Consider the following 461,373-nt stretch of genomic DNA (forward strand, 5'->3'; position numbering starts at 1 on the left):
AGCACGTGCCGCCCGGCTGGGACGAGTGGCGCGGCGCGATCGATCCGACCACGTACAGGATGTGGGGCTACCAGCTCAACGAGAACGGGAAGCTGCACACGTACGGGAAGCCCAGCGAGGAGGACCCGAAGCTCTACCAGACCGATGTGTACCGCGACAAAGGCGTCGACTTCATCAAACGCAAGGCCGAAGGGGACAAGCCCTTCTTCCTCAGTCTCGCCTTTCTCGCACCGCACAGCGAGATCCTCCCGAATGAGGAGAAGGTGAACTCGGGCGACACCCCGGAATCCGGGCCGCCCCCGCATCCGGGCGTCGGGGCAGCCCCCCGTCCGGCGCCTCGCCACAAGGGCACGTTCGCCAACGCGAGGCTGCCCGAGAACCCCGCGTACAACGAGAGTGACATGCGGGACAAGCCACTGTTCCTCCAGCGGCGCCCGAATCTGGACAGCGAGACCACAGAGCGCATCACCGAGAGCTACCGGGGACGGCTGGAATCGCTGCTGGCCGTCGACGAGGCCGTGGCGAAGCTGATGAGCACGCTGAAGTCCACTGGTCAACTGGACAACACCTATGTGCTGTTCGCCGCCGACAACGGATTCTTCTTCGGCGAGCACCGCGTGCCCACGGGAAAGTTCCTTCCGCACGGCGCGTCGGGACAGGTGCCGATGCTGCTGCGCGGCCCCGGCATCGCCGCGGGGCAGCACTCGAAGGAACTCACCAGCAACGTCGATCTGGCCGCCACCATCTCGGACATCGGCGGCGCGGACCCGGACCTCGCACTCGACGGACGGTCGCTCCTGCCGTACGGGCGTGATCCCCGCAAGAGCAGCGGCAGGCCGGTGCTTCAGGAGATCGCGGAAGGTGCCCGCCGCACACCGGTGACTCCCCCGGGCCCCGGCAAGCCGCCGGCCGGGGGGCCGCCGAACGACGACGTCTCCGCGGGGCGGGCCGCGGCTGCCGGGGACCTCGACATGGATGGCCCCGCCTCGCCCACCCCTCAGTCGCCGGGGAAGAAGCGGAAGGTCGGCAAAGGGGAAGAACTTTCCGCGGCGTACGAGGCCATCCGCATCGGCGACTACCTCTACGTCCGCTACAACGCCGGCGGCCGGGAACTGTACGACCTGGCTACCGATCCGCACGAATTGACCTCACGCCACAACGATCCGCGCTACAAGAAGGTCCGCGCATTCCTCGACCAGCGGCTGGACAAGCTGCAAGGGTGTGTGGGCGAGGAGTGCCGGGAGGAAATACCCCAGCCTCCCGAGCCCGGGTGAGCCGCCGTTCTCCCGCGACGCCAGATCCTGGCACGCAGCCCGGTAGTGCGCGGAGAAAGTGCCCTCGCCTGGCTCTGCGTCCGTCATGTCCGACGGATACCGGGGGCACCCGATCGGGATGATCGGCCGCCTTGCCGTACGCGTCCGTGAGGCGATCGCACGACTCGGCGGGGCAGTTGAAGTGAACGGCTCGGACGCGTACAACAACGGCAACAGGGCCTCCGGGAACCGCTCGGAAGGGGGTCGCACCCCCGAGCTACCAGGAGGCCCTGCCTTCATGGCGTACGGGCGGAAGATCACCCATCCAGCTGCACCACGACAGCCTCCGGCCCCTCCCTACCCAAACGACTCCGGGTGCAACGCAACCTGCATCCCTCCAGGAGGCATCTCGGGCCACCCCCGCAACTGCTGCTGATATTCCGAATACACCTCCAGCGCCGCGCGCGGTTTTCTCCGCACTCTCCCTCGCACAACGGCCCCACCAAGTGCCGGTTCACATGTTCTCCGGGCCTGTCCAGTCAATGGCTGATCTTGGTTGTTGAGGTGTCAGTTGCTGCTGGTGGAGGTGCCCTGTCCCTAGACCGGCGATCTGAAGGGCTTTCAGCTGCGCCTTCCAGCGCGTCGTCCAGCGGCGGCGACTTGTCGGGTCCAGGCGCGTCAGCGCCATAGAGACGCACGTCAGCGTAGTGCTCTCCGAAGGGAAGTGACCGCGGGCCCCCTGACAGCCTTGCGGATCCGTGCGTTTTGGCACCCACCTGAGCGTCTTAGAGGTCGTTCTCTTTCCGAACCTCTTGTGTCACTTTTGCTGCCCCGGCGGGCGGCGGTGGTGCAAGACGATGTTGGCGCTGGGCGGCCAAGCGGCGGCTCATGAGCATGGTCATCGACCACACGATGACGCTCTCGCTGGTGTCGGTGCGTCGTTCGTAGTCACGGACCAGACGCCGACTGCCCAACCTGTCCCCCCTCAGGTCAGCAACCCAACTTCTGCAAGATCTAATGAGACAGGACAGAATCCCTTCATCGTGAGCTTGTAGGTCAGCACCTTGTACTCCCACTGTGCGGACATATGCCGGTCTCCCTTCGGGTCGTGCATTCCGGAGCGTTCTCTTGTTCTCCTGGCCTCATCAGGGCGTGCCGGTCGGGCTAGCTGCTGCCCGGTCCGCCCAGGTGCCGGGCGAGGAAATGGTCTGCCGCGCGGTACATGTCGATGTTGTTCTCCGGGTTCACGAAGCCGTGGCCTTCGTTCTCCTTGACCATGTACTCGACTTCGAGGCCGCGGGCGCGCAGCGTGTCGACGATCTGGTCGGACTCGGCCTTGACGACACGGGGGTCGTTGGCGCCCTGGACCACCATCAGCGGCGTGCGGATGTCGTCGACCCGGCTGAGGGGTGAACGGGCCCACAGGTCCGCCTCCTGCTCGGGGTCATCGGGGTTCCCGGCGTACAGGTACCAGTTGTTGACCAGGTAGGGCTTGACGAACTCCGGTACGTTCCGCAGATAGGTGACGAGGTTGGAGGGGCCGCAGAAGTCGATCGCGGCGGCGAAGACGCCGGGGGTGAAGGAGACGCCGACCAGGGTGGCGTAGCCGCCGTACGAGCCGCCGAAGATCGCGACGCGGTCCGGGTCCGCGTATCCCTGCTCGACGGCCCAGTGGACGGCGTCGATGAGGTCGTCGTGCATCGCGCCGCTCAACTCCCCGATGCCCGCCTTGAGGAACGCCTTGCCGTAACCGGTCGAGCCGCGGAAGTTGACCTGTAGCACCGCGTACCCGCGGTTGGCGAGGAGCTGGGCGCTGGGATCGAACCCCCAGCTGTCCCGGTGCCAGGGCCCGCCGTGGACGAGCAGGATCAGAGGCAGCCGCGCGGGCCGCGCCCCCACGGGCAGCGTCAGGTAGGAGGGAAGCTCCAGTCCGTCGCGCGCGGGGATCGTGACCGGTGTCATGGGGGCGAGGACTTCGGGGTCCAGATGCGGGTAGGGCCTGAAGAGCATACGGCTCTGCCTGGTGGTGTGGTCGTAGAGGTAGGTGACACCGGGGTCGCGGTCGTGGTTGAAGCTGACGACCCACCGCTGCCCGCTCACGTCCGACGACAGGGCCAGCAGGTCGCCGTGGGACAGCTTCTCCAGGTTCTCCAGGACCGCTGCGAAGTCGGGGTCCAGGGGCCGGATCACCTGCCGCTCTCCGAGGTAGCGCACCCCCATCAGCTCCCCGGTGCGCCGGTCGCAGATGAGCGGCGAGGGCAGCGTGGGGAAGACCGCGGAACGCGGGTCGAGGTCGAAGAGCGGATGGCTGTCGACCTCGGTCTCCGCGCCGGTGGCCAGGTCGAGCCGCACCACTCGGGTCCGGTCACTGTCGCGGCTGGAGCCGATCCACGCACCGGTGCCGTCCGGGGTGAGCTGGAACGGCTGGATGTCCAGCGGGTAGTCGGAGCCGTCGAACGTGATGACCGGCCGCATCGTCCCTGCGCCGGGGTCCCACTGCGACAGCTCGATGTCGCCGTCGGCTGTCAGCCCGTGGGCGTACAGCTTGCCGTCGGGCGTGTGCAGCAGACCGCCGATATGGCCTGGGTTCTGCGCCAGCACTGTCAATTCGCCGGTGGCGATGTCGAGTTCGTAGAGGTCGAACTCGAGGGGGTTGCGGTGGTTCAGGTGCAGGGTCGCCTTGCCCGGCCGGGCGACGCTCGTCTCGAAACCGACGGCCCTGGCCCCGGGGAAGGGGGTGAGGTCGACCGCCTTGGCATCAGGATCGTCCAGGTCTACCCGGTAGATGTGGTAGTTCTCGTCGCCGCCGCCGTCCTGCTCGTACAGCAGCCAGCGCGGAACGTCGGTCCAGTGGTAGCGGAGCACGCTGCGGTTGTCGTCGGCGGTGACGCAGCGCGCTTCCTCGTCTGAATCGACGCTCTCCACCCATACGTTGAGGCGCTCCCGCCACGGAGCCAGGTAGGCGATCCTGGTTCCGTCGGGCGAGATCATTGCGCTGGCACGGACGGGAGAGCCGAAGAATTCCTCAACGGTGAGGTGCGGGACCTCGTGTGGAATAGCGGGCATGGGAAGACTCCTTCGGGTTTCGTCTGGTTCAGTCCCGCATGTTCTTGAGGCTCGGCGTCTCAGGCGACGGGGTCGCCGATGGCTCCGCCGGTGGCAGTGTGGATCGCCTGTGCGTAACGCCGGGCGAGGGCCGGCACGTCCTCGAACTCCGTCAGGTCGGAACCGGCGAGGATGGCCGCGCCGATGTGCTCGTCGAGGATCCGCACCACCGAGGCTGCCGACGCCGCGTACAGCCGCACCTCCAGATCATCGGCCGGGCGCTCAAGACGGCCACTGATGATCGCGCTTAGCTCTCGTTCCGTCTGGTCGCAGGCCATCAGCCACGCCGTGCGCAGTGCGGGCTCGGTGTCGGCGAGACGGATCATCTTCATCGCGAGCATCTCGTCGGCAAGGTCGACGGGCGGCTTCTCTTGACCGAGTCGGGTCAGCGCCGTCACCAGATGCTCCGTAAGGGAAACCTCCCGTGGCCAGGCGTGCAGCATGCTCAGGAGCGTGCCGACGCCCTGCATCACGATCGGCTCGGCGCAGCTCTCCTTACTGCGAAAGTGCCGCCAGAGGGTGCGGGTCGACAGGCCCACGGCCTCCGCGATCTGATCACCGCGGGTCGCGGCCACTCCCTGCTCCCAGAACAGCCGCGCCGCCTCCCTGGAGATCTCAAGGCGCAGCCGTGCACGTCGCTGCTCGCTCATCCCTCCCCCACTGCGCTTGTTCGTCACCGTTGGGCCGACTCTTTTCTTACACATGTCTTCAAACGACAATACATCACTAAGTGACACTCTAGGCGAGCGGCCCGACCGCAGCGGATACCGCCGAACACGTTCCGGGTGATCGGCTGCGTTTCCGAAACATCGGAACGACAACAGCCACTAAGTGACGTCTCGTGCCAGCTCGCCGGTGCGGGCGGAGGCCGGGGAGCCACCGTCTCCGCCGCTGCTCACGGCCGTGTCCTCCGCGAGTTGCTGTGTGCCGTTGGTGGTCCTGAGCGGCTTCTCGCGGACGAACAGGACGACGATCAGTGCCAGCAGCGCGAACGGCGTTGCCCAGAGGAAGAGTTCGGCGGTGGCGGAGGCGTACGCGTGCTCTACGAGCGAGCGTACGGGGGCGGGCAGGGCGGTCACGTCGGGGACGCCGTGTCCGACGGCGGCACCCTCGGACGTACCGCTCGCCCCCGTACCGCCCGTTCCCGTACCGCCGCTGTCCAGCTCGGCGGCGGCCCGGTGGGCGAGGACCGCTCCGAGTACGGCGGTCCCTACGGTGCCGCCCATGCTGCGGAAGAAGGACAGTACGGAGGTCGTGCTGCCCAGGTCGGCGGCGCGTACGTCGTTCTGTGCGGCGAGCACCAGGTTCTGCGTCAGCATGCCGACGCCGGACCCGAGGACGACCATGCAGAGGCTCAGCAGGCCGAAGGACGTATCGGCGTCGATGGTGGCCAGCAGCGCGAGGCCGGTGGTCATCAGGGCGGCGCCCGCGACGAGGTACCGCTTCCACCTGCCGGTCGCGCTGACGAGGTGCCCGGAGACGGTGGAGGCGACGAGCACGCCCAGGACCAGGGGCAGGCTCATCAGGCCCGCCGCGGTCGGGGACTCGCCCATGGCCACCTGGAAGAACTGGGACAGGAACACGGTGCCGCCGAACAGACCGACACCGACCAGCAGCGACGCCACGGTGGTCAGCGCCACGGTGCGGTTGCGGAAGAGGCCCAGCGGGACGATCGGTTCGGGCGCGCGGGCCTCGACGCGGAGCGCCGTACCCAGCAGCAGGGTGCTGCTACCGGTCAGCGCGGCCGTCTGCCAGGACAGCCAGTCGAACCGGTTGCCGGCCAGCGAGACCCAGATGAGCAGCGCGCTCACGCCCGCCACGATCAGGAAGGCGCCCAGGTAATCGACCTTCACCTCGCGGCGGCTGGCCGGCAGGTCGAGGGTGCGCTGCAACAGGGCGATCGCCAGCAGGGCGAAGGGCACGCCGATGAAGAAGCACCAGCGCCAGCCCAGCCAGGACGTGTCCACCAGCACCCCGCCGATCAGCGGTCCGGCCACGGTGGCGCTGGAGAGGACGGCGCCGAAGAGGCCGTTGTACCTGCCGCGCCCGCGCGGCGGGATCACCGCCGCCAGCACGACCTGCGTCAGGGTGGTCAACCCGCCCGCGCCGACGCCCTGTACGACGCGGCTGACGATCAGCAGCCCCACACCCTGCGAGAAACCCGCCAGCAGCGAGCCGACCGTGAACAGGACCAGGGACGACTGCACGAGCAGCTTCTTGTCGTAGAGGTCGGAGAGCTTGCCCCAGAGCGGCACGGTCGCCGTCATGGCCAGCAGTTCCCCGGTGATGACCCAGGTGTACGAGGACTGGTCGGCCCCCAGCTCGGCGGTGATCCGCGGGAGCGCGTTGGAGACGATCGTGCCGGCGAGGATCGCGACGAACAGGCCGACCAGCAGACCGGACACCGTCTGGAGCACTTGCCGGCGACTCATCGTCCCCGCGGGTGCGTTCACCGGTGTCACCGGCGGTTCGTTCGTGGGTTTCACTGCGTCTTCCCTTCTCAGGACTCGGGACTCGGGGGCGCGGCCACCGGAGGGTGCAGGAAACGGCCCCGGGCGGTGCACGGAAACGGCACCGGTTGGTGTGCGACCCGTAGGGGGATCGGATGGGCTCGGCGGGTGCGCTCGGGGGAGCACCCGCCGTGACGCGATGCGCCGTGCCGGACGGGCCGGTGGGCGGTCCGTCCGGCACGCGGAGGGTGAGCGGTGGAGGCGGGGCGCCGGTCAGGAGTGGCGGGCGGGCAGCAGGCCGACGGCCTTGAGGCGCTTGTCCGAGGCGCGGGCGGCCCAGGCGACGACGAGGAGGCCGACGGCCAGCAGCGGGTAGCCCATGGCGATCTTGGCCCAGCCCAGCGACTCGACCTGGTCGGTGTCGTACAGCCACTTCTGAACGAAGAACCGGGCGGCGAAGATTGCGGTGAGCAGGAGGGTGGCGATGTCGTAGTAGAGCCGCGAGAGCCTGTCGGCGCGCCAGACGGTGCCCTTGCCGGTGGCCGAGTTCCAGATCAGACCGGTCAGTGGCCAACGGGCCAGCACGGAGACGAGGAAGAGGAGGGCACCGCCCAGGCTCGCCCAGATGCCGATGAGGAAGAAGTCCTTGGCGGAACCCGTGTACCAGGTGACCCCGGCCGCGACCGCGACGCCGAACACGCCGCCGAGCGCCGGCTGGAGTGACTCCTTGCGCATCAGCCGCTCGATCGCGATGCCTATCGCCATGGCGATGGCGGCGATGATCGCCACCTTGAGGCCGCGGACGTTGTTGGCGACGACGAAGGTCACGACGGGCAGCACCGAGTACGCCATCCCCCTGGGCCCGCCGGCCTGGTCGAGGACCGAAGGCTTCTTGCGGTGCCCCGCCGCCTGGTCTGCCGTCTGGCCCGCCGCCTGGTTCCCTTGCGCGGGGGCCATGTGCGGGTTGGGCGATGTCTGCTGGGAGTTCCAGGTGCTGTTCATGATGATCAACTCTCCGGGTGCGTCTGGGGACGAGTCGTGACCCTCGCTGTCGTCACTAAATGACACTCTGGCATTTAGTGACGAGACTTGGCTACCTCTTGAGGTGTGATCTGGGTCATACGAGGCTGGCGGCCCCGGCGAGCGACCGTCCGACGGCCCCGACTCATCCGGCCCGTCCACATACCGCAGCCCGTCCGGCGTTTGAGGGTCAGGGGCGACCACGGCGAGTGGCCGACCCTGGCGCGCGGTCCGGCGCACGTACGTCGTGGCCGAGAGCGTCCTCGAACGCTGGACGGGCTTGGGGGGGGTGGCGCGCACGGAACCGCCGGTGACACCGGTGAACGCACCCGCGGGGACGATGAGTCGCCGGCAAGTGCTCCAGACGGTGTCCGGTCTGCTGGTCGGTCTGTTCGTCGCGATCCTCGCCGGCACGATCGTCTCCAACGCGCTCCCGCGGATCACCGCCGAGCTGGGGGCCGACCAGTCCTCGTACACCTGGGTCATCACCGGGGAACTGCTGGCCATGACGGCGACCGTGCCGCTCTGGGGCAAGCTCTCCGACCTCTACGACAAGAAGCTGCTCGTGCAGTCGTGATGACTGCTCGTATCCCTGGCCTGGCAGGAGCGCCCCGCGTGCCGGAGGACCCCATAGCTCACAGCGAACTCGCCGCTCTCACACGGCGGTTCGAAGAGGTCGCGGAGAAGACCGACCGCGAGTTCGGGATCATCAAGAGCGACCTGACGGCGGTGCGTCTCCAGGTCGGGAAGCTCGATCAGAAGGTGGACCGGCTGGAAGGCCGCCCCGAGGAGCTCGGGCAGAAGTTGGACCGGAACCAGGCGCAGATCGTGGAGCTGCTCAGAAGCTGTGTCAGAACCGGTGATCTGTGGCGCTCCGTGACTCGTGTACCGGTTGGTGGAGCCGGGTGCCGCAGGTCAACACGGGGGTGTCGTGGTGTCGGCGGCATACCGGGGGACTGTCGGTGCGATGTCGGTGGGGTCTGGCACCTTTCGAGAGGTCCTCTTCCTCAGCCGAGTTCATGGAGCGCACATGACTATCACTGTCCGACCGGGAAGCACCGTGATGTTCACCGGCGATTCGATCACCGACTGCCAACGACTGGAGAGCGAAGACGGTCTCGGGTTCGGCTACCCGCTGCGCGTCGCGGGCGAATGGGGGCTTAGGCACCCGGACCGGCCCGTGACCTGGCTGAACACCGGGATCGGGGGCCACAAGGTGATGGACCTCGAAGCCCGCTGGCAGACAGACGTACTCGACGCACGCCCGGACGTGGTGTCGATCCTCGTCGGTGTCAACGACATGGGCTGGCACACGCTGGACCCGAAGGGGTACGTGATCCCTGCGGAGGAGTTCGAAGCGGGCTATGACCGCCTGCTCGCACCCCTCACCGAGGCGGGCACGAAGCTGATCCTCATCGAGCCGTTCCTCCTGCCGATCCACGGAGTCATCAAGGCCGGCGCCGGTCACGCGCTCATCGGAGACGACGAGCGAAAGGAATGGCGCACCGACCTGGACCCGAAGATCCAGGTCGTGCGCAAGCTCGCCCGCAAGTACGGCGCGCATCTGCTCGCCGCCGACGACATGTTCGCCGAGCTCGCCGCGACGACCGGGCCGGAGTACTGGGCTGCGGACGGCGTGCACCCGACGCCGGCCGGTCACGCCGCACTCGCGGCGGCCTGGCTGCGCCTGGTCGCATGACAGCTCGGCCGCAGTGCCCCAGGCGGGGGCTGGCTAGCGGGCGGTCCCTCACATGTGGAGCTCCGCTCCTGGGCACTCGCGATTTTACTGAGGAATGAAGCGGAGCCACTCTGAGGCGGAGCCGATCACGGGGTGGCTGAATTCAAGGAACCCCGTCACTATCGGCGCACACCACGGAGCGTCACAAGTCACCGGTTCTGACACAGCTTCTCACGCGGCTGGCCGGCCAGGACCCGAACGCCAGCTGAACGCGTTCCTCGCCAGGACAGGGCCCGAACCCCGGCCGCCGGGACTCGGGCCTTCTTCCGTGCCGGCTGCCACTGCGCTGCGCGCGGGTGGTCACGGCGGGCCGTGACCAGGCCGTGCCACCGCCCGGGCTCGGTTACGACGCCGGGCGCTTCCTCGAGGTCTTCTTCGCCGCTGCTTTCTTCCCGCTGGCGCTCGTCTTCTTCGCCGCGGTCTTCTTCGCGGCCTTCTTCTTCGGCACCGCCCGTTGCTCGCTGATCTCGTGCACGTCAGCCTCGTCGCCGGTGTCCTCGCCGCGGCTCTTCTCGGCGGCGCGCACGCTGTCCTGGAGGGCGGCCATGAGGTCGACGACCTTGCCCTTGGGTTCGCGTCAAGTGCCGCGCGACGACAGCCCTCACAAACGGGCGGGAGCCCTGCTACGTACAACCACCTTCTCGACGAGCAGGTAGAGGACCACAGGGCCGACATCACCCGTCTGACGGCACGGCCTGTTCGGCTCCGGAGCGCCGCGTGACGGGAGACCCCTACATCTGGCCAGGGCACGTACTCCTTGCCCATGCGGGGCGTCCCTGAAGTAACCGGGACGCTTCGGGCTGCTAGGTTCTGTCTCTTTGGTCAGCGTCGGGTCCAGCGGACGCGGAATGCGCGCAGCGTGGTCACGGCCGGGATCGTGTTCGTCTTCGGGCTGGTCGGAGTCACGGGACGGGCGCGGGAGCGGCGGCGGGGTCCCGTTCCGTGTCCGGTGCCCGTCCGTCCAGTCGGCGGAGTCTCCCCCGGATTTCTTCGGCGTCCAGATGGTCGAACTCCTCGAAGACCGCGAGCGCCTGCCGCCAGCTGGCGCGGGCCGCCTCCGGGTCACCCGCGGCCAGGAGGGCGTCGCCGAGGTGGCCAAGGGTCTCGCCCTCGTTCCAGCGGTTGCCGCCGGCCCGGTACGCCGTGAGCGCCCGGCGGTAGTCGTCGATCGCGTCGTCGTAGCGGTGGAGCCGGTGGTGGATGGTGCCGAGGGTGTCGAGTGTGACGCCTTCGCCCCAGCGGTTGCCGCTGGCTCGCAGGACGGTCAGCGCCTGCTCCACGTGGTCGATGGCCTCGTCGAAGCGGCCGAGCCGCTCGTAGGCCTCGCCCAGCATGGCCAGGGCGAGGCCCTCCCACAAGGCGTTGTGGAGAGCCCGGGCGAGGGCCAGCGCGCGGCGGAAGTATTCGGTGGCCTTGCCGGGTCGGCCGAGCTGAAGGTAGGCATTGCCCAGGGCGCTTAGGGCAACGGACCCGCCGTACGTCTCCCCGAGCTCCCGGCAAAGGGCCGTTGCCGTTTGGAGATGGTCGATGGCCTCGTCGAAGCGGCGCACCATCGTCAGGGCGATCCCCACGTCGGTGTGGCTCGATGCCTCGCCCGCGGGATCGTAGGCGGCGCGGACGGCGTCCAGTGCGGTCCCGGCAGTGTCGAGCCAGTCGTGCAGATGGCCGCGGAGCCAGAAGAACTCCGACATGGTGACGGCCAGTCGCCAGGCGAGGTCCGGGCGGGACGCGGCGGCCTGGTGCACCGCGGCGACCAGGTTGGGGCGTTCTACGTCACACCACGTGAGGGCCATGTCGTGTGCGGTGAACGCCTGGGGGTGGCAGCCGGGGGGTGGTGTTCCGAGGGGGATCCGGCGGCAGCGATGAGGGATGAGGTGGGCGTAGGCGCCGTCGGTGGTATGCAGGTACCAGCACAGCAGCCGCTCGGTGGCCCGGTCCCGCTCCTGCGGTGTCTCTTCCGCTACGACGCGTTCCGCGGCGTGGACATGCAGGAGGTCGTGCAGGGTGTAGCGGCCCGGTGCGTGCTCGGTGAGCAGGTGGGCGCGGGTGAGTTCCCGGAGCAGGTCGCGGGTCTCGCCCAGGGGCAGTCCGGTGAGGGCGGCCGCGGCGGGTTGGGAGATGTCCGGGCCCGAGTGGAGGCCCAGCAGGCGGAACAGCCGGGCGGCTGGGGCGGACAGGGCCTCGTACGAGGAGGAGAAGACGGCTCGTACGTCCGCGGTGAGCTCGCCTCCGGCGAAGGCGTCGAGGCTGTCCCGGCCGTCGCGCAGTTCCTTGGCGATGGCTTCGAGCGGGAAACCGGGGCGGGTGGCGGCACGAGCTGCGGCGACGGCGAGGGCCAGCGGCAGCCGGGCGCAGCGCGCGATGATCTCGTCCATCGCCTCAGGTTCCGCGTTCGGCCGTGCGGTACCGACCCGGCGCACCAGGAAGTCATGAGCCTCGGCCGACGTCAGCGGGTTCAGCATCAGCGGACGCGCCCCCTCCTTGACGATGAGGCCGGTGAGCTGGTTGCGGCTGGTGACGATGACCAGGCATCCGGGGGAGCCCGGCAGCAGGGGACGGACCTGCTCGATATCGCGGGCATTGTCCAGGAGGATCAGCACCCGCCGGTCGGCGAGCAGGCTACGATACAGCGCCGCCTGGGCCTCGGGGGATGCGGGTATGCGCTGCGAGGGAACGCCCAGCGCGTTGAGGAAGACGCGGATGGCCTCCCCGTGTGCCATGGCCGGACCGGTCGGGTCGAAACCGCGCAGGTTGAGGTAGAGCTGCCCGTCGGGGTAGCGGTGGGCGATCCGGTGAGCCCAGTGCACGGCCAGGGTGGTCTTGCCAACACCCGCCATCCCGCCGATCGTGCTGATCAGCACCGTGGCCGGAGGCGTTCCGTTTTCGGACAACAGGGCCTCGGCCTGCCGCAGTTCGGCGTGACGGCCTGTGAAGGTAAGCAGATCGGCGGGTAGCTGTGCCGGGGAGGTCCCGTGCCCGGCGGCCGGTGGCGCCCACGACTCGGTACCCCTCTCCGGCGGGGAGGAATCCAGTGACGCGTCGGCCTCGAGGATGCGATTGTGCAGCTCCTGTAGCGGCGCGCCGGGTTCGATGCCCAGTTCGTCCACCAGGGTGCGCCGCGTCCTGCGGTAGGCCGCCAGTGCCTCGGCCTGCCGCCCGGACCGGTACAGCGCCAGCATGAGAAGCCGGCACAGCCGCTCCCGCAGTGGGTGCTCGCCGGTCAGCGCGGTCAGCTCGGCGATCACCTCACTGTGGCGCCCGAGCTGGACCTCGGTGTCCAGACGGGCTTCCAGCGTGGTCAGCCGCTCCTCGGACAGCCGGGAACGCTCGGCCTCGGCCAGCGGACCGGGGAGGCCCGCCAGCGGCGTCCCCTCCCACTCGTCGAGCGCGGCGCGCAGCAGCTCCGCGGCGGCCGACACCTCACCCGCGGCGCGCAGCCTCTTCGCCTCGCCGACCCGCTGCTCGAACACGCCCAGGTCCACGGAGTGTTCCGGGACACGGACCAGATACCCGTCCGCCGCCGAGACGACCACCCGCGGGGGCTCACCGGCGTCACGCGCCGGTTCCAGCACCTTGCGCAGCCGCGACGCATAAGTGCGCAGCACGGATACGGCCGCGGGCGCGGGCTCGTCGCCCCACACCGCGTCGACGAGCTCGGCGACCGTGACGGGACGCCCGCGGCGCAGGAGCAGCACTGCCAGCACCACTCTTTGCTGCGGCGAGCCCAGGTCCAGTTCACGTTCACCGAGCCAGGCCCTGACCGGCCCCAGCACCGCGAAGCGCAGGGATTTCTCGCAGGCCGCGTTCATAGACCCGCCGGCGCTTTCTCCCGCGCGGTCAGTGTGCCTCCGACCGTGACCGGGCTGCTTGTCATGAGCCCATCGCCCGCGGCCGCGGCGCGGTCCCGCGGCTCGTGGTACTGCCGCACCGGCCGCAAGCCCCTGCCGGCGAGCGCGACGGTCCATCGGACGCTCCACGCCATGATCAACGCTCCTTGTGGTCCTGATGCGCCGACGCGGACGCGCCGACGGCCAACCAGTCACATCTGTGCCCCTGCGGCACAGCCAACGCCGATACGTCGCCGCCCGGATTGTCCTTCTTCGAGTGCGGCAGTACGGAGTCGTCGTCGCCGAGCTTCACGGCCGGGTACGAGGTGACCCAGCATGGCTCGGCGCCCGCGTTCGACGCGGTGATCAGCAGGTGGTCGCCCTGCTGCCCGGCGAGCCGGTGCACCGCGGTCACCCGAATCCCGTCGCCGCGGCACTGCTGGACGTCGGCCGTCGCGTCCTTCCTCGCGACCTCGTCCGACCCGCCCGAGCCGGTCGTCGAGCGCGCGCCCTCCTTGGTCACCGCCGCTGTTGGCCTGCTCCGAGCCGCCCTTGTCGTCCCCGTCGGACGCCGACCGGCTCTGCGCGGCACCAGCGGCGACATCGCCGCCCGCCGCCTTCGAGTCGCCGTCGGCACCGCCGCAGGCGGTCAGGCCCAGCGCCGGCGCGGCGGTGACGGCGGCCAGGGTGACGGTACGAATCCGGGAAGTGCGCATGCTCGGGTTCTCGTTTGCGTTTCGTGCGGGAGGGTCCTTTGACCGCTCTCGCGGTGTGGACACCAATTTTCCCGGGGCCACTGACGTTCTGGAAACGTCTCACTCACGTCCCGCAAACACACCGCGTGCGAACGAGTGAGGCCGAGGCGTAGGTGGCCTGGAGTTCCGCACCGTGGACCTGGGTCCGCGCGCCGCACCGGACAGTCTCATCTGCCTTATGGCCACCTCCCGGTGGGTGATGTCCTGGCCGCGAACGGCCCACGCCCTCACCCACGCGGGCCATCCCCCAGAGCCGTGCCAGACGCCCGCGGTCCCGGCCCGACGACCTACTATGCGTCCGACGGAACAGCCGAGTGGCGTCGGACGGTCCGAGGACCTGGGTGGTGATCGCGACCGGTGACTGGGCGACCGAGCACGTCTCCGTCGGCGGACACTCCCGCTTCGCGGGTGGCGGCACTGCGGTCAGCCCAAGGCGGAGTGTGTCCTGGGCCCGAGCTGAGGACGAAGGGGAACACCCGTCTACGGGCCCGGTTCGCCGAGGTGGACTGCCCGATCCTGCCCGGACCGTGCCGCGCGAAGGCCCTCGTAGCGGAGCTACCTGGGCTTTCGCACGGTGCGGCGACGCGTCGCGGCGCGCCGGGCGTCGCGACGCCGCGGAGATCCGTCAGAAGAGCCCTAGGCCGCGGACGACGCCTTCATAACTCCAGCGCAGCCGATCGCTGCGGGCTCGCGCGCTTCCGCCGGAGAACCGGCGTGTCGGGCAACAAGCTGCCCTGCTGAGCCGGGACACGTTGGTTGTCACCTGGCCACGCATTCTGGAACCAAGATCAACGATCAGAGCGCGGGCGAGTAGTCGCCGCAGGTCGGCGCGATGGCCGTGGTGCCAGAACCTCTGTCCAGAACCCTGCTGGTTCCAACAAGGCTGTCCCATCGGTGCCAACAATCGTGGCCCGTCGATCGGGAACTCCTGGTCGGCCGGGCCCCGTGGTTCCAACTAGCGTGTCCCGGCACAGCGGGGCAGAGGTCGCCTTGCTCACCTGCGTGGTTTACGCAAGCCCGGGGCCGGCGGCGCTGGTGATGATCATGGACCTCCAAGACGCAGGAACCGAAGTGAAGTCCTTGATCCGGGACCGGGACGTTCGCTACCCGGCAACCAAAGCCATCTCCTCCACACACTGCGCGAGTACGAGGCGTTCAACACCGAGCACAGACCTCACCGCACTCTCGCAGACGCCGCGCCACTCCACCCCCTACCCGAACCGATCACCGCCCCCGACCAGCTCACCCATCTCCACGTCCATCGACGCGATAGCCTCGGCGGCCTCCTGCACGAGTACCGACATGCTGCGTGACCAGCACGGACGTAGTTCTTGGCACCTACACCGTCAGCAACACCGACCAGGACTCATGAACGATCGAGGCTAGGGCGTAAAGGGCAATACGCCTAGATCAAACGCCCTCGCAGATAATCCCGAAGCTCGCCTTCCTCGGACATTGTGTTCCGTTACTCCTTGTTCGGCGGCGGACAATTCAGCTACTTACCGAACCCGCGCTCGATGATCTGATAAAGATCCTCGTTCGTCGCCGAGTCCAGGTCGTCCTCGTCGGTCGCCTCTGATCCCTGCGCTCGCCAGTCCGCCATGAGGGCATACAACTGTTCGGTGATCCGCTGGCGATCGGCGTCATCGAGGGTCACAGCCGACAACACAGCGCGCAGACCGTCCAGATCTGCCAGGGCAGTCTCAACGGCGCCGGCTTCGCGCGGTACCAGCTGGTCGTGCAGGTGCCGGGCGAGTTCCAGGGGGACGGGGTGGTCGAAGACCAGGGTGGCGGGCAGGCTCAGGCCGGTCTCGGCCGAGAGCCGGTTGCGGAGCTCCAGCGCCGTCAGGGAGTCGAGGCCCAGCTCGCGGAAGGCCCGCTGGGGATCGATGTCCCCGGGTCGGGCATGGCCCAGGACCACGGCCGCAGCGGCCCGGACGGTCTGCAGGACCTCCTGCTCGCGATCGGCGGGCGGAAGCGCGGCCAACCGAGCCGCCAGGCCACCCGCATCTGCGGCCACGGCCGCCGTCGGGCGCTCGGTGACACCACCAGCGGCCAGACCCCGCAGCAGCGCGGGCACCGGCCTTCCGCCACGGGACAGCCCCGTCACTTCCAGTCGGGCCGGGACCGCCAAGGGCGAACCCAACACGGCGGCGGCCTCGAACAGCGCCAGACCCTGCTCCGTCGACAGCGGTTGAACACCACCGCGACGCAGGCGCGACAGACCCGCACCCTCCAGGTGCCCGGTCATCCCCGACGCCTGGGCCCACAGCCCCCACGCCAGCGACTGACCGGCCAGGTGCCGGTCACGGCGGTAGTCGGCGAGCGCGTCCAGGAACGCGTTCGCGGCGGCATAACCGCCTTGGCCCGCACTGCCCATGACGGCCGCGGCCGAGGAGTAGAGCACGAAGCCGGCCAGGCCCGCGTCTTCGGTCAGCTCATGCAGGTTCCACGCCGCATCCGCCTTGGCGGCCAGCACCGGCACCATGCGCTCAGGCGTCAGCGACTCCACGGTCGCGTCGTCAATCACACCGGCGGCATGGACCACCGCCGTCAGCGGACGGTCGACCGCGTTCTTGGCCAAGACAGAGGCGAGGGCGTCGCGGTCGGCGGCATCGCCCGCCTGTACCCGCACACTCGCACCCGAGGCGGCCAACTCGGCTGCCAGGTGCGCGACTCCCGGCGCGACCGGGCCGCGCCGGGACATCAGCAGCAGGTGCCGCATGCCACGGACGTCGACCAGGTGCCGGGCCAGTTCCCCGCCCAGCGTTCCGGTGCCACCCGTGATCAGGACGGTGCCCTGCGGGTCCCACTGGGCCGGGACGTTCACCACGACCTTGCCGATGTGCCGGGCGGCCTGGAGGTGGCGCAGTGCTGCCACCGCCTGCGACAGCTCGAAGCACGTCACAGGCGGCGGAGTCAGTGTCCCAGCCTCGAACATGCCGCCGAGTTCGGACAGCATCTCCGCGACCCGCGGTACACCGGCGTCCATCAGATCGAACGCCCGGTAGACGACCCCGGGGTGGGACTCGGCGACCTGCTCGGGGTTGCGGATGTCGGTCTTGCCCATCTCGACGAACCGACCGCCGCGCGGCAACAGCCGCAGCGAAGCGTCCGTGAACTCCCCGGCCAGCGCGTTGACCACCACGTCCATGCCCTCGCCACCCGTGACGGCCAGGAATTGGTCGCAGAAGGCCAGATCGCGAGTGGAGGCGATGTGGGTGTCCGCCACACCCATGGCTCGCAGCGCGTGCTGCTTGGCCGGGCTCGCGGTCGCAAAGACCTCAAGCCCCCATTCCTTGGCCAGCTGCACCGCGGCCGTGCCCACGCCACCTGTGCCAGCGTGGATGAGCACCCGCTGACCCGGGCGGACCCGGGCCAGATCCCGCAACGCGTAGAATGCGGTGAGGAACCCGACCGGGACTGCCGCAGCCTGCTGGAACGACCAACTCTGCGGGATGGCAGCCACCAACCGGCTGTCCACAACCCCCACCGGACCCCAACCCGGTAGCAGACCCATCACCGACTGACCCACCGTCAGATCGTTCACCCCGGGGCCGGTCTCCAGGACGATCCCGGCCCCTTCCCCGCCAAGGATCCGGCCGTCGGAGACCATCCCCAGACCGGCGACCACGTCGCGGAAGTTCACACCCGCCGCACGCAGCCCCACCCGCACCTGACCCGCCAGAAGCGCCGCATCCGCCTCGGGAGCATCGACGACAGCGGCGCTGCCCAGGTCACCAGGCTGGGCGACCTCGACCCGCCAACCCGAACCAGTGGGAAGCATCAACTCCCCGGACACACCGGTCCGGACCAGCCGCCGGCCGAACGCCGCGACTCCCCCGCCGTCAGCAGCGAGACGCACGCGGACCTCAGGCTCGTCGGCGTCCAGTGCCATGGCCAGGACGGTGTCCACGTCGGCGTCACGGTCCGGGTCCAGGCCGGCTGACGGGTCGACGTCGACCAGGAGCAGCCGGCCCGGGTGCTCGGACTGCGCAGAACGGACCAAGCCCGCCACCGCAGCGCCCGCCAGGTCCTGTCCGGCGGCCGCGCCCTGGATCCAGACCACCAACCGCGAATCGTCCGCCTCGGGATCGGCCAGCCACTGCTGCACCCAACCCAACACCCTCGCGGCAGCCAGCTGAGCCGCCTGCGGCGCCGACGCCCCGGGCTCGGCAGCCGGAACCGCGGCAACAACAACCGGCGCCAGCTCTGCCCCGCCGTGCCGCACCCACCGCACTTCGGCGTCAGCGACCTGAGGCGCCGGCAGCGGCACCCAATCCACGGTGAACAGCGACTGCCGAACCTGCCGGCCCGGCCCGGCGAACTGACCAGCCGGAACCTCACGCAGCGCCAACGACCGCGCCCGCAGCACCGGCTGACCGGCACCGTCGAACGCCGTCACCGAGATCCCGCCCGCCCCGGGAGCCAGGACGACCCGCAGGTGGCGGGCACCGTCGGCCAGCAGCCGCACCCCCGACCACGCGAACGGCAACCCCGTCCCGCCACTGCCATTGCTGGTGCTGTTGCCGACGGTCAGGAGACCGTGCAGCGCGGCGTCGAGCAGAGCCGGATGCAGACCGAACCCGGCCGCATCGGCCTCCGCGGCCTGGGGCAGCTCGACGTCGGCGTAGACGGTGTCCCCGGCACGCCACACCTGACGCAGGCCCTGGAACGCCGGACCGTAGCCGTAGCCGCGCTGGGCGAACTTCTCATAGGCGTCGTCGACCGGAACCGACTCCGCACCGGCAGGAGGCCAGGCACCCAGCGGCGCCGGGGCAGGCTCACCATCGGCTGCGGCCAGCACACCGACCGCGTTCCGAACCCACTCGCCCTCGCCCTCACGGGAGGAGACGGTGACGGTTCGCCGGCCACTGTCGTCGTCGCTGTCGCCGACCTGGACCTGAAGCTGCACGCCACCGGAGCCGGGAAGGATCAGCGGTTCCTGGAGCGTCAGTTCTTCCAGCGTCCCGCAACCAGCAAGGTCCCCGGCGTGGATCGCCAGGTCCACGAACGCCGTGCCGGGCAGCAAAACCGTGCCGTGGACCGCGTGGTCGGCCAGCCACGGCATCTCGGCCAGCGACAGGCGACCCGTCAGCACGAGCCCATCGCCCTCGGCCAGCCACACCGCAGCCGCCAACAACGGATGCCCGCTCTGCTGCTGCCCGGCCGACGAGGCGTCCCCGCGAGTGGTGACGGCCTTGGGCCAGTAACGCTCCCGCTGGAACGGATACGTCGGCAGAGCAACCGTCTGCGCGCCCTCGCCGGCCACCGCGGCCCAGTCCACCTCGACACCGGCGGCGTAGGCACCGGCCAGGGCGGTCAGCCAGCGGCTCCGGCCGCCATCGCCGCGCTGCAACGTGCCCGCCGCGACCAGGTCCTCACCCGCCTGCGCGATCGCCAAGCCCAGCACCGGATGCGGGCTCACCTCCACAAACACCCGGTGACCCTCCGCCGCCAGCCCGGCAATGACCTCACCGAACCGCACCGGCTCACGCAGATTGCGGAACCAGTACCCGCCGTCCAACTCGGCGGTGTCCAGCACACGCGCCTCAAGCGTGGAATGGAACGGCACCGCACTGCTGTCGGCAACCACTGCGGCCAGATCCTCGGCAAGGCGCTCCTTGACCGCTTCGACGTGCGCGGTGTGCGAGGCGTAATCCACCGCGATCCGCCGCGCCCCCCGATCCGCGTAGGCGTCCACGAACTCCGCGCACGCGCTCGCGGCACCGGCCACCACGACCTGCCGGGGGCCGTTGACGGCCGCGACCGACAGGTCCTCACCCCAGCGGGAGATCCACTCCCCCACCTCATCCAGACCAGCGGGCACCGACACCATCCCACCCGTACCCGCAAGCCCCGCCAACGCCCGGCTGCGCAACGCCACAACCCGCGCGCCATCCTCCAAAGACAACCCGCCGACGACGCACGCCGCCGCGATCTCACCCTGACTGTGACCCGCCACCGCCGCAGGCTCCACGCCATACGCCCGCCAGAGCTCAGCCAAGCTGACCGCTACCGCCCACGACGCCGGCTGAACCACATCCACCCGCGCCAACAATCCCGCATCCGCGAGCACATCACGCAGCCGCCAATCCACAAACGGCTCCAAGGCCGCCGCGCAGCGCTCCATCGCCGCCGCGAACACCGGCTCCTCATCCCACAGTTGCCGACCCATCCCGGCCCACTGCGCACCCTGACCCGCGAATACAAACACCGGCCGCGACACCGACGCCGAACCAACACTCCCGGTCACCACACCCGGCGCTTCCTGGCCCGTTGCAACGGCAGTCAGACCCGCCACCAGTTGGTCGCGCTCATCGCCGATCACCGCCAGGCGGTGCGCAAATCCTGTGGTCCGGGTTGCGGCCAACGAGAACGCCACATCCTTGGCCGCTACCTCCGGACGAGCCGCCACGAACTCCGCCAGCCGACCCGCCTGCCCGGCCAGCGCCGCAGCCGACCGCGCCGACACCACCCACGCCACCGAACCCGCAGACTCCGACCCGTCGTGAGCAGGGACATCCAATACAGGGGCGTCCTGCGCGGGCTGTTCCAGGATCAGGTGAACGTTGGTGCCGCTGATCCCGAACGCCGACACACCCGCACGCCGCGGACCGGAACCCGCCGGCCACTCACGCGACTCGGTCAGCAACTCCACCGCTCCAGCCGACCAGTCCACATGCGACGACGGAGCATCCACATGCAACGTCCGCGGCAGCACCCCGTGCCGCATCGCCTGCACCATCTTGATCACACCCGCCACACCCGCAGCCGCCTGCGTGTGACCGATGTTCGACTTCACCGAACCCAACAGCAACGGCCGACCCTCCGGCCGGTCCTGCCCGTAGGTCGCCAGCAGCGCCTGCGCCTCAATCGGATCACCCAGCGCCGTACCCGTACCGTGCGCCTCCACCACATCGACATCACCCGGCTGCAACCCCGCACTCGCCAACGCCGCCCGAATCACCCGCTGCTGCGACGGACCATTCGGCGCCGACAAACCATTACTGGCCCCGTCCTGGTTGACCGCACTACCCGCAACCACCGCCAACACCCGGTGCCCACGCTCACGGGCAACGGACAACCGCTCCAGCACCAGGACACCGACGCCTTCGCCCCACCCGGTGCCATCAGCAGCCTCCGCGAACGGCTTGCAACGGCCGTCAGCAGCAAGCCCCCGCTGCAACGCGAACTCCAGGTACGCGCCCGGGGTGGCCATGACCGTGACGCCACCGGCGAGCGCGATCCCGCACTCACCGGACCGCAACGCCTGCGCCGCAAGGTGAATGGCCGTCAGCGACGAGGAACACGCCGTGTCGATCGAGACGGCGGGACCCTGCAACCCCAGCGAGTACGCCACGCGTCCCGACGCCACACTCGCCGTCGTCCCGGTCATCCCGTAGCCGCCGGCGCCGTACTGTCCCCCGGCTCGGTAGCCGGAGGTGATGATGCCGGCGTAGACGCCCGTGTCGGTGCCGCGCAGCGAACCCGGGGTGATGCCCGCGTCCTCCAGCGCCTCCCAGCACGTCTCCAAAAGCAACCGCTGCTGCGGATCCATCCCCAACGCCTCACGCGGACTGATCCCGAAGAACTCCGCATCGAACTCACCAGCGCTGTCCAGGAAGCCACCCACCGGGGCGTAACGCGCACCCTCGTCATCGCCCGGCTCAAGGTCCGGCAGGCCTGCCAGGTCCCAGCCGCGGTTCGACGGGAAGCCTGCCATCGCGTCGGAGCCACCGGCGACCAACCGCCAGAAGCCCTCCGGTCCCTCGGCTCCACCCGGGAACCGGCAGCCGATTCCGACGATCGCCACCGGCTCGTCCGTGCCGACACGGACCGCCGGCACGGCGCTCTCGCCGAGGGGCTCGGCCGTTCCGCACGCCTCTGTCACCAGGTGCCGGGCGAGTTCCAGCGGGACGGGGTAGTCGAAGACCAGGGTGGCGGGCAGGCTCAGGCCCGTCTCCGCGACCAGTCGGTTGCGCAGCTCCAGCGCGGTCAGGGAGTCGAGGCCCAGCTCGCGGAAGGCCCGCTGGGGATCGATGTCACCGGGGCCGGCATGGCCCAGGACAGCCGCCGCAGCCGCCCGGACGATCCGCAGGACTTCCTGCTCGCGATCGGCGGGCGAGAACTCTGCCAACCGGGCCGCCAGGCCGCCCGCGTCCGGAGCCGCAGTCGCGGACCCGGCCGCGGTCGGGCGGGCGGGGGCACCGGCGACCAGGCCGCGCAGCAGCGGCGGCAGCGGCCTTCCGGGGCGGGACAGCGTCGTCAAGTCCAGCAGAACCGGAACGGCCAAGGGTGCACCCAACGCGGTAGCGGCGTCGAACAGCGCCAGGCCCATCTCGGTCGTCAGCGGCTGGACGCCACCACGGCGCAGGCGGGACAAACCAGTGCCGTTGAGGTGCCCGGTCATCTCCGAGGACTGGGCCCACAACCCCCACGCCAGCGACTGACCGGCCAGCTGCCGGCCGTGCCGGTAGTCGGCGAGCGCGTCCAGGAATCCGTTCGCGGCGGCGTAACTCCCCTGCCCTGGGCTGCCCATGACGGCCGCGGCCGAGGAGTACAGCACGAAGCCCGCCAAGCCCGCGTCTTCGGTCAGCTCATGCAGGTTCCACGCCGCATCGGCCTTGGCCGACAGCACCTTTGCCATCCGCTCGGGCGTCAACGACTCCACGGTCGCGTCGTCGATCACACCGGCGGCATGCACCACCGCCGTCAGCGGACGGCCAGCGGCGACCTTGGCCAGGACCGAGGCGAGGGCGTCGCGGTCAGCGGCATCGCCCGCCTGCACCCGAACACTCGCCCCCGAGGCCGCCAACTCGGCGACCAGGCGGGCCACTCCCGGCGCGGCCGGGCCGCGCCGGGACATCAGCGCCAGGTGCCGCATGCCACGGGCATCCACCAGGTGCCGCGCCAACTCCCCACCCAGCGCCCCTGTTCCGCCGGTGATCAGCACCGTGCCCTGCCGGTCCCACTCGGTCGGCGCGGTGTCGGGCTCCTCTGTCCCAGCCCGGGCCAGTCGGCGGCCGAACGCCACCACGCCGCCGCCGTCGGCAGCGGGACGGACCCAGACCTCCGGTTCGTCGGCATCCAGCACAGCAGCCAGAACGGTCTCCACGTCGGCGTCGTAGCTGGGGTAGAGCCCGGCTGACGGGTCGACATCGACCAGCAGGAGGCGGCCGGGGTGCTCGGACTGGGCCGAGCGGACCAAGCCTGCCACCGCCGCGCCGGCCAGGTCCTGGCCGGCGGCCGCGCCCTGGGTCCAGATCACCAAGCGCGCGTTGTCGGTCTCGGGATCGGCCAGCCACTCCTGCACCCAACCCAGCACCGTCGCAGCGGCGGACTGGGCCGCCTGCGGCGCCGACATCCCGAACGGGGCAGCCGGCACGGCCGCGACAACCACCGGCGCGGAGCCGACCGGCTGGCCGTGCCGCACCCAGTGCACCCCGAGGGCCGAAGCCTGCGCGGTCAGCGGGACCCAGTCGACGGTGAACAGCGACTGCCGAACCTGCCGGCCCGGCCCGGCGAACTGACCAGCCGGAACCTCACGCAGCGCCAACGACCGCGCCCGCAGCACCGGCTGACCGGCACCGTCGAACGCCGTCACCGAGATCCCGCCTGCCCCGGGAGCCAGGACGACCCGCAGGTGGCGGGCACCGTCGGCCAGCAGCCGCACTCCCGACCAGGCGAACGGCAACCCCGTCCCACCGCTGCCGTCACTCGCGGCCAGCAGACTGTGCAGGGCGGCGTCGAGCAGAGCCGGATGCAGACCGAACCCGGCCGCATCGGCCTCCGCGGCCTGGGGCAGCTCCACCTCGGCGTACACCGTGTCCCCGGCGCGCCAGACCTGACGCAGCCCCTGGAACGCCGGACCGTAAGCATAACCGCGCTGGGCGAGCTTCTCGTAGGCGTCGTCGACCGGAACCGACTCCGCACCGGCGGGCGGCCAAACATCCAGCGGAGTGGGGGCCGTCTCCCCATCGGCTGCGGCCAGCACGCCGACCGCGTTCCGAACCCACTCGCCCTCGCCCTCGCGGGAGGAGACGGTGACGGTTCGCCGGCCACTGTCGTCGTCGCCGACGTGGACCTGGAGCTGGACGCCGCCCGGGCCCGGCAGGATCAGCGGTTCCTGGAGCGTCAACTCCTCCAACATTCCGCAACCGACCAGGTCTCCGGCGTGGACCGCCAGGTCCACGAACGCCGTACCGGGCAGCAACACCGTGCCGTGGACGGCGTGGTCGGCCAGCCACGGCATCGCCGCCAGCGACAGACGCCCCGTCAACACCAGCCCGTCGCCCTCGGCCAGCCACACCGCAGCACCCAGCAACGGATAACCGGAGCGCTGGAGTCCGATCGACGAGGCGTCCCCGCGAGTGGTGACGGCCTTGGGCCAGTAACGCTCCCGCTGGAACGGATACGTCGGCAGAGCAACCGTCTGCGCGCCCTCGCCGGCCACCGCGGCCCAGTCCACCTCGACACCGGCAGCGTAGGCACCGGCCAGGGCGGTCAGCCAGCGGCTCCGGCCGTCATCACCGCGCTGCAACGTACCCGCCGCGACCAGGTCCTCACCCGCCTGCGCAATCGCCAAACCCAACACAGGATGCGGACTGACCTCCACAAACACCCGGTGACCCTCCGCCGCCAGCCCGGCAATGACCTCACCGAACCGCACCGGCTCACGCAGGTTCCGGAACCAGTACCCGCCATCCAACTCGGCGGTGTCCAGCACACGCGCCTCAAGCGTGGAATGGAACGGCACCGCACCAGAAACCGGGGACACCCCCACCAGGTCCTCGGCCAAACAGTCCTGGACGGCCTCGACGTGCGCGGTGTGCGAGGCGTAATCCACCGCGATCCGCCGCGCCCCCCGATCCGCGTAGGCCTCGGCGAACTCAACGCAGGCCTGCGCGGCGCCGGCCACCACCACCTGCCGGGGGCCGTTGACGGCCGCGACCGACAGGTCCTCACCCCAGCGGGAGATCCACTCCCCCACCTCATCCAGACCAGCGGGCACCGACACCATCCCACCCGTACCCGCAAGCCCCGCCAACGCCCGGCTGCGCAACGCCACAACCCGCGCGCCATCCTCCAAAGACAACCCGCCGGCGACACACGCCGCCGCGATCTCACCCTGACTGTGACCCGCCACCGCCGCAGGCTCCACACCATACGCCCGCCAGAGCTCAGCCAAGCTGACCGCTACCGCCCACGACACCGGCTGAACCACATCCACCCGCGCCAACAATCCCGCATCGCCCAACACATCACGCAACCGCCAGTCCACAAACGGCTCCAAGGCCGCCGCGCAGCGCTCCATCACCGCCGCGAACACCGGCTCCTCATCCCACAGTTGCAGACCCATCCCGGCCCACTGCGCACCCTGACCCACGAACACGAACACCGGCCGCGACACCGACGCCGAACCAACACTCCCGGTCACCACACCCGGCGCCTCCTGGCCCGTTGCAACGGCAGCCAGACCCGCCACCAATTGGTCGCGCTCATCGCCGACCACCGCCAGGCGGTGCGAGAAGCCCGTGGTCCGGGTTGCGGCCAACGAGAACGCCACATCCTTGGCCGCTACCTCCGGACGAGCCGCCACGAACTCCGCCAACCGACCCGCCTGCCCGGCCAACGCCGCACCCGACCGCGCCGACACCACCCACGCCACCGAACCCACAGACTCCGGCCCATCCAGAACAGGGGCGTCCACCGCAGACGCGTCCTGAACAGACGCATCCTGCGCGGGCTGTTCCAGGATCAGGTGAACGTTGGTGCCGCTGATCCCGAACGCCGACACACCCGCACGCCGCGGACCGGAACCCGCCGGCCACTCCCGCGGCTCGGTCAGCAGCTCCACCGCTCCGGCCGACCAGTCCACATGCGAGGACGGAGCATCCACATGCAACGTCCGCGGCAGCACCCCGTGCCGCATCGCCTGCACCATCTTGATCACACCCGCCACACCCGCAGCCGCCTGCGTGTGACCGATGTTCGACTTCACCGAACCCAACAGCAACGGCCGACCCTCCGACCGACCCTGCCCATAGGTCGCCAACAGCGCCTGCGCCTCAATCGGATCACCCAGCGCGGTACCCGTACCGTGCGCCTCCACCACATCGACATCACCCGGCTGCAACCCCGCACTCGCCAACGCCGCCCGAATCACACGCTGCTGCGACGGACCATTCGGCGCCGACAAACCATTACTCGCACCATCCTGGTTCACCGCACTACCCGCAACCACCGCCAACACCCGGTGCCCACGCTCACGCGCCTCCGACAACCGCTCCAGCACCACCATCCCGACGCCTTCACCCCAACCGGTGCCGTCAGCAGCCTCCGCGAACGGCTTGCACCGGCCGTCGCCGGCCAGTCCTCGCTGCCGCGCGAACTCCGTGAACGCACCCGGGGTGGCCATGACCGTGACGCCGCCCGCCAGCGCGATCCCGCATTCCCCGGACCGCAACGCCTGCGCCGCAAGGTGAATCGCCGTCAGCGACGAGGAACACGCCGTGTCGATCGAGACGGCAGGCCCCTGCAACCCCAGCGAGTACGCGACCCGGCCCGACGCCACACTCGCCGTCGTCCCGGTCAGGCCGAAACCACCAGCGCCGTCCTGCTCACCGACCCGGTATCCGGAGGCGATGATGCCGGCGTAGACACCCGTGTCGGAGCCACGCAGCGAACCCGGGGTGATGCCCGCGTCCTCCAGCGCCTCCCAACACGTCTCCAACAGCAACCGCTGCTGCGGATCCATCCCCAACGCCTCACGCGGACTGATCCCGAAGAACTCCGCATCGAAATCGCCAGCGCCGTCAAGGAACCCACCCATCGGGGCGAAGGCGGCGCCCGCGTCACCGGGATCCGGGTCGGACAGCCCGTCCACGTCCCAGCCACGATCCGCCGGGAAGCCCGACATCGCGTCGGAGCCTCCGACGACCATCTGCCAGAACCCCTCCGGATCCTCCGCCCCGCCCGGGAACCGGCACCCCATGCCCACGATCGCCACCGGCTCATCCGTACCGAAGCGGACTGCCGGCGCGGACGACGTTCCGGCGGCCTCGGCAGTCCCGCACACCTCTGTCACCAGGTGCCGGGCGAGTTCCAGCGGGACGGGGTAGTCGAAGACCAAGGTGGCGGGCAGGCTCAGGCCCGTCTCGGCCGCCAGCCGGTTGCGCAGCTCCAGCCCGGTCAGCGAGTCGATGCCCATCTCGCGGAACGCCCGCTGAGGAGCGATGTCCCCGGGGCGACTGTGCCCCAGGACAACGGCGGCAGCGGCCCGGACGATCCGCAGGACCTCCTGCTCACGATCGGCGGGCGAAAGCGCTGCCAACCGCGCCGCCAAGCCAACCGCGCCCCCAGCCACAGCCGCGGTCGGGCGGACGGACGTGCCGACTGCCAGCCTCCGCAGCAGCGGAAGCAGCGGTCGTCCCGGGCGTGACAGGGCGTTCAGGTCCAGTCGGGCCGGGACGGCCAACGGCGCACCCAGCGCGGTGGCGGCCTCGAACAGCGCCAGACCCTGCTCGGTCGACAGCGGCTGGACGCCGCCACGGCGCAGACGGGAGAGGTCAGCGCCGGCCAACTGCCCGGTGATCTCGCTAGCCTGGGCCCACAGGCCCCAGGCCAGCGACTGACCAGCGAGGTGCTGTTCCCGGCGGTAGGTGGCGAGTGCGTCCAGGAACGCGTTGGCGGCGGCGTAACTGCCTTGGCCCGGGCTGCCCATGACGGCCGCGGCCGAGGAGTAGAGGACGAAGCCGGCCAGGCCCGTGTCTTCGGTCAGCTCGTGCAGGTTCCACGCCGCATCCGCCTTGGCGGCCAGCACCGGCGCCATGCGCTCGGGCGTCAGCGACTCCACGGTCGCGTCGTCGATCACACCGGCGGCATGGACCACCGCCGTCAGCGGACGGTCAGCAGCGATCTTGGCCAGGATGGAGGCGAGGGCGTCGCGGTCGGCTGCGTCGCCCGCCTGCACCCGCACCTCCGCACCCGACTGCGCCAGCTCCGCCACCAGACGAGCCGCCCCCGGGGCCGCCGGGCCCCGCCGGGACATCAGCAGCAGGTGTTTCATCCCGCGGACGTTCACCAGGTGCCGGGCCAGTTCCCCGCCCAGCGTTCCGGTGCCACCCGTGATCAGGACGGTGCCCTGCGGGTCCCACTGGGCCGGGACGTTCACCACGACCTTGCCGATGTGGCGGGCGGCCTGGAGGTGGCGCAGCGCCGCCACCGCCTGCGACAGCTCGAAGCACGTCACAGGCGGCGGGACCAGGGTGCCCGCGTCGAACATCGCCCCGAGTTCGGCCAACATCTCCGCGACTCGCGGCGCACCGGCGTCCATCGTGTCGAACGCCTGGTAGACGACGCCGGGGTGGGACTCGGCGACCTGCTCGGGGTTGCGGATGTCGGTCTTGCCCATCTCGACAAACTGACCGCCGCGCGGCAGCAGCCGCAGGGAGGCGTCCGTGAACTCCCCGGCCAGGGCGTTGACGACCACGTCCATGCCCTCGCCACCGGTCACGGCCAGGAACTGGTCGCAGAAGGCCAGGTCACGGGTGGAGGCGATGTGGCTCTCCGCCACGCCCATGGCCCGCAGCGCGTACTGCTTGGCCGGACTCGCGGTCGCGAAAACCTCCAAACCCCACGCCTTGGCCAACTGCACCGCAGCCGTACCCACACCACCGGTACCGGCATGGATGAGGACCCGCTGACCGGGCTGGGCCTGGGCCAGATCCCGCAACGCGTAGAACGCGGTGAGGTACCCGACCGGCACCGCCGCGGCCTGCTGGAACGACCAACCCTGCGGGATCGGGGCAAGCAGCCGACTGTCCACGATCCCGACCGGACCCCAGCCGGGCACCAGACCCATCACCGACTGGCCCACCGTAAGACCGGTTACGCCGGGGCCGGTCTCCAGGACGATCCCAGCACCTTCGCCGCCGAGGCCGCGGTTGTCCGCGACCATTCCGAGCCCGGCGACCACGTCGCGGAAGTTCACGCCCGCCGCGCGCAGGCCCACCCGCACCTGACCCGCCGACAACGCCACGCCCGCGTCGGGGGCGTCGACGACAGCGGCGCTGCCCAGGTCACCAGGCTGGGCGACCTCGACCCGCCAACCCGAACCACGGGGCAGTGCCAGCTCACTGGCGCGGGCCAAGCGCCGACCAAAGGCAACCATGCCCCCGCCGTCAGTAGCCGGAGAGATGCGGACCTCGGGCTCGTCGGCGTCCAGTGCCACAGCCAGGACGGTGTCCACATCAGCGTCGCGACCGGGGTCCAAGTCGGCTGACGGGTCGACGTCGACCAGCAGCAGCCGGCCCGGGTGCTCGGACTGCGCCGAGCGGACCAGACCCGCCACCGCCGCGCCCGCCAGATCCTGGCCGACGGCCACACCCTGGATCCAGACCACCAACCGCGAACCATCGGTCTCGGGATCGGCCAGCCACTGCTGCACCCAACCCAACACCGTCACGGCGGCCAGCTGAGCCGCCCGCGGCGCCGAGACTGCGGGCTCGGCAGCCGGCACGGCCGCGACAACCACAAACGCGGAGCCGACCGGCTGGCCGTGCCGCACCCACCGCACTTCGGCGTCAACGGTCTCAGGCGCCGTAAGCGGGACCCAGTCCACGGTGAACAGTGACTGCCGCACCTGCCGACCAGGCCCGGCGAGCTGACCGGCCGAGGCCTCCCTCAGCGCCAACGACCGCACCTGCACAACCGGTTCGCCAGCACCGTCGAACGCCGTCACCGAGACGCCGCCCGACTCACGGGCCAGGACCACGCGCAGGTGTCGGGCACCGCCGGCCAGCAGCCGCACACCCGACCAGACGAACGGCAACCCCGTCCCACTACCACCATCACTAGCGACCAGCAGACCGTGCAGCGCGGCATCAAGGAGAGCGGGATGCAAGCCGAACCCGGCCACATCAGCTTCCGCGGCCTGGGGCAGCTCGACCTCGGCGTAGACGGTGTCCCCGACCTGCCAGACCTGACGCAGACCCTGGAACGCCGGACCATACCCATAGCCCCGCTGAGCGAACCTCTCATAGGCGTCATCGACCGGAACCGACTCCGCACCGGCGGGCGGCCAAACATCCAGCGGAGTGGGGGCCGTCTCACTGCCGACTGCACCCAGCACGCCGACCGCGTTCCGAACCCACTCGCCCTCGCCCTCACGGGAGGAGACGGTGACCGTTCGCCGACCACTGTCACTGTCGCCGACGTGGACCTGCAACTGCACTCCACCGGAGCTAGGCAGAAGCAACGGCTCCTGGAGCGTCAACTCCTCCAACGTCCCGCAACCGGCCAGATCTCCGGCGTGGATCGCCAGGTCCACGAACGCCGTGCCGGGCAGCAGGACTGTGCCGTGGACGGTGTGGTCGGCCAGCCATGGCATCGCCGCGAGCGACAGGCGACCTGTCAGCACGAGCCCGTCACCTTCGGCCAGCCACACCGCCGCCGCCAACAACGGATGCCCGCTCTGCTGCTGCCCAGCCGACGAAACATCCCCACGAGTGGTAAAGGTCTTGGGCCAGTAGTGCCGGTGCTGGAACGGATACGTCGGCAGAGCCACCTTCACCGCCCGGCCCTCGTCGGCGGTGACCGCGGCCCAGTCGACCTCGACACCAGCCGCATACAGACCGGCGAGCGCGCGAAGTGCGGTCTCGGGTTCGTCCTGGCCCTCGCGCAGCGCCGGGATCCATATCGCGGTGCCTTCGTCGTCCATCGCCGACAGCGAGCCGTCCGGGCCCAGTTCGGCGAAAACCTCAACACCCTGAGCCCGTATCGCCTGCACCACATCGTAGTGACGGACCGTCTCCCGCACCTGCGACACCCAATACGCCCGATCCCTCACATCCGCACCCGGCGTCCCCAACACCATCGCGATCCGCGGCTCACGACAGACCACCCCATCCAAAACCGCCCCGAACTCCTCCAACATCGGATCCATCAACGGCGAATGAAACGCATGACTCACCCGCAGCCGACGCGCCCTCCCACCACCCTCACGCCATACTCCAGCCAACTCGTCCACCACAGACTCAACACCCGAAATCACCGTCTGACGCGCACCGTTGACCGCCGCAACCACCACACCCGACCGCCCGGCAACCAACCCATCCGCCTGCGCCGACGACGCATCCAACACCACCATCGCCCCACCCGCCGGCAACGCCTGCATCAGACGACCCCGCGCCGCCACCACCGCACACGCATCCGCCAGATCCCACACCCCCGCCACATACGCAGCCGTCACCTCACCGATCGAATGACCCGCCACACACTGCGGCACCACACCCCACGACGACCACAACCGGAACAACCCCACCTGCACCGCAAACAACCCCGCCTGCGCAAACACCGTCCGATCCAACCCCGCACCACCCGCCGCAATCACCTCACGCAAAGACCCCGGCAACAACCCCTCAAACCGCCCACACACCTCATCAAACGCCTCAGCAAACACCGGAAACGCCTCACACAACCCAAGACCCATCCCCACACGCTGCGAACCCTGACCCGAAAACACCACCGCAACCCCACCACCACCAGCAACACCGGACACCACACCCGGCACCACCCCACCCACACCAGCAGCAACCGCACCCAAACCCTCCAGCAACCGCTCACGACCCCCACCCACCACCACCAGGCGATGCGCAAACCCCGTCGTCCGCGTCGCGGCCAACGAGAACGCCACATCCCGAACCGAAACCTCCGGACGAGCCCCAACGAACTCCGCCAACCGACCCGCCTGCCCAGCCAACGCCACAGCCGACCGCGCCGACAACACCCACGCCACCGAACCCGCAGACACCAACCCATCCAGAACAGGGGCGTCCACCGCAGACACATCCTGGGCAGTGGCCTCCAGGGCCTCTCCGCCGTCGCCAGAACCGTCCAGCGCAGGGACGTCCTGGGCAGGCTGCTCAAGAATGACGTGGACGTTGGTGCCGCTGATCCCGAAGCCCGACACACCAGCCCGCCGCGGACCAGTACCCGCCGGCCACTCACGCGACTCGGTCAGCAACTCCACCGCTCCGGCCGACCAGTCCACATGAGAGGACGGAGCATCCACATGGAGCGTCTGGGGCAGCACGCCGTGCCGCATCGCCTGCACCATCTTGATGACGCCCGCGACACCCGCCGCCGCCTGCGTGTGACCGATGTTCGACTTCACCGACCCCAACAGCAACGGCCGACCCTCCGGCCGACCCTGACCGTACGTTGCCAACAGCGCCTGCGCCTCAATCGGATCACCCAACGCCGTACCCGTACCGTGCGCCTCCACCACATCGACATCGCCCGGCCGCAACCCCGCACTCGCCAACGCCGCCCGAATCACCCGCTGCTGCGACGGACCATTCGGCGCCGACAAACCATTACTCGCACCATCCTGGTTCACCGCACTACCCGCAACCACCGCCAACACCCGGTGCCCACGCTCACGCGCCTCCGACAACCGCTCCAGCACCACCATCCCGACGCCTTCGCCCCACCCGGTGCCGTCAGCGGCGTCCGAGAACGGCTTGCACCGCCCATCGGCAGCGAGTCCTCGCTGCCGCGCAAACTCCGTGAACGTTCCTGGGGTGGGCATGACGGTGACGCCACCGGCCAGCGCCATCCCGCACTCACCGGAGCGGAGCGCCTGCGCGGCCAGGTGGATGGCCGTCAGCGACGATGAGCAGGCAGTGTCGATCGAGACGGCGGGACCCTGCAACCCCAGCGAGTACGCCACGCGTCCCGACGCCACACTCGCCGTCGTCCCGGTCATCCCGAAACCACCGGCACCGTCCCGCTCACCGACCCGGTACCCCAACGCGATGATGCCGGCGTAGACACCCGTGTCGGAGCCACGCAGCGAACCCGGGGCAATGCCCGCGTCCTCCAGCGCCTCCCAACACGTCTCCAACAGCAACCGCTGCTGCGGATCCATCCCCAACGCCTCACGCGGACTGATCCCGAAGAACTCCGCATCGAACTCACCGGCACCCTCCAGGAACCCGCCCACCGGGGTGTAGGCAGCGCCCTCGTCACCGGACTCGGACAGGTCGGGCGTCTCCCAACCCCGGTTCACCGGAAAGCCCGACATCGCATCGGTCCCCGAAGCAATCAACCGCCAGAAGCCCTCCGGGTTCTCCACCCCGCCCGGGAACCGGCACCCCATGCCCACGATCGCCACCGGCTCATCCGTACCGACACGGACCACCGGCACAACCGCCGCGCCGACAGCCTGCTCAGTCCCGCACACCTCTGCCACGAGGAACCGGGCAACCTCCAACGGTGTCGGCTGGTCGAAGACCAAGGTGGCGGGCAGGCTCAGGCCCGTCTCGGCCGCCAGCCGGTTGCGCAGCTCCAAACCGGTCAGCGAGTCGATACCCATCTCACGGAACGCCCGCTGAGGATCGATGTCCCCAGGTCGACTGTGACCCAGGACAACGGCCGCAGCCGCCCGGACGATCTCCAGAACCTCCTGCTCACGCTCGACGGGGCCGAGCGCGACCAGACGCGCCGCCAGGCCACCGGCAGCCACGGCAACGGCTGCGGTCGGGCGGGCCAGCGCGCCGACGGCCAAGCCGCGCAGCAGTGCGGGCACCGGGCGGCCGCCACGAGACAGACCCGTCAGGTCCAGCCGGGCCGGGACGGCCAAGGGCGCACCCAGCGCGGCAGCGGCCTCGAACAGCGCCAGGCCCTGCTCGGTAGTCAGCGCTTGGATGCCGCCACGGCGAAGGCGCGACAGACCCGCCCCCTCCAGGTGCCCGGTCATCCCCGACGCCTGGGCCCACAGGCCCCAGGCCAGCGACTGACCAGCGAGGTGCTGTTCCCGGCGGTAGGTGGCGAGTGCGTCCAGGAACGCGTTGGCGGCGGCGTAACTGCCTTGGCCCGGGCTGCCCATGACCGCTGCGGCCGAGGAGTACAGGACGAAGCCGGCCAGGCCCGCGTCTTCGGTCAGCTCATGCAGGTTCCACGCCGCATCCGCCTTGGCGGCCAGCACCGGCGCCATCCGCTCAGGCGTCAGCGACTCCACGGTCGCGTCGTCGATCACACCGGCGGCATGAATCACGGCGGTCAACGGCCGATCCGTCGAGATCCTGGTCAGCACCGGGGCCAAGGCGTCACGGTCGGCGGCGTCGCCCGCCTGCACCCGAACCTCCGCACCAAGCTCAGCCAACTCGGCGACCAGGCGAGCCACTCCCGGTGCCGCCGGACCCCGCCGCGACAACAGCACCAGGTGCCGCATGCCACGCACGTCCACCAGGTGCCGGGCCAGTTCCCCGCCCAGCGTCCCGGTACCACCCGTGACCAGCACCGTGCCCTGCGGGTCCCACTCAGCGGGGACGTTCAGCACGACCTTGCCCAGGTGCCGGGCGGCCTGGAGGTGGCGCAACGCCGCCACCGCCTGCGACAGCTCGAAACACGTCACCGGCGGCGGAACCAACGTCCCAGCCTCGAACATCGCCCCCAGCTCGGACAGCATCTCCGCCACCCGCGGCTCGCCCGCATCCATCAGGTCGAACGCCTGGTAGACGACCCCAGGGTGGGACTCGGCGATTTGCTCGGGGTTGCGGATGTCGGTCTTGCCCATCTCCACGAACCGGCCGCCGCGCGGCAGCAGCCGCAGGGAGGCGTCCGTGAACTCCCCGGCGAGGGCGTTGAGGACCACGTCCATGCCCTCGCCACCGGTCACAGCCAGGAAACGCTCGCAGAAGGCCAGGTCACGGGTGGAGGCGATGTGGCTCTCCTCCACACCCATCGCCCGCAACGCGGGCTGCTTGGCCGGGCTCGCGGTCGCGAAAACCTCCAAACCCCACGCCTTGGCCAACTGCACCGCGGCCGTACCCACACCACCCGTACCGGCATGGATGAGAACCCGCTGACCCGGGCGGACCCGGGCCAGATCCCGCAACCCGTAGAACGCGGTGAGGAACCCGACCGGCACCGCCGCAGCCTGCTGGAACGACCAACCCCGCGGGATGGCAGCCACCAACCGGCTGTCCACAACCCCGACCGGACCCCAACCCGGAACCAGACCCATCACCGACTGACCGACGGTCAGACCGTCCACCCCGGGACCGATCTCCAGGACAACCCCGGCGCCCTCTCCGCCGAGACCTCGGTTGTCCGCGACCATCCCCAGACCGGTCACCACGTCGCGGAAGTTCACACCCGCCGCACGCAGACCCACCCGCACCTGACCCGCCGACAACGCCACGCCCGCGTCGGGGGCGTCGACGACAGCGGCGCTGCCCAGGTCACCAGGCTGGGCGACCTCGACCCGCCAACCCGAACCACGGGGCAGTGCCAGCTCACTGGCGCGGGCCAAGCGCCGACCAAAGGCAACCATGCCCCCGCCGTCAGTAGCCGGAGAGATGCGGACCTCGGGCTCGTCGGCGTCCAGTGCCACAGCCAGGACGGTGTCCACATCAGCGTCGCGACCGGGGTCCAAGTCGGCTGACGGGTCGACGTCGACCAGCAGCAGCCGGCCCGGGTGCTCGGACTGCGCCGAGCGGACCAGACCCGCCACCGCCGCGCCCGCCAGATCCTGGCCGACGGCCACACCCTGGATCCAGACCACCAACCGCGAATCGTCCGTCTCAGGATCGGCCAGCCACTCCTGCACCCAACCCAACACCCTCGCGGCAGCCAGCTGAGCCGCCCGCGGCGCCGACACCCCGGACGGTGCAGCCGGCACCGCCGCAACAACCACCGGCGCGGAGCCGACCGACTCACCATGCCGCACCCATTGCACCGGGGCGGCCGGGACCTGCGGCAGCGGGACCCAGTCCACGGTGAACAGTGACTGCCGCACCTGCCGACCAGGCCCGGCGAGCTGACCGGCCGAGGCCTCCCTCAGCGCCAACGACCGCACCTGCAAAACCGGTTCACCAACACCGTCGAACGCGGTGACCGAGACACCACCCTGTGCGGGGGCCAGGACCACGCGCAGGTGTCGGGCACCGCCGGCCAGCAGCCGCACACCCGACCAGGCGAACGGCAACCCCGTCCCACCGCTGCCATCACTCACGGCCAGCAGACCGTGCAGAGCAGCGTCGAGCAGAGCGGGATGCAGACCGAACCCGGCCACATCGGAGTCGATGACCTCGGGCAGCTCGACCTCGGCGTAGACGGTGTCCCCGACCTGCCAGACCTGACGCAGACCCTGGAACGCCGGACCATACCCATAGCCCCGCTGAGCGAACCTCTCATAGGCGTCATCGACCGGAACCGACTCCGCACCGGCGGGCGGCCAAACATCCAGCAGCGCCGGGGCCGTCTCACCACCGACTGCACCCAGCACGCCGACCGCGTGCCGAACCCACTCGCCCTCGCCCTCACGGGAGGAGACGGTGAGCGTTCGCCGGCCACTGTCGCCATCGCTGTCGCCGACGTGGACCTGGAGCTGGACGCCACCGGAGGCAGGGAGGACCAGCGGCTCCTGGAGTGTCAACTCCTCCAACGTGCCGCACCCGGCCAGGTCCCCGGCGTGGATCGCCAGGTCCACGAACGCCGTGCCGGGCAGCAGCACCGTGCCGTGGACCGCGTGGTCGCCGAGCCACGGCATCGCGGCCAGTGACAGACGGCCCGTCAGCACCAGCCCGTCGCCCTCGGCCAGCCACACCGCAGCCGCCAACAACGGATGCCCGCTCTGCTGCTGCCCAGCCGACGAAACATCTCCCCGACCAGCCATCGTCTTGGGCCAGTAGTGCTGGTGCTGGAACGGATACGTCGGCAGCGCGACCTTGCTGGCGCCAGCAGCCGTTACTGCGGCCCAGTCGACCTCGACACCAGCCGCATACAGACCGGCGAGCGCGCGTAGCGCGGTCTCGGGTTCGTCCTGGCCCTCGCGCAGCGCCGGGACCCATATCGCGGTGCCCTCGTCGTCCATCGCCGACAGCGAGCCGTCCGGGCCCAGTTCGGCGAAAACCTCAACACCCTGAGCCCGTATCGCCTGCACCACATCGTAGTGAGGGACCGTCTCCCGCACCTGCGACACCCAATACGCCCGATCCCTCACATCCGCACCCGGCGTCCCCAACACCATCGCGATCCGCGGCTCACGACAGACCACCCCATCCAAAACCGCCCCGAACTCCTCCAACATCGGATCCATCAACGGCGAATGAAACGCATGACTCACCCGCAGCCGACGCGCCCTCCCACCACCCTCACGCCATACTCCAGCCAACTCGTCCACCACAGACTCAACACCCGAAATCACCGTCTGACGCGCACCGTTGACCGCCGCAACCACCACACCCGACCGCCCGGCAACCAACCCATCCGCCTGCGCCGACGACGCATCCAACACCACCATCGCCCCACCCGCCGGCAACGCCTGCATCAGACGACCCCGCGCCGCCACCACCGCACACGCATCCGCCAGATCCCACACCCCCGCCACATACGCAGCCGTCACCTCACCGATCGAATGACCCGCCACACACTGCGGCACCACACCCCACGACGACCACAACCGGAACAACCCCACCTGCACCGCAAACAACCCCGCCTGCGCAAACACCGTCCGATCCAACCCCGCACCACCCGCCGCAATCACCTCACGCAAAGACCCCGGCAACAACCCCTCAAACCGCCCACACACCTCATCAAACGCCTCAGCAAACACCGGAAACGCCTCACACAACCCAAGACCCATCCCCACACGCTGCGAACCCTGACCCGAAAACACCACCGCAACCCCACCACCACCACCAGCAACACCGGACACCACACCCGGCACCACCCCACCCGCCGCAACCGCACCCAAACCCTCCAGCAACCGCTCACGACCCCCACCCACCACCACCAAACGATGCGCAAACCCCGTCGTCCGCGTCGCAGCCAACGAGAACGCCACATCCCGAACCGAAACCTCCGGACGAGCCCCAACGAACTCCGCCAACCGACCCGCCTGCCCAGCCAACGCCACATCAGAACGCGCCGACAACACCCACGCCACCGAACCCGCAGACACCACCCCATCCAGAACAGGGGCGTCCACCGCAGACACATCCTGGGCAGACGCATCCTGCGCGGGTTGTTCCAGGATCAGGTGCACGTTGGTGCCGCTGATCCCGAAGCCCGACACACCAGCCCGCCGCGGACCAGAACCCGCCGGCCACTCACGCGACTCGGTCAGCAACTCCACCGCTCCGGCCGACCAGTCCACATGAGAGGACGGAGCATCCACATGGAGCGTCTGCGGCAGCACCCCGTGCCGCATGGCCTGCACCATCTTGATGACGCCCGCGACACCCGCAGCCGCCTGCGTGTGACCGATGTTCGACTTCACCGAACCCAACAGCAACGGCCGACCCTCCGGCCGACCCTGACCGTACGTCGCCAGCAGCGCCTGCGCCTCAATCGGATCACCCAGCGCGGTACCCGTACCGTGCGCCTCCACCACATCGACATCGCCCGGCTGCAACCCCGCACTCGCCAACGCCGCCCGAATCACCCGCTGCTGCGACGGACCATTCGGCGCCGACAAACCATTACTCGCACCATCCTGGTTCACCGCACTACCGGAGATCACCGCGAGCACCCGGTGCCCACGCTCACGCGCATCGGACAACCGCTCCAGCACCAGGACACCGACGCCCTCGCCCCAACCGGTGCCGTCAGCGGCCTCAGCGAACGGCTTGCACCGCCCATCGGCAGCCAACCCCCGCTGCCGCGCGAACTCCGTGAACGTCCCAGGCGAGGCCATCACCGTCACCCCACCGGCCAGCGCCATCCCGCACTCACCGGAGCGGAGCGCCTGCGCGGCCAGGTGAATCGCCGTCAAAGACGACGAGCAGGCAGTGTCGATCGAGACGGCCGGACCCTGCAACCCCAGCGAGTACGCCACGCGTCCCGACGCCACACTCGCCGTCGTCCCGGTCATCCCGAAACCACCGGCACCGTCCCGCTCACCGACCCGGTACCCCAACGCGATGATTCCCGCATAAACCCCGGTATCAGTGCCCTTCAGCGAACCCGGGGCAATGCCCGCGTCCTCCAGCGCCTCCCAACACGTCTCCAACAGCAACCGCTGCTGGGGATCCATCCCCAACGCCTCACGCGGACTGATCCCGAAGAACTCCGCATCGAAATCACCGGCACCCTCCAGGAACCCGCCCACCGGGGTGTAGGCAGCGCCCTCGTCACCGGACTCGGACAGGTCGGGCGTCTCCCAACCCCGGTTCACCGGAAAGCCCGACATCGCATCGGTCCCCGAAGCCACCAGCTGCCAGAAACCCTCCGGGTCCTCCACCCCGCCCGGGAACCGGCACCCCATACCGACGATCGCCACCGGTTCCTGTTCGCGTGCCTCGATCTTCCGCAGGCGTTCCTTGGTCTCGTAGGAGTCGGCCGTGACCTTCTTCAGGTAGCTGAGGAGCTTCTCGTGCTCTGTCATCTCAGTCATTGGATTAGGAAACTCCTAGCTCTTTAGCAATAAAGTCAAAGACTTCATCAGCCGAGGCCGACTCGAGTTTCTGTGCCGCGGTGTTCTCCGCCGCCGGCTCCTGGTTCCGCATCCATTTCAACAGCACCGTCCGCAGCCGGGCCGTGATGTCGGAGCGCATTTCGCTGTCCGCGGGTACTTCGGAGAGGATTGATTCCAGCTGGGTGAGCTGGGTGAGGACCGCCGGTTCCACCACCACGTCCGCAAGGATCTCCGGGCACAGGAACCGGGCAACCTCCAATGGTGTCGGCTGGTCGAAGACCAAGGTGGCGGGGAGGGTGAGGCCGGTCTCGTTCGCGAGCCGGTTGCGCAACTCCAGCCCGGTCAGGGAGTCGATGCCCATGTCCCGGAACGCCCAGTGGGGATCAATGTCCCCGGGGTGTGCGTGGCCCAGCACGACGGCGACGGAGGCCCGGACGATCTCCAGGACTTCCTGCTCACGCTCGGCAGGACTCAAGGCGGCCAACCGGGCCGCCAGGCCACCGGCAGCCACGGCAACGGCCGCGGTCGGGCGTGCGGCGAGGCCACCAGCGGTCAGACCCCGCAGCAGCGCGGGCACCGGCCTTCCGCCGCGAGAGAACGCTGCCAGGTCCAGTCGGGCCGGGACCGCCAACGGCGCACCCAGTGCGGCAGCGGCCTCGAACAGCGCCAGGCCCTGCTCGGTCGACAGCGGCTGGACGCCGCCACGGCGCAGACGGGAGAGGTCAGCGCCGGCCAACTGCCCGGTGATCTCGGAGGTCTGGGCCCACAGCCCCCACGCCAGCGACTGGCCGGCCAGGTGCCGGTCTCGACGGTAGGTGGCGAGTGCGTCCAGGAACGCGTTGGCGGCGGCGTAACTGCCTTGGCCCGGGCTGCCCATGACGGCCGCAGCCGAGGAGTAGAGGACGAAGCCCGCCAGGCCCGCGTCTTCGGTCAGCTCATGCAGGTTCCACGCCGCATCCGCCTTGGCGGCCAGCACCGGCGCCATGCGCTCGGGCGTCAGCGACTCCACGGTCGCGTCGTCGATCACACCGGCGGCATGCACCACCGCCGTCAGCGGACGCTCACCCGCGATCCTGGCCAGGACGGAGGCGAGGGCGTCGCGGTCGGCGGCATCGCCCTCCTGCACCCGCACCTCCGCACCAAGCTCAGCCAACTCGGCGACCAGGTGCGCGACTCCTGGGGCCGACGGACCGCGCCGGGACATCAGCAGCAGATGCCGCATGCCACGGACATCCACCAGGTGCCGGGCCAACTCCCCGCCCAGCGTTCCGGTACCACCCGTAACCAGCACCGTGCCCTGCGGGTCCCACTGAGCCGGGACGTTCACCACGACCTTGCCGATGTGCCGGGCGGCCTGGAGATGGCGCAGCGCCGCCACCGCCTGCGACAGCTCGAAGCACGTCACCGGCGGCGGAACCACCGTGCCCGCGTCGAACATGACACCGAGCTCGGACAGCATCTCCGCGACCCGCGGCTCGCCCGCATCCATCAGGTCGAACGCCTGGTAGACGACCCCGGGGTGGGACTCGGCGATTTGCTCGGGGTTGCGGATGTCGGTCTTGCCCATCTCCACGAACCGGCCGCCGCGCGGCAGCAGCCGCAGGGAGGCGTCCGTGAACTCCCCGGCGAGGGCGTTGAGGACCACGTCCATGCCCTCGCCACCCGTGACGGCCAGGAACCGCTCGCAGAAGGCCAGCTCGCGGGTGGAGGCGATGTGGCTCTCCTCCACGCCCATGGCTCGCAGCGCGTGCTGCTTGGCCGGGCTCGCGGTCGCGAAGACCTCCAAACCCCACGCCTTGGCCAACTGCACCGCGGCCGTACCCACACCACCCGTACCGGCGTGAATCAGAACCCGCTGACCGGGCTGGGCCTGGGCCAGGTCCCGCAACGCGTAGAACGCGGTGAGGTACCCGACCGGGGCTGCCGCGGCCTGCTGGAACGACCAACCCCGCGGAATCGGGGCAAGCAGCCGACTGTCCACGATCCCGACCGGGCCCCAACCGGGCACCAGACCCATCACCGACTGGCCGACGGTCAGACCGTCCACTCCGGGGCCGGTCTCCAGGACGATCCCGGCCCCTTCCCCGCCAAGGACCCGGCCGTCGGAGACCATCCCCAGACCGGTCACCACGTCGCGGAAGTTCACGCCCACCGCGCGCAGGCCCACCCGCACCTGACCCGCCGACAACGCCATGCCCGCGTCGGGGGCGTCGACGACAGCGGCGCTGCCCAGGTCACCAGGCTGGCCGACCTCGACCCGCCAACCCGAACCACGGGGGAGCTCCAGTTCCCCGGCCGCACCGGCCCGGACCAGCCGTCGACCGAACGCCGCGATCCCCCCGGCCTCGGGGCGGATCCGGACCTCGAACTCGTCGGCGTCCAGTGCCATGGCCAGGACAGCGTCCACATCGGCGTCGCGACCGGGGTCCAAGTCGGCTGACGGTTCGACGTCGACCAGCAGCAGCCGGCCCGGGTGCTCGGACTGTGCAGAACGAACCAGGCCCATCACCGCAGCGCCGGCCAGATCCTGTCCGGCGGCCGCACCCTGGATCCAGATCACCAACCGCGAATCGTCGGTCTCGGGATCGGCCAGCCACTGCTGCACCCAACCCAACACCCTCGCGGCAGCCAGCTGAGCCGCCCGCGGCGCCGACACCCCGGGCTCGGCAGCCGGAACCACCGCCACCACCACCGGCGCCACCTCGGACCCGCCGTGCCGCACCCACCGCACTTCGGCGTCAACGGCCTCAGGCGCCGGCAGCGGAACCCAGTCGACGGTAAACAGCGACTGCCGAACTTGCCGGTCCGAGCCGCTGAGCTGACCGGCCGAGGCATCCCTCAGCGCCAACGACCGAGCCCGCAAAACCGGTTCACCAACACCGTCGAACGCCGTCACCGAGACGCCGCCCGACTCACGGGCCAGGACCACGCGCAGGTGTCGGGCACCGTCGGCCAGCAGCCGCACTCCCGACCAGGCGAACGGCAACCCCGTCCCACCGCTGCCATCACTCACGGCCAGCAGACCGTGCAGGGCGGCGTCGAGCAGAGCCGGATGCAGGCCAAACCCGGCAGCATCGGCTTCGACAACCTCGGGCAGCTCGACCTCGGCGTAGACGGTGTCCCCGGCCAGCCAGACCTGACGCAGACCCTGGAACGCCGGACCATACCCATAGCCCCGCTGGGCGAACCTCTCATAGGCGCCGTCCGTCTGAACAGGCTCCGCACCCGTCGGCGGCCAAACATCCAGCGGAGTGGGGGCCGTCTCACCACCGACTGCACCCAGCACGCCGACCGCGTTCCGAACCCACTCGCCCTCGCCCTCACGGGAGGAGACGGTGAGCGTTCGCCGGCCACTGTCGCCATCGCTGTCGCCGACGTGGACCTGGAGCTGGACGCCACCGGAGGCAGGGAGGACCAGCGGCTCCTGGAGTGTCAACTCCTCCAACGTGCCGCACCCGGCCAGGTCCCCGGCGTGGATCGCCAGGTCCACGAACGCCGTGCCGGGCAGCAGCACCGTGCCGTGGACCGCGTGGTCGCCGAGCCACGGCATCGCGGCCAGTGACAGACGGCCCGTCAGCACCAGCCCGTCGCCCTCGGCCAGCCACACCGCAGCCGCCAACAACGGATGCCCGCTCTGCTGCTGCCCAGCCGACGAAACATCTCCCCGACCAGCCATCGTCTTGGGCCAGTAGTGCTGGTGCTGGAACGGATACGTCGGCAGCGCGACCTTGCTGGCGCCAGCAGCCGTTACTGCGGCCCAGTCGACCTCGACACCAGCCGCATACAGACCGGCGAGCGCGCGTAGCGCGGTCTCGGGTTCGTCCTGGCCCTCGCGCAGCGCCGGGACCCATATCGCGGTGCCCTCGTCGTCCATCGCCGACAATGAGCCGTCCGGGCCCAGTTCGGCGAAGACCTCAACACCCTGAGCCCGTATCGCCTGCACCACATCGTAGTGACGGACCGTCTCCCGCACCTGCGACACCCAATACGCCCGATCCCTCACATCCGCACCCGGCGTCCCCAACACCATCGCGATCCGCGGCTCACGACAGACCACCCCATCCAAAACCGCCCCGAACTCCTCCAACATCGGATCCATCAACGGCGAATGAAACGCATGACTCACCCGCAGCCGACGCGCCCTCCCACCACCCTCACGCCATACTCCAGCCAACTCGTCCACCACAGACTCAACACCCGAAATCACCGTCTGACGCGCACCGTTGACCGCCGCAACCACCACACCCGACCGCCCGGCAACCAACCCATCCGCCTGCGCCGACGACGCATCCAACACCACCATCGCCCCACCCGCCGGCAACGCCTGCATCAGACGACCCCGCGCCGCCACCACCGCACACGCATCCGCCAGATCCCACACCCCCGCCACATACGCAGCCGTCACCTCACCGATCGAATGACCCGCCACACACTGCGGCACCACACCCCACGACGACCACAACCGGAACAACCCCACCTGCACCGCAAACAACCCCGCCTGCGCAAACACCGTCCGATCCAACCCCGCACCACCCGCCGCAATCACCTCACGCAAAGACCCCGGCAACAACCCCTCAAACCGCCCACACACCTCATCAAACGCCTCAGCAAACACCGGAAACGCCTCACACAACCCAAGACCCATCCCCACACGCTGCGAACCCTGACCCGAAAACACCACCGCAACCCCACCACCACCAGCAACACCGGACACCACACCCGGCACCACCCCACCCACACCAGCAGCAACCGCACCCAAACCCTCCAGCAACCGCTCACGACCCCCACCCACCACCACCAAGCGATGCGCAAACCCCGTCGTCCGCGTCGCGGCCAACGAGAACGCCACATCCCGAACCGAAACCTCCGGACGAGCCCCAACGAACTCCGCCAACCGACCCGCCTGCCCAGCCAACGCCACAGCCGACCGCGCCGACAACACCCACGCCACCGAACCCGCAGACACCAACCCATCCGCGACAACGGCATCCGGAACCGAGGCGTCCAGGGAGTGTCCGCCATCGTCAGACCTGTCCAGCGCAGGGACGTTCAGGTTGGGCTCTTCAAGGATCAGGTGCACGTTGGTGCCGCTGATCCCGAAGGCCGACACACCAGCCCGCCGCGGACCGGAACCCGCTGGCCACTCACGCGCCGTGCTGAGCAGTTCCACCGCCCCGGTCGACCAGTCCACATGCGACGACGGAGCATCCACGTGCAGGGTCTGCGGCAGCATCCCGTGCCGCATGGCCTGCACCATCTTGATCACACCCGCGACACCCGCCGCCGCCTGCGTGTGACCGATGTTCGACTTCACCGAACCCAACAGCAACGGTCGACCCTCCGGCCGGTCCTGCCCGTAGGTCGCCAGCAGCGCCTGCGCCTCGATCGGATCACCCAGTGCGGTGCCGGTACCGTGCGCCTCCACCACATCGACATCGCCCGGCTGCAACCCCGCACTCGCCAACGCCGCCCGAATCACCCGCTGCTGCGACGGACCATTCGGCGCCGACAAACCGTTACTCGCACCGTCCTGGTTGATCGCACTACCCGCAACCACCGCCAACACCCGGTGCCCACGAGCACGCGCCTCCGACAACCGCTCCAGGACCACCATCCCGACGCCTTCACCCCACCCGGTACCGTCGGCGGCCTCAGCGAACGGCTTGCACCGCCCATCGGCAGCGAGTCCTCGCTGCCGCGCAAACTCCCTGTATGTCCCTGGGGTGGCCATCACGGTGACACCGCCGGCGAGCGCGATCCCGCACTCACCGGACCGCAGCGCCTGCGCCGCCAGATGGATGGCCGTCAAAGACGACGAGCAAGCTGTGTCGATCGAGACGGCCGGACCCTGCAACCCCAGCGAGTACGCCACCCGGCCCGACGCCACACTCGCCGTCGTCCCGGTCATCCCGAAGCCGCCGGCGCCGTCCTGCTCACTGATCCGGTACCCCGAGGCGACGATCCCGGCGTAGACACCCGTGTCAGTACCCTTCAGCGAACCCGGAGTGATGCCCGCGTCTTCCAGCGCCTCCCAACACGTCTCCAGCAACAACCGCTGCTGCGGATCCATCCCCAACGCCTCACGCGGACTGATCCCGAAGAACTCCGCATCGAAATCACCAGCGCCATAGAGGAATCCACCCACCGGGGCGAAGGCGGTACCTTCATCGCCGGACTCGGCCAGGTCGGGCGTCTCCCAACCGCGGTTCACCGGGAAGCCCGACATCGCGTCGGTCCCCGTAGCCACCAGCTGCCAGAAACCCTCCGGGTCCTCCACCCCGCCCGGGAACCGGCACCCCATACCGACGATCGCCACCGGCTCATCCGTGCCAACACGGACCACCGGCACGGCGCTCTCGCCGACAGGCTCCTCCGGCCCGCAGGCCTCGGCCACCAGGAACCGGGCAACCTCCAACGGTGTCGGCTGGTCGAAGACCAAGGTGGCGGGGAGGCTCAGGCCCGTCTCGCTCGCCAGCCGGTTGCGCAGCTCCAGCCCGGTCAGCGAGTCGATGCCCATGTCACGGAACGCCCGCTGAGGATCGACGTCCCCAGGGCGACTGTGACCCAGAACAACCGCCGCAGCGGCCCGAACGACCTCCACGACGTCATGCTCACGCTCAGCGGGACTGAACGCGGCCAACCGGGCCGTCAGACCACCGGCAGCCACGGCAACGGCCGCAGTCGGGCGTGCGGAGACCTCACCAGCGGTCAGACCCCGCAGCAGCGCAGGCACCGGGTGCCCGCTGCGGGACAGCCCGCTCAGGTCCAGTCGGACCGGGATCGCCAACGACGCACCCAGGGCGGCGGCGGCCTCGAACAGCGCCAAGCCCTGCTCCGTCGACAGCGGCTGAACGCCACCGCGACGCAGGCGCGACAGACCCGCACCCTCCAGGTGGCCGGTCATCTCCGAGGTCTGGGCCCACAACCCCCACGCCAGCGACTGACCGGCCAACTGCCGATCGCGACGATAGGCTGCCAGCGCGTCCAGGAACGCGTTGGCAGCTGCGTAACTTCCCTGCCCCGCACTACCCATGACCGCCGCAGCCGAGGAGTACAGCACGAAGCCAGCAAGGCCCGCGCCCTCGGTCAACTCGTGCAGGTTCCACGCCGCATCGGCCTTCGCCGACAGCACCGGCACCATCCGCTCAGGCGTCAACGACTCCACCGTCGCGTCGTCGATCACCCCAGCCGCATGAACCACGGCGGTCAACGGCCGCTCAACCTGAATCCGCGCCAACACTGACGCCAGGGCGTCCCGGTCGGCGGCGTCGCCGGCCTGCACCCGAACCTCCGCACCAAGCTCAGCCAACTCGGCTGCCAGGTGCGCGACTCCCGGCGCCGCCGGACCCCGCCGGGACATCAGGAGCAGGTGTCGCATGCCACGGACGTCCACCAGGTGCCGGGCCAGTTCCCCACCCAACGTTCCGGTGCCACCCGTGACCAGGACGGTGCCCTGCGGGTCCCACTCAGCGGGGACGTTCAGCACGACCTTGCCAATGTGGCGGGCGGCCTGGAGGTGGCGCAGCGCCGCCACCGCCTGCGACAACTCGAAACACGTCACAGGCGGCGGAGTCAGCGTCCCCGCGTCGAACATGCCACCGAGCTCGGCCAGCATCTCCGCGACCCGCGGCTCGCCCGCATCCATCAGGTCGAACGCCTGATACACCACACCGGGGCAGGTCTGGGCCACCTGCTCGGGGTTGCGGATGTCAGTCTTGCCCATCTCCACGAACCGGCCACCGCGCGGCAGCAGCCGCAGGGAGGCGTCCGTGAACTCCCCGGCCAGGGCGTTGACCACCACATCCATGCCCTCGCCACCGGTCACGGCCAGGAACCGGTCGCAGAAGACCAGATCACGAGTGGAGGCGATGTGAGTGTCCGCCACGCCCATGGCCCGCAGCGCGGGCTGCTTGGCCGGACTCGCGGTCGCGAAAACCTCAAGCCCCCATTCCTTGGCCAGCTGCACCGCGGCCGTGCCCACGCCACCGGTCCCGGCATGGATGAGCACACGCTGACCGGGCTGGGCCTGGGCCAGATCCCGCAATGCGTAGAACGCCGTCAGGAACCCTGCCGACACCGATGCGGCCTGCTGGAACGACCAACCCTGCGGGATCGGGGCAAGCAGCCGACTGTCGACAACCCCGACCGGACCCCAACCCGACACCAGACCCATCACCGACTGGCCGACGGTCAGACCGTCCACCCCCGGACCGATCTCCAGGACAACCCCGGCACCCTCCATGCCCAGGACCCGGCCATCCACGACCATCCCCAGCCCGCCGACGACGTCATGGAAATTCACGCCCACCGCACGCAGACCCACCCGCACCTGACCCGCCGACAACGCCACACCCGCCTCGGGAGCATCGATCACAGCGACACTGCCCAGGTCACCAGGCTGGGTGACCTCGACTCGCCAGCCCGAACCACGGGGGAGCTCCAGTTCCCCGGCCGCACCGGCCCGGACCAGCCGTCGACCGAACGCCGCGATCCCCCCGGCCTCGGGTCGGATGCGGACCTCGGGCTCGTCGGCGTCCAGTGCCATGGCCAGGACGGTGTCCACATCAGCGTCGCGACCGGGGTCCAAGTCGGCTGACGGGTCGACGTCAACCAGCAGCAGCCGACCCGGGTGCTCGGACTGCGCCGAACGAACCAGACCCGCCACCGCAGCGCCCGCCAGGTCCTGGCCGGCGGCCGCACCCTGGGTCCAGACCACCAACCGCGAATCGTCCGTCTCAGGATCGGCCAGCCACTCCTGCACCCAACCCAACACCGTCGCGGCAGCCAGCTGAGCCGCCCGCGGCGCCGAGACTGCGGGCTCGGCAGCCGGAACCACCGCCACCACCACCGGCGCCACCACGGACCCGACCGACTCGCCGTGCCGCACCCACTGCACCGGGGCGGCCGGGACCTGCGGAAGCGGGACCCAGTCGACGGTGAACAGCAACTGCCGCGCCTGCCGACCGGAGCTGGTGAGCTGACCAGCCGGAATCTCACGCAGCGCCAACGACCGTGCCTGCAACACCGGTTCACCAACACCGTCGAACGCGGTGACCGAGACACCACCCTGTACGGGGGCCAGAACCACGCGCAGGTGGCGGGCACCGCCCGCCAGCAGCCGCACCCCCGACCACGCGAACGGCAACCCCGTCCCACCGCTGCCATCGCTTGCGGCCAGCAGACCGTGCAGCGCGGCATCAAGGAGTGCGGGATGCAAGCCGAACCCGGCCGCATCAGCTTCCGCGGCCTGGGGCAGCTCCACCTCGGCGTAGACGGTGTCCCCGGCGCGCCAGACCTGACGCAGCCCCTGGAACGCCGGCCCGTAGCCGTAGCCACGTTGGGCGAACCTCTCGTAGGCGCCGTCCGCCTGAACCGGCTCCGCACCGGCGGGCGGCCAAACATCCAGCGGCGCCGGAACGGGCTCACCATCGGCCGCGGCCAGCACGCCGACCGCGTGTCGCACCCATTCGCCCTCGCCCTCGCCCTCGCGGGAGGAGACGGTGACGGTTCGGCGACCACTGTCGCTGTCGCCGACGTGGACTTGGAGCTGAACGCCGCCCTGGCCGGAGAGGATCAGCGGTTCCTGTAGCGTCAACTCCTCCAACATTCCGCAACCGACCAGGTCTCCGGCGTGGACCGCCAGGTCCACGAACGCCGTACCGGGCAGCAACACCGTGCCGTGGACGGCGTGGTCGGCCAGCCACGGCATCGCGGCCAGCGACAGACGCCCCGTCAACACCAGCCCGTCGCCCTCGGCCAGCCACACCGCAGCACCCAGCAACGGGTAACCCGAGCGCTGCAATCCGATCGACGAGGCGTCCCCGCGAGTGGTGACGGCCTTGGGCCAGTAACGCTCCCGCTGGAACGGATACATCGGCAGAGCAACCGTCTGCGCGCCCTCGCCGGCCACCGCGGCCCAGTCCACCTCGGCACCGGCGGCGTAGGCACCGGCCAGGGCGGTCAGCCAGCGGCTCCGGCCGCCATCGCCGCGCTGCAACGTGCCCGCCACGACCAGGTCCTCACCCGCCTGCGCAATCGCCAAACCCAACACAGGATGCGGGCTCACCTCCACAAACACCCGGTGACCCTCCGCCGCCATCCCGGCGACGACCTCACCGAACCGCACCGGCTCACGCAGATTGCGGAACCAGTACCCGCCGTCCAACTCGGCGGTGTCCAGCACACGCGCCTCAAGCGTGGAATGGAACGGCACCGCACCAGAAACCGGAGACACCCCCGCCAGATCCTCGGCCAAACGGTCCTGGACGGCCTCGACGTGCGCGGTGTGCGAGGCGTAGTCCACAGCGATCCGCCGCGCCCCCCGATCCGCGTAGGCCTCGGCGAACTCAACGCAGGCCTGCGCGGCGCCGGCCACCACCACCTGGCGGGGACCGTTGACGGCCGCAACCGACAGGTCCTCACCCCAGCGGGAGATCCACTCCCCCACCTCATCCAGACCAGCGGGCACCGACACCATCCCGCCCGTACCCGCAAGCCCCGCCAACGCCCGGCTGCGCAACGCCACAACCCGCGCGCCATCCTCCAAAGACAACCCGCCGACGACACACGCCGCCGCGATCTCACCCTGACTGTGACCCGCCACCGCCGCAGGCTCCACACCATACGCCCGCCAGAGCTCAGCCAAGCTGACCGCTACCGCCCACGACGCCGGCTGAACCACATCCACCCGCGCCAACAATCCCGCATCCGCAAGCACATCACGCAACTGCCAGTCCACAAACGGCTCCAAGGCCGCCGCGCACCGCTCCATCACCGCCGCGAACACCGGCTCCTCATCCCACAGTCGCAGACCCATCCCGACCCACTGCGCACCCTGCCCCGCAAACACAAACACCGGCCGCAACACCGAACCAGCAACCCCGGTCACCACACCCGGAGCCTCCTGCCCCGTTGCAACGGCAGCCAGACCCGCCAGCAACTGGTCACGGTCATCGCCGATCACCGCCAAGCGGTGCGAGAAGCCCGTCGTCCGGGTTGCGGCCAACGAGAACGCCACATCCTTGGCCGCTACCTCCGGACGAGGCGCCACGAACTCCGCCAACCGACCCGCCTGCCCCGCCAACGCCGCACCCGACCGCGCCGACACCACCCACGCCACCGAACCCGCAGACTCCAGCCCCGACTCCGAGGCCGGCTCCACCCCATCCAGGACAGGGACATCCAATACAGGGGCGTCCTGGGCAGGCTGCTCAAGAATGACGTGGACGTTGGTGCCGCTGATCCCGAAGGCCGACACACCAGCCCGCCGCGGACCGGAACCAGTCGGCCACTCACGCGCCGTGCTGAGCAGCTCCACCGCCCCGGCCGACCAATCCACATGCGACGACGGAGCATCCACATGCAACGTCTGCGGCAGCACCCCATGCCGCATCGCCTGCACCATCTTGATCACACCCGCCACACCCGCAGCCGCCTGGGCGTGGCCGATGTTCGACTTCACCGAACCCAGCAACAGCGGTCGACCCTCCGGCCGGCCCTGACCGTACGTTGCCAGCAGCGCCTGCGCCTCGATCGGGTCACCCAGTGCAGTACCGGTACCGTGCGCCTCCACGACATCAACGTCAGCCGGCTGCAACCCCGCACTCGCCAACGCCGCCCGAATCACACGCTGCTGCGACGGACCATTCGGCGCCGACAAACCATTACTCGCACCATCCTGATTCACCGCACTACCCGCAACCACCGCCAACACCCGGTGCCCACGCTCACGCGCCTCCGACAACCTCTCCAACACCAGGACACCGACACCCTCACCCCACCCGGTGCCATCAGCGGCCTCCGCGAACGGCTTGCACCGCCCATCGGCAGCCAACCCCCGCTGCCGCGCGAACTCCGTGTATGTCCCTGGGGTGGCCATCACGGTGACACCGCCGGCGAGCGCGATCCCGCACTCACCCGCGCGGAGCGCCTGCGCTGCAAGGTGGATGGCCGTCAACGACGACGAGCAAGCTGTGTCGATCGAGACGGCCGGACCCTGCAACCCCAGCGAGTACGCCACCCGGCCCGACGCCACACTCGCCGTCGTCCCGGTCAGGCCGAAACCGCCGGCACCGTCCTGCTCACTGATCCGGTACCCCGATGTGATGATTCCGGCGTAGACACCCGTGTCAGTACCCTTCAGCGAACCCGGAGTGATGCCCGCGTCCTCCAGCGCCTCCCAACACGTCTCCAACAGCAACCGCTGCTGGGGATCCATCCCCAACGCCTCACGCGGACTGATCCCGAAGAACTCCGCATCGAAATCGCCAGCGCCGTCAAGGAAGCCGCCCACCGGGGCGAAAGCAATACCCTCGTCACCTGACTCGGACAGGCCGTCCACGTCCCAGCCACGGTCCGCCGGGAAGCCCGACATCGCGTCGGTCCCGGCAGCGACCAACCGCCAGAAGCCCTCCGGGTCCTCGACCCCGCCGGGGTACCGGCACCCCATACCGACGATCGCCACCGGCTCATCCGTACCGACACGGACCACCGGCACAACCGCCGCACCGACGGCCCGCTCAGTCCCGCACACCTCGGCCACCAGGAACCGGGCAACCTCCAACGGTGTCGGCTGGTCGAAGACCAAGGTGGCAGGCAAACTCAGGCCTGTCTCGTTCGCGAGCCGGTTGCGCAGCTCCAGCCCGGTCAGCGAGTCGATGCCCATCTCACGGAACGCCCGTTGAGGATCGATGTCCCCAGGGCGACTGTGCCCCAGAACCACGGCAGCAGCGGCCCGGACGACCTCCAGAACCTCCTGCTCACGATCGGTAGGACCGAGCGCGACCAGACGCGCCGCCAGGCCACCCGCATGCGCAACCGTTGCCATGGCCGCGGTCGGGCGTGTGGGGACATCACCAGCGGTCAGCCCCCGCAGCAGCGCGGGCACCGTCCTTCCGCCACGGGACAGCCCCGTCACTTCCAGCCGGGCCGGGACCGCCAACGACGCACCCAGCGCGGTAGCGGCCTCGAACAGCGCCAAGCCCTGCTCCGTCGACAGCGGCTGAACGCCGCCACGGCGCAGGCGCGACAGACCAGCGCCCTCCAGGTGGCCGGTCATCTCCGAGGTCTGGGCCCACAACCCCCACGCCAGCGACTGACCGGCCAACTGCCGATCGCGACGATAGGCTGCCAGCGCGTCCAGGAACGCGTTCGCGGCGGCATAACTCCCCTGCCCCGCATTACCCATGACCGCCGCAGCCGAGGAGTACAGCACGAAGCCAGCAAGGCCCGCGCCCTCGGTCAACTCGTGCAGGTTCCACGCCGCATCGGCCTTCGCCGACAGCACCGGCACCATCCGCTCGGGCGTCAACGACTCCACCGTCGCGTCGTCGATCACCCCAGCCGCATGAACCACGGCGGTCAACGGCCGCTCAACCTGAATCCGCGCCAACACAGACGCCAGGGCGTCCCGGTCGGCGGCATCGCCGGCCTGCACCCGCACACTCGCCCCCGACTGCGCCAGCTCCGCCACCTGACGAGCCACTCCCGACGCCGCCGGACCGCGCCGTGACATCAGCAGCAGATGCCGCATGCCTCGGACGTCGACCAGGTGCCGGGCCAGTTCCCCACCCAGCGTCCCGGTACCGCCCGTGACAAGCACCGTGCCCTGCGGGTCCCACTCAGCGGGGACGTTCAGCACGACCTTGCCAATGTGGCGGGCGGCCTGGAGGTGGCGCAGCGCCGCCACCGCCTGGGACAGCTCGAAGCACGTCACCCGCGGCGGGACCAGGGTGCCCGCGTCGAACATGCCACCGAGCTCGGACAGCATCTCCGCAACCCGCGGTACACCGGCGTCCATCAGGTCGAACGCCTGATACACCACACCGGGGTGGGACTCGGCAACCTGCGCCGCATCGCGGATATCGGTCTTACCCATCTCGACGAACTGACCACCGCGTGGCAACAGCCGCAACGAGGCGTCCGTGAACTCCCCGGCCAGCGCGTTGACCACCACATCCATGCCCTCGCCACCGGTCACGGCCAGGAACCGGTCGCAGAAGGTGAGATCACGGGTGGAGGCGATGTGGCTCTCCTCCACACCCATGGCTCGCAGCGCGTGCTGCTTGGCCGGACTCGCGGTCGCGAAAACCTCAAGCCCCCATTCCTTTGCCAACTGCACCGCGGCCGTACCGACCCCACCGGTCCCTGCGTGGATGAGCACCCGCTGGCCCGGGCGGACCCGGGCCAGATCCCGCAACCCGTAGAACGCCGTCAGGAACCCTGCCGACACCGCCGCGGCCTGCTGGAACGACCAACTCTGCGGGATCGGGGCAAGCAGCCGACTGTCGACAACCCCGACCGGACCCCAACCCGACACCAGACCCATCACCGACTGGCCGACGGTCAGACCGTCCACCCCCGGACCGATCTCCAGGACAACCCCGGCACCCTCCATGCCCAGGACCCGGCCATCCACGACCATCCCCAGCCCGCCGACAACGTCATGGAAATTCACGCCCACCGCACGCAGACCCACCCGCACCTGACCCGCCGACAACGCCACACCCGCCTCGGGAGCATCGATCACAGCGACACTGCCCAGGTCACCAGGCTGGATCACCTCCACCCGCCAACCCGAACCACCCGGCAAGGCCAACTCACCGGACGCGCCCGCCCGGACCAACCGCCGACCATTGGCCACCACAGTCCCGCCGCCAGTAGCCGGAGAGATGCGGACCTCAGGCTCGCCAGCCTCCAGTGCCACGGCCAGGACGGTGTCCACATCAGCGTCACTGTCCGGGTCCAGGCCGGTCGACGGGTCGACGTCGACCAGCAGCAGCCGACCCGGGTGCTCTGACTGCGCAGAACGAACCAGACCCGTAACCGCCGCGCCGGCCAAGTCCTGGCCGGCGGCCGCACCCTGGGTCCAGACCACCAACCGCGAACCGTCCGTCTCAGGATCGGCCAGCCACTCCTGCACCCAACCCAACACCGTCGCGGCAGCCGCCCGAGCCGCCTGCGGCGCCGACGCCCCGGACGGTGAGACCGGAACCGCAGCAACAACAACCGGCGCCACCTCGGACCCGCCGTGCCGCACCCACCGCACTTCGGCATCAACGGCCTGAGGCGGCGTCAGTGGGACCCAGTCGACGGTGAACAGCGACTGCCGAACTTGCCGGTCCGAGCCGCTGAGCTGACCGGCCGAGGCCTCCCTCAGCGCCAACGACCGCACCTGCAAAACCGGTTCACCAGCACCGTCGAACGCGGTGACCGAGACACCACCCTGTACGGGGGCCAGAACCACGCGCAGGTGGCGGGCACCGCCCGCCAGCAGCCGCACCCCCGACCACGCGAACGGCAACCCCGTCCCACCGCTGCCGTCACTCACGGCCAGCAGACCGTGCAGACCAGCATCAAGGAGAGCGGGATGCAGACCGAACCCGGGAGCATCGGACTCGATGACCTCAGGCAGCTCCACCTCGGCGTAGACGGTGTCCCCGGCGCGCCAGACCTGACGCAGACCCTGGAACGCCGGACCATACCCATAGCCTCGCTGAGCGAACTTCTCATAGGTGCCGTCCGTCTGAACGGGCTCCGCACCCGCCGGAGGCCACGCACCCAGCGGGGCCGGGACGGGCTCACTACCAGCCGGGGCGAGTACGCCCACGGCATGCCGAACCCACTCGCCCTCCCCCTCACGGGAGGAGACGGTGACCGTTCGGCGACCACTGTCGCTGTCGCCGACGTGGACCTGGAGCTGCACGCCACCGGAGCCGGGAAGGATCAGCGGTTCCTGGAGCGTCAGTTCCTCCAGCGTCCCGCAACCGGCCAGATCTCCGGCGTGGATCGCCAGGTCCACGAACGCCGTGCCGGGCAGCAGCACCGTGCCGTGGACGGTGTGGTCGCCGAGCCACGGCATCGCGGCCAGCGACAGGCGACCCGTCAGCACCAGCCCGTCGCCCTCGGCCAGCCACACCGCAGCTGCCAACAACGGATGCCCGCTCTGCTGCTGCCCAGCCGACGAAACATCCCCACGACCGGCCATCGCCTTGGGCCAGTAACGCTCCCGCTGGAACGGATACGTCGGCAGAGCAACCGTCTGCGCGCCCTCGCCGGCCACCGCGGCCCAGTCCACCTCGACACCGGCGGCGTAGGCACCGGCCAGCGCGGCCAACCAGCGGCTCCGGCCGCCATCGCCGCGCTGCAACGTGCCGGTCGCGACCAGGTCCTCACCGGCCTGCGCGATCGCCAAGCCCAGCACTGGATGTGGGCTGACCTCCACAAACACCCGGTGGCCTTCCGCCGCCAGCGCGGCGATGACCTCGCCGAACCGCACCGGCTCACGCAGGTTCCGGAACCAGTACCCGCCATCCAGCGCGGCGGTGTCCACCACCGCGGCCTCAAGCGTGGAGTAGAACGGCACCGCACTGCTGTCGGCAACCACTGCGGCCAGGTCCTCGGCAAGACGCTCCTGGACGGCCTCGACATGCGCGGTGTGCGAGGCGTAATCCACCGCGATGCGGCGCGCACCGCGATCCGTGTACGCGTCCACGAACTCCGAACACGCGTTCGCGTCACCGGCCACCACGACCTGCCGGGGACCGTTGACGGCCGCCACCGACAGGTCCTCACCCCAGCGGGAGATCCACTCCCCCACCTCGTCCAACCCGGCCGGGACCGACACCATCCCGCCCGTACCCGCTAGACCCGCCAACGCCCGGCTGCGCAAAGCGACGACCCGCGCACCGTCCTCCAGAGACAGGCCGCCGGCGACGCACGCCGCCGCGATCTCCCCCTGACTGTGACCCGCCACCGCCGCAGGCTCCACGCCATACGCCCGCCAGAGCTCAGCCAGGCTGACCGCTACCGCCCACGACGCCGGCTGAACCACATCCACCCGCGGCAACAATCCCGCATCGCCCAACACATCACGCAACTGCCAGTCCACAAACGGCTCCAAGGCCGCCGCGCAGCGCTCCATCACCGCCGCGAACACCGACTCCTCATCCCACAGTCGCAGACCCATCCCGGCCCACTGCGCACCCTGACCCGCAAACACAAACACCGGCCGCGACACCGACGCCGAACCAGCAACACCGGTCACCACCCCGGTCACAACACCGGACGCCTCCTGGCCCGCCGCGACCGCGCCCAGGCTCTCCAGCAGCTGCTCACGGTCCTGACCGATCACCGCTAGGCGGTGCGCAAACCCCGTGGTCCTCGTCACCGCCAGAGAAAACGCCACGTCCTTGGCCGAAACCTCCGGCCGATCAGCCACGAACTCCGCCAACCGACCCGCCTGCCCTGCCAATGCCGCACCCGACCGCGCCGACACCACCCACGCCACCGAACCCGCAGACTCCGGCCCATCCAGGACAGGAACCTCCACAGCAGCCGCGTCCTGCGCGGGCTGTTCGAGGATGAGGTGGACGTTGGTGCCGCTGATTCCGAACGCCGACACACCCGCACGTCGCGGACCAGTGCCCGCTGGCCACTCCCGCGACTCGGTCAGCAGCTCCACCGCTCCAGCCGACCAGTCCACATGCGACGACGGAGCATCCACATGCAACGTCTGCGGCAGCACCCCGTGCCGCATCGCCTGCACCATCTTGATCACACCCGCCACACCCGCAGCCGCCTGCGTGTGGCCGATGTTCGACTTCACCGACCCCAGCAGCAGCGGCCGATCCTCCGGCCGGCCCTGACCGTAGGTGGCCAGCAGCGCCTGCGCCTCGATCGGGTCACCCAGTGCGGTACCGGTACCGTGCGCCTCCACCACATCGACATCGCCCGGCTGCAACCCCGCACTCGCCAACGCCGCCCGAATCACACGCTGCTGCGACGGGCCATTCGGCGCCGACAAACCATTACTGGCCCCGTCCTGGTTGATCGCACTACCCGCAACCACCGCCAACACCCGGTGCCCACGCTCACGCGCGTCCGACAGCCGCTCCAGGACGACCATCCCGACGCCTTCACCCCAACCGGTGCCATCAGCGGCGTCCGAGAACGGCTTGCACCGGCCGTCGCCGGCCAGTCCTCGCTGCCGCGCGAACTCCGTGAACGCACCCGGGGTGGCCATGACCGTGACGCCGCCCGCCAGCGCGATCCCGCACTCACCGGACCGCAACACCTGCGCCGCAAGGTGAATCGCCGTCAGCGACGACGAGCAAGCTGTGTCGATCGAGACGGCCGGACCCTGCAACCCCAGCGAGTACGCCACGCGTCCTGACGCCACACTCGCCGTCGTCCCGGTTATCCCGAAGCCGCCGTCGCCGTCCTGCTCACCGAGCTGGTAACCCGACGCGATGATGCCGGCGTAAACCCCGGTATCGGAGTCCCACAGCGAAGCTGGAGTGATGCCCGCGTCCTCCAGCGCCTCCCAGCACGTCTCCAACAGCAGTCGCTGCTGCGGGTCCATCCCCAACGCCTCACGCGGACTGATCCCGAAGAACTCCGCATCGAACTCACCAGCGCCGTCCAGGAACCCACCCACCCGGGCGAAGGCCGCGCCCCCGTCATCGGAGTCCGGGTCAGGCAGGGCCACCATGTCCCAGCCGCGGTCCGTCGGGAAGCCCGACATCGCGTCGGAGCCTCCGACGACCATCTGCCAGAAGCCCTCCGGATCCTCCGCCCCGCCCGGGAACCGGCACCCCATGCCCACGATCGCCACCGGCTCGTCCATGCTGACGCAGACCACAGGGGCGGCAGCCACGCCGTCGGTCCCGCACACCTCTGCCACCAGGTGCCGGGCGAGTTCCAGCGGGACGGGGTAGTCGAAGACCAAGGTGGCGGGCAGGCTCAGGCCCGTCTCGGCCGCCAGCCGGTTGCGCAGCTCCAACCCGGTCAGCGAGTCGATACCCATCTCACGGAACGCCCGCTGAGGATCGATGTCCCCAGGGCGACTGTGCCCCAGGACAACGGCGGCAGCGGCCCGGACGATCCGCAGGACCTCCTGCTCACGATCGGCGGGCGAAAGCGCTGCCAACCGCGCCGCCAAGCCAACCGCGCCCGCAGCCACAGCCGCGGTCGGGCGCACGGGGACACCGCCGGCAGCCAGCCCCCGCAGCAGCGTGGGCACCGGCCCGCCAGCACGCGGCAGCGCGGCCAAGTCGAGTCGGGCCGGGACCGCCAGAGGCGCACCCAACGCGGTAGCGGCCTCGAACAGCGCCAGACCCTCCTCCGTCGACATCGGCTGGACGCCGCCACGGCGCAGGCGCGACAGACCGGCGCCCTCCAGGTGGCCGGTCATCTCCGAGGTCTGGGCCCACAGGCCCCACGCCAGCGACTGGCCAGCCAGCTGCCGATCCCGACGGTAGGCGGCCAGCGCATCCAGGAACGCGTTGGCGGCGGCGTAACTCCCCTGCCCTGGGCTGCCCATGACAGCCGCGGCCGAGGAGTACAGCACGAAGCCCGCCAGGCCCGCGTCTTCGGTCAGCTCGTGCAGGTTCCACGCCGCATCCGCCTTGGCGGCCAGCACCGGCGCCATGCGCTCGGGCGTCAGCGACTCCACGGTCGCGTCGTCGATCACACCGGCGGCATGCACCACCGCCGTCAGCGGACGCTCAACCTGAGTCCGCGCCAACACCGACATCAGGGCGTCACGGTCGGCAGCGTCACCAGCCAGGACGCTCACCCGCGCTCCCGAGGCCGCCAACTCGGCGACTAGGTGCGCGACTCCCGGCGCCGCCGGACCTCGCCGCGACAACAGCACCAGGTGCCGCATCCCGCGTACGTCCACCAGGTGCCGGGCCAGTTCCCCGCCCAGCGTCCCGGTACCACCCGTGACCAGCACCGTGCCCTGCGGGTCCCACTCAGCGGGGACGTTCAGCACGACCTTGCCAATGTGGCGGGCGGCCTGGAGATGGCGCAGCGCCGCCACCGCCTGCGACAGCTCGAAACACGTCACCGGCGGCGGAACCAACGTCCCAGCCTCGAACATCGCCCCCAGCTCGGACAGCATCTCCGCCACCCGCGGCTCGCCCGCATCCATCAGGTCGAACGCCTGATACACCACACCGGGGCAGGTCTGGGCCACCTGCTCGGGGTTGCGGATGTCAGTCTTGCCCATCTCCACGAACCGGCCACCGCGCGGCAGCAGCCGCAGGGAGGCGTCCGTGAACTCCCCGGCCAGGGCGTTGAGGACCACGTCCATGCCCTCGCCACCGGTCACGGCCAGGAACTGGTCGCAGAAGGCCAGGTCACGGGTGGAGGCGATGTGGCTCTCCTCCACACCCATCGCCCGCAACGCGGGCTGCTTGGCCGGGCTCGCGGTCGCGAAAACCTCCAAACCCCACGCCTTGGCCAACTGCACAGCCGCCGTACCCACACCACCGGTCCCGGCATGGATGAGAACCCGCTGACCCGTGCGGACCCGGGCCAGATCCCGCAACCCGTAGAACGCGGTGAGGAACCCGACCGGCACCGCCGCAGCCTGCTGGAACGACCAACCCCCGGGAATCGGGGCAAGCAGCCGGCTGTCCACGATCCCGACCGGGCCCCAGCCCGGCAGCAGACCCATCACCGACTGACCGACGGTCAGACCGTCCACCCCGGGACCGATCTCCAGGACAACCCCGGCCCCTTCCCCGCCGAGGCCTCGGTTGTCCGCGACCATCCCCAGACCGGCCACCACGTCGCGGAAGTTCACACCCGCCGCACGCAGACCCACCCGCACCTGACCCGCCGACAACGCCACGCCCGCGTCGGGGGCGTCGACGACAGCGGCGCTGCCCAGGTCACCAGGCTGGGCGACCTCGACCCGCCAACCCGAACCGCTGGGAAGCATCAACTCCCCAGACGTACCGGCCCTCACCAACCGCCGACCGAACGCCACCACATTCCCGTCGTCAACAGCGGGACGGATGCAGACCTCAGGCTCGCCGACCTCCAGTGCCACGGCCAGGACGGTGTCCACATCGGCGTCGCGACCGGGGTCCAAGTCGGCTGACGGGTCGACGTCAACCAGCAGCAGCCGGCCCGGGTGCTCGGACTGCGCCGAGCGGACCAGGCCCACCACCGCCGCGCCGGCCAGATCCTGTCCGGCGGCCGCGCCCTGGGTCCAAACCACCAACCGCGCGTCGTCCGTCTCGGGATCGGCCAGCCACTGCTGCACCCAACCCAACACCCTCGCGGCAGCCAGCTGAGCCGCCCGCGGCGCCGACACCCCGGGCTCGGCAGCCGGAACCACCGCCACCACCACCGGCGCCACCTCGGCCCCGCCGTGCCGCACCCACCGCACTTCGGCGTCAGCGACCTGAGGCGCCGGCAGCGGAACCCAGTCGACGGTAAACAGCGACTGCCGAACTTGCCGGTCCGAGCCGCTGAGCTGACCGGCCAAGGCCTCACGCATCGCCAGCGATTGTGCCTGCAAGACGAGCTGACCAGCACCGTCGAACGCCGTCACCGAGACGCCGCCCGCGCCGCGCGCCAGGACGACCCGCAGGTGTCGGGCACCGCCGGCCAGCAGCCGCACTCCCGACCAGGCGAACGGCAACCCCGTCCCACCGCTGCCATCACTCACGGCCAGCAGACCGTGCAGAGCAGCGTCGAGCAGAGCCGGATGCAGACCGAACCCGGCCACATCGGAGTCGATGACCTCGGGCAGCTCGACCTCGGCGTAGACGGTGTCCCCGACCTGCCAGACCTGACGCAGACCCTGGAACGCCGGACCATACCCATAGCCCCGCTGGGCGAACCTCTCATAGGCGCCGTCCGTCTGAACAGGCTCCGCACCCGTCGGCGGCCAAACATCCAGCAGCGCCGGGGCAGGCTCCCCATCGGCTGCGGCCAGCACGCCGACCGCGTTCCGAACCCACTCGCCCTCGCCCTCACGGGAGGAGACGGTGACCGTTCGCCGGCCACTGTCACTGTCGCCGACGTGGACCTGGAGCTGCACGCCGCCCTGGCCCGGCAGGATCAGCGGTTCCTGGAGCGTCAACTCCTCCAGCGTCCCGCAACCGGCCAGATCTCCGGCGTGGATCGCCAGGTCCACGAACGCCGTGCCGGGCAGCAAAACGGTGCCGTGGACGGTGTGGTCGCCGAGCCACGGCATCGCCGCGAGCGACAGGCGACCTGTCAGCACCAGCCCGTCACCTTCGGCCAGCCACACCGCAGCCGCCAACAACGGATGCCCGCTCTGCTGCTGCCCAGCCGACGAAACATCCCCACGAGTGGTAAAGGTCTTGGGCCAGTAGTGCCGGTGCTGGAACGGATACGTCGGCAGAGCCACCTTCACCGCCCGGCCCTCGTCGGCGGTGACCGCGGCCCAGTCGACCTCGACACCAGCCGCATACAGACCGGCGAGCGCGCGTAGTGCGGTCTCGGGTTCGTCCTGGCCCTCGCGCAGCGCCGGGACCCATATCGCGGTGCCTTCGTCGTCCATCGCCGACAATGAGCCGTCCGGGCCCAGTTCGGCGAAGACCTCAACACCCTGAGCCCGTATCGCCTGCACCACATCGTAGTGACGGACCGTCTCCCGCACCTGCGACACCCAATACGCCCGATCCCTCACATCCGCACCCGGCGTCCCCAACACCATCGCGATCCGCGGCTCACGACAGACCACCCCGTCCAAAACCGCCCCGAACTCCTCCAACATCGGATCCATCAACGGCGAATGAAACGCATGACTCACCCGCAGCCGACGCGCCCTCCCACCACCCTCACGCCATACTCCAGCCAGCTCGTCCACCACAGACTCAACACCCGAAATCACCGTCTGACGCGCACCGTTGACCGCCGCAACCACCACACCCGACCGCCCGGCAACCAACCCATCCGCCTGCGCCGACGACGCATCCAACACCACCATCGCCCCACCCGCCGGCAACGCCTGCATCAGACGACCCCGCGCCGCCACCACCGCACACGCATCCGCCAGATCCCACACCCCCGCCACATACGCAGCCGTCACCTCACCGATCGAATGACCCGCCACACACTGCGGCACCACACCCCACGACGACCACAACCGGAACAACCCCACCTGCACCGCAAACAACCCCGCCTGCGCAAACACCGTCCGATCCAACCCCGCACCACCCGCCGCGATCACCTCACGCAAAGACCCCGGCAACAACCCCTCAAACCGCCCACACACCTCATCAAACGCCTCAGCAAACACCGGAAACGCCTCACACAACCCAAGACCCATCCCCACACGCTGCGAACCCTGACCCGAAAACACCACCGCAACCCCACCACCACCACCAGCAACACCGGACACCACACCCGGCACCACCCCACCCACACCAGCAGCAACCGCACCCAAACCCTCCAAAAGCCGATCACGACCCTCACCCACCACCACCAGGCGATGCGCAAACCCCGTCGTCCGCGTCGCGGCCAACGAGAACGCCACATCCCGAACCGAAACCTCCGGACGAGCCCCAACGAACTCCGCCAACCGACCCGCCTGCCCAGCCAACGCCACAGCCGACCGCGCCGACAACACCCACGCCACCGAACCCGCAGACACCAACCCATCCGCGACAACGGCATCCGGAATTGAGGCGTCCACCGCAGACACATCCTGGGCAGTGGCCTCCAGGGCCTCTCCGCCGTCGTCAGACCCGTCCAGCGCAGAGACGTTCAGGTTGGGCTCTTCAAGGATCAGGTGCACATTGGTGCCGCTGATCCCGAACGCCGACACACCAGCCCGCCGCGGACCGGAACCCGCTGGCCACTCCCGCGCCGTGTTGAGCAGTTCCACCGCCCCGGCCGACCAGTCCACATGCGACGACGGAGCATCCACGTGCAGGGTCTGCGGCAGCATCCCGTGCCGCATCGCCTGCACCATCTTGATCACACCCGCCACACCAGCAGCCGCCTGCGTGTGACCGATATTCGACTTCACCGAACCCAACAGCAACGGCCGACCCTCCGACCGACCCTGACCATAAGTCGCCAACAGCGCCTGCGCCTCAATCGGATCACCCAACGCCGTACCCGTACCGTGCGCCTCCACCACATCGACATCGCCCGGCTGCAACCCCGCACTCGCCAACGCCGCCCGAATCACACGCTGCTGCGACGGACCATTCGGCGCCGACAAACCATTACTCGCACCATCCTGGTTCACCGCACTACCGGAGATCACCGCGAGCACCCGGTGCCCACGCTCACGGGCAACGGACCACCGCTCCAGCACCAGGACACCGACGCCTTCGCCCCACCCGGTGCCATCAGCAGCCTCCGCGAACGGCTTACACCGCCCATCGGCAGCCAACCCCCGCTGCCGCGCGAACTCCACGAAAGTCTCCGGGGTGGCCATCACCGTGACGCCACCCGCGAGCGCGATCCCGCATTCCCCGGACCGCAACGCCTGCGCCGCAAGGTGAATCGCCATCAGCGACGACGAGCACGCGGTGTCCACCGACACCGCGGGCCCCTGCAACCCCAGCGAGTACGCCACCCGGCCCGACGCCACACTCGCGGCAGTCCCGGTCATCACATAACCGTCGGCGCCAGTTTGTTCCCCGGCCTGGTAGTCCGAGGCGATGATGCCGGCGTAGACACCCGTGTCGGAGCCACGCAGCGAACCCGGCTCGATCCCCGCGTCTTCCAGCGCCTCCCAACACGTCTCCAACAGCAACCGCTGCTGCGGATCCATCCCCAACGCCTCACGCGGACTGATCCCGAAGAACTCCGCATCGAACCCACCAGCGCCGTCAAGGAACCCACCCACCCGGGCGAAGGAGGTGCTCTCGTCACCGGGGTCGGAGCCGTCCAGGCGTTCCAGGTTCCAGTCGCGATCAACCGGGAATCCCGACATCGCGTCGGTGCCTCCGGCGATCAGCTGCCAGAAGCCCTCCGGGCCCTCGACCCCACCCGGGAACCGGCAACCCATACCCACGATCGCCACCGGCTCATGCTCGCGTGCTTCCATGTGCCTGAGGCGCTTGCGCATCTGGACGAGTTCAGCCGACGTCTTCTTCAGGTAGTCGAAGAGCTTTTCCTGATTCTCCATTAAAGGGCTTCCTCATCGACTCGTCGATCAAAGTCATCCGGTTCCGACTCATGCAATCGGAATTCTTTGTCAAGGAAATCAAATACTTCATCAGGAGTAGCTGAATCAAACTCTATGGAAGCGTCATCGGACTCGGCCGCCGATTGGACCTCGCCCTGCGCATCCATCCATTTGGACAGCATTCCGCGCAGGATCCTCGTGATTCCGTCGGGCGCCTCGCATGTTGCCGCCAGGTTCAGGAGACGGGATTCGAGCTGGCTGAGCTCGGCGATCACCGGGGCCGTCCCCGCCTCGCCGTCGGCGACCATTCCCGGCCGCAGGTACTCGGCGACCGCGGCCGGTGTCGGGTAGTCGAAGACCAGGGTGGCGGGCAGGCTCAGGCCCGTCTCGGCCGACAGCCGGTTGCGGAGCTCCAGCGCGGTCAGGGAGTCGATGCCCATCTCACGGAAGGCACGCTGCGGATCGACGTCCCCGGGGTCGGCATGGCCCATGACGACAGCGACAGCGGCCCGGACGATCCGCAGGACCTCCTGCTCACGCTCTGCGGGACTGAGCGCCGCCAACCGGGCCGCCCACCTGGCCGCCAAGCCGGCCGCAGCCGCGGCCACAGCCGCGGTCGGACGTGCGGAGACACCGGCGACCAGGCCGCGCAGCAGCGGAGGCAACGGCCCCCCGGCACGCGACAGCGCGGCCAGGTCCAGTCGGGCCGGGACCGCCAAGGGGGCGCCCAGCGCGGCGGCGGCCTCGAACAGTGCCAGGCCCTGACCGGTCGTCATCGGCTGGATGCCGCCACGACGCAGGCGGGACAGACCGGTTCCGTCGAGGTGCCCGGTCATCTCCGACGCCTGAGCCCACAGCCCCCAGGCAAGCGACTGGCCGGCCAACTGCCGGTCGCGGCGCTGGGTGGCCAGCGCGTCCAGGAACGCGTTGGCGGCGGAGTAACTTCCTTGGCCGGGGCTCCCCAGGATGGAAGCTGCCGAGGAGTACAGCACGAAGCCCGCCAGGCCCGCGCCCTCGGTCAGCTCGTGCAGGTTCCAGGCCGCGTCGGCCTTGGCGGCCAGCACCGTCGCCATCCGCTCGGGCGTCAGCGACTCCACCGTCACGTCGTCGATCACACCGGCGGCATGCACCACGGCGGTCAACGACCGATCCGTCGCGATCCTGGCCAACACCGAGGCGAGGACGTCACGGTCGGCGGCATCGCCGGCCTGCACCCGAACCTCCGCGCCCGACCGTGCCAACTCCGCGGCCAGGCGGGCCGCCCCCGGCGCGGCCGGGCCGCGCCGCGACATCAGCACCAGGTGCCGCATGCCACGGGCATCCACCAAGTGCCGGGCCAACTCCCCACCCAGCGTGCCCGTTCCACCCGTGACGAGCACCGTGCCCTGCGCATCCCACTCGGCGGGCGCGGTCCCGGGCTCCTCCGTCTCGGCCCGGACCAGCCGCCGCCCGAACGCCGCGACTCCCCCGCCGTCAGCAGCGGGACGGACGCAGACCTCAGGCTCGCCGGCTTCCAGTGCCATAGCCAGGACGGTGTCCACGTCGGCGTCACGGTCCGGGTCCAGGCCGGCTGACGGGTCGACGTCGACCAGCAGGAGGCGGCCGGGGTGCTCGGACTGGGCCGAGCGGACCAGGCCCGCCACCGCAGCGCCCGCCAGGTCCTGGCCGACGACCGCGCCCTGGGTCCAGACCACCAACCGCGAATCGTCCGTCTCGGGATCGGCCAGCCACTGCTGCACCCAACCCAACACCCTCGCGGCAGCCAGCTGAGCCGCCCGCGGCGCCGACGCCCCGGGCTCGGCAGCCGGAACCACCGCCACCACCACCGGAGGACTCTCGGAGCCGACCGACTCGCCGTGTCGCACCCACGGCACCACGGCGGCCGGGACCTGGAGAAGCGGGACCCAGTCGACGGTGAACAGCGACTGCCATACGTGTCGGCCCGACCCGGCGAACTGACCAGCCGGGATCTCACGCAGCGCCAACGATTGCGCGTGCAAGACCGGCTGACCGACAGCGTCGAACGCCGTCACCGAGACGCCGCCAGACTCACGGGCCAAGACCACTCGCAGGTGTCGGGCGCCGCTGGACAGCAGCCGCACCCCCGACCAGGCGAACGGCAGTCCCGTCCCAGTACCACCATCACTGGCGACCAGCAGACCGTGCAGGGCGGCATCGAGCAGAGCCGGATGCAGACCGAACCCGGCCACATCGGAGTCGATGACCTCGGACAGCTCGGCCTCGGCGTAGACGGTGTCTCCAGCCAGCCAGACCCGGCGCAAGCCCTGGAACGCCGGACCGTAGCCGTAACCACGCTCGGCGAGCGTCGCGTAGGCGTCGTCGACCGGAACCGGCTCCGCACCGGCCGGAGGCCAGGCCGGCAGCGGAGCGGGGGTCGGCTCACTGCCGACCGGGGCGAGCACCCCGACCGCGTGTCGCACCCACTCGCCGTCTCCGTCGCGGGAGGAGATCGTGACGGTTCGGCGACCGCTGTCGTCGTCGCTGTCACCGACGTAGACCTGGAGCTGAACGCCGCCCTGGCCGGAGAGGATCAGCGGTTCCTGGAGCGTCAACTCCTCCAACATTCCGCAACCGGCCAGGTCCCCGGCGTGGATCGCCAGGTCCACGAACGCCGTGCCGGGCAGCAGCACCGTGCCGTGGACCGCGTGGTCGGCCAGCCACGGCATCGCCGCGAGCGACAGACGGCCCGTCAGCACGAGCCCGTCGCCCTCGGCCAGCCACACCGCAGCCGCCAACAACGGATGTCCAGCCCGCTCCAAGCCGATCGACGGAGCATCCCCGCGACCGACCACAGCCTTCGGCCAGTAGTGCTGGCGCTGGAACGGATACGTCGGCAGCGCGACCTTCACCGCCCGACCCTCATCGGCGGTCACCGCGGCCCAGTCGACCTCGACACCGGCCGTGTACGCACCGGCCAGGGCGGTCAGCCAGCGGCTCCGGCCGCCATCGCCGCGCTGCAACGTGCCCGCCGCGACCAGGTCCTCACCCGCCTGCGCGATCGCCAAACCCAACACAGGATGCGGACTGACCTCCACAAACACCCGGTGGCCTTCCGCCGCGAGCGCGGCAATAACCTCACCGAACCGCACCGGCTCACGCAGGTTCCGGAACCAGTACCCGCCGTCCAACTCGGCGGTGTCCAGCACACGCGCCTCAAGCGTGGAGTAGAACGGCACCGCACTGCTGTCGGCAACCACTGCGGCCAGATCCTCGGCAAGGCGCTCCTTGACCGCTTCGACGTGCGCGGTGTGCGAGGCGTAATCCACCGCGATCCGCCGCGCCCCCCGATCCGCGTAGGCGTCCACGAACTCCGCGCACGCGCTCGCGGCACCGGCCACCACGACCTGCCGGGGGCCGTTCACCGCCGCGACCGACAGGTCCTCACCCCAGCGGGAGATCCACTCCCCCACCTCATCCAACCCGGCCGGGACCGACACCATCCCGCCCGTACCCGCCAGACCCGCCAACGCCCGGCTGCGCAAGGCCACAACCCGCGCACCGTCCTCCAAAGACAACCCGCCGGCGACACACGCCGCCGCGATCTCACCCTGACTGTGACCCGCCACCGCCGCAGGCTCCACACCATACGCCCGCCAGAGCTCAGCCAAGCTGACCGCTACCGCCCACGACGCCGGCTGCACCACATCCACCCGCGCCAACAATCCCGCATCCGCGAGCACATCACGCAACCGCCAGTCGACGAACGGCGCCAACGCCCGCTCACAGCGCTCCATCGCCGCCGCGAACACCGGCTCCTCATCCCACAGTCGCAGACCCATCCCGGCCCACTGCGCACCCTGACCCGCGAACACAAACACCGGCCGCAACACCGAACCAGCAACCCCGGTCACCACACCCGGAGCCTCCTGCCCCGTTGCAACGGCAGCCAGGCCCGCCACCAGTTGGTCGCGCTCATCGCCGATCACCGCCAAGCGGTGCGAGAAGTCCGTGGTCCGGGTTGCGGCCAACGAGAACGCCACATCCCGAACCGAAACGTCCGGGCGCGCCGCCACGAACTCCGCCAGCCGACCCGCCTGCCCGGCCAGCGCCGCACCCGACCGCGCCGACACCACCCACGCCACCGAACCCGCAGACTCCAGCCCCGACCCAGGCTCCAATTCAACTTGGACAGAGGCATCCTGAGCAGGCTCCTCAAGAATCAGGTGCACATTGGTGCCGCTGATCCCGAAGCCCGACACACCCGCACGCCGCGGACCAGTACCCGCCGGCCACTCCCGCGGCTCGGTCAGCAGCTCCACCGCCCCGGTCGACCAGTCCACATGCGACGACGGAGCATCCACGTGCAGGGTCTGCGGCAGCATCCCGTGCCGCATCGCCTGCACCATCTTGATCACACCCGCCACACCCGCAGCCGCCTGCGTGTGACCGATATTCGACTTCACCGACCCCAACAGCAACGGCCGACCCGCCGGCCGACCCTGACCGTAGGTCGCCAGCAGCGCCTGCGCCTCAATCGGGTCACCCAGTGCGGTACCCGTACCGTGCGCCTCCACCACATCGACATCACCCGGCTGCAACCCCGCACTCGCCAACGCCGCCCGAATCACCCGCTGCTGCGACGGACCATTCGGCGCCGACAAACCATTACTGGCCCCGTCCTGGTTGATCGCACTACCCGCAACCACCGCCAACACCCGGTGCCCACGCTCACGGGCAACGGACAACCGCTCCAACACCACCATCCCGACGCCTTCACCCCAACCGGTGCCATCAGCGGCGTCCGAGAACGGCTTACACCGCCCATCGGCAGCCAACCCCCGCTGCCGCGCGAACTCCGTGTATGTCCCGGGCGAGACCATCACCATGACCCCGCCGGCCAGGGCTATCCCACACTCACCGGACCGCAGCGCCTGCGCCGCGAGGTGAATGGCCGTCAGCGAGGACGAACACGCCGTGTCCACCGACACCGCCGGACCCTGCAAGCCCAGCGAGTACGCCACCCGGCCCGACGCCACACTCGCCGTCGTCCCGGTCAGGCCGAAACCACCGGCACCGTCCCGCTCACCGAGCTGGTAACCCGACGCGATGACCCCGGCGTAGACACCCGTGTCGGAGCCACGCAGCGAACCCGGGGTGATGCCCGCGTCCTCCAGCGCCTCCCAGCACGTCTCCAACAGCAACCGCTGCTGCGGATCCATCCCCAACGCCTCACGCGGACTGATCCCGAAGAACTCCGCATCGAACTCACCAGCGCCGTCCAGGAACCCACCCACCCGGGCGAAAGCGGTGCCCTCGCCACCGGACTCGGCCAGGTCGGGCGTCTCCCAGCCTCGGTTCACCGGGAAGCCCGACATCGCATCGGTCCCTGCGGCGATCAACTGCCAGAAGCCCTCCGGATCCTCCACTCCGCCCGGGAACCGGCACCCCATACCGACGATCGCCACCGGCTCATCCGCGCCAACGCGGACCACCGGGACAGCCACCGCATCGACAACCCCGTCCGGCCCGCAGGCCTCGGCCACCAGGAACCGGGCAACCTCCAACGGTGTCGGCTGGTCGAAGACCAAGGTGGCGGGCAGGCTCAGGCCCGTCTCGCTCGCCAGCCGGTTGCGCAGCTCCAGACCGGTCAGCGAGTCGATGCCCATGTCCCGGAACGCCCGCTGAGGATCGACGTCCCCAGGGCGACTGTGACCCAGAACAACCGCCGCAGCGGCCCGAACGACCTCCACGACGTCATGCTCACGCTCAGCGGGACTGAACGCGGCCAACCGCGCCGCCAGACCGCCCACGACCGCAGCCGCGGACGCGGACGGACGGGCAGGAGCGCCGACGGCCAGACCCCGCAGCAGCGCGGGCACCGGCCCGCCAGCACGCGACAGCGCGGCCAAGTCGAGTCGGGCCGGGACCACCAACGGCGCACCCAACGCGGTAGCGGCCTCGAACAGCGCCAAGCCCTGCCCGGTCGCCATCGGCTGGATACCGCCCCGGCGCAGGCGGGACAACCCAGTGCCGTTGAGGTGCCCGGTCATCTCCGAGGTCTGGGCCCACAGCCCCCACGCCAGCGACTGACCGGCCAGGTGCCGGTCGCGACGATAGGCGGCCAGCGCGTCCAGGAACGCGTTCGCGGCGGCATAGCCGGCCTGTCCCGGATTACCCACGATGGCTGCGGCCGAGGAGTAGAGAACGAAGCCGGCCAGGCCCGCGCGCTCGGTCAACTCGTGCAGGTTCCAGGCCGCGTCGGCCTTGGCGGCCAGCACCGGTGCCATCCGCTCGGGCGTCAGCGACTCCACCGTCACGTCGTCGATCACACCGGCGGCATGCACCACCGCCGTCAACGGACGCTCAACCTGAAGCCGCGCCAACACCGACATCAGGGCGCTGCGGTCGGCGGCGTCGCCCGCCTGCACCCGCACACTCGCACCCGAGGCCGCCAACTCGGCGACCAGGCGGGCCACTCCCGGCGCCGCCGGACCCCGCCGCGACAACAACACCAGGTGTTTCATCCCTCGGACGTCGACCAGGTGCCGGGCCAGTTCCCCGCCCAGCGTCCCGGTACCGCCCGTGACAAGCACCGTGCCCTGCGGGTCCCACTGAGCCGGGACGTTCAGCACGACCTTGCCGATGTGGCGTGCGGCCTGGAGATGGCGCAGCGCCGCCACGGCCTGCGACAACTCGAAGCACGTCACCGGCGGCGGGACCAGCGTCCCAGCCTCGAACATCGCCCCCAGCTCGGACAGCATCTCCGCCACCCGCGGCTCGCCCGCGTCCATCAGGTCGAACGCCTGGTAGACGACCTCGGGGTGGGACTCGGCGATTTGCTCGGGGTTGCGGATGTCGGTCTTGCCCATCTCCACGAACCGGCCGCCGCGCGGCAGCAGCCGCAGGGAGGCGTCCGTGAACTCCCCAGCGAGGGCGTTGACCACCACATCCATGCCCTCGCCACCCGTGACGGCCAGGAACCGGTCGCAGAAGGTGAGATCACGGGTCGAGGCGATGTGGCTCTCCTCCACACCCATGGCTCGCAGCGCGTGCTGCTTGGCCGGACTCGCGGTCGCGAAAACCTCAAGCCCCCATTCCTTTGCCAGCTGCACCGCGGCCGTGCCCACGCCACCGGTCCCGGCGTGGATGAGCACCCGCTGGCCCGGGCGGACCCGGGCCAGATCCCGCAACCCGTAGAACGCCGTCAGGAACCCTGCCGACACCGCCGCGGCCTGCTGGAACGACCAACCCTGCGGGATCGGGGCAAGCAGCCGACTGTCGACAACCCCGACCGGACCCCAACCCGACACCAGACCCATCACCGACTGGCCGACCGTCAGGCCGTCCACCCCGGGACCGACCTCCAGGACAACCCCGGCACCCTCCATGCCCAGGACCCGGCCATCCACGACCATCCCCAGCCCGCCGACAACGTCATGGAAATTCACGCCCACCGCACGCAGACCCACCCGCACCTGACCCGCCGACAACGCCACACCCGCCTCGGGAGCATCGATCACAGCGACACTGCCCAGGTCACCAGGCTGGCCGACCTCGACTCGCCAGCCCGAACCACGGGGGAGCTCCAGTTCCCCGGCCGCACCGGCCCGGACCAGCCGTCGACCGAACGCCGCGATCCCCCCGGCCTCGAGGCGGATGCGGACCTCGAACTCGTCGGCGTCCAGTGCCATGGCCAGGACGGTGTCCACATCAGCGTCGCGACCGGGGTCCAAGTCGGCTGACGGGTCGACGTCAACCAGCAGCAGCCGACCCGGGTGCTCGGACTGCGCCGAACGAACCAGACCCGCCACCGCAGCGCCCGCCAGGTCCCGGCCGGCGGCCGCGCCCCGGGTCCAGACCACCAACCGCGAATCGTCCGTCTCGGGATCGGCCAGCCACTGCTGCACCCAACCCAACACCGTCACGGCAGCCAGCTGAGCCGCCCGAGGCGCCGACATCCCCGCCGGGGCAGCCGGAACCGCAGCAACAACAACCGGTGCCACCTCGGACCCGACCGACTCGCCGTACCGCACCCACGGCACTCCAGCGGCCGGGACCTGCGGAAGCGGGACCCAGTCCACGGTGAACAGCGACTGCCGCGCCTGCCGACCGGAGCTGGTGAGCTGACCGGCCGAGGCCTCACGCAGCACCAACGACCGCGCCCGCAAGACGGGTGCGCCCACACCGTCGAACGCCGCTACCGAGACTCCACCCGGCTCGAAAGCGAACGCCACTCGCAACTGGCGGGCACCGCTCGCCAGCAGTTGCACCCCCGACCACGCGAACGGCAGCTCCGTCCCACCGCCACCATCACCGGCAGCCAGCAGACCGTGCAGAGCAGCATCAAGGAGAGCGGGATGCAGGCCGAACCCGGCCACATCGGAGTCGATGACCTCGGGCAGCTCGACCTCGGCACAAACGGTGTCCCCGGCGCGCCAGACCTGACGCAGACCCTTGAACGCCGGACCGTAGCCGTAACCACGCTGGGCGAACCTCTCGTAGGCGTCATCGACCGGAACCGACTCCGCACCCGCCGGGGGCCACGCACCCAACGGAGCCGGAGCCGGCTCACTGTCGACCGGGGCCGCCAGCACGCCGACCGCGTGCCGCACCCACTCGCCCTCCCCTTCACGGGAAGAAACCGTGACCGTGTGCCGACCACTACTGCCGTCGCTGACGCGGACCTGCAACTGCACGCCGCCCTGACCCGGCAGGACCAGCGGCTCCTGAAGCGTCAGCTCCTCCAGGACACCACAACCAGCAAGATCTGCGGCGTGGACCGCCAGGTCCACGAATGCGGTACCGGGCAGCAGCACCGTGCCGTGGACGGTGTGGTCGGCCAGCCACGGCATCGCGGCCAGCGACAGACGGCCCGTCAGCACGAGCCCGTCGCCCTCGGCCAGCCACACCGCAGCCGCCAACAACGGATGCCCGACCCGTTCCTGCCCAGCCGACGAAGCATCTCCACGACCAACGACGGCCTTCGGCCAGTAACGCTCCCGCTGGAAGGGATACGTCGGCAGCCCAACCTTCACCGCCCGACCACCATCGGCCGTCGCTGCGGCCCAGTCGACCTCGACACCGGCGGCGTAAGCACCGGCCAGTGCCGTCAACCACCGAGCACGGCCGCCATCGCCACGCTGCAACGTGCCGGTCGCGACCAGGTCCTCGCCCGCCTGCGCGATTGCCAGGCCCAACACAGGATGCGGACTGACTTCCACGAACACCCGGTGGCCCTCCGCCGCCAGCCCGGCGACGACCTCACCGAACCGCACCGGCTCACGCAGATTGCGGAACCAGTACCCACCGTCCAACTCGGCGGTGTCCAGCACACGCGCCTCGAGCGTGGAGTAGAACGGCACCGAACCAGAACCCGGGGACACCCCCGCCAGGTCCTCGGCCAAACGGTCCTGGACGGCTTCGACGTGCGCGGTGTGGGAGGCGTAGTCCACCGCGATCCGCCGCGCCCCCCGATCCGCGTAGGCGTCCACGAACTCCGAACACGCGCTCGCGGCACCGGCCACTACGACCTGCCGGGGGCCATTGACGGCCGCGACCGACAGGTCCTCACCCCAGCGGGAGATCCACTCCCCCACCTCATCCAGACCAGCCGGGACCGACACCATCCCACCCGTGCCCGCAAGCCCCGCCAACGCCCGGCTGCGCAACGCCACAACCCGCGCACCGTCCTCCAAAGACAACCCGCCGGCGGCACACGCCGCCGCGATCTCACCCTGACTGTGACCCGCCACCGCCGCAGGCTCCACGCCATACGCGCGCCACAACCCGGCCAGGCTGACCGCTACCGCCCACGACGCCGGCTGAACCACATCCACCCGCGCCAACAATCCCGCATCCGCGAGCACATCACGCAGTCGCCAGTCCACGAACGGCTCCAGGGCCGCCGCGCAGCGCTCCATCGCCGCCGCGAACACCGGCTCCTCATCCCACAGTTGCAGACCCATCCCGACCCACTGCGCACCCTGACCCGCGAACACAAACACCGGCCGCACCGCCGAACCAGCAACCCCAGTCACCACACCCGGCGCTTCCTGGCCCGTTGCGACCGCACCCAGGCTCTCCAGCAGCTGCTCACGGTCCCGACCAACCACCGCCAGGCGGTGCGCAAATCCTGTGGTCCGGGTTGCGGCCAATGAGAACGCCACATCCCGAACCGAAACGTCCGGGCGCTCCGCCACGAACTCCGCCAGCCGACCCGCCTGCCCGGCCAACGCCGCACCCGACCGCGCCGACACCACCCACGCCACCGAACCCGCAGACTCCGGCCCATCCAGGACAGGAACCTCCACAGCAGCCGCATCCTGCACGGGCTGCTCAAGAATGACGTGGACGTTGGTGCCGCTGATCCCGAACGCCGACACACCCGCACGCCGCGGACTAGTACCCGCCGGCCACTCCCGCGCCGTACTGAGCAGCTCCACCGCCCCGGCCGACCAATCCACATGCGACGACGGAGCATCCACATGCAACGTCTGCGGCAGCACCCCATGCCGCATCGCCTGCACCATCTTGATCACACCCGCCACACCAGCAGCCGCCTGCGTGTGGCCGATGTTCGACTTCACCGACCCCAACAGCAACGGCCGACCCTCCGGCCGACCCTGACCGTACGTTGCCAACAGCGCCTGCGCCTCAATCGGATCACCCAGCGCGGTACCCGTACCGTGCGCCTCCACCACATCGACATCACCCGGCTGCAACCCCGCACTCGCCAACGCCGCCCGAATCACACGCTGCTGCGACGGACCATTCGGCGCCGACAAACCATTACTCGCACCATCCTGGTTCACCGCACTACCCGCAACCACCGCCAACACCCGGTGCCCACGCTCACGGGCAACGGACCACCGCTCCAGCACCAGGACACCGACGCCTTCGCCCCACCCGGTGCCATCAGCAGCCTCCGCGAACGGCTTGCAACGGCCGTCAGCAGCAAGCCCCCGCTGCAACGCGAACTCCGTGTATGTCCCAGGCGAGGCCATCACCATGACGCCACCGGCCAGCGCGATTCCGCACTCACCGGACCGCAGCGCCTGCGCCGCCAGGTGAATGGCCGTCAGCGACGAGGAACACGCCGTGTCGATCGAGACGGCGGGACCCTGCAACCCCAGTGAGTACGCCACCCGGCCCGTGGCCACACTCGCATGGGTTCCCGTGATCCCATAGCCGCTCGCGCCGTCCTGCTCACCGACCCGGTACTCCGATGTGATGATTCCTGCGTAGACGCCGGTGTCGGTACCCCGCAGTGAACCCGGGGTGATGCCCGCGTCCTCCAGCGCCTCCCAACACGTCTCCAACAGCAACCGCTGCTGCGGATCCATCCCCAACGCCTCACGCGGACTGATCCCGAAGAACTCCGCATCGAAATCGCCGGCGCTGTCCAGGAAGCCGCCCACCCGGGCATACGTCGGTCCCGCATCACCGGACTCGGACAGGCCCGGCGTCTCCCAACCGCGATCCATCGGGAAGCCCGACATCGCGTCGGTCCCGGCAACGACCAACCGCCAGAAGCCCTCCGGATCCTCCGCCCCGCCCGGGAACCGGCACCCCATACCGACGATCGCCACCGGCTCGTCCCTACCGACGCGGACCGCCGATACGGCAGATACGGCGGCCACTCCGTCGGTTCCGCATGCCTCTGCGACCAGATACCGAGCGAGTTCCAGCGGGACGGGGTAGTCGAAGACGAGGGTGGCGGGCAGGCTCAGGCCCGTCTCGTTCGCGAGCCGGTTGCGCAGCTCCAGCCCGGTCAGCGAGTCGATGCCCATCTCGCGGAAGGCCCGCTGGGAGTCGATCTCCCCAGGGCTGGCGTGGCCCAGGATGACGGCGGCAGCGGCCCGGACGGTCCGCAGGACCTCCTGCTCGCGATCGGCGGGCGGAAGCGCGGCCAACCGGGCCGCCAGACCACCACCGACCGCAGCCACAGCCGCGGACCGGCGCACGGAGACACCACCCGTAACCAGACCGCGCAGCAACGGAGGCACCGGCCCCCCGGCACGCGACCACGCGGCCAAGTCCAGTCGGGCCGGGACCGCCAAGGGCGCGCCCAACGCGGTAGCGGCCTCGAACAGCGCCAGACCCTGCTCCGTCGACAGCGGTTGAACGCCACCGCGGCGCAGCCGGGACAGGTCAGCACCATCCAGATGCCCGGTCATCTCCGAGGCCTGGGCCCACAACCCCCACGCCAACGACTGGCCGGCCAGGTGCCGGTCGCGACGGTATGCGGCCAGTGCGTCCAGGAACGCGTTGGCGGCGGCGTAGCTGCCTTGGCCCGGACTGCCCAGGGCGGCCATGGCCGAGGAGTAGAGGACGAAGTCGGCCAGGCCCGCGTCTTCGGTCAGCTCGTGCAGGTTCCACGCCGCATCGGCCTTGGCGGCCAGCACCAGCGCCATGCGCTCGGGCGTCAGCGACTCCACCGTCGCGTCGTCGATCACACCGGCGGCATGCACCACCGCTGTCAGCGGACGCTCACCCGCGATCCTGGCCAGGACCGAGGCGAGGGCCTCGCGGTCGGCGGCATCGCCCGCCTGCACCCTCACCCGCGCACCCGAGGCCGCCAACTCGGCGACCAGGTGCGCGACTCCCGGCGCCGCCGGACCCCGCCGCGACATCAGAACCAGGTGCCGCATGCCACGGACATCCACCAGGTGCCGGGCCAACTCCCCACCTAGCGTCCCGGTGCCACCCGTGACCAGCACCGTGCCGTGCGGGTCCCAATCGGCCGGGACGTTCAGCACGACCTTGCCGATGTGCCGGGCGACCTGCATGTACCGAAGCGCCGCCACCGCCTGCGACAGCTCGAAACACGTCACCGGCGGCGGAGTCAGCGTCCCAGCCTCGAACATCGCCCCCAGCTCGGCCAGCATCTCCGCGACCCGCGGCACACCGGCGTCCATCAGATCGAACGCCCGGTAGACGACTCCCGGGTGGGACTCGGCGACCTGCTCGGGATTGCGGATGTCCGTCTTACCCATCTCCACGAACCGGCCGCCCCGCGGCAACAGCCGCAGCGAAGCGTCCGTGAACTCCCCGGCCAGCGCGTTGACCACCACATCCATGCCCTCGCCACCGGTCACGGCCAGGAACCGCTCGCAGAAAGCGAGATCACGGGTCGAGGAGATGTGGCTCTCCTCCACACCCATCGCCCGCAGCGCGTGCTGCTTGGCCGGACTCGCGGTCGCGAAAACCTCAAGCCCCCATTCCTTGGCCAGCTGCACCGCCGCCGTGCCCACACCACCGGTCCCGGCATGAATGAGCACACGCTGCCCGGGCTGGGCCTGGGCCAGATCCCGCAGCCCGTAGAACGCCGTCAGAAATGTCACCGGCACCGCTGCGGCCTGCTGGAACGACCAACCCTGCGGGATCGGGGCAAGCAGCCGGCTGTCGACAACCCCGACCGGACCCCAACCCGACACCAGACCCATCACCGACTGACCGACGGTCAGACCGTCCACCCCGGGACCGGTCTCCAGCACGACCCCAGCGGCCTCCAGGCCAAGGACCCGGCCGTCGGAGACCATTCCCAGACCGGCGACCACGTCGCGGAAGTTCACGCCCGCCGCACGCAGCCCCACCCGCACCTGACCCGCCAGAAGCGCCGCGTCCGCCTCGGGAGCATCGATCACAGCGGTACTGCTCAAGTCGCCAGGCTGGGTGACCTCGACTCGCCAGCCCGTACCACCGGGCAGCACCAGTTCCCCGGACGCGCCGGCCCGGACCAGCCGTCGACCGAACGCCGCGACTCCCCCGCCGTCACTAGCGGGACGCACGCGGACCTCGGGCTCATCGGCACCCAGCGCCACGACTAGGACGGTGACCACGTCAGCGTCGCGACCGGGGTCCAGGTCAGCCGCCGGGTCGACGTCGACCAGCAGCAGCCGGCCCGGGTGCTCGGACTGCGCAGAACGAACCAGGCCCACCACCGCAGCCCCCGCCAGATCCTGCCCGGCAGCCACACCCCGGGTCCAGATCACCAACCGCGAACCGTCGGTCTCGGGATCGGCCAGCCACTGCTGCACCCAACCCAACACCTTCGCGGCAGCCAGCTGAGCCGTCTGCGGCGCCGAAGCTCCGGAGAGAGCGGCCGGAACCGCGGCAACAACAACCGGCGCCACCACGGGCTCGCCATGCCGCACCCACTGCACCACGGCGTCGGAGAGCTGAGGTGCCGTCAGCGGAACCCAGTCCACCGTGAACAGCGACTGCCGAACCTGCCGACCGGAACCAGCGAACTGACCAGCTGAAGCCTCACGCATCGCCAACGACCGTGCCCGCAAGACGGGTTCGCCCACACCGTCGAACGCGGTGACCAAGACTCCACCCGGCTCGGGAGCGAACGCCACTCGCAGTTGGCGGGCACCGCTCGCCAGCAGTTGCACCCCCGACCATGCGAACGGCAGCTCCGTCCCGCCACTGCCACTGCCACTGCTGGCGCCGACGGCCAGCAGACCATGCAGAGCAGCGTCGAGCAGAGCGGGATGCAGACCGAACCCGGCCACATCGGAGTCGATGACCTCGGGCAGCTCGACCTCGGCGTAGACGGTGTCCCCGGCGCGCCAGACCTGACGCAGGCCCTGGAACGCCGGCCCGTAGCCGTAACCACGCTCGGCGAGCATCTCGTAGGCGTCATCGACCGGAACCGGCTCCGCACCGGCGGGCGGCCAAACATCCAGCGGGGCCGGGGCAGGCTCACTGCCGGCCGGGGCCAGCACGCCGACCGCGTGCCGGACCCATTCGCCCTCCCCTTCACGCGAGGAGACGGTGACGGTTCGGCGAGCGCTGCCGTCGTCGCTGTCGCCGACGTGGACCTGAAGCTGCACGCCACCGGAGCTGGGCAGAAGCAACGGCTCCTGGAGCGTCAACTCCTCTAGGACACCGCACCCGGCCAGATCTCCGGCGTGGATCGCCAGGTCCACGAACGCCGTGCCGGGCAGCAGGACGGTGCCGTGGACGGTGTGGTCGGCCAGCCACGGCATCGCGGCCAGCGACAGGCGACCCGTCAGCACCAGCCCGTCGCCCTCGGCCAGCCACACCGCAGCCGCCAACAACGGATGTCCAGCCCGCTCCAAGCCGATCGACGGAGCATCCCCGCGACCGGCCACAGCCTTCGGCCAGTAGTGCTGGCGCTGGAACGGATACGTCGGCAGCGCGACCTTCTGCGCGCCCTCGACGGTCACCGCGGCCCAGTCCACTTCAACACCGGCCGTGTACGCACCGGCCAGCGCGGTCAGCCAGCGGCTCCGACCGCCATCGCCGCGCTGCAACGTGCCCGCCGCGACCAGGTCCTCGCCCGACTGCGCAATCGCCAAACCCAACACAGGATGCGGACTGACCTCCACAAACACCCGGTGGCCCTCCGCCGCCAGCGCGGCGACGACCTCGCCGAACCGCACCGTCCGACGCAGATTGCGGAACCAGTACCCGCCGTCCAACTCGGCGGTGTCCAGCACACGCGCCTCAAGCGTGGAATGGAACGGCACCGAACCAGAAACCGGAGACACGCCCGCCAGGTCCTCGGCCAAACGGTCCTGGACGGCTTCGACGTGCGCGGTGTGGGAGGCGTAGTCCACGGCGATGCGGCGCGCCCCGCGATCGCCGTAGGCGTCCACGAACTCCGCGCACGCGCTGGCGGCACCGGCCACTACGACCTGCCGGGGGCCGTTGACCGCCGCGACCGACAGGTCCTCACCCCAGCGGGAGATCCACTCCCCCACCTCATCCAGACCGGCGGGCACCGACACCATGCCGCCCGTACCCGCCAGACCCGCCAACGCCCGGCTGCGCAAAGCGACGACCCGCGCACCGTCGTCCAAGGACAGGCCTCCGGAGACACACGCCGCAGCGATCTCACCCTGACTGTGACCCGCCACCGCGGCGGGTTCGACGCCATACGCCCGCCAGAGCCCGGCCAGGCTGACCGCTACCGCCCACGACGCCGGCTGGACCACATCCACCCGCGCCAACAACTCCGCATCGCCCAACACATCACGCAGTTGCCAGTCGACGAACGGCGCCAAGGCCGCCGCGCAGCGCTCCATCGCCGCCGCGAACACCGGCTCCTCATCCCACAGTTGCAGACCCATCCCGGCCCACTGCGCACCCTGACCCGCAAACACGAACACCGGCCGCAACACCGACGCCGAACCAACACTCCCAGTCACCACACCCGGCGCCGCCTGGCCCGCCGCGACCGCGCCCAGGCCCTCCAGCAGCTGCTCACGGTCCTGACCGATCACCGCCAGGCGATGCGCAAACCCCGTCGTCCGGGTCGCGGCCAACGAGAACGCCACATCCTTGGCCGCTACCTCCGGACGAGCCGCCACGAACTCCGCCAACCGACCCGCTTGCCCGGCCAGCGCCGCAGCCGACCGCGCCGACACCACCCACGCCACCGAACCCGCAGACACCGGCCCCAACTCCGAGACCGGCTCCAACTCCTCATGGGCAGGCTGCTCAAGGATGACGTGGACGTTGGTGCCGCTGATCCCGAAGCCCGACACACCAGCACGCCGCGGACCGGAACCCGCCGGCCACTCACGCGCCGTGCTGAGCAGCTCCACCGCTCCAGCCGACCAGTCCACATGCGACGACGGAGCATCCACATGCAACGTCTGCGGCAGCACCCCGTGCCGCATCGCCTGCACCATCTTGATCACACCCGCGACACCCGCCGCCGCCTGCGTGTGACCGATGTTCGACTTCACCGACCCCAACCACAAAGGCCGACCCTCCGGCCGGTCCTGGCCGTACGTCGCCAACAGCGCCTGTGCCTCGATCGGGTCACCCAACGCCGTACCCGTACCGTGCGCCTCCACCACATCAACGTCAGCCGGCTGCAACCCCGCACTCGCCAACGCCGCCCGAATCACACGCTGCTGCGACGGACCATTCGGCGCCGACAAACCATTGCTCGCACCATCCTGGTTCACCGCACTACCCGCAACCACCGCGAGCACCCGGTGCCCACGCTCACGCGCATCCGACAACCGCTCCAGCACCAGGACACCGACACCCTCACCCCACCCGGTGCCATCAGCAGCCTCCGCGAACGGCTTGCACCGCCCATCGGCAGCCAACCCCCGCTGCCGCGCGAACTCCGTGAACATCTCCGGATTGGGCATCACGGTGACGCCACCGGCCAGCGCGATCCCGCACTCACCGGACCGCAACGCCTGCGCCGCAAGGTGAATCGCCGTCAGCGACGAGGAACACGCCGTGTCGATCGACACCGCAGGGCCCTGCAAGCCCAGCGCGTACGCCACCCGGCCGGACGCCACACTCGCCGTGGTCCCCGTTATCCCGAAGCCGCCAGCGCCGTCCGGCTCGCCGACCCGGTATCCCAGCGCGGTGATTCCCGCGTAGACGCCCGTGTCGGTGCCCCGCAGTGAACCCGGGGTGATGCCCGCGTCCTCCAGCGCCTCCCAACACGTCTCCAAAAGCAGTCGCTGCTGCGGGTCCATCCCCAACGCCTCACGCGGACTGATCCCGAAGAACTCCGCATCGAACTCACCAGCGCCGTCCAGGAACCCACCCACCCGGGCGAAGGCAGCGTCCGCAGCACCGGGATCGGCGCCGTCCAAGCGCTCCACGTCCCAGCCCCGGTTCGTCGGGAACTCCGAGATCGCGTCGGTCCCTGCGACGATCAACTGCCAGAAACCCTCGGGGTCCTCGACCCCGCCGGGGTACCGGCAGCCCATTCCGACGATCACCACCGGTTCCTGCATCCGCGCAACAGCGGCAGGCGTTTCCCGCAGAACCTCTCGCTCGCCGGTCAGCTGCGACCGCAGGTAGGCCACCAGCGCTGTCGGTGTCGGATGGTCGAACAGGACGGTGGAGGGCAACTGGAGTGCAGTGGCGGACTTCAACCGGTTGCGGAGGTCGACCGCGCTGTAGGAGTCGAAGCCCTGCTCGCGGAAGCTCCGGTCGGCGTCGACGTCCTGCGGCCCGTCGTGACCGAGTACCTCGGCGGCAAGGGTCAGGACCAGACGGGCGAGCTGACGTTCGCCGTCCGCCCCCGACGAGCCGATGGCCAGGGCGCCTTCGTGCTGATCGGGCGTCACCTCATGACGTGATCCGCTCAGGATGGTGGAGCGCAGCTCATCCGTGAGGTCCGCGATGACGACGGATGCGTGGTCGTGTCCCACGGTCCAGGCAAGTACGTCGGCCAGATCGTCCGGATCGGTGTGACGCAGGCCGTCGACGGCTCGGGTGCCGGCACCGTGCCAGGCGATGAAGGTGGCCACGCGGCCGGCTGCCCGGCGCAGGCTCACCAGGGCATCGGCGAAGGCACCGTAGGCACGCTTGTCCGCGTCCTGCTCGATGCCGAGATGGGCGCCGGCGTGGGAGATCACGACGAACGCCGACAGCTCGCGGTCGACCGTCTGGTCGTGCAGGTGGAGCAGCGCCTCGATGGACCGTGCCCCGGCCTGGTCGTCCGGCAGGCAGACGACCGCGCCGGCGTCCGGCGGCAGGTCCGTTCCCCGGACGACCTCGGCGCCCGCGGCGGTCAGCCATCGGGTGAGTACCGCGCCGAGCGGGCCGCTGTCGTCACCGGCCAGCAGAACCTTGCCCTTCGGCTTCCACGGCGGCCGCGACGTGTCGGCGTCGACGGGTGCGACGCGCACCTTCCTGGCGAACACTCCCGCCGTGCGCAGTGCCAGCCGATCCTCGCTGTACTGGCCGCCGAGCACGGCACGCAGCAGGCCTCGGGTGGTGGCGTCCCAGGTTCGGGGCAGGTCAAGACATCCGCCGCGGCCGCCCGCCATCGACGGCCGGTCCCAGATCACGGACTGCCGCGGGTCGCCGGGCCGGTCGGCCGGCTCGGCGGGTACTGCCTCGACCGTGGCGTTCCACACCGGGACGCCGTCGGCGACCGGCTCTCCCGGGGGCAGGAAGGAGACCACGCCGACGGCCTCGGGGTAACGCTCAGCCATCAAGGCACCGACCTGCGACGGGTCGGCCTGAAGACGGTGGACCACGCCGCCACCGGCGGACAACGCCTCCAGCACCTCGGCGGCAACCCCCTCATCAGGGAACCCCGGAGGGACGAGGACCAGCCAGCTGCCACTGACCGCCGGCCGCATGTCCGCGGTCACCGGTTCCCACGCCACGCGGTACAGCTGCGAGTCGAACTTCGCACGAACGCGCTGACGTTGTCGCAGACCGGAGAGCGCCTGTAGCAGCGATTCGACCACCGATCGCTCGGCGGTCGGGCCGAGTACCCCGGCGAGCGCCTCGGCGTCGTTGCTCTCGATCGCCCGCCAGAACGCACCATCGGTCAAGTCGCCGTCGTGATCGACGGCGGCCACCGCCTCGGGCCAGTAACGCTCCCGCTGGAACGGATACGTCGGCAGCGCGACCTTGCTGGCGCCAGCAGCCGTTACTGCCGCCCAGTCGACCTCGACACCAGCCGCATACAGACCGGCGAGCGCGCGTAGCGCGGTCTCGGGTTCATCCTGGCCCTCGCGCAGCGCCGGGACCCATATCGCGGTGCCTTCGTCGTCCATCGCCGACAATGAGCCGTCCGGGCCCAGTTCGGCGAAAACCTCAACACCCTGAGCCCGTATCGCCTGCACCACATCGTAGTGACGGACCGTCTCCCGCACCTGCGACACCCAATACGCCCGATCCCTCACATCCGCACCCGGCGTCCCCAACACCATCGCGATCCGCGGCTCACGACAGACCACCCCATCCAAAACCGCCCCGAACTCCTCCAACATCGGATCCATCAACGGCGAATGAAACGCATGACTCACCCGCAGCCGACGCCCCCTCCCACCACCCTCACGCCATACTCCAGCCAACTCGTCCACCACAGACTCAACACCCGAAATCACCGTCTGACGGACACCGTTGACCGCCGCAACCACCACACCCGACCGCCCGGCAACCAACCCATCCGCCTGCGCCGACGACGCATCCAACACCACCATCGCCCCACCCGCCGGCAACGCCTGCATCAGACGACCCCGCGCCGCCACCACCGCACACGCATCCGCCAGATCCCACACCCCCGCCACATACGCAGCCGTCACCTCACCGATCGAATGACCCGCCACACACTGCGGCACCACACCCCACGACGACCACAACCGGAACAACCCCACCTGCACCGCAAACAACCCCGCCTGCGCAAACACCGTCCGATCCAACCCCGCACCACCCGCCGCAATCACCTCACGCAAAGACCCCGGCAACAACCCCTCAAACCGCCCACACACCTCATCAAACGCCTCAGCAAACACCGGAAACGCCTCACACAACCCAAGACCCATCCCCACACGCTGCGAACCCTGACCCGAAAACACCACCGCAACCCCACCACCACCAGCAACACCGGACACCACACCCGGCACCACCCCACCCGCCGCAACCGCACCCAAACCCTCCAGCAACCGCTCACGCCCCCCACCCACCACCACCAGGCGATGCGCAAACCCCGTCGTCCGCGTCGCGGCCAACGAGAACGCCACATCCTTCGCCGCGACCTCCGGACGCCCGGCCACGAACTCCGCCAACCGACCCGCCTGCGCAGCCAACGCCACAGCCGACCGCGCCGACAACACCCACGCCACCGGACCCGCAGACTCCACCCCCGACTCCGAGGCAGACTCCGGCTCCGCCCCGGGCTCAGGTGTCGCCGACCGTTCGAGGACGGGCGCCTCGCCGACCACCACGTGGCAGTTGGTGCCGCCCATCCCGAAGGAACTGACCCCGGCGACGAGCGGCCGGTCGGCCTGCGGCCAGGGCGTGGTCCGGGTCTGGACCCGCAGGTTCAGCTCGTCGAGCGGGATCTGCGGGTTCGGCTCACGGAAGTTCAGGCTGGCCGGGATCTCGCGCCCGCGGATGGCCAACGCGACCTTGAGGAAACCGGCGATTCCCGCCGCGGACTCCAGGTGGCCGATGTTCGTCTTGACCGAGCCGACGGCCAGCGGGCCGTGCTCGCGGCGGTCCCGTCCCAGCGCGGCCCCGAGCGCCGCCGCCTCGACCGGGTCGCCGACCCGGGTCCCGGTGCCGTGCAGCTCGACGTACTGCACGTCCGCCGGCTGAAGGCCCGCAAGCTGGTGGGCGCGCCTGATGACCGCTTCCTGCGCCGCGCTACTCGGGACGGTGAGACCGTCGCTGGCGCCGTCGCTGTTGACGGCGCTGCCGCGGATCACGCAGTAGACGGGATCACCGGCGGCCAACGCGCTCGACAGGGGCTTGAGGACGAGCACGCCGCCGCCCTCGCCGCGCGCGTAGCCGTTGGCGCGCGAGTCGAACGTGAAGCAGCGTCCGTCCGGCGAGAGGCCGCCGAACTTCGCTTCCTCGGCCGCCGTCTCCTGGCTGATGCTGAGCTTGACCCCGCCGACCAGCGCGCTGGTGCACTCCCCGTGGCGCAGGCTCTCGCACGCCAGGTGGACGGCGACCAGCGAGGACGACTGGGCGGTGTCCACCGTCATGCTCGGACCGCTCAGTCCGAGTGCGTAGGACACCCGGTTGGCGATCATGCCGCGCTGGAGGCCGGTGTTGCTGTGCGCCGTTGTCGCATCCGTGCCGCGCCCGCGCAGTAGTGCGGCGTAGTCGTCGCGGTTCGCTCCGATGAAGACGCCGATCCGGTCGCCGCGGACGGTGCCCGGCACGATGCCGACGTCCTCGAACGCCTCCCAGCTCAGTTCGAGCACCAGCCGCTGCTGAGGATCCATCGCGGTGGCTTCTCGGGGGGAGATGCCGAAGAACTCGGCGTCGAAGCGGTCGACGCTCTCCAGGTAGCCGCCGAAGGAGGTGCCGGGCAGGGCTTCGCCCGCCCGCGACCGGCCGATCTGCTCCCGGTCCGCCGGCACTCGCGTGATCGCGTCGCCGCCGCTGCGGAGGAGCTGCCAGAAGGCACCGAGGTCCGGTGCCTTGGGCAGACGGCATGACATGCCGATGACCGCGATCACGTCATCTCTCGCAGGAAGTCGTTCAGCACCTGGCATGTCCATCCGTCCCCCGCGAAGAAGGAAATGAGCGTTCTCAGAAGGCCGTGAGCCTGTTACGGCCGGTCCGGTCCCGGTACCGCGGTCCACTCGCACCGGTCAGCACGAGCCCTGGCGTCCGGGACGACCGCGTGCCTGGTGCCGCCCCTCCGGGTGCCCGCTGACGGCGCGGCAGATCGGCGCATCGGGGATCGCTCCGAGTCGCCCCGTCCCGCGCCGGGTGATCCAGTGGCACGGACACGAAGAGCACCGCGCACCGGTCGCCCCCCCGACCCGGCCGCGGCAATTCGCCCCCCGAGACACGCGGCAGGCTCACCGACCGATCTTCCAGTCCCTCATAGGTGAAAGCTCACCACGTGGGCGAACGGCCCGAAAATGACGCCGTTCCACCAGGCGCCCCATCGGGAGGCAACCAGGTCATCCCGGCAGGATGCCGAATCGGACAGCCGGCGCACGCCCAGGTGGGCGGACATGCGGATCGGGGCGGTCAGCGCCCGGGAAGTGCGGAGTTCCCGGTGGATGGAATCCCGCCATTCGGCGGTTCACGCGCCGCCCCGAGACGATCTCCCGGTTCGGCGCCGCCCAGGCCGCCGCGCCGCGTCGGGCTTCGTCCGCGAGCTCTGCGCACGCGCGGTCGCCGGAGGACGGGACCGGTGCGGATCTCCACCTGTTGTCGTGGCGGCTCGCCCGTCGACAACGGGACCTGGCAGGTGTGCTGGGCGCCGTGCCGGTGTCCGCCGAGGCGCAAGCCGCTGCCGCAGCCGCTTCCGGCGCACGGCTGACCGTCGTTCCCTGACGGTCCGTGGGATCGAGCCGCCTACTCGCCCGGATCCGACGCGGGTGTGTCACCAAGCGCGGGTGTGTCACCGAGATCGACGGCGCCGGGCCCGGTCGCGGATTCGTTCCCGGTCCCCGGCACCACGACATCGAGGGCTACGGCATCCAGCGTTGGCGGTTGCGCATGAGGTGCGAGCGATGGGGGCACGTGGCATATGCCCTCACCCAACATCCTGCTATTACTAGCACTTGGAGTGGCATTGTCCGTACTGTCCGTCGATGATGATCTGTGGTGCCGCCGCTACCACCCGTCCCCCACGGCCACGGCCCGCCTGGTGTGCTTTCCGCACGCGGGCGGCTCGGCGCCGTTCTACTTGCCCCTCGCATCGGCTCTCAGCCCCAGTGTGGACGTCATCGCCATCCAGCATCCGGGGCGTCAGGAGCGCCGTGCGAGGCCGGCGGCAGCCCGGTGACGCACCTGTTCGCGTCCGGCCGCCGCGCTGTTCCTGGTCGGTGTCCGGGCCTGAAACGGCGTTCACGCGCCCTCCGGCAGCGCCGCCCAGCCCTGCGCGGCGTCCGACGGCAGCAGGACGCTGACGGTGACCTCGACCACCGCGTTCTCCGGTATGCCGCCCCCGCGGCGGCTGATCCGCTCGATCAGCGGCGAAGCGTGCTGCCCGCTGATGCCGGCGAGCAGCCCGCGCAGCTTCTTGAGCTTGTCCGGGCCTCCGATGAGCATCTTCACCCGGTCCGGCCGGTGCGGCACCGGAAGGAGCTCGACCGCTTCCCACGCGCCGTCGCCGACCCGCTCGTACCGGACGCAGCGCTCGGTGGCGCGCTTGGTCTCCTCGCCGACCCAGACCTGTCCCGCCGGGGCGGCGCTGGCCAGTTGGAGGCAGCGGCCGACGACGGCGCTGTCGAGGGCGCGCAGGGTGCCGTCGCCGGGGCGGTGGCTGTGGATCGCGTCGGTGGACACGACCGCGACCTTGACCACCGCCGGCGGGACCCCGCCGTCAGCGGCGTCGCGGACGGACCGGGCCCGTCCGAGCGCGGGACGGATCGCCAACGCGGCCTCGACGGCGCGCTCGGGGGCGTGGTCGGCGTCGTCGAACAGGATCCAGCTCACGGACGCGATCCTGCTGATGACCACCCCGCCGTACAGGCTGACCTCGCGGTCCACCGTCGCTGCCACCGTGTCGAACGCGGACGCCGTCTCGGCGACGTCCGCCCCGGGCCTGACCTCGCCGACGACGGCCAGCACGGTGGCCAACCGCCCCTGGGGCAGCGGCACGTCGCACCCGTCCGTCGGGACGAGCTCCGGGCGGCGGGGCTCGGCGGGCATATTCTCGGGCGGCGCGGCGGCCGGCACCGCTCGGACGGCCGGGACGGCCGTCGGCCAGGGGGTCCCCACGATGCCGTTGTCGCCGAGCGCGGGCCTCTCACCGCCGTGCCAGTCCAGTCGCAGGTCCTGATTGAGGATCAGGTGTTGGAGCTCCTGGAGTTCCCGGCTCGGCTCCAGTCCGTGGGCCTCGATCAGCGACACGCGGGCGCGGCGGTAGACGTCGAGCGCGCCCGACTGCCGGCCGCACCGGTACATCGCGAGCATCAGCTGTGCCACCAGGCGTTCGTGGGACAGTTCCCGTGCGGCGAACAGTTCGAGTTCCGCAATCACCTCGCGGTGCCGCCCGCAGGCGAGTTCGGCATCGAACAGTTCCTCGACGGCGACGACGTACGTGTTCTGGACCGCGGCGGCCTCGGGCCACGCGGTGCACGTCTCGGCCAGGTCGGCGAGGACCGGGCCGCGCCAGACGTCGAGCGCCTCGCGGAGCACTTTGCGCGCGGATTCCCAGTCGGCGTCGGCGGCGTGCGCACGGCCTCGTTCGGTGCGCTGCGTGAACACGTCCAAGTCGATGCTGCTGGGTTCGACGCGCAGCAGATACCCGGGCGTGTGGGTGAGAAGTACCGGCGGGTCGGCGCTTCCGCCGTCACAGGCCAGCATTCCGCGCAGCGAGGAGGCCGCATTCTGTAGCATCTTCCGCGCGGTCGGCGGAATGCGACCGTCCCAGAGGGAATCGAGCAGTTTGCTCGACGGGACGATCCGGTTCGCCCTCAGGAGCAGCATGCCCAGCATCGCGCGCTGCTTGATCCCGCCGAGCGGCACGACCCTGTCCTGGGAAACCACTTCGAGTGAACCTAAGATATTGAACTGCATTCAGCCTCCCGCCATGCGCGCAGTTCACCCACCATTACACAGGTCTGCAAAGTGCTCAGGAATCAATGGGCTACAGGGATTCATGGACCATCGGGGCTCTTGCCGACGTCGCTGGCGGCACAAATGAACGTGTCTGGCACTGCGTCAGAGAACGATGGTGGCCCGGGAACAGATTGCGGAGGAGTCGCGCATTTCACCGGCCGCTCATACCGTCGGGAAGCTTGATGCAGTTCTCAGCCATCTCGGTTCCACGGCCTTTTCTCGAAGGTGCGTCTCCTTTTCGTGGAAGCGCGGCGCTCACCTGCCCGACCGGCTCCCGTCCGAGGACGTCGCGGCCGTACCGGACACTCGCATGGGTCGCGACCTGCACGGAGAGCATCATCCGCGGCTGCTCCGGCACCCATCCCGCCATCATCCCTGCCATCCCCGATCGCCACTTCTCGAGTTACACGAGTACACGTGAAGAAATTGCGGATATACGTCCACACCGATCTCCTTGCGCCCCCTACGGCATCCCTCCCCAGCTCGCCCTCCGCACCCGCTGCAAAACCTCGGCCTCCCGGATAATGATTGAAACATGATTTACGTCAGTGGATTTTCGCGATATCGCCTGGAATATCTGGTTTGCCCACGTTTTCCCCACGCTCGAATATCGCAAATATTTGGTATGGTAAATTAAAATTCGTAAAGCTTTGGTGTGGTGACTCAAAGTAAGACGCAGTGGCTTAGCTTAAACTCGCGCCGTCCGCCCCGGGGCCGAGCCCGTCAGGGGGAGCGCGTCCCCGCCCGCCCGTCCGTGGCGAGGGTGTCGGCCAGCTGGTTGAGCAGCTGGCCGGCCAGGTCGAGCAGCTGCTGCTCGACCGGGGTGAGCGCACCAAGGGCGCCGGCCAGCCATTCGGCCCGCTGCGCGAGATCGTCGGACAGCGCTTGGGCGCCGGCGTCGGCGATCGAGAGGATCGAGGCGCGCCGGTCGGTCTCCGAACGCCGCCTGCTGATCAGGCCGTCCGCCTCCAGCTCGCCGAAGGTCCGGGTCAGGGCCTGGAGTTGCTGGTGCTCGGCAAGGGCCACGGCGCTGGGGGTGCAGGGCCCGTTCCGACGCAGGTGGCCCAGCACCATGATCTTTTTCGCGGTCAGGGCACCGGGCGGGCGCTCGTGGCGCAGGCGGGAGCCCAGTCGGAGCAAGCCTTGGAGCAGGGCCTGGGCACAGTCGTCGGTATCCACCGGTTGATACTAAACCGTCATGTAGCATTAGCAGGCGAGATGCCCCGGAAATCTGCACAAAGTCGGCCATGCAGAGGGTGGGAATGCTAATCGAAAGCTATTACTCGGCGGTGGCAATGGTCGCCGTGCTGGGCTCCTTCTTCACGGCGGTGGAGGTCGCGCGCCTCGTCGCGGGGTACCCGGCGGCGGTGCTCGCGGTGCCGGCCGTGATTCTCGCATTCACGGTGTCGCGCCGCCCTGGCGGTGAGCCGGTCCCGGAGAAGGTCATGGCGGCCGCCACGCTCTCGGTCCTCGCGGGGGCGAGCGTCTGGCTCGGTTCGCAGATGGCCGGACACCCCGTGATCTGCGGGGCGGTGTTCGTGGTGCTGATGGCGGGTTCGATCTGGACCAGGCGGTTCGGAGCGGCGGTCACCCGGCTGGGGGCGCTGGTTCCGCTGGCCCTGATCGCCGCTCTGCTGCCCGCCGGCTCCGGTACGGGGCGCATGGCGTGGTGGCCGCTCTGCGGATGGATGGCGCTGGTGGGGTTCAGTGCCTTCGTATGGGTCCGCGTCGTGCGCCGGGTCGCCGAGAAGCTGACCGGCCTTCCGGGTTCGCAGCCGGGGCAGGCCCCTGCCAAGCGGTCTGCGCAGCGCGCCGGACTGTCGCCCCGCACCCGGATGGCACTGCAGATGGCGGTGGCGCTGACCGCCGCGTTCTCACTCGGGCACCTCGTATTCGGCGAACACTGGCAGTGGTGCGTGATCAGCGCGATGGTCGTCAGCCTCGGCCCGGTCGGCCGCGGGGACCTGGCTCTCAAGGGCGTCGAGCGTGGACTGGGCGCGATGGCGGGCACACTCGTCGCGGCCCTGATCGCCGCGGTGGCCGAACCCCAGGGCACGACCAGCATCGTGCTGATCTTCGTGGTGCTGGCCCTGGCCTCGACCCTGCGCGCCTACAACTACGCCTTCTACGCCGCAGGCATCACGACGGCGTTGTCCCTGTTCTACGGGTACTTCGGCCAGTCCCCCCAGCACCTGCTGCTCATCCGCCTACAGGCTCTGGTCCTGGGGGCTGTGCTGGCGGTGGTCGTGGGCTGGTTCCTCGTGCCGGTGCGGACGAGCGACACGCTACGCCTCCGGCTGGGTGCGACCCTGGGCACCCTCGGCTCGGTGCTCGATGCTCGCAGCGACGGGGCCTCCACCGCCAAGGCACTCGCCGCGTTCGACGCCGCAGCCACCAACCTGAACGCCAGCGCGCGTTCGCACCGGCTGTACCGGGCAGCCACCCGGAAGTTGGGCACGGGGCACGGGATCACGCCGGCCGACGCCGGCGAGGCGCTGCTCGCGACCCGCGGCCCGGTGCACGCCCTGGCCGCGAGCGAGCCCGGCCCGCGCGAAGCTGCCACCGCCGAGACCGTCAGGCTGCTGCGCCGCGCGGTGTCGGCCCCGGCGGATCCCCTGCCCGAGCTGCCGGAACCCGCTGCGGCGGCGCCGCTGGCCGACCTCGATGCCGCACTCCGGCGGTTCGCGGCCGCGATCCCGGCCCTCGCCAAGCGCCGGCCGCCCGAGCCGGCCGGCAGCGACGACGTCCTCCAGCCGCCCGTTTCCGCCGCCTGACCGACCCGCCGCCCGGCTGAACCGCCGTCAGCCCGACGTGGTCAGCCGGAGGTGCTCAAGACCGCGCAGGACGGTGTGGGGCTTCCACACGGGCGGCTCGGTCATCCGGGACTCGGCGAGGATGGGCAGCAGGTGGCGCAGGGCGATGGCGGCCTCGGCGCGTCCCAGCGGAGCGCCCAGGCAGAAGTGGATCCCGTGGCCGAACGACAGGTGCCGGCGGGCCGGGCGGACGAAGTCGAAGTCCTCCGGGTCATCGCCGAGTGCCTCGTCGCGGTTGGCAGCGCCGAGGAGCATGAGGGCACGCGCGCCGGCCGGGACCGTGGTGTCGCCGACCGTGGTGTCCTCCAGCGCGGACCGGACCAGGAGCTGGATGGGCGGGTCGTAGCGCACGGCCTCTTCGACGCACCTCTCGACCAGGTCCGGGTCGGCCCGCAGGGCGGCGAGCTGGGCGGGGTGGTTGAGCAGGGCGAGCACGGACCCGCCGATGAGGCTGCGGGTGGTCTCGTGGCCGGCGATGAGCAGCAGTCGGCAGGTGATGATGATCTCGTGCTCGGTCAGCGTGCCGTCCTCGTCGTGGACGTGGACGAGGGCGGAGACGAGGTCGTCGCCCGGTTCGCGGCGCCGCTTGGGAATCAGCGCCCCGAGGTAATCGTGGAAGCTGTCACGGGCCGCGCGCATCGTGACGCGGTTCTCGGGCGTGATGAGGAAGCCGGGGTCGATGCTCCGGGACAGCTGCTCGGACCAGGTCACCACCATGGGCCGGTCGGCCTCCGGGATGCCGAGCAGCTCGCTGATCACCCGGACCGGCAGCGGGAGCGCGACGTCGCGGATGACGTCGAAGCTCGGGCCGAGGTCGCCCACCAACTCGCCGGCGATCGCCTCGATGCGCGGCATCAGCGCCCGGACGCTCGCCGGGGTGAGGGCGCGGGACGCCAGGCGGCGCAGCCGCGTGTGGTCGGGCGGGTTCAGCCGGAGCATGTTGCTGGCGTTGTCCTGGGCGGTGACCACGGCCGCGTCGGCGTCGGCGGCGCTGGCCGTCTCCGGGACGGCTCTGTCCGTGTCCGGGGCGGCGGGTGCCGGCTGGCCGGTGCCCCGCCACAGGCTGCGCAGCGGGCTGGCCTCGCGCGGCGCGTGGCCGAAGGCCGAGCTGCTGAGGACCGCCGCGCAGTCCTCGTAGCGGCTGAAGACGAACAGCTTCTCGTGCGGGCGGACGACCGATTGCCGCGCACGCCACTTCGCGTATTCCGGGTACGGGTCACCGAGGCCGAAGAGAGCGGCGAGGGCCTGGAGCTCCTCCGGGCGGACCTCAAGGTCGGTCATCAGTGTGTTCCCGTCAGTTGTGCGGGCTCACGGGTGAGCCGGGTGGTCAGTTCAGTGAGTGTCGATCAACGTGGCGGGCCGGGGCCCGGCGACGTGCGGCCCGGCCCGCGGGCACGCGGTGGCCACGTCCGGGCCGACGAGTGGACGCGGCGTCAGAGCGGGCGCCGTCAGAGGACGGTGTCCTCGTACCCGGCCGGCCGGCCTTCGAGGATCACGGTCTTGGTTTCGAGGTAGGGCAGCAGTCCCTCGCGTCCGCCTTCGCGGCCGATGCCGGACTGCTTGAACCCGCCGAACGCGATGCCGAGGTCGCTGCGCAGCGCGTTGTGTCCGACGGTGCCAGAGCGCAGCTGCCTGGAAACCTCGCGGGCCCGGTTGACGTCGTTGGTGAACACCGCCGCGTTGAGGCCGTAGATGGTGTCGTTGGCGATCCGGATCGCGTCCTGCTCGTCGGCCGCGGGGATGACGGACAGCACGGGGCCGAAGATCTCCTCCTGGGCGATGACCGAGCGGTTGTCGACGTTGCCGAACACGGTGGGCTCGACGTACCAGCCGCGGGTCAGGCCCTTCGGGCGACCGCCGCCGGTGGCCAGCGTGGCCCCTTCCGCGACGCCCTTGGCGATGTACCCCTCGACCCGGTCCCGCTGCCGGCTGGCCGCCAGCGGCCCCATCTGCGAGCGCGGGTCGAACGGGTCCCCGACGCGCACCCGGGAGAACACGCCGGCGAGGGCCTCGACCAGTTCGTCGTGCCGCGAGCCGCTGACCACGATCCGGGTCAGCGACGAGCAGACCTGCCCGGTGAGGAAGCACTCGGCCTGGGCGAGGCTGCGCGCGGCCGTGGCGAGGTCCATGTCGTCCAGGACGACGGCGGCGGACTTGCCACCGAGCTCCAGCGTGCAGCGGGCCACGCGCTCGCCGCAGATCGAGGCGATGCGCCGTCCGGTGGCCGTCGACCCGGTGAACGTGATCTTGTCCACCCGCGGGTCGCGCACCAGCAGTTCGGACACCTCGCGGTCCGCGGTGACGACGTTGATCACGCCGGGCGGCAGCCCGGCCGCCGCGGCGGCCTCGGCGAGCAGGTAGCCCTCCCCCGGCGCCTCGGGGGCCGACTTCAGGATCACGGTGCACCCGGCGAGCAGCGCGGGGCCGACCTTGTTGCTGATCATGCCCATCGGGGCGTTCCACGGGATGATCGCACCGACCACGCCGGCCGGCTCACGGACGATCATGCCGAACTGTCCGCCGGCCGTCGGCTTGACCGGCTCCTCGAACGGGAAGGTGCGGGCCAGCGCGGCGTACCGCTTGAAGGCGGCCTCCGCGCCGGTGCCGGCGTTGGCGGCGAAGGTGTGCAGGACACCGGACTCGCGCGGCCAGATCTCGGCGATGTCCTCGCCGCGGAGCCTGAGTTCCGCGCCGATCGCCCGCAGGTACCCGGCCCGCTCGGCCGGTGTCAGGCGCGGCCAGGGTCCTTCGTCGAAGGCCTCCCGCGCCGCCGCGACGGCTCTGGACATGTCGGCGGCCTGCGCCTGCGCGACCCTGAAGTAGAGCTCCTCGGTCGCGGAGTCGATCACGTCGATCACGGCGCCGGACGACGGCACCACCCACTGCCCGCCGATGAAGAAACGGTCCGTCCGACCGATCGGCGCCTCCGCGCGTACCGCCAGGCTCATCCGGTTCTTCCTCCCGATCGCCGTCTCGACGGCGCTCATGTTCGCGTGCGCCGGGCGGAGCGGAAATGGCGCTCCGCCTGCGATCCGCCACTGCGGGGTAACTGGGACTTCCTTTCCGGGACACGGCCCGTCCGGGGCCTCGACCGGCCACTCGACCTCCCGGCAAACGCCTGCCGGGACGGCCGACTGAGCTCTGCTACGCTGCCACCGGCCCCCTTCCGAGGAGGTCGATTTCTCTACTTGGGCCCCGTGAACACCCGGGGCGATTCAACAGGATGGAACAGCGTGGACATCGGCGCTCGGGAAGCAGTCGGTCCGAAGCCGGGGTCCGGCAACGTCCAGCCCAAGAAGCTGCTCCTGCGCGCACTCGCGGGAGAGCGGACCGAGCGGCCGCCGGTCTGGCTGATGCGGCAGGCCGGGCGCTACCTGCCCGAGTACCACAAGGTCCGGGACGCGGCCGGGGGCATGGTGGGGCTCTGCACCACGCCCGAGCACGCCGTCGAGGTCACCCTACAGCCGCTGCGCCGCTTCCCGCTCGACGCCGCCATCGTGTTCGCGGACCTTCCGCAGGTCGCCGCCGCACTGGGCCAGACCCTGGACTACCGGGTCGGCGAGGGGCCGGTGTTGACGCCGCCCGTCCGCTCGACGGAGGACATCGCCGAGTTCCTGAGCATCTCCCGTCTGCACGAGGAACTGGCCCCGATCTACGAGACGGTCGGTCAGCTCACCCGCGCCCTGCCCGCCGAGACGGCCCTGATCGGCTATGCGGGCGCACCGTGGACCATTGCGACCTACATGGTCGAAGGCCGCGGCGGCGCCGCGTCGGAGCACTCCGTCGTCAAGCAGTGGGCGCTGGGCGACCCCGACGGATTCCAGCCCCTGATGGACCTGCTGACGACCGCCGTCACCCAGTTCCTCGGACGTCAGATCGAGGCGGGCGCGGAAGCGGTCCAGTTGTTCGACACCTGGGCCGGGGTACTTCCGGACGTCCTCTTCGACCGCTGGTGTGTCAAGCCGGCCGCCGCCATCATCAGCGCGCTGAAGGCGCAGTACCCGGACGTTCCCGTCATCGCGTTCCCCCGGGGCGCCGGGCTCTCCTACAACGGCTTCGCCGAGGCGACCGGCGCGGACTGCATCGGCCTGGACTCCACGGTTCCCCTCGACTGGGCCGCGCGCACCCTCCAGGGCGGGCTGGGCCGCTGCGTGCAGGGCAACCTCGATCCCCAGCTGCTGATCGCCGGCGGACCCGCGCTCCACGCCGGGACGGAGCGCATCCTGCGCGGCCTGAGCGGGGGGCCGTTCGTGTTCAACCTGGGACACGGCATCGTCAAGACCACGCCCATCGAGCACATCAGCGCCGTCGTCGACCAGGTGCGCGCCTGGAGCACGCCGACGGCGTAGGACCTACTGCGGTCCGCCAGGCGTCGGCTGGGACCGTCGACCGAAGCGGAGCGGAAGGCACACCGGTCCGCGCGCCAGGCGCCCGCCCCAGACCACCGCGGACGCGTCCTCGAGGCTGAAGTCCGGGATGCGCTCGAGCCAGACCTCCAGTGCGACGCGGAGTTCCATGCGGGCCAGGTGGGAGCCCAGGCAGCGGTGGATGCCCAGGCCGAACGCGGCGTGCCGGTTGGCCTCGCGGTCGATGACGACCTCGTCGGCCCGGTCGAACTGGGCGGGGTCGCGGTTGGCGGCCGAGAAGGAGAGCAGGATCCAGTCGTCGGCCTTCATGTCCACGCCACGCCAGTGCATGTCGTCCTTCACGAGCCGGGCCATGGTGACCGGCGTGAAAGCGCGGAGGAACTCCTCCAACGCGGTCGGCAGCAGCTCGGGCTCGGCCACCAGGCGCTCGCGGTCCCGCGGATTCCCCGCCAGGTGCCACAGGGACGAGCCGATCGCCTTGGTCGTCGTACCGATGCCCGCCGCGAAGAGCAGCAGCATCATGCTGATGATGTGGTTCGGGTCGAGCTTGCGGCCGCGGAGCTCCACGTCGAGGAGGTAGCTGATGAGGTCCTCACGCGGGTTCTTGACGTGCTCCTTGATCTCCGCGAGCAGGAAGACGAACATCTTGCCCAGCTGTTCGACGTGCTCGTCCCGCGAGTCGAGGGCCTCCTCGCGGTTGATGTTCGCGATGAGCTCGCGGAACAGTTTCCGGTCCCCCTGCGGGATGCCGAGCAGGTCACCGATGACCTGCTCGGGGACCCGCTGCGCGTACTCCTCGGCCGCCTCGACGACGTCCCGTCCCTCGAAGCCGTCGATGAGGGAGTGGCAGTAGGCCCTCGTGCCGGGCTCGAGCCTGGCGACCGCGGTCTTGGTGAACGCCGGCAGCAGCAGCTTGCGCGCGGCGTGGTGGAACGGCGGGTCGGAGGTGATGGGCGGGAGTTCGCCGATCGGCGCCAGGTCCCGCGGCGGCCGGAAGTTGCCGACGTTCACCGACCGGGAGGAGAAGTGGTCGGTGTCGTAGGCGATCGCCGCGATGTCCTCGTACCGGGTCGGCACCCAGGCGCCGCCGAACCGCTCGGTGTGCGCGATGGGGCACCGCTGCCGCAGGTCGTCCATGATCGGGAAGGGATCGGCGGTCCAGCGCGGATCCAGGTGCGAGAAGTCCGTCGCCCAGTCGGTGACCGGGCCGGAGATGGCCTCACTGCGGATGCTGTGGTGCTGGTCCCGGTTCGGGTCCCGGAAGTCCTTGTTGAAGCGGTCGTCGGCGGTCATCTCACGCCCCCTCCGTCACGGTGATCGCCCGCTCCGGACAGCTCGCGACCGCGCGGCGGGCCTCACGCTCGTTGCCCTGCGGCACGGTGCCGTCACCGGGAACGTTGCCGTAGCCCTCGGCGTCCTCGCCGAACACGGCGGGCGCGATGTCGTAGCAGCGGCCGTGTCCCTGGCAGCGCCCGGAGTCGATCTGTACTTCCACAGTGAACCGCCCCCTTGTAGTGAAACCGATCCGCACGCCCGTGCGGCTCGGCGTGCGACGTGCCGGGTGCCGACGCGGTCCATGCTTCCTGGCGCCGAGCGGTCGCAGAAAGGGCGGTCGGCCATTGTCCGGCCATCGCGGGGTAACCGAGTGCCCATCGCGGGGCGGGCCGGCGCACTTGACGACGGCGCCGGCAGGCCGCTCCCGGAGGTGACGGGACCGCGGTCCGCCCGGCGCTCGGCGGCGTGTGACAGTTACCCCGCAGTGGCCGAGTGATGGCCGACCACCCTTTACGCGACCACGCGACGCCAGCAAGCATGAGGGCGCAACATGCCTGGCGACGACGAAGAGACGGTGCTCCCCGAGGGTCGGCCGGATGCGAGTACACCGCCCTCTGACGACACATCCGCCTGCTGAAGTGTGTATCCGCGATACGAAGACGAAAAGGTGACAGTCAATGGGGTATGTGTTCTCGCTGCTTCTCAGCCGGGAGATTACCGAGGACGAGATGACCACTCTGGCTTGCGGCGGCGCTGCCGACTTCGGCACCGACGTGCTTCCGACCAACGCCGAGGTCACCGTCACGAATATGGACATCGACGACACCGCGTCCCCGACGCTGGCCGATGCCATCGAATCGGCTCTCGCGGCGGTGGCGGAGGTGCCGGACCTCAGCGTCTCCGAGCTCACCGTCCCGCCCCAGCCAGCGGGTGCCGAGGCCGCCGGGGCCGAGGAGCCGGTGGCCGTCGGGGCCGAGGAGCCGGTGGCCATCGGCGCCGGTACGGACTGAGAGCGGGCCGACCCACCGACGGCGTGTTTCTGCACGTCAACCCTCCGATTCCCGGCCGATCCCGCCGGGTCGGGCGCGGCACCCGGCACGTCGCACGCCGAGCCGCACGGGCGTGCGGATCGGTTTCACTACAAGGGGGCGGTTCACTGTGGAAGTACAGATCGACTCCGGGCGCTGCCAGGGACACGGCCGCTGCTACGACATCGCGCCCGCCGTGTTCGGCGAGGACGCCGAGGGCTACGGCAACGTTCCCGGTGACGGCACCGTGCCGCAGGGCAACGAGCGTGAGGCCCGCCGCGCGGTCGCGAGCTGTCCGGAGCGGGCGATCACCGTGACGGAGGGGGCGTGAGATGACCGCCGACGACCGCTTCAACAAGGACTTCCGCCACACCGACCGGGACCGGTTCCACGTCTCGCGCGGCGAGATCGTCACCGGCCCGGTCACCGACTGGGCGACGGACTTCTCGCACCTGGATCCGCGCTGGACCGCCGATCCCTTCCCGATCATGGACGACCTGCGGCAGCGGTGCCCCATCGCGCACACCGAGCGGTTCGGCGGCGCCTGGATGCCGACCCGGTACGAGGACATCGCGGCGATCGCCTACGACACCGACCACTTCTCCTCGCTCGGCACCAACCTGAGCGAGTTCCGGCCGCCGCGGGACTTGGCCCCGATCGGCGAAGCGCCGCCCATCACCTCCGACCCGCCGTTCCACCACGGCGCGCGCAAGCTGCTGCTGCCGGCGTTCACCAAGACCGCGGTCGCCAGGCTCGAGCCCGGCACGAGGGCCTACTGCCACTCCCTCATCGACGGCTTCGAGGGACGGGACGTCGTCGACGCCGCCCGCGACTACACACAACAGATCCCGAGCCGGGTCATCGGCGACATGCTCGGCCTGCCGCCGGAGGACAGGCAGCGGTTCCACGAGCTCGCCACCAAGTTGGAGGGCGAGGGCAAGCAATCGCGCGACGAGCGCATCGAACACATGGGCAGGGTGTTCATCTACCTCCTCGCGGAGGTCAACAAGCACGTCGAGCAGCCGCGTGACGACCTCATCAGCTACCTGCTCAACGCGGAGCTCCACGGCCGCAAGCTCGAACCGAACCACGTCATCGGCACCGTCATGCTGCTGCTCATCGCCGGCATCAGCACCACCTACAGCGCCATCGGCTCGTCCCTGTGGCACCTGGCGGGGAATCCGCGGGACCGCGAGCGCCTGGTGGCCGAGCCCGAGCTGCTGCCGACCGCGTTGGAGGAGTTCCTCCGCGCTTTCACGCCGGTCACCATGGCCCGGCTCGTGAAGGACGACATGCACTGGCGTGGCGTGGACATGAAGGCCGACGACTGGATCCTGCTCTCCTTCCCGGCCGCCAACCGCGACCCCGCCCAGTTCGACCGGGCCGACGAGGTCGTCATCGACCGCGAGGCCAACCGGCACGCCGCGTTCGGCCTGGGCATCCACCGCTGCCTGGGCTCCCACCTGGCCCGCATGGAACTCCGCGTCGCACTGGAGGTCTGGCTCGAGCGCATCCCGGACTTCAGCCTCCAGAACCCGTCCGCCGTGGCCTGGGGCGGGACCCAGGCCCGCGGACCGAAGACCCTTCGCCTGCGCATCCGCTAGAAGATCACTGAGAATCCCCGGTTCCGGCCCGCAGTGGTGACGCGGGGCCGGACTGTCGTGTGTGCGGGGGAACGGGCCCGGGAGACGGTCGGGCCGCGGTGCGATCCGCGGTGGAGACCGCGTGCGGGCCGGGCCCGTACGACACCGCGTGCGGCCCCTCTCTACTGGCCTGCTTCCGGCTTCCGGCTTCCGGCTTCCGGCAGCGAACGCGGTCGGCCCGTCGGCCCTGGTCGCCGGCCGGGACGTGCCCAGCCCACCGACCTCGGCATGAAGCCCGGAGGGCGGCCCCGCCACCGGCGGAACCGCCCTCACGGCACGATCTCCAGTGATCTTCTAGCCCACCATGTCCAGCAGGGCCAGCAGGCGGGAGCGGGCGTAGGTGCGCAGCTCGTCATCGACGTCCGCGCCCTTCGCGAGGGCCGTCTCCAGCCGGGCGAACTGGCTGACGATGTCCTCGGCCGGGTCCCCGGCGGATTCCTCGGCGGGCTCCCCGGCATCGGGAGCCGATTCGTCGTCGAACTTTCCCGCGAGGTGCCGGGCGAGTTCGGCCGGTGTCGGGTGGTCGAAGACGAGGGTGGCGGGGAGGGTGAGGCCGGTCTCGGTGGCGAGTCGGTTGCGGAGCTCCAGCGCGGTGAGGGAGTCGATGCCCATGTCGCGAATGCGGCGCTCGGGGTCGATGTCCCCGGGCGTGGCATGGCCCAGCACGATGGCGGTGGCTGCCTGGACGGCCCGCAGGACCTCGTGCTCGCGGTCGGCTGGGCTGAGCCCGGCAAGCCGCGTGGCCATCCCACCCCCGGCCGCGACGGCTGCGGCGGCGTTGGGGCGGGCCGGAACACCGGCCGTCAGACCACTCAGCAGGGGGTTGCCGGCGCGGGTCGGCGCGGTCAGATCCAGGCGGGCCGGCATGGGCTGCGGCGTACCCAGCGCGGTAGCGGCGTCGAACAGGGCCAGACCCTGAGCGGTCGTCATGGGCTCGATGCCCCCGCGGCGCAGGCGGGTCAGGGCCAAGCCGTCCAGATGTCCGCTCATCTCCGAGGTCTGGTCCCACAGTCCCCACGCCAACGACTGGCCGGTCAGGTGCCGGTCGCGGCGGTGGACGGCGAGCGCGTCCAGGAACGCGTTCGCGGCGGCGTAGCTGCCCTGCCCCGGGCTGCCCATGACGGCCGCGGCCGAGGAGTACAACACGAACCCGTCCAGGCTCGCGCCCTCGGTCAGCTCGTGCAGGTTCCACGCCGCATCCGCCTTCGCCGCCAGCACCGGCACCATCCGTGCGGGCGTCAACGACTCCACGGTGGCGTCGTCGATCACCCCGGCGGCGTGCACCACCGCGGTCAGCGGACGGAGCGCCGTCACCCGGTCCAGCACCGACGCCAGAGCGGTGCGATCGGCGGCATCACCGGCCTGCACTCGTACTTCCGCACCTGAGCCTGCGAGGTCTGCGGCCAGGCGCGCAGCTCCCGGCGCCGCCGGGCCCCGGCGGGACATCAGCAGCAGGTGCCGCATGCCCCGGGAGCCGGCCAGGTGGCGGGCCAACTCCCCACCCAAGGTCCCTGTCCCGCCCGTGACCAGCACCGTGCCGTGCGGGTCCCACTCGGCCGGGACGTTCACCACGACCTTGCCGATGTGCCGGGCTGCCTGGAGATGGCGCAGCGCCGCCACCGCCTGCGCCAGCTCGAAGCACGTCACAGGCGGCGGAGTCAGTGTCCCAGCCTCGAACATCGCCCCGAGTTCGGCCAGCATCTCCGCGACCCGCGGCGCACCGGCGTCCATCGTGTCGAACGCCTGGTAGACGACGCCGGGGTGGGACTCGGCGACCTGCTCGGGGTTGCGGATGTCGGTCTTGCCCATCTCCACGAACCGACCGCCGCGCGGCAGCAGCCGCAGGGAGGCGTCCGTGAACTCCCCGGCCAGGGCGTTGACGACCACGTCCATGCCCTCGCCACCCGTGACGGCCAGGAACCGCTCGCAGAAGGCCAGATCGCGGGTGGAGGCGATGTGGCTCTCCTCCACGCCCATGGCTCGCAGCGCGTGCTGCTTGGCCGGGCTCGCGGTCGCGAAGACCTCCAAACCCCACGCCTGGGCCAACTGCACCGCAGCCGTACCCACACCACCCGTACCGGCGTGGATGAGAACCCGCTGACCGGGCTGGGCCTGGGCCAGGTCCCGCAACGCGTAGAACGCGGTGAGGTACCCGACCGGCACCGCCGCGGCCTGCTGGAACGACCAACCCCGCGGGATCGGGGCAAGCAGCCGGGCATCCGCCACCCCGACCGGTCCCCACCCCTGCACCAGACCCATCACCGACTGGCCCACCGTCAGACCGCGTACTTCGGGGCCGGTCTCCAGGACCACCCCCGCGCCCTCCCCGCCCAGTACCCGCCCGTCATCGACCACACCCAGCCCGTACATCACGTCACGGAAGTTCACCCCGGCCGCACGCAGACCCACCCGGACCTGACCCGCCGACAACTCGACGTCGGCCTTGGGGGCATCAATGACCGCGGCACTGCCCAGGTCACCCGGCCGGGTGACCTCGACCCGCCAGTCCGAACCACCGGGCAACGCCAACTCACCGGCTCCAGCGCCGGCCCGGGCCAACCGCCGCCCGAACACCTCCACACCCCTGTCACCGGAGCTGATGCGGATATCGGGTTCGCCGGCATCCAGTACCGCGGCTAGCACCGTGTCCACATCGGCGTCGCGACCGGGGTCCACGTCGGCTGACGGGTCGACGTCGACCAGCAGCAGCCGGCCCGGGTGCTCGGACTGCGCCGAGCGGACCAGACCCGCCACCGCCGCACCGGGGAGGTCCTGGCCGGCTGCCGCGCCCTGGGTCCAGACCACCAACCGCGAATCCTCGGTCTCGGGATCGGCCAGCCACTCCTGCACCCAACCCAGCACCGTCGCGGCAGCCAACTGAGCCGCCCGCGGCGCCGACACCCCGGACGGGGCAGCCGGCACCACCGCCACCATCACCGGAGCGACGTCGGACCCGGCCATCTCCCCGTGCCGCGCCCACCGGACCCGGGCGGCCGGGGCCTGCGAGGCCGGCAGCGCGGCCCAGTCCACCGTGAACAGCGACTGCCTGGCCATCCGGCCGAGCCCGCCCAACTGCCCGGACGCGACCTCCCGCAGCACCAGCGACCGTGCCTGTAGAACGGGTTCACCCACAGCGTCGAACGCCGTGACCGCCACCCCACCCGGCCCGGGTGCCAAGACCACGCGCAGGTGGCGGGCACCGCCGGCCAGCAGCCGCACACCCGACCACGCGAACGGCAAACCCGTCCCCCCACCACCGCTGCCGTCGGCGGCGCCGTTGCTGCTGGCGACGACGGCACCGTGCAAACCCGCGTCGAGCAGCGCGGGGTGCAGCCCGAACCCAGCCGGATCGGCCTCCGTACTTTCAGGCAGCTCGACCTCGGCATACACCGTGTCCGCGGCCCGCCACACCTGACGCAACCCCCGGAACACAGGCCCGTACTGATAGCCCCGCCCGGCCAGCCGCTCGTAGGCGTCACCGACCGGAACCGACTCCGCACCCGCCGGGGGCCACGCACCCAACGGAGCCGGAGCCGGCTCACTGTCGACCGGGGCCAGCACGCCGACCGCGTGCAGAACCCATTCGCCCTCCCCCTCACGGGAGGAGATCGTGACGGTCCGCTGTCCACCGTCGCGGCCGCTGACGCGGACCTGCAACTGCACGCCGCCCTGACCCGACAGCACCAGCGGCTCCTGGAGCGTCAACTCCTCCAGGACCGCGCACCCGGCCAGATCACCGGCATGCATCGCGAGATCCACGAACGCGGTGCCGGGCAGCAACACCACGCCGTGGACGGCGTGATCGGCCAGCCAGGGGGCCGCGGCCAGCGACAACCGACCGGTCAACACCAGCCCGTCACCCTCGGCCAGCCACACCGCCGCCGCCAACAACGCATGCCCGGAACGCTGCTGACCAGCTGAGACGGCATCGCCGCGCCCAGCGACGGCCTTCGGCCAGTAGCGCTCCCGCTGGAACGGATACGTCGGCAGCGCCACCCTCCGGGCCTTGCCCTCGTCGGCGGTCACCGCGGCCCAGTCCACCTCCGCACCCGCCGCCCAGGCACCGGCCAGTGCGGTCAGCCACCGTCCCCGGCCCCCGTCGCCACGCTGCAAACTGGCCGCCGCCACCAGGTCCTCGCCGCCTTGCGCCACTGCCATACCCAGCACCGGATGCGGACTGACCTCCACGAACACCCGGTGGCCTTCCGCCGCCAGCGCGGCGATGACCTCGCCGAGCCGCACCGGCTCACGCAGGTTCCGATACCAGTACCCGCTGTCCAGCCCGGCCGTGTCCACCACCGCGGCCTCGACCGTGGAGTAGAACGGCACCGAGCCGCTGACCGGAGCCAGCCCCGCCAGCTCTCCGGCCAGACGCTCCTTCACCACCTCGGCCTGCGCGGTATGACCCGCGACATCCGTCGCGACCGCTCGGGCGCCCCGCTCGGCATGAGCGTCCGCGAACTGCGCGCACGCGGCCGCGGTCCCGGCCACCACCACCTGCCTCGGGCCGTTGACCGCCGCGACCGACAGGTCCTGGCCCCACCGGGCGATCCACTCCCGCACCTCCTCCGGCCCGGCGGGCACCGACACCATCCCACCCGCGCCGGCCAGATGCTCGGCCAGCGCCCGGCTGCGCAGGGCGACCACCCGTGCGCCGTCCTCCAGAGACAGGCCGCCCGCCGCGCACGCTGCGGCGATCTCGCCCTGGCTGGAGCCCACCACGGCGGCGGGCTCCACCCCGGCCGCCCGCCACAACGCGGCCAGGCTCACCATCACCGACCACAAGGCCGGCTGAACGACATCCACCCGCGCCAACAACTCCGCATCGCCCAGCGCCTCACGCAGCCGCCAGGCGACGAACGGCTCCAGGGCCGCCGCGCAGCGCTCCATCGCCGCCGCGAACACCGGCTCCTCGTCCCAGAGTTGCAGGCCCATCCCGACCCACTGGCCGCCCTGCCCCGCGAACACGAACACCGGCCGCGCATGTTCTCCGGCCTTCCCGGTCACCGTCCCGGGCGCGTCCTGTCCCTCGGCTGCCGCCGCCAGGCCCGCCAGCAGTTCCTCCCGGTCGCTGCCGGTCACCGCCAGCCGCCGAGGCAGCCCCGTGGCGCGGGTCGTCGCCAGCGAGAACGCCACGTCGTGGACGGTCATCTGGGGGCGGGCAGCGGCGAAGGCCCCCAACTGGCCGGCCTGAGCGGCCAGGGCCGGCCCGGACCGCGCCGACAACACCCACACCGCCGGCCCCGCGGGTGGCTCCGCCCCGGTCTCGGGCTCGTACTCGGCGAGGGCGTCCTGGGGGGGCTGTTCGAGGATGAGGTGGACGTTGGTGCCGCTGATCCCGAACGAGGACACACCGGCCCTGCGCGGACGGGGGCCGGCTTCCCACGGGCGTGCCCGGGTGAGCAGCTCCACCGCCCCGGCCGACCAGTCCACATGAGAGGACGGGGCATCCACATGCAGCGTCTGCGGCAGCATGCCGTGCCGCATCGCCTGCACCATCTTGATCACGCCCGCCACACCCGCGGCTGCCTGCGTATGGCCGATGTTCGACTTCACCGACCCCAACCACAAAGGCCGACCCTCCGGCCGGTCCTGGCCGTACGTCGCCAACAGCGCCTGCGCCTCGATCGGGTCACCCAGCGCGGTGCCGGTGCCATGTGCCTCCACCACATCGATATCGCCGGGCTGCAACCTGGCGCTCGCCAGCGCCTGGCGGATCACCCGCTGCTGCGAAGGACCGTTGGGCGCCGACAGACCGTTGGACGCCCCGTCCTGGTTGATCGCGCTGCCCGCCACGACCGCCAACACCCGGTGCCCAAGCCGGCGAGCGTCGGACAGCCGCTCCAGGACCAGGACGCCGACGCCCTCACCCCACCCCGTGCCGTCAGCCGCCTCCGCGAACGGCTTGCACCGGCCGTCGGTGCCCAGTACCCGCTGCCGCGCGAACTCCGCGAACGCCGACGGGGTGGCCATCACCGTGACCCCGCCGGCAAGCGCGATCCCGCACTCCCCGGACCGCAGCGCCTGCGCGGCCAGGTGAATCGCCGTCAGCGACGACGAACACGCCGTGTCCACCGACACCGCCGGACCCTGCAACCCCAAGCAGTACGCCACCCGGCCCGACGCCACACTCGCCATGGTCCCCGTCAGCCCGTAGCCGCCCCCGGCGTCCTGCGCCCCGACCCGGTACCCGGACGTGATGACCCCGGCGTAGACCCCGGTGTCGGTGCCCCGCAACGAAGCCGGATCGATCCCCGCGTCCTCCAGGGCCTCCCAGCACGTCTCAAGCAACAGCCGCTGCTGCGGATCCGTCCCCAACGCCTCACGCGGACTGATCCCGAAGAACTCCGCATCGAAATCACCCGCCCCGGCGAGGAATCCGCCCACCCGGGCAAAGCCTGGGGCCGCGGCACCGGGACCAGGGTCGGGCGTGCCCGCCACGTCCCACCCCCGGTCGGCGGGGAACCCCGACATCGTGTCGGCTCCCTCGGCGAGCAGTCTCCAGAAGTCCTCCGGGCTCTCCGCCCCGCCCGGGAACCGGCAACCCATCCCCACGATGGCCACCGGCTCGCGCATGCTCTCCTCAAGCCTGCGCAGTCGGCTCTGGAGCTGCCGGCCGTCGTTAATGGCCCGCTTCAGGTAGTCGCGGAGCTTGTCTACCTCGGACATGGTCACTCCTTGTTCCCGGCGGTTGGTTTAGTATGTTTCGAACGCTTGCTCGACCAGCCTGTACAGATCCTCGTCGGCGGCCGATGCCGCCGCGGCAGCAGTGGGACGGCCGGGAACGCCGGCCGTCGGGCCACTCGGCAACGGAGACACCACTCCCCCGGCGCGGGTCAGTGCCGCCAGGTCCGAACGAGCCGGAACCACCACCGGCGCACCCACCACGGCAGCGCCTCGGACAGCACCGGGCCCTGCTCCGTCGTCAACGGGTGAACGCCACCGCGACGCAGGCGCGACAGACCCGCACCCTCCAGGTGCCCGGTCATCCCTGAGGCCTGGTCCCGCAGCCCCCACGCCGGCGACCGGCCGACCAGGCACCGATCGCGGCGGCAACCGACCGGCGCGTCCAGGAACGTGTTCGCGGCGGGGCAACTCCCCTGGCCCGCACCGCCCATGACAGCCGCGGCCGAGGAACACCACCCCTGATACACCACCCCGGGGTGGGACTCGGCGACCTGCGCGACATCGCGGATGTCCGTCCTGCCCATCGCGACGAACCGACCACCGCGCGACGACAACGCCAACGACGCGTCCGTGAACTCCCCTGCCAGGGCATTCACGACCGCGTCCATCCCCTCACCACCGGTCACGGCCAGGAACCGCTCACAGAAGGCCAGATCACGGGTCGAGGCACCACACTGTCTCCGATCAGCCGCACCCCTGCTGGATGCCTACGTCGTCCGGTCTGACATGAGGGGAAGGTAGCCATCGAGGGTCACCGCCCGAAATGACACCGCTCCACCACGCGCCCATCCGGAGGCAATCAGGTTGCCGGCGGCACCGACGAGGTTTCCGCGGGTCACCGACGCCGACGTCCCCGGCTGACCCGCGGCGTCGACGGTCGGGTGGCGCCGAGGGACCGGGCGGGCTCCTCCACCCGATCATGCACATACAGGAATCTCGACCCAACGTGATAGCTATTGCCATATTACGGGCACGCCCTGGCGTGAATAGTGCCTTTAATTTGCATTGGTCGAGGTTATCCGCGGATTTTGCATTGGTCGAGGTTATCCGCGGATGCGGATGGGGATGCAGGTAGGGGTTCGAGGGGGTGACGGGGCATGGACACCCTCACCTGCGCGTCACCTTCGTGGAACCTCAACGACCGGTCAGGGGAGGCAAGGATGAACGTGCGTTTACGCCCGACGACCCAAGGCGATGTCCTTCACCAGGACCATGGCCCCCGGCGCCGTTCGATGTTACAGACCCGCCGTCTACGCGCGGGATCCAGACAGTCGGGCGACCGCTGAATCCAGAAAGACCGCGTCAGGAATCCAGCGGCATGAAACGGCCCATAGAGCACGAAATTCATCGTCATCCGACCCCAAATTCATAGCCTCATACAGCGCGGCACGTACATGCTCACGCGTGACCGCCGACGGTGTGCGCCTGCGCAGAGATGGCGGCTTGAGCGCCGCATGCTCCTCGACCAGGCAGGGAGTTCGTCCATTCCGGCAGCCCATCGAATACTTCCGGTCTACAGGCCTGTCCAGCATTGGACGAACTGTGTCGCGGATGAGGGAGACCACCATGCAGTTCAATATCCTGGGTCCTCTGGAAGTGGTTTCCCACGACAGAGTCGTGCCCCTCGGCGGAATCAAACAGCGCGCGATGCTGGGCATGCTGCTGCTGAAAGCCAACCGGATAGTTCCGTCGAGTAAACTGCTGGATTCCCTGTGGACCGGCGGTGTTCCGCCCACCGCGCGGAAGATGCTCCAGAATGCGGCGTCCGCTCTGCGAGGAATTCTTGCCTGCGATGACGGCAGTGCCGACCCGGCCGTACTCCTCACCCACACGCCCGGGTATCTGCTGCATGTCGAACCCAACGCCATCGACCTGAACCTGTTCATGTTCACCATAGAACGCGGCCGTGCGTACGCCGCCCAAGCCGACTGGGAATCCGCGCGCCGGGCGCTGCGGGGCGCACTCGACGTCTGGCGGGGCCCGGTCCTCGCCGACCTGACCGAAACCTGTAGCGCCTGGCCCGAGGCCACCGCTGTCCAGAAAACGCATCTCGTGGCCTTCGAGGAGCTTTTCGAGGCCGAACTGGCCTGCGGGCGGCACCGCGAGGTGCTGGCGGAACTCGAACTCGTCGCAGGACGAGAACTGTCCCACGAACGCCTGGTGGGACAGCTGATGCTGGCGATGTACCGCTGCGGGCGGCAGTTGGACGCGCTTGACGTCTATCACCGCGCCCGCGTGTCGCTGATCGAGACCCACGGGTTGGAGCCGAGCCATGAACTCCAGGAACTCCAACGCCTGATCCTCAATCAGGACATGTGTCTCGACTGGCACGGCGGTGTCATACCCGCGCTCGGCGACAGTGGCACCAAGGGAGTGCCCTGGCCGACCGCGGCCCCCCAGGACGGGCCCCACGAGCCCCGGCCACACCGGCCGGTCGGCGCGGACGACCCCGTCGCCCCCCTCACGGAGGGCAAGTTGACCACCATGATGGCAGTCGTCAGCGAGGTGGCCAGCGAGCCCGGCGAGGATGCTGCCGAGTCGACGTCCGCACTCGACAGCGTGGCCGCGCTGGTGGACCGCGAGGTCGGGCGGCACGGCGGAGTGGTGATCAGCAGGGTGGCGTCGATGAGTTGGATCGTCTTCGATGCCGTGGGCCACGCCCCCGATCACGCCGTCAACGCCGCGCTGGCGATCCGCGACGCGTTGCAGGAGGCCCGCTCCGTTCGCGCCGCCGCAGGCAGTGGGGCGCCGGAGCCCGTGGTCAAGTTCGCCGTCGTGTCCACCGACGCGATCCTCGGCTACCACCTCGATGACGGCACACTGCGGGGTCTCGACACGGCAGTTGTCGGCCGGTGCCTCCAACTGGCCAGCGTCGCCCCCGCGAGGCACGTGTGGGTCAGCGAGGAGACCAAGCGCGCCACCGAGTACCGGGTGCGCTACGAACGGGTCGGTGACGACGCGTGGGACGCCGTGGAACTGCTCCCGGAGCCGCACCGGCCCAACCAGGTGAAAATGGTCATCGGAGGCCCGGGGAAGATCCAGAAGTTACGCGGCCTGCTCGCGGTCATGGGCGGGCAGTACGCGTCGCTCGTCGAGAGGATCAGCCACCGAGGAGGCGACATTCCGGAGAACGCGGTGGTCGAGGTCACCGTCAGCGTGTTGCTTCCCGGGGACGACGTGCACGGCTGGCGGCTCCGTCGGAAGGCACGTGAACCCGGGCGAACGGCGGATCTGCCCTAGGGTCAATACCGGTAACTCAGGGGCAATCTGGTCGCTGTTGTGGTGTGCCGAGAACGGGCTGCGGCGTCGCGATGCGCGCCGCCCGAGCCTCAGTGCCGGTCCGCGGCTCGGGACCGGGGAGTTCAGCGGGTTCACATCGGGGCGGGACGGCCGTTGTCGTGGCCGGCGCCATGGGCAGCGTCGGCCGGCCGCGGTCCAGGGCCTGTGCTGTGCCTGTGCCTGTGCCTGTGCCTGCGACTTCTGTACCGGTCAGCCGGCTGCGTCCGTGGACCCCGGTCGCTTGCGGAAGCGGTTGATCTGGGCCTCGTGGCGGGTCCGGAACTCCGGCGCGTCCACACCCATGCCCTCCTTGTCCGCGAGGCAGAGCACGCCCACCTTGCCCAGGTGCCGGTTCCCGTGTACGACCTCGGCGGCCAGGCCCACCTGCTCCAGCGGGTACGTCTGAGAGAGCGACGGATGGATCCGGCCCCGCATGATCAGCCGGTTCGCCCGCCATGCCTCGTAGTAGTTGGCGAAGTGCGATCCGATGATGCGCTTGACGTGCATCCACAGATACCTGTTGTCGAACTCGTGGAGATAGCCGGTCGTCGACGCGCAGGTGACGATCGTGCCCCCGCGCCTGGCGACGTAGACGGAGGCGCCGAAGGTGTCGCGCCCCGGGTGCTCGAAGACGATGTCCGCGTCCTCGCCGCCCGTCAGTTCCCTGACCCGCTGGCCGAACCGTCGCCATTCGCGGGGATTCTGGCCGCCTTCTTCCCCGGACCAGAAGCGGTAGTCCTCCGCACTGCGGTCGGTGATCGCCTCCGCGCCCATCTCCCGGCAGATCTCGGCCTTCCGCGGGCTCGACACCACGCAGATCGGGAACGCCCCTCCTGCGAGCGCGTATTGGGTGGCGTACGAACCGAGACCGCTTGCCGCGCCCCAGATCAGCACGTTGTCCCCCTGCCGCATGTTCGCCCCGTTGCGGGAGACCAACTGCCGGTACGCGGTCGAGTTGACCAGACCGGACACGGCAGCCTCCTCCCACGTCAGGTGCGGGGGCTTGGGCATCAGCTGATTCGCCTTGACCAGGGCGAGTTCGGCAAGCCCGCCGAAATTGGTCTCGAATCCCCAGATCCGCTGCTGGGGGTCGAGCATCGAGTCGTCGTGCCCTGCGGGGTCCTCCAGTTCGACGCTGAGGCAGTGGGCCACCACCCGCTGCCCCGGGCGCCAGCGTCGGACCCCGGGCACGGTCCTCAGCACGATCCCGGAGAGGTCGGACCCCACGACGTGGTAGGGCTGATCGTGCCGGGTCGCGAGCCCCCCGGTGCGCGCGTACCGCTCCAGGAACGCGAAGGTGGGGACGGGCTCGAAGATCGCGCTCCAGACCGTGTTGTAATTCACGGAGCTGGCCATGGCCGCCACCAGGACTTCGCCAGGACCCGGCATCGGCGTGGGCACTTCCGCCAGATGAAGCGACTTGGCGGGGTTCCGGTTTGCCACCCGAACTCCGTCGAACATGTGTTGCTCGTCCTTGAGCAGCACCGCCGCCCGGTAGAATTCAGGCACCGACAGCGACTCTACGTCTTCGGGCGCAGCTTCCGGCGATTCAACGGCTTCCACGAACGCGCGGTCCACGTGCTCCCCCTGTCGAACCTGTTGAACGTCGGATGGTAGTCGTCGCTTCAGGTAGGCCGCTGGGCACGCCACTCCGCATATGCCGGACAGGGGTCCTCGATATGACCGGGGCCGAACCGGACTTGCGGTTTCGGAGCCTTCAAGGGCGGGCTGTGGGCAGACGGTTGTCGTCTGCCGTTTCCGCGAAGTGATCCTTGAGCAATGCGATCACACTGTCCGTCTGTTCCGAGATGTAGAAGTGCCCGCCGGAAAATGTATGGAAAGTACAGGCACTGGTGGTCTGCCGCTCCCACGCGCGGGCCTCGGAAACCGTTGTCTGCGGGTCGGCGTCGCCGGTCAGGACTGTGACAGGGCAGCCGATGGTGACTTCCGGAGCACATCTGTAGGTATCGGCTGCCTGATAGTCGGCACGCAGGGACGGCAGAGCCGCACGCATCATTTCCTGGTTGCCGAGGACATTCGCAGCGGTGCCGTTCAGATAGTGCACGACGGACAGGATGCCCTCGTCGTCCCGCAGATGGACACTCTCACCACGGTGCGTGGACGGGGCGCCCCGGCTGGATGCGAACAGATGCGCCACCGGACTGCCGCCGGCCTCGAGCCGACGAATGGTCTCGAAGCCGATGAGGGCGCCGAGGCTGTGTCCGAAGAACGTGACCGGAAGCGGTGGTTGCCGAAGGAGGGCTTCGTGGATCCGGTCCGCCAGCGCATCCACGTCCGTCAATGGCTGCTCCGCACGGCGGTCCTGCCGCCCGGGGTACTGGATGGCGACGACGTCGACGTCGGGGCTGAGAGCCGATACGAAGGGCAGATAGAACGTTGCCGAGCCACCCGCGTGCGGGAGGCACACCAGGCGGGCCGTGGCCGTGCGGGATGGGCGGTAGCGTCGGCACCATAGCTCATCGTCCACAGGCAGATCGGACATTCCGCTCCACTGGTAGTTCCGGCAGAACAACTCGCGCTGTGTCCGCGCCACGGGCACCGATCGCCAGGTTAGCCATGCCGAAGCCTTCGGGCAGTTCTGTTGTTCCACTGCGCGGGCACAGTCCGCCCACTGCCCGGGGTCGGTTCAAGGTCCTGCTGATCATGTGGCGTTGCTGGTCAGACCAGGCCGACCAGGTCGGGATGCGGCTGATCGTGGAGATGGCCAGGGCGTGACGCACGCCCAGCGGTGCGCTTGCCGGAAATCACATCCGCCCTGGTGAGGGCGGCTCTTCAGGTTTCCCGAAATCTTGGCCGCGGTAGCTCGAGTCGGCACTCCCGCGTAGTCGGTGGTCCGCGCGCCATGATGATCGATCGTGCTGCTGCGACTGGCTTACTTGGGCGTGACAAACGCGTTCGCGACGTTGCGCCTGCTGCCGATGACCGACCGGGCCAAAGACGCGGAGATCCTCGCGCCGCGCCACCAGATCACCGTGCTGGAACGCCAACTCGGCAAGGACGAGGTCCGGTTCTCGCCGAGCGATCGGGCGTTCCTGGCGGCGCTGCTTCACCGGCTGCCACTGCACGTCCTGCGACAGTTACGGCTGCTCGTACGCCCCCGACACGGTGCTGCGTTGGCACCGTAACCTCGTCGCACGCCGCCATGCCGCCTCCTGCCGACCCAAACGCGCGGGACGACCGCGCACCGTGCGCTCCATCCGCATCCTGGTGCTGCGCCTGGCGAAGGAGAACCCGAGCTGGGGGCACCGGCGCCTGCACGGCGAGCTGCTCGTGCTGGGAGTGAGGGTAGGTGCGTCCACCGTCTGGGAAATCCTGAAGGAGGCCGGCATCGACCCGGCGCCCGAGCGGAACTCCAGTACCTGGGCCGACTTTCTGCGCTCCCAGGCTGATGCCCTGCTGGCCTGCGACTTCCTGGAAACAGTCGCGCTGTCGGGGGTACGGATGTACGTGCTCGCGAACGGCAGACCGCCGCCGATCGACGATCCGGACACGTTAGCCCGCCTCGACATACGCCGGCACGATCGCCTCGGCGGCATCCTCCACGAATATCAACATGCAGCGTGAGCTGCACGGATGAGATTTCCGGCAAGGGCAGGTCCCTCCGGAGATGCGGTGGGCGACGGTGACGCCCTCGGGCCCGAGAACTCCCCGCGCCAGGGCGACCGACGAGGCCATGGCGCCGACGTCCAGCAGTGGCGATGTCTCCACCGCGCCCGTGGCCAGCACCACGGCGTCGAGTCCTTCGAGTTCAGCGCCCGGCTCCGCGGTCTGCCCCAGACGTACGTCGACACGCGCGGCGTACAGCCCCCGTTCGTAGAAGCCGAGCAGCGCGGCCCAACCGGTGCGATGGGGTGCCAGAGCCGCCGTGGACAGCTGTCCGCCCAGCCGGTCGGCGGCCTCGAAGAGGACGACATCCGTCACCCCGGCATGGGCAAGGCCAGGGCACACTCCAGGCCCGCGGGTCCCGCCCCCACGACGGCGACGCGCTGGCCGGTGGCGCGTGCCGGGACCCACGCGCGCACCAGCGGTGCGGCGGGCCGACGCGGTTCGCCGGGCGGTGCGAGATCCGGGTTGACCACGCACAGCAGTACCGGGTCGAACGTACGGCAGTCCTCGTTGCAGGCCACGCAGGGCCGGACCTCCGTCGCACGTCCGGTGAGCACCTTGCGCGGCAGGTCCGGCCCCACGGCGGCCACGTCGACGGAGTGGAGCCAGGATCATCCTGGCTCCACTCCAGGTGCGGGCACCGTAGGTCTTCAGCGATTCACCCTTTGGTTTGTGGCATGTCCCATCAGGTGCGGGTCCAGCGCTGGTTGCTGTCGTTCGAGCAGGTGTAGAGCTGGATCAGGGTGCCGTTGGCGGTGCCTCCTGCGACGGCGTCGAGGCAGAGGCCGGACTGGACACCGACGATGGATCCGTCGGAGTTGAGGCGCCATTTCTGGTTGTCACCGCCCCAGCAGCTGTAGATCTGGACTTTGGAGCCGTTGCCGGTACCGGCGGCGTCCAGGCACTTGTTGCCGTAGACCCTGAGCTCGCCGGCGTCGGTGTACGTCCACTGCTGGTTGGTGCCGTTGTGGCAGTCCCACAGGTGGAGCTGGGTGCCGTCAGTGGTGCTGGTGCCGGGCACGTCCAGGCAGCGGCCCGAATCCACGCCCTTGATCTGTCCGGAATCCGCAGGGGGCGTGGTGGAGCCGCCGTTGAGTGCGTTGAGGACGGCGGAGTAGGCGGGCTTCTTGCTGCCGTCACCATTGAACAGCAGCGGCGTCTGCTCCGATCGCCAGGAATCGGTGTCGCGCACACCCCAGACGGTGATGCCGAGGCAGCGCGGGACTGCCAGGCAGTCGTTGGTGACGTTGGCGTAGGTCGCGGCCGGGGCGCCCTGAATGTCGAGTTCGGTGATGGCCACGTCGACGCCGAGGGCGGCGAAGTTCTGCAGGGTGGTGCGGAAGTTGCTGTTGTAGGGGCTTCCGTTGTTGAAGTGCGACTGGAAGCCGACGCAGTCGATCGGCACGCCGCGCTGCTTGAAGTCCCGGACCATGGAGTACACGGCCTGGGTCTTGGCCCAGGTCCAGTTCTCGATGTTGTAGTCGTTGTAGCAGAGCTTGGCCGCCGGGTCGGCGGCGCGCGCGGTGCGGAAGGCGACCTCGATCCAGTCGTTGCCGGTGCGCTGCAGGTTGGAGTCGCGCCGGGCTCCCGAACTGCCGTCGGCAAAGGCCTCGTTCACCACGTCCCACTGGGCGATCTTGCCCTTGTAATGGGCCATCACGCCGTTGATGTGATTGATCATCGCCTGGCGCAGCGTGCTGCCGCTGAGGCTCTGCATCCAGCCGGGCTGCTGGGAGTGCCAGGCCAGGGTGTGGCCGCGCACCTGTTTGCCGTTCTGCACCGCCCAGTTGTAGACGCGGTCACCGGCGGTGAAGTTGAACTGGCCGCGCTGCGGTTCGGTGGCGTCGATCTTCATCTCGTTCTCGGGCGTTACCGAGTTGAACTCACGGCCCGCGATCGTCGTGTACGCCGAGTCGCCCAGCCTGCCCGAGGCGATGGCGGCGCCGAAGTAGCGGCCGCTCTGCGCCGCCGCAGCGCCGAGCGTGTTCTCGGCGGCGTGTGCGGTCGGCGCGACCAGTGCGGCGACGACGCCGACGACCAGCGCCAACAGCAGGCCGCGGATCTTCCGGCGGATAGCGGGTCTGGGAAGGGCATAGGAGCCCATGACTGTGCCTCCAAGGTAGGAATCACGGAAGGACTGAAGGCGCAGGGGGATGCGTCGTCCGCTCCCCCTCGGCAGACGGACGGGGGACCGGAACCCGGGCAGCACGGAATCACCGGACACCGCGGTCATGGGTACCTCTCCAACTGCGCGAAGAGCCTGGATGCGCTGGTACGAACCTCACCGGAACGTGACGGGGTGGCGCGGGTTTTGGTGCGCGGGTCTGTCCTGTAGCCATGCGGGGATCTGCCGTGCAGCACCGACATGGTTCGACATCTCGAACCATGACCGGTTCCTCAGGCAGGGATGATTGAGGCATTGACGATGGATCGTCAATACTCCCCGCAGGAGAAGTTTCCGTTCCCCGCCCGAAACTTTCCGGGATCCTGGTGAGCCGGACAGCGAACCCCCGGCGCCGCCGTCGACAGATTCCGTAGGGCCGGGCCGGGGCCGGGACGAGTGCGTGTGTGCGGACACCGCTTGCCAAGCCCAAAGGGGAGGCACTGTTTGTGGACAGATCGGCGCCAGGCCTTGACCAGAGGGCCCCACATTCCTAGCTTGTGGCGTCAGAGCATCCGGAATTTCTTCGAAATGTTTCGAGATTGCCCCTGCCCCCGGACACGTTCGCTCCGCGGTTCATCGGGGACACCTCACCTCCGCCCCCAAAGAGGCCCGCTGATGTGGTTTCACCGCCCGCCCCCAGTCCGCCCAAGACGCTTACTCGCCGCCCTTGCGCCCTTGCTGCTCGTGGCCACCTTCCTCGGTGCCCAGCCCGCAGGCGCGGCGACCGTAGACCCCAACGCCTCGTATGTGCTGGTCAACCTCGGCGGCGACAACCCCGGCCCGTGCGATCTTCCGTCGACATACCGCTGGACATCAACGGGCGTACTGGCGCAGCCCAAGCCGGGGTGGGTCTCACTCAAGGACTTCACTGTCGTCCCCTACAACGGCAGGCAACTCGTCTACGCGACGACGCACGACACGGGGACGAAATGGGGTTCGATGACCTTCGGCCTGTTCACCAACTGGTCGGAGATGGCCGCGGCCAGCCAGAACACGATGTCAGCTTCCACCGTCGCGCCCACGCTCCTCTACTTCGCACCGAAGAACATCTGGGTGCTCGCCTACCAATGGGGTGGGACCGCCTTCTCCTACCGGACGTCGAGCGACCCCACCAATCCGAATGGCTGGTCATCCCCGCAGGTGCTCTTCTCCGGAAGCATCCCCGGCCCCGGAACGGGACCCATCGACCAGACGCTCATCGCTGACGGGACGAACATGTACCTGTTCTTCGCCGGTGACAACGGCAAGATCTACCGGGCCAGTATGCCGATCGGGAGCTTCCCGGGCAGCTTCGGCACGAACTCGACAGTGATCATGAGCGATACGACGAACAACCTGTTCGAAGCCCCGCAGGTCTACAAGATCCAGGGCCAGAACCGCTACCTCATGATCGTCGAGGCGATCGGCTCGCAGGGCCGCTACTTCCGCTCGTTCACGGCCACCAGTTTGAACGGCTCATGGACACCCCAGGCCGCGACCGAGAGCAATCCCTTCGCCGGCAAGGCCAACAGTGGCGCCACCTGGACCAACGACATCAGCCATGGCGAACTGATCCGCACCAGCCCCGATCAGAGCATGACCGTCGATCCCTGCCATCTGCAGTTGCTCTACCAGGGGCGCAGCCCCAACTCCGGCGGCGACTACGGCCTCCTGCCCTACCGTCCGGGTCTGCTGACTCTGCGGCGCTGACGGCGTGACACGAGTCCGGCTCCGGTATGGAGCCGGCCGGTGCGGGCTCGGCGGAAGGCCGAGCCCGCCCGGGTCACGCGACAGCGTCAGCGCTCATGGGGTCGGGCTGCAACGCTCACCAGCCCGAGGGCCATCGCGTAACGCGGTGCCCCGGCTGACGCCGGGCTGGACGTGATCTCCGCTCTGCTACAGGTCTCCAGCGGCCTGATCGGCCCGCGTAGGCCAAGGGGGGTCCGACATCGACACGAGACAGTGGGGGTGAGCAGGGTCGGGGACTGGCGCGGTGGCTGATGCTCCGATTCCAGTCCCCGGCCTACTCAGGAGTGCTGTGTGCCCGGCATCGTGTCCCAGAACGCGCACTGGTGTTCCGTCGAGTACCGGTCGTCGTCGATCAGGGCACTCCTGCCCCCAGCCCGCAGCGACAGCATCAGGCCCTTGCCCCTGTGATAGCCAGGCCAGACCGTCTGCCGGGCGACGGCCGGCCGACCGGTCTTCGTGAAGGCGCCCCAGTACCGCGTCATCTCGCGGGCGAGCCGGCGCTCGTCGGCGTTGAACAGCGGGGCGATGGGTGTGCCGTTGTTGAAGCTGGGCCAGATGTAGGCGAGTTCCGCGGCGTGGCCGGCCCCCCAGACGTAGCCGGGGATCTGCGTCAGGCCAGGGCCGGTCCGGTGGTCGAACTCGTACGCATAGGTGGAGGTGTACCGCTCAAGGGTCCGGGCGAGCGAGCGGAGCCCGCACCCGCCGATCCCCGCGACACTCCCCGAGTCGGTCATGATCCCGCCGATGAGGTACGCCGCGGTGTACCGGTCGGACGTATCGGGCCAGGGGTAACGGGTGAGGACCTCGTCGGCACGGGCGCCGGCGAGGTCCTGGACGAAGGCGAGGTAGGCCTCCTTGCCCGCGCCTATGTAGCCCGCGGCGAAGGTGCGGCCCTCGTCACGGTTGGCACCGACGACCACGGGCACGCGGGTGAACCTCCCGCTGCCCACCGCCTCGCGTAGTCCGGTCGGGAACGTCGGAGTTCCGTCCACGAGGCCGGCCGAGAAGGTCCGGCTCGCGTCGAGGAGCGTACCCGCCGAAGTCGACCGCAGACAGCCGAGGACGGCCGCCTGAGCCGTGCCGTCGCAGCCCGCCTGCCGGGCGAACGCCGTCCCCGCGGCCTCCGCCCGGGCCTGCGGCCCGCTGCGACAGGAGCCGCTCTGGATCATGGCGCGGGCGAACAGCCCGCGCGAGCCGGGCGACACGAGATGACCGCAGACGGACCAGCCACCCGCGGACTCGCCGTCGATGGTGACCTCACCGGGGTTACCGCCGAAAGCGGCTATGTTGTGCTGCACCCAGCGCAGCGCGGCCTGCTGGTCCATGAACCCGTAGTTGCCGGACTCGCCGCCCTCCTCGGTGAGGGCGGGCAGGCCGAGGAAGCCGAAGGCGCCGAGTCGGTAGTTGAGCGAGACGCCGATGACACCTGTCTCCTTGACGAGCTTCGACTCGTCGTTCTGCGAGCCGCTGCCGTTGGTCAGGCCACCGCCGTGGATGAAGACGTGCACCGGAAGACGGGCTCCGGCCCGCACGCCCGACGGCCGCCACACGTTGACGTCGAGGCAGTCCTCGGTCTCGCTGCGTGGACCGTTGGCGCTGGGCAGGACGGGGCAGGGATTGCCGAAGTCGGCCGCCTCCCGGACGCCGGTCCACCGCGCCGCGGGCCGCGGCGGCTTCCAGCGCAGGGAGCCGGTGGGCGCCGCCGCGTAGGGGATGCCGAGGAACCTCTCGACGCCCTTCGAGGTGGCGCCGCGCACGGCGCCTTTGTCGGTGGCCACCGCGGTCTGCGCCGTCGCGGACGCCGTCGCGGGCAGCAGCCCGACGACGGCGAGGGACATGACCAACGCGCCGCCCAAGGCGGTACGGATTCTGCTGGCAGTCATGGATGGGGACCTCTCTGGCCGGGTGCCGGCCGCACGGTGCGGCCGGCACCCTCGGTGGTGGGGGAAGGAGCCGGGCCGGGGGCCGGCCCGGCATCAGACGCCGCTCGTCACCCGGCCGATGTCGCGAGCCGGGCGGTCAGCGGGTGACCTCGACGCCGCCGTGCAGGGGGAGCGTCCGCGACGAGGAGCCGGCCCACACCTCCCGGTGCCCGGTGCCGAGCTCCCAGGTGTGGGAGGAGGTGTTCCAGTACTTCAGCTGCTGTGCGTCGACCTGGATGCGTACGGTCGTCGACTGGCCGGCGCGCAGATGCACCTTCTGGTAGCCGCCGAGCGAGCGCACCGCCTGGGGCGCGGTGGTCTTCGGGCTCGCACCGACGTAGACCTGGGCGACCTCGTCACCGTCGCGGGTGCCGGTGTTCTTCAGCGTGAACGAGACGGTCAACTTGCCGTGACTCTGCCGAACTGCGAGGTCGCGGTAGGCGAAGGAGGTGTACGACAGGCCGTAGCCGAAGGGGAAAAGCGGGGCGGCCTTCTCCTTGTCGTACCAGCGGTAGCCCACGTAGATGCCCTCGGAGTAGTTCTCCTGGTTGTCCACTCCCGGGTACCTGAGCGGGTCGCCGGCGACCGGTGTGGCGGACTCGCTCGCGGGGAACGTCTGGGTGGTCTTGCCCGACGGGTTCACGTCGCCGTAGAGCAGGCGGGCGGTGGCCTCGGCCCCGTTTTCCCCGGGGTAGTACGTGTCGAGCACCGCCTTGACCTTGGACAGCCACGGCATGGTGATCGACGATCCCGTGTTGAGGACGACGATCGTGTTCGGGTTGGCGTCGGCGACGGCGGAGATGAGCCCGTTCTGGTCGGCCGGCAGGGAGAGGTTCTTCCGGTCGGCGCCCTCGGTACCGTCGTCGTGGGCGAAGACGATGGGGGTCTTCACCTGGCGGGCCAGGGCCACGGCCTGCTCCCGGGCGGCCTGCGCGGCCTGCGGGGTGACCCAGTTCAGCCGGATCTTGGCCGGTGCGCCCTGGATGGCTTGGGCGTTGGCCGCGAAACGGTGCGTTCCCGCCGTGAGGTGCACCGTGGCACTGCTGGAGCCCAGGAAGCCGGTGATGACGCTCTTGCCGTCGATCTTCAGCGCGCCGTACGCGGCGGGAAGGTCGTAGACGAAGGAGTAGTCGCCGTCGGCCGGCACCGTGAGGGTGCCGCCGTAGTCGAAGGCGGCGGCCGGGGTGACGGTGATCGTGCCGTCCGAGCCGACCGGCAGGGCGGGGCTGAGGGCCGTCGCGGGAATGGGGGCGCCGGTGTTGTCGACGCCGGCCGCGTAGCGCACCGTGGCCTTCCGGCCGGCCCGCTGCGTGATGGTGGCCAGCGGCGAGGCCGCGGAGTCCGGTACGACATTGGAGCTGCCGCCGCCGGTGACCTTCGGTGTCTTCGCGGTCGGGCCGATGAGTCCGATGTTGGTGTCCTCGCCGGTCAGCGGAAGCGCCTTGCCGGTGTTCTTCAGCAGGACCGAGCCGGACTCGGCCACCTTCTGCGCGACCTTGGCGCCGCCCTTCGGGTCGCGTGCGGGCCTCCGGCCGGCGGCGCCGTCGAGGAGACCGAATGTGTTCATCTGGCTCAGGATGCGGGCGACCGAGTCGTTGAGCTTCGAGACCGGAATGGTGCCGTTCGTTATCGCGGTCTTCAGTTTGTCGCCCAGAAAGACGCCGCTCGGCATCTCCTGGTCGAGGCCGTTCACGATGTCGGTCGTCGCGTGGGCCGCGCCCCAGTCCGACATGACCCAGCCCTGGAAGCCCCACTGCTCTTTGAGGATCGAGTTGAGCAGTTCGTCGCTGCCGCAGCCGTGGCTGCCGTTCACCGAGTTGTACGAGCACATCACCGCACCGGCGCCGGCCTTGACGGCGGCCTCGAAGGCGGGCAGCTCGATCTGACGCAGGGTCTGCTCGTCGACGTTGACGTTCACCCCCATGCGGTTGTCTTCCTGGTTGTTCTCCGCGTAGTGCTTGACGGTGGCGATCAGGCCCTGGCTCTGAACGCCCCCGATCTCGCCGGACACCATGCGGGAGCTGAGCAGCGGGTCCTCGCTGAAGGTCTCGAAGTTCCGCCCCGCGTACGGCACCCGGATGATGTTCGTCATCGGTGAGAGCAGGACGTCCTGGCCGAGCGCACGGCCGTCGCGTCCGATGACCTGGCCGAACGTACGAGCCAGTCGGTCGTCGAAGGACGAGGCGAGCGCGACCGGCGCCGGCATCGCGGTGGCGTGCGCGTTGACCCGGACGCCCGCCGGACCGTCGGTGAGCCGCAGTTCGGGGATGCCGAGGCGGGGAACCCCGGGGATGTATCCGGCCTGGCCGAGGGCACGGGGATCGGTGCCTCCATGAACGAAGGACAATTTCTCGTCCAGCGACATCCGGGCGATGAGGGCAGCGACGCGGGGAGACACGGTGACGGTGCCCCGAGCGTCACCCGCCCCCACGCCCGAGGCGCCAGGGGCCACGGCCGTGCCCGCGGCAAGGAGCATCGCGCTCGCTCCCGCGATCAGGGCCGTGCGGCGCAACCGGCCTCTCCTGCGACGTCGTACCGATGTCCGATTGAACTCCATGCGGACTCCTCACCAACGAAAAGATTCGACGATTTGAGTCTGAACAATTCATGTCTCTGATGGACGGAATTGAGATGGCGAATCGGCCTGACGGCAGACGACAGCAAGCAATATATGTGATTCCTGTGACCGGCAATTGATTGACCGATCTCCGCACGATTGCCGGGGGCTGAGACTGCGCCGACGCTGCCGGAGTTGCCGGGCCGTGAGGTCGGACTGGGGTGTGTCCGCCACGGTGGTGGACCGGGTGACCGCCGCGTGCGGCCGGCTACCGGGACTGTTCGAAGAGCCAGTCGATGACCACGTCGTTCTCGTACGTCTGGGCCCATGCGAAGTGTGGGCTCACCGGTGTCGTTCCGGGCGTATAGCTCGTGAACAGGACGTGACTGCGCGCGGCCCGGGCCTGCCGTAGGAGTTCCCGCGACCGGGCCTCGAAGTGCGCCTTTGGCAGATCGTTGGCCCACTCTCCGCGGCTGACCGGTGCACCGGCCGCCTCGAGCGCGTTCATCAGTGTCCAGGTACCGGGGTTGCCGAACCGGCCCTCCCGGTAGGGGACGACCGGGTCGTCGACGGAGTGGTCGGCCCACATCGGAATGTGCGTGATCCTCTCCATGGTGGCCGGGTCGCCCCAGCCGGCCGTGGGCAGGGCAGCCGCGAACGCCTCGGGTCGCTTCGCCAGCAGGCTGTAGATGCCACGCCCGCCTGAGGACAGGCCGACGACGTAGAGCCGGTCTGTGTCCACGTTGCGGGAGCGCTCGCTCACGAAGGTGTCAATGAGTTCGATCAGCGCGGCCTGGACCTTGGCGTCGGTCCAGTCCGTGCCGTCGGGTCCGTCCATGGGACGGGGCAGGGGGATCTGCGGAGAGAGGACGAACGCGGGGTTGCGGCGCTGTCGTTCCGGCTTGGCGAACGTGACCGCGATCCGGTTGGAAGTGAGCTGGGTCATATTGTTGTCCGCGACTTCGCCACCGCCGTGCAGGGTGACGACGAGCGGGTACCGCGTGCGCGTCTGAGGATTGCGTACGAATCCCTCGGGCTGGTACAGCCGGAAGTCCAGTTCGAAACCCGCGGAATCGGTGAAGGAACCGGCGGCGAAATCGTCGACCACGGGAGTGATGATCTCGTTGTTCCGGCTCGCGAACGGACCAGCCGTGAGCACCAGTTCACCTCCCGGGGTGCGCACGTCCGCGACCTGTCTGACGGAGTACGCGCGGTCGAGCGGAAGGGGATCGGTGCCGGCTGCCCGCGCGTTGGAGTCGTTCGGGTCGAGTTCGACGATCAGGCGGTCCCCCGGCCGTCCGGGATCGGATCGGTCGTCCACTTCGGCGACGGTGTTGGGGTAGACCCGGGTCACCGTGCGAGCCGCTGTCTTCCCGCCCACAGTGGCCTTCACCTGGAAGGCGGTGGGCGGGATCACCCCGCCGCGTAAGTCGATGCGATGCGAGTACTGGATGGCAACGGCTGTCACCAGCCAATTGGTCCTCGGCATCACCCGCGTGACGAGGTCCGTTCGCAGGACCGGATTGGGTCCGGACGCCTGTCGCCCTTCGGATGCCGCTGTCGTGGTGTCGGCGGCCGCAGCGGTCGCCGTGCTCACGGCCGGCGCCGTGACCGCACCTGCCGTGACGGTGAGCACCGTGCGTCTGGTGATCCCTCTCATGGGTCCTCGTCTCAGTCGGTGGGACACCCGGACCAGGTGCCTCTGTGTGGTTCCGGCGCCCGACTCCGGACTCCCGGAAGCGGGCGGCACGTTGTGGGCCCGAGCGGCACGTGCGGTGTCTCCGGCCGACGGAGGCTCCGCTCGGGCCCGGGACGCCGGTCACAGGGAGAAAGCGCCGGCCACCAGGCGCCGACGGTCATGACGAGGGTGGTGGCTGAGCCCAAGGCTGCCGGCATGGCGGCGCTCGCTTTCTCGGGGACGGCCCTCGGCGGCGGTGGGCGGAGCTGGGGGACAGACCGAGGTGTTACGCGAGAGTGTCGAAGCACCAACGGATCCGTGTCCAGCATCAAACCGAGATCTGTTCATGCGATAAGCGCATCAATTCAAGGGCCGAGTACCCAGCCCCCGGTTCGACGAAGGCTGGCGTATTGGTGGCCAGAGCATCTGCCAGAGTGCAGGCGACGTGCAACGCCCCGCCGCAAAGAGGCCCGCAGCGCAGACACGCAGACAGACGGGCACGCCGTCAGCCCTGGCCCCCCACTTGCTCATCACACTATTTCTCACCATCAGCGGTTCACCACTGACCTGTGTGTTCTCCAGCGGGGTGACGGGCTGGTGGGCGAAGCCGCCGACGGGGCACGGCCTGGAGCGCGGCTCCTGTTGGTCGTGCCGGGCGGCCGTCCGGGGCCGGGCCGGTGGGGTTTTGGTGCTCTGGCGGGACAGGGCATGTGCTGGCGGAGGTTCCGAAACGTCCGACGGACCCGGGCCGGGGTGAGCCGGCTGACACCCCACCGGCCCCTGGGTCACCCAGCAGGCACGCAATTACCTCATGGATCTCGGCGACCATGCCCAGTCGATCAGGTTCCTCATCCGGGACCGCGGCGCGTACTTCACCGAAAGCTTCGAGACCGTCTTCCAGGCCATCGGCGCGCGTGTCGTCCCCACACTGCCCCAGGTGCCCCGGATGAACGCCATCGCCGAACGCTGGATCGCATCATGCCGCCGCGAGGCCACCGACCACATCCTGATCATCGGACAGACCCACCTCCGCCTCATCGTCAACGAGTACGCGGACCACTACAACAGACACCGGCCACACCGAACCCTCGAACAACGGCCACCAGACCCGCTGATCACCCCTGAACCCCGGCCAGCCAACAACCCCACACCGGTCTCCCGGCACGATCGACTCGGCGGCCTCATCCACGCATACAAGCAGGTCGCATAGGGTGACAGCATTTCCGGCACCCACAGGCGGACAGCAGCGCGTCGAGGACCCGCACCTCATGCCCTGCACCCGTGAGGGCGGTGAAGATGTGCGAGCCGATGAAGCCCGCGCCCCCAGGGACCAGGATCAACATGCCACCGACCGTAGGGCCGCGCACCCGGTCGCGGGCCGTTTGAACCGAGGACGTCAGGGGTTCGTAAGCGTTACCGCGTCGGCGCGGTTTCGGCCGGCCGGGCTGCCGCCACCGTCAGGAGAGCGAAGGCGGCGGCGAAGCCGAGCATGGTGAAGACCCCCTTGGGCCAGAAGATGTGGCTGTCGACGAACGACCAGCAGGCGGCGGACAGGACGGCGGCGCCCGGCAACACCCGCACGCCGTGGCGGCGCCAGAGCACCGTACACGTGGCGAACGAGGCCACGGCAAGTCCGTACACCCCTGCCCGGCCCAGTTCGTCTCCGACGACGAACAGCGGCCCAGCCGCGCCGCGGACGCCGTGGTCCACCACGGTGCCAGCGGATATGCCGGCCACCGCGTCCAGACCGGAGTAGTACGCGGCGAACCAGAGGCACCCGGCCCAGGCAAGAACCGTCAGCGCCCCTTCCGCATCCCGGCGCGGCTTCCCCCACAGGGGGACCACCAGGCCGAGGACGAGGAGAGGGAAGACAGGCAGCAGGGCGATGTGCATCCCGGCCCAGTGGCCGGCCGTCGATGCCGTCAGATGCCGGGGATGCATCAGACCGGCGGTGGCCAACAGCAGCGGAGCCACGGTGACCAGAACTGTCACGCGCACGGTACGGAAGGATCGCATCCGGTCACGGTAGGCGGCCGCCCACTGCTCCGCCGCCCCCACTCACCACGCGTAAGACCCCCGTAAGACGGTCGGCACGTCGGCGAGAGGGAAAGACTCACCCGACAGGCCGACGACGACGGTCCCCGAACATCCGCACGGTCAGCCGCACCGCCCTCACCGAGGCCACGACCACCAACATGACGAGCCAGTTACACGGATAATCCAGGGGTACCACCGACGAGTTGGCCCTCCTCCCCGGCCGGAGCAGCACCGGCAGCGCCACCGTCGTCAGCGCACCCGCGACCAGCAGAGCCGCGCGGACCGGCCCGCGCACACCGCCCCGCACCAGCGCCAGCCCGACCAGCAGCACCACCGGGGCGATCACCACGTCGTGCAGCACAACCGCCCCTGAAGGATGTCAGTATTCCGCTCAGGCTGCTGAGCTGGGCCTTTTCTGTGGACGGTGAGCCAGCCAGGGCGGCGTGGTGTGGTACTCGTTGATCAGTCCGCCAAGTACCTGTCGGCGATGGAGATCGCCACCCGGCACGTCCACGCCCTGGGCGTCACCGCCCACCCGACCGGCGCATGGGTCACCCAACTCGCCCACAACCTGCTCATGGACCTCGACAACAGAGCCGGGTGCTTCCGGTTCCTCATCCGGGACCCGGACAGTAAGTTCACCGCCCCTCTCGACGCCGTCTTCGCCGGCAACGGCACAGCCGTCATCCCGACACCGCCACAAAGCCCTGCGCTTGCCGAAAATATCATCCGCCCTGGTGGGATGCGGTGTGCGCGGTGTACGGGAGGTCAACCGGCGTAGTCGCCCGAGCGGGCGCTCTCGCGAGGCTGGCGCTTACCGAGGCAAGATGATCGACCGTGTTGCTGCGACTGGCCTACTTGGGCGTGGCGAATGCGTTCGCCATGCTGCGCCTGCTACCGATGGGCGATCGGGACAAGACTGTCGAGATACTCGCCTTGCGCCACCAGATCATGGTGCTGGAGCGCCAACTGGGCAAGGATCGGGTGCGGTTCACCCCGAGCGACCGGGCATTTCTGGCGGCGCTGCTGCACCGGCTCCCCATGGACGTGCTCCGCGGAGTGCGGCTGCTGGTGCGTCCGGATACGGTGCTGCGCTGGCACCGCGACCTTCTTGCACGCCGCCATGCTGTCGCCCCCCCGACCCAGGCGCTCGGGACGGCCTCGGACCGTGCACTCGGTGCGGGGCCCTGGTGTTGCGCCTGGCGCGGGAGAACCCCGGCTGGGGGTATCGGCGCCTGCACGGTGAACTGCTCGTCCTGGGCATGAAGGTGGCCGCTTCCACCGTCTGGGAGATCTTGCAGGAGGCCGGCATCGATCCGGCACCCGAGCGGTCCTCCAGCACGCGGGCGGACTTCTGCGCTCCCAGGCCGAGGCCCTGCTGGCCTGGCCTGTGACTTCTTCGAAACGGTCACGCTGTCCGGGGCTCGGATGTACGTGATTGCCGTCATCGAGCACACGAGCCGACGGATCCGGGTGCTGGGTGCCACCGCGCACCCGACCTCAGCGTGGGTGGCGCAGGCTGCGAAGAACCTTGTCATGGACCTTGAGGACGTGGGCTACCAGGCGCGTTACATGATCAGGGACCGGGACGGGAAGTTCCCCGACCTGTTCGATGCCGTCCTGGCGGATGCGGGGATCGAGGTCGTGTTCAGCGGCGTTCAGATGCCGAGAATGAACTCGATCACGGAACGGTGGGTGCAGACCTGCCGACGGGAACTCCTGGACCGCACCTTGATCTGGAACACCGGCACCTGCTCCACGCCCTACGGGAGTTCGAGCATTTCTACAACGGACACCGACCACACCAGGGCATCGCCAACGCCCGCCCACTGCACCCATTACCTGCGCCGATCGACAATCCGGACACATTAGCCCGCCTCGACATACGACGCCGCGATCGCCTCGGCGGCCTTCTCCACGAATACCAGCATGCCGCATGACCTGCACGGATGAAGTTATCGGCAAGCGCAGTGTCGGGAGACTCGAATTCATGGAACGCGCCGAGTGGGTGCACGGCACCGTCCCGGCGGTGTCGTCCACTCCCGGAGGATGTCATCCGCTCCTGGGAGCTTCGGCACGTCGCCGGTGTCAGCCGGTTCGTAGACCGTCGAGAAGAACGGTCAGCACCAAGTGGTGACCGTGTGCAGGGTCAGGCTCGAGTCCCAGCACGCATCCCTGTGCCGCTGGGGCGCCGGTCAGCCGCAGCACTTCCTGCCAGGCCAGATCCCGGCGAAGACGTCCCTGGTCCTGAGCGCGTTCGATGACCCTCCGGGTGAGGTCGAGGAGCTCGTGGCGCTGCTGGGCGACAGCGGGCCCGCCGTGCTGGTCCAGGGAGCCGGACAGTCCCGCGTTCTGAGCGGTGCGCAGGGCCAGGCCGGTGAACAGCAACGAGAAGCCCTCCCAGGCGTCATCGCAGTCCAGAGCCTGGCGTGCGGTGTCGATCAGTTCGGTGAGGATGTCGCTCAGCACCGCCGCCATGAGCTGGTCGCGTTCGGGGTAGCGCCGGTAGACGGTGCCCACACCGACGCCGGCCTCCCGCGCGATCTCGTGGTAGCTCACGTCCAGCCCGGTAGAGGCGACGGCACGACGCGCTGCCGCGAGAACCCGCGCGGCATTGCGCTGGGCGTCGGCGCGTACGGGCATCGCCGTCCCCTGGGACGCCGCGGGCCGCTCCGTGTTCATGACCTCATCTTATCCATAAGTGGACAGCCTCTGTCCGCCTCCTCTACTCTGAAGAAACGGACAAGATTGGTCCGTTTGCTTGACTCGTACGAGAGGTGTGAAGCATGGGGTCCCGCGTGTGGCTGGTCACCGGCGCGCCCGGCGGGTTGGGCCAGGCCCTGGTCGGTGAGGTTCTGAGTGCAGGTGAGCGAGTGATCGCGGTCACGCGCGACGACGAGCCGCTGCAACCGCTGACCGCCGCCTTTCCCGGGCGTCTGCGCACCGTGAGCGTGGACATCACCGACGCCGGTGCGCTGCGTCCGGTACTGGATGACGCGATCGCCGGGTTCGGCCGCCTCGACGTCGTCGTCAACAACGCCGGCTACGCGCTGGCGGGCCCCTTCGAGGAACTGGACGACACGGAGCTGCGCGCCCAGTTCGAAGTGAACTTCTTCGCCGCCGTCAATGTGCTGCGCGCCGCTCTGCCCTACCTGCGCGCGGCGAAAGCGGGCCGTGTGCTGCAGATCAGCTCGCTGGCGGGCCAGATCGGAGTGTCCCGGGGATGAGCGCCTACACGGCCAGCAAGCACGCCCTCGAAGGTCTGAGCGTCTCACTGGCCGCCGAGCTCACCCCGCTGGGCATCCGGACGACGATCGTGGAGCCCGGAGCGGCCCGCACCGACTTCCGCGCCAACTGGGCGAGCCGGCTGCCCAGCAGCGCCGCCCTCCCCGATTACCTCCCCGTGCACGAAGCGCTGGCGCGCTCCGCCGGCGCCGTGGGAGGCCAGGTCGGCGACCCCGCCCGCATGGCCCAGGCCCTCGTCGTCCTCGCCGATATGCCGAGCCCACCGCTGCGCCTTCCCCTCGGCAGCGACGCCCTCGCCGGCATCGAGAACGCCCGCAGCGACCAACTCGAAGAGCTACGCCGATTCGCGACCCTGAGTGCTTCCACCGACCACACAAAGGCGAACTGACATGTCCGAGCACCGCACCACCAGCCGTTTCGCCGTCGTCACCGGCGGCAGCGAGGGCCTTGGCCTGGCCATTGCCGATGCCCTCGCCCACGACGGAGCGGACCTGATTCTTGTCGCCCGCAACCGCGACAAGCTCGAGACCGCCGCCAAGAAACTCGGCCGGCACGGCACCACCGTGCACACAGTGCCCGCGGACCTCTCCGCGCCCGATGCCCCCGCCCGGATCGCCGCGCACATCGGAAACCTGACAGACCGGGTCGACACCCTCGTCAACAACGTCGGCACCGCACACTTCGCCTCCCTTGCCGACACCACGGTCGACGCGATGAACACCATGTGGCACCTCAACGTCCAGGTGCCGCTGCTGCTGAGCCAGCAACTCCTGCCCGCCCTCCTGAACGCTCGGGGAAGCATCATCAACATCAGCAGCTACTGGGCCCACAAAATGGTCGCAGGCCGCCATTCGGCCGCCTACTCCGCCACCCGCGGAGCGCTCAACTCCATGACCCAGTCGCTGGCCAGTGAACTCGGCCCCCAAGGAGTCCGTGTCAATGCCATCGCTCCCGGCGCCGTCCGCACTCCCAAGTACGAACGCTCCTATATCGCCCCCATGACCGCGGAGGAGCGCGCCGTACACGACGAACAGATCGAGCACTCCTACCCCCTGGGACGCCTGGGCACTGCCGATGACGTCGCCACCGCGGCCGCCTACCTGGCCTCGGCCCAGTGGACCACCGGCACCATCCTCGCCGTCGACGGCGGACTCACCATCCGCTGACTCGTGCAGGTTCCTGAGGCTGTGCCGATCTCGCAGCCGATCTTGCTTGTCGAGTGGGCAGTTGTTGCTCGGGGGCAGGCGACCCCGGGAGGCGACCTGGAACGCGTTCAGTGGGGCCTTCCAGCGCATGGCCCACCATTTGAAACTTGCCACCTGCTTCAGGCCGCTGCAATCGACAGCGCGCGGTGACGTCGGGTCCTGCCCAAACGTGTGCCGGGGATATACGGCCTCAGCCGTGGTCCCGCACCGCCGCGAGGCACTGATCGTAGAGGTCTGCCAGGTCGATCCGTCCGTCATGTCCGGCCCAGAGTTCGGTTGCCGTGTCGATACAGGCGAAGACCGTCGCGACGATCGCCTTGGCCTGCGTGTCGGGAGCCGGGCGGCCGGGGCCGTTACCCAGCCGCGCACGGATGACGGGGACGAGTTCGGCCTGCCAGCGCAGTCGCTTCTCGATGTAGCGGGCATGCAGCGAGGGCTGTCGAAGCCCCGGCGTGTCCTGTCGCGAGACCGGCCACGCGGTCGGGCTCACTTACGGCCGACAGGTCAGCCCGATGCTCTCCCAGACCGATTCCCGTCTCGGCTGCATGCAGACCCCCACCGCGTTCGGCACCGGCCTGGGCGCCAGCAACCGGGAGAACATCAATGCAACGTACTGCGAAGACCTCCGGGAGAGGCCACCTGCGCCGCAGGAACCGCCTCGCCCTCCTCGGCACGGCCGCGGCCGTCACCCTGGGCACGGGCCTGGCCGTCTCCGACCACGACGAGGCGACTGCGCGCACCGAGGACGTCATCGTCGGCCAGGGAGCCGACCACTTGCCGAACCGTACGGCATCGGACTGGGTGACCTACGCCGACCATGTCCTGGTCGTATCGGCCACCAGCGAGAAAGAGATCGCACCCACCCAGCAGGAGGTGGAGCGCGGGGAGGGCACCGTTGGCCGTACCGTGACTCTGACGGTCGACAAGATGCTGTGGTCCCGGCCCGACGCGCCCCGCCCGGCGCCGGACACCTGGGAATACAGCGCCATGGGCTGGCAGTTCCAGGACGGCGACACCGGAAACCGCACCAAGATGGCACTGATCGACCAGCCGCGGGTCGAGCCGGGTCACCGGTACGTCACGGCGGTCAGGTGGGAGGAGACTGCCTGTTCCCCCGGGGACGCCCCGGAACCCGCCCAGTGGCGCGGGCTGGGCGAGGGCTCGGAAGTGCCGTTCGACGCAGGTGTCATAGGCCAGGGCGAGCTGGAAGGACACTCTCGCACGGCCGCACAGGCCCGCAGCGCGAAACTTGAGGCCGGGGACGACGCCGGGCTGGAGGACCAGTTAGCCGGCCGTGGAGAGGACGCCCTGGTCCAGGAACTGAACGCGGCTCACCCGCATGAGCCGGAGACGTTCGGTCCTGCGCGGCCACGCGACATCTGCGCCTGATTCGCAAAACAGCCGCCGCTCTGCCCCGCACCCCGGGCGCGGGGCAGAGCATCCCCGAACCCCCGAAAAGGGACCTGCTCTGTTGGAAGGCCGCTCATCGCCCGGCAGAGCCGAACGTTTCCCGGTACTCCTCCGTCCTAGGAGGGACAGGGAGGGAACCCATGACCGGACGCCGCCGCACGTTACGCCGTATCGGGCGCCGCGCCGACGCCGCTGACCCCCGCGGGCCCGACAGAAACACACCCGACACCCTCACCCCCGACAGGACCGACGTGGACGTCTCACGCGTGCGCGCGATCCTGGCCCTGGGCGGCGTGCCGTGGGGCGACCTCGATGACGGGGTGCAGGAGGTACGGCTGAAGCTGCTGGAACAACGCGCCGATCCGGACCGCACGGCGGTTCGCGACACCTCCGCGTGGAGCAGCGTCGTCGCCGCCCGCGTCGCCGCGGACTGGCACCGGGCCGGCGCGCGCGACGACGGGCTGCGTGCCCGGCTCGCCGCCCGTTGGGCGCAGCAACCCGTCGCGCAACACACCGAAGAAGACCGCACAACGGCCCTCGCGGTGGCGGACGGACTCGGCTCCCTGCCCCCTCACCAGCGTCAGATACTGACGTTGCGCTACTACGCCGATCTTCCGGTACGTGACATCGCAACGCTGCTCGGCGTCCCCGAAGGCACGGTCAAAAGCCGCCTGCACACGGCCGTGGCCGCACTGCGCACCCGGCTGCGCGAGACGGAGGTGATCCACGGTGACCGAACCGACAGAGACTGAGGAGATTCGACTGCGACGGGCGTTCGCACTGATCGGGGAAGAGGCCGGGCGCCCGGACCCCACCGCGGCGCCCACGGCCCCGACGGCTGCGATCCGCACCCTCACAACGGCGACCCGCCCCCCGCGCAAACAGCGACGTGTCCGCGCGGCACTCGCCGCAGCGGCAGCCGTCTGCGTCACCGCCATCGTCGTGACAGTGACAGTCACCGCCGACGACGGCTCCGGAAAGAATGCCGACACCACAGGCCGAGGACAGACCTTCCCAGAAGCACTCGCCTGCGCGACCGCCGTAGTAGAAGGCGACCTGACCGCGGTACGCCCGGCCGGCCAGGGCCGGGTACACGTGACCGTGTCCGTGGACCAGTGGTTCAAGCCCAGCACAGGGCCCGCCACTGCACGATTCGACCTCGCCGACCCCGCCGTCGCGGACCCCGCCGAGGCATACACCACCGGGGACCACCTCCTACTGCTCGTCCCCCGGCGCAAAGGACAGATTCCCGACACCTCCCAAGGCCAGGAGCTACGCCCGATGCGCGACCGGATCACCCGCACCCTGCCGGAAGCAGCTCACACCCCCTGCCCTCCTGAGTTCCAGTGAGGCACTGCGCCTGCCGGAATCTCATCCGCCCTGGTGGGGGCAGTTCTTCGGGTTTCCCGAAATCTTGGCCGCGGTAGCTCGAGCTGGCGCTCTCGCGCAGTTGCCGTCAGAGCGTCATGTTGATCGATCGTGCTGCTGTGACTGGTTTACCTGGGTGTAACGAACGCCTTCGCGATGCTGCGCCTGCTGCTGATGACCGACCGGGACAAGGACGCGGAGATCCTTGCCCTGCGCCACCAGATCACCGTGCTGGAACGCCAACTCGGCGAGGAAAAGATCCGGTTCACGCCCGCGATCGGGCGTTCCTGGCGGCGCTGCTGCACCGGCTGCCACTGCACGTCCTGCGAAGACTGCGGCTGCTCTCACGTCCCGACACGGTGCTGCGTTGGCACCGCGACCCCGTCGCACGCCGCCATGCCGCCTCCTGCCGGCCCAAACACCCGGGACAACCACGCACCGTGCGCTCCACCGCATCCTGGTGTTGCGGCTGGCGAAGGAGAACCCGAGCTGGGGGCACCGACGCCTGCACGGCGAATTGCTCGTGCTCGGGGTGAGGGTGAGCGCGTCCACCGTCTGGGAGATCTTGAAGGAGGCGGACATCGACCCGGCGCCCGAGCGGAACTCCAGTACCTGGGCCACCTTCCTTCGCAGCCAGGCTGATGCCCTGCTGGGCTGGCCTGCGCCGTCATGGAAACAGTCACCCTGTCGGGGGTACGGATGTACGTGCTCGTGGTGATCGAACACGGCAGTCGCGGGATCCGCATCCTGGGCGCCACCGCGCATCCTGGGTAGCACAAGCGGCGAAGAACCTCGTCATGGACCTCGAAGGCCTGGGCTGCCGCGCACGGTTCATGATCCGGGACCGGGACGGGAAGTTCCCCGCCCTCTTCGATGCCGTCCTCAAGGACGCGGGGATCGACGTCGTGCTCAGCGGCATCCAGATGCCACGAATGAACTTGATCACGGAGCGCTGGATACAGACCTGCCGCCGCGAGCTCCTGGACCGGACATTGATCTGGAACCAGCGGCAACTCCTCCATACACTGCGCGAGTACGAGCAGTTCTACAACGGACACCGACCACACCAGGGCATCGCGAACGCCAGGCCGCTGCACCGCTCGCTCCCGCCGATCGACGATCCCGACGCGTTAGCCCGCCTCGACTTACGCGGACACGATCGTCCCGGCGGCATCCTCCACGCATATCAACATGCGGCGTGACCTGCACGAATGATGTTTCCGACAAGGGCAGGCACTGCCCCCTCACAGACCGCCGGACTTAACAGCCAACCCTGTAGGTGCCAGAAACCCATTCGTGCTGGTCATATGGGCGACCGCTGCGGTGGGCCCACCAGCCTCGTTGCCGACCCAGCCTCTCTCCCACCGGCATGGTGGAGTGCTACTGCGACTGCTCTACCTGACCTTGACGAGCATGTTCACCCTGATACGGCTCCTACCGAGGAGTGGCCACGACAAAGACGCCGAGATCCTGGCCCTACGCCACCAACTCACCGTGCTGCAGCGACAGACGGACAAACCGAAGCTCACCTGGCCAGACCGTGCGCTGCTGGCCGCCCGCCTGCATCCCTTCCCCCGTGTACGTCTTCGCCAACTACATCTGTTCGCCTCACCTGACACAGTGCTGCACTGGCACCGTGAGCTGCTGCGCCACCGCCACGCGAAGGCTTCCCACCGCAAACGGCCGGGACGACCCCGCACCATACGATCCATCCGCGCCCTGATGCTACGGCTGGCACGAGAAAATTCCAGCTGGGGCTACCGGCGCATCCACGGCGAACTCGCCTCCCTCGGCATCAAGCCCGCCGCCAGCACCGTGTGGAACATCCTCAAAGAGCACGGCATAGACCCAGCGCCCGAACGCGACCGCACCACCTGGGCGTCGCTCCTGCGCTCCCAGGCCCAGTCCATCCTCGCCGCCGACTTCTTCGAGACCAAGACTCTGACGGAGCGACGCTGTACGTCCTCGCAATGATCGAGCACGCCAGAGGAGCCAGCCCAGTAGCCGGCAGAAGATCAGGTAGAGCAGTCGCAGACCCACGATCACTGATCATGCCCATACTCGGACGATCGCAAAGCCCCAGGTCAACCACCGTAGGGCAATAAAGAAACCCTTCAGGGTCAGACGAAGCCGCGCCATAGCTGTAGCCGAGCGAGATATGCGGGCGCCCGCCGGAGTGCTGAAGCGCCTCGTCACCACGGGCCTTACGTATCGCTGACCGGATCCGCTCGATGAGGGCAACCGTGTCCGCCTCCGGCCAGACGTCCATCAACGCACCGGTCCAAGTCGCGGCACACGCCGTGTCCCCCGCAGGTCGTGTCGCTTTCGGGGTGTCCGACAAACGGGTGCGTGTCGCCACTGGGGCGCGCGGGCACCGCGGCGGGGAGCGCCGCGCGTGGTCTACCGCGATGGCTGGTCTCCCCGCTGGGGCAGCCCTGGTCACCAGCGACGTAAACGGGTCACTTTCGCGCCGTGTGCCAATGGGCTTGCTCAGCGTCACTGGGTAGTCTTCGCTGACATCAGACCTGCACACCGCATTACCGAAGTCCCGCCCTGGTCGGTCGGCGGCTACTCGGGGCGCGGCTCATTCCGAATGGTGCGGCTTGCGAGGCGCTTGCCCGGCTGTGATTGCGCTGCGAGCATCCTGCCGCGCGCTCTGCGGCGGCCGGGGGTACGGGACAGGCTCCGGTCGGGCCCCTCACCCGCCGGTTCTGTCCCCATGGACGACCATCAGGAGTGCAATCCCATGCTTCGATCGAAGCTCCGGTCCCTGCTGCTCGGCGCAGGCACTGTCACCGTCATGCTGGGCACCGCCCTGGCACCGGCCACCGCGGCCGCAGCAGCACCGGCTCCGGGGGACGTGTCCCCAGCCGCCTTGTCATGCACGGTTCCTCGCGGATACACCTACACGTCGGTTTCGCTCACCACAACATGCTCCACCAGCGGTCTGAGCCCGCTCTACAACGTGGTTGCGCCCAGGACGGGCCTGTGGGCCTGCACCGTCCCCGCGGGCTTCACCTACACCGCGACCTCGAGCACCATCGTTTGCTCCACCAGCGGACTCGGCACCAGTTACCTTCTCCGGGCGCTCTGAGGCCACACACCGTCTCCGGCCCGAACCCTCCCGTTCGGGCCGGAGATGCGGCAGCAGGTAAAACACCTGTTCTGGGTCTGTCAAACGAACGGCCCTGTCTCACATTCGGTGGTGACGGAGTATGCCGCTGTCCGAGGAGGATGCGGTGGCGAGTAGGGTGAAGCCTGCTCGTCCGTACATCTGGCGCGCGATCCGCTTGGTCTTGGTGTTGACGCCCTCGGTGGGGCCGTTGCTGTACGGAAACGTGAGCGCGGCGATCACGGCGTCGCGGTCTCGGTCCAGGCTCCGGGCGAAGGAGCGCAGATGAGGCAGATCGTTCGCTCGGACTTGGACGATCCAGCGTGAGAGCCCGTCGGCGTTTCCTTCGCGAGGCGTCAGGAACTGGGCGAAGTCCGCGACGTGGACGGCCAGTTGGGTCATCTCGGGGCAGGCGGCGGTGAGCCGTGCCAGGAGGTCGTGAGGAGCGGCGCAGGACGCGCCGGATCGTGGCGGCGGCAACCCGATGACCGAGCCGTCGGAGCTCGCCTTGGATTCTGACGTATCCCCAAGGTGGGGTTCTCTCTCGCCAGACGCTGGATGAGCGCGGCTGTCTCTTCCGGCAACGGTGGCCGACCGGATCCGACCGCCGCCTGGCGCCACTTCCAGCGCACCAGACGGCGGTGCCAAACCAGCAGGGTGCCCGGAGTGACCAGCCGATGGCGACGTAAGACGGAGGGCAGGTGCCGGGCGAGAGCGGAGAGCACGGCGCGATCAGCCCATGAGAGCCGCGGCCGTTCAACCTGCCGGCGAAGCACAGCGACCTCATGACGAAGCACGAGGATCTCGGCGTTGTTCGCGGCGGTCGATCGGCCCACCAAGAGGAAGCAGCCCAGTAGTCGGCAGAAGATCAGGTAGAGCAGTCGCAGACCCGCGATCACTGATCATGCCCACATTCAGACGATCGCAAAGCCCCAGGTCAACCACCGTACGGCAATAAAGACACCCTTCAGGGGCTGTGACCGACTGGACCTGGGAGTACAACCCGAGCGAGGAGTACGTCGCCGACGGACTTGCGCCAGGCGTCGTGGCAGAGGTCGAGCGGCTGGCGACCGAACTCGCCGCGCTGGGAGTCGACGCGGCGAAGGTGGGTCGACCCTTCGATCGAGAAGGCGGACTCCCGGAATTCGACATTCTCGGCGGACGCGGCTTCATCAGCTTCCTCTCAGTACCACGCCACCACTGCATCTATGTCTGCAACATCACCTGGTACGGATGAGCCTCCCGTCGTCCGGGCCGACCACCGAAACGTGAGGCCCTGCGGCAACTGGTCGTGCGTCTGGCCCGGGAGAACCCTGGGTGAGGATACCGCCGCGAAGAGACCGGTTCGAACTCGGCCTGGAGGCGCCGAGGCTGCTCCTGACGCACTTCCTGCACGCCGGGCCGCGCATGCCGCTGAACAAGATCGGTCTCATCTTCGACGGGGGCCGGCTGACCGCGGACCAGCTGCGCCGGATCCGCCTTGATCCCGCCGTACACGACATGTGGGCCGTACACGACACGGTCGGCTGGCAGGAGTTGATGGCCCCCGGGCTTTCGCCCGTCTCGACGCCATCGAACGGGCCCGGCGCGGCGAGGGCCCCGCCTACCTCATCACGCACACCTGATCCGATCGCGCCCACCGAGGAGGCACCGTGCCCATCGAGGATGCTCGTAGTTCCGGCTATCAGAAGTTGCGCAATAGGTGCCGCAAGGGCGGCTCGGTGTACCCAAGCCGCCCTTGACGACGGTTGTCAGAGGCAGTCGCAGCCCCTGGCGCAACCGCAGGTTGCTGCGGTGCTCCCGGCAGGGACGCGTGTGGTGGCGCACAGCAGCCTTTCCCCTGCCAGACGTCGCGGCCTTCCTTGACGGCAATCGCGGCGATGACGAGGGCGGCGATCGGATCGGCCCAGGACCGGCCGAGCCTCAGGTTGGCCAGCAGGCCGATCAGGAGCACGGCGGAGAGGTAGGTGCACAGCAGTGTCTGCTTGGAGTCAGTGACCGCGGAGGCGGAGCCGAGCTCGCGGCCAGCCTTGCGTTGGGCTGCCGACAGGAGCGGCATGATCGCCAGCGAGAAGAGCGGCAAGGACGATGCCAGGAATCGGCCCAGTTCTCGTATTGCTACGGCGAACGGACGTGTAGCGCCCCGTAGCCATCTGGCAACGGTCCCCATCTTCTGACGTTCTGGCTGGTGCCAGGTCGCCACGCTGTGGTGATCCAACTGGTTGGCGAGGGAGTACGGGTGCGGCAGGACTGGGAGCCGGAAAACCTGACCCGGGCTCCGGGCCTGGCCCGGAGCCCGGGTGAAGACGATGTTGTCCGGGGCGCTGAAGCGTCCCGGGGAACGTGTGTGAGCGGCAGCGGCGGGCTAACTGGCCCGGTCTCCTATCTGACCCACGGTGCAAAGTAGCTGCGGCGCCCCCGGATGGCCGCTCGCTCCGGGGACCTCGTTAACGTCAGTGCCGAACTACGCGCCTCGACCGAGGCATCGGCTCCCAGACCCCGCACGAGGCATTCGCCACCACCCCGGGCGGGCACCTGACCCTGGGCGTCCTGCTCAGCGTCGCAGGCGCTACGCCGTGGCCTGCGGAGTCAGCGACTCGGGGTGGAACTGCTCGACGCGGTCGCGCTTGGTGTACATGTTCCAGTAGTGCTCTGCGAGGTCGTCAGGGTCGACGACCGGGAACTGCGGACCGTCGGCCGACTCGAAGGCGGCCTGGGCCGCGGCGGACACCTCGCTGCGGGCGATCAGGGACGCGATGGTCAGGGCGCCGACGTAGATACCCGTGTCAGCCAGCTCGGCGTTGAGGGAGTACAGGTAGTTACGAGTGGCGGACATCACCGGGCCCAGGCCGCTGAGGTGGGGCATCGGCTGCGCCGCTGAGTAGCCCTGAGCCAGCAGGAAGGCACCCTCGCCGCGCTCGCTCCACTCCGGCAGCACAGCTTGGACCACCTCGACCGGGGTGAACAGCAGCAGCGGGGTCAGGCCCTCCAGAGTGGCCGCGTCCAGCTTGGCGGCCGGGGTGAAGCCCTGGTCGCCGCTGATCGGCCCGTACGCGACCACGTCGATCCGGCCGAAACGGCCACGGATCGTCTCGATGAGAGCGGGCACCTCAGCGGGCCTGGAAAGATCGGCGGAGAAGGCGACCGCCTCGATGCCTTCGCCAACGAGCACCTCGACGAGGGCGTCCAGCCGGTCCTTGCGGCGGGCAACCAGGGCGACCCGGAAACCTTCGCGCCCGAAGCGGCGAGCCACGGACACACCCAGACCAGTACCGGCACCGAAAACGGCGATCACTTTGGGCATGGGACTACTCCTTGCCATAGCAGCGTTCTTGACCCGTGGGTCAAGTTTCCTGTCGAAGGTAGCATTCAACGTGACCCAGGGGTCAAGTTGATGTGCCAGGGAATGCGACCATGGAGGCCGCAATGCCAGAACCAGGAGGAACGACCCGATGCGGGCCGACGCGCAACGGAACGCGGAGAAACTGCGGGCAGCCGCCGCCGAGCTCTTCCAGGAGCGCGGCCTCAAGGTGCCCCTGAAAGAAATCGCCCGCCGGGCCGGTGTCAGTCACGGCACCCTCTACAACCTCTTCGGCACCCGCGAGGCGCTCATCGACGAAGTGGTGACCGGCCTGGCCGCGGACCGTCTCGCCGAAACCGCCGAGCGCGCCCTGTCCTTCGAGGAGGCCCGGGAGGGGTTCGCGTATTACGTCGAGAAGGTCTGTGAACTGCAGGCCACCGATCCCGCGGTCGCCGACGTCGTCAGCGGACGCTATCCGGCTGCCGAGTGCCTGATGGCCATCTGCGCCCAAGCGCAGGACGCCGCCACACGGATCATCGAGCGAGCCCAGGCGGCCGGCGCCATCCGCCCGGACTTCACCGGCGAGGACCTCCTGCTCTTCTTCTGCACCAACGCCCTGCTCGCTCGCGCAGTCGCGGACACCGCGCCCGAGGCCTGGCGCCGCCAAGTCGCCTTCCTGCTAGACGGACTGAGCACAGAAACTGCGCAAGGGCCGCTTGCTGTCGCCCCGCTGACCTCGCAGCAGATGTACGTCGTGATGGGCAGGCTCGCCGGCACGCCCTAACAGGTGCGGACGCCTCAGGGAGCGGACGAACTGAAGGGTGTCAATATTCCGATAAGGCAGCTGAGCTGGGCCTTTCCTGTGGATGGTGAGGCAGACGGGGTGACGTGGTGTGGTACTCGTTGATCAGTCCGCCAAGTACTTGGCGGCGCCTGACGGTGGCAGAAGGCAGGGGGATGACGTTTGGGGCACCGTCAGGTGCTCGTAGGCCGAGGCCGCGGTGAGCTCGTCCCGCGTTGTAGTGCTTGGCGTACGTGGTGAGGACCGCACGGAGGAGTCGTTCGCCGGTGGTGAGGAGGCGATCGGTGCATTCTGCGCGGGCTGTGCGTATCCATCGTTCGGCGAACGCGTTGGACCGCGGGCTCTGCGGCGGAGTCGGTATGACGGCTGTGCCGTTGCCCGCGAAGACGGCGTCGAACGCGGCGGTGAGCTTGCCGTCCCGGTCCCGGATGAGGAACCGGAAGCACCCAGCCCTCTCCTCGAGATCCATGCGCAGGTTGCGGGCGAGTTGGGCGACCCAAGCACCGGTCGGGTGGGCTGTGACACCCAGGACATGGACGCACCGGGTAGCGATCTCCATGACGAAGAAGACATAGAGACGTCTGAGGAAGACGGTCTCTACGTGCATGAAGTCTCAGGTGAGCAGCGTGTCGGCCTGTGAACGGAGGAAGCAACACCAGGTCTGCTGAGATGCTCGCTGCGGTGCGGGTGGCAGGGCCGGAGCGGCGCAGAACGCGCCGGATCGTGGCGGCGCGACCCGATGGCCAGGCCGTCGAAGCTCACCTTGGATCCTGACGTATCCCCAGGTCGGTTCTCTCTCGCCAGGCGCTGGATGAGCGCGACTGTCTCTTCCGGCAATGGTGGACGACCGGGTCCGGTGGGGGTTTGGCTCCACTTCCAGCGCACCAGACGGCGGTGCCAGGCCAGCAGCGTCCCCGGAGTGACCAGTCGATGGCGACGTACGACAGATGGCAGGTGCCGGGCGAGAGCGGAGAGCACGGCACGATCAGCCCATGAAAGCCGCGGCCGCTCTACCTGCCGACGAAGCACAGCGACCTCATGCCGAAGCACAAGGATCTCGGCGTTGTTCGCGGCGGTCGAGCGGCCCAGCAAAAGGGAGCGACCCTGCGGGTGCCGAAAAGTCCATCTGCGCAGGTGAAAGAACGGATCACGTTGTCTTGCCGACGGCGGGTGGGCGGTGTTCCAGCACGTCGGGCCTGGCCTATCTGACGGTAACGAACGCCTTCGCCGCACTACGGCTGCTTCCGCTGAGCGACCGGGACAAGGACGTGGAGATCCTGGCGCCGCGGCACCAACTCGCCGTGCTGGAGGAGCAGCTCGGCGGAGCCCGCCCCCGGTTCGCGCTCGAGGACCGTACTTTCCTCGCTGCCTTGCTCCATCGCCTTCCCAAGGCAGCGCCTCCGTCGGCTTCGACTGCTGGTGACGCCGGACACCGTGCTTCGCTGGCACCGCGACCTGCTGTGCCAGGCACGCCGTGCGGTCACGACCGAATCGCACGGGTCGGCCGCGAACGGTCCGGTCCATCCGGCTGCTCGTGATCCGGCGCTGGCGAAGGAGAACCCGACCTGGGGATATCGCCGGATACACGGCGAGCTCACAGTGCTCGGGATCCAGGTCGCAGCCTCGACGGTCTGGGAGATCCTGCGCGCCGCAGAAATCGACCCGGCGCCGCAGCGCACGGACACGACATGGGCCGCTTTCTTGCGCTCACAGGCCGACGCCCTGCTGGCGTGCGACTTCTTCGAGACCGTCACACTCACCGGCGCGAGACTATATGTGCTGACGGTGATCGAGCACGCCAACCGTCGCATTCGGGCCCTGGGCGCGGCCACGCACCCGACTGCGGTATGGGTTGCCCAGGCGGCGCGCAATCTGGTCATGGACCTGGAGGACGCCAGGTGCCGGGCACGGTTCCTGATCCGCGATCGGGACGGGAAGTACCCGCAGGTGTTCGACGCTATCCTCGCCGACGCCGGGATCCAGACGGTGCTCACCGGCGTATTGACGCCGCGGATGAACGCGGTGATGGAACGCTGGGTAGCGACCTGCCGACGCGAACTCCTCGACCGGACGCTGATCTGGTACCAGCGCCATCTCATCAACGCGCTACGCGAGTTCGAGACTCCTTACAACAACCATCGCCCGCACCGCGCCCTCGGCCAGGGCTCACCTCTGGGATCACGGCCCACGCCGATCAACGATCCGGACCGGATCGTCCAACTGGACGTACACCGACGCGACCGACTCCGCGGAACCATCCACGAGTACCGACATGCCACCTGACCAGCGTGGACATACTTTCCGGCACCCACAGGGTCTCCGTTGTTGCGCTGTCGGACCATCCGGTTGGTTTCCGCTGCGCTCTTCGAGATGCACGACGAATGGATCGCCTTACCTCGCCACCTGCCCGCGGGTGATATGGGTGACATCTGTCGTAAACTCTCTTTTAGTTCCTCCGCGCCACCCAACGTACCGAAATGCAACCGCCAGTTGATCCCCAACAGCATGACGAGGGACACTACCTGGCGGATGCGTGTTGCCGACCGAGTGGCACTCGCTTCGGCATCCTCCCGCGCAGGTCATCGGAGGCCATTTACCCAAAGAGTACTGGGCAGTTGACCTCGGGTTTCGTGGTAGCGTCCTTGCTCGGAGGGACAGTGCAACCTGAAAGGGAAATCGTGAACACGGAGAAGATCACCGCTCGCCGCCTCTCGCTGGAAGAGGTGACGAAGCTCGGCGTGAAGGACAGGCTCTTCATTTCCGCCGACACGGCAGAACTCAAGCTTCCCGACTGCTATGTCCCTGCTTTTCTGACCAAGTCCGGTGAGGATTTCGAGGGCGGCTCGATCACTGCGAGAACCGTATTCCAGGAAGAGGTCTCCTGCCTTCCCGACGACGAAAATGAAGCCGGAATCTACTTGGCTGACGAGAACGGCTCGGCGACCATCGAGGTCCTCCAGTCCGCCGGTGTCGTGCTGGACCTGGCACTTTTCGTCCCTGGTGGGGACAAGGGAGCCCTCACGGCCCTTTACGCTGCGGCCCGGCAGGCCTTCGGCGCCGACACCGTACAGATCTGGCGCCAGGGCCTCAAGGAGGTTCCCGACGTGAAGGTCGACATCTTCGAGGAGCAGATTCCCCGGGGGCGCAAGGGGACCGACAGCCCCAAACGTGACCGTCGCGCGTTCGACACCTACCCCACCCGTGCAGACTTCATCGAGTTCTCCGCGGGGTGGAAGCCGGTCATTGAGATTCACAGGCCGATTGTTGACGACACCCCGACCATCTGAGGCGGCGTTACCTCTCGTTCTCGGCCTGAGAGAACGCCGAGAACGCATGCGCCGGACCCGGTCGACCCCTGAGCGGCCCAGGGAGCCGTCGGAAAATAACTCACGAACGACGAAGCGCCGTTCCACTCGATGACCTCGCGAGACAGACCGCCTGACCAAAATCAAAGCCTGAAGTTATTCTGCGACAGCCCTCAGGGCTTCGCCGTAGTCGAGTGACGTCCACTTCGTGCTCAGGCGAGGCCGAGGAGCATGAGGGGCAGGGCTTCGGCGTAGTGCCGTGACGTCTGGTTCGTGATCATCCGAGGCCGAGTAGCGCGAGGGGCGCCGAGGGTCGCGGGCATTGTGGCGGAGGCCGACCGCGATGTTCTTCACTCCGGCCGTGCGGAGGGCTCCGATGGCGAGGTTGCGCCAGGTGGCCATCGCGCGGGGCGCGTTGCCGGTCCGCAGCTGGGAGGCGTCCTCGGCGAAGGTGGTGTCGCGGATGTGGTGCAGGACCTCGATCTGCCAGTGGTCGCGGACGAGTTGGGTGATCTGGGCTGGGGTGGTCTGCTCGGCGGTCAGGCTGGTGACGGCGTAGACCGTCTTGACGGTGGTCTTGACGGTCTTGCGGTCGGTGCGCCGGCGCTTGATCTGGACGGCCTGGCAGGCTCCGGGGAAGAGGAGGCTGTTGACGGTGGCAACCTTGATCCGGCGGATCTCCGAGCGGCCGTGGCCGATGCCTGTGGGACTCTGTCGCTCGATTCTTGGGAATCGGCTGACCTGCGGGTTCTTGGGGTGGGATGGTGTTGGGGATCGGTCTGTTCGCGGGGAAGTGAGGAGGATCGGCGGTGTCGCTGCGTCCTGTCCCCGCTCCCGAGATCCCTGAGATGACCGCTCGGGTTGCTCGTGCGGCTTTCCCCAAGGGCTGTCTGGCGATGCGGGTCCGCGACGAGCTGGGTGTGCTGTTCCAGGACGCGGACTTCGCGGCAGCGTTCCCGGCCCGTGGCGGTGCGTTTGCCGAGAATGCCATCCGCCCTGGTCGGATGCCTGCGTCGGGACTGCGGTCGTCAGCCTCGTCGATCGAGTAGGCGCTCTCCCGTAGTCGGTGTTCACACGTCATGATGATCGACCGTGCTGCTGCGACTGGCCTACCTGGCCGTGACCAACGCGTTCGCGCTGCTGCGTCTGCTGCCGATGAGCGACCGGGACAGCGACCGGGACAAGGATGCGGAGATCCTGGCCCTCCGCCATCAGATCACGGTGCTCGAACGCCAACTCGCCGGTGCCCGACTACGATTCACTCCGAGCAATCGGGCGCTCCTGGCAGCGCTGCTGCACCGGCTGCCATTGCCCGCCCTACGGCGTGTGCGACTGCTCGTGCGTCCTGACACGGTACTTCGCTGGCATCGCGACCTCGCAAGAAGCCGGCATGCCGCCTTATCACAGCCCAAGCGAGCCGGTCGGCCTCGTACCGTGCGCTCCATCCGGATTCTGGTACTGCGCCTGGCGAGAGAGAATCCGAACTGGGGCTACAGGCGTCTGCAGGGCGAACTGCTCGTGCTGGGAGTGAAGGTGGCCGCGTCGACCGTCTGGAAGATCCTGAAGGATGCAGGCGTCGATCCGGCTGAAGGGTATCAATATTCCATTTAGGCTGCTCAGCTGGGCCTTTCCTGTGTGTGGTGAGGCAGCGGGGGTGACGTGGTGTGGTACTCGTTGAGTAGTCCGCCAAGTACCTGGCGGCGCCTGACCGCAGCAGCGGGCAGGGGGATGACGTTCAGGTCGTCATCGGGTGCTCGTAGGCCAAGGCTTCGATGGGCCCGTCCCGTGTTGTACTGCTCGGCGTACAGGTTGAGGACGGTACGCAGGTGTCGTTCACCGGTGATCAGGAGGCGGTCGGTGCATTCGGCGCGGGCTGTACGTATCCACCGTTCGGCGAACGCGTTGGACCGGGGACTTCGCGGCGCAGTCGGGATGACGGCTGTGCCGTTGCCGGCGAAGACGGCGTCGAACGCGGCGGTAAATTTGCTGTCCCGGTCCCGGATGAGGAACCGGAAGCACCCGGCCCTGTCGCCGAGGTCCATGAGCAGATTGCGGGCGGGTTGAGTGACCCACGTGCCGGTCGGGTGGGCGGTGACGCCCAGGACGTGAACGCGCCGGGTGGCAGTCTCCATGACGAAGAAGACGTAGAGGCGTTTGAGGAAGACGGTGTCCACGTGCATGAAATCGCAGGCCAGAAGCGTGTGGGCCTGGGCTCGGAGGAAGGTACGCCAGGTCTGGTGGGACGCGCGCTGCGGTGCGGGCGGTAGGCCGGAGCGGCGCAGGACGCGCCGGATCGTGGCGGCGGCAACCCGATGACCGAGCCGTCGCAGCTCACCTTGGATCCTGACGTATCCCCAGGTCGGGTTCTCTCGCGCCAGGCGCTGGATGAGCGCCGCAATCTCTTCTGCCAGCGGTGGCCGACCGGGTCCGACCGCCGTCTGACGCCACTTCCAGCGCACCAGACGGCGGTGCCAGGCCAGCAGCGTCCCTGGGGTGACCAGCCTATGGCGGCGTAAGACAGGTGGCAGGTGCCGGGCGAGAGCGGAGAGCACGGCACGATCAGCCCATGAGAGCCGCGGCGGCCGCACTACTTGTCGGCGAAGCAAAGCGACCTCATGGCGAAGCGCGAGGATCTCAGCGTTGTTCGCGGCGGTCGAACGGCCCAGCAAGAGGAGGCAGCCCAGTAGCCGGCAGAAGATCAGGTAGAGCAGCCGCAGACCCACGATCACTGATCATGCCCATACGTGGACGATCACAAAGCCCCAGGTCAACGACCGTACAGCAATAAAGACACCCTTCAGGCGGATGTCGCACGCCGCCAGCTTCTTCGCGCCGGGCGGCTGACGGTGTGGCGGCCCGGCGCAGAGCACCCCTGGGACGTCGGCGCTGCCCGGCTCCCTAGTGTTCTTCGACGAGTCGGGTGTGTCGCTGCTGCCCCAGGTGCGCCGGACGTACGCGCCCCGTGGCTGTGTTTCCACCTCAAGCCGGGCAACTACGACACCATGACGTTGATCAATGTACTGCGGCAGGTCAAAGCGTTCTATGCGGGTGAGCCGGTAGTGCTGGTGCGGGACGGGCTGTCCGCGCACTGGAGCCGGGACATGCGAGCCCGGGTAGCCGGACAGAACTGGTTGACGCTGGAACGGCTGCCCGCCTATGCACCTGAGTTGAACCCGGTGGAACTGCTGTGGTCGGCGATCAAAACACGCGAACTGGCCAACCTCACCGGCGACCACCCAGCGCGATGCTCGGCGAGGCATGCGGTTGCCTGTCCCGGCTGGAACGCTTGGAGGGACATGCCCGCTCGGGTGATGTGCACGCGGCGAAGTACGGTGCTGCTCCGCTGAGTTGGGCGCTGCAGGTCACTCGAAACCAGAGTCCGTCTTCGAACCTGGTTCAGCCTGACCGGGTCACGGTGGACATCGAGGGCCGGGACGCATGAGATGCGGTGAGAAGAGCGCCGTGCACGGCTGAGGACGCCGCCCGGGTGGCATAGCGGGCGGTGTCCGGAGGCCATGCGTCATGTTCCTGATGAATCAGGAGACTGACTGCGCCGTGTACGGCTGAGCACAGAAGTCTGGCGGTTTCGGTGGTGCTCTCCACCGGTACGCCGGCATCGGCACAGGCTGTGACCTTGTCCCGGAAATAGCGGAAACACGCGTCCTCGTTCTGGCGACTGGCCTCGGTGGCCTCGCTGTCCATCACCAGTCGGTACTGGGAGGGATGGCGAAGCCCGAATGCGATGTAGGCGACGCAGGTTTCGTAAAGCGCCGTCACCGGATCCGGGACCCCCCGGGACACGGCCTCCAACTCGATGAACAGTGAACTCCACACCCGCAGGCACGTGGCGTGGACGAGTTCCCTCTTCGAGGCGAAGTGGAGGTAGAAGGCCGGCGGGGTGACTCCCGCCCTTGTCGTCACCGCGCGAATCGTCAGAGCGTCGGCGCCACCGTCTGCGAGCAGCTGATCGGCGATGTCGAGAAGCTGCTCGCGGAGCAGGTCGCCCTGGCCCTTGGCCGCGCGAACACGGGAGCCGGTCACGGGAGGGGACCTTCGGGAGAGGGCGACATCAGGATGTCTTGGTCGGTTTGACGGCGGTGACCACCTGGGTCACCCGGGCGCACAGTTCGCCCTCGGTGTCGTGCACGTCGACCTCGATGACGGTGTTGCGACCCACACGCAGGGGGCGAGCTGTCGCGACGACGTCCGTGTGTGCCGGCCGAAGGAAATGCGTGGTCGACTCCACGGTGGCCGGTGCGGCGCCGACCGGACCGTTGAGGGCGGCGCACACGGCACCGCTCACGTCGGCCAGTCCCATCAACGCTCCTCCATGGAGGCCACCACCCACCGTGGAGAGCGAGAGATCGTGCGCCAATGTGGCTCGAACGCCGGCTGCCGTCATCTCGTCGAACACGACTCCGAGGGTCTTGGCGTACGGCGCGAGCGCGTAGACGTCTTCGGCTCGGAGTGTGGGCACGGGCTGCTCCCATCTGAGTAAGAAATGATAAGTTATCGACGTTAACTCAGCCCGTCAACCGGGGACTTGCGTCCGGTCGGCCGCCTGATATGCCACGGCTGCCGGGAAGTCCGCTCGCGGAGAGCGGATGCCGTATCGCCGGGTGTTGTGCCGACGCGGCCCAGTGACCGGTCGGCTGCGCACAGGACGAGGAACACAACGGCCACAACGATGAGCAGCCAGACCATGGCGTGCAGTCCGGAACTGGTGGCGCCGTTCGCGGAAGAATCCGGCGCTCGCCGCCGCCGCGAACAGTGCGCCGATGTACATGAACGTGCGCAGCAGTCCCGCGGACGAGCCCATGCGGGCGGGATCGGCCTGCGCTGAGGCGACCCCCATGGCGTGGACACTCTGACAATGGATCTTGCAGATCCAAGGGAAGGTGTCCTGGTGGGCCGTAAGGGCTTGCCGGGATTTAGACCGTGTCCTACGTGGTGAGGCGAACGAGTCGTTTGTAGCAGCAGATGGCTGCGGCAAGTCCGAGAAAGGCCAGGTAGTTGCGGGGATGGCGCTCGTAGCGGGGGCTGAGCCGGCGGTAGCCGGACAGCCACGACATCGCTCTCTCGATCACCCACCTGCGACGGCCCAGCCGTTCGCTGGACTCGATGCCCTCGCGGGCGATACGGACTCCGATGCGCTTGCCGCGTAACCATTTCCGCAGGTCGGGCTGGTCATAGGCTTTATCCGCGTGCAGGCGCTCGGGCTTGAAGTGCCGGCCGCGGTCCGGGTCGTGTCTCCTTACGTTGTTGGTGGGTTGATTCCGGTCACTCGTAGGATCGGGAGGCCCAGGGATAGCGGGTGTGGCTACGTGTCTCCAGCCCCATGAGTGGCTTCAAACGATTGGCCGCCTGGCATCCCGCGACGACTCGGCCACTCATTGGGATGCGCGCGGCAAGATCGCTTGGTAAGGACACGCTGGCGAGGTCGTCTGCTGGAAGAGGAACGACTTCGGAGGTGGCAGTGCCCGAACTCTGGGCCGGTACGGACGCGGGGAAGGCCGAACATCACTGTGTGGTGATCGACGCCGACGGCAAGCGGAAGCTGTCGCGGAGGGTGGCCAACGATGAGACCGCATTGCTCAAACTGATCGCCGATGTCCTTGCTCTCAGCGAAGGTGAGTCTGTGACCTGGGCGATCGATCTCAACGCCGGTGGCGCCGCGCTGATGATCGCGCTGCTGAATGACAACGGGCAGCCCGTCCTCTACATCCCCGGCCGCACCCTCCATCACGCCTCCGGCTCCTACCGGGGCGAGGGGAAGACGGACGCGAAGGACGCCTTCGTCATTGCTGACCAGGCGCGCATGCGCCGCGACCTTCAGCTGATGCATCGAGGTGACGACATTGCCGTCGACCTGCGGATTCTCACCTCGCGTCGGCTGGATCTGGCCGCGGACCGGACCCGAGCGATCAACAGGATGCGGGCCCGGATGCTGGAGTACTTCCCAGCCCTGGAACGTGCCTTTGACTACAAGACGTCCAAGGCGTCTCTCGTGCTCCTGACGGGCTACCAGATGCCAGCTGCCTTGCGTCGGCTCGGGAAGAACCGCCTTGCGACCTGGCTAAGGAATCGCAAGGTCCGCAACTCCGAACTCATCGCGGTCATCGCGATCGAGGCCGCCGAGGCTCAGCACGCCGCCGTCCCCGGGGAGAAGCCTGCCGCCGCCGTGGTGGCCAAGCTGGCAAGGCAAGTGATCGCACTCGACGAGGAGATCGCCGAGACCGATCTTCTGATCGAGCACCGGTTTCGCGACCACCCGCGCGCCGAGGTCATTCTGAGCATGCCCGGCCTCGGCCCTGTCCTGGGAGCCGAGTTCATCGCTCACACCGGCGGCGACATGAGTGTCTTCGGCACTTCCGACCGCCTCGCCGGCGTCGCAGGACTGGCCCCAGTCCCCAAGGACTCAGGGCGCATCAGCGGCAACATGCGCCGTCCACGGCGCTACTGCCGACGCCTACTGCGAGTCTTCTACATGTCCGCCATGGTCGCCGCCAGGTGCTGCCCCGTCTCGAGGGCGTTCTATGAACGCAAGAGAGCTGAAGGCAAAGGCCACAGGCAGGCGATCATTGCTCTCGCACGCCGCCGTCTGAACGTCCTGTGGGCCCTCATACGCGACAACCGGACCTTCGAAATCACCGCACCGCCGAGCCCTGCCCCGCTCGGCTGACCCCGCTCACCATGAGTCACCCTCCTGCGCTTGACAGCTCTATTGGGAATCCTTACCGGGCTCACCGGTGCTACTGACCTTGCTGGCGTGATGTCGCGGGGGCTGACAAGCAGTGGGATTCGAAGAAGTCCGGTTGCATGAGGTATCCACAGGGGGGCGGGCTGACCACGGAGCGACGGGTGTTTCGCGAGCACATCCGGATGCAGGCGGCCGAGTTATTCGCCCTGGGACACGACAACGCCGCCATCGCCAAGCAGTTACGCGTCAGCGTGCGGTCGGTGCAGGGGTGGCACCGGGCATGGGAGCACGGTGGGACCCCAGCCCTGGAGTCGAAGGGGCCGGCGTCGATCCCCGAGCTGAGTGAGGCGCTGTTCGAGGCACGGCTTCACCCACCAGGTCCCCGCCCGCCGCGCGACCGAGCGCGACGAGGAAGCCGTCACCGGGTGGGTGAAGGAGACATGGCCCCAGGTGGAAACACCGTGGCGGCGCTCGGGGCCTGGCTGTGCTTCGAGGACGAAGTCGGCTTCTCGATGACGCCGCCCACCGCCCATACCTGGGCCAGGCGCGAACACACACCCGTCATTCGGATGCGGGGACGCTCCCAGCGCCCCTTCTCCTTCGCCGCTCTGACGCGTAAATAGCAGCAGTTCAGGGCGGGTGTGGGCAGGGCTGGGTTCCCGGTGGCCGTGGCGGTCGCCGGGTTTCCTGGCTTCGGGTCGGTCAGGCCGCGCCTTCCAGTGGGTTGAGGGTGGCGGTGTAGCCGAGTTGGTTGAGCGCGGTGACCGCGCGGCGGGTGGCGCGTTCGGGGTCGCGCCGGGCGAAGTAGGTGCCGCCGAGGTCTTGGTAGGGCCCTGAGCGGTCCGCGGCGGGCGGTCAGCCGTTTGTAGCGGGCGTGCGGGTAGGTGTCCTTGGTCCTGGCCGCGCCGAAGGCGGCGAGGCCGAGGGCGCCTTTGAGGTAGGGGTTGCCGGGGCGGACCTTGGTGTTCTTGGTGCGGCCGGCGGACTCGTGGTGGCCGGGGCAGACCCCCGCCCAGGAAGCGAGGTGCGGCGGAGGGGAAACGGCTCATGTCACCGCCGGTCTCGGCGGTGATCACTTCGGCGATGGCCCGGTTGGCCCGCCGTAGTCCGGCGGGCTCGCCAGCGACGCGTCTGATCAAGGGATCGACTGCCATACGTATGAACTGGATCCGCAGATCGCTCGAGTCCTCGATCAGCGCGAACCCAAGCCGAACCTCCGCTCGCTGCGCGTCCCGGTGACCGCCTGCCCCCTCCCGGATCCTCGCGTACACGATCACATCATGCCGCTCGAAGGCAGGTCTCTACCCATCCGCCGCTACCGCGGCAACCTCGACGACTACGCCGTCGTCTGCTTCCACGAGGGCGGCTTCGTCAAGGGGGACCTGGACTCACACGATGCGCAGGCCCGCACCCTCTGCACGATTACGGAGCGCTCGGTGTTGTCGGTGCAGTACCGGCTCGCTCCCGAGCACCGCTTTCCCCGCGTGTACGACGACGCGGTGGAGGCCGTCCGCTGGGTGCACGAGAACGGACCGGCACTGCTGAGCCTTCCGACCCGGGTCGCGGTCGCGGGTACCAGCGCCGGAGCCAACCCGGCAACAGGGGCCGCGCCGGCGCTCGCCGACTCGCCCCCTCGCTCAACTGCTCGTCTACCTCGTCGTCTCGGGTGACCCCACACTGCCATCACGTACCGATTTCGCCGGGGGATACGGACTGACCACCCAGGCGGTCGACCGGTGCATCGACACCTACCTCGTGGACCCGGCGCAGCGGCATGATCCACGCTTCGCCCCAGTGCTCTCCGATGCGCTCGCTGTCCTGCGGCCGACTGTGCTGGTCAGCGCCGGCTGCGACTCACTGCACGACGACGCCCACGTCTTGCTACAACACCTGCGGGCGTCCGGCGTGCCCGTCGATGAACATGTCACTCCGCGGCCCGCTCGACTCCATGTCGCACTCACACCAACTACTCCTTCCCGATAGGCCCTGCCTCGACCACTCGACCCCAGCCATTAATGATGAACTCATCAGACTTGCTTGCATTATCAGATATGGCGAGACAGTCTGGGGTTACCCGCCACTTCGCGAGCGGGCGCATCGAGCAGAGGATCCTTATGCAGCCGACTCCATTTAGCCTTCCCGCGCCCGACGAAGGGTGCGATCCGTGACTCACCAGTCCTCTCAGTTGCAACTGGTCACACTCGGTACAGCCGCCGGTCGGATCTGGCCGGACCCAGGGCGCAGTGGGACCAGCACAGTGCTATGCGTGGGCGAGCACCATTACGTAGTAGACGTCGGCTACGGCTGGGGCCAGCGCTACCACCAGTACGGTCTGGGTACCGGCTTCGGCCTCACACCGCTGCGCAACTTGCGGGCCGTGTTCCTCACCCACCTGCACTCCGACCACACAATCGGTCTCGCAGAACTCCTCACCTACGGCCTTGAGCCCCGGGAGGAGCCGATCCTCGTCATGGGCCCAGGGTCACGGGGTACGCCACCGCCTACGCACGGCTCAGTCGCGGGGCACAACGTTCCCCTGGTTCATCCTGAGCGACCGTTGCCGGGGACGGTCGACATGGTGCGGATGCTGCAGGCGGCGTTCGCCGCAGATCTGAACGACAACGTGCGCGACAGCGGGAAACCGCACCCCGACTCGGTACTACGGGCAAGCGACGTACGTCTTCCCGCCTCGGTGATCGCCGCTGTCGGAGACCCCGACGTGAATCCCGCGCCGATCATCGAGCCGTTCGCTGTCTATGAGGACGACGACGTCAGAGTGAGTGCGACGCTCGTCGACCACCGCCCGGTCTTTCCGGCACTGGCCTTCCGCTTCGATACCGCCGCCGGCTCGGTGACCTTCTCGGGCGACACCTGCGTGTCAGAGAACCTTGTGCGGCTGGCTCGCGACACTGACGTGCTGGTCCACGAGGCCAACGACGTCGATTTCATCGAGCAGTTTCTACCTGAGCCCCGCACGCCGGCACAGCAGGCCAAGCTGGACCACCTGCGCGCAGCGCACACCAGTCCCATCGAGGCCGGCCAGGTCGCCCAGGCGGCCGGGGCGGGCACCTTGGTGCTGACACACCTTGGCCGATGCGACCCCGCCGCGCCTCCTTGGGACATGGCGGCTACGACCTTTGCGGGCCGTGTGGTCGTCGCGGAGGAAGGCATGCGTCTGAGTGTGGGCAATCGAGAGGAGATTCACTAGTGACGACGCGAGTCACCCTTACGGGGACAGGTGTTCCGATGCCGAGCCCGGAGCGCGCCGGCGCTGGTGTGCTCATCACCTACGACGACATTCACGTCCAGGTCGACGCAGGCCGCTCGACGCTCATGCGACTGGGGCAAGCCGGCGTCGCTCCTCATGCTTTGACCGTCGTCCTACTCACCCACCTGCACAGCGACCACGTGACCGGCCTCGCCGACCTGGTGCTCACCCGATGGGTGCAGGATCACCTGTACCACACGGGCGGTCTACCACTCGTGGCCCCGGCCGGACGGGCAGAGACCTTCTTGCAGCGCCTCCTCGACACCTACGAGTACGACATCGAAGTCCGCGCACAGCATGTCCAGGAAGGCGGGCCGCAAGTCGAGGCGCACTGGTTCGACGTCCCGGATAAGCCGGCAGTGGTGTGGCGCAGTGCCTGCGGACGGGTGGAGATCGAAGCCGTGCGTGTGCGACACGAGCCGGTCGAGGAGGCCGTGGGGTACCGCATCACCACCCCGGACGGCTCAGTCGTCGTCTCCGGCGACACCCGCGTCTGCGACGAGGTCGCCGAGCTGTCGGCAGGAGCCGATGTCCTTGTGCACGAGGCATGCCGGAGCACTGCTCTCGCGGAGGCGGTGCGGGGCACCAGATTCGAGACGATCTTCAGCTATCACGCCGATACCGTCGCCCTGGGCGCGATGGCGCAGCGGGTGGGTGTGCCGCATGTGGTGCTCACACACCTGATCCCCGCGCCCAACACGCCTGGGGAGGAACAGGAGTTCACCGCCGACCTTCGCCGCGGCGGTTACGACGGTCAGGTCACCGTCGGGCAGGATCTCGCAACGATCGAGTTCGGCCAAGAACCAGCTTCTTCGTGACACGACGGTGCGCCCCCCACGCTCTACAGGGGGCGCACCGTCGTGTCACGAAGATCTTCATGTGGTGCCCCAGGGGCTGGGGCGTCTTGGACCTCAGATCGATACCGTCGGCGGTTCATCGACGGGTAGGGGCAGCGTCACGATCCGGTGCGCTTCGGCGTCCTCCATGCCGAACATCCGCAAGACATTGAGGACGGTCTGGTCGGTCATGTCATCGACCGAGGCTTTGGGGTCGGTCTCGCACAGGTGCACTACGGCGAGCAGGCATCCTGTCGCGCAGGCGAGCGCGACGCGGACATCTTCGGCGGCGAAGCGACCTGCGTCGATAGCCGCCTCAATGTCGCGACGGGCGTGCGCCGCATGGCCGTACGACGCTTCGAGCAGGGCGCCTCTGCTGTTCATGTTCATCATCACCCGGGCCATCCGGGGATGCGTGCGGATCAGGCGACCGGTGAGACGCATCGATGTCGCGAAGACCACGGCCGGATCGTCGACGTCTGCAAGCAGCCCCTCCAACCATGCCGCGTGTGTCTCGAGCGCTTCGGCGATCGCCGCTTCGAGTAGCTCGGCCTTCGATGAGAAGTGGTTGTAGAACGACCCGAAACCGACATCGGCCGCTTCTGTGATCTGCTGGATGCTTACGTCAAAGTCACCGCGCTGTGAGTAGATCTCCTGTGCTGCTTCGATCAGGGCTGCGCGCGTGCGCAGCTTCCGTCGCTCTCCGCGTGAGGGTGACTTTTCAGGCATGGTGCGGATCGTAGCCCGAGCGTCGGTCATCTCAGGCATAGGGCTTCCGGCTACTCCGCGACGCGCCGCGGAGTAGCCGGGCAGCGTTGGCCGTCGTCTTCTCTCGCCACGTGGGGAGTGAGAGACCGGTCGAGCTGGTCGACCAGGAGTCGTCAAGGAGGCCAAGCTGGAGATCGACCGCGACAGGCGGGGTGAAGCAGTAGTCGCTGCCGTAGACGACCTGCTCGGCGCCCCACCGGTCGGTGATTGCATTGAGGTGGGTGGCGGTTGGTGTGCCGGAGAGGTCCCACCAAAGATCGCCGAGGACGTCAGTCACTCCGGGTTCGCCGTGAGCCGGGTCGTCAGGCGACAGAGCCAGTCGCTGCCCGAGCTGGAACAGCGCGGCCCGGTCGACGAGCATCGGCACCAGGCTGCCGGAGTGGGGCACGACGAGGCGAAGGCGGCGATGACGGCCGAGCACGCCGCGCATCGCGAGAGCCAAGACCACCCTGGCCGTGTCGAAGAGGAACTCCGCCATCGGTCGAGGCTGGTCCATCGCGTTGGCCTCCCAGCCGACTGGCGAGGTCGGGTGGAGGAGTACCACGCACTCCCGGTTCGCCAGTTCCTGCCACAACACATCGTGCGAGCCGTCAGCGACATAGGTGCCCAGCGCGTGTGTGGAGAGGATGACTCCTTCGGCACCGAGATGATCGACAGAGCGCTCGAGCTCGGCGAGTGCGGCGTCAACATCCGGCAAGGGCAGGGAGGCGAGCAGCCCGAAGCGCGCCGGGTGGTCCGCCACCACCGCCGCACCGGCCTCATTGACTCGTCTCGCAAGGTGTTCAGGATCGACACTTCCACCGAGCGCGACGCCGGGGCTGGAAAGCGACAGCAGCGACCGTGCGATGCATCGCTCGTCCATAAACCCGAGGTGATCATCGGCGTTCCATGCCGGCCAGCCCGGCATTCCGTCAGGAACCGCGTGACCAGCGGTTCTGGCAAGCTCCGCATACCAGGGCGGCAGGAAGTGGCTGTGGATGTCGATGATCCGTTCGCTCACTGCGCCACCCCCGCCGGCCCGGCGGCCGCGATCACGCGGTCGGGATCAACTCGGACCCACCCGACACGGGCGTCTCGCAGCCACCGTGCCAGGTACCGCTCGCCCTCGCTGCCCTGCGGATTGACGGTCAACCACGCAGCGGGAAGGGCGTCGGGGACTGCCGCGAGGTCGACGCCGGGAAGCGCGACAACGGTGGCCCTGTCACCCAACACCTGGTCGACCAGCACGAGGTCGCCGTCCGGGCCGGGCAAACCCACAAGAGGGAGGAGTGCACCGCGCACGGTGCCAGGAGTGCGCCGTAGGACGCGAGGGCCGGCTTTCAGCGCTGGAGTGCGGCTATCGAGAAGGAGCCGCTGCACCGCCCGGGAGCGGGCAAGCGTAGGCACCAGACGGCGGCGTGCGAGTGTGGCTATCCGCCCGCCACCTGTCATCAATTGCCCCATGACCTTGGCCCTTTTGATCATCGTCGTGGCGTGCGGCCGACGTTCCGCCTCGTAGGAATCCAAGAACTCCGGATCATCGCGCCCATGCATCACCGAGGCCAGCTTCCACGCGAGGTTCTGCGCATCGCGCAGACCTGCACACAGGCCCTGCCCGATGAATGGCGGTGTGACATGTGCCGCATCACCGGCGAGAAAGACTCGACCATCGCGCCACCGTTGGGCGACCCGAGCCCGAAAGGTGTACTCCGCACACTTGAGCAAAATCAACCGGTCGTCGGGTACGTTGCGGACCCAGGGCCCGATCAGCTGGCGCAGGGCCGGGATGTTCGCGTAGTCAGTCGCGCTCTCGCCTTCGAGGAGTTGGAACTCCCAGCGATAGCGGTCGTCGCGGATGCGCATGTAGGTACCTGCCCGATGGGCGTCACACACCTGGTGCACACCTTCCCAGGCGTCAAACTCGAGTCCGCAGCGGATATCGACGACCAGCCAGCGCTGCTCAAACCCCAGGTCAACGCTGCCGATACCCAGTTGGCTGCGAACCGTGCTGTTGGCGCCATCGCAGGCGATCACGTACGGCGCCCGCAGATCTACGAGCGAGCCGTCCGGCTGACGCAGGTGGGCGGTCACGGACGCGGCGTCGGTGGTGTCCAGATGCAGCAGTTCGTGCCCACCGAGAAGCGTCACCTCGGGACGACGTTTGAGGTTGTCGCGCAGCAAGCGCTCGAGTTCAGGCTGATCAAACATGTTGGCCTGCGGGACTCCTGAAGCCGTCATCAGCTCGCGAGTGAAGGTGGCCAGCTCGCGGTGGCACCCGTCGACGAGGCGCAGGCCCGAAGCGGGCCGGGTATGGGCGGCAAACTCCTCCCCGATGCCCAGTTGGTACAAGATCCGGTAGACCTCGTCATCGAGGTGGACGGCCCGCGGGAGCGGGTAGACCTCGTGATGGCGTTCGATCACCGCAATGCGCAGGCCGTGCTGACCCAGCAGGGTCGCCACTGACACACCCGCAGGACCGCCGCCGACCACGATCACGTCCCATGGCCCGGAGGGCGGACAAGGGTCGGTCGATGTCATTGGCCCTCCTCTCCGGCCCCGGCACGGAGGTCGACGTCGTAGCCGTACAGGGCCGCGACAGCCCGGCTGACCTCACCGCCGCCAGTCAGACGCACGACCAACCGTCCTGCCTCGTGACCGATGCCCACCTCGACGCCCTCGATGCCCTGCGCTACGAGCTCGTCACGGAACTGCTGGGCCGCTGCCGCCTCCCGCAGCGCGGGCTTGAACGGCTTCCCGATTTCAGTGAGCGGGATCGAGTCGAGCACGGTGATCACTTTGGGGCGCGCCGCCGGTTCGCTGATGTGCTGGTCCACCCACTTCGTCAGCTCCTCCACAGTGACCTCGCCACTGGCGAGCGAGACGAACGCAACCGGCACTTCCCCGGACTTGCGGTCGGGCCGACCGACGGCGCCGACTGCGGCCACCCCGGGATGGGCCAGCAGGGCGTCCTCGATGACCGCGGGGTCGATGTTGTGGCCACCGCGGATGATCAGGTCCTTCTGCCGACCACGCAGATGAACCCGTTCGTTGCGTACGAAGCCCAGATCGCCGGTGCGCAGCCAGCCGTCGATGACGATGCCCTCATCAGACACCTCTCGGCGGCCTTCGTCGCGTCGCAGGTATCCGGCGAAGACAGTCGGACCGCTGATCACCAGCTCACCGGTCTCGCCCTCGGGAAGCGGCCGCACCCGGCCAATCACCGCGTCGACCTCGGCGGCTGCCACGGTCTGATAGGGCAGCCGCTGTCCGACGGATCCGTGGCATGCATCGCCGGGCAGGGTCACCGAGGATGCGCAAGTGGCCTCAGTGAGCCCATAACCTTCCAGAAGTTCAAGCCCCGTCACCTCGGCGAACGTGTGCCGTACTGCGTCGGGCAGCGGAGCGGCACCGACGACTGGGACCTCCAGAGAGCTGATGTCGGCGTCAACCGGCGTCGCCGAGAGGAATGCGTAGACGGTGGGGACCGCCGACATGGCGCGCGGCCGGTAGTGTTCAACAAGTTGCCAGAAAGCGGCGTACAGCTGCGGGTCGCGGTAGCCCCGCGGGCCCGGCCAGATCGACCGGGCGCCACTGATCATCGGCGCGAGGGCGGTCACGAGGAGCGCGTTGACGTGGAAGAGCGGCAGGCCGGCGACGATACTCTGGCCCCTGCGGGAGGCACCGGCGAGCGCGATGGTCCACGCCATCACGGCCTGGTTGCGGTGAGTGTGGGCAGCCACCTTCGGGGTACCAGTGGTGCCACCCGTATGGAAGAAGGCCGCGAGGTCGTCGGGCTCCGGAGGCGCGGTCGGCAAGTCGGCGGGAGTGTCCCGGACGGCGCCCACCAGATCTTCGAGCCGTATGGCACGCAGTCCGGCTCGCGTCTCCAGTTCGGCTTTCGGCTCATCGCCATCCGGCGACAGCGCGACTAGGACATCGATCCCGAGATCAGCGGCGCCCTCGAGCATCCGCTTCCACAGCGCCTCGTCGAGCTCGGGGCCGGCCGTGACGAGCGTTCGGGAGCCGGTGAGGCGGACAATGTGGGCGAGATGATGCACATCGAGAGCGGAATTGACGGGTGCTGCAATCCCCACGGCTTCGGCTGCAAGGGTCGCGGCGAGGAGATCGCTGCAGTTCGGAGCCATCAGCGTGACGGCATCCTGCCGCCCGACTCCCAGACCGTGGAGGGCATGGCCGATCGCGTGCACTCGGTCGAGTAGCGCGCCGAAGGTCACCGCAACGTGGTCCTTGATCGCGGCCGCATCAGGGATCCACAGTGAGCTGGTCTGCCCCGGCCACCTCTTTGCGGCCCGCACCAACAGGTCATATGTGGTGAGGGCGAGGTCGCGCTCAGCGAGCGGTATCCGCTCGATGGCTTGCAGATCTGCCATACCAGTCAAGGGCGGCAGGTCCACGCCCTCGGTGGGCGGTTGCACCTCGATCGGCCTCACAGCACCGCCCTCCGAGCCGGGCCCCTCACGATGTTCATCTGCTGACCGAGATTGATCCCCTGTATGGGATCACTGATCGTTGCGGCCACGACATCGCCGTCCTTGAGATAATGCGGGTTGTCGGCCTGGCTCTTGAAGAATGTCTTCCACTTCACGGCGGGTGGCAGCAGCGCGCCGATCTTCTCCACCACCGCACCGGGCGACTTGAGTGCAGTGCCGCCCGGAGTGCCCGTGAGCACCAGGTCGCCGACGTCCAGGGCCTGGAAACGGGCCAGTAGGTTGAGTGCCCGCGCAGGCTTGACGATCATGTCGGCAACGGTGCTGTCCTGGCGGACCTCGCCATTGACACTCAGGGTGAGACGCAGGCGTTCCAGGGCAGCGAGTTCAGCGCCGTTGACGAGGGTGAGGAACGGGCCGACGGGCGTGAACGTCGGGTAAGACTTCGACTCGTAGAACTGCGTGCGCGTCAGCTGGATGTCGCGAGCGCTGACGTCGTTGGTGACAACGATGCCTGCGACGACATCAGCAAGTTCGCCCTCGGTGAGCGAAGTGCCGACGTCGATGCGGCGCCCGATCACCAGGCCGAGCTCAACCTCGTAGTCGAGGAAGCGGACGTGGTCGGGGCAACGGATGTCGGCGGTGGGCCCGCAGACCGAGCCGGAAGACTTACGAAAGAAGGCCGGTGGCACCGTGTCGGGACTGAAGCCCGAATCCTGCGCATGACTACGGTAGTTGACCATCTGGGCGACTACACGGGCGGGCACAGTCACCGGTGAGAGCATCTCGGTGTCCTGGAGTCGGGGCCCATTGGGGTCGGGGGCCCTCGCCGCCTTCTCGACTTCTGATCGGTCGGCGAGGAGCTCTGCCGTGGTGCCGGCCTCGGTCCGGATCGGTGTGAGCCGACCATCGCTTTCGACCCACCAGCCGTCGTCGGTTCGTGCCACGTTGATACTCATGCAGCCATCGCTTTCGCCAATGCCTTCAAGGTGTTCTTGTCGATCTCGTTGTCCTTGTCGCCCAGCGCCTTGAGCAGCGCGGCAACCATGCTGGGACTGGGCTCGCTGCCGAGGAAGTCGCGGGAGACGGGCGGGCCCCACTGGGCGAGACCGCTCGCGCTCATGGGCGCCCAGCCGGGCTCGAGTGAGGAGTCGAAGAGGTCGCCGTCGGCGTAGTGTTCGACCATCATGCGGTCGGGGTCACGCCAGTAGTCGAAGATCTGGCTGCCCTGGATGTGCCGACCGATCCCCCACACCCTCCGGTACCCGCGCTCCGCGAGAAACTCCCCGCCCGCCGCCACGGCATCCAAGTCGGTGACCTGGTATGCGGAGTGCACGTAGCCGATGCGTGGCCCGAGGTGCATGGCCAGCGTATGGTGATCGGCTGGTATCGACCCGAGGTCGCAGCGCATGAAGGCCATGGTGGGGCCACGGTCGCGAAGATCATCGAGGTACAAGAAGTCGCTCACGACCAGCCCGAGGGCCTCCAGGTACCACGACAGAGCTTGCTGGAACTTCGTCGTCTCCAGCACTACGTGGCCGAGCCGTTGCACCTCCGGCGCAGCCCGCGGAGCCCGCTGGGTCGCATTGATCCGGACCGGCTTTGTGCCGAGGTTCAGCTCGAGCGGAGCACGTTCAGCCAGAGCGCCCGGCCGTTCCACTCCTGCGACAACCCGCACCGGTATGCCGCTCGGATCGACAAGCTGGACGGCCTGCCCGGCCCCGAACGGCAGCGCGTTCGCCTGGCTCCAGCGGGCCAGGCGGCGTACATCGGAGACAGACTCCGCGATGAACGTCAGGCCAATGAAACGGGCACTCCGACCCCGGTGGATGACCAGGCACGGCAACGCGGACCATGTTCCGCGCAGACTGAGCCGGTCGCGCGTGCGCTCGTGGACGGAGAAGCCGAAGTCGCGGGCGAAGCGCTCAGCGCGGTCAAGGTCGGGCTTTGCGAATTCCAGCCACCCAAGCTCGACAACCTTGATCACAGGATTCCGGGCACGACCGGGGTGCTCACCCCGCAGGGCCCCGAGCTCGCTGTGGAGTCCGTCATGGACGTCGACCGGAACGGTTGTGGCCAGCTGCTCAACCTCGATCACGGGCAAACCCCTCTCTCGATGAATCTCCTGGCTGCCATGTACATGCCCTCTCCCGAATTGGCCGGGCAGTCATGGCGCCTGGCGCCCCCGATGGCGTTTCCGCAGCTGAAGGCCAGATCGCCACCCGAGAACGGAGTTTCGTCCAACCGCCCGCAACGACAGGACTACACCGGTCCGTTCGTGTCGCAGCATCCGGCAGGCGGCGCGCCAAACTGACGCTTACATAATGATTGACTTATCAGTAGTGATGTGTCAACCATTACTGAGCAGTACATCAGGTCGTGTAGATGTGGAGCCAGATCCGCACCCGGCTCAGCGGTTTGCGGCGCCGAGGCCACCGCCGCATGCGGCGCAACGCCATGCCCGTGCGCCTCAGATGAGGACACAACCAGGGAGCACTGACGCATGCGGGACGAGCGCCGAACACCCTCCCTCGACCTCTTACGGCGCCGATGGTGCACCGTCTGGCCGGCTGCGTAACGACTGATGGAGGACGCAATGACCGAACCCCACACAGGTAATGGGCGGAAACCGATCTTCGAGCACCCCCACCGTGCGGCTGACATAGCGCGGCACATTGTCGATGCGGCCGCCGCGCCGGCAACATTCCTGCTCGTTGAGGCTCGCTGGGGCCCAGAGTGGGGAGCACTCGCCGCCCTCCTGGCCGCCTTGATGGTCGCCGGAGTCCGCCGACACCGCGGCGACCGGCTCATCGTCGTCGCCGGGTCAACAGTGCTCGTGGCGTTCCACAGCGTGAGCGCCATCGGCTTCGGCGAAGGGCGGGCGTTCTACATCCCAGAGTTCGTGATCAACGGCTCTGGTCTGGTGGTGTGCGTGGCCTCCTTGCTGATCGGACGCCCGGCCACCGAGGTGGTGTGCCGCAAGATCCGCCTGGAGCCGGCAACTACCCTCGGCGATCCACGGGCCCGGAAGCGCCATCGACGCCTAACCGCCATCTGGAGCGCGCTGTGGGTATCACACCTCGTGCCGTTCGCCTACGTCTATTCAATGGACTCAGTCGCCGGACTCACCCTGCTGGGCACGTTCTTCAACAAGCCGACGCTGCTGCTGATGGTCATCCTTACCGTTGTGGTCGTACGCCGCGCTACGCGCCCCCTCGATGGCGGCACCCCCCTCGAAACACGGTCGCGTTTGCAACAGCCGCGGAACTGATTTCCTGGCACTCGAGCGTCGCGTCCCAGATATCTGATCCCCCGGCATCGACCGGGCCGCGCCACCACGAACCGACGGCAAGCTGGAGGAGGAACGCGAGATCCTGCGCAAGGCGGCGAAGCATTTCGCCGGAGAGACGCGCTGGTGAACCGCTTCCCATTCGTTGCCGACCACCAACGCCGCTACGACGTGAAGCGGCTGTGCACCATCCTCGGCATCGCCCGCTCCAGCTTCTACTACTGGCGCCGCACGGCCGCGGACCGGGCCGCCCGGCAGGCAGCCGACGCCCGCCTCGCCGCCCGGATACCGGCCGTGCACCACGAGTCGGACGGCACCTACGGCCACCCCAGGATCACCGCCGAACTGCGCGAAGCGGGCGAGCGCATCAACCACACAACATCAACCATCCTGGCCCAGGCCGCATAGCCCGTGTCCAAGACTGCGGGTCAAGGCCCGTCCTTGCGGAACCGCTTGCGCTGCTGGAGCGTGAGCGAGGGCCCGAGGTGGTCGATGATGCGGTCGGCCGCCGACTTCGACACCCCGAACAGGGGTGCCAGTTGGCGCAGGGTCAGGTTGGTGCGCCAGTACGCGGCGACCAGGAGCACGCGGTCGTCCAGCGGCAGGCTCCATTGCCGGCCCTTGCGCACCGGATCCGCACCCTCACCCCGGAGCGTGGTGATCAGTTTGCTGAGCTGGCGCGGGCTCAGCTCGGTGAACGGGGCTGTCCAGGAGGGCTCCGACGCCGTGATCACACCAGACACAGCAAGATCATCTCGCCCGTGACCAGCAGTTACGGGACAGCCCCTAGGCAGGGAGAGGCTGTGCGGGATGGTGGATGCGGCCGGTGCCGTGCGACAGGGGCAGGCCCGTGCCGCGGTTGGTGTGGGCGATGATCTCCGCCGTGATGGAGATGGCTGTCCCCTCGGGAGTACGGGCACCGAGGTCCAGGCCGATTGGCGAGTGCAGACGGGCCAGTTGCTCCTCGGGCACGTCGGCTTCCCGGAGCAGGTCGATGCGATGTTCGTGGGTGCGTCGGGAGCCCATGGCACCGACGTAGCCAACGGGGAGAGCGAGCGCCAACCGCAGCAGGGGGATGTCGAACTTGGCGTCATGGGTCAGGACGCAGACGGCGGTGCGGGCGTCGGTCTCGGTGACCGCGAGGTAACGGTGGGGCCACTCGGTGACGACCTCATCGGCGTGCGGGAAACGGGCCTGCGTAGCAAAGACGGGGCGGGCGTCGCAGACGGTGACGTGGTAGCCGAGGAAGCGGCCAACCTGGCATAGGGCAGCGGCGAAGTCGACGGCGCCGAAGATCAGCATGCGGGGGCGGCGTGCGTTGGTGTGGACGAGGACGGTCAACTTTGTGGGGCAGGTATCGGTGTCGCCGCCGACCTCGATGCGGGCGGTGCGGCCCGCACGCAGGAGCGCACGGGTGTGCTCCACGACCACCGTGTCCTCGTTCTTGCCGCTGAGGGTCCCGTCGTGGGGACCGCTTTCGGGGACGTGGAGGGTGCGGCCGATGAGTTCACCGGGGCCGTCGATGACTTGGGCCACGGCGCAGGAGTGCCCTGCGGCCACGGCATCGAGGGCAGCGACAAAGGGGGGCTCGTCGGCAGGCTCCACGCGCTGTGCCAGGACCTCAATCTCTCCGCCGCAGGTCAGGCCGACGGCAAAGGCGTCGTCGTCGGAGTAGCTGAAGTCGGCGAGGGCGGGTGGCCCGCCGTGTGCGAGAAGGTGTTGGCATAGTTCGTAGACCGCCGCTTCGACGCAGCCGCCGGAGACGCTGCCGATCACGGTGCCATTTGTGTCCACGGCCAGTGCTGTGCCGACGGGGAGGGGTGCGCTACCACTGACGTGGACGACGGTGGCGAGGGCGAAGGGGCGTCCCTCGCGGCACCACTGACGCAATGTATCCGCGATGTTCAGCATGACGGGCTTTCCATGAGGTGGGGGAGGAAGCGGACGCCGCAGCGCGACCTGGGGAAAGGGACGCTTGGCGACGGCCCTGCTATCCGGCGGTGTGGGGACGAGAGCCGCCGGACGTTTGCGTTTGGGGAGGTGGCCGGGTGAGTGCACCGGCTACCCGGGCCCTCAGAGCAGTGCTTCGGGAGTGATGGGCAGCTCGCGGATCCGGCGTCCGGTGGCATTGAAGACCGCGTTGACAATGGCGGGTGCCACTCCGACGATGACGACCTCACCGAGTCCCTTGACGCCGATCGGGTCGGCCTCGAAGTCCTCGCCCTCGATGTAGATCGCCTTCATGTCGGGCATGTCGGCGTGGGTTGGCACGAGGTAGTCGGCGAGGTTGGCGTTGACGATCCTGCCGTCGCGGTGGTCGGTGACCGTGTGCTCGAGCAGGGCCTGCCCGATACCGCCGGTCATGGCCCCGATGGCCTGGCTGTCGGCGAGTCTGGGGTTGATGATCCGGGCGGCGTCGTACACGCCGACCATGCGCCGGACTCGCACCAGGCCGAGGCGGGCGTCGACGGCCACTTCGGCGAACGTCGCGGCATAGGCGTGGAAGGCGAACCTCTCCGATTCCGGCGCGCCGGCGTACGAGCCGAGCGCTTCGAGGTGGGTGCGGTCGTTGCGGGCCAGGAGCAGCTGATACGTCTCCCCGCGTGTGGGCTGGTCCTTCACGTACAGTCGGCCGCCACGTACCACCACTTCGGTGGGGTCGACGCCGTACAGCGGTGACTCCTCGTCCTTGACCGCAAGGGTGATCGCCTGCTTGCGCAGCTTGTCGCAGCCGTCCTGGACGGCGGATCCGACACTGGCCATGGTCCGCGAGCCGTGGTGGCCGGGGGCCGTGGGCATGAGGGAGTCGCCGAGCCGGAAGGTCACCTGGCGCATGGACAGGCCGAGGGCATCGGCGGCGACCTGAGTCATGGACGTGGCCGTGCCGGGGCCCATGTCAGTGGTCGCGGACTGGACGAGGGCGGTGCCGTCGGCGTCGAGCCTGACCGATGCCTGGGCCGCGCTGCGCGCGGTGTCGTAGACACCGGCGGCCATCCCCATGCCGATGAGCCAGTCACCGTCGCGCGTCGAGCGGGGCTTGGGGTTGCGCCGGTTCCAGCCGAACTCGCGGGCGCCCTCGCGGTAGCACTCGCGGAGGCGGCGGGTGGAGAACGGCAGCCTGGTGGACTCGTCGTCGGCGGGTTCGTTGCGCAGCCGTAGCTCGATCGGGTCCACGCCCAGTTCGTGAGCGAGTTCGTCCATCGCCGTCTCGACACAGTAGGTACCGCTGGAGTAGCCGGGACCACGCATGAACCACGGCGAGTTCACGTCCAGCGGGACGTGCCGGTACACCTGGCGGACGTTGGGCGTGCTGTAGAGCATCCGGCCGGGTTCGAGCACGGCTTCGCTGTGCGTTTCGTAGCGGGAGGTTTCGGCACGGACGTCGTGCGTGGACGCGGTCAGGCGGCCCCGCCGGTCGCTGCCCAGCCGCAGGGCGTATTCGTATGCGGGCCGGGACCCTACGCCGAAGTACATCTGCCGGCGGGTGAGAACGAGTTTTACGGGACGCTTCACTTCGCGGGCGGCCAGGGCCGCGATGGAGGTGTGCACGTGGGTCCGGCCACCGCTGCCGAAGCCGCCGCCGACGGCCGGCGAGATGACGCGTATCCGGCCCGGCGGCATACCGAACTCACTGGCCATGGTCGCCAGGGTGCCGCCCACCCACTGGGTCTTCTCCCAGAGGGTGAGCTTGTCACCCTCCCAGTGGGCGACGGTGCTGGCCAGCTCCATCGGGTTGTGATGGTTGCGGGCCATCCGGTACGCCAGATCCAGCTTGACATCGGCGGTCTCCAGGGCCGTGTCTGCGTCGCCGCGCGCGTAGGTCTCGGGGTTGTCAGCAGGGTTGGCGACGCTGATGTCGGTCGAGGGAGGCTGGACATCGTAGGAGACCTTCACCAGGCTCGCGGCGTGCTGTGCCACTTCCAGCGTGGTCGCCACGACGACCGCGACGGGCTGTCCGAAGAACTGGACGCGGTCGTCCTGGAACGGGCGCAGCGGCTTACCCGGCGGGAGTGTTCCTTCACGAGGCGGCAGCTTCGGCGCGTTGAGGTGGCTGATCACCTTCACGACACCGGTCTGGGCTTCGGCGGGGCGGGCGTCGATGCCGGTGATACGGCCGCGTCCGACATGGCTGTCGACGATAACCGCGTGCACGACCCCGTCGGGGTTGTTGTCTCCGGCGTACTTCGTTCGTCCGGTGACCTTCAGTCGTGCGTCGACGCGGGGCACCGGCGCACCGACTGCTGCCTGTGGCTGGCTCATTCGGTGCCTCCTACGGTGTTCAGCTGGCGTTCGATGGTGCGTTTCAGTAGTTCGGTCTTGAAGCCGTTGTGCGTTAGGGGGCGGGCGCCGTCGGCAGCCTGCGCGGCGGCCTCGGCCCACAGCCGGTCGGACGGGCGTTCGCCGATGAGGTGGCGCTCGACGGCGGGCAGCTTCCACGGCACAGTGCCCACACCGCCGGCAGCGACCTTCGCCTCGCGGATGACGCCGTCGCGGATGTGCAACGCGACTGCGGCGGAGGTGAGCGCGAACTCGTAGGACTGCCGGTCGCGCACCTTGAGGTACCCGGACCTCAGTGGCCGCGGGTGGGCCGGTATCTCCACTGCGGTGATCAACTCACCTTGGTGTAGGGCTTGTTCGCGGTTCGGAGTGCTGCCCGGCTGGAGCAGGAAGTCGGCGAAAGACACGATGCGCGCACCGTCTGGCCCCAGCAGATGGATGGTGGCCTCCAGAGCGGCGAGGGTGACCGCGAGGTCGGAGGGGTGCGTGGCCACGCAACTGTTGGAGGTGCCGAGGATCGCGTGGGTGCGGTTATAGCCGCGCAGCGCGGCGCACCCGGAGCCGGGCTCGCGTTTGTTACAGGCCGCGGTCACGTCCCGGAAGTATGTGCACCGGGTGCGCTGCATGATGTTGCCACCGATGGTGGCCATGTTCCGCAGTTGGGCGGACGCGCTCAGCTCCAGCGCCTGCGAGATGACAGGATACAGGGCGCGCACTTTGGGGTGGGCGGCAGCCTCGGACATACGGACCAGGGCGCCGATACGCAGCCCCCCGCTCTTGGTGGCGGTGATCTCGCTCAACGGCAGGGCACTGATGTCGACCAGCGAACTAGGGCGCTCGACGGTCTCCCGCATCAGATCGACGAGGGTGGTGCCGCCGGCGATGTAACGCCCCCCGTTCCGAGCGGCGTTGAGCGCCTCCCGTGTGTCCGCGACCTTGGTGTAGGTGAAGGGATGCATGAGAGTCGGCCCTCACTTCCTTCCGGCGGTCTGTTCGACCGCTCGCACGATCTTCACGTAGCAACCGCAGCGGCACAGGTTGCCGCTCATCCACTCCCGGATTTCCTCCGCCGAGCCCGTGTGGCCCTCCTGGATGCACCCGACCCCGGAAACAATCTGCCCCGACGTGCAGAAGCCGCACTGGAAAGCGTCCTGGTCGATGAACGCCTGTTGCAGCGGATGCAACTGGTCACCCTTCTCCAACCCCTCGATCGTGGTCACCTCGGTACCCTCCAGCCGCACCGCCAGCGTTAGGCAGGAGTTGACACGTTGCCCGTCGACCAGGACCGTGCAGGCGCCGCAGGCACCGGCGTTGCAGCCCTTCTTGGAACCGGTCAGGCCCAGGTGCTCGCGCAGCATGTCGAGGAGCGAGGTGCGGTTGTCGATCGCGACGGTGTGCCGGACACCGTTGACCGCCAATGAGACACGGCTGCTGGGCACCGCCTCGGCGCCGGGCGGAGGCGGTCCGGCGCCCAGGCCACCGGCCACGACCGCTCCCCCGACGGCCGTGCTCGTGGCAATGAAGGTACGCCGGGACGGCGCGGAAGAGGACACAAGAGGGTCGGCAGGGGAAGTCACGGCTGGGTCAGGTCGTTCGGTGGGCATGTCCACGCTCCCTTGGTGCGGGTACGGGTGGCCGTGAAGAGCGAACCGATGGTCACGTCGATCGCAAGAATGCACCGGTTACTCAAACGGGCTGTTCCAGGTAATGAGTGGTGGTTATGGGGCATCATGGCGGATGCGGCGGCTTCGAAGGGTGTCGAGCAACGGGGCCCGGTATCTCCTGGTTCGGGATACAGGCTGGCTTCCAGTCTTGGACAAGTGGGGCCAGCCCGCGACACGTCCTGCCGGTCGTGGTGATGGGGATCGCTTGCCGTAGCCTCTGCCGAGCTCCGGCACCGCTGCGTCGAAATCAGCGGGATGGGAGCGAGGGCGCTGAGGGGAAGCAGGTGGCTGTTGTGGGATGGTTTGGCCTTGGCGCGCGCTCGTCGCGCGTGCCAAGAGGTACGGATAGCATGGCATCCAAGGCTGCGTCAGCCGTGTGCTGTTCGAGAGTGAGGCTGTCAAGCCGATCCGTCAGCCGGGCCATCAGGACGCTCTCACGGTCGGCGACCGGAGATCGGGCACAGGCGATACTGACACCCGAGGAGTCACAGGCGATCAGAGCAAGGGTTCGGGACACCCACCCAGCCTCCACCATGTGACTCGTGCGCATCCAGAGGTTGTTGCACCACGCATGTTTAATAACTATTGCGGCACACGTCCGTGCAGGTTGGTCTGGCGCAAGGCATAGCGGTGGTTTGTTAAGGCGGGAGTGGGAGGTGGTGGCTGAGTGGTCGGCCGGTACTGACTGCGTTGATCAGGTTCTGTAACTCTGCTGGTGGGGGCGTGCTGGACCAGGCTTTCCACCACCGTTGCAGCATGATGGTGGGGGTCAGCCAACTGCGGACGGTACGTAGGGCCTGGGGCCAGCGTGCCGGGTGGTGCGATCGGGTGCCCCCTCTCTGGCCGGGGCGGCCGGACCGGGCGGTTGGCGGGAGTCGGTGGCAGTCCGGCTTCCCAGCAGAAGGAGAACGCGCAGTTGACCAGGGTCTGGTGGCGGCGGATGGCACCCTCGGTGCGGACCTGGAAGTCGGCCCATCCCAGTTCGTCCTTGACCTGTTTGTAGCTCTGCTCGATCCAGTTGCGGATGCCGTAGATCCGCACGATCTCGGCGAGGTCGGCAGCCGGGTGGGGGCTGTCGGCCTCGCGTGGTGAGCCGGGGCGGGGCAGGTTGGTGGCCAGATACCAGGTGGACTTCTCCGGCAGGGTGTCCGGGTCCGTGGTGGCCACCGCCAGCCGGGTGGTGCCGTCCGGTCCCCACCAGCCCAAGGACGTCTCAGCGGCCCACCAGGTGGTGGTGTGCCCGTCGCGGAAGGTGCGGGTCACCGCTGTCCAGTCGCCCGGACGGTCGGGTCCGTGCCAGGCCAGTTCCCGGGCGGCGTCGATGGGGGTGTGGGCATCGGGACCGTAGGCCCAGGTGCCGCGGCGCCGTTTGAGGGCCCATCACGAACGGCAGTCCGGCGGTGGCCAGTTCACTTCGGAAACCGTCCTGGTCGCCGTAGGCACAGTCGGCCGCCACCGCCCGGAAGTGAACTCCGGCCTCCGTGGCCCGGCGGGCGAGTGCGGCAGCGATCTGCAGTTTCGTGGCGAAGCCCGGATCGCTGCGGCCCTTGGGGAAGTGGCGGGCGGGGGTGTAGGGCACGGCGTGCAGCGGATAGTACAGCCGCTCGTCCGCCCACAGTGTGGTGACCGTGACGACACCGTTGTCGGTCTTGCCGTATCGGCCCAGCCACTGCCGTCCCACGTTCGCGGTCGCGGTCCCGTCCTTCCGGTCGCCGGAGTCGTCGATGACCAGTACTCCGCCGGGGTGCGGAGCGGTGCGTGGATCATCCAGCAGGCGCTCAAGACGACGGGCGTTGATCCGCTCGTGCTCCCAGGGGGATTCGGAGAGGAAGAACTGCAGCCGCTGCACTGCGGGGTGCTGGGCTCCCGCTACCGGCTCGGCCCCGGCCAGGCATGTCAGTGTTTTGTTCCGTTCCCGCGGTGCCAGCAGCCCCGTGAGGTACTGACGAAAACCCCGACGCTGAGCCAGGGAGTCAAACAGATCATCGAAGCCGGCAGCGTACTGCTCCAGCGGTCCCGGAGCCGGCGGACACGGACGACGAGCGGTCATCACACACCCCTGCTCGTCCTTCTACTGCGGCCCCGACCCGATGTCAACAAACCACCGATAGCAGCGAGATCACCCACTCGTGCCCTCACACCCTGCGCGGCGAGTTCGACCTGCTGTTCGTCCCGGCGAACGAGCCCATACACGGCGTCTCCCCGACAGCGCAGTCTCTGCGCCAGCAGACCACCGATACCGCCGGTGATGCCGAGGATGAAGACGTCCACGTGCGATGCTCCCTTCTCTTCCGATGCAACCTTCGACCCCGCCATCGAGACAGGCACACAGCCGAGCGACAGCCCAGTCTGCGGATACTCCCGGAACACGGAAATCCTTCGTCCGATGCGTTACGAAGCCACCCAGGGGCCCGGCAAGAGGGCCGCCTCGACGTCGCGACCCGACTCCAGCCAGCCAAGTAGAATTCGGAGTCGACCTTTCCTCGTTCTCATCTGCGGCCCGGCTCCCTGCGGCACCCTTGGCCGTCGCCACGATCGACCCGCCCGCCGTTCCCTCCTCCCACGTCCAGGCATACTGGCGCTCAATGCCGCCCTGCCCGGGAGACGGCTGAGCGAGCCGCCGCTGAGATCGGCCCTGATCGCCATGCCGCGTGACCAGCAGAGAGGAGTACACCCGTGACAGACGCGACGTCCTTCCTGCTCGAACGCCTGCACGCGGCCGGCCTGACGGACGTGCTCGCGGTCGAGCCGGCCAATGAGGACTTCACCGCGACCGCGGAACTCCGCGCGGCGCGGTGACGGCACGTCGGTGTTCGTCAAGGCGTTCGGCGAGCCGCCGTCGGACGGCGGTGTCGTCCTCGTGATGGTCCCTCGGACTCGGCGTGGGCTGGCAGCTGTCGCGAAGACTGCTGGCGCCGCTCGCCGCCATCAGCAAGGCGGCGGCCAAGGCGGGTGAAGGCGATCTGGCGTACCGCGTCAACGCCCAGGGCCCGCTGGATGAGTTGAGGCAGCTCGCCGACACCTTCGACGCCACCCTGAACCGCCTCCAGGAGTCCTTCGAGGCGCACCGGCGTTTCGCCGCCAACGCCTCGCACGAGCTCCTCACCCCGCTCGCCACCAACCGAGCCATCCTCCAGGTCGCGGCGGCCGACCCTACCGGCGGGGAATTCACGGAGCTGGTCCCGATGCTGGTGGAGACCAACGAGCGCAACATCACCATCGTGACCGAACTCCTCCACCTGGCCGCCGCGGGCCAGGTGCAGTACGACGCCGACCCCGTGGACCTCGCCGCCCTGACCGCGGAGGCGATCGAGGAACGGCGTACCCAGGCACCCGGCATCGAGATCACCGAGGACCTGCCAGCCGACCCGGGGGTGGCGTACGAGATGGCCGGCAACGAGGCCCTGATGCGTCGGGTCGTCGCCAACCTCCTGGACAATGCATGTGTCCACAACGTTCCCCAGGGGTCGGTGCATGTGACCGTACGCGCCCACGCCGGTCCCGGTGGCCACTCCTGTACCGGCGCATTGGTGTTGGAGGTGGCCAACGCGGGTCCCGGTGTGGACCCGGACACCGTGGACCGCCTCTTCGAACCGTTCTACCGAGCCACGCCCCGCGTCGCCACCGACCGTGGGCACGGCCTCGGGCTCGCGATCGTGCGCTCAGTGGTACACGCCCACCGCGGCACCGTCACCGCCGAGGCAAATGCCTCCGGCGGCCTTCGGGTGCGGGCGACGCTGCCGGCGGGCAAGCCGTGATCGCGGGGTCGGGCACACACACAGTTCGAGGGCCGTCACCCGGAGTCCCCGTTCACCACCGCGAGTGCGGCGTCGCGATGTGCGTCGTGCTCGGCGAGTCGGGCGACGAGTGAGGCCCGTATGTCTTCGTAGGTGTCGGACCCGAGAGGGAGTCGCAGCGACGTGGCTCCGGAGTCGACGAGATCGATCATCGCCTGCGTGATCTTGTGCGGGTCGTTCGGCAGGGGGAAGGCGCCCGATGCGATGGCGCGCCGCACCTCACCTGCCGGGGTGCTCTCGTACTCCGGCATCACCGGCGCGGTGTCGAGCGCACCGGCGAATCCGGTCGGTGTCGCACCGGGTTCGACGATGGTCAGACCGATGCCGAACGGGGCGATCTCGCGGGCCACCGTCTCGCAGAAGCCCTCGATTCCCCACTTCGAAGCGTGGTAGTGGCTGAAGTTCGGGTACGTGGTCTGGCCACCCGCGGTGGACACCTGCACGATGCGTCCGTGCCCCTGGGCGCGCAGATGCGGCAGGGCTGCGCGGATGATATGGATCGACCCGAGGAGGTTGGTGTCGATCACACGTCGGATCTGTGCGTCGGTGGCTTCTTCCACCGAGGCGAAGACGCCGTAGCCGGCGTTGTTGACGACCACGTCGATCGTGCCGAGCGCTTTGAAGGCGTCGGTCACGACCTGGCGGACCTGCTCGCAATCGGTGACGTCGAGCCGGGCCGACCAGAGGCGCTCACCGTAGCGAGCATGCAGATCGTCCAGCGTCTCGGGCCGGCGCACTGTCGCGGCGACCCGGTCACCGCGGGCCAGCAGGTTCTCGGTGAGCAGGCGTCCGAAACCGGAGGAAGTGCCAGTGATGAACCATGTGGTTGACATGGCGCTCCTTTCATCGATGACCCCACGCTAGGAGTTCAAGCCGACTTGAGGGCAAGCTCGTAAGGTGGTGAACATGACGAATGCCGAGAAATCCGTTCTGACCATCGGCGAGGTCAGCGCACTGACCGGTCTGGCCGCACACACCCTGCGCTTCTATGAGCAGGAGGGACTGCTCACCGCTTGTTCGCCGTCACGAACGGCTCGTCGGACAGCCCGGTCCGGCCGGCTGGCACTCCCCCTCATTCAGTGAACCCGCCCCCGTCCCAGGCCCCGGCTTCCACCATCGATCCGGTTCCGCCACCGACGGGGTCGGCCACCGGAGAAGCACCTGACCCGGCCTCCCCGGCTACCTCGACCGGACCATGACCGGCCTTCATCCCTCCGCGGCGTCCAGGTTCATGGCCGTGAACAGCGGTAGCAGGTCGGCCGACCGTTCGACGTTCCACACAAGGAAGAGGATCTCCTTGCGCCGGCTCTCAAAGGCCAGCGGTCCCAGCAGACTGTGGAACTTCTCGTCGAACTGCTGATCGGTCATGGCGACTCGCGCGCCGCCGGGGGCGTCGCAGACATCCTCCGTCACCACCTCACTCGAAGTTAGCGTGACAGTGACCCGGTTGGGGAGGTACTCGGGAAGGTCACGGTCGGCTCCGGATCCTCCCGCACCGAGACGCGCTTCATCAGGTCGAGGGCCACCGGATCAGTGATGGCCTCATCGCTGTACGACGCGGTGGTGATCTCGCCGTCCAGCACGTCCGGGCCACCGTGTAAGGAAGACTCTGGTCTGCCGTTTCCCGTGTGGTGGGGCGGGCCAGCGCGGCCCAGGCCGCCGTCTATATCTCCCCGTTCGTCGGCAGCATCTTCGTCAGGATGCGCGAAACGGCATACGACTGACTGTCCCGGTTGCCGAACGACGTCGAGGGAGAAGAAACCGGTGACCCGGTTCATGAACCCCAACTCGCCCTCGAAGATGGGCGACGGTCCGGCGAAGCTGTGTCGGGCGAGCTGCGCGGCGACGATCGCGTTCCGCACCGCGTTGGGTGCTGAGCAGCCCTTCCACTGGGAGAGGGACCTGGTGCATCGCGATGTGGCCGTTCACCGGAATGTTGATCGGCTTCGATCAGTCGTTGTTGCGAGAGCCCCATCAGCCGACCCGCCGCGACGACCAATGACAGCAGCACGTAGTTGACGTGGTCCCACCCTCTTGGGTGCAGGGCGGCCGCCTCCTGGAACCCGCACTGGATCTCGTAAGCCAACACGATGGCGAGGACAAGGTCCTCTCCGAACGCCCTCTGCGACTCGGCGACCGCGAGGCACGCCGCGATGCCGTCGCCGGGGTGCCCGACTTCCTTGCCGACGTATCCGTCGTTGAAATCAAAGTGGCGGATCATCGTGCCGTTCACGAAGGCGGCGACATCCGGGGCGGTGGTCCGGGTCGTGCCCAGAACGGTGGCCGCCGTGGAGGGGTGAGCCGCGGCGAACGCCCGACCGTTGCGTGAGGGCAGGGCGTCGAAGGCGCCGAGCGGTCATCCGATGCTGTCGACGAGGCGCTGTTTGACCGTGTGGATGGCGGCGGTGCTGAGATCGGAGTAGCGCAGGGACACCGTGAACGAACTGAGTTTTTCGGCCAGGAGCATGGGACTCCCTGAGTCGTCGGGAGAGCGAGAGTCGCAGCGGTAACCTGCCTTCCTGTGGTCGCGTCGAGCCATCAGCGAGTGCCGGTCAGGATCCTGCGTTCGGTTCCCGCGTAATCGAGAGGCGCTTGTCCCCGGCCGAAGCGGCTGGTCAGCCAGCCGATGAGAAAGCCCGCCGGTACGGTGACGATCGCGATGTTCTCGAAGGGCAGGACAGCGAAGTCGAGTCGGGGAAGGAGTGATTGTGGGGTGCCGGAGACCGTGGGGTTCCACAGCTGCGCCGCAAGGCAGCAGGCCGCTCCCCCGTAGAGGGTGCACAGCAGCCCCCGCCGGGTGAGGCCCTTCCAGAACAGGGCGTAGAGCAGGGCGGGCAGGATCGTCGAAGCGGCGACCGCGGCGGCGAACGAGGCGAAAAATAGGACGCTCCAGCCGTGCAAGACCACGGCGAGCATCACGCACAGCAGACCGACGGTCGCCAGCATCCAGCGGGTCATCCGGACTTCCTGTTCCTGACCCACCCGGCCCCGCCGCATGGAGACGGCATGTACGTCGTGAGACACGGACGCCGCGGCGGCGAGCATCAGTCCGGCGACCGATCCGAGGGCGGTGATGAACATCGCGCAGGCGAAAGCGGTGAACAGCAGACCCTCCTGCTCTGAGACAGTGTCGAAGAGCAGGAAGATCGCCGAATAGCCCTGGCCGCTGTTCGCGGCTATGTTCGCACCGCCGACAAGGGCGGCCGCCCCCATGCCGAGTACGGTCATGATGACCGAGAAGAGGGCGAAGAGGACAACCGCGTGCCGGGCCGAGCGGCGGGCGGACGGGCCCGTGGGCGAGGCACTGACACACATGAGTAGGGATGGGAGCACCGCGAAGCCGAGCGCGATGGTCAGGCATGCCGAGAGCCGGTCGATCGCCCCGGCGCCGGAACCGCCGTAGAGCTGACCGGGTTCGAAGTACCGCCCGGCTCGTCCGCTGCCGGTGGCGGCGGCCCGCAGGAGGTTGGCCCAGGCTGAAGTCGAAGCGTTCGAAAACGAGGTGGACCGTGGCGACGAACGTGCCGAGGACCAGCACGACCTTGACCACCTCGATCACGCTGGTGGCCCTCAGACCGCCGAGCACCGCGAAGGAGACGATCAGCAGCCCGAGGAAGGCCGTGCAGACCTGGGCGGCGCCGGGATTGCTCAGTCCCAGCAGATACGCGGTGGCGTCACCGGCGACCACGAGCTGGACGACGATGAGCGGAACGCACACCAGCAGGGTGCCGCCGGCAGCGGCGGAGCGTACGTGAGGGTTGTCGACCCGGCCAGCGAGGATGCCGCCGAGGGTGAAGGCTCCAGTGTTGCGGACCGGTTCCGCCACCAGCAGCAGGACCGCGAGGGGGGCGGCGACGCCGCTAGCGGTGAAGACCATGCCGTCGTGGCCACCCAGTGCGACCGTGCCCACGGGTATGAGGAGCGCTATCACGGAGATGGAGTCCCCGCACATGGCCAGTCCGTTGCGCAGGCTGGACAAGGACCGGTTGGCGCTCAGGAAGCTCGCGACGGTGTCGTCGCCGGAGCCGACCAGCAGGCAGAGGAAGAACGTCAGGACGATCACCAGCAGAAAGGCTGTCAGGGAGGTGAACAGAGCACCGCCGCCGGTACGCGCCAGGTACACCGTCATCTCTCCTCCCGGACGCCGACGAGATCCCCGGCCGGCCGGTCGCATCGAGCGGCGAAGGCCCTGTCGTACCAGACCGCGCTACCGATCAGGATCACTCCGTAGAGCCCGAGGAGCGCCATGCCGAAGGTGACTGGTCCGGCCATGGGGGTGGCCAGGGCATCCGGGAGGATCAGGTCGAGTCCGGCCAAGGCCAGTACGGTCGCGGCATTGACCGCGACGAACCTTCTTCTGATGTGCAGCGCCATGACCCGCAGATGCTCGGGAACCACGGGCGCGGGATGGGTCGTTGGAGCGGTTCTGCGCGAGGTAAAGGCGTCATCGGGACAGGACATGCGGCCACTCCGGGAATTACGGGACGGGGAGAGGAAACGGCCCGGGGTCGCCGGTATCGGGGAGTTCGGTGGCCTGGCGCCGCGGGGTGTGCGGGCTCGGCTGCGGGAGAAGGGATCGGGGGCCGCCCAGCGGCTTCAGGGGGCGATGCCCACGCCCTCGATACGGCTCCACGCTTGTTCCTGCGCGGCGGACATGGCGGGCCAGTGGAGTCCGCCGGGCCGGGGCCGTACCTGGGTGGAGAACGGGGCGGGGCGGAACGCCGGATCGTAGAAGCAGCCACCACCGTAGGTGGTGTCGAACGCGTCGCACGAACGCGCGATCGAACTGGGGCTAGGCTTGCGGCCGGTGCGCGCCCATGTGTCCAGAGCCGTCAGGGAGTTGGCGTACTCGGCGTCGCTGAGCTCGCTGTGCTCGCTCTCCCTCGTGAACGTCTGGACGAGGTTCTCGCTTCGGCCGGCGGCCCGGACCGTGGCCCGGTAGGCCGCCTCGTGCTCGACGAAGACCTGTGGGTCGTCGATCGCGTGCAGCGTGAGAACCGGGAGTGAGATCCGTCCGGTGAGGTCGCTGTCGTAGGAGAGGTCGCGGCGCGCGGTGGGGTCGGCCGAGAAGCGCTCCACGCCGGCGTTGAGCGCCTTGTCGTCGTGCGAGCCGTCGTAGCGGACCCCGCGGTTGCCGAAGGGGGTGCGGCCGTCGAGCCGGTTGGACACGATGTCCCGGACGAGGAAGGCCGCGTACTGCATGTTCGTGGCCAGGGAGCGTTCCGGGATGTGGGTGACGGCCAGGATGTCGTCGAGGTTGCGCTGCTGCCGCGCGCTCCGGTCGGCCGGGTCGGAGTCGATGCCGGTGCACTCCTGGAGTCGGCCCTGGACCTCGTCGGGTGTCAGCGGGGAGTCCGCGGGCAGTCCTTGCCACAGCGGGTACTGCGGCTCGGTGGGACGGGGCAGGTTGCGGCAGTAATACTGGTAGACCGTCCGCAGGTCCACGCGCGTGTCGTAGCCGCGCGAGCCGCCAGCCAGGAAGCCGTTGGTCAGCAGGACTCCGTCGTAGGCGCCACGCTTGTGGCCGTAGGTCTCGGCGACCTTGGCGGCGACATTGCCGCCCCAGGACTGGCCGTGCAGGTAGGTGCGGTCGGGGCGGCCGAAGTGGCCGACGAACAGGCGGCGTACGTTCTCGGTGTCGGCGGCGGCCATCCTGACCCCATAGCCGCCGCGCCGGTACGAGGAGCCCGCCCAGGCATAGCCCTCGTTGACCATCACCGCCCAGCGTTCCAGGTCCTCGGTGCTGGTGGACTCGTCGTAGGAGAAGTCGGGACCGCCGTGGGAGTGGACGACGAGGGAGCCGTTCCAGTGTTCGGGGACGGCCATCGTGTAGTACGCGCCGTTGGCGTCCCGGCCGGTGTAACAGTCGGCCTTCTCCTCCAGCGGGCCCGGGCAGGCGGCGGCAGTGGGGCGCGTGGTGTCGGCCGGGGCGGCGGGTGCGGTGCCGAGCGTGCCCACGACCGCGGCCGCGACCAGTGCCGTCAGCATGGCCGAACGGCGTCCGCGAGCCCGGGGGCGGGTACCGGGCTCGGGCACGACAGGTGTGTTCAAGGAACTGCTCCTTCAGGTGCTTGTGGGGAATGGACCGGTGAAGGACCGTGTCCGATGGGCGTGTTCGGGGGTCACCGCCGGGGCCGGCGGTGACCCCTGCGCCGGCGGTGACCGTCGTCGCGCGTGAGGGCTGCCCCTTCTCCTGGGCGGCGGTCAGGCGGGCACAGGCAGAACCGCCAGCGGTACGTGGTGCTGACCGGAGTGGACGTCACGGTCACGCAGCGACGCCTGGCTGACAGGACGGGGGAAAGAGATCTTGACGACGTTCAGCAATGGGATGCGGAACATCCGTACGTCAGCCTCGTCGAGTCCGTAAAGCCGGGCGATCGTGGCCTCGTTGAGGAACGTCTCGTCGGCGGCGATGGCGTAACCGTCCTCGTCGCGCATGAAGAGCTCCATGGTGACCCAGAACGGTCCGGCGTTCTTGGAGCGGACCTCGTGTGCCAGGTCGCCCAGGGTGGTGGGGGCGGTCTCAGCCATGGTGGGAGGGCTCCTCGAACTCGGTGCGGAACATATCGGTGGGGGTGAGGGTGTCGACGACGTGGTTGAGCACGAACTCGTACGCCGGACCGCGCTCGACCTCGGCCGGTGAGGTGGCGAACGCCAGGCTCGGCAGGTAGTCCATGTCGGCCGTCGGCAGGTGCAGCATCAAGGGGTTGGCTATCTTCGCGACGGCGGTCGCGGTGCTCTGGTCCGGTGCGTTGACGAGGAGCATGACTCCCACCTCGCGAGGCGGGCCCGATGCCGGATCGAGATCCCCGAGGATGGCGTTGTGCCCGTACAGGCGCAGGTCGAAGGCGTACTTGTCCTCGCTGAGCCCGATCGTCTGCTCCACCCGCTGCCTGATCATCGTCCGCATGAGTTCGGCCCAGTCGTCGATGTGGGCCAGGATGTGCGGATCCCGGATCGCGCTGAACGACATCGTCTCGTAGCCGGTGACCCGGGCGCCTTCGAGCTTGATGGTGTGCTGGTCGGCGACATAGAACCGCGAACCCTCTACCCGAACTGTGCGCTCGTCCAGGGCGGTGTAGACGGCCTCACGGACGTCCAGGGTGCCGTCCGGCTCGCGCATCTGGAACGGGTCCACCGTCTCGTAGAGCATGTGGGCGGCGACCAGGATCGGTGTGCACGCGACCGTCGGATCGAGCGGCTCGATGGTGAAGCCGTCGGCGTCGATGGTGGCCAGCACCCCACCCGCCCGCGGATTGCTGGTGCACTGCCCGCCGCACTCGATGATCTTGGCGGCGTGCCATGCCGGCCCGGCCGGCATCCCCTTCATCAGCGGATAGGCGGCGGCGATGGCGGTGTCCGTGGCGCGGCCGGCGAGCACGACCTGCGCCCCGGCCTCCAGCGCGGCGACGATCGGCTCGTGTCCCATCGCGCCCACGATGTGTGCGCAGCTCTGCAGCGTCTCCCGCTCCAGTTCGCCCAGCGGGGGCAGGGCATGGATGCGGCCCTCGTCCAGGCGCTTGAGGAGCGTGCCGGTCGACTGCTCGCTGTAGATGCGCGCCACCCGCAGCCGGAGTCCCTCGGCGGCCAGGATGTCGGCGACGATGCCGGCGACCCAGTCGACACCGGAGTCGGTTCCGCTGGTGCCGCACGAGCCCACGATCAGTGGGATGCCGGAGCCCGCCGCCGCCTTGAGCAGGACGCGCAGGTCGCGGGCGACCGCCGCACGGGTGGTCTTGGGCTGCGACGCGCCGAGATAGTAAGGACCTGAGTCGGTGCTTCCCCCGTCGACGGAGATGACGTCGGCGCCGAGCGCCAGGCCCCGATCGATCGTGGCCTCGGGAAAGCCGGCCCCGAGCATGCCGGTCGGTGCCAGGACCTTGACCTGGTCGACCCGTTCGTTTTCCATGTTCCTCTTTCGTGTCGTGCCGGCCATGTGGCGGGCGGGTGTCACCCGTCGACCCGGGCAGTGGGGGCTTGGGGCAGCAGGTGGGCGTTCACCGCGAACCGGGGGCGGCCGGCGAGGGCGGCCACCACCTCGGCCGCGCCCTCGAGGCCGGCGGCCGCGCGGGCTTCGGCGGTCTGGCCCGCGAGGTGGGAGAAGACGACGATGCCCTCGACGTCCCGCAGCGGGCTGTCGGCGGGGAGCGGCTCCTCGCTCACCACGTCGAGTGCCGCCCCGGCGATCTCGCCGGTGCGCACGGCGTCGGCCAGGGCCTGCTCGTCGACAACGGCCCCTCGCGCGGTGTTGACCAGCACCGCCGTCGGCTTCATCCGCCGGAAGGCGGAGGCGTCCAGGAGACCGCGGGTGCGCTCCGTCAGCGCGGTGTGCACCGATACGTAGTCGGAGGCCGCCAGCAACTCCGGGAGTGCGACGAACCGCACCGACGGGTCCGATCGCTCGTCCTCGGGCACACCGGTCGTGCAGAGCACGCGCATGCTGAAGGCCCGCGCCAGCGGCACCACGGCGCGCGCCGCCGCCCCGTATCCGATCAGGCCGAGCGTCGACCCGCGCAACTCGTGACCGTCCTGTCTCGGCCACCCGCCGGCCGCGACGCCCATCGCGCTCTGCACCAGTCGCCGGGCCGCCGAAAGCAGCAGACCGAGGGTGTACTCGGCCACGGCGTTGGCGTTGATTCCCGGCAGGTTGCTCACCGTGATGCCGAGCCTGCCCGCGGCGACGACGTCGATCGAGTCGTAGCCGACGCCGGTGCGCACGATGGCGCGCAGACGGGGGGCTTCGGAGAGGACCTCGGCGGTCAGAGGATCGTGGCCGACGAGCGCCGCGTCGATCCCGTCGAGGGCGGCGACGAGTTGCTCGGGACCGTGTCGGCCGACGAGCGGGGCGTGCACCGTCGTGTGGCCGTGCGCCCGGAGATGGTGATCGACCTCGTCGCCGGGCCGTAGGTAGTCTGTAGTGATCAGAATGCGGGGCACGGTTCCTCGTCTCTGGCTGCGTCGGGCGCGCGCCGCGCCGCGGGGGGAGGGCTGGTCACTTGGCGAGGATCAGGCCGGTGCGCCGCTGGAGCGCACCGATCCTGGCCACGACGATGATCGACAGCGTGGCGACGATGGCGATGTCGATGAGCATCAGGGGCCAGCCGGTGATGTCGACCATCCCGCCGACCAGCGCGGGGCCCAGGAAGCCGCCACCGGCCCAGCCGACGGTATACATACCGGCGTAGGTCCCGAAGACCCGTGCCGAGGGCGCGAGGTTCCATAGGACGACCACCGCGTTGACCAGGAAGCAGGTCGCGCCGGCCGCCGCGAGGCACAGGGCCACGGTGGCACCCGTCGGAGTCTGGATGAGCGTCCCCAGCACCATGGCGCCGGCGAAGACCGACATGCCCACGGCCATGACCCGGAGCCGTCCGTACCGCTCGGCGAGCACGGCTGCCGGGTAGGCCGCCAGGATGAAGGCGATACCGCTGGGCAGGGTGAGACCGCCGGCGGCTCCCCGTGACATGTCCAGGGCTTCCATCCCGTACGGCGTGATCAACGACCGGGACGCGGCCCACGCGCTGCCGAAGAGGAGGATCGCGAGGAGCAGCAGGAGCCGACTGCGGTCAGCGTCCTTGAGGATCTCGACGAAGGTGTCCCGCACCCGTGGCTCGCCGCGCTCGGCACTGTCCTGCGCATCGCACTCGGCCACCGCCGCCTGGTAGGCCGGGGACCGGTTGTCGCGCACTGTGGCCGCGAGCACCCCGATCGAGATCAGCATGATGATCGCGGGTATCGCGAACGCGAGGCTCAGATGGTTGTCGACCAGGAAGATGCTGAGGAGCGCGGCGACGATGGCCGTGACACTCGAGGCGATCTTGACCGCGGCGTTGGCCCTGCTTCGTCGCTCGGGTGCGATGAAGTCCGGTACCAGCGCCTCGGCGATCGGCTTGAAGGTGTTGGCGACGAGCGCGTATGAGAACAGCACCACGATCAACAGCGGCAGGGACGCCGCGCTGTGCGGGATGACGATGAACAGCGCGGCGGCGATCGGCATCCCGACCACCAGGTAGGGCATCCGCCGGCCCCAGGAGGTCCTCGTCCGGTCGGACCGGTTGCCGATCCACGGCTGGATGAAGATGCCGAGCAGGTTGTCCATGCCCATCAACAGACCCACGACGGCCGCGCTGGTGACGTGCTCCCGCAGGAGCGGCGGCACCTGAGACTCGTAGAAGTTCCAGGTCGACTCCTGTGCGAAGACCGCGAGAGCAACCAAAAACGTGATGCGCCGGGTACGTGTGCGCTGCCCTACTGACACCGTCGTCATGAGGGTCGTCCCTTCGCGCCGCCACCACGCTGGGCAGCTGCTGGATAGATTATCGGTGTTGGCGTGGGGGTGAGAGACCGTGGCTGCTCGACGCCGCACCCCGCGTCGGGGGTGACCGGGGAGAGAGCGTGCTCAGGCCTGGTCGACCTCGACCACGAGGGTCAGGTCGTCGGTGACCCGGATCCGGCAGTCCGGCCCGAAGGAGCAGGACGATTCGCGTTCCTCGAAGATCGCCGGACCTGCCAGCTCGGTTCCCGGGGTGAGCTCGTAGCGGTTCCATACGGTGGCATCGAGCAGGCCGTGTCCCGGGAAGTACACCGGCCGGACCCCTCGGCTCGCCTCACCTCCTCGGGCATGGCTGCCCTCGGTCGACAGCTCATGACCGGGCAGGCGCATGGAAAGCCGCCAGTTCACGACTTCCACGGCCCCGTCGAGGCAACGACCGAACACGGCGCGGTACGTGGACTCGAAAGCGGTCCGGATGCGTCCGAGTCCGCCCGGACCGAAGTCCCGCTCGGGCACGGTGACCTCGATCTCGAAACCCTGGCCGAGGTAACGCATGTCGGCCGAGCGGCGGACCCGCACGAGCTCCGGGTCTGCCGGCTGGAGCGTCTCGGCGGCTCGGGTCGTCATCTCGTCGTAGAGCGCGGCGACCTGGTCCCAGTCGACGTCGGCGAGAGGCGACGGCAGGCTGCGGACCTCGTCAACCGTGGGAGCGGCGGCGAGGAGCCCGCAGGCGGACATCACTCCGGCCCGCATCGGCACGATCACTCGGGAGATCTTCAGCGACTTCGCCAGCCCGTAGGCATGGGCGGGCCCGGCTCCGCCGAAGGCCAGCAGCGCGAAGTCGGCCGGGTCCTTGCCCTGCTCGGACAGGTGCATACGAGCGGCAGCGGCCATGCTTTCGGTGACCACCTCGACGATCCCGGCGGCGGCGTCGGCGGTGTCGAGTCCCAGGGGACCGGCCACCTCACGGGTCAGCGCCTTGTGAGCCTCGCGCGTCCGCAGCCTCATCTCGCCGCCGAGGAAGTTCTCCGCGTCGAGATAGCCCAGCAGCAGGTCGGCGTCCGTCACGGTGGGTCGCTCGCCGCCACGTCCGTATGCGACGGGCCCGGGCACCGAGCCGGCGCTGCGCGGGCCCACCTTGAGCAGCCCGAGTGCGTCGGGTGCCGCGATCGAGCCGCCTCCCGACCCGATCTCGATCATGTCGACGACGGTCAGGCGCACCGGCAGTCCCGAGCCGAGCTTGAACTTGTCGACCCGCCCCGCCTCGAAGTCGTGCTTGAGTCTGGGCCTGCCCCCCTGAACGACGGCGATCTTCGCCGTGGTACCGCCCATGTCGAAGGAGACCACGTCCTGCTCCCCCAACGTCCGGGCGACGGCGGCAGCGGCGATGGCACCGGCTGCGGGGCCCGACTCGAGCAGACGTACCGGGAACCGCTTGGCGTCCTCAAGGGTCGTGACACCACCGCCGGAGAGCATGATGCGAAGGGACGCGTCGATCCCCATGGCGGTCAGATCGTCACGCAGGTCGTCCAGGTAGCGCGACATCAGGGGCTGAACATACGCGTTCAGGCAGGCGGTGCCGGCCCGCTCGTACTCGCCGATGACCGGGGCCACGGCGCTGGAGATGGTGACGGGCAGGTCGGGGTGTGCCCGCGCGACGAGGTCCCGCACCCGGTGCTCGTGCCCGGGGGCGCGGTAGGAGTGCATCAGAGCCACGGCCAGTGCCTCGATGCTCTGGTCCGTCAGATCCCGCACAGCCGCGAGGACGGCACGCTCGTCGAGCGGTTCGAGTTCACTGCCGTCCGCGGCGATCCTCCCGGGTATCCCGCGGCGCAGATGGCGCGGCACCAGCGGCTGAGCCGGCCGGGCGAGCAGATCGGTGGTGTCGAACCTCGTCTCCCGTCCCATTTCGAGGGAGTCGCTGAACCCTCTGGTGGTCAGCAGGCCGACGACCGCTCCGGTGCGTTCCAGCAGGGTATTCGTCACCAACGTGGTGCCGTGCACGATGCCCGCGACGTCCGCGGGGGCCGTGGACGTCTCCTCCAGCAGTCGGGCGATCCCCGCGGTGATGGCCTCGTTGGGGGCGTGGGGCGTGGTGGGCAGCTTCCCGGGCCGGATCAGTTGCCGGCTGGGGTCGTGCAGCAGCAGATCGGTGAAGGTTCCGCCGACGTCTACGCCGATCCGGACCGTGCGGCTCATCGGCCCACCTCCTCATGTGCGCCGGCGCCCGCCGTCCGGGCTGTGCGCGCGTTGTGCTGACTGGCTGGGACGGTGTAACCGGCGATCTCGTCGGCGATCAGGAGTTCGGGCTCACGCTCCTCGGGGCGCCCGAAACCGCCGCCGCCGGCGAAGGAGATGACCACCGATGCGCCGGGCGCGAGCTGGGAGATCGACTTCAGGGGGACGCGCTTGCCGGAGTCCAGGACGACCTGTGCGGTGGCGCCGGGTTCACCGCCAGCCAGTCCGAGCGCCGGATGCCGTTCGCGGTCGCCGAGGAGCACCATCTGCACCGGTCGGCTCGTCGGGTTGCGGACCTCGATGTCCTGGCCCAGCCCGCCGCGGCGCCGGCCCCGTCCGCCTGATCCGGCGCGCAACTCCTTGCGGAGGAAGTGCAGCGGGGACGCGGCCTCCAGGGCCTCGATGCCGCCGCCGCCAGAGTTGGTCGGGAAGGCGGTGGTGGACAGCCCGTCCGACTCCTTGGACGCGCCCATGCCCGCGTTGGCGAAGAGCATCAGGCTGAAGGGCCGGCCGGCGTCGTCTACCCCGGCGAAGCGGACCCGCAGGGCGGGGGCGCCGCCGCTGTCGGCGATGACACGGTCGGGCAGCACCGGGGCCAGTGCCTGGTACACCGCGCAGGACAGCAGATGCCCGGTGAGGTGCCGTGCCACGACAGGCGCGGGAAACCTCGGGTTGACGATCGTGCCTTCCGGCGCGGTGACCTGGACGGAACGGTAGGAGCCCCAGTTGGTCCGCGTGGACGGGTCCAGCAGGATCTTCAGCGGATACATGGAGTAGGCGCGGGTGTAGTTCAGCGTCGAGTTCGTCGCGAAGGGCACTTGGGGGGAGGTTCCGGTGTAGTCGATCTCGACCTCCTCGCCGCGCACGGTCACCGCGCACTCGATGTGCGTGGGGCGGCCCTCGACGCCGTCCGCGTCCAGGACGGCGCGGTAGACGCCGTCGGGCAGCTCGCGGACCCCCGCCCGCATCGCGGCGTCGGTCACCGCGTGGACCTGGTCCGCGAACGCCTCGAAGTCCGGTTCACGGAAATCGGTGAGGAACTCCTGGGCACGTCGGCGGCACACGGCGTGCGCCGCGGCCTGCGCCTCCAGGTCGCCCCACACCTGGTCCGCCAGTCGTACGTTCGCCAGCAGCAGGTCCTTGACTCCCTGCTCGACCCGTCCGGCGCGGAACAGGTGCAGCGGAGGAATCAGGATGCCCTCGGAGAGCAGTTCGGTCGCGCTCATCGACGGTGTGCCACCGATGTCCGGCGAGTGCGCCACGGTGCCCGCGAACGCGACGAGCCGTCCTTCGTGGAAGACCGGGGAGATCATGGCGATGTCGGGCAGGTGCCCGGTGGCGATCCATGGGTCGTTCGTGATGACGCTGTCGCCGTCCTGCCACTCTTCCGCCGGAAACCGTTCGAGGACCAGTGCGGTCAGCGAACTCATCAAAGCGGCGAAGGCGGGGATGCCGGCCCGTGACTCGGCCATCGTGCGTCCTGCGCGGTCCATCAGGACGACGGTGTAGTCGTTGGACTCCCGGATGATCGTGGAGAAGGCCGTGCGCAGCATCGTGGAGGCCGCCTCGTCGGTGGCGGCGGCAAGCCGGTCCCAGCGCACTTCCAGGCCGACCGGGTCGGAGACAGCTCTGATCATGACGCCGCGACCCCCTCTTCGACCGCGCGACCGACCGCGTCACCAGCGGCCGCTCCCCCGCCGTGGCCGACGAGGGACCTCCCGGCGATCCGGGACGCGATGACCTTGCTCAGGCCCACCGTGGTACCCGTGCCCCCGAGGTCGGGGGTGACCACATCGGGCCGCTCGTCCAGAACGCTCTCGATCGCGGCCACGACATGCGCGGCCGCCTCGTGCTCACCGAGGTGGGTGAGCATCATGGCGCCGCTCCAGATCTGGCCGACCGGGTTGGCGACACCGAGACCGGCGATGTCCGGCGCCGACCCGTGCACCGGCTCGAAGAGGCTGGGGAAGGAGCGGTCGGGGTTGATGTTGGCGCTGGGGGCGATGCCGATCGTTCCGGTGCAGGCCGGGCCGAGGTCGGAGAGGATGTCGCCGAACAGATTGCTGGCGACAACCACGTCGTACCGGTCGGGCTGGAGGACGAACTTCGCCGTGAGGATGTCGATGTGGTCCTTGTCGGCGGTCACGTCGGGGTACCGGGCGGCCATCTCGGTCGCGCGCTCGTCCCAGTAGGGCATGGAGATCGAGATTCCGTTGCTCTTCGTCGCCCAGGTCAGGTGTTTGCGCGGGCGGGACGAGGCGAGTTCGAAGGCATAGCGCAGGACACGGTCGACGCCGGTCCGTGTCATGACCGTCTCCTGGATCACCGTCTCGCGATCGGTGCCCTCGAAGATCCGGCCGCCGATGCTGGAGTACTCGCCCTCGGTGTTCTCCCGCACGACATAGAAGTCGATGTCGCCCGGCTGGTGGTCACGCAGCGGACTGCGCACACCGCGCAGCAGCCGGACGGGGCGCAGATTGACGTACTGGTCGAAGCCCCGCCGCAGCTGCAGCAGGCTGCCCCACAGCGAGACATGGTCCGGGACCACCTCCGGCCACCCGACCGCGCCGAAGAAGATCGCGTCGAACGCGCCGAGTACGTCCCGCCAGTCCTCAGGCAGCATCGTGCCGTGGCGCAGCCAGTAGTCGGCGCTGGCGAAGTCGAACTCGGTGACGTCGAGTTCGAACCCATGTACCTCGGCGGCGGCCCGCAGGCACCTCAGACCCTCCGGGACGACCTCGCGGCCGATCCCGTCGCCCGGAATCGCTGCGATGCGATAACTCTGCGGCACGGATTCACTCCCAGTCCACGGATGAATGCGCAAGTCCGTGGCGAGCACTCTGTCCAGAGGCGTTCCGGTCACGGCGCGGCTGGTTCCCACCTTGGCCAGCGGTGACAGTCGTTACAAGCCCGTAACGGGCAAGGTAGGTTTTCCTCCATGGAAAGCTCTCGGCGTTCTGGTCGCCCCTGGTCCAAGAGCCGTTCAGCCGTGGACGACCTGCAGTTCTTCCACGTGGTCGCGTCGAGCGAGACGCTGACGGCCGCCTCGCGGGAACTCGGTTACTCCCTGCCCGTCGTCAGCAAACGCCTCAGCGCGCTGGAGCGTCGCCTGGATGTCCGGCTCGTTCAGCGCGGCGCCCGCCGACTGGTGCTGACTTCGGAAGGCGAGCTCTACGCGGCGCGCGTCGAGGCGATCCTCGACCAGGTACGCGAGCTCGAAGACACGATCACCGACACGGCTGGAGGGTTGCACGGGTCCCTCGTCGTCGAAGCCACGCTGGGCCTCGGCCGCGCGCATATCGCGCCGCTGCTCGGCGAGTTCGCCGCGGCCCATCCCGAACTGCACGTGCGGATGCAGACGTCCGCGCTTCCGCTACGGCCCCAGCAGCGTGAGTTCGACGTGGCCGTCCACGTCGGCATGCCACCCGATTCCTCGCTGCGCATGCGGCGTCTGGCCAAGAACCGGCGTGTGCCCTGCGCGGCGCCCTCCTACCTCGCCGAGCACGGCACTCCGGACAGCATCGAGGATCTGGCCCACCACAACTGCATCGTGCTGCGGGAGAACGAGAGCGATTTCGCCCTTTGGCGCTTAGGGGACGCGGACCGTCCCCGGCATGTGCGCGTGCACGGCAGCCTGTCCAGCAACGACGGTGACGTGGTGACCGGCTGGGCGCTGGAGGGCCGTGGGGTGATCATGCGCTCGGAGTGGCACGTCAAGCCGCATCTGGATCGCGGCGAACTCGTCCGCGTCCTGCCCCACCTGTCGACACCGGCCGCCGACATCTATGCCCTCCTGGAGGAGGACGGGCATGTCCCGCGACGTGTCAACGCGCTCATCGACTACCTCGCCGCACGGCTCCCACTGCGGCTGGATCACGCAAAGGACCGCTCCGCGGACACGCGGAGCGCCGGCTAGCCCTTGCCCGGAGACCGGCGTGCCTGACGGTGCCGGAGCCGAACCGTCAAAGAACCCTCAAGTTCGCCGTGAGGCGGTCGTCAAGTCCACTGAGAAGGATCTGGCGAGTCGTCTTCCGAGCAGTGAAGGAATCTTTGATGGCTACGCTCTTGTACCGGCTGGGCGCCTGGGGTGCTCTTCGGTGGCGAACGATGTTGATCGGGTGGCTGCTGGCCCTCGGTGTGGTGGTCGGTCTAGGGGTTTCCTTCGCGGGCTCCTTCGCCGACAGCGGTTCCATCCCCGGGTCGCCGGCCCAGACCGCCCTGACGAGGATGGAACGGCACTTCCCCGAGCCGGATGTGCAGTCGGCGCAGATCGTGTTCCAGGCTCCGCCCGGCCGCAAGGTGACTGAGCCGGGGCTGCGCAAGTCCCTTGAGGCCACATTGGAGGCCACGGGCCGGGTCTCCGGGGTCGGCGAGGTCAGTGACCCGTCCGAGAGCGGCACGGTCTCCGGGGACGGGCGCACCGCGGTGGCGGAGGTCACCTTCACCACGAAGGAGGCCGACGACGTGCCGGCCGGCACGCTGGACGCGGTGAAGGCCGCCGGCGGCGCGGCCGAGCGCGCGGGCCTGCGGACCATTTACGGCGGTGAGCCGTACGAGATCTCGCACCCGCCGGTGGGGCCCAGCGAGCTGATCGGACTGGGCGTGGCCCTGGTCATCCTGGTGATCACGTTCGGGTCGCTGCTCGCCGCCGGTCTGCCGCTGATCACCGCCGTCCTCGGCATCCTCGGTACGGTGGCCGCGATGATGGGGCTGGCGACGGTGTTCGACGTCTCCGACAACGCCCCCACCCTGGCGATCATGCTCGGACTCGCCGTCGGTATCGATTACGCCCTGTTCATCCTCTCCCGTCATCGCGCCCAGCTGGGTGCCGGTATGCCGGTCAGGGAGTCCGTCGCCAGGGCCACCGCCACGGCGGGCAGTGCCGTCGTATTCGCCGGTGCCACGGTTCTGATCGCGCTCGCCGGTCTATCGGTGGCCGGTGTGCCGATGCTCACCTCCATGGGTCTGGCCTCGGCCGGAGCGGTTGCGGTCGCGGTCATCACCGCGCTGACCCTGCTGCCCGCGCTGATGGGAATGGCCGGCCACCGGCTCACCCCCAAGGCACCCCGGTCCGCGGCCCGGCGCCGCGGTTTTTTGTCCTGGGGCCGTATGCGCGCCGCGCGGCAGGCGTCGCACGGCGGCCGGACGGCCGCCATGGGCGTGCGCTGGACCCAGGGCGTGCTGCGCCACCCCGTGCGCAACCTGATCCTGGGCACGGTCGCGTTGATCGCCCTGGCCGTACCCGGCATGGAGCTGAAGCTGGCACTCACCGACGAGGGTTCCAGTGCCACCAGCAACTCCAGCCGCCAGGCCTACGACGTGATCAGTGACGCCTTCGGTCCCGGCGCCAACGGCCCCCTCGTCGTGCTTGTCGAGAACGACGACCCGGCCACCGTCAGCTCCACGGCCGCTGCCGTCGAGGACGAGCTGCGAGAGACCGACGGGATCGTGGACGTCAGCGGTGTCGACCTGGCCGAGGACAAGACGGCGGCTCGGATCCAGATCGTCCCCGAGACCGGCCCGCGCTCGGAGGAGACCAGCAGTCTCGTGGCCCGGCTGCGCACCCAGATGCAGCCATTGGCGCAGTCCAGCGGCTCGTATATGGCCGTCACTGGTATGACCGCGGTCAGCATCGACGTCTCCGACAAGCTCAGCGGCGCACTCGTGCCCTTCGTGATCGTCGTCGTCGGCCTCTCCCTGCTCCTGCTGATGATCGCGTTCCGGTCGATCGCCATCCCGGTCAAGGCGACCATCGGGTTCCTGCTGTCCGTGGGCGCCGCCTTCGGAGCCACCGTCGCGGTCTTCCAGTGGGGCTGGCTCGCCGGAGCGCTGGGCGTGCCCAGCGAGGGCCCGGTGGCCAGCTTCGTGCCCATCATCGTGATGTCCGTGCTCTTCGGGCTGGCCATGGACTACGAGGTGTTCCTCGTCTCCGCCATGCGGGAGGACTACCAGCGCCACCGCGACGCCCGCACGGCCATTCTCAACGGAGCCCGCAACGCCGCCCGTGTGGTAACTTCTGCGGCACTCATCATGATCTCGGTGTTCGTCAGCTTCCTATTCTCCCACGACGCCGACATCATGCCGATCGCCTTCGCCCTGGCTTTCGGCGTCATGGTCGACGCCTTCCTGGTCCGCATGACACTCGTGCCGGCGACCCTGGCACTCCTCGGAGACCGGGCCTGGTGGCTGCCGCGACGCCTCGACCGCGTGCTGCCCCATGTCGACGTCGAGGGCGAGAACTTCCACGCCCCCCAGCCGGTGATCCCGCACACCCCCGTCAAGGAATCCACTCCAGCAAACCTGTGACGAAACCATGATCAGCAGAGCTGCCACCGGGATACGCCTCGAGTCCGCCGCACCGGCGGAAACGGCAGACGTCTTGCGGCCGCTGCCGCCACCAGGAGCACATATGAACGCCGCCAACACGCCGACCACCGACCGCGTCCTCGTCATCGACGACGATCCCGGTATCAGGCGTCTGCTGATCTCGGCACTGCAGTTCGCCGGATTCGAGGTCGAAACGGCGGGCGACCTGAGCGAAGCCCTCGACCAGGTCGCCCGCCGCCCCCCGGACGTCATCGTCCTCGACGTGATGCTCCCCGGCGCCGACGGCTTCGAGATCCTCCAACTTCTGCGCGCCCGCGCCATCGACGTCCCCGTCCTCTTCCTCACCGCGCGCGACGCCGTCGAAGACCGGGTACGGGGACTGCGCCTGGGCGGCGACGACTACGTCACCAAACCCTTCAGCGTCGTCGAAGTCGGCGCCCGCCTGCAAGCCCTGCTGCGCCGCGCCCACGGCGCGGCCCCCGCCGCCGAGGAAACACGCCTGCGCTGTGGCGACCTCACGCTCGACGACCTCCGTCACGAAGTCCGCCGAGGCGGACAGATCGTCGAACTCTCCCCCACCGAGTACCGTCTGCTGCACTACCTGCTGAGTCACCAGGGGCAGGTCCTCTCCCGCGCCCAGATCCTCGAGGCCGTCTGGCAGTACGACTTCGGCGGGGACTCCGTGGTCGTCGAGCGTTTCATCTCCAACCTGCGACGCAAGATCGATCATGGCCGTACGCCGCTGCTGCGCACCGTGCGCGGCGTCGGCTACACCCTTCGAGAGCAGGACGACACATGAGGCTCCGCGGCCGTCTTCCCTGGGCCACCTCCAGCGTCCGCCTGCGCCTGCTCGCCGGGCTGGCCGCTCTCCTGGTCGTCGGCCTGGTCGCCAGCGCCGTCATCAGCGCCCTCCTCCTAGAGGACTTCCTGGACAAGCGCAACCAGGACACTCTCGAAGCGAACGCCGACCGTTTGGCGAGGGTCATCGGCCAGGGACCGCAGACCGCCAATGCCGACCAACTCGGTGCCCTTCTCGGTTCGCCCCTGGGCACAGTGGCCGTCGACGAGGACAACAGCGTCCTGCTGAGCACCGGCTCCGCGTCCCGTGCCGCCGACGAGGTGGCCGCGATCAGCGCTACGGCGCCGACGGGAAGCGTGGTCACCCTGGACGGCGGCGACCTCAGCGCCGTACGCATCCCCAGCCCCGGCCTGATCATCGACCGCGGACACGCCGAAGGCACCGTGGCACCGGCGACCGTCATCCTCACCATCGACACCTCCGTCGACGACGCCACCACCGACGCGCTCATCCGACGGCAACTGGCACTGATCGGCGGCGCGTTACTGGTGCTGCTGGCGCTGTCCGTCATCGTTCTGCGTCTCGGCATGCGCCCGCTGGCCCGCATGGCCCGCAGCGCCGACGCCATCGCCGCGGGCTCCCTGACCGAACGGCTGCCCACGCACCGCAACGGCAGCGAGGCCGACCTGCTGGCCAAGGCGGTCAACCGGGCGTTCGACGCCCAGGCCCGCGCGGAGGCGACCGTTCGCTCGCTGGCCGCCGACACCTCCCATGAACTGCGCACGCCCCTGTCCACCATCTCCGGCTGGCTCGACCTGCACCGCCAAGGCGGCCTGTCCGGTCCGGGCCTGGAAACAGCGCTCGAGCACATCGAGAACGAAGTGGGGCGGATGCGTCTGCTCGTGGAGGATCTCGCGCTGCTCGCCCGCCTGGACGCCGGCCGACCCGTCGAGCAGGACGACGTGGACCTCACCGTCCTGGCCGCCGGCGTCATCGAGGACGCCCAGATCATCTCCCCCCAGCGCGACATCGCCATGGCACCCGCACTGCCCGCACCGGCCATCGGCGATGCCGCCCGTCTGCAACAGGTCCTGCGCAATCTCGTCGGCAACGCCGTCCAGCACACTCCGGCTCAGGCCTCCGTGCGCGTCGAGGTCGTACTGAGCCGTGAGACCGTGCAGCTGAGTGTCATCGACAACGGCCCCGGTATCTCTCCTGAAGACCTGCCCCGCGTCTTCGATCGGTTCTGGCGTGCCGAGGCCAGCCGCAGCCGCGCCTACGGCGGCTCCGGTCTCGGCCTGGCCATCGTGGAGGCCATCGTCCACGCCCACCATGGACAGGTGGACGTGTACTCGGACGTGGGGGTCGGAACCACCGTCACCATCCGGCTCCCGCGCGGCCATCGACCGTGATGACCCACGCACGCACCCGACCGGCTGTCCCGCACCGGCCCCCGGTCCCCACACCTGCCATCCCACGGTCAGCGCATGCCCTGTGCGCGGCCGCACCACCGAAGTACCGCACCACAACCGATGTGTGCCGCGGTCTCCCACACCGACCGCGGCCCTACCGATATCCGGAGGATGTCGTGCACAACACACAGACACCCATGGGGAATCGTCCGCCGTCCGTCGCGGGACTCTTCCTGGAGCGCGTGGCGGTCACCCCGGACGCCGAGGCCTACCGCTACCCGGTACCGCCGTCTTCCGCCGAGAGCCCGGCCGACTGGCAGTCGCTCAGCTGGGCGCAGGCCGCCGAGCGGGTCTACAACATCGCGGCCGGCCTGATCGAGCTGGGGGTGCGCACCGAGGAACGGGTGGCGCTGGCGTCCTCGACGCGGATCGAGTGGATCCTCGCCGACCTCGGCATCATGTGCGCGGGCGCGGCGACCACCACCGTCTATCCGCAGACCAACGCCGACGAATCGGCGTACATCCTGTCGGACTCCGGCAGCCGGGTGCTCATCGCGGAGAGCGCCGAGCAGCTGGCGAAGGCGGTCGAAAGGCGCGCCGAGCTGCCCGAGCTCAGCCATGTCGTGGTCATCGATCCGGACGCCACCACCACCGGCGAGGAGTGGGTCCTCAGCCTCTCCGAACTGGAAGCCCGGGGCCGGGCAGCCTGGAGAAGGACCCGGAACTGATCAAGCAGCGGGACTCCGCCATCACCAAGGACCAGCTCGCCACCCTCATCTACACCTCCGGCACCACCGGCCGCCCCAAGGGGGTACGGCTGCCGCACGACAACTGGTCGTACATGGCCAAGGCCACCGCCGCCACCGGGCTGCTGCGCGCCACCGACGTGGAGTACATGTGGCTGCCGCTCTCGCACGTCTTCGGCAAGGCACTGATCTCCACCCATATCGAGGTCGGTCATGTCGTCGCCGTCGACGGCCGCGCCGACATGATCACCGAAAACCTTCCGGTGGTGAAGCCGACGTACATGGCGGCCGTGCCGCGCATCTTCGAGAAGGTCTACAACGGGGTCGCGGCGAAGGCCCGTGCGGGCGGCGGCGCCAAGTTCAGGATCTTCCAGTGGGCCGCCGAGGTCGCCCGCGAGTACGCCAAGGTCAGCCAGGACAACTTCCGCAACTCCGGCTCGGCCTTCGTCTCGGTCGGCCTGTCCGCCAAACACGCGATCGCCGACAGGCTCGTCCACGCCAAGCTCCGCCAGGCCCTCGGAGGGCGACTGCGCATCTGCGTCTCCGGGTCGGCGTCCCTCGCCCCGGAGATCGGCTACTTCTTCGCCGGCGCGGGCATCCACATCCTGGAGGGCTACGGCCTGACAGAGTCCTCCGCCGCCGCCTTCGTCAACCCCGACGACGCCTACCGCACCGGCACGGTCGGCAAGCCGCTGCCCGGCACCGAGGTCCGTATCGCCGACGACGGCGAGATCCTCCTGCGCGGCCCCGGCATCATGCAGGGCTACCACGGGCTGCCCGAGAAGACCGCCGAGGTCCTGGAGCCCGACGGCTGGTTCCACACCGGCGACATAGGCGAACTCTCCAACGACGGCTATCTGCGCATCACCGACCGCAAGAAGGACCTCATCAAGACCTCCGGCGGCAAGTACATCGCCCCCGCCGAGGTGGAGGGGCAGTTCAAGGCGGTCTGTCCGTACGTCTCCAACATCCTCGTCCACGGCGCCGACCGGAACTTCTGCACCGCCCTGATCGCGCTCGACGAGCCGTCGATCCTCCAGTGGGCCCGGGAGAACGGCCTGGCGGGGAAGTCGTACGAGGAGGTCGTCGCGGCACCCGCCACGGTCGAGCTGATCGACGGGTACGTACGGCAGCTCAACGCCGGACTTCAGCGGTGGCAGACCGTCAAGGAGTTCCGGCTGCTGCCCCGCGACCTGAATGTGGAACGTGGCGAGATCACCCCGAGCCTGAAATTGAAGCGGCCGGTGATCGAGCGCGAATACAGCGACCTGATCGAGGAGATGTACCAGGGTGCACGCGAAGCGTAGGTCCCGCACGCGCCGCCGCACAGAAGCATGTCGCGGTCCCGCAGCCGAACTGCCGCTGCGGGACCAGCGACATGCTCGGCCCGGGTGACAACACGACGCCTTGGTAACCGAGTTGCCGACCGCCCGGGTCACGAGGCTGCTTGTAGCCGGGGGGCGATGAAACCGGTGGGTGTCATGCCCGGCACGATGAGCCCGCTCTCATAGGCGAAGGCGACCAAATGTCCGCGCCGGCGGATTCCCAGCTTGCTGAGCATGTGCGTGATGTGGGTCTTCACGGTGAGAGGGCTGAGGCCAAGGTCGCGGGCGATGGAGGCACTGTCCTGACCGCTCGACAGCATGGTGAGGATCTCGCGTTCTCTCACGGAGAGACCCCGGGTGAGTTCGGGCGTGACCCGCGCCGGCGCCTTGTTGACAGCCGGGGCCGTCCCCAGGGCGACGACGAGCCCGCCCCGGCACACGGTTTCCAGCGCGGCGACGAGCTGGGAGGCGCTGACATCCGCGCCGAGGACGCCCGTGGCGCCGGCCCGCACCTGGGCATCGACCTCCTGGTCACTGGGAGCGCCGAAGACAACGGTCCGCGCCACGGTACAGACCTCGCTGATCAGAGCGGTGAACTCGTGCGGTTCCCCGGTGTGGATGGACCGCTCTAGTACGACGACCTCCGCGTCCACGCCGACGCCGAGCATGTCTCTGAGCTCCTTGCTGTGCGCGGCAGTGCCGACCACCCTCATGGTGTCACTCGCATCGATCACCTTGGTGAGCGCGGCCCGCACCAGCGATGGCCCGCCTGCGACAATTACCTGGTTCACGGGTCCTTCTTCTCGGCTCGACAGCCCTTCCACCACATCATTCACAGGGCACTTGACGGCCGGCCCGCCGTGACCCTGAGCGTTCCTTGACGGTTGCCTGGCGACGGCCTCCATCCTCCGGCCGCCAGGGCTCCCCCGAAATTCACCCACTCGCAACTGGTTGACAATTCTGCTGTAGCAAATACCGTACTGCTCATGGCGCAGCTTCCGCAGCTCACGATCTCCGCGACCCTGGGCGACCAGGCGTACACGGCGATCCGTGAGGCGATCGTCTCGGGCGTCCTCGAACGGGGCCAGAAGGTGACCGAGCGGGGGCTGGCCGAGTCTCTCGACATCAGCGCGACACCGGTACGCGAGGCGTTGCGCCGTCTGGAGCAGGACCGACTGGTGGAGCGAACCGGCCCGCGTTCGGTGCGCATCGCGAAGTACGCGGAGGAGGAACTGCGGGAGTTCTCCATGATCGGGGACTCGCTGCGCGCCCTGGCCGCACGTCTGGCCGCGGAGAAGTCGACCGCAGAGCAGAAGGCGCGGATGCGTGCCACCCTCGACAAGGCGGACCGCCTGCGCGATCAGGCGGTTGGGCTCACTCCCGGCAGTGACGAAGAGCGGAAGCTGATCGAGGAGATACTGCACTGCATGCGGCAGTTCCACGCCCTGGTGGACCAGGCCAGCGGGAACGCGACGTTGCTGCAGATGCTGCACATGGTCGACGCCTTCGGCGCGGACGAACGACGCAACAGCGTCCTGTCCGAGATCAGCGACGAACGGCGTAGCGTCGTGGATGCGCGCTATCACCAGCACCGCGCCATCTACGACGCCATCGCCGCCGGAAACGGCAGGCGCGCGGAAGAGCTGATGAACGCGCACAGTCGGGCGTCGAGCTCCTCGCTGCTCACGGCGCGCTTCTCGCACTGAGAGTCGCCGAAGGGGGTTATCCCTACCTCTCAGATGCTATAGCAAATAGCAATGCTATGGCATATGGCAAAGGAGCCGCCATGTCCAACATCGCACCTCAGCCCGAGCCGCTTGAGGAAATTTCCGTGGCCACCCCCTCCGAGGCACGGTCCGCTCCGCGACGGATGAGCGCCACGACGGTCCTGTGGGTGACCATGGCCGTCTTCGCCCAGGAATCGGTGTGGAACTTCTACGACGCCCAGGTCCCCTCCGAGCTGCGGCAGTACATCGCCTCCGCCGGCCTCGTCGGGTTGATCATGGGTATGGACAATATCCTCGGGGTCCTGATCCAGCCCTGGATGGGATTCCTGTCCGACCGTCGCGCACGCGACGGCAAGGGCCGATGGGCGATCATCCTGACCGGAGCCGCCCTCGCCTCGGTGCCCTTCGCCCTGATCCCCTGGACGCGCAGTCTGCCGTTGCTCATGCTGTGCGTCGTCGGCTTCGCGGCCCTGGCCAACACGTTCAAGGGCATCACCGAGACCCTGGTCTCCGACTACGTCGCCACCTCCCACCGAGGCAAGGCCCAGGGCTTCGTCAAGGCCGGTGTCAGTCTCACGATCGTCGTCTCGTCCCTGATCAGCCTGCTTGTCATCGACCGCAGCATCACCCTGGCGTTCGCCATCCCGCCCGTCCTGATGCTGCTGCTCCTCACCACGTCCTGGTTCTTCCTGGGCCGCCGACACCACACCGCCATGCTGTCGCACACCGGTCGGCCTTCCGCCGCCGAGACGCACCCCGTCGCGAAACCACCGTCCGCCGACTTCGCCTCACCCTGGGCTGTCATCAAGGACATGGTGCGCGACCCGTCCCGCGCCCGGGCCCTGCTCATGCTCGGCATCTTCTGCTTCGCCGGCATGTGGTCCGCCCTGCGCGCGCTGCTGACGCCTTACGGCACCGAGGCACTGAGCCTGTCCCGCGGCTCGGCGGGTGGACTCGCGCTCCCCGGCGCCGTCGCCTTCCTGGTCTGCGTCGTCCCGCTCGCCTACGCCTCGTCCCGGCTGGGTCAGGTGCACGCCATGCGCTACGGCGTCGGCTTGTTCATCGTCGGCCTGCTCATCGGCTTCTGCGTCCCCACGGTTCCCGGCACGGTCATCTCCATGGTGATCACTTCCGTGGGCTACGCGGCCTTCGCCGTCAACGCCCTCGTCGCGTTGTGGAATCTCGCCCCCAGCAGACATGTCCTGGGCACCTACACCGGCCTGTACACCGTCGCCTCGTCCACCGGTGCGGCACTCGGCCCCGCCCTGCTCGGCCTCACCGCCGACGCGACCGGGTGGCGCTTCATGTTCCTGAACGGCGCGGTGTTCGCCACGGTCACCTTCGCCGTCTTCACCCGCCTGGCCCGCCGTATCGCTCCTTCCACGCACTGAACACTCACCCCTCGACGATCACTCCTCACGAAGGACACAGACACTCATGGAGTTGCGCATCCTCGCTCCCACCGGAGCCCTCGGCGCCGGCTTCGACGCCGCCGCCTTCCAACGCGGAGTCGCGGCCCGCCCGCACGTCATCGCGTGCGACGCCGGATCGACCGACTCGGGGCCGGCCGCGCTCGGCTCGGGAAACCCCAAACTCTCTGACCAGGCCGTCGCGCGCGACCTGCGCCTGCTGCTCACCGCGCGCGACGAGCTGGGGGTGCCGCTGATCATCGGGTCCTGCGGCACCAGCGGCCGTGACACGGGAGTCGACCGCGTGGCCGCCCTCGTACGCGACATCGCCGCGGCGGAGAACCTGCACTTCAAACTGGCGCTGATCTACTCCGACCAGCCGGCCGAACGACTCCAGCGCCTCTACGACGCTGGCCGTCTCCAGCCGCTGCCGTACGCCCCCGAGATCGACCGGGAGCTGTTCGCCCGCGGTCACACGGTCGCCATGATGGGGGTCGAGCCCATCCAGGAGGCCCTGGGAGCCGGCTGCGACGTCATCCTGGCCGGACGCGCCAGCGACACCGCGCTCTTCGCCGCGCTGCCCGGCATGCTCGGCGCCGACCCCGGCCTGACCTGGCACATGGCCAAGACCATCGAGTGCGGCGCCGCCTGCGCCATACCGCCCTCCGCCAACGGCCTGCTCGCGCATCTGCGGGACGACCACTTCGATGTCACCACGCTCGCCGAGGGCAGCCGTCTGACCCCGCGGTCCGTGGCCGCCCACACGCTGTACGAGAACGCCGACCCGTATCGCGTCGTGGAGCCGTCGGGCACCCTCGACACCAGCGACGCCACCTACGAGGCGGTCGACGAGCGCACCGTCCGGGCGCGCGGGGCGCGTTTCGTCCCCGCGGACTGCTACAGCAACAAACTCGAAGGGGCCGAACTCGTCGGCTACCAGACCGTCATCGTCGGAGGGGTGCGCGACCATGTGGTCATCCGGCGCCTGCCCGACCTGCTCCCCTTCGCCAAGAAGTACTTCGAGGACAAGATCCTGGACGTGTTCGGCGGCGCCGTGGACCCCGACGGCGTGGACATCGACTTCCGGCTCTACGGTGACGGGGCCGTCCTGGCCGCCGCGGAACCGGAAGCCCTGCACCCCCGCGAACTCGGCGTCCTCATCACGGTGACGGCACCCGACCAGGCAACCGCCCACGCGGTCGCCACCTTCGTCGCGCACGCCAGCAGTCATCTGCCCATACCCGAATACGACGGGCTGGTCTCCACCCTCGCCTACCCGTACTCCCCGCCCGAGATGGACCGCGGCCCTCTCTACCGGTTCTGCCTCAACCACGTCGTCACCGGCGTCGGTCCCACGGAACTGTTCCGCACCACCACCGAGGAGCTGTAACCCATGACCACTCTGCTCGACTACTGCTCCTTGGTGCGTTCCAAGAACGCCGGCCCCTTCACTCTCACCTTCGACTTCATGTGCCACGACCGGGCCGCCTATGACGCCCTCGTCGCCAGCGGCTTCCTCAACAGGGAACTCTTCGCTGACCTCTACGGCGCCGACCCCGCCGACATCCTGCTCGTCAACCACCCACTGGCTCTCGCCGTGAAGGTCTCCCTCCCCCGCCCGACGGTCCAGGGCGACCTGCACGACAGCGACTGCTACGCGGGCCAGCAGTACGCCCCTCTGATGGACCTCACGGTGAGCGACGCGAACAAGGAGCACCAGGCATGACCGCCGAACGCCCTCTGGCTCCCTGGGACCTGCCCGCCGGCCACCCCGGGATCACCTTCCTCACCGGCCGCACCGCCTTCTTCGCCCTGGCCCGCGACCCCCGCTTCTCCTACTGCCTCTACGTGCCCGCCGACCACGCCCCCGACGACCCACCCCTCCCCCTGGTGGTGACCGTCCACGGAACACGGCGGCGCGCCGAAACACTCCGCGATGCCTTCGCCGACTTCGCCGAGCGCCACCACTGCGTTGTCCTCGCCCCGCTCTTCCCCGCCGGGATCAGCGGCCCGAACGACGTGGACAGCTACAAGCTCCTCTCCCCCGCCGGATTCCGTCCCGACGAAGCCCTCCTCGACATGGTCGACGAGGCCGCGGCCCGCTGGCATGTGCTCGCCGACCGCTTCCACCTCCACGGCTTCTCTGGAGGGGGCCAGTTCGCCCACCGCTTCGCCTACCTCCACCCCCACCGACTGGCGTCCCTGTCGGTGGGCGCCCCCGGGCGCGTCACTCTCCTCGACCCCTCGACGACGTGGTGGCACGGCACGGCCGACATGAAGGAGCGGTTCGGGACCGACGCCGACCCAGCGGCTCTGCGCGGCGTTCCCGTTCAACTGGTCGTCGGGGAGAACGACACCGTCACGGCCGAACTCGCACCGGACGAAGACCGCCGGCCCATGGCCGCGGGGACCCATCGCGTCGAAAGCATCAACGTGCTGCGTGCCAACTGGCGCGAACACGGCATCGACGCCCGCCTCGACATCGTGCCCGGCACCGCCCACGACCACTTCGCGGTCCTCCCCGCGGTCCAGCGGTTCCTCGGAGCCCAGGTGTCCGCGTCGTCGCAGCCCCGTACACCGGAGGTCACCGAGCCGTGACGCCCCATCGACTCGATCCACAGGTCGCCCGGCTGATGGGCGACCGCGACACGCGAAGGCGGACAGGGCCGCCCGACCTGGGGGCGCTGCGGGCAGCAACCGGCTCCGTAGCCAGTGCCGACCGCCCACCGCCACGAGTCGGCGACTCCCGTGACGGTGTCGCGCACCTCGACGGGCGCTCACTTCCCCTCCGCGTCTATCCGGGCGCGCGCAACGACTGCGTGGTGCTCTTCTTTCACGGCGGCGGCTTCGTGAAGGGCGACCTCGACACCCACGACGGGCAGGCGCGGATGCTGTGCGAGGTGACGGAGCGCCCCGTCGTCTCCGTCCACTACCGCCTCGCGCCCGAACACCGGTTTCCGTGCGCCTACGACGATGCCGTGGACGCGGTCCGGTGGATATGGGCCAACGCGGCCGCACTGATCGGCCGGTCCTCCCGGCCGATGAGGGTCGCAGTGGCCGGCACCAGCGCGGGGGCCAACCTCGCCGTCGGCGCCGCCCTCGCCCTGGCGCACACTCCGTGCGCGCCCGTGACCCAACTCCTCGCCTATCTCCTCCTCCAGGGGACCCCGCGACACCCTCGCGCACAGCGTTCGCGGAGGGATACGGTCTGACCTCTCCGGCGATCGAGTGGTTCATCGGGCAGTACTTGAGCCATCCGGATCAGCGCCGGGACCCGCGCTTCGCTCCCCTGCTGTCACCTGATCTCGCCTCGCTTCCGCCGACCGTGCTAGTCGGCGCCGGCCTCGACCCGTTGCGCGACGACGCCCGACTCTTCCTGGAGCGGCTGCGTGCGGAAGGGGTCACGGTGGTGCCCTTCGAGGAGCTGACGCTGCCGCACGGATTCTGGAAGTACGCGCCACTCGCCGACACCGCGGCAGACGCCGCGACCAGGATGTGCGAGACCTTCCGGGATCTCCTCGACAGCACCGTCGACGGGCCGGCTCCCTGAACACGAAGATTTAGACAGCCCAGGTTGTGCAGCCTGGGCTGTCTATCTACCGTGAAGGCATGACGACGAGGGGTGAAGAGCCCTTGACCGACGCCGCCGTTCAGGCGGCCGGCGACATCTGGGTGGTGTTCGGCCGACTCCGCCGCAAGCTGCGAGCCCTGGAAGCGGCCGAGGAACCGCTGGGCGGGGGCGGGGAGAGGGAACCGTCCCCGCCGCAGAGTTCCGTCCTGCGCCGCCTCGCCAGGAACGGTCCCGCCTCCGCCAGTGATCTCGCCGCCGCCGAGGGCGTACGGCCCCAGTCGATGGCCAAGACCGTCATCGCCCTTGAAGAGGCCGGGCTCGTCTCGCGCAGCCCGGACCCCGATGACGGGCGGCGGCAACTCGTCTCGCTCACCGATCGGGGGCATGAACGGCGCAGGGGCGAGCGCCTCGCCCGTCAGGCGTGGCTCGCCCGGGCCCTGCAAGAGCACGGCACCGAGGAGGAGGTGCGGGCCATCACCACCGCCATGGCGCTGCTCGACAAGGTGGCGCAGGCGTGACGCGTACAGCCGCGCGCGGACAGCGCCCTACGGAGACGGGCGGCTTCGACCGCCGCCTGATCGCACCGATGATCCTGGGCTCGGTTCTCAACCCCGTCAACTCCTCGATGCTCGCGGTCGCGTTGGTCCCGATCGGCCGCGCCTTCGGTGTGCCGCCCTCGCAGACGGCATGGCTCGTCTCCGGCCTCTACCTCGCGACGGCCGTCGGCCAGCCTGTGATCGGCCGACTCGTTGACGCCTTCGGTCCGCGCTGGCTCTATCTACTGGGCACCGCGCTGGCCGGCCTCGCCGGGCTGCTCGGCACTCTTGCTCCGAACCTGTGGGTACTGGTCGCCTCCCGCGTCCTTCTCGGATTCGGCACCTCGGCAGCCTTCCCGGCGTCCATGTCGTTACTACGCTCCGAGTCCGAGCGCACCGGCCGGCGGAACCCGAGTAGCGTCCTTGCCGCGCTGTCGATTTCCAACCAGGTCATAGCGGTCGTCGGCCCGGCCCTCGGTGGCCTGCTAATCGGCACGGGCGGCTGGCACCTGATCTTCGGCATCAATGTGCCGCTGTCGCTTATGTGCCTTGTCCTGGGCACACTGTGGCTGCCACGCACCCCGCCTCCGGGGGGGACGACACGTATCGATGTCCCAGGCATGCTGTGGTTCGCGGGATCGCTGACCGCCTTCATGCTCTTCCTGATGAACCCTGCCGTCGCACACTGGTATCTGCCGGTGCTCGGTCTGACCGCGGGCGCGGTATTCGTCCACCGCGAACTCGGCGTCGCCCAGCCATTCATAGATCTTCGAGTCCTCGGCGGGAACGTACCTCTGCTTGCCACGTTCACCCGGCAGTGCCTCGCCTACACCACGTCGCACTCCTTCTTCTACGGCTACAGTCAGTGGCTCCAAGAGGGCCGAGGGCTCAGCGCGTCGCAGGCCGGGCTGCTGTTGCTGCCACTGTCGGTGACGGCCATCGGTGTCACCGCGATCACGGGGCGCCGTAGCCGGGTGCGAGGCAAACTCGTCGTCGGCGCGCTCTTCCAGTGCCTCGGCTGCGCGGCGTTGCTACTTCTGCACGACGACAGTCCGGTCTGGGTGCTTGTCGTGCTCAGCGCGGTCGTCGGCATCCCGCACGGGCTGATCGGGCTGGCCAACCAGAATGCCCTGTACGCACAGGCCGACTCGGCCCGCATGGGTTCGTCCGCGGGGCTTCTGCGCACGTTCATGTACATCGGCGCACTGTTCGCGGCGGCGGCGAATGCCCTGTTCTTCCGCGACGGCGCCACCAGTTCCGGACTGCACGCCATGGCCTGGTCGCTCATCGGTGTGACCGCTGTGTTCCTGGTCCTGTGCACAGCGGACCGGTCGCTGGGCCGCGTCGGCACCACACCTCCCTCGTTGACGAGCTGAGTTAACGTCGATAACTTATCTTTCTTAACTCAAATGGGAGCAGACCGTGGCCGCACTTGCAGCCGAAGACGTCTACGCGCTCGCACCGTACGCCAAGACCCTCGGAGTCGTGGTCGACGAGATGACGGCAGCCGGCGTTCGCGCCACGCAGGCACACGACCTCTCGCTCTCCACCGTGGGCGGTGGCCTCCATGGAGGAGCGTTGATGGGACTCGCCGATGTGAGCGGTGCCGTGTGCGCCGCGCTCAACGGCCCGGCCGGCGCCGCACCGGCCACCGTGGAGTCGACCTCGCACTTCCTCCGACCGGCACACACGGACGTCGTCGCAACAGCCCGTCCGCTGCGCGTGGGTCGCAACACCGTCATCGAGGTCGATGTGCACGACGCCGAAGGCGAACTGTGCGCCCGGGTGACCCAGGTGGTCACCGTCGTCCAACCGAAGACGTCCTGATGCCGCTCTCTCCCGAAAGCCCCTTCCTGTGACCGGCTCCCGCGTTCGCGCCGCCAAGGGCCAGGGCGGTCTGCTCCGCGAGCGGCTTCTCGACATCGCCGGTCAACTGCTCGAAGAGGGCGGTGCCGACGCTCTGACGATTCGCGCGGTGGCGACGAGCGCGGGGGTCACCCCGCCGGCCGTCTACCTTCACTTCGCCTCAAAGAGGGAACTTGTTCACGCCACCTGTCTGCGAGTGTGGAGTTCCCTGTTCATCGAGTTGGAAGCAGTGTCCCGGGGGGTCCCGGATCCGGTGACGGCGCTCCACGAAACCTGCGTCGCCTACATCACGTTTGGACTTCGCCATCCCGCCCAGTACCGGCTGGTGATGGATGGCGAGGCCACCGAGGCCAGTCGCCGGAACGAGGACGCGTGCTTTCGCTACTTCCGGGACAAGGTCGCAGCATGTCACGTTGCCGGGGTACCGGTGGAGAGCACCACCGAAACCGCCAGGCTGCTGTGTGCCGGCGTGCATGGCGCGGTCTGTCTCCTGATCCCCCAGGAACATGACGCATGGCCCCGGGACATCGCTCGCTTTGTCACCCGGGCGGCGGCCTCGGCGGTGCGCGGCGCCCTTCTCACGCATCTCAGACCTCCCCGCCCTCCATGTCCGCCGTGATGCGGTCGGACTGAACCAGGTCGACGACGGAGTCCGGTGCTCGACGACCAGGAGCGCCCAACTCAGCGGCTCCGTGCCGTACTTGGCCGCACGCACAGCGTCCGAGCGGGCAAGCCCGTCGTTCCACACCGGCCTCCTTGATCGTCAGCACGGTCATGTGCGCCGAGGCCGTGAGCGGGTAGCGGCCTGAAGGGTGTCATTATTCCGATCAGGCTGCTGAGCTGGTCGTTCTCTGTCGATGGTGAGGCAGTCGAGGTGGCGTGGCGTGGTACTCGTTGAGCAGTCCACCGAGCACCTGTCGGCGCCGGACCGTGCCAACAGGTAGGGGGACGATGTGCGGGTCGTCGTCTGGGGGCACGTAGGTCCAGGCTGCGGTGGGCTCGCCCCGCGTTGTAGTGCTCGGCGTACCTGGTGAGGACCGTACGTAGGTGTCGTTCGCCGGTGATGAGGAGGCGGTCGGTGCATTCGGCGCGGGCTGTACGTATCCATCGTTCGGCAAACGCATTTGCCCGGGGGCTCTGCGGCGGCGTCGAGATGATGGCTGTGCCGTTGCCGGCGAAAACGGCATCGAACGCGGCGGTGAACTTGCTGTCCCGGTCCCGGATGAGGAACCGGAAGCACCCAGCCCTCTCCTCGAGATCCATGAGCAGATTGCGGGCGAGTTGGGCGACCCGTACGCCTGTAGGGCGTGCGCTGACACCCAGGACATGGACGCGCCGGGTCTTGATCTCCATGACGAAGAAGACATAGAGACGTTTAAGGAAGACGGTCTCCACGTGCATGAAATCGCAGGCGAGTAGCGAGTGGGCCTGGGAGCGCAGGAACGAGCCCCAAGTCTGCTGGCATGCTCGCTGCGGTGCAGGCGGCTAGCCGGAGCAGCGCAGGACGCGCCGGATCGTGGCGGCGGCAACCCGATGGCCAAGCCGTCGCAGCTCGCCCTGGATTCTGACACATCCCCAGGTCGGGTTCTCTATCGCCAGGCGCTGGATGAGCGCGACTGTCTCTTCCGCCAGCGGTGGCCGATCGGGTCCGACCGCCCTCTGGCGCCACTTCCAGCGCACCAGACGGCGGTGCCAGTTCAGCAAGGTGCCCGGGGTAACCAGCCGATGGCGACGTAAGACGGGTGGTAGGTGCCGAGCGAGAGCGGAGAGCACAGCACGATCAGCCCATGAGAGCCGCGGCCGCTCGATCTGCCGGCGCAGCACGGCGACCTCATGACGAAGGGCAAGGATCTCCGCGTTGTTCCCGGCGGCCGACCGGCCCAGCAACAGGAGACAGTCCAGCAGTCGGCAGAAGATCAAGTAGAGCAGTCGCAGACCCACGATCACTGATCATGCCCATACTTGAGCGATCGCAAAACCCCAGGTCAACCACCGTACGGCAATAAAGACACCCTTCAGGGCTGGAGCGCATCAGCATGACGTTTCACCTCACAAGGGGGTGCAGGGCAGGACGGAGCGGAACCCAACTCGCAAGTGAGAAGCCTCAGTGGGCTAAGAGATCGTCTCATTTGGTGAGTCTGCGGTAGCAGATGAGGGTGCAGGCGATGCTGGTGAAGGCTAGGAAGTGGTCAGCTTTGCGTTCGTAGCGTCGGTGGAGTCGGCGGCAGCCGGCAAGCCAGCTCATGGTGCGCTCGATGGTCCATCGGTGGCGTCCAAGGCGCCGGGAGTCCTCTACTCCCTTGCGGGCGATGCGCGGTGTGATGTTGCGGGTCCGCAGCCATCTGCGCAGGTGGTCGTAGTCGTAGCCCTTGTCGGCGTGCAGTTTGGCCGGGCGGCGTCGGCGCGGGCCGCGACGGGATCGGATGGGTGGGATGCCGCGGACCATGGGCTCAAGTCCCTGACTATCGTGAGTGTTTGCGCCGGAGATGCCGATCGAGAGGGGCAGACCGGACCGGTCGGTGATCAAGTGGATCTTGGCGCCTTTCTTGCCGCGATCCACGGGATTCGGACCTGTCAGGTCCCCCCTTTGACCGCCCGCATGTTCACGGAGTCGATGGCGCACCGCGACCAGTCCAACTCGCCCTCGGCACCGAGTTCATCCAGTACCAGCCGGTGCAGCTTGGCCCACACCCGCTGCCGGCTCCACTCGGTAAACCGCCGGTGGGCGGTGGTCCCGGCCGGGCCGAACACCGGCGGCAACTGCCGCCATGTGCAGCCGGTGTTGGCAACGAAGATGATGGCGGCCAGCACTTCTCGGTCGCCGTACCGCCGTCGCCCGCCTCCCTGAGGCCGACTCGGAGCTACGGGCACGACCCGGCAGAACAGTTCCCACAGTTCATCCGGAACCAAGCGCTCCACCACAGTCATGCGCTCAGGCTACCGACCCGCCAAATGAGACGATCTGTAAACGGCAGTTGGAGGCCGAGTTAGCGGGGCGTTGTTGGGGAGGTCTTTCGGCGGACCTCCGGTAGCGCTTTCGCTCATCGTGGTCACCACAGCCCGAGCTTCTCGATGACCTCAGCGGGCGGGGGCAGCGCAGGGCTGACGCTTCCGGTGGCCTGCCAGCTGATCGGTACGTCGCGGCGCACCCGGCTCAACTCCCGCCAGCGCAGCACGCCTTGCCACTCGGAGACGACTGCCTTGCCCTTGGCGCCGCTCAGGCGGCCGGAGGTGGGCAGATGTACAACGGCGCCGACCGCTGCTCACCGCACCTGCGGGGAGGGTCCCACATCGCGGCATCGAGCGGCATTGAGCGGCACCTGCTCCCCGCACTCGCGACGAGAGCCCCTTGCCGGGTAAGTGAAGTAAGAGCGTTATGTCGAGGCCGGTGAAAGAAAGCCACCCCACCCCTGCCCGCATCCTCACTGCACTCGCCAACCACATCGAGCACGTCGGCCTCTATCAAGGTGAAGAGCCATGGCAGCCCGGGAAGTTGGGCGACACCCCACCACGGACTGTGCTGCATGCGTGGGATCGAGGCATGCGCGCAGTAAAGCCGCATTGGTCCGCACGCGGCGAACCGTGGGACATCCTCCATTGTGCCCGCCGCACCCTCGGCATCGACATCACCGTCGCTGTCAAAGTGGCAGCGAGCCGCCGCCGGATGCTGGGGCGTCTACGCAGCCGAGGTCAGCCGCCGGAACTCGAAAGCCTGACCCCTACCGATGTCAGCTTCCGCTGACATGCTCCTTCGCTTGACGAACGAAGGCATACTCGACCTCCGGCCGCGGTGTTGGCTCCACCCTGATGCGTGACCTGCGGAAATCGCCCGCGACGAGCTTGGACTCGAACAGCTCCACTTCGCGGCCCGGGGAGATGAGGGGCTGGAGGGCTTCTACAGCCGACTCGGCTGGCGCGAGATCGGTTGTTGGCCCAGGGCGCTCCGCCTCGCACCCGATGACACCTGGGACAAGGTCTTGATACTCCTCGATCCACTCTGACCGCAGGGGCATTCCGAGAGTTCCAATACCCGAGCCCACCATTACGGGTCAGCGAGGAACGTCGCCGGGAGGCCGTCGACCGGGTTACAGCCATGCAGTTTCGACCGCCACGGCCACGGCGTCTGGTGCAAAGCGCAGACGTTGATGGACTCCGAACGGGCCCGCCGCGCGGTCGGCGAGGTCGCTGCCCCCAACGGAGTCAGCACCGAGCCATCCAACGTCGCGGCTGGCGGCACAGACTTCGCCGTCCGCCTCCGCTGCGTCGGATGCGGACACTTCCCGAGCGTGCGGATCCGAGCGCCGGTGACCAGCCGGTCCGCAGCGATCACTGGACCGTCTCCGGCTCACCGGCCGTGTCACAGTCGGCGGTGATCGCGTCGAAGACCTCCCGGTGGTTCCGGCGCAGCCAGACCGCCCATCCGAAGCCGACGGCGCAGGTGGCCGGGATCGTCATGAGCAGGACCTGGTTGACCAGGCCTGTGGTGCCGGTGAGGAACGAGATGTTCCGCGCCGACAGGACCATCGCGACCAGCATGAGGGCCGCCGCGATGACGGGTGCGACGACCGTACGCCAGGCACCCTCGCCCGTGGTCCGCCTGCGGAAGTAGGCGATGACCGAGATCGCGGCGGCGACCTGCAGCAGCAGGATGCCGAAGACGCCCGGGGTATTCACCCAAATCATGAACTGGGTGTACGGGTCGGCCTGCGCGAGTGCGAAGCCGCTGACGATGACCACGGCCAGGGCCGTCTGCGCCAGGCCGGCGACGTACGGCGCGCGAGTGCGGGGGTGGACCTTAGCGAGCGCCGCCGGCAGCAGGCCCTCGTCGGCGATGGCGAGCGAGTACCTGGTGATGGTGTTGTGGAAGGCAACCAGGCTGGCGACGACGCTGGTGGCCATCAGCAGGTGCATTGCTGTGGTGAACCAGCCGCCGAGGTAGCTCTCACCGGCGACGAAGAACATCTCCACGCCGTGCTTGGTGGCCGCGTCGACGGCGCCGCCGGCGCCGAAGGCCTGGATGATGCTCCACACGACGAAGGCGTACGTTCCGGCCAGCACGGCCACGCCGATGTACGTCGCGCGCGGGATGGTGCGGCGCGGATTGCGCGTCTCGGAGCGGTAGATGACAGTGGCCTCGAAACCCATGAATGCGGCGAAGGCGACCGGCAGGACCACGGTCATCGGCGGGACGAACATGTGGTCCGGGGCGAAGGACTCGACGCCCAGCCCCTCGCTGCCGCCGCCCTGCACTAGGATCGCGACCGCCAGGATCAGTAGCAGGGCGGTCTCGGCGGTGAGCAGTACGGCGAGGAACTTCGCGCCGAACGCGACGCTGCGGAAACCGACGTACCAGACGATCGCGACGCAGGAGAGCGCGTATACCCACCACGGCTGGTTGATCCCGAACACCTCGAGAAACGTTCCCTGGATCGTCACTCCGGCCAGGCCGTAGACGCCGATCTGCAGCGCGTTGTAGGAGACCAGGGCCACCAGCGCGGAGACCACACCCGCGGTCCGGCCGAGCCCGACCGCGATGTAGGAGTAGAACGCACCCGCGCCGGCAATGTGGCGGGACATGGTGGTGAAACCGACGGCGAAGATCGCCAGGGCGATGCCAGCGAAGGCATACGCAGACGGCGCGCCGATGCCGCCGACCATGATCGCGAGCGGGGCGATCCCGACCATCAGCATCAGCGGTGCGGCAGCCGAGACGACGATGAAGACCAGATCGCTGGTGCCGAGCGCGTTGCTCCTGAGGCCGTCCGCGCCGCCGGTCTCCCCGGCTTGGTTTGGTCTTGTCTGGTCGCTGATCTCGGGCATCGAACTGGTCATGGCCGTCTCCTCGTACGTCGATACCCGGCATGGTCGATGGCGCCTCGTCGGGGGTGTTCGCCGATTGTGTCGCAATCGAATGCTACTGTGACACACGCCATGCGGAGGCGCTAGGGAGGAAAGGTCAGATGACTTCCGGTCAGATCGACACGCGGGCCGCTAACGCCGAGCCCTCGAGGCGTGTACGCCGCCGGCTGCCTCGGTGGTCGGAACTGCGCCCCCTGCTCAAACGGCGCAAACTGATCCTGAATCCGGTCGAGCGGCGCCTCGCGAAGACCCTCACCATCGATGACCTGAGGTCTGCCGCACGTCGGCGGGTCCCGCAGCCGGTCTTCGACTACGTTGACGGCGCGGCGGAGACGGAGACGAGCCTCGCTCGCGCCAGGGACGCGTTCCTGGACCTGGAGTTCCGGCCCCGCATCCTGCGGGACGTCGCAGAGGTCGACACCACGGTCGACGTCCTGGGCATGCCCAGCGCCCTGCCCCTGGTCCTCGCGCCGACCGGGTTCACCCGCATGATGCATCACGGCGGAGAGACGGCGGTCGCGCGAGCGGCGGCGCGAGCGGGGATTCCCTACACACTCTCGACGATGGGCACGACCTCTATCGAGGACCTGCGTCGGGAGGAGCCCCACGGACGACACTGGTTCCAGCTCTACCTGTGGCGGGACCGGTCGGCGAGCGAGGCCCTCATCGACCGGGCTAAGCAGGTCGGCATCGACACCCTCGTCCTGACCGTGGACACGCCCATCGGCGGGGCGCGGCTGCGGGACGTGCGCAACGGGTTCACCATCCCGCCCACCCTGACGCTCAAGACGCTGGCCAATATTTCGCGGTACCCGTCCTGGTGGCTGAACCTGATGACGACCGAACCGCTGGAGTTCGCCTCCCTGCAGTCCTGGAACGGGACTGTGGAGGAGCTGGTCTCGAAGATGTTCGACCCGCGAGTGACGTTCGAGGACCTGCGGTGGCTGCGCGACCAATGGGGTGGGAAGCTCGTGGTCAAGGGCATCCAGCGGGTCGACGACGCTTGTCGCGCGGTGGATTACGGTGCCGATGGCATCGTGCTCTCCAACCACGGAGGCCGCCAGCTGGATCGAGCCTCGACGCCACTCGACCTCCTGCCCGACGTCACGAAGGCACTGGGGCAGCGGGCCGAGGTGTTCATCGACACCGGCATCACGTCGGGCGCGGACCTGGTCGCCGCCCGTGCACTGGGAGCATCGGCGGGGATGATCGGCCGCGGCTACCTCTACGGCTTGATGGCCGGTGGCGAGCGAGGAGTCGACCGAGCCCTCCAGATCCTCTACGACGAGGCGGCGCGAACACTCCGCCTGCTGGGCGTCAACAGGATCGAGGATGTCGACCCCGACCAGGTCCTGCTCCGCCGGCCCGGTGGGAGCGCGGCTGCAAAGGACACAGCGGGGGTGAAGGGAAGGCATCCTGACAGTGTCGGCCCGTCACCTACCGCTCAGGTGCGATCATGAATGTCATGCCGCTTTCAGAAGACCACCATGGCCCGGCAGCGGATCGGGTCGCGGTAGCGCTCCGCCGCGATCTCCTCAACGGCGACTTCCTGCCTGGGGATCGACTGCGCGAGGGAGAGCTCAGCGCCCGATTCCACTGCGGCCGTTACACGGTACGGACCGCTATCCGGTCCCTCGTCGACAGCGGGCTCCTCGTGCACGAGCGCAACAAGGGCGCCTTGGTCCCGGAGCTGACCCAAGAGCGCATTGACCAGGTGTTCGGGTATCGCATCGCACTTGAGCTCGGGAGCCTTCGGCTCGCTCTCAAACGAGGCGCTGACCTCGACGAGGTGAGTGATGCGGTCGAAGAGCTAGCCGCCCTGCCCGAGGACGTCGAGTGGCAGGAGCTGACAGCGGCGCACAGCCGGATTCATGAGGCGATCGTCCGCAGCTCCGGCAACACCCGACTGATTTCGGCCTACTCCTCGTGTCAGGACGAACTGCAGCTGCTCTTCGTGACCGTCCGACCTCAGTTTTCCGTCGACAGATTCGCCCACCTGCACAGGCGGCTTGTCGTCGAGCTTCGCAAGGGCGGGGAAACCGCTATGAACGCCCTGTTGGAGGACCTCGAGAACAACGGCCGTCGGGCGGTGAACGCCGCGCTTCGGGACGCGCAGCGTCAGCGCAGGGGCGCGGTTCTGTCACCGCGATAGAGGTCCACGCGGATGGATGGGGCCGCAGGGTTTGGTGACGCCACGATGCCCCAGAGTCGGTCGGCCATCATGCTTGACCGAAGATCTTTCAGACACTTGACCTTGCGGCCCGGTCTGCTTCGGGGTGATACCCACTCCCTCGTCCCACCCCTCCGGGCAGGCCCTGCGCGGCTGACATGGACGGATCCTCCGGCAGCAGGCTGCTTGACGGAGTTCTTCTTCTCGACGGGTTCCTGGGCCTGGAGGGGGTGGCGGGTGATGTTCCTGCTCGAAGGCTTGCGTCGGCCCTGGGGGAGCGCCGAGGTCGCGACGGTGGCCGAACGGTTCGCGTGGCGTGCGCTGTTCAACGAGGCATCCTCTGTGCGCTGCCGGTGTTCTGGCACTTCCCGCCTACCAGGGCGGGCGCGGCCCGCTATCGCTCTGATCAACATGCTCGGCAACGCGTCCGGATTCGTCGCCCCGTACGTGACCGGATGGGCGAGCGACGAGGCCGGTGACGTCGACACCGGCCTGTGGATCGTCGGCAGGTTGATGGTTGCCTCCGGAATCGGCGCTCTCGCGCTGCGCGACGGCTCGGCCGTGCGCGCCGAGTCGGCACGCGGGTCAGGCCAGGCGGGCAGCCAACTCGCTCAGCCGTAGCGCGAGTTGGATGTCGAGTGCCCGGTCCGGGCCCCGTCAGCCCTCCCGAGCAGGTCGTCGACGCGCTTCAGGCGCTGGTAGAGGGTATTGGCGTGGATGTGCAGGTCGGTGCAGGTGCGGGCGTGGTGCTGGCCGTTGGCCAGGTACGTGGCGACGGTCGCTGAGAGAGTCGTGCCGCGCGCACGGTCGTGGTTGAGCAGCTGGCCGACCGCCCGGTCGATGAAGACCTGTGCTTCGTCGGCCTGCGCGCGGGCGAACAGGGAGCGGTAGGCGCCCAGTTCGGCCGGTTCGGCGATGCCTTCACTACGTCCCAGAGCCCGCAGCATCGTCGCCGTCTGCCGGGCGTCCCGGTGTGCGAGCCGGATCTCGGCCACCCCGCGCCCGCACGCGGCGAGCCCGACCGGTCCGCATAGGCGGCGGGACGAGACGATGTTCCTGAGCGCCGCCAGGTCGAGACCGGGCACGACGAGGGTGATCTGGTCGCCGAGTTGCGCGCTCCACCCAGCCGTCTCGTGGGCGAGTAGGGCCACTTGGTCCGCCGCACTGTCCGTGTCGTACGCGTCCAGGACGGCGACGGCGGTGATGGCGTCGACGTCCATGCCCGCCTGCCGCGCGCGGCGCCGCACACTCGTCTCGTCCGCCTCCGGCGAGAGCAAGGAGGCGAGGATTTCGCCGCGGGTGCGCAAGTGGGCCTCCTGGACCGAGCGTTCGAAGGCCGCGACCAGGGCGACGGCCATCGCGCCGATCGCGAGCAGTCGTACGTCCTCGTCGGTGAAATCGCCCGCCGCGTCATCACGTGTCGTCACTAGTGAACCCGCGTGGCCGCCGCGCACGACGACCGGGACCACCACCCCGTACCGGGAGCGGTGCCGGAAGCGTCGGGGGGCCTGCGGATCCGCGCCGGGGGGCGGCAACGGTACGGTGCGGTCCGCGCCGACGACCAGGTCGCCGCCCGCGTCGAGCACCGACGCACGGAGCCCCGTGACGTCATGGATGACGTCGACTGCCTCGCGGTATCCGCCGCCGCGCACCACCGCGTCGAGGAGGCAGTCCCGCAGGTCCGTCTCGGTGCGGCTCTCGAACTCGTCGACCGGTACGGTCTGCGCGCGGTCGACGACTGGAAGAACATGGGCCTCTCGGTCGACGCCGACGCCGTCCTCCTCGGCCGCGTCGACGAGCCGGGCGCTGCCGGGTCCGCGCAGGCCAAGCGCATGGTGGAGTGCTTCCGGCAGGCGGGCGCCACCTGGGCCGAGCGCTCCACCGACCAGCAGGAAGCCGACGCGCTCTTCGCCGCGCGCCGCCTTGCCTACCCGGCCCTGTAGCGCCTCGGTCCGGCCCTGACGGAGGACGTGTGCGTCCCCAAGGAGCAGATCCCAGAGATGCTCGGCCGCATCGAGAAGACCGCCCGTACACACGACATCCTCATCGCGAACATCGCCCACGCCGGCGACGGCAACCTCCACCCGCTCCTGATCACGCCGCCCGGTGACGAGGCGGCGAAGGCCCGCGCCCAGAAGGCGTTCACGGAGATCGTCACCGACGCGCTCGCCCTCGGTGGGACCGTCACCGGGGAACACGGCGTGGGCCTCCTGAAAGGCCCCGGCCTCGCGGCCGAGCTGACGCCCGAGGTGATGGCGATGCACCGAGCGGTCAAGCAGGCGCTCGACCCGCACGGCGTCTTCAACCCGGGCAAGGTGTTGTCCTGACCTGAGCCATGTGCGAGGCCCTTCCGCATACACCGCCGTGCGGACCGATCGCACATCTCAGGCCGTCCCCGCCACCCTACTTCGGCGCCATGCGCAGCGCGCCGTCCATACGGACAACTTCACCGTTCATGTAGTCGTGCTCGGCGAGGAAGGTGGCGAGGCGGGCGTACTCGTCGGGCCTCCCGAGGCGCGGCGGGAAGGTGACGCCGGCGGCGAGTGCATCGCGGTACTCGTCCGAGACAGTCGCCAACATGGGTGTCTCCATCACGCCGGGCGCGATGGTGTTCACCCGGATCCCGTGCTGGGCCAGGTCGCGGGCGGCGGTGATCGTCAGTCCGATCACTCCGGCCTTGGACGAGGCGTAGGCGGCTTGTCCGATCTGACCTTCGTAGCCGGCGATGCTCGCCGTGTTGATGATGACTCCTCGCAGGTTGCTGTCTGTCGGCTCGGCTTGTGCTATCCGTTCAGCGGCGAGAGTCATCACGGTGAAGGTGCCGACCAGGTTGATCTGCACGACCTTCGAGAACAGGCCGAGGTCGTGCGGACCGCGGCTGGACAGGACCCTGGCTGAGGGTGCGATGCCCGCACAGTTGACGGCGATCCTCAGCGGATCCGGCTGGTCTGCGGCGAGGTCGAGTCCCCGGGCCACCGCGTCGGCATCGCTGACGTCGACCGCGACGAGAGTGACCCCGGGCAGCGGGTCTGCCGAGTCCACTGACGCCTGGAGGTCAAATCCGATGACATTGGCTCCGAGTGCGGCGAGGCGGGTTGCGGTGGCGGCGCCGAGTCCGGATGCGGCGCCGGTGACGACAGCGGTCGTACCGCGGATCTCCATGAGTTCGTTCCCTGTCTGTGTCAGTCAGATCAGTCGATGTCAGTAGCAGGCGATGTCAGTGGCAGCCGATCGATCGGGCGCTGTCGCGGTCGAGGTGGCGCGTGATGGCGAGTCGCTGGATCTGGTTGGTGCCCTCGAAGATCTGCATGACCTTCGCCTCGCGCATGTAGCGCTCGACGGGGAAGTCCCGGGTGTAGCCGGCGCCGCCGAGCACCTGGACGGCGTCGGTGGTCACTCTCATGGCGTTGTCGGTTGCGACCAGCTTCGCGATGGATGCCTCGCGACCGTAGGGGAGGCCGGCGTCCTTGATTCGAGCGGCGTGGAGGAGGGTGGCTCGGGCCGAGGCGACGGCGGCTTCCATGTCGGCGAGGAGGAAGCCGAGGCCCTGGTGGTCGATGATCCGGCGGCCGAAGGTGTGCCGCTCCTGTGCGTAGGCCAGGGCCACGTCGAGCGCCCCTTGGGCGAGACCGGTGGCGACGGCCGCGATGCCGAGTCGGCCGGCGTCCAGCCCTGCGAGTGCGATCTTGAGACCGTCGCCTTCGGCCCCGAGACGACGCTCGGCTGGGACGCGGACGCCTTCGAGCCGGATCGCCGCGGTGGTTGATCCGGTGAGTCCCATCTTCTGCTCGGGAGGATCCGCGAACAGACCCGGTGAGTCGGCGGGCACGAGGAAGCAGGAGACGCCGTCGCGGTCGCCCGGCGCCCCACTGGTGCGCGCCATGATCTTGTAGAAGTCGGCCTGGCCGCCGTGGGTGACCCATGCCTTGGTGCCGTTGAGGACGTACCCGCCGCCGTCGCCGCGCGCGGTGGTGGTCATGGCAGCGGGGTCGGACCCGGCCTGATGCTCGGACAGGCTGTAGGCGCCGAGGAGCTCGCCGCCGAGCATGTCGGGCAGCCAGCGCTGCTGCTGTTCCGCGGTGCCACGGGTCGCGAGTCCGTAGCAGCTCAGGGCGTGGACCGACACACCGACGCCCACGGACGCCCACACGGCGCCGACTTCCTCCAGCACCTGGACGTACACCTCGTAGGGCAGCCCGGAGCCGCCGAGCTCCTCCGGGTAAGGCAGGCCGAGGATGCCGACCTTGCCGAGGGTTCGGAATACCTCGCGGGGAAAGTCCTCGTCGGCCTCGGCCTGGGCCGCACGGGGAGCGAGCTCTGCTGTTGCGATCGTGCGGACCAGTTGGAGGAGGTCGGCGTGCTCGGATGAGGAGAAGGTACGACGGGCCGGCATGGTGGGCTCCTGGTGGTGAAGTCCGGTCGGTGATCTGGGGGTGGACAGGCAGGCGGCGGGGGCGATCAGGTGTTGATCACGTGACCCTCGATGCCGTGGAACGTCTTCTGGAGCGCCTCCGCGAGGGGGCACAGGGACATTGGGGCAGACGCCGCTCTAGTACTTCTCTTCAACGACCTCGACCTTCTCGCCCCACTGCGTGGAGCGGGGCCGGCGACGCAGGCGCTTGGGCAGGGGCCGGGGCGGGCGCCGATGACGACGACGTCGTAGGCCTGATCCGTGGCCTCGTCGTTCATCACAGCACTGCCAGACCGGGCTCGTTGAGCAGGGCGGCCGTGTCGGCGAGCACCTGTGAGCCCTCCGCACCGTCGAGCACGCGGTGGTCGAAGGAGAGCGCGAGCTGGAGGATCGATCGGGGCTCGATGCGTTCACCGGACGCGTCCTCGACGACCCAGGGCTGACGGCGGATGGCGCCGACGGCCAGGATCGCGGTTTCGCCGGGGTTGAGGATGGGAGTGCCGGTGTCGACGCCGAACACTCCGACGTTGGTGATCGTGGTGCTGCCGCCAGTCATCGCCTCGGGCGTGGTCTTGCCAGCGCGGGCGGTGGCGGCGAGGTCGTTGACGGCGCTTGTGAGCTCAAGGAGGCCCAGGGTCTGGGCGCCCTTGATGTTTGGCACCATCAGACCGCGCGGTGTGGCGGCGGCGATGCCCAGGTTGATCCCGGCTGGGACAATGATCTCCTGGGCGGGTTCGTCCCAGCGGGCGGTAGCCATCGGAGTCCTGGCCAGTGCGCGGAGGTAGGCACGGGCGACGAACGCGAGCGGAGTGAGCTTCACGTCGCGGAACTCACGACGACGCTGGACGGTCTCGCGCAGCTCGAGAGTCTTGGTGACGTCGACGGTCACGAACTCGGTCACGTGCGGCGCGGTGAAGGCGGAACTGACCATCGCCGCGGCGGTGTGCTTGCGGACCCCCTTGATGGGAATCCGGGTCTCCCCTCCTGTCGCGGGTGGTGACGTATCCGCGACAGGCGCGCTCCCACGGTCGGCTTCGGCGGCACGCCGGACGTCCTCGCGGACTATGACGCCGCCCGGGCCGCTTGGCGTGACTGCGGCGAGGTCTACGCCGAGGACCTTGGCGAGTTTGCGGACCGGCGGTTTGGCGCGGGGCTTGTCCTGCTCGGCCACTGGTACTTCGGGCGCGGCGGTGGCCGCTGGGGTGGTGGATGTTCTGCGTCGCCGCCGGCTCGTACCGGTGTCCTTGGCGCCGTACCCGACGAGCAGCTTGGGCTCTTGCGTCGCGGCCCCGGCTGCAGTCGCAGTCGTGAACTCGCCTTCGGAGGCTGGCGGTTGGGGCGTCGCGGCGGGTGCGGCAGACCTGTCGTCGCTGCTCCGGATGGCGATGACGGGCTTGCCAACCTCGACAGTGTCGCCCTCGGCGGCCATCAGCTCGACGACCTCCCCGGCGTAAGGCGAAGGGAGCTCGACGACCGACTTGGAGGTCTCGATGTCTACGATGATCTGGTTCACGGCGACGGTGTCACCGACGGTGACATGCCAGGTGACGATCTCGGCCTCGGTGAGGCCCTCACCGACGTCGGGCAGCGGAAAGCTCTGCACGGCGGAAGCGGGCGCGGTGGTCAAAGTGTGCTCCTGCGGGTGGATCGAGGGCAGCCGGAGTGGACGTGCGTCAGTAGGTGAGGCTGGTGTCGCAGGCCTCGAGGACGCGGTCGAGGTTCGGAAGCCAGTCGTGCTCGAGGCGACTGGCCGGGTACGGCGTGTCGTAGCCCGTGACGCGCAGGATCGGCGCCTCGAGCTCGTAGAACGCCTGTGCCTGCACCCGGGTTGCGAGTTCGCCGCCGATGCCGCCGGTCTGCGATGCCTCATGGGCGATGACGAGGCGGCCGGTGCGTCGCACCGAGGCGACGACGGTGGCGTCATCGATCGGCGAGAGCGAGCGCAGGTCGATCACCTCGACCTTGTGACCATCCTCGGCCAGGATCGTGGCGACCCTGGCAGCGATCGGGACCAGGGCGCCGTATGTGACGAGCGTCAAGTCGCTGCCCGGCTGGATGATTCGTGCGTTGTCCATCGGGGCTGAGGGCGCGTCCGGGTCGACCTCGCCCTTGGCCCAGTAGGACCGCTTCGGCTCGAGGAAGATCACCGGGTCGTTGCACCGGATGGCTTGACCGAGCAGGTCGTAGGCGTCCTGGGAGTTGGAGGGGCACAAGACGCGGAGTCCTGGGGTGTGGGCGAAGTACGCCTCGGGCGATTCGCTGTGGTGCTCGATCGCGCCGATGCCGCCACCAACGGGGATCCGGATGACGACGGGCAGCGGGACCGCGCCCTCGGAGCGGTGACGGTATTTGGCCAGTTGGGTGACGATCTGGTTCATCGCGGGGAAGACGAAACCGTCGAACTGGATCTCACACACGGGCCGGTAGCCGGCCATCGCGAGTCCGATCGCGCTGCCCACGATGCCGGCCTCGCCCAGCGGCGAGGTGACCACCCGGTCCTCGGCGAAGTCCTTGGCGAGGCCGTCGGTGACGCGGAAGACGCCGCCCAGCCGGCCGATGTCCTCACCGATCAGGAGCACCCTGTCGTCGGACGTCATCGCGTCCCGCAGAGCGGAGTTCAGGGCGTGTGCCAATGCGGTGCTCATGCGTGTTCTCCTGCTCCAGCGGCGACGAACGCCAGGTGCTCGTCCCGCTGTCGGGCCAGCTCGCTGGGCGTCCGCTCGAGGGTGTGGGCGAACGGGTCCCCAGGCGCCGGGAGGGGTAGAGCCCGGCAACCGCTCCGCAATCGCTCGGCGAGCTCCTGCTCCTCCCGCGCAAGGTCGGTCACAAACGCTTCGTCGATCCACTCACCCGCGTCGCCGCGGGTGAGCAGCAGACGCAGCCGCTCGATCGGGTCGCGCGCCTCCCACTCCTGGTTCTCCGACGCCGTGCGGTAGCGCAGGTCGTCGTCGGAGGTCGTGTGCGGGTTGCGGCGGTAGGTGACTGCCTCGATGAGGGTTGGCCCGCCGCCGGCGCGCGCGTTGGTGAGCGCCGCATGGGTCGCTGCGTGGCAGGCGATGACGTCGTTGCCGTCGACGCGGACGCCTGGGAAGCCGAAACCCCGGGCCCGGTCGGCGGCCGGAATCCGGCTCTGTACGGAGAAGGGCGCGGAGATCGCCCACTGGTTGTTCTGGCAGAAGAACACGACCGGCAGGTTCTGCGCGGCCGCCCAGACGAACGCCTCGTTGGTTTCCCCCTCGCTCAGGGCCCCGTCGCCGAGGAAGACCAGTACCGCACGGTCGCGGTCCTGGTCGCCGGTGCCGACGTCGCCGTCACGGACGATCCCCATGGCATAGCCGACGGCATGCAGTGTCTGCGCGCCGATGACCAGGGAGTACAGGTAGAAGTTCCGCTCGCGCGGGTCCCAGCCACCCATCGTCGTGCCCCGGAACAGGCCCAACAACTGGACCGGATCGATGCCGAAGCACCAGGCGACACCGTGCTCTCGGTAGGTGGGGAAGACCACGTCCTGAGGCCGAAGGGCAGATCCCGAGCCAACCTGGGCGCCCTCCTGCCCGAGCATCGAGGGCCACAGGCCGAGTTCGCCCTGGCGCTGCAGCGCGATGGCCTCGGTGTCGACCCGTCGAGCCAGCACCATGTCGCGGTAGGCGGCGCGGAGTTCGAGGGCGTCGTCACCCGCCGGGATGCGGCCCTCCGGGCGCAGCACTCCTTTTGCGTCCAGGACGGACCAGGGGTCTGTCGAAGGGGTCTCGAAGGTCATGACGCTCCTTGGCTTGACGACTAGTCCAGTAGGGTTGCGGCCACCACATGCGTACGCAATCAATACGCGTGGATAGTGCGCAGTTCGCTACTCATCTGCGCCGAATGCATAGTCCGTCGCATGAAGTTGGCGCACGGCACACTTTTGATTCGTCCTGAGGGGGCGGAAATGGACACCATCGACCGCGAGATTCTCAATCTCCTGCGCTCCCAAGCGCGCATGCCGGTCAGTGAGATCGCACGACGCATCGGCCGCTCCGGCGCTCCAGTAGCACGTCGTATCGAGCGGCTCGAAGCGCAGGGTGTGATCCAGGGTTACGTCGCGATCGTCAATGAGACGGAGCTGGGCGAGCTCGAAGCCTTCACCGAGATTCGGCTGGCCGGTGACGCCGACACCCGGGAGATCGAGGAGATCGCTCGCCAAGTCCCGGAGGTTCAGCAGTACTTCACCACCGCCGGCGACCCCGACGCACTCGTACGCTTTCGGGTTCGCAACGTCGAGCACCTCCAGCAGGTTGTCAACGCCATCCGCCGTACGGGAATCGTCGCCGGTACGAAGACGCTCATCGTCATGTCGGTCTGGGACCGAACACGCCTGCTACCTGACGGAGACGTGGGTTCCGCCACATCGGGCTGACAGCGCTCACCTTCATCGCCTGGCCGACCATCGAGCCCAGCCTCGTACCCCCATCACGGCAGCGCGATGGGTCAAGACCGCCCACGAGATCGTGGCGCCGGGTCGCGGAGGTAGCCGTGCGGCGGCTACCGGGCGGCGCGGTCAGCGCGCTGAGATACCTGGTTCCTTCGCTGCCCGGTCGGCCGCCCGTCGGATCGACGGGATCCGGCTCGGCCGCTTGAGTACGAGGCGAAGCATCAGCGCCGCGACGTCGTCGGGCGTTGCGGGGGCGCGGTTCTCGGGCTGCCAACGGAGGGTCTGGTTGAGCACGCCGTCCATGACCTCGAGGATCAACTGGGGGTTCTCGGCGACGAAGTCCCCGGATTCGATGCCCGTTTCGATGATGTCGCCGAAGAACGCCAGAGCGGCGGCCTGGGCCTCCCGGTACCGCGCGAAGTCGGGCTCGTCGGGGAGTGAGCTGAGGTAGAGCCCGCGAAGGTCGTAGGCGCTAGTGATCTCGAGTTCGACCTCGATGCGGATTCCCTGATATAGGCGGACAGGGGGGGTGCAGTCCGGCAGTGCTCCCTCGCCGCGCAGCGCGGGGGAGCGCTGCAGGTCGTACTCGTACAGGGCCTTGGCGATCTCGGCCTTGGACGCGAAGTGGTGGAAGAGCGACGGCTGTCGGACCCCGACCGCATCCGCGATCTCCCGGGTGGTGGTGCCGTGGTAGCCCTTGCGCGAGAAGAGGTGCGCGGCTTCGCGCAGGATGCGGTGTGGTGTGCTGCCGGACTCCGTCATGGATTCAGGCTATCAATTGATAGACAGATCACAGGGTTGCGCCTACAGTCACTCACCGACGCCTATCGTTCGATAGGTAAGTTTGGAGGGGGGTGGATGTCCATGGACCCGACGTCAGCCAGCGAGGCCCGGCCGCCCGACACGGCGCAGGGACTCAAGAAGGGAGCCCTCAACACCCGCCACCTTCCCGCCCCGGACACCGTCGTCGGCCTCGCCGCCTGCACGGCACGCCGGTCAGGCGCCACTGACCGGGGTGGGGTGTCGGCCGCCGCGCTCGACCTCGGCCGACGGACCGACCGTCCCTGTTCCCATTCCTCGACACCCGCCGCCCGAACACCTACGAGAGCCTGGCAGCCGCCCGATGAAGATCCTTCACACAGCCCGCCGCATCCACACCCTCGATCCTGCATACGGCGGGACTACCGGGATCCTGGTCGAGGACGGCCGCATCCTCACCGTCGGGAACGCCGACAACCTCCGTGCTGACCGGGTGGTCGACCACGGCGATGCCGTGATCACCCCAGGTCTCGTCGACGGGCACAGCCACCCGGTGTACGGGCTGGGCCTGACGGCCGGCGTGGACCTGACCGAGGCGCGTGATCTGGCGGCCGTCCAGTCCGCTCTCGAGGCCTCCCGCCGTGGTCTGAAGCCCGGTGAGTGGCTGCTCGGCTGGGGCCTGAACCCCGCGGCCCTCGCCGGTGCCGCACCGGCCGCGGCAGCGATCGGACTCGACGGCGTACCCGGGTACGTGCTCCTGTACGACGGCCACTCCGCGATCGCCTCGCCCGAGGCCCTGCGCCTCGCCGGCATCGACGGCCCCCGGAACTTCACCTCCTCGGCGCGGATCGCGTGCGACGCCGACGGGGTGCCGACCGGCCACCTGCTCGAGCCGGAAGCAACGGAACTGGTCTCGCGGCACATTCCGGCCCCGAGCACCGCGGAACTCACCGACCGGCTGGACGCCCTGCTCCGCGCGATGGCCGCGACCGGACTCACCGGGGTGCACGCGATGGACTTCCACGATCCCGCGCGCGAGTTGGTCACACTGCTCGAGAACCGCGGCGAACTCCCGTTGCGGATCGGGTTCAACCCGTGGCTGACGCCCTACGACGAGAGCCTCGACCAGGTGTTGAAGCCGCAGGACCTAGCCGGGCGGGGCTGGCGCGTCGAAGGCGTGAAGCTCTTCGTCGACGGCAGCGTCGACGGCGGCACCGCCTGGCTGGAGCACGCCGACACCCACGGCGAAGGCCTCGATCCGCTCTGGCATGACGTCGACCGTTTCCGGGAGGCACTGACCCGGTTGCACCGGGCCGGGGTCAACTGTGCCGTACACGCCATCGGAGACCGTGGCGTCCGCGAGACGCTGGAGATCTTCGAGGACCTGCGCACCCAGTACGGGCCGCTCGCCCGGCACCGGATCGAGCACATCGAGACCGTGACCGACGATGTGGTGTCCCGGTTCGGAGACGGAGCCGCATCGGCCAGCATGCAACCGCTACTCTGCACCTTCTTCAACTCCCCGGACCGCTGCGACTCGTGGTCGCGGCGGCTCGGCGACGCACGGGTGGACCGTGGGTTCCGTTGGGCCGAACTGCGGGCGGCGGGGTCGGTGGTCGCGCTCGGGAGCGACTGGCCGATCGCACCGTACGACCCGCGCTGGGCGATGGCCGATGCCCAGCTGCGTCGGCACTTCGCCCACGTGGACCCGACGCCGCTGCCCTCGCCGTCCTCGGCGCTCACGGCACTCCAGGCGCTGGAGGGCTACACCACCCACGCTGCGCTCGCGTCGGGCGAGGAGTCACACCGCGGCCGGATCGCGCCCGGTTACGACGCCGACCTCACCGTTTGGGCCGACGACCCGTTGACTGTGGACGCCGCAGCTCTCGGGACGCTTCCCATCCTCGGCACCGTCGTGGCCGGGGAGCACCTGTCCGCGTGACCGGGGACGGCTGCGCGAGCGGGACGGACCGGTGAGGCTGCGGACACAGGCCCGAGTACCCGAAGGCCACAGAGCCCGGAGGACTCGATGACCACAAGCGCTCGCACGATCCGTTCATCCGGGCCCGCGGGTGTGGGTCTGCCGGCGTATTCCTGGGATGGCACATTCAGCGCCATCGCAAGCGAGGTACCGACCGGCATTACGTCTACACCTATCCCGCCCGCAAGGCGGTCAAGGCCATCACGGCCAAAGTGAAGACAACATGCCGGGGAGTGGACACGGGCCAGCCACTGGACGTCTTGCTGATCCGGTTGAACCAGATCATGCGAGGCTAGTGCCTCTACTTCCGGCCCGGCGTGTCCAGCGCAACCTTCCATTTCCTGCACTACTTCGCGTGGCGTCAGGTCATCAAGTGGTTGCGCAGGAAGCACCGCCGGGCCAACTGGAAGAAACTCCGCCGTCAGTACTGCAACGGCGGCTGGTGGCCACACACGGACGAACGAACGCTGTTCGACCCCGGCAAGGTACGCACTACGCGGTACCGATACCGGGGCGCGGCGATCCCAACTCCGTGGGCGGTGAGGGGATGAGGAAGCAGCCTGCTCAGACGGGACCTGTGGAGCGCCCGGTGCCTGTAACAGGCACGCCGGGTGCGGGAAGCGGTCCGGGGAAACGGGCCGGCCGAAAGGCCAGCACCGCGCCCCGGACCGACTTCACTGGGCCGAAGGCCGCCGCCGCTACGACCACACCCTCAACGTCCGCGTCATCAACGGCAGTTACACCCCCGAACACGGCCTGACCGCCGTCCACGGCCCCACACCGCCCACGCCTACCGCCCCGGAGAAGTCCTGTGATTCGGGCTGAAGCTTCATGGACGGCGCGACGGCAAGCTCGGAAGCCAGTCCTCATCGCCCCTTCGAGGGGCACCAACTACTGCGTGGTGTAAGGGCTATGCCCTACAGAGCGCCATAGTCAACACGATCTTCGAGTTGGAACAGGCACTCACTGCTGCGCGCTCAATGGGCGTACTCGAAGAAGCCGGGGGGCGTGAGGAGCGTGAGGTTCCCTCTGATCAGGATCGGCCGATCGCGGCGATTCTCGGTTCCCTACGCGAGCTGCGGGCAATGGACTCCCGCGATCCAGGCCGCACGGAGTACGGGCAGCAGCTCGGCCTCCAGATCATCACCTTGGGCCTGCTATCCGCCTCTGATACCGGAGCCCTCCTGTTCACCTACAGTCAACAGCTGTCGCTGGGCGAGGCCCTGGAGCGCTTCCCGCACGGTCGGTGGCTCCATTTCCACGAAGTGCGCACAGACTTCGTTCAAGCGGCTCGCTCTCATCTCGATGGCAGCCCTTGAGCCTGCCCCGGCGCGGGGAATGTCAACGCTCGGGCCGGGCGCCGGTCCGCGGATTCGGAGACGTCCATGAGACTGGTTGGCCGGTAACGGCGGGAGACTCGGACGAAGCCGCTAGGTCACAATGTCGCTGCGGGACACGAGTCGCGAGACCCTACGCGAACCCAGTCGTTTTGCTGTCGAACCGAGTCGCGCCGCATCCGGCGTGCCCAGAACCACGAAACGAAGGAGGGCCGACGGCAAGCCATCGGCCCTATGGTCAGCTACCCGACAGCACAGCAAGCCCCGCAGATCATCAGCTGCCGAGAGTCCCCATGCACGTCATGCACCGGCTCGTCGCCCGCAACTGCGCGTTCCCCCAGTGGCAACGGCTGGGCTGCCTTCGCTGATACGGTCCCAATCTCCGGGGGACGGATCGAGAATCCAACCCCACTTCGGGGGCCGCACCTCGTCTTCTGTCATGTGATCGCAGGCGCCTGGAACGTGCACCTTACACTCTGTTTGATCAAGATGGCGTTGCCGGGGAACCGCCGCCACTCCTGCCGAACACGCCCTCTCTCCGGGTACGCCTTGGGCACGCTGATGGCGATATCTGAATCTCCCCACCCCTCGATCTGTATCGTCGCAGAGTTGCTCAGCTTGATTCCCCGGGCAGACCGGCGCTGGCCGACGGACGGCCGCCTCAAGGGAGGGGCCGCCCGATAGCCAGCCAGGACCAGGGCCGTCCAGGCGGTTGGAGGAGATGCGCCCTGCCGAAGAGCCACGTCCTTCGGACGATCCGGCGATCGAGTAGGAACGAAGCTTCGTCGACACACAGGGCTGAACTGGCCTTCTCCTCCCCGCCCGCCCGGCGTGGAACGGACTCCATCGCGGGAGGGGCTGAACGGGGAGGTGAAACTGCGGAGTGGACCGATTTCCTGGTATGCCGACATGCCCGGTTTCGGCGTCTCTGCTCATTGGATCGCCGTGCGGGGGCGTAGACGACCGTTTTAGCCCCCACTGCTGTTATGGATTTACGGACAGCCAATCTGAGTCGAGGAGGGCGCCCTCAGCAGAGGGAGCGTTGACTGCGGCGAGAAGACCCCTCGGAACTGTCCCCCTCGCCCCACGGAAGTCAACCGTGTTGCCTGAGAAGGTGACGCCGTCGAAGGAGACCCCGCCGGAGAAGACGGCTCCGCGGAAGGACACCTCGCTGCCGGAGAAGGTGGCGCCATCGAAGGACACCCGGCAGCCGGAGATGACGCCGTCGACGTACGCCATGCCGCCGCCAGTGATGGTCACTCTGTCTCTGGAGAACAGGCCGGAGAAGACGGCTCCGCGGAAGGACACTTTGCCCGCGGAGAAGACGGCGCGGTCGAAGAACACCCGGCAGCCGGAGAACTTGGCGCCGGACAAGTCCAGGTCACCGTCGATGGTGATGCCATTGAGGTCGAGATTGCAGCCCTGCCAGGAGCGGTGCATCCCCTCGGGGATGCGGTAGTGGTCTCCGATCAGACGCAGAATCGCATGCCTGACCTCACGTACCGAGTGGTATCGGTCTCTCTCATCCCGGTGGGCAGCGCGCCGCTCCTGGCTGGGCGAGGTGCCATCGGGCAAGGGGTCGGGCAAGTCGCCCGGATCAGGAGGGAAGGGCAGCCGCAGGTAGGCACAGATGACGTCGATGCATGTTTGGCGCAGGTCTCGTGTGGGAGCGTCGTCGGCGAGACCGGCAAGGGCGTGGACGCCACCGAGTCGGACGGCCGGGGAATCCGAGCCGAGTTGCTCGACGGCTTGGCCGAAGCGTTCGGTGTGGAGCCGGGTGGCTTCGCGGTGGGCACCGACCTCATCGACGCGCTGGCGGCGGTAGGCGACGACCAGGGCAACGAGCGCGCCAGCCCCGGCGACGACCCCGAAGGAAAGCTTCACCAGGTCGAAGAGCGTTTTGGCGTCGAGCTTCGCGGTGGTGTCGATCTCCTGGAAGTCCAGCAGGGCTACCAAGCTATAGAAGACGCCGCCGGCCACTAGGACCGCGGCGACGAAGGTGACGGCTAAGGCCCGGCCGACCCTCCATAGTCGTAGCTCCCGATCATCCGGGGTCGGTCGCGGCTGCTCGAGGGCCCGGCTGACCCTCCGGAGCCGCAGCTGCCGATCATTCGAGGTTGGGCGCGGCCGTCGGTTGGCTGTCATGCCGAGGGAGACACGGCTCCGAGATCTGCGGTTGCAGCGGGGTCCAGGAGCATGAAGGACCGTTTTGGCCTTCGAATCCTGATTGAAGGGCGCCTGGGCGGCGGGGGGGGCTGGTGCTGTGCGCCCCCGGCGCGCGCCTGCCCCGGCCCTTCGACGCGTACCGCTCACCGAACTTCCCTAATCCGTTGAGAACGGGATCAAGTGGGGCGAGGAGTACACCTGGTCGTTTTCAAAGATCCCCATCACACGCTGCCATCAGGAGGGCAGGGGCACCCCATGCCGATGATGTTGTCGCATCGCTCGCAGCGCTGCGCTTGCCGAGAATGTCATCCGTCCTGGTCGGAGGCCTGCACCACACCCCACAGTCACCGACCTCGGTCGCTCGAGTCGGCGCTCTCGCGTAGTCGGTGGGGCACGCATCATGATGATCCATCGTGCTAATGCGACTGGCCTACCTGAGTATGACGAACGCGTTCGCGGTGTTGCGTCTGCTGCCGATGAGCGATCGGGACAAGGATGCGGAGATCCTGGCCCTCCGACATCAGATCACGGTGCTCGAACGCCAACTCGGCAAGGAAAAAGTCCGGTTCAACCCGAGCGATCGAGCCTTCCTGGCAGCGCTGCTGCACCGGCTGCCGTTGCCCGCCCTGCGGCGCGCGCGGCTGCTCGTGCGTCCTGACACGGTGCTGCGCTGGCATCGTGGCCTCGTCACACGCTGCCATGCAGCCTTATCTCGACCCAAGTGACCTGGTCGACCTCGTACCGTGCGCTCCATCCGGATTCTGGTGCTGCGTCTGGCGAGGGAGAATCCGGACTGGGGGTACAGGCGTCTGCACGGCGAACTGCTCGCGCTGGGGGTGAAGGTGACCGCATCGACCTGCACTGTCGGCGTCGTCAACATGCCCGTGCGCGTCCATAGTGATGGCCGTTGCCCGTGAAGGGTGTCTTTATTGCCCTACTATGGTTGGCCTGGGGCTTTGCGACCGCCCGAGTATGGGCATGATCAGTGATCGTGGGTCTGCGACTGCTCTACCTGATCTTCTGCCGACTACTGAGCTGCCTCCTCCTGGTGGGCCGCTCGACCGCCGCGAAGAACGCCGCCCTTCGTCATGAGGTCGCTGTGCTTCGCCGGCAGGTCCAGCGGCCGCGGCTCTCATGGGCTGATCGTGCCGTGCTCACCGCTCTCGCCAAGCACCTGCCACCCGTCTTACGTCGCCATCGGCTAGTCACCCCGGGCACGCTGCTGATCTGACACCGCCGTCTCGTGCGCTGGAAGTGGCGCCAGACGGCGGTCAGATCCGGTCGGCCACCGTTACCGGAAGAGACAGTCGCGCTCATCCAGCGCCTGGCGAGAGAGAACCCCACCTGGGGATACGTCAGAATCCAAGGCGAACTGCGACGGCTTGGCCATCGGGTCGCCACCGCGACGATCCGGCGCGTTCTGCGCCGCTCCGGCCTGCCGCCCGCACCGCAACGCGCATCCCAGCAGACCTGGCGCTCCTTCCTTCACTCCCAGGCCCACACGCTGCTGGCCTGCGACTTCATGCACGTGGGAGCTGTCTTCCTCAAGCGTCTCTACGTGTTCTTCGTCATGGAGATTGCCACCCGGCACGTCCATGTTCTGGGCGTCACCGCCCGCCCGACCGGTGCATGGGTCACCCAACTCGCCCGCAATCTGCTCATGGACCTCGGAGACAGGGATGGGTGCTTCCGGTTCCTCATCCGTGACCGGGACAGCAAGTTCACCGCTGCATTCGACGCCGTCTTCGCCGGCAACGGCACAGCCGTCATCCCAACTCCGCCTCATTGCCCACGATCCAACGCGTTCGCCGAACGATGGATACGCACAGCCCGTACCGAGTGCACTGACCGACTCCTGATCACCGGCGAACGACACCTGCGCACCGTCCTCACCACGTACGCCAAGCATGACAACGCGGGGAGGGCCCACCGCAGCCTCGGCCTACGAGCACCTGACGACGACCCGAACGTCATCCCCCTACCCGCTGCCACGGTCAGGCGCCACCGAGTACTTGGCGGCCTGCTCAACGAGTACCACACCACGTCACCCAGGCCGCCTCACCATCCACACGAAACGCCCAGTTCAGCAGCCTGATCGGAATATTGACACCCTTCAGTCGCCGCACACCCCACCGCGGACTGGATCCCGCAACTGGGACGCAACCTCCTCATGGACCTCGAAGACGCGGGCAGCAGGGCACAGTTCCTGATCCGCGACCGGGATTCCAAGTTCACAGCCGCCTTCGACACCCTGATGACCGATGCCGGTCTCAAGGTCGTCACCACCGGCATTCGGATACCGCGGATGAACTCCCTCATGGAGCACTGGATACAGAGCTGCCGCAGGGAACTGCTGGACCGGACCTTGATCTGGAACCAGAGCCACCTTCTCCACACCCTGCGCGAGTACGAATCCTTCTACAACGAGCACCGCCCGCACAGGGCTCTGAAGCAAGCCGCCCCCGCCGCCCGCTACCCACACCCATCACCCAACAAGCCCAACTCGCCCACCTGGAAGTCCACAGACGAGACCGACTCAGCGGAACCCTCCACGAGTACCAGCACGCCGCCTGAGCTGTGTGGATGATTTATCGGCACCCGCAGTGTTCCGCAGGGTCGTGCTGACCGGACATTCGGTAGCAGCGGTCCGCGCTTACCGCGGCCACGAGTTCCCAACAGGGACGCACGTGCCTCGGGAGGTTCAACCAGTCGATCAGCGTTGAGAAGTCACCCGCAAGCAGACGCTTCGGTCAGTGATCCAGCCGTGCCGGAAGAACCGGACCCGACGCACCCTACGCAGCCCCCGAAGATCCCGGAGGGCTACGGACAAAGCTAAATGTCAGTGCGCCATGCGACCCTCGACCTCGTCCAAGCGCTCGCGCAGCCGACGCGCCTGTGGAGATGAGGGGACGACATGAGTGACGATACACGGACCGCCGCGCCTTCGCCGGAGGACGCGTTACGCTCTGCCCGGCTGCTCGCCCGTGCCGAGGCGGCCGTCATGGCGCTCCTCGCCACGCGGGCCTACGAACAGGGCTGGACGGTACGGAGCAAGCTGAGCGGCATCCTGGACCACGTGACACTGTCCTGCGACGCGGGACATTCGACTCAGGTAACCCCCGTGACCGCGCTGCACCCCAAGCTCGGCAGCACGATCATCCAGGCACCCGCGGGGAGCGCGTTCCTCATGGCGACGGGAATGACGACCCTGGGGGCTTTCCCCAAGGCACTTGAGGAGTGCGAGCACTGCACTCGGAAGCGATGGGAGGAAGCCGCCCGTGCATCGTTCGCTGCCTACGCCATCGAGACCGATCTCCGAATCCTGGCCGACGCTTCATCCCCTAACGGGTACCCGGCTGCGGAGGTTCGCTGCCTGCATGGGCATGAGTTCACGATCACCGCGATGAATCCGCGTACTCCCGGGCGCGTGCCGGGGAGTACCTACGGATTCACGACGGGTTTCGACGGCGCCGACGACCCCTGCGTTACGTGTCGCGGCATCTCCCAGACGCCCAAGCTCGTTGAATTCAGGCGCTGCGCCCGCGAGCAGGACGTGATGATTCTTGACGCCATGTCGGACCGCATCGCTCAGACTGTGCGCCTGTGCTGCGTTGCCGGGCACCTGACCTCGGTGGGCATCAACACTGGGTTGAAGCGCGAGTTGCTGTGCGCCCGCTGCAGGGGAGCGGGCGTTCGCCCCGAACCAACCGTGTACTACGTGGTGACCGACGAGGTCATGGTGAAGCCCGGAATCTCCTCGGGTGACGGACGAGGGCGGCTTGATACCCACCGCGTCCAGCACGGTCTGGGTCAAGTCCGCAGGCTCATAACCGACCTGCCCGTCGGCGCAGCTCACGATGTCGAGCGGCATGTCCTGGACTGCGTGGCCAGCCAGGGCATCCGCCCGGTGATGGGCTCCGAGTATTTCGATGCCGCGCATATTGACCGGGTGCTGGAACTGGCTGACGGGTGGTTCGCAGCGAACCTGCCGAACTTCCCGTGGACGGTGACCGCCTAGCGTCCCCTCTCAAGTCTCGCCCCGGCGACCCGGAGTTCGATCCGCGGCGAACTACCCTGCCGACGGGGAAACAAGCGGCTCAAGCGGTCCTTCTTCCTCTCCTCGTTTGCCACCCCGGGCAACCCGGCATCGCGGACCTACTACGACAGAAAGATCGCCAGGGCAAGCACCACGCCCAGGTCCTGCTCTGCCTTGCCAGACGCCGGGCTGACGTCCTCTCCGCGATGCTGCGTTACGGGGCCTACGAACTCCAGCCTTCCGCCACGGACGGTTAGGAGGAGACAGAACTGCGGCCGCTGCCGATGCGGTGGCGCCGGTGGCTGCGCTATGTGGCGGCCTATTCCGCCGCCTGCGGAGTAGCAGAAGCGGGTCACCGTTCATGCGACGGCGTGGGACAGCGTCCGCTGCGTGAGGTCGCGCTTCTCGATTCGGACGGGGCGGGTGATGCCGAGGGCCGCGTCGGTTGCCACGCCGGCTGGCGTGGGCTGCTGAGGCGGCGGGCGTAGCGGTGGCCCAGGGCGGCGTAGGCCTTGGCGTGGGCCGTATTGCACCGCACCGTGCTCGGGAAGCTGCCCGCGGCCGGAGCCTTGCCCCTTTCTGGAGACCCTCTGCGGCCAGCCCAGCAGTCGCTTGGCACACTTTTTCTGACGGCGAGGGCACCTGCCAACTGTCCTGGGAGTGACCCGTCTGCCGGCGGACGCCAAGGGGCATTACCTCGTTGTGACGCGGCAGGCACCTTGCGGCCGGGACACCCGAGCACCGACTGCCTGCGGAAACACGCCTACCGAGGCCCTCAGCCCACAGCTTCCCCCCGTCGCATGGGGAGCACGAGTTCGTGCTCCCACCCCGAAAGGGGGTCGAGAGCCGACAAGGGGTTCTTATGCCTCTCGATGCAGAGAGCATCCGGATCGATGGGGTGACCTCAGGGGCCTACGGTTGACGACGGTGCGTGGGGGCGCGATACGGCGCTGTAGGTCTACCGGATCGGGGCACGGACGAATCGGGCACCGTTGACACGTCTGCGAGTTGGGAGCACGAGGGCTCCCAGAGGGCTCCCCATTGCTCCCAGTCGGGAAACGGTTAAGACCGCTTCCGCTACCCGCGGAAACGGCCTCCGACCTGCGATGACGCTGGTCGGGACGACAGGATTTGAACCTGCGACCCCTTGACCCCCAGTTGCGTCGAGGCAGAGCGGCTTGCTCCGGTCCGTTCTCCCAGGTCACGCTGACGCACAATCAGCCGAGTAAAGGAGTCCACCCTTCTCGGCCTCTGCGTCCCGAGGTGCCTGGGATCTGGCATCGTGACCGGGCGTCGCATATGTGCAGTATACGCCCGGAGCCACACCCAGCACAGGACCAACCTCTCCACCGCACACGCCGCAGGCACGCAACTACCTCATAGACTTTGGCGAGCATGCCAAGTCGATCAGGTCATCATCCGTGACCGCGGCGGCTACTTCGCCGACAGCTTCGATGCCGTCTCCCAATCAATTTGTGTGTGTACCAACGGCAAATCGGTCCTACCATGGATGATCGGTGCCAGGGGCCCGCTGCACGTGCTGCGCGTCATCGCTGGACAGGGATGACTGACAACCGCTCGCTATTTGCTCCCCGGTCTGCCTCATGGCCGTATCGCGCTGCCCTCAGGCTGTGGAGCCGTCCTCCGGGTGCGCCGAGGTCCATGGAGCGCCCTCGCCCGGCAACGGCCCCCATACCAGTGCGCCCCGGTGAAACCCGGGTGTGGCCTCGGCCATCAACGGGCCGGTGCCTTGAGTGAGGGCTTCAGCAACGGTGTCCAGGAACTCGCTGAGGGATCCGTACCCAGGGGAGGTGAGCGGCGTTGACGGCGGCTCACCGCCGTCCTGGTTGAAGGTGGCGAGGCGGCCTTCGACGTCGATTGCCAGGCCGCCCCACGGGGGCAGGGAGTAGTCGGTGACGGCGAACGGAACCCAACAGCCCCAGAACGGGTCGGTGTTCCCTCCCCGGCCCCGGACATGCGCGATCTCCTCAAGCGGCAGCAGATGGTGCTGGGCGAGGAACAGGCCCGGATCGTACTCGTCAGGGTCACGGACATGGGCTGAAGCATCGACCGTTCCGTCACACACCATCAGCAGCGTGGCCAGGTCGGCGGGCAGACTCAGCCCCAGCTCGTCCTCGGTGGAACGAACCTCGGCCACGGCAGCGCCCGGCCGTAAGGTGGCGTGCGAGGCGGGCGCGTGCACCGCCAGCCAGTCGGTGATGGCGGTCCAGGCGGGCAGAACGTCGCTCATCGTGTCCTCCATTGACGTAGGCGAGGGGAAAGAGGGGCACGCCTACCTGATGTCCACCAGGTGGGCGTGCCCCGCGTTGCCGCACCGCACAGGTCAGGCCATCCGAACCCGCACGGTGCAGCGACCGGTCACTTCATCTTGCACTTGATCTCGTCCTTGGACGGGTCGCAGTCCGCGAAGCGGCCATTGGCCGGGTCGACCCAGTACTCATCTTTGTCCAGCAGCCAGAACTGCTTGGCGGAGCTTATGCCGAATAGCTGCATCGACTGGGTGTTGATGTAGGTCGACATCGACGACCGGCCGCACAGCGCGGGCCACGTGGGATCGTCGTAGGTGGTGTCGTTGTACAGGTGCTCACGAGTTCCGTCGCCCTTCGTCACCATCGTCTGCACGCACTCCAGACAGGCGTAGTCGGAGTTCTGGGCCGGGTTCAGACCGCCGCTGGCCGCCGGAAATCCGGGAGACTCATACGTCGCCGCGAACGGGAACTCGTCACACGAGATCGCGTCGGGATTACCGTTGGGGGTCATGACCTTGGCGGTGTCGTTGTGCTTACGGAACCCGCGCCCGCATACCGCCTTACGGTTGCCCGGCTTGCGGCTGACCAGGTCCAGGCTATTGTCCGGATCTTGGCCGGGTGCTCTGCGCGCCTTGGACGGCAGATAGTGCAGCGGTGTCAACGGGGACTTACCCAGCATCTTCGCGTGCCTGTTCTGGATCAGCCATCCTAAAAAATACCGACGGTCGCGGCCACCCGCCTACGAAAAGGCTCACGCGGCGGACGGCCGCCAGGCTTCGACGACGAGCGCTACGAGGAACGGAACACTGTCGAGCGACCCATCAACCGGCTTAAGCACGCCAAAGCCGTCACCACCCGCTACAACAAGCGCGGCCACCTCTTCCTCGGCACCGTCACCGCCGCAGCACTCACTACCCGGCTCCGAACCTGACCGCCCGGGACACGTCCCATGCGCCGCCGCCCGGCCTCGATCCGCACGGTGTGCGGCATATTCAGCGGGTTGAGTTCCAGCGGGGGTGTCCGGCCTGGTCAGCCGACGAATTCGACCATGACAGTCGCCGTGCCGAGCACATGCCGGGCGTCGCCCGCGTAGGTGACCGTGTACTGGGGATAGGTGTTCCAGTCGGGCGGGGTGTCACTGAAGCTGAAGGTGCCGTCCCGTCCGACCTTCGCATCCGGCAGCTCCACGCCGTCGCGTGTCACCGTGACCGCTCTGTGCTCAGGAAAGGGGACCAGCGAGGTCAGTTTCCCCGTCACGGTGACCGGTGTGCCGACGGGGTTCGTCGGCGGGGCGGACAGATTGATCGTGCTGGATGCCTTGGCGACATCGGTGACGATGTCGAGAACGACCTCGTGCGAGTAGGGGAAGCGGGTGGTGAACAGCCTGTTGCCGTCGGGCGCCCAGGCCACGCCTCGGTCGAGCAGATCCGCGTACCCCGGCGACAACGCGACCGTGCGGTATGCCGTGGTCTCTCCCGGGCGGTAGACGTAGGCGTCCCACTGCCCTCCCGCCACGATCCCCGCGGCGACCGTGCCGTGGGAGTCGACAGCGACGGAGTTGGGGTAGGGGCCGGTGTCGTACTGGGCCTCCTGCGTCAGGTCCGACAGGCGCCAGCGCTGGTGGTAGTAGTTGGAGCCGATCGCGGTGATCACACTGCTGCCATCCGGCGTCACCACCATGTCCTCGACAGCGCCGAGCGCGTCGCTGTAAGCGGTCTCCCGAAGCGTGCCAGAGCCCACGTCGTACACACGCATGCCCTGCGCGCTCTGGCTCTCCGCGGCCACGAGCCGGTCCGGCGCACCCGGCGACGAGGCGAGTCGCGGCTTGAAATACCAGACGGGGTTGTCGTCCAGCCGGACGGTCGGGGTCGCCTCGGCGATGGCGACCGATCCGATGCCGGCGTCGAAGATGGTGGCCTGGTAGCTGAAGAACAGCCGGTTGCCAGCGAGGGCGAGGCTCTCCGGTTCGGTGTCGGCCCCGATTGAGATGCGGCGCGTCTCGGTCAAGGTCGTGGTGTCGATGACGGAGATCGCGTCAGCATCCGTGAGCGCCACGTACAGGGTGGACTCGTCGGCCGACTCGGCCATGCCCCGCGCCCCGTCGAGACCTTCCACCTTCTTCACGACCTGGCCATCGTGGTCGGTGGCCAGCACCGCGTCGTCGCCGGGCGCGCTCACGTACACATGGCGGCTGTCGGCGAGGGTCTGCCAGTGGGACCGCACCGGCAGGACAGTGCCGCCCTGGGTCTGTGCCGCTGCCGTGCCGGGGGCACCGAGCAGGTTGAACGACGCGGCCGCCAGGACCAGAGCGACACCTGCCGCACGTCTTCGTATACGCATGTAGGAACTCCTTCGAGAACGGATCCGGCCGCATGGTCACGGTCGGCGGAGCAACTGTAGTGACCTGCAATGACATTGGCCCCGCAGAATGATCGCGTTGCGGAGCGGACGTCAGGGCACGGACTCGCTGCGGCCTTCGTGATCTGACTTGGCATCTGATCGACCGGACAAGTCCTAGTCCGTCGGCGACGTCTGAAAAGCGGTTCAGTCTCACTTGCCGGGCTCTGTCGCTGATTTGGGGGTTCGCTAGGTGATCAGGGCGAATGGAGTATGCGTCGCCGCAAGAGGCAAGAGGTCGAAGTTGGCCCGGCTGTACATCTGCCTCTTCAACAGATTCATTCTCATAACGCTGCTCTCCACAACCCCTGAAGTGCGGGTGGTGTCCAGAGCTGAGAGGATGGTGGCCCAGTCAGGGCGCATGCCACGGCCGAGGGCCCGCAGTTCGTGTGGTCCGTCGAGCCGGACATCGGCAAAGCAGACCTCGAAGGCCAGGTGCTATGTTGCGCCGGTCGTGCAGGAGCACGTGAGGTGCTCGGGGCAACCACGGCGTGGCGAGTGAAAACAAGGTCGCGAGCCACAGGAAGAGGGGGCAGGTCATTAATCCGCCCTCTCTCGCAATTTCCCGCGCCCACCTGCGGAGACTATTCGCCTGCCGCGAATCGCCAATCCCACAGAGGTTCCCTCCGAAACCGCGCTAGAACCTCTCTATATTCGATGAGTTCACCATAATTCGTATCGAGCATTCCTGACAGCCCATCGATCACTTCACCCAGAAGATCACGAATGCAAGATACTCCGGAATATTCAAGTGTGATCGCCTGGAACTCGCCGATCTTCTGACGAATCTCACCCACTTCTTCTTCATCGAACTCATCGAGGACGTCCCCGGATGCGTCTACGCCGAATCTACATGCTCCTCGATCCAGCCGATCGAAGGTTTCACCTTCACTGTAGGCGCCAACCTGCTGCAGGCGGGCCAGGATGCGCTGATGATCCCCTGGAGGACTGAGAAGAACGATAGTAGGCCGCATGGATCTTCCTGTCGTGACGGGCGCTCATGCCGAGTCTTGGACTATGGAGCCAAGACATCCAACAGATCATTCTTGTCTCGAGTGACCATAATGCCAGCTTGCTCAAGGCTCTTGATCACGCTTCCTCGCCCCTGCGGGAGGTAAACAATGACCGGATAGTCCGTCAGGCTCTGAGTCCTCAAAGCCTGCTTCAGCGCACCCTTACCCGAACCCGTCTTGACCTGAACCACGGCGTTCCTGGTCACGATGTCGAAATCCGTGAGCGCTTGCCCGTCTGCGCCGACGATATCGACTCCCTGTGCTCGGACATGCCCCGGATAGCGTGCGTTGATGTCGTCAACCAGTTCGGGAACGAGGGGGTCGTCTCCCTTTCCGATCACATGCGTCGCACAACCGTTGCTGTTGTGAACCAGGACCGGAGTCTGGCCCGCGAGCACATAGTACGTGTGGATGCCGCTGACGGTCAGGTCGTGGGTGCGCTGGCGCTGCGTGAAGTGACGGGCGTGCTTGACGGTGACGGTGCGGCCATCCGAGGTACGCAGAGTCATCCCCGGCCTGAGGTCACCGGCTTTGACCCATGCGTGCTGGGACTGGACCCAGAAGGGGTGCGTTGTGGTTGCTATGAGGCCCGTTGAAGGTTCACCAGCGCTGTTGGTGACGGTGAGGTCGACGAAGTTCTTGTCGTCTTCGGTGACGATGGTGCCGGCGACTTTGCGTGTCGTGGTCTTGCCGGTGTCGGGGTCGGTGACTTTTACCTTGTCCCCGGTCTTGATGTCCTCGATGGGTTTGGTGGATCCGTCGGCGAGGAGGACTCCAGTGCCTGGGACAAAGCTGTGGCATCGAGTCTCTGATGTTCGCCCTGCTGGTTCCTCGGCTGGTTCCTTATTGCGGCCCCTCCAGGTCTCGGCTCCTTCCTCCACCGCTTTTTTGGCGCCACGAGCGATGAGTTTGGCCTTGTTGTAGCCAGTCATGTCGATGGCAGCCTGGGTGCAGGGCCCCAGGTCCCACGTGGCGTAGCACGTTCCTACGGCGGCAAGCGGGTTGAGTTCCTTGAAGGTGGTTTTTGCTACCTTGAGCCACCAAGGATCGGGCAGATTCTCCCGCTTCGTTATGTGGTCCTGAACCAGGTAATCGACGCGTGAGCCGTACCCGGTGGTGAGCTTGCCGTTATGGCAGTTGTAGCCGCAGCGGTAATCGGCCCTCGCGGCCGCACCCGCGTCACTGCTTCCGCTGCTTCCACCGCTGGGGTAGTGGTTTTCGGGTGGAGCACCGTGACCTGCATTCCCACCGTTGGTCGGCATGCAGTGACCGTTCCCGGGGTCTTCGCAGAGTCCCGTCGGGTCGCTGAAGGTGAGGGGGTTGCTGTTGGCGTACGCGTACCCCTGCATCTGCTGGGTGTCGCCCGGCTCCATGACCGGGTCGACCGAGAGGAATCGCCCGGTGGTGGGGTCGTACTCGCGGGCCCCCAGGTGGGTGAAGCCGGTGGTCTTGGTGTCGTCGGTTCCGCCGACGAAGCCTTTGGTGCCGGGCCAGTCGGTGGGCTGGGTACCTCGTACGTCGCCGAACGGCAGGGTGCGGCGCTGGGTGAGCTTCTGAGTGGCGGTGTCGATGGCGAGTTGTGCGGTGCCGTGGTGGTCGGCGAGGGTGAGGGAGACGGTGCCGTCGTTTTCCTGGACGGCCTGGTTGCCGCCGCCGAGGTCGATGTAGCGGGTGGCCTTCGGTGTGGTGGATCCCTTGGGCAGGGTGATCTCGGTATTGCCGAGGTAGAGGGTGGTCTCGGTGGGGCCGCGGCCTATCAGACGGTTGCCGTCGGCGTCGTAGACGTATTCGGTGACCTTGTCGCTGCCGCCCTCGACCGGCTCGGTCACCTTGGCCAGGTGTCCCTCTACGTCCCATGCCAGCGTCCCGGTGTCGCCGCCGAGAGTGCGGGTGGTGGTGTTTCCGGCCTTGTCGTACCCGAAGGAGTCCCGTGAGGTGCCGTTGGGGCCGGTCGCCTCGACGGAGGTGAGGGCGTGCGGCTGGGCGCCACCCGGCTCGGGGTAGCCGTAGGTGCGATTGGTGTCCTTCTTCGCGTCACCTGTGGGGTCGTGGAGGGTTTCTGTACGGCGATTGCCGACCTGGTCGTAGGTGTAGGAGTGCCAGTACGCGGCCGGACCGCCCAGCACGCCGCCGCTCGGGGCGGCGGCGCAGTTGGTGTCGCCTTGGGTCCATGCCTCGGTCAGGCGCCGCAGGTAGTCGTAGGTGAAGCACTGGTTGTCGGTGCCGGAGCGGGAAACGTCCGACACGGACAGGACGTTGCCTGCTTCGTCGTAGCGCAGGCTGTTGAATTGATCGACGCCTGCGACGTCCTGCCGGTCGACGCGGGCGGTGGCAAGGCGCTGGGTGCCCCACTCATAGGTGTTGGTGGTCCAGGTCTTCTTGCTGCCGTTGTTCGACAACTCGTATTGCAGTGGTTTGCCGGTGAGGCTGTAGTTGACGGTCGACTTCAGGCCCTCGCTGCCGTCGATCGCGACGGGGCGCAGGGTTTCATCTTCATAGGTGAAGACGACCGTCGTTGCCGGCAGCGCTCCGGCCTTGGGGTAGCCAGTGCCTTCGACGAGGCCGGAGACCTTGTAGGAGGTCGTGGACAGATAGGTCCCCTGTAGTGCTCCTTCGGAGGCAGGGATGGTGACGGAGGAGCGAAGCGGGCGGTAGAGGCGGTCGTAGGCGACGACCTTGGATGTGTAGGCCTGACTTCCCTGGTAGCGGGTGGATTCAGCCAGGTAGCCCTTGGCTTCGCGGACGGTGTCGTACACCCACTTCGCCCGCAGCTCACCGCTGCGTGAGTTCTTGTGGAGTTCCGTCCGGCGGCCGAGGCCGTCGTAGACATAGGCCAGGGTGGTATCACGCGCGTCCGTAGTGGAAGTCAACTGGCCACGGTCGTCGTAGACACTCGTGCTGGTGCCTTTGTCGGGATCAGTGGCTTTGGTGAGGCGACCGAGCAGGTCATAGGCGTAGGTCCAACTGTTCTTTGCGGGGTCGGTGACCTTCTTGAGCTCGCCGCGGGGTGTGTAGGTGTAGGTGGTGGTGTCGTAGGCGGCGTCGGCGGTGCGCTGGTGGTGCTGGCGCAGTTCGGTGGTCTGGCCGCGGGCGTCGGTGAGGGTGGTGGTGGCTGTGCCGCCTACGGGTGGGATGACAGTGGTGCGATCGCCGCCGTAGATGGTCTTGGTCACGCCCAGGACGCTGCCGCCGTCGCCGTTTCCGGCGATCTGCCGTGTCTCGGTCTGTCGGCCCAGGCCGTCGTAGGTGTAGCGGTTCTGCGTCTCGACGCTCAGCGCGTCCTCGGGCTTGAAGAGTGTGAAGGCCGGTTTGCCGTCGGCGTAGTACGTGGCGAAGTCCTTGGACTTCAGGCCGCGTTCGTCGTAGAAGACGTCCGTCAGCAGTCGACCGCCGTCCGGGCCGGGGGCTTGTGCCTGCCGCTCGCGCAGGAGGCCGTCGTAGAGGGTGTAGGAGGTGCGCTGCGCGCCGTTGTTGCCCAGTGTCTTGGTGCCGACGGCAACGGGCCGGTTCTCGGTGACGGTGTAGGTGAACTCATAGGTGGGGGTCTGGCCGGTGAGCCGGTCCGCCAGCCACACCTTGGTGGAGCGGCCCAGTGCGTCGTAGGCGTAGCTGGTGGTCCTGTCGTTGGTGTCGGTCTGCTTCAGGGGCAGGCCGCGCAGCGCATCGCGCGTGGTGGTGGTTGTCTGTGCGGTGCTCGCGTCGCCTGTCTTAGCGGGTGGCGACGTCACCTTCGTGGTAGTGGGGATTCCCGTGGCGGGGGTATAGGCGGTTGTGGTGGTGCGGCCGTCGGTCCGGGCGGTCCGCTGGAGCGCGCCCGCCGCGGTGGCGGTGACGTCGGCCGTCAGGTCGGTGCTGCTCAGGGCGCGTCCGTACGAGTCGTAGGAGGACCCGGACTCCGTGTAGACCGCGGTGGTGCCGTCGTACGTCTTCAGCACCGCCGTCCCGGTGGCATCTCCTCTGGTCGGGGCCGAACCGTAGGCACCGCTGTCGTAGGCCGTGCGCGTGTCGGAGATGACGTCGTCCGGTCGGCTGACGGCAGCGTCACATGCCTTGGCCACCGTCTCCACCCGTGCGGGGAGGGCGAGGATGTTCTTGTCGGTGTTGGTGGCGTAGGTGGTGCGGGTGCATGTGTTGTCGGCGGCGGTGTCGTTGTCGCCGAAGTCGTCGACCTGGGTGACGCGGCCGGCCACGGTGTCGTAGCTGGTGGCCCCCGACACGGTCCGCCACTTTCCTCCGGCTCCGTCGTCCAGGGAAGTGAAGGTTTTGCTATGGGCGGTACCAGTGAAGTTGGCGGTGACCGTGCCCCAGTCCCGTACCTTCTTGGCGGTCTCGTGGTACCAGGGACGGTTCACCGTCTTGGCCAGGACCTTGCCGCCCGGACCGGAGTAACTGACGGTCTTGTAAATGAACCCGGCCGCCGAGGGATGGTCGGTGATCGGGTCACCCTCGCCATCTTCCAGAGTGACGGTGGCACTCTTGGCGCCGCCGCTGGTGTCCTTGCGGTCGCCGTCCATGCCGCGCAGGAAGTACGTGTCCTGCTGCGATTTCATCGCCGCGGGCCCACCCTGACCGCCGGTCTGCACCCGTACCTGGCCGTAGCCGCGCCACTGTGACCAGGTTTTGAACTTCTCCTTGGTCAGCCCGTCGTCATCGTCGAAGTGCCAGGCGGCGCCGCCCTTGTAGTCGTAGGCGGTGACCTGGTCAGGTGCGCCGCCCGTGCGGTCGGTGGTGGTCACGGAGGTGACCACGTACTTGTTGAACCACTGCCGCTCGGGGTCGTCGCTCGTGCTGCCACCGATGTACTGCGGGAAGCACCGGGTGGTGTTGGTCTGCGGGGTCGGCAAGGCGTCCCACTCGCAGGCATCCGCGGAGTAGTCGACGTCGATCTGGCCACCGGATTCGTCGGCGACGGTCGAGAGGCGGTCCTTGATGAAGGGTGCGTAGCCATCACCGGTCTTGTCGAGTCGGTTGGCCAGCTGGGTGTAGGCGAATGTGGTCTTCGGCAGGGTGATGGCCGGGTCAGCGCTGTGTCCGGTGCGCTGGACGGACTCGAGTTCCAGCTGGTAGTCGGTGTCGGCTTTGCCCCACCGGTGGGCCAGCTTCCATGAGTCGACGCTCTGATACGCGCCGGCGTCAAGGACCTGCGTGGTGATCTGCGTCAGGCGCTTGCGGGTGAAGAACACCGGGGAGAGGCGACCCTCGTCGCAGTCCTCATCCGCTGTGCAGTTCAGGTCCCAGGGGGTGTCGTACCAATAGAAGACATCCTTGTCGATGGATGCGCAATCCGTCTGCGCGTCGGGCAGGCAGCGCTCGCTGCTGGTAAAGTCGACCTTTGCCAACGCCTTGGTGCCGTACATCGACGACGACCGCAGTCCGTATTCGATCCGGTCCAGCTCGCCGCCTCGGACATAGCGCGTGTTGTCCTTGGCTTTGAGGTTCCGGCCGTAGGAGTTGGTCTCCTTGTCGTAGTAATAGGCGATGGCGTTCCCATGCGGGTCGACGACGTAGTCGAGGTTCCATCGCCATGCCTGTTGACACCAGGAGTCGGCGAAAGTCGCCCCATGACACGGTTCGCCGGAGCCGTTCCCGAAGACAGGAGCCGTCCAGGTGGAGTCGGTGGTTTCCTTGCCGTCGGCCCATCCCGGCAGCCGGTTGTAGCCGAAGTAGTAACGGGTCCCCTCGGGCGTGGTGACTCGCCAGTACTCGTCATTCCGCGCGCCGTTGTCGCGTACGTTGGTGTCCGAACCGTGGAGCCGGTCGATCTTCGTACCGTCGTCGCTCTTCAGCTTCCAGGAATCGGTCCCGTTCGGTACCAGTTCCCCGCCCTTGCCGTTGAAGGACATGAAGGCGTTGTCGTAGGCCCAGCACAGGTCGCCTGGCTTGCTGCCATCCGCGTTCTTCACTCCGTCGTCCGCACACGGCTTGTAGCGGCGCTCGATGAAGCCCGGCCAGAGGTCGAAGCCGTCGCCCACCCATGACGACTGGTTGTTGGTGTTCGCGGTACGGCCGTCGACGGCACCCGAGGAGTACGAAAGACCCACAGTCGGCGACAGGCCACCCGGCACCTCCGGAACGGACATGCCGTACGACCAGGTGAAGTCCCCGGTATTGAGGTTGGTGTTCCACGCTGCCGACGGTGAGAGGGAAGTGGCCTTGTAATCGCCCTTCTCCCCGCCCTCTTCAGCCACGGCCGCCAGCACCGTGGGCTCGTCCGCGCGCAGGGCCAGCTCGGGGCTGGTGAGGGTCTGCTTCTCAGCGTCGTTGACGGTTTCGACAGGCTTGGGGGTGCGGCACTGCTGCCGGTCAGGGGTGGTCAGAGCGCAGGCGGGCAGCTCGACCAGGGTGAGCCGGAAGGCGTAGTTGCCACCGTATGCCCCGGCGAATGAGGAGTAGTCGACGCGGGCTCGGACCGGGCGCGGTCCGGCTTGCTTCGCCTTCTCCTCGTCTGCCTTCGGCTGCAGAGTGAACAGCAGACCGTCGACGCCCACGTTATGCGCCGCCTTGCGTCCCACCACGCTGACCGCGAGGTGGTCAGGGGCGGCTTCTGCGCCTCGCCGTGTATCCGCGGCCGCGGCCAGTGCAAGGGGCAGACCCTGGGCCCGTACCGGCGACGCCCCGGCCTTCGCACCGGGTGCGGGGAGCGTGACCACTGTTGATGCCGCTTTCGGCCATGTGGCACGAGGGGCGGCCTTGGGGGTCGGCGGCCCCTTCATGACGGTGCGTGGTTTGACCTTGGCGATCGTTCCGGGCACCGGCTTCTCCGCGCTGGGAAGGCCAGGGCGGCCCTTGCCGGTGGCATCGGCGAGGGCTGGCTGGGCCACACCCTGCAGCAGAGCCGCGATCATGATCACAGCCGAGGCCAACGCGACACGAGGCCGGAGAGTCCGTAACCGGTTGCTCGATCTGCCGTTCATCCCTGTCCTTCATCCCTCACTGTGAGCACCGCCGGACGAGTACGCCGCGCGGTGAGGCAGAAGCTGGTAGGTGGGAGCCGCAAAGCCTGGTGGTCCGGGGGCACCCGGCCACTCTTGGCGAAGGTCAGTCGCCGCCGGGAACGTCCGTGGTCATATCCGGCGTGCCGGCCGCGAGCTGCGATACCTGTGCGTCGCTGAGTGCTCCTTGAAAGGCCCACACGTCGGAGACGGCGCCGGGCCAGTACTCTCCCCAGGTGGCACCGGTCTTGGCGCGGCCGAGTTGGAGCGGTTGCGTTGCCCTGAAAGACAGCGCGTTCTCCGACCACGACATCCGGTCACTGCAAGCCGTGTCGTCCGCGTCGCCGTTGCCGTCGACGTCCGCGCAGGCGATCTCTTCCAACTCGCCGTTCACATACAACGTGAGTTGCTTGGCGAATCCGTCGTACACCAGCGCCAGGTGTGTCCAGTCAGCTGGACTGGAGAACTGTCCGTTCTCGACCTGCGTGACCGTGGCATCCTTACTGTCCTCGTTCGCCATGGAAATCCGCCACCGGCCCGGGTCGGTGTCCGGAGTCGGGCTCGGTAGATACCGCACCGAGAACGCGCTCTGTGCCGAACCAGGCGCACTGAGCAGCGCTACACCGTCCTTCGGTACGGCCGCGGCTTGTGCCCATGCCGTCACCGTAAAACTCGCGCTCGTGTCCACCGGCACCGTGGCAGTCGCGGCGTAGTCGTTGACGCCATCGAGCAGGAGGCCACCGTCGACCCAGCCCGCTCCGACCTGTGCCCCACCGTTGAGCGTCATGTCGTTGCCAGACGCGGAGGCGTCCGGTGTGGTCACTGGCGAACCGGACGCCTGCTGGAATGTCCAGCGTCCCTTGACCAGCGCGCGCTGCTTGAACAGCTGCTGCGCCTCGGTGGCCGAGACGGGGCGGTCGAAGAGCCGCACATCGTCGATCGTGCCCGGGAAGTGGTTGTCGACCCGTCCGCTGTAGGAGCCGGCGCCGATGTACATGGACTGATCCGCGTAGAAGGCGCCGGCCAGCTCAGTTGATCCGGCCTTGGCCCCGTTGACGTACAGGGTGAGGGTGTTGGCGACCGTGTCGTGCACGCCGACCAGGTGCACCCACTCCCCCGCGCGCGCCTGCGTCCCGTCCGGTTGCATGGCCCGGATCGGTGTCGCGTCGGCGGTGTCGGCGGAGTACTGGTTGACCGCCCACCGGTCATAGGTCTTGGAGTAGTACAGCTCGAAGCCCGGGGCGTACCTCCCGGCCTGGGCGGTGATGACCGCGGCGCCGTCCGGCTTCTTGTCCAGCTTGGCCCAGGCCGAGACCGTGAAGCTGCGCGAGGTGTTGACGTGGGGAGCGCGCTCCTGGCCGATCTTCGCGTATCCGTCTGTGCCATTGAACCGAGTGGCCTTGCCCGCCACACCGGCCACTCCCGTGTTGGCGCCGCCCACGTACTTCGCGGGGATCACTCCGCCGTGGCCCTGGATGTCGGTGGCACCGGTTTCCTCGTCGAGGTGGAAGACCGCCACCGCGGGGCGGCCTGGGTCACCGACGGTCTGGTGGGCGTAGAGCTTGTCGACCTCGTCCTGGGCGACGGGCTTGTCGAAGAGCTGCGTCTCGTCGATCGTGCCGGGGAAGAAGTCCTTCGCATCTCCGCCGGACGCGCCCGCGCCGATCATCAGGCCCCGCCGGGCGTTCCAGTCGATGTCGTGGGAGGCCGTGCCCGCCGGCTTGCCGTTGACGAACAGTTGCAGCTTCTTGTCCACGCCGTCGTACGCGCCGACCAGATGGGTCCACACCCCAGCCTTCACTCCGCCCGGTGTGCCGGGCATCGCCCGCACGATCGTGGCGCCGGACTCGTCGTCGGCGAAGGTGTTGAACACCCACCGGTCGTAACTGGCGGAGTAGTACAGCTCGAAGCCGGCGGTCTGGTTGCCGATCTGGGACGCCACCATCGCCGCGTGGTCGGGCACTTCCGACAGCTTCACCCACGCCGATACCGAGAACCCGCGGGTGCCGTCGACCACGGACAGGTCGGTGGACGCGTAGCCGTCCGTGCCGTTCAGCGACAGGCCTGTGCCGACAACGCCCTCCGCCCCGGTGGCGGCGCCACCGTGCAGAGCGAGCGTACGCGGTGGGGTCGAACCGTCCGCCTGGGCGGCGCCGGGCTTCTCGTCCAGTTGCCACGTCGCCCGCTCCGGCTGCCCTGCCTTCACCCGGAACTGATAGGTGCGGATCTCCGAGCCGTTCCCCGCCTCGTCAAAGGCTTGGGCGGTGACGAAGTTCAGGCCCGGCTTCGCCGGGAGCACCTTGACCGACCTGGCCGCACCGGCGGAGGTGGACACCTGGTTGCCCGACACCGGATCACCGTTGAAACCCCACCGGTACCGCGTCACATCCGTGGAGGGGGAGTTCAGTTCGAACGTGCCGTACTGGCCCACCCCGTCCAGCCACGGGTCCTCAGGATCCTCCGGGTCCGACGCCGGATACTCGCCCGAGGCGACCGCGGGTGCCTTCGGCACCGAGGTGTCGTAGACGAAGTAGCACCCGGTCGCACCGCCCGCGTACGACCACGGCGAGTACTGCGCACCGTCGTAGGAGCGGACATACCAGTGAACGGTCTTGTTCGCCGGAATCGAGGACGGCAACGCGATCGTGAAATCCGAGCCCGACCGCTTCGACGAGGTCAACGCGGGTTTCCAGCGCGCGACCAGGCCCTTGCCGTCGCCCGCGTCCCACTTCGCCTGGAACTGCACCGCAACACTGTCGCGGTCCGGGTCGGTGACGTTGTTGGCGTAGACCTTGCCCAGGGTGCGCACCCGCGCCGCGTCCCCCGGCTTCTTGCAGGTGCCTCCGTACTCCATGGTCAGCTGCGACATCCTGACCTGTGTGGGCGGACGGTTGTACTTCACCCGCAGATACGCGTCATCCGAGAACCGCTTCCACCCGTACCGGTCGCTCTCGCTGGAGGCTTGCAGGCCGAACGTCATCGTCGACCACTTCTTGTCCGCGGCCTCCTGCACCGCGGACCGCACGGAGAACTCCGCGTCTTTCGCCGCACAGCCGTCGTAGCCGTAGGCGAACGACTCCGTCTTGAGATGATCGATCCAAAAGCCGTCCGCGTTCTGCGAGTTCCACGTCGTAGAGGAGGAGATCCCCTTGGTGCGCCACAGCTGCACGCCTCGCGCGTCACACGACGCGGACCACGTATTCCGCACCACGAACTCCGCCGACAGCACCGACTTGCCCGCGAACCGCGACGTCGGGATCCGGTAGAAGAGGCGCTTGGTGTCCTGCGGCTGGCAGTAATTCCAGCCGCAGTACCCCATGCCGCCGTCTGAGTCACCGTTGAACTTCCACTGCGGTGACGACGCCCAGTACTTCGACGCCATCGTCCACGCCGACGCCTTCGGCGAGTACCACTGAGGGTCAATGAAGACCGGATACACCGTGCCAGCGCCCTTCAGCACATCAGCATCCGGCTTCAGCACCAGCTCATCCTGTGCCGCCGGCACCTCCACCCCCACCGGGGCCAGCTTTCCCGACTCTCCCGCAGCCGGTTCTTCCTCATCGCCCGCTTCGGAAACGTCAGCGGCCTTTGCCCGTGCGCCGACGGTCTCCTGTGCGCCGGGGCCGGGGCTTGAGTCCCACATCACTGGCTGAGGCGCTTCGAACACCGCGCCGCCCGCGCCCTTGTCGTTCGCCGCGACCCCGCCGGTGCCGGTTTCCTGGACGTCCAGGCCACCCGCGTCCAGCTTCAGCCGTAACTCCGCCAGTGCCTCACTGGCCGCGGCCTCGGCCGACTTCACCACCAACAACTGCGTGAAACCATCCTCCTGGGCTCCCATCCGCAGGTCCACATCCGGCAGAACATCCGGATAAGTGGCCGTGTCCCCCTGTAATCGCGGGGTCGGCAGGTCCGTCGGCCAGGACAGGGTCAGCTCACGCCCCGCCTTCGTCATCCGCACCAGCGGCACACTCCCACCGCCGGAGAACTTCAAGTTCACCGTCGTCGCCTTCGGCGCAACCATCCCGTCGCCAGTCTTCACCAGCGCGGTATCGATGGCCTTCCATTCACCATCCACGCGCGCTCGAACGGGACGCAGATACTCTCTTGCCTCCAGCTTCCCGTCAGGAGTGGCGAACACCTCGCTGCTCTCACCCCGCAGTGAAGCGACCTCCACCGGCTTGCCCTTACGCTCAGCAACCGCCCGCGCCAACTCCTCACTCACCGCGCTCTTCACACCGCGCGCATCCTTGGCCACCGGCGCGGTACGCACGCCGGAGCCCTGCGCACCAGCGTGCGGGAGCGCTCCCAAGATGACCGAGGTAACCAACGCCACCCCGGACACGCGCGCGCACCGCCGGATGCCCAAAGGCATAGCAGACTCCCCCCACAAGGCCTCCCCAGACCTTGCTCAGTTATGGACAATTCTCGATGGAATCGTGAACGCGAGAGTAGACATCGCCTCGCACACCAGTCCAGGTAGCCAGAAAAGGACATCCATCAACATTTGGAGCAATAGCCGTAGCTTTGTGTGGTGACTTGCGCCACATCTGACACCGATAGGGAACCGCTGCTTCAAGCCGACTCGACACGCCGACTACCGACACGCCCCCAAAGGGGTCGGCACTGGTCAGCATCCTCGACGGACGTCCTGTGATGGCAGGGTGATGACATCGCCCCGGTTACGCCATGATCAGCCACCTCATGCGCCAGGCGTCGGCACCTCCACGGTGGAGTTGACTCTCCCCTCACGGAGGTGAACACAATGGCTTCTCAGTCTCCTGAACGCGGCCGGGTGTACCGGCGTTGTGGCTGCCGTCGCCCCGACGGCCGACAGTACGGTGCCCGCTGCCCCAAGCTTCACGATGGTTCAAGGCACGGCTCTTGGGCTTTCGCTGTCGACCTGCCCTCGGCCGACGGCAGGCGCCATCCGCTCTGCCGTAGCGGATTCGCCACTCAGAAGGCCGCCGAGACAGCGCTCGAGCGAGCCCTGGAGTCCGAGCGCACTGGCCTGGACCGCAGCGAGGATCTCACCCTCGCCACGTATCTGGCCGAGTGGCTGCGCCTCAAGGAGAAGGCGCTCAAGCCCACCACGTTCGCCCGTTACCGCGATCACGTGCACGCGGACCTCATCCCGACCTTCGGCCGACTGCCCCTGACCGATCTGCGAGCCCGGCACATCACCGCCTGGAGCGAGGCCGAACTCGCCCGCGGGCGCGGGCGCACCGCCGTCTACCGGATCGGCGCCACCTTCTCCAGCGCGCTCAGCCATGCCGTGCGCACGCGCGTGATCGTGGCCAACCCGTGCCGGTACGTTCTGCTGCCCCGTCCGGTCGCGCCGGAGCGGATCTGCTGGAATCCCGCGCAAGCCGCAGCGTTTCTGCGGCACAACCATGCTCACTACGGCGATCAGATGGCCGATCTGTTCGAGCTGCTGCTGGGCACCGGTATGCGGCGAGGTGAGTCCCTGGGGCTGCACTGGACCGACATCCACCTGGCCGAGCGGATGCTGCTGGTGCGCTGGAGCCTGACGGCCGTGAACAACAACCACCTCTACCTCGGCCACCCCAAGACCAAGGCCAGCCGGAACTGGGTGAGCCTGGCCCCGCGCGTGGTTGCCGCCCTCGAGCGCCAGGCCGCGCTCGCCCGGACCGGCCAGCCCAAGGGGACGCCGCTGGAGGGGCTGGTCTTCTGCCGCCCGGACGGCTCGCCGCTGCGCCCGCAGGGGGTGCTGGTCGAGCTGCGGCGGCGCGCCGCCGAGCTCGGCCTGCCAAGGATCGGGGTGCACGATCTGCGGCACACGGCCGCTACGATCATGATCAGCTCGCGGGTGCCACTAGCAGTGGTTTCCAAGACGCTGCGCCACTCGACGCTGGCCACCACGGTCAACCTCTACGGCCATCTGCTGCCGCATGCCGCCCGCGATGCCGTCACCGCCATTGGCGCCGCCCTGGAAGGCGCCGACCGTAAGCACGCCACCGGCGATCCTGGCGGAGCGTCAGAGCAGCGGGCGGCCTGAACCTTTCGTCCGCCCCGCGCCCGCTTGGGATTCTCCCTGCCACAGTGCCCCTGGCCAGGGGCACCGTGGCGACACTGCCCCAACGCTCACCGGGTGTCATCACATCGCCATCACGTGTCACACGAACGCAATCAGCGGGTCTGCCATCACTGGCAAACCCGCTGGTCACACCGTCGGGACGACAGGATTTGAACCTGCGACCCCTTGACCCCCAGTCAAGTGCAAACGCCGAATTCCCCGGAATTACGGCGCTTTCCATAGGCGAAATACGTGCGGTATCGCCCAAGTTGTGCGGGGTCGCGCACACCGTGTGGTCCCCAAATGGTCCCCACCACAGTGCCTCCAAAAAGCAAGCTTCGCTTCCACTTCCATCATGCACCGCTTGGCAACATCCAACAAGACCTGCCACAAAAAAGACGAAACACCAGATAGACCCGGCGGGAATGCCCCCATGAACCGTCCGGGAGTGCAGCTGACTGTCGCGCGGCCACAACGCACCCCCTCACCGCGCCGGGAGCCGAGCACCATCCGAGCACGGAAGCAAACGCCTCCGGGCACAGGACGACACGTCGCTGCCCGTGCAGACACGATCCTGGGCAGGATGCTGAACGAGTGCCCGCATGCCGCCTGAAGTGCAGCGGTGAATATCCGGGCCCCGCAGAGACTCTGTCGCCCGATTGTCGCGTTTACGAGCTGCGCAACAGTTATGCGGGACATGCCTTCGGCGTGAGGGCTTTCTTGAGCCGCTTCGGCCTGACAGCCGCCGAGCCTGCTCTCCCGACATACTCGCCGCCGCGACTGGCAGCCGTTAGCCTACGCTTGGCACATTATTTCTCGGCTCCACGATCTGCTGGCACTGGGAGAAGGCCCGCAAGTCAACGTCAAGGGCGAGGGCCTCACCGTCGATCCCGACAGCCCTCTGGCCGAGGCACTTGGGCCAAGCAGCGGCTCGGGCGCGCTCCCTAGGCCCTGCCCAATGGCTACTGCGGCCTGCCGATGCAACGGTCGTGCCGCATGCCAATGTCTGCTTGACGTATCCGGCGTTCGTCACGACCCGTGAGTTCCTGCCTCAACACCGCGAGCAACGGCAGCAGCGGTTGCAGATCGTCTCGGCCGCCGAGGCCGGCAGCCAAGCACGCGTTGTCGAGATGAACCGCAAGGCCCTCGGCAATCTGGAGAAGATCATCACCGACCTGGAAGACGACCTCGGGCAGCCGGAAGTGACCGCCGATGCGGGCTGACAGCAGCCAGCACATCGTCGCCGCCACCCGCCGCCGCGGACCCGGGCCAAGGCCGTCCAGGCCCTCCGCACCCTCGATGCCGCAGGTGAGCCGGTCACCCTCGAGACTGTGGCAAGCGGGCCAGAGTGTCTCGAACGGCGACCGCCGCTCCCGCCTGAGGGCCAGGATCCGGGACTAACGAGAGTTGCGAATCTCGGTCGTCCCGAAGGGCGACCGCCACTCCGTGCTCGGCGGGTGGGTGCTCGACGGTCTGCTGTGGTTGCGATTCTCGGTCGCCCCGAAGGGCGACCGCCACCAGAACACAGCCAGCCCGCCCGCGTACAGCGCGGCGTTGCGATTCTCGGTCGCCCCGGAGGGCGACCGCCACGCGAGGCCCACCCGTCCTTGGCCGCGCCATGGACGACGTTGCGATTCTCAGTCGCCCCGGAGGGCGACCGCCACTCGCGGGGAGGAGCCACGATGAGGACGGTTTCCTCGTTGCGATTCTCGGTCGCCCCCGGAGGGCGACCGCCACCCTCGGGACGCTTGCTGTCCGCCTCGTCGGCCTGAGCGTTGCGATTCTCGGTCGCCCCGGAGGGCGACCGCCACCCGCGTGATGGAACCCCGCGTGGGCGAGGATCGGTGGTTGCGATTCTCGGTCGCCCCGGAGGGCGACCGCCACCAGGCCCGCGATGACTGCGCCGTTGAAGGCGAGGAGGTTGCGATTCTCGGTCGCCCCGGAGGGCGACCGCCACCCGCGTCCGCGGCTGGGACCTGGTCCTGGACCTGCCGTTGCGATTCTCGGTCGCCCCGGAGGGCGACCGCCACGACCGGTCGCTACTGGCGGCGCGGGCCGCCTCGTCGTTGCGATTCTCGGTCGCCTCGGAGGGCGACCGCCACGTCTTGCCCGCGCCACCCTTCTGGTTGAACACGATGTTGCGATTCTCGGTCGCCCCGGAGGGCGACCGCCACGGCCGGCTCCCGCGGTGCGGGACCCAAGGGACCAAAGTTGCGATTCTCGGTCGCCCCGGAGGGCGACCGCCACGCTCGCCCCGGGCGAGCTTCCGCCCCGGCTGAATGAGGGTTGCGATTCTCGGTCGCCCCGGAGGGCGACCGCCACGGTGGGCCGCCACCGGGCCCGGGTGGCGAGGTGGACGTTGCGATTCTCGGTCGCCCCGGAGGGCGACCGCCACCCTGTTCCTCGACATCGGCGAGGACGAGATCACCGTGTTGCGATTCTCGGTCGCCCCGGAGGGCGACCGCCACGCCCTCGCTCCAGCTCCTTTCCGACCGGATCGAGGTTGCGATTCTCGGTCGCCCCGGAGGGCGACCGCCACCCCCGTCCGCGTTTCCGCAGGTCGGAGGGGGGTGGGGTTGCGATTCTCGGTCGCCCCGGAGGGCGACCGCCACCCGGTCCTCCAGACCATCCGAGGCGGACGCCGGAAGTGTTGCGATTCTCGGTCGCCCCGGAGGGCGACCGCCACGCCGAACAGCGCGCGGAGTACGAACGCCGTGAGCAGGTTGCGATTCTCGGTCGCCCCGGAGGGCGACCGCCACGGTGTGGATGCCTTCCTCTACGCAGGAGACGGCGGCGTTGCGATTCTCGGTCGCCCCGGAGGGCGACCGCCACCAGATGCCCAGGGCCAGCAGGACAGTCCTACCTGCGGTTGCGATTCTCGGTCGCCCCGGAGGGCGACCGCCACCCGAATTTACGGAAGCGCGTGTAGTGGGCATTGCAGGTTGCGATTCTCGGTCGCCCCGGAGGGCGACCGCCACCCGAATTTACGGAAGCGCGTGTAGTGGGCATTGCAGGTTGCGATTCTCGGTCGCCCCGGAGGGCGACCGCCACCTGACTTGGCTCGCCCAGCGTGAGACATGCCGTGAGGTTGCGATTCTCGGTCGCCCCGGAGGGCGACCGCCACCCGGCCGTCGGCGATCGGGCGCCAGTAGTGGTAGGAGTTGCGATTCTCGGTCGCCCCGGAGGGCGACCGCCACACGGGCTCGCGGCCGCGGTAGGCATCCGGGTTCAGGGTTGCGATTCTCGGTCGCCCCGGAGGGCGACCGCCACCGGCGGTGTGGCTGGCCCCGCGGCTGCCGTCCTTGATGTTGCGATTCTCGGTCGCCCCGGAGGGCGACCGCCACCCCCATGTCAGCTGTCCTCGGTCGGCTCGGTCTCCCCGTTGCGATTCTCGGTCGCCCCGGAGGGCGACCGCCACCGCCGGACCACCGACCGCAGTACAAAGCCCGCTACAGTTGCGATTCTCGGTCGCCCCGGAGGGCGACCGCCACATCCCACATGCTCCATCGGCATGACTGGGGTGTTGCCGTTGCGATTCTCGGTCGCCCCGGAGGGCGACCGCCACAGGGGACGCGATGATCTCGCATCGGCACACATGCTGTTGCGATTCTCGGTCGCCCCGGAGGGCGACCGCCACCGCGGGTGGGGTGGGCCCCTCTTCCTTCCCGCGGCCGTTGCGATTCTCGGTCGCCCCGGAGGGCGACCGCCACGCCCCGTCTGGGTTGCGCCGGGATGACCGGCAGACGTTGCGATTCTCGGTCGCCCCGGAGGGCGACCGCCACTTACTCCCCCCGCCCCCGTTCGCCGGGCACATCGAGTTGCGATTCTCGGTCGCCCCGGAGGGCGACCGCCACCCGGGACCTGGCCGATCCGACGTTCGCGGAGACGGTGTTGCGATTCTCGGTCGCCCCGGAGGGCGACCGCCACACCCAGACCCGTGGCGTCTGGGCCAAGACCCGCAACGTTGCGATTCTCGGTCGCCCCGGAGGGCGACCGCCACCCGGCGGGCGCGTCTTCGTACAGCCACAACCCCGTTGTTGCGATTCTCGGTCGCCCCGGAGGGCGACCGCCACTCGATGCCGCCGAAGCGGGCGTCGTCGCCCTCGCGGTTGCGATTCTCGGTCGCCCCGGAGGGCGACCGCCACTCTGAGCTCGGATCGCGAGACGGCCGAGCAGCTGCTGTTGCGATTCTCGGTCGCCCCGGAGGGCGACCGCCACGGCGGTGCTGGAGTTCCAGCGCGACATGATCTCGGAGTTGCGATTCTCGGTCGCCCCGGAGGGCGACCGCCACCAGCTCCGGGCACGGCAAGCTGCGGGCCGGGTCGAGGTTGCGATTCTCGGTCGCCCCGGAGGGCGACCGCCACCCGCGAGCTGCTCGTCCACCCCCAGGGTCCTGATGACGTTGCGATTCTCGGTCGCCCCGGAGGGCGACCGCCACGCAGTACCTCGCCAGAATGCAGAGGCTGCTTCCATGTTGCGATTCTCGGTCGCCCCGGAGGGCGACCGCCACGCTGGTTGATCAGCTCAGACAGCCTATCTGGGCTCTGAGAGAAGCCGAGCGAGAGGAGCATAGGTGTATCAATCGGGCATTATCCTTCGGAGCGATCCGCGTGTCGTGTGTGCACTAGAGGTTCCGAAGTACTGACCTTCGGTGCAGACGATGACAGAGTAATCACAGTCTGCCTGCCAGTGGCTGTCGGCGACGACACAGCAGTGCATCCGTGCCATCCGCTCAGGGACGTGCAGGCAGCGAGAGCATCATCCGTCATGGCGTAGATCGCCCGCGCTCGGTGGGCCGAAGTGCCTGGCAGGGGTGTCAGCTTCATGAGGGACGGCAGCCGACTGTGACAGAGTTGGTTGCTGTGAACGACTCGTCGACGTGGCCGCATCCATTCTCATTCGATCCGACATACGGATACGACCTCGATTCACTGTTGGCAGTCGAGCCACCAGCTCAGGCTCCCCACGACTTCGTTGAGTTTTGGGCAGACCTCCATGAGCGTGCACTCGAAGTAGACGTACGGCCGCAAGTCGGAAAACGCGTGCATCTAACCGACAACGGGCTCGACGTTCGTCCAGTGAGCTTCAACTCCTTGGGTGGAGTACGGCTGCATGGCTGGCTCGCGGTGCCGACTGACGGCGGGGTGGAGCGCGGGCTCGTCGTCGGGCACGGTTATAGCGGCCGCAAGCAGCCCGATCCGCAGCTGCCAGTGCCGCGGGCGGCGGCAATCTTTCCGGTTGCGCGTGGCCTGGGCGTGCCCAGTGTGCTGCCAGGGATCCCGTCGTCTCCCGACAGGCATGTCCTCCATGGCATCGAGTCACGTGACACTTACGTGCACGGGGGGTGCGCCGCCGACGTCTGGTGTGCGGCGACTGCACTGCTGGAGCTTGTGCCTCAAACGGGAGAACGACTGGACTACGTAGGGAATAGTTTCGGCGGTGGGATTGGCGCGCTTGCACTGCCTTGGGATGCGCGCTTCCATAGCGCCCATCTAAGTCTCCCTAGCTTCGGCAATCATCCTCTTAGGGTGACGCTGCCCTGCGTGGGAAGTGGCGCTGCGGTCCGCGACCGCTATATGACAAATCCCGAGATCTTGGAAGTACTCGCCTATTTTGACGCCGCTAACGCTGCTCGTCACCTACGGATACCGGTCCAGGTCGCGCCGGCTCTCTTCGATCCGACGGTCCCTCCGCCAGGGCAGTTTGCGGTATTCAACGCGCTAGCTGGCCCAAAGGAGCTCCACCCGGTTACCGTCGGCCACTTCCATGAACACCCGTCAGCAGAACGCGAACATGAAGAACTACTGAGAGCACGCACACGATTTCTCACCTAAGCGGTCTGTTTCCTGATCCATGTGGTGAACGATGGTGACTTCCCAGCGCAGAGGTCTCTCCGGAATTCCTGTCAGCACTGCGATCTATAGTGTGGTGAGAGCGGCGATGCGCGCACGGGTTTCCTTGACTTTGGATTCGGAGCGGTGGGGAGCGAGGGCCTTGTGCACTTCGCGGAGACGTTCCACTCCGCGCTGCGTATGGATACCGCCGTTGTCTATGAGATCGAGGGCCCGATTGGTGGCGTCGAGGGCCCCATCAAGGTCCCCAGCCTGTTGGTAGGCGAGTGCGAGAGCCCCGCAACGCACAGCCTGGTCGCGCCGCGGGGCATGGTCGACTGACTTCTCCAGCACGTCAGTCGCCTTTGCTGCCTGGCCAGTCGACAAGAGGAACCGGCCCTCAGTCGACCGAAGCTGAGCTTCACCAAACCACTGCAAGTAGGCAGGTGTATCGTCGCTGTTGCTTCGCTCCAGCGCCGCGAATGCTCGGTTCAGGGCTTGGCCAGCAGCCTTCTCCTGACCAGCTTTGAGGAGCACCGTGGCCTGGTGAGCTGCCAGCGATGCCTGCATGGTGAGAGAAACTCGCCCGCGAACGCTGTCTGCGGACTCCATCAGCCCAACGGCAGCCATCTGTTCCTGGTGGGTGGCAGCTTGAACGGCCATGAAGCAGAGCATGTGTGCACCCAACGTATCGTCATTCGCGGCACGAGAAGCCCGCAGGGCAGCTGCATAGTACTTCTGGGCCGCAGAATTAAAGCTAGCATCGTAATTCATCCAGCCGAGGAGGCAGCACACTTCGGCGCCCAGAGCATACAGGCGGCGCTCCGTCTCCTCGGTGCAGCGCCCATTCTCGAGCATGCGGGTGATCAGCTCCAGATCAGTTTTACCCGACTCGATGAAGCCGCCCCCACCGGCCTCTTGTTCCAATGCACGTAGTGACTGAACACGCTGACCCAACCGGTCAACGACGGCGGGGGTAACATTGTCTCCATTGGCCGCAGCCTCAAGCGACGGATCACAGTGGGGCGCAGAAGTGGCCCACTGTGTACCGATGCTAACGAGCGCAGCTCCGCCGATTCCGAGGAATCCCCTTCGATCCATCTGGTCACTCGCCGAAAGTGTCTTTAGGGTTTTAAGGGTATCGCCAGTTGCCCATGGAGTGCTCAGAACTTGTGCGTCCCAGGCCGGGAGCCACTTCGGCCACGGCGCTGAGCGGCAGGCTGATGCAGGAATCTGCAACAGATCTGCGATCACGATCTGGGCAATCTCATCGGGGTCGTGATCACCTCGCTCCCATTTGAAGACCGTGGACCGCGTGGTGCCCAAGTTGTAGCCCAGGAGCCGGGCCCGTGCCTTCAGGGCTTCCGCGAACTGTGCCTTCCCCATGCCGAGCAGCGAGACTCTGACGTAGGCCATGGGATGTGACAGTGGACTGAGCGGCTGATCGGCGGCCACGGCACCCCCTCCAATGCTGTTGAGCAACCCAACTTACTGAGTTTTTCGTTAGTTCTGTGGTGTTTGGGAATGGATTGTCAGGCCGGTGTGGGTAAGGAAGGACCACGGGAGTTGCTCGCTGGAGCAGACTCGGTGGATGCCGCGTTCGGCTGCATCAGCGACATCGGCGAGGTGGTCGCCGGCGAGGTTGGCAAGCTCGCGGGTCTTGATGGCCGACCACAGCAGTTCGACCGGGTTGAGTTCGGGAGCGTAGGCGGGTAATCGTTCCAGGGTGAGCCAGTCCTGTTCGGCGGCCCAGGCCCGCATCGCGCGGCTCCAGTGGGCGGACAGGCCGTCCCAGACCAGGACCACTCGCTCGCCGCCGTAGAACGTCTTCATCTGCTCCAGGACCTCGATGAGTCCGGCAGTGTCGTAGCTGCCGGGTTTGAGGTGGAAGCACAGTCGCGGGCCGCGTTCCGGGTCAGCGGCGTGGTAGCCCAGCGCGGCGGCCATCCCGGCTCGTTTCCAGTTCAGCCGGTGCCGCAGGGTGGGAGTGCGGCCGCGGGGTGCGTAGCTGCGGCGGACCTGGGGCAGCAGCGACACGCCCGATTCGTCGAAGAACACGATCCAGGCACGTTTCTTCACCGCCCCTTTTTGATGCGCGGCCATTCCCGGGCGACCCATCGGGCGATCTCAGACTCGTCCCGCTCGACGGCCTGCCGTCTCGGCCGCTGCAGACTCCACCCCAGCCGCGACGTCAGCAGACGCCACACCGAGGCCCGGGCCAGCTTCACCCCGGTCACTCGCTCAACCACCACGCCGACCCGTTCCAACGTCCACAGATCCGCCTCGAACCCGTGTGCCTGGGCACCCTGCTCCAACGCAGCCCGAACGGCTTCGACTTGGGTGTCATCCAGCTTGGGCGGCCGCCCGGTGGCCGGACGCCGCCGCAGCGCCGGAGCCCCGCCCTGCTCCCACAAGCGTTTCCACCGGCGCACGCTCTCGGGGTGCATCCCCACCATCCGTGCAACCTCGGATGTAGAACGTCCCTGCTCGAACAACTCGACGGCCCGCATGCGACGGGCCTCGGCCAACTGCGGCCGCGTCAGCGGCAGAACAGAGACGTCGGAAACAACGGACTGCAACTCGGAAGACACGCCAACATGCTCACACCTCCAAAGCTCCTACACCCACAGAACTAACGAAAAACTCAGTAGTGGCGACCGCAGCCAACCGGCTCCGACCACAACAGGGTTGAAACCCTGGTGAAACCTTCCTCTGTGGCCCGAGCAACCGCAGATTCGTAGCAGCTGGCCCGGAAAGCCCCCGTATTCCGGGCGTCGAGGATCGCAACCCAAGCGGCGAGGGACTGCTGCGCGTCCGGACCGGGCCAGCGCTTATCTAGCACGGCGCCTCTTCCCACCACTACCCCGCGAAAGGTCCCTACTGATGTCGCGCCAACGGACTGAACCACAACTCCGGTACGGCTTCCTCGTACCCGCTGGGTTGGAAGAAGTGCCAAAGGCGCGGCGACGTGTCGTTGAGCTCGCAAAGTCCCTGGGTCTATCCCTGGATGAGGCAGCCATGGACGACCTTGCGTTGTTGGCTGGGGAAGTGATCGCCAATGCCATCGTCCATACCGGTGCTCCTTGCGCCGTGTGCGTGGCGGCATCCGGGTCTCATGTGCAGGTGGAGGTCACCGACGTTGACCGCGGCGATCTGAGCCCGCGACGCGCCGATCTCGACGACGAGACGGGCCGTGGCCTGTTTCTCATCAACGCGCTGGCAAGAGACTGGGGCACACGTCTGGACGGAGCAGGGAAAGTCACTTGGTTCACGCTGGGGCATGAAAGGGCATTAGCCGATGGTCTCGCCTCAACGTCAATCCGAACCGCGCCCTCCTGCTGCGGTGCTGGTGAAGCCGGCCTGCCCGGCGAGGCGCAGTGGGCAGGCGCTGACGGACGGCTCAAAGTTGACGAGGCTCGCATAGCCACGGGGCTACTCGGTTGCTCAGTCGCCAGTTACCCCTTAGCGTCGCGGCTTTGATCCTACGGCCGTTGGGGGCTGGGCGTGGCGTTGCTCATGGTGGCCGCGACGGTGTACGGCGTGGTACAGCTGCTGGTCCTGGCCTCACCAACGAGGTCGGTACGCGTATCGACGGTGCTGTTGGCGATCGCGGTGGGTGTCTACGGGTGCGGTATCGCGACAGCATTCCTGGAGCTCGCCTACACGCGAAGCACTGCGGATATGACAGGTGAGTCGCTGGCGAAGGTCGTGGAGGTCGCCGGCTATACCGTCGATCCCGTCATCGAGGAGCTCATCAAGGTCACGCCGCTGCTGTTGGCTGCGTGGAACATCCGGATCCGCCGGCAGTGGGGACTGACCGACTATGTGGTGCTCGGCTCGGCGCTGGGGGCGGGTTTCGGTCTGCTGGAGGCGGTGGCGCGATTCGGTCTGGACGCGGACCGGGCGATTCCACATCCCGTCGGCGGCTGGGTCATCCCCGACAGTCTGCGGGCGCCCTATATTCCGGGCCCTGAGCAGGTCTTCTCCGCCTGGTTCCCGGCCCCGTCCGGCACATGGGAACTGGGGGACTTCAGCCCTGCGGCGGATACCAGCCCCCACCTGGTGTACTCCGCCCTGACCGCGCTGGGTGTCGGCGTGCTGTTGCGCGGCCGTGGATGGATCCGTGTGCTGAGCCTGCTGCCGGTCGCGGCCGCCACCTCGCATCACATGCTGACCAACTATGCCGCCGCGCGCCCATCCGACCAGGATGCGCAGTCATGGGCCGATACCTTCGACGGGATCCTGTGGGTGGTTCCGCTGCTGTGTCTGGCCGTCACCGTGGCCATCGACCTGCGGCACATCCGGCGTGGCAAGCGGATCGTGCCGGGCATACTCCTCCAGGCCGAGCGGGCCGGCCAGTCGAGCCTGGCGGCACTTGCAGGGTACGCGGCATGGCGGGTGCCGTGGACGACCCTGATCGCGCTGCGTTTCGCCCGGATGCGACGGTCACTGGTCTACGCAGCGGCTCGTCCTCCGTACCCCGGTGCCGAGGCCCTGCACCAGACCGTCGCCTGGGCAGCCGGGCAGATCGACGCCTCCGACAACGAACATGTCTGGCAGCACCTGGGCTTTCCTGCTGTGCGCAAAGCGGCGGGTGCCGTGCGGGACTGGCGCCGCATGTGGTTCATCCTCATCTCCCTCGGGCTCGCGCTCCCGGCCCTCGTCTTCCTCTGCGTCGGCTCGTTCCCTGCTGCTGCCAAGCTCCAGGAGCGATTCGGCTCGGGCAACGGCCCATACATCCTCATGGTCTTCGGCATCGCCGGACTGCTGTGGATGGGCTGGCAGCTCATCGCCCTCCTGCGCACATGGCAGGCAACCCGCGTGGTCCCCCACGGGGAACTACTCGCGGTCACCCGGTTCCGGATCTGGACAGCGCTGGGCGGTCTGACCACCGGAATGGCGCTCTTGCTGCGTGTGCAGGACGGTCTGGAGCCGGACCAACCGGTGGTCCGCAACCTCCACCTGCTGGAGGCGCTCAACAACTTCCTCGCCTACCTCGGCTTCGCCCTCATCCTCATGGCGTTGCTCGCCCTCTTACCGTCCGGCGGCGGGCTCGCCCTCGCGACCGCCGGAGCCGGAGGAGGCATCATCACCGTCCCAGCGGTGATCCACGCCGCGGCCTTCGGCACCTTGGGCATCGTCTTGATGTCGGCGGGAGCAGCCGGGGGCGGAGGAGGGCCGGAGTCTCAGGGGTCGGGCAGTTCGGCTGAATCGTCGGGGCAGGGGAGGGTACGGCGCGGTAAGGAGTACGAGGACCACTTGCAGGAGAAGCTGGGCGGTCGCGGATCGTTCAGAGAAGGGGGCCGTGAGTTCGACGGAGCTTATCTGGGAGACGATGGGGTCGAAGTGTGGTACGAGGCGAAGTCCGGTAGGTATTGGGATCTCGCCAACGAGAATCCGAAGGTGATGGAGAAGTTCAAGTCGAACCTCGGCGACGCCCGCCGCATAGCCGAAGAGGGCGGCAGGAGATTCTCCCTCATCTCCGAGAAGCCGATCCCAGAAAACATCGTCAAGTGGCTCAACAAGAAAAACTATGTGTGGCGCGTGATATCAAAGGAGGCGGGATAGATGTCCCGAACAGCAGACATCGACTTCACATTCCAGGCACCGGTCACGACTTCCCTCGTCGTGCGTGCCTTGTCGGAGTCCGGGTGGTCACCGGCCGAACCTCGTGGGATCTCGTACGCCATCCAGGACGAAGACGGCGACTTGGACTGGTCTAGCTCGCCTCCGGAGACGCTTGGACACATCATCAATACCCTTGACGCGCCGGAGCGCGGGCAACAAAATGTTGGAATTTCCATCTATCACCCGGGAGCCGGAACCGGAGGGTTGCTTCTTCTCTTCTCCGGAAGAACGGCAGCATCGTTTACGCCCTCAATCAACAGGCGGGCTCACGCAGTGGCCGAGGAGATGACAGACCTGCCTTGGTATCTCGAACAGATGCTCACCCCACTATTCAAGATCGGCCTCTTGGGATACACAGCCCAAGACGTAGCCGACTGACTTTTTCTGCGGCATGTTTCACGGCCGCGGGTCATCCGCCTACTGGTCGGCATCGGCGTTTTGGGAGCCGTCGATTCCTTCGCCGCACGGTGGAATTCGTCGGCTATGGGGCATGAACCCTTTCGGTGGCAGCACGACGGAACCGGTGTGGAACACCTTCGGCCCACGACTCTTCCTCCGTGCCCCAGAACAGGACTGCTCGGCGGTACAGGCCGCATTCCGATGCGCCTCCCCACCGTGGACGCGGTCGCTGCCAGCACGGACAACCTCGACCATCTGTGGGAACTGACCGATTCCCTCGTTATCGGGGTCGACGAGGCGACTGCCCGTCAATACCGCGGCCTCATGAGCCATCATCGGCAGGAGGGCTGAAGCTCGGCAACTAGCCGGGGCGCCGCCTTCTGGGCAGCTGCTAGCCGGGGATCATTCTCGTGTGCGCGCGGACCTACGACCTTCGCGCAGTAGAAGAGCGCCATCAATCGGCCGGATCTACTCTCAAAGTCCGGTCGACGCTCACGGCGCACCCGGTCCGCCAACCTGGGAACAGCGAGGGAGTTGCACCACAAGGCCGCAGCGTCCAGGCCACGCGGAGCCATGCCCCAATCCTCCCAGTCGATCAGGAAGAACTCCGGGCCGGTCACGTTCGCCCAGGTCATATCCGCGTGCGCCGGCGTCCACTCGTCAACGGTGGTATCGACGATCTCGGGGAAGACCCCTCGGATGGTCGCGGTCACCAGATCTTGCGTGATCGTGTCGGTGTCCGGAGTGGCCACGCGGGGGGTGCGCTGTCCGGCGAGCGCATCCAGTGAGGTATTCAACGCCTTCCACCATGAATCTGGCAGCTGGGGGTCGTCGATCAGCAGAGCACCTTGGCCGACTGGCGGCGTGGCGATCAGTTCCATCTCATCCGCCCGCCACATCGCCAGCTCGTCCGGGGCGCGCCAGGCCAGTCCCGCATACCACTCAGGCATGGAGACCCCGTGAAGGACAGCGGCGGCCTCAGTACCATTCCATCCTTGGTCGCCGATCCTGTCGAACCCGCGCCGCTCGATCCTTACCCAGGTGTCGCGGTCACTCCGTCCCCCGATCGATCGCCGCTTACGCACCACGGTGTCACGGTCCAAGCGCACTTGAAGAGACCGTTCCACACGGTCGAGAACTTCATCGACTGGCTGAACCCGCAGGTCGACAACAGCGGCAGGGGACATAGAGGGCGTCATACGGACTCCTTGGCGACTGTGCTGCGACGGTAGCAAGAAGCTGCCCATGCGCATGACCGGCGCCATCAAATTCGGCACCACTTCCCGAGTAGTGCATGCCATGTCTGAGTCCGGGTAGTCACCGGCTGAACCTCGCGGGATCTCGTACGCCATCCAGGACGAAGGACGGCGACTTGGGCTGGTCAAGCGCGCCACCGGATGCCCGTGGGCACATCATCTAGCTTGAACAGACACTCGTCCCACTATTCAAGGTCGGCCTCTCGGGGAAACACGGCCCAAGACATAGCCGATCAGCATTTCCTGTGCTGCAGCACCTTTCAATCATTTACCGTAACGGGGAATCAGTGACCTCGCCAAGCGATTGTCACTGATTCCCTCAAGTCACCCGGCCTCAAGCTGTGGCCCGGCCAGAGGACCCGTGATTAGGACTTCTGGGCATCCGAGAAGAGGAGGGTAGGCTCAGCCAGGATGTCGCGGCCAGCCTCGCTCTTGTAGATCTCGTCGACGCTGCCGAACCGGGCTTCGGCGTAGTCGAGATCGAGTTGGGCAGCTGCCTGACGGACCGAAGCCTCGTCAGGTCCTTCGATCTCAATGAACGTGGGGAGATCGGGCCAGGTGTCGAAGTCGAAGACGACCTCGCCCAGACGCCACTCTTCGCGGTAGTTCTCCTGGTAGCGGACTTCACGCAGGCCGATGTGACGCAGGATGTCCGCCATGGCGTACAGGTCGGTGACCTCAGTTTCGATCTCGGTGGTGCCGTCGATCGTGGTGGAGTCGGTGACCTGCTTAAGGGTGAGAGTCGAACGGGTGCCTTCGTCACGGAGGCGGACCCACTGACCGTTGTCGAGAGCATCGTTCTCAAAGATCTTGCGAGTGAGGAGAGTCCGCGGGAACGTTCGAGTGGCACCCAGGGCGGTCAGCTTGGCCTGGAGGGCGGCGACGTCGACGGACAAGAACTTGGCCTCGTACTCGTGCTTCATGGTCCTCTTCTTCGGTTACGGCTTCGGCTACTCGGCGGTGCGGATCGCGAGGACCAGACCCATACGGTGCGTGTGGGCCTGGAGCTGGCCGACGTGAGCTTGCTCGGTGAACTCGCTCGTGCGCAGCGTGAGCAGAACTTGCCAGTCGGTGGCGAAGTAGCTGCCGAGTTTCTCAGGTGATGTGTAGTGCTCGATGAGGTGGTGGCGTGGTTCGACGGGCATCATGAACTCCGCGCCGAACAGGCCGCCGAGACGGACTAGGGACTGCATGCGAGCTACAAAATCGACAAGCGGATGCTTGTGATTTGCACTGTAGTGCCATGAGCAGCTCGTCCAGACGGCATCGCACTGCGACCCCAAGGTTTCCGCCTGGAGGAAGTCCTCCTCCACGACCTGCACCCGCTCGTAGAGTCCTTCGAGTCTCAGTCGGTCGATCAGCCCCATCGCGTGAGCCTGGATTTCACCTGGAAGTATGACCTCGCCCCCGTGGATGGCGACCGGGTCGCGTTCGAGTGCTATGACGCGGTAGCCAGTGGCGGCGAGGGGGAGTACGAACTTTCCGTCGCTCGCGCCGATGACTGCGACCGTGGCGTCAGCGGAGACTTGTTCCTTCATCGTGGCGAGGAACTGGGGGAAGAACGTGAGGGTGTGTTCCCACAAGCTTTGGGTCTCCACGGCTGCCTCCTTCAGTTCTCGGTGTCGAGAATGGCTTGCACGACCTGGTCAGGGCTAAGGCCAGTTGTGTCCACCTGGTGCATCGGGAACTGGGCGTAGGCATCGGTAATTCGGTCTGCGACCTCCTCACCGAGGACGTCCCAACGGGAGACGGGCTTGGACCGCTCAGCGAGGCGGCGTCGGCGTTCGCCCTCCGTACAGACGAGTTGGTATGTGGCGGGCTGCGGCAGGCTCGGCGGCAGAGTAACGCCAAGCTGGGTTCCGAAGGCGTGGTGGGTGGCCAAGCAGCGGGCGAAATAGCTTTCTACGACGACCGGGGTGCCAGCTGCCAGGTTGCGCTTGATTTCATCGGCAGCTGTGAACAGCGCGGAGAGGTAGAAGCACATCCGTGCCTCGACGTTCTCTCGCATGTCGACCTGTCGTCTCAGCGGCTGGTAGAAAGGGGGCACGGTTGCGACAAGGACGGCACCGCGAGCCGCCGCGAGCAACGGTGCGATGGTCGACTTTCCCGCACCCCGTAGGCCCTCCAGGCTCTCGAACAGCGGCTGGTCAGGCACGAGCATAGAACACGTCCGGCACCGCAAGGGTGAGCTCGTCGTTGGCGGAAGGCCGGTGGACGATACGGTCAGCAACCTTCTCGTACCAGAAGGCATGCGAGTCTTTGCCCACGGCCTTACAGGACATCGTAAGCGCGCCGCGTGGATCGGATTCGATCCTCTCAATCTCTTGAACGGCACCTATGGACCCACAGACCTCCGGTGCACCCGACTCAGACAGGTCCTCGTCGGTGATCACCTCGATGGACAGTTCAGCCGCCTGGAGCTGCTCGCGTAGGCGGGTATACCGAGTTGTGTCAGTGATCAGCAACTGGGGATGTGCGGCAGCATTGCCGACCGGTCGCAGACAGTGCAGCTTCAGCTGATGCGCGCCGTAGTCCTGCAAAGTGCGGGCCAGCGGCAGCACCTGGTTGATGTTCAGCGAGGTGACCGTCATGGTGGCCCCCGTCCTGACTCCCAGCTCTCGGGCGAGTTTGAGGGCGCTCAGCGCGCTCTGGTAGCTGCCAGCCTTGCGGATGTGATCGTTGATCGGGCCGATGCCCTCCAACGAGAACCGCAGGAGGTCCAGGTGTGGGGCGATCCTGGTGAGCTGACGCTCGATCCGGTACCCGTTGGTGCAGATTTCGACACGCAGGCCCAGTTCATGCTTGGCGTACCAGACGACCTGTGCAAGGTCCTTGTAGACGAACGGCTCGCCGCCGAGCAGGGTGACAGCCTCGGTGCCATACTGGTTGCGCATCAGGCGGATGAGGTTGACCGCCTCATCGGGAGTGAAGGTGTCGGCATGGTTCAACCGTTCGCCGTGGAAGCAGTGCAGGCACTGAAAGTTACAGCGGTACAACAGCTGCAGGTACAGCATCCGGATCCTGCGGATACCAGTGACTTCGCCGATCACAATGAGCCTCCTGGCTAGTTGCCTGGCTGGAGACCCGATGGTGGCGCAGCCGATCAGGACCTCGTTACCGCGTACGCGGACGCTCCCGGACGTCCAGGGACGTTTTCATCGTGAGGCGAAGCTCTCAAGAATCTTGAGGAGACCAGCCGTGTCCGAGAGATCCGGAAGGACCACGGGTGCCTCGGCAGCTGTCAGCTCCTCCTCGCTATGGACGCCGGAGGCGACTGCGATGATCCCTGAGCCTGTGGAGAGGGCCGCCTCGACATCCCGCGGCGTATCGCCCACCAGCACAACAGGCACATCGGCCCGTGTGCCGTGGAGTTGGAAGACACGGCTTCGAGCGACAGCTACAAGATCGGGACGCTGTATGGCATCCTCCCCATAAGCGCCCACAGACAGATCCAGTAGTGGGTCAAGTTCGAAAGCTGACAGCTTCACACGGGCATTAGCCGTGATGTTCCCAGTCAGAACTGATGAGACCCAACCATCCTGCATCGAAGCGGCCATAAGGACATCACGCACTCCGGGCAACGTCGTCCCACGCACGCGAAGGTCATCGAAGCGCTCCTCTCCAGCACGGGCAAGGGCGACTTCGATAGCAGCCCAGTCCGGGACGGGCAGCCCGTGTCGGAGGAACATGTCGCGCATGATCAGGCGATCCGTGCGCCCCTCCGTACGTGCCGCCTCAACCGGTCGCAACCCCGCCAACGCCGAAAAGGCGGCGGCGTAGGTCTCCTTACTCACCCCTGCGTTGTCGATGAGCGTGTGGTCGATGTCCCACAGGACGATGAGCTGCATACCCCCACCCTAAGCACGCTGGCTTCCCGTCAGGATCAATGAAGCGACCACAACCACCTTGCCCGCGCCCACCCATCTGGGCTTGTATGTCCTGTGTGAACGAGCGACTTCATTCGGTACTCGCGCAGCGTGGCATTTCGCCCGAATCGCTCGCCGAAGTATGCGAGGTAGACGCCAAGACCGTCGGACGCTGGCTCGGCGGGCGGGTACCCCACCCGCGGCACCGTTTCCGTGCCGCTCAGCACCTACGTGTGGAGGAGACATTCCTCTGGCCGGCAGCGCAGTGCCGGACTAGCCAGCCTGGCGCCGGGTTAGGCATCGAGCTAGTCGGCACTTACCAGAACCGGGCTAGCGTTCCGCGGGACATATGGCTCTCCCTGCTACAGGGAGCCCGGGAGCAGATCGACGTTCTCGTCTTCTCCGGCACCTTCTTTGCTCAGTCCAACCCGCACGTCGCCAAGATGCTCGCCGAACGAGCTGCTGCCGGCGTCCGGGTACGTCTGTGTTTCGGCGACCCGAAGGGCCAGGCAGTCGCCATCCGGGGTCGTGAAGAAGGGATCGGTGACACCCTCGCCGCCAAGATCCGCGCCTCCCTCACCTACTACCGGCCTTTGCTGCCCGAAGCCGGATGTGAGGTGCGGCTCCACGACACCACGCTCTACAGCTCCCTCTTCCGCTACGACGACAACCTACTGGTCAACCCACACATCTGGGGCCAGCCCGCCAGCTCAAACCCCTTACTCCACCTCAGGAAGGCGGACGCCAACGGGTGGTTCAATAACTACGCTCAAAGCTTCGATGCAGTATGGGCCGCAGCACGGCCCTGGACTCCCGACACAGAGGGGATAGCCGCACATGGGCAGGACTGAGTACTACAACGACCCCAACGCTCCCAAGGCCAACACACTCATCCCGGCCAGCAACCTGCTCGTCGTCAACGAGGGCGGGGCTATCCTCCTCCAGCGCCGCCGCGACACTGGTCAGTGGGCCCTGCCCGGCGGAGCCCAGGACATCGGTGAAACCGCTGCCCAGTGCGCGGTCCGTGAGTGCCAGGAGGAGACCGGCATCATTGCCGAGATCACCGGCTTCCTCGGGGTGTACACGAATCCACATCACATCGTCGCTTACACCGACGGCGAGATCCGGCAGCAGTATGAGAACACCTACATCGGGCGCCCGGTTGGTGGCGAGCCCACCATCAATGACGAAGCCGACGGGGTCCGCTTCGTCCAGCCCGCCGACCTCGACCAGTACGACATCCACCCCAGCATGCGCCAACAGATCGGTGATTACCTCTCCGGCACCTACCCTCACCTCGGCTGAGCCGCGAACACCGCCTCTACCCGCTCCACAGCCGCAAAGATTTCCGGCGACGCCCGACGAATAAACTGCCCCACCACGCTGTCAGCCCCGTAACGCCCCACGATCTCGGTTACTCGCTGCTTCGCAGTCGTCTGCTCCCCATCGGGAGTCGTCGTCATATCACACCAGACGAGAGCGTCCACCAGCAGCGGATCCTCAAGCAGAGGAAACTCTTCCTCCAGGACGTCCCTCAGGCCACGCTCCTCGGCTTCGAACAACGCAAACGAGTGGTTTGCTACCAGCCGCACCAGACGTTCATCAGCACGATGCACGTCACGGAGGAAGCGGGCACCGTCAAGCGGATGGAACCCGGTTTTCACCAGTCCAGGTGAATACCCAATGTCATGCAGAACCGCGGTTGCCCGCAAAAGCTCTGCAGAGTCCCCAAGCAAGGGGGCCAGTTCTGCGGCCCTTGTGGCGACGCCTAGCGAGTGTGCCCAGCGCCGCGGCAACGTTGGCGCCAGTTCTTCTTCTGCTGTCTTCCGGGCCCAATCCACGAGTAGCGAAGTCATAGCCGAATCTGTTCCCAAAGCACCCAGTTTTAGTCGCCGAGCTGCGGAATGACAGGTGGGCACCGACCACAAGGTCCTACTCGCCGTCCTTCCGTGTCATCTCGGCTCCTCCCGTAGCGAGACGCTTCCGATGCGTCCCTACCGACGGCACCTGGCTCCCTGACATAGCTCTGAAGCCCGTCGACCACTTCTGCCAGTGCCATTCAGCGGTCATTGCCCCGTGAACAGTCTGTCCCAGCCGGGCACTACCCAACCAGGTGCCGCCCGCCTCTGCCCTAGGCCACAGGGCGGAGCGAGGGTCGCACGGGACAACTGGGACCCTAGCAAACGCCTCACAAACGTCCCAGGACGTCCCCAGACTGTCCGAGAAACGCGGTGACGCAGTCCCAAGTCGCTGAGCCACGATCAACTCTCCAAGGCAACACGGTGAACCGACGACTACGAGTTGATATGCATGGCCATGCGTCAGCAGATCTGTCACGGGGTGTTTGTGAGCGTCCACCTGGCGAAGGACAAGCCACGAGGAACACCGGCGCACTCCCGCCTGAGTCCGAGACATCCGGAAACCTGCCTCCCTGTATCCCTTCGCCTTCACGGGTTGGCTTACCAAGTAACAAAAATCGACGGAGAGGCAGCAGAGGTTCACGGTACCTCTGCATGCTGCGTCGGATGTACGACCACTACCTCGTGGGGCAGCCCGCCACAGCACCGATCGCACCGCTGCGAAGGTTCGCCACGGGAGCTAGGGACCCTAGGCCAACGGTCATCCCTTGCCAGAATGACGACCCGTGCCAGTTGAAACCCCTGTGAAACCTTCCGCAATGCGCCTTGGAAACGGGATCGTATGGACCGACCCGGGGAATACCTTAACGGTTACCCGACATAGGCAGCTGTACTTGCTTTTGGACCGGCCGTCGGGGCGCGTCTGCAAATAGAGGTCTTCGGTTCCCCCGTCCCGAAGCCCTGCGGCGCTCCGACGGCCTTATCGTCCCCCTTCCTATCCGTTCGAGGTTCTGATGCACCCCCTCACAGCGTTCTGGTATTTGGGCCCTGTTGTGGCCGTCGCAACAGTGATGTCTTGGCGCTATCGCCGAGCGACCGCCGCTCATTCTCGACAGATCAAGGATCTGGAGAGGGACCACGAGCAGCGGGCTGCAGCCCTTAAGCATGAAAATGGGGCCCTCAGGCGAGATATGAACCTGCGGGACGAAGAGGCCCAGCACCTGGTGGAACACCGGCTGCCAGCGGTCGTGGCTCACTTGTGGCGTGGCCAGGAGGCCACGGTGCCTGGCCTGTTGCACGCGGGACTGGCGGGGACACACTTCGCGGATGCCCAGGATGCGGTTGTCCGTCTGGTTGCCGATGCGGGGAACGTGGCCGGGCAGTGGGCGGAGAAGACGGCGCAGGCCGCGGCCAAGGAGGTCTCTCGGTCCGTGCAGGCGCTGGTCAATGAGCAGCAGCGGGCTGTGAGCAATCTGCTTGAGCGGCACGACAATCCGCTGGTTTTGGCTGATGCGATGGCGATCGATCATGCCAGTGGTCAGTTGGGGCGTCGGGCTCAGGTGCTGGGGATGCTGACGGGCTCCTGGCCGGGGCGCCAGCGGGTCGCTGCTCCGGTGCTGGATGTCGTGCGGGCCGGTGCGGGCCGTATTCGTGACTACGGTCGAGTCGAGGTCATCGGCGAGTTGCCGTTGTCCGTGGTCAGCCGGGCTGTTGAGCCGGTGGCGCTGGCTGTGGCCGAGTTGTTGGACAACGCGGCCCGTCATTCCGAGCCCAGTTCGAAAGTCCTGGTCGGGTTCGTGAAGGGCAATGGCGTGAGCATCGTCATCGACGATGCCGGCGTTGGTCTCAAGCCCGAAGACCGGGCATGGGCGGCCAGGTTCCTGCCCGGCCAGGAGCCCGTGCTCCTTACACAGCTGCGTCATCCGTTCCGGCTCGGCTTCGCCGCGGTCGGGATGCTCGCAGCCCGGTACGGATTCCGTGCCAGCGTCGATTCGACAAGCCCGTTCGGCGGCACTCGCGCGGTCATCCATCTCCCTGAGGCCCTGCTCACTGCACCCCCTGAGCCTCAGCAGACTGTTACGCCCTCCCCGCCGATCCCTGAGGGGTCGACGACTCAGCGGGACGTCCCCGCTGTCCGCACGGAGCAGCCGCAGCACCATCCCGAGCAGGCGGTCCAGGCGCGCCCCGATGGTCTGCTGCAGCGCCGTCGGCGGCAGCCGCAGCAGCCCCCGGCCGCTTCCGCCGGTCCGAGTTCGCAGACCCCTACGAAGTCCGGCAGCAGTGTGGGCGCGTTCGTCCGCGGCCGTCGAGCCGCGCAAGCCGAGAGCACCTCTGATGAAAGGAATGTCTGACCGTGCACCGCAATAACCTCGATTGGATCCTGGACGAGCACATCCTGAATCTCGATGGCACCAAGCGCGCGCTGCTGCTGTCCGGTGACGGTCTGACGATGGCCAGCTCCCAGGGGGTCGACCGGGCGATGGCCGAGCGGATGTCGGCTGCTGTCTCCGGGATGCAGTCCCTCAGCCGTGGGTCGGCGGAGTTCGCCGACTGTCAGAGCAGTCCGTGGCAGCAGACCATGATCGAGTACGGGGGCGGATACATCTTCCTCATGGCTGCCGGTGAGAGCGCCTATCTGGCGGTCTCGGCCGCCGAGCGGGCGGATGTCGAGGCGGTCTCTTACGCCATGGAGAAGACCATCGCCCGACTGGGCCAGGAGATGGGTGTCGCGTCGCGGGGCACCGCGGGTGCGGTGTCATGACCGTGCCCCGGCGCGGCCGGGATAACGGGCTGGTGCGGCCGTATGTCGTCACGGGTGGCCGGCCCGCCCCGAGCCGCAATCACTTCGATCACCACACGTTGGTGATCTCCCGGCCGGAGACACCGCGCTCCCATCTGACGGCGGAGCATCGCCGGGTGGTGGAGCTGTGCCTGCCGGGTGCTCTCTCGGTTGCCGAGATCAGTTCCTACCTGGGCCTTCCGGTCAGTGTTCTGTGTTTTCCGTTGGCCGACTTGATGGACAGCGGTCACATCACCACCCGTGCCCCGATCCCACCTGCCCAGCTATCCGACCCTGACCTGTTGAAGGCAGTACTCCATGGACTCCGCAGCCTCTAACCCCACCGCCGACATCAGCTATCTGCGCGGTCACGAGCAGGCCGCGAAGATCGTGATCACGGGGGCGTTCGGCGTTGGCAAGACCACCTTCATCGCCTCAATGTCCGAAATACGTCCGCTGCGGACCGAGGAACAGATGACCGCTGCCAGCCTCGGCACCGATGACCTGGAGGGTCTGCCGGAGAAGACCACCACGACCGTGGCGATGGACTTCGGCCGCCTGTCCCTGACCGACGACCTCGTGTTGTACCTGTTCGGTGCCCCCGGGCAGGAACGCTTCCAGAACTTCCTGGCCGACCTGACCCGAGGCGCGCTGGGAGCGCTGGTCCTAGTTGACCCCCGTCGCCTGTCCGATCCGAGGCGCCTTGGCGAAAGCTACGACGTCATTGACCGGCTGGAGGAACTCGGCCTGGCCTACGCCATCGCCGTCAACACCTTCCCCCAAGCACCCGCCTACAGCGTGGAGCAGCTGCGCGGAGCAATGGACCTGTCGCCGGAGACTCCGCTGGTCTTCTGCGATGCCCGGGACCGTGGCAGCTCCCGGGATGCCTTGATCTGTCTTGTCGAGTACCTGCTTGCCCGCTACTCGGAGCCTGCCCGATGACCCTTCCCTCCTCCGTCCCGCCCCCCGGCTGGGCCCCGTCCGGCGCCTGCCCCTACAGCGCCCACTCCTCCACCATGTCCTCCGCGGAGCCAGTCGCGCTCTTCGGACCGGAGTACGAGGCCAATCCCCGTACCGTCTACGAGCGGTTGCGTGCGATGGGTCCCATCGCACCGGTGGAGATCGCTCCCAGGGTGTACGGGCAGATCACTACCACCTATGCGGCCGCCCTGCACCTGCTGCGTAATACACCGGAGAAGTTCGCCAAGGATCCCGATCACTGGGCAGCTTTGAGGTCCGGGCAGGTGCCCGCGGACAGCCCGGCTCTGCCGCTGCTGCAGCGCCGGCCGAATGCGCTGTGGATGGACGGACCGGCACACGCACGGTTGCGGCAGTCCATCACCGACAGCCTCGCCAAAGTCGACACCCACGACCTGGCCGTCACCGTCACGCGGATCGCCGACACCCTCATCGACACCTTCGCCCCTCGCGGGCACGCCGATCTGGTGGCCGATTACGGGGCCCTGCTGCCCACTCTGGTCCTGATCGACATGTTCGGCGGGTCCCCCGAGCTCAGCCGGCGCATCGTGGCGGCCCTGCGCAAGCTGTTCAACGTCGCGCACGACGCCGTGCAGGCCAACCAGGACCTGGAAGCCGCCTGTCTGGAACTGGTCCGCATCAAGCGCCGCCAGCCCGGCATGGATGCCACATCCTGGCTGCTGGACCACCCCGCCGGCCTGACCGATGCCGAGATGGTCCAGCAGATGCTCCTGGTCTTCGGTGCCGCCAGCCAGCCAAGCACGAACCTGATCACTACAGCCCTGCTGCTGATGCTCGATGACGACCGGTTCGCCGGGAACGTCTACGACGGTGTGCTGCCTGTCAGCGCCGCACTGGACGACGTGCTGTGGGAAGAAACGCCCGTCGCGAACTACTGCCCGCTGTACCCGCGCTATCCCACCACCTACGAGAACGTCCCTCTGCAGCCCGGGGTGCCGGTGCTGGTGAGCTTCGCGATGGCCAACACAGACCCGAGGTTCACCGCCTACGCCGACCGCCATGCAGGCAATTCCGCACACCTTGCCTTCAGCGCCGGCGTCCACGGCTGCGCGGGCCCGGATCTGGCCCGGATCATCTGCGAGACCGCGGTCGAGCGCGTCCTCGACCGGCTCCCTGATCTCGCCCTCGCCCATCCCCGGCACCAGCTCCCGCGCCAGCCGGGATGGTTCCTCTCCGGCTGGGCCAGTGTGCCCGTCACCTTCCCGCCCGCCCCGCTCGTGGCCCCCCACACCACCCATGGAGCCTGCTGAATGGACACCTCACCCGCAGCTTCCGGCTGCCCCTTCCGCCTCAACCCCACCGCACCCGACATCCACGGCGAAACCGCCCTCCTCCGTGCCCAGGGCCCGGCAACGAAAGTGGAGCTGCCCGGATCCGTGAGCGCCTGGGAAGTGACCGACCCGGCACTGATCAAGCAGCTGCTCACCGACCACCGCATCTCCAAAGACGCCCGTCAGCACTGGCCCGACTACATCAACGGACGGATCCCGTCCACCTGGCCGCTGCGGCTGTGGGTCGACGTCTACAACGCCCTGACCTCATACGGCGAGGAACACATCCGGCTGCGCCGCCTGATCGCCAAGGCATTCACCACCCGCCGCATCCGCGCGCTCGGCCCGCAGATCAAGGACATCGCCCACCATCTCCTCGACCAGCTCCAGGCCACCACCGAACCCGGCGAAACCGTGGACCTGCGCGCCACGTTCGCGTGGATCCTGCCGCTGACCGTCGTGAACCTCCTGCTCGGCGTCCCCGAACGCCTGCACCCCGCCTTCCGTAAGGCGATCGGCGGTATCTTCGCCACCGACCAGACCCCACAAGAGGCAGAAGCGAACAACCGGGAGCTCTACCAGCTGCTCACCGATCTCGTCGCTGCGAAACGCCGCGCACCGGGTGACGACGTCACCAGTGCTCTGATCGCCGCCCACGACGATGAGACCAACTCCGGCCTCACCGAGCAGGAGCTGCTTGACAGCATCCTGCTGCTCATCGGCGCCGGCCACGAGACCACCGTGAACCTGCTCGACCACGCCATCGTCAATCTCAGCACCCACCCCCAGCAGCTCGTCCTCCTGCGCAGCGGACGGGTTCCCTGGGCGGACGCAGTGGAAGAGACCCTGCGCCACCAACCGCCGGTCGCCACGATCATCATGCGCTTCCCCACCGAGGATCTTCACGACGAACCGAGCGGCATCACGTTCCGGCAGGGGGAACCGATCGTCATCAGCTACGCCGCCGTCGGCCGCGACCCCCACCTCCACGGCGACAACGCCGACCACTTCGACATCACCCGGCCCAGCCGCCGCGACCACCTGTCTTTCGGATTCGGCCCGCACTACTGCCTCGGGGCGGAACTCGCCCGCCTCGAAGCCGAGATCGCGCTCCGAGCCCTCTTCCACCGCTTTCCCGACCTCACCCTCGCGGTCTCGAAGAGCGATCTACGCCCGCTGGAGTCCTTCATCTCCAACGGCCACCAGCAACTCCCCATCGTCCTGCACTCGGGCACCGCCAAGGCCGCCTGACCGCGCGCTACCACCGAGCGCTCTACGTCCCACACGTCAGCACCAGGTCGTGAGGACTGCTCCCCTCCCGTCTACTAGCGCACCACGTAGGCGTCCCCTGCCCGTTCCCCCCTTTCCTGTAGGAGAAGGAAACGCCTTGACCACGACGTCCGCGACGATTGCCACGGTGCTGGCCGAGCAGCTCGCCGACGGAGCACTGACCCCGCACGAGTTGTCCCGCATAGATCTCCTCGCCCGGCGTTTCCAGGTCAGCCCTCCCGTGGTACGCACCGCACGCAAACACCTGGAGGACCAAGGACTGGTGACACGAACCCCATCCGGCTATTCCCTCTCCCCCGCCCCGGATTGCCCCACGGCCAACAAGACCGATCGCGTCGAGCAATTCATCCTGACCCAGATCAACGAGGGCCGGTACAAACCGGGGGACCTGGTGCCGACAGGGGCAGAGCTCGCCCGCCGTCTCGACGTATCACTGAGCACAGCCGGTGACGCGCTGCGCCGCCTCAAAGACCATGGCGTGCTCCACGGAGGTCCGGGCAAGGCAGGAACACGTGTCGCGGGAGCCGGGCAGAAACCACCACGGACGACAGCAGAACGAGCCCGCCAGGTCGCTGCGGCGATACGCCAGCAGATCCAAGACGGTAAGTACCCGCCGGGGGCGCTGCTGCCCTCCAACCGCAAGCTCGCCAAGGAACACCAAGTCCCCGAGCACGTCATAGTCCACGTCATCAAGGTCCTGGCCGCTGACGGGGCCGTGGAGACACTGGGCTCGGTCGGCAAACTCGTACGAGATCCGAAGGGCACCACAGGCGATCGACAGCTGCTGAGCAGATCCGAGCAGTTCATCGCCGCGCTCCGCGACGACATCCTCAACCGCACCTGGTCTCCCGGCGACCTCCTACCGAGCTCGGTGAAACTCGCCCAGCGTTACGGCTTAGGCCAGACAACCGTCGTCAAGTCCCTGCCGAAACTCCGGGCGGAAGGGCTCCTCGAAAACACCGAGACAGCCGCACCTGACACTCGGGACGCGTCATCGCCGGGCAGGTACCGGATCACTGCACCCGACACCTGGCCTGACGCTGCCAGGACAAGAGACACCCGGCAGCAGGCCCCACCCTGACCGCCCCGATGATCTGGCCGGGCGTCGGCGTCTGCCGCTCCTGGCTCGCCTCTCACTCAGTTTGAACTTCACGAAGGGCCCTGCCATGACCACACAGCAGCGCTCCATCCTTCTCGTCCGCGCCCCTTGGCGCATTGACGCGGTCACGGGGACAGATCGAGCCGTCTCTTCACTCGCCGCCGCGCTCGCTGCGGCCAGGCATCAGGTGGTCATCGCCACGGCCGCTGAGCAGTGCGACGGCAACGGGCTGCCCGGCGTCATCGTCGAGCAGCTCGACCTCCCCCTCACCCTCCCCTGCCCCTCACGCGCGTTGCGCGAGGCTCTCATCACCAACGAAGCAAAAATCCAGCACTCCTTGAGCATGCTGATCGCCCGCCGCCGCATTGATACCGTCGTGTTCATGGGCGCCTTGTGGGGGCTGGGCCGCCTGCGAGCAGCTCTTCCACGGGGCGTCCAGCGTGTCCTTGTGGTGCCCGCGCTCCCCCACGAGCAGGACATGCCACCGGCTCTGGCGTATGCCGACACCGTCATCACCTCCTGCGACGCCGTCCTGCGACAGGCCACCACCGCGGCCTGGCCCACCCGTAGATGGCGCGTCGTCCCCAACGCCCCACTCCACAATCCCGGCACCCCAGCCCCGGTGGCACGGAAGGCTGAAGCCCCGGTGCGGGTGCTGGCTCCGGCCGGCCAGGATGTGGGTGTCCTCGAGCTGATCGCAGCCGCCAGAGCATGGCATCGCCATGTGGAGGTCGCCCTCGCTCCTCCCGGGCCCGACGACCTACGCGGTGGGCGGGCCCTGCGGCAGCAGTGCCAGATACTCGCCGACCGGGCACCGAATATCACACTCGCGCCGGTGCCCGGCTGGGCAGAAGTACCCGGCTGGCTGGCCAACGCTGCCGCAGTGATCATCCCGTGCCGCCGCCCCACCAGCAGCATGACCGCTCTGGAAGCCCTCAGCCAGGGCACACCGGTCATCGCCTACAACACCGGCATCCTGTCCGACCTGCTCCTGCCCCTCCAGCACGGTCCCCGCCGACTGCTCGCCGACGTCATGCACGGGCCGAACGCGTTGCTGTTCCTCACCGACGGACTGCTCGCCGATCCTGCTGCCTACCACGCGGCCTGCCAGGCCGCCTACTGGCGTGTCCAGGACCTCCGGCCTGCCCGCGTCGCACAGCTCTTCTGCTCCGCCCTGCCCTGAGCGACACCGAACCGCCCCAATCCACCCGTCCGGCTACGTCAATGGACCCCAAGGATGACCGACCGCATCACTATCCAGGTGTGCGCCGATGACCCCATCTCCGAAGCCGGGGTGATCAGTCTGCTGCGCCCGCGGCCGGAGATACGCCTGTACGACGGTGCCGACGATCCAGCCGTGACCGTGGTGACAGCGGACATCTCCGATCCGGCCGGGTACCAACTGCTACGCACCGCGCAGCACAGCGGCTCATCGCGGCTCGTCCTGCTGGTCTCCCGACTGCTGGACCATCAACTGTCGCTGGCCGCCGAATGCGGTGCCGCCGGGATCATGTGGCGCGCGAGCGTCGACAGCGATCGGCTCGTCCGCATGATCCAGACCGTGGCTACAGGAGACGGCCACCTCCCCCCGGACCTCCAGACACGCCTGCTCCACTTGCTCGGCCAACTCCACGGAATAGAGCACGGGCTGGGGATCCGGCGAGTGGCCGAGAGAGAAATCGATGTCCTGCGGCTGGTCGCCGAGGGCTACGACACCCCGGAAATCGCCCTCAAGCTGAGCTTTTCAGAACGCACGATCAAGAACGTGCTGCACGCCTTCATCACCCGGCACCACCTGCGCAACCGATCCCACGCCGTGGCCTTCGCACTACGCAAGGGACTCATCTGACCCGCCCCGCCATCCTCATCAGGAGAACCACTGATCATGCCCGTAACGAGATCCGCCGAGGATAGTGGCAGCGACACCTTCCGTATCGTCAGCTCCAACTTCGAGGGCAACGGCGTGGGAGACCCCGGTCGCCGCCGAGCCATGCACACCACCATCACGGATATCGACCCCGGCATCCTGCTGCGGCAGGAATGCGACAAAGCCCTCGCCAACAACCGCAAGCTCCTCTACGAGGACGAAGACGCCCTCGGCCTGCGCGGCTGGATCGGCCCCAAGAAAGGGAAGACCAAGCAGCTCACCGGCATATTCGTTGACCAGTCGCGGTTCCGCTGCGTCGGCGAATGGCGCGACAAGGCGGTATGGAACCAACCGCCCACCACTCTCTCGCTGAAGATCGACGACTGCGCAGTGCCGTTCATCGCCTCCTCCGTACACGCCAGCTACAGCTCCCCGGCCAGGCGCCGGCTGGAAGCGGAGCGGTGGACCACGCTCAATGACAAAGCCGCCACACCCCCGGGCGCCTCACGCGCCTACGATCGCGACCGGCGGAAGACACCGGTGTACATGATCGGCGGCGGAGACTGGAACTCCTATCCCGAACCAGGTCTGGATCACGTCCAGCTGCCGGACTGGAACGAGATCGATGACGAGCAGCACATCGCCCACCGCAGCGTGCTGGACGCCCATGGACGCCGTATCGCGGACAGTTATCCCGACCAGATCCTGCGGACCGCGGGCCTGGAAGACGTCGCCCGGCATGCCGTCCACACCAACGGCGCCGCCCGGCACCAGGCCCTGGCCCCCACCTGCGGCGTGGACTGGCAGGGAGGCCGACAGCGCATCGACCGCATCTACGCCAGCATGCCCCTCCTCCCAGCGATCACAGACGTCAAGGTCATCGACGTGGACTGGTCCGACCACGACGTCCTGGTGACCACGGTGAACACCCAGGAATTCGTCCAGATCCTCAACCGCACCTGGCAACTCGCACTCGCGGCCTGACCGACCCCTCTCAAGCACCGAACACCGGCCGAAGGGGCCGCGGCCCCATTTCAGCGTGAATCCCCCGGCAAGCCACCGCTCCGCATATCTCTGCATCGCCACCATCAGATGGGAAACGCCTTGGCTCACGCGAGCTTGTGCACCGACCACCCCGGCTGGACCGACACCGAGTCCGGCCGCCCCTACCGGCTGCTGTCCAACGAACGGGGCACCACCTGGCTGGCCTCCTGGGACGGACAAGCCCTCGACTTCATGCCGATGGTCGGAAACGGGAGCCTCCCCGATCTCACCTACACCCATTGCCAGCGCCTGCCCTCGGCCACGCCTCCTCAGCTCACCAACGCGCTGTCCAGCCTGGGAACGATCGTGCGCATTTCCAACCCCTCTTTGTGGGACGCCTTATGCGCTGCGATCCTGCGACAGTGCCAGACCGCTCCAGACGCCATCCGTGAGCTCTACCGCCGCTGGTGCACCCTCTACGGGCCCGTCCGCGAAAGCCCGCACGGAACGCTCCACCTCGTTCCCACCCCCAAGACGCTGCTCTGCCTGCCCGACTCCGCTTTCCACAAAGCCAAAGTAGGTGTCGCCCAGGCGGGCCTGCGGTCGGCCGCTCATGACTATCTGGCCCACGCCAACGCATGGAAACAACTCAAGGGCCGCCAGCTGGTCACCGCGCTGACGAGCATTCACCGCGTGGGAACGTGGACCGCGGCCGCAGCAGCAGCCGACTACCTGGGCGATTTCGCCCTCTATCCCCACCACGACTTCACCTTGCGCAGCTGCGCGCACAGCGCAGCCCCTGACGCCGGTCTCCCCGTCGAGGAAGAACCCTTCGCGCGCCAGTGGACGGCCTGGGCCACCACCCCCGGTCAGCTACGCACTCTGACACTGGCCACCCTCGCCTTCGGCGACCACGCTCCCGCCACGACCCTGGCGCGATGACGCACACGCCCCCGCTCTCACACGGCCAACCTTGGCCTGACGACACGGCCCGGACCTGCGAGCGTCTCAGCGAAGACGAAAACTTCCGCGCGGTGCATTTCTGGGTCATCGACTTCGTGGGTACGACACCCCTCGGTCACCGTCCCGAACCAGTGGACTCGGCGTCCTCGCACTCCAGCACCGCCCTGTGGTGGGCCCGTTGCCCACTGATTACTGGCCCGCACCGCCTTGATCGACACCGCAGACCGCCCCCCGAAAGCCTCCCAGCCCCACCATCCCGACATTTTCTGACCTCCGCTTCATCTGTCTGGAGCAGTCCTACGTGCCCGAAGCCAGCCGCGCCCCCTCATTCATGGCGCCTCCTGGCCCACTCGCCCCTCCGGCCGTCCGCCAAGCGGGGCCCTGGCCGCGATGGCACGCCGACCAGAAGGTCCCCGATGGCCTTCCCATCGCGCTGTCAGAGGAGTGGCTGTTCATGCCCGATGGGCGGATCGTCGTGCTGGCTGACGCCACGGGCACACAGTTCTGGCTCCCCCGCAGCTCTGTCCAGGACGGCGACAGCGACCCGGCCTCCGTGAACCGTGGCGCCAGCCAGCAGGCCCAACTCGATACCAAGGCCCCCCACTACCTCGGATATGCCACATACATCCAAGAAGAGACCAACCATCACGAGACTGGAATAAAAGTTGCGTATCGAACCTGCGCTGCTGTCAGCCTGGCCGCGATCGTCACCCACGTCCAGCCCAGCGCTCCGGCTCCTGGCCACCGTCAGGCATTCAGGCGTCTGTGTGTCACGCCACACCGGGCCGTCGCGCTCCTTGGCCTGGGACCAGCCGGTCACGATCGAGCCCGTAGGGCGCTCATCGCCGCCCACACGTTGTGGGCCGTGCCCACTGGCTCTCCATCCACCATCGACGAACTGCCCTCCGAGGGAAGCAGCGTGTGACATGGCTCCACCGACTGGCTACGCCGAAGAGAACCCCGAATTGTTCCCTCCTGGCAGCACCCGTAGGTGGTGTTCTCGGCGAGCTAGTTGCCAGCAGGTCAATCACCCGGTCGAGTGACGCCATCCTGCTCGAATGCCCCCGGAGGCCGACGAGCCCATACGACGGGCGAACCTCCGCCGTAGGGAACATTTGTTCGCCAGATACCCGTAACGGTGTCCCATTCGGTTCCGTTATTAGAGCACCAGTACCTCAGACGCGCCCATGCGGAGGACGCCGTGGCCCCCAGTTCTGTTCCACCGCCTGCCCTTGCCTTAATCGAACAACGTCGTTCCGGCGGGCTGACTACCGCACTGATGCGGCTTCGTGTTGACGCTGCCGCAGGCGGCACCTTCCACCCGGAGGCGGGCTGGATAAGCGGGGACGGAGTCCAAAGGAGCCACGCCGCGTCGGCACCCTCCGCCAGCGACTGCGGCCCACAACTGGCCATGGCCGCCGCCCCGCCGGCCCGCACCGAGTGGTCCCTGTTGCCGCTTCCCCCGCTGCGGCGGGGCGGCCAACAGCTTCCTTCAGCGGAGCGGTGGTGGAGTGCGTCTGCCGGTGCCCAGGTTCTGGTCATCGCCCAGCCCGCTGCGGGGCTGGGGCAGGGGTGGTGTGCATGAAGCCGCAGAGCAAGCCGGGAGAGGCGGTGAGCGGGATCTCGGACGCGGAGCAGGAGCTGTTCGGGGGCCGGCTGCGCTGGGATCAGTCCTTCGTGCACCACCAAGGCGCGCTGACCCGCATGGGGTTCGGGAAGATGGCCGCCGCACTTCCGCGCATGGTCGGGATGGTGTTACGCACCGGATGGGAAGCGGACCGGCGGGCCCTGGCCGGTGTCGTTGTGGCCCAGGCCGGAGAGGGTGTGATGGCCGCGTGGGGCCTGCTGGCGGTCAACGATATCCTCACCCGGCTTTTCGCCGCCGGTCCGACCGCGGACAGGCTCCGCGAGGCGCTGCCCTCCCTGATGGTGTTGGCGGCGGTGTCGGTGGGGGCGGCGCTGCTGGCGGCGTGGTCGACGGGGATGTCCGGTCGGCTGGAGCCACAGGTCGAGCGGGCCATCTCCGCCCGGTATTACCGGGCCGTCACCCGGGTGGAAGTCGAGGCGACCGAGCGGCCCGAGATCCAACGCGTCTTGGAGGCGGGGAAGTTCGGCACCGACTCGGCACGCAACATGCTCAGACTGTCGGTGGGTGTGGGAAACGTGTTGATCAGCCTGGTGGCGGCGGCCATCGTGCTGGCCTCCCTCCACTGGGCGTTGCTTCCGATGCTGTTGGCGATCGCCCTGCCCAGGGGGTGGGGGGCGGTGCGTTCGGCACGGCGCGAGTACACCTCACGGCTGAACTGGGTGGATCACCGGCGCGCTGTGGCCTCGCTGTTGGCGTATCTGACCAGGCCCCATGCCGCAGGTGAGATCCGCGCACACGCGGCCGGGGTGAAGCTGCTGCGCGGCTATGAGGAGATGTCGCGGCAGATGGAGGCCGAGCAGCGGCGTCTGGCGCGGGCGCAGGCGCACACCGACCTGGTCGCCGGCGGTTTCTCCGGTCTGGCGTCCCTGGGCTGTTATGGGGTGTTGTGGTGGCTGTTGACCAGTGGTGGGCTGCCGCTGGCGGTCGGCGGCACGGCGGTGGTGGCCATCCGTAATTCCACCGCGCGGCTCACCTCTTTGGTCCAGCAGGTCAACCGCCTCTACGAGGAGATGCTGTTCCTCACCGACACCCAGAACGCCACCGAGCTGGCTGCGAAGCACGCCATCCCGCAGACAGGCGCGCCACTGCCTTCCCCCGTGCAGGCCATCCACGTGGAGGACGTGTCTTTCACCTACCCCGGGGCCTCGTCCCCCTCGTTGAAGGGGGTGAGCCTGTCGGTGCGGCGGGGTGAGGTGACCGCGCTGGTCGGTGCGAACGGCTCGGGCAAGACGACCATGACCCGGATCCTCGCGGGCCTGTTGCTGCCCACCAGCGGGAACGTGTGGTGGGAAGGAGCGAGCGGCGAGCGGGTCGAGATCCGCGAGGCCGACCGCGCGGAGGTGTTCGCGGCCGTCGGACTGCTCGCGCAGGATTTCCCGCGCTGGGAGATGACGGCCGCCACGAACGTGGCCATCGGCGCCGGTGACCGTCCCCGGGACATGGACCGGGTCAAGGAGGCCGCGAAAGCGGCCGACGTGCACGCGCTGATCGAGGGTCTGCCGCACCAGTGGGATTCGATCGTCTTCAAGGGATACGAGCGGGGCGTCCAGCTCTCCGGTGGGCAGTGGCAGAAGCTGGGCACCGCGCGCAGCAGGTACCGGAGCGCGCCGTTTTTCCTGGTCGATGAGCCCACCTCGGCGCTGGATCCGCATGCGGAGATCGCTGCTTTCGAGCGGCTGTGGAGCCTGGCTGAGGACGGTAACGCGGTCGTCCTGGTCACCCACCGTCTCGCCGCGACCGCGAAAGCCGACCGCATCTACGTCCTCGACCAGGGGCTCATCGTCGAAGAGGGCACCCACGACCAGCTCATGGCCCGCGGGGAGGGTCTGTATCGGGAGATGTTCCAGGCCCAGGCCGCCCAGTACGGGCTGGCCTCACCAGCGGCAGGCGACCTCCCCGCAGCCCGCCGCAGCGCCGAGCCTCAGCACAGGCAGGCCCGGTGAAGCCCGCCCGCTTCCAAACTCCCCTGCTCTGTGGACTCCGAGGTGATGACATGCCGCCCAGCCGCTCCCACATCCGCAGCACCATCGAGGCGTACCTCGCCCGCCATCCGGGCGAGCGCGCCGGACTCGACACCCTCCTCGCGGCTCTCGGCCGTCCCGCCGACCCGACCAGCCGCACTGCCCTTCCCGGTCACATCACCTGCAGTGCCCTCGTGATCGACGACACTGACCGTGTCCTGCACATTCACCACCGGGACGGCGGCAAGGTTCTCACCCCCAGCGGCCACAACGAGCCCGGTGACAACACGCTCGCAGCGGCGGCCCTGCGTGCACTGCACGAGGAGGCAGGCATTCCGCCCGGTGCGGTGGTCCCGTGGCCGAGGCTGGGCGGCCTGCCTCTCGACATCGGCGTACACGAGATCGATGCCGACCCGGCCACGAGCACGCCGGCCCGCCACCACTACGACCTGCGTTTCTGCTTCCAACTCCGCCACGTCGATGCGGCCATCGCCCTTCGGGCCGAAGCTGTCTGCGAACGGGAGTGGCGTCCCATCGACCGCGTCGCCGCGCCGACGCTGCGCGACAAACTCCTCAAGCTCGGCACAGCGGCGCCCGCGGGTGAGCCGGTGAACGCATCGGCGCTGATCTACAACGACCAGGGCCAGTACCTGCTGCATCTGCGCGACCATCTGCCAGGCGTCATCTGGGAGCCAGGAGCGTGGTCGCTCCTCGGTGGTGGCCGCGAACCGCAGGACCGGACGCTGGAGGAGACCGTCCGGCGGGAGCTGAGGGAAGAGGCGGGTCTCCATGTCCCCGTCCTGCGGCCGTTCGCCGTCGAGGAGGCGCGAGGGAGCGACGGCACCACCATCCCCATCGCCGTCTACGCGGGCCGGTGGAACGGAAATCCCGCCGACCTCACGCTCACCGAAGGGGTGATGCTGCACTGGTTCGCCCCGGACGTCCTTCCTCGCCTTCGGATCAGCTCCTCCACTTGCGACCTGGTGTACCGCCACGCCGCGAGCGGGCCCGAGGGCGAACACGAGGCCGTCCGCTCCGATACGTCGCGGGAGGCCGAGCCCCTCGGCTCGTGCCGGCCCCGGTCCCGGTCCCCGGCATCATCGCCGGCGGCGCCGAGCGGGACCGTGCTGAACGTCGTCGGCGTCCACCTCTATTTGGAAGACCTCGACGGCAGAGTGCTGTTGGGCCTGCGCCACCCCGACTCGGCCTACGCCGCTTCGATGTACCACTTCCTGGCCGGACACTGCGAGCAGGAATCCGCCGTGGCCTGTCTCCTCCGCGAAGCGCGGGAAGAGGCCGGGCTGCGGATCGAGCCCGGCGATGTTGAACTCGCGCACGTCGTCCACCTCGTGGACACCCCCGGCGACCGGCCCCGGATGCAGCTCGTGTTCCGGGCCCGCCGCTGGGAGGGCACCCCAGAGGTCCGGGAGCCCGACAAGTGCACCAGCTGGGGCTTCTGGCATCCCGACGAGCTCCCAGTGCAGACCGTGGCCTACACCCGGGCAGCCATCGAGGGCATCCGCGCACAGCGCCTCTACACGGAGATGGGCTGGGCATGACCGCTGACAAGACCACCCGCGCCCGCCACACGGGCACGCAGGAGGGCTCATCACCCCGGCAAGGCCCGACCCGGCCGACCGGGACAGCCTGCTCAGGACCGGCACCGGGGGACGAGGCTGCGGCCGCACGGGCGGCGGTGGTCGCCCGGACTGGAGGCGGACGGCGACCTCGGCCCCGACCCGGTGCGCCAGGCCCTGCTCGCGCTGGAGCGTGAGGTCCTGATGCCGCGGGCGTACGTGCGGCCCAGCGCCCCGGACGAGAAGCCGCGCCTCCAGCGCACCCACAAGCCCTGACCACCAACCCCACGACCGCAAGGAGCAGCCTCGGTGGGATACACGCACCAAGCCGAATGGCACGACCACTACGCCAGCGGCAAGCGCTTCCGGACTCTGACCGCCTCCGAACGCGCCGTACTGAATACCGCTCTTCGCCCCGCTGGCCCCGCCGTCGCCCTGGACGTGGGCTGCGGGGTCGGCGAACTCGCTCTCTACCTCCACGAGATGGGGTACTCCGTCGACGCCGTGGACTACGCGGAGTCGGCCGTGGAACTCGCCGCCGCTCAGGCTCCGGACGACGCAGACGTGCGCTTCCTGCGCCACGACATCGAACGCGACAACCTCGCCGCCCTGCCCCATGACATGTACGACCTGATCACCTTCCGCCTGAGCTACGCCTTCCTCCACAACCGCACCTGGCTCCTGAACCGCCTACGCGAGCATCTGCGCCCCGGCGGCACGATCTGCATCATCACCCCGCTCGCGGACACCGTCTCCGCGGACCGGCGTGACATCGCCCTCGACGAAGACGAGATCGCCCTGGCCACAGCCGCATGGACCACGGCCGCCCGATTCGACGCCGACGGCATGACCGTGCTGGTGCTCCGGGAACCCGCCGCAGGTCCGGTGCCCGTCGCCGACAAGCCACGCCCCGCGCCACAGGGCCTCATCGGCGCAGGTGTCGTGGTCACCGACGCGCACGGCCGCGTGCTGCTTGGCCGCTCCGTACATGGAGTCTGGGAACTTCCCGGCGGCAAACCCGAGCCCGGTGAGTCCTTGGAGCAGACAGCCGTACGCGAGCTGGCCGAAGAGACCGGACTGAGCGCCTCGGCGGACGACGCGCACGTCCTCGCCTTCCTGATGGACACCACCTCCGACATCCCGCGCCTCACCGCCGCCGTGCGCGTCACAGCCCACCACGGCACCCCCACCGTGACCGAACCCGACCTGTTCCACCGCTGGGAATGGCACTGGCCCGCCGACCTCCCCGCTCTCACCGGAACGCTGTTCACACCCTCCGCACACGTGCTGAACACCGTCTGGCCCGGGCTCCTGGCCGGGCTGCCGCCCGTGCACCGCAACCTCATCCGCCCGCCCGCCCCGCCCGATGCTCCCCAGCAGGCGCGCGAGGCCAACCGACTGCGCCAGGAAATGACCGACCAGCTGATCGACCAGGGCTACATCGACAACGCCTCAATCGAAGCGGCCTTCCGGCGCGTGCGCCGCCACCTCTTCCTCCCCGGGGTCGCGTTGGAAACGGTGTACGCCGCGGCCGACGCGGTCATCACCACCAAACGCGACCGCAACGGCCGGGCCACCAGCTCGGTCTCGGCGCCCTGGCTGCAGGCCGTCATGCTCCGCGAGGCCGCGCTACACCCCGGACAGACCGCGCTGGAGATCGGCTCCGGCGGCCCCAACGCCGCGCTCATGCAGGAACTCGTCGGCCCCGACGGACTGATCACCACCATGGACATCGACCCATTCGTCGTCGAACGTGCGGCACGGTTTCTGCCCGCAGCAGGGTACGACCGGGTGCGGGTTGTGCTGGGCGACGGCGAGCACGGTGCTCCCGGCCTCACGGACAAGGACTCCCTCGACGCGATTATCGTGACCGTCCAGGCCGCCGACATCCCGCCGGCCTGGATCACCCCTCTTGTCGAGGGCGGGCGCCTCGTGGTCCCGCTGAAAATTCACGGATACAGCTGGGCCATCGCCTTCGACAAACGCGGCGACCAGTTGGTCAGCCGGTCGTACACGGTGTGCGGATTCGTCCCCATGCAAGGTGCCGGCGCCCGGGAGGAAGACGCCGTATCCCTGCGCGGCGGGGAAGTTCGCGTGCGTTTCCCCGAGGGAGGCACAGCGGACGCCGAGCAGCTCACCCAGGCCCTGGAATCACCGCGGTACGAGCGGTGGACCGGCGTCACCATCCCCGGCAACACTCCCTTTGACAAGCTCATGCTGTGGCTCGCCACCACACTGGACGGCTTCTGCCGCCTGGCCGTCGCCCCCGAACTCGACACAGGGATTGTCGACCGCCCCAAGGGTTGGGACGCGGCGGCCGTCGTCCGAGACGGCTCCCTCGCCCGCCTGCTGAACCGGAAGACCGGCCCCTCGACATGGGAGTGGGGCATCCACGCCTACGGACCGGCCGCGGAGCAGCTCGCTGAGGAGCTGGCCCAGCAAGTCCTCGTCTGGGACCGCAAGCACCACATCAGCGACGCTCCCCTCCTGACGGTCCACTCCGCTCTCGACGAGGACACCAAGTCGAGCGGCGCCCGCACCCTCGTGAAGAGGCACGCCCGCCTCGACTTCGACTGGACACACCCGCACCACGCCGACAGCGCCTGATGACCACCCCTCTGTCTCGTGCGCGCTCTCCACCGGGGCACAACGGGCACTGACAGTCCCGTCCCCACAGGGCGTACAGCAGACCGCACTCGAGTAGCTGCCCGATGACTGGCGGGCCGTACAGTGCTCAGCAGCGGCCGTGGCATGTGGGGGCAGCCCATACCTTTCGTGGCGTCCTGCGCCCGAACGCCGGGAACGGGACAATCGGGAGAGGGAAGGCCGATGAGAGGATGCGGTGGATGTCTGCGGAGCGGGTTGATGTCGCGTACGCGTTGGTGAGCGACGCGACCGGGGGCCGGGTGCTGCTGGTGCGCAATAGGGACTCCTGGAGCCTGCCTGGCGGGCGGCGCGAGGCCGGGGAGACGCTCGCCGAGGCCGCGGTCCGGGAGACCAAGGAGGAGGCCGGGGTTGTTGTCGAGGCCGGGCCGGTCGTTCACGTCAGTGAGCGCATCGACGCCGAGGTGCACGATGTGTTCACCGTCTTCCGCGCCGAGTTGCTGTCCGGCCAGCCCGCAGCCGGGGGCCACGATGATGACGTGGTGGAGGCGGCCTGGGTGCCGGTGGATGAAGCCAGCGCGAGGATGCCGTGGTATTCAGACGGCGTGGCTGCGCTGCTGGCTGCGGCCGGGGCCGGCTACAGCACCGCCCGCGAGTAACGGACGTCCGTCACAGTGGGCGGCGGGTCGCGGCGGGCAGGCATACGGCTGCGGGGTCGCCGTCCAGGGCGCGGGCGCAGACGTCGGCGGCGTGCCGTGCGGCCTGCGCGGTGAGGGCTAGGTGCTCGTCGGTGTGGACGGCGGTCGGGTAGAAGATCCCGCGCACCAGGGCGCCGGCGCGGATGGTCTCGGCGAGGAACAGCGTCTTCAGTTGTGGCCCGCTGACCTGGGCGTTTCCGGTGGTGTCGATGCCGAGGAAGCAGTCGTAGCCGGTGAGCCGGACGTGACCGGCCAGGCCCGCTTCCGTGAGCTGGGCGTCCACGGTGTGGCGGAGTTCGGCGCCGGTGGTGTGGGCGCGGGCGAGGGCGTCGGTGGCGGCGATCTCGTTGACCAGCGCGATCATGGCGGCCAGGGCAGCGGCGTCGCTTCCGTGGGTGGTCGACAGCAGGAACAGCGGGGGTCGGCCCGGAATCGGGCGGGTGTGGTCGCCGAGCTCCATCAGGTCGCGGCGGCCGGTGAGCGCGGACAGGGGCAGGCCGCCGCCGATGCCCTTGCCCCAGCAGGTCAGGTCGGGGTGCACGCCGGTGAGGGCGCGGGCCCCGCCCAGGTGGTATTTCAGGCCGGTGACGGTCTCGTCGAAGATGAGCACGGTGCCGTGCTGGGTGCACAGCTGCCGTAGCCGGGCGAAGAACGCCGGGTCGGGCGGGGTAAAGCGGACTGGCTCCAGGATGATCGCCGCCAGGTCCTCGCCGCGGGTGGTGAAGAGGTGCTCGACGGCGGCGGTGTCGTTGTAAGGGAAGTTGAGGGTGCGGGCGGAGGGCTCGGGGTGGGTGCCGCCGCAGGCGGCGGTGGTGCCGATGAACCAGTCGCCGGTGGAGAAGAACGGGTGGTCGGTGCACTTGGCGATCATGGTGCGGCCGGTGGCGTAGCGGGCGAGTTTGAGGGAGCCGTCGACGGTGTCGGAGCCGTTCTTGGCGAACTTGACCATGTCGTCGCCGGTGGCGACCAGGCCGAGGAAGGTCTCGGCCGCCTCCAGCTCCATGGTGGTGGGCAGTTGGAAGGCGGTGCCGTGCTGTAGGGCTCGGGTGACGGCGGCGGTGACGGCGGGGTGGGCGTGGCCGAGCGGGCAGCAGGTGAGCCCGGTGAACCAGTCGGTGTAGCGGTGGCCGTCGGCGTCCCATACGAAGGCGCCCTGGCCTCGGGTGAGCAGGGGCGGTGCGGTGGGCGGCCATTGGTCGGCGGCCTTGCTGTAGGCGTGTGCCCCGGTGGGGACCAGGTGGCGCAGTCGCGTGGCGCCGGTGCGGCCGTGGGGGTGCTGCTCGTCCATGACGGGCGACTCCTTCAGGTGAGTTTCAGGGACAGGCCGCCGTCGATGGTGATGATCTGCCCGGTCAGGTAGGCGGCGTCCTCGCTGAGCAGGAAGGCGGTCATGGCTGCGATGTCGCGTGGTTCGGCGAGTCGGCCGAGGGGGATGCGGTCGTGCAGCATGGCGCGGGGGAAGCGGGGGTCGGCCAGGGATCGTTCGGTCTCCACCGCGCCGGGGGCGACGGCGTTGATCCGGAGGCGGGGTGCGTACGCGGCGGCCAGCGACCGGGTCAGCATCGAGGTGGCGGCCTTGGAGGCTTCGTAGGCGGCGGAGTCCGGGCCGGTGAAGGTCGCGGCGATGGAGGAGATCACCACGGCCGCCCGAAGGGTGGGCTGTGCGGCGGCGGCCCGCAGCAGCAGGAAGACGGCGGTGACGTTGGTGTGGAGTACCGCGTTGAAGCTGGCGGCGGTGAGTTCGTCGAGTCGGGTGGTGTCGATGACGGCGGCGCAATGCACCACCGCCTCCAGGCGCTCGCACCGGGCCACGGTCTGCCGGACAAGGTCTTCTGGCCCATCGGGGTCGGCGAGGTCTGCGGGCACGAAGGCCAGACGGTGCTGTTCGGGGTCGAGGTCGGCGGTGAGCGTGTCGGCGCGCTCAGGGTGCTGGTGGTAGGTGGCCAGGATGCGGTGGCCATCGGCGTGTAGGCGGCGAACGACGGCCGCGCCGATGCCGCTGCTGCCACCGACCACCAGCGTCGCCGGCCCCTGGCCGCTGGTGAGGGCGGTCACGGGCGGGCTCCGGTCAGGTGGTGCCGGTCCATCCAGCCGACGAGCAGTTGGCGGAAGCCGTCCAGCATGGCCTCATCCGGCCAGGCCGCCCCGAAGTAGGGAAATGCAGCGAGGTATTCGATGCCCTGGTAGACGGTCAGCCGTTCTTCGAAGCCGTCGGGCAGCGCGGCACGTGAGGTGTATCCGGCAAGGAACGGGTCGCGCAGCTGCGGGTGTTTGTCGAAGACCCACATGCCGAGTTTCACGAAGTCCCACACCGGGTCGTAGAACGCGGCGGCCTCCCAGTCCAGGAGCGCTGCGACGTCCGGATCGTCGTTCAGTAGAAGGGTGTTGGGCAGGTAGGCATCACGGTGCGTGAGCCGGGGCGTGATGTTGCCGTCAAGGCTGTCGACGAGAGTGGTGAGGCGGTCGGCGACCGCGTACAAGATCGGCGCGGGAAGGGCTTCGGTCTTCTCGGTTGCGGTGACCAGTCGCTGAATGCGGGCGGTGCACGCGGCTTGCCAGGAGGGGTAGGTGACGGTGCCGGCGCAGTCCTCGGCGAACCGGGGCCCGGGTATGCGGTGCAGCGCCGCGGCGACGTGCCCCAGGGCGCGGCCGAATCGGGTGGTTCCCTCGGTGTCGAGGCGATTCAGGGCGGTGGCGCCGTCGGTGCCATCGATCCAGGTCTGCACGTAGCAGGGGCGCTGGAGTGGGCCGACTCCGTCGCCGACGGCGACCACGAGCGGGGTGATGACCCCGCCGGCGGCGGCGAGCTGCTGGGCGGCGACCTGCCGGTACAGGTCGGACTGGTGCGGGCGGCGTATCCCTGTCTTGATCAGGTAGCGGCCCGACGCGCTGCGTATGGTCCACGACAGGTGGCCCCAGCCGCGCGAGAGCGGGGCGATGCGCTCCGCATGCTCCCCGGTGAGCTGGGTGAACGCCACCCGGGCGAGCTCGATGGGCGGGTGGTCTGCGGCCAGGGCCGGCAGGGTCATCTCTAGCCTCCAGGGTGCACGGACAGTTCGGCGAGCAGGTCGGCGGAGAACTCCACGGCGGTCAGCGGCTGGGCCAGCCGCCACACCGGCACCGCATGGGCCAGGGCGAGCGCCTGCTCTGGGCGCGCGGAAGGGGCGGGCAGATACGACTGGAGCCAGGACTCGTACGGGTCCGCGGCCGCGAGGTGAGCCGCGACCGTGCAAGCAGCGGCCTCCACGGTGAGGCGGTGCAGCTCGGGACATCCGGTGCCGCGGGCGAGCAGGACCAGGGCGGACAACTCGGCGGTCTCGGCGAGTGCGGTGCCGAGTGCGGCGGCCAGGCGGTGCGGCGTCACGTAGAGCGCGCGTTTCGGGCTGTCGGCCTCGGCTGCGGCGGTCAGCATGTCGGCGGCGCCTGCGAGGTGAGGCAGAACCTCGCGGCGGACTTCGATCGCACGCGGGTAGCCGCGGGCGGTCACCCGGCCGTCGGCGCCGACGTGGAGGGAGGCGTCGTCGTTGGCGACCAGCGCCCCGGGGTGGCGGTTCAGCGCGGCGATCAGCGTGGTGGTCTTGCCTGCGCCCGCGCCGCCGAGCAGGGCGACGCCGCCACTGTTCAAGGTGAGGACGGCGGCGTTGAGGAAGACGGCGCCGTCGGTGGCGAGTTGGCGCCGCATCAGGGCACGTAGCAGCCGCATCAGAGGTCTCATCCCACCCGGCGAGGCGGGCGGAGGAAGGCAGAGAGTGCGCTCACCGGCTCCGACGTACACAGCCACCCCCGTGCGGGACGGCACCGCCTCGCCAGCGGGGTTCGGGCCAATGCGAACGGCCCAGGTGCCGGGCGGGACGTCGTCGGCAGGGCTGGGGGTGATCCACGGGTGACAGGCGTCCGTGAGCTCGTTCAGCAGCGCGGTGTCGGCCTCCACGGAGACGCGGGCTCGGCCGCAGCACAGCACAGCGGCGCTCACTGCGGATCTCCCTGGGCCAGCAGGTTCGTCAGGCGGTTGCGCTGGGCGGCGAGGTCGCGCAGCGCCGCCAATGGTCGGGCCAAGGCAGGGCCGATGCCGCAGCCGACGCGGCGCAGGGCGGCCAGGTGGGCGGGGTCGGGGAGTTGGGAGAGCACCATGGCCGGCCACAGGGCGCGGGTCTCCGCTGCGGTGAGCGGAGCCGTGGCGTGTCGCTGGTAGCTGGTCAGGACGGCGCTCAGCAGGTGACGCTTAAGCCGGTAGTCGCCGCTGCCCGTGCGGGCGAGCATCAGCACCGCGCACGCCACGTCCGTGATCCTCGGGCGGCGGCCGATGCCGTCGAGATCGATCACGCCCGTGATCCGCCCAATGTGGTGTAGCAGGTTGTGGCCGTGGAAGTCCCCGTGCCCCCATACCAGATCGGTTGTCTGCCGCAGGTCGGTGGCGTGCTGCTGGAGGTGGTCCAGGTGGAGCCGGTAGGCGTTCAGCAGCGCGTGGTGGCCCGTGGCCGCTGCGGTCGTGGCTCGCCAGGTCTCCTCCGGTGCGGTCAGCCACGCATCCCATGCGGTGTCCGGCTCCACCACCGTGGTCGTGAGGCCAAGGTGGTCGGGTAGGCGGTGGAGGGCCGCGAGGTGGGCGGCGGCCTGCCCGGCCAGCTCGGTGGTCACGGCGTCCAGTGGGCGGCCGGGCAGGTACTCCAGCAGCAGCCACGGCTGGCCCTGCGCGTCGAGTGCCCATGGCTGTCCGTCGACCGTGCGCCGGGGCGCCGCAACGGGCAGTCCCCGGGTACGGGCCGCATGGTGAAAGCCGTGCAGGAAGGCGAGCCGTCCAGGGCGGGTGTCGCGGCGCGGTCCGCGCAGCACCCACCGGCGACGCCCGGAGCCATCGGTGAGCACGACGACCTGATTGGCTGTTGCCCCGCCGCCCAGCAGGACGCCGTCGGCGGCCGGGACGGCGAAGGCATCGCGGGCCAGCGCCACCGCCGCGCTGGTCTGTGCTGTCATCGGTCGCCTCCCGGGGCGAAGAAGCGGGCCAGCACCCCGCTGGTCAGCGCGGCGGCGGCCCGGGTCAGGTGCGCGGCCGTGTCCGCCGTGTACGGCTCGGCCCGGGGGACCTCGGCGGCCACCGGCCCCGTGTAGCCGCCCGCTGCCAGTGCGTCGAGCGCGTCGGCGAGCGGCAGGCGGCCCTGGCCGGGCAGCACGCGCGCCGATCGTCCCGTCCCGGATGCGGGTTCGGTGAGGTCGGCAACGTGCACCCAGCCGACCGCGCCGCGGGGCAGGCAGGCGATGTGTTCGACCGGGTCGAGCCCGGCCAGGGCGAGCGCCGCCACATCCACCAGCAGCCCTGCGTTGGCGGCGTCGGTCCCCTGCCAGATCCGTGCGGCCTCCTCAAGGATTGGAGGCGCGTGGAGTTCGGCGTTCACCCGCAGGCCATGGTCGCCCGCCATGGCAGCGAGCTCGCCGAGCCGGGCCGCCACTACCGAGGCCCTCGCGGTCGCCGTGCGGGGGACGAACACCGACAGCCGCGGGCACCCGACCGCGGTGGCCAGGCGGCATGAGCGCTCCCACGCCTCCAGGGCATCCGGCCACCGATCGGGTGGGACAGTGAGGTCGGCGGGGGTGCCGGAGCCGCACGAGAGTTGCCCCACCCGGAGGCGATGGCGGTCCAGGAGGCGCACGAGTTCGGTATGCCCGTGCCGGGAGCGGTACTGAGCGAGAGCGAAGGCGGGCACCTCCAGCAGCGGGAAACCGGCCCGCCCCGCGGCCGGGACCAGTTGGTCGATAGGCAGCTGGTATCCGGCGGTCGCCTGATCGACCGCGACCGTGAACACCGCAGCAGTGCGGGCCTCTTCCCTGGCCATCGCCCGATCCTTGTCAGTGCATCCGGTAGGAGCCGGCGAGGATGTTCGGCACGCTGCCGGGCAGGGCCGCGAGGGCCTTGTCGACCAGCGGCGCCACTGCCTCCACGTCCGGGGCCGGGCCTCCGTCGGTACCGGGTTCGACGCGCACCACCGCGGCCCACGGGTCGGTCAGCTCCCGGCCGCTCTGCCCCACCAGCAGCACCTCGGCGCCGTGCCCGAGCTCGGCGTGGATGCCGCTGGCGATCAGGTCGGCGGCCACGCAGTAGACCTTGCCGGTGTGGTAGACGGGGTTCTTGCCGGAGATGCCCTCCATGGTGAAGGGGCGCATCGCCGAGATCAGCCCGCCGTAGCGGTTGCCCCGTCCCACCAGGCCCTCGTCCCCGGTCTCGATCGAGGACCCGGTGTGGGTGAGGTACAGCTCCGGACGCTGCTCGTCGTCGCGGGTGTTCAGCCAGATCCGCACCTGAAGATCGGGGTAGTGCTCTGCGACGTGCCGGGCGAGCGCGGCGCGGGCCGCCTCCCGGTTGGCCACGTACTTCTCCAGGTCGGGGACGTGGGTGGCGATCTGCGGCACCGCGCAGGTCAGGTTCACCACTGAGCCGGAGCGGTGGGCCATGATCTTGATGTCGCTGCCCAGCCAGGCCGGCCGCGCCTGGCCGGCGAGGACCGGCTCGACGTCAAGGACGAGCTGCTCGGTCGGGGTGGGAGGGGAGAACGCCGCGCCGGATGAGGTGTCGTTGCACGCCAGCTTCTTCAGCTCCGGCAGATCGGCCAGCGACTGGGGGGCGAACCAGCGGCTGCGCACGTTCGCCGCATCCTTCGCGCCGATGCCGCCGGGGCTGTCGCCCTGGCTGACCTCGTAGATCAGCCGCAGATCCCGCTCGGCGTCCAGCATGGGGAAGCGGTCGGCGAAGAAGGCCCGGGTGGCGTCGGTGAGCATCTCGCGCACCGGGATCGGCTCGCCGCCGAACGAACCGGAGGCGCGCCCGGAGAGCAGGACGCGGACGGGGGCGAGGATCTGCCCGCCGCCGAAGGCGACCTGGACCCGGCCGCCGAGTATGCCGGTCTTGTCGAACTGGTGGTGTAGCACGGCGCCGAAGCGCTCGTGGGTGTAGCGGGAGTAGACGGCCGAGAGGTGTTCGCCAAGTGCGTCGGCGAGGGTGTCGGGGTGGCCGTGGCCCTTGCGCTCGACGATCTCGAAGGGCTCGTCCGCCCGGCGGGCGGTGGCGGGCATGTAGGTGAGGTTGCTGCGGTCCATGGGTGCGGGTCTCCTCGTGGCTCAGGCGTGAACGGTGGCGGAGGCGGAGCTGGCAGCGAGGTCGGTGGCAAAGGCACATAGCTGCTGCCACTGGGAGGGCAGGTCGTGCGGCGCGTGGCCGTGGGGGTCCTTGAAGAAGAACGCCAGCTCGTGAAGCGCGCCGGTGCGGCCGATCTGGTGGGCGCGGGCGGTCAGGCGGGCCAGGTCCAGCACCAGCGGGGCGGCCAGCGCGGAGTCGATGCCGGACCAGGTGAAGTCCAGGCGCATGCGCGCGCCGAGGAACCCGGTGAACGTCACCAGGTCCCACGCGGTCTTCGCATCCCCCAGGTCGGGGACCTCCTCGATGCGGACACCGCCCTCAGGCAGGTAGCCCAGCGTGGCTTCCAGCACCTCGGTCTTGCTCGCGGTCTTCGCGGCGTTCGCGCCGGGCTCAGACAGGGTGGCACCGTCCCCGCCACCGAGCAGGTTCACCGACGACCAGGAACCCACCCGCAGGTTGCGGCAGGCGAACATCGGTGCCAGAACGCTCTTGACCAGCGTCTCCCCGGTCTTGCCGTCCCGGCCCGCGTACGGAACCCGCTGCCGCTCGGCGAGCTGGGCCAGCGCAGGCAGCCGTGCCCCGGTCGACGGGGTGAAGTCCACGAAACCGCAGCCCGCGCTCATGGCCGCCCACGCGTACAGCGAGCTCGCTGGCAGCACCGCCTCGCCCGCCTTCAAGGCGGCGGCCAGCGCGTCCGCATCGCTGAGGGCCGGGTGCGGTGCGGCGGCCTGCTCGGTAGACGCGACGTGCACAACCACCACGCGCTCCAGGTCGTGACATTCGGCGAACGCGGCCAGGTCCGCAGCGATCTGCTCCGCGTCCCGTCCCGCGTGCCCGCCAGCCGGGGCTGGCACCAGCTCACGCTCCGCCTCGGCGAGGTCGGCGGCCAGGGCCTTGACGAGCCGGGCCGGGAGCACCCCGGCCTCCGCCAGGGCCTCGGCCTTCTTCCCCCATGGCACGTCGGCGACGTCGTGGCCGCCGAAGACCAGCTCGTCGATGCCGGGCAGGTCCGCCTCGGCGAACGGCTCCAGCGCAGTCACCATGCCGCCGGTGCCGGCCAGGCGCGCCCGGATCGCCAGCGCTCCGACCACCGTGGTGATCGCGACCGATCCCCGCGCCCCGATCAGCCACACGCCCGTACGGCCCGTGCCCGTCTTTTGTGCAGGCATCCCCCACACCCTCTCCATGGCTCCGCGGCCCCCGCTCAGGGGCCTGGTCGACGGCCCCTCAAGACAAGCGCCGACCGGACCGAGCGCGAAATGCCCTTGTTGTTGCCTCGCGTTGCCTCACGGCGACCGTGCTGGTCCCGGCTGTCAGTGGCTGCACCTACGGTGAGCGGTGCACTGCTCGCGCTCTGTCACCCACCCCGAGGAAGGCACCTCGCCGTGACGCCGCAGCTGTTCACTCACCCGCTGGCCTTCCTCCGGCACACCTTCGGGTCCAAGCCACTGACCGCCGAGCAGTACCTGCGGCTGGTGGCTGCCCGTCACGCCGCCCTCGGCTACGGAGTGATGGCCACACGGCGGGAAAAGCAAAGTCGCTGGGAGAGCGGCACCGCGACCCCCGAGCTCCCGGCTCGGCTCGCCATCGCCGACCTGCACGGCATACCGGCCGAAGCCGTGCACACCCTGCCATGGCCGGACTGGTTACTCCTGGCCCTCGATAACCGCACGGTCATCGACTTACCGTGGACTCAGGCGGGCATGCTCCATGCCCTGGCGGACACCGCTCGCGGAGGGCCAATGGACCGACGTGCGTTCCTCATCGCCACCGGCGCCACCCTCACCGGCGCCGCCGACCACTTCCTCGCCTCCCTCGGACACCCAACCCCCACAGCAACCACAGGCCGGCTGAACGTCACCCCGGCCACGGTCGACCACCTCGAACAGCGCCTCAATCACCTACGCCACCTCGACGACACCCTGGGCGGCGGCAGCCTGCGCACCCTCGCCACCGAGGAACTCAAGCTCGCCACCAGCCTGCTGGACAACGCCCGCTACACCAGCACGGTCGGCACCAGGCTCCACTCCGCCGTCGCCGAAGGCGCCCGGCTGTGCGGCTGGCTGTCTTTCGACTCCGGCCACCACGCCGCCGCCCAGCGCTACTTCCTCACCGCCCTGCGCGCCGCAGCAGCCGCCGACGACCGCGCCACCGGCGCCAACACCCTGGCGTTCATGGCCATCCAGACCTACTCCACCGGCAACCCCGCCGACGCCGTCGACCTCGTCGAAGTCGCCCAGAACGCGCTCGGCCAGAAAGGCACCCCACGCGTGAAGGCGATGCTTCACGCCCGCATCGCCCGCGCCTACGCCAAGACCGGCCAGCGCAAAGAGTGCGCCCGCGCCCTGAACGACGCCCTCGACGCCCATGCCCAGGGCCCGCACGACGACGATCCGGCCTGGTCCTACTGGCTCTCAACCGGCGAACTGGAAAATCTGGCGGGCTCATGCGCACTGGATCTCGGCGATCCCACTCGAGCCCTGCACCACTTCGACGCCGCGCTGGGCGCCGCGTACGACCAGGACGGCTACCACCGCGACCACGCCCTCTACCTCACCCGTGCCGCCGAGGCCCACCTCGCCCAAGGCGACATCGAACACGCCTGTGCCAGCGCCTCCCAGGCCGTCACCCTGCTCGGCGGCGTCGCCTCCGCCCGCAGCTCCTCCACCCTGCGCGGCTTTCGCGACAAACTCGCCCCCCACCGCGACGCACCACCCGCCCGTGACTTCCTCGCTTCTCTCGCCAGCTGACCGTCCCGTCGGCCCGGGCTGACCTGGTTCCGAACACGCGGTGAGGACTGCGGGCACCCAGGGCGCATCCGCCTTCGCGGCGATAGCGCCCTCACGCGGACGCACTGCCTGTGCCGCGACTGCTGTACCCAGCCCAAGGCCATCGCACCATCGGCTGGACGCCCGTCTTCCTCATCCTGAACGTCGGCAGCTCAGTGAAGTCCGCATCGCGTGCACTGCGAGGCCGTGCCGACGGGTCGGTACGGCGGTGACGGCTGTGATCGGCCGAACCTGATCGGTCGTGCTGGAACACGCAGGTCGCGGACAGGCAGAGCGTCAGTAACTGGCCGAATCAGATCACTCAGGGCCATTCCTCGGTGCTGCGGTGTCAGAGCCGCGTTCGGCCGACACCACGCACAGGCCCGACTCCTTACGCCGCTCCCTACGAGCGGAATTCGGCGAGCGGATCAGTGACGACCTCGCGCCACCGTTCCCTGTGGCCGCTAGCACGGAGCCGGTAGTACACCGTCTCTCGCCGCCCCGTCTCAGCCACACCGTCGTGGTCACCAATGTTGTGGGCTAGCAGGTAGTGTGCAAAAAGTACGCTGCCCGCGCGGCCGACGGCCTGTGTCGGCTCACCGAGTTCGATCTTCGGATAGGGGCCTGGATTCATCTCCTCGACCCGAGCCAGGGCGTCCGCGCCGAATTCGGCGAGGTACTGTCCGAAACGCAGATGGGTGCCCGGCCAGACCCACAGGTTCCCCCGGTGCCGCCGGTCATGATCGGTGAGCCATACACCAGCCAGCAGCGAGAACGTCCCCGGACGTCCATCCTCTTCACCCGGCGTCAGGCCATCGACGTGCGGCCCACCCGGCGGATGCGGCCATGGCGGGACCGTTGTGGCCACCTGTGCGGAATCGGGATCCTGCACGGCCAGGTCCGTACGTAGTAGCTGGTCGGCGAGCTTCCCAATGCCCGTCTCCTGATAGAAGGAGAGCAGCGGATGGCCGGTTGAGGGGAAACGCGGCCATAGGAAGTACGGTCCGACGTGGTCGTCGGCACAAGGCTTCCGCTCCAGCATGGCAGCAACCATCCGGCGCCCCTTGGCGATCTGCTCGTCGCTGAGCACCCCGGGGATCACTACGAATCCCTGCTGACGGAACGCGGTCCTCATCTCGCCAGTGATGGTCACCATGCAGTCCAGTGCATCAAGCGGCGTATCCTCCAGCAACCGAATTACCTTGCCGACCAGGCCCACGCGCCATCGCAGCCGGCACCGGTACGTGATGTTGGGCGTTCAACGCTGTGTAGTACGCGTCGGCGGAGTAGGTCGAGGTTGGCCGCCCTAATCCCGTGTACTTGAAGAGACGCGCGTCACGTGTCCCACGACCTGGCTGGAACTGGCAACCTGTGGCAGGGCGCCGCCGATCTGCCGTGTCTCATGTTCGATGGGCCTCGGAATCGCTCGCTCCTGGCAGCATGGCTTGAGGAAGATCGTTTATCCATACTCTTCCCACACTCATCGCCGGACCATCCTGCCCCCGGATACGACGAGACGGGCGTTGCGCAGGGCTCCGAGGTCCGTGAGCGGGTCCCCGTCTACGGCGAGGATGTCGGCGCGGTGGCCTTCGGCGAGGCGTCCAGTGTCAGTGATGCCCAGAGCCTGGGCGGCGTCCTCTGTGGCCATGTCGATGATCTTGTCGTTGGTCAGCCCGAGGTACTGGTAGAACTCAAGAGCGCTGACGATCCTGTCGAAGGCTGCTCGGGGCACGCCGGCGTCGGTGCCCGCGATCATGGGAATACCGAGGCGGGCCATCCATCGCATGGAGCTGAACATCTCTTCCGCCCTCTGGTGGCCGACCCTTTCGGCGAGGGCCCGCCAGTTGGGGCTGGTGGCCGGGCAGACCGAGATGCCTTGCGCCTTGATCTTTTCGGCGAGGTCCTCGCGGAGATCGAAGCCGCCCTCCTCGCTCATCCAGGTGCAGTGTTCGATGGTCGCCACGCCAGCGTTTACTGCTGCCTCGATGCCGTCGGTGCCGTGTGCGTGGACGGCCACGGGAAGTCCGTGGCGTCCGGCTTCTTCCACCGTGACGCGAAGCTGGTGCTCCGTGAACTGGTTCTGCCAGATGGCGGGGCCGTCCTTGGTCATACCGCCGCCGGTGCCCATAATCTTGATGACATCCGCTCCCCGGTCCGCGTTGCGGCGCACCATGTCACGGATGGCGCCCTCGTCGGCGACTTCTCCTCCGAACATGTACAGGTGTCCTCCGGGGGAGGTCAGCGGTGTGGCTGAGGACAGGATGCGTGGGCCGGGCAGCGTTGTGTCGTTGATAGCGTCGCGGAGGCGGATGACCAGGCCGTTGCGATCTCCGAGGTCCCGCACGGTGGTGACGCCGCTGTGCAGGAGCTGCTGTGCGCGTTCGGCCATGCCCTCCAGCAGGGCGTCATCGTCGGTGTTCTGTACGGCGGTGAGGGGGTCATTGCTGGCGTCGAAGATCAGGTGGACGTGCGAGTCGATCAGGCCCGGCAGCAGCGTGCCGTGCGGGAACGCTGTGGGGGGCAGTCCCGCGGGGGCGAGCCGTTCGATTTCCTCACGTGGTCCGACCGCGGCAATCCTGTCCCCGCGCACCAGTACGGCACCGTCGGGAATGAAGGATCCGTTGAGGCCAGTGATGACCCGGCTGGCTGTGATCAGTGATTCGGTCATGCTGCCACTCCTTAATGGTTGGTTGCGCCCGTTGGCTGGGGTGCCGGGCCAGGTGATTCACCGTGGGGGGTGGTTGTTGCGCGCGCTTGGCTGGCTGTTCAGGGCTTGTGAGAGGAGAACGAGTTGCCGTACGTCGGCGTCGAGACTGTCTTCACCGGGCTGGGCGACGGCTACGGCTCGTGCAGGCTCGGCCTCGTCGACCGCATGGGTCCTCAGGGCTGACCGCAGATGACCGGCGAGAACTTCGGGGCCCGCGTCCTCCGGCACACCGAGTTGGGCGAGGTAGGGGCTGACGTGTACCAGACCGTCGCGGCATTCCAGGGCCCGGCGGTAATAGCGGTAGTGAGTGCCGCGCAAGAACAGCCGGTCGCGCCAGCCACTGGCGGGCACCCGGTTGAGGGCGTGCTGGGGAAACGCGTCGTGCAGCGCTTCCCATAGCGGGCGCATACGTCGGTACGCACGGCGATGCTGCAGCCAGATCCGCGCGCTCGCCACCCGCATGGCAATGCTGGAGTAACTGACGCCGACGACGAAGAGCGGGATGGCGAGCGCCAGGAGGACGTGGGAACCGCTGTTCAGCCATCCGGGCACATGCGCACCGCGCCACCGTGTTACGTCGATGGCGATGCGGCCGACGTTCGCCGCCACCAGGGCTGCAAGGGCGCCCGCTGTGAGCCATAGTCCCGTGGCCAGAGGGCGGAGCGAGATGCGGGCGTAGCGCCAGGTCCACCGTAGTGCCGCGGCGAACGCGTAGACCAGGTAGAGCAGGGCGGTCACGTAGAACACGGCTACTGGTGTTCTCGTCATGTCGGCGGTGGCGAAGCCTCGGCCTCTGATGTTGTCCGGTGTGGTGAGGGTCGTCAGGGCGAGGACGGCGATGGCCAGCGCCAGTGGCAGTGCCTCCCATCGGGCACGGCGGCTGGCTGTTTGCCGCTCTTCAGCGGAGAAGAGATACACGCACATCAGCCAGTAGACCGCGCCCAGAAGCAGCACGTTCTGTACCAGGCGAGCGGTGCCCAGGCCCGTGAGGTGGTCGACGAGGCCGGCCCAGGTGTCCAGGCCCAGGGTGATGGTCGCCGCCGTGCAGGTGACGCAGAGAGCGATCGCGCGCAGCGTGAGGTCGCGAGGCGCCCGGGAGAGCTGGAGCAGCTTCCAGAGGGCGGCGAGGTGGAGGATCGCGGCCGTGATGAGGGAGCGGGTCACAGCCACCCCAGCCGGTCTCCGAGGGCCGTCTGGACCCGGTCGAGGCTCGGGGTGGAGGCCGGTCGCGGGGTGACACGGTCCAGGACCGAGGCCCACTCCATGATGATCGTGGCGACCAACTCGGCTTGGCGTTCGTGCTCTTCGTCGTATGCGGTGCGCCGCAAGAGCCGTTTCACCGCTTTAACCGAGAGGTTGGGGACCGCGGTCTTCCACAGTTCGTCGTCGTCGAACGCGTCGCTGTCGTGGTCGGCGAGGATGTGGCCCACCTCGTGGAGGATGATGTGCCGCTGGTGACTCGCGGTGGTCTCCTGCTGATACAGGATGTAGTCAGTGGACGGGGCCGCGATCCATGCGCCGAAGGGTCCCGGCACCGGGAGTGCGTGCGGCACTAGCCGGATAGGGCGGCCGCGTCGCTCGCCGAGTTTCTGGCAGAGTGTTTCCACTCGCAAGGGGGGCTGGATGCCAAGGGCTCGCAGTTCTCGCTTGCAGCGTCTGCGAAGCTCTCGTTCTTTCACGTTGATTCTCCTGCACACGACCCCCGTCGCGACAGCAGCACCCCCTCTTCACGGCATGACGTCGCCTCAGACGCGTCAGTCGCGATGCTCTGCCTGCTCCAACCTGTAGACGACGTCCAGCAGGTCCATTACCTGCTTCCGTCCTTTGTCCGACAGCTCGCCGGCACGCATGGCCATCAACTTGATGTCGCCGTTCTCGAACGCCTCGTTGACGCTGGCCTGCTCGGCAGCCATTTGCGCCAGCTTCCCGTCGACCTCTCCGGCGACCGCGTCGTCGAAGAAGTAGGCGACAGGCACGCCGAAGAAGTTCGCCAATGCCTGCAAGTGGCGCATGGTCGGGTTGTCCTTCTTACCCTTCCGCAGCTGCCAGATGTAACTCTGGGAGATAGTGATCCCCGTCTTGGAGATCGCCTGCGCCACGTGCTCGTTGCTGTGCTCCCGGCCGTCGTCGGTGATCGCCTGGAACAGTTTGTTGATCTTGTCCGCCAGGGTGCGGGTCTGTTCGCTCACCACTTCCCCTCTCGATTGCCAATCCGCGAGTGTACACGAGTGGAGACGACACAGACTGGCACCTTCACGACAGTTGAGCGGACAGCGATCTCGATATAGGGTCACTCATCAGCGACTTCCACTGAGATGGAAAGCCGACCGAATGATGTCTACATGTGAGTGGAAGCAATGACCGAGCCCCAGGACTCGTCTCCGGCCACAGAGGCGAACACCCCCGGACGCCGGACCCTCGGCACCGAGGAAGGCCCGGCACCTACGCGAGACACTCTGCCACCCCTCGCCCCGAGGGCGACCCTCACCCAATCACAGGCAGTGCACGCAAATCACCCTTTTCGCCTTTGGTCGGAACCTGAGTCCCAAGGTGATCGAATGCCTCACGACCAGCGCAGCAAGAAGATCGAATTACTTGCTGGAGCCAGTGAGAAACTCAGCGCACTGTGACGGACTTCTCGGCATTACCGTGAATCATCATCTCCGGTATCACCATTCGGCCAGCACTCGCCTCACAGCAACGAGCTGGCCACAGGCGACTTCACCGGTCACGTCGCGACGGCGTGCGGCCATGTGCCACCAATAGGGTCGCCATGCACGGAGGGGTTGCTTGAAGATCCCTGTCGAGACATCCGAAACACCGGCACACCACAATCGCCCGGATTCCAGGCCGACTTGGGGCAGGCGAGGCAATGTCTCACCCCGCGAGTTCCAGCAAACCGTTGAGCCGCCTATGAATCGTGACCCGGTATCCACATTTGTTCGTGGCCGGTCTCCGGGCACTCCGCTCAGCGAAGACAGCAAGGGCCGATGTGTGGCACACACCGAATCGCCAGGCGGAATGAGTCCGGAAAGCAGCGACGACGCCTGGGCGGGCGGCTCTCATACGCCGGTCGCGGTGCGGCACTCCGGCCCAGGCAGGGGTCACAGACCATCCCACCCTCGTCACTCTCTGCAACCAGTACAGAGTTTAAGAACCAACTCTGGATCTTGACACGGGTCCGTGCGTATGTTCGTCGTCCCCGGGCAGCCCGCCCGCGGCAACGGACGTGAGGAGTAAGCAAGCACGGACCGGACCGAATAGGTCCGCAATACAGCGACGGCGTCCGAGAGCGAACTCCCGGACGCCGAACGCTAAGCGGCATATCCGCCCCGGCAAGGGCGGAGCTTGCCCACCATCACCACGCTGATCCCATTCCACCGGGCGCGTCAGCGTGGCAACACTGCAAAGGGGAGTATCGCATGCCTTCTGCCCTGCGTAAAAGGCCCTTTCGCCTGGCCTGCGCGGCAGCCACCTCCGCCTCGGCACCTTCGTACCCTGAGCCGGAGCACACCATCCCGACACCGGCGAGCCGCCAGTCCCGTCTGCTCATCGGGAGCGGCCGATGAGCCGCGAAGCCCGCGAGTGGGTGTGGGACCACAGCTCCAGCCGGGGGGCCGCGCGCCTGGTACTGCTGTCGATCGCCGACCGGGTGGCCGACGAGCAGTGCGTCTCCTGGGCCTCGCTGTCCAGTCTGGCCAAGCGCACGCGCGCTTCTGTCTCCACGGTGCGCGAGGCCATCGACCGTCTGGTTGACGCCGGTGAGCTGGAGCAGCTCGACGACCTCACTGGCCCGCAGCGCAGCACCGTCTACCGCCTCCCCCTGGCCGCCAAGGCCGTGGCAACCGCGAGGGAGCAGGACGATGACGCCGACCAGACGTCGGCGGACGGGCCCGAGGTCACCTCGAGGCTCCGGATCTCGGCCCTGCGGCGGTGCGGGATCCGCCCGCGTGAGGTGCCGGAATCTGCCGCGAGGGTCCGGAAACCGGCAGTACCGGAATCCGGCAGGTCCCGAAGGAAACCGGCACAGCGACGTGCCGGAAACCGGCACAGCGATGTACCGGAAACCGGCACACAGAACCGTAGTAAACCTGATTTGAACCGTAGGTACAGCAGTGGTGGTGCTGCCGTCACCTCGGCTGCCGAGTGGCAGGTCGACTCTGCCACCCACACCTGGGCCCGCCAGCAGGGACACCTCGACCGCCTCGGCGAGCAGGGCCTGCGGGCCGCCGACGCGAAGTGGCGCCTGCACCGAGCCGACTGGAAACCCCGCTCCTCGGATGCCTGGGCTGCCGACTGGCGCTCCTGGGTCGCCCGAGAGCACCCCCCAGCTCGCCAGAACCTCCACGCCGTACCCGACGGCGGACACCGCCCGGCGCACGGCATGACCCGCACCGAGGCGCACCAGGCCGCCCTCCTTGCCGCCCTCGACGAGCCGACCGGAACGGAGGGCTGACCGTGGACCGCCGCGAAATCGCCGCTCTGCTGGCCTATATCGGCCGACTCGACCCCCGCACCATCCGCACCGACCAGGGCGAGGCCCGCGACCAGCTCGCCCAGTGGCACGAGCTGCTCGGCGACGTGCCGATGGCGACCCCGCACGGCTGGGACGCCCGCGTCGCCGCCCGTCAGCACATCCGCACCTCGCCGTACCAGATCCTGCCCGCGGACGTGGGCCGTCCCTGGGAGGGCTACCGGCGCGACCGCCTGGCGAGGCACTCCGACCCCACGCCGTCCGTCGACCCGGACGACCAGGCCGCCTGGACCGCCGAGCTGGCCGGCACCCGCCGCGCGGTCGCCGCCGGCACCGCGCAGCCCGCGCAGGCCCGGGCGATCACCAGCGGTCGCGGCGGGATCGATCCGAAGCTGGAGGCGAGGCTGCGGGAGATCGGCTCCTGCATACCGCCTGCCGCCCGCGTCGCCCTCGCGCCCTACCGGCCCGCCCGAGCAGCCCGCGAGGCCACCGTCGCGCAGGGGCTGCCCGACGCCCTGAGCGTGAGGTGTGAGTGGTGCCTGGCCCAGTCCGGCGAGCCGTGTCGTCGCCGCCGGATCGGCCCCGACGGCGGAGCGCGCGGAACCGCCCCGCGCGCCACCCCGCATCCCGGCCGTCTCGATCTCGCCGCCGCCCAGCAGACCGAGCAGGTCCACCAGCCGGCCATGACCTGACCGGCGCATCCGGCCCGCGCAGCCCGTCCGATGCACCGCCACCCAACATCACCGTCCCGCTCCGGCTGCGGCGCACGCCTTCGCGTCACATCCGGCACCCGACACCGCGCCCGCCCAGCACCGCCCCGACCGGCCGACGCGGCAGCACAACGGAGATCGCCTTGCGCCACATCACCACCCACGACGCACCGGCCACCGGCCTGCGCGGCATCGGAGACACCAGCTGGCACACCCGCGGAGCCTGCCACGGCATGGACGTCGAGGACGCCGACGCCGTCTTCTTCCCGCTCCCCCGGGACCACCAAGCCATCGCCGAGGCGAAGGAACTGTGCGGCTGGTGCCCAGTACGTCGCGACTGCCTCGACTTCGCCCTGGAGAACGCCCTTAAGGAGGGCATCTGGGGCGGCCTCACCGAAGCCGAGAGGCGTCCCTTCCACGACGGACTGCCCCAGCGCCTCGACTACCGGCGCGTGATCGCCTTCTTCCAGGGACGCGACATGCATCTGACCGAGGCCGAGCGGCAGGTCGTCATCGACCACGCCTACGTCCGGGGCTGGCGGCCGGACCGGCTCGCCGCAGCCCTGCGGATCAGCCACAAGCACGCCCGTGACCTGCTCCGGCAGGCCGCCAACAAGGTCTTCGACCGCGACCGCACCTACGGCGTGCCGCGGCCCAAGAAGAAGCGGAAGAAGCCCACCCCTGCAACGGGCAGCCCCGCTCCGGCCGCACCCGGCACACAGCAGCCGGCAGCCCGCCCGGCAGCGTCGACTCCGGCGCACGCCCCTCTCGGAAAGGTCGCATGACCCACCCCGTCCTATCCCTCGGCGCCGCTCCGGACCTCCCTCTCCTCCTCGCCGCCGGAGTGCCCGCCGCCCTCGTGCTGGTACTGACCGCCTGGACCATCCGGCGCCGGGGTACGCGCCCGCAGAAACGTCTCGGCGGTCCGGCGGTCAAGGTCGCCGCCGTGGCCGCCCTTGGCTGCACCGCCTACAGCGCTGACACCTCGTGGCGTTTCGCGGCCGACTACCTCGACATGGCCGGCACCGCAGAGCGGGCCGGGATGTTCGCCGCCGCCGAGCTGGCGCTCTTCGCGACCGCGCTGATGGCCCGGCAGAACCTGGCCACGCAAGGCGCCCCCGGCCTGCCGGGAACCCTGGTCTGGATGATCACCGGAGTGCAGGTGATCCCGGCCTATGCCGAGAGCGGTCCTATCGGCGGCACCGTCCGCGCCTGCGTCGGGCCGGTCATGGCGGCGATGTTGTGGCATATCGCCATGGGCATCGAGCTGCGTCTGAGCACCCCGGGCGCCGCCTCCCACGGACTGATCGCCGTCCTGGGGCGTGAGGCGCGCGAACGGCTCCTGTCCCGCCTCGGCATCGCCGCGCGAGACCGCGACGCCGCGCAGATCAGCCGGGACCGGGCCACCACCCGCGCCGTCGCCCTCGCCACCCGCCTCTCCGAGCGCACGCCCGAGCAGCAACGGAGCTGGCGCGGCCGGCGACTCACCCGCCGCCTATCCAGGGCGGTCGGCAGGGCCTCGGTCGGCACCGACGCCCACCAGTGCGCGCAGCTGCTCGACCAGCTCGCCGCCCGTCGGCACGCCCTCGCGCTCGCCACGGTCCCACTTCCTTCTCCCTGGTCCCCGGCTCACAGCACCTCAACGGCAGCGACGGTCCCGACGCCACCGGTCTCGAAGGCGGCGGTCCCCGGAGCCGGTCCCCACGGGCCCAAAGAGTCGGACGGGGACCGGGGACCGAGCGCCCCGAGGGGACCGGTCCCCGGGCCTGCGGACTCGAACGCGTCAGCAGGCTCGGGGACCGAAGGCGACGAAGCGGGGACCGAGTCCCCAAAAACGGACGCGACCCCGGGGGCCGGTCCCGCCAATCCGGAAGGCGCAGAGGGGGACGCTGCGGGCACGGGGACCGACCTCACTCCGCGAGAAGTTCCTGCTCAGGGCCCTGATTCGCATCGGGGACCGAACGCCGCCGAGTCGGGGACCGAGACCACCGGGGACCGGGGACCGACCAACACCGACACGGGGACCGAGACCACCGGGGACCGGAGACCGACCAACACCGACACGGGGACCGAGACCACCGGGGACCGGAGACCGACCAACACCGACACGGGGACCGAGACCACCGGGGACCGGAGACCGACCAACACCGACACGGGGACCGAGACCACCGGGGACCGGAGACACAAGGTCCCCCTCCCGCGGAAGACGACCACGAAGCCGCGGACGAAGAACAAGGGGAAGCGCGGCCGGCCCCGCACCCCGCAAACACAGCGCCCGCCACGCGAGCCGGAACAGTCGGTGGACCAGCTCGTCCAGCAGGTCCGCCCCCACGTCCCCGCCCTGCTCAAACGGGACGGCAACGAGTCCGTCACCCGGGTCCAGCTGCGGGAGATCCTCCGCCGCGAGGGCCTGAAGGGCGGCCGGAACGACCGACTGAGCCTCGTCCTCCAGGAACTACGGAGCGAGGACGCCACCACGAAAGCAAGGAGCACCACTCGATGAAGACCTGCCACCAATTCGCGGCCCTTCGTGAGGAGTACGAACGGGAGATCGGCTATCTAAGCGCCCATTCCCAGCGGCATACCGGCAGGCCGTCGGCGAAGGCCAGTGCGAAGCAGGCCACGACGACGAAGGCCCGGATGGCCAGGGCGCTCAGCGGCCACGTCGGGCGCTGCCCCGAGTGCGGCTGAATCTACGAAGCCGCAGCTCACCGTCCCCACCGCCCTGACCGGTGGCCCGGCCAGTGCCGTCCCCACCGCACTACTCCAAGGAAATCACCATGCGGCATGCCGCCGTACCCGACCGCTTCGACAGCCGCCTGATCTGGGCTCTGCTGCTCACGTTCCTCCCGTACGGACTGCTCCTCTTTGCTGTAGACGGCTCCGAGCAGATCCATCACCTGAGGGAGGGTGTCGCCGACTTCGTCCTCGGCATCCTGGATGTCGTCCGCGATGCTCCGGGTTGTGGGCAGTGACGAACCCGGTCCCAAGCCCCTCCCCCACCCCAGGTGAGCGTGAATCCAACTCGGTCTCGGGGCGAGCAAGTTATCGGCCAAGACACTCTTCCCCGTCGGGGAAGGTGTCTTGGCCAGAGCACGCCCCGGGGGTGGCGGGTGCGGACCAGCACCGGGGGGTGCTGGTCCGCGAGGCAGCGACCGAGGGCGGATCGCAGCCGGAGGAGAAGCCGTCGCGGCGCAAGCGCCGCGACGTGAAGAAGACCTCACGCAAGCGCTCGCCGAAGCCGCCTGCGCGTAAGCGTGATTACGTGTGCAGCGTCCGCCTGAACGACGACGAGAAGAATCAGCTGTCCACTGCCGCCAGCGCGACCCGTACGAGCCTGCCGGCCTTCCTCGCCCGTAGCGGTCTCGCCGCCGCGCAAGACCTCGACAACACGGCCGCCGCCATCGCAGGCCGCCGCGAGCTGGTCGCCGAGCTGTTCGCCGCCCGTCGGCACCTCGGACAGGTCGGCAACAATCTCAACCAGATCGCCCGCGCCATCAATTCCGGCGGCGAGCCAGCAGAGATCGACGCGGTCGTCATGGCGGTCCAGCGCGCTGTGACCCGCGTACAGGCGGCCACCGACCTGCTGCTGGACCAGCGCTGACCTGGCTTCCGTGCAACATTCCGCAGCCACCACTCCCTCTCACCATCCCGGACACCAGCATGATCCCCCGGATACAGAAGCGCGGGCAGCGCACCATCGGCCTCCTGTACTACCTGTACGGGCCTGGGAAGTACGAGGAGCACATCGACCCACATCTGGTCGCCTCCTGGGACCACAACGCCCCCGACCCCGGCCGGGACCGATCTGTCACCCTCCAGCAGCTCCAGCAGCTCCTGGACCAGCCCGTTGAGAACATCGACCGGGCACTGCGGCCGAAGAAGCACGTGTGGCACCTGTCCGTCCGCAACGGTGCCGAGGACCGGATTCTGACAGACGAGGAGTGGGGCGAGGTGGCCCGTCGGATGGCCGCCGCCGCCGGTATCGACAACCCGGAGCAAGATGCCGGCTGCCGGTGGGTGGCTGTCCGGCACGCCGCCGACCACATCCACATTGTCTCCACCCTCGCCCGCGAAGACGGCTATAAGCCTGATCTCAACCACGACGCCGCGCGCGTCCAAAGCGAGGCGCGCTCCCTCGAAGTGGAGCTGGGCCTGCGCCGCCTCAACAAGGGCGACGGCACCGCTGCCCAGCGCCCGACCAGTGCCGAGCGCCACAAGGCTAAACGCCAGGGCCGCGTGTGCACTGCACGGGAGGAACTTCGGGAGACCGTGCGCCGCGCAGTGGCTGGCGCAACCAGCGAGGAGGAGTTCTTCGACCGGCTGGCCGCCGCCGGCCTGCTGCTCCGCAAGCGCCTCGCCCCCTCCGGTGACTTGATCGGATACAAGGTTGCTCTGCCCGATGACCACAACAAGGACGATGATCCGGTGTTCTACCCTGGCGCGCGCCTTGCGCCGGATCTCTCCCTGCCGCGGATCCGGGAGCGCTGGGCTACCCACATTCAAGACCAGGGCACCGCACCGCTCGATCCGCTTGTCCGTACGGCCCCGAACGGTCCGGCCGCCGCACGCCGACGCGCGGCCTCGGCCGCGTGGCACGCGGTGCTGGTTATCGAGCAGACCAACGACGCCGTCACCGCCGCATACATCGCCGCAGCCGGTGAGGTCTTGGACGCTCTCGCGAAAACCTCCGCTGCCCACACCCGTCACGAACTTCGGAACGCTGCCTTCGCGTTCGAGCGGGCGTCCCGTTCCCACGTCCGCGCCAAGCGCGGTCACGACCGGGCACTGCGGCAGGCCGCACGCGACCTCATCCACGGCGGTCCGGCGCTCGGCCGCGGGGAGGACGGCGCGACCACCGCGATGGCGATCGACATGTTGTTCTTCCTCATCACCGCCACTGCCCATTGGCACGCCAAAAACAACCACGACCAGCAGGCCGCCGCAGCCCGTCAAGCCGCCGAGCACCTGCGCGCCGCCTACCAGGCCGCTGCCGCCCAGCCCCTCGGCGCCCTCTACCAGCGCGGTCGGCGTCTGGGCCGTCCTCTGCTACAACAGCAGGCGGCGGTGGTGCGCGAGGCGCTGCCGGAGCTGGCCGAGCAGATCCTCGCCGAGCCCGGCTGGTACGCACTCGCCGCCACCCTGACCGACGCCGAGAACGCCGACCACTCCCCCGCGATGCTCCTCACGGTGACCGCTGGGGAACGAGAATTGGAGAGTGCGGAGTCGGTCACCGATGTACTGGTGTGGCGACTGCGTCAGGCGGCAGACCTGCCCGCCGACACCACCGGCCTGTGGCCGCAAGAAAACGGAGCCAGGCAGCCGAGGCGGCGCGCGCGGCGTCCAGCGCAGCCACGGACCGGCCCCCGCAGCCACAGTCAGTAACTGTGGCCTGGAGGCTCCCTTGGGATAAGTCGGGTAGGACGCGCAGCTGGAGCCATGCCGAGCAGGCCGGTAAAGCACGAACCGCCAGAGTCACCGCACTGTACAGCTGCCCTAACCACTACATCGAGAGATTGACCAGGGAGACCGAGAAGAAAACGGCACTCCACGATTCGCCGACTCCGCACCCTGTCAGCCAGTCCGCCGAGCGCTACCAATGGCAGACATTGAAGAAGCGGCGAACCCGACGACGACCATACGCAGCACGGGGGTTGGCCACCGCAGGTCTACACTGCCGACCATGACGCGGAGTCCTGTCGATCTGGCGATCTTCGATTGTGATGGCGTGCTGGTGGACAGCGAGCGGATATGCGTCAAAGTAGACGCGATGATCACGGCTGACCTGGGGTGCGCGTTCACCGAGGAGGAGATCATCGAGAAGTTCGTCGGCTCCTCCACCGAGGTCTACACGGCTGCCGTGGAGGAACGGCTTGGACGCCGCCTGGAGAAGAACTGGCTGCGGCAATACGAGCATCTCTACCAGGCGGCCCTCGAAGCTGACTTGACCGCTGTCGATGGCGTCGCAGAAGCCCTGAACAGCCTTGCGATGCCCGTTTGCGTTGCATCGAACACTGGTCACGCCAGCCTCAGGAGAAACCTGGAGATCGTCGGTCTGAAAGACCACTTCGAGGGGCGCATCTTCAGCGCAGCCGATGTCGCCCGAGGCAAGCCTGCCCCCGACCTCTTCCTGCACGCTGCGCGATCCATGAGTGTAGAACCCCGGCGGTGCGTGGTGATCGAGGACAGTGCGTACGGAGTTCAGGCAGCCCGTGCCGCCGGTATGCGGACTTTCGGCTACTGCGGCGGCCTCACGCCGGCCTCGCGGCTGGAAGGACCAGGCACCACGCTGTTCGACGAGATGCGCGACCTGCCCAAGCTGCTGGCCACCACTACCCACTGAACTTCCGCAGCACCTTGCTCCTGCCACTTGGCTCCGTGAGCCGGAGACACTCCCCCGGCTCACGGCTGAGCTGCCGTCTCCCGGTCTGCTTCAGGCTCCGGTGACTTCGATGGCCGCCAGGTTCTTCTTGCCCCTGCGCAGTACCAGCCAGCGTCCGTGAAGGAGCTCGTTGGCCGTGACTACGGCATCCTCGGCAGTCACCTTGACGTTGTTCACGTAGGCGCCACCCTCCTTCACGGTGCGGCGGGCTGCCGACTTGCTCGGCGCCAGGCCGACCTCCGCGAACAGGTCGGTGACCTGGCCGAGCTCGCTCACCTTGGCGTTCGGGAGCTCGGAGATCGCGGCGGCCAGCGTTGCCTCGTCGAGTTCGGTGAGCTCGCCCTGCCCGAACAGCGCCTTTGACGCTGCGATCACAGCGGCGCACTGGTCGGCACCGTGCACCAACGTGGTCAGCTCCTCGGCAAGGGCACGCTGCGCGGTACGGGCTTGCGGCCGCTCCTCGGTCACCTTCTCCAGCTCCTCCAGCTCCTCGCGGGACTTGAAGGAGAGGATGCGCATGTACCGAGAGATGTCCCGGTCATCCGTGTTCAGCCAGAACTGGTAGAACGCGTACGGCGTGGTCATCTCCGGGTCGAGCCAAAGCGTGCCCGTCTCGGTCTTGCCGAACTTGGTGCCGTCCGCCTTCGTCATCAGTGGCGTGGCCAGCGCATGCACCTCGGCGTGCGGCTCCAGGCGGTGAATCAAGTCCAGACCGGCCGTGAGGTTGCCCCACTGGTCGCTTCCCCCCGTCTGGAGGGTGCAGCCATACCGCCGGTACAGCTCCAGGAAGTCCATCCCCTGAAGCAACTGGTAGCTGAACTCCGTAAAGCTGATGCCCTGATCGGACGCCAGGCGCTGAGCGACCGAGTCCTTGGTGAGCATCTTGTTCACCCGGAAGTGCTTGCCGATATCCCGCAGGAACTCGATCACGGTCATGCCCCCGGTCCAGTCCAGGTTGTTGACCATGGTCGCCGCGTTGTCGCCCTCGAAGGAGAGGTACGGCTCGATCTGCGCCCGCAGCCGGGTCACCCACTCGGCGATCGTCTCCGGGTCGTTCAGGGTGCGCTCGGCGGTCGGCCGAGGATCGCCGATGTGGCCGGTCGCGCCGCCCACGAGCGCCAGCGGTCGGTGCCCGGCCTGCTGGAGTCGGCGGAGGGTGAGCACCTGCACCAGGTGGCCGACGTGCAGGCTGGCCGCGGTCGGGTCGAAGCCGCAATAGAACGTGACAGGGCCGTCCGCGAGAGCCTTGCGCAATGCATCCTCGTCAGTGGCATGGGCGATCAGCCCGCGCCACGTGAGCTCGTCGACGATGGCCGTCACGGTCCCGTGTCTCCTTGAATCGCGCCTACAGTGCGGCGGCTAGTCTAGTCGTCCAGCCGGAGCTTCCGCGTTTGTGCTGGTCAGCGGCATCGTGTACGGCGGAAAAGCCAAGATCACCCCACATCTGAGTGTCCTGAGTCACACAGTCCCGAACCATGCGTCGAGCAGCCGGTCGGAAACAGCCTCGCTGTGATCACGGTAGTCACGCACGAGTGCTCTGCCGTTGGTCACGAATCGGGCCCGGAGTGCCGGATCATGATCAAGAGCGTCGATCGCCTGCCCGAGATCTTGCGCAGCCCGCTCCACGTCATTCTGGGAAACCATGGGATACAGCACATTGCCATCGAGCTCGTAGCCGGCGATCGGTGGCGGGGCGATAAACATCGCGGCGTTCCCGAGTTCGGGCAGGCTGCCTATCCGGTGAGCTATGACAGGCACTCCTGACTCCATTGCTTCAAGCGTGACTCGTGCGAGACCTTCCGCGCCGAGCGACGGCACCAGCAGAATCCTGGTGCGGTTGTAGATCGTGGTGGGATCCGGGGTGAATGCGGCCACTTGGACGTTCGGTGAGGGCGGCACATACGCCGGGACATCGGGCCAGGTTTCCACGGCCAGGTAGGCGTCGCTGGGGCGCTGCCGAATGAGCGCGTCCCAGACACGCCGGCCCTTGATCGGGTGGTGATTGATCAACGTCAGGAATCGGCTCTCTGCCCGCGAAGGTGCCGTGGCGACTCGTCGCTCGGGTAGGAGATTAGGGAGAACCTGCGCCGGCACACCGGTTTGGCCGTGGAAGGCGTCGGCGATGGTCTGGCTGACCGCGTGCACGCTGGTCTGCCGCATCAGGCTGTAGTAGCTCCGCACCTCATCTTCAGGGTGGTCACTGCTTGTGGGGTAGAGCTGGTCGGTCACGAGCACGGCTACCTGCCGACCGCTCGCAAGGCTCCCGTCCAGCACCGCGTGATGCGCTTCATTGAGCCGAACCGCACACGCGTTGAGCAGGATCACGTCGGGGTCCAGGTCGTTCAAAATATCTTGAAGAGCCCGCCGGTACGCACTGGCTACCCCCGGAGCACCGATGAAGGTTTCGTGGACAGTGCAACCCTGGATAGTTCGAGTTCTGCGTCCGACTCCGGGGTTCCCGCTCTGCGCGATACAGGCGAGGCTGGCCGGGTGCCCTCGGGTTACGACGCGCTTTAGTAGTTCGCGCACCTGCAAGAACAGACCATTGGTAAAGCCCTCGCGGGTGAAGTCGTCGATACTCACAAAGACGATACCGGCCATGACGTTACTCCTTGTGGGCCGCAGCAGCGGCAAAGGCATCGAGCAAGCTCCGAAGCCGGACGGCAATCTGGCTGCCGGCATAGGGCGGGCCAGCGACACTGAGGGGACTGGGGGCGAGCATTTTGAGGCATGCGATCGCTGAGTACAGGTCGAATACACGACGCCGGTTCGGACCGACGCACAGCGGCACTGCAACCTGCTCAATACAATCGGCCTCCGGTCCACGGGCCAGAAGTCCAGCACGAGCGACACCGAGCGGGTACAGAGAGTCACCGAATCCGACCTCGTCCAGGTCGACGATCGCCGTGACTCTCCCGTCTTCCACCAACACGTTCTGGTGGGTGGCGTCGATCAAGTAGGGCAACGGGTCGATGCCATCGAATTCGGGATGTAGCTCGTGGATGGTTCTGCGAATTTGTCCAATGGCCGACACCTCCCGTTGCAGGGGCACAAGCTGATCGACGGCACCGGTGAAGTACTCCCACAGCACGTCCGACCAGCGCGGGTGGCACCGAAGGTCACCGTAACTGGCGATACCGCCGTACCCGGGACCGGGCGGGAGACCGCGCGTGCGGTGTTGGATATCGAGCAGGTCGTCGGCAATGCTTCGCTTCTCGGCAGCCGTAAGGCCCACGTAGACGTTACAGAGATCGGTTCCTGGGGCTTGCTCAAGGAACATGATCGGCCAGGGCAGCGCTGTCCCGCTCAGGTCCATGTGCAGCACGCGGGGAACGGGCACTCCCACCTGTGCCAGCTGACGCCGCCAATACGCGAAGCCGGCGAAGCACTCAGCACGGTCGTGACGCGTGATCCGCGCAATCACGCGCTCACCGGACACCAGCTGCACCGTGAACACGAAGTGACTGCGGCCCATCGGGATTCGGTTCGCGGTCACGGCCTCTTGGTTCAGGCATCGGCTGGCCGCCCGCAAGACTGCCTGCTCTGTCGGAGGCTTCACGGCAGGAGCACCTCTGCAGCCGCGAGCGGGATGACATTGAGGCTGGCATAGCCTCGAAAGAATGACCAGGTCGTCTCGAAGTCGTCGGTACTGACGATCAGACCAGGCACACCGAGGCAACCCGCGAGATGGCCCAGGCCGCTATCGCACCCCACGAAGAGACGGCATGACAGCAGACGGGCAACCATTTCGGGAAGGTCGGCCCGGACGTAGATCAGGTCCTCGCCGAGGTAGGTCTGGGTGTCGGGGCCGCCGAGGACCCGCACTTCACCGTGCGCCGATACCTGGTTCAGGAGCCGCCGAGCCGAGTGTCGCGATGGCGCAGTGCCGGAACGCGCATCGAGCTGGCAATACACCACATTCTCTTGGCCACGGGGCGTCGGTGCCTGGCGGAGAGGCAGCGGCGGCACTCGGTGGCGGGCTCGCCCTCCAAAGGCGTCGGTGACGGCGTGGTTGAACCGGTCAAGCCAGGGGATGCTCCATGAAGATCGGGCGAAGATCGCGTCGCCGTTGATCGACTCGCTGGGCGAAGGGACATAGCTCACCCGCTCGCACGCGAACACCTCCACTACTTCGGCAAGGACGGGCGAACCGGATACGGCAACTGATGCCACGGCGTTGTCGCGGCAGTAGTGCTCAAGGCCGGTCACGATGCCCAGTGCGTCGCCGAGGCGGTTATGCCGGGCAAACCGCATCACAGTTCCCCCAGCGAGTGTTGACGGCGGTGCGTCCACCCGCGACGCGACGTTTGCCGCGTCGACGAGCTGGTCACTCAGGCAGCGCAGCCCTCGTTGGCCGCAACGCCAAGTCCGGGGGACCGCCTCAATGTCCACCGCGGGCTGCCGGTGGAATTCGACAAACCGCACCTCGCCAAAGCCGAACTCCTCGATGAGATCACGCATTGCAGACGGCCCGCTCACCTCGACTCGGGCCAGTCCATGCGTCCGGGCATAGGAGGCCAGGCCAGCGACCAACTCGACACAGTCACGGACAGGAAGGTCGGCAGCTGCGAAGCGCGTCGGCAGCTCTTCTTGGCCACACGGCGACGGTCGCTTCATTGAGCCTCCTCGCACGCACCTGTACGCATGTACGTAGCATCGAACTGTCGCTTGCCCCTCAGCAGGCGTACGACCAGCTCTCTGGCGTGAGCATCGGAGAAGTACGGATTGAGGGAGTACACCCGTAGAGCGACGACCGGCTCGCCAGCCGGTGTATAGAAGGCCGCGGAGGTCTTGCTCACTGCGATTTGTTCAGCGTCCGGCACCCGTTGAGTCGATAGCCACGCGAATAGGGTAGAGATGTACTGGTTTACCCGGCGGACGGAGCTGGTGTCGTCGAACTCCTCCTCGGTAGCGGCGGGGTCGTCCGGCGGATAACAGCGCACGAACACGTCCGGGCCGTACGAATGTCTGTTGATAGCTGTCGCGTCGCGACCTGCCAAGGCATTGATGTGGCGCCGGAGCGCTTCTGCCGTTTCAAGCGCGTGACCGAGCAGTTGCCGCATCCCCTGCTTGCCGAGAGTCTGCAAGCCAACCCAGGTCGCCACCATGTTCGCTGCCGACCTGGACGTCTCCAACGTGAAGGTCCCGGGGTTGTAGGCATCCTTGTCATGGAACAACGGAGTCATGGCTCCGCCGTCGCGGCGCAGCCGCGAGAAGTCCCGACCCTCTCGCATGACGATCATGCTCGACGTGTAGGGCGCGAAACCAGTCTTGTGGAAGTCCGTTCCGAACGAGTCGGCGTGCCGCACCGTTTTCAAACGCTCCACAAGACGTGACAGCTTGGCCACCACCGGTGGGCTGAAGCCGAGGGGATTCTTATGCAAGTCATAATCGATGAAGCAGAGGTATGCCCACCCGATGACTGTGTCTGCGTGCACATGGGGTGTGTATTCCAACCCATATTCGGCGGCCAGCCGATCCCGCATCGCAGCAATCTCGCCGAAGTCGTCGACAGCCATGTTGGAAGTCGTCCCGCCCGCGCCGATGATGCATGCAAGCCGGTGGCCGCGTGCCAGCACGTCGCGGCAGGCCGCTTCCATCGACTCCAGGTCCGTGGTCTGGTCGGGTAGCGACGCAGCGGATATGTAGTTTCGAGTGCCGATCCCCAGCCACGCGCACGCGGATTTCTGCGAGTAGTGCGCCGGCCAGGACCCGACGACGGCCATCCCAGGCTCGATCCCACGCTCGGCGTGGTCGGGCTGTGCCTTGGAAATGCCGACGTTGATGGCGTACAGATTGGTCCCCGTGCCGCCGAACGTGAACAGGCCGCCTGCCCGCTCCGGGTCGTACCCCGCCAACCGTGCCAACGCCTGGGCGGAGGACAACTCAGCGGAAAGAGTCTCCGCAGCGTCCTCCCCAGTGACGCCGTTCGGCATGAACAACGATACGGCGCACAACGCTGCCAGGTTGACGAACGACGGTGGCGGAACGATGTTCTTGGCGAACATCTGGTGATGAACTTTGACCGACCCCGCGAGCCACCAGCGCAATTGGCTGAGCGCCGTCTCCGCCGTGACTGGGCTCTCCGGCAGCCGCCCGTCACCCAAAGGGGAACGCCTACCCTCCTGGCGGGTGCGCGGATACACGGGCCCCTCGCCCTGATGACTCAGCGTCTCATCGAGGGCGCGGCGAAGGAGCTCGACAAGCGCATCGGCATTGGTCCCATCGGGACGCAGGAACAGGCCGCTGCGCCAGCGCTCAAACTCATCTCCATCCCCGAAGGAATCAGTCGTCATCGCAGATCGGTTCCGGCGCTTCGGGGGAGCAACGTGACCGCGCTCATCGCACGGACTTTCCGTAGAGCTTCATGCGTTCAGGCCGGGGCGCGCGCCGCCGACCGGACACGAGATCCCCGCAAGCGACCGCGATGGACCACACCAGATCGTCGTATTGACGACGCAGAATCCCGGCTCCCTTCGCCGCGTCCGCGTCACCCCCGACCAGTCGCTCCGTATGGACGATCCGAAGCTTCTGCACCGAGAGTCGGTCAAGTGCCGAGCCGATCGACTCCGTGATGGGGGGCACGTCCTCGTTCGCACTCCACGCCGCATCCAAGATCCGGTCGACCTGCTCGATGAGTGCATGACGAAGGCCATTGAGATCGTCGATTTCCCTCTTGATAGCCGGAATCTCTTCGTCCCCAGCTTGCCGCACCCGGTCCTCGGCGTCCCACTGGCGGCTGTTGACCGCATGCAGCCGACCCAGAACCTGCAACAAGTCGGGCCGGTAGGCAGACGGAATCCCGGCGAGAGCGTCCTCGCACCATTCGCCTTCCCCACCTGCCACGTCGGGACAGGCTGTATCCGCCATCATCGGAGCGCGCAGGTCACCCTCCGACTCACCGGTGTCTGGACTCAGCCGTGCACGCGTCTTGGTCATGGGTCGTGATCCCCCTTCGGTATCTCGTTAGGACGGCCTCTGCCGACCACCATTGAAGACAGTCTTGAGCACGACCGGAGGGTGTCCGAGAAGGGCGCGTTACTTCACGATTGTTACTCCATCATGCGCCTGACTCGCCGACCAGAGTGGCCGCTTGGCATCCATCCAGGTCCGCTCCTGCCCCTAAGTTGATCTCGTGGCACGCTAACAGTTCAGGGAGAATAGGTGATCATGGACCACATCTCTCTGCATCGCCGACCTCCCAGCCGACACCGCGATCCTGGAGAGCCTCAGCCCCAGGATGACAGTCGGCACCTCGCCGAGGTCACGCCGCATCAGGCGCCGCCGGCCCCATACAAGCTGGTCTGTCATGTTGATGCGGCCAGACGGCACACAGCGGCGCTGGTCTGCTGAAGCACCACGAAGACGTCCATCACAGTACGGACATGCCTCGGTACCCGACCGGGATTCGATAGCCATGGATGGTGTCGATGACTCAATGGCCGTCGGACTGCGATGTTTTGTGCAAGTTGGCCCACGACGCTGAGGATCCATTGCCCGAAGCTGGTTGGAGCGATCAGCACACCGAAGACCAGGACGATGACCACGGTCGGCTTCTCGTCGCACCGGCCGGGCCTGTGTGCGTCGACGCAGTCGCATAACGATGATCACCGCTAGCAGTACGGCGACGTTGATGGTCAAAACCATCCGGCCAGTCCTCCCCTTAGCACCTGGTATCCCGCCTCTCGACATGGTCGAACCGGGTATCTCTACGGCCCCATCCGCAGTGATCGGCGACAGAGCATCTATCCAGTGGCTGATTTCATGGCGCTCCCGCGGCGTTACGCTGACCAGCAGGCACCTCCCTCGCATCCAGCGCCGCACTCGGCGATTCAGGACAGGGTGGTTGGATGACGTGGGGGGGCGGGATGCGATCCAGCAGCTCCCACAAGGGGCGGGAGCTAGCAGCCCACTCGCCAAGCTTGCGGCGATCGACGAGATGGATCCGGTGCTCCTTCCTCCAAGGGATGGCCTTGGAGCTGAAGCGGCCATTGGTGAGGACAAGAGCAATATCCGCTCCATGGATTTGCCGTGCGGTGCCGTTGACCTGCTGTAGGACGCCGACACCAACGGCGGAGCCACGGTCTCCGTCCCGGCGGTGCTTGCACTGGATGGCCCACACACGCCCGGCGGGATCAACGGCCCGCACATCGCAGGTTTGTCGCCGGCGCCACCAATCCGCTCGGCACGGCAACCGTCCCGTCGCATCAGATCCCGTATCGCGAACTCGAACGCACGGTGATCCAGCGCGTCCAACTCAACGATCCGCATCCGCAGGGCACGGGCGCGCACACGTTCCCACTCGGCCCGCTGCCGTACCTGATGCAGCCAGAAGCCGCCGCCGACCGCAGCGACCACTACCGCGAGGAGGATGATCCACCAGTGCACGAGCAGCCACTGCACGACGGCGACCACCACGACGACCGCCACAGCCCCGGTGGCGAGCAGAGCAACCTGCGCATCCTGCTTCTGGGAGCGGCGTACCGGCCTACGACGGCCGGTACGCCGCGCCGGGCGCTGGCGGCTCATCGGGCCGTACCCGGGCGCACGCATATTGGGACAGCGGCCCGAACGTGAGCCTCCACCTTTGCCGCCATGAAATAGCCCTCCTGTGCCCAGCCGTTGGCGATCCCCGCGTTGGCAATGAGAGCACGCAGCTCTGACAACGAGTGGATGCTTGATCACTTTAAGTGATCGATTTTTGGCCAGTGTGGACCATGCCCCGATGCGCCTGAACGCCAATGACCAGGGTTTCCCGTGCTCGCCCGACCAACTTCGGCCGTTTCGTCGAGGGAGTCCGGATCTCCGGACGTCCTATTGGCGGACTCCATCCCCTCTGCCGACACGCTGGCGACCCGAGCCGGAGTTGCGCGGGTGCGCGGGGTTGAGGAACCAGGTACGAGCCGAGGCGAGCCACCAGTTCCGCAGAAGGCGAGGATGACGCCGAACACCGCCGCGTACATCGCGTCGGCCGGCGAGGTCCTGGGCGCGCTCCCGAAGACCTCTGCCGCCCACACCCGCCGTGAACTGCGCGACAGCGTCTTCACGTTCGAACGCGCCGCCCGCTCCCACGTCCGTGCCGAGCACGGGCATGACCAAGCGCTGCGGCAGGCTGCCCACGACCTCGTACACGGTAGTCCCGCCCTCGGCCGGGGCGAGGACGGCGATGGCGACCGCGATGGCGATCGACATGCTGTTCTTCCTCATTACCGCCGCCGCGCACTGGCACGCTAGAAAGGGCCACGCCCAGCAGGCCCAGGCCCCGCGCGGGCCGCCGAACACCTGCGCACCGCCTACCAGATCGCCGGCGCCCAACCCCTCGGCGTGCTCTACCAGCGAGGCCGGCGTCTGAGCCAGCCGATGCTCCAGCAGCAGACGGTGCTGCTACGCGAAGCACTGCCGGAGCTGGCCGACCAGATCCTCGCCGAGCCCGGCTGGTAAGCCCTGACCGCGACCATCGCGGACGCCGAAGCCGCCGGCCACGACCCGACCGCCCTCCTGACCGCCACAGTAGAGCGTCGCGAACTCGACACCGCAGACTCGGTCAGCGACGTGCTCGTGTGGCGGCTGCGGCGGACGGCCGACGTGCCCGCCGACGCCTCAAGCCTGCCCGAGAGCAGCACCGCAGGGGTCGGCCGCAACGCGCAGAACGACGACCAGGCCCTCCGCACCCGGCAGGCGGCGCAGCGGGGAGGAGACAGCGCGTAAGGCCAGGTGAGCAACGCCGAGTGCCGGCGCGCGGTCTCAGCGCATCACCGAGAGACGGGACAGCGCCACCGCCCCGCCCGCGGCCCACAGCAGGTCGTACGCCACACCGGACCTCGGCGGCGGGCAGGTCCGCTTTGCGGATCGTGGGTGCACACGCAGGACGGAAGGGAATGGCGCAGGTGCGGCGACTCGCGCCAGTAGGCGTCGCGAAGTTGGGCGGTCGCAGGAGACGGAGTGTGTTGGGGCACACCGTGGGCAACGTCCCTCCGCCGCGCGGAGACACGCGCCGTGGCCAACTCGTCATGTCCCGTCCTGCTTCACGTTTCCTCCCGGACACGCCGCTGACCAGGGGATAGGTAATTCACGGTGAGTGCCTATGGCCCACTGCATCCCATGATTTGTTGTCGTCGGCTGAACTGCGGGTGTGACCATCCCGTTCGTCGTTGTCGGTAAGGAGCGAATGCGGGTCTGCTGCCCGTGTGGGGGTGGTCGACGCGGAGGGCGGCCAACCCGGTGGCGGAGTTCATGGGAAGCCCATGGACCTGGAGGCCAACTCACAGCCGGCCTTGGGTAGTACCGGCGGGGAGAGCATGCCGGGTCAGCTCAGCTCCTCCAGCTGCCGCCGTACGTCGGCCGTCAGCGGGTCGTCCGGGCGCAGCGTCCGCTCGCACCGCTCCAGCGTGTCTCGAAGCAGCTCCACCGCCTCACCCCTGCGCCTGCGCCTGCGCCTGCGCCTGCGGGACGACGCGAGAAGCCGGGCCAGATTGCACAGCGCCGCCAGTGTTTCCGGGGCGTCGGGACCCTGCGCGCGTTCCCGGGCCCGCGCCGCTGCCCGTACATCGTCCGGCTTGCCGCGGTACTCCGCGAGCTCGCAGGTCCTGATCAGCTCCTCCCGTACGTGACTGGTGTCCGGGTGATCGGCGCCGAGCGCCCGCTCGGACCGGTCCAGCGTCTCTTGCAGCACCTCGAGTGCCCGTACCACGGAGTTGATCAGCAGGGCCGAGCTCAGGGCGCACGCCGTGCGCAGGGCCTTCGGGTGGTCCGGCCCCAGGGTACGTTCCAGCTTGGCCAGTTCTGCCGCAAGCGCCTTGGCTTCGTCGCGGGACAGGCCCAGTTGGCTTCGCGCGTTGGTCATGCCGTCCCGCGCACGGCGAGTGTCGGGGTGGGTGGGGCCCAGCACCCGGCGGAGATGGGCTTGGGTCTGCGTGAGCAGAGCCAGCGCCGCCACCGGCCGTCCGACCGCCAGATACGCCTCCGCCACGCGCTGGCGCAACTGGAGCGTCGCGGTGTCGTCGGCAGGCAGCACCGCCTCGTGTGCGGCGAGCACTTCCTCGAACACCGGCAGAGCACGGTCGGGGAAGTCGAACTCCCAGTAGTCCTCTGCCTCCTGGTAGCGCTCGCCGCGCAGTTCGGGGTGGTCGGCCAACTGAGACGGCGGTGGTTCGGGCCAGGACTTCGCGGCCTCCTGTTCCTCTGCCTCCGCCTGCGCAACGAGTGCTGCGGTCTTCTTGTCCAGGCCGAGGGGGTTATCGGCCCTGACGGGGAACCGCCGGCCGACATAGCGTGAGCCGGTCAACGAGCTGCTGAGGGTGATGATGCGGTAACGGCCCATCGGCCAGACGGGGATCCACAGAACGCAGAAATACTCCCGCTTGACGACGGAGCCACACCTCAGACAGGGGTCGGCCGCGCCATAGAAGATGGTCCCGATCCCATTGACAGTCTCCGTGTCCGGGGCAGACCACGCGATGGTCTCTTCCGTGCACTGCCCGCAGAACGGATAAACACCCTGGCTGGTCGGCTCCATGTCCCCCCCTGCTGCTCGCTGCTCGGCTCACTGGCGCGGACCAATCTGGCACACCGTCCGCACACCGTTAAAAGGGAGCCGCTACACCGGACGGCCCGCAACGGGGCTTCGAACGTCGCCACCACGCCATGCCACAAACCTATGCACACCGCCCGGGACCGGTCCCGACGTCAACAGCCTGCTGCCCACCGCCGCGAGCACCGCGCTCCTGCCGTGCGCCGGGCCTGGGCCCAGTTGGAAGGTCCCAGGCTGTACTCCACCGATGCCCCGCTGATCGACGGTGGGCGAGCCCGGCCGTACACGAGCGGCACCATTCCCCGGGACGAACGACCAACCGCACGAGGACCCGTGGGACAGCGGTAAGAAGCAGCAGGACGGGACAACTCGTCATCCTCGCGGCCAGGAAGCGAGGAGGCCCTCATGACCTGGCCGAAGGTGACTGTGGACTTTGTGAATTGAAACCGACAGGAGCGCAGGGCACGCTCATGAAGCGACCAGGACGAGGCAAAGGAGGACGCCAGGGTGTTTCATCGGATACGCCGCCGGGCGAAGGGGCCGAGCGAGGCTCAGCGCCAGTTCGCCGAGCTGTCGGCGCGGCTGCAGAACCAGGTCCCGCCGGGTTTCGGGGTGCCGGCGGTTGAACCGGAGCGCATCGAGCCGGCCGCCGTGGTGGACGATTTCCTTCCGCCGGAGTTGCGCGTGCCGAGTCACGACCAGCTCGACGGCAAGATGATGCCGTGGATACAGCCCCTCGTCCTTGACGGCGAGGTGGCCGCCTGCTCCGAGTGCGGGTCGTACCGGGACTGGCTCATCCTCTCCACGCGCGACCAGATCTGGCTGCGGTGCCGGGCTGGCCACCAGCGGCAGGAGACCCGCCTCGACACCGCGTGGTTCAACCGGAACTCCGAGCCGGCGGACGCGACGCACGCCACGTTCGAGGACTGCCTGCGCCACCTCGGGCACTGACCCCCACTCCTACGACCCCACCGGGCCTGCGGGCCCGCGCTGACCACCCGTCGCCTGGTACCAAGGGGTCAGTTCCGTCATGCGCGTTCGCGTCGCCACCACCGCTCTCGGCATCACCGCCGCCCTCCTCGCCCTGCCCGCCTGCTCCACCGACACCACCGGGGCCAAGCACCACGCCACCTCCTCCGCCCGTACCGGGAAGCCGGCCGAGGCGCTCCGGAAGGCCGCCGTGCTCTCGTCTGCCGCGCTGGAGACCCGCCTGCTCGACCAGAGCTACCTCGGCACCGGCTACCTGCGTAAACCGGAGCGCCCCGCACGGCACGACGACGTCACCGTCATCGGCTGCCCGGCTCTGAACGAGCTGGGCGGCGACGCCGCGACCGGCGGCACGCTCACCTTCCCGCACAAGGCGAAGGCCACCTTCACCTACGGCGGCAGCTCCTCAGAGCTCTCGGAGGAGCTGTACAGCGACAGCGCGAACAAGCTGTCCGAGGGCATCGGCCGGATCTTCGACGCCATGAGCGGCTGCCCGACCTATCAGGTCGTCGCGGGCGGCACCCCGATCGACATGGCCTCGCAGAAGCTGCCCGCGCCCCGCGGCCTCGGTGACGAGCAGTGGAGCCAGCTCCTGACGTTCTCCACCGGAGGGCGGAGCACCGTGGTCAAGCAGACCGCGATCCGCGATGGCAGCTTGCTGCTGATCGTCTCCGGCTCCCCGGCTCTCGTCGACCGTCACCTCGACAAGGCCCTCGCCAAGGCCACGCGCTAACCCTTCCGCCCGCCAAGCTGCTGCCCCCGACCACCATGGGTCAGGGGGCAGCAGCGCAAGGATCGCAGCTCAGCGCACACGTGCCCGCGGTTCAGGGGTATGCCGGGCAGCACAGGGGCGGGAATCGGCGCACCGTCGTACCCCTGCACGGTGCCGAACCGATCTCCGTTCATCCGGTCCTCGCGGGCCTGCGGCATGGGCACCTTCTTCAAGGTGTGCGAGCACAGCAGCCGCAGGTCGGGGGCTTGCTGAGGTTGTTAGATCCGCGAGTTGCGCATCGACTGCCACACTGCGCCTGCCAGGGCCCGCGTCGCCCTGGGGACCGACAGCCCCTCGTGTTCGCGGTAGAGCTCCCAGTTGTACGGGACGAGCGACAGCTTGTTGGAGGACAGCGACCCCGCCTGGTGGGACCTGTACACCGCAAGCGGCTCGGGAAGGCCCCGGGCGTCGGCGCCGTCACGCATGATCGAGAGCCACAGGGCGTAGTCCTGCCTCTTGCGCATCTCCGGCATCAGCCTGGTGCCCAGGACGTTACGGTCGTACATGGCGGTCAGAGCGCCGATGTGGTCCTGGACCAGCATCGCGCCGTAGTCCACGTGTTCCCGGGCGCGGACCACGCGCCCGTTCGGGATGAAGTCGGTGCTCTCACCGCCGTAGTCGGCAGCCATCTTGAAGTACGAGGTGAACGTGAGAGGTGCCGTACCCGCCGCAGCGAATTCGATCTGCCGCTCGGCTTTCTCCGGCAGCCACATGTCGTCGCTGTCGAGGAAGGCGACGTAGTCCCCCCGGGCCCGCTCGATAGCGAGGTTGCGTGCCCGCCCGGCACCACCCCGCTCGGGTGCGGCTTCCGGCAGGACGCGCTTGTCCTGCCGGGCGAACTCCATGAGCAGGTCCATGGAGCCGTCGGACGACTGGTCGTCGGTGATCAGCAGCTCCAGGTCGCTGTGGGTCTGCGTAAGCACCGACCGGATTGCTGCGCCGAGCGTGGCTGCCGAGTTGTACACGGGCATCACGACAGACACCAGGGGCACAGCGCTTCTCCTTGCTCAGCCAGAACGACGGTCCATTCAAGCACTGCGTTACTGGCCGACCCACTGAGCGGCGCGAGCAGCTTGGCCGGGCACTCAGACTCGAACCTGTCCGGGCCGTACGTAGAGCACGTTCGGGTTGTGACTGTGAGGCCCATAGCCGCTGGAGGCGTTGACGAGTAGATACGCGCCTGCGGGAACGTGGTTCCAGAACCAGGCGCCCTGTTGCCGACCGGTGTCGCACCAGGTCACGATGGCCTTCGAGCCACGGCGTCCGTGTTGATAGACCCGCATGACCTGGAGAAGTTGCCCTTGCCCGGACCTCCGGTCCTGCTGGAATGCCTGCCACTGAGCCCCCAGGGCGGCCGTGCCCTTGCGACGTGAACGGACCGACAGCGCGACCGTCACGGCGACGACGAGAGCAACGGCGACAAGGCCGCTAGGGGCTGGGGTGCATTGCCACGTCCTGCATCGTGCCATCTCAGGGTGGCAAACCCCCGGGGACAGCGAAGACCGGCCGCCCGGCGACGGCGCCTCGCCCGGGCCGGTCCCCCAACTGCCGGGGTGCAGGTCTGCTGACCTGTTCCGACATGCCGCTGCCTACTGTCCGGCTGCGGCGGCAGGGAGCCGCGCAGCCCGTTGTGCACACCGGTGTTTACGGCCCTGGAAGCAAAAGGCCCGGCGCCCTCCATTTGGGAGGAGCCGGGCTGCGTGCGTCGGGAGTTGAGCGCGGGATGTTAGATGACTGGCGCGCGCAGGAGGCGCTCCTGGGTGGCCTCGGGCAGTACCCGGCGCACGACCGGTGCGGTCGAGCTGAGGCAGGCGCCGAAGGCTGCCACAAGGTCGTGCGGGACACTGGCGGCGAAGGAGGCTGCCCACAGACACGGTGCGCCGAGCGCGGGCTCGGCCCATGCCTGCCATCCGGCCGGTCCCGTCTCGTCGGCCGCGGTGGTCAGGGCGCGCGGGTCGGCGTCCTGGATGAGGGGCGGTACCTCGCCGAGGCTGATGTGCGAGGTGAACGTCGGGTCCGTCGCTGCCGCCTGGGGCTGGTCGATGTCGCGGAGCCAGCCGTGTGCGGCGACGGCGTCGAGGACCAGCTCGGGGTCGGCGAGCGGCACGGCGGGCTGGTCGCGGGCGTCGAGCGCGACGAGGAAGTCGGTCACGGCCTCGCCGGGGACGTCGGGGGTGAAGTAGGCCGACCACGACGCGAGCGGGCTGCTGGTCTCGGCGCGGGCGGAGATCTGCCAGGCGATTGGCAACTCTCCCAGGTGGAACGGCTCGTCCGCCAGGCTCCACTGGGCCCAGCGCAGGGCGTCGGGACTCACGTGCAGGACGGTGCTGCGCAAGACCTGGCGGTCCTCGGGCTCCTCGTCCGGCTCGTGCCGGCCGCGGACGATCGTCAGGCTCGTCCAGCCCAGGCTGGCGAGCGTATCGGCGACAGCGTCGTAGAGGCGTCCATCATCACCGGCCAGATGCCGGGGACCGACCCAGAACGCGGGCTGGCCGCCGCGCGGAGTGGACGGGTCGAGCGGGAAGTCGGGGTACAGGGGCGCCTCCAAGGGCTCGGTGCGGGTCTAGTTGCCGCCCGCGCGGCGGCGGGGGCGGCGCGGGGGTGCCTGGACGGGGCCCTGCCAGGTCAGGGCGACGGCGGCCTCGGGCGGCAGGTGGCCGAGCTGTGCGTCCTCGACGCGCCCTTCGGCGAGGTAGACGACGGTCCGGCCGGTCTCGTCCACGGACTGCACGACCTGCGAAAGGCCGTGCGCCATCGGAAAGAAGGGGTTCATGGCCTGGCGCACCGGAGCACTCCGGTCGCAGCCGGACAACCGGTCGATGAGATCGCCGACGGTCATCTCCGGGGACGTCACGTACAGCCTCCTGAGGCGCGGGGGAACGGGGAGCAGTGGAACGGGTCGGCGGTCGGCAGACTGCCGGCCGCTCGGCGGGGCTGCCTGTCGGTGTCCGCGCTGTCATAGGAGGCATGAGGTCTCCAGCACGCGCGCCACGGTGGCGGCGACGATGTCCGCCGGCGTCTCGGTGTCGAACGACAGGTGGTAGCCGGGCAGCTTGGCCGTGCCAGAGACGGCGATCTTCCATCCCTCACCATCCGTGCCGGGGCGGCCGAGCGGGAACCAGCCGAGGTAGAACCGGCCGTCCTTGGAGCTGACGTGCACATCCGCACGGTCGTCCACGATCAGGTGGAAGTCCTCTGCGGAGAACTGGTCCAGGACCAGCGTGGGCTGGCCGGGACCGAGCTGCCACTCACGCAGCCGCAGGGCTTCGACGGTAGTGGAGAAACCGGGGCCAACAGGAGCCACGGCCACGAGCAATCACCTCTCTGACCTGGTGTTTCTTGCAAGGTCGTCTACGTTGACATGCCCCTGCCCGCATTGGCCAGTCTTTCGGAACTCTTTCCCGTCTGCCCCCGGCGAACTCTGTCCTTTGATATCCAATCGAGGCGTTTGATAGCGAACCAAGCCGTTTCGGATTCTCTGTGTGGAACTTCGCGTAACTCCCCAGGCTGAAGTTCATGGACGTCCCCATGGGGGCACTGGCCGCGCACGCCAGTCAGGGCGAGAACATCTTCTTCCTCAAGATGGGCAGGGAGAGGTTCGGCGAGTTGATGGGCGTGGAGACTTTCGTACGTATTCGGGACGCCACCGGCGCGGCCGTACCCGAGAAAGATCTTTTCGCCGGACTGCGCTGACCCGCACGACCGATCGAGCGGGACGACTTCCGTACCGGCCACCCCAGCCCAGGGCGGGGCGAGATTCGTGGGCTTGCGGCCTCACGCAGGTGCGTCGGACAGCGGTCTCCTGACGGCAGGTGGCGTCGGCCTTCGGGAAGTTCTGGAAGGGGCGGACAAGGCAGTTCATGGCCCGTAGGTTGGCGGTATGGCTGACACGCGGGATCTGTGGTGGGCGGCGGGCCAAATGGCCTTCACCGTGGCAGAGAACGACGACTGGCGGAATAGGCGGTGGACAGAGTCTTTGCGTCGCTCAGCGACACTGTTGGAGCCGGTCTGGCCCAAGACGTACAGCAGCGGCACCTTTACCTTCGCGCTGCCGACCATCGCACTACGCCTGTACACCAGCCCTCTGATCGATAGCCCCAAGGCCGTGCCAGTGGAAGACATCGTGACGGCGCTCGCGCCGCGGCTGGCCGACCCGGGCGCGCCGTCACTCGAAGACACCGTCCGCGACGGCCTGATCAAGCATCGGCACGACCTGGACGACGACTCCCCGATGTCCTCGCTGTACCGTCAGCTCACCACCTACCGGCCGCCACTCGCCTATACCGCGGACGGATTTGAGCTGACCTCCGCAGACCACTGGCCCGGCGGCACGCTGATGGGCGCAGCAGCGGAGTGGGTGCACTACGCGTTCACGCACCATTACCTGCACCCCAGCAGTGCGTCATGACCCGCTCGGACCATGGGGCTCAGGCGACACGGCTCAGGTCGAAGTCGGCGCTCACGGCGCCATGATCCGACAACTCTTTGTCCACCGGCTCTAGGTGCACCTGGTAGTTGACGAGCGCCGGGGCCAGCGTCGGACTCATGAGGATGAGGTCCTGGCGCCGGGGCACGTCACCGGTGCCGAACGCGGCCGTCGGAACGGTTTCCTGCTGGAAGGGATGGCTGGCGTCCTTGAAGCCGGCGCGGGCGAGGAGTTCGGTCGCGTCCCGATCGGAGACCTGGTCTTCACCTTCACGGGGCAGGCCCAGGTGTCCGTTGACGGCGTGCGCTGGTAGCCGCCTCCAATCAGGCTCCGGATAGTCAAGCCCGATGGTGTTGGCGTCGCCGACGACCAGTGATCGACGGCCGGGAGCGGCAAGAACCCCCAGCGGTGAAATCTCCCTTGCTCGGTTGCGCGGGTCGAAGGGGTCCAAATGCAGATTACGCAGTTCCAGCAGACCTTCCAGGCCAGGCAGGATCAGGTTCGCCCAGCCCATGACGTGGTGGTACCTGTCCCGGTCAGCGCCCTGCGCCGTGAGCCGAACACGGGGGCTCAGCATGATCACGCTGTGGAACCGGTGACCGCTGGTGGTCTCGTTGGCATGCGCTAGATAGGCGCTGCCCAGTTCGAGTGCGTTGAGGGTTTGGTACATACGCCGACAACCGAGCAGGTCCCAGAAATTGCACTCCTGCAACGCGAGGATGTCCGCCTCAAGGCCCTTGAGGAATTCAATCTGCCCACGCCATCGGTCGCCAGCGCCGAGTCCGAAGTCATCGTGGCCGCCGAACAGGGTGTTGAACGTGACGACTCTGATCGTGGTCACTTTCGGCCTCCCGGAGAGTGTCATGGCCATCCACGTCAGCGTAGCCGTCGCCTGGCAGCGTACGAGCGGCGGCGACTGGATGGCGTACACCGCCGATGTCGCCGCCCGATCTGCCATCTGCACCTGTTCACCGGCGAACGACAACGTCGATTAGTGCCACATCAGGCAACCTTTGCCTGCTGACTACCTGGCATAGGCGGCCGGACCGCTGGCTTCCCGGCCGGGTAAACTCGCACAGGCCGCCTGTCCGGCCCTTGACCGCCGTTCACGACAGCGGAGGAGCCCCCGCGGCCCGCATCACCGCTGGCATCACCGACGACGGATCACCTCTGGCCACCCACCGGAAGCGGGCCACCATCATCACCTCGTCGAGGCCGTAGCGCACATAGCCGTCCACGACCCCCGGGCTCTCGGGACGCGGCCGCAGAATCCCGTGTCCCGGGATCGCCTCCTGCCCGAGGTGCTGCTGGTCCTCCAGCTCCGGACAACCCGAAAACTCATACACCCAGTGCCCCATCCTGACCTCCCACAACGCCAACGATCACCTTCTTGATCAGGCACGCTCCTGCGCTGCACGGGTGACAGTGGACACAGCCCCTGTCCTGGAGTTTTCCAGGAAGCCACCCCTGCGGGGCTGCCTCGCGCCAAGGAGACGCGCCGGTGCACGAGAGGATCAGGGTGGACCGGACAGCCACCGGCCCCGACAGCTGCCGGGTCACGGTGTCGGGGGAACTTGACCTCGTCACCGCCGATGACGTACGCCAGGCACTACAGACAGCGGTCGGTGAGAACCGGGTGTTCGTGGTCATCGATCTCGGCGGGCTGACGTTCTGCGACTGCACGGGACTGAGCGCCCTTCTGGCCGCTGCCCGGTACCGCTCACGCCGGTGACGTCGAGCTGCGACATGCGCCGTTCCGCAGTTCCTCGCCCGCATCCTGCGGCTGTCCGGCACCCGTGGTTCGTTCAACATCGAATCGCGCGCGACCAGTCATAGTGTCAGCCCGGAGCAGTTGCACGCGAAAGAGGTCCGTCGTTCATATACAGGAAGGCGTCCGCTATCTATATCTCGATCTGACCAAGGTCACCCACTGCTACAGAGTCAGCCCTCGCCGGACGAGGGCGACGCCACCACGGAGATCAGTCCTCGGGTTTGATCTTTGAGGACACGAAGAACAGCCCTGCCGTTGCCGCGATGAAACCTCCGGCCAGTTCTTCGTAGCCCTGGAAGTAGGTGATGGGGATGGCGATGGCGCAGGCTGCTCCGACCAACTCGATGAAGCCCCCGATCAGCCGCCGGGAACGGCTCGGCGGCGGAGGGTGATGGGGGTTCGGCGGGCTTCGCCAGCAGTGGAGGGGGCCCGACCTGGGCTTCCAGTCTTCTTCCCGGAGTTGCAGATACTCTGGGTGGTGGCGGGCGTAGCCCAGACGGCGGGGCGCCAGGCGCCGCCACGGAAGCCAGCCCTGCCGGATCGCGATCCATGCGAGCCCCGGCAGGCAGGCGACGGCCGCCCAGATCGCCGCGACTGTCCGCTCTCCGGCCGAAGCCGACAGAATGCCGAGCAGCCGGTCCAGCTGGCCGCTGGCGGCGTAGGCGATCAACGCGGCTATTGAGAGCACCGCCGCGGTCTGCTCTATCTGGTGTCCGGTGTGGCAGCGGGCACAGCGTGGCACGGACACGATTTCCTGACGCCAGGTGGTGCGCAGGACGACGATCCATGGGGTCATGGTGGTTTCGGTATCCTTGTGCACCCCCAGGACGCGGTCGTGCCATGACGCCGGTGTGGCCTCCCGGCAGAACCAGCACTCCCGCACCACGAGTTTCCTTTCCCGGCCGTTGCGCGATTGCGGACGGCATTTTAGGTGTTGCCCCGCAAGGAGCGTGAGTTGTCTGTTGTGGAAGGGCCGTGAGAGTTACGGTCACCATCGACGCCAACAGCCTGCCGGACACGTCCTTAGACTCTGAGCCGAGCTCGGCGGAGACCCTTGCCCGCTGCTCGCCGATCGGCGAGCAGCGGTCCGGTCTTGAGTGAGTTCGCGAAGCGGGCGGCGGTCCGGCTTGCCCGCCGCCGTCAGACGCAGGGAGGGCAGCAGGCGCAGGGCTTCCGGCGCGTAGAGGTGGCCTTTGCGGGCCGTGACGTAGTCCCGGCGTTCTCCGTAGTGAGGGTGGTGGCCGGGGGTCGGTACCACGGCGGCGTGACGTGTTCGGCCGCGTCTCGTCCTGGCGGCCGAAGACCGTGCACTGGGCGACAGCGGGGTGGCTGAGGAGCAGATCCTCCAACTCCGTCGGCCTGCCGGCCTCCCGTGACCTCAACTCAGAACAGGCCGTAGTGCGAGTCGAAGCTGTTGGCGTTGAAGTTGTGGATCACATCCCCGACCCGGTCCGTGCTGGTGAACGTCACCTCGCTCGGCGATTCTCGCCACGCTCATGCCCTGCGCGGACAGCAGCACCATCTGGGCCCGCCGCCAGGTCACCACCGACCCCGAGCCTCTACGAACGATCCGCAGCAGCCGCTGCCCCTCGTCGCTGTCGATCTCCCGCACACGCAGCCGTTCCACCATGCAAGCTGCCCCCCCGGGGGGCTCCGTCAGTGGTGACCGGTGTCGATGACACAGAAGCGGTTGCCTTCGGGATCAGCGAGCACGACGAAGTCGGCGTCGTCCGGATCAAGATCCCAGTCGACACGCTGAGCCCCCAGGGACACCAGCCGCTCGACTTCGACGGCCTGGTCGGCCGCGTCCCCGGCATACAAATCCAGATGGATCCGCGGATGCTCCTGGACCGGCGTTTCGCTGAGACCGAGTGCCAACTGCACCCCCGCCCCTTCCGCTGGCACCAGCACCACCCAGTCGTCTTCCACCTCCTCGCGTGGGACGTATCCCAGGGCCTCCATCCAGAACGCGGCCGCACGCGGCACATCCGAGACACCCAGCACAATGGATCCAACTCTCAGCATGCGCTGATTCTGGCGGACAGCACCGAGTCGACGACACCGACTGTGCCCCCAACAACGAAGCGAACGTTGCCTGACGCGGCACCACTTAGCCGAGTTGGACCTCCTCGACGACATCCCAGGTGTAGTAGCCGCGGTCAGGGTGCTGGTACTGGTTGACGAGGTGGACGCGGTCGATCGTGATGTCCACGCGTGGGGGCCGCAGTGCCCGCAGTGCCCGGTTGAGGTTCCGGTCCGGGAAGTCATCTCGCGCATACGCGATCGACGCATGTGCCCAAAAGCGCAGCTCAGGCGGCCTCAAGGAAATCCCGGGCACCCTCTCGGCCGCAGTGCGGACACGGCGGTTGAGCGCGGCCATTCCGTCCTCAGGGTAAACCGCGACGGTCACCGCAGTGACGCCCGGCCACACGGGTCCGAGCTGAACCTGGAACGGCTGCACGCCGGTGAGCTCGTCGCGCAGGGTGACGCGGAGCTTTGCCAACTGGTTCTCGTCGAGTGCGTGGTGGATGCCCTGCGCCGTGGCGTGCAGCCACTCCTCGGGGATCACGCCGAGCTTGTCGCCATACTCGGAGAGCAGTTCGTGGTGGGCACGGGCGTACTCACGGAACTCGGGATACTCGCTCAGCAGCACGAGGACGTGCGGGAAGGGGCCTCCGCCCTGCCAGATCTTCTTGGGGACGAAGAAGTTCTCCAACGCCGCGGTCCTGTCATCTCGTCGGTCTCCACTCCGGACGGTAGTGTCCGCAGGCCGCGTCGCGCGGGTTGTTCACGAAACATCTGTGATCGGAACAGCGGTCCTTCTTCCGATACGCTGAGCGTCCTTCCGGATGGGCCGAAAAGCGATGGCCAAATAGGATGGCGGACCCTGACGAGCACGTCCGTTTTCACGCCAACTCCGCACCGCCTCCCAGGGCCGCTATCACGGTGCCGACGCAGGTGAACTGTCGTCGATCAGCAACGAATCGGCAAGACACGGTGGTGTTCATGCCAGTTGACGCGACCGTACGGCACCGAAAAACCTCCATGTCAGAGGTGGGATGCTCGCTCAACTCATCGATTGGGAGACACCAGTTGATGCACCCTTGGCTGGTTTGTGATCGATGCGAGCCCACTCTCGTGATGACCCATCAGTTTTTGTCAGTGCCCGCTGATACACCCATATCCACAGGGGCAGCATCACCAGGTTGCCAGGTCACAGGAGGGGGAAGGGCATGCCGCCGGAGGGATTTCACGAGGTTCGTCGCCACATCCGCAGGAATCCTCGGCCGCGCGGAAAGAAGCTGGGCGGCTGGACCATCACAGGAACCGTCGCCTTCGTCTGGCTGTGGGGGCAGGTCTTCGGTTTCGGCAGCAGCGACAGCGGGGCCGAGACGAACAAGCCGGTCGCACCCACGCCGTCGGTGTCCGCGTCGTCGAGCCGGTGATGGGCGGCATCCGGTTGCGATTGCGCGCGCCGCGCGGTCGTCGCGAACGGGTGGCCGCGGCTGTCGTCGCCCTGGCCGTGGCGACCATGCTGGTCCAGGCGGCGACGGTGCTGTGGCGTGCGATCGTGCGCGGGTGGCCGCTCGTGGCTGCCGTGGCGGTGGCGGTCCTGTTGGCTGTCGTCCGGTGGCAGGTGCGGCGGGTTCGGCTGCGGCGGGCCCAGGCCGCGCTCGTCGCGACTCTGCGACTCCCGCTCGACCGGATCGACGCCCTCAGTGATGCGGAGTTCGAGTTCGCCCTTCGGGATCTCCTCATCCGGGACGGCTGGTCGGCGCAGCAGGTCGGGCAGGCCGGCGATCAGGCGGCCGACGTCATCGGCCGGCATGCGCAGCATGGGCGGATCGTGCTGCAGGCCAAGCACACCACCGTCGGCGGCAAGGTCGACTCGAAGGTGATGTACCAGGTCAAGGGGACCGCTGGGCCTGTCCACAAAGCCGATGTCGCGGTCGTGGTCACCAACGGCGGCTTCACTCGGGATGCCAAGGCATGGGGCGAGCGGCATCAGGTCCACTGGGTCGATCGTGAGCGGCTGCGGCAATGGGCCGAAGAGGGAGTCCCTCTGCACACTCTGCTGCGCCTGTCCGCCCGCAGGCCACGCAGGACATCGGTGCGACGGGCCGCATAGCGCGGGGGTCACCAAGAGGCCAGGTCAGGGTAGAGAAGGGGGAACGTTGTTCGACGAGGACGGGTCGCTGGACCCGGTGTTGAAGGTCATCCTCTGGCTGATCCTCGGCTTGAGCATCGCCAAGGTTGCCTGGCAGTGGCTGACTGATGACGCGTGGCCTTGGCTGCGCGACGATGTGGGTGGCTGGTTCACGGAGGATGTCCGGGGATGGCTCATGGGGCATCCCTGGTGGTTCGCGCTGATCATTCTGGGCACCCTGGTGCTGCTGTGCTTCGTGGTCTTCTCCGAGCGAGGCGGCTACGTTGTCGCCTACAGCGACACCGAAGACGTGGAGGAGGAGCACGCCACCGCGCCGGTCGCCGATGCGCCCAAGGTCCTGACCTTCCGGATGAAACAGCTCACCGCGATGAGCGCGAACGGCTTCGAGCAAGCGTGCGCCGACCTGCTCGCCCGGGACGGGTTCGTACGGGCTCGCCGGGTCGGCGGCTCCGGGGACTTGGGTGCGGACGTCGTGGCCTGGGACGGAGAGGGCCGCAAGATCGTTGCGCAATGCAAGCAATACACCGCGCCTGTCGGGTCCGGGGCGGTGCAGAAGTTCAACGGCACCGCGCGTCCCGAGCATGGTGCGGACGTCGCCGTCATCGTCGCTCTCAACGGATTCACCAAGCCCGCAACCGAGTTCGCCGAGCGGCACGACATCGTGCTCATCGGGCGGTCGGAGCTCAAGCGCTGGGCACATGGCGAGCACCTCTATGCCGTCGTCGGCGAACAGCACTCCCCGGCGTAGCCGGCCAGCCAGAGATTTGGACTGGCCGGCAGTCAGAAGCGGTGCAGATCAGTTGCGTCGGAGTTCGCCGCGGAGGATGCCGCCGATGAATGCGTCGTATTCGGCGTCGGTGAACAGGTGCGGTGCCTTGCCGGTGTTCTTGGAATCACGCAGGGCCACGATGCCCTGGTCGAGGAAGGCGACCTGGACGCAGGTCTGGCCGCCGCTGCTGCTGGTCTGCCACTGGGCGTCGCGCAGCTGGGACTCGACCCAGGACGGGTCGAGCTCGTTCTTGTTCATGCAAGATCCTTGGCGATGGTGGTGAGGAGTGGTACGGACGCCTTCTGGGAGAGGGCGTCGGATTTGAGCATGTCGCTGGTGGTGCGGTACACCTCCACCGTGTCTGGCTCGTTGAGGTGGAGCAGGGCCCGGATGGACTCGATGCACACGAGGTCCCGGCCCGTCGGGAAGGACATGAGCATGAAGTGCCCGTCCATCCCTGCGTGTGCACCGGTCCGGTAGGGCAGGACCTGGATGGTGATGTTCGGGTCCGTGCGGGCAAGCCCGATCAGGTGCTCGATCTGGGCCCGCATGACGGCCTTGCCGCCGACTTCCTGGCGCAGGAGCCCTTCGGGAAGGACCGCCCATATCTTCAGCGCAGGATCGCGCTCCAGCATGTTCTTCTGGTGCTCCTGGCGCATGGCTACGAAGCGGTCGATGTCCTCCGGGGTCTTCCAGGCCCGGCTGCCTTCGGTTACGGCCCGGGCGTACTCGGGCGTCTGCAGCAGACCATGGATGGCGACGGGGTTGAAGACGAACAGGCTGCTGGCGCTCTCCACCAGGGAGAGGTAGTCGCCGAGCGGGTCGTCGACAACGCCCTCGTACCGCTGCCACCAGTCGGCCTCGCCAGCGCGGCGGACGAGGTTGCGCAGTTCTTCACGCAGGGCCGGGTCGTCGATCTGGTAGACCTCGAAAAAGTGCGGCAGTTGCTGGATCTTGAGTCCCTGCACCCCCTTCTCGATCTTGCTGACGGTGGAGAGGGACTGATACCCGAGGCGGCGAGCTGCCTCCTCCTGCGTCCAGCCCAGGGCTTCGCGGATGCGCCGGAGCTCCGCGCCCAGGCGTCGGCGTCGCGGGGTCGGCTCAACCGGCATCCCCACCTCCTTATGTTGGGCGACAGGCTAGCGTCTGCGCCAGTTCGGGAATATGCCAAATCCCTGAAGGGAAAGACTTTCCTCAGGGGCCTTCTTGCCGCAAGGGTAGTTGGCGGTCCATTATCGAGTCTCGCCTACTCGGACGGTGGCGTAGCGGTTACGCGGTGCCACCGCGTTCGAGTGCACGTCCGTGCCGCTTGGAGGACCAGTGCCTGGGATGGTGGTCAGCCCGGTCCGGCAGCACCACATGGTGCTGCCGGAGGTCAGCCCCGATGCGATGGAGCTCGTGCGCGAGATCGTGCGGATCCTGCTGCGGATGTGGCACAAGAGCGACCTGAGCTTTGTGGCCGAGCTCGGCGTCACCGAGCTGCTGACGAATGTCTGGAAACACACTCCGGGCGACTGCGAGCTCCTGATCCGTGAGATGCCCGACGGCGTCCTGGTCGGCGTCACTGACTTCGACGACGCGCTCCCCGCGGTGAAAGAGCCGGTGGACGACGCCGAGTGCGGCCGGGGCCTGTTCCTGCTGGCCGCGCTCACCGAGGAGCTGCAGACCCAGCCCCTGCTCACCGGGAAGCAGGTGTGGTTTCGCCTCGGACGCCCTCTCGTCGGCGGCGAGGAAGAAGCGGACCATGGCTGAGCTCTCACGAAAGATCCGCGCGGCAACACCAGTCCCGTCCTGTCAGGAGAGCGCTCATGCAGGCTGTTCCCGCCGTCCAAGCCGATCTTCCCGCATGGCTGCGCCTGGCGGGCGAGGTCGAGGAGCTGTTCGGCCCCATGATCGACGATCCGCAGTTCCGGGAGGCCGTGGAACGCAACATCAAGCGCGGGACCGCCCTGTGCGTACGCGATACGCCGGATGTGCCCGGCGGCGCGCTCGCCGGCGGGCTGCTGATGTCGGTCCATCCCCCGCGGTACGAGATCAGCTGGCTGGCGGTCGGCGGCGCCTGGCGGGCCCGGGGCATCGGTGGACTGCTGGTTCGCTCCGCTCTGCGCGACCTCGCCGTTGCTCCGGGCACGGTCGAGGTGACGACGTTCGGGCCGGACCACCCTGGCCGGGACGCCCGCGGCTTTTACGAACACCTCGGCTTCGCACCTGTCTTGCCCCTGTCCGCGGACGGTATGCGCCAGACCTACCGACTCCGCCTGTCGGATGGGTGACATCCTCCCGGCCGTGGTCCGCGGGCTGCCGCCTGCATCAACTCCAAGAGGACAACAGGCCGAGAGGCAAGCACCGACTGAGTTCCGGCCGCGCGAGGAGGAGAGTGCCGTGAGGAGCACCAGAGCACGCACCGCCATCCCGGTGGTGATCTTGGGCGGGGGACCGTGCGGACTCGCGTGCGCTCACGAACTCCAGCGCATCGGTCACCGCGACTGGGTACTGCTGGAGACCGCGCAGACGGTCGGGGGCTTAGGATCCTCGGTCGTCGACGAGGCTGGCTTCACCTGGGATCTCGGCGGTCACGTCGTGTTCTCCACGGTGAAGAGCTTCGACGCGTTACTGGACGAGCTGTTCGCGCCGCATGAGCTGCTGCGCCACGAGCGCTCCTCGTTCGTCCGGCACAGCGGACGGTGGGTGCCCTACCCCTTCCAGCAGCACCTGCACCACCTCCCCAGAGCCCAAGCCCAGAAGTGCCTGGACGATCTGGCCATGGCCCAGGCCCGCGGCCTGGCCTCTTCGGGAACGGACTTCGGCGTGTGGCTGGAGGCCACCTACGGTCCGGCCCTGGTGGAAGAGTTCTTCGCCCCGTACAACCACAAGATATGGGCCACCGCCCTGAGCGAGATGTCCTCCTCCTGGATAGCAGAGCGGGTCGCCCCCGCCGACACCAGTGCGCCGCGAAGGAGGGGGGCGTCGGGAACGACATCAACGAGCCGGTGGGGCCCCAACGCACAGTTCGCCTTCCCGGCGTCGGGCGGCACCGGCGCGATCTGGAAGCGGCTGGCCTCCCGCCTGCGCGGCGATATCCGGACGGGGCAGGCTGTCCTGCGCATCGATGAGGCGGCGAAGACCCTGCTGACCTCTGACGGCAGCATCCTCTCCTACGGGAGCCTGGTGGCCACCGGCGCGCTCGATCAGCTCGTCGCGATGACGGCCGGGGCACCCGCGCACGTGCGCCAGGCCGCCACGGCCTTGAAACACACCACCGTGGCCATGGTGGGCCTCGGCTACAAGTCACCGACCACCGACCGGCGTTCGTGGCTGTACTTTCCCGGCTGTGAGGCGCCGTTCTACCGGGCGACGAACTTCTCCCGGTACGCACCGGCCAATGTCCCTCACTCCGACCCCAGCCGGTACTCGGCCTGGATGACCGAGACGTCGCTGCCCGCCGGAACCCTCCTCGACGAGGCCGCCCTGATCGAGGAGTGCGACACGGCTCTGCGGCGCTGCGGTCTGGTTCCCGACGGCGCCCAGCGCGTCAGCGGCCACCTGGAACTGATCCCCTACGCCTACCCGGTCCCGACTACCGGCCGGGACACGGCCCTCGCGCGCATCCAGCCCTGGTTGGAGAGCCACGAGATCTACTCGCGCGGACGCTTCGGCACCTGGCGCTACGAGATCGGCAACATGGACCACGCCGTCACCATGGGCCAGGACATCGCCCGGCGGCTCGTCCACGGCACCGCTGAGAGGATCTACACGGCTCCCCGCCCAGCGGCCCGGGAGGCGGTTCATGGGCGCTGAACTCCGCCTCGACGCTCATCCGGTCACGAGCTGGCTCCTGCTCGGAGCCGCGCCCGACAGCACACGCGCCGTGGACGAGCTCCTCGACCGGGGCGTCACGCACGTCCTGGACTGCCGGACCCCGCGCCCGATGCCACCGCCCGCGGCCATCTGCCCCGGCCTGGTGTGGTGTTCGGCGCCCACCGAGGACGACGGCGCCTCGCGCGGCACCGACTGGTACTCCGCCTGTCTGGCCTTCGCGGCACGGGCGGCACGCGAGGAGAACGCCCGGCTGTACGTCCACTGCGCGGCCGGAGTGAACCGCTCCCCGGCCGCCGCCTACACGATTTTGCGCTCGCGCGGATGGACGGCGTCCGCCGCGCGGTCCCGCATCCTGGCCTGCCGTGCCCAGGCCCGCCCCCGCTACTTCGAGGACGCCGAACAGTGCCTGGCCGAACTGGGCCTCGTCGAACAGGAGAGAGCGTGATTCGCGCCAGCCGGCTGCTCGCCGCCGCTTACACCGCCAGGGCCCTCTACATGACGGCCTCCCTGGCCCTGTCCTACCGGTACCTGCGCACCGAGGCCGACCGTACCGAGGAGGAACTTCCCAAGGAGACGCCGGGCCTGACGTTGATCATTCCTGCGCTGCGGGAACAGACAGTGATGCCCCGCTCGCTGGAGCACTTCGCCGCGCTCGCCGCCCGGTGGCCGACGTTGCGCGTACTGGTCGTCACCGCGGCACGCGAGGCTGCCGAGACCCCCGGCGGCCTGCCAACCACCGACGACCTGTGCCGGAACCTGGCTCACCAGCACAACACCAGGCTCGGCAGGGAGGTCTTCGCCGTCGTGTCCTACCCGGGGCAGGGCCGCCGGGCCTCCCAGCTCAACTACGCCGTGGCCGCGTTGGACAAGCTGTCCCCGCCCGCCGGCGACTACGTTGCGGTGTTCGACGCCGACGCGGTCCCCGATGCCCGGCTTGCCTCCCAGTTCTCCCGCGCCGCGAAGGGGCGGCCCGCAATGATCCAACAGCCGATGCTGCCAGCCTTCCCCGGCAGTAGCAGCGGGCGGCGCTCGGCGGTGATGTCCGGCCAGGATCTTGCCGCGTTCCGCCGCACCCTGGGCATCGAGTACCGCCGTATCCAAGTGGCCCGCTGGTGTGCTCCCGGCCGACGCCCCCGGCTGCTGGCCGCGCTCGCGCGCCCGATGGTCTACGGGGTGGGCTCCGGGCTCATCGTGCGCCGAGACAAGATCGAAGACATCGGGTTCTTCCAGGAACCGCACGATGACCTCGCCGTCGGTCACCGCCTGAGCATGGCCGGCGAGCCAATCGCGGTGCTGCCCTCGGTCAACATCGTCGAGCCGTACCAGAGCGTGGGGGCGATGGCGCGGGCGTTCAGCAGCGTGGCCTTCGCGAACGCCGCGACCCGCCACGACTACCGCTTCGCCAAAGCGCACCCCACCCGCATCTCGGCTGCCGGGCAGCGGCTCCTGGCGGCCCGCGCCCTGGCCGATGGTGCGGCCTGGGCGCTGGGACCGGCGGTGATGGGCGCCGCCGCCACCCACCTGGTGGTGAGGCGACGGTACGGGCCGCTGGTGGCTGCCGCTCTGGCAGCGGGCCTGATCGAGCCGGTTGTGGCCTACCGGCTGCGCGGACGCGTCCTCGACGACTTTCGAGCGGCCGGCCCTGCCGGCGGGACTTGGCGGCAGCCGCCACCCGCCGCGGCCGTCGCCACCTACATGCTGCAGCCTGCGGTGAGCGCGCTGGGTCCGTGGCTGCTGGGCGTGCGCGCGAGTGCCGCCCAACTGACCGGCCGGGAACTGAGGTTCACCAAGACCGAGCACCTGGGCGAGATCGCCCCCGAAACCCGAGGAGGCACCGTTCATGGGTGATCTGGACATCGGCTGGGCCGTGCCCACCGCGTTCCCCGAAACCGGCTGGAGCCGCTCGTTGATCGACGAGCACCTCGAACAGGCCCGGGGCGAGATACCGGCGTGGGACGACCCCGAGCAGACCCGGCTCGGCTTCGCGATGGCCGCCCCGCATCCGGAGGCGGTACGTGTCCTGGGCGACTGGTCCGCGCTCAACACCAACAACGTCGGCACCCACACCCGCTTCGGGGAGGGCAAGGCGGGCACCCGGCGGCTGGAGAAGGAAGCCCTGGCCGTCCTCGCCGACCTCTATCGCGGCGGCGCCCTCGACGGACACCTCACCGGCGGCGCCAGCGAAGCAACCCTGGCCGCCCTGCGGATCGCCCGCAACCTGCTGCGCGCCGATGGCCACCAGGTCCGCGTGATCACCTCCGACCTGTGCCACGCCTCGGTCGGCAAGGCCGCCGAGATCCTCGACCTCGACCTGGTACGCCTGCCTGCCGGGCCCACCTGGACCCTGACCCGCGAGCAGGTCCGTCCCGCCGCACAGGAGGCGATAGCGGCCGGGACCACGGGCATCATCGTGGTGGCCACCGCCGGCTACTACAACAGCGGCTTCGCCGACCCCGTCGACGAGATCGCCGCCGACCTGCGCGACCTCGCCTTCCAGCACCCCGGACAGGCGGGATGCTTCCTACACATCGATGCCGCCCACGGCGGATTCGTCTTCCCCTTCACCGCCCCCGATCTGCCCTTCGACTTCCGCAGCCCCGGCGTGCACTCCATGGCTGTCGATCCCCACAAGGCCGGTCTCATGCCGTACGCGTGCGGGGCCCTGCTGGTGCGCAAGGGACTGCTCGAACACGTCACCCGCATCGACCCGCACACCCGGATCCCCGACGAGACCGTGCTGGGCTCCCGCCCCGGCGCCACCGCGGCAGCCCTGTGGGCCACGCTGCACACGCTGGGCCGTACCGGCTACACCGCCCTGACCACCCGCTGCCTCGAACACCGCGACCAGCTCACCGCCGCCGTACGAGCCGCCGACGCCGAAGCCCTGCTGGTGCCCGCCCCGCACGCGCCCGTTCTCTCCGCCGCCTTCAGCCACCCCGGCGGACGGCTGCCGCCGGAATTGTGCGACCGCTACCGGCTCGTCCCCCTCAGCCTCCCGGACCCGCACGGAGGCGGCGGGACCCGCCTCTTCTACCACTTCTACGCCTCCGTCTCGCTGACCGATGCCCAGATCACTGCGTTCGCCGGGCGCCTGGCCGCTGCCACCGCCCAAGCCCGCGCGACGGCTTCCGACGACCGCGGCAGCGGCAGCGGGCGGAGCATCACCTCCGAGGTGGTCGCGGACACCCGCGCCCACACCGACTGCTTCCGTCACTTCGTCGTCCACCCCGAAGGACGTCGTGACCCGCAGGTGCCGGGCTACTCCTTCCACACCTTCGCCCACCGGCGCGCCACCGGCGAGCAGATGCAGGACATCCGCTGGGGTGAGGCGCGGGCCGGCGGCGACCTGTGGGTCTACGCGCCCGACCTGAAGCATCCCTTCGCCAATGAGCTGATGGGGGTGCGCACCGAGGGCTATTCCCTCGAAGTCCTCGACCTCCACCAGCAGCAGTTGTCCCTGGTCGGCGCGATCCACGCCACGATGCTGCTGCCGGGCTCCCTGCGTGTCCTGCTGAACTTCGAGGCGGACGGCACCTTCCGCTCCGCCGAGTACAAGGCCCTCGGTGAGCACGGAGCCGACGAGCTGCAGATCTTCCCCGACGCCATCACCGCCAAGATCGGCAAGGACGCAGCGGGATTCCTCCGCCCCCACAGCGACGACTACTCCTTCTCCATCGACACCTCGGCCGAGATCAGGGTGCGTCGCACCGACGGCGCAGCCGCCCCCGTCGTCCAAACCGCCCGTCACAACGCCGATGTGCTGCTGCCGCGCCGCCGGCACCTTCGGCGCGAGCAGTTCCGGCGCTTCCCGAACCGGTTCTTCGACATCGAGCTGGAAATCGAGGCCGGCCGGACCTGGACCGGCACCGCCTACCTGGCGGAACTTCTCGCCCCCACCAGCATCGGCACCGTACTGGCGGCACGCTCCGCGACCGCGGGACTGTGCACCGTGGACGGCAGGGTCAGCGACAGCGGCCTGCACCTGGCGCTCACCGCGCTGTCCGAGCCCAGGACCGATGCGATCGAACTCGCCGCGCCTTGGTACCTCGGCCGTCATCTGCACGGCGCACTGCCCCGCCTGGACGTTCGCGACCCGGATCAGCTCAGCGTCGAGCAGGTCATCGACTTCGCCGAGAACGTCCACGAGGTGTTCATTCGCGACGGACTGCCCGCCGGCCTCGTCATCGCGGGAGCCGGACGATGACCACAGCCACGCTCGACCGCACGGCCCTCAGCCGTCTTCTGCCCGGCGCCGAAACCCTCAGCGCCCGGCCCTTGCCCCAGGGCCGCTTCAACGCCTGCTGGCACCTTGCCGACTCCGACCGCGCCTATCTCCTCAAGCTCAACGACCGTGAGGGCGAAGCTCATCTGCGTCAGATGGCCGCGGCCATGAGCGACGCGAGGGCGGGCGGCGTCGCGGTCCCGCAGGTCCTGCGCGTGGGCGCCGACCCTGACCTTGGCCCCTTCCTGCTCCAGGAATGGCTGGATGGCCGCACCTTCGCCGAAGCCCGCCAGGACAACGCCATCACGGCGGACCTGTGGCCGCGGCTCGGACGCCAGATCGCCCTGCTGCACTCCATCCAGCCACCACGTCCCCTCGTGGCGACACCGGCCTCCCGTGCCCGCCATCTTTCCGACCTCCTGGACGGCCTGCGCCGACACCGGCTGATTCCCACCGCGCTCGCCGAGGCAGCCCGCCAGCACGGCCTGCCTCTGGCCGAAATACTCGGCGACCAGGAGTGCGTGAATACCCATCAGGACATCCACCCGGATAACATCCTCATCCGTCCCGGCGGCAAGATCGCCCTGCTCGACTTCGACCACGCCACCACAGCGGAATACGCCAGCGACTTCGTCAAACCCGACCGCTGGTGCCTGCCCTCCGCCCACGACCGGCAACAGATGCTGGACACCTACTGGCAGCAACGCCGGGAAGTGGCCGACCCGTTGTTCGAGCAGCGCCTCGCCTTCCACCGCCTGGTCATCACCCTGTCGTACTTCCTGTACTGGCACGGCCGTGACCCCACCCAGCTCCCTGGGTGCACCGCGGCCCTGCGAACCGAACTGGAGCGAACATGACCGCCAACGACACCGCCACCACTGCCATTCCGGCTCCCGCACCGATCATCGGGCCCGGCGTCCAGGTCGTCGCCGCACTGCTGCGCCGCGACGACCACATCGTCCTGGTCCAGGAACAGCGCGACGGAAAGGAGATGTGGTCCATCCCCGGCGGCGGCGTCGAGCGCGGCGAACTCCTCACCGAGGCCCTGGTCCGCGAGGTCAAGGAAGAGACCGGCCTGAACCTGAGGGCGGTAGGCCCGCTGGCCTACCTGGTCAACACCACGACCGAGAAGTACCCCTCCACCGTGGTGTTGACCTTCGACTGCACCGAGTGGGACGGCGAGATCGCCGTGCACGACCCGGACGGCAAAGTGACCGGCGCGGTCCTGCTGCCGCTGACCGAGGCCAAGACCGCCCTGGCCTCTTCTACCGCGACCCGACCCGAGATCGAACCCCTGCTGGACTACCTCGACAGCCTCAGCACCGGCCGCGTGTGGTCCTACCGGGACGACCTGCCCATCGAATGACCGCGCCCGGGACACCGGGAGCCGGGAGAGGACTTATGACGCTCACCCACGACCTCGACTCGACCACGGCCACGCTCGACCCGCTCGGCGCCGACGCGGTGATGAGGGCCTTGCCCCAAGCCAACATCTCGGCCGACACCAGGTGGCTGCACACCCGAGCCGAGCGCCTCTCCCGGCACGCCGCCTCGATCCGTGACGTCGCCCCCGCCCGGGCGGCGTTACGGGACCTGGGCATGATCACCGCCTGCCTCGCCCGCCACACCGGCCGCCAGATCCCGCCGCCCGCCGTCGAAGCGGCCATGCTCCACCTGGGCGCCACAGCCGACGAGGTCCCCCGGGAAACCGTGTACTCCTACGCGACCCGCAACCCCCGTGGTCCCCGAAGGCGCTCCTTCACCGACACCCCGGGCGAGCACGTCTTCATCGACGAGGTCACCGACGCCAGCCACGCCCTCGACGACGCGATCCGGCACTGCGCGGGCATGCCCGAGGCGGCCAACCAGGAAGCGGCCGACGGCCTCGCCGCGACCGTCCACGAGCGGCTGCGAGCCTTCGCCGCGCATCTGCTGACGGTCAAACGCACGCTGACACCGGAGTACTTCACCGGTCTCCTGCGTCCGTACTACCCGCCCCTGGACATCGACGGGACCACCTACTACGCGCCGGGCGGCGCCCAGATGCCCCTGCTCGTCCTCGACGTGATGATCCTCAGCCAGGCCGCCACCGGCAACCTCGCCGCCTGGTACGAGCAGTACCTCACCGACAACGTCCTCTACCTGCCGCCGCACCACCGTGCCATGGTCGACGCAGCCCGCCGGACTCCGGGTCTTGCCCGCCTCGCCCGCCACCGCCCGCACCTGCGGCCAGCCGTCTCCCTGCTCATCGATGACCTGCTGCGCTTTCGGCTGCCCCACCGCCAACTCGCTCGGGACAACATGGCCGTCCGGGATGACGGAGCCCTCGGCAGCGGCGGCTACACCACCAGCGCCCTCGACCGCCTGCTCAACGTCACCGAAAGTGCCCGCGCCCTTCTCAGCCCCGGGAGTCCCGTATGAGCGCCTCCATCGACAGCGACTTTCCGCCCTTCCCGCTCGGCGCCCCACGCTCCCCGCTCGCGCTCGACCCCAGGCCCAGCCACCCGCCACAGCCGGTTGCGGATCACGTCCGCCTGGACTACCCCAGCCGCATCAACGCCATGGCCCTGGACTCCAGCAAGATCGTTCCCAGTCAGGGCGCCTACCTCGCGGGCGAACTCCTCTTCGCCTGCGACCTCATGCGCCGCGTCGATGTCGAGATCGTCGGCGACGGACCCGCCGTCCAGACCACCCCCGACTGCGACCACCCGGTCCTTGCCCGGCACGCCGCGCTTCTGATGCGCACTGCGCTCGGCACCCGAGAGCGGCTGCGGGTACGGGTGCGCGCCCCGGATCTGCCCGCGCACCTCGGACTCGGCTCGAGCAGCGGGCAGATCGCCGCCGTGGCCGCGGCCGTCAACGAGCTCTACGGACATCCCGTCCCCGCCCGCCGGCTCGTCAAGTTCCTGGCACTCAACCACGGTGAGGAGATCGACCACGACGACGCTCACCTTCTGCCGGTCCAGTGTCTGGGCGGATCCGCGACGGCCGGGCTCATACCCGGCGCGGTCCAGGTGATCGCCGGCGCGCACGTGCCGCTGCTGCAGGCCGCCCTGCCCGAGGACATGCGCATCGTGCTCGGCATGCCCCACAACCCGGTGATCTGGGACGCCCGCGACAGCCTCGCCGCCGAGGCCCGCCACTTCGACGCCTTCACCACCACCGGCCGCACATACGGCCCCGAGATCGCCTACCGGCTCCTGCACGATGCCTGGCCCGCCCTACTCGACGGGGACCTCGGTCCGCTCGGCAGCCTGCTGTTCGACTACCGCTTCCGGATGGGGAGCCTGACCAACTGCGCCTTCTCCCATCCCGAACTGCTGGCCACCGGCGAAAAGGCCGAACACATCTTCACCGAGCACCTCGCCGAGGTCCTCACCCTGTCCTCCGTCGGTCCCACCTTCGCCGCCCTCACCCGCACGCCCGAACGGTGCGAGCAGGCGTTCGCCGACGCGGGACTGCGGACCGTGCGCTGCCGACCCCGGAACAACGGCTACACCCTCCACGGCCAGGAGGAACAGTGACCCACACTGAACCAGCACCCACCGGCACCTACTGGAACGACCGCGCCACGGTCGACGCATTCGCCGAGCTGCCCACGCCGCCCTACCTCGCGGATCTGCTTACCGCCCCGGTGCCCGACGCCGCCCTCGCGCTCGACGCGGGCTGCGGTGCCGGCCGGAACGTGCCCGCCCTGGCCGCTGCGGGCTACCGGGTACTCGCGATCGACCTGCACCTCGGCATGCTGAACCAGGCCCGCCGCCACGCCGGACCCCGGACCGCCTTCGTCGAAGCCGACGTCACTCGCCTCCCCCTGGGCGACCGGAGGGCGTCCCTCGTCGTGTGCCACGGCGTCCTGCACAACCTCCACCACCGTGACATTCTCGCCACGGCGCTGCGCGAGCTGCACCGGGTCCTTCTCCCCGGCGGAACGCTGTCGCTGAACCTCTTCACCGCCCATCACCTCGACCCGTGCCTCACTCCCCTCGGCGACGACCGGTACGCGCTGCCGAACGGCCAGCACATGACGCTCCTTTCCCCCGAGGACCTGCTCTGCTTCATCCATGCCGCAGGACTCGTCCCGAGCGGGGAAGCCGTGCAGTACCTCAGCCCGGGAGACCCGGGGCAGCGCTCGGTATGGCGCGCGACCCTCACCCGGCCGTAGCCCATCGGAAGGGGCTCGCTCGTGCTTCTCGTCGCGGCCACCACCGATTCGCCGACCGACCCCGGCATCGCCTACGCCCATCTCAGCGTCCCCGTGTCCGGCCCCGCTCTCGTCCTTGACGGGCCGACCTTGCGCCGTCAGCGGTGGCACGGGCCCAACGGCGGCCGGCCGAAGGACGCCACCCCCGGGGTGGTCCGCGTCCCCTTATGGGCCTGCCATGTCGACGAATCCACCGGTGAGGCCGTCTTCTTCGTCACCGTGGAATGGCGTCCAGACGCCGTCGTCCTGGCAGCCTTCCACCGCACCACTGTGGCCGCCGACGCGTCCGGAGATCTCACGGCGTGGGCCTGCCTCATCGCCGATGAGCGTGCTGTGGTGAACTTCCCGCTGCCCCGCCCCGGACATCGCTCCGGACACGGCCCGGAGGCCGAGGAGAAGATCACCCTTACCATCCCGGCCAATCCCGCCGCGGTCGCCCGTCTGCTGCGCGATCACCTGCCCGCTACCGGTGTGCCGGTCTGCGGCCCCACCATCCACCGGCGCGTCCTGCGCTCGGACATCTATCTGCCGCCCGGGACCGGACGGCGCGAGTACGCCGCCCTCACACCCCGTTCCGACGGAACCTGGTGGGCCAAGGCCAAAGTCCTCAAGGACGGCCAGCTCCACAAAACCATCCGCCCCGCCGCCACCCGTGACGAGGCCCTGACCCAGATGGCAGAAGTCCTCGGCCACCCGCGCCTCATTCACGCCGGCCTGCTCCAGCGCGCCACCTGGGACCTGCCCTCGCCCGCCGACACGGACGGCCACTGGTCCACCGTCACCGTCGACACCACCACCCTCGCTCCGCACCCCGGCACCCTGCAGCAGGTCGAGATCGAGTACGGGGCCTGCTTCACCGCCGTCCCCGTCACCGCGACCGCCTCCCAGATACGGCAGTCCGTGGCCCAGACCGCCAACACCGTCGCCGCCGTCCTGACGGATCACCACATCCCGCACGCCCGCAACGGCCAGAGCAAGATCGAACACTTCCTCGCAGCCGGAGATGCCGATGCCCGCCGCTGATCAGGTCATACCCATGCTCGACGCCTTCCTCGACGGCGACACCCATGCGGCCTCCCTCGATACGTGGTGCACCGAGAAGATCACCGTCCAGCTCAGCGGGCTCACGATCGAGGTGCTTGCATCTACCAGCACCGCAACGACCTACGTACAGCGCCTGTTCACGCCGCCCAGCAACCTGTGGAACGTCGTACGCCCCGACGCCGCAGCCACCGGCGCCACCGAGACGATGCGCTGCCTCGCCCTGCCCCGTGCTCACGTCTCGGCCCTTGCCGAGCGTGTCCGTTCACGGGGCACTGGAACACCACGCCCTGCACTGATGCACGTCGGTGCCCCGGCAACATGGCACCAGATGCCCGGCGGCCCGGTACTCCTGACCGATCCCGATGCCGGAATCGCGCCGCAGCTCATCGTCCGCCACCCCGACGGCTTCACCGTCATCACCTGCGACGACACCGACGCCACGATGAACGCCGCCCGGCATCTGCGGGAGATCGGCTACCGGCGGGCCGAGGACGACGGCTGGGTGTGCCTGCACGCCTCGGCCGCCACGACGGACGGCCGCGGCATCCTGGTCGTCGGCGACTCCGGCGCCGGCAAGTCCACGCTCGCGCTCGCGCTGGCCGCGACCGCGAAGGGCGCCTTCCTCTCCAACGACCGCACCATGATTGCCGCTTGCTCAGGCATGGCTCCGCAGGCTGTCGCCATGCCCGGCCCGATCCGGCTCAACGGCGGCACCCTGCAAGCACTCGGATACGCGAGCGCCGAGCAGTGGGACCTCACGCGCCCCCAATCGACAACGAACACCGACTGGCAGAACTTCCGCGGCTCCAACAAACTGCACATCCTCCCCTCCGAATGGCATGAGCGCACCGGCACCCCATTGGCCACGACCTCAACCGTGGATCTCGTCGTCTTCCCACAGGTCATCCAGGGCTCCCAGGAGCTACATCTGCGTGCAATGCACCCCGAGTCGGCCCGGGAGCTGCTGGGCGCTCAGTGCATGTCGCAGGGCGACAACATCTACGTCAGCGACTGGCTCGGCATCCGGACGAGCAGCCCCGACGACCTCGCGCGCAAGGGGGCCCTCGTTGTCGACGCCCTCGCCGGCCGGCCAGCTGTCAGCCTGCGCTTTGGCACCCGCACCCCGTACGCCGCCGTCGCCGAGACCGTGCGCGCGGCCTTCAGCAACCCCGCTTCAAGTCGATGAGCGCCACAGTGATTCCCCCGAGCAACCGGCTTCTCCGCCTGCCCGGCGCCGTGGCCAAGGTCTACCGCGAACCCTGGCGCGCGCACACCGAAAAGGCAGCTCTGCAGAGGCTTTCCGAGGCTGGCATACGAGCCCCGTCCGTACTCGCCGGCGGTTCCGTCCGGGGCCGCCGACTGCTGATCCTGCGACGTCTGCACGGCACGGCGCCAGGCCGTGGTGAGGGGGCCCTGCGGCGGGTCATCCCCTACCTGCATCGTGTCCACCAGATCACCGGCCCCGGCTTCGGTCGTCTCTGCGCCCCGGTGGCCGCAAGCTGGGGAGACCACCTCCGCGAGCGGCTCGTCTCGTATCAAGCCGCGCTCGCCCGCCACGGATTCCACGAAGCCGCTGCCACAGCCGAGGCGCTGGCGAGTGCGCCCCCGCCCGAGCCGGACGCGCCTCGTCTCCTGCACAACGATCCGGAACCCGGGAACTTCCTGTTCGGGCCAGCCGGTACCGCGGGCCTCGACTGGGAGCTGGCGATCTACGGGCATCCGAGCCTCGACTACGCCCGGGCCGCTCATGCCTTCGCTGTCCATCCGGTCCAGCTGAGCCGACTCCTTACCGACCACGGCCTCCCGCACTCAGAGGAGACCTTGGCCGCCTACCGCTCCGTTCACCTGCTCGGACGTCTCATGTCAGCGGTCACCGCCACCCCGCCCGACCCCGTAGCTGCCCAGCGCCACGCACGAGACCTGATCACGAAAACCACCTGACGACGCGACAGCGAGGCCCCATGCAGGCACGTCACCCCTACATCGGCCCCCCGGCCGACCAGCACTCGTCCACCTCACCACACGAACGCGACCCGCTCGGCGCCGCTTCACAACCCGACTCCAGCTGCCTGGCACCCGGCACCTGCGACCACGGGAATCCTCCGGACCCGGACCGCTACGACGCGGTGCTCTTCGACTGGGACGGAACGCTCGTCAACAGCCATCCCCTCAACTTCCGCGGCCTCTCCCGCGCCTGCGCCAGATGGGGTCTCATGCTCAACGAGTCGTTCTACACGTCCAGGATCGGGACCTCCGGTGCAGAGCTGATCAGCGAACTGGCAGCCGCCACGGGGACCCACGTGCCGATCGACGAGGTTGTCGCCCAGTGCCTCGACCTGATCCTCGACGAGATCGCCGAACTGCAGACATACCAACCGGTGGTCCAGCTTGCCGAGACCCTGCACGGCCGCCTGCCCCTGGCCATCGCCTCGGGCGGTGCACGCCGGGCCGTCCACGCCGGCCTCGACGCCACCGGCCTACGCCCTCTGTTCACCGACGTCATCACCGGTGAAGACGCCCCTCGGGGCAAACCGGACCCGGGACTATTCCTCCTCACCGCGGCCCGCCTCGCCGTCGCCCCCGCCCGCTGCCTGGTCTACGAAGACTCGACCGAAGGCGTGCAAGCAGCCAAGGCCGCTGGCATGGATGTCGTGGACGTGCGGTGTTTCCGAACATGATCCAGCTGAGCCCCAAAGAGTGCACCGACGGCACTCGAACCCGCAGAACCGGCACGGGCCGCTTCGCATGCAGAAGGATCCGTGCCTGTAGTCGCGTCGCCGACATCAGCAAGCATCGCTGCTCGCGTAGCGTGACGCGGGTGATGATGGGCACCGAAGAGACACGGCTGGTGATCGTACGAGGCAATAGCGGCTCGGGAAAATCGAGCGTCGCGGCCGGCATGCGTGAGAGGTTCGGGCGCGGACTGGCCTTGGTCAGCCAGGACAACCTCCGCTGTGTGGTTCTGTGCGAGCACGACCGGCCCGGGGCGGCAAACATCGGCCTGATCGACGTCGTCGCCCGCTACGCCCTCACTGCGGGCTATCACACGGTGATTGAGGGCGTCCTCTACGCCGAACACTACAGCGACATACTGGCCCAACTACGTGCCGACCACCGTGGCGTGACCCACGGCTACTACCTGGACATGCCTTTCGAGGAAACCCTGGCCCGCCATGCCACCAAGCCCGATCTCGCCCACATCAGCAAGGCGCAGCTACGTTCCTGGTACCGGGAACATGACCTGCTGCCCCGCGCTATGGAGACGGTCATTGGTGCCGACAGCACTCTGGCCGAGACCATCGACCGCATCATGCGTGATACGGGACTGGCAGACCTTACGGCTCCGGAGTAGCTGGCGTAGGAAGGTGCCAGGCCCCGGGGATTGATGTTCAGTCTCTACAAAGGGGGGACCATGCTGTCTCTGCTATTCGGAGAGTTCCGATACCCGACTGCACCATTACGGGACGGCGACTTCGACGACCGGCCCCTGAACCGGGGGCTTCGCTCGCTCCGCCCCGTTCGGGTCGACGTCACCATCGACCGTTTCCACCTTGTCAACCAGCGGCAGGACCCGGCAGCGGGGTACTACACGTGGGAAGTGGTGGAAGAGTTCCGATTCGTGTAGGGGACGGATAGGTCAAGACGTCAACTCGTCCGGGCCTTGCAAGAGTTCGCCTTACGGCACCCCAGGGAAAGAAGATATCGGCATGACGACGATCATCGAGCAGTCGCGGACGTGGCAGGGCGAGGGCGGTCCCGCCGAGTGGACGCAGGCATGGGACCGCACCCGTGAGCTGATCGGCACCCGTGCCGACCGCTTCAGCGAGCACGACAGCGACGGCTCACAGGAGGACGCGATCTCCGCTCTCGCGACCGCCCTGTATATCACGGCCCGGGAACGGCGCATCGAGCCCGTCGTTGTGCCCCGGCAAGCCGTCGACGAACTCGCTGACAAGCGTCCCGGGGAGACCGACCTCGATGTCGTCCGGAGGTGGGAGACTCACCTGGAGAACTTGGGGCACGACGTCGACGACAAGACCGATCCCGTCTCCGCCCGCTGGCACCGCCTCCGCTACGACCACGACCCCGAGCTGTACTGCGACGACGTGCTGGCGCGCCACGGATACGGCCTCACCGCTATCCGCTACGTGCTCGGCGACCACGTGGCGCTCGCCTTCTGAAGCCGTCCCTCTCGCAGCCGAAGGCGCATGCTTCGCGTTGTGGACGAGCGGGACGGCGGTTGCGCGAGCGGCTGGCGGAACGGGCAGTAAGGCTGAGTGCCCGGAGTGCGGGGTGTGGTGGGTGGCTGCTGTGGACCGGCGGTCGACGGCCTTATACTGCTCGCCGCGGTGCAAGGTGAGGGCCTGAGGCGGAGAAAGGAACCGTTCAATGAACGGTCACAGTGACCGCATCGTGAGCGGCTGAAGTGGTCAAGTTCTGTCCAAGTTCGGTTCATCCAAGGCTGTTTGTTGTGTCCACGTCACATCTGGTCTGACACTCGGCGCAGATGCGGGCTCTGCCCCGTCGCGGCGAAGTGCCGTGCCCTGACCCGGAGGGAAGAAGGATCGGGCCTCGTGCCGCAGTCCTGGATCTCGTCCACATCACGCCCGAGCAGGACCGACGGCTCAGCGGCCGGGCCTGTGACCGGTGCGATGCCACCGAGGGCCTGCACGAGGGCGGATACGCCCACACCGCCAGCGTCCCCGATGGGCGGGGCCTTCTGGGATGGCCTGTGAAAGTCTGCCGCGACTGCCCGGCAGACTTTGGGGCACAGCATCCGCACCAGACATTGAATCCAGGGCCGCCCACGACAGCCAGTGCGAGAGGGTCGGGAGCCCTGTCGACTCCGCTCCACCCTTTGGTCATGGGGTGGAGCGGCCTGGTCTCCGTGCGCGGCAGATCACACGACCCCGGGCCCACGTGGAAGCTGTTGGCTAATTCGTGGTCCTGATCACTTGGTCCCGTCGAGTTGTTTCTCGGCGGAGTGAAGTCGTGCGAAGTGGCTGGTGCGGGTGTGAGCCCGAGGTGTCGCGGTGAGGTGGGCCTCGATGCGGGCGAGGTTGAGTGCGGAGCCGGTGAGCTGGTGCTGGAGGCTCGTCTTCGCAAGGCCACGGTAGCGGGATCTGCGCAGGCCACAGCGTTGGACGCCTTGGGAGATGGTGCCTTCGACCCCAGCGCGGATCTTGTACTGCTCTTTCCAGCGGTCGGTCTGCTGAAGGGCGCGGGCCTGTTGGAGGGCCTGGTGTTCGTGGTGTTGCCGCAGGGTCAGCGTCCTTCCTTCGACCTTCGGTGAACTGACGCAGTCGCGTAGTGCGGGACAAGGGCGACAGCTGGCCGGGGAGAATCTGACCTTGACCACGGGAAGCAGCTGCTGGGATGTGCCCATGGCCCACCGAGTGCTGGTGCGGCCCATCGGGCAGGTGACCTGCTGTCGCTCCCAGTCGATGGCGAAGGCGTCCTGTCCATAGCCGCCGCCGCTTTTCACCTGGGCGACGGTGACCTCTTGCAGCGGCCCGTGCAGGGCAACGCCATGCTCCCTCCGTGCGGTCACGATCTGCGCGGCGGTGGGATATCCGGCATCGACCCAGTGCTCACCGGGCAGGCAGTCGCGTGCCGCCAGCTGGTTGTGGATCGTGTCGGCCATCGCCTTGTCCGGGATGGTTGCGACGGTGGTGGCCACGCTCGTGATCAGGTTCGGGGCGTCGGGCTCGCAGGTCTCGGTGAGGTGGACTTTGTAGCCGTCCCACATGGTGCCGCGCTTGACGCTGCCGCGTGCCTCAGCGTCATAGGGCGTGACCAGGCGCATCGCGCCCGGCGGCCGGTCTTTTGGGTCCCGCCGTGCCACCTCGCCCTCAACCAGATGGAAGTGCTGGACCCACACCTGTCGCAGAATCTCCACCTCGTCCAGCGCACCAAGCCCGTGCGGTGCGCCGGGGTCGAAGACCGCCTCAAGCAGCCGCATCCCGTCCGCGCCGATCCGCAAGCCCACCTCGTCCCGCTTGGCGCGGGCCTTGGGGAACCGCGAGTCCTCGGCCCTGGTCGCGTAGTGCCTGAACCAGTCCGGCTCCGCCACTTCCACCAGCCAGTCAGGGGCGGCCTGGGCCAGCGCGTTCAACGCTGAACGCAGGGTCTCCGCCACCAGCTCAAGCCAGTTCAGCTCACGTGCCGCCGAGGACACGTGCGTGGAATCGGTGCGGGCCCGGCCCGCGCTCTTGAGCAGCCCCTTCTCCCGGGCTGCAACCAGGATGCCGTCCAGCACCCGCCGTCCGGCGTCCGCCCTGGTCAAGCGGTCCCTGAACTCCGACAGCACCGAGAAGTCGAACCCCGGATCTTCCAGTTCCAATCCGAGCGCGTACTTGAAGTCGATCCTTGCCCGGACCGCCTCCGCAGCCTGCCGGTCGGTGAGCCCCTCCACGAACTGCAACACCAGTACCAGCGCCAACCGCCCTGGTGACCAGGCGGGCTTGCCCCGTGCGGGGAACAGGTCCGCGAACTCCTCATCGGTGAACAACGGCCCCAACTGGTCCCGGACCCGGATCGCCAGGCTCCCCTTTGGGAACGCGGCCCGCGCCACCCGCATCGTCTCCGCCGGGATCGCCCCCGGCCCCCTCGGCTGCATCGACATCGACACCCACCCCATACGACAACGTCGGCGTTCAAGACCACAACCGCGTCTTGAACGCCGACGTCACGCGAGCCCCCGAATTAGCCAACAGCGTCCCACGTGGTCCGGGGTCGTCGCACGAACAGTTCCCCCGCCTCGGCCATGGAGGAGCATCCACGACAACGGATACATCCCCGCAACCCGCATGACCGCTGACGTCCCCGGTGAAGGTGGACAGGGCCGCTGGTCTGGGGGTTTCCTGGGCACAGGCCCTTCAGCCCGGCTCGCGCCGAGGAGGCAGGCCGGTGCACGAGACGATCAGGGTGGATCGGAAAGCCACCGGACCCGGCAGCTGCCGGGTCGCGGTGTCGGGGGAGCGCGACCTTGTGACCGCCGGCGAGGTGCGTCAGGCACTGCGGAGCGCCGTCGGGGAGAACCAATTGGTGGTCGTCGACCTCGGCGGGCTGACGTTCTGCGATTGCACGGGGCTGAGCGCGCTACTGGCCGCCGCCCGCACCGCTCGAGCCGGTGACGTCGAACTGCGGCTATGCGCCGTCCCACATTTCCTCGCCCGCATCCTGCGGCTCTCCGGCACCCGCGGTTCATTCACCATCGAAGAGGGACACGGCCCGCCATAGAGCTGCCCCTGGAACATCAGCTTCGGGCGGAACCGCCCGAAGCGACGATCCTCTTGATCACCGGATCCGCCTTTGATCAAACAGTCCCTCAACACGCTGATTCAACAGGGAAGTGCAAGGCATCCATCACAACCTGACACGAGACCAGGTGGAGCGGGCAGTCGAGGCAGTCCGAAGGGACTTGGCGTGGCGCGAGACGGTGGCGACCGTCCAGAACCCAGTGTGGCCGGGGCCGAACGCGGTGACAGTGGCGATGTACCCGGAGAACCAGCTGGCCGCGCTCACGGCAAGGGTGCGCAAGGCGGTGTCCGGGGTGGAGGGCATCAACCTCCGGCCGGCCGGGGAGCGGGCCTGGCCGCACTCCACCCTGGCGTACTTCCGAGCCGGTGACGTACACGACGCCGCTTGCAACCGGCGGCTACGCAGCATCCACCCCGACCGGGTCGAGATCACCATCAACCGCGTGCACGCCGTGTACATGCACCAGGATCCCGACTGCCGCCATTACACCTGGGATCACCTCGGGCGCTCCCTCTGGGAGGCAAACGGAAGATCACGGTTCGCGAGCGGCTCGACGAGCTGGCACCCAAGCCGCCAGGGAAGGCGACGAGCTGTGGCGTGACGCCTGGGACCGGGCCCGGGCCGTCAAGCCGGCGCCCAGGTGAGGGTGCCGGTCATCGCGACAGCGACGGCGCCGGATCGGACGAAACGTGCGTGCACGAGGAAGAGGGCTCCTTGGAGCCGGGGGGACAGGGGAAGGTCATCGCATTCGACCAGAGACCGGAGCGGGAGGCGACGGAGCAACGGGTGTGTTGCCGTGAGGTTGCTTGGCTGTCGTGCTGGGGACGTAGAGGGCGCGGCGGGTGTACGCCGGGGCTGGCGATATAGGCGGCTCAGCGGCCGCGGGCGCCATTGCGAGCGGCCGGCACGGCTGGAGCCGTGTGCGTGGTCCGGCCTGCGGCGCGGCTCGGTGCGGACGCGGTCCAGGCGCCGGGAAACCAGACGGCGGTGTACTGCTCGATGGCGTCGCGCAGCCCGGTGGTGACGGCCCCGTCCCACGGGGGTCGGCCGGGGCGATGGAACTTGTCGAAAGGGCGGTAGTAAAAGGTGCCGTAGTGATTCGTGTTCGGCCGGGTGTTGGTGGCTTCGTCGCGGCGGTGGAACGTTCCGTGATCCACGAAGCTGAGCGCCACCGCGTCGATCTCGCCGCGTTCCGGGTGGACGACCGCCAGGCGCAGGCCGCCGTAGGTGTCCGCGCGGATGGTGCGGCTGAAATCGATCCGCAGCCGCAGCGGTACGCCGGGGTCGGGAGCGGCGAAGTAGGTGCTGCCCACCACGGTGCTGTTATGGAAAGCGAGGCACAGCTCGGCGAAGAACTCGGGGGCCTGAAGGGACAAGACGGGTCTCCGGTACGGGTCGGGCTGGTCCTACCGGCGTGGACCGGGCAGGGCCGGTCGGCTGGTGGTGCTCCAGCGCGGGACGCTGGGAGCGTGGATCGCGGCCTGGCTGCGGGATGAGACGGCCCGCTGCACGTCGAGCGGGGTGGGGGCCGGCGGCCCGGGCGGAAGGATCGGGGCGAGCTGGGCCATGCCCTTGATGTAGCTGAAGGTCTCCTGACGCCACCGAGGCAGCGGAGCCGGATCGGCGACGCACTCGGTGACGGCGGTGAGCAGGGCGACGGGGGTGTCGGTGCTGGCCGTGGCGTACCAGACGGGCCGGTCGATGGACTTGCCCGCCCACAGCTGCCAGCGGGCGTCCCGTGTTGTCAGCTCGGCTTCCGGATCGAGGTCGCCGGTGGTGAACTCCATGCCGGCGAGGCCGTCCGGTGCCTGGACCGCGAAGACGCCCCAGCGTGGGCGGTCGATCTCCCAGCCGTGTTTCAGGAGTGGGACGACGGCGAGGAAGGGATCGTGCTCGTCGCTTCCGGAGGCCGGCCGGGCGAGGTAGGTGTCCGGGCCCTGCTCGTACGCTGTGGCGAGGACGGTGGTGAACGCTTGGACGACCTCGGTGGGGACGCGGTCGTTGAAGCAGGCGCCCCAGGTCGGCGGGCCGAACGGATCGCGGTAGGCGTTGATGCGCCAGAGTCCGTCGTCCTCGCCTTCGGGGAGGTAGCCCAGGCGCACGCGCCGGTCGGGGGCGTGCACGAAGGTGTTGCCGAGATCGTCGTGCCGCAGATCCCAGCCGAGCTCGAGAAGCGGGGCGAGGGCGGGGTCGCCGACCCCGGTGGTGGAGGCGAGGTAGCGCGGGGAGACGTAGACGTCGCCGTCGATGTCGCGGAGCGGATCGGGCCGGGTCATCGGTCCGCCCGCGTGGTGACGGTGATCTCGTCGGCGGCGGTGTCGAGGCGTTCGGTGACCTCGGCTGTGTCGCGGCCGGTGACGATGTAGAACCCGGCCCGGGCGGTGAACAGGTCGCCTTCGGGCGGCAGGAGAAGCGGGTCGCCGATCTGACGGATCCACTGCACCTGCCGCAGCCAGGAGGTGTGGGCGGCGAACGGCTGGTTGATGTGCCGTGCGGTGAGCGTGCCGGAGACGGCCGGGTAGAGCATGCGGATGCCCGCGGCCCCCCGGTGGGCTGCGGTGAGGTCCGGCGGCATGCCGCAGGCGAGGTCGGCGGCGGCGCGCGGCAGGTCGATGCCGGTGGCAAGGCGGACGAGGTGGCCGATCATGTCGCCGCCGATGCGTGCGTTGACCTCGATCAGCCGGGGCCGGCCACTAACGAGGCGCAGCTCGACGTGCTGCACGCCGTCGGTGATCCCCAGGGCCTTGACCGCGGCGGCGGCCACCGGGCCGACCTGCGCGAGGAGCGGGTCGGTGGCATCAACTGTGTGCCCGGTCTCGTCGAAGTACGGGGCCGGTCCCAGGTGCTTGCGGGTCACGGCGACTGCGGTGGTCGCGCTGCGGTGGGTGACGCATTCGACGGAGACTTCCGGCCCGTCGAGATACTCCTCGACCAGGACACCGGTGTCATCCCGGCTGCGGCTTGCACCTGTCGAGGCGAATGCGAAGGCTCCGGGCAGCTCCTCGGGACGGTCGACGCGGATCACGCCGATGCTGGCGGCGGACGCCGCGGGCTTGATGACGGCCGGGTAGCCCAGGGTCATCGTCGCAAGGCCGGCCTCCAGCAGGGTCCGCGCCTTCATCGAGGCGGCCGACGGCACCCCGTGGCGGGCGAACAGCGTACGGGCGGTGGCCTTGTTGCGGCAGCCGCACATCACCTCGACGGAGTTCGAGGGCAGACCGAGCGCGCGGGCGAGGCGGGCGGTGGGGATGAGGTGCCACTCGTCCCAGGTGACCACGCCGGCGAGGTCGTGGCGCTCGGCCAGCGCCCGTCCGCCGGTGAGCAGGGAGGCGTAATCGCTCAGGTCGACGACGGCGTGGTCGACGATGAACGGCTTCTCCCATGACGGCTCTCCGCCGGTGAGCAGGACGACGTCGTACGCGGCGGCCACTTGCTCAAGGCAGTAGCCACGATAGGTCTCGTCGCCGGGAGAGACGACGAGTACGAGGGGACGAGCGGACAAGAGGGAGGTCTCCGTATCGGTGGACGGCAGGACGAGAGACGAGAGTGGGGTGGAAGGGTGTCTCAGGGGGCACGGCGGCGGCGCAGTTCGAACGCCTCTGCCCAGTGCGGGTGTTCGCTGATCAGGCGGCGGGCGTAGAGGGCGGTGAAGTTGTTGTTCAGCCCGGCGACGCCGTACGGGAGCTGTCGGCGCAGGTCTTCGAAGAGGTCCTTCAAGCTGACCCGTGTGGCGCCGGCCGCCAGGCGGCGGGCGGCCATGCGTTCCAGAGCGCGATAGACGTGCGGGTTCCGCGCGTCGAAAGCGTGAAACTGCTCGGTGATGGTGCGACCGCGTGGGCCGAGAACAGCGGCGGGCATGGGGTTCTCCACAGGCTGGGGGCGCGAGGGGGTCAGGTGCGCAGGGCGGGGTCGGTGCGCAGGCGGGCGAAGGCGCGGAGCAGGCCGAGAGCCTGAAGGGCGGCGCAGGCGGTGATGACGTGGCCCAGCGTGTCGGGCGGGGTGAGCGCGGTGAGCACGCCGGCGACGGGGAAGGGCAGCAGGAGGATGAGGATGGTCGCCGAGAGGGTGCTGCCGAACTTCTCCGGGGGGATCAGGCGGGAGCGCAGGGTGCGCAGGACGACCGTCATGCCGCCTTCGCCCGCCGTAAGGGCCGCGACAAGGACCAGGTAGGACGGGTAGTCGGGGGCCTGGGCGGTGGCGAGACAGGCGAGCGAGGCGAGGGCGGCGCAGGTGGCGCCGACCGGCCACAGGCCCAGGCGGTCGATCGCGAACCGGCAGAGTGTGACGCTGAGGAGCGTCGCTCCGGCGGCTGCGGACCAGACCAGTCCGACGGCAGTGGTGGACTGCCCGAAGTGCTGGACGACGATCACCGGGCCGGCCGCTTGGAGGAGCCCGGTGGCCAGGTTGGACAGGGTCAGCCCGGTCACGAGCCAGCCGAGCGCGGGAAGAGAGCGGATGGTGCGCCACCCGGTGAGGAGTCCCGCGCCGGACTGTCCCTTCGGCGCGGGGACCAGGGCGACGGGTGAGGGGGGTGTGCGCAGGGCGAGCATCGCGGCGAGAAGTGAGAGCACAGTGATCACGGCGAGCATCGCTGGCGGCCCGGCGAGCAGGAGAAGTCCGGCGAGCGCCGGGCCAGCCAGCGTCGCAGTCTGGTCGATGCCGAGCAGAACGGCCTGGACGCGGTGAGCCCGTGCCCCTGCCCGTCGGCCGGCTGCGGCCCCCGCCGTCTCGGCCGCGATGTAACTGAACTCAGTGAGCACGCCGGTCGTCGCCGCGAGCACCATCACGGTCACGCTCGCCACGGTGCCGGACGGGTGGAGGTAGAGCAGGACCGCGCCGGAGGTGAGGGCCAGCGCGCGTGCCAGGGAGGCGAGGTGGAAGACGACGGCCGCCCCGCGCCGGTCGACGACCGATCCGGCCCACCCGAACGCCGCCAGCCGCGGGATCCACTCCAGGGCGAACGCGACGCCCGTCAGAGCGGCCGAGCGCGTGGTGGCCAGGACCAGAAGCGGAATGCCGTAGGTGGACGTCGCGAACGCCAGGGCGTCCGCCGTGCGCGGCAGGTAGATGCTGCGCATCAGCCCGGCGGCGTGGCGCGCGTGCCGGGGTGTGAACGCTGCGCTCACGCGACCGGCTCGGAATAGGCAAGGGAGGTGACCTGCGGATTATCGGCCAGCCACTGGATCAGGAGGGCTCGAGGACGGGCCAGGCCCGCCTCGGCCTCGGCGCTGGGCAGGCGCGCTGCGGACCGCCGCGCGAAGCTGCCGGCGCTCTCGACTGCACGCGAGGGTGTCAGCAGGTCAAGGACGTGGCGGATGCGGTTGCTGAACTCGCAGACCGGTGACGGGTAGGCGTGGCGTCGGCCCCAGCGCGCCGCCGCGTCGTACAGGTCGGCCAACTCCGAGCCTGACTTGGTGAGTTCCAGGCCGGCGCCGGGCGCGGTCCGGACGAGACCGTGAGCGCGGGCTGCTTCGGTCGTGCGGCGCAGTTGGTGGGAGGAGAGGTCGGGGAGGGTGGCGCCCAGCCGACGTGGCGGTATCGCCCCGTTGTCGTCGATCTCGGTGACCAGCCGGATCAAGGAACGCGACGCCAGCAGCTCGACAGCGTTGCGCACTGCGGCAGGGGTGAAGAGGGTGGTCATCGGCGCGGACCTCCCGCCTGGACGGCCGCCTTCGGGCGGGCAGTCGTGGCATGGGAGAAGAGGTCGCGGTTGTGCCATGCCGGAGAGGGCTCACCCATCGGGGCTGGAGGGAGCGCCGCGTGGGTCGGCCAGGACTGGCTGCTTATCCACGACCTCAGGGTCGGCTTCGCCTGCGGGTGCCCCCAAACCGGGTGCTGGGCCGCCTGATTGAGGGGCTGCCCGACGGACCACGCGGACAGGGCACCCAGAACGGGGCCCAGGCCGTCGCCCGCCGCGGACAACCGGTAGGACCGACCGACGCCCTCGGTGTCGACCAAGCCGTCGGCCACGAGCTGCCGCAGCGGCGGGTAGATGTTGGTCCAGTCACTGCTGGGCATCACGATCCTGGCCAAGGCCCGCCCGCTGACCTCCTCGCGGGACTTGAGCACCCACAGGATGGCGGCCGCGTGCCGCCGGGTGAGCAGGGTGAGGCTGTCCTCGATCTGCTCGATCGCGGGCAGCGGGCGGTCCGCGGTTTCCAGATGCTCCTCGGCCCAGGTGACGATCAACGGCAGGACCGGCATGAGAGCGGCGCCACGCTCGGTATGCCCGTAGGTCACATACCGAGCGGTGTGTTCAGTCCGCTCGACAAGCCCGGCGTCGCACAGGGCCTTGACTTTCGGGTGGAGCTGGCCGTTCTGCAGCCAGGACACCTTGGCCGCCAGCTCGGTGTAGCGCTGCGGCGGGCCGGAGAGTGCCAGCAGGATCCTCACGTTCCAACGCGGGGTGATCATGGCGAGGGCCTCGGTGACCCGGGCGATGTCGGCGTCGGTGTCAGGGGGCAGAGCGGTGATGGCCAAGGGTGGAACTCCTGAGTGGATGGCAGGGGATCGTCTGCGGGTCAGCGGCTGTGCGCAGTGCTCTGGGCCGGAAGGGGCGGAGCCGGTAGCGGCGGCGATGGCGTCGGCGGGGATGGCGCTGGGGCCGGGACGCGGGCGAGGCTCTGCAGAATGGCCTGGACCGATTTGGCCTGGACGTCGCGGACCGCGATTGCCTCGGCGAGTTGGCGCGCACCGTCGAGGAGGTGGGTGACCTCGTGTCGGCTGATCTCCCGCTCAGGGTGGATGAGCCGGGCGAGATGATCGCGGTGGACGTCGATGCTGCGCTCGGCGAGGGCGAGGGCGTCGTGCATGCCGAGTAGGGCGGAGAGCATGCCGGGCGGCTGGTCCTGGGCGCGGGCTTCGAGATCGGCGAGCGGCGCGCCGTATAGGTCCTCGATCCGTCCGGCTATCTCGGTGGACGTGAGGTGAGGCAAGCGGCGGCTTTCATGGTCGGCGGGCCTGGGCCGCCCCGGCACGCTGGGGTGCCGGGGCGGTGGACGGGGGCAGGGATGCGGTGGCCCTGAGCTGCGTCGTGCGGACGGGCCGGGCCTGCTGGTCGGGCGGGGGCATGGTGCGCAGCAGCTCGCCGATCGCGGCGCGGTAGCCGTCGCGGGCGTCTAGTGCTGCTTCCAGCCATTGCGCGTCGAAGCGGAGCTTGTCCGCCGACAGCTCGCCCATGTCGCGGTCCGGGTCCATGTCCGCGCGCACGCGGTCTCGGACGCGGGCGACCTGCTCCTCGGTCAGAGCCAGGAAGGAGCGCAGTTCCAGGGCACGGGCGAGTGCGGGAGAGGCATCGGGGCCGACAGCCGCCTCGTACAGTTCGGGAACCGGTTTCCTGAAGATCTTCTGCAGATCGGCGTCCATGGTGCTGGCGATGACCCGGCTCATCGGACGGGCCTTCCCGCCCGCCACCCCGACGCCGGCGCGGGCGTACCCGCGGCCCGATGGGGAGCGCTGGTCTGCACCGCCGGGCCGGATCGAGGGCGAAGGCGGGCGAGCCGTTCGGTGGCGAGGCCCTTCCTGCCCGGAGCGTCCGGGTCGAGGAGCCACCGCACGACCATGGCCCGGCCATCGCGTGCGGTGACCGCCGCGTTCACATGGTGTGCGAGGTCCATCGTCGGGTCGTCGACCTCGCTGGGCTGGGTTTCCAGCGCGGCGAGGAGGTCGTCCTCCGCGCGGTCGAGCACCGACTGGGCCTCGACGAGAAGGCCGTGCCACCTGACGACATCGGTCGCGTCGGGATTCGCGGCAGGCGCGGCGGCGACCGCGGCCTTCAACTGGTCCATGTCCATGGCGAAGCGGGCTTCGATCCGTTCGGTGAGCAGGCCCACGACATCCTCAGCGTCATCGGATAGGCCGTCGGACAAAAGGAAAACTCCTGTTCTGGAAAGACCGATGCATGGGGGGAGTAGGAGGGGAGTCCGTACGCGGTGGTTCAGCGGCTGACGGGCGGCTGCTGGATTCCTGTCAGTCCAGGCACATGCGGATGTCGCGGTAGACGTATGTGCCGGAGACCCAGCCCTTGACGCCGGTGGACTTGTCCGTGATGTAGAGCCAGTTGCCGCTCTTCTTGGCCACGCTGAACTTGTGGCTCTTGTAGAGCACGCCGAGCGCGGTGGACTTCGAGCTGGCCTTGGACCGGATGGTCACGGCCTTGGCGTGAACCGCGTACGGCAGTGGCGGCTGGTCATAGCAGTCACTCGCGGGGGCCGCGGAGACAGCGGCGGGTGCCGCGCTGGCGGTGGTGGCGGAGAGCACCGGCAGGGCGAGCGCGCCGAGCATCGCCGCGGAGATGGCAATTCGGGTGGAGCGCATGCGGAAGAAACCTCCGTGAAGGCATAGGGATGGCGTGGAAAGGTGCCGCGGGTTGTCCCGGCGGCTGTATAAGAGTCCGGAGGATCGCCGGTTTGGCTAACCGGCGATCGTCGGCTATGTTCCGCCGCCCGCGTCGGACTTGGCGCTCAGCGCGAACGGCCGGGCGAGCGCGGGACAGGGGCCTTCACCACACCGGCCGGGCGGCTGGCCGCGGCTGCCGGGCGGACCGGCGGGAGAGGACCGGCCTCGTCGGCAAGCCGGTCCTCGCACCACTGCAGGGCCTCGCCCGCCGTGTCGAAGCCGACCTCGCGCAGGGTGTGCGTCCACGTCTCGGTGTCGACTTCCTCGACCACGACGCGGAACGGGCTGAGGGCTCGCTCGTCCAAGGCGCGCAGTGCCACGACGGTGACCATGTCGTCCGGGTCGTCGCAGGTGTAGGAGTAGCCCATGGCGTAGTGGTCACCGTCGCCCGCCAGTCGTCGCTCCAGCGCACGTGTCGCCTCGTCCGCCGGCGGTGGGCCCAGCTCGGGGTCGAGGCCGATGGCGTCGGGCGGGCAGCCACGGTGGATGAGCCACGACTGTGCCATCGCGGGCAGCGGCAGATGGGCCTGCTCGAAGCTGAACGTCCGCTTCTCGTACTCCCGTTGCAGATGTACGGCGAGCACCTGGGGCATGCCGGGGTGTCCCCAGGTGGCGGTGCGGTCGAACAGGACGTAGTAGCTATGCGCACCGTCGTGGTGTTGGGCGAGGGGGACGAGCATGTCCTCGTGGACGGCGACCTGGCGGTGGAAGTCGAGGTACATCTCCTCATCGGCATCGAGGTCGTCCAGCTCGAAGTCGACTTGCGGGATGGGCTTCCGGGCCGCCACCGGTTCGGTGGGAGACAACAAGGCCCTTTCGATGTTGTTCAGCGCCGCTGTGCCGGGGTGGGCGGCGACGTGCCGGGTCGAGCCGGGAGCGTGGGTGCCTGGGTCGTGGGTGTCCGTCGGGCGGCGGACAGGGCGGCGCGTCCGGCGTCGGTGAGGGAGACAGTCTGGCCTGCGTGCACGGGGTGGTCGGTATCCCGGACAACCAGACCGGCGTCCTCCAGCCGCTGCAGCTTGAGGTGAGGGATGCGGGTGCCAGAGGCGGCTGTGACGGACATCCGGCCTGTCAGCAGGTGTTCGTAGAGCTTGGCGCCGCCGGCGATGGCCAGCAGCGCCGCCTGGTCGTCCGTCGAGAGCTGCTTCGTGTCGAGCACGGAGGCCGCTGCGGCGGCCTCGATCGGCTCCAGGGCGGCAAGCACCTTCCGGGCAGCGGCCTCCCGCGCGTCGGTGGCCTCCTCCAGCTGTTTCACGGTGCGGTCGATGCGTGTGAACAGGGCGTCGTCGACGTCGAACTCGCCGCTGGAGAGGCGGTTGAGGAGGCGGAGGTAGAAGGTGACGCCGGTCTGGGCCTTGGCCAACTCGCGGTGCCGGTCGACCAGGTGGGCGTGTGGCTCGTCGAGGACGCCGCGGTCGCGGTAGGCCCACAGGGTGTCGATGGCGTGGCCGGTGACGGCTTCGATGTGATGGTCGAGAGAGGAGACCGCACGCCGGGCTGGTGTTGGCGCGGGTTCAGGGGGCATAGGCGACGCTCCGGGCGTTCAGCGGGTGTGGTGGTGTGTGGGGTTCTGTGCGGGACGGGGCAGCCCCGGAGTTGCGTTGGGCGGCGGACCGGGCCGAGGCGCGGGAGTGCGGGGGGTCAGCTGCGGGGGACGGGAGCGGGCCGCGTGGGTGCGGGCGCTCAGCGGCCGGCGGGTCATCCCCAGGCGGCGGCCGACCTCGTCGTAAACGTCGTTGCCGGCCCGTGGCCGGATGGCGACGACGTGGATCTCCCGCCGGTGCGCCGATGTTTCGGGCGCTGAGCGGATGCCGTAGACGACTCTCCAGTCCTTGCGGGAGTCGACGAACAGCTTGCGGTAGCCGTCCAAGTCACCCGTGAGTCTGAGACCGAAGCGCTGCGCGTTCACGATGTCCTGTAGGTAGGCGAGGGTGAGGTCGCGGATATCGCTGGGGGCCTGGAGGAGATCGGTCAGCGCCCGGGGGTCGAAGCTCAGGCCGAAGGCGGGCTGTCCCACTCCCGGGGTCATGCCGTCGGCTCGGCGGTCCCGGCGGGCTCCGCCGTGGACGCCGTCTGTGTGCGCACAGACGGCGGCGGGCCGGGCAGAAGACGGTGCGCGGGCCGGTCGGGAGAGGTCATGCAGGCCGACAGCGGCCCGCCCGGTGCGCGGATCGCCGCAACGGCATGGGCGAGGAAGTCCCGGTGCCACACGAACAGCCCGGAGAGGCCGGATTCGGGGTCCTTGTGCTGCTGGTAGGCGAGCCACAGGGCGTGGAGCCAGGCCACGACATCCTCGTGCTCCTGCCACTGCAGACACCAGGGCGCCGCAGTGGTGACTTCCGCACCGTAGACCGGGAGGAAGAAGTCGTCGACCCAGTCCGACAAAGCGTCGAGTTCGTCCTCCCTTTCCTCCCCGTCGAGTTCCAGGATCGGGCGGGGCTCCGGCGGAGCGGCGGCTGGCGGCCCGCCGAGCCCCGGCATGCCGAACGCGGCGAACGGCGATCCGCTCGGCGCTGGAGCGGACGCGAGATGGTCGAGTTGCTGCGCCTGTGACGCCGACTGCTCCATGAGCCGTCGGACGCTCGCCTCGATCCCCTCCAGCTGCGGATCGGGAATGCGAACCGGCTCCAACTCGTCATCGTCAGACGGTTTTATGGATTCGGGCATGAAAAGTTCGGCCTCCTACGAGACGCGGGATGACAAAAGACGGAAGGTGACAAGCGGCCCGGACCGCGAATTACAGGTTTGCTCCGGCGGAATGCCCGCCTAGCGCCACGAATGGGCGCCGGCTGTCCTGACGGGAGCGCGGTCGCAGCTCAGGCGGTGAGAATCACGTCGTCTTGCGTGAGGGTTGCGCGGATCGTCTCGGTGAGCCGGTCGGCCGCGATCGACGCGTAGTGCTCGGTCTTCTCCACGCCGATGAAGTCCCGGCCTTCCAGCAAGGCGGCGACCCCCGTGGAGCCGGAGCCGGCGCAGAAGTCGAGCACCGTGCCGCCCTCGGGACTGATCTTGACCAGCTCGCGCATCACCGCGACCGGCTTCTGCGTGATGTGCCGACGCTTCGCCCCCGAGGGCTGCGAGGCCGAGTACAAGCCGGGCAGATAGACCGGGTTCCGGGAGCCGTCGATCGCTCCCTTCGATGCCCAGACGATGAATTCACAGTTCTGGGTGAACCGGCCCTTCTGCGGCCTGGCCTGCGGCTTGTGCCAGGCCAGCACACCGCGCCACAGCCACCCGGCCGCCTGGATCGCGTCCGTCGTGACGGGAAGCTGGCGCCAGTCGGTGAACAGCAGCGCCGTGCCGCCGGTCTTCGTGAGGCGGTGGGCTTCGGTCATGATCTGCGTCAGCCAGAACCCGTAGCTTCGCTGGTCCATGTTCTCGCCGGTGAAGTCCGGCAGGGTGTGCTGGGCGTCAGTGGAGGTGTACTTCTGCTTCGCGGAGCGGCTGGTGCGCTGCTTCGCGGTCCTGCCGCCCGAGTTGTACGGCGGATCGGTAATGACGGAGTCGACGCAACCGTCCGGAAGGCCGGCGAGAACGCTGAGGGCATCGCCCTGGTGCAGGGAAAAAGGCAAAGAGGAACCCCTATTCGGGTGCGGAGTCACGGAGGGAGCTCACCGCCTCGCACCGGAGTCCTCGCGGGCCGGAAGTGGGCATACAGAAGCCCAGGGCCGCAGGCCGAGGAGGGCAAGGGGGAGTCCAAAAACTGTAGAGGCGAATGCGCCGACGACCAAGAAGTGCCCTGCCGGGGTATCGGATTCCGGCACCTCACGCCAGCTTTTTGGTCAACCGCCGATCCGCGCCTACTGTTCTTGAACCGCCCGGCGCACACCGCCGCTGGCTACTCCCGCCACACCTCACGGAGATCCCCCCTGCCCCGGCACACCTAGCTCACCGCCCGGCCACGCGGAGCGAGCGGCAACTCGCCCACACCGGCCCGCCCCCGATCGCCCACCCCGGCCGCCGCGCCCTTCCACCACGCTCGCGCACGCGGCACGTCCGGACACCGCACCCCGAAGGACACGCTCATGACCTCTCGCCACCCGCCCCTGCCCGAAATCGCTGACCGGCGCGCGGTCCGCTCCGGTTGAAGGCGCTCGCCGCCGGCATCGGCGTCGTCTTCCTCTCCCCGATCCTGATCGCCGGCACCGGCATGATGCTGGTCTCCTCCGCCGACGCCGTGCACACCAGCACCTCCCTCAGCAACTGCCCGACCGACCTCGACACCGACAAGGCCGCCGGACAGGTCACCAAGATCCTCGACGGCGCGTCCGGCAAGAACGTCCACATCAAGGGCCTGGATCTGCCTGCCGAACAGGTTCCCAACGCCCAGACGATCGTGGCCGCCGGCCTCTCGCTCGACGTGCCCAAGAAGGGACAGGTCGTAGCCCTCGCCACGGCGATGCAGGAGAGCCGACTGCGCAACCTCAACTCCGGAGACCGCGACTCCCTCGGCCTGTTCCAGCAGCGTCCCTCCCAGGGCTGGGGCAGCGCCCAGCAGATCCGCGACCCGGTCTACACCAGCGAGCAGTTCTACAAGCACTTGCTCAAGGTGGACGGCTGGCAGCAGATGACCGTCACCCAGGCCGCCCAAGCCGTGCAGAAGTCCGGGCTGCCGGACGCGTACGCGCAGTGGGAGAACCTGGCCACCGCGCTGCAGAAGGCCATCGTCAAGACCTTCCCCGGCGGGGGTAACGACGCGGACGGCAAGGGTGCGGACCAGGGCAAGCAACCGTCGACCGGCACCAGCGGCTGCGCGCCGGGCCAGGACGGTTCCGGCTTCGGCCGCATCCCCGAGGGAAGCGTCCCCAAGGGCTACAAGATCCCCAAAGACGCCGCCCCGAAGGCGCGCAAGGCCATCGAGTGGGCGATGCACCAGCTCGGCACGCTCTACCAGTGGGGCGGGTCCTGCACCAACGCGCACGGCCCCGACCCCATGGGCCGCTGCGACTGCTCCAGCCTGATGCAGCAGGCGTACGCCCACGCCGGCGTCCGCCTCACCCGCACCACGTACACGCAGGTCACCGAAGGCAAGGCGGTCTCCCCCGCCCGTCTCAAGCCCGGTGACCTGATCTTCAGCCGCGGCACCGCCGCCCGGCCCGAACACGTCGGCATGTACATGGGCGCGGGCCTCGCGATCGAGGCGCCACGCACCACCAAACCCGTCCGGATCACCCCGATCAAGAACTGGACGATTCTCGCCGCCCGTCGCGTCCTGTGACGCCGCACCCGCATGGCACCGCCCCGGGCGGTGCCGCCGCGGCCACTTCCGCGCCCCGAGCCCACCTCCCCCTCCGCTTCCCCGCTTTCCGCCGTCCCTCGCCCGGCCCGTGTGTGCAAGGAGCCCCGCCACACCTATGTCCGTCCCTCTCGCAGACCGCGTCATCCAGCTCACCTACGACCCAGGAATCTCGCCCCAGGGCGGTGGTCTGCCGGGCCTGAGCGTGCTGAAGAACGTCGTCAACTCGATCAACCTGTTCGGGATCGTCGCCGTCGTCGGTGCCCTCGCCGTCTCGCTCGGCGTCTGGGCCTGGGGTCACCACACCGGTGGCCACCAGGCCGAGGCCAACGGCAAGAAGGGGACGACTGTCGCCGCGGGCGCCGCCCTCGGCCTGGGCGCTGCGAACGGCATCGTCGCCTTCTTCTCCAACCTCGGGTCGCAGGTCCACTGATGCGCACCCGATTTCCCAACCTCTCACTGTCCTCGTACGGCGCGGGCTGGTCGGCCAAGGGGCGCACCGCGATCGTCGCCTGCGTCGTCGCCGTCCTGCTCGCCATCGCCGGGATCGTCGCCCTGCTGACCGGCGACGGGAGCGGCCACCAGGCCCCGGACACCGCCACGCCCGACCGGGCTGGCAGCCCGTCCTCCCCCGAGGCCACCCCGAAGCCTTCCTCCGGATCCGGATCGGTACTCAAGCCTCCGCAGGTCTCCGAGCCGGTCACCTACGCCAAAGCGGCGGCCCGGATGCTGTGGTCCTATGACACCCGCGACACCAGCCACAGCCAGCAGCTCGCGGGCATGCGCGCCTGGATGACCACGGAGGCCAAGTACGCCGACTGGGCCTCGGTCTCCGGCCAGGTGCCCGATCCGGTGCTGTGGTCGCGGATGGCCGACCAGGACCAGCACGCCACCGCCAGCGTCACCGAAGGCCACTACCCCTCCGCCTTCGAGCAGGCCCTGACCGACGACCCGACCGCGATCACCGAGGCATACATCTACGTCGTCACCGTCAACGGCAAGCAGCACATCAGCTGGAACAAGCACGGCGGTGGCACTGAGAGCCGCGCCGTAACCCTCGCTGTGCAGTGCCGACCGGGCCACCACTGCTCCCTGGCCGCCATCGCTCCCCAGATCACCCAATGACCTGTCCCGACTGAGAAAGGAGGACACACCCCATGGGCTTCTGCGACCTCCCCGTCGCGGACAAGGTATGCGCGATCGGCAGCGGAGCCAAAGACGCTGTCGACTTCGTCTCCAATCCCGGCAAGGTGATCGGCGACTGGATGGCCAAGAGCGCCGGAGAACTCGCCGCGGCAGCAGCCGATCTGGCGGCAAGGGCCGTGAACACCACCACCCGGGTCGACCTGAACGCGGCCTGGTTCCGGGACAACTACCAGATGCTGCTGCCGATCGGCCTGATCGTCCTCGTCGGCACCTTCTGCGCACAATTGGTCAGAGCCGCCGTCCGACGCGACGGACAAGCCCTTGCCCAGGCCGTCACCGGCACCGTCTCCGGCGTTCTGTTTGTCTTCTGCGCCATCTCCCTGACCACCGTCGCCATCGAAGTCACCGATGCCCTGTCCGACGGCCTCTTCCAAGCGTCCCACCTGTCGATCGCATCCGCGGTCCGCCGCATCGTCAAGGTCTCCCAGATCGCGGGCCTGTCCGGGATGGGCTGGCTCGTGGCCGCCTTCGTCGGCATCGGCGCAGCGATCGGAGCCTTCCTCTACTGGTGCGTGATGATGGTCCGCAAGGTCGGCATCCTCGTCCTCGTCACGCTCGCTGTCTTCGCAGGTGCCGGTGGCGGCTGGGAGGCCACCCGCCGCTGGCGGCGCGGATGGATCGAGGCCACCGCCACCCTGGTGTTCAGCAAACTGCTGATGACCGTCATCTTCGTCCTCGGCATCGCCGCCATGGGCAAGACCGAAGCCAAGGACGGCACCACCGCCCTCGCCGACGTCATGTCCGGCATCGTCATCATGATCCTCGTGCTGCTCTGCCCCTACACCACCTTCAAGTTCGTCCACTGGGCGGCTGAGGGCACAGACGGAGAATCAATTCACCGTGCCGGTGGCGCCGGCGCCCGGCTCGCCAAACAGCACGCCGAGAAAGCCACCCGCAAGGCCGCCGCCGCCGCTGTCGCCACCGCCGGAACCGGTGGCGCTGTCGCCGGAGCAGGCGCCGCACCGCAGGGGCCCGATGTCGGTGACGGGGGTGGTTTCCCCGGCGATATCGCCGCCAACCCGACAGGTGGAGGCGGAGCGGGCAAGGAAGGTTCGCAGGGCGCCGGAACGGGCGTCTCCGCCGGTGGCGATGCCGCCCAGTCCGGTCTGAAGAAGGCCGCCCAGCTCGCGCCGACCAGCGCGTCGGACGACACCAGTGGCCAGGTGGGCGGCGCACCGGGGCCGGGCGGATCCGGGGCCAGCGCCGCCTCCGGCCAGGGCGGTGGCTGGCAGTCCGCTCCGCCGACCACGGCCCCGCCGCCGCAGGGCGCACCCCCGTCCTCCAGCTCACACAACGCCCCGTCCAGCGGGTCGGCCTCACCTCCGCCGCCCCCGACCGGCCTGTGATCCTCCACCCGTCTGCCGGGGGCGGGAGGTGCACGGCACCTCCGCCCCCGGGTTCCACCCGCGCCTCCAGGACCCGCCCCTTTGACTGATCTCTCCGTCGCCCCGGTCACGGTGAAGTTCCCGCACCGGTCCCGCCGCGGCATCCTCCTCGGCCTCTCCCTGCCCCAACTCGTACTTGTTTCCTGCACCCTGGCGCTGCTGCTGATGACGTTGGTCTCCACCGGGCTGCTCGGCGCCGTCGCCCTGGCCCCGCTGTGGGCGGCATCCGGTGCGCTCCTCGCGATCCGCCGACACGGCCGCTCCCTGATCGACTGGGCGCCGATCGTCGCCCGCTACGCACACCGCCGCCGCACCGGCCAGACCCTCTGGCTCGCCCGCCCCCTCACCCAGCCCCGGCAGGACGGCGTCCTCCACCTGCCCGGCACCGCCGCCTCCCTCAAGGTGGTCACCCCCGGCGACTCCGCCAACCAAGCTGCGGCCGTCCACGACCCCCACCGGCAGACCCTGACCGCCATCGCCCGCGTCAGCTCCCGTGCCTTCGCCCTCCTCGACCCCGCCACCCAGAACCACAACGTGGGCAGCTGGGGACGCGCTCTGGCGGGCATCGCCCGCACCGGGCACATCGCCACCGTGCAGGTGCTGGAGCGCACCGTCCCCGACAGCGGCGACACCCTCACCCGGCACTGGACCCAGAACGGGCAGCCCCAGGCCCCCGTCGCCGGACAGATCTACTCCGAACTGGTCGCATCGGCCGGCCCCGCCGCCGCCCCGCACGAGACCTACCTCGCCATCTCCCTCGACCTCAAGGCCGCCCGGCGCCTGATCAGCCAGGCCGGCGGAGGGCTGCCCGGGGCGTTCACCGTCATGGAGCAGACGACCGCGTCCATCGCCCAGGCCGCCCGCAACGCCGGACTCACAGTCACCGGGTGGCTGACCGCGCGGGAGATCGCCGCCGTCATCCGCACCGCCTACGACCCCAGGGCCCTCGCCGCGCTCCAGCAGTGGTCCGAGACCGGCCGTGCCGAGGCCGATCCCGCCGCCGCCGGGCCCGTCGTCCAGTTCGAGGAGTACGACCGCCTCGCCACCGACAGCGCACGGCACGCGACGTACTGGGTGGAGAACTGGCCGAGGACCGAGATGGGAGCCGGGTTCCTGCACGGGATCATGTTCACGGTCGGCGTGCGCCGCAGCCTCTCCCTTATCTACGTGCCGCAGGGGCTCGAGTCCGCGCTGCGGGACGTCCAGCGGAAGAAGGCCGCGATCATCGCCGACGCCAACGAGCGTGCCCGCCGCGGGCAGGTCGACAGCGAGGAAGACTCCGTCGAGTACGCGGATGTCAAAACACGCGAACGCCAGCTGATCGCCGGGCACGCGGACGTGGCCCTGACCGGACTGGTCACCGTCACCGCCGAGACCGACACCCTCCTGGACGCCGCCTGCGCACAGATCGAGACCCACGCCGTCACCTCCGGCGTCGACCTGCGACGGCTGAACTACCAGCAGCCGGACGCCTTCACCCTCACCGCGCTCCCGCTCGCCCGGACCGCCCAGTGAGCCGGGCACTTCCCCCACCGGCCAGCCCCCTGGCCCGCTGTTCTTCACGCATCCACGACGAACCACCCGTCGCCGCCCCTGCCCCGGGCAGGAAGGACCACCACCTTTGACCCCTCGCACATCTGCGGACGACGCGCACCCCTACCTCCGCGCCGCGAGCGCCGGAGTCCGCCACCACACCCGGACCCTGGCACCGTCGGACGCGAACTCCTCCCGGCGGGCGGACCGGCTGCACCTGGACGTGCTGCACGCCCACCTCACCGCCCTGCTCCAGCTCCTGGACCGCCTCGCCGAAAACACCCGACCTCCGCATCCCGCTGCCAGCCGTCACCTGGCCACCGCGCACACCCGCCTCTGGCAAGCCACCAGCGAGGTCCACTCCGCCTTCCACCTGCTGCCCAGCACCGCAGCGGAAGCAAACACCGAGCCGAGCGCCTGCCATCCCGAGCGGCTGCCCGAGGGACCGCCCGTGCTGACGATCTGCCAGCGCCACCTCGCTGCCGGACATGTCGTCCGCCGCAAGACCACCCCCACCGACCTCCGCCCGCACACCACGGCCTGCGCGCGATGAGCACCACCCGCAGAATCGAGGGCCCCCGGATGACACACCGGCCCGCCCGCCGCGCCCGCCGGGCCTCCGCCAGCCCGCTCTTCACTCCCCACGGCAGCGACCGCGCCAGCCGCAAGGCCGCCCGACGGCAGATCGCCGAGGCCACCGCCAAGGCCCGCGCGGAAGCTGGCGCCCACCAGGCCGAGAGCACGTCTGCCGAGCATGAGGTGCCCGCCGCGCTCTACCCGCCGAACGGACGCCCCGGGCCCGCCTCCGCGCGTACGAACCGGCTGAAGCTGCCCGCCCACCGCATGACGACGGCCGTGGCAGCCGGTGCGTATCCGTTCCTGGCCGAGGGCGGACTCGGGGCCGAGGGCATCTACATCGGGCGCGATGTCCATGCAGAAGCCAGCTTCGTTTTCGATCCGTTCGCGCTGTACGGCCGCATGGAGGGATTCACCAACCCGAACCTCTTGCTCGCCGGGGTGATCGGCCAGGGCAAGAGCGCGCTGGCCAAGAGCTTCGCGCTGCGTTCGGTGGCCTTCGGATACCGCGTCTACGTCCCCTGCGACCCGAAAGGTGAGTGGACGCCGGTGGCGGAAGCCCTCGGCGGCCGGTCCGTCGCTCTCGGCCCCGGCCTGCCCGGACGGCTGAACCCCCTGGACGCGGCACCGCGCCCGGCCAGCGTGGCGGAGGCCGACTGGGTCGGCGAGATCCGCAAACGGCGCCTTCTCCTGCTCGGCTCCCTCGCCCGGACCGTCCTGGGCCGGGACCTGATGCCCATGGAACACACCGCCCTGGACGTCGCCCTGGACACCGTCGTCACTGGAGCCGCCACCACCGGCCGCACCCCGCTCCTCGGCGACGTCGCCGCCACCCTCAACAACCCGAGTGCGCTCGACGAAGCCGCCGGGATGATGTCGGGCCAACTCGGCGACGCCGCCCGCGACCTGGCCCACGCGATGCGCCGCCTCGTCCACGGTGACCTGGCCGGCATGTTCGACGCCCCCTCCACCGTCGCCTTCGACCCGAACGCCCCGATGCTCACCATCGACCTGTCCCGGCTGGGCGGCTCCGGGGATGACACCGCCCTCGTCCTGGCGATGACCTGCGCCTCCGCCTGGATGGAATCGGCCCTCTCCGATCCGAACGGCGGCCGGCGCTGGATCGTGTACGACGAGGCGTGGCGGTTGATGAGGCACGTCGGTCTACTCCAGCGCATGCAGGCCCAGTGGAAGCTCAGCCGCGGGCTCGGCATCGCGAACCTCATGGTGATCCACCGGCTGTCCGACCTGCTCACCGCCGGCGACGCCGGATCCCGCGGCCGGGCCCTGGCCGAGGGACTCCTCGCGGACTGCTCCACCCGCATCATCTACCGCCAGGAGACCGACCAACTCCACGCCGCGGCCTCGCTGCTCGGCCTGACCTCCGTCGAAATGGACGCCATCGCCCACCTCAACCGAGGACGTGGCCTGTGGAAAGTCTCCGGACGATCTTTCATCGTCCAACACCTCCTCCACCCTCAAGAGGCACAGTTGTTCGATACGGACGCACGGATGAATTGAGGCGCTGAGTGCACTCCGGTTGACGCACAGTGCGACGTGCAGCGGAACGACCGGCTCTCCACCACACCGCCAGCGCGACTGAACACCGCTGACAATACGGATACACCTCGATGGCCTTCTCCTTCATAGATCACCGCACCCTGACCCCAGATGACATCGCCGCCCTCGAAGATCTGATTACCGCCTACCGCGAACACGGGGGCCACCCTCCTCGCCCCGAGCCCGTGACAGGCGAGTGGGTGCTGGTCGTCCACTCGGGAGTCACCGGCCCCGACGGGGAATGGCTGGAGACCGAAGACGTCTTTAAGCGTTGGGGATCCACACAGCTCACCTCCGATGGCCGCACCCATACCGAGTTCGTGGACATGCAGTTCACCGAAGAGGGCCAGGCCCTCCCGGGCCACGGGTACGGGGCCCGCCCGGCGTCTGCACCACACCACCTGGCGGCCTCTCCGCCGGTGCCACCTCACGCACCATCGCCAAGACGGGGGCGCTAGTCATCCCGGGCCGATCCCACCTGCAGAACCCCGGCTCACCAGCTCAGAGGGACCCGAATGAACTGACGGCCCTACAGGCAACCGCAAGAGGCTCATGAAACCGGATATCCAGAGCGAACTGATACCGCGCGACGACACGCTCCGCCTTATCGGCACGCTCAACGCGATGAAGGCAAAGTTCTCCGACTGCGCCCAGAAGTGGCAGCTGCTGGATGAGAGCGGCCACGTGCCGACCGAGCCCTCATTCACCGAGCTGTTCCAGCATGCCACCGGCGCGCAGGACCTCTCCCGCGACGTTCTCCGGCTCACTGCGGGCTTCGCCGCGAGTCCTCACAGCACGAACCGGGCAGGCCGCGCCACCCTGGCCCACCTCGCGACGGCGAGCACCATGTCGGCCCATGCGGCATCGCACTTCGCGGAGACTGCAGAGGCCGCCCTCGGTCTGCCGCGCTCCTCCAGCCCAACCGACCAGCCCTACCTGAGCAACCGCATGGTCATCGACCACGCCACGGCCCGCGCCTACGTGCGGCGCACATCGGAATCCCTCCGCGACGCGGCCAAGGAACTCCACAGCCACCTCGACTTCCACCGCTTCTTTCCCGCGCCCTCGCATCGCGAGAGCCCCGTGCCGACACCGCCCAGACCGAGCAGTCGCCACCGCTAGCCCAGGCCGGCCCCCACCCCTTCAGGAGGAGTCCCTGAACCGCCCCGCCCACTTCAGCGACGCCGACTGGGCCGAGTACCAGCAGTGCCAAGCCGAGCACGACGACCTCATGGCGCAGATCGCCGAACGCGAAGCCCAGATGGAACACGGCCTGATCGCCACCTACGACGAGTACGAACTCGATTTCAGTCCGGTGCCGAAGCCGGAAGGCAGCACCCCCGCTCGCCGGACGCCTCCGCCGCACCGCACGCCGATCTCCCGCAGGAGGAGCCGTGGCCGCTGACGCAGCGAGTACCCCACACGCCCGCCCCGCGCCTCCGCTCGCGCCGCTTCCTGACCATCGCCACGTGGACACCCCGTGGTGGCAGGAGCTGTGGCGCCGCCACGCGCACATCACCACACCGCTGCGAGCGCGCGGGCTGGAGTGCGACATAGAGTTCGGCCTCAGCGCCTACGTCGTGCGCGTCTCGCTCCCCGACGACAGCTACCTGCTCATCAGTCCACCGCAAGAGCCCTCCTCCGACCGCCAGCCAGGAGACCCCGAGGGCTGGACCGCGACCCGTGAGCACCCCCACGACCAGACTCTGTTCGAAGTCCTCTACGACTCGGCTCCCTCCGCCGACCCCGGTGCCGCCCATTGGCCCCAAGCCCGCCACGGCGGCAGTGCCCAGCCCCTGATCGAGGCGATCAACCATCGCCTCACCCAGCTCGGCCTGCTGCCACATCCCATCTCGCCCACCGCAAACCCGCACACGGTCCCGGCTACGCCGACACTCCGCGCACCCGACGCCGCCGCCGAAATCCGCAACCTCGGAGAGGTGCTACCCGTGGTCGACGACCGGATGCGGGCGCTGACTCCACTCGTGCCAGCACCGCGGCTCACGTCCGCCCCGGATCGTCCGCCGTCCCATCCACCGCGAGCCCTCCCGCCGGCACAGCCGCGGCACACGCAATGACGCGGGGCCACCGCCCCTCTCCAGGAACACATGACCTGACCCCGCACCGACCTGTCCGCCTTCGCTGCCGCTCTGGCCGCCCGTCTGCCCGGCACCTGGACCAGCGAGTACCAGCGCCACGCGCCGTTAGTTCCCCCTCGTCTTCCCGGAGCCTTCCCTGCCCCCGCACTCCATGCCCCTGATCACCGTCGTCATCGCCAGCCGCCTGCGGGATGACCGGCTCGATTACCTGACCGCCATGCACGCCAGCCTCGCCCGGCAGTCCGTGCCGTGGGAGGCTGTGATCGCGCTCGACGGTGCCTCGCCCGATCGCCTGCCAGCCCCGCTCGCGCAAGACCCTCGCATCCGAACGCTTTCTCTGCCCCGCCCGGTCGGCGCCGCCTGCGCCAGGAACCTGGCCCTCGCCCACGTTCGCACCCCATATACGAACTGGGCGGACGACGATGACGAATTCACCGACGACGCCATGTCCGTACGGCTGCACACCCTGGAATCGACCGGGGTCGGCTGGTGTGCGGGATGGAGCGAGGACCAGCACCCCGACGGCTCGACCACCCTGTGGCGATGCCCCACCCCGCCCGGCCGGCACGAGGCCGGCGACGTGTGGACGTACTGGAAGTCCCCGGCGGACACCATCCCCATCGGGCCGACCACGATCCTCGCCCGCACCGACCTCGTGCGCGCCGCTCCGATGGGCGGCCTCGTCCAGGGCGAGGACTACTGCGCGGCCCTCGGCGCAACCGCTCTCGCGCCCGGAATCCTGCTGCCGGTCCCCGTGTACCGATACCGCAAGTGGAACGGGCAGATGACAGCCCAGGCCGGATACGACCAACTGGAGGCGGGGGCCCGGGAGCATGCCTGGCAGTACGGCCGCAGCCTGCGCGCCGTCCTCCGCCGCAGCAAGGACCGGGTCTATGGCTGAGGCGCAGATCATCCTGTCGCACAGCCGGGAGTCGGGCATCGTCGCCATCGCCTCTGGCGAGCCGTACCCGTGGGCGCACACCGCCCTCGCGGAGAGCGGCTTTAAGCGGGACGACGACGGCGTCTACCACCCGCCGGCGGACGGCAACAAGACCACGGTGGCCGACCTGGTCACGTGCGCGAAACGGCACCGCACCAGCGTACACACGAGCAGCCAGCGCTTCATCGGCGAGGCCGCCCGCGACCTCGCGCGCCAACTGCCCGGCCCGTGGAACACCTCAGTCGAGATCTACTCCCACCCCGCCTGGCAGGAAGACCTCCTGCCCTGGATCTGGGACAGCGGCGAACTCGGCCGCGCCCTCCAAAGCGAGCGGATTCCCTATGCCGCCACGCTCACCGACACGGTGCAGGGCACCACGCTGCTGTTCGCCGAACGCCCCGGCCATCAACTCGACTATCTGGTCGGCGCCTTCGCCCCGGAAGGACTCGAAGAGGGCTACGGCGATCCGCACGCCCCGCGCGGCATCGTCCTGCCGCCCTCCCCCTGTCCCGCGGCCCAGGCGATCACTGACCAGTACCTCCCCGCCTACGACCGCGCCGTCTATGCCCGCAAGAACGCGGCCGTCGCCGACGCCCTGGACCGCATCCGCACCGAGCACCACACCTGGACCACCATGGTCGCCGCCGGCCCGTACGGCGACACCACCCCGCTCGGCATCGACGCCCTGGGCACCGCGAGCGCACGGCCTCTGGACAACGCCTGGGGAGCTTTCCTCACCGTCATGGACCACGCCCCCGCCCTCCTCAAACGGTGCCGACCCGCCGCCACTCAGTGGCCCGATGACACCGATGCCCTCGCCCAGCTGGCCGACGCCCTGAGCGATGCCGAGACCGTGCGCGAAGAACTGGCCCGCGGCACCCTGCTCACCCGCACCGAGCGCATCACACGGACGTGGCCAGCCATCGAAACCTGGCTCACCCACGGCGAACGGTTCCTGCGGCAGGCCCGGGCGACGACCCCCCGTCAGCGCTCCGCCCCCGCAGGGACCGCGACACCCCGCACCCTCCCGCCGGGCCCGCCCGCACCCCGCCGCTGACCCACGCCACCACCGTCAGGAGACCCATCTCCTTGGACCCTCGCACCCACTTCGCCTTCGGCACCCACCCCCAGCATGGCTTCGTCGCGGCCTTCACCACCTCCATGCCCCCGCACCTGGCTCACTGGTTCCTCATACGGGAGCAGTTCGAGCCCGTCTCTGAACAGCCGGGCCTGTACCGGCTCACCGACCCCGAGCGCGACGGTCCCCGCCGAACCCGCCAGGCCATCCACGATCTTCGCCGCCAGGGCTACACCGTGCAGGCCGACATTCGCCTCGACCCCGCCGTCTCCGCCGGCCCACCACGCCCGGCCCGGCCCAACGGACTCCAGGAACGCCACAGCCGTCTCGCCCAGGCCGCCGCCAGCCGAACGACACAGCGCACCACACCGCCCACCACCACCCTGCCGCCGGCCCGGCCAGTCCCGCCCAAGCCCACCTACACACCGACCGTCCACCTGACGGCCTCGGGCAACGGACGGTCCCGATGACCCCCGCCAGCAATCCGACCCCCGACAACCCCCTGCCAATGACACCGGAACTCACGGACGGTGTACGCGGCTTCCGGCTGCGGATGGCGGTCATCGACCACGAGAGCGAGATCGCGCTGGACATGACACGCGACCGCTATGGCCGCACCGTCCACGCAAGCGCGGCAGCAGCCGCACGAGCCCACCGCGACAAGGCGGCGGTGGAGGCATACACCACCCACCTCGCCCCGCACGCCGATGCCCTGCTCGATGCCGCCCGCCGAGCGCTCGACGAGCTGCCACCCGCCCGGCACCTGTCCGGGTGGCGAGCCGTGCTGGACGGCCTGGCCGCCTCCACAGCCGAGATCCGCCGGGCTCTCGACCAGCCGGCCGCCCCCGACTCGGAGGCGGAACGCGAGCAGCACTCGGCCCTGTGGCCGCACGTCATCGCCTGGGCGGATCACAGCGTCATCGCCAGCAACCTCGCCGACCAGAACCAACACCGCCACCAGGCTCCGCTGACCGACGACGAACGGCAGATGTGGACCGAGAGGGCCCAGGCCGCGCAGCGGCGAGGTGAGCTGGAGCTGACCGAGTCGTGGTACGCCGCCGACGGGCAGCCAATCACCCTCGCCCACCTTGTCGAAGGCGACGACTCGACGCTGGTCGCGCTGCGAGGCGACCCGGACGCACCGGGCTGGCAGGTGATCGGGCACTTCGCCCACGAATACGAGGCCGGGCAGGCGCTGCCCGCCCCGGTCCCGCCCGGTGTACTGCGCACGGACGTCTCCCAGTTCAACCGCCCAGCACTCGCACCCGAGGTATCGCTGCAGGAACTCATCCGCGACGTCGTCGAAGCCCAGCACGCCGGTGACGCCTCCAACGCTCTCCTCGGCGCCACCCAGCGCGGATACGACGCAGGCCCGATGGTCCGCCTCCAGGAACTCCTCGAAACCAGCGGCCAGTTCGCCAGCGCCCTGGAGACCGCGCAGGGCCGCCAGATCGCTGCCCGCCTCTCGGCACTGGGCCGACAGATCGAGTTCCTCACCCGCGAAATCGAAGAGACCGCCGAAGACCTCGGCGCGACCGTCGCCGTCCTGCCACCGCACCGCACCCCCGTGCCGCGCGTCCGCCCACGCCCCGCCGTGGACACCACCCCGCCGACGCCGCCGCCCCGCGCCAGCACGCCCGCTCACCACCGCTAAGCACCGAGGCCGGCACAAGAGGCCCTGATCAGGGCGCATCCCCGACTTTCCAACCCTTTGGAGGAAATCCATTCATGGCCGTTCGTACGCAGTGAACCGTGGAGCACGCCTGTTCCCACCAGGTGGTTCATGACCTGTCCGGCCGTCCTGCCGACAAGCGGGCCGGGTTCGCCCGCTGGCTCGCGGCGAAGGACTGCACCGACTGCTGGAAGGCAGCGCGCGACGCCGACACCGAGTCCAAGGAGAAGTGGCTCGCAGCCAAACGCGGCGCCGAGCAAGAGGCTGCCCTCGCGTGGGCGAAGCAATTCGACATGCCGCAGTTGCACGGCCCGGCCAAAGCCCTGGACTGGGGCGAGCGCTCCCGCCACCAGCTGATGACGGCCGCGCACACCGCGCTGGTCGTGGAGGGCAGTTGGGACGAGGCGGACTGGGCGGAGCTGGAGGAGAAGGCCCGCTCTATCACCCGCGCCGGATGGTGGATCGATCAGCGCGACGCTGAGGGCACCGACGTGCTCGAACTCCTCGACGCAGCAAGCGAGGCGGACCGCGGGACGGAGAACCCGTTCCGCTGATCGCGGCGGAACATAGCCGGGAAACGCCGGTTAGCCAAACCGGCGTTCCTCCGGACCATTGTTCCTCCCACCCCGCCCACCTCGCGTGGAAGGAAGCGCATGTCCCAGCCCCCGTCCACGTCGGCCTTCGCGCCGACTCCCGACCCGCTCACCCCCGACCGGGACATCACCCACGCCCACTTCCAGGCCGGTGACACCGTCGTCGTCCTCAAGGGGGTGGCCGGCGGGGAACTGTGGGGAGACGCGATGCGCGTCGTCGCCCCCTCCTGGCACACCCCGACCGACGAGGACGGCTGGCGGCTGCGGGATGCGACCGGCGGAGCCCAGTCCTACGTCACCGGCCACCCCCGCTACCTCGTGCACCTCTCACGCCACTGCCCGGACTGCCTGATCCACCTGCGAGCCATGGAGGACACGCTCCTGCCGAGGTACGCCGGACGCGACGAGCTGATCGACTGCGGCTGGTACACCACCACCGCCCTGGGCCAGCTCGTGCACATCGCCGACATCCGGGGCGGCCGGTGATCCCCCGCCTCCATGAGCGCAGCCACACACCGCACGATCCACTCTCCGAGGCGCTGGGGCGGCCGGTCTCGCCGAACGAGGGCCTGACACAGTACACGGTCGTCGCCCACTGGCCGGGACTGCTTCACCCTGGACGACGAGCAGAAGACCTGGACGTCCGTCCAGTGGGCCGAGCACCTCGAAGACCCGTACCTGGACCACCGGTTCGCCGCCAGCCCGGATGACAACCGGCGGGCGATCCTCCACCTCGACGTCCGACTTCACCCGAACGACCGGAAGCTGACCGGCCCCCAGTGGGCAGAAACCGCCCACAGGCTCGCGCGGACGGCCGGCATCGAGACTCCCGGCAAGGAACACGGCTGCCGCTGGATCGCCGTTCAGGCCCAGCCCGGACGCCTCGACCTGATCGCCAACCTGATCCACCCCGACGGCACGTGGCACGCCCCGCCCGCAGACGTTCCGCAGCGGCTCGCAGCAGAAACCCGCCGCATCGAGCAGGACCTCCACCTGATCCCCGCACACACCGAATCCACAGCACGGCCCGCCACCCCTGCGGCGCCCACGGCATCGGCCCAGCTCGCAAGCGTCCTCACGCAGCTCGCCGACGAGCAGGCCGGCCCGCTGGCCACGGTCCGCGGACTCGTCGAGCACACCGCGCGCCGGATCGCCCGCGCCCCGGCGCCGCCGGCACCGACACGGCACACCGCCTGGAATTGATCGCCCGCCGCCTCCACACCATTCAGCAGGACCTGGACACCACCGCAGCCCACCTGGTCCAGCCCCGGGTCACCGCCGTACCGCCTGCCGTCCGGCACACCGCCCACCGATCTCTGTAGGAGAAACGTCTCTTTGCCCCTCGCCGACCGCTTCGTATCCGTCCGCCGCGATCCGCATTCCGAGGAGGTTCTCGCCCGCGGCGGCGATCCGGAGGCTCACAGCATCCTCCAACGCACCGGCCTCGTCCCCGTGGTCCGCCTCCATGAGACCTACCATCGCGTCCCGGCCGGCCTCACCGAGGCCGCCGAGAACCTGCTGGCCACCGATGCCGTCGCCACGCTCCGGTCCGCCGCCTACCACGTCGACTGCGACGAGCCCTTCGACACCGACGCCCGGCCGACCCGCTATCCCACGCTCGGTGGCTCGGTCGCCCACCTCGCCGAGCGTCTCCGCGAAGCCACCGACACCGACGAGGCTGCCGGCATCCTCACCGAACTGACCGCGCCCCACGACGGCATCCTCGCTGGGTTCGAGGAAACCCTCGGCGCCCTGGCGGAGTTCTTCGACGGCCTCGGCAGCGCGACCGATCCGCACACCGCCCGGCGCCTGCGCTACCTCGCCGACGAATACGTACGCATCATCCACTCCGACCTCGCGCACACCCGCGAACGGCTGGCCGACCGGCACGCCCCTCACCCCGGCCGCCGCGCCTGCGCCGAGCAGGTTCCCGACCGCGAGCCCGAACGCTCCGCCGTGTGCGCCTGCCCGCCCCCGCCGCGTGCACTGCCGGCCGCGGCGCCACGCCCGTCGGTGGCACCCGCCTGCGCCGCTGAGCCCCTGCAACTGCCCAAGGACACCATGCACGACCACGACAACTCCGAGCGCCTCGCCTCGTACGCCGACGTCCTGGCCGGCGAACTCCCCGACGCCTGGACCAGCACGCACCTCCCGCTGGACGCCAAGGACGACCTCGCCGAACTGGCCGACCGCATCTGGGACCTGGACGGGGTCGCCGCCTCCCTCGCCGAGCACCCGCTCCAGCAGGCGGCCGTCCTCAGCCGCCCCGACGGCGCCCAGCTCGTCCTTGTGGACCGGCACGACGACCGTGACGGATTCCTCATCGCCGCCGTCGCCCCGCGGGCCCTGCCCGATGAGGCATACCGCGCCGTTCCCGAGCCCAACGGCATCGCCCTGGCGGACGACCCGTTCCTGAGCGCCCAGCGGGTCGCCGACGATCTCCTCGCCCGCTACGACAACGCGCTCGCCCAAGTCCGGCACAACGCCCTGGGCGGCATCCAGCCCTCCCAGCCGGACCGGGTGGTCCTGACCTGGCAGCCAGATGGCAGCGTCGCCACCGCTCACGTCGTCGACCGTGCCGGCGCCGTCCTCGTGGCCAACGGCTTTCTCCAGGACCCGCCAAGCGGTATCTACCGCCTCAGCGGTGACGACACCAGGGAGCAGGCGCGCGCCCTGCGCGAGATCGGCCCGCAGCTCGACGCGCTCGGCATCGGCACCGCCCTCCAGCACCCCGCAGGCCGGACCGCGCCCACCCCCACCCCAGCCTCCATTCCGCCCTCCCCGGCCGGCAGCCCTACGCCGGCCGCCAGGGCTCGATGAAGCAGACAGAGCAACGACTTCTGGGTGCTGGACCGCCGGGCCTTGGCCCGGCCCTGGGCACGGACCGCGCTCCAGGGGCGGGCTGCCCTTTCCTCAGTCCCCCGTGGGCCCCTCGATCAGGGAACGCAGCCGTTTGGTCAAGTCACGGCTGGAAACGTGCTGATACGCCGCTTCGCTGGATGCGATGTCGCTCTGCTCGACCGGGCAGGAATCCCAACCACTCACCGAACCGTTCAGGTTGAACGTATCCACCAACCGGCCTGTCTTGGCTTCGAGCACCCGATAGCTGTATCCCGCCGAGTACACCGGCACGCGGGTGCTGACAGATCCGTCACCACCCAGCTCCTCGTACTCGCATGTGATCAGCTGGCCGCCCACCGATTCCTTCGCCAGAAATTCGCAGACGATCAGCTCCGGCTCACTGGAAGAAGCCCATTTGTCAGGCAACTTCGGCTCGTCATCGGCTTCGGCATCCGACTCCGTGCCCGACTCGTCAAAGTCGGGACCGCCCTTGAACAACGTGACGCTGTGCGTTCCGCCACCGGTGTAGGCAGGCGCCGCCGGATTCCAGGGAAGGACATCGTCAGCATCGAACTGCGTATCACCGCATGCCTGGGCGATCGAGTCGGCGCTCGGCGTCGGGGACGGAGAAGGTGAAGGCGAACGCGAAACGGTCGCGGAGGATTTCCGAGCCGTGGCCGCCTCCTGGGGAGACGCCTTGTCCGAGTCGTCCGAGGCACCGGAACACCCTGCCAAGGCCACCAGTATCCCGACGCTCACCACCACCCGCAGCCAACCACCTCTCGGCCCGCGCGCCATGCCCCACTCCCTCGCACCCCGTCCGGCCATGTCCTACCTCCGTCACAGACGGTACGGCCCTGCCACGGGACCCCTCCCGAATCGCCGAACCGCTCAAGGCAACGCCGGGCTCCGCTCATGTCGTGGGGAGGCTGTACGGGCGAGCGAGGTCGCGTCGGGCTGGGCGCGGAGCGACGCTCGCCGCCGGTCACAGCATCCACCTCAACCCCACCCTGAACACGCTGGCCACGCCGAACGGCGAACGAGACGCGCCCCTGCACTACCTCACCTGGCTCGCCGAGCGGGTCGCAGCCGCCGAGACCAGCAGTGCGGTGGCCGAGGTCCCAACCGAGGTCGCTGCCCCGGTCAATGGGCTGCTGCCCCTCACCAGGAACGTGGTCGTCCGGGCCTGGATCTGCGCCAGCGACCTCCAGGGAGCAGCGCTCGGCGGGGAGCCCGAGCCCATCGCACGGCTCGGGGACACCACCAGCTCCATGAGCCAGGCCGCCTGCGTCATCCTCCGCGCCCGCAACCACGCTCCACGCGCTCCGCAGCACCAGGCCACCGCGCCGCCGCCGAGCCCCGCACGGGCCTCGGCCTGCCTCCACCGTTGAACCGGAGAGAAACTCATGGCCAACCTGGCCGACGAATACGGCACGGACGTCGAGATCTACGTCAAAGCCCTGACCACCACCATCCACGCCGACACCCCCACCGGCGCCCCCGCCAAGCTCCACGACCTGCTGGAACAGCTCGGCATGGAACGCCACGAATACCCCACGGGAGCGCCGATCTACATCTGGCACACCGTGCCCGAACACCTCGGTGCCGACGAGCAGAAGCGCCTGGCGACCCGCGCCATCCCCGCCCTGCTCCTGGCCGGGTACGAGGTCAACTGCACGCCCGACGTCTTCGACGAAGCCGCCTACCGGCAAGCCGTGCACGACGCCCGCAGCCGCGCGGCCCGCCCCGCCGCGCAGCATCCGGCACCGGCCAGCTCCCCCTCGCGCCCCGCACCGGCCCGGCGCACCCCGTAAGACCGCCCAGGCGGCCCCGGCACCCCGCCGGGCCCACCCACCCCGCACCGCTCGATCCCCGGGAGAAACCCGTAGCACCCCGCACACCCCCACCCATCAGCCACCGGCTCAAGCCCCGCCTCGCGACCGCCCTGTTCCGCCGCTACCTGCGCGCCTGCATCCCGACCGGCCCCCACCGCGCCTCCCCGCCGACCTGCGCCCGTCCGGAGGATGTCCTCGCCGAGACGCAGCGCGTCGGCCACCGCCACCACCACTGACCGTCCCTCTGCCCCGGAGGAGCATGTCCCACCCCGCCCCTGACCCGGTGAGACTGGCCGACGAGATCACCCGCCAGCTCGGCCAGCTCGCCGACCACCTCGCTCAGCTCCCCCCGCCCCAGGCCGCGCAGGTCATCGCCCGCGTTCTCGACCCGGACGCCGGAGTCCTCGGCGGCATCACCCACCTCGTCGCCACCAGCAGCATGTTCGCCAAGGACCAGGCAGAGCGAGGCGCCCTCCCGGCGGAGGTGTGGCTCGCTGTGGGCCGCGCCTCGAACGAACTGCACGACGTCGCCCTCGACCTGGACGAACACAAGGACACCCTCCAGCACATCGGCACCCAGCCCGCCACCACCGCGGCGAAACCCCCGGCACCCGCACCGCTCGTCATCCGGCGGCGCCGGTGAAGAAGAAGCAATGGCAGGGCTGGGGGCCAGACGAGCAGGCCGAGCAGCACTACCTCGTCCAGCCCCGTGCCCTGGCCGGCGGCGGCGACGTCCGGCACGTCTCGGAATTCCTGCGCGCCTCGGGCTGGCGGGACAAATCCAAGACGGGCGGCCTTCTGTTCATGGAGAACCCGGACCGCACCGTCCGTGTCGCCTACGACCCCTCCGTCCTGCCCGGCGGGTGGACCATCCACGGCCAAGCAGACGGCCCCAACGGCGAATGGTCGGCGCACCTCGGCCCGCAGACGCCGGTGGAGATCGTCGCCGGTCTGACCGACACCCTCACCCGCGCCCGCTCCGCCCACGCTCCCAACGTCTGGGCGCCGTTGCAGGAGCAGCACTGGCACGCACGTTTCGAGGGCGAGCACTACATGGCGACCTGCCCGGACGGCACCGCGTGGATGCAGTACCGCCGGGATGCCGATGGCTCGGTGATGTGGTGGAGCGGGGCGAAGGACCAGCAGGGCAACGGATGGACGGCCCATTTCTCGCCGAACACACCGATGCATCTGGTGCAAGCCTTCGCGGCCAAACTCGCCAGCCCCGATCCCGTGATGCGCCCACGCGGACGCGTCCCGCACAGCGCGCAGATCCGCACCTGGTCAGTGTCCGTCAAGCCCTCCCAGCTCAGAGCGTGGCAACAGTCCCGGATCACAGCCGCCCGCGCCACCGCCTGGGCCCGCAACAGCGCCCGAAGCACCCGGCCACGCACCACCGCCCATCCTCACACCCCCGCCGGCGGAGCCCGGACCCGCCGCTGACCGCCAACACCGACCACCCGAGGAGCCCGATGCCCGCACTCACCCCGGACACCATCCGCACCGCGACCGAAACGCTGGCGGACCTCACCGACTACCTGCGCGACAGCCCCGACCCCGTGAAGGCCCTCGCCCTCGTCGAACCCCTCCTCGACGAGTACACCGGCCTGCCCGTCCAACTCGCCGACACCCTGCGAGCCCTCGCCCGCGCCGTGCAGGACCACCCGCACACACCATGCGGCAAGGCGACCAACCTTGTGGTCGACGAGTTGCGCACGGCCGCGTGGGAGCTGACCGACCAGCACACCCTCCACTACGCCTTGGACGACCTGCGTGTCCTGTACGCGAAGACCCCCTCGCCCACGTCGGGGGGTGGCCGGTGCCGGTGAACAGGCGGCAGCTCGACGCCTTCGCCGACACCCACCTCTGGCGGATCCCGTTCGATACCAGTCCCCGTCACCTTGCCGGGCCCGGGGACGCCCGTCACGTCACCCACGGCCTGGCCGCCGCCGGATGGACTTGCACATCCGACCCACTGAGTTCCGAGATCGTCCTGCGCAGCCGGAATCACCGGCTCACCCTCCAGTTCGACCCGCAGTCCGCCACCTCCGCGTGGTGGCGGCTGCGTGCCGAGCGCACCGACACCGAGCGCAGCTGGTACGCCGAGTTCGGCGAACTCGTCCCCGCCGAGATCCTCGGCAGCCTCACCGACGCCCTCATCGGCCCACCGCCCGCACAGCAGCCAGATCCCTTCGACGTCCTGAAGGCCGCGGGCTGGACGATCGACGCCGAGAAGACCGCCATCTCGCCGGACGGCATGTGCGAGATCCGTCAGCGCCACGACGGTGGCAGGCACCACGCGTGGCACTGGCACGTCGAAACCCGCGAGCCGGGATACGGCACCCCGACAGGACCCCGGATCTGGCACGCCTGGATAGACGGCCACGCACCCGCTCGCCTGATGAACGCCTTCGCTGCCGCGCTCGCCAACCAAGCCCCGCTGCGGCGCGCGTTGTTCGACCGCACCGCCCACCACAGCGTCGTACAGAAACCAAGCCCCCTCACCCCAGAACGGGTCGTCGAGGCGCACACCGCCCGCCTCGACGCCGTCCGCGCGCAGGCCCGCGCCGCCCGACGCCAACAGCAGCCGAGCCCTACAACGGCCATGCCGGTCAAGGCCGGCGCTCCCCGTCCGACCGCTCGCCGCTGATCCCGCGAGAGAGGAACCCCGCCACCATCTCCCTCGATCCCACCGCCCACCGCGCGTTCCTGCGCCACCTCGACGGCTTCATCCGCGACAGCAAGGAGATCCTCGACGCCTGGGACGCCTACTCCGAGGACCACACCGACCTCGACGGCTGGCCCCACGACGACCACGCCTACGGCATGCGCGCGAGCCAGCGCGACGCCGACACCCACACCGCGTTCGAGCCGCTCCGCTACGGCGCCCGTCACCTGCTGGCCACCGCCGAGACACAGCTGGCCAAGCTGCCGGAGAAATCGGTGCAGAGCCGCTGGGTCTACCAGTTGGGCGTTCTGCACGCCGCCCTCGACCGGCTCGACGAACTGCACGAGCAATGGCTGGCCACCCGCGACACCCTCCCCGCCACCGCCAAGCCCGGCACCACCGACTTCGAAATCAACTCCGCGGACCGCAGGGCCCGTTCGCCCCTGGCGTCCATGCCGGCCTCCGCATCCGTCCTGCGAAGTGCGGCACGGAAGTGAGCATGGCCCCGCGTCCCGAGGCCGTCGAGGTCGACTTCATCGCCCCGCGCCACCTCGCCGGCGGCGGTGACCCCGCCTGGATCACCGTCCCCCTCCACCGTGCCTGCGGCTGGAGTCACGGCAACGACCCCCTGATGCCCCGCGTCCTGCTCTCCAGCCCCGATCAGAAGGCGCTCCTGCGTCTGGAGCCCGATCCCGATGGCCAGTGGTGGACGCTCAGCCACGCTGCGGAGCCGGGCCGGCCCGCCTGGTACGCGAGCTTCGGCGCCCGCACCCCCGTCGAACTCATCGCCGCCGCCACCGACGCCCTCACCGACCCGGCCCCGCCGACGGGCGCGCCCTGCGATCCGTTGGAGCCGCTTCGACAGATCGGCTGGTCACCCGCCCCCGCGGACAACGGCCTCGTGTCACCCGACGGCACCGCGTACCTCCAGCGGCTGGGCAGCGCGGACGAACCGGGCGCCTGGTTCGTCACCGCCACGCTCGCCCCGGACCGGCCGGTGTGGCAGGCCCGCTTCGGCGCGCACACTCCCGCCCGCCTGATCACCGCGTTCACCGCCGCGCTCGCCGATCCCAAGCCCATACCGCGCATCGACAGCGGGCGCAGTCTCCCAACCAGCGACCCGAACGTCGTCACCCGAAGGACCACGGACGTGCCCGCCGTGCACGTCGCCGGGGCGCTGGAAAAACGCGTCCACTCCCTCGCTGCCCGGCACACCGCCCCGCCGACGAGCCCGGCCCCCTCGCCACAGCCACCGGCCAAGAACAACCGCCGCCGCTGACCCCCTCCTCGCCCGGAAGCACGTAGCCCTTGCCCCCTTCCTCCTCCAGCAGCAACACCGACGGATACGACCTCGTCCTGCGCCTCCTGATCGGCGTGCTCACCGTCGTCGTTCCCCTGTCCCACCTCGCCTGGCTGTCCGGCAACATCACCGCCTACCTCACCGGCGCCGCCCGGGCCCCCTACCAGCCGACCAACGCCCTGCTCCACCCCGAGGAGGTCTGGCCCGACGCAGGAGAAACGTCCCTGCTGATCGGTGCCCGCATCATCCCCGTTGCCCTGCTCCTTGCTCTCGGGACGGGGGCGGGCATCCTGTGGTCCCGGCACAAGAACCGGAACAGCGGCCGGAAGAAGATCACCGGCATGGCCAAGGCCCGGGACATCGAGCCGCTGATGACCAAGGCGATCACCGACAAAGCCCGCTCCCTGCGCCCAAGCCTGAAGGACGCCAAGCGCATCGACGCGAAGGACACCGGCATCCTCCTCGGCAACCTCCAAGGCAGCCGCCACGAGGTTCGGATGGGGTTCGAGGATGTCGCCGTCGCGATCATGGCGCCCCGGTCCGGCAAGACCACCTCGCTCGCCATCCCCTCCATGCTCAGCGCGCCCGGCCCGGTCCTGCTGACGTCGAACAAGGCCGCCAAAGACGCCTTCACCACCGCCTACGAGGCCCGGGCGGAGGCAGGGGCGGTGTGGACCATGGACCCGCAGCAGATCGCCCACGCCGCCCGCGAGATGTGGTGGAACCCGCTCGCCAGCGCGAGAACCCTGGACGGGGCGAACCGGCTCGCCGGACACTTCCTCGCCGCCTCGGTGGACGCCTCCCAGCAGGGCGACTTCTGGTCCAAGGCCGGCAGCAACATCCTGTCCCAGTTGCTACTGGCCGCAGCGCTCGATGAGCGACCGATCACCGACATCATGCAGTGGCTCGCCTTCCCCGCCGACCGCACCCCACTCGACATCCTCCGCGACCATGGCTTCGCCGCTGTCGCAGCCCAGCTCAAGGGCACCGTCGAGGGCCCCCCGGAGACGCGCGACGGCATCTACGAGACCGCCCGCCAGTACGCCGCCGCCCTGCTCAACTCCGAGATCGCCGGGTGGGTGACGCCGCAGAAGGACATCGCCGAGTTCCGGCCTGCTGACTTTGTCACCTCCACCGACACGCTGTTCCTGCTGAGCAAGGACGGTGGCGGCGGAGCCTCGGCGCTGATCGCGGCGTGCGCGGACTCGGTGATGCGCGCCGCCACCGCCCAGGCCGAGCGCGCCGGGGGACGCCTCGATCCGCCGATGCTGGCGATCCTCGACGAGGCCGCCAACGTCTGCAAGATCAGCGACTTGCCGGACCTGTACTCCCACCTCGGCAGCCGCGGCATCATCCCCATCACGATTCTCCAGAGCTACCGCCAGGGACAGAAAGTCTGGGGGGACGCGGGCATGGACGCCATGTGGTCCGCCTCGACGGTGAAGGTCATCGGCTCCGGCATCGATGATCCGGACTTCGCCGACAAGCTGTCCCGGCTGATCGGCGACCACGACGTGGAGACCACGTCCACTTCGCACTCGGAGTCCGGCAAGTCGACCTCGGTCAGCCTGCGGCAGGAGCGGATCCTGCCCGCCGACGCCATCCGCGCTCTGCCCAAGGGCACCGCGCTGTGCTTCGCCACCGGCATGCGTGCCGCCATGCTCGATCTGCGGCCGTGGTACCTGGAGCCCGGAGCACAGGAGCTGTCCGCCGCGTCCGCCCGCGCGTCGAAGGCGATCACCGCCCGCGCCGTGGCGAAGCACGCGCCGACACAGTCCGACTTCGGGAAGGCCGTGTGAGCGACGTCCGGCTGCACCTGGTACCGGTGCGCTCCCGTGAGGCGAGGACTTCGTGTGCGCCTGGCACCGCCACCATCCGCCACCACCGGGTCAGATCTTCGCCGTCGGAGCCGCCGACGAGACCGGCACACTGCGCGCCGTGGCCATCGTCGGCCGGCCCGTGGCCCGCCACCTCGACGACTGCGCCACCCTCGAAGTCACCCGGACCGCAAGCGATGGCGCCCGCAACGCGAATTCGCTGCTGTACGGGGCGTCGTGGCGCGCGGGGAAAGCCCTCGGATACCGGCGCTTGATCACCTTCACCCAGGAGGGCGAGAGTGGCGCGTCCCTGCGCGGTGCGGGCTGGCAGCTGATCGCCCGCCGCCCGCCCCGGGCCGGATGGCACACCCCCCTCCCGCCCCCGGACGGGTCACGGCAACGACCACGTCGCCCGCTTCCTGTGGCAAGCCCCCTGAACCACGTGCCTGGAGACGCCCTGCACACCTACGAACCCGCCGACCTCGACGACATGTCCCCGCGCCACGCCGTAGACGCCGTGACCGCGGACGTCCGCGACCACCACATCACCGTGGACGGCACCGGCCTGTTCACCGCCACGCGGCACATCGACCTGCTGTGCCACCTGGCTGCCCGCATGGCCGCCGACGTCGAGTATCAGCTCGCCCCGAACATCGCCGGCCTCCCGCCCGCCGAGACCCTCGGCACGAGCGCCGGCCACCTCGGGCGGGCCATCGCCCACTACACCCAGGCCCTCGCCCCGCTCATCACCCTCACCACCACGGCGCAGGACACGCTCCGGCAAAAGCTCGACGCGCTCGACCACCACAGCCGCCTGCGGATCCACCTCGACGACGCCGGACGGGCCCTGGCCGCAGCCCGCACCGCGCTGGAGGCGCCTCGGCCCCCCGCTGCTGCGCGCGCACCCGCCCCGGCGCCGTCGCAAGCCCCAGCCGTCCGGCGCCGCGCATGACGACGCCGCCCCCGACGGCCTCCTGTTCGACGTGGCCGCCCCGCCGACGCCGGTTGAACGGCTGCTGCTGCTCGCAGACCAGTACGTGGGGCACAACGACACGCTCGACCGCCTCCTGCGGGCCGGTCCGCAAGCCGAGCCCGATGCCCACCTCGCCTCCGCACAGCGGCTCGCCTCCGCGACCCGCACTGCCCTCAAGGCGGTCACCGACGAGCGGCTCTACGAAAGCCACGCGTTGTCGGACACGGTGGTCCGCCTCCAGCAGCTCGCCTTCCTCAGCAGCGCCTCCGCGGAACACCGTCTCCCGATGGCCCGCATGCTGACCGCCCTGGCCCCCGAAGCCGCCACGGGCTGCGCCGACAGCGTCGCCCGCGAGATCCGACGCCGACGCTGGAGTGCCACCGACGCTCCAGACCACGAGCTGACCGCCACGCAGCACACCGCCCTGTGGGAGATCGCCTGCGGACACGTCGTGGTCACCAGCTCCCTGGGACGGCACTACGTCCACTTCCGGGGCGAGCGTGTGCTGATCGGCACACTGCGGTCGCTGGAGGCGAACGGCCTGGCCGAGCGCGTCCCGAAGTCCGCGTCCTCCGCCTACGTGGGCGGCCCGTTTCAAGACCGAGTCCGTCTCACCGCCGCCGGCACCACGGCCTTGGCCGCCGCCATCAGCCGCCCTCCCACCACCACGGCACCCGGTACGGCACCCGCCCCCGCCGCAGTGAAGACAGCCACCCGAAGCCGCTGACCCATCCTCCCGGAGTCACACCACCCCATGCCCCTGCCCGATCTGGCAGAACAAGTACAACAACTCCGCACTCTGGCAAGCGAGTTCGAGACGCTGCACACCCGCGTACGGGACGTCTCCTACACCCCCGGCACCGACGCGCTGCGCCAGATCAGCCCCCTCCTGCTCAAGGCCCAGGACCTGACCGCCGCCACCCTCGTCCACCTGGGCGCGCTCGACTCCAGCCCGTACACCGGCATCGCCGGCAGCCGCGCCAGCCTGGAGTGCCTGTCCTCGGTCGTGGTCGCCGCCTCCCTGGCCAGCAGCGACCTCGCCAGCGCGCTGTACGCCCACCCCTACGACGGTGCTCCGTTCCCCGGCTATCCGGCGGACGACGCCTCGGCGCGCACCGCTCGCCACGCCGAGGCCATCCCGAAGATGACCGGCCACCTCGCCGACGCCGCCCACCAGCTCGACCTGAGCGCGACCGGATGCCGCTACGTCGCCACCGGTATCACCCGCGACCTCGCCGCCACACGCGATGAATCCGCTTCCGCGCAGCGGGCTGCCCGCCCTGCACTGACCAGCGCCCAGTACGACGCTCTCAAGGCCCTCGCCCTCGGCGGAGGGCGGCTGTATGAGAGTTCGCAGCGTGGGCTGGGCGTGACCCGCGTCGCCACCGACGATGGCACCCGCGTCTCCATCGCCACCTTCCGGGCCCTGGCCAAACGCGGGCTCGTCGACCGGGACACCAGCACCTCCCTGTTCCGCGGGCAGAAGATCACCATCACCCAGCATGGGCAGCAGGCCCTGGCCACGCCGCGTCCCGCAGCCACGGCGGCGACCCCCACGAGAGCCGCCGCCAAACCCTCCGCAGCACAAGGGGCACACCGGTGACGCACTTCCAACCCCAGGACCGGGTCCTGGTCTCGCCACGCCATCTGGCGGGCGCGGGAATCGACCGGCTCGCCGACGCGATCGGTCCGCTGATCCACCTCTTCGGCTGGCAGAACGAGCACGATCGCGCGACGGGCCGCATCACCGTCAGCAGCCCGGACGGCAGCGTATTCGTGAACTTCAACTCTTGCCACGCACAAGGACAGTGGTGGTCCATCTCGCACCACGAGCCCTTCTGGGAGGCCGAGTTCACGCGGCAAACCCCGATCGAGGCCATCGCCGCCGTCACCCAGGCCCTGCCCCAGCTGATCGGCGACCACCGCCACGCCGACCAGATCCCGCTCACGACCAGCCCCCTCGCCCACATCGCCGACCTGAACCACTGGCGCGCCGACGGCGGCACCTTCACCTCGCCCGACGGCCACTGCCTCCTGCAGCACACCCCCGGAAATGAGACCCCGTGGCGCTTCCAGCACCACGTCTACGACAGCTTCGGCACCCACTGGCACGCCTCCTTCACCCAGGACACCCCCGAACAGCTCCTCGCCCAGTTCTTCACCCACCTCGCGACAACCGCCCCGGTGGAGCGCACCTTCAGCAACGTCCCCTACCTCGTGCAGGACCTGGACGACGCGCTCATCACACCTGTCCGCGGAGCCGCCATGAACCCGCACGTCCACCACGCCGCCGCCCAGCTCGGCCGCGCCGTACGCCGCCGCTGACCCCGCCCCGGCGAACGGAGCCCTTCTGCCCCAGATGACCACACCCGCCACACCCGCCACACCAGCCGAGCAACTTCTGCTCCTGGGAGCCGACTTCACCCGCCACAATGACACCCTCGCCCGGCTCCGGCTGAACGACTCCAGCTCCGCAACCGCCCTCACCCACCAGGCCGCCGCCACCCAGCACCTGGCCCGATCGGCGCTGGACATCGCGGAGACCCTAAACGCCCAGCGGATGTACCGCAGCCCCGTTGTCCGCGCCGTGTACGCACGCGTGCGGCAGCTCGCCCACCTGGCCACGGACGCAGCCGATCACCTCCTCAACGCGGTGAACATCCTCAACAACGCCCGTGCCACGGTCTCCGTCCAGGACAAAGACGCGCTCCCGGCCTACCGGCACGCCCTGGGAGAGGCGAGCAACCGCCTCACTCTCGTACGGGACCTGACCGCCCTCGGCGCCAAGGACTCACTAACAGCCGCCGAACAGTTCGTCACCGAACAGCGGCGAAGCGCCCCGCCGCCACACCACCCGCCTGCCCTCTCACCCGCCCAGGACGCCGCGCTGCGCGCCACCGCGCGGGGCGAAGTGACGATCAGCCGGCTGAACGACAAGCCCTACGACATCCGCATCACCATCAGCACCATCCGCTCCCTGGAATCCCGCGGCCTGGTGACCCGCGAGCCATGCCCACTCTGGCTCCACGACGAGCGGGTCCACCTCACCGCCGACGGCCGCCACACCCTGGCCGCCACCTTCGGCCACCCACGCGCACGACCGCCCGCCCCATCCGCCACCCGGCCGCGACTGCGGCACACACCGCGGCCCGTTGACCCATATCCCCCTGGAGTCACCACACCTTCCGACACCCCGACAACGCACGACCTCACCGACCAGATCTGTCCCGACGCCGCTCCCCGCGACGTGACCCTTAGCTGCAGCGTCCACCGACAGGCGAGTTCAACCACCTCGCCCTCCTCAGTCAGCCCGGTCCCGCCAGCGGCACCGGAACAGGCCACCTCGCGCCGGGCCCGCTGAAGCAGCGCCGCACCCCCAACGCCCAGGATCATCTTGTCTTTGCTCGACATCCCCGATGTGTTCATCGGGTCCACCGACGACGGACACACGTTCATCATCCTCAACCGCCGCCTCCGCGACGCCGACCGGATGCTGACCGAGGCCGGGTTCCTCGCCCGCAAACACCTCGGCCGCACGCTCTATCTGCTCTCACCGGGCACCGCGCAGGACACGCACGAGCGCGCCGGGATCGCAATGTACGGGCTCTTGGCCCACACCCACGACCTCGTCGACCTCGCCTGGACGACACGCTGGAGCCCCGACCATCCCATGGCCGATCCCGACCTCCGCTTCCATATCGGCGACGGCACCGTTGCCGTGACCGCCAGGCCCCCCACCGCCCGCTCCCTCCTGGAGCAGCACGGCTTCACCCCCACGACGGACGGCTCGTCCTACCGCCCGCCGAACGGGCTGAACGAGCGCGGACTGCTCGGCGCCATCACGGCTGCCGAGACGCACGCCTATACCCAAGGTCTCAGCGTCCGAGTTGGCCTCGGCATCCCCACGCCGGCCGACGTCCCCGCCGCACACCGCCATCCAGCAGCCGCCGCCACCGGCTCACCGACCCCACCCTCAGCCCGTCGCCGCACCCGCTGACCCGGCGCATCCACCCCTCTCCCCACGGCCGGGATGGCTCTACGCACCCGTCAGCACCGCTCCCACCGGCTAGCGCGGCCCGCTCGACATCCCCCTGCCCGCCGACTTCACCGAGAACCTGCGCACCGGGACCCCACCATCTGTGGTTTCAGGCGTGGGGATCTCCACCCCAACCCTCGCGTCATGCGGGCACCACGTCAGGACGGGCCGTCCTGGTCGGTCCACCACCACAGCAGTTCATCGAGCCGGCCATCGACCTCCTCAACCGCATCCCCGCCCTCTACGACGCCATATACCGCCACCGGCTGATTCCGCCCAGCCCGCTGACGCACCAGCCGCAATGAGGGCGGCGCCCCACCCCTCCACCCCAGGACAGACCATTTCAGATCAGCCCCGATTCCGCGCCCTTTCCCTTGGCGCGGGAGTCCAATCCAGCACCCTGCTCGCCCTCTCAGCCGAGGGCATCCTCCCCAAGCTCGACTACGCGATTTTCGCCGACACCGGATGGGAACCCGAAACGGTTTACGCCCACCTTGACCGCATGGAGAAGGAGATAGCCAAGCCCGCCGGGATCCCCGTTCTGCGCGTGTCTTCCGGGAACATCCGCAGCGACGCACTGAACCCAGATCACCGGTTCGCATCCATGCCCCTCCACATCCTCAACAAGGACGGGCGACCTGGAATGACCCGAAGGCAGTGCACCGGCGAATACAAGGTAAAGCCGATAAAGCAGAAGGTCCGCGAGTTGCTCGGCCATCCGTACCCATTGCGCATACCGAAGGGGGTGTTCGTCGAGCAATGGGTAGGGATCTCCACGGATGAATTCCACCGCGCCAAGGACGCAGACGTCAAGTACATGCGCAACCGGCATCCTCTTCTGGACCTGTCCTGGAGCAGATCCGACTGCCTTCACTACCTGACTTCGCTCGGACTCGCGGACACGCCGAAATCGAGCTGCCTGGGATGCCCGTTTCATGGAAATGCGCAGTGGAGGCACATCAGGGACACATCTCCGTCCGAGTGGGCAGACGTCGTTGAATTCGACGCGGCCATCCGGCAGGGCAATGCCCGCGCCAATGCGGCGGGCAACCGACTGCTCGGCGAGGCTTTTTTGCACCGCTCTCGCGTCCCACTGAGCCAGGCGCCGATCGACCACGTCACCGCCGCGGAACGGGCAGCCCTGCGCCTCGATGCGGACGAGGCCGATGCGTTGGAGAACGGCGTCGAGGACGGCTGCTCGCCCTGGGCGTGCCGCGGGGATGCGGGTGCGCCGACGCAGGACGACTTCGGGCTGGCCACGTGATACTCGACCTCTTCGCGGGGCCGGGCGGATGGAGCAGAGCACTGAGCGTCCTCGGCGTGCGCGACATCGGTCTGGAGTGGGACGAGTGGGCCTGCAAAACCCGTTCCGCTGCTGGGCAGTTGACAGTCCGGACCGACGTCGCGAGGTATCCGACGCGGCCCTTCGTCGGCCGGACACCCGGGCTGATCGCTTCCCCGCCGTGCCAGGCGTGGAGCATGGCCGGCAAGCGACTCGGCCTGGTGGACCAGCCGCTGGTGCACGCGGCGGTTGAGGATCTCGCTGCCGGACGCGACACCCGCGAGCGGCTCCTCGCCGCTTGCCGTGACGAACGCTCGCTCCTAGCGGCTGAGCCCATGCGCTACCTCCACGCCCTGCACACGGCCGGCGAACCCGAGTGGGTCGCCATGGAAGAGGTACCGGACGTCCTGCCCCTGTGGAAGCAGTACGCCGCTGTCCTGCGGCGCTGGGGCTTTTCCGTGTGGACCGGCATCCTCAACGCCGCCGACTACGGGGTACCGCAGACCAGGAGACGAGCGATCCTGATCGCCTCCCGCGTCCAGGCCGCCGAGCCTCCTGCGCCGACCCACGCTCAGGTTGCCGAACCGGAGTCGCTGTTCGGGCCGGGCCGCGCCCGCTGGGTCAGCATGGCCGAGGCACTGGGCTGGGGTGCCACCGACCGGCCCGTCCCTACCGTCTGCGCCGGCGGCGGACCAGGAGGCGGCCCCGAGCCCTTCCCGTCCGGCTCCCGGAAGACGCTGTCCGACGCCCGCAACCGTGGCACCTGGACACCGCGTCCGGACGGAATCATTCTGCACCCCTGCCGGGAAACCACCAGCTGGACCGCCCCGCACGTGCACCTCGGCAACCGGCCCGCCAACCACCAGGCGCCCCCAGCCACCGCCGAGGCGCACCGCTGGTCCTGGTCCCTGCGCAGCAATAACCAGGCCAACGCCACCATCCGCCGTGCCGACGAGCCTGCGGGGACGCTGTTCTTCGGGCATCGCGCGAACGAATGCACCTGGGTCCCCGAGCCCGCCACCTCACGACCGGAGGATGCCCAGTCCCCTGCCGTCCCTGATCCGATCCGGATCACCGCCCGCGAGGCCGGCATCCTCCAGACCTTCCCCGCCGACTACCCCTGGGCCGGCAACAAGGGCCAGCAGTTCTCCCAGATCGGCAACGCGGTGCCCCCGCTGCTCGCCGCCCGCCTCCTCGCACCGCACCTGCGCGCTCCCCTTGACCCCGACGACTTCGCCTTGGCCGCATGACGACCCCCACCCCTCACCCGGACGAGGACGCCCTCTACACGCTCCCGCCGCCGCAACCGGTCTTCTATATCGAACAGGCTCTCCTGGGCGCCCTCCTCCTGCAACCGCAGCGCCTGTCCGACGTGACCGGGATCTCCCCCGACGCGTTCTCCAGCGCCGCGCACGCCGCCCTGTTCACCGCCATCCGCAGCATGCCGACCCCCGACCCGGCCCAGCACGCCAAGAGCACCCAGTGGCTCGACTCGGTGCTCACCGCCGCGGGCGAGCACACCCGCGGACTGACCGCCTCCTACCTGCACGGCCTGATCCAGGTCTGCCCGTGGCCGCGGCACGCGTCCGCCTACGCGCGGATGATCGAGGCAGAACACGCACGCCGCCTCCTGCGCGCCGCCGCCCAGCGCCTCGCACACACCGCGCGGGACACCTCACTCCCGCACCCCGCGTCCACGGCCCTTGCCGAAGCCCACGCCCTCACGGCCATCGTGGACGACATCGCCGCGAAGTTCCCACCGCACTCCCCCTCCCCACCCCGCACCCCCACACCACCGCCGACCACAGCCCACAACGACGAAGAGGCGATCGACGAGGAACGGCTGCTGCTCGCGACCGCGACCGCGCACCCCGACGACATCGAGCACATGCGGTGGCTGACCCCCGACGACTTCACACACCCCGCCCACGCCGGGATATGGCACTGCCTGACCGCCCTGGCCCGGCGCCATGCCCCCATCGACCCGGTGACGGTCCTGTGGGAGGCCCAGCAACGCGGCCATCTCACACCCGGCACCGACCCCACCGATCTCCTCGACCTCCTCGGCGCACCCGTCGGCTCCCCGGAACACTGGGGCGAACGCATGCTCCAACGCTCCCTCCTGGCCACCGCCCACCACACCGGCCACCGCATCGAGGCATTCACCGACGACCCGGCCACCACCCCGTACCAACTCGTCGTCGGCAGCCGCCGAGCCCTCGCCAACCTGTCCGCCATCCGCTCCCGCTGGCACCACGCCACCGCGCCGGAGCCAACGACCAGGCACGCACCCGCCAGGGCCACAGCCACGCCCCGGGCCGGTCCGCCCCGCATCACAGCCCAACCCGCCACCCGTGTCTCCCGCTGACCCCGAACCCGCAGGTGGCCGGACCTCCATGGTCCGGCCACCCGCAGCAGAGAGAGCACCCCTTCGTGACGACAGAGCCCGAACCTCCCACACCCGGACCGAAAATCGTGCCCGCCTATGCCGCCGCCCCAGGCGACCACGACGCCGTCCTCGACGAATTCCTCGCCGCACACAGCGACTGGGAGAAGTGGCGGACCTGGTCCGATAACACAACCCACGCCATCCACGAATCACAGACCCTGCGCATCGAGCACGTCCACGAAGTCCACCCCCGCGAGACCGCCTGGACCGTGGCCGCCTACGAGACGCCCGTCTCCGACCGCTTGTGGCACCTCACCGCGACCGGTTCCACCCCAGCCCCTGTGCTCCAGACCCTGCTGGACCTTCTCGCCGACGGCGACAGCTGGGACATCCCCATCGGCAACCCCGCCAGAGCCGAAACCGTCGCCTCCGCCACCAAGCCACTCACGGACGCCGGTTGGAAGTCCACCCTCCACGGAAGCCTGATCCGCTGGACGAGCCCCTCTGAAGACGCTGGAGTCCAGTTCAACGCCTCCGCCGCCCAGAACCCGAACAGTCCCAGCCCTACCTGGACCGTCTGGGCCGGCGCCACCATCGATCACCCCACCAGGGCACTTAGCGCCTCGCCCTGCACCCCAGACCCCGTGATCGCCGAACTGGCCACGGAACTCACCCACAGCCCCGTCATCCGCCGACAGCCAGCCCCCGCCGCCCCGACCAGCCCCCGTTTCCAGGCCGACCGACACCACTGACCAACACACCCACCTCCCCGACAGCAGCTGACTACAGGCGGCCCGGGCCCGTGAATTCCTCATCACTGCCGCACGTGTGGAACCGCCGCCCCACGCCACCCGCCGCCACCGATTCAACTCCAGCCATTCTCGGGCTTTACCCAAGGACGCGAACACCGCCTCACTTTCGTCATATCATCGGCTTTTCATCCAGGTGAGAGCGCCCATTCGAGGGACGCCGCGAGGAGATCAACAGCGCTAGGCTTCCATCACAAGTTTCACCGCCCCGTGAAAATTTCAGAGGCGGCTGCAAGCGGGGCCGCGGGGAAGTGGTAGGCGACCGGCACCGGCGAGGATCGGCGCTGGCCAGACACAAAGGACAGGTGCGAAAATGATCACGATCAACAACGGCACACCGGCCAGTGAGATCGCTGGCGCGCGGTGGACGAAAGCGTCGGCGAGCGACGCGCTCAACGATTGCGTTGAGCTTGCACGCGTAAATGAAACCGAGGTCGCGGTCCGTAACTCACGTTTCCCTGACGGCCCCGCACTGGTGTTCACCCGCTCCGAGTTCAGTGCCTTCCTCGACGGCGCGAGCAAGGGTGAGTTCAACACCCTGGCTGTCTGAAACGATACGGCCACGGCTTGCCTTTGGACCGGGCGGCTGGCAATCCTGAGCGGGCACCGCGAGGTGCATTAACCGTCAAGGAGAGGTCCGGTGCAGGGGAGAGTTCTGGCCCTGGTGGGCGGCCATGAGCCGCCCACCACTCCGAGTGCTGCTGAACGCGTGGTCCGCAACTATTTGCGATACCTGCGCAAGCAGGCCGGGATGAAGCAGCGCGATGTCGTGGGCCGGGTGGAAGGCATCGGCTCGCTTGCGGCTGTGTCCCGGTACGAGACCGGCAGCACGAGGAAGCTCGACGAAGACACCATCGTTGCCCTGTGCCGCTTTTATGGGGCCCCGGAGGCCCTGATTGACGAAACGGTGCTGCTGGTACGGCAGTCGCTGCAGCAGTCGTGGTGGTCGAACTACGCGGACGTGGTCGATAACAATCTGGCCCGCGTCTTCGCGACCGAGGCCATCTCCAAGGGCGTCCGCACGTATCAGGAGGTCAATGTCCCCGGCATGCTGCAGACGGCCACCTACACACGGGCCCTCATGCAGGACTACTACCGGATGTCGGTCGACGAAGGGACCTGTCGGAAGAACCAGGAACTGATGGAACGGCGCCTCGAAGTGCGCCGGCAACGCCAGACTCTCCTCGAACAGCCCGACGCCCCCGACTACCAGGCGCTGATCGCCGAGAGCGCCATCGCCAAGCACACGGGTGGCAAGATCGTGATGCGTGAACAGCTGCGCCATCTGCTCCTTGTGGCCGAGAACTGGCCCCGCGTACACATCCGGATCCTGCCGCACGCCGCACAGGAGCAAGGGAGTGCCCGCCACCATTCCATGACCCTCTTCAAACCGTACGACGGCGATGAGGGCCAGCTGCTCTATCTGGAGAACACCAACCGGGGCGGCGAGTACCTGGTGGAGCCCGGCGAGGTCGAGCCCTACCAGGCATGCATGGATGACCTGTGGGCGCGGGCCGGAGGGAAGAACGAGACGCTCGATCTGCTGGAGATGTACATCAACAAGCTGACAGACCCTCGGTAGTCACGGGATCCGGGCGACGGCGCCGTATTCGATCCACTCGTCCGTCTGCTGCCGGGGAGCGAGATCACTGTCGGGCTTCCATCGGGACACCTCGACCGGTCCGTCCCCCTCCACAAACTCCAGCCCGTCGAAGTACCGGTTGACCTCGCTCGTGGACCGTACCCGCCCCCACTTGTTGCCGGTGGTGCGGGCCATGAACTGCGTGATTTCGGAGCGGAGTTCGTCATCGTCGGAGGCGAGCTGGGAGATGACCAGGTAGCTGCCCGCAGGAAGGCGCTGGGCGACCGCACGGATCAGAGCCCAGGGGTCATCGTGGTCCGGGATGCAGTGCAGCACCGACACGAACAGGGCTGCAACCGGCTGGCCACCTTGAAGGAGCTTCTTGACTTCGTCGCTCGCGAAGATCGTGTCCACGGCCCTGATGTCCGCGTGAAGGACAGCTGTCGTGGTGGGGTCCTCGGCCAGCATCATCCGTCCGTGCGCCACGACGAGGGGATCGTTGTCGACGTAGACAACTTCACTGAAGGGATCGACTTCCTGCGCTACCTGGTGGACATTCGGGCGAGTCGGAAGCCCTGATCCGTGATCGAGGAAGCGGCGCACACCGTGCTCGGCCGCGAGGCAGCGCACAGCTCGCACGAGGAAGGCGCGATTGACGAGCGCCAAGTCCTTCGAGCTGGGCGCCATCCGCAGCAACTCGTCACAGGCATCGCGGTCTACTTGATAGTTATCTGTGCCACCGAGTAAGAAATCGTACATCCGAGCAACGCTGGGCCTGCTGAGATCAATGATGAGCCGCTCCCCCCACTCATGCGCGCATGACCCGACCGGGACATGCGACCCCATCGGAAGAGGCCCATGCTAGAAGCGATCAACAAACAAATTCCACCCGCGTCCACGGTCGAGGGAAGACTTCTCGACGCACATCGTCCGCCTCATGTTTCCCGGGCGCACCGGCGCACACCAGGTGAATCTATACCGGCATCAGCCCCTGGCATATTCGACTTAAGCCTGGGCTGCAACTTTGTGCAACGCACGTCGGCTCAGCAACACGAACTCCGCACTGGCCAGCCCCATCACCTCGCCACCTTGCTGAGCGCTCAACCCCAGCTTGTGACGTAGCAGCAATGCGTCCGCTTCACGACGCTCAAGGACGCGATATAGCCGTGCAACGGATGGAGTACGGCTCGAACTCGCGCACTCCACGAGGTACTCCCACGTCACGACGGCCGGAGACGGACTCCTCAACACCGCATCCCACCGCGACACCAGGCCCTTGACAACCGAGGCCGCCACCGCCACCCCAATTGCGGCCGAGCCCGTGCAGGCAGCGCCGTATCGCCAATAAATCGGCCAACAGCCCCGGCAGAAGACCTGGTATGTCACCGGAAGGCCAGCCTCCCTGCAAACGTCCCCATCACTGTGGGTGCACACAGCCTCCCAAGCTCCATGAACCTGCGCCAGACTCGCAGGCGTCCCCACTGGTACCACCTTCCCCGGCTCGCAACTCACTCGCCCCGATGGCGGACCCGTCAGCTCCCGTTCCGGCCGACGGCTGCCGGGAAACCGGGATGCGGCCCGGCGGCGGACACCGACGACCGTCAAAGGCACACCGCAGTAGTGAGCGGTCCGCCGCCGCGGACAGGAGAGAGCGCCTTCGCGACCCGCGACGGGCCGCGAAGGCATCGACTACAAGGGTGGACCGGAAGCCGTCAGCTCCTGCGGATCCTCATGTACATAAATGCACTGCGATCGACCAGAACCATGGCCGTCAAAAGCCCCATCAGCTCAGTCGGCAACTCGATGGGATACCACAGACGCGTGAGAGCGACGCCGGCCACCAGAGGAGAGCTCAGACGCAGCGTCACGAAGAAGATGCTCGCAACGGCGGTTTGAGCCAGGGCATACAGCGGAATGCTAGTCTCGGAAGCCGAAGGAAGAAGGCGTGCCGCATTCCTTCGCATGTGCTGAATCAATTCTCGAACTCCTAGATTCGCGGTTGAGCCAGGCACGGAATGAGGGGCTTCGAGGCAGACCGCAAATCGACTCGGAGCCCTTCTCCGTACCCACACTCGGACGCTAGTACCAACCACCCCCCGACGCACCGGCCGACAAAAATGAAAACGGAGCCGGGAACTCCGCCTCGTCGATCAATAATATTCAATTCCGGTCAGCATGTTTCACATTGAATACCGAATCACCACGAAGGCCACCTGCCGGGGCCACGCAAGATCCGCACGCACGTGAAAATGCGAACAGATACCGGCACGGCAGTTCACCCTCACGAGTGATGTCACCAGTGACGTCCGACGCTCGATGGCCTTCCCGGTGAAAGTGCTAGGCCACTGCGCCCCGCCTCAGTCCTCAGAAGACCGCGGACGCCGAGATACCGGCAATGCAGCCTCGAAAGTGAAGCGCGCGGCACCCAGAGATGACGTGCTGATTCGACGACCCCAAGCGTCCCGCCCGACCCGCACCGGCCGCCCCTGGGCAGACGGCTCCCCCTGCGCCGCTCCAGGAAGAGCGCGGACGGCGCACGCCCCGCGTTCGTACGCGAGGGGCACGACGGTCACCGCCGAGCCCGCCGCCAGACCTGATGGCCATGACGACCCGCGGCAGGTCGTTTGAGGCGGCGCAACATAGCGCGGGATCGCCGGTTAGCCAAACCGGCGATCCCGTACATCATTGGTAATCCACCGCCACGCCCTACCCGCACGTCGAAAGGCATCACCCCACGACCACAGAGCAGTCAGCGGCCAGCCCGCGATCACGCCGCCGCGTAGCTGGCCTGGAACAGATCCTGCGCCCGCTCAACGTCCTTCGGCGTACGCAGTTGCACCTCCAGATCACCCGTCCCGTGGTGACCGAGACCGGACACGTCACGGGTGAAGCCGGGAACGAGGTCGACGTCCTTCGGGTCGGCCTTCAGGTAGACCAGCAGTTTGCTGCGCTGCGGCAGGCAGAGGCATGCGAAGTTCCGCAGCCGCTGGTACGCCCGGTACTGCTTGCGCTCGACGCAGTTCACGCCGTCCCCGAGCCCGAGCAGTGCCTCGTCGACCGCGCTCGCCAGCTCCGCCATCGACGCGCCCTGACCGTCGGCCGCCGCCCGGGCGACCGGCTGGCGACGCGCCCTGCGTGCCACCTGCTTGCCGCCACTCACGGACGCCACGGTCTCAAGGCCGATCAGGTCACTGCCGAAGAGTCGGTAGCGGACCAGGTCGATCGACCGCCGGTGCTCGCGCACGGCATGCACGTCGTAGCGGGTGAAGTCGCCGGCGATACAGATCAGGCGCGGTCCACTCCACAGGACCTGGGACGCGGCCGTCACCCCGAACCGGTCGCGGACCAGGTGCTCGAACTCGGCGCGATGGTCCATCAGCCACGCCAGGTAGAACAGGCCCTGGTGGATGACGCCGGCGTCGACACCCCGCTTGTACTCGACGATCACGGGTGATCCGTTCTCATCCAGCCCTAGCGAATCGATCCGGCCCGCGTACACCGGCCCGGTGCCGTACTCGCTCGCCAGGAACCGGACACCCAGCAGCGTCTCCATGTGCGCCTCGACGAGGCCCTGTACATCAGCCTCAACCTCAGCAAGACGCGGCGTGACCTCGGTCACGCCGCTATTCGTCGTATCCGTGCGGAACAGCTTCAGGCCCGGCACCTTCCCCTCCTCGACTCGGAGAGCACCAACGCCGAGCCAGGACTGGATTGTTTCCACGAGGGGCTTCGGGCGTGTGAAGATGCTGTGAGAAGCTACCTCCGGGCTGCCGCGAGGAACCCGTCGTCCCACGGCTCCCAGGGGTCGCCACATCCCACATACATCCCACAAGATCGCGGGACGAGCGTCAGGAAGACTGCGTTTCCGCAGGTCAGCCCCCGTAGCTCAGTGGATAGAGCACGTGCCTTGTAAGCGCTTGTCGCAGGTGCCCAGCCCGACGGAGCAACCACAGCGGAGTACACGCTGTCGCAGCCAAAAGTGCTGGCAAGCTGCTCCGGCAGCACCCTTCCACCACAGCGGAGCAGGGTGGAAGCCAGGGACAGCGTTGTTGTGGTCGGCCTCCGCGGAGAGCGACCGCCGCGCGCTCGTCTTGGACGCCAGAAGTGATAGCGGTTGCGGCACTCAGCCGCTCCAGGGAACGACCGCCACCTGCCTGCTCGTGTACTGGGCGAACGTGGCCACGGTGTTGCGATCCTCGCTACCCGGAAGGGCAACCGCCAACAGGTCATGGACCCCGCCGAGATCCGCGCGATGAAGTTGCGATCCTCGGCCGCCCGAGAGAGCGACCGCCACGCCACCTTCTCCGTGCGCCCGGCCGCGCGGTGTTGGTTGCGATCCTCGGCCACCCGAAAGGGCAACCGCCACCGCGGTGTTGGCTGGGATGAACGGCTGGACGTGCGGGTTGCGATCCTCGGCCACCCGGAAGGGCGACCGCCACCCGCATCTCTGTCCCCACAGCGTTGACCATGCGGGCGTTGCGATCCTCGGCCACCCCGAAGGGCGACCGCCACGCCAGCACCCGCCCAAGGGCCGCCGCCCCGAGCTGGTGTTGCGATCCTCGGCCACCTCGAAGGGCGACCGCCACGCCCTGTACTCGAACAGCGGGTGGGAGCTGATGCTGTTGCGATCCTCGGCCACCCCGAAGGGCGACCGCCACGGGCAAGGGGGCAAGGTCTACGGCGCGCAGCTGGGGTTGCGATCCTCGGCCACCCCGAAGGGCGACCGCCACCGGGAGTTCGGGCGCATCCCCACAACCCGCCTGGAGTTGCGATCCTCGGCCACCCCGAAGGGCGACCGCCACCCGCGAGGTCCTCGGCGACCGGCAGGGGTTCGGGGCGTTGCGATCCTCGGCCACCCCGAAGGGCGACCGCCACGTCCACCCCGATGGCGGTGTGGCGGCAGCTTCAGGTTGCGATCCTCAGCCACCCCGAAGGGCGACCGCTACGTGAAGCCCGCTCAGGCGATGACGACGGATTGAGGGTTGCGATCCTCGGCCACCCCGAAGGGCGACCGCTACCGGTCGGCTGAGCCAGGTGGCGGCGTATGAGCCGTCGTTGCGATCCTCGGCCACCCCGAAGGGCGACCGCTACCGGCGTCGTCTGCACGGGCGCGGCCGTCGTGTACGAGTTGCGATCCTCGGCCACCCCGAAGGGCGACCGCTACGGCTACCCTGACAACCCGTTGCCGCCGATACGGAGGTTGCGATCCTCGGCCACCCCGAGGGGCGACCGCTACTTCTGCATCGCGTTGCGGGTCGTCTTTGGGCTCGCCGTTGCGATCCTCGGCCACCCCGAAGGGCGACCGCTACTCGACGCGTTCGGCGGCGACCCCGCGCGGACCTTCGAGTTGCGATCCTCGGCCACCCCGAAGGGCGACCGCTACGCTGGTTGATCAGCGAGAACAGCGTACGTCCAGACTTCACGAGGTCTACGGAGTCCGGGCAAGGGGGTTGGAATCGGGTTTTCTGCTTCGGTGTGATCTGCGTGTCGCGCGTGTACTTGAGGTTCCGAAGCTGGAGGAGGGCGATCACAGGACGAGGTCTTCGCGGTGCGGCTGCACTTGGGAAGTGCCGAGGGTCTGGACGTCGTCGAAGCCATCTCTGGGGAGGCGGTAGAGGCGGATGCTGTCGGTATCCGTGTCGATGATGGTGTCTAGGTGGTCGAGGAGTTGCAGGAGGGTTTTGTTGTCAGTGACGATTTCGAAGACGGATTTTTGGACCCGCAGGCCGTGGCCTTCGCAGAGTTTGGCGACGCGGCGCAGTCGGCGGCGGCCTTCAGGACTGGTGGTGTCGACGTCGTAGGTGAGCAGGATGTCCATCAGGCGGCTGTCCAGGGGAGGTAGCCGGGGAGTTCGCCGCGCAGGTGGCGGGCAAGGATCCGGGCCTGGACCACGGGGAGGAGCCCGGCGGGCACGTCGCGCCCGGTGATGGGGTGTTCCCAGGTTTGGGTTTTCCATTCCTGCCAGGTGCTGAGCAGGGTTTTGCGGCCGTCTTCGGTGAGGCGGATCGCGCCGCCTGTGACGTTTTCGAAGTGCTCGGTGCGGAGTTGGCGCCGGTTGAGGAGGGTAAGGGCGAAGCGGTCGGCGAGTACGGGGCGGAATTCCTCCATGAGGTCGAGTGCGAGGGCAGGTTTCCCGGGGCGGATGCCGTGGAGGTAGCCGATATGGGGGTCGAGTCCGACTTGTTGAGCGGCGCCGTGCACGAGGCTGCGCAGGAGACCGTAGGTGAAGGACAGGAGTGCGTTGACAGGGTCAGTGGGTGGTCTGCGGTTACGGTGGGTGAAGGTGGGGACGCCGGGTGTGGGGCGCAGTGCGTGCTGGAGAGCGGTGAAGTAGGCGCGGGCGGCGTTCCCTTCGATGCCCAATGATGTGGTCCAGCGAAGGGGCGGTGCCGGTTGCAGCGAGTGCGTTGGCGAGGTTTTCTGCGGCTTCGCGGATGTGCGCGCGCGGTGCGGGGGCGGCGTCGCGGGCAGCGCGGAGCAGGATCCAGCGGCTGTTGCGGATCTTTCCGGCGACGATGTTGCGGGCGATGGCGAGTCGTGCGTCAGGTTGGTCGTGGAGCTGGTGCTGGGCGTGACGGAGCAGGACGTTGCCGTGGATGGCGCCGTCAAGTCGGGCGAGGTAGCTGCCGCCTTGGGTCATCCAGGTGATGGGGCGGTTGTCCTGGGCGCAGCGTGTGATGAGTTCGGTGGAGAGATTGATGTGGCCGTAGACGACGATGCTTTCGATGCGTCTGAGGGGCAGGGTGCGTCGTCCGGGTGTGTCGGGGAGGTGGACGCGAAGGGTGTCGTGTTCCAGTCGGAGGTCGGCGCCTTGGGTCTGCACGTAGAGGGTGTTGAGGAGTTCGGTGGTCACGCGTCGCAGTCCTGTGCGTCGTTGAGGAGATAGAGGTCGGTGAGGGCTTGCTGGTAGCGGCGGGCGCCTGCGAGCAGTTTGGGCATGCACCCGGTGGCCATGGAGCAGCATCGGCAGCGGGTGTCGGCAGGGGGCGGGGGCAGCTGGTCGGTAGCCAGTAGTTTGCGGACTTCGCTGGCAGTGTGCAGGACGCGGGCGCGCAGGGTGTCATCGACGGTTACCGTGTGGCGTCGTCGGTCGGTGGCGGAGTAGATGGCGGCTTCGGGGATAGGCCGGTGGAACATTTCTTCCAGGCAGAGAGCTTGGGCGGCGGCTTGGATCTCGGCTGGTCCGCCAGGGTGGTAGCGGCGGGACTTGTGCTCGATAGGCAGGATGCGTCCGTCTGCGTGGAGTTCGACGGTGTCGCAGACGCCGGTCAGGCCGTAGCCGTCGTGCCACACCGGGAGGGCGTGCAGGGTGCGGATGGTGCCGCGGCCGTGATTGCCGGGGATGTCGACGCGCTGGTGCAGGAGAGTGCCGCGGATGGTGGCCGCGTCGTCGGTGAAGGCGTCTTCGAGGAGGATGAGGCCGCACTGGCGTGGGCAGTAGGCGTAGTGTTCCAGGGCGGAGAGCGAGACCTGCGCCAGGTCGCCCTCTCCGCCCCGGCTGAGGCGGGTGCTCATCCGATCAGGGTGGTGAGGGTGACGCCTTGTGGGAGTTCGGTTTCGTCCACGGCGACGTGGTAGTCGTGGAAGGTGCGGGCGGTGGCGTCGCCTGGGCCTTTGACGGTGATGCGGTCCAGTAGCTGGCGGGCGGGTGCTTTCCCATACGGGTCGTCATGGGTGAAGACGTACAGGCCGCGGAGGTTGAGTTCGCCACGGGCGGCGGCGCGGTCGTGGTCGAACATGAGGGTGAAGGCGCGCCAGAACATGGTGAGGTCGTCGCTGGTGACGCCGGTGCGAGCGGCCAGGGGGGCGCTGAAGTGGCCTTCGCCGCGGTAGAGGCCGTAGGGGACGATGTGCTTGGAGCCCATTTCGGTGACCTTGCCGGCGTTCACGTCTTCCTGCTTGGTGGGGGTGACGCGGGTGATGCCGTATTCGAGCGGGGTGACGGGGTCGATGGAGCGGGAGAAGGTGAGCTGGAGGGGGCCTCGGACGCGGCCGGCCTGGCGGTCCTTCTTGCCGGTGGTCATCACCGCGCCGAACATGCGGACGTCGAAGAAGGTGCGGCACATCCACTGCTGGGCGTCGAGCTGGCTGGCTTCACCGCCCAGGGCATCGGCGGCGTAGGCGCGCTCGTGCTGGGCGTTGAGAGCGACTCCGGCCTCGACGTAGATGTCGTATCCGGGCTTGTTGTCCTCCTCGTTGAGGAGGGAGACGGTGTTGCGGATCTTCCGCTTCAGGGCGACGTCGGTGATGAGTCCCTGGCCGGAGACGGGGTCGGTGCGGGGCATGCCGCCGGCGTCGGGGTCGCCGTTGGGGTTGCTGTCGCGGGCTTCGAGGAGGAAGACAAAGTCGATCTTGCGGGTGGGATCGAGGTGGGGTGCGGTCATGGTTGCGGATCTCCTGATCGGTCGGGTGAGCACCGGTCGCCTGCGCTAGGGCAGGTGCCGGGGCTGGGTGGTGAAAGACGGGTGATGCGTGCTGGGAACAGCTACTCGGAGTCGGCGGCGCCCTCGGCGCTCTGTCCGCTATCGGTCTCGTTCTTGCGCTGTTTGTGAGCGGCGCGGGCGGCGTTGTCCTCGGCGCGTTGCTGTTCGTAGCCGAGGACGAACCACGCTTGCTGGCGGGTATCGAGGAGCACGGGGATGCCGTCGCTGAGCGGGGCGAAGGCGGCGAACGCCTGGGCCAGGCGGGTGTCCAGGGCGTAGTAGGCGCCGGGCTTGTCGCGGCGCAGGCGCTTGAGGTGGCCGTTGGCGCCGGTGCGCAAGCTGGTCAGAACCGCGGCCGGGGCGGTCATGGCGGTGCCGAAGAACTTGTCACCGATCGTGGTGTTGACCTTGGGCAGGGCCTCGTGCTGGATGGCTTCCAGGACTGCGAAGGCGCGGCCGCACAGGTAGCCGGGTTCGCGGCAGGTTTCGTCCAGACGGGGCTCGGGGCCGGTCACCTGGTGGTCCTTCCGGTTCGGGTGGAGGGCGAGGCGGAGCAGAGCGGTGCGCGGGTGGTCCACGCGGCGGTCGGCGCGGATGCGCTGCAGCAGGTGAGGCAGGAGGCGTGCGGGCAGCGGGCCACGGGTGAGGGCGGCGTGCAGCAGTTCGGTCTCCAGGCCGCGGGGTGCGCTGCGTGGGACGTACCGGCCGGCCTTGTCGTCCCAGCGGCCGGTGGCCAGAGCGAGGTGCCACAGTGGCAGGTAGCGGTCTTTGCGTTCCCAACCGTCGAAGAGCTGGTGGTGGTCGAACCAGGCGCCGAGGTGGTTGCGCAGCCGGCCCACCGGGATGTCGAGCCAGTCCAGGATCACCGCCCGGGCGTTGTTGAGCCCGAGGGTGAGGGCGTAATAGGCGGCGGGGTCCAAGCGTTCGGCCGCGACCGGGTCCGGCTGCTGGTGGAGTGCGTCCAGCAGCATGGCCACCGCCTCGGCGGTGGGAGTGTCGAGGGACTCGAACAGGTCGTCGACCGGTTCGCGGGTCCACCACACGGTGACCGCGTCGGTGCCGCGCCGGCGGTGGGCGTCGGAGGCCAGCAACAGGTTCAGTGCGGCCATGGCCCGGGCGCCGCACCGCTCGCACACAGGGGTGTTCACCAGCTGCAGGGCACCGCCGCGCCCTTGGGCAGAGGCGTTGATGCTGACCAACTGGGCGTCGCGGGCGAGTCCGCTGGTGGGGATCGCGCCGGACTTGATGCTCTCGGGGATCGTGCCCAGCAGCGCCCGTTCCGTGCCGCACACCAGACACAGCCCGGTGGCTCCGCTGCCAGCCTTGCGGGCGCGCACGCTGGCCGCCCAGGCCGCGCAGGCGGAGGGGAGCTGGTGCAGCCAGGTTCCGTCATGCCCCATCAGAGCGACCGTGTCGCTGTGCGCGATGTCCTCCGGCAGCTCGACGCGTGCCAGGCCATCACCGGTAATAAATGTCCGGACAGCAGCCTCGTAGGGGTCATCGGGCGCTGTGTCGGCCCAGGACAGCAGCAGGTCCGTGTACTCGCCGCGGCGGCGCATCGCCTCTGCCGCGGCCGCCTCGCTCACCGTCCCATCGGAGGCGGGTTTGGGCACCGCGAGGACGTACTGGGCAGTGTCGACCATGAGGCAGGGCGGGGGCGTCTTGCCCGAGCGATAGGCGTATGGGGCATCGGTCTGGACCGGCTTGTCCTTCGCTCCCTTGGCCGGACGCCTGTCGAAGAGCTTCGCGGCCGAACCGTCGGCCTCGATCCGCAGGACCCACTGGATCTTCTTCGGGCGGTAGTAGGCGGGCGGGAGCAGGGACTCTCCCTCGGCCCACTGGGCGTATTCGGTCAGACGCTGAAGCAGCATGCCCTCACCGGCCCTCACCCGTGCCGTCCGCCCGCCATCCGGAACCAGCAGGCATCGCGACCTCCTTGGCACCCAGGGGCCTGAGCGGAACCTCCAGCACGCCCTGGCGGAGCTGGGCATGGAACCAGCGGTACTGCTCGCCCCCGGTGGCCGGATAGACGATGGAGTGCAGCATCACTCCAAGGTCCTCATCCCGCCCGATGGGCATGGCATCGCTGCGGGGCCCGAACGAGGCACTGAACTCGCGGCACCCCAGGAACGGCTGGGCAAAACACGCCCCCTTGTCCACGCGGCGCCGCAGCTGCTCGCGGTACTTCTCCTCACGCCCACCCCGGCCCCGTTCGGTCAAAACGACCTGGGCGTGGATGCGGTAGCCGACGTCGCGCAGCAGCATGCTGTTGCGCTGATCCCGATCGTGCTCCACGTCATACCGGCGCCGCGGATCCTTGCGGAGCGCCGCCACCTCACCGGCGGTCACCACGGACTTGACCTCGTTCCTGCGGACCGAGGTCCACTCGATCGGCTTGAGAACGTCGATGGCCCGCACCACATACCGGAACTCCGGCTTCCAGAAGATGGCCTCCAACACCCCCACGGCCGCCGACGGGCTCATCACCGGATACGAAACCCGCTCCACCTTCAACTCCGGCCGCGTGAAACAGGCCAGCGCACCGCCCACCTCCACGACAAGATCTGGAAAGGCCCAGCCGTCATTGCCGCGCCGTTCAAGTCGCTGTGAGGCAGCAGCCATACCAGACGCCACGCCCAAACAACCCCTCTCTTGTGGTCAACTTTCCTCGCACCGCACCAGGTTGTCGTCCAAGGAGGGCGACATCGGTGGCTGCACACCGTAAAGGCAGCCACCGACATCGCCCCCTGACCTGCTCGTTAGCCGACATACAGGCGAATCTTCAGTCGGCCACGGATGACCAGGAGGACGAGGATCACCACGACTCCCGCGACCGTGAGGGGGGGTCGGACTTGCTGCTGGATCGATGTACATGCAGCCCTCGCTCTCTTCATTGAACTTGCCTGCTAGCAGACTTGATGGTGTCGATGGCAGCTGGGCAATAGCAGCTGTTTCCATGCAGAAGGAGCAGATCTACGTACATCGACGTACTGGGCTGGCAGTAATAAGCGGGGCCCAGGAACTTACGTCCCCGGGCCCCGCATCGATCTGGTCAGGCAGAGAGCAGAACAAGATCAATGTTTCGATCCTCGGCCCTCACGCCGGGTTTAAGCCATTGGAGTGAGGCCGCCACGTAGCCACCTTGGGGACTACAAGGGCCCATGGTGGCACGCCTCACCGGACAGACCCTTGCCCTCGGCGAGAGATGTCAGAGGGTGAACATGTCTCGGTCTTCCAACTCATCGGGGTCCAGACCGCGTTGCTCGTGGTAAGCCCCTCGCCACAGGAGCAGGTCACCGGTGACGGGCTCGGCGAGGCCGGACCGCAAAGCTGCCTCTGCCTCATGCCGGGGCAGGGAAGCCGTGTGCTGCTGCAGTCCCCGCATAACTTCCGGCCCACATACCCGGTAGGGATCGCTCAGCTGTGCGACCGCGTCCTCGATCGTCTCGCGGTCCTCCTCGCGACGGATGACGACGACCGGCACGCTGCGGCCCTCCTCGATCATCTGAAAAGCACGGTCCACTTCCGGGAAATTGAGCGTGCGGCGCAGATTCTCAACCTCGCTGCCCAGCCCCGAGTCAGGGGCGCCTTGCTGGAGGGCATAGCGCAACGGGTAGTACTGCTCCAGCGCCGCCAGGTCATCGGGTTCGGCCAGCTCCGGGCCGAAGAACGTGTCGCTGGCCTGCACAGCCGCCTTGTACTCATTGCTGCGCGGCAGGCCGCCGTCGGCGGGCCTGAAGACAACCACCGTGCCCAATCCGGGCAGTCGCCCGTCGCGGTTGCAGCGGCCAGCCGCCTGCTGCAACGACTCCGCCGGCGCCCACGCCCGGTACACCCGCGGGAAATCCAGATCGACACCCGCCTCAATCAGACTCGTGGACACCACCTGCACGGGCGCATCCTCGGCCAGCAGCGCCTTGACGCGCGCGATCACCTCGCGGCGGTGTGCTCCTGTCATACGTGTCGACAGGTGCAGCATTTCCCCAGCGGGCGTGGCGTGCTGCAGATGCCGGTGGAAACGGGCGGCATCCTTGGTGGTCCCCACCACCGTCAGCACCTGGTGGTACCCAGCCGCCTCCTCCGCGACGCTTTCCAAGGTCACCTCCTCGCCCATCCGCCACTCATACGAGACCCTGCGCAAGGCATCAAACAACCCCGAGGGATCGTCAATGACCGTCCGCCGCTCCAGGCCATCCCATTTCGACAGTTCCCAGAACGAGGGCTGCGTCGCCGACACCAGCAGCACGGTGACCCCGAAGTGGTCCACCAACCCCCGCAGCCCACTCAGGATCGGTTCCAGCAGACGGTCGGGCAGCGCCTGGACCTCGTCCAGCACGATGACCGAACCGGCCAGATTGTGCAGCCGCCGCATCTGCGAGGGCCTGTGTGAGAACAGCGACTCGAACAAACGCACCGTGGTGGTCACCACAAACGGCGCGTCCCAGTTCTCCGCCGCCAGCCGGGCAGCATGCGCCCGCGCCTCCCACGCCGCACGCTGTTCCGACGACATCCCGTCGAGCACCGCCTGGGCATCAAGATCCACCGCGCTGTGGTGCTCCAGCACCACCGGCTCCTCCCCGGCGGCTGCATCAGGATCCAGCAAGTCGCGGTAGATCGCGGCATTCTGCTCGGTGATGGAGATATAGGGCACGGCAACGACGACGCGCCGCATTCCGTGCGCGGCCGCGTGCCGCAGGGCAAATCCCCCCGATGCCAGTGTTTTGGCCCCGCCGGTGGGAACGTGCAAGACGTAGACCCCGGGCTCGCCCGCCGCAGCGGCACATGCCTGTTCGTAGACCGACTGCCGCAAGGCGTCCACCCGAGACGGCTTGCGCTCGGCCAGCATTTTCGCCCGCCGCTCCTCGTACCGCTCCAACAACTGCGACATCACCACCGGCCCCTGGTCCCGTGGCGTCGTGGCCTCGAAGTGCGCGGCAGTGTCCAGGTAGTCCGCATCCACAACGCAGCTGAACACCATCCTCAGCAGCAGATCCAGACCCAGACGCCGCTCCGCGCGGGGCAGATCCCGCAACCAGGACGGCGGAACAGGCCGAGGATCAGGATGAATCTCAGGAACGATCTGCTCCACCGCATGGATCGCCCCCTCCACCGCGGAAGCCTCCGGCCCGCCGGCCAAAGCCCTCCTCAGTTCCGTCCTCAGCCGCTCCATGCCCGGCAGCCCACCGTGATGCCCGAAGACCACCGCACCGAACTCCAGGTGCGTGTACCGCTCCGCCAGCACAGTGCCGGCATGCTTGTGCGGCACCCCGACCCTGCCGCCACCCCGGCGCTCCACCTCAAGAAGCCTCGACTGCCAGGAACAAGATCCCTTCCCAACGTCATGGATCAGTGCCAGGTACCCCGCCAGCTCACCCGCCTCGAAGACCTCGCCGAACCGCCGCGCCAACGCCGCCGAACCCCGCAAGTGATCTTCCAGAGAATGCCGGTGCCCCGAAACGGAACTTCGGCTATGTGCGTACAGCGGTGAGACAACCGACATGAACGAATTCCCCCTCGGGACTACTGATCTCCACTCCGCAATCGAGGATGGAAACGTACACAACGCCACTGACAGGAGCGTAGAAGGCAGCACAGGACGACCCTCACCGCGCAGACTGTGATTACGCTGTCATCGTCCGCACCCAAGGCAGTACTTCGGAACCTCTAGTACACGCACGACACGCGGACCGCTCCGAAGGAAGATGCCCGGCTGAGGCGCTTATGCTCCTCTCGCCCTCCGCTTCGATCAGAGCACAGATAGGCTGTCTGAGCTGGTCAACCAGCGTGGCGGTCGTCCTTCGGGGGTGACCGAGGATCGCAACTCCTCGGGCTCCGCCGACTCCTCGGCAGGCTCGGCGGTGGCGGCTGTCCTTCGGGACGCGGCGCATCGCAATCTGGACACGACCAGGCTCTTCCGGGTGCGCGGAGTCGACCCCGCACCAGCGGCGGTGGTTCGGTGAGCCGCATCGGGGATTCCTTGCTGGCGACGTCGGTCCCGCGCCAGCGGGCGTGCGCCGACTCGACGTGCGACTCCCACGGCTGGGAACCGGGTTGGACGGCATCCGCGTCACCCTCATCACCGACACCCACTACGGCCCCCTCGATCGCACCCGCTGGTCGGCACGGGTATGCGAGACGGTGAACACGCTGGAAGCCGACCTGGTCTGCCACACCGGCGACATCGCCGACGGCACCGCCGAACGCCGCCGCGCCCAGGCCACCCCACTCGGTACCGTACGGGCCACCCGGGCCCGGGTATACGTCACCGGCAACCACGAGTACTACAGCGAGGCCCAGGGCTGGGTCGACCTGATGGACGAGCTGGGCTGGGAGCCGCTGCGCAACCGCCATCTGCTGCTCGAACGCGGAGGCGACAGCCTCGTGGTCGCCGGCGTGGATGACGTCACCGCCGAGTCCTCCGGCCTGGCAGGCCACCGCGCCCACCTCGCCGGAGCCCTGAACGGCGCCGACCCCGACCTACCCGTCCTGCTCCTGGCACACCAGCCCAAGTTCATCGACCGGGCAGCAGCCGCCGGCATCGACCTCCAACTCTCCGGCCACACCCACGGCGGCCAGATCTGGCCCTTCCACCACCTCGTCCGCATCGACCAGCCCGCCCTCGCCGGCCTCAGCCACCACGGCCCCCGCACCCTCCTCTACACCAGCCGCGGCACCGGCTTCTGGGGCCCGCCGTTCCGCGTCTTCGCCCCCAGCGAGATCACCCTGCTCGTACTCCGCTCCCCGCACCCGCCCACCTCACCGTAGACGGGGCGGGCCAACACATCCGCATGGAGAGCTCCTCGTCTTCGATGTGCTGCCGCAGGATACGAGTCAGGACGGGGTGCCCGGGCACCGTTCGCGTGTCCCCTTAGGCACGGCCCTTGAGGTCACGCTCCTCGTGGATCTTCCCCGCGTCGGTCCACTGCTTGCCGACTTCCGGAGGCCCCTGGCGTCCAGGTCGTTCGCACAGTAGCGCGCTCCACCTGGACACCAGGGGCCACGCCCGCTCCATGATGTGTGGGTCGACAGCAGATGGGATGGGAGCTGGCGTGGGGCGAGTGGTGGGTACGGGCGTCGTGTCGGTCGAAGGCATGTCCAGCCATCAAGGGACTCCCTCAGGGCAAGGGTTGCGGTTTCGGCTATGCCGTATGAGATGCCTGGACCTGCCTTGACCTACTTAAGACCGTGTGCGGCCGCCATGTGTGGTCGCTGCGCGAGAAGGGTTTCCAGTCTGCTGTCGGGCCAGAGTTCGATGTAGGGCGCGGTCCCCTCCGAGTTATGCCGCTCCGCCCAGGACACTGCGTCAGCGGTGAATCTGCCGCTCGTGGCAATGACAATCCCTCGCACGAGCGGGGGTCCCCATAGCTTGCCTGCCGTTGCAGTCTCGCTGACGGCGGCTGCGTTGACCGAACGGCTGCGCCAGTGTTTGGCCTGAACGATGACGCGCTCGGTACGCACACCGCCGGAACCGTCACGAAGGACTCGGTCCATAGAGAGGTCGCGCCCTCGGTCGGGGGCACGAGTTTGCATCAGCCACTCGACGTTTTGGTGCTCTGGAATGTCTCGCAGTAGATCGTAAAGGAGCCGTTCGAACCCGTCGTCGTTCAGCAGCTCCCAGGGAAGCGCCAACGTGGCCGCCCCCGTGAGATCGCCTGAGGCCGCCTGTCCGAGGTCGATATCCGGGACGGGCAGCGGGTCACTGTCGCCTAGAGACTTGGCCTCGATGCCAGCGCGCACGGCGGGCCAGTCGAATTCAACGATGTCGTGCCAGTCCTGCCTCTGGCTAAAGCGCATGTGCCGGTGCAAATCCCACCACCGATCGATGCTTTCAGCGTCTTCGCCCAGGAGTCTTGCGATTTCCCCGATCGCCGCCTCGATCTCTACGGTCTGTTCGTTCTCCAAGCGCTCAAGGGAGCCTCGCTCCGTGCCTCCCAAAGCGATGGGGAGCGCGGCGTCGACCGTAGAGACGAGTTGCTCCAGTCGACTTCGTGCGGCACGTCGGCGAGCCCGGTCCAGACGGTATCGGTAGGCAGCAAGATCCGCTCCGGGTCTATCCCCAGCGGCATGTACATCGATGGGGGGCTCGCCGATGTCGAGGTAGTCGATGAAGGCTTGGCCCATCTCATCGATATCCGGAAGGAGCTCGGTGATCGTCCAGCCGTCGATTCGCGGGAGCCCGGGAAGCAGATCCGCCCAGGCCGCCCGTAGGCCGTCATACTGGGCATCCGAGCCGCGTTGTGGGCCAGTCGGGATGAACGGCTTTGCCCGCTCCCACACGCTGTCCAGTTTTCTCAAGTTGGCCGCCGTACGGTCCATGGCGCGCAACAGTTCTTCCAGGTCCATGTACACAGACTCGCACTTATGGCGGGGGGCGTGGGGCCCTCTCTCGTCACGAGGCGGCGCACGCGTGGGGTGAGTGTCCCACAGTGTGACGACGCCGACGGACCAGTGACCCGAAGCTCCAGCCCAAGCCGCTTCACCGACCCCAGTCGTTCGCGGTCAGCTCTCTACGCATCAGGTCCTGGTAGTCGTAGTGGCGCTCCTGAAACTCCATGACCTCGTCCATGGTCATGCCTTCCTCGGCTACATAGACCTCAGCAGCGGCAGCCTGCGCTTTGTGCGCCTGCTCTCTCAGGAACGCCAACCACTCGCTGGTCGTGGCTTCTGGATGCAGCTCAAACCATGTCGCGGTCAACTGGTAGCAGTACCTATGCATCATGGCATGGTTGTGCGCTAAGAAGTCGCGAGTGGCGTTACGGCTGGTCATGGGACAAGCATGTCGTGTCCGGAGCAACCACGTGGCCCTTTGTCACTAAGCCGTCTCCAAGTCGTGTAAGGCTGCTCAGCGACGACTTGACATCTATGGCTGACATCAACGACGCAGGACGGGGGCGCTCATCAGCACAACGGTCCAGCCGTCGTTCCAGTCGACGGCAGCAGTCAGAACCGGCTCGGATCGAACTCCTAAAGCAGGTGCCGCAGGTTCGAATCCTGTCGGAGGCACTTCTGTGAAGTGCCTGAAGACAGTGCCACCACCGAGTTCGCTGAGTGTGGGGTCTTGTTGCATGTGCAGGTGGATGCCATGGGCAGCAGCCGTTTGCCGGTGATTACGATATGAAGACAGAGTTGAAGGCGGCCGTCCGGGCAGTCCGGTCACAGACGACTCGGACGAACTGGCCAAGCCTGATCGGCTGACTTCAGGTCAGGTGGCCCGCCTGTTGGATGTTCCGGTTGGCGCTGCATGGTCGTTCAGCTAACCCAGATGCCGTCGGGTGAGAGCCGACGAGCAAGCCGCCGGCCTGCAGCGCTTACGGGCGTCGACCAGGACACATCCGCGACCTGGCATCCAAAGTCGGCGGCGAGTGCCTGCACGAGCGTGGCGCCAATGCCGCGGTGCCGGTAGGCGTCTGCTACCCAAACGAGGATGATTCGGGGGCGCAGGGTGGCGTCCTGCACTCCGTACTTTGACCCGTCGGCCAAATCCCAACGACGGTGCTCGTCGGTGTCGTGCGCGGCCACGTAGCCGACGATGCGCTCGTCCAATTTCAACAGATACGCGCGATAGCTGTCCGAAGTCGCCTCGGGCTCGCCTATGTGGGACCACGATGGGAAGTCGTAGTTGTCCTCCCTCTGCGGCATGCGTGCCACCTGATAGGCCAACTTCCGCCCACGAAATGGGTGACTGCGTGGTGACCACTACCAGATCACCCCACCAGTCAAGGCTTTTCGGCACCCGAACACCTAGGGCCCAATTCGCATGATGTACACGGTGAACGTTGTCGTCATCCCCCACGTCTTGAAGACGCATGCCGCACGGGCACTCGCCTCCACTCTCTGTTTCCAACTGCTTGAATTGGACTGGGACCGCACCGCGGCTCAGGTCCTCGTTACTGCCTCCTGTCCAAGGCCGGAAGGGTGCATCCTCCGATTCGATGTAACCGGTCCAGCGGTCCACCCACCCCGGATACTGTTCGGGGTACATCTCCCGGATCTGCTTCTGAGCCGCGGACAGTGTAGGACGAACCCACACGCTGCCAGCCGTCGCCCGACCGTTGAGACGCAAACCGCACTTAGTGGCCTTGGCGCGCAGGAACTTCAGGAACACCCCGGGGGGTGAGTCGAAGTCCACTCCGCGGATCAGCTCTCGCTCACCGGGAGACAGCCACTCATCAATGGGTAATGCGAGCCGATCGGCGAGTGCGTGCAGTCCGCTGTAGTCGTGTTCGAGCTCAGCTGCGCGCAATGCTTCGACCGTAGCCTCGACGTCTCGAAAACGAGCGCACAAATCGATCCAGCGAGGGCCGCACCCGAAGTAGAAGACGCCCCGGTAGCCGTCATACCGAATGCAGTCCATTGCCGCGTCGCGCGCCTTGTCTACTGCCTCTATGTAGTCTGCGGGTAGATCTGGTTCATGGCCCCGCATGGACTCGGCATCGACGTAACTGTCCCGGTCGAGCTGGACAGTGGCGAACCAGCGTGAGGCCCGAATCCGCACCTTCCTGGAATCTCGACTGCTCGGATCAGCGACAAGGTGGAAAGTCCGCTCGGTCATGCCCTCTACTCCATGGCTCTAGCCGGCTCGTTCAGGCTGATCATTCCTGTCACGGCAAGCCTCGGGAAGAGCGTGAGGCAAGGGAAGTCAAGACACAGGCGCTGGAGCGACCTCCCCTCGTACATACAGACAGGGCCGCGACGTTGCGGAGGGCGATCCCTCTTTTCAGGTTCTCGGCAACGCCCACCCCCACCCTGACCAGCCGCATACAACCCGCCAACGCCCGCCACGCACATCCGGCGGACGTACTACAGCGACCAGGGACGGCCCGTGGAGACCGCAGACATCGTGGTGCCCGCCACTCGCTGCGAGATCGTCTACGAGATCCCGATCTTCGTCACTAGCCCTGGCTCCGACTCCGCCGCCTGTCGAATGCGTGTCGAAGGCCCGTCGGTGAGATGCCAAGCGCGAGAAGGGACGCAGGTGAGCAGGAGCGCGATACCCGACCGCAAGGCGCCTTCTAAGCGCCCGCCTCATTCTGAGAAACAGCGCTTCTCCCCGTCTGCAGCGCGCACTATGAGCCCGGCAACCGACACGGGTTGCCGGGCCTCATCTCATGGTCAGTCAACGAGGTAATGCGCTTCGACGTAGGCGACGGTGGAGCCGTACGGTTCGCCCACCGGCTTCAACGCGTACCGGCGGAAGACCGCGGCGGTGGCGCGGCGGACACCTCGGTTGCGGGCCTCGGCGTTGTCCCATGACTGGGCGAGGGTGCGCTTGACCACCTGGTCGATCTCCTCGGCCAAGTTTTGCTCCGTGACCGTAAGGCCGGGCGGCGCGTGGTCGTGGATGATCCGTGACAGGACCCCTACGTGGTCGTCGTCCAGTACGACGGCTTCGTCGGGGTGCTTCTCGGCATTCACGACGGCACGGGCGACCCGGAGTGCTTCGGCCAGGAACTCCAGGGCGTCCTGGGCATTCTGGATGATCCGGTCTCGCAGCTGCCTGATCCGCTCTGCCAGGGCGGTGTACTTCGCGGACCCCGGTTCAACGCCCTTTTCGAGGGCGGCCTTGATCTGGTCCAGGATCTCCGCCGCAGACGGCGGTCTCTTGTCCTCGCTGTCGTCCTTGTCGGGCTTGGGACGGACGAGGGCCAGCAGCTCCTTGAGGATCGCGATGCCCTGGGCATCCAGGACGAGGGCTTCTTCCTGGGAGGCGGCCACCGAGAAGGAGTGGACGTGGGCGTTGATTATCTCCAGGACCATCGGCCCCAGCTCGCCCAGTCGCTCCTTCCTTTCCTCGTCGGAAGACTTCTTGAACAGGGTCGTGTACGCAGACCCGAAGAGCCCGAACCCGTCCTGGTACTTTGCGACCCGCTTGTCCGTGTTGATGAGTGGGTACAGGCGGGCCAGAAGCCGGTAGTTCTTGCTGAAGACCTCGGCGGCGTCAGGGTTGGTGTCCAGGAAGCCGTTGATGGCACGTACGGACTCGTATCCGTGGGCTGTGAGGTCGAGGCCGTCCACGTCTGCGAGAAGGTCTTCGATGCGGGCGAAGGTGGTGCGGAACTCGGCGACCAGTTCGGTCAGGTCGGTGACGAACCCACCGCCCTTGCCAGCGGCCCCCTCCGCGGTGGGGTCGGCCACGGCACGCTGGACCTCTTCGGCCAGGCTGATGTAGTCCACCACCACGCCGGTGGTCTTCACGAATCCGGTCGGGGATACCCAGGTGCGGTTCGGGCGGGTGATCGTCTGGAACAGGTTGTGAGCCTTCATCGGCTTGTCCAGGTAAAGGACGCCCTCGTTGGGAGCGTCGAACCCAGTCATCAGCTTGGCCGTCACAACCAGGAAGCACAGCGGGTCATCGGGAGTGAGGAATCGCCGCTTCTGGTCCTCCTCGTCGACCTCGGAGAGCCGGTAGGGCCGCATGGCCGCTTCCTCGGTCTTGGCGTCCGAGACGTGGATATTCACCTCTGCGGTGATCCGATCGTGCTTGCCGACCTCGGCGAGCACCTGCGACGCCTCGAAGCCGGCCAGCAGCTCGTTGATCTTATCCGTGTATGCCACGGCCAGCTCACGGTTGTAGGCGACGACCTGCGCCTTCAACCCGTTGCGATAGGTGCTGGCCAGGTAGTGGTCCACGATGTCCTGGCAGACCGTGTGGATGCGTTCGGGGTTGGCGAACACCGAGGTGAGGCGCCCGAACTTGCGGGACAAGGTCTCACGGTCGGGGTCGTCGAGGTCGAATTCGTCGGCGAACTGGTCGAACTCGGCCTGTAGAGCCCGGTCGTTCATCTCGAAGGTGACCGGGTGTGGGTCCAGCATGACTGGAACGGTTGCCTCGTCCTGGAGAGACCGGGACACCGAGTACCGGTGCAGCACCCTGTTCGGGTCGGTCTCCTCACCGAAGAGGGCGAAGGTGTTGGTAGCGAGGTTCCTGACGGGTGTGCCGGTCATGCCGAAGAACTTCGCATGCGGCAACGCTGCGCGCATCTGTCCCGCCAGGGACTCTTCCTCGGATGACTGAGTGCGGTGTGCCTCATCGACCAGCACGATGATGTTGCAGCGGGTCGACAGGTTCTTGCCCGCGTCGGCGAACTTGTGGACAGTCGTGGAGATGACGCCGCGCACATCGTCAGCCAGCAGGGAGCGCAACTCCTTGCTGGTGGAGGGCTGGTGGAAGTAGGCGTCGCCCATCGCGGAGGTGAATACCCCGGAGGTTTGGCGCACGAGCTGAGTTCGGTCCGAGAGCAAGATAATGGTGGGCGACTCGGTGCGGGTGTCAGCCAGTAGCAGCGAAGCTGCGAACACCATCAGCAGCGTCTTCCCGCTGCCTTGGTGGTGCCAGACCAGACCTTTCTTGCCGTCGGCCAGAACCCGCCTGTGGATCAGATGGGCGGCCTCCATCTGCGGGTAGCGGGGCAGGTACTTCTTGTCCGGCCCGCCTCCAGAGGTGTCAAACAGGGTGAAGTTGGCGAGCATGTCCAGGACTGTGGCCGGGTTGAGCAGCAGTTCGACGGAGCGCTGCACGTCGGCCTGCCCGGACAGGTTCTCGTCGTCGTCAGTGGATCGGAACGGCTGCCACAGGTTCAGGGGCGCACCAGCGGCACCGAACCGCAGCTTCAGCCCGTCGGAGGCGACAGCGAAGACATTGGGGGTGAAGAACCACGGATACTCGGTGGCGTACACGTCGTTGATCTCGCGTGCGGCCTCGGCCCACCCGGACTTAGCGGTCGGTGACTTCACCTCTACGACAACGAGGGGCAGGCCATTGACCCAGTACACGAGATCGAACCGGCGGGGGGTCTTGCCGGGGACGGTTATGGTCACCTCGTCCGACACGACCAGGGTGTTGGTGGTCGGGTGCTCGAAATCGATGACCTTCAAGGCGTGCCACACGCCGTCGGCGCCCCGGAACTCCTTGTGCCCGCACAGCAGTTCCAGCACCTGCTCATTGGCTCGCACCAGCCCGCCGTCGACGGCGTTGACCGTGGCGATGATCTCCTCGACCACGGCCTCCAGGTCGAACCCGTCGATCACCTCAGGGTTGAGCCGGACGATGGCATCCCGCAGCTGGCCGGCGAGCACCGTCTGTGTCGTCTCACGCGGCAACAATCTGCCCGCTTTGTAGCCCCATCCCATCGGGAGGGACCACTGGATCATCGAGTTCTGGAACTCGCGCTCCCGTATGCCCTTAGCCACAGCTCAGACCCCCAGGTAGGCAGACTCAATCTCGATGGTGCGGTCCAGCAAGCCTGAGAGCAGGCTGGAGCGTGCATTCCGAAGGCGGGCGGCCTCAGCACGCAGCGCATCGGTATTCGCACGGACAGACAGCACAGCGGAGGCCACCTCCTGCTGCCGGCCCAGGTCAGCAAGCGGGACCGGTGTGTCACGAATACGCCCCTGGCTGACATTGACCATTGACGCGCTGGTCCCTGTAGCCGAACTCGTAAGGTGAGTCCGGGCCGACTTCAACGCCATGGCCACCACGAGGAAGTCCGGGTCCAGTTCTGGCGACGGCACCAGCCGAAGAGTCTTGTCAGCAAGGTAGAGGCCGTCTCGAACATCAGCAGGGACTCGTGCGACGGCTCCGACTCGCAAAGGCGTATTCGCTCGCGTGATGAGTACGTCTCCGGGCTGAACAAGCGCGGATTCAGGCATGAGTGTGCCAGGTAGAAGGCTCTTAGACTCTTCTGGGAGGAACGTGAAGGGCGTGACCGCGCTGACTTTCAATACACCAAGCTCGTCAGGGGCCGGGGGCCTATTGTTCGCCTGGGGACTCTTGCCACCTCGAATGTCATCGAGCATCGTTCCGAGAGCCACTTTTGGTTCCTCGGCGAGCATTTCCTCAGCAATGGCCATCGATACGCGGTCCAGCGCCTCAGCCTCTTCGCCAAGTGCTGCGATCTGGTCGTCGACCGTGTCGAGCATCTCGACGATCCGCACTTGTACCTCACGGGGTGGGATCGGCAGTTGGATCTGCAAAAGCTGCTCCGGGTTGAGACGCTTGCGCCGTTGAACCGTCCCGCTCACCCGGTTCTTCATTTCTGCCCACAGCCGAGGTGATCCACAGACGTGCCTCATCCAGGCAGGCAAAAGTTCTGGGCCAAGCGTGAACGTCGGGAACTCGTTGCTGACGACGAATCCATCGAACTCGGCAGGTACTACGGTGATCGGGCCTTCCCAAGCGGTCAGCTTACGCATCACGACCTGGTCAACATGCAGCACGTTCATTGCTGCGTACTCTGTATCGCCGCCGTCGAGTTCGCCTTTATCGACAACCCCCTTACCTGCATTCAGGACTCCGGCTACGCGATAGGTAGTTGCAGGCTTCATCGGAGTGCGCTGGATGTCGAGACGCATCACCTCCCCGAGCGGACGAAGCGGGTAACCCTCACCCATCGAATGCCTCGCCCCCTGCGGCGGAACGGCTGCCTCGCGGCACACAGGAGTCTCCGGGTCACCGAGGCTGATCTGCTGCCAGTCACTCATCGAAGCCCTCAACCCCTGCGGCAGAGAGGACCGCGAGCATGCGCTGCTCGGTCTTTTGGCGCTCTGCCCGCGCGATGTTGTAGACGTCGATGAGAGTGCCGAGGTCTTCCTCTTCGGCGGCGGCCTGTTTGATGTAGCGGCCGATGTTGAGGTCGTACCCGTTGGCCAAGATCTCGGTGATCGGGACGAATCGCGCCGCGAGGCCGTTCTCTCCTTCGGAATCCGGCGGGGTGCCGTCGCCACCGAAGTCCGAGTGGTAGATGGCCACCGTGTCGGCGATGTCAGTGTCCGTGAGGATGTAGCGCTTCTTGGCCTTGGTGAACCGGTTGGAGGCATCGATGAACAGCACACCGTCCCGCCGCTCTTTGACCTTGGTGCCGGGGGCACGGAATACCAGGATCGCCGTGGGGATAGCGGTCGAATAGAAGAGGTTCGCAGGCAGGCCAATGACCGCTTCGAGCAGGTCGTCGTCGAGAACGCGCTTACGGATGGCTGCTTCCTGGCCGCCCCGGAAGAGGACGCCGTGGGGCAGGACGACGCCAGCGCGGCCCTTCTGTGGGTCCATGCTGGCGATCATGTGCTGCACGAATGCCCAATCCGCCGACGACGGTGGGGCGACCCCGCCGATGGCGCGCGGATCATTGGTCCAAGGCTTCCACTTCAGGCTGTAGGGCGGATTAGCGACGATCATGTCGAACTGCTTGACGGACCCGTCCGGCTTCTTGAAGCGCGGGTCCCTCAGGGTGTCGCCGACCTCGACCTTGAACTCGGTCAGGTTGTGCATGAAGAGGTTCATGCGGGCCACACCCGCGGTATCCGTTACCGCTTCCTGCCCGTTCAGGCTGAGTGTGTATCCGCGGTCTCCGCGGGCCTTCAGGAGGTTCGCGGAGGCGATGAGCATGCCGCCTGACCCACAGGCCGGGTCGTACACCGACTCATGGTTTTTGGGATCCAGCAGCTCGACGATCAGTTCCACGACCTCACGCGGGGTGAAGAACTGGCCGGCGCGGATGCCAGACCCGTCGGAGAACCGCTTCAGCAGATACTCGTACGCCCCGCCGAGCACATCATGTGACATATTGCCCTCGTGCATTTTGGGGACGCGGTTCATCGTCCGCATGACCGACGCCAGCACCTCCCCCGGCAGTACCGCTTCGGAGGTCCAGGTCATGGACCCGAACAGACGGGAGAACTTGTCAGGGTTGGCTGACTCGATGGCCTGGAGGGAGGCGCGAACCCGCTGGCCGAGGCCGTGCTGGGCGACGGTGGCGAGGATGGATGACCAAGAGGCGCGGCTCTCAGCGACGGTACCAGGGAAGATGAAGGGGATCTTGAACGTCTGGTAGTTGCTGTACTCGACCTCGTCGGCTTCCTCTGCTGAGAGCTCGAGGTCCTCGTTCTCTTTGAGGAAGACCTGGTGAGTGTGCTCCCAGGTATCCGACAGGTACTTCCAGAACATCAGAGGGAAGACGACCGAGGAGTACTGCGCTTCGGGCATCGCCACGCGCAGCTCGTCGGCGGCGTCCCACAACCGGTTCTCGATCTCCTGCTGTGTAACTGCCATCAGTCGGGGGTGTCCTTGCTCGTCACAGGGTGGCGACCCGAAGGTCGTGGTGTTCCTATCAGTCAGCCCCGTACGGGGATGCCCGGCGCGCATCCACCGGACACGCCGCCGAGTGGACATGCGCGGGGCGTCGCATCCCTGTGCGGACGACCCGCCAACGATATCCCTCCCCAGGACCACGAAATACGGCAATCGCGCCCAGCAGGCTACGCTCCGAGGGACTGGCGGAGACGGCGGCCCACAGCGACGCCGTGGGCCTGGCCATCCGGTGGCGCGGCCCCGTCGGCGACCGCCCCTTATGCGACGTCTGGCGCGCCCGCCCTCGTGATCGACAGGTCACGCCTTCGATCGCCGCCTGGCAGGTGCATGACTCGGCCCCGATGCGCTCTTGGAAAGACAGCGCTATCTACGCCCTCACCGCCCACCGACGAATCGATCCCGGGACACGATCATGACGGTCTCTGGGCTTCCGGCACCCCCCGCACTTGCTTGAACTCACCTCCACGCTGACAGGCACCCGGCGCGGAGCAGTTGCCATGAAGTCTTCACTAAGGTTCCCTGCGAGTATGCCGAGGCATCTGCTCGCCGTTGAGCACACCAAGATCAGGGCGCTGCGCGAGCAGGCTGGGCTCACTCCGCAGGAGCTTGCTGATCTTGTGGGGGTCACGTACCGCGTGGTCGTGTACTGGGAGGAGGGCAGGTATGTGCCTGAAGCCAGGAATGTGCGGCGGCTCGCCGATGCTCTGGGCTGCGCCACCGCCGACCTCACGGGTACGCCCAGCGGGTCCGAGACGCTGGTTGACCTCCGCTATGCCGCTGGTCTCACCGCAGAAGAGGTCGCCATCCGCCTTCGCGCGACTGCCGTCGGCCGTGATCTGTTCGTGGACGCACACAAAGTCCGCAGCCTGGAGCGGGGCCGTCAGGTGTCCGGCTGGAACTGGAGGAAGCCGGGGCACACGGGTCGGCTCGTGCAGCAGCTGGCTGCCGTGTACGAGGTGCCGGTCCGGATGGTGATGGACGCCTGGATGCGTACGCGGCCGGCTGATGAGCCCCCGCGTCTGCCCGAGCGGGAGCGGCGCGGTCCGCCGGCGTCAGCGGTCGAGGGCTGGGAGGCATTGAATGAACGGCAGCGGGTCTATCTGGGTGAAATCCTGCGCGATGACCAGATGACTGAAACGGAGATGTGGATGCGTCGGCAGAACCAGGTCAGGGTTCCGCCGGCCAAGCAGTGGCGGAAGTTGCCGTTCGCTCTCGACGCACCCGCCGAAGTAGTCGGCCACACGCGCCTTCAGCAGCGCCTGCGGAGCGCTGGCGTCCACGATCAAGGGGCCGGGGCCACCCTCCACTCCCTGGAGCGGCTGGGACTGATCAAAGTGACCAAGGACCGCGTAGAGGTTCCGGGGGTCGGCGAGGTGGACCGGACCCTGGTGGAGATTACGCGCCGCGGCCGTGCCTGCGCCCGCGCTGGGCTGGGAGAGCCCGCGGAGTCGGCGCCTCCCGCGCATCTGCTGTCTGAATGGCTGTGGGGCGTTCTGCTGCGTGTCGCTGCGGCCGGCCCGGAGGGTCTCCACGAGAGCGAGCTGACCGGTAAGTCCCTGTTCTACTTGGCTGTTGGCTATCGGCCGAAGCGCCAGGCGCATCCCAGCAGAGGCTTCATCGAACTACGTCCCCGGATGGCACCGGGCGATACGCACGTCCTCGAGTACCGGTGGCACACCACCGCTCTCGGGCAGCAGCACATTGCCTGCTACCTGCACGTCTACACGGAGATGTACCCAGCTGCGGCGTCTCCGCCGCAATGATCGTTTAGGGCGATCCGAGGCCGTTCCGGCGGCATTGAAGCTCCTATTGCTGTCAAGCGGTCTGGATCCAGTCGCGGTAGGCATGAGCGAGGTCGTCGTCTCGGCTGAGGCCTCGTTCAAGTCTGGAGATGGTGGTGGGCCAGACCCCGAAGTGCTGGGCGACGGCCGTGAGGGTGATGTTCCTGGCTTGCCGTAGGGGCCGTAGGTCGGCGATGCCGGGGACGGCGACGGTCGTGGTGAGGCAGCGGAAGATCTCCCGGGCGATGGCTCGTTTCAGGAGCCGGATGATCTCCTTCTTCGTCCGGCCGGCTGTGGTCTGCCGTGCCGTGTATGCGCGGGTTCTGGCGTCGCTGGACATGCGGACGAGGGCGATGCGGTAGAGAGCGGCGTTGGCATCCCGGTCCCCGCCCCGGGACAGGCGGTGCCGGTTCGTTCTGCCACTGGAGGCGGGGACCGGGGCGACGCCGCACAGGGCGGCGAAGGATGCCTCGGTCCGCATGCGTTCGGGATTTCCTCCGGCGGTGACCAGCAGCTGCGCCGCGGTGTCGGGACCGACGCCGTAGGCGGCTCGCAGACCGGGGTTGTGTGCGCTGACCTCGCTGTCCAGGGCCCGTGTCAGGGCCTCGTGTTCGGCGGTCAGCTCCTTGACGCGTCGGGCAAGGCTCTTCAGCGCGGTGAGGACCGCGCTGTGCACCGCGTCCCCGGTCGGCCGCAGCCGGGCCAGGGCATCCGTGCGGTCTGTCCCTTTGAGCTGTGCGTATCTGGCACGGACGGCTTCGGGTGCGGTGACGAGGAGGTTGGTGATCTGGTTCAGGGCGGCGGTGCGGGCCTTGACGGCGGAGCGGGCGGCGTTGTGCAGGGCGCGTATGCCGGTGACGGCGTCGTCCTTGGGCGCGGTGGAGGCCCGCCCGGACAGGGCGGCGCGGGCGGCGGCGTAGGCGTCGATGGGGTCGGACTTGCCGATGCGGCGCCGTTCGGCCCGGTCGGGCCGGTTGACCTCGATGACCGGGTGGCCGTGCGAGCGGGCGGCGCGGGTGAAGCCGGCGCCGTAGGAGGAGGTGCCTTCCACGCCGATCGCGGTCACGCGGCCGTGGGCGTTCAGAAAGGCCAGGGCCGCGGCGTATCCGGCAGCGGTGGTGGCGAACTCGGCGTCGGCGAGGTGGCCACCGTTGTCGCTGATGACCGCGACGTGGATGGTGTCGGCGTGGGAGTCGACCCCGCCGAACACGTCCTGGTCCGCGGTGTCTTCCACGACCTCTGATGTCATGCTGACGGTGCCTTCCCAACCGGAGGTGGGCACCGGCCGGGTGGCGCAGACAGGACATTGAAGGGGCTTCTGGACCAAGCTCCTATCAGGTCATGTTCCGCCCGGCCGGAGCCATGAGAACAGGCTCCGGCGGCCGGACAGTACAACACAAGGACAGCCCAGCAGGGCGTCAGTCAGACCCCGAGCCACGGCCGCCGGAACCTGAGTACCAGCATCACTGTCAGACCCGTGGTCTACCGTCGTCTCCCGTGACAACCCATGTCGATGATGACGGCTTGACGTTCTCGCATTTCGAGGCGTTCCGCCTGATCAACTTCACCTTCATCAAAGCCTGTCAGACGATCACCGCCCCGGACCTGAACCCGAGAGACCGGGCCGAGAAGCTGATGCGGTACCACGGGGACTTGCTCGCCGCGTACGGCCCCGGAGTGCCGCTGTCGTTCGGCGAGTTCCGCAGAAGGCTGCGCGGTCCCATCGACGGCCTGCTCCCGCCGTGGCTGGGCCGGTCCGGCTTCGGCGATCTCGACTTTCCCGTTGTCGACGCCGAGGGCTGCGTCACCGGCAACGCCTTCGATCTGCAGTGGGAGACCTCCCAGCTGCACCGGATTTTGAAGCGGCTTCGGCGGATCGGCCGGATGCGGTTCACCGAGGAGCAGCTTCAGGACGAGATCGACCAGGATCAGATGTACGAGATCCTCAAGGGCCGCGGTGACGCCCAGTACGTCAAGGACCGCACCACGCTGGTGGAATGCCCGGCCGGCACTTCCGCAGAGCTGAACAAGCGCGGTTTGCCCCTCAACGCGATCGGCTTCTACGAGCCGATCCCCTACCACGCCGTCTATCGCACCTGGTGGTTCCCCTGCACGGTGTGCAAGTGGCCCATGAAGATCAGCAAGCGGATGAGTGCGGGCCGCGAGTACTATCGCGTCGCCTGCCTCTACAGCCGTCACGCCGATACCGGCGCCAGCTTCATGTTCCGCCCCACGTCCGGAGACGCGCCGCATCTGCATCCGGACAGCCCCGACACCCCGGCTCCGCACGAGGCAGCGCTCGCACTGGGCACCACCGGTGCCGTGCCGGAGGCGAAGCCGGTCGAGGGGCATCTGGCCCTCAAGCGCGGCGTGTGGCGCTACACCTGCGTGCCCGGCCTGCACGAGCTGCGTCTGCACACCGTTCTGCGGGAGCGGCTGGCCGCCGCACTGGCAGATGTGGACGAGGCCGTCAGGCTCTGGCCGATGAGCGACGCCTACGACCATCGCATCGAGGTCAAGGGCCCTGACGGGAGCGCTCACGTCTTCACCGTGGATGTGAAGGACTACACCCACGGCCGTGTCCTGGCCGAGAGCCTGCACCGCAACGAGGGCGACAAGGGCGGCGCCGAATGGCTCGTCGTTCCGGACCACCGGGCCGACCAGATCCCCCTGCTGACCGTGACCTGCCACAAGTACGGAATGAAGGCCGCGACCATGACCGACTTCGCCAAGATGGTCTGCCAGAGTGCCGGGGTGGTGTGGGCATGAGCCAGATGACTGTCAGGGACGCCTTCGTCCGCGCCGCGCTTGCCCTGGCCGCCCACTACTTCCCGCAGCAGGATGACGACGGCAAGCCGCTGGCCTCCTTTCGGCACGCGGCGTTCTTTGCCAGCTGCAAACCGCAGGCATGGGAGAGGTGGAATGAGCTGAGAGGTGAGGAACGGCTACTCGTCGCGGAGGTGATGAAGCTCAGCAACCCCGACCTCGCCGACGAGAAGCGGTTCGCCTCCGCCGCGCGGATCCTCCTGGGCGCCATGGACAGCGCCGACGAGGAGGACGAGGAGACCACCCTCCAGCTGTTCACCCTGGCCGGTGATCCTCTCACCGCCACCGCTGCCTACCCCCTGTTGGGAGGGGACTACCTCGGCTACGCCAAGAGCCTTCTCGTGCCCTACCGGCGGCCGAGCAGCCGGCGCAAGCCCCACGAGTTCGCAGCGCCGGGCCAGACGTACGAGACGAGTGAACGCACCGAGGGCAACGAGATCGTCCACGGGCGCGTGACCATCCCCCGCTTTCCCGCTTTCACCCAGCCTCTCGGCCACGACACGCTTCCCGTCCTCACCACCCGGCCCAACGTCGGCACGGTCCCGGTCTACGTCCAAGATCTCAAGGACATCGCACAGCTCCTGGACACTCAGTACGAGGACACAGAGGCTGGCCCCTGGCTGTACCAGGTGCTGACGGGCCTGCTCGACCGGGTCAAGGCACGCGACACCGACACCGTCAACGTACTGGACCTCCTGGCCGGCAGCACCCAGATCTTCCACGCGCCCACCGGAACCGGTAAGTCCGTGCTGGTCCGGCTCCTGGGCTCGTGGGCTGCGCTCAACGACTACCGCATCACCCTCCTCGTCCCCGACGTCAAGGCCACACTCGCCTCCGTCTGGGACATCAGCCGTGACCTCGAGATCCTGCACGAAGCGGGCAAGACCGAGCACCTGGCGACGTGCGCTCCGCTGATGTCGCCGTCTTCACGGCACGAGCGGGCCCTCAAGCACGCGGCCCTCGTCAAGGAGGACCCCGACGCCCCCGGGGAATGGGGCAAGCGAGGCCGCCGTGACGTCGACCACCTCGCCTATGGATGCGCACAGCAGCACTGGCTCGACTCCGCCGGCATCTACCGCCCCGGCAAGGAGAACTGCCTGAACCTGCGCGGCGGCGGAGAGATGCTGGCCTGCCCCTGGATCCCGACCTGCGGCAAGTTCACCCCCGCCTACCAGGCCGCTGACGCCACGGTGATCGTCACCAATCACCACAACTTCATCCAGGGCACCATGCGGGTGGGCATCCAGATCGACGGCCGCCCGGTCCGGTCCGTCACCGTCCGCGAGTTCGTGCTCCGCGCCAGCGACTTCGTCATCATCGACGAGATCGACGCCTTCCAGGCCGTCGCCGTCGACCGGTGCGCCACCACGGTCGACCTGCACTCCCGGCGCCCGTGGACGGCAGAACCGCAGGTCCTGGACACCGCGGCCAAACACCTTCCTCTGCGCTTCGAGGACCAGCTCATCGAACCGGTCAGCCACGTCCGGCTCATGGCCGAGTCCCTGCTGACCGGCCTGTGCACCAAGGCATTCCGCCTCAACCACCACGACGACACCCGAGTCCCGCGGCTGCGGCACGAATACGACTACGAGGGCTGGCGCCTGCCACGCTCCAAGGACCGAGAGCTCATCAGCCTCCTGTTCCCCGAATACCAGGTCAGCGACGGCCAGCCGCTCCCCGCCGAGGCCATCCACCGGCTCAACGCCCTGGTACCGGCACCCGACCTCGGCGAGGACGACGAGACCGCTCCTGCACCCATGCTCTTGGACCCCGAGTGGGAACGAGTCAGCAGCGTCCTCGGGGCCGTCGTGTCGCCGCGCGGCATCAACCAGCGCGATGCGCTCAAACTCAGGCTCCACGAGGCCCTCGCCCCGATGATCAGCGACGGCCGCGCACGCAACCGGGCCATCGACCACCTCCTCATCCGCACGCTGATGAACGAACTGGACGTGTCGCTTGCCGTTCTGCGCGACACCGCCCAGTCCCTGCGTCACTCCGGGCTGCTCACCGCCAACCGCATCATCGACTCGATGCGCTCCGGTGGCATCGCCGACGTACTTCCGCACGGAACAATCGGCAGGCCGATCAACGGCTACCGGGTCACCGGCATGAAGAACCCGGAGAAGGACGCCAAGCTCTCCACGCAGCACATGGCCGGCGACCCGCACACCTACGTGTCGGAACTCGGCGGACTCGTCTCACTGATCACCGCCGGCGTGGAGCGGCCCATCTTCGGGCTCTCCGCCACGGCCTACTTCCCCCAGGCGGTCAAGGAGCACGTCCACGCCCCCGTGATGTGGTGGATGACCGACGCCCAGGAAGAATCCATCCTGGTCGAGTCCTCGGCCGTCACCTACGGCAACGGCCACCGCAAGGCCGGAGAACGCATCCCGATCGCCGGCCAGTTTCCCTCCGACAAGCCCGAAGCCCTGCGCGAAATCGGTGAACGCCTGTACGAGACAAAGCTGTCGAGGAAACTCACGCGCCTGGCCAAATCGGAATCGACCCGCACCCGCGCCCGCGTGATCCTCACCGCCAACAGCTACGAACAGTGCGGCCACATCGCCACCGGCATCGCCAAGGCGAAAGGGCTCTCCCACCGCGTGTGCGTCCTCGTCCGGGAAGAAGACCGCCTCAGCAACGTCCGCTACCTCCCCGACCCGTCACTGGTCCGCCGTATCACCGTCGAGGAGGTCGAGGAATTCCCCCAATTCGGCGACATTCTGATCGCTCCCCTGGCTAACATCGCCAGAGGACTCAACATCGTCGTCAATCTCCGCTCAGCCATCCACTCCATCTACCTGTGCGTGAGGCCCCCGCTGATCATCGACGATCCCACCTGGATGTACGGCAGTGTCAACGCCGCAGGCATCAACTCGTTGCCCGCATCCGGTGCGTCGGATCCCGTCCAGGCTCTGCAGACGGCTCGCACCGCAGCACGCGACCACCTGGCCACCATTCTGCGCTCCTCCCCGCAGCTGTCGACCATGGACCTCGTCCTCCAGGAACAGATGGTCGCCGGAATGCTGGTGTCCCTCATCCAGCTCGCCGGCCGAGCACGACGCGGCGGTACCAACATGGAACTGCACTTCGTGGACTACGCCTTCCACGACGAGACATGGAGCTCCGACCTGGCCAGCATCATCGAACGCATGGCCTCCCGGTGGCTGCCGGAAGAACGCCGGCAGATGGCCGAACTGTACGGCGAAGCGGTCAACGCCTTCCTGACCTACGCAGGCGTCGACCTCGCCCTCTCCGCATAGCCCAACGCTTCTTCCCGAAAGAGATCACAGCATTGAGCGACACCACCGCGACTCTCCCGAGCACCCTCACCCTGCGCTGCACCCCCGAACTCGTCCAGGGCCAGAAGGTGTATGTACGGATCTTCCCGCGCAGCGTGCGGGATGAATGGGAGAAGCTGAAAAGCAACGGAGACGACGAGCAGAAAAGCCAGCAGCATCCGGACGAGAAGAAGAACCTGCCGTACTCAACCGCCCTGACCTACCTGAAGTTCAAGACCGGCGGGTACGTCCACCTCGACCGGTACCTCAACTTCCTGGTCTCACTGGAGAAGATTGACGACGAGACCCTGCGCCACGTCTTCCGGTGCGTCGTCGGCTACAGCAAGGGGCTGAACACCGACCAGGCTGTCCTCCTCGACGTACCGCCGGTGGCCGAAGCCATCGCGAACACGCCCGAGCAGGAGTTCGAGATGACGCGCTTCCTCAAGCCGGTGTCCGGCAGGCAGCCGAAGTGTCCCGACTGGATGTACGTGGCCGTGCCCTGGGTGATCTCCAAGAAGCTCGCCCAGGAAAAGTTCACCATCTACGACCTCGTCCCGATCACCAAAAAGGTTGCCGACAAGGAGAAGGACGGCTCTCCCAAGCTCGACGCCAACGGCGAACAGGTCTACAAGAACCGCACGATCGGCTGGAAGGCCAACCCGAACAAGAGGGAAGTCACCTACCTCCCCGACAGCCGGGGCGGCCTCATCGCCTGGGATCACCCCTTCGGACGCAAGTACAACCTCCGTGACGACGCAACCGAGGTCAACGAGGCCACCAAGGCCCAGTACGCGATGTCCCGGCTCTCAGTGGTCATGAAGACCGAGCCCAACGTCATCCACCCCGTCATCTTCCTGGACGCCCACGTCACCCGCGTCCACAGCAACATGGTCTACGCCAAGTCCACGCACATCTACCAGGGCAGCGACGGCCTTCCCATCCTGCACACCGAGCTGGTACGCAACGGCAACGTCCGCGCAGTCAACCAGCGCGCCCTGGAACTGCTCGCACGCGACGAGATGGACATCAGCGTCCTGCAAGCGCTGCAGACACGCGTCACCGAAGAGCGGGACCTGCTGGAAAAGGCCGCCGAGAAGGGGGAGTTCCCCTCGTTCATCACCCCTGACGCCGGCGTCATCCGCCCGCTCATGCCGCAGAACGACAACTTCGCTGTCGGTACGGGACCTGGCACCCTCCACCTGCGGCTCCTGGCCGAACACGTCTCCAAGGTGCTGGGCGAGAAGGCCACCTGGGTCGACTTCACGGTGGAACCGATGACCTTCGAACCGCGCCCCACGGACAAGCAGAAGATGGCCCCGCAGGAGCGTGCAAGCCGTATCGAGGCCGGCGAACTCCTCCACACCATCGGCTTCCCCCCGCCCGAAGAGATCACCGCCTCCGTGAAGGCCCAGGGCTTCGAGCACCTGCGGATCGTATGCCTGTGGTACCGCTGGAACACCCGCCTACGCATGATCAACGCGCTGTCCCTGGCCTTCCCGGACGGCCCGCCCATCGGCGATCCGGAGCCAGGTGAGGAGGTCTTCCTCGCTCCCGGCATCAGCGTGGTGTTCCGCCAGGCCGAGCGCTTCCTGTCACACGGCGACGACATCAACCGGACCGTGGAGTTCAAATCCCTCGAAGAGGACTTCGCCGACAGCGAGTCGCAGGTAATGGTCGGCGCCTGGTGCGAAACCGAGATCCCGGCCCTGAAGAAGAAGGACGGAGAGAAGCGGAACGCATTCCTGCTGCGCAAGGAGCGCTATGACGGGAAATTCCAAGTCCGCCGCTTCCTGGCCAAGAAGGGCTTCGTCTGCCAGTTCACCACGGGAATGAAACCGGGATCCTTCGGAAACCCCGCAACAGAAATCAGTCCTCCGAAGCCGGGGAAGGACCACGCCGCCTACATGGCGCTCCTCGACCTGTACCGGTCACTCGGGATCATCGACCAGCGCCTCGCGCGGGCCATCGCGAAGGACAGGAAGGGCCACGAGGCGGGGAAACTCGTCTACTGCGGGATCCACGCCCGCCGGCAGGCCAAGACCGCCGACGGCAAGCACACCAAACGTATCATCGTTGCCACCGCCCTGTTCCCGCCGGAGGAGGAGGGCGACGACGCCTGGACGATGCGAGCGTGGACGCCCCAAATCGGGGCCTGGGTGCCCTACCGGGAGGCAATCGCCGCCTTCCACGCCAGTGACTACACACTCCACGTCGACGGCAAAGGCGAGACGGACAAGGAACGCTGGGCAGAAGCAGCAGCACACGTCGAAGACGCCGTCTCCAGCCTCGTCCGCGACGAGCTGGAACCCGGCATGGGCTATGTCGTCATGGTCGACGGGCACGCCTGCCGACGGATGTGGACGGGCCTGCACAACGAGAATCAGAGCTACCAGGAAGAGGACATCACCGATCCTCGCACCTGGCTGCCGGGATATGGCAAAGGCAGGAACGCACCGCGCAAGAAGCCGAGCGCGGTCATCCGGATGAACGTCGCTGCGGACGAGGTGCCCCAGTACGTTCCCGTCCCTCGCGAGAGCGATCCGGACACCGAGAAAGAGTCCATCCTGTTCGCATCGGCCAAACTACACCGCGCTGACGTGGACTTCGGGAATCCCTTCTGGGTCCTGTTCAATATCCCGCGCAACTACCAGGCCAAGGGCGGAGACCTGGGCAAGGCCATCACTCGCTGGGACGCCGACCCGGGCAAGGGCGGGGAGGAGGGAGAGCGGGAGACGAACGAGCTCAAGACGCCGTGGTGGGCCGTCACAGCGACCGAGATCTATCCAGTCGGTGTGGCCGAAGGGGTCGACCGGACGATGCTCGCACGGGCGACCGCACGCTTGTGCCACCAGACCATCGCCTGGTCCGACCGCTCTCGCTACCCGGTGCCACTGCATGCGGCGAAACAGCTCGACCTCGACCACCCGCAGTACCGGCGGTCGGCGCCGCCTGATGAACAGGGTGACGAAGTCGCTGACGAGTAGCCCAAGATGCGTTTTTGGCAGTGATGCCCGGAGGGGGACCGGCCCGCCTCCTGGGCCGACCGATGCGATAAGCGGTGGCGCATCCATTCGCCACTGGTCCAGATCGTGTGACTGGTCGTAGGTGCTGCGAACCGCCGCTGCTCGCGGCTGATGCCGGGGCCAGGCACGCTGATGATCGGTACCGCAAGGCGGGCAACATAGAGCGGGATCGCCGGTTAGCCAAACCGGCAATCCCGCACATCATTGGTAGTCCACCGCCGCTACCTGCCCGTACGTCGAAAGGCATCGCCAAGACGGCCACAGTTCGAGCGCGAAAAGCTCATGGCCAGGGTAACCGTCACCTTCATACCGCCGCGTAGCTCGCTCGGAACAGGTCCTGGGCGCGCTCCACGTCCCTCGGGGTGCGCAGCTGCACCTCCAGGTCGCCCGTTCCGTGATGGCCGAGCCCCGTCACGTCCCGGGTGAACCCTGGGACAAGGTCGGCCTCCTTTGGATCGACTTTGAGATAGACGAGGAACTTGGTCTTCTGCGGCGGGCAGACGCAGGCGAAGTTCCGCAGGCGCTGATACGCTGATGGGGCTATTTGAATCTGGCTCTGTCCGCAGTTCCGGATGCTGTTGGTGATCTCTAGGTCGTGAGTCTTTGGCAGATTCGCTGGAAGTGGCTCGTCGGTCGAGGCTCGCGGGGTGGGGCCGTGCCGGGTGGGAAGCACTCGCTGAGGCGGATGATGTTGGCTCCGGCGGCCGTCAGCACGTGCTGGACATGAGCCTTGGCCAAGCCTCGGTAGCGGCAGCGGCGGAGTCCATGAGCGTGGACGGTCTCGGAGACAGTGGCCTCGCAGCCCGCGCGGATGGCAAAGCGCCGACGCCACTGATCAGTCTTCTGTTCCTTCCGGACCTTCGTCTGGATCTTCTGCTGGGGCTCTGGCAGAAGGAAGATGTGGCGTCCTTTGCCGTCGACGTTGCCGGTGCACTGAAGCCTGTCCTCGCACTCTCTGCAGGCTTTGCGGGGGAAGAGAACCGACAGCCGGGGGTGTCCATCGCCAAGAGTGGACTTCCACGGCGGGCTGGTCACACCGCGCGGACAGGTCAGGGTGCGGGCCTGCCAGTCGATGCGGAAGTCCTCTTTGGCAAAACCCGGCCGTTGACAGGCACGGGGATCGTCGCGGACCGGACCGAGCAGTCCGATGCCCCACCGCTGTTCGCTGCGGTGGATGCTGTCCGGAGTGACGTAGCCACCGTCGAGGACGTGCTCTGCCGGCTGGAAGCCCTGCTCGGTCAGGCCCTGGTGGATGCGGTCGAGAGCATCGATGTCCTGTTCCGGCGCCGGCCGGGTTACGACCTGCACGATCACGTTCGGGCCGGGGCGGTCACAGGTTTCACTCTGGTGGTCGCGGTAGCCGATCCAGTCGCGCTGTCCGGCTGCTGTGACCTTCTGGCTGTAGCGGGCCTGGGGATCATGCGGGGTAACGATCTCCATACTGGACCATGGCACCCGTGCCGAGGCGGGATCAGGCCGACCCTCTGCCTTGGTCTTGCCGGTGTTCCTCTGCCCGGTTGCCCGTCGGCTGGCCCGGTCGCGCGTGGACTTCGGTCCGCGCCAGCGCAGTTGGCCATCGCCGTCGTACCAGTACTGCTGAACCCAGACCTGCCGCAATACCTGCACGGCGGGCAGCTCCCGCAGTCCGGGCGGCGCCTCGTCCTGGTAGACGGCCCGCAGAATGTGCATGCCGTCCTCGCCGACCTTCAGAACGTAGGCGATCAGCGCGTCCCCGCCGCGAGGCAGCCGGTCATAACGCACCGGCCGGCCATAGCGGTCTGCCCAGTCCCGGGTGACGAGCCGGGCCAGCCATTCCTCACCGTGCTCCGAGAGCTCCTCCAGCGCGGTCCGTAAGGTCTCGGCGACCAGCTCTCCCCTGTTCAGGCGACGGACCGCAGCGAGCACATGGGTGGAGTCCGTCCGCACCCGGCCGCGGCGTTTGACCAGCCCAGCCGCCACAAGATGGTCGACCATCGCAGCCAGCAGCCGGTCGGCCCGGTCACCCTGAGCCATCCGGTCCCTGAACTCGCTGAGCACTGAGAAGTCGAACCCCGGATCGTCCAGCTCCAGGCCCAGACAGTACTTCCAATCGAGACGGCACCGCACGGCCTCAGCGGCCTGCCGGTCGGTCAGGTTCTCGGCGTACTGCAGCACGGACACCAACGCGAGCCGGGCCGGTGACAGCCCCTTTCTCCCGTCCGCCGGATACCAGTCCGCGAAGTCCTCATCGACGAACAGTTCATCCAGCCGGTCCCGCACCCACATCGCGGCCGTGCCTCGCGGATTGCTCGCCCGAGCCATCCGCACCGTCAACGGCGGAACCACCCGCCCCGCACCCGAGCCCATCGCCATCGCGGCCCTCCGACCGCTCGATCCGCCCCGCTCAGACAAGAGCAGCACACCCACAACCAAGCGAGAACGGAAGACCGCACAGCTTCACCCCAACGAGCGAAGATCACCAACAGCATCAGTTCCGTGAAGGTCATGGCTGGGTGAGGATGCGGGTCCGGAGGAGTTCGAATGAGGCCCGGCCATACATGGCTCGCTTGAGCGTTTTCACCCGGTTTACGTGCCCTTCGACAACTCCCGAACTCCACGGCAGGGTGAGGCCGGCGGTGACGGCATCGAGGTCCCGGCGGAGGAAGCCGGCGAATCCGCTCATCGGCTTCGGCGCGTCCTGCTCGGCCTGGCGGATCCACTGAGGCAGCAGGTATCCGCGCTGGTGACGCACGAGATCGGCGAACGCTCGGGCGAGGTCGCAGGCCCGGGTGATGTCCGGGCAGGCGAGCCGGATCTGAAGCAGCCGCTCCTCCTGGCTCTCGGTGAGCGTGTCGCGGGGCCGCATGATCCAGGAGGTGATCTTCCGGGGGCTGGGGATGTCGGCCCGGACCGGTTCGGCGGTGCCCGCGCGCAGGGCGGCGAGGTGTTTGCGGACGACCTGGCGGCTGCCGAGGTAGCCGCGTTCGCGGATCTCGAGGAAGAGGCGGGTGCCGCTGACCTGGCCCTGTGCTTCGGTGAAGCGGGCGTTGAGGTATGCCTTGAAGGGTTCCAGAACGCCGTTCGGGCGGCGGTCGCGGGCGGAGGCCAGCAGCTGGTCGAGGTCGGTGTCGCGGAAGCGGCGCACAGTCTTGCGGTCGAGGTTCAGCCTGCGGGCGATGGCGCTGATCGTCCAGCCCTTCTCCAGCAGTCGGTGGACGTCCTCGTAGCGGTGGCGGGTGCGTTCGATGATCTGCGTGCGGGGCAACTCGGCGGGCGGTAACTGCATCGGTTGCGGCTCCGGTACGTCGGTCGCCGTCTCCGCCACCTCCTCTTCGTTGTGTTTGCGCAGGCAGTTGCGGTGTTGGTGGCAGGTCTTCTCCACCGCGGCGGACAGGTTCTGCAGCAGGTGCCAGCGGTCGGCAACTTCGAGGGCGTCCGGGGCGGCCTCCTTGACGGCCTTGGTGTAGGCGGTGGCCCGGTCACGGCAGATGATCTCGGTGCCGGGATGCCCGGCCAGCCAGGCCGCGAACGTCTCCGAGGTGCGGTCGGGCAGCACGTCCACGACCCGGCCGGCTTCGACGTCGACCAGCACGGTGCCGTAGGTGCAGCCCTTGCGGAAGGCGAACTCGTCCACCCCCAGCACCCGCGGGGCGCGGTCCGGCACCGCCGGCGCCTTGAGCAGCCGCAGGAGCCGGGTCCGGCCTGCGGCCAGCCGCAGACGGTGACACAGTCGTGCGGCCGGACGGCCGCCCAGCTCGACCGCGATCGCCCGCAGCCAGTCCGTCAGGCCGACGCTGGAGCGGCGGTGCCGCTCGGTCAGACCGCCGACCTGCTGGACGAACGTTCTGCGGGAACAGCTCTTACGGTCGCAGAAGTACCGGTGCACCCGGAGCCGGACCATGACCTGGCGGGAGCCCAACGGCCTTTCTGTCAGGGTGCGTTGGTACGAGCTGTGCACGCGTCGCGCCTGCTTCCGGCAGTCCGGGCAGCGGCCCGGGCGCGCGGTGGACACCGCCTCCACCACCAGGCCGCCGGAGGAGTCGCTGACACGCTCCACTCGCACATCGATCCCGGGAAACAGCACATGCTCGACCGTCTTGCTCGCCATGGCAGGAAACACCCTGCTGAAACGATCCCCCGTTCCCACCCCTGACCTGGGGATTCACGGAACTGCGGGCAGAGCCGTTTCCAAGAATCGCCATCAACGCCCGGTACTGCTTGCGCTGCACCCGGCTGACGCCGTCCCCGAGACCGAGCAGAACCTCATCGACCGCCTCTGCCAGCTCCGCCAGGGCTCCACCCTGTCCGCCGACAGGCGGCAGCCCGACCGCGCCCCGGCGCACCCGCCTCGCGACAAGCGTTCGCCCTGTGACAGAGGCCACGGTCTCAAGACCAATGAGGTCCTTGCCGAAGAAGCGATAGCGGACCAGGTCGATGCTGCGCCGGTGCTCGCGTACGGCGTGAGCGTCATAGCGGGTGAAGTCGCCAGCGACGCAGATCAGCCTGGGCGCGCTCCACAGCACCTGGGCCGCGGCCGAAGCCCCGAGCCGGTCGCGGACCAGGTTCTGAAAGGCGTCCTTGTGAGCCATCAGCCACGACATGTAGTAGAGGCCCTGATTAATCACTCCGGTGTCGGTGCCGCGCTTGTACTCGACAATTACCGGCGCCCCGTTCTCGTCAAGCCCCAGAGAATCGATCCGTCCGCCGTCGACACAGTCGATGACGTACTCACTCGCCAGGAACCGCACTCCCAGCATCATCTCCATGTGCGCCTCGACGAGCTTCTGCACATCGGCCTCGACCTCAGCGAGTCGCGGCGTGACTTCGGTCACGCCGCTGTTCGTCGTGTGGAACAGCTTCAGGCCCGACACCTTCCCCTCCTCGGCTCGAAGCACGAGAACGTCAGGGAGGGGCAGAATTGTTTCCGTGAAAGACTTCGACCGAGTGAAGATGGCGTGAGAAGTCAAATCCTGGCCGCCGAGCGCACCAGCGTCCCACGGATCTCAAGGATCGCCTGATCCCATATACGTCCCACAGGTACCCGGGACGAGCGCATGGAAAACCGCGTTTACGCAGGTCAGTCCCCGTAGCTCAGTGGATAGAGCAGGCGCCTTCTAAGCGCTTTGCCGCCCGTCCACTTAGCTGAAGAACGGGCGGCCTCAAGCGGCTCCCCTCCTCCCCTATTCCGCCTGCGGTTCGAAACCGTAGCGAGAGGAAGAGGCCGCCGACCATCTCGGTTGACCATGTTCGCGCTCGGCCGCGGGCAGGCCGTGGTCTCGGACCTAACGGCAAATCGTCATGTCGCTCGGTCCGGTCCGAACATTCTGTTCGGCGAAGAGTGCCCTCGTCCCAGCGGAGCAGAGTCGCCGCCTTCGAAAGGGCAAGGACGCGAGGCGAGCAGCGAACCGTCAGGGCGCCCGCCGGGCCGATCCATTCAATCAGCGAGTCGAACACCAGTAGGGAGTAGCCAGGGGGCCGACTCCAAGACGTCGTCGGACCCCTTGGAGCTACGAGCGAAGAAGATCCGGAGGAAGCGCTGCGAGCTGTGCGGACCGCCGCAACCTCGACCTGGACCGCCCCGACCTCGGCGTCCCGCAAGGCCAAGACCTCCTGAACGTGCTCTTACGCATGCGCGGACGTGTCCCCGTCGAAAAGCGCGGGCTCATCTGCCCCGACTGCCGGGACCTCCGCGGCCGACGCGTCCCCATGTACCTCGTCCAGCGTGACGGCGTATGGCTTGCCTCCCACTACCGGAAACCCGGGGAGAAGCCCATCAGCCACGAGTCCGACGAGCACCTAGCCCGCAAGGAACGCGTCGCGAAGGACTCCGAAGATCACGGCTTCCACGCCGACATCGAATCGCACACCGCAGACGGGCACGCGCGCCTCGATGTACGCATCAACGGCGCCAACGGCATCGTCCTGGGCTACGAGCCTCAGCTGAGCGCCCAGACAACCCGCGGAATGCGTGCACGCGAGGGGTTCCGGCGCCGCGGCGGTATTCAGTCGGTCTGGGACTTCGCCGACCCCGACCACGCAGGCATCGGCACCGTCCCTTACGTCCGCACGCCCGACCTGCCGGCCTCCGTCATTCGCGTGCAGAAGAACCCCATCGCGGTCCAGGACGGCAACTTCGTCCTGGAGGAGGGCCAGTGCAGCCAAAACGGCGCGCTCACCCGGTGCCCGGAGAAGCCCTACGACCCGGAGAATCCCACCGACTCCGGGTACTGCGGTGGGTGGCACCGCGTCCTCATGCCCGCCCATCAGTCGAGCACCTTCACAGGGGAAGGCGGCCTGACCCTCACCCGGTTCATCGTGGAAGCTGCGGCCGGTGAGCGGATCCCGTTCCAGCGGGGCGGCCACCACGGTTGGCTCCCCGCACAGCAGTGGCAGCAGTACCTCGAGGCGAACGGGCCCGCCCTGGATAACAAGGAGCGCCAGCCATCCGTACGACGGGGGGACCGGCGCGATAGGTGCACCGAGGACCGTCCGACTTCGGAGGTGCGGGCTGAACCGAAGCAGAGACGTGGCAGCCGCGCGATCGTCCTTGAGTCCCGCCCCCGGGAAACCGAGGCCGCCAGGGTTCCGGTCGACGCGTCGGGTCAAGCGATCCCGCTCTGCCGCTTCGGCTGCGGTCAGCCCGCAAGCCTTCCAGGACCCGAAGGGCTGCCCGAGCACTTCTCGTGCCGCAGGAAGCATGAGGCGTGATCTATCGGCCACCGCTGACCGCCCCTCGCTGCGTCACCTGGCGCCAGGGCCCCCTGCCCAGTTCGGGTGGGAGGTGTCGTGTTTCCATCTGACATGTCAGTCCCTGGTGCCACAATGGGCGCAGCACACCCAGCACCCCTTCCCTAGGAGCCGACCGTGGCCCAGAGCACCACCTTCCGCACCAGCGCCAAGCACGCCCCCCTCGCCGACCACATTGTGGAGTTCCTCAGCCGGGCCTCCCGCGCACTCCGGAACTTGGCCGACTCGGCTGACCACGCGGCGAAGATGGTGCGGAAAGCGGACGCGGCACGGCGAAGCTGAATCGGCACACCCAGGTAGGCCAGCAGACGTGCTCTCCGTGGCTAGCTAGGGCCCGGCCGAAGGTGCGGCAGGCGGCCCGTCGACTGCCCGGGGCAACGGCACCCCGACCAGAGCCCGACGCAGCCGAGCGACATCGATCCGGCCCTGGTCCAGCCGGGAGCAGAGGGCACTGTGTCCACGCCGGTGCTCGGGGGCGAGAGCCAGTCCATGAGCGTGCGGACCGGACCGTCCGTGCACAGCGACGCGTCGCACAGCTCGAACAGGGCATCGCCGCGCGAAAGCAGGCAGGAGTACAACTCGGTCCGGAATGCCGTCACCGCTGCGAACCCGTCCCGTTGAACCCCGTGCTCAACCCGTTCCACGATCTGGCCTCCACGCGCCGCGCCAGCCTCTCCTCGCAGGATCAGGCCCCGGCCTCACGGACACGCCGTGAGGCCGGGGAAACACTGAACAAATTCGAGCCCGTTCGACGGCGGACCAAAACGTCAAGCTCAACTCCGAACCGCGCTCCACACGGTGGTCCTCGCCCCCTCTGATGTCAGTGCGGCGGGATACCGTCCTCACCACGCTGAGGTGAGGGGAGGACCATGGCAAGGAACGCCCGGGCCGAGCAGCTGCGGGAGTACGGCCGGTCCGTGCTGGAGGGGGCCCGGTCGGAGCAAGTCCTGCGCATGGCACGGCAGGTGAACGCCGTGTCGTACGCGAGCGCGCGGGAGTACGCCGGCCGCTCGCTCTTCGAGTTGCTGCAGAACGGCTACGACGCGCATCCGAGGAACCGCCGCGACGGACGGGTCCACGTCCTGCTGGATGAGGCGGAGGGCGAGTGGGGGACGTTGTACGTCGCCAACGGTGGCACGCCCTTCACCTGGCGGGACGTCGAGCGGGTCTGCGAGCTCGCGCGGAGCTCGAAGGAGGTCGGAGAGGGCATCGGGAACAAGGGCGTCGGGTTCCGCAGCATCCTGCTGATCAGCGACGCGCCCGAGATCTACAGCGCAGACCCCGTCAGCCCGCTCGGCCCGGAAATGGACGGGTATTGCTTCCGCTTCGCGCAGAAGGACGACGTGGAGGAGTTCCTCGCCGGTGAGGACAACGCCCACGAGGTGGCCGCCAAGTATCCGCCGCTCCAGGCACCCCTGCCGCTGGACGATGTGCCCGCGACCTGTCGGCAGCTCGCCGCCCAAGCGTACGTAACCATCGTCCGGCTGCCCTTGCTGAGCGAGGCCGCCCGGGCCGAGGTCCGGCTGCGGATGCGCGAGCTCGCGGAGGCGAAGGTACCCGTGATGCTGTTCCTCGACCGGCTCGCTGGCCTGACGCTGGAACGGCGGGCCGCCGGTGGCGAGGCGGGCGAGTTGGACGACCGCCACGAGGCGCACGAGCGGCACGAGCTTACCCGCTACGAGGAGCGCTTCGCGGTGGCGCAGGACGGCGCCGGGCGCGGGCTCCCAGTCTCCTGCGCGACCGTGGACCTGGGGCCGTCCGGCACCTTTCTCGTAGCCCGGGGCACCGTGGAGAAGGAACGGCTGAACAGCACGCTCGCCGAGGCCGTGGGTTCCGAGCTCCTCGACGACACGTGGCAGGAGTGGAAGCGGTCCGCCGTCGTCGAGGTCGCGCTCCCGCTGCCCGCCCCGCGCCGACCGCGACGCGGGCAGGTCTACACCTTCCTGCCCATGGCCGAGGACCAGGCCGCGCCGTTCCCGGGGCACGTGAACGCCCCGTTCTTCACCAAGTTCGACCGCACCGGGCTTCCCTCCGACAACCCCCTCAACGTGCTGCTGCTCGACGTGGTCGCCGAGACGTGTCTGGCGGCCGCCGCGGTACTGCGTACCGTGCCCGAGCCCTCCATGCGGCAGCTGGCCGTGGACCTGGTGAGCTGGGAGAGTGAGAAGGGCTCGGCGGGGCGGCTCCGCGCGGCGGCCCTGCGCGTGCACGGGAGCGAACTCGCCGACGTACCGCTCGTTCCCGTCCTCACCGCGGACGGCGCCCCGCAGGAGGCGGGCTGGGCCCCGCCCCAGGGCGCGGTCCTGTGGCCGGACCTCGACCTGACCGTACTCACGGCACACCGCGCGCACGAGGCCGGGATCGTGGTGGCGGACCCCGGGATCGGCGGCGACCGGCTGAAGCGGCTGGCCACCCTGTGCAAGGCCCTCGCGTGCCCGTGGGAGCCGGGCCCGGAGATCCTCGCCGAGTATGTGGAACGGATCGTCGGGAGCCTTCCCCTCCCCCGCTCCAGTGAGTCCCCCGAGCAGTGGAGCGCGCTGTACGAGGATCTGGCTGCCCTCTTCGAGGACGACGGGCACGTCCTGCACGGCAGGCAGTTGCTGCTCGCGGAGGACTGCACACTGCGGCACACCAACCGTCCCCTCGGCAGGGCGGGTACGGTCACAAGCACGCGTACACAGGACAAGCCGAGCGGTCAGGGTCTCCGCCGTGAGGCGTTCTTCCAGCCGGTGCGTACGGAGGCGAACCAGACCGAGGCCCCGTCCGTCCCCGCCCTGCTCGGCAAGCGGTTGTTCTCCTTGCACCCGGGGCTGGTCTGGAAGGACCGCGGCGAGCGTACGCGCGGGCGGGCCGCCCGCGCCTTCCTCGAGCAGGAGGGGCTCGTCCGGCCGTACGACACGAGGGGCTTACTGGACCACGTACGGCAGGCGCTCAGCGCGAGCACCGATCTCCGGTTGCGGCTCCAGACCCTGCGGTTCGTCTTCCGGCTGTGGCAGCCGCGGCGTTCGCTGGGCGGGACGGAGATCTCCTCACTCGGACTGTACGTACCGTCGGCGGACGGTCGGCTGATCAGGGCGAGCGGCGCCGCCTTCGGCCGGGGCTGGGGCCGCGCGTCCGTCGGTGAGGACCTAGCGGCGGTGGTCGCCGCTGGGCAAGACGTGTCGAAGAGCCTCAAGGCGATCGCTGGACGCCTCCTTGCCGCGCCCGAGGAATTTGCCAAGCGGGGCGAGACCGAGGAGTGGCGGGCGTTCTTGCTGGAGGCCGGGGTGACCGACGGGCTGGTCCCGGTCAGGTCCTCCGACGCCTTGAGCCGGGTAGACCAAGGCCGGGAGCTCACCGCTCGGCAGCTGGTCCGCATGGCGAAGGTGTCTGCCGAGGTGCAGGAGCAGTGGGAGCCGTACGTCCACTGGCCCGGTGTCTACTACCCTCGGACGCCGTACCGGGGAACCCCGGCCTGGCGGCTCCCCGGCCAGGACGTCGTCGGACGCCTCGGGCAGGAGGCCCGGCTGGCGTACGCACGGCTTGTCCTGCACGGCCTGGCCAGCTGGGAGGACGCGAGGTTCGCCAGCGTCTGGACCAGTGCCGGCAGCCAGAATTCCCCGGACAGGGAACGGGTCCCGACCCCGCTCGGCGCCTTCGTCCGGGAGCAGCCGTGGCTCCCGGTGCGGGGCCGCGACCGGGCAGTCCGGTTCGTCCGGCCGGCCGACGCCTGGCACTGCCCGCCCGGGCTGGAGGAGGAGCCCTCGTACGCGCCGACCGTCGACCATCGGCTGCGCCACCTTCTGGAACGCGGGGAAGCGGGCGACCGCCTGCGGGAGATGCGGCTGCCGACCTGGGACGACCCGCGGGACAGCGACCGCCTCATCGCCGCACTGGGACGGCTTGCGGCGGAGGGCGCGCTGGGGGCCGAGGACCGGCCCGCCGCGCAGCGCGCCAACGAACGCGCTTGGAGGCACCTCGTACGGCGGCCCCGTCCCGCACTGCCCGAAGGCGCCAGTCTGCTCGCTGAGTCCGGGGACCGGCTGATCAGCGTACCGCTGTCCGCCCTGGACGGCGGGGAGAGCGATAGCGATGGTGGTGCCGGAACCGTGCTCTACGTCAGCGGTGAACGCGACAGCCTGACGCCCCTGCTGATACGGGAGATGGCGCGCCCCCTGCTCACCCTTCCCGGTGTCTCGGCGGAGGCCGCCGAGCTGCTGGCGGCCGAACACCCCACCACTGTCCGGCACACCGAGGATCTGACGTTCACGGTGACCGTGGACGGCGCACGGGTGGACCCCGCGGCCAGGGGAGAGCCACTGGTCCAACAACTGCCCTGGCTCACGCTGGCCGTGAGCGTCCTCTCCGACCACCTGGCACGCGGCCCCCGGGCGAGCGAGGCCGAGCTGAGCGAGCTGACGTCCCTGGTCCGGAGCGTACGTCTGCACCGCTACCGCTCCTGGGACATCGCGCTCGACGGCCGGCCCGTGACGTTGCCGGGCCGCCTCGGCGGAGTACTGCCGCTGCCCGATCCGAAGCATCCGCTCGTCCTCGCCCCGGCAGGCGAGCCGGGCTGGCCCGAGGCCACCCGCATCATGGTGGCGCTCGCCGAGCTGCTGGGACGGCGGGAGTTCGGCGACCGGCTGCGCCTCGCCGCCCACCAGCTCGCCTCCCGCCACGCCGACCTGCACAACCCAGGCCAGGAGGAGCTCGCCGACGCCCTGGAAGTCACGGTCCACCAGGTCGAGGAGACGAGCCGCCGGATCGATGGGGCCATCGGCGTGGTCCTGGAGCGCTGCCGGCCCTTCCTCGTCCACCTGCTCGGCACGGAGACGGCGAACTCCCTGTTCCTGCCGCCGCCGGGCGACACCCGGGAGTTCCAGACTCACCTCGAGGAGTACGCCGCCGGGCTCCCGATTTCCGTACCCGAGTTCATCGCCAGAGCCCGCGCGGCCCGCGGTACGGACGAGCTGCGGCGCGACCTGGGCATTGGATTTGCCGAGCTGAACGACACTCTGCGCGCGATGAGCCCACCCCTGGAACCGATCAGCCACGCCGCCGAGCATGAGGAAGCGCTCCGCACCTACCTGGACCTGCGCAAGAAGGAACTCGTCAACCGGCTGCGTTGGGCGGTGCTGGATGACTTCGACGCGCGCCGTCCGATGCCCGACTGGCCCTCGGTCCGGGCCCTGGACTGGATCACCGCGCCGGAGGCATGGGCGTACACCGTCGACACGGCCGACACGGGGAGCCTGAAGACGCACGTGGAGGAGCAGCTGGCGCTGCGCCTGGGCCGCCCGGTGCCGTTGCCCCGGTCGGGCGAACGCCTGCCCGCCCCCGACCAGGTACGCGGCGCGAACCTCCGTACAATCACCGGCTTGGCCGTCGACCTCGCGGTCCTGGTCAGGGCGGCCGGACACCCGTTGCCCGCGGCCCTGACCGCAGCCGAGCCCGCTGAGGAGGTCACCGCGCGGCTGGAGGCCGTGGGCGCACTCGACTTCCGGCCCCTGGCCCCCGCCGACGTCGTCGGCTGGCTGGCGGCCCTCGGCCAGTGGCCCAACGGGATGGTGGTGGCGACGGAACCCGAACGGCATGGGCTGTCCGAGGCCGACCTGGGCCGGGTGCGCAACGCGGCGGAACACGAGCGACGTGAACGGGAGCGCAAACAACGGTCGATCTCCGTAGGCGGCCGCGACTTTGACGTGCACTCAGGTGACTTCACCGCCCTCACTCGCGAACTTGACCGGGTCCTGCAGAGCGGCTCGGCGCCGGGCATCACCGCCACCGGGCCGCTCCGCTTCACAGACCCCCGTCCCCAGACCGGGCGTACCCAGGCCACCGGTCGCACGCGCGGGCGGCGGTACGGGGGCGGCACGGACAGCAAGCTGACCACGGCCCAGCGGGAGGCCATTGGGTACGTGGGCGAGTGGTACGCGTACCAGTGGCTGTGTGCGCGCTACCCGGACCGCATGGACGAGACAGGCTGGGTGTCGAGCAACCGCCGCAAAGCCTTCCCCGGCCCATCCGGCGACGACGGCCTCGGCTTCGACTTCCGGGTCGGCTCCGGCAGCCGGCCCTACCTGTACGAGGTGAAGGCGACCGGGGGCGAAGGCGGCCGCTTCGAGCTGGGAGAGAGCGAGGTCCGCGCGGCCCGCCAGCACGCGGGCAACGACCGCTGGCGCCTCCTTGTGGTCACACACGCCCTCACCCCTCACAAGATGGCCATCCAGATGCTCCCCAACCCCTACGGAAAGCGCGGCCGGGGCCGCTATCGCGAGGAGGGCGGGGCACTGCGCTTCTCTTACCTGCTGTGATCTTGACGTTCAACTCCAGCGCGAGATGAGTCGGGGCTGAACGTCAAGTTCAACGAGCCCGTGCACGGTTGGCGGTGAGACGTCGGTCTTGGATGGTTGATCATGGTCGGGTGGTGGGGAACTCGACGCGTGCGGTGATCATCAGCAATCGGCGGGTCACGGGCCTAGGCATCGCGAGCCGCTCCTCCATGTCTCTGAGCGCGGCTACGAGTGGATGAGGAGAAGTAAGCCGCGTGGGAACCACCGAGGCGTCACCCGCCGGCTTCCGGCTCCGCGAGTTGGGGTGTGATCCCTCTGCGAGGTATAGCTTCCACCCACTTGCCCAGAGGCGGACCTTCTGGATGCGTTTGCCGGAGGTGCCAGTCCCCCCTCAGTGAGAAGCCGTTCGACCAACTCGGTCACCTTGGCTCGTCGCGCACGAGCGACGGGCCGTTCGACGTAGGGCACGGAGCTACGCCTGCGCCCAGCATGTCCCCCGGATGCCGCCTGGTCGCCCCCTTCAGCCGGCGTCAACCCCTCAGGACGATGACTATGTCGAAGGTAGTAGAGGCCGTCCTCGGTGACCTCCACGAGCGCTTCCCTGCCACTCCAACTGCCCCCCTAACAACCCTCGATCACGCAAGGCATAAGCCGACCGCCAATCCCCCGGCGACCAGGCTGCGGGATGCTCATCACCGGCTGCGAGCCGTTCGAGCAGTGCGCGTTGCCGTTCATTCGGATCAGACGGTCGATCCACGATCACCAACCCGCAGCGCACGCGCATGCCCTGCACAGAGCCGAAAGAGTGACTCCTGCCGTGGAGTTCTCTGGGACTTTCCTGGGACTTCCGGCCGCATCAGCCAGTACGAGCGTGAAACAACAGAAAAGGCATTCATGCAGGTCAACGACCTGCGACGCCCAGCCATCGCAGGTCACGGCGTCGGCTGGTCTCTTCCGCGACAACTGATCCCGCGCGGGATGGACTCCACGTCAGCGGCGGCCCCTCCCGGTCAAAACCTGGCACGGTCGACGCGGTGTGAAGCCCACCCAGTGCAATCCCGATAGTCGCGCCATCCAACGTCCATGCGGCATATCGCTAAGACCGCGCGCTCTCGTCTTGCCTCACCGCCGGATTCCTGAAGAGGCCGCGGCTTCATACACCTGGATCGCCGGTTAGCCAAACCGGCGTTTCCGACCACACTGGGTTCTGCGTCGCGGCGCACATTGCCTTCCAACAGGGCGTCACGCATCGCGCGCCAGTGCATGTCCCAGCAGCATCGAAGGAGATACGTGTGATGGCTGGTCACTGTCCGCTGTTTACTGCGCTTTCTCGAGGAGCTGTTCTCCGGCAGAGAACTTCCCTATTTGGGGTGGACTTCCCGCCGGTCTTACCGCACGGTGTGTGGTCCAAATCCGATCAGCGCATCGGCCGAGTATTTCCCGGCCGGCTCGTCCCCGCCCATTTCCCTCCCCTTCCCTCAGGACGTAGATGCCTCACCGCACCACCCCGCTCCACCCCACCACCGACAATGCGCCGCCCGCCGCGGCAGCCGATCCGTGGTACACCACCGAGGAACTCGCCCGGCTTCTGAAGGTCGACGCCTCGACCCTGCGCCGCTGGCGCACCGCACGCCCTGTCCAGGGTCCACCCTTCGTCCGGCTCTCCGGGCGCGTGGTCCTCTACAGCGCCGCCGACGTGGGCCAGTGGCTGGCCGAGCGGCGCACCGTTCCCGGGCAGGCCGCCTGATGCCGCACATCGAACGGCTGCCGATCGCCGTCTCGCTCTCCCCCGATATCGAGCACCGTCCCGGACGCCCGCTGCCCTATCGGGCCCGGGTGCGGTGGACCGATCCGGTCACCAAGCAGCGCCCGTCGATCTCGGAGGCCCACGCCACCATAGATGAGGCGCAGGCGTGGATCGATGCCCTGACTGCGGCAGCGTTGCGCGGTATCGACCCGGCTACCTCCACCCAGTCGTTGGCGACCTACGGCAACGCCAACATGAAGCTGGCGATGCGCGGGCTGGAGGCCAAGACCAGCGATCCGTACCTGGCGGGCTGGCGGCTGCGGGTGGTGCCCACCTTGGGCCATATCCCGGTGACGCAGGTCAGCAATGGTGCGGTGGACCGCAGTGTGTACGGCTGGATCGCTGACGGCGTCGGGCGCTCGACCGTGAAGAACAGCCTGGCCGTGCTGGCGAGGGTGATGCAGCAGGCTGTGCGGGACGGTCTCATACAGATCAACCCCACGCGGATATCCGGCTGGCAGTCCGAATACCAGCGAGCCGAGGACGAGCTCGACGACCCTCGCACCCTGTCGCTGCCCGACTGGGACGCCCTGACCACGCTCGCCGATGCTCTGGTACAGCGCTCGTATGGCCAGTACGCGGGTTGGGGAAGTGTCGTACTCTTCGCCGCCTGCACCGCGGCCCGCATCGGTGAGGTCTCCGGAATCCGGGTCAAGGACATCGACCCGGTCAACTGGGTCTGGACCGTGCGCCGTCAGACCACTCCGTCGCCTGGAGGGCTGGTCGATAAGGGCACCAAGGGCAAGATGGCCCGCCGGGTCCCGCTGATCGAGGAAGTGCGCCCCCTGGTCTCCCAGCGCCTGCTGGTCACCGGGCGCGATCCCGAGGCGCGGCTGTTCACCGGGCCCCGCGGGGGACGCATCTCCACTGCGGTACTGCGGGACGCCACCCACTGGGACGAGGTGGTCACCTCCCTCGGTCTGGAGCATCTGCGCCGCCACGACCTGCGGCATACGGGGCTGACCTGGATGGCCGACGCCGGAGTCCCCTTGCATGTGCTGCGCGTCATCGCGGGTCACGGGTCGCTGATGACCACTCAGCGGTATCTCCACCCCGATCTGCGGGCGATCGCGGAGGCGGGCCGGTCCCTCAGCGCCCATCTGTCCGGGGCGCCGGCCCCCTCGGAGCAACTGGCCGCGTCTTTGCGGGCACTGTAGGAACCCGACAATCGCCACCTGGGTCGAGATGATCTTGGTCCCCAGTGATAAGGCTCTGATCTGGGGTTTCTTCCCTGCCGTGGTCCCCAGCTGGTCCCCTGACTCCTGACGGATACTTAAGCGGAGGCTGCCTTCCGGATTGATAAAGGCCCGCTGACCTGGGATTTCTCCCTGTCAGCGGGCTTTCTCGCACCGTCGGGACGACAGGATTTGAACCTGCGACCCCTTGACCCCCAGTCAAGTGCGCTACCAAGCTGCGCCACGTCCCGGTGCTCGTTCGGGTTGGGCTTTCCCTCGCCGACCGCGCATGAAGAACAATACCGCACTTCAGGGGGTGGTCGCTGCCACCCCGGGGGAAGATCGGGAGTCCGGCGGGACCAGCTGGGGTGTTCACCTGTCGAGGTCGGGGCATTGCGCATTGTTACCAGGGTGAGTGGTGAGCGGGGGTGGCATGAGAGTGGTGTCGGCGGGGGCTTGACTTGAAGCTTGGTTTAAGTTGCACGCTCGCGGCATGACCTTCACCGACGTTCACACCGGGTATGGGTACGACGATCTTCCTCGGCTGATGAGTCTGATGACCGGGGACGAGAAGCACGGACCGGCTGCTACCTCGACGCTGGATGTGGTCTGGGTGCTTTACGACCGTGTGCTGCGGGTTTCGGCGGAGGGGGTGGATGCGCCGGAGCGGGATCGGTTTTTGCTGTCCAAGGGGCATGGGCCGATGGCGTACTACGCCGTGCTTGCCGCCAAGGAGTTCCTTCCCGAGTCGCTGCTGGCGGGGTTCGGGGCGTATGACTCGCCGCTGGGGCACCATCCGGATCGGGTGCTGGTGCCGGGGGTCGAGATCAGCAGTGGGTCGCTCGGGCATGGGCTGCCGTTGGCTGTGGGGAGTGTGCTCGGGTTGCGGGCGCAGGGGCTCTCCGGGGCGGCGGTGTGGGTGCTCATCGGCGATGCCGAGCTGGACGAGGGCAGCAATCACGAGGCGATCGCGTATGCCGGGGCCATGGGGCTGGAGCGGCTGCACGCGGTCGTTGTCGACAACGCCTCCGCCAGCCATGGGCGGCCCGGGGGGATCGCCGCGCGCTTCGAGGCTGCGGGGTGGTCCACGGAGACCGTGGACGGGCGTGATCATGAGGCGCTGTACGAGGCGTACACCGCGCCGCACCCGGGGCGGCCGCATGTCGTGGTGGCCCGGGTCGAGGCCAAGGTCTGATGCGTAGATCTGATGCGCAGAGCCGATGCGATTCCAGTGTGAGAGGGACTGTTCTCATGGACACCATGCGTGAGCGTTTCGCCTCCGTCGTCTCCCGTCTTCTGGACGACGATCCCCGGCTGGCCGTCGTGCTGGCCGAGATCGGTAAGGACGGCTTCACGGACGCGGCCCGGGCGCATCCCGACCGGGTGATCAATGTCGGCATCCGCGAGCAGCTGCTGATCGGCGTCGGCGGTGGACTGGCTCTGACCGGGATGCGGCCGATTCTGCACACCTTCGCCAGCTTTCTGATCGAGCGGCCCTTTGAGCAGGTCAAGCTGGACTTCGGGCATCAGGGCGTGGGCGGGGTGCTGGTGAGCGCGGCCGGATCGTACGACTGGCCGGCGGGTGGCTACACCCATATGGCGCCCGGCGATGTGGCCCTGCTGGACACCCTCGACGGCTGGACCGTCCATGTGCCCGGCCATCCGGACGAGGCCGAGACCCTGCTGCGGGACGCGGCCGCGGCCGGTGACGACTCGGTGTACGTACGGCTGTCGGCGCACTCCAACTCCGCCCCGCGGGACATCACCCCCGGCCGCTTCCTGACCGTACGGGAGGGGCGCCGCGGTGTGGTGATCGCGGTCGGTCCGATGCTCGATGGCGTCCTTACGGCCGTCGAGGGGCTGGACGTCACCGTGCTCTACGCCACGACTGTGCGGCCCTTCGATGAGCGGGCGGTGCGTGCCACCGCCGGGGCGGCGGCGGGCGGCGTCGATGTTGTGCTGGTCGAGCCGTATCTCGCGGGCACCTCGACCACCGCCGTGAACGACGCGCTCGCCGATCGCCCGCATCGGGTGCTCGGCCTGGGCATTCCCCGGCGCGAGCTGCGCCGCTACGGCACGATCGACGAGCATCTCGCCGGGCAGGGGCTGGATCCGGGGGCGTTGCGCGAGCGGATCTCCGCCTTCTTGCGGTGAGGGCCCGCGGCGGCTGGTGGTTCAGATGTGTTTTTCCAGCCAGGTCAGCAGGTCCTGCTGGACCTCGTCCCGGTTGGTCTCGTTCAGGATCTCGTGCCGGGCTCCCTGGTATCCCTTCCAGGTCAGCTCGCGCGTGCCGCCGTAGCGGAAGTCCTCCAGGAGTTCGTAGACGAGCGTCATCCCCTGGTTGCAGGGGTCCTCGGTGCCCACTGCCACATGCACCGGCAGCGCGGCCGGGATGCG

333 protein-coding genes, 2 tRNA genes, 36 pseudogenes and 1 CRISPR repeat array (2 of these 372 running past the window's edge) are annotated in these 461,373 nt (G+C 68.5%); of the genes and pseudogenes, 191 read left to right on the forward strand and 180 right to left on the reverse strand.

The window, feature by feature from the left end; all coding sequences use genetic code 11:
• Positions 1–1,274, forward strand: the 3' portion of a protein-coding gene (locus ACJX2R_RS11380; RefSeq protein WP_413099990.1) for a sulfatase. It extends 484 nt beyond the left edge of the window; only the last 1,274 of its 1,758 coding nucleotides appear in the window; its start codon lies beyond the left edge, outside the window; the stop codon is at positions 1,272–1,274.
• Between the two features lie 493 nt (positions 1,275–1,767).
• Here ACJX2R_RS11380 and ACJX2R_RS11385 read toward each other — a convergent pair.
• The 5 genes and pseudogenes from ACJX2R_RS11385 to ACJX2R_RS11405 all read right to left on the reverse strand — a co-directional run.
• Positions 1,768–2,018 (reverse strand): annotated as a pseudogene (locus tag ACJX2R_RS11385) (hypothetical protein); the annotation flags it as partial.
• Between the two features lie 399 nt (positions 2,019–2,417).
• Positions 2,418–4,319: an alpha/beta fold hydrolase gene (locus ACJX2R_RS11390; protein WP_413099991.1), complete on the reverse strand. Its 1,902-nt coding sequence runs from the start codon at positions 4,317–4,319 to the stop codon at positions 2,418–2,420.
• 59 nt (positions 4,320–4,378) lie between these two features.
• Positions 4,379–5,008 (reverse strand): TetR/AcrR family transcriptional regulator, encoded by a 630-nt coding sequence (locus ACJX2R_RS11395; protein WP_413099992.1) that lies wholly within the window; start codon positions 5,006–5,008, stop codon positions 4,379–4,381.
• 177 nt (positions 5,009–5,185) lie between these two features.
• Positions 5,186–6,790: an MDR family MFS transporter gene (locus ACJX2R_RS11400; RefSeq protein WP_413099993.1), complete on the reverse strand. Its 1,605-nt coding sequence runs from the start codon at positions 6,788–6,790 to the stop codon at positions 5,186–5,188.
• A gap of 291 nt (positions 6,791–7,081) precedes the next feature.
• Complete coding sequence (locus ACJX2R_RS11405) at positions 7,082–7,765, reverse strand: DUF3159 domain-containing protein (protein ID WP_413105824.1); 684 nt, start codon at positions 7,763–7,765, stop codon at positions 7,082–7,084.
• 403 nt (positions 7,766–8,168) lie between these two features.
• On the opposite strand from ACJX2R_RS11405, the pseudogene ACJX2R_RS11410 reads away from it, so the two are divergent.
• A pseudogene (locus ACJX2R_RS11410) lies at positions 8,169–8,399 on the forward strand (MFS transporter); the annotation flags it as partial.
• Positions 8,400–8,891: 492 nt separating this feature from the next.
• Positions 8,892–9,527 (forward strand): GDSL-type esterase/lipase family protein, encoded by a 636-nt coding sequence (locus ACJX2R_RS11415; RefSeq protein WP_413099994.1) that lies wholly within the window; start codon positions 8,892–8,894, stop codon positions 9,525–9,527.
• 382 nt (positions 9,528–9,909) lie between these two features.
• Here ACJX2R_RS11415 and ACJX2R_RS11420 read toward each other — a convergent pair whose 3' ends face one another.
• The 6 genes from ACJX2R_RS11420 to ACJX2R_RS11445 all read right to left on the reverse strand — a co-directional run bounded on the left by ACJX2R_RS11420 (position 9,910) and on the right by ACJX2R_RS11445 (position 86,392).
• Positions 9,910–10,113, reverse strand: a complete 204-nt coding sequence (locus ACJX2R_RS11420) for a hypothetical protein (RefSeq protein WP_413099995.1) — start codon at positions 10,111–10,113, stop codon at positions 9,910–9,912.
• A gap of 355 nt (positions 10,114–10,468) precedes the next feature.
• Positions 10,469–13,375, reverse strand: coding sequence for an AfsR/SARP family transcriptional regulator (locus ACJX2R_RS11425; protein ID WP_413099996.1), 2,907 nt, complete (start codon positions 13,373–13,375; stop codon positions 10,469–10,471).
• 175 nt (positions 13,376–13,550) lie between these two features.
• Positions 13,551–13,916 (reverse strand): DUF4232 domain-containing protein, encoded by a 366-nt coding sequence (locus ACJX2R_RS11430; RefSeq protein ID WP_413099997.1) that lies wholly within the window; start codon positions 13,914–13,916, stop codon positions 13,551–13,553.
• A gap of 1,727 nt (positions 13,917–15,643) precedes the next feature.
• Positions 15,644–39,547, reverse strand: coding sequence for an SDR family NAD(P)-dependent oxidoreductase (locus ACJX2R_RS11435; RefSeq protein ID WP_413105825.1), 23,904 nt, complete (start codon positions 39,545–39,547; stop codon positions 15,644–15,646).
• Positions 39,548–39,560: 13 nt separating this feature from the next.
• Positions 39,561–64,487, reverse strand: coding sequence for an SDR family NAD(P)-dependent oxidoreductase (locus ACJX2R_RS11440; protein ID WP_413099998.1), 24,927 nt, complete (start codon positions 64,485–64,487; stop codon positions 39,561–39,563).
• The gene (locus ACJX2R_RS11445) at positions 64,487–86,392 is read right to left on the reverse strand and encodes an SDR family NAD(P)-dependent oxidoreductase (protein WP_413099999.1); all 21,906 of its coding nucleotides are present in this window, start codon (positions 86,390–86,392) and stop codon (positions 64,487–64,489) included. Before ACJX2R_RS11445 ends, ACJX2R_RS11440 begins: the two co-directional genes overlap by 1 nt.
• A 1,073-nt stretch (positions 86,393–87,465) precedes the next feature.
• Here ACJX2R_RS11445 and ACJX2R_RS11450 point away from each other — a divergent pair.
• Positions 87,466–87,666 (forward strand): annotated as a pseudogene (locus ACJX2R_RS11450) (thioesterase II family protein); the annotation flags it as partial.
• A gap of 74 nt (positions 87,667–87,740) precedes the next feature.
• On the opposite strand, the gene ACJX2R_RS11455 reads toward ACJX2R_RS11450, so the two are convergent.
• Together ACJX2R_RS11455 and ACJX2R_RS11460 are read right to left on the reverse strand one after the other, a co-directional pair.
• A complete protein-coding gene (locus ACJX2R_RS11455) occupies positions 87,741–89,387 on the reverse strand; it encodes an AfsR/SARP family transcriptional regulator (protein ID WP_413100000.1) in 1,647 nt (548 codons plus the stop codon).
• Between the two features lie 795 nt (positions 89,388–90,182).
• A complete protein-coding gene (locus ACJX2R_RS11460) occupies positions 90,183–90,638 on the reverse strand; it encodes a MarR family winged helix-turn-helix transcriptional regulator (protein WP_020872768.1) in 456 nt (151 codons plus the stop codon).
• 116 nt (positions 90,639–90,754) lie between these two features.
• Here ACJX2R_RS11460 and ACJX2R_RS11465 point away from each other — a divergent pair, with 116 nt between their 5' ends.
• On the forward strand, positions 90,755–92,233 hold the full coding sequence (locus ACJX2R_RS11465) for an FUSC family protein (protein WP_413105826.1): 1,479 nt from the start codon (positions 90,755–90,757) through the stop codon (positions 92,231–92,233).
• A gap of 27 nt (positions 92,234–92,260) precedes the next feature.
• On the opposite strand, the gene ACJX2R_RS11470 is transcribed toward ACJX2R_RS11465, so the two are convergent.
• A complete protein-coding gene (locus tag ACJX2R_RS11470; protein ID WP_413100001.1) occupies positions 92,261–93,553 on the reverse strand; it encodes a cytochrome P450 in 1,293 nt (430 codons plus the stop codon).
• 167 nt (positions 93,554–93,720) lie between these two features.
• Entirely contained in the window at positions 93,721–95,220 is a 1,500-nt protein-coding gene (locus tag ACJX2R_RS11475; protein ID WP_413100002.1) for an aldehyde dehydrogenase, read from the reverse strand.
• Positions 95,221–95,505: 285 nt separating this feature from the next.
• On the opposite strand from ACJX2R_RS11475, the gene hemE reads away from it, so the two are divergent.
• Positions 95,506–96,621 carry a uroporphyrinogen decarboxylase gene (gene hemE / locus ACJX2R_RS11480; RefSeq protein WP_020872764.1) on the forward strand — a complete coding sequence of 372 codons (1,116 nt, stop codon included), beginning with the start codon at positions 95,506–95,508 and terminating at the stop codon, positions 96,619–96,621.
• 3 nt (positions 96,622–96,624) lie between these two features.
• Here the strand turns inward: hemE and ACJX2R_RS11485 are convergent, their stop codons facing one another.
• Both ACJX2R_RS11485 and ACJX2R_RS11490 read right to left on the reverse strand, forming a co-directional pair.
• Positions 96,625–97,932 (reverse strand): cytochrome P450, encoded by a 1,308-nt coding sequence (locus tag ACJX2R_RS11485; protein ID WP_413100003.1) that lies wholly within the window; start codon positions 97,930–97,932, stop codon positions 96,625–96,627.
• A 1-nt stretch (position 97,933) separates the two neighbouring features.
• Positions 97,934–98,134 carry a ferredoxin gene (locus ACJX2R_RS11490; RefSeq protein ID WP_413100004.1) on the reverse strand — a complete coding sequence of 67 codons (201 nt, stop codon included), beginning with the start codon at positions 98,132–98,134 and terminating at the stop codon, positions 97,934–97,936.
• Positions 98,135–98,591: 457 nt separating this feature from the next.
• Between ACJX2R_RS11490 and ACJX2R_RS11495 the strand changes: the two genes are divergently transcribed.
• The 3 genes from ACJX2R_RS11495 (at position 98,592) to ACJX2R_RS11505 (ending at position 100,546) form a co-directional block, all read left to right on the forward strand.
• A complete protein-coding gene (locus tag ACJX2R_RS11495) occupies positions 98,592–98,924 on the forward strand; it encodes a hypothetical protein (RefSeq protein WP_413100005.1) in 333 nt (110 codons plus the stop codon).
• A 148-nt stretch (positions 98,925–99,072) separates the two neighbouring features.
• On the forward strand, positions 99,073–99,273 hold the full coding sequence (locus ACJX2R_RS11500; RefSeq protein WP_413100004.1) for a ferredoxin: 201 nt from the start codon (positions 99,073–99,075) through the stop codon (positions 99,271–99,273).
• Between the two features lies 1 nt (position 99,274).
• A complete protein-coding gene (locus tag ACJX2R_RS11505) occupies positions 99,275–100,546 on the forward strand; it encodes a cytochrome P450 (protein WP_413100006.1) in 1,272 nt (423 codons plus the stop codon).
• 333 nt (positions 100,547–100,879) lie between these two features.
• Here ACJX2R_RS11505 and ACJX2R_RS11510 read toward each other — a convergent pair whose 3' ends face one another.
• Positions 100,880–107,254, reverse strand: a complete 6,375-nt coding sequence (locus tag ACJX2R_RS11510) for an SDR family NAD(P)-dependent oxidoreductase (protein ID WP_413100007.1) — start codon at positions 107,252–107,254, stop codon at positions 100,880–100,882.
• A gap of 167 nt (positions 107,255–107,421) precedes the next feature.
• On the reverse strand, positions 107,422–107,880 hold the full coding sequence (locus ACJX2R_RS11515; protein WP_413100008.1) for a KR domain-containing protein: 459 nt from the start codon (positions 107,878–107,880) through the stop codon (positions 107,422–107,424).
• A gap of 958 nt (positions 107,881–108,838) precedes the next feature.
• Here ACJX2R_RS11515 and ACJX2R_RS11520 point away from each other — a divergent pair.
• A complete protein-coding gene (locus ACJX2R_RS11520) occupies positions 108,839–110,512 on the forward strand; it encodes a BTAD domain-containing putative transcriptional regulator (protein ID WP_413100009.1) in 1,674 nt (557 codons plus the stop codon).
• 249 nt (positions 110,513–110,761) lie between these two features.
• Here the strand turns inward: ACJX2R_RS11520 and ccrA are convergent, their stop codons facing one another.
• On the reverse strand, positions 110,762–112,114 hold the full coding sequence (gene ccrA, locus ACJX2R_RS11525; RefSeq protein ID WP_413105827.1) for a crotonyl-CoA carboxylase/reductase: 1,353 nt from the start codon (positions 112,112–112,114) through the stop codon (positions 110,762–110,764).
• Between the two features lie 154 nt (positions 112,115–112,268).
• A complete protein-coding gene (locus ACJX2R_RS11530) occupies positions 112,269–113,054 on the reverse strand; it encodes a thioesterase II family protein (protein ID WP_413100010.1) in 786 nt (261 codons plus the stop codon).
• Positions 113,055–113,427: 373 nt separating this feature from the next.
• On the opposite strand from ACJX2R_RS11530, the gene ACJX2R_RS11535 reads away from it, so the two are divergent.
• Positions 113,428–113,697, forward strand: coding sequence for a hypothetical protein (locus ACJX2R_RS11535; protein ID WP_413100011.1), 270 nt, complete (start codon positions 113,428–113,430; stop codon positions 113,695–113,697).
• A 61-nt stretch (positions 113,698–113,758) separates the two neighbouring features.
• A complete protein-coding gene (locus ACJX2R_RS11540) occupies positions 113,759–114,136 on the forward strand; it encodes a hypothetical protein (RefSeq protein ID WP_413100012.1) in 378 nt (125 codons plus the stop codon).
• Here the strand turns inward: ACJX2R_RS11540 and ACJX2R_RS11545 are convergent.
• The 3 genes from ACJX2R_RS11545 to ACJX2R_RS11555 all read right to left on the reverse strand — a co-directional run bounded on the left by ACJX2R_RS11545 (position 114,065) and on the right by ACJX2R_RS11555 (position 116,282).
• Positions 114,065–114,493 carry a hypothetical protein gene (locus tag ACJX2R_RS11545; RefSeq protein WP_413100013.1) on the reverse strand — a complete coding sequence of 143 codons (429 nt, stop codon included), beginning with the start codon at positions 114,491–114,493 and terminating at the stop codon, positions 114,065–114,067. The genes ACJX2R_RS11540 and ACJX2R_RS11545 overlap by 72 nt on opposite strands.
• Entirely contained in the window at positions 114,490–114,768 is a 279-nt protein-coding gene (locus tag ACJX2R_RS11550; RefSeq protein ID WP_413100014.1) for a hypothetical protein, read from the reverse strand. Before ACJX2R_RS11550 ends, ACJX2R_RS11545 begins: the two co-directional genes overlap by 4 nt.
• Positions 114,769–114,863: 95 nt before the next feature.
• Complete coding sequence (locus tag ACJX2R_RS11555) at positions 114,864–116,282, reverse strand: endo-1,4-beta-xylanase (protein ID WP_413100015.1); 1,419 nt, start codon at positions 116,280–116,282, stop codon at positions 114,864–114,866.
• A gap of 675 nt (positions 116,283–116,957) precedes the next feature.
• Between ACJX2R_RS11555 and ACJX2R_RS11560 the strand changes: the two genes are divergently transcribed.
• Positions 116,958–118,031: a non-reducing end alpha-L-arabinofuranosidase family hydrolase gene (locus ACJX2R_RS11560; RefSeq protein WP_413100016.1), complete on the forward strand. Its 1,074-nt coding sequence runs from the start codon at positions 116,958–116,960 to the stop codon at positions 118,029–118,031.
• A gap of 317 nt (positions 118,032–118,348) precedes the next feature.
• On the opposite strand, the gene ACJX2R_RS11565 is transcribed toward ACJX2R_RS11560, so the two are convergent.
• From ACJX2R_RS11565 to ACJX2R_RS11575, 3 genes are all read right to left on the reverse strand, one after another.
• Positions 118,349–119,953 carry a carboxylesterase/lipase family protein gene (locus tag ACJX2R_RS11565; RefSeq protein ID WP_413100017.1) on the reverse strand — a complete coding sequence of 535 codons (1,605 nt, stop codon included), beginning with the start codon at positions 119,951–119,953 and terminating at the stop codon, positions 118,349–118,351.
• A 136-nt stretch (positions 119,954–120,089) separates the two neighbouring features.
• A complete protein-coding gene (locus tag ACJX2R_RS11570; protein WP_413100018.1) occupies positions 120,090–122,504 on the reverse strand; it encodes a glycoside hydrolase family 3 C-terminal domain-containing protein in 2,415 nt (804 codons plus the stop codon).
• A 313-nt stretch (positions 122,505–122,817) separates the two neighbouring features.
• Positions 122,818–124,209: a prolyl oligopeptidase family serine peptidase gene (locus ACJX2R_RS11575; protein ID WP_413100019.1), complete on the reverse strand. Its 1,392-nt coding sequence runs from the start codon at positions 124,207–124,209 to the stop codon at positions 122,818–122,820.
• 829 nt (positions 124,210–125,038) lie between these two features.
• Here ACJX2R_RS11575 and ACJX2R_RS11580 point away from each other — a divergent pair.
• The gene (locus ACJX2R_RS11580; protein WP_413100020.1) at positions 125,039–125,437 is read left to right on the forward strand and encodes an integrase core domain-containing protein; all 399 of its coding nucleotides are present in this window, start codon (positions 125,039–125,041) and stop codon (positions 125,435–125,437) included.
• A gap of 31 nt (positions 125,438–125,468) precedes the next feature.
• Here ACJX2R_RS11580 and ACJX2R_RS11585 read toward each other — a convergent pair.
• The 3 genes and pseudogenes from ACJX2R_RS11585 to ACJX2R_RS11595 all read right to left on the reverse strand — a co-directional run.
• A pseudogene (locus tag ACJX2R_RS11585) lies at positions 125,469–125,570 on the reverse strand (NAD-dependent epimerase/dehydratase family protein); the annotation flags it as partial.
• Positions 125,571–125,640: 70 nt separating this feature from the next.
• Positions 125,641–126,243 (reverse strand): hypothetical protein, encoded by a 603-nt coding sequence (locus tag ACJX2R_RS11590; protein WP_413100021.1) that lies wholly within the window; start codon positions 126,241–126,243, stop codon positions 125,641–125,643.
• A gap of 97 nt (positions 126,244–126,340) precedes the next feature.
• Entirely contained in the window at positions 126,341–126,625 is a 285-nt protein-coding gene (locus ACJX2R_RS11595; protein ID WP_413100022.1) for a hypothetical protein, read from the reverse strand.
• 476 nt (positions 126,626–127,101) lie between these two features.
• Between ACJX2R_RS11595 and ACJX2R_RS11600 the strand changes: the two genes are divergently transcribed.
• On the forward strand, positions 127,102–127,530 hold the full coding sequence (locus ACJX2R_RS11600) for a hypothetical protein (protein WP_413100023.1): 429 nt from the start codon (positions 127,102–127,104) through the stop codon (positions 127,528–127,530).
• 162 nt (positions 127,531–127,692) lie between these two features.
• Positions 127,693–128,136 carry a hypothetical protein gene (locus ACJX2R_RS11605; RefSeq protein WP_413100024.1) on the forward strand — a complete coding sequence of 148 codons (444 nt, stop codon included), beginning with the start codon at positions 127,693–127,695 and terminating at the stop codon, positions 128,134–128,136.
• 216 nt (positions 128,137–128,352) lie between these two features.
• On the opposite strand, the gene ACJX2R_RS11610 is transcribed toward ACJX2R_RS11605, so the two are convergent.
• Positions 128,353–128,946 carry a TetR/AcrR family transcriptional regulator gene (locus ACJX2R_RS11610; RefSeq protein WP_413100025.1) on the reverse strand — a complete coding sequence of 198 codons (594 nt, stop codon included), beginning with the start codon at positions 128,944–128,946 and terminating at the stop codon, positions 128,353–128,355.
• Between the two features lie 104 nt (positions 128,947–129,050).
• Here ACJX2R_RS11610 and ACJX2R_RS11615 point away from each other — a divergent pair, with 104 nt between their 5' ends.
• Genes ACJX2R_RS11615 through ACJX2R_RS11625 form a run of 3 tightly spaced genes read left to right on the forward strand, consistent with a single transcriptional unit; the run spans position 129,051 to position 130,676 of the window.
• Positions 129,051–129,491 carry an SDR family NAD(P)-dependent oxidoreductase gene (locus ACJX2R_RS11615; protein WP_413100026.1) on the forward strand — a complete coding sequence of 147 codons (441 nt, stop codon included), beginning with the start codon at positions 129,051–129,053 and terminating at the stop codon, positions 129,489–129,491.
• A complete protein-coding gene (locus tag ACJX2R_RS11620; protein WP_413100027.1) occupies positions 129,488–129,898 on the forward strand; it encodes an SDR family NAD(P)-dependent oxidoreductase in 411 nt (136 codons plus the stop codon). The genes ACJX2R_RS11615 and ACJX2R_RS11620 overlap by 4 nt, the downstream gene beginning before the upstream one ends.
• Before the next feature lies 1 nt (position 129,899).
• Positions 129,900–130,676: an SDR family NAD(P)-dependent oxidoreductase gene (locus tag ACJX2R_RS11625; protein ID WP_413100028.1), complete on the forward strand. Its 777-nt coding sequence runs from the start codon at positions 129,900–129,902 to the stop codon at positions 130,674–130,676.
• 229 nt (positions 130,677–130,905) lie between these two features.
• Here ACJX2R_RS11625 and ACJX2R_RS11630 read toward each other — a convergent pair whose 3' ends face one another.
• A complete protein-coding gene (locus ACJX2R_RS11630) occupies positions 130,906–131,205 on the reverse strand; it encodes a hypothetical protein (RefSeq protein WP_413100029.1) in 300 nt (99 codons plus the stop codon).
• Between the two features lie 113 nt (positions 131,206–131,318).
• Between ACJX2R_RS11630 and ACJX2R_RS11635 the strand changes: the two genes are divergently transcribed.
• The 6 genes and pseudogenes from ACJX2R_RS11635 (at position 131,319) to ACJX2R_RS11660 (ending at position 136,587) form a co-directional block, all read left to right on the forward strand.
• Positions 131,319–132,104: a hypothetical protein gene (locus tag ACJX2R_RS11635; protein ID WP_413100030.1), complete on the forward strand. Its 786-nt coding sequence runs from the start codon at positions 131,319–131,321 to the stop codon at positions 132,102–132,104.
• Positions 132,105–132,265: 161 nt separating this feature from the next.
• A complete protein-coding gene (locus tag ACJX2R_RS11640) occupies positions 132,266–132,877 on the forward strand; it encodes an RNA polymerase sigma factor (protein WP_413100031.1) in 612 nt (203 codons plus the stop codon).
• The gene (locus ACJX2R_RS11645; protein ID WP_413100032.1) at positions 132,855–133,475 is read left to right on the forward strand and encodes a hypothetical protein; all 621 of its coding nucleotides are present in this window, start codon (positions 132,855–132,857) and stop codon (positions 133,473–133,475) included. The genes ACJX2R_RS11640 and ACJX2R_RS11645 overlap by 23 nt, the downstream gene beginning before the upstream one ends.
• Before the next feature lie 174 nt (positions 133,476–133,649).
• Positions 133,650–134,695, forward strand: a pseudogene (locus ACJX2R_RS11650) (integrase core domain-containing protein).
• 211 nt (positions 134,696–134,906) lie between these two features.
• Positions 134,907–135,467, forward strand: coding sequence for a helix-turn-helix domain-containing protein (locus ACJX2R_RS11655; RefSeq protein WP_413100033.1), 561 nt, complete (start codon positions 134,907–134,909; stop codon positions 135,465–135,467).
• Positions 135,468–136,239: 772 nt separating this feature from the next.
• Positions 136,240–136,587, forward strand: coding sequence for a hypothetical protein (locus ACJX2R_RS11660; RefSeq protein WP_413106183.1), 348 nt, complete (start codon positions 136,240–136,242; stop codon positions 136,585–136,587).
• 130 nt (positions 136,588–136,717) lie between these two features.
• Here the strand turns inward: ACJX2R_RS11660 and ACJX2R_RS11665 are convergent.
• Positions 136,718–137,043, reverse strand: a pseudogene (locus ACJX2R_RS11665) (transposase); the annotation flags it as partial.
• A pseudogene (locus tag ACJX2R_RS11670) lies at positions 137,036–137,504 on the reverse strand (integrase); the annotation flags it as partial. The pseudogenes ACJX2R_RS11670 and ACJX2R_RS11665, both read right to left, overlap by 8 nt.
• 77 nt (positions 137,505–137,581) lie before the next feature.
• On the opposite strand from ACJX2R_RS11670, the gene ACJX2R_RS11675 reads away from it, so the two are divergent.
• Positions 137,582–137,842 (forward strand): hypothetical protein, encoded by a 261-nt coding sequence (locus tag ACJX2R_RS11675; protein ID WP_413100034.1) that lies wholly within the window; start codon positions 137,582–137,584, stop codon positions 137,840–137,842.
• Positions 137,843–138,356: 514 nt separating this feature from the next.
• Here the strand turns inward: ACJX2R_RS11675 and ACJX2R_RS11680 are convergent.
• Both ACJX2R_RS11680 and ACJX2R_RS11685 read right to left on the reverse strand, forming a co-directional pair.
• A pseudogene (locus ACJX2R_RS11680) lies at positions 138,357–138,707 on the reverse strand (cation transporter); the annotation flags it as partial.
• A gap of 467 nt (positions 138,708–139,174) precedes the next feature.
• Positions 139,175–139,909 carry an SDR family NAD(P)-dependent oxidoreductase gene (locus ACJX2R_RS11685; protein ID WP_086710036.1) on the reverse strand — a complete coding sequence of 245 codons (735 nt, stop codon included), beginning with the start codon at positions 139,907–139,909 and terminating at the stop codon, positions 139,175–139,177.
• 148 nt (positions 139,910–140,057) lie between these two features.
• Between ACJX2R_RS11685 and ACJX2R_RS11690 the strand changes: the two genes are divergently transcribed.
• Complete coding sequence (locus ACJX2R_RS11690; RefSeq protein WP_413100035.1) at positions 140,058–140,690, forward strand: TetR/AcrR family transcriptional regulator; 633 nt, start codon at positions 140,058–140,060, stop codon at positions 140,688–140,690.
• 40 nt (positions 140,691–140,730) lie between these two features.
• Here the strand turns inward: ACJX2R_RS11690 and ACJX2R_RS11695 are convergent, their stop codons facing one another.
• On the reverse strand, positions 140,731–141,018 hold the full coding sequence (locus tag ACJX2R_RS11695) for a transposase (protein ID WP_413105828.1): 288 nt from the start codon (positions 141,016–141,018) through the stop codon (positions 140,731–140,733).
• On the opposite strand from ACJX2R_RS11695, the gene ACJX2R_RS11700 reads away from it, so the two are divergent.
• From ACJX2R_RS11700 to ACJX2R_RS11710, 3 genes and pseudogenes are all read left to right on the forward strand, one after another.
• Positions 140,908–141,348, forward strand: coding sequence for a hypothetical protein (locus ACJX2R_RS11700; RefSeq protein WP_413106184.1), 441 nt, complete (start codon positions 140,908–140,910; stop codon positions 141,346–141,348). The two genes, ACJX2R_RS11695 and ACJX2R_RS11700, sit on opposite strands and share 111 nt — an antisense overlap.
• Before the next feature lie 556 nt (positions 141,349–141,904).
• Positions 141,905–142,991: pseudogene (locus ACJX2R_RS11705) on the forward strand (integrase core domain-containing protein).
• 395 nt (positions 142,992–143,386) lie between these two features.
• Positions 143,387–143,995 (forward strand): hypothetical protein, encoded by a 609-nt coding sequence (locus tag ACJX2R_RS11710; protein ID WP_413100036.1) that lies wholly within the window; start codon positions 143,387–143,389, stop codon positions 143,993–143,995.
• A gap of 453 nt (positions 143,996–144,448) precedes the next feature.
• On the opposite strand, the pseudogene ACJX2R_RS11715 reads toward ACJX2R_RS11710, so the two are convergent.
• Positions 144,449–144,817 (reverse strand): annotated as a pseudogene (locus ACJX2R_RS11715) (hypothetical protein); the annotation flags it as partial.
• 5 nt (positions 144,818–144,822) lie between these two features.
• Here ACJX2R_RS11715 and ACJX2R_RS11720 point away from each other — a divergent pair.
• Positions 144,823–145,062, forward strand: a complete 240-nt coding sequence (locus ACJX2R_RS11720; RefSeq protein ID WP_413106185.1) for a hypothetical protein — start codon at positions 144,823–144,825, stop codon at positions 145,060–145,062.
• 43 nt (positions 145,063–145,105) lie between these two features.
• Positions 145,106–145,600 (forward strand): annotated as a pseudogene (locus tag ACJX2R_RS11725) (helix-turn-helix domain-containing protein); the annotation flags it as partial.
• 29 nt (positions 145,601–145,629) lie between these two features.
• Here ACJX2R_RS11725 and ACJX2R_RS11730 read toward each other — a convergent pair.
• Positions 145,630–146,736, reverse strand: a complete 1,107-nt coding sequence (locus ACJX2R_RS11730) for an integrase core domain-containing protein (RefSeq protein WP_413100037.1) — start codon at positions 146,734–146,736, stop codon at positions 145,630–145,632.
• Positions 146,737–147,015: 279 nt separating this feature from the next.
• Here ACJX2R_RS11730 and ACJX2R_RS11735 point away from each other — a divergent pair, with 279 nt between their 5' ends.
• On the forward strand, positions 147,016–147,360 hold the full coding sequence (locus ACJX2R_RS11735) for a transposase (RefSeq protein WP_413100038.1): 345 nt from the start codon (positions 147,016–147,018) through the stop codon (positions 147,358–147,360).
• 49 nt (positions 147,361–147,409) lie between these two features.
• Here the strand turns inward: ACJX2R_RS11735 and ACJX2R_RS11740 are convergent, their stop codons facing one another.
• The 3 genes and pseudogenes from ACJX2R_RS11740 to ACJX2R_RS11750 all read right to left on the reverse strand — a co-directional run.
• Positions 147,410–148,054, reverse strand: a complete 645-nt coding sequence (locus ACJX2R_RS11740; protein WP_413100039.1) for a TetR/AcrR family transcriptional regulator — start codon at positions 148,052–148,054, stop codon at positions 147,410–147,412.
• 28 nt (positions 148,055–148,082) lie between these two features.
• Complete coding sequence (locus ACJX2R_RS11745; protein ID WP_413100040.1) at positions 148,083–148,490, reverse strand: PaaI family thioesterase; 408 nt, start codon at positions 148,488–148,490, stop codon at positions 148,083–148,085.
• A gap of 466 nt (positions 148,491–148,956) precedes the next feature.
• Positions 148,957–149,265: pseudogene (locus ACJX2R_RS11750) on the reverse strand (transposase); the annotation flags it as partial.
• Between the two features lie 218 nt (positions 149,266–149,483).
• Here ACJX2R_RS11750 and ACJX2R_RS11755 point away from each other — a divergent pair.
• From ACJX2R_RS11755 to ACJX2R_RS11770, 4 genes and pseudogenes are all read left to right on the forward strand, one after another.
• Positions 149,484–150,695, forward strand: a complete 1,212-nt coding sequence (locus ACJX2R_RS11755; protein ID WP_413100041.1) for an IS110 family transposase — start codon at positions 149,484–149,486, stop codon at positions 150,693–150,695.
• 200 nt (positions 150,696–150,895) lie between these two features.
• Positions 150,896–150,961, forward strand: a pseudogene (locus tag ACJX2R_RS11760) (hypothetical protein); the annotation flags it as partial.
• 94 nt (positions 150,962–151,055) lie between these two features.
• Entirely contained in the window at positions 151,056–151,229 is a 174-nt protein-coding gene (locus tag ACJX2R_RS11765) for a winged helix-turn-helix domain-containing protein (RefSeq protein ID WP_413105829.1), read from the forward strand.
• Positions 151,154–151,336 (forward strand): hypothetical protein, encoded by a 183-nt coding sequence (locus tag ACJX2R_RS11770; RefSeq protein ID WP_413106186.1) that lies wholly within the window; start codon positions 151,154–151,156, stop codon positions 151,334–151,336. Before ACJX2R_RS11765 ends, ACJX2R_RS11770 begins: the two co-directional genes overlap by 76 nt.
• Positions 151,337–151,638: 302 nt before the next feature.
• Here ACJX2R_RS11770 and ACJX2R_RS11775 read toward each other — a convergent pair.
• Positions 151,639–151,683: pseudogene (locus tag ACJX2R_RS11775) on the reverse strand (hypothetical protein); the annotation flags it as partial.
• Between the two features lie 310 nt (positions 151,684–151,993).
• Between ACJX2R_RS11775 and ACJX2R_RS11780 the strand changes: the two are divergent.
• The 3 genes and pseudogenes from ACJX2R_RS11780 to ACJX2R_RS11790 all read left to right on the forward strand — a co-directional run bounded on the left by ACJX2R_RS11780 (position 151,994) and on the right by ACJX2R_RS11790 (position 154,799).
• Positions 151,994–152,696 (forward strand): annotated as a pseudogene (locus ACJX2R_RS11780) (alpha/beta hydrolase).
• A gap of 181 nt (positions 152,697–152,877) precedes the next feature.
• On the forward strand, positions 152,878–153,921 hold the full coding sequence (locus ACJX2R_RS11785) for an MBL fold metallo-hydrolase (protein ID WP_413100042.1): 1,044 nt from the start codon (positions 152,878–152,880) through the stop codon (positions 153,919–153,921).
• 38 nt (positions 153,922–153,959) lie between these two features.
• Complete coding sequence (locus ACJX2R_RS11790; RefSeq protein WP_413100043.1) at positions 153,960–154,799, forward strand: MBL fold metallo-hydrolase; 840 nt, start codon at positions 153,960–153,962, stop codon at positions 154,797–154,799.
• Between the two features lie 93 nt (positions 154,800–154,892).
• Here the strand turns inward: ACJX2R_RS11790 and ACJX2R_RS11795 are convergent, their stop codons facing one another.
• Genes ACJX2R_RS11795 through ACJX2R_RS11820 form a run of 6 tightly spaced genes read right to left on the reverse strand, consistent with a single transcriptional unit; the run spans position 154,893 to position 162,107 of the window.
• On the reverse strand, positions 154,893–155,546 hold the full coding sequence (locus ACJX2R_RS11795; RefSeq protein ID WP_413100044.1) for a TetR/AcrR family transcriptional regulator: 654 nt from the start codon (positions 155,544–155,546) through the stop codon (positions 154,893–154,895).
• 31 nt (positions 155,547–155,577) lie between these two features.
• On the reverse strand, positions 155,578–156,585 hold the full coding sequence (locus ACJX2R_RS11800) for an amidohydrolase family protein (protein ID WP_413100045.1): 1,008 nt from the start codon (positions 156,583–156,585) through the stop codon (positions 155,578–155,580).
• The gene (locus tag ACJX2R_RS11805) at positions 156,582–158,102 is read right to left on the reverse strand and encodes a bifunctional 3-(3-hydroxy-phenyl)propionate/3-hydroxycinnamic acid hydroxylase (protein ID WP_413100046.1); all 1,521 of its coding nucleotides are present in this window, start codon (positions 158,100–158,102) and stop codon (positions 156,582–156,584) included. The genes ACJX2R_RS11800 and ACJX2R_RS11805 overlap by 4 nt, the downstream gene beginning before the upstream one ends.
• Positions 158,099–159,955: an AMP-binding protein gene (locus ACJX2R_RS11810; RefSeq protein WP_413100047.1), complete on the reverse strand. Its 1,857-nt coding sequence runs from the start codon at positions 159,953–159,955 to the stop codon at positions 158,099–158,101. The genes ACJX2R_RS11805 and ACJX2R_RS11810 overlap by 4 nt, the downstream gene beginning before the upstream one ends.
• 56 nt (positions 159,956–160,011) lie before the next feature.
• The gene (locus tag ACJX2R_RS11815; RefSeq protein ID WP_413100048.1) at positions 160,012–160,971 is read right to left on the reverse strand and encodes a fumarylacetoacetate hydrolase family protein; all 960 of its coding nucleotides are present in this window, start codon (positions 160,969–160,971) and stop codon (positions 160,012–160,014) included.
• Positions 160,968–162,107, reverse strand: a complete 1,140-nt coding sequence (locus ACJX2R_RS11820) for a VOC family protein (RefSeq protein WP_413105830.1) — start codon at positions 162,105–162,107, stop codon at positions 160,968–160,970. The genes ACJX2R_RS11815 and ACJX2R_RS11820 overlap by 4 nt, the downstream gene beginning before the upstream one ends.
• Positions 162,108–162,608: 501 nt before the next feature.
• Here ACJX2R_RS11820 and ACJX2R_RS11825 point away from each other — a divergent pair.
• Together ACJX2R_RS11825 and ACJX2R_RS11830 are read left to right on the forward strand one after the other, a co-directional pair.
• A complete protein-coding gene (locus ACJX2R_RS11825) occupies positions 162,609–163,283 on the forward strand; it encodes a DUF3159 domain-containing protein (protein ID WP_413100049.1) in 675 nt (224 codons plus the stop codon).
• 79 nt (positions 163,284–163,362) lie between these two features.
• A pseudogene (locus tag ACJX2R_RS11830) lies at positions 163,363–163,676 on the forward strand (IS3 family transposase); the annotation flags it as partial.
• Between the two features lie 62 nt (positions 163,677–163,738).
• Here ACJX2R_RS11830 and ACJX2R_RS11835 read toward each other — a convergent pair.
• From ACJX2R_RS11835 to ACJX2R_RS11860, 6 genes and pseudogenes are all read right to left on the reverse strand, one after another.
• A pseudogene (locus tag ACJX2R_RS11835) lies at positions 163,739–164,044 on the reverse strand (helix-turn-helix domain-containing protein); the annotation flags it as partial.
• Between the two features lie 43 nt (positions 164,045–164,087).
• Positions 164,088–165,212, reverse strand: coding sequence for an XdhC family protein (locus tag ACJX2R_RS11840; protein WP_413100050.1), 1,125 nt, complete (start codon positions 165,210–165,212; stop codon positions 164,088–164,090).
• 162 nt (positions 165,213–165,374) lie between these two features.
• The gene (locus ACJX2R_RS11845; protein ID WP_413100051.1) at positions 165,375–167,561 is read right to left on the reverse strand and encodes a xanthine dehydrogenase family protein molybdopterin-binding subunit; all 2,187 of its coding nucleotides are present in this window, start codon (positions 167,559–167,561) and stop codon (positions 165,375–165,377) included.
• Complete coding sequence (locus ACJX2R_RS11850; RefSeq protein ID WP_413100052.1) at positions 167,558–168,538, reverse strand: FAD binding domain-containing protein; 981 nt, start codon at positions 168,536–168,538, stop codon at positions 167,558–167,560. Before ACJX2R_RS11850 ends, ACJX2R_RS11845 begins: the two co-directional genes overlap by 4 nt.
• A 12-nt stretch (positions 168,539–168,550) precedes the next feature.
• Positions 168,551–169,183, reverse strand: a complete 633-nt coding sequence (locus ACJX2R_RS11855) for a (2Fe-2S)-binding protein (RefSeq protein WP_413100053.1) — start codon at positions 169,181–169,183, stop codon at positions 168,551–168,553.
• A gap of 642 nt (positions 169,184–169,825) precedes the next feature.
• Positions 169,826–171,293 (reverse strand): annotated as a pseudogene (locus tag ACJX2R_RS11860) (IS701 family transposase).
• A gap of 626 nt (positions 171,294–171,919) precedes the next feature.
• Between ACJX2R_RS11860 and ACJX2R_RS11865 the strand changes: the two are divergent.
• Together ACJX2R_RS11865 and ACJX2R_RS11870 are read left to right on the forward strand one after the other, a co-directional pair.
• Positions 171,920–172,042 (forward strand): hypothetical protein, encoded by a 123-nt coding sequence (locus ACJX2R_RS11865; protein WP_413100054.1) that lies wholly within the window; start codon positions 171,920–171,922, stop codon positions 172,040–172,042.
• A gap of 83 nt (positions 172,043–172,125) precedes the next feature.
• Positions 172,126–173,001 (forward strand): sensor histidine kinase, encoded by an 876-nt coding sequence (locus ACJX2R_RS11870; protein WP_413100055.1) that lies wholly within the window; start codon positions 172,126–172,128, stop codon positions 172,999–173,001.
• 35 nt (positions 173,002–173,036) lie between these two features.
• Here ACJX2R_RS11870 and ACJX2R_RS11875 read toward each other — a convergent pair whose 3' ends face one another.
• Entirely contained in the window at positions 173,037–173,873 is an 837-nt protein-coding gene (locus tag ACJX2R_RS11875) for an SDR family oxidoreductase (protein ID WP_413100056.1), read from the reverse strand.
• A gap of 73 nt (positions 173,874–173,946) precedes the next feature.
• Here ACJX2R_RS11875 and ACJX2R_RS11880 point away from each other — a divergent pair, with 73 nt between their 5' ends.
• Positions 173,947–174,123: a MerR family DNA-binding transcriptional regulator gene (locus tag ACJX2R_RS11880; protein WP_413100057.1), complete on the forward strand. Its 177-nt coding sequence runs from the start codon at positions 173,947–173,949 to the stop codon at positions 174,121–174,123.
• Between the two features lie 123 nt (positions 174,124–174,246).
• Here ACJX2R_RS11880 and ACJX2R_RS11885 read toward each other — a convergent pair whose 3' ends face one another.
• From ACJX2R_RS11885 to ACJX2R_RS11950, 14 genes and pseudogenes are all read right to left on the reverse strand, one after another.
• Complete coding sequence (locus tag ACJX2R_RS11885) at positions 174,247–174,456, reverse strand: hypothetical protein (RefSeq protein WP_413100058.1); 210 nt, start codon at positions 174,454–174,456, stop codon at positions 174,247–174,249.
• An 11-nt stretch (positions 174,457–174,467) separates the two neighbouring features.
• Positions 174,468–174,929: pseudogene (locus tag ACJX2R_RS11890) on the reverse strand (hypothetical protein); the annotation flags it as partial.
• Positions 174,815–175,375, reverse strand: coding sequence for an MmgE/PrpD family protein (locus ACJX2R_RS11895; protein ID WP_413105831.1), 561 nt, complete (start codon positions 175,373–175,375; stop codon positions 174,815–174,817). The pseudogene ACJX2R_RS11890 and the gene ACJX2R_RS11895, both read right to left, overlap by 115 nt.
• Before the next feature lie 203 nt (positions 175,376–175,578).
• Positions 175,579–176,502, reverse strand: coding sequence for a sodium:solute symporter family transporter (locus tag ACJX2R_RS11900; RefSeq protein WP_413105832.1), 924 nt, complete (start codon positions 176,500–176,502; stop codon positions 175,579–175,581).
• 85 nt (positions 176,503–176,587) lie between these two features.
• Positions 176,588–177,214: pseudogene (locus ACJX2R_RS11905) on the reverse strand (sodium:solute symporter family transporter); the annotation flags it as partial.
• Positions 177,166–177,438 (reverse strand): hypothetical protein, encoded by a 273-nt coding sequence (locus ACJX2R_RS11910; protein WP_413100059.1) that lies wholly within the window; start codon positions 177,436–177,438, stop codon positions 177,166–177,168. The pseudogene ACJX2R_RS11905 and the gene ACJX2R_RS11910, both read right to left, overlap by 49 nt.
• A gap of 198 nt (positions 177,439–177,636) precedes the next feature.
• A complete protein-coding gene (locus ACJX2R_RS11915) occupies positions 177,637–179,091 on the reverse strand; it encodes a DUF6351 family protein (protein WP_413100060.1) in 1,455 nt (484 codons plus the stop codon).
• 153 nt (positions 179,092–179,244) lie between these two features.
• Positions 179,245–179,571, reverse strand: coding sequence for a DUF4387 domain-containing protein (locus ACJX2R_RS11920; protein ID WP_413100061.1), 327 nt, complete (start codon positions 179,569–179,571; stop codon positions 179,245–179,247).
• On the reverse strand, positions 179,564–180,949 hold the full coding sequence (locus ACJX2R_RS11925) for an acyclic terpene utilization AtuA family protein (RefSeq protein ID WP_413100062.1): 1,386 nt from the start codon (positions 180,947–180,949) through the stop codon (positions 179,564–179,566). Before ACJX2R_RS11925 ends, ACJX2R_RS11920 begins: the two co-directional genes overlap by 8 nt.
• Before the next feature lie 41 nt (positions 180,950–180,990).
• Positions 180,991–181,977 carry a phosphoglycerate dehydrogenase gene (locus ACJX2R_RS11930; RefSeq protein ID WP_413100063.1) on the reverse strand — a complete coding sequence of 329 codons (987 nt, stop codon included), beginning with the start codon at positions 181,975–181,977 and terminating at the stop codon, positions 180,991–180,993.
• A 55-nt stretch (positions 181,978–182,032) separates the two neighbouring features.
• Positions 182,033–183,307 carry an MFS transporter gene (locus ACJX2R_RS11935; protein WP_413100064.1) on the reverse strand — a complete coding sequence of 425 codons (1,275 nt, stop codon included), beginning with the start codon at positions 183,305–183,307 and terminating at the stop codon, positions 182,033–182,035.
• Between the two features lie 132 nt (positions 183,308–183,439).
• The gene (locus ACJX2R_RS11940; RefSeq protein WP_413100065.1) at positions 183,440–185,512 is read right to left on the reverse strand and encodes a hydantoinase/oxoprolinase family protein; all 2,073 of its coding nucleotides are present in this window, start codon (positions 185,510–185,512) and stop codon (positions 183,440–183,442) included.
• The gene (locus ACJX2R_RS11945) at positions 185,509–187,188 is read right to left on the reverse strand and encodes a hydantoinase B/oxoprolinase family protein (protein WP_413100066.1); all 1,680 of its coding nucleotides are present in this window, start codon (positions 187,186–187,188) and stop codon (positions 185,509–185,511) included. Before ACJX2R_RS11945 ends, ACJX2R_RS11940 begins: the two co-directional genes overlap by 4 nt.
• A complete protein-coding gene (locus ACJX2R_RS11950; protein ID WP_413100067.1) occupies positions 187,185–188,342 on the reverse strand; it encodes a tartrate dehydrogenase in 1,158 nt (385 codons plus the stop codon). Before ACJX2R_RS11950 ends, ACJX2R_RS11945 begins: the two co-directional genes overlap by 4 nt.
• A 198-nt stretch (positions 188,343–188,540) precedes the next feature.
• On the opposite strand from ACJX2R_RS11950, the gene ACJX2R_RS11955 reads away from it, so the two are divergent.
• The 5 genes and pseudogenes from ACJX2R_RS11955 to ACJX2R_RS11975 all read left to right on the forward strand — a co-directional run bounded on the left by ACJX2R_RS11955 (position 188,541) and on the right by ACJX2R_RS11975 (position 196,142).
• Entirely contained in the window at positions 188,541–189,467 is a 927-nt protein-coding gene (locus ACJX2R_RS11955; protein WP_413100068.1) for a LysR family transcriptional regulator, read from the forward strand.
• Between the two features lie 137 nt (positions 189,468–189,604).
• A complete protein-coding gene (locus tag ACJX2R_RS11960) occupies positions 189,605–191,857 on the forward strand; it encodes an MMPL family transporter (RefSeq protein ID WP_413100069.1) in 2,253 nt (750 codons plus the stop codon).
• 103 nt (positions 191,858–191,960) lie between these two features.
• Positions 191,961–192,677 (forward strand): response regulator transcription factor, encoded by a 717-nt coding sequence (locus ACJX2R_RS11965; protein WP_413100070.1) that lies wholly within the window; start codon positions 191,961–191,963, stop codon positions 192,675–192,677.
• Positions 192,674–194,089 carry an ATP-binding protein gene (locus ACJX2R_RS11970; protein ID WP_413100071.1) on the forward strand — a complete coding sequence of 472 codons (1,416 nt, stop codon included), beginning with the start codon at positions 192,674–192,676 and terminating at the stop codon, positions 194,087–194,089. Before ACJX2R_RS11965 ends, ACJX2R_RS11970 begins: the two co-directional genes overlap by 4 nt.
• Before the next feature lie 176 nt (positions 194,090–194,265).
• A pseudogene (locus ACJX2R_RS11975) lies at positions 194,266–196,142 on the forward strand (AMP-dependent synthetase/ligase).
• 128 nt (positions 196,143–196,270) lie between these two features.
• Here ACJX2R_RS11975 and ACJX2R_RS11980 read toward each other — a convergent pair.
• Entirely contained in the window at positions 196,271–196,951 is a 681-nt protein-coding gene (locus ACJX2R_RS11980) for a DNA-binding response regulator (protein WP_413100072.1), read from the reverse strand.
• A gap of 195 nt (positions 196,952–197,146) precedes the next feature.
• Here ACJX2R_RS11980 and ACJX2R_RS11985 point away from each other — a divergent pair, with 195 nt between their 5' ends.
• The 11 genes from ACJX2R_RS11985 to ACJX2R_RS12035 all read left to right on the forward strand — a co-directional run bounded on the left by ACJX2R_RS11985 (position 197,147) and on the right by ACJX2R_RS12035 (position 205,888).
• Positions 197,147–197,866, forward strand: a complete 720-nt coding sequence (locus ACJX2R_RS11985; RefSeq protein ID WP_413100073.1) for a GntR family transcriptional regulator — start codon at positions 197,147–197,149, stop codon at positions 197,864–197,866.
• A 125-nt stretch (positions 197,867–197,991) separates the two neighbouring features.
• Positions 197,992–199,278: an MFS transporter gene (locus tag ACJX2R_RS11990; protein WP_413100074.1), complete on the forward strand. Its 1,287-nt coding sequence runs from the start codon at positions 197,992–197,994 to the stop codon at positions 199,276–199,278.
• A gap of 46 nt (positions 199,279–199,324) precedes the next feature.
• Positions 199,325–200,686: an acyclic terpene utilization AtuA family protein gene (locus ACJX2R_RS11995; protein ID WP_413100075.1), complete on the forward strand. Its 1,362-nt coding sequence runs from the start codon at positions 199,325–199,327 to the stop codon at positions 200,684–200,686.
• Positions 200,687–200,689: 3 nt separating this feature from the next.
• Positions 200,690–201,022: a DUF4387 domain-containing protein gene (locus ACJX2R_RS12000; RefSeq protein ID WP_413100076.1), complete on the forward strand. Its 333-nt coding sequence runs from the start codon at positions 200,690–200,692 to the stop codon at positions 201,020–201,022.
• The gene (locus tag ACJX2R_RS12005; protein ID WP_413100077.1) at positions 201,019–201,894 is read left to right on the forward strand and encodes a poly(aspartic acid) hydrolase; all 876 of its coding nucleotides are present in this window, start codon (positions 201,019–201,021) and stop codon (positions 201,892–201,894) included. Before ACJX2R_RS12000 ends, ACJX2R_RS12005 begins: the two co-directional genes overlap by 4 nt.
• Entirely contained in the window at positions 201,891–202,508 is a 618-nt protein-coding gene (locus ACJX2R_RS12010) for an alpha/beta hydrolase fold domain-containing protein (protein ID WP_413100078.1), read from the forward strand. The genes ACJX2R_RS12005 and ACJX2R_RS12010 overlap by 4 nt, the downstream gene beginning before the upstream one ends.
• Complete coding sequence (locus ACJX2R_RS12015; RefSeq protein WP_413100079.1) at positions 202,415–202,846, forward strand: alpha/beta hydrolase fold domain-containing protein; 432 nt, start codon at positions 202,415–202,417, stop codon at positions 202,844–202,846. Before ACJX2R_RS12010 ends, ACJX2R_RS12015 begins: the two co-directional genes overlap by 94 nt.
• A gap of 59 nt (positions 202,847–202,905) precedes the next feature.
• Positions 202,906–203,385, forward strand: coding sequence for a MarR family winged helix-turn-helix transcriptional regulator (locus ACJX2R_RS12020; RefSeq protein WP_413100080.1), 480 nt, complete (start codon positions 202,906–202,908; stop codon positions 203,383–203,385).
• A 68-nt stretch (positions 203,386–203,453) separates the two neighbouring features.
• Entirely contained in the window at positions 203,454–204,779 is a 1,326-nt protein-coding gene (locus ACJX2R_RS12025) for an MFS transporter (RefSeq protein ID WP_413105833.1), read from the forward strand.
• 46 nt (positions 204,780–204,825) lie between these two features.
• Complete coding sequence (locus tag ACJX2R_RS12030) at positions 204,826–205,230, forward strand: PaaI family thioesterase (protein WP_413100081.1); 405 nt, start codon at positions 204,826–204,828, stop codon at positions 205,228–205,230.
• Between the two features lie 28 nt (positions 205,231–205,258).
• On the forward strand, positions 205,259–205,888 hold the full coding sequence (locus tag ACJX2R_RS12035; protein WP_413100082.1) for a TetR/AcrR family transcriptional regulator: 630 nt from the start codon (positions 205,259–205,261) through the stop codon (positions 205,886–205,888).
• Between the two features lie 208 nt (positions 205,889–206,096).
• Here the strand turns inward: ACJX2R_RS12035 and ACJX2R_RS12040 are convergent.
• The 3 genes and pseudogenes from ACJX2R_RS12040 to ACJX2R_RS12050 all read right to left on the reverse strand — a co-directional run bounded on the left by ACJX2R_RS12040 (position 206,097) and on the right by ACJX2R_RS12050 (position 208,445).
• Positions 206,097–207,210, reverse strand: a pseudogene (locus tag ACJX2R_RS12040) (integrase core domain-containing protein).
• A gap of 184 nt (positions 207,211–207,394) precedes the next feature.
• A protein-coding gene (locus ACJX2R_RS12045; RefSeq protein ID WP_413100083.1) for an IS5 family transposase occupies positions 207,395–208,197 on the reverse strand; the annotation gives its coding sequence in 2 pieces (ribosomal slippage) (positions 207,395–207,849 and positions 207,849–208,197; 804 coding nt in all).
• A gap of 122 nt (positions 208,198–208,319) precedes the next feature.
• Entirely contained in the window at positions 208,320–208,445 is a 126-nt protein-coding gene (locus ACJX2R_RS12050; protein WP_413100084.1) for a hypothetical protein, read from the reverse strand.
• Between the two features lie 212 nt (positions 208,446–208,657).
• Here ACJX2R_RS12050 and ACJX2R_RS12055 point away from each other — a divergent pair, with 212 nt between their 5' ends.
• The gene (locus ACJX2R_RS12055) at positions 208,658–209,011 is read left to right on the forward strand and encodes a DUF6197 family protein (RefSeq protein WP_413100085.1); all 354 of its coding nucleotides are present in this window, start codon (positions 208,658–208,660) and stop codon (positions 209,009–209,011) included.
• A gap of 584 nt (positions 209,012–209,595) precedes the next feature.
• Here the strand turns inward: ACJX2R_RS12055 and ACJX2R_RS12060 are convergent.
• Positions 209,596–211,101, reverse strand: coding sequence for an APC family permease (locus tag ACJX2R_RS12060; protein WP_413100086.1), 1,506 nt, complete (start codon positions 211,099–211,101; stop codon positions 209,596–209,598).
• Between the two features lie 29 nt (positions 211,102–211,130).
• Between ACJX2R_RS12060 and ACJX2R_RS12065 the strand changes: the two genes are divergently transcribed.
• From ACJX2R_RS12065 to ACJX2R_RS12075, 3 genes are all read left to right on the forward strand, one after another.
• Positions 211,131–212,588, forward strand: a complete 1,458-nt coding sequence (locus tag ACJX2R_RS12065) for an alpha-hydroxy-acid oxidizing protein (protein ID WP_413100087.1) — start codon at positions 211,131–211,133, stop codon at positions 212,586–212,588.
• Positions 212,585–213,280, forward strand: coding sequence for a GntR family transcriptional regulator (locus tag ACJX2R_RS12070; RefSeq protein ID WP_413100088.1), 696 nt, complete (start codon positions 212,585–212,587; stop codon positions 213,278–213,280). Before ACJX2R_RS12065 ends, ACJX2R_RS12070 begins: the two co-directional genes overlap by 4 nt.
• A gap of 258 nt (positions 213,281–213,538) precedes the next feature.
• Positions 213,539–213,919: a hypothetical protein gene (locus tag ACJX2R_RS12075; protein WP_413100089.1), complete on the forward strand. Its 381-nt coding sequence runs from the start codon at positions 213,539–213,541 to the stop codon at positions 213,917–213,919.
• Here ACJX2R_RS12075 and ACJX2R_RS12080 read toward each other — a convergent pair.
• Complete coding sequence (locus tag ACJX2R_RS12080) at positions 213,910–214,725, reverse strand: PucR family transcriptional regulator (RefSeq protein WP_413100090.1); 816 nt, start codon at positions 214,723–214,725, stop codon at positions 213,910–213,912. The two genes, ACJX2R_RS12075 and ACJX2R_RS12080, sit on opposite strands and share 10 nt — an antisense overlap.
• Positions 214,726–214,989: 264 nt before the next feature.
• Here ACJX2R_RS12080 and ACJX2R_RS12085 point away from each other — a divergent pair.
• Positions 214,990–215,625: pseudogene (locus ACJX2R_RS12085) on the forward strand (FAD-binding oxidoreductase); the annotation flags it as partial.
• Between the two features lie 76 nt (positions 215,626–215,701).
• Here the strand turns inward: ACJX2R_RS12085 and ACJX2R_RS12090 are convergent.
• The 5 genes from ACJX2R_RS12090 to ACJX2R_RS12110 form a co-directional block, all read right to left on the reverse strand.
• Positions 215,702–216,460 (reverse strand): SDR family oxidoreductase, encoded by a 759-nt coding sequence (locus ACJX2R_RS12090; protein ID WP_413100091.1) that lies wholly within the window; start codon positions 216,458–216,460, stop codon positions 215,702–215,704.
• Between the two features lie 55 nt (positions 216,461–216,515).
• Entirely contained in the window at positions 216,516–217,691 is a 1,176-nt protein-coding gene (locus ACJX2R_RS12095; RefSeq protein ID WP_413100092.1) for an acyl-CoA dehydrogenase family protein, read from the reverse strand.
• Positions 217,692–217,986: 295 nt separating this feature from the next.
• Positions 217,987–219,336, reverse strand: coding sequence for a dihydrolipoamide acetyltransferase family protein (locus tag ACJX2R_RS12100; protein ID WP_413100093.1), 1,350 nt, complete (start codon positions 219,334–219,336; stop codon positions 217,987–217,989).
• A gap of 46 nt (positions 219,337–219,382) precedes the next feature.
• On the reverse strand, positions 219,383–220,354 hold the full coding sequence (locus ACJX2R_RS12105; protein ID WP_413100094.1) for an alpha-ketoacid dehydrogenase subunit beta: 972 nt from the start codon (positions 220,352–220,354) through the stop codon (positions 219,383–219,385).
• On the reverse strand, positions 220,351–221,469 hold the full coding sequence (locus ACJX2R_RS12110; RefSeq protein WP_413100095.1) for a thiamine pyrophosphate-dependent dehydrogenase E1 component subunit alpha: 1,119 nt from the start codon (positions 221,467–221,469) through the stop codon (positions 220,351–220,353). Before ACJX2R_RS12110 ends, ACJX2R_RS12105 begins: the two co-directional genes overlap by 4 nt.
• A gap of 120 nt (positions 221,470–221,589) precedes the next feature.
• Between ACJX2R_RS12110 and ACJX2R_RS12115 the strand changes: the two genes are divergently transcribed.
• The gene (locus tag ACJX2R_RS12115; RefSeq protein WP_413100096.1) at positions 221,590–222,105 is read left to right on the forward strand and encodes an Lrp/AsnC family transcriptional regulator; all 516 of its coding nucleotides are present in this window, start codon (positions 221,590–221,592) and stop codon (positions 222,103–222,105) included.
• 141 nt (positions 222,106–222,246) lie between these two features.
• Here ACJX2R_RS12115 and ACJX2R_RS12120 read toward each other — a convergent pair whose 3' ends face one another.
• On the reverse strand, positions 222,247–222,882 hold the full coding sequence (locus tag ACJX2R_RS12120; protein WP_413100097.1) for a TetR/AcrR family transcriptional regulator: 636 nt from the start codon (positions 222,880–222,882) through the stop codon (positions 222,247–222,249).
• Positions 222,883–223,243: 361 nt separating this feature from the next.
• Between ACJX2R_RS12120 and ACJX2R_RS12125 the strand changes: the two genes are divergently transcribed.
• From ACJX2R_RS12125 to ACJX2R_RS12135, 3 genes are all read left to right on the forward strand, one after another.
• A complete protein-coding gene (locus ACJX2R_RS12125; RefSeq protein WP_413100098.1) occupies positions 223,244–224,821 on the forward strand; it encodes an amidohydrolase in 1,578 nt (525 codons plus the stop codon).
• Between the two features lie 356 nt (positions 224,822–225,177).
• Positions 225,178–225,411, forward strand: a complete 234-nt coding sequence (locus ACJX2R_RS12130) for a hypothetical protein (RefSeq protein WP_413100099.1) — start codon at positions 225,178–225,180, stop codon at positions 225,409–225,411.
• Positions 225,412–225,810: 399 nt separating this feature from the next.
• Positions 225,811–226,179, forward strand: a complete 369-nt coding sequence (locus ACJX2R_RS12135) for a hypothetical protein (protein ID WP_413100100.1) — start codon at positions 225,811–225,813, stop codon at positions 226,177–226,179.
• 1,002 nt (positions 226,180–227,181) lie between these two features.
• Here ACJX2R_RS12135 and ACJX2R_RS12140 read toward each other — a convergent pair.
• Positions 227,182–228,342, reverse strand: a complete 1,161-nt coding sequence (locus ACJX2R_RS12140) for a pentapeptide repeat-containing protein (RefSeq protein ID WP_413100101.1) — start codon at positions 228,340–228,342, stop codon at positions 227,182–227,184.
• Between the two features lie 434 nt (positions 228,343–228,776).
• Between ACJX2R_RS12140 and ACJX2R_RS12145 the strand changes: the two are divergent.
• The 5 genes and pseudogenes from ACJX2R_RS12145 to ACJX2R_RS12165 all read left to right on the forward strand — a co-directional run.
• Positions 228,777–229,220: pseudogene (locus ACJX2R_RS12145) on the forward strand (helix-turn-helix domain-containing protein); the annotation flags it as partial.
• Positions 229,221–229,354: 134 nt separating this feature from the next.
• Entirely contained in the window at positions 229,355–229,594 is a 240-nt protein-coding gene (locus tag ACJX2R_RS12150) for an integrase (protein ID WP_413100102.1), read from the forward strand.
• A gap of 12 nt (positions 229,595–229,606) precedes the next feature.
• A complete protein-coding gene (locus ACJX2R_RS12155; protein ID WP_413100103.1) occupies positions 229,607–230,458 on the forward strand; it encodes an integrase core domain-containing protein in 852 nt (283 codons plus the stop codon).
• 27 nt (positions 230,459–230,485) lie between these two features.
• Positions 230,486–230,937, forward strand: a pseudogene (locus ACJX2R_RS12160) (integrase core domain-containing protein); the annotation flags it as partial.
• Between the two features lie 340 nt (positions 230,938–231,277).
• On the forward strand, positions 231,278–232,381 hold the full coding sequence (locus ACJX2R_RS12165) for a hypothetical protein (protein WP_413100104.1): 1,104 nt from the start codon (positions 231,278–231,280) through the stop codon (positions 232,379–232,381).
• Between the two features lie 380 nt (positions 232,382–232,761).
• Here ACJX2R_RS12165 and ACJX2R_RS12170 read toward each other — a convergent pair.
• The 3 genes and pseudogenes from ACJX2R_RS12170 to ACJX2R_RS12180 form a co-directional block, all read right to left on the reverse strand.
• Positions 232,762–232,961, reverse strand: a pseudogene (locus ACJX2R_RS12170) (DNA helicase); the annotation flags it as partial.
• Between the two features lie 1,062 nt (positions 232,962–234,023).
• A complete protein-coding gene (locus tag ACJX2R_RS12175; protein WP_413100105.1) occupies positions 234,024–234,650 on the reverse strand; it encodes a hypothetical protein in 627 nt (208 codons plus the stop codon).
• 128 nt (positions 234,651–234,778) lie between these two features.
• Positions 234,779–235,348 carry a hypothetical protein gene (locus ACJX2R_RS12180; protein WP_413100106.1) on the reverse strand — a complete coding sequence of 190 codons (570 nt, stop codon included), beginning with the start codon at positions 235,346–235,348 and terminating at the stop codon, positions 234,779–234,781.
• Positions 235,349–235,405: 57 nt separating this feature from the next.
• On the opposite strand from ACJX2R_RS12180, the pseudogene ACJX2R_RS12185 reads away from it, so the two are divergent.
• Positions 235,406–235,505, forward strand: a pseudogene (locus tag ACJX2R_RS12185) (IS5/IS1182 family transposase); the annotation flags it as partial.
• Positions 235,506–235,698: 193 nt separating this feature from the next.
• Here the strand turns inward: ACJX2R_RS12185 and ACJX2R_RS12190 are convergent.
• From ACJX2R_RS12190 to ACJX2R_RS12205, 4 genes are all read right to left on the reverse strand, one after another.
• Positions 235,699–237,009 carry a hypothetical protein gene (locus tag ACJX2R_RS12190; RefSeq protein WP_413100107.1) on the reverse strand — a complete coding sequence of 437 codons (1,311 nt, stop codon included), beginning with the start codon at positions 237,007–237,009 and terminating at the stop codon, positions 235,699–235,701.
• Between the two features lie 641 nt (positions 237,010–237,650).
• Positions 237,651–238,040 (reverse strand): hypothetical protein, encoded by a 390-nt coding sequence (locus tag ACJX2R_RS12195; protein WP_413100108.1) that lies wholly within the window; start codon positions 238,038–238,040, stop codon positions 237,651–237,653.
• 41 nt (positions 238,041–238,081) lie between these two features.
• Entirely contained in the window at positions 238,082–244,993 is a 6,912-nt protein-coding gene (locus ACJX2R_RS12200; RefSeq protein ID WP_413100109.1) for a polymorphic toxin-type HINT domain-containing protein, read from the reverse strand.
• Positions 244,994–245,117: 124 nt separating this feature from the next.
• The gene (locus tag ACJX2R_RS12205) at positions 245,118–249,383 is read right to left on the reverse strand and encodes a LamG-like jellyroll fold domain-containing protein (RefSeq protein ID WP_413100110.1); all 4,266 of its coding nucleotides are present in this window, start codon (positions 249,381–249,383) and stop codon (positions 245,118–245,120) included.
• A 390-nt stretch (positions 249,384–249,773) separates the two neighbouring features.
• Here ACJX2R_RS12205 and ACJX2R_RS12210 point away from each other — a divergent pair, with 390 nt between their 5' ends.
• Positions 249,774–251,027, forward strand: a complete 1,254-nt coding sequence (locus ACJX2R_RS12210) for a tyrosine-type recombinase/integrase (RefSeq protein ID WP_413100111.1) — start codon at positions 249,774–249,776, stop codon at positions 251,025–251,027.
• 173 nt (positions 251,028–251,200) lie between these two features.
• On the opposite strand, the gene ACJX2R_RS12215 is transcribed toward ACJX2R_RS12210, so the two are convergent.
• Positions 251,201–251,267, reverse strand: a tRNA-Pro gene (locus ACJX2R_RS12215).
• A gap of 767 nt (positions 251,268–252,034) precedes the next feature.
• Between ACJX2R_RS12215 and ACJX2R_RS12220 the strand changes: the two genes are divergently transcribed.
• Positions 252,035–252,268 (forward strand): hypothetical protein, encoded by a 234-nt coding sequence (locus ACJX2R_RS12220; protein WP_413100112.1) that lies wholly within the window; start codon positions 252,035–252,037, stop codon positions 252,266–252,268.
• Positions 252,269–252,819: 551 nt separating this feature from the next.
• Positions 252,820–255,555: a CRISPR direct-repeat array (repeat unit 37 nt; unit sequence GTTGCGATTCTCGGTCGCCCCGGAGGGCGACCGCCAC).
• Between the two features lie 352 nt (positions 255,556–255,907).
• On the forward strand, positions 255,908–256,879 hold the full coding sequence (locus tag ACJX2R_RS12225) for an acetylxylan esterase (protein ID WP_413100113.1): 972 nt from the start codon (positions 255,908–255,910) through the stop codon (positions 256,877–256,879).
• 84 nt (positions 256,880–256,963) lie between these two features.
• Here ACJX2R_RS12225 and ACJX2R_RS12230 read toward each other — a convergent pair whose 3' ends face one another.
• From ACJX2R_RS12230 to ACJX2R_RS12240, 3 genes are all read right to left on the reverse strand, one after another.
• A complete protein-coding gene (locus ACJX2R_RS12230; RefSeq protein ID WP_413100114.1) occupies positions 256,964–258,292 on the reverse strand; it encodes a tetratricopeptide repeat protein in 1,329 nt (442 codons plus the stop codon).
• A gap of 87 nt (positions 258,293–258,379) precedes the next feature.
• Positions 258,380–258,955 (reverse strand): IS630 family transposase, encoded by a 576-nt coding sequence (locus tag ACJX2R_RS12235; protein ID WP_413100115.1) that lies wholly within the window; start codon positions 258,953–258,955, stop codon positions 258,380–258,382.
• Positions 258,952–259,467 carry a winged helix-turn-helix domain-containing protein gene (locus tag ACJX2R_RS12240; protein ID WP_413100116.1) on the reverse strand — a complete coding sequence of 172 codons (516 nt, stop codon included), beginning with the start codon at positions 259,465–259,467 and terminating at the stop codon, positions 258,952–258,954. Before ACJX2R_RS12240 ends, ACJX2R_RS12235 begins: the two co-directional genes overlap by 4 nt.
• A 292-nt stretch (positions 259,468–259,759) precedes the next feature.
• Between ACJX2R_RS12240 and ACJX2R_RS12245 the strand changes: the two genes are divergently transcribed.
• The 3 genes from ACJX2R_RS12245 to ACJX2R_RS12255 are packed head-to-tail and all read left to right on the forward strand — an operon-like array spanning position 259,760 to position 262,882.
• The gene (locus ACJX2R_RS12245; protein WP_413100117.1) at positions 259,760–260,356 is read left to right on the forward strand and encodes an ATP-binding protein; all 597 of its coding nucleotides are present in this window, start codon (positions 259,760–259,762) and stop codon (positions 260,354–260,356) included.
• 24 nt (positions 260,357–260,380) lie between these two features.
• The gene (locus ACJX2R_RS12250) at positions 260,381–262,444 is read left to right on the forward strand and encodes a PrsW family intramembrane metalloprotease (RefSeq protein ID WP_413100118.1); all 2,064 of its coding nucleotides are present in this window, start codon (positions 260,381–260,383) and stop codon (positions 262,442–262,444) included.
• Positions 262,445–262,882 (forward strand): hypothetical protein, encoded by a 438-nt coding sequence (locus tag ACJX2R_RS12255; RefSeq protein WP_413100119.1) that lies wholly within the window; start codon positions 262,445–262,447, stop codon positions 262,880–262,882.
• Positions 262,883–263,235: 353 nt separating this feature from the next.
• Here ACJX2R_RS12255 and ACJX2R_RS12260 read toward each other — a convergent pair whose 3' ends face one another.
• The 6 genes from ACJX2R_RS12260 to ACJX2R_RS12285 form a co-directional block, all read right to left on the reverse strand.
• The gene (locus ACJX2R_RS12260) at positions 263,236–264,102 is read right to left on the reverse strand and encodes a hypothetical protein (protein WP_413100120.1); all 867 of its coding nucleotides are present in this window, start codon (positions 264,100–264,102) and stop codon (positions 263,236–263,238) included.
• A 422-nt stretch (positions 264,103–264,524) separates the two neighbouring features.
• Positions 264,525–265,082: a class IV adenylate cyclase gene (locus ACJX2R_RS12265; protein ID WP_413100121.1), complete on the reverse strand. Its 558-nt coding sequence runs from the start codon at positions 265,080–265,082 to the stop codon at positions 264,525–264,527.
• Between the two features lie 27 nt (positions 265,083–265,109).
• Complete coding sequence (locus tag ACJX2R_RS12270) at positions 265,110–265,757, reverse strand: SAM-dependent methyltransferase (RefSeq protein WP_413100122.1); 648 nt, start codon at positions 265,755–265,757, stop codon at positions 265,110–265,112.
• A gap of 11 nt (positions 265,758–265,768) precedes the next feature.
• Entirely contained in the window at positions 265,769–266,314 is a 546-nt protein-coding gene (locus ACJX2R_RS12275) for an AAA family ATPase (protein ID WP_413100123.1), read from the reverse strand.
• Entirely contained in the window at positions 266,307–267,209 is a 903-nt protein-coding gene (locus tag ACJX2R_RS12280; RefSeq protein WP_413100124.1) for a radical SAM protein, read from the reverse strand. Before ACJX2R_RS12280 ends, ACJX2R_RS12275 begins: the two co-directional genes overlap by 8 nt.
• 105 nt (positions 267,210–267,314) lie before the next feature.
• Positions 267,315–268,007, reverse strand: coding sequence for an HAD family hydrolase (locus ACJX2R_RS12285; protein ID WP_413100125.1), 693 nt, complete (start codon positions 268,005–268,007; stop codon positions 267,315–267,317).
• Positions 268,008–268,102: 95 nt separating this feature from the next.
• Between ACJX2R_RS12285 and ACJX2R_RS12290 the strand changes: the two genes are divergently transcribed.
• Complete coding sequence (locus tag ACJX2R_RS12290; RefSeq protein ID WP_413100126.1) at positions 268,103–268,876, forward strand: XRE family transcriptional regulator; 774 nt, start codon at positions 268,103–268,105, stop codon at positions 268,874–268,876.
• A complete protein-coding gene (locus tag ACJX2R_RS12295; protein ID WP_413100127.1) occupies positions 268,863–269,330 on the forward strand; it encodes an NUDIX hydrolase in 468 nt (155 codons plus the stop codon). The genes ACJX2R_RS12290 and ACJX2R_RS12295 overlap by 14 nt, the downstream gene beginning before the upstream one ends.
• Here the strand turns inward: ACJX2R_RS12295 and ACJX2R_RS12300 are convergent.
• Positions 269,318–269,881 carry an HD domain-containing protein gene (locus tag ACJX2R_RS12300; protein ID WP_413100128.1) on the reverse strand — a complete coding sequence of 188 codons (564 nt, stop codon included), beginning with the start codon at positions 269,879–269,881 and terminating at the stop codon, positions 269,318–269,320. The genes ACJX2R_RS12295 and ACJX2R_RS12300 overlap by 13 nt on opposite strands.
• Positions 269,882–271,074: 1,193 nt before the next feature.
• Between ACJX2R_RS12300 and ACJX2R_RS12305 the strand changes: the two genes are divergently transcribed.
• The 15 genes from ACJX2R_RS12305 to ACJX2R_RS12375 all read left to right on the forward strand — a co-directional run bounded on the left by ACJX2R_RS12305 (position 271,075) and on the right by ACJX2R_RS12375 (position 289,585).
• Positions 271,075–272,235 carry an ATP-binding protein gene (locus ACJX2R_RS12305; RefSeq protein ID WP_413100129.1) on the forward strand — a complete coding sequence of 387 codons (1,161 nt, stop codon included), beginning with the start codon at positions 271,075–271,077 and terminating at the stop codon, positions 272,233–272,235.
• A gap of 2 nt (positions 272,236–272,237) precedes the next feature.
• Positions 272,238–272,645, forward strand: a complete 408-nt coding sequence (locus ACJX2R_RS12310) for a roadblock/LC7 domain-containing protein (protein ID WP_413100130.1) — start codon at positions 272,238–272,240, stop codon at positions 272,643–272,645.
• A complete protein-coding gene (locus ACJX2R_RS12315; protein ID WP_167501596.1) occupies positions 272,642–273,001 on the forward strand; it encodes a DUF742 domain-containing protein in 360 nt (119 codons plus the stop codon). Before ACJX2R_RS12310 ends, ACJX2R_RS12315 begins: the two co-directional genes overlap by 4 nt.
• Positions 272,982–273,605 (forward strand): GTP-binding protein, encoded by a 624-nt coding sequence (locus ACJX2R_RS12320; protein WP_413100131.1) that lies wholly within the window; start codon positions 272,982–272,984, stop codon positions 273,603–273,605. The genes ACJX2R_RS12315 and ACJX2R_RS12320 overlap by 20 nt, the downstream gene beginning before the upstream one ends.
• A gap of 173 nt (positions 273,606–273,778) precedes the next feature.
• The gene (locus ACJX2R_RS12325) at positions 273,779–274,912 is read left to right on the forward strand and encodes a cytochrome P450 (RefSeq protein WP_413100132.1); all 1,134 of its coding nucleotides are present in this window, start codon (positions 273,779–273,781) and stop codon (positions 274,910–274,912) included.
• A complete protein-coding gene (locus tag ACJX2R_RS12330) occupies positions 274,913–276,184 on the forward strand; it encodes a cytochrome P450 family protein (protein WP_413100133.1) in 1,272 nt (423 codons plus the stop codon).
• A gap of 136 nt (positions 276,185–276,320) precedes the next feature.
• On the forward strand, positions 276,321–277,304 hold the full coding sequence (locus ACJX2R_RS12335; protein ID WP_413100134.1) for a GntR family transcriptional regulator: 984 nt from the start codon (positions 276,321–276,323) through the stop codon (positions 277,302–277,304).
• Between the two features lie 85 nt (positions 277,305–277,389).
• On the forward strand, positions 277,390–278,505 hold the full coding sequence (locus ACJX2R_RS12340) for a glycosyltransferase (RefSeq protein ID WP_413100135.1): 1,116 nt from the start codon (positions 277,390–277,392) through the stop codon (positions 278,503–278,505).
• Between the two features lie 54 nt (positions 278,506–278,559).
• Complete coding sequence (locus tag ACJX2R_RS12345) at positions 278,560–279,171, forward strand: LuxR C-terminal-related transcriptional regulator (protein WP_413100136.1); 612 nt, start codon at positions 278,560–278,562, stop codon at positions 279,169–279,171.
• A gap of 36 nt (positions 279,172–279,207) precedes the next feature.
• Complete coding sequence (locus tag ACJX2R_RS12350) at positions 279,208–280,173, forward strand: endonuclease/exonuclease/phosphatase family protein (RefSeq protein WP_413100137.1); 966 nt, start codon at positions 279,208–279,210, stop codon at positions 280,171–280,173.
• 120 nt (positions 280,174–280,293) lie between these two features.
• Positions 280,294–281,115, forward strand: a complete 822-nt coding sequence (locus ACJX2R_RS12355) for a hypothetical protein (RefSeq protein ID WP_413100138.1) — start codon at positions 280,294–280,296, stop codon at positions 281,113–281,115.
• A 1,602-nt stretch (positions 281,116–282,717) separates the two neighbouring features.
• Positions 282,718–284,727, forward strand: a complete 2,010-nt coding sequence (locus ACJX2R_RS12360) for an ABC transporter ATP-binding protein (protein ID WP_413100139.1) — start codon at positions 282,718–282,720, stop codon at positions 284,725–284,727.
• A 50-nt stretch (positions 284,728–284,777) separates the two neighbouring features.
• Positions 284,778–286,304 (forward strand): NUDIX hydrolase, encoded by a 1,527-nt coding sequence (locus ACJX2R_RS12365; RefSeq protein WP_413100140.1) that lies wholly within the window; start codon positions 284,778–284,780, stop codon positions 286,302–286,304.
• Positions 286,305–286,631: 327 nt separating this feature from the next.
• Entirely contained in the window at positions 286,632–288,929 is a 2,298-nt protein-coding gene (gene fxlM, locus ACJX2R_RS12370) for a methyltransferase, FxLD system (protein ID WP_413100141.1), read from the forward strand.
• A gap of 239 nt (positions 288,930–289,168) precedes the next feature.
• Positions 289,169–289,585 (forward strand): NUDIX domain-containing protein, encoded by a 417-nt coding sequence (locus ACJX2R_RS12375; RefSeq protein ID WP_413100142.1) that lies wholly within the window; start codon positions 289,169–289,171, stop codon positions 289,583–289,585.
• A gap of 10 nt (positions 289,586–289,595) precedes the next feature.
• Here the strand turns inward: ACJX2R_RS12375 and ACJX2R_RS12380 are convergent, their stop codons facing one another.
• Genes ACJX2R_RS12380 through ACJX2R_RS12415 form a run of 8 tightly spaced genes read right to left on the reverse strand, consistent with a single transcriptional unit; the run spans position 289,596 to position 297,922 of the window.
• Complete coding sequence (locus tag ACJX2R_RS12380) at positions 289,596–290,912, reverse strand: aminotransferase class III-fold pyridoxal phosphate-dependent enzyme (RefSeq protein WP_413100143.1); 1,317 nt, start codon at positions 290,910–290,912, stop codon at positions 289,596–289,598.
• Between the two features lie 14 nt (positions 290,913–290,926).
• A complete protein-coding gene (locus tag ACJX2R_RS12385; RefSeq protein WP_413100144.1) occupies positions 290,927–291,679 on the reverse strand; it encodes an SDR family NAD(P)-dependent oxidoreductase in 753 nt (250 codons plus the stop codon).
• The gene (locus tag ACJX2R_RS12390; protein WP_413100145.1) at positions 291,676–292,653 is read right to left on the reverse strand and encodes a phosphotransferase family protein; all 978 of its coding nucleotides are present in this window, start codon (positions 292,651–292,653) and stop codon (positions 291,676–291,678) included. The genes ACJX2R_RS12385 and ACJX2R_RS12390 overlap by 4 nt, the downstream gene beginning before the upstream one ends.
• A 2-nt stretch (positions 292,654–292,655) precedes the next feature.
• The gene (locus tag ACJX2R_RS12395; RefSeq protein WP_413100146.1) at positions 292,656–293,597 is read right to left on the reverse strand and encodes a hypothetical protein; all 942 of its coding nucleotides are present in this window, start codon (positions 293,595–293,597) and stop codon (positions 292,656–292,658) included.
• Positions 293,594–294,598 (reverse strand): phosphotransferase enzyme family protein, encoded by a 1,005-nt coding sequence (locus ACJX2R_RS12400; RefSeq protein WP_413100147.1) that lies wholly within the window; start codon positions 294,596–294,598, stop codon positions 293,594–293,596. The genes ACJX2R_RS12395 and ACJX2R_RS12400 overlap by 4 nt, the downstream gene beginning before the upstream one ends.
• Positions 294,595–295,455 carry a sugar phosphate isomerase/epimerase family protein gene (locus ACJX2R_RS12405; RefSeq protein WP_413100148.1) on the reverse strand — a complete coding sequence of 287 codons (861 nt, stop codon included), beginning with the start codon at positions 295,453–295,455 and terminating at the stop codon, positions 294,595–294,597. Before ACJX2R_RS12405 ends, ACJX2R_RS12400 begins: the two co-directional genes overlap by 4 nt.
• Positions 295,456–295,468: 13 nt before the next feature.
• Positions 295,469–296,713: a methionine adenosyltransferase gene (locus ACJX2R_RS12410; RefSeq protein WP_413100149.1), complete on the reverse strand. Its 1,245-nt coding sequence runs from the start codon at positions 296,711–296,713 to the stop codon at positions 295,469–295,471.
• 21 nt (positions 296,714–296,734) lie between these two features.
• Positions 296,735–297,922: an inositol-3-phosphate synthase gene (locus ACJX2R_RS12415; RefSeq protein WP_413100150.1), complete on the reverse strand. Its 1,188-nt coding sequence runs from the start codon at positions 297,920–297,922 to the stop codon at positions 296,735–296,737.
• 216 nt (positions 297,923–298,138) lie between these two features.
• On the opposite strand from ACJX2R_RS12415, the gene ACJX2R_RS12420 reads away from it, so the two are divergent.
• The gene (locus tag ACJX2R_RS12420; protein WP_413100151.1) at positions 298,139–299,503 is read left to right on the forward strand and encodes a tetratricopeptide repeat protein; all 1,365 of its coding nucleotides are present in this window, start codon (positions 298,139–298,141) and stop codon (positions 299,501–299,503) included.
• Positions 299,504–299,924: 421 nt separating this feature from the next.
• Here ACJX2R_RS12420 and ACJX2R_RS12425 read toward each other — a convergent pair whose 3' ends face one another.
• The 5 genes from ACJX2R_RS12425 to ACJX2R_RS12445 all read right to left on the reverse strand — a co-directional run bounded on the left by ACJX2R_RS12425 (position 299,925) and on the right by ACJX2R_RS12445 (position 304,417).
• Complete coding sequence (locus ACJX2R_RS12425) at positions 299,925–300,713, reverse strand: phytanoyl-CoA dioxygenase family protein (protein WP_413100152.1); 789 nt, start codon at positions 300,711–300,713, stop codon at positions 299,925–299,927.
• Positions 300,714–301,001: 288 nt separating this feature from the next.
• Entirely contained in the window at positions 301,002–302,189 is a 1,188-nt protein-coding gene (locus ACJX2R_RS12430; RefSeq protein WP_413100153.1) for an amidohydrolase family protein, read from the reverse strand.
• A 57-nt stretch (positions 302,190–302,246) separates the two neighbouring features.
• The gene (locus ACJX2R_RS12435; RefSeq protein ID WP_413100154.1) at positions 302,247–303,398 is read right to left on the reverse strand and encodes an MAB_1171c family putative transporter; all 1,152 of its coding nucleotides are present in this window, start codon (positions 303,396–303,398) and stop codon (positions 302,247–302,249) included.
• Positions 303,389–303,763 (reverse strand): hypothetical protein, encoded by a 375-nt coding sequence (locus tag ACJX2R_RS12440; RefSeq protein ID WP_413100155.1) that lies wholly within the window; start codon positions 303,761–303,763, stop codon positions 303,389–303,391. Before ACJX2R_RS12440 ends, ACJX2R_RS12435 begins: the two co-directional genes overlap by 10 nt.
• A gap of 219 nt (positions 303,764–303,982) precedes the next feature.
• Positions 303,983–304,417: a helix-turn-helix domain-containing protein gene (locus ACJX2R_RS12445; protein WP_413100156.1), complete on the reverse strand. Its 435-nt coding sequence runs from the start codon at positions 304,415–304,417 to the stop codon at positions 303,983–303,985.
• A gap of 1,376 nt (positions 304,418–305,793) precedes the next feature.
• Here ACJX2R_RS12445 and ACJX2R_RS12450 point away from each other — a divergent pair.
• The 9 genes from ACJX2R_RS12450 to ACJX2R_RS12490 all read left to right on the forward strand — a co-directional run bounded on the left by ACJX2R_RS12450 (position 305,794) and on the right by ACJX2R_RS12490 (position 313,755).
• Entirely contained in the window at positions 305,794–306,684 is an 891-nt protein-coding gene (locus ACJX2R_RS12450) for a helix-turn-helix domain-containing protein (RefSeq protein WP_413100157.1), read from the forward strand.
• Between the two features lie 2 nt (positions 306,685–306,686).
• Positions 306,687–307,394: a hypothetical protein gene (locus ACJX2R_RS12455; RefSeq protein WP_413100158.1), complete on the forward strand. Its 708-nt coding sequence runs from the start codon at positions 306,687–306,689 to the stop codon at positions 307,392–307,394.
• Between the two features lie 161 nt (positions 307,395–307,555).
• A complete protein-coding gene (locus ACJX2R_RS12460; RefSeq protein WP_413100159.1) occupies positions 307,556–308,197 on the forward strand; it encodes a WhiB family transcriptional regulator in 642 nt (213 codons plus the stop codon).
• Positions 308,194–309,915, forward strand: coding sequence for a hypothetical protein (locus tag ACJX2R_RS12465; RefSeq protein WP_413100160.1), 1,722 nt, complete (start codon positions 308,194–308,196; stop codon positions 309,913–309,915). The genes ACJX2R_RS12460 and ACJX2R_RS12465 overlap by 4 nt, the downstream gene beginning before the upstream one ends.
• Positions 309,912–310,103, forward strand: coding sequence for a hypothetical protein (locus tag ACJX2R_RS12470; protein ID WP_413100161.1), 192 nt, complete (start codon positions 309,912–309,914; stop codon positions 310,101–310,103). The genes ACJX2R_RS12465 and ACJX2R_RS12470 overlap by 4 nt, the downstream gene beginning before the upstream one ends.
• Positions 310,104–310,192: 89 nt before the next feature.
• Positions 310,193–310,387, forward strand: coding sequence for a hypothetical protein (locus ACJX2R_RS12475; protein WP_413100162.1), 195 nt, complete (start codon positions 310,193–310,195; stop codon positions 310,385–310,387).
• A gap of 158 nt (positions 310,388–310,545) precedes the next feature.
• Positions 310,546–311,016 (forward strand): plasmid mobilization protein, encoded by a 471-nt coding sequence (locus ACJX2R_RS12480; RefSeq protein WP_413100163.1) that lies wholly within the window; start codon positions 310,546–310,548, stop codon positions 311,014–311,016.
• Positions 311,017–311,075: 59 nt separating this feature from the next.
• Positions 311,076–312,797, forward strand: coding sequence for a mobilization protein (locus ACJX2R_RS12485; RefSeq protein ID WP_413100164.1), 1,722 nt, complete (start codon positions 311,076–311,078; stop codon positions 312,795–312,797).
• 298 nt (positions 312,798–313,095) lie between these two features.
• Positions 313,096–313,755, forward strand: coding sequence for an HAD family hydrolase (locus ACJX2R_RS12490; RefSeq protein ID WP_413100165.1), 660 nt, complete (start codon positions 313,096–313,098; stop codon positions 313,753–313,755).
• A gap of 90 nt (positions 313,756–313,845) precedes the next feature.
• Here the strand turns inward: ACJX2R_RS12490 and tyrS are convergent, their stop codons facing one another.
• The 8 genes and pseudogenes from tyrS to ACJX2R_RS12530 form a co-directional block, all read right to left on the reverse strand.
• On the reverse strand, positions 313,846–315,114 hold the full coding sequence (tyrS, locus tag ACJX2R_RS12495) for a tyrosine--tRNA ligase (protein ID WP_413100166.1): 1,269 nt from the start codon (positions 315,112–315,114) through the stop codon (positions 313,846–313,848).
• Between the two features lie 138 nt (positions 315,115–315,252).
• A complete protein-coding gene (locus ACJX2R_RS12500; RefSeq protein WP_413100167.1) occupies positions 315,253–316,395 on the reverse strand; it encodes a glycosyltransferase family 4 protein in 1,143 nt (380 codons plus the stop codon).
• 4 nt (positions 316,396–316,399) lie between these two features.
• Positions 316,400–317,290: an aminoglycoside phosphotransferase family protein gene (locus ACJX2R_RS12505; protein ID WP_413100168.1), complete on the reverse strand. Its 891-nt coding sequence runs from the start codon at positions 317,288–317,290 to the stop codon at positions 316,400–316,402.
• A 59-nt stretch (positions 317,291–317,349) separates the two neighbouring features.
• Positions 317,350–318,411 carry a glycosyltransferase family 9 protein gene (locus tag ACJX2R_RS12510; RefSeq protein ID WP_413100169.1) on the reverse strand — a complete coding sequence of 354 codons (1,062 nt, stop codon included), beginning with the start codon at positions 318,409–318,411 and terminating at the stop codon, positions 317,350–317,352.
• Positions 318,408–320,090 (reverse strand): pyridoxal phosphate-dependent decarboxylase family protein, encoded by a 1,683-nt coding sequence (locus tag ACJX2R_RS12515; protein ID WP_413100170.1) that lies wholly within the window; start codon positions 320,088–320,090, stop codon positions 318,408–318,410. Before ACJX2R_RS12515 ends, ACJX2R_RS12510 begins: the two co-directional genes overlap by 4 nt.
• 43 nt (positions 320,091–320,133) lie before the next feature.
• Positions 320,134–320,733, reverse strand: coding sequence for a DUF4254 domain-containing protein (locus ACJX2R_RS12520; protein WP_413100171.1), 600 nt, complete (start codon positions 320,731–320,733; stop codon positions 320,134–320,136).
• 515 nt (positions 320,734–321,248) lie between these two features.
• Positions 321,249–321,441 (reverse strand): annotated as a pseudogene (locus ACJX2R_RS12525) (hypothetical protein); the annotation flags it as partial.
• A gap of 115 nt (positions 321,442–321,556) precedes the next feature.
• Entirely contained in the window at positions 321,557–321,943 is a 387-nt protein-coding gene (locus tag ACJX2R_RS12530; RefSeq protein WP_413100172.1) for a restriction endonuclease, read from the reverse strand.
• 89 nt (positions 321,944–322,032) lie between these two features.
• Here ACJX2R_RS12530 and ACJX2R_RS12535 point away from each other — a divergent pair, with 89 nt between their 5' ends.
• On the forward strand, positions 322,033–322,371 hold the full coding sequence (locus ACJX2R_RS12535) for a hypothetical protein (protein WP_413100173.1): 339 nt from the start codon (positions 322,033–322,035) through the stop codon (positions 322,369–322,371).
• 375 nt (positions 322,372–322,746) lie between these two features.
• Positions 322,747–323,512 (forward strand): annotated as a pseudogene (locus tag ACJX2R_RS12540) (mobilization protein); the annotation flags it as partial.
• Positions 323,513–324,100: 588 nt separating this feature from the next.
• Here ACJX2R_RS12540 and ACJX2R_RS12545 read toward each other — a convergent pair.
• Positions 324,101–325,114 carry a tetratricopeptide repeat protein gene (locus tag ACJX2R_RS12545; RefSeq protein WP_413100174.1) on the reverse strand — a complete coding sequence of 338 codons (1,014 nt, stop codon included), beginning with the start codon at positions 325,112–325,114 and terminating at the stop codon, positions 324,101–324,103.
• Between the two features lie 717 nt (positions 325,115–325,831).
• On the opposite strand from ACJX2R_RS12545, the gene ACJX2R_RS12550 reads away from it, so the two are divergent.
• Together ACJX2R_RS12550 and ACJX2R_RS12555 are read left to right on the forward strand one after the other, a co-directional pair.
• Positions 325,832–326,275: a hypothetical protein gene (locus ACJX2R_RS12550; RefSeq protein WP_413100175.1), complete on the forward strand. Its 444-nt coding sequence runs from the start codon at positions 325,832–325,834 to the stop codon at positions 326,273–326,275.
• A 79-nt stretch (positions 326,276–326,354) separates the two neighbouring features.
• Entirely contained in the window at positions 326,355–327,044 is a 690-nt protein-coding gene (locus ACJX2R_RS12555; protein WP_413100176.1) for a hypothetical protein, read from the forward strand.
• 257 nt (positions 327,045–327,301) lie between these two features.
• On the opposite strand, the gene ACJX2R_RS12560 is transcribed toward ACJX2R_RS12555, so the two are convergent.
• The 5 genes from ACJX2R_RS12560 to ACJX2R_RS12580 all read right to left on the reverse strand — a co-directional run bounded on the left by ACJX2R_RS12560 (position 327,302) and on the right by ACJX2R_RS12580 (position 330,393).
• Positions 327,302–328,075 (reverse strand): glycosyltransferase family 2 protein, encoded by a 774-nt coding sequence (locus ACJX2R_RS12560; protein WP_413100177.1) that lies wholly within the window; start codon positions 328,073–328,075, stop codon positions 327,302–327,304.
• A gap of 93 nt (positions 328,076–328,168) precedes the next feature.
• The gene (locus tag ACJX2R_RS12565; RefSeq protein ID WP_413100178.1) at positions 328,169–328,480 is read right to left on the reverse strand and encodes a hypothetical protein; all 312 of its coding nucleotides are present in this window, start codon (positions 328,478–328,480) and stop codon (positions 328,169–328,171) included.
• 329 nt (positions 328,481–328,809) lie between these two features.
• Complete coding sequence (locus ACJX2R_RS12570) at positions 328,810–329,631, reverse strand: DUF317 domain-containing protein (RefSeq protein WP_413100179.1); 822 nt, start codon at positions 329,629–329,631, stop codon at positions 328,810–328,812.
• Positions 329,632–329,646: 15 nt separating this feature from the next.
• Positions 329,647–329,937, reverse strand: a complete 291-nt coding sequence (locus ACJX2R_RS12575) for a hypothetical protein (protein ID WP_413100180.1) — start codon at positions 329,935–329,937, stop codon at positions 329,647–329,649.
• Between the two features lie 102 nt (positions 329,938–330,039).
• Positions 330,040–330,393: a DUF317 domain-containing protein gene (locus ACJX2R_RS12580; RefSeq protein ID WP_413100181.1), complete on the reverse strand. Its 354-nt coding sequence runs from the start codon at positions 330,391–330,393 to the stop codon at positions 330,040–330,042.
• A 224-nt stretch (positions 330,394–330,617) separates the two neighbouring features.
• Here ACJX2R_RS12580 and ACJX2R_RS12585 point away from each other — a divergent pair.
• Together ACJX2R_RS12585 and ACJX2R_RS12590 are read left to right on the forward strand one after the other, a co-directional pair.
• Positions 330,618–330,776 (forward strand): annotated as a pseudogene (locus tag ACJX2R_RS12585) (GlcNAc-PI de-N-acetylase); the annotation flags it as partial.
• A 187-nt stretch (positions 330,777–330,963) separates the two neighbouring features.
• Positions 330,964–331,491: a hypothetical protein gene (locus ACJX2R_RS12590; protein WP_413100182.1), complete on the forward strand. Its 528-nt coding sequence runs from the start codon at positions 330,964–330,966 to the stop codon at positions 331,489–331,491.
• Positions 331,492–331,510: 19 nt separating this feature from the next.
• On the opposite strand, the gene ACJX2R_RS12595 is transcribed toward ACJX2R_RS12590, so the two are convergent.
• On the reverse strand, positions 331,511–332,380 hold the full coding sequence (locus tag ACJX2R_RS12595) for a hypothetical protein (RefSeq protein WP_413100183.1): 870 nt from the start codon (positions 332,378–332,380) through the stop codon (positions 331,511–331,513).
• Positions 332,381–332,615: 235 nt separating this feature from the next.
• Entirely contained in the window at positions 332,616–332,867 is a 252-nt protein-coding gene (locus tag ACJX2R_RS12600) for a hypothetical protein (protein ID WP_413100184.1), read from the reverse strand.
• A gap of 143 nt (positions 332,868–333,010) precedes the next feature.
• On the opposite strand from ACJX2R_RS12600, the gene ACJX2R_RS12605 reads away from it, so the two are divergent.
• The gene (locus ACJX2R_RS12605; RefSeq protein WP_413100185.1) at positions 333,011–333,241 is read left to right on the forward strand and encodes an STAS domain-containing protein; all 231 of its coding nucleotides are present in this window, start codon (positions 333,011–333,013) and stop codon (positions 333,239–333,241) included.
• 247 nt (positions 333,242–333,488) lie between these two features.
• Here ACJX2R_RS12605 and ACJX2R_RS12610 read toward each other — a convergent pair whose 3' ends face one another.
• From ACJX2R_RS12610 to ACJX2R_RS12625, 4 genes and pseudogenes are all read right to left on the reverse strand, one after another.
• A complete protein-coding gene (locus ACJX2R_RS12610; RefSeq protein ID WP_413100186.1) occupies positions 333,489–334,076 on the reverse strand; it encodes a hypothetical protein in 588 nt (195 codons plus the stop codon).
• Between the two features lie 599 nt (positions 334,077–334,675).
• Positions 334,676–334,910 (reverse strand): annotated as a pseudogene (locus ACJX2R_RS12615) (helix-turn-helix domain-containing protein); the annotation flags it as partial.
• A 26-nt stretch (positions 334,911–334,936) separates the two neighbouring features.
• A complete protein-coding gene (locus tag ACJX2R_RS12620) occupies positions 334,937–335,305 on the reverse strand; it encodes a VOC family protein (protein ID WP_413100187.1) in 369 nt (122 codons plus the stop codon).
• Positions 335,306–335,390: 85 nt separating this feature from the next.
• The gene (locus tag ACJX2R_RS12625; RefSeq protein ID WP_413100188.1) at positions 335,391–335,996 is read right to left on the reverse strand and encodes a 2'-5' RNA ligase family protein; all 606 of its coding nucleotides are present in this window, start codon (positions 335,994–335,996) and stop codon (positions 335,391–335,393) included.
• A gap of 517 nt (positions 335,997–336,513) precedes the next feature.
• Between ACJX2R_RS12625 and ACJX2R_RS12630 the strand changes: the two genes are divergently transcribed.
• The 3 genes from ACJX2R_RS12630 to ACJX2R_RS12640 are packed head-to-tail and all read left to right on the forward strand — an operon-like array spanning position 336,514 to position 338,196.
• On the forward strand, positions 336,514–336,726 hold the full coding sequence (locus ACJX2R_RS12630; protein WP_413100189.1) for a hypothetical protein: 213 nt from the start codon (positions 336,514–336,516) through the stop codon (positions 336,724–336,726).
• A complete protein-coding gene (locus tag ACJX2R_RS12635; RefSeq protein ID WP_413105834.1) occupies positions 336,726–337,409 on the forward strand; it encodes a restriction endonuclease in 684 nt (227 codons plus the stop codon). The genes ACJX2R_RS12630 and ACJX2R_RS12635 overlap by 1 nt, the downstream gene beginning before the upstream one ends.
• 46 nt (positions 337,410–337,455) lie before the next feature.
• Positions 337,456–338,196, forward strand: coding sequence for a restriction endonuclease (locus ACJX2R_RS12640; RefSeq protein ID WP_413100190.1), 741 nt, complete (start codon positions 337,456–337,458; stop codon positions 338,194–338,196).
• Between the two features lie 48 nt (positions 338,197–338,244).
• On the opposite strand, the gene ACJX2R_RS12645 is transcribed toward ACJX2R_RS12640, so the two are convergent.
• Complete coding sequence (locus tag ACJX2R_RS12645) at positions 338,245–338,475, reverse strand: DUF397 domain-containing protein (RefSeq protein WP_279932618.1); 231 nt, start codon at positions 338,473–338,475, stop codon at positions 338,245–338,247.
• On the reverse strand, positions 338,472–339,329 hold the full coding sequence (locus ACJX2R_RS12650; RefSeq protein ID WP_413100191.1) for a helix-turn-helix domain-containing protein: 858 nt from the start codon (positions 339,327–339,329) through the stop codon (positions 338,472–338,474). The genes ACJX2R_RS12645 and ACJX2R_RS12650 overlap by 4 nt, the downstream gene beginning before the upstream one ends.
• Before the next feature lie 247 nt (positions 339,330–339,576).
• On the opposite strand from ACJX2R_RS12650, the gene ACJX2R_RS12655 reads away from it, so the two are divergent.
• The 17 genes from ACJX2R_RS12655 to ACJX2R_RS12735 all read left to right on the forward strand — a co-directional run bounded on the left by ACJX2R_RS12655 (position 339,577) and on the right by ACJX2R_RS12735 (position 355,687).
• Positions 339,577–339,969, forward strand: coding sequence for an ATP-binding protein (locus tag ACJX2R_RS12655; RefSeq protein WP_413100192.1), 393 nt, complete (start codon positions 339,577–339,579; stop codon positions 339,967–339,969).
• Positions 339,970–340,025: 56 nt separating this feature from the next.
• The gene (locus ACJX2R_RS12660; protein WP_413100193.1) at positions 340,026–340,490 is read left to right on the forward strand and encodes a GNAT family N-acetyltransferase; all 465 of its coding nucleotides are present in this window, start codon (positions 340,026–340,028) and stop codon (positions 340,488–340,490) included.
• Between the two features lie 109 nt (positions 340,491–340,599).
• Complete coding sequence (locus ACJX2R_RS12665; protein ID WP_413100194.1) at positions 340,600–342,015, forward strand: protoporphyrinogen/coproporphyrinogen oxidase; 1,416 nt, start codon at positions 340,600–340,602, stop codon at positions 342,013–342,015.
• The gene (locus tag ACJX2R_RS12670) at positions 342,005–342,481 is read left to right on the forward strand and encodes a hypothetical protein (RefSeq protein WP_413100195.1); all 477 of its coding nucleotides are present in this window, start codon (positions 342,005–342,007) and stop codon (positions 342,479–342,481) included. Before ACJX2R_RS12665 ends, ACJX2R_RS12670 begins: the two co-directional genes overlap by 11 nt.
• Positions 342,478–343,884: a glycosyltransferase gene (locus ACJX2R_RS12675; RefSeq protein WP_413100196.1), complete on the forward strand. Its 1,407-nt coding sequence runs from the start codon at positions 342,478–342,480 to the stop codon at positions 343,882–343,884. Before ACJX2R_RS12670 ends, ACJX2R_RS12675 begins: the two co-directional genes overlap by 4 nt.
• Entirely contained in the window at positions 343,877–346,240 is a 2,364-nt protein-coding gene (locus tag ACJX2R_RS12680; RefSeq protein ID WP_413100197.1) for a pyridoxal-dependent decarboxylase, read from the forward strand. Before ACJX2R_RS12675 ends, ACJX2R_RS12680 begins: the two co-directional genes overlap by 8 nt.
• The gene (locus ACJX2R_RS12685; RefSeq protein ID WP_413100198.1) at positions 346,237–347,115 is read left to right on the forward strand and encodes an aminoglycoside phosphotransferase family protein; all 879 of its coding nucleotides are present in this window, start codon (positions 346,237–346,239) and stop codon (positions 347,113–347,115) included. The genes ACJX2R_RS12680 and ACJX2R_RS12685 overlap by 4 nt, the downstream gene beginning before the upstream one ends.
• Complete coding sequence (locus tag ACJX2R_RS12690; protein ID WP_413100199.1) at positions 347,112–347,624, forward strand: NUDIX domain-containing protein; 513 nt, start codon at positions 347,112–347,114, stop codon at positions 347,622–347,624. The genes ACJX2R_RS12685 and ACJX2R_RS12690 overlap by 4 nt, the downstream gene beginning before the upstream one ends.
• A 35-nt stretch (positions 347,625–347,659) precedes the next feature.
• Positions 347,660–348,679, forward strand: coding sequence for a monodechloroaminopyrrolnitrin synthase PrnB family protein (locus ACJX2R_RS12695; RefSeq protein WP_413100200.1), 1,020 nt, complete (start codon positions 347,660–347,662; stop codon positions 348,677–348,679).
• A complete protein-coding gene (locus ACJX2R_RS12700; RefSeq protein WP_413100201.1) occupies positions 348,676–349,782 on the forward strand; it encodes a hypothetical protein in 1,107 nt (368 codons plus the stop codon). Before ACJX2R_RS12695 ends, ACJX2R_RS12700 begins: the two co-directional genes overlap by 4 nt.
• Positions 349,779–350,423, forward strand: a complete 645-nt coding sequence (locus ACJX2R_RS12705) for a class I SAM-dependent methyltransferase (RefSeq protein ID WP_413100202.1) — start codon at positions 349,779–349,781, stop codon at positions 350,421–350,423. The genes ACJX2R_RS12700 and ACJX2R_RS12705 overlap by 4 nt, the downstream gene beginning before the upstream one ends.
• 21 nt (positions 350,424–350,444) lie before the next feature.
• Positions 350,445–351,485, forward strand: a complete 1,041-nt coding sequence (locus ACJX2R_RS12710; RefSeq protein ID WP_413100203.1) for a hypothetical protein — start codon at positions 350,445–350,447, stop codon at positions 351,483–351,485.
• Positions 351,486–351,498: 13 nt separating this feature from the next.
• Positions 351,499–352,692, forward strand: coding sequence for a hypothetical protein (locus ACJX2R_RS12715; RefSeq protein WP_413100204.1), 1,194 nt, complete (start codon positions 351,499–351,501; stop codon positions 352,690–352,692).
• Positions 352,689–353,447, forward strand: a complete 759-nt coding sequence (locus ACJX2R_RS12720) for an aminoglycoside phosphotransferase family protein (RefSeq protein WP_413100205.1) — start codon at positions 352,689–352,691, stop codon at positions 353,445–353,447. Before ACJX2R_RS12715 ends, ACJX2R_RS12720 begins: the two co-directional genes overlap by 4 nt.
• Before the next feature lie 185 nt (positions 353,448–353,632).
• Positions 353,633–354,184 carry an HAD family hydrolase gene (locus ACJX2R_RS12725; RefSeq protein WP_413100206.1) on the forward strand — a complete coding sequence of 184 codons (552 nt, stop codon included), beginning with the start codon at positions 353,633–353,635 and terminating at the stop codon, positions 354,182–354,184.
• Positions 354,185–354,327: 143 nt separating this feature from the next.
• Entirely contained in the window at positions 354,328–354,858 is a 531-nt protein-coding gene (locus ACJX2R_RS12730) for a kinase (protein WP_413105835.1), read from the forward strand.
• A 355-nt stretch (positions 354,859–355,213) separates the two neighbouring features.
• Positions 355,214–355,687 (forward strand): hypothetical protein, encoded by a 474-nt coding sequence (locus tag ACJX2R_RS12735; protein WP_413100207.1) that lies wholly within the window; start codon positions 355,214–355,216, stop codon positions 355,685–355,687.
• Between the two features lie 299 nt (positions 355,688–355,986).
• Here the strand turns inward: ACJX2R_RS12735 and ACJX2R_RS12740 are convergent, their stop codons facing one another.
• Both ACJX2R_RS12740 and ACJX2R_RS12745 read right to left on the reverse strand, forming a co-directional pair.
• A complete protein-coding gene (locus ACJX2R_RS12740; protein ID WP_413100208.1) occupies positions 355,987–356,196 on the reverse strand; it encodes a hypothetical protein in 210 nt (69 codons plus the stop codon).
• 261 nt (positions 356,197–356,457) lie between these two features.
• Positions 356,458–358,131: an IS1182 family transposase gene (locus ACJX2R_RS12745; RefSeq protein ID WP_413100209.1), complete on the reverse strand. Its 1,674-nt coding sequence runs from the start codon at positions 358,129–358,131 to the stop codon at positions 356,458–356,460.
• Between the two features lie 284 nt (positions 358,132–358,415).
• On the opposite strand from ACJX2R_RS12745, the gene ACJX2R_RS12750 reads away from it, so the two are divergent.
• A complete protein-coding gene (locus ACJX2R_RS12750) occupies positions 358,416–358,748 on the forward strand; it encodes an STAS domain-containing protein (RefSeq protein ID WP_413100210.1) in 333 nt (110 codons plus the stop codon).
• Between the two features lie 199 nt (positions 358,749–358,947).
• The gene (locus tag ACJX2R_RS12755; protein WP_413100211.1) at positions 358,948–359,370 is read left to right on the forward strand and encodes a hypothetical protein; all 423 of its coding nucleotides are present in this window, start codon (positions 358,948–358,950) and stop codon (positions 359,368–359,370) included.
• Between the two features lie 271 nt (positions 359,371–359,641).
• Here the strand turns inward: ACJX2R_RS12755 and ACJX2R_RS12760 are convergent, their stop codons facing one another.
• The 16 genes from ACJX2R_RS12760 to ACJX2R_RS12835 form a co-directional block, all read right to left on the reverse strand.
• A complete protein-coding gene (locus ACJX2R_RS12760) occupies positions 359,642–360,145 on the reverse strand; it encodes a hypothetical protein (protein ID WP_413100212.1) in 504 nt (167 codons plus the stop codon).
• A gap of 30 nt (positions 360,146–360,175) precedes the next feature.
• Positions 360,176–361,045: a DUF317 domain-containing protein gene (locus ACJX2R_RS12765; RefSeq protein WP_413100213.1), complete on the reverse strand. Its 870-nt coding sequence runs from the start codon at positions 361,043–361,045 to the stop codon at positions 360,176–360,178.
• On the reverse strand, positions 361,042–362,271 hold the full coding sequence (locus tag ACJX2R_RS12770; protein WP_413100214.1) for an ATP-grasp domain-containing protein: 1,230 nt from the start codon (positions 362,269–362,271) through the stop codon (positions 361,042–361,044). Before ACJX2R_RS12770 ends, ACJX2R_RS12765 begins: the two co-directional genes overlap by 4 nt.
• Positions 362,272–362,333: 62 nt before the next feature.
• Positions 362,334–362,627 carry a hypothetical protein gene (locus tag ACJX2R_RS12775; protein WP_413100215.1) on the reverse strand — a complete coding sequence of 98 codons (294 nt, stop codon included), beginning with the start codon at positions 362,625–362,627 and terminating at the stop codon, positions 362,334–362,336.
• 32 nt (positions 362,628–362,659) lie between these two features.
• Positions 362,660–363,895, reverse strand: coding sequence for an MFS transporter (locus tag ACJX2R_RS12780; RefSeq protein WP_413100216.1), 1,236 nt, complete (start codon positions 363,893–363,895; stop codon positions 362,660–362,662).
• Positions 363,892–364,410 (reverse strand): regulator, encoded by a 519-nt coding sequence (locus ACJX2R_RS12785; protein ID WP_413100217.1) that lies wholly within the window; start codon positions 364,408–364,410, stop codon positions 363,892–363,894. Before ACJX2R_RS12785 ends, ACJX2R_RS12780 begins: the two co-directional genes overlap by 4 nt.
• On the reverse strand, positions 364,407–365,249 hold the full coding sequence (locus tag ACJX2R_RS12790; protein WP_413100218.1) for a winged helix-turn-helix transcriptional regulator: 843 nt from the start codon (positions 365,247–365,249) through the stop codon (positions 364,407–364,409). The genes ACJX2R_RS12785 and ACJX2R_RS12790 overlap by 4 nt, the downstream gene beginning before the upstream one ends.
• 41 nt (positions 365,250–365,290) lie before the next feature.
• Entirely contained in the window at positions 365,291–365,704 is a 414-nt protein-coding gene (locus ACJX2R_RS12795; RefSeq protein ID WP_413100219.1) for a hypothetical protein, read from the reverse strand.
• A 10-nt stretch (positions 365,705–365,714) separates the two neighbouring features.
• Entirely contained in the window at positions 365,715–366,158 is a 444-nt protein-coding gene (locus ACJX2R_RS12800; RefSeq protein ID WP_413100220.1) for a hypothetical protein, read from the reverse strand.
• On the reverse strand, positions 366,155–366,637 hold the full coding sequence (locus tag ACJX2R_RS12805; protein ID WP_413100221.1) for a hypothetical protein: 483 nt from the start codon (positions 366,635–366,637) through the stop codon (positions 366,155–366,157). Before ACJX2R_RS12805 ends, ACJX2R_RS12800 begins: the two co-directional genes overlap by 4 nt.
• Before the next feature lie 100 nt (positions 366,638–366,737).
• A complete protein-coding gene (locus ACJX2R_RS12810; RefSeq protein WP_413105836.1) occupies positions 366,738–367,052 on the reverse strand; it encodes an SH3 domain-containing protein in 315 nt (104 codons plus the stop codon).
• 179 nt (positions 367,053–367,231) lie between these two features.
• On the reverse strand, positions 367,232–367,975 hold the full coding sequence (locus tag ACJX2R_RS12815) for a hypothetical protein (protein ID WP_413100222.1): 744 nt from the start codon (positions 367,973–367,975) through the stop codon (positions 367,232–367,234).
• Positions 367,976–367,992: 17 nt separating this feature from the next.
• The gene (locus ACJX2R_RS12820) at positions 367,993–368,691 is read right to left on the reverse strand and encodes a hypothetical protein (protein ID WP_413100223.1); all 699 of its coding nucleotides are present in this window, start codon (positions 368,689–368,691) and stop codon (positions 367,993–367,995) included.
• Positions 368,692–368,709: 18 nt separating this feature from the next.
• Positions 368,710–369,195, reverse strand: a complete 486-nt coding sequence (locus ACJX2R_RS12825) for a hypothetical protein (RefSeq protein WP_413100224.1) — start codon at positions 369,193–369,195, stop codon at positions 368,710–368,712.
• On the reverse strand, positions 369,192–369,734 hold the full coding sequence (locus ACJX2R_RS12830) for a DUF4913 domain-containing protein (RefSeq protein WP_413105837.1): 543 nt from the start codon (positions 369,732–369,734) through the stop codon (positions 369,192–369,194). The genes ACJX2R_RS12825 and ACJX2R_RS12830 overlap by 4 nt, the downstream gene beginning before the upstream one ends.
• A 248-nt stretch (positions 369,735–369,982) precedes the next feature.
• Positions 369,983–370,738 (reverse strand): DNA-methyltransferase, encoded by a 756-nt coding sequence (locus ACJX2R_RS12835; protein WP_413105838.1) that lies wholly within the window; start codon positions 370,736–370,738, stop codon positions 369,983–369,985.
• 512 nt (positions 370,739–371,250) lie between these two features.
• Here ACJX2R_RS12835 and ACJX2R_RS12840 point away from each other — a divergent pair.
• The 17 genes from ACJX2R_RS12840 to ACJX2R_RS12920 all read left to right on the forward strand — a co-directional run bounded on the left by ACJX2R_RS12840 (position 371,251) and on the right by ACJX2R_RS12920 (position 387,864).
• A complete protein-coding gene (locus ACJX2R_RS12840) occupies positions 371,251–372,384 on the forward strand; it encodes a C40 family peptidase (RefSeq protein WP_413100225.1) in 1,134 nt (377 codons plus the stop codon).
• A 136-nt stretch (positions 372,385–372,520) separates the two neighbouring features.
• Positions 372,521–372,835 carry a DUF6112 family protein gene (locus ACJX2R_RS12845; RefSeq protein ID WP_413100226.1) on the forward strand — a complete coding sequence of 105 codons (315 nt, stop codon included), beginning with the start codon at positions 372,521–372,523 and terminating at the stop codon, positions 372,833–372,835.
• A complete protein-coding gene (locus ACJX2R_RS12850; RefSeq protein ID WP_413100227.1) occupies positions 372,835–373,527 on the forward strand; it encodes a hypothetical protein in 693 nt (230 codons plus the stop codon). Before ACJX2R_RS12845 ends, ACJX2R_RS12850 begins: the two co-directional genes overlap by 1 nt.
• A 32-nt stretch (positions 373,528–373,559) precedes the next feature.
• The gene (locus ACJX2R_RS12855; RefSeq protein ID WP_413100228.1) at positions 373,560–374,954 is read left to right on the forward strand and encodes an ATP-binding protein; all 1,395 of its coding nucleotides are present in this window, start codon (positions 373,560–373,562) and stop codon (positions 374,952–374,954) included.
• A gap of 81 nt (positions 374,955–375,035) precedes the next feature.
• Positions 375,036–376,508, forward strand: coding sequence for an SCO6880 family protein (locus ACJX2R_RS12860; protein ID WP_413100229.1), 1,473 nt, complete (start codon positions 375,036–375,038; stop codon positions 376,506–376,508).
• Between the two features lie 106 nt (positions 376,509–376,614).
• Positions 376,615–377,079, forward strand: coding sequence for a DUF6238 family protein (locus ACJX2R_RS12865; protein WP_413100230.1), 465 nt, complete (start codon positions 376,615–376,617; stop codon positions 377,077–377,079).
• Between the two features lie 29 nt (positions 377,080–377,108).
• On the forward strand, positions 377,109–378,623 hold the full coding sequence (locus ACJX2R_RS12870; protein ID WP_413105839.1) for a VirB4 family type IV secretion system protein: 1,515 nt from the start codon (positions 377,109–377,111) through the stop codon (positions 378,621–378,623).
• A 591-nt stretch (positions 378,624–379,214) separates the two neighbouring features.
• Positions 379,215–379,784, forward strand: a complete 570-nt coding sequence (locus tag ACJX2R_RS12875; protein ID WP_413100231.1) for a hypothetical protein — start codon at positions 379,215–379,217, stop codon at positions 379,782–379,784.
• Between the two features lie 109 nt (positions 379,785–379,893).
• The gene (locus tag ACJX2R_RS12880; protein ID WP_413100232.1) at positions 379,894–380,067 is read left to right on the forward strand and encodes a hypothetical protein; all 174 of its coding nucleotides are present in this window, start codon (positions 379,894–379,896) and stop codon (positions 380,065–380,067) included.
• A 64-nt stretch (positions 380,068–380,131) separates the two neighbouring features.
• A complete protein-coding gene (locus ACJX2R_RS12885; protein WP_413100233.1) occupies positions 380,132–380,740 on the forward strand; it encodes a hypothetical protein in 609 nt (202 codons plus the stop codon).
• Between the two features lie 172 nt (positions 380,741–380,912).
• Positions 380,913–381,662 carry a glycosyltransferase family 2 protein gene (locus ACJX2R_RS12890; protein WP_413100234.1) on the forward strand — a complete coding sequence of 250 codons (750 nt, stop codon included), beginning with the start codon at positions 380,913–380,915 and terminating at the stop codon, positions 381,660–381,662.
• Positions 381,655–382,758: a hypothetical protein gene (locus ACJX2R_RS12895; protein WP_413100235.1), complete on the forward strand. Its 1,104-nt coding sequence runs from the start codon at positions 381,655–381,657 to the stop codon at positions 382,756–382,758. Before ACJX2R_RS12890 ends, ACJX2R_RS12895 begins: the two co-directional genes overlap by 8 nt.
• Positions 382,759–382,790: 32 nt before the next feature.
• Positions 382,791–383,249 (forward strand): hypothetical protein, encoded by a 459-nt coding sequence (locus ACJX2R_RS12900; RefSeq protein WP_413100236.1) that lies wholly within the window; start codon positions 382,791–382,793, stop codon positions 383,247–383,249.
• Positions 383,246–384,433, forward strand: coding sequence for a hypothetical protein (locus tag ACJX2R_RS12905; RefSeq protein ID WP_413100237.1), 1,188 nt, complete (start codon positions 383,246–383,248; stop codon positions 384,431–384,433). Before ACJX2R_RS12900 ends, ACJX2R_RS12905 begins: the two co-directional genes overlap by 4 nt.
• Positions 384,434–384,555: 122 nt before the next feature.
• Positions 384,556–385,005 (forward strand): hypothetical protein, encoded by a 450-nt coding sequence (locus ACJX2R_RS12910; RefSeq protein ID WP_413105840.1) that lies wholly within the window; start codon positions 384,556–384,558, stop codon positions 385,003–385,005.
• 99 nt (positions 385,006–385,104) lie between these two features.
• Positions 385,105–385,530 carry a hypothetical protein gene (locus ACJX2R_RS12915; RefSeq protein WP_413100238.1) on the forward strand — a complete coding sequence of 142 codons (426 nt, stop codon included), beginning with the start codon at positions 385,105–385,107 and terminating at the stop codon, positions 385,528–385,530.
• Positions 385,531–387,105: 1,575 nt separating this feature from the next.
• The gene (locus tag ACJX2R_RS12920) at positions 387,106–387,864 is read left to right on the forward strand and encodes a hypothetical protein (RefSeq protein ID WP_413105841.1); all 759 of its coding nucleotides are present in this window, start codon (positions 387,106–387,108) and stop codon (positions 387,862–387,864) included.
• A gap of 93 nt (positions 387,865–387,957) precedes the next feature.
• Here ACJX2R_RS12920 and ACJX2R_RS12925 read toward each other — a convergent pair whose 3' ends face one another.
• Entirely contained in the window at positions 387,958–388,683 is a 726-nt protein-coding gene (locus ACJX2R_RS12925) for a hypothetical protein (RefSeq protein WP_413100239.1), read from the reverse strand.
• Between the two features lie 122 nt (positions 388,684–388,805).
• Here ACJX2R_RS12925 and ACJX2R_RS12930 point away from each other — a divergent pair, with 122 nt between their 5' ends.
• The 21 genes from ACJX2R_RS12930 (at position 388,806) to ACJX2R_RS13030 (ending at position 406,576) form a co-directional block, all read left to right on the forward strand.
• Positions 388,806–389,276 carry a hypothetical protein gene (locus ACJX2R_RS12930; RefSeq protein ID WP_413100240.1) on the forward strand — a complete coding sequence of 157 codons (471 nt, stop codon included), beginning with the start codon at positions 388,806–388,808 and terminating at the stop codon, positions 389,274–389,276.
• Between the two features lie 15 nt (positions 389,277–389,291).
• Entirely contained in the window at positions 389,292–389,699 is a 408-nt protein-coding gene (locus ACJX2R_RS12935; protein ID WP_413100241.1) for a hypothetical protein, read from the forward strand.
• A gap of 280 nt (positions 389,700–389,979) precedes the next feature.
• Positions 389,980–390,363, forward strand: a complete 384-nt coding sequence (locus tag ACJX2R_RS12940) for a hypothetical protein (RefSeq protein WP_413100242.1) — start codon at positions 389,980–389,982, stop codon at positions 390,361–390,363.
• On the forward strand, positions 390,360–391,163 hold the full coding sequence (locus ACJX2R_RS12945; RefSeq protein WP_413100243.1) for a DUF317 domain-containing protein: 804 nt from the start codon (positions 390,360–390,362) through the stop codon (positions 391,161–391,163). Before ACJX2R_RS12940 ends, ACJX2R_RS12945 begins: the two co-directional genes overlap by 4 nt.
• A gap of 29 nt (positions 391,164–391,192) precedes the next feature.
• Positions 391,193–391,549: a hypothetical protein gene (locus ACJX2R_RS12950; RefSeq protein WP_413100244.1), complete on the forward strand. Its 357-nt coding sequence runs from the start codon at positions 391,193–391,195 to the stop codon at positions 391,547–391,549.
• On the forward strand, positions 391,546–392,370 hold the full coding sequence (locus ACJX2R_RS12955) for a DUF317 domain-containing protein (protein WP_413100245.1): 825 nt from the start codon (positions 391,546–391,548) through the stop codon (positions 392,368–392,370). Before ACJX2R_RS12950 ends, ACJX2R_RS12955 begins: the two co-directional genes overlap by 4 nt.
• 176 nt (positions 392,371–392,546) lie before the next feature.
• A complete protein-coding gene (locus ACJX2R_RS12960) occupies positions 392,547–392,885 on the forward strand; it encodes a hypothetical protein (protein ID WP_413100246.1) in 339 nt (112 codons plus the stop codon).
• Positions 392,886–392,887: 2 nt separating this feature from the next.
• Positions 392,888–393,667 carry a DUF317 domain-containing protein gene (locus ACJX2R_RS12965; protein ID WP_413100247.1) on the forward strand — a complete coding sequence of 260 codons (780 nt, stop codon included), beginning with the start codon at positions 392,888–392,890 and terminating at the stop codon, positions 393,665–393,667.
• A gap of 29 nt (positions 393,668–393,696) precedes the next feature.
• On the forward strand, positions 393,697–395,487 hold the full coding sequence (locus ACJX2R_RS12970; protein WP_413100248.1) for a type IV secretory system conjugative DNA transfer family protein: 1,791 nt from the start codon (positions 393,697–393,699) through the stop codon (positions 395,485–395,487).
• 52 nt (positions 395,488–395,539) lie between these two features.
• Complete coding sequence (locus ACJX2R_RS12975) at positions 395,540–396,457, forward strand: XF1762 family protein (protein ID WP_413100249.1); 918 nt, start codon at positions 395,540–395,542, stop codon at positions 396,455–396,457.
• A 31-nt stretch (positions 396,458–396,488) separates the two neighbouring features.
• Positions 396,489–397,205 (forward strand): hypothetical protein, encoded by a 717-nt coding sequence (locus ACJX2R_RS12980; protein WP_413100250.1) that lies wholly within the window; start codon positions 396,489–396,491, stop codon positions 397,203–397,205.
• A 27-nt stretch (positions 397,206–397,232) separates the two neighbouring features.
• Entirely contained in the window at positions 397,233–398,081 is an 849-nt protein-coding gene (locus ACJX2R_RS12985) for a hypothetical protein (RefSeq protein ID WP_413100251.1), read from the forward strand.
• A complete protein-coding gene (locus tag ACJX2R_RS12990) occupies positions 398,078–398,803 on the forward strand; it encodes a DUF317 domain-containing protein (protein WP_413100252.1) in 726 nt (241 codons plus the stop codon). The genes ACJX2R_RS12985 and ACJX2R_RS12990 overlap by 4 nt, the downstream gene beginning before the upstream one ends.
• Before the next feature lie 34 nt (positions 398,804–398,837).
• Positions 398,838–399,839, forward strand: coding sequence for a hypothetical protein (locus ACJX2R_RS12995; RefSeq protein WP_413100253.1), 1,002 nt, complete (start codon positions 398,838–398,840; stop codon positions 399,837–399,839).
• Between the two features lie 33 nt (positions 399,840–399,872).
• Positions 399,873–400,475 (forward strand): hypothetical protein, encoded by a 603-nt coding sequence (locus ACJX2R_RS13000; protein ID WP_413100254.1) that lies wholly within the window; start codon positions 399,873–399,875, stop codon positions 400,473–400,475.
• Between the two features lie 439 nt (positions 400,476–400,914).
• Entirely contained in the window at positions 400,915–401,778 is an 864-nt protein-coding gene (locus ACJX2R_RS13005; RefSeq protein WP_413105842.1) for a hypothetical protein, read from the forward strand.
• On the forward strand, positions 401,775–403,046 hold the full coding sequence (locus ACJX2R_RS13010; protein ID WP_413100255.1) for a DNA cytosine methyltransferase: 1,272 nt from the start codon (positions 401,775–401,777) through the stop codon (positions 403,044–403,046). The genes ACJX2R_RS13005 and ACJX2R_RS13010 overlap by 4 nt, the downstream gene beginning before the upstream one ends.
• Positions 403,043–404,164, forward strand: a complete 1,122-nt coding sequence (locus tag ACJX2R_RS13015; RefSeq protein ID WP_413100256.1) for a DnaB-like helicase N-terminal domain-containing protein — start codon at positions 403,043–403,045, stop codon at positions 404,162–404,164. Before ACJX2R_RS13010 ends, ACJX2R_RS13015 begins: the two co-directional genes overlap by 4 nt.
• 107 nt (positions 404,165–404,271) lie before the next feature.
• On the forward strand, positions 404,272–404,937 hold the full coding sequence (locus ACJX2R_RS13020) for a DUF317 domain-containing protein (RefSeq protein WP_413100257.1): 666 nt from the start codon (positions 404,272–404,274) through the stop codon (positions 404,935–404,937).
• 370 nt (positions 404,938–405,307) lie between these two features.
• Entirely contained in the window at positions 405,308–405,544 is a 237-nt protein-coding gene (locus ACJX2R_RS13025) for a DUF397 domain-containing protein (RefSeq protein ID WP_413100258.1), read from the forward strand.
• A gap of 90 nt (positions 405,545–405,634) precedes the next feature.
• Positions 405,635–406,576 (forward strand): helix-turn-helix domain-containing protein, encoded by a 942-nt coding sequence (locus ACJX2R_RS13030; protein WP_413100259.1) that lies wholly within the window; start codon positions 405,635–405,637, stop codon positions 406,574–406,576.
• Here ACJX2R_RS13030 and ACJX2R_RS13035 read toward each other — a convergent pair whose 3' ends face one another.
• The 3 genes from ACJX2R_RS13035 to ACJX2R_RS13045 form a co-directional block, all read right to left on the reverse strand.
• Complete coding sequence (locus ACJX2R_RS13035) at positions 406,577–407,422, reverse strand: SAM-dependent methyltransferase (protein ID WP_413100260.1); 846 nt, start codon at positions 407,420–407,422, stop codon at positions 406,577–406,579. It abuts the gene before it with no gap.
• 866 nt (positions 407,423–408,288) lie between these two features.
• On the reverse strand, positions 408,289–408,552 hold the full coding sequence (locus ACJX2R_RS13040; protein WP_413100261.1) for a hypothetical protein: 264 nt from the start codon (positions 408,550–408,552) through the stop codon (positions 408,289–408,291).
• 791 nt (positions 408,553–409,343) lie between these two features.
• On the reverse strand, positions 409,344–410,240 hold the full coding sequence (locus ACJX2R_RS13045; RefSeq protein WP_413100262.1) for a DUF5655 domain-containing protein: 897 nt from the start codon (positions 410,238–410,240) through the stop codon (positions 409,344–409,346).
• A 1,455-nt stretch (positions 410,241–411,695) separates the two neighbouring features.
• Here ACJX2R_RS13045 and ACJX2R_RS13050 point away from each other — a divergent pair.
• Positions 411,696–411,968 carry a hypothetical protein gene (locus ACJX2R_RS13050; RefSeq protein WP_413100263.1) on the forward strand — a complete coding sequence of 91 codons (273 nt, stop codon included), beginning with the start codon at positions 411,696–411,698 and terminating at the stop codon, positions 411,966–411,968.
• Positions 411,969–412,103: 135 nt separating this feature from the next.
• Here ACJX2R_RS13050 and cas2 read toward each other — a convergent pair whose 3' ends face one another.
• From cas2 to ACJX2R_RS13090, 8 genes are all read right to left on the reverse strand, one after another.
• Complete coding sequence (cas2, locus tag ACJX2R_RS13055; RefSeq protein ID WP_413100264.1) at positions 412,104–412,394, reverse strand: CRISPR-associated endonuclease Cas2; 291 nt, start codon at positions 412,392–412,394, stop codon at positions 412,104–412,106.
• Positions 412,394–412,939, reverse strand: coding sequence for a CRISPR-associated endonuclease Cas1 (cas1, locus tag ACJX2R_RS13060; RefSeq protein ID WP_413100265.1), 546 nt, complete (start codon positions 412,937–412,939; stop codon positions 412,394–412,396). Before cas1 (ACJX2R_RS13060) ends, cas2 begins: the two co-directional genes overlap by 1 nt.
• The gene (cas1, locus tag ACJX2R_RS13065; RefSeq protein ID WP_413100266.1) at positions 412,845–413,429 is read right to left on the reverse strand and encodes a CRISPR-associated endonuclease Cas1; all 585 of its coding nucleotides are present in this window, start codon (positions 413,427–413,429) and stop codon (positions 412,845–412,847) included. Before cas1 (ACJX2R_RS13065) ends, cas1 (ACJX2R_RS13060) begins: the two co-directional genes overlap by 95 nt.
• A complete protein-coding gene (cas4, locus tag ACJX2R_RS13070) occupies positions 413,426–414,091 on the reverse strand; it encodes a CRISPR-associated protein Cas4 (RefSeq protein WP_413100267.1) in 666 nt (221 codons plus the stop codon). The genes cas1 (ACJX2R_RS13065) and cas4 overlap by 4 nt, the downstream gene beginning before the upstream one ends.
• Positions 414,088–414,960, reverse strand: a complete 873-nt coding sequence (gene cas7c / locus ACJX2R_RS13075; protein WP_413100268.1) for a type I-C CRISPR-associated protein Cas7/Csd2 — start codon at positions 414,958–414,960, stop codon at positions 414,088–414,090. The genes cas4 and cas7c overlap by 4 nt, the downstream gene beginning before the upstream one ends.
• Before the next feature lie 101 nt (positions 414,961–415,061).
• Positions 415,062–416,870, reverse strand: coding sequence for a type I-C CRISPR-associated protein Cas8c/Csd1 (cas8c, locus tag ACJX2R_RS13080; protein ID WP_413100269.1), 1,809 nt, complete (start codon positions 416,868–416,870; stop codon positions 415,062–415,064).
• Between the two features lie 4 nt (positions 416,871–416,874).
• On the reverse strand, positions 416,875–417,621 hold the full coding sequence (gene cas5c, locus ACJX2R_RS13085) for a type I-C CRISPR-associated protein Cas5c (protein WP_413100270.1): 747 nt from the start codon (positions 417,619–417,621) through the stop codon (positions 416,875–416,877).
• A 586-nt stretch (positions 417,622–418,207) separates the two neighbouring features.
• On the reverse strand, positions 418,208–420,499 hold the full coding sequence (locus ACJX2R_RS13090; RefSeq protein WP_413100271.1) for a CRISPR-associated endonuclease Cas3'': 2,292 nt from the start codon (positions 420,497–420,499) through the stop codon (positions 418,208–418,210).
• A 304-nt stretch (positions 420,500–420,803) separates the two neighbouring features.
• On the opposite strand from ACJX2R_RS13090, the gene ACJX2R_RS13095 reads away from it, so the two are divergent.
• Together ACJX2R_RS13095 and ACJX2R_RS13100 are read left to right on the forward strand one after the other, a co-directional pair.
• Positions 420,804–420,959 carry a hypothetical protein gene (locus ACJX2R_RS13095; RefSeq protein WP_413100272.1) on the forward strand — a complete coding sequence of 52 codons (156 nt, stop codon included), beginning with the start codon at positions 420,804–420,806 and terminating at the stop codon, positions 420,957–420,959.
• Between the two features lie 49 nt (positions 420,960–421,008).
• Positions 421,009–421,764 (forward strand): annotated as a pseudogene (locus ACJX2R_RS13100) (metallophosphoesterase); the annotation flags it as partial.
• A gap of 408 nt (positions 421,765–422,172) precedes the next feature.
• Here ACJX2R_RS13100 and ACJX2R_RS13105 read toward each other — a convergent pair.
• The 3 genes from ACJX2R_RS13105 to ACJX2R_RS13115 all read right to left on the reverse strand — a co-directional run bounded on the left by ACJX2R_RS13105 (position 422,173) and on the right by ACJX2R_RS13115 (position 424,638).
• The gene (locus ACJX2R_RS13105) at positions 422,173–423,342 is read right to left on the reverse strand and encodes a restriction endonuclease (RefSeq protein ID WP_413100273.1); all 1,170 of its coding nucleotides are present in this window, start codon (positions 423,340–423,342) and stop codon (positions 422,173–422,175) included.
• A gap of 133 nt (positions 423,343–423,475) precedes the next feature.
• Entirely contained in the window at positions 423,476–423,766 is a 291-nt protein-coding gene (locus tag ACJX2R_RS13110; protein WP_413100274.1) for a hypothetical protein, read from the reverse strand.
• A 482-nt stretch (positions 423,767–424,248) separates the two neighbouring features.
• A complete protein-coding gene (locus ACJX2R_RS13115) occupies positions 424,249–424,638 on the reverse strand; it encodes a GNAT family N-acetyltransferase (protein ID WP_413100275.1) in 390 nt (129 codons plus the stop codon).
• A 1,141-nt stretch (positions 424,639–425,779) separates the two neighbouring features.
• Here ACJX2R_RS13115 and ACJX2R_RS13120 point away from each other — a divergent pair.
• Positions 425,780–425,884, forward strand: a pseudogene (locus ACJX2R_RS13120) (GntR family transcriptional regulator); the annotation flags it as partial.
• A 227-nt stretch (positions 425,885–426,111) separates the two neighbouring features.
• Here ACJX2R_RS13120 and ACJX2R_RS13125 read toward each other — a convergent pair.
• The 3 genes from ACJX2R_RS13125 to ACJX2R_RS13135 form a co-directional block, all read right to left on the reverse strand.
• On the reverse strand, positions 426,112–429,189 hold the full coding sequence (locus ACJX2R_RS13125; protein ID WP_413100276.1) for a type I restriction endonuclease subunit R: 3,078 nt from the start codon (positions 429,187–429,189) through the stop codon (positions 426,112–426,114).
• Positions 429,190–429,192: 3 nt separating this feature from the next.
• Positions 429,193–430,350 carry a restriction endonuclease subunit S gene (locus ACJX2R_RS13130; RefSeq protein WP_413100277.1) on the reverse strand — a complete coding sequence of 386 codons (1,158 nt, stop codon included), beginning with the start codon at positions 430,348–430,350 and terminating at the stop codon, positions 429,193–429,195.
• Positions 430,351–430,471: 121 nt separating this feature from the next.
• The gene (locus ACJX2R_RS13135) at positions 430,472–432,043 is read right to left on the reverse strand and encodes an N-6 DNA methylase (protein WP_413100278.1); all 1,572 of its coding nucleotides are present in this window, start codon (positions 432,041–432,043) and stop codon (positions 430,472–430,474) included.
• 566 nt (positions 432,044–432,609) lie between these two features.
• Here ACJX2R_RS13135 and ACJX2R_RS13140 point away from each other — a divergent pair.
• Positions 432,610–433,845, forward strand: a complete 1,236-nt coding sequence (locus ACJX2R_RS13140) for a helix-turn-helix transcriptional regulator (protein WP_413100279.1) — start codon at positions 432,610–432,612, stop codon at positions 433,843–433,845.
• A gap of 52 nt (positions 433,846–433,897) precedes the next feature.
• On the opposite strand, the gene ACJX2R_RS13145 is transcribed toward ACJX2R_RS13140, so the two are convergent.
• Positions 433,898–435,112 carry an IS110 family transposase gene (locus ACJX2R_RS13145; protein WP_413100280.1) on the reverse strand — a complete coding sequence of 405 codons (1,215 nt, stop codon included), beginning with the start codon at positions 435,110–435,112 and terminating at the stop codon, positions 433,898–433,900.
• Positions 435,113–435,387: 275 nt separating this feature from the next.
• Between ACJX2R_RS13145 and ACJX2R_RS13150 the strand changes: the two genes are divergently transcribed.
• The 3 genes from ACJX2R_RS13150 to ACJX2R_RS13160 are packed head-to-tail and all read left to right on the forward strand — an operon-like array spanning position 435,388 to position 442,957.
• Positions 435,388–436,632 carry a hypothetical protein gene (locus ACJX2R_RS13150; RefSeq protein WP_413100281.1) on the forward strand — a complete coding sequence of 415 codons (1,245 nt, stop codon included), beginning with the start codon at positions 435,388–435,390 and terminating at the stop codon, positions 436,630–436,632.
• Complete coding sequence (locus ACJX2R_RS13155) at positions 436,629–439,952, forward strand: hypothetical protein (protein ID WP_413100282.1); 3,324 nt, start codon at positions 436,629–436,631, stop codon at positions 439,950–439,952. The genes ACJX2R_RS13150 and ACJX2R_RS13155 overlap by 4 nt, the downstream gene beginning before the upstream one ends.
• Entirely contained in the window at positions 439,853–442,957 is a 3,105-nt protein-coding gene (locus tag ACJX2R_RS13160) for an RNaseH domain-containing protein (RefSeq protein ID WP_413100283.1), read from the forward strand. The genes ACJX2R_RS13155 and ACJX2R_RS13160 overlap by 100 nt, the downstream gene beginning before the upstream one ends.
• Positions 442,958–443,300: 343 nt before the next feature.
• On the opposite strand, the pseudogene ACJX2R_RS13165 reads toward ACJX2R_RS13160, so the two are convergent.
• The 4 genes and pseudogenes from ACJX2R_RS13165 to ACJX2R_RS13180 form a co-directional block, all read right to left on the reverse strand.
• Positions 443,301–443,528, reverse strand: a pseudogene (locus tag ACJX2R_RS13165) (transporter); the annotation flags it as partial.
• 56 nt (positions 443,529–443,584) lie between these two features.
• Positions 443,585–445,348 carry an IS1182 family transposase gene (locus ACJX2R_RS13170; protein ID WP_413100284.1) on the reverse strand — a complete coding sequence of 588 codons (1,764 nt, stop codon included), beginning with the start codon at positions 445,346–445,348 and terminating at the stop codon, positions 443,585–443,587.
• A gap of 130 nt (positions 445,349–445,478) precedes the next feature.
• The gene (locus ACJX2R_RS13175) at positions 445,479–447,083 is read right to left on the reverse strand and encodes an ISL3 family transposase (protein ID WP_413100285.1); all 1,605 of its coding nucleotides are present in this window, start codon (positions 447,081–447,083) and stop codon (positions 445,479–445,481) included.
• Between the two features lie 97 nt (positions 447,084–447,180).
• Positions 447,181–447,846, reverse strand: a pseudogene (locus tag ACJX2R_RS13180) (transporter); the annotation flags it as partial.
• A 757-nt stretch (positions 447,847–448,603) separates the two neighbouring features.
• On the opposite strand from ACJX2R_RS13180, the gene ACJX2R_RS13185 reads away from it, so the two are divergent.
• Together ACJX2R_RS13185 and ACJX2R_RS13190 are read left to right on the forward strand one after the other, a co-directional pair.
• On the forward strand, positions 448,604–449,683 hold the full coding sequence (locus tag ACJX2R_RS13185; protein WP_413100286.1) for a hypothetical protein: 1,080 nt from the start codon (positions 448,604–448,606) through the stop codon (positions 449,681–449,683).
• 156 nt (positions 449,684–449,839) lie between these two features.
• Positions 449,840–450,004, forward strand: coding sequence for a hypothetical protein (locus tag ACJX2R_RS13190; RefSeq protein WP_413100287.1), 165 nt, complete (start codon positions 449,840–449,842; stop codon positions 450,002–450,004).
• A 75-nt stretch (positions 450,005–450,079) separates the two neighbouring features.
• On the opposite strand, the pseudogene ACJX2R_RS13195 reads toward ACJX2R_RS13190, so the two are convergent.
• Positions 450,080–450,366 (reverse strand): annotated as a pseudogene (locus tag ACJX2R_RS13195) (transposase); the annotation flags it as partial.
• A gap of 225 nt (positions 450,367–450,591) precedes the next feature.
• Between ACJX2R_RS13195 and ACJX2R_RS13200 the strand changes: the two are divergent.
• The 3 genes from ACJX2R_RS13200 to ACJX2R_RS13210 all read left to right on the forward strand — a co-directional run bounded on the left by ACJX2R_RS13200 (position 450,592) and on the right by ACJX2R_RS13210 (position 458,958).
• Positions 450,592–456,015, forward strand: a complete 5,424-nt coding sequence (locus ACJX2R_RS13200) for a sacsin N-terminal ATP-binding-like domain-containing protein (RefSeq protein ID WP_413100288.1) — start codon at positions 450,592–450,594, stop codon at positions 456,013–456,015.
• 1,468 nt (positions 456,016–457,483) lie between these two features.
• Positions 457,484–457,741 (forward strand): helix-turn-helix transcriptional regulator, encoded by a 258-nt coding sequence (locus ACJX2R_RS13205; RefSeq protein WP_413100289.1) that lies wholly within the window; start codon positions 457,484–457,486, stop codon positions 457,739–457,741.
• Positions 457,741–458,958 (forward strand): tyrosine-type recombinase/integrase, encoded by a 1,218-nt coding sequence (locus tag ACJX2R_RS13210; protein ID WP_413100290.1) that lies wholly within the window; start codon positions 457,741–457,743, stop codon positions 458,956–458,958. Before ACJX2R_RS13205 ends, ACJX2R_RS13210 begins: the two co-directional genes overlap by 1 nt.
• A gap of 195 nt (positions 458,959–459,153) precedes the next feature.
• Here the strand turns inward: ACJX2R_RS13210 and ACJX2R_RS13215 are convergent.
• A tRNA-Pro gene (locus tag ACJX2R_RS13215) sits at positions 459,154–459,227 on the reverse strand.
• 242 nt (positions 459,228–459,469) lie between these two features.
• On the opposite strand from ACJX2R_RS13215, the gene ACJX2R_RS13220 reads away from it, so the two are divergent.
• Together ACJX2R_RS13220 and ACJX2R_RS13225 are read left to right on the forward strand one after the other, a co-directional pair.
• Complete coding sequence (locus ACJX2R_RS13220) at positions 459,470–460,171, forward strand: transketolase (RefSeq protein WP_413100291.1); 702 nt, start codon at positions 459,470–459,472, stop codon at positions 460,169–460,171.
• Positions 460,172–460,227: 56 nt separating this feature from the next.
• Positions 460,228–461,130, forward strand: a complete 903-nt coding sequence (locus ACJX2R_RS13225) for a transketolase family protein (RefSeq protein WP_413100292.1) — start codon at positions 460,228–460,230, stop codon at positions 461,128–461,130.
• Positions 461,131–461,151: 21 nt separating this feature from the next.
• Here the strand turns inward: ACJX2R_RS13225 and ACJX2R_RS13230 are convergent, their stop codons facing one another.
• Positions 461,152–461,373: the 3' portion of an alpha/beta fold hydrolase gene (locus tag ACJX2R_RS13230; protein ID WP_413100293.1), read on the reverse strand. Its footprint extends 729 nt past the window's final position; the window shows 222 of its 951 coding nt (coding positions 730–951); its start codon lies off the right edge, out of view; its stop codon occupies positions 461,152–461,154.

This window comes from Streptomyces sp. Inha503, assembly GCF_047215865.1.
Taxonomy (GTDB): domain Bacteria; phylum Actinomycetota; class Actinomycetes; order Streptomycetales; family Streptomycetaceae; genus Streptomyces; species Streptomyces lycopersici.

Excerpts from the sequence above, each read along its gene's own strand:
- ACJX2R_RS11390 (WP_413099991.1), bottom strand. The coding sequence starts at position 4,319 with ATGCCCGCTATTCCACACGAGGTCCCGCACCTCACCGTTGAGGAATTC.
- ACJX2R_RS11395 (WP_413099992.1), bottom strand. The coding sequence starts at position 5,008 with ATGAGCGAGCAGCGACGTGCACGGCTGCGCCTTGAGATCTCCAGGGAG.
- ACJX2R_RS11400 (WP_413099993.1), bottom strand. The coding sequence starts at position 6,790 with ATGAGTCGCCGGCAAGTGCTCCAGACGGTGTCCGGTCTGCTGGTCGGC.
- ACJX2R_RS11405 (WP_413105824.1), bottom strand. The coding sequence starts at position 7,765 with ATGGCCCCCGCGCAAGGGAACCAGGCGGCGGGCCAGACGGCAGACCAG.
- ACJX2R_RS11415 (WP_413099994.1), top strand. The coding sequence starts at position 8,892 with ATGTTCACCGGCGATTCGATCACCGACTGCCAACGACTGGAGAGCGAA.
- ACJX2R_RS11420 (WP_413099995.1), bottom strand. The coding sequence starts at position 10,113 with ATGGCCGCCCTCCAGGACAGCGTGCGCGCCGCCGAGAAGAGCCGCGGC.
- ACJX2R_RS11425 (WP_413099996.1), bottom strand. The coding sequence starts at position 13,375 with ATGAACGCGGCCTGCGAGAAATCCCTGCGCTTCGCGGTGCTGGGGCCG.
- ACJX2R_RS11435 (WP_413105825.1), bottom strand. The coding sequence starts at position 39,547 with ATGACAGAGCACGAGAAGCTCCTCAGCTACCTGAAGAAGGTCACGGCC.
- ACJX2R_RS11440 (WP_413099998.1), bottom strand. The coding sequence starts at position 64,487 with ATGGAGAATCAGGAAAAGCTCTTCGACTACCTGAAGAAGACGTCGGCT.
- ACJX2R_RS11465 (WP_413105826.1), top strand. The coding sequence starts at position 90,755 with ATGGTCGCCGTGCTGGGCTCCTTCTTCACGGCGGTGGAGGTCGCGCGC.
- ACJX2R_RS11470 (WP_413100001.1), bottom strand. The coding sequence starts at position 93,553 with ATGACCGACCTTGAGGTCCGCCCGGAGGAGCTCCAGGCCCTCGCCGCT.
- ACJX2R_RS11475 (WP_413100002.1), bottom strand. The coding sequence starts at position 95,220 with ATGAGCCTGGCGGTACGCGCGGAGGCGCCGATCGGTCGGACGGACCGT.
- ACJX2R_RS11485 (WP_413100003.1), bottom strand. The coding sequence starts at position 97,932 with ATGACCGCCGACGACCGCTTCAACAAGGACTTCCGGGACCCGAACCGG.
- ACJX2R_RS11495 (WP_413100005.1), top strand. The coding sequence starts at position 98,592 with ATGGGGTATGTGTTCTCGCTGCTTCTCAGCCGGGAGATTACCGAGGAC.
- ACJX2R_RS11505 (WP_413100006.1), top strand. The coding sequence starts at position 99,275 with ATGACCGCCGACGACCGCTTCAACAAGGACTTCCGCCACACCGACCGG.
- ACJX2R_RS11510 (WP_413100007.1), bottom strand. The coding sequence starts at position 107,254 with ATGTCCGAGGTAGACAAGCTCCGCGACTACCTGAAGCGGGCCATTAAC.
- ACJX2R_RS11515 (WP_413100008.1), bottom strand. The coding sequence starts at position 107,880 with ATGGACGCGGTCGTGAATGCCCTGGCAGGGGAGTTCACGGACGCGTCG.
- ACJX2R_RS11520 (WP_413100009.1), top strand. The coding sequence starts at position 108,839 with ATGCAGTTCAATATCCTGGGTCCTCTGGAAGTGGTTTCCCACGACAGA.
- ACJX2R_RS11530 (WP_413100010.1), bottom strand. The coding sequence starts at position 113,054 with ATGTCCGATCTGCCTGTGGACGATGAGCTATGGTGCCGACGCTACCGC.
- ACJX2R_RS11555 (WP_413100015.1), bottom strand. The coding sequence starts at position 116,282 with ATGGGCTCCTATGCCCTTCCCAGACCCGCTATCCGCCGGAAGATCCGC.
- ACJX2R_RS11560 (WP_413100016.1), top strand. The coding sequence starts at position 116,958 with ATGTGGTTTCACCGCCCGCCCCCAGTCCGCCCAAGACGCTTACTCGCC.
- ACJX2R_RS11565 (WP_413100017.1), bottom strand. The coding sequence starts at position 119,953 with ATGACTGCCAGCAGAATCCGTACCGCCTTGGGCGGCGCGTTGGTCATG.
- ACJX2R_RS11575 (WP_413100019.1), bottom strand. The coding sequence starts at position 124,209 with ATGAGAGGGATCACCAGACGCACGGTGCTCACCGTCACGGCAGGTGCG.
- ACJX2R_RS11580 (WP_413100020.1), top strand. The coding sequence starts at position 125,039 with ATGGATCTCGGCGACCATGCCCAGTCGATCAGGTTCCTCATCCGGGAC.
- ACJX2R_RS11590 (WP_413100021.1), bottom strand. The coding sequence starts at position 126,243 with ATGCGATCCTTCCGTACCGTGCGCGTGACAGTTCTGGTCACCGTGGCT.
- ACJX2R_RS11605 (WP_413100024.1), top strand. The coding sequence starts at position 127,693 with ATGTACGTGATTGCCGTCATCGAGCACACGAGCCGACGGATCCGGGTG.
- ACJX2R_RS11610 (WP_413100025.1), bottom strand. The coding sequence starts at position 128,946 with ATGAACACGGAGCGGCCCGCGGCGTCCCAGGGGACGGCGATGCCCGTA.
- ACJX2R_RS11615 (WP_413100026.1), top strand. The coding sequence starts at position 129,051 with ATGGGGTCCCGCGTGTGGCTGGTCACCGGCGCGCCCGGCGGGTTGGGC.
- ACJX2R_RS11620 (WP_413100027.1), top strand. The coding sequence starts at position 129,488 with ATGAGCGCCTACACGGCCAGCAAGCACGCCCTCGAAGGTCTGAGCGTC.
- ACJX2R_RS11625 (WP_413100028.1), top strand. The coding sequence starts at position 129,900 with ATGTCCGAGCACCGCACCACCAGCCGTTTCGCCGTCGTCACCGGCGGC.
- ACJX2R_RS11635 (WP_413100030.1), top strand. The coding sequence starts at position 131,319 with ATGCAACGTACTGCGAAGACCTCCGGGAGAGGCCACCTGCGCCGCAGG.
- ACJX2R_RS11640 (WP_413100031.1), top strand. The coding sequence starts at position 132,266 with ATGACCGGACGCCGCCGCACGTTACGCCGTATCGGGCGCCGCGCCGAC.
- ACJX2R_RS11655 (WP_413100033.1), top strand. The coding sequence starts at position 134,907 with ATGTTCACCCTGATACGGCTCCTACCGAGGAGTGGCCACGACAAAGAC.
- ACJX2R_RS11660 (WP_413106183.1), top strand. The coding sequence starts at position 136,240 with ATGCTTCGATCGAAGCTCCGGTCCCTGCTGCTCGGCGCAGGCACTGTC.
- ACJX2R_RS11685 (WP_086710036.1), bottom strand. The coding sequence starts at position 139,909 with ATGCCCAAAGTGATCGCCGTTTTCGGTGCCGGTACTGGTCTGGGTGTG.
- ACJX2R_RS11690 (WP_413100035.1), top strand. The coding sequence starts at position 140,058 with ATGCGGGCCGACGCGCAACGGAACGCGGAGAAACTGCGGGCAGCCGCC.
- ACJX2R_RS11735 (WP_413100038.1), top strand. The coding sequence starts at position 147,016 with ATGACGTTGATCAATGTACTGCGGCAGGTCAAAGCGTTCTATGCGGGT.
- ACJX2R_RS11770 (WP_413106186.1), top strand. The coding sequence starts at position 151,154 with ATGGCCCCAGGTGGAAACACCGTGGCGGCGCTCGGGGCCTGGCTGTGC.
- ACJX2R_RS11790 (WP_413100043.1), top strand. The coding sequence starts at position 153,960 with ATGCCGAGCCCGGAGCGCGCCGGCGCTGGTGTGCTCATCACCTACGAC.
- ACJX2R_RS11795 (WP_413100044.1), bottom strand. The coding sequence starts at position 155,546 with ATGCCTGAAAAGTCACCCTCACGCGGAGAGCGACGGAAGCTGCGCACG.
- ACJX2R_RS11805 (WP_413100046.1), bottom strand. The coding sequence starts at position 158,102 with ATGACATCGACCGACCCTTGTCCGCCCTCCGGGCCATGGGACGTGATC.
- ACJX2R_RS11810 (WP_413100047.1), bottom strand. The coding sequence starts at position 159,955 with ATGGCAGATCTGCAAGCCATCGAGCGGATACCGCTCGCTGAGCGCGAC.
- ACJX2R_RS11815 (WP_413100048.1), bottom strand. The coding sequence starts at position 160,971 with ATGAGTATCAACGTGGCACGAACCGACGACGGCTGGTGGGTCGAAAGC.
- ACJX2R_RS11825 (WP_413100049.1), top strand. The coding sequence starts at position 162,609 with ATGACCGAACCCCACACAGGTAATGGGCGGAAACCGATCTTCGAGCAC.
- ACJX2R_RS11840 (WP_413100050.1), bottom strand. The coding sequence starts at position 165,212 with ATGCTGAACATCGCGGATACATTGCGTCAGTGGTGCCGCGAGGGACGC.
- ACJX2R_RS11845 (WP_413100051.1), bottom strand. The coding sequence starts at position 167,561 with ATGAGCCAGCCACAGGCAGCAGTCGGTGCGCCGGTGCCCCGCGTCGAC.
- ACJX2R_RS11850 (WP_413100052.1), bottom strand. The coding sequence starts at position 168,538 with ATGCATCCCTTCACCTACACCAAGGTCGCGGACACACGGGAGGCGCTC.
- ACJX2R_RS11855 (WP_413100053.1), bottom strand. The coding sequence starts at position 169,183 with ATGCCCACCGAACGACCTGACCCAGCCGTGACTTCCCCTGCCGACCCT.
- ACJX2R_RS11875 (WP_413100056.1), bottom strand. The coding sequence starts at position 173,873 with ATGTCAACCACATGGTTCATCACTGGCACTTCCTCCGGTTTCGGACGC.
- ACJX2R_RS11880 (WP_413100057.1), top strand. The coding sequence starts at position 173,947 with ATGACGAATGCCGAGAAATCCGTTCTGACCATCGGCGAGGTCAGCGCA.
- ACJX2R_RS11920 (WP_413100061.1), bottom strand. The coding sequence starts at position 179,571 with ATGGCTGAGACCGCCCCCACCACCCTGGGCGACCTGGCACACGAGGTC.
- ACJX2R_RS11925 (WP_413100062.1), bottom strand. The coding sequence starts at position 180,949 with ATGGAAAACGAACGGGTCGACCAGGTCAAGGTCCTGGCACCGACCGGC.
- ACJX2R_RS11935 (WP_413100064.1), bottom strand. The coding sequence starts at position 183,307 with ATGACGACGGTGTCAGTAGGGCAGCGCACACGTACCCGGCGCATCACG.
- ACJX2R_RS11940 (WP_413100065.1), bottom strand. The coding sequence starts at position 185,512 with ATGAGCCGCACGGTCCGGATCGGCGTAGACGTCGGCGGAACCTTCACC.
- ACJX2R_RS11945 (WP_413100066.1), bottom strand. The coding sequence starts at position 187,188 with ATGATCAGAGCTGTCTCCGACCCGGTCGGCCTGGAAGTGCGCTGGGAC.
- ACJX2R_RS11960 (WP_413100069.1), top strand. The coding sequence starts at position 189,605 with ATGGCTACGCTCTTGTACCGGCTGGGCGCCTGGGGTGCTCTTCGGTGG.
- ACJX2R_RS11965 (WP_413100070.1), top strand. The coding sequence starts at position 191,961 with ATGAACGCCGCCAACACGCCGACCACCGACCGCGTCCTCGTCATCGAC.
- ACJX2R_RS11970 (WP_413100071.1), top strand. The coding sequence starts at position 192,674 with ATGAGGCTCCGCGGCCGTCTTCCCTGGGCCACCTCCAGCGTCCGCCTG.
- ACJX2R_RS11985 (WP_413100073.1), top strand. The coding sequence starts at position 197,147 with ATGGCGCAGCTTCCGCAGCTCACGATCTCCGCGACCCTGGGCGACCAG.
- ACJX2R_RS11995 (WP_413100075.1), top strand. The coding sequence starts at position 199,325 with ATGGAGTTGCGCATCCTCGCTCCCACCGGAGCCCTCGGCGCCGGCTTC.
- ACJX2R_RS12000 (WP_413100076.1), top strand. The coding sequence starts at position 200,690 with ATGACCACTCTGCTCGACTACTGCTCCTTGGTGCGTTCCAAGAACGCC.
- ACJX2R_RS12005 (WP_413100077.1), top strand. The coding sequence starts at position 201,019 with ATGACCGCCGAACGCCCTCTGGCTCCCTGGGACCTGCCCGCCGGCCAC.
- ACJX2R_RS12020 (WP_413100080.1), top strand. The coding sequence starts at position 202,906 with ATGACGACGAGGGGTGAAGAGCCCTTGACCGACGCCGCCGTTCAGGCG.
- ACJX2R_RS12025 (WP_413105833.1), top strand. The coding sequence starts at position 203,454 with ATGATCCTGGGCTCGGTTCTCAACCCCGTCAACTCCTCGATGCTCGCG.
- ACJX2R_RS12060 (WP_413100086.1), bottom strand. The coding sequence starts at position 211,101 with ATGACCAGTTCGATGCCCGAGATCAGCGACCAGACAAGACCAAACCAA.
- ACJX2R_RS12065 (WP_413100087.1), top strand. The coding sequence starts at position 211,131 with ATGGTCGATGGCGCCTCGTCGGGGGTGTTCGCCGATTGTGTCGCAATC.
- ACJX2R_RS12070 (WP_413100088.1), top strand. The coding sequence starts at position 212,585 with ATGAATGTCATGCCGCTTTCAGAAGACCACCATGGCCCGGCAGCGGAT.
- ACJX2R_RS12075 (WP_413100089.1), top strand. The coding sequence starts at position 213,539 with ATGTTCCTGCTCGAAGGCTTGCGTCGGCCCTGGGGGAGCGCCGAGGTC.
- ACJX2R_RS12090 (WP_413100091.1), bottom strand. The coding sequence starts at position 216,460 with ATGGAGATCCGCGGTACGACCGCTGTCGTCACCGGCGCCGCATCCGGA.
- ACJX2R_RS12095 (WP_413100092.1), bottom strand. The coding sequence starts at position 217,691 with ATGCCGGCCCGTCGTACCTTCTCCTCATCCGAGCACGCCGACCTCCTC.
- ACJX2R_RS12105 (WP_413100094.1), bottom strand. The coding sequence starts at position 220,354 with ATGAGCACCGCATTGGCACACGCCCTGAACTCCGCTCTGCGGGACGCG.
- ACJX2R_RS12110 (WP_413100095.1), bottom strand. The coding sequence starts at position 221,469 with ATGACCTTCGAGACCCCTTCGACAGACCCCTGGTCCGTCCTGGACGCA.
- ACJX2R_RS12115 (WP_413100096.1), top strand. The coding sequence starts at position 221,590 with ATGAAGTTGGCGCACGGCACACTTTTGATTCGTCCTGAGGGGGCGGAA.
- ACJX2R_RS12120 (WP_413100097.1), bottom strand. The coding sequence starts at position 222,882 with ATGACGGAGTCCGGCAGCACACCACACCGCATCCTGCGCGAAGCCGCG.
- ACJX2R_RS12125 (WP_413100098.1), top strand. The coding sequence starts at position 223,244 with ATGAAGATCCTTCACACAGCCCGCCGCATCCACACCCTCGATCCTGCA.
- ACJX2R_RS12140 (WP_413100101.1), bottom strand. The coding sequence starts at position 228,342 with ATGACAGCCAACCGACGGCCGCGCCCAACCTCGAATGATCGGCAGCTG.
- ACJX2R_RS12165 (WP_413100104.1), top strand. The coding sequence starts at position 231,278 with ATGAGTGACGATACACGGACCGCCGCGCCTTCGCCGGAGGACGCGTTA.
- ACJX2R_RS12175 (WP_413100105.1), bottom strand. The coding sequence starts at position 234,650 with ATGAGCGACGTTCTGCCCGCCTGGACCGCCATCACCGACTGGCTGGCG.
- ACJX2R_RS12180 (WP_413100106.1), bottom strand. The coding sequence starts at position 235,348 with ATGCTGGGTAAGTCCCCGTTGACACCGCTGCACTATCTGCCGTCCAAG.
- ACJX2R_RS12190 (WP_413100107.1), bottom strand. The coding sequence starts at position 237,009 with ATGCGTATACGAAGACGTGCGGCAGGTGTCGCTCTGGTCCTGGCGGCC.
- ACJX2R_RS12195 (WP_413100108.1), bottom strand. The coding sequence starts at position 238,040 with ATGCGGCCTACTATCGTTCTTCTCAGTCCTCCAGGGGATCATCAGCGC.
- ACJX2R_RS12200 (WP_413100109.1), bottom strand. The coding sequence starts at position 244,993 with ATGAACGGCAGATCGAGCAACCGGTTACGGACTCTCCGGCCTCGTGTC.
- ACJX2R_RS12205 (WP_413100110.1), bottom strand. The coding sequence starts at position 249,383 with ATGCCTTTGGGCATCCGGCGGTGCGCGCGCGTGTCCGGGGTGGCGTTG.
- ACJX2R_RS12210 (WP_413100111.1), top strand. The coding sequence starts at position 249,774 with ATGGCTTCTCAGTCTCCTGAACGCGGCCGGGTGTACCGGCGTTGTGGC.
- ACJX2R_RS12230 (WP_413100114.1), bottom strand. The coding sequence starts at position 258,292 with ATGGCCTACGTCAGAGTCTCGCTGCTCGGCATGGGGAAGGCACAGTTC.
- ACJX2R_RS12245 (WP_413100117.1), top strand. The coding sequence starts at position 259,760 with ATGTCGCGCCAACGGACTGAACCACAACTCCGGTACGGCTTCCTCGTA.
- ACJX2R_RS12255 (WP_413100119.1), top strand. The coding sequence starts at position 262,445 with ATGTCCCGAACAGCAGACATCGACTTCACATTCCAGGCACCGGTCACG.
- ACJX2R_RS12260 (WP_413100120.1), bottom strand. The coding sequence starts at position 264,102 with ATGACGCCCTCTATGTCCCCTGCCGCTGTTGTCGACCTGCGGGTTCAG.
- ACJX2R_RS12265 (WP_413100121.1), bottom strand. The coding sequence starts at position 265,082 with ATGAAGCACGAGTACGAGGCCAAGTTCTTGTCCGTCGACGTCGCCGCC.
- ACJX2R_RS12285 (WP_413100125.1), bottom strand. The coding sequence starts at position 268,007 with ATGCAGCTCATCGTCCTGTGGGACATCGACCACACGCTCATCGACAAC.
- ACJX2R_RS12295 (WP_413100127.1), top strand. The coding sequence starts at position 268,863 with ATGGGCAGGACTGAGTACTACAACGACCCCAACGCTCCCAAGGCCAAC.
- ACJX2R_RS12300 (WP_413100128.1), bottom strand. The coding sequence starts at position 269,881 with ATGACTTCGCTACTCGTGGATTGGGCCCGGAAGACAGCAGAAGAAGAA.
- ACJX2R_RS12305 (WP_413100129.1), top strand. The coding sequence starts at position 271,075 with ATGAACCTGCGGGACGAAGAGGCCCAGCACCTGGTGGAACACCGGCTG.
- ACJX2R_RS12315 (WP_167501596.1), top strand. The coding sequence starts at position 272,642 with ATGACCGTGCCCCGGCGCGGCCGGGATAACGGGCTGGTGCGGCCGTAT.
- ACJX2R_RS12320 (WP_413100131.1), top strand. The coding sequence starts at position 272,982 with ATGGACTCCGCAGCCTCTAACCCCACCGCCGACATCAGCTATCTGCGC.
- ACJX2R_RS12330 (WP_413100133.1), top strand. The coding sequence starts at position 274,913 with ATGGACACCTCACCCGCAGCTTCCGGCTGCCCCTTCCGCCTCAACCCC.
- ACJX2R_RS12340 (WP_413100135.1), top strand. The coding sequence starts at position 277,390 with ATGACCACACAGCAGCGCTCCATCCTTCTCGTCCGCGCCCCTTGGCGC.
- ACJX2R_RS12345 (WP_413100136.1), top strand. The coding sequence starts at position 278,560 with ATGACCGACCGCATCACTATCCAGGTGTGCGCCGATGACCCCATCTCC.
- ACJX2R_RS12350 (WP_413100137.1), top strand. The coding sequence starts at position 279,208 with ATGCCCGTAACGAGATCCGCCGAGGATAGTGGCAGCGACACCTTCCGT.
- ACJX2R_RS12360 (WP_413100139.1), top strand. The coding sequence starts at position 282,718 with ATGAAGCCGCAGAGCAAGCCGGGAGAGGCGGTGAGCGGGATCTCGGAC.
- ACJX2R_RS12365 (WP_413100140.1), top strand. The coding sequence starts at position 284,778 with ATGCCGCCCAGCCGCTCCCACATCCGCAGCACCATCGAGGCGTACCTC.
- ACJX2R_RS12375 (WP_413100142.1), top strand. The coding sequence starts at position 289,169 with ATGTCTGCGGAGCGGGTTGATGTCGCGTACGCGTTGGTGAGCGACGCG.
- ACJX2R_RS12380 (WP_413100143.1), bottom strand. The coding sequence starts at position 290,912 with ATGGACGAGCAGCACCCCCACGGCCGCACCGGCGCCACGCGACTGCGC.
- ACJX2R_RS12390 (WP_413100145.1), bottom strand. The coding sequence starts at position 292,653 with ATGACCCTGCCGGCCCTGGCCGCAGACCACCCGCCCATCGAGCTCGCC.
- ACJX2R_RS12400 (WP_413100147.1), bottom strand. The coding sequence starts at position 294,598 with ATGACAGCACAGACCAGCGCGGCGGTGGCGCTGGCCCGCGATGCCTTC.
- ACJX2R_RS12405 (WP_413100148.1), bottom strand. The coding sequence starts at position 295,455 with ATGGCCAGGGAAGAGGCCCGCACTGCTGCGGTGTTCACGGTCGCGGTC.
- ACJX2R_RS12410 (WP_413100149.1), bottom strand. The coding sequence starts at position 296,713 with ATGGACCGCAGCAACCTCACCTACATGCCCGCCACCGCCCGCCGGGCG.
- ACJX2R_RS12415 (WP_413100150.1), bottom strand. The coding sequence starts at position 297,922 with ATGCCTGCACAAAAGACGGGCACGGGCCGTACGGGCGTGTGGCTGATC.
- ACJX2R_RS12430 (WP_413100153.1), bottom strand. The coding sequence starts at position 302,189 with ATGACCGAATCACTGATCACAGCCAGCCGGGTCATCACTGGCCTCAAC.
- ACJX2R_RS12450 (WP_413100157.1), top strand. The coding sequence starts at position 305,794 with ATGAGCCGCGAAGCCCGCGAGTGGGTGTGGGACCACAGCTCCAGCCGG.
- ACJX2R_RS12465 (WP_413100160.1), top strand. The coding sequence starts at position 308,194 with ATGACCCACCCCGTCCTATCCCTCGGCGCCGCTCCGGACCTCCCTCTC.
- ACJX2R_RS12470 (WP_413100161.1), top strand. The coding sequence starts at position 309,912 with ATGAAGACCTGCCACCAATTCGCGGCCCTTCGTGAGGAGTACGAACGG.
- ACJX2R_RS12475 (WP_413100162.1), top strand. The coding sequence starts at position 310,193 with ATGCGGCATGCCGCCGTACCCGACCGCTTCGACAGCCGCCTGATCTGG.
- ACJX2R_RS12485 (WP_413100164.1), top strand. The coding sequence starts at position 311,076 with ATGATCCCCCGGATACAGAAGCGCGGGCAGCGCACCATCGGCCTCCTG.
- ACJX2R_RS12490 (WP_413100165.1), top strand. The coding sequence starts at position 313,096 with ATGACGCGGAGTCCTGTCGATCTGGCGATCTTCGATTGTGATGGCGTG.
- ACJX2R_RS12500 (WP_413100167.1), bottom strand. The coding sequence starts at position 316,395 with ATGGCCGGTATCGTCTTTGTGAGTATCGACGACTTCACCCGCGAGGGC.
- ACJX2R_RS12510 (WP_413100169.1), bottom strand. The coding sequence starts at position 318,411 with ATGAAGCGACCGTCGCCGTGTGGCCAAGAAGAGCTGCCGACGCGCTTC.
- ACJX2R_RS12515 (WP_413100170.1), bottom strand. The coding sequence starts at position 320,090 with ATGACGACTGATTCCTTCGGGGATGGAGATGAGTTTGAGCGCTGGCGC.
- ACJX2R_RS12520 (WP_413100171.1), bottom strand. The coding sequence starts at position 320,733 with ATGACCAAGACGCGTGCACGGCTGAGTCCAGACACCGGTGAGTCGGAG.
- ACJX2R_RS12545 (WP_413100174.1), bottom strand. The coding sequence starts at position 325,114 with ATGGGCCGTTACCGCATCATCACCCTCAGCAGCTCGTTGACCGGCTCA.
- ACJX2R_RS12555 (WP_413100176.1), top strand. The coding sequence starts at position 326,355 with ATGCGCGTTCGCGTCGCCACCACCGCTCTCGGCATCACCGCCGCCCTC.
- ACJX2R_RS12590 (WP_413100182.1), top strand. The coding sequence starts at position 330,964 with ATGGCTGACACGCGGGATCTGTGGTGGGCGGCGGGCCAAATGGCCTTC.
- ACJX2R_RS12595 (WP_413100183.1), bottom strand. The coding sequence starts at position 332,380 with ATGGCCATGACACTCTCCGGGAGGCCGAAAGTGACCACGATCAGAGTC.
- ACJX2R_RS12600 (WP_413100184.1), bottom strand. The coding sequence starts at position 332,867 with ATGGGGCACTGGGTGTATGAGTTTTCGGGTTGTCCGGAGCTGGAGGAC.
- ACJX2R_RS12610 (WP_413100186.1), bottom strand. The coding sequence starts at position 334,076 with ATGACCCCATGGATCGTCGTCCTGCGCACCACCTGGCGTCAGGAAATC.
- ACJX2R_RS12620 (WP_413100187.1), bottom strand. The coding sequence starts at position 335,305 with ATGCTGAGAGTTGGATCCATTGTGCTGGGTGTCTCGGATGTGCCGCGT.
- ACJX2R_RS12630 (WP_413100189.1), top strand. The coding sequence starts at position 336,514 with ATGCCGCCGGAGGGATTTCACGAGGTTCGTCGCCACATCCGCAGGAAT.
- ACJX2R_RS12635 (WP_413105834.1), top strand. The coding sequence starts at position 336,726 with ATGGGCGGCATCCGGTTGCGATTGCGCGCGCCGCGCGGTCGTCGCGAA.
- ACJX2R_RS12645 (WP_279932618.1), bottom strand. The coding sequence starts at position 338,475 with ATGAACAAGAACGAGCTCGACCCGTCCTGGGTCGAGTCCCAGCTGCGC.
- ACJX2R_RS12650 (WP_413100191.1), bottom strand. The coding sequence starts at position 339,329 with ATGCCGGTTGAGCCGACCCCGCGACGCCGACGCCTGGGCGCGGAGCTC.
- ACJX2R_RS12655 (WP_413100192.1), top strand. The coding sequence starts at position 339,577 with ATGGTGCTGCCGGAGGTCAGCCCCGATGCGATGGAGCTCGTGCGCGAG.
- ACJX2R_RS12660 (WP_413100193.1), top strand. The coding sequence starts at position 340,026 with ATGCAGGCTGTTCCCGCCGTCCAAGCCGATCTTCCCGCATGGCTGCGC.
- ACJX2R_RS12670 (WP_413100195.1), top strand. The coding sequence starts at position 342,005 with ATGGGCGCTGAACTCCGCCTCGACGCTCATCCGGTCACGAGCTGGCTC.
- ACJX2R_RS12680 (WP_413100197.1), top strand. The coding sequence starts at position 343,877 with ATGGGTGATCTGGACATCGGCTGGGCCGTGCCCACCGCGTTCCCCGAA.
- ACJX2R_RS12685 (WP_413100198.1), top strand. The coding sequence starts at position 346,237 with ATGACCACAGCCACGCTCGACCGCACGGCCCTCAGCCGTCTTCTGCCC.
- ACJX2R_RS12690 (WP_413100199.1), top strand. The coding sequence starts at position 347,112 with ATGACCGCCAACGACACCGCCACCACTGCCATTCCGGCTCCCGCACCG.
- ACJX2R_RS12695 (WP_413100200.1), top strand. The coding sequence starts at position 347,660 with ATGACGCTCACCCACGACCTCGACTCGACCACGGCCACGCTCGACCCG.
- ACJX2R_RS12700 (WP_413100201.1), top strand. The coding sequence starts at position 348,676 with ATGAGCGCCTCCATCGACAGCGACTTTCCGCCCTTCCCGCTCGGCGCC.
- ACJX2R_RS12715 (WP_413100204.1), top strand. The coding sequence starts at position 351,499 with ATGCTCGACGCCTTCCTCGACGGCGACACCCATGCGGCCTCCCTCGAT.
- ACJX2R_RS12720 (WP_413100205.1), top strand. The coding sequence starts at position 352,689 with ATGAGCGCCACAGTGATTCCCCCGAGCAACCGGCTTCTCCGCCTGCCC.
- ACJX2R_RS12730 (WP_413105835.1), top strand. The coding sequence starts at position 354,328 with ATGATGGGCACCGAAGAGACACGGCTGGTGATCGTACGAGGCAATAGC.
- ACJX2R_RS12735 (WP_413100207.1), top strand. The coding sequence starts at position 355,214 with ATGACGACGATCATCGAGCAGTCGCGGACGTGGCAGGGCGAGGGCGGT.
- ACJX2R_RS12745 (WP_413100209.1), bottom strand. The coding sequence starts at position 358,131 with ATGTCGATGCAGCCGAGGGGGCCGGGGGCGATCCCGGCGGAGACGATG.
- ACJX2R_RS12765 (WP_413100213.1), bottom strand. The coding sequence starts at position 361,045 with ATGACCCGGCCCGATCCGCTCCGCGACATCGACGGCGACGTCTACGTC.
- ACJX2R_RS12775 (WP_413100215.1), bottom strand. The coding sequence starts at position 362,627 with ATGCCCGCCGCTGTTCTCGGCCCACGCGGTCGCACCATCACCGAGCAG.
- ACJX2R_RS12785 (WP_413100217.1), bottom strand. The coding sequence starts at position 364,410 with ATGACCACCCTCTTCACCCCTGCCGCAGTGCGCAACGCTGTCGAGCTG.
- ACJX2R_RS12800 (WP_413100220.1), bottom strand. The coding sequence starts at position 366,158 with ATGAGCCGGGTCATCGCCAGCACCATGGACGCCGATCTGCAGAAGATC.
- ACJX2R_RS12810 (WP_413105836.1), bottom strand. The coding sequence starts at position 367,052 with ATGCTCGGCGCGCTCGCCCTGCCGGTGCTCTCCGCCACCACCGCCAGC.
- ACJX2R_RS12820 (WP_413100223.1), bottom strand. The coding sequence starts at position 368,691 with ATGCCCCCTGAACCCGCGCCAACACCAGCCCGGCGTGCGGTCTCCTCT.
- ACJX2R_RS12825 (WP_413100224.1), bottom strand. The coding sequence starts at position 369,195 with ATGACCCCGGGAGTGGGACAGCCCGCCTTCGGCCTGAGCTTCGACCCC.
- ACJX2R_RS12830 (WP_413105837.1), bottom strand. The coding sequence starts at position 369,734 with ATGGAGCAGTCGGCGTCACAGGCGCAGCAACTCGACCATCTCGCGTCC.
- ACJX2R_RS12845 (WP_413100226.1), top strand. The coding sequence starts at position 372,521 with ATGTCCGTCCCTCTCGCAGACCGCGTCATCCAGCTCACCTACGACCCA.
- ACJX2R_RS12850 (WP_413100227.1), top strand. The coding sequence starts at position 372,835 with ATGCGCACCCGATTTCCCAACCTCTCACTGTCCTCGTACGGCGCGGGC.
- ACJX2R_RS12855 (WP_413100228.1), top strand. The coding sequence starts at position 373,560 with ATGGGCTTCTGCGACCTCCCCGTCGCGGACAAGGTATGCGCGATCGGC.
- ACJX2R_RS12870 (WP_413105839.1), top strand. The coding sequence starts at position 377,109 with ATGACACACCGGCCCGCCCGCCGCGCCCGCCGGGCCTCCGCCAGCCCG.
- ACJX2R_RS12875 (WP_413100231.1), top strand. The coding sequence starts at position 379,215 with ATGAAACCGGATATCCAGAGCGAACTGATACCGCGCGACGACACGCTC.
- ACJX2R_RS12880 (WP_413100232.1), top strand. The coding sequence starts at position 379,894 with ATGGCGCAGATCGCCGAACGCGAAGCCCAGATGGAACACGGCCTGATC.
- ACJX2R_RS12890 (WP_413100234.1), top strand. The coding sequence starts at position 380,913 with ATGCCCCTGATCACCGTCGTCATCGCCAGCCGCCTGCGGGATGACCGG.
- ACJX2R_RS12895 (WP_413100235.1), top strand. The coding sequence starts at position 381,655 with ATGGCTGAGGCGCAGATCATCCTGTCGCACAGCCGGGAGTCGGGCATC.
- ACJX2R_RS12905 (WP_413100237.1), top strand. The coding sequence starts at position 383,246 with ATGACCCCCGCCAGCAATCCGACCCCCGACAACCCCCTGCCAATGACA.
- ACJX2R_RS12915 (WP_413100238.1), top strand. The coding sequence starts at position 385,105 with ATGTCCCAGCCCCCGTCCACGTCGGCCTTCGCGCCGACTCCCGACCCG.
- ACJX2R_RS12920 (WP_413105841.1), top strand. The coding sequence starts at position 387,106 with ATGCACGACCACGACAACTCCGAGCGCCTCGCCTCGTACGCCGACGTC.
- ACJX2R_RS12925 (WP_413100239.1), bottom strand. The coding sequence starts at position 388,683 with ATGGCGCGCGGGCCGAGAGGTGGTTGGCTGCGGGTGGTGGTGAGCGTC.
- ACJX2R_RS12935 (WP_413100241.1), top strand. The coding sequence starts at position 389,292 with ATGGCCAACCTGGCCGACGAATACGGCACGGACGTCGAGATCTACGTC.
- ACJX2R_RS12940 (WP_413100242.1), top strand. The coding sequence starts at position 389,980 with ATGTCCCACCCCGCCCCTGACCCGGTGAGACTGGCCGACGAGATCACC.
- ACJX2R_RS12950 (WP_413100244.1), top strand. The coding sequence starts at position 391,193 with ATGCCCGCACTCACCCCGGACACCATCCGCACCGCGACCGAAACGCTG.
- ACJX2R_RS12960 (WP_413100246.1), top strand. The coding sequence starts at position 392,547 with ATGCGCGCGAGCCAGCGCGACGCCGACACCCACACCGCGTTCGAGCCG.
- ACJX2R_RS12965 (WP_413100247.1), top strand. The coding sequence starts at position 392,888 with ATGGCCCCGCGTCCCGAGGCCGTCGAGGTCGACTTCATCGCCCCGCGC.
- ACJX2R_RS12985 (WP_413100251.1), top strand. The coding sequence starts at position 397,233 with ATGCCCCTGCCCGATCTGGCAGAACAAGTACAACAACTCCGCACTCTG.
- ACJX2R_RS12995 (WP_413100253.1), top strand. The coding sequence starts at position 398,838 with ATGACCACACCCGCCACACCCGCCACACCAGCCGAGCAACTTCTGCTC.
- ACJX2R_RS13015 (WP_413100256.1), top strand. The coding sequence starts at position 403,043 with ATGACGACCCCCACCCCTCACCCGGACGAGGACGCCCTCTACACGCTC.
- ACJX2R_RS13025 (WP_413100258.1), top strand. The coding sequence starts at position 405,308 with ATGATCACGATCAACAACGGCACACCGGCCAGTGAGATCGCTGGCGCG.
- ACJX2R_RS13035 (WP_413100260.1), bottom strand. The coding sequence starts at position 407,422 with ATGGGGTCGCATGTCCCGGTCGGGTCATGCGCGCATGAGTGGGGGGAG.
- cas2 (WP_413100264.1), bottom strand. The coding sequence starts at position 412,394 with ATGGACATCCTGCTCACCTACGACGTCGACACCACCAGTCCTGAAGGC.
- cas4 (WP_413100267.1), bottom strand. The coding sequence starts at position 414,091 with ATGAGCACCCGCCTCAGCCGGGGCGGAGAGGGCGACCTGGCGCAGGTC.
- cas7c (WP_413100268.1), bottom strand. The coding sequence starts at position 414,960 with ATGACCGCACCCCACCTCGATCCCACCCGCAAGATCGACTTTGTCTTC.
- cas8c (WP_413100269.1), bottom strand. The coding sequence starts at position 416,870 with ATGCTGCTTCAGCGTCTGACCGAATACGCCCAGTGGGCCGAGGGAGAG.
- cas5c (WP_413100270.1), bottom strand. The coding sequence starts at position 417,621 with ATGGCTGCTGCCTCACAGCGACTTGAACGGCGCGGCAATGACGGCTGG.
- ACJX2R_RS13090 (WP_413100271.1), bottom strand. The coding sequence starts at position 420,499 with ATGTCGGTTGTCTCACCGCTGTACGCACATAGCCGAAGTTCCGTTTCG.
- ACJX2R_RS13105 (WP_413100273.1), bottom strand. The coding sequence starts at position 423,342 with ATGGACCTGGAAGAACTGTTGCGCGCCATGGACCGTACGGCGGCCAAC.
- ACJX2R_RS13110 (WP_413100274.1), bottom strand. The coding sequence starts at position 423,766 with ATGACCAGCCGTAACGCCACTCGCGACTTCTTAGCGCACAACCATGCC.
- ACJX2R_RS13115 (WP_413100275.1), bottom strand. The coding sequence starts at position 424,638 with ATGCCGCAGAGGGAGGACAACTACGACTTCCCATCGTGGTCCCACATA.
- ACJX2R_RS13130 (WP_413100277.1), bottom strand. The coding sequence starts at position 430,350 with ATGCGTCTCGACATCCAGCGCACTCCGATGAAGCCTGCAACTACCTAT.
- ACJX2R_RS13135 (WP_413100278.1), bottom strand. The coding sequence starts at position 432,043 with ATGGCAGTTACACAGCAGGAGATCGAGAACCGGTTGTGGGACGCCGCC.
- ACJX2R_RS13140 (WP_413100279.1), top strand. The coding sequence starts at position 432,610 with ATGCCGAGGCATCTGCTCGCCGTTGAGCACACCAAGATCAGGGCGCTG.
- ACJX2R_RS13145 (WP_413100280.1), bottom strand. The coding sequence starts at position 435,112 with ATGACATCAGAGGTCGTGGAAGACACCGCGGACCAGGACGTGTTCGGC.
- ACJX2R_RS13155 (WP_413100282.1), top strand. The coding sequence starts at position 436,629 with ATGAGCCAGATGACTGTCAGGGACGCCTTCGTCCGCGCCGCGCTTGCC.
- ACJX2R_RS13170 (WP_413100284.1), bottom strand. The coding sequence starts at position 445,348 with ATGGCGATGGGCTCGGGTGCGGGGCGGGTGGTTCCGCCGTTGACGGTG.
- ACJX2R_RS13175 (WP_413100285.1), bottom strand. The coding sequence starts at position 447,083 with ATGGCGAGCAAGACGGTCGAGCATGTGCTGTTTCCCGGGATCGATGTG.
- ACJX2R_RS13185 (WP_413100286.1), top strand. The coding sequence starts at position 448,604 with ATGCGCGGACGTGTCCCCGTCGAAAAGCGCGGGCTCATCTGCCCCGAC.
- ACJX2R_RS13200 (WP_413100288.1), top strand. The coding sequence starts at position 450,592 with ATGGCAAGGAACGCCCGGGCCGAGCAGCTGCGGGAGTACGGCCGGTCC.
- ACJX2R_RS13205 (WP_413100289.1), top strand. The coding sequence starts at position 457,484 with ATGCCTCACCGCACCACCCCGCTCCACCCCACCACCGACAATGCGCCG.
- ACJX2R_RS13210 (WP_413100290.1), top strand. The coding sequence starts at position 457,741 with ATGCCGCACATCGAACGGCTGCCGATCGCCGTCTCGCTCTCCCCCGAT.
- ACJX2R_RS13220 (WP_413100291.1), top strand. The coding sequence starts at position 459,470 with ATGACCTTCACCGACGTTCACACCGGGTATGGGTACGACGATCTTCCT.
- ACJX2R_RS13225 (WP_413100292.1), top strand. The coding sequence starts at position 460,228 with ATGGACACCATGCGTGAGCGTTTCGCCTCCGTCGTCTCCCGTCTTCTG.